Genomic DNA, 460,264 nt, shown 5'->3' with positions numbered 1-460,264 from the left:
TCCGGCCGTCCCTGACCACGGCGGCGACGTACGTGCAGGCGGGCGCGTCGTCCACGGACGTCGCGAGCTTGGTGACCGCCCGCCCGGCCAGCTCGAAAGCCTCCTCGTGCGCCAGCCCCCTGATGAGCGCCGCGCTCGCCGCCTCGACGGCCACCGCGGACGCCTCGTCGGCCCTGGGGGAGCTGCCGACGCCGTCGCAGACCACGGCCACCGTGGACCGCCCGGCGGCGAGCAGCGCGACCGCGTCCTCGTTCCTGCTGCGCCGCAGGCCCCGGTCCGTGACCGCCGCCGCGCCGCCCTCCAGGACGATCTCGGCGTGGTCGCGCCCGGTCGGCTGGCGCAGCCCGCACCGCTCGCAGTAGCCCTCGGCGTCCACGGCGGCCGCCCCGCAGGACGCGCACGTTGGCGAGCCCAGGGTGTGGCCGCACTTCTCGCAGTAGGCGTAGCCCTCGTACACCGGCGTGCCGCAGACCGGGCACGCCCCCGCCCCGGCGTCCGCCGCGCGGGCCTCCGGGGCCGTCACAGCCACGTCCGGGGACGTACAGCGTTGGCCTGGTCGATGAGGGCGTGCCGCTCCTGGCGGGTGGTGGCGGCCACGGCCAGCCGCCGGTAGATCGACTCCAGCCGCCTGCGCAGCCCCGACTCGGTGAACGCGGCCTCGGCCAGCCGCAGGCCGGGCGGCGGCGCGTTGGACGCCAGCCAGGCCAGGCCGCCGTGCAGCAGCTCGGCGGTGAGCAGGTCGCGGCGGCGGCCGTCGAGGTCGGTGAGGCGGGTCAGCCGGTCGGCCGCGGTGACCAGCTCGCCGGGGACGATCGCGGCCGGGTCCGGCCGGCGCGCCGCCGACACCGCCAGCGCCACCTGCGCCGCCACCCGGTAGCTCGACGTGGCCGGCACCTCGTCCAGCACGCTCAGCCGGCCCGTACGCGCCAGGCCGAACGCGGCGCTCACGTAGCCGTGGTCGGTGCGCCAGACGGTGTCGTACCAGGGGGCGGCGTGCCGGCCCGCGCACTCCAGCGCGAACGCCAGCGCCAGCTTGGGCGCCGGCTCGCCCGGCAGCAGCGACAGGCACGCGTCGAACATCGACACGGCCGTGTCGAGCCGTCCGGTCGCCATCGCCAGCACGCCGCGGTACCAGGTGACCCGCCAGTCGCCGGGCAGCTCGGCCGCGAGCTGGTCGAGCACCACCGGGGCCTCGGCGGCGCCCTCCTCGGCGAGCAGCCTGGCCCGCATCAGCCGGGTCTCGGGCGTCCGCGGCATCGCGGCGAGCTGGTCCACGAGATCCTTGCCGTCCAGGCCGAGCAGCCCGGCGAGCGCGCCGGCGGCCGGGTCGGCCGGGTCCACCAGCGGCACCGGCAGCTCGGCGGCGACGGCCGCCGGGTCGAGCGGCGCGAGCACCGCCCCGCCGTCCTCGGCCAGCGCCGTGCCCACCGCCCCCCGCTCCGGCCCGAACAGCGTCGAGGGATGCGGGTACGGCACCCCGTCCTCCTGCGCGCACACCTCGCGCAGCACCCCGACGAGCTGCTCCTCCATCTCCCAGGCGCTCTGGAACCGGTCGGCAGGGTCGTCGGCGGTGGCCCGGCGCAGCAGCCGGGTGAACGACGGGTGCCCGCAGTCCTGCGGCAGCGGCGCGCCCTTGCCGTTCTGCACCGGGCTGAACCCGGGGATCGCCAGCACGGCGAGGGTCCGCGCCACCGTGTAGAGGTCGGAGGCCACCGACGCCGCGTGGGTCTCCAGCTCGGGCGCGTGGTAGCCGGCCGTGGCCCACGAGGTGCCGGGCGGCGAGCCGATGGGCTGGACCGCGCCGAGGTCGATGAGCTTGAGCTGGCGGCCGACCCTGATCACGTTGGCCGGCTTGAGGTCGCAGTAGACCATGCCGTTCTCGTGCAGGTAGCCGAAGGCGTGCAGGATCTCCCTGCCGTACATGAGGACCTCGCGCAGCGGCAGCGGGCCCTGGCGGCGCAGCTCGTGCAGCGACTGGCCGCCGACGTACTCCATGACGATGTAGCCGAGCCCGGCCGAGCGCTGGAAGTTGAAGATCTTGACGATGTTGGGGTGGTCGACCGTGGTGAGGAAGCGCCGCTCGGCCTCGGCCGCGGCCAGCGCCTCGGCGTCGTTGGTGTTGAGCAGGCCCTTGAGCACCACCCAGCGGCCGTCGAGGTTCTCGTCCGAGGCCAGGTAGATCCAGCCGAGCCCGCCGTGCGCCAGGCAGCCCAGCACCCGGTACTGGCCCGCCACCAGGTCGTCCTTGCCCAGTTTCGGGGCGAACGAGTACGGCGTGCGGCAGTGCGGGCAGAACCCGTCGGTCAGCCCGGGATGTCCGTTCCTGGACCGGCCGACGGGCTTGCCGCAGTCGGGGTTGGCGCAGTAGCGCTTCTCCTCCGGCACCTCCGGGTTGGCCATGACGGCGGTGGCCGGATCGCGGTACGGCACCGACGGCAGGTCGGCCAGCGTGGCCAGCACCCCCGCCCGCGACCGCCCGCTGCTGGCCGGCCCCGTCATGCGGCTCACCGGGTTGGTGACGGGCGAGGAGGGCTGGGTGGGCGGCGAGAGCGAGACCGAGGAAGGCGCGGACGCCGGGGGCGCGGCGGTCGCCGCGTGGCCGCACAGGTCGCAGTAGCCCTCTTCGATGGTCCCGGTGCAGCCGGGCTGCACGCAGCGGGTCATGCCTCACCTCCATGGATGGCACGCTGGTAGGTCTCGACGGCCGCGGCCGCCGCGGTCAGGTCGCAGGGGGCGCTCCAGAGCAGGGCGCGGGCCCGTTCGAACAGCTCGGCGGCGGCCGGATCCTCCGCGAGGCCCTTGCGCACCGCCATCACCTGGCAGGCGCCGAGCCGGCCGCGCAGCTCGTCGCGCCGGCCGACCAGGCCGTACAGCGCCCTGGCCGTGGTCTGGGCCTGCCTGGCCGCGGCGTCGGCGTCGTTCTCCAGCCCGGACAGCCGCTTGGCGCGCAGCACCCACGAGTCGGCCGAGACGTCGAGCGCGTCCAGCGCGTCGGCCAGGGCGTCCACGCGGCTGCGCGGCTGGGCCTGCGGCGGCAGCGCGATCTTGACGACGACCGCGCCGTGGGCCAGCCGGGCCTCGCTCTCGGCGGCCCGCACCCGGTCGAGCGCGGCCACCAGGTTCTCGCGGCGGCGGGCGTACTCCTGCTTGACCGTGACGGCCAGCTCCAGCTCGGCGACGGCGGCGGCCAGCAGCCGGGAGACCCGGTCGAGGTCCGGCTCGACGGAGGCGCCGAGCGGGTCCTCGACCACGTCGGCGCGCAGCCGTACGAGGTCGGCGTCCGCCTGGCCCAGCCCCGGCGCGGCCTCGCCGAGGTCCGCCTCCAGCGCGCGGACGCGGCGCAGGCCGGCGTCGGCGGCGTCGAGGCGGGGGAGCAGATCGTTCCAGCGGGCGTCGATGTCGGTGAGGGCCGAGGTGACCTCGCGGAAGGCGGCGTCCATGCGGGTGACGGCCTGGTCGAGGGTCAGCCGCTCGTCCGCCTGCGGCAGCAGCGAGCGCTGCTCGACCGGCTTGGCGGCGGCCTTCAGCACCACCGACGGCCCGGCGAGCAGCGTGGTGAGCTGTTCGAGCTGGTCGGAGCCGAGCCGGCCACGGGAGTCCCTGATCTGCTCCGCGTCGCGTAACACGGCCCGGTAGGCGTCGTTCAGGCCCCAGAGCCTGGCCAGCGCCGCCTGGACGTCCGTCCAGCGGTGGGCGGTCGTCCCCCGTAAGGACGCGCCCTTGAGCAACTGGTAGGTCGTGTGGGATTCGAGGTCGAGCAGGTCACCGGAGATGCGGTCACGTTCGTCGGCGCGGGCGCGCAGCGCGTGCTCGACGCCTTCCCTGCTCATTGGTGGTCCCAGGTTCATCACGCTCCCCGGCGAAACCCCCCGATTACCCCGTTTATACCGGGCACAACGGGTGGTCTGACGGCTTAAGTTCCTTTTGCTGGCAAGGGTCGGGGGGACCCCTGACTTGTCCCTGATTCAACCCTGTCTCGCCTGCAAACGGCTTAACGATCTCTTAGCGTTACGTACATGGGACGCATACTTCTGATCATCGCGGCGGTCGTGGCCGCGCTCGTACTGCTCGGCCCCCTGCTGGGGTTCGCGCTCACGCTGCTCAAGTGGGGGCTCATCATCGGCGCCGTCGCCTTCGGCGTCCTCGTGCTGTCGAAGTGGGCCAAGAGGACATAGCTTCTGGACGCTTCCCCAGTCATAGTTGGGTGATGGAGGCGCGGCCCGCGGTAGACGATGCCGCGCTCGGGCGCGAGGCGATGGCCGTGCTCGAGGCGAACTGGACGGGCTCCGGCACCGTGCCCGCTCCCGGGCTCTATCCCCACCAGTGGAGCTGGGACTCCGCGTTCGTCGTCATCGGTCTGGCCCGGCGCCGGCCGGACCGGGCCCGCGACGAGCTGCTGAGCCTGCTGCGCGGGCAGTGGGCGACCGGCATGGTGCCGCACATCGTCTTCCACACCCGCGAGGCGTACTTCCCCGGGCCGTCGCTCTGGCGCTCCCAGGAACACGCGGCCGCGCCGCCCGTCCTCACCTCGGGACTCACCGCGCCGCCGCTGCACGGGCTCGCGCTGTGGTGGCTCTACCGGCACACCGGCGACCGCGACTTCGTCAGGAGGGCGTACCCGGCGCTGGTGGCCCAGCACGACTACCTGGCCTCGGCCCGCGACCTCGGCGGCGCCGGGCTCGCCGCCATCGTCCACCCGTGGGAGTCGGGCATGGACGACAGCCCCGCCTGGGACCAGCCGCTGCACAACCTGCCCGCCATCCACTACGGCTACCGCGGCGTCGAGCTCGCCGACCGCCACCCCGACAGCGACCACGAGCGCTACGTCTGGCTCGCCATGCGCTACCGCGACGCCGGCTACAGCGCGGGCTACCTGCGCGACGAGCACCCCTTCGCGGTCGAGGACCCCATGTTCAACGGCATCTGGCTGGCCTCCTGCCAGGCCATGGCCGAGCTCGCCCCGCTCGCGCACGCCGACCCCGCCCCCCACCTCGAACAGGCCGCTCGCATCAGGCGCGCACTGCTGGACCGCCTCTGGGACGGCGGCTTCTACGCCCGCGACCTGCGGGCCGGGGAGCTCATCAGGGTGGCCACGGTGGGCGGGTTCGGGCCGCTGCTCGACCCGGAACTGCCCGCCGAGCAGCTGCGCGCGGCCGTCGAGCTGCTGGAGTCGGCCAGGTTCATGGGCGCGACCGGCTACCCCGTGCCGAGCTGCGAGATCCGCGCCGGTCAGTTCGACCGCACCCGCTACTGGCGCGGCCCCTCCTGGGTCAACACCAACTGGCTGCTGCGCAGGGCCGCGGCCGTGCACTCGCTCGACCACCTCGCCCAGCAGCTCACCAACGGCACCCTCCGGCTGGTCAGGCAGGCCGGCTTCCGCGAGTGCTTCGACCCCTTCGACGGCAGCGGACGCGGCTGCCGCGACTTCTCCTGGAGCGCGGCGCTCACCCTCGACCTGCTCGCCGATACCGTGTGGGCATGAACATCTTCCGCCGGCTGCCCGCCGACGTGCGTAAATCCCTCGACCTGCGGCGAGGGGAGCGGGTCCTCACCTTCGCCGTCTCCGGCTCGGGCCACGTGATCGCCACGAACCTCGCGCTGCTGCTTCCCGACGGGACGCGGGTGCCGTACGAGGAGGTCGACAAGGCCTACTGGGACGAGCAGGGGCTCACCGTCCTCACGATGGCCGGCGTGCGCCACGTCGAGCCGGTGCCCGAGCCGCGCATGCTGCCCGAGACGCTCAGGGAGCGCGTCAACGCCACCATCGTGGTCAACAAGCACGTCGACCTGCCCGGCCGGGGCGGCGTACGGCTCGTCGCCAGGCGTCCGCCGGGCGGCGAGGTGCTCGGCTGGACCCTCGTCTTCGACGACGGCCTCGACCCCCAGGACCCCGGCCTGCGCGCGCAGGCCGAGCAGGCCCTGGAAGGGGTGCGGCGCAGCATGGGTGTGTGATCGTGCGCACACCCATGCCCGCCACCTAGTAGGTGATCCCGCTCTCCCGGGACTTGCGCTCCACGCCCGCCGTGACGTCCTCCTCCTCCGGCCAGCCAGTGGCGCCGTTGTGCCTGTGCGCGTCACCGCCCAGGAAGGGGATCCGATGCTGCAGCGTGTCGCCCACCTTGGTCCTGGCCGCGCCCGCGTACCTGGAGGCCTGGGCGCCGACGACGCCCGCGACCTCCTGCACCCTCGGGTTGTCGGCGACGCGCTGCGCCGCGCGCTTGATCTGCTCGTAGCGCTCGCGACCCGCCCGGCTGCCGAGTACGTAGCCGATGGCCAGTCCCATCGTGAATGTCATTCGATATCGCATGTCACACCTCCGCTGTCACCGGGCCTACCCCGGTAACGATGCGACACGCACTCCAGGAGTGCGCTAATCTATTCATGCGCACGACGGAGGGGCCGCAAAACCCCGCCGAGCAGCGCAAACAGATCGATCCCGCGTAGCTCAACGGCAGAGCAGCCGGCTGTTAACCGGCAGGTTATAGGTTCGAGTCCTATCGCGGGAGCATCTTCAAAGGCTCAGGCCCCCTTCCTCGGATCGAGGACAGGGGGCCTGAGCCGTTCCGGTCAAGGCAGCGGCAGGGCCAAGAGCATAGAACCGTCACGCACATAGATCGCGTCCTTGCCCGCTCTGATCGCCCAGGGAAATTTCAGTTCGACGGAGCGCAGCACCTTGCCCGTCGCCAAGTCGTACGAGCGCAGGCTCCTGTCGGTCACGGTGTGCAGCATGCCGCCTGCGATCAGCAAGGGCTCGAACCCGGCTGCCACGGCCTGTCGCCAGCGCACCTGTCCCGTGTTGCCGTCCAGCGCGTACAGTTTGCTGTCCTGGTCGTGGAAGTACACGAGCCCGACGGCCCCCACCGGCCCGAGGGCCGGCCGCATGGGGCCCTTCAGCTTGTCCTCGGCGATGAGGTCGACATTCCATCGGATCTTCCCCGTCCGCAACTCGAAGGCGTACAGCCCTTCGCCCGCGCCTTGGGCGAGCACGGTGCCGCTGGTGACGGTGAGCCCGCAGCCGAAGCCGAGTTTCGACCGGCCGTGCTGTGCCTGCCATCGGGGTTCACCTGTGGCGGCGTCGTAGGCGTCAAGTTCGCCGGCAGTGTTGGCGACGATGCACAGTCCGTCGCGCAGCACCGGCCCGTCGTCCGGGCTGACCATCTGAGGGAATTCCCTGAGCCAGCGTGGCTCGCCGGTCTTGACGTCGAACGCGGCGATCCCCCTGAGCGACCTGTAGAGCACCAGGTCGCCGGCGGCCGTCACCTTGGGCGTGGCTGAGATGGTCTGCTGCCTCCAGCGCTGATCGCCGCTGCCGGGGTCGTACGCCACGAGCGCGTCGCCATCGGCCACCACGACGAGTCCGCCGGTCAGCACCGGCCATGGGTTCCAAGCCGCGGACGGGGCGGGGTGGGTCCACCGCAACCGTCCCGTGGCCGCCTCGTAGGCGGAGACGACCTGGCTGTCCTGGAGGATGACGAGGTCCTTGTACGCCAGCGGCAGCATCCCCACCCTGGGCTCGCCGCCAGGAGAAAGCTCCGCCTTCCAGCGCGGCTTGCCGGTCGCGGCCTCCACCGCTTGCAGGGTGCCCGGGTCCACCATGGCGAAGACGAGGCCGGCGGCCAGACCGATGGGCGATTCGGCGAGGGGTACGGGACCGATCTCGGTCCGCCAGAGCTCGCCGGCGCCGGGTGCCTTGGTCGACGGGCTGTGGTCAGGGCTGCTCGGCTGCTCGCCCTCGTCCGGCCGATTCAGTACCAACCGGGTCACGCCGAAGGCGGCTGCGGACAGGGCGACGAATCCGCCCACACCTGCCAGCAGAAGCCGCCGCGTCGGCCATCCTCCCGGCCCCGCGGCGCCTTCGCCGTCGGTGTCCTGAGCGGCGCCGAGATGGAGGGTGTCCGAGCCGGGGGCCGCGGGGCCGGGAGCAGGTGGCGGCAGCAGGGTGGTCCTGGTGGCGAGGTCGTCGATGATCGGACTGGGCAGCCACGCGGCACCGGGCCGGGACAGGTGCGGCACGAGCCGTCGCAGGACCTCCTCGGGCGTGAGCCGCCGGCCCGGCTCCTTCTCCAGGCACGCCCCGGCCAGTTCGCGCAGCACGGCATCGGAGACGGCGCCCACGTCGGGCGGCTCGTGCACGACGCGGTACAGCAGCGCCTGCGGCGTCCCCGCGCCGAAGGGGCCGCGGCCGGTGGCCGCGTAGACGAGCACCGCGCCCAGGGAGAACACGTCCCCGGCGGGCCCCGACTCGCCTCCCGTGAGGTATTCGGGCGCCAGGTAGCCGGGCGAGCCCGTGATCGCGCCCGTCACGGTGAGGGCGGCGTCGTCGGCCGCGCGGGCGATCCCGAAGTCGATGACGCGCGGCCCGTCGGCGGTGAGGATCACGTTGGAGGGTTTGAGATCCCGGTGGACCACGCCTGCCTCGTGGATGGCGATCAAGGCCTCGGCCAGGCCGGCCCCCACGGCGTACACGCTGGACATCGGCAGCGGGCCGTGCGTCTGGACGGCCTGGCTCAGGGACAGCCCGCGCAGGTAGGCGGTGGCCAGCCACGGGACGGGCGCGTCCGGGTCGGCGTCGATCACCGGCGCGGTGAAGGCGCCGCTGACCAGCCGGGCGGCGGCCACCTCGCGCCTGAACCTGGCCCGGAACTCGGCGTCGGCGGCGAGCGCGGGATGGACGAGCTTGACCGCTGTCTCCCGCCCCGCGGGTGACGTGGCGAGGTAGACCCGGCCCATGCCACCGGTGCCGAGGTTCGCCAGCACCTTGTAGCGGCCGATCATCCGTGGGTCGTGCGGCTGCAGCGGTTCCATGAGGGCCTTCACTTCGGTAGTGCGGCGGCCATCACCTCGGCGACGGCGTACGCCCTGTTCAGCACGTCGGCCTCGGTGAACGGCTTGCCATTGGTCGAGCCGGAGCACCTGATCCGGACCAGGAGGTTGCGCAGCACGAACACCACCTCGCCCCACGCCTCGGCCTTGTCGGAGTCGCTCCAGTAGTAGTAGGCCATGGCCTGTTCACCGGGGCCCCGCAGGGCGTGGAAGGTGGTGCTGGTCTTTCGCCCGCTGTCATGGAGCTCGCTGAACTGTCTGCGCGCCCGCTCGGCTCCGCCACGACGCTTCTGATCGGGATAGGCCGACATGCTCACGGACAGGGTTCGGTCGTCGGGCGTCCCCGTCAGCAGGAGCCATTGACATTCCCGCTGAGGGACATCGAACTCGGTACTCGACGTCGACTTCGAAGGCATGTCGAAGCCGGCCGCACGCAGGGTCGTCCTGTCGACGATCGTGCACGGGTCCAGCAGCGGGAGGAGGGGTGCGGCCGGTCCGTCCGAGGTGCGCACCGCTGGAGCGTCCGCTTCGCCGCCGATGGCGGCGACCACTTCGGCGCCGGCCGCGATGGCCCCTGCGACGGCCTGCTTCTTTCCGAGCGATTTCCGGTCGAGGTCCTTGTAGCGGTAAACGGCGTACCTGACCTCCGTGGTCACCGTACCCACCCTGACATTCAGCTTCGCCTCGCCGAAGTCGGCGTCGTAGCTCACCGCCGCCTCGTCGCCGAGCCCGCTGACCTTCTGCCAGACATCCTTGGACGTCGCGAGGGTGTCCAGCTCCGTGACGACGTCGAAGGACAACAGCGCGTCGTGGACGCTGCCCTCGTGGTCATCCAAGGCGACGCTGAGTGAGCCCTTCCGGCCCGAACCGTCGTAGGCGCTGCGGTAGGCGCAGGACAGGTCGGGCGCGTACGCTTTCTGCGTCTCGCGGTCGGGCACCAGCTTGTTCAGGCTCGCCTCGCTGAGGCCGCACCGTTCCAGCGCGGTGAACGGTTCGGCCGTTCCGGCCGGATACAGATCCGCGACCGTGGGAAGGGCGAGGTCGGTGTCGTCGATGGTCGGGTCACGCTCCAGCAGGATCGCCGCTCCGACCCCGAGGGCGACGGCGAGACACGCGCCGACGGCTGCCAGCCCGAGAATGACACGGTTGCGCGCGTTCATGAGGGAACTCCCGTGATCCGCTCCGCTCATGATTCAGGATTCCCGGCCCACCGGGCAATATCATGACTAATCGGGAAGGCGGGGTTTCCCTCCCAGGTATGCGTACGACGTGCCAGGTCGTACGGGCGGGTTGCTGGGGATTGCGGGGCATTCTTGGGTTCTCGGGACATAGGGCGGACTTGCGGGCGAGGATGGGGGACGCCGGTCCTCAGGGGCCGGAGCCGCGGGAACTGCGAAGGTGGCGAGGAGAGGGCGCCGCCGCCAGGACGTGCCGTCGTGACCCGGAAATCCGGCGGGGCGATCCGATGACCGAGAAGTGCTGATTGCCGCGTGCGTACCTGGATCAGGTCCCTCAGTCCCTTCGACATGCCCCGCACCCAGGCCTGGCTGGGGCGCATCGCCGACCTGCGTGAGGCGGAACGTTTCATCAGGCTCTACCACGCCGAGAACCCCGGCGCGGGCGGCCAGGAGGCGCGTCTGCGCGACGTGGCGCGGGAGATCGCCCGTACGGGCACCTACACCCACACCGCCGACGAGCTGGTCTTCGGCGCCCGCGTGGCCTGGCGCAACAGCAGCCGCTGCATCGGCCGCCTCTACTGGCGCTCCCTCCGGGTACGCGACCGCAGGGACGTCTCGACCGCCGAGGGAGTGGCGCTCGAATGCGTCGCCCATCTGCGCGAGGCCACCGGCGGCGGCCGGATCAGGCCCACGGTGACGGTGCTCGCGCCCGACGGCCCGGCCCGTCCGGGGCCGCGGATACTCAACGACCAGCTCATCCGCTATGCCGCCCACCGCTCCCGTGACGGCAGCGTCACCGGCGACCCGCGCAACCTCTGGCTCACCGACCTGGCCAGGACCCTCGGCTGGCGGGGGAGCGCCGGCGGCAGGTTCGACGTGCTGCCGGTGATCATCCAGCCGGGGCTCGGCGACCCGCTGCTCTGCAACCTTCCCGGGGACGCCGTGCTGGAGGTGCCGCTGGAGCATCCCGACTACGGGTGGTTCGCCGAGCTGGAGCTGCGCTGGCACGCGGTGCCCGCCATCTCGGACATGTGCCTGGAGATCGGCGGCGTCTGCTATCCGTGCGCCCCGTTCAACGGCTGGTACATGGGCACCGAGATCGGCGCCCGCAACCTCGCCGACCACGACCGCTACGACCTGCTCGGGACCGTCGCGGAACGGCTCGGCCTGGACACCTCGACCGAGCGCTCGCTCTGGCGGGACCACGCGCTGGTGGAGCTGAACGTGGCGGTGCTGCACTCGTTCGAGCGGGCGGGGGTGACGATGACCGACCACCACACCGAGTCCCGGCGCTTCCTCACGCACCTGGCGAAGGAGGAGAAGGCCGGGCGGGTGTGCCCGGCCGACTGGTCGTGGATCGTGCCGCCGCTGTCCGGCAGTGCCACCCCCGTCTTCCACCGCTACTACGACACCAGCGTTCTCACGCCGTCCTTCGTCCACCACCGCTAGCGGAGGGCCACTTGCCGTCACGGGATAGAACATGATTCTGTTGGCTTCATGTCGGAACTCGTGCTCTCAGCCGTCGACCAGGGCGTGCTCACGCTCACCTTCAACCGTCCCGAGACGCTCAACGCCTGGACGGACGCCATGGGGCGGCGCTACTTCGACCTGCTGGAGGAGGCCGAGCGGGACCCCGCCGTACGGGCCGTGGTCGTCACCGGGGCGGGCAAGGGCTTCTGCTCGGGGGCGGACTTCAAGACCCTGAACGCCATCCAGGCCGGCGCCTACGACGAGAAGCCGGACCCGCGGCCCAACACCTTCCCCACGAGCATCGCCAAGCCGATCGTCGCGGCCGTGAACGGGGCCTGCGCCGGGCTCGGCATGGTGCACGCGCTCGTCTGCGACCTGGTCTTCACCGCCGAGGACGCCAAATGGACGACCGCGTTCCCGCGCCGCGGGCTGGTCGCCGAGTACGGCCTGTCATGGGTGCTGCCGCGGATCATGGGCCAGCAGCGGGCGATGGACGTGCTGCTGTCGGGGCGGGTGTTCACCGGGCGGGAGGCGTACGAGCTGGGGCTGGTCAACCGGGCGGTGCCCGGGGACGGCGTGTTGGCCGCCGCCCAGGAGTACGCGCGCGAGCTGGCCGCCCACAGCTCGCCCGCCTCGATGTCGGTGATCAAGCGCCAGGTGTGGCGGGACTGGGACGTCACGCTGGAGGAGTCGGCGAAGACGGCGACGCAGGAGATGCTCGCCTCCTTCGGCCGCCCGGACTTCGCCGAGGGCGTGGCGAGCTTCCTCGAACGCCGCCCCCCGAACTTCCCCGCCCTGTGAGAAAGGGTCAGGCCAGGCGGTGGGCGCCGCGTGCCGGGGTGGCCGGCAGGAAGCGCGGCGCCTGGAAGCCGCGTTCGGCGTAGGCGGCCGAGACGGAGTCCTGGACGGACTGCAGCCGGTCGTCGGCGACCAGCGCGACGGCCGAGCCGCCGAAGCCGCCGCCGGTCATCCTGGCGCCCCGCGCGCCGCCCTTGAGCGCGGCCTCCACGGCGAGGTCCAGCTCGGGGGAGGACACCTCGTACTGGTCGCGCAGCGACAGGTGGGAGGCGTTGAGCAGGGCGCCGATCTCGGTGACGGCGCCCGCCCGCAGCAGGCCGATCAGCGCCTCGACGCGGTGGTTCTCGGTGACGACGTGCATGGTGCGCTTGCGCTCGGCCCCGCTCAGCCGCTCCAGGGCGCCGGCCAGGTCGGTGACGTCGCGCAGCGCGGGCACGCCGAGCTTGCGGGCCGCCGACTCGCACTCGGCACGCCGCTTGGCGTACTCGCCGCCGGCGTGCTCGTGGTGGACCTGGGTGTCGATGATGAGGATGCTCAGCCCGTGCGCGGCGAGGTCGAGCGGGATGGTGCGGGAGGCGAGCGAGCGGCAGTCGAGGAACAGGGCGCGCCCCTCCTCGCTCAGCGCCGACGCGGCCTGGTCCATGATCCCGCAGGGCATGCCGACGAAGTCGTTCTCCGCCTTCTGGCCGAGCAGGGCGAGCTCCATGGGCGTCATGCCGAGCTGGTGCAGGTCGTTGAGCGCGGCGGCGACGGAGACCTCCAGGGCGGCGCTGGAGCTGAGCCCCGCGCCCTGCGGGACGTCGCCGTCGATCGCGATGTCGGCGCCCGCCACGCGGTCGCCGAGCATCGCGAGGACGCCGACGACGTAGCGGGTCCAGCCCTTGGCCTCCTCGTGGGTGGCGAGCGTGACCGGCTCGCCGGGTGACTGGAGCGAGAGGAGGCGGACGGTCCGGTCGGCGCGCGGGGTGACGGCGGCGGTCACGCCCCAGGGCACCGCGAACGGCAGCACGAAGCCGTCGTTGTAGTCGGTGTGCTCGCCGATCAGGTTGACCCGGCCCGGCGCGCGCCAGACGGTCTGGGGGTCCGCACCGAAAGCGGCGCGAAAAGCTTCAACAACGCGCATAACCCAACACTCCTCAACAAGGGCCCGACCGTAGACTAGCGCCATGGAGGAGCTCCTGGATCCAGGGCTCGGGCAGGTCCGGGTGTTCCTGATGCGCGACGACAACAAACCGCGCAAGCTCAAGTACAACCTGGGCCACCGCAGGATCCTCGCCTTCGGCGGCGCCTGGTCCAACCTGATCGCGGCGGTGGCCGAGGCGGGGCTCCGGCACGGCATCGAGACGATCGGGGTCATCAGGGGCGAGGAGCACCTGCCGCTCAACCCCGTGCTCGCCCGCGCGCGCGAGTGCGGCATGACCCTCACCTACCTCGACCGGGCCACCTACCGGCGCAAGCACACCGAGGAGGTGCGGGCGGCGCTGCGTGCCCGGTTCGGCGCGGACGTCGCGATCCTGCCCGAGGGCGGCAGCAACGCGGCGGCCGTGCGCGGCTGCGCCGAGCTGCCCGCCGGGATCGGCGTCCCGTACGACGTCGTGTGCTGCCCCGTCGGCACCGGCGGCACGCTGGCCGGCATCGCGGCCGGGCTGCCCGAGGGCAAGCGGGCGCTGGGGTTCGCCGTGCTGAAGGGCGCCGCCTTCCTGGAGGGGGAGGTGGCCAGGCTGCAGCGGGAGGCGTACGGGCGGACCTGGTCCAACTGGTCGATCGACCTCGACCACCACTTCGGCGGCTACGCGCGCACGACGCCGGAGCTGACGGAGTTCGCCGCCCGGCACGGCGTCGAGCGCGTCTACGTGGCCAAGATGCTCCTCGGCGTCGTCGATCTGGCCAGGCGGGGCGTCCTCGCGCCGGGCACCCGCGTCGTCGCCGTGGTCACCAGCCCGCCCGAGCCCCCGGGTGCTCAGCTTTCGACCCCGGTCGCCGCGTGCGCCGCGCCGACCGGCTTCGACTCGGGCGAGCCGCGCTGACGCAGGTAGATCGACAGCACCACCATCGACAGCACGGCCAGCAGCTCCGACTGCCAGTTCTGCAGGCTGCGGTTCCAGAACTCGGGCGAGGTGACGTACGAGCCCCAGGACACCGGGTCACGCAGGTCCGCCAGCCGCTCGGAGTTGTAGGCGGCCTGCCCGGCGACGGACTGGGCGGCCCACGACAGCGCGAAGATCAGGCCCATCACCAGGCCGAGCGAGTTGCCGAACAGCCACAGCCGCAGCCCGTGCGAGCGCGCCCAGCGCGGCGAGTCGGGAGCGGCGTGCGCGCCGACCTTCTGCTCCTCGTCGGACTCGGCGCCGGCGTCCTCGACGGCCTTCGACTCCGTCGAGCCCTTCTGCACCAGCCAGACGGTGAGCGCGATGTAGAGGAAGAACTGCAGGTACTCCGACTGCCAGTTCTCGGCCACGTCCACGGCGAAGGAGGAGGAGGTGACGTACTGCCACACGGTGAGCGGCTGGTCGCCCATGGCGCGCTGCTGGTCGTTGAGGTCGAGCGTCCCGGCGACCGCCTGGCCGCCGAGGGCCAGCAGGAACATCACCAGGAAGGCCAGGGACAGCGAGTTCTCCTTGATCCACTTCACAGTCTGGACCACCCGATGGCGAAGAACCACGCCAGCCCGGCCACGATCAGGAGCATGGTGATCGTGAACATCACCCGCATCAGTCCTCCACCTCGCAGTCGTACGGCAGGTCGCGCACCGGCTCGCAGCCCGCGGCCCGCACCCGCCAGCCGTCGCCGAAGCGGTGCAGGAAGAGCGTGTCGCCGGCCAGCCGCACCTGGGCGTTGTCGCCCCACACGCGCACGTCGGTGACCGCGCCGCCGGGGCCGAGCCCGAGCTCGCGCAGCGCCTCGGCGCAGGTCTGGCCGCGGTCGGGGAGCCGGTCGGCGGTCTTGGGGGCGAGCAGCGCGCACGCGGCGTCGTCCTGGTGCGCGGCGAGCGCGGCGTGGAAACGCTCGGCCGCCTGAGCCGGAGCCGCGCTGTCAGGGGCGCAGCCGGTCAAAGCCAGCGCCAGCAACACTCCCGACGCCGGCGCCACGAGCGGGATCTTCATAGCACGCTGCTACCCGTCGATCACCCGAACATGCCGCGCAGGCGGGCGAGTCAGCGCCCGAGCTGGTCGAGCACGGGGCTGACCAGCGCGTCGAGCTCGCGGGCGAGCACCGTCACCGCGCGGCGGGCGTGCTCCTCGACCTCGTCGTGCGGGCCCTCGGGCTCGGGCGGCAGGTCGCCGAGCGGCAGCGGCGCCTCCACCAGCAGGGAGGCGCGCAGGAACGGGACGCGGGCGAGGTCCTGCTGGGACGGCTCGACGTACTGGCCGAAGGTCTCCTGCCAGCCGAGCCAGCCGCGGTCGCGCCACCAGGCGCGCGAGCGGGTCAGCTCCTCCGGCAGCGGGGAGACGAGCCGGACGCGGGCGTAGAGCGTTCCGTCCCAGGTGTTGCGGTGACAGGTCGCCTCCAGCACGCGGCGGTCCCACCGCACGTAGCCGGGGGTGAGCGCGGGCGGCGTGGCGAGCCGCCACGCGGTGCACGCGAACCTGACGGGGGCGATGTCCCCCCACTCGAACTCGTCCAGGTTCTTGCGCACATGGACGGCGTAGCGCCCGTCGCGGTCCCTGTCGAAGTCCTGGTCGATCCAGAACGCCTTGGCCATGCACCCCACGCTACGGCCAGGACCCGGGAACGGCTTGCTCTTGATTGATTGACCAGATAGTTTCATCCAGTCAAACAAATGGGGGGAACCGGATGGCCAAAGCCGGACGACCGCCGCAGGACCCGGCGCGCCGGCTCGAACGCGCGCACCGCATCCTCGACGCCGCCGCCGAGCTGATCCTGCGCTGGGGCTACGACAAGACGACGATCGACGACGTGGCCCGCCGCGCCGGCGTCGCCAAGGGCACGATCTACCTGCACTGGAGGACCCGCGACCAGCTCTTCGCGGCGCTGCTGCGCCGCGAGCGGGTCCACCTGTTCGACGGCATCAGGGCGAGCGCCCCGGCCACGCTGCCCGAGCTGTTCGGCGGCCTGGTCCGCGAGACGCTGAACCGCCCCCTGCTGCGCGCGGTCCTGCTCGGCGACGACGAGGTGCTGGGCAAGCTCACGCGCATGAAGCGGACCAGCCGCACCGGCCTGGAGCTGGGCGGCCCCTTCGACACCTACATCGCCCGGCTGATCGGGCACGGCGCGGTGCGCGCCGAGCCCGGCGACCACCTGACGGTGATCAGCTCCATCGTGTACGGCTTCATCGCCCTGCCTGACCTGCTGCCCGAGAGCGCGCGGCTGCCCGACGAGCGGATCGCCGAACTGGTGACCGACACCGTGGAGCGGGCCATGTCCACCGGCCGCGCCCTGCCGGAGGCGGACCGGCGGGCCGTCGCCGAGGCGACCGCGGACATCCTGGACGCCATGGAGGAGGTCGCCCGCCGCCGGCTCGCGGCCTCGCTCGGGAACGAGGAGTGTGAGTGACGTGAACCTGGTGCTGCCCTTGGACGACCCGGCCGCCGACCTGGCCCTGGCGGGCGGGAAGGGGGCGTCGCTGGCCAGGCTCGCGCGGGCCGGGCTGCCGGTGCCTCGCGGGTTCCACGTGACGACCGCGGCCTACCGCGCGTTCGTGGCGGGCTTCCGCGACGAGATCGACCCGCGTGACCCGGAGGGCACCGCCGCGCTGTTCGCCCGGCACGAGATCCCCGACCAGGTCGCGGCCGCGATCAGGGAGGCGTACGCGGGGCTCGGCGACGACGTCGCCGTGGCGGTGCGCTCCTCGGCGACCGCCGAGGACCTGCCGGAGCTGTCCTTCGCCGGCCAGCAGGACACCTTTCTCAACGTCCGCGGCGACGGACTCCTGCCGGCGGTCCTGCGCTGCTGGGCCTCGCTGTGGAACGCCCGCGCGATCGCCTACCGCGACAGGAACGGCGTCCCGCACGACGACGTGGCGCTCGCCGTGGTGGTGCAGGAGCTCGTGGACGCCGACGCCGCAGGGATCATGTTCACCGCCGACCCGGTGACCGGCGCGCTCGACGAGACCGTGATCAACGCCTCCTGGGGGCTCGGCGAGGCGGTCGTCGGCGGGCAGGTCACCCCGGACACGCTCGTGCTGCGCGGCGGCGCGGTCGTCCGCGAGCAGGTCGGCGACAAGACCGTCATGACCGTGCGCACGCCCGACGGCACCGAGGACCGGCCGGTCCCCGCCGAGCTGCGCCGCGCCCCCGTGCTGAGCGCCGCGCAGGCGGCCGAGCTGGCCGCGCTCGGGACGCGCGTCCAGGACCTGTACGGCGTCCCCATGGACGTCGAGTGGGCCCGCCGCGCCGACGGCACCCTGGCCGTCCTCCAGGCCCGCCCGATCACCGGGCTCAGAGCGCGCCCGGAGGAGTGGAACGACAGCCTCAAGGGCGAATACCTGTGGACCGCGGGCAACCTCGGCGAGGCCATCCCCGACGTGATGACGCCGATCACCTGGTCGTACGTGCGGCTGTTCATCCACGAGGCGATGTCCGCCTCGGCGCTGCCCGGCTTCGACATGGTCGGCAACATCGGCGGCCGGTTCTACATGAACCTCAGCACCGTCCACACGATCGCGGCCGCGATGGGCATGGCCAAGCGGACCTCCGCGACGGAGAACGTCTTCGGCAAGCTGCCCCCGGGACTGGACGTGCCGAAGGTGGCCCTGTCCCGCTGGGAGATCATCAGAAGGGTGCTGCCGATGGCGGTGGCCCTTCAGCGGCGGGTCCGTACGAACCTCAAGGCCATGCCCGCCTTCCTGGCCTCCTCCCGGCGGCGCTGCGAGGAGCTGCGCGCCCGCGTCGCCGCCACCCCCACCGCCCCCGAGCTGGCCGGGCTGTGGGAGCGCGAGATCCGCCCGCACGTGGTCACCGCCTGCCGGATGCTGGAGGCGGCCGGCCGTCAGGGCGGCGGCACCCTCGTCTGGACCCGCGACAAGCTGCGCAAGCTGGCCGGCGAGGGCGACGCCGAGGCCATGCTGTCCGGCGTCGACGCGGGCGGCGGGCTCGCCAGCATGGGCCTGCTCCTCGGCCTGTCCCGGCTGGCCCGCGGCGAGATCACCCGCGAGGAGTTCGCGGCCGCGTACGGGCATCGCGGGCCGCACGAGTTCGAGGTGTCGAAGCCGCGGCCGGGCGAGGACCCGGCGTGGATCGACGCCCAGCTCGCCGGGCTGCGCGACCTGCGCACCGACACCGAGGCGCTGCTCGCCCGGCAGGAACGGGCGCGGGAGGAGGCGTGGGCGCGCTTCGCCGCCCGCCACCCGGGCCGGGAGGCGCGGATGCGCGAGCGGGTGCGCCGCTGGGGCGCGGTCGTCCGCGACCGGGAGGAGGCGCGCTCGGAGACCATGCGCGCCTTCTGGGTGCTGCGGGCGTTCACGCTGCGCGCGGGGGAGCTGACCGGGCACGGCGACGACGTCTTCTTCCTGTCCCTGGAGGAGCTGCTCGGCCTGCTGCGCGGCGACGCCGCCGGCCTGGAGCGGGTGCCGGCGCGGCGGGCCGCCTACGAACGGTACGCGGCGCTGCCGCCGTACCCGGTGCTGATCGTCGGGCACTTCGACCCGGTGCGCTGGGCGGCCGACCCCGACCGGCGGGCCGACGTGTACGACGCCCGCGGCGGCCTCGCCCCCGTCGGCGACGCCGTGACCGGCTTCCCCGGCGCGCCCGGCGTGGTCGAGGGCGTCGCCCGGGTGCTCGCGGGCCCGGACGAGGGCGACCGGCTGAAGCCCGGCGAGATCCTGGTGACGACGCTCACCAACGTGGGCTGGACGCCGATGTTCCCGCGCGCCGCGGCCGTCGTGACCGATCTCGGCGCGCCGCTGTCGCACGCCTCCATCGTGGCCCGCGAGCTCGGCATCCCGGCCGTGGTCGGCACCGGCAACGCCACCATGCGCCTGCGCGACGGCGACCGCGTCCGCGTGGACGGCGAACGCGGCACCGTCGAGCTTCTCGGCTGAGTTTTAATCGGTTGCCTCCGGGCCGGGCCCTCTGGTCTGCTGGCCGGGAACCCCAGGAAAGGAGCAGAAATGCGAGCGACTGTCGTGTCCCTCCGTCACAGGACCGCACCCATCGAAGGACATGACGTTCGTTGCACACGCTCAACCTGGGAATTCTCGCGCATGTGGACGCGGGCAAGACGAGCCTGACCGAGCGGCTGCTGCTCGCCGCCGGGGTCATCGACGAGCTCGGCAGCGTCGACGACGGCAGCACCCAGACCGACACGCTCGACCTGGAACGCCGGCGCGGCATCACCATCAGATCGGCCGTGGTCTCGTTCGCCGTCGGCGACACCACGGTCAACCTCATCGACACCCCCGGCCACCCCGACTTCATCGCCGAGGTCGAACGGGTGCTCAACGTGCTCGACGGCGCGGTGCTCGTGGTCTCCGCCGTCGAGGGCGTGCAGGCGCAGACCCGCGTGCTCATGCGGACGCTGCGCAGGCTCGGCATCCCCGCGCTGGTCTTCGTCAACAAGATCGACCGCCGGGGCGCGCGGCCCCGCGCCGTGCTGGAGGAGCTGGCCTCCCGGCTGGCGCTGCCGGTCGCCGCCATGGGCGAGGTCGCCGGCGCGGGCACCCCGGAGGCGGCCTTCGTCCCGTACGGCGGGGCGGAGCTGCTCGACGTGGTCACGCTGCACGACGACGCGCTGCTGGCGGCGTACGTGCGGGGCGGGGCCGTGCCGCCCGCCCGGCTGCGGGCCGCGCTCGCCGCCCAGACCCGCGCGGGCCTGGTGCACCCGGTGTTCTTCGGCTCGGCCATCACCGGGGCCGGGGTGGACGACCTGGTGGCGGGCGTACGCGAGCTGCTGCCCGCCGCCGGCGGCGATCCCGGCGGGCCGGTCTCGGGGGCGGTGTTCAAGGTCGAGCGCGGCCCGGCGGGCGAGAAGCTCGCCTACGCGCGCCTGTTCTCCGGGACGTTGCGCGTCCGCGACCGCCTCCGCCTGCCGGGCGGCGGCGAGGCCCGCGTGACCGGCATGGACGTCCTCAGCGTCCCCGCTTCCCGCGGGTCGGTCGCCGCCGGTCAGATCGCCCGCCTGCGGGGTCTCGACGCGGTACGGGTGGGCGACCCGCTGGGCGAGCCGCCGCCCCGAGCCGGGGAGGGCCACTTCGCGCCGCCCACCCTGGAGACCGTGGTGCGGCCGGCCCGCCCCGCCGACCGGGGCGCGCTGCTGCTCGCCCTGACCCGCCTCGCCGAGCAGGACCCGCTCATCGGCCTGCGCCAGGACGACGCGCGCGGCGAGGTCTCGCTGACCCTCTACGGCGAGGTCCAGAAGGAGGTCATCCAGGCCACCCTGCTGGAGGAGGACGGCCTGGAGGTCTCCTTCATGAAGAGCACCACGATCTGCGTCGAGCGCCCGCTCGGCTCCGGCGCCGCCGTCGAGCTGATCGCCGTGGACCCCAACCCGTTCCTCGCCACGGTCGGCCTGCGGGTCGAGCCGGGTCCGCCTGGCGGCGGGGTGGCGTTCCGGCTGGAGGTGGAGCTGGGCTCGCTGCCGTACGCGTTCATGCGCACCATCGAGGAGACCGTGCACGAGACGCTCCGGCAGGGACTGCGCGGCTGGCAGGTGATCGACTGCGTGGTCACGCTCACCCACTCCGGCTACTGGGCCAGGCAGAGCCATTCGGGCGGCGTGTTCGACAAGAGCATGTCGAGCACGGCCGGCGACTTCCGCGCCCTGACGCCGCTGGTCGTCATGGAGGCGCTGCGGCGGGCCGGGACCGTGGTGTGCGAGCCGGTGCACCGCTTCACGCTGGAGCTGCCCGCCGACACGACCGGCGAGGTGCTGCCGGTGCTGGCCCGGCTCGGCGCGGTCCCCCGCGCGCAGGGGCCGGGCCTGATCGAGGGGGAGATCCCGGCGGCGCGGGTGCACGAGCTGGGGCAGCGCCTGCCCGGCCTGACCCGGGGGGAGGGGGTGCTGGCCAGCGCCTTCGAGCGCTACCGCCCCGTACGCGGCCCGGCCCCCGCCCGCCCCCGCCTCGGTCACGACCCGCTCGACCGCAAGGAGTACCTGCTGCGCGTGCGGCGGCGGGTGTGACCGCCAGGCGGGAGGGCGGCCGGGATGGTGAAGCGGTGGGCCCTGCGGTGCGCGGCGTGGGCGGGCGTACGCTCACGCCCGGCGGGGGCCGGGGGCACGCCCCGGTAGAACCAGAGCTTGCCGAGCTCGATGAGCACGAGGTAGGCGGCCACCATCAGGGCGAGGACGAGGAAGAACGGCCCGGGCAGCGGCCGGAAGCCCAGAGCGGCGGCGAAGGGCGCGGCGGGGATGAGCGCGCCGACGGCGACGACGCCCAGGGCGGCCAGCAGCAGCGGGACGCTGGGCCGGCTGCGGAGGAAGGGCACCCGCCTGGTGCGGATGGCGAAGATCACCAGGACCTGGGTGGCGAGGGACTCGACGAACCAGCCGGTGCGGAACAGCGGCGGGCCGGCCTGGAAGAGGCCCAGCATGACCGCGAAGGTGGCGAAGTCGAACAGCGAGCTGATCGGGCCGAAGAACAGCATGAACCGCCGGATCAGCCGCACGTCCCAGCGGGAGGGCCGCCGCAGCCGCTCGGGATCCACGGTGTCGGTGGGGATGGCGAGCTGGCTTGCGTCGTAGAGCAGGTTGTTGAGCAGGATCTGGGACGGCAGCATCGGCAGGAAGGGCAGGAACGCCGAGGCCGCGGCGGCGGAGAACATGTTGCCGAAGTTGCTGGAGGTGCCCATCAGGACGTACTTCATGGTGTTGCCGAAGATCCGGCGGCCCTGGAGGACGCCGTCGGCCAGGATGTCGAGGTTCTTCTCCAGCAGCAGCACGTCGGCGGCGTCTTTCGCGACGTCGGTGGCCGTCTCGACGGAGATGCCCACGTCGGCGGCGTGCAGCGCGAGCACGTCGTTGACGCCGTCGCCGAGGAAGGCCACGTCCAGGCCGCCGCGCCGCTGGACGCGCACGATGCGGGCCTTGTGCTCGGGGGTGACGCGGGCGAAGACCGTGCTCTGCTCGATGAGCGTGGCCAGGTGGGCGTCGTCGGCCGCCTCGACGTCCTGGCCGGTCAGCACCCGCCCGCCCGGCAGGCCGAGGTCGGCGCACAGCTTGGCGGCGACCGTGGGGTTGTCGCCGGTGAGGACCTTGACGGTGACACCGAGGCCGGTGAGGCGGTCCAGCGCCTGCGGCGCGCCGGCCTTGGGCGGGTCGAGGAAGACCAGGAGGCCGCGGAAGGTGAGGTCGTGCTCGTCGGCCGGGGTGAGCGTCGTCCGCCGGGCGTCGGCTCCGTGCAGCGGCCGGGTGGCCACCGCCACCACGCGGTTGCCCGCGGCGAACTCGGCTTCGAGCATGGCCTTCGCCTGGTCGCCGATGGGGGAGCTGCGCTCCAGCACGGCCTCGGGAGCACCCTTGGTGATGATCACGCGGTGGCCGTCGTCGTCCTCGACCAGCACGGACGCGGTACGCCGCTCGTGGTCGAAGGGCACGAGGGCGAGCCGCCGGCAGCGGGCCGCCGACGCTCGCAGGACGCCGGCGGCGGGGGCCTCCCACAGGGCGGCGTCCAGGGGATTCCCGCTCACGACACGGCCCTGCCCGTCGGAGGCGGCGGCCTCGTTGCACAGCAGGCCGAGTACGAGCACGTCGTCGGCGGGGCGTCCGTCCGGGCCGAGCGAGCGCATGAAGCTGATCCGACCCTCGGTGAGGGTTCCGGTCTTGTCGGTGAACAGCACCTCGATGTCACCCAGGTCCTCGATGCAGACCAGGCGTTTGACCAGCACCCGGCTTTGCGCCAGGCGCCGGGTGCCGGCCGCCAGGCTGGTCGAGACGACGGCGGGCAGCAACTGCGGGGAGATGCCGACGGCGATCGCCAGGGAGAACAGCAGCGCGTCCAGGACCGGGCGGTCCAGGACGAGGTTGATGGCGAAGATGGCGGCGGTGAGCGCGGCGGCGACCCGTACCAGCAGCATGGAGAACCTGCGCAGCCCGATCTGGAACTCGGTCTCCGGGTGGCGTTCGCCGAGCCGGAGCGCGATCCGCCCGAACTCGGTCCGTCCCGCCGTCGCGACGACGACGCCGGTCCCGGACCCGGCGTGCACCACGCTGCCCATCAGGGCGGAGCTTCGCAGGTCGGCCAGTGCGGCGCCGGCGCTCACGGCCTCGGAGGTCTTCACGACGGGCATCGACTCGCCGGTCAGCACCGATTCGTCGCACTCCAGCTCCGTCACCGACACCAGCCGCAGATCGGCCGGCACGATGTCGCCCAGCCGCAGCTCCACGAGGTCGCCCGGGACCAGGGAGGTCACGTCGGCGAGCCGGGGCCGGCCGTCGCGCCGTACCAGGCAGCGGTGCCGGATCTGGGAGTGCAGCGCCTCGGCGGCCTTCTCCGCGCGGTATTCGTTGACGAACCCGAGCCCGACCGAGGCCGCCAGGATGACCCCGATGATCAGGGCGTCCGACCGTTCACCGAGGAAGAACGACGCGGCCGCGGTGACGGCGAGCAGGACCAGCAGGGGCGAGCGCAACTGACGGGCCAGCACCGCGGCGCGGCGCGCCCGGTGGGTGCGCAGCGCGTTCGGCCCCACCGTGGTCAGGCGGCGCTCGGCCTCCGCCTGGCTGAGGCCGCCGGTCGTGCCGCCCAGCCGGGCCAGCACCTCGTCCACCGGCAGCGCCGCCGCGGTCCCGGCCTCCAGCGCGTCCGCCCCCGTCACGTCACCTGCCGGAGGCGGATCATCGCCGGCCGGCCTGGTCGTCTCTCACCGTCGCCTCCCGTCCGGTCCTGCCGGAGGAGCTTCCCCGGGCCCGCCGGTACGAGTCCCGCTGCTGAGGAAACTCTTGCCCTCCCCTCCTGTCTCGGGTGTCCGATATGAGGGAAACGGGCATGCACAATCCGTGAAGCCACCCTTTTGACGCGTTCCGCGCACTCGCCGATCGGCGCGGACGGCCGGGCGCCTGGCTGCTCGACGCGCTCGCCGCCGCTGCCGCCGAGCACGCGGGACCGCCCGCGAGGTGGGCGCCCGAGGTCGCCCGCAGGTTCGGGCTGCCCGCGGCCGCCGGGCTCGGGCCCGCCACCTACTTCGCCGACCTGGCGACACCGCACGGACGCCGCCACGTGCGGGTCTGCACCGCTACGGCGTGTTTCGCGGCCCAGGCGGGCCGGCACCTGCCCGCCGTCGAGCACGCGCTCGGCGTCACCGCCGACGAGCACGCGCTCGGCGTCACCGCCGACGACGACCGCGACCCGGATCCCGGCGTGTCCCTGCGGACCGTCCGCTGTCTCGGTTACTGCTACGGGGGACCGGCCGCGCTGGACGGCGTGACGGTCTGCGCGGGGCCGGACCTCGCCGACCAGCTCGCCGGGCGCGCCCGGCCGCACGCGCCGCCCATCCCGGCGGCCGACGCCACGGGCGACCCGGTGGTGCTCGCGGGCGTCCTGGGCGACGAGGACCCGTGGCTGATCTGGGCGGAGACCGTGAGCCGGCGAAGCCCCGAGGTGGTCCTGTCGGAGGTGGCGGCCTCCGGGCTGCGCGGCCGGGGCGGGGCCGGTTTCCCCGTGGCGGCCAAATGGGCGGCGGCGGGCGGCTCGCCGGACACCGTGGTGATCGCCAACGGAGACGAGGGAGACCCCGGCTCCTACGCCGACCGGCTGCTCATGGAGGCCGATCCGGCGCGGGTGCTCGCGGGGCTGGCGCTGGCCTGCTTCGCCTGCGGGGCGCGTCGCGGTCTCGTGCTGGTCCGCTCGGAGTATCCGCGGGCGCTGGCACTGATGCGGGAGGCGGTGGAGCGGGCCCGCGCGGACGGCCATCTCGGCCGCCGGCCGCACGGCGGCGGCGCCGACCTGGAGATCGAGGTGGTGGCGGGCGCCGGCTCGTACGTCGCCGGCGAGGAGACCGCGCTGATCGCCGAGCTGGAGGGCGGCCGAGGCTGCGCGCGGGCCCGGCCTCCGTACCCCACGGACCGGGGACTGTGGGACTCCCCGACCGTGGTCAACAACGTCGAGACGCTGGCCGCCGTACCGTGGATCGTCAGCCGCGGCGGCGCCGCCTACGCCCGCCGCGGCACGCCCGGGGAGACCGGCACGAAACTGGTCTGCCTGTCCGAACGGTTCGCCCGTCCCGGCTGCCACGAGGTCGAGCTCGGCACCCCGGTCCGGCGGATCGTCACCGAGCTGGGCGGCGGGCTGCGGGACGGGGCCCAGCTGGCGGTGCTGCAGGTCGGCGGCCCGCTGGGCGGGTTCCTCGCCGAGGAGGAGCTGGACGTCCCGCTCACCGAGCGGGATCTGGCGGGCCTCGGCGCGGCGCTCGGCCACGCCGGGCTGGTCGCCGTGGACGAGCGGATCGAGCCGCTGGACGTGCTCAGGCACGTGTGGGAGTTCGCCGCGGCCGAGAGCTGCGGCGCCTGCTCACCCTGCCGGGTCGGTTCGCGGCGAGGGCTGGAGCGGGTGCGCTCCGGGGTTCCTCCTGGCGACGCCTACGGCCGCATGCTGCGGGTGATGGGCGAGGCCAGCCTGTGCGCGTTCGGCCGGCGGCTGCCGTACGCGGTGCGCGGCCTGGTCCGCGCGTACGGGGAGCGGCTGCGGGGGTGGGGCGGATGAGGGTGACCGTGGACAGCCGTCCGGTGGACGTCCCCACCGGGGCGTCGCTGCTGTCGGCCGTACGCGCGGCCGGCCTCGGTGTGCCCACGCTCTGCCATGACGACCGGCTCACGCCCGTCGGCTCCTGCCGGGCATGCTCGGTGCGGGTGGACGGGCGCGTCGTGGCGGCCTGCGTCACCCCGGCGGCCGAGGGCGCCGAGGTGACCGTCGAGGGGGAGGAGCTGCGCGGCCTGCGCCGGGACGCCGTGGAGCTGATCGTCTCGGTGCTTCCGCCGTACGCGCTGGACGGCGACGGCGAGCTGGCCAGGACCTGCCGGGAGCTCGGCATCGGCCCGGAGAGCGCCGGAGGCGGCGCGGAAAGGGGCCGGGACGACAGCCATCCGTTCGTCCGGCTCGACCGGGACCTCTGCATCGCCTGCGGCCGGTGCGTACGCATGTGCGCCGAGGTCCAGGGCACGTTCGCGCTCACGCTGACCGGCAGGGGATCGGAGACCGTGGTCGCGCCGGGCACCGGCGGCCTCTGGGCGGACTCCGACTGCGTCTCCTGCGGGGGCTGCGTGGACACCTGCCCGACCGGCGCGCTCACCGAGCCAGGACTGCCCGCGGGGTCCTGGCTGGGCGCGCTCACCCGTACCCGCACCACCTGCGGGTACTGCGGCGTCGGCTGCGCCCTGGACGTGCTCACTCGCGACGGCGAGGTCGCCGCGGTACGCCCGGCCGGCGACGGTCCGGTGAACCGCGGCCACGCCTGCGTCAAGGGCCGCTTCGCCCACGGGTTCCTGCGCGCCGGCGACCGGCTCACCCGGCCGCTGCTGCGCGAGCGCTCCGGCCGCCTTGAGCCGGTCAGCTGGGAGGAGGCGCTGGCGCACATCGCCCGCGGCATCCGCGACGCCGTCGCCGGGGCGGGGCCGGGCTCGGTGGCGGCGATCTCCTCGGCCCGCTCGACCAACGAGGAGAACTACCTGCTCCAGAAGCTCATGCGCGCGGTCGTCGGCACCAACAACATCGACAACTGCTCCCGCCTGTGCCATTCGCCGTCGGCCGCCGGGCTCACCGCCACGTTCGGCCTGGCGGGCGGCACCGACGCCTTCGAGGACGTGGAGCGGGCCGACTGCCTGCTCGTGGCCGGCGCCAACCCCGCCGAGGCGCACCCGGTGGTTGGCGCGCGGCTGCTCCGGCAGGTGCTGGGCGGCGCGCGGCTGGTCGTCGCGGACCCTCGCGCCGTCGGGCTCGCCCGCCACGCCGACGTGCACCTGAGACCCCGGCCCGGAACGAACGTCGCCCTGTTCAACGGGCTCGCGCACGTCCTGCTCGCCGAGGGCCTGATCGACGAGGACTTCCTGCGGCGCCGCGCGGCCGGGCTGCCCGAGCTGGCCGCGGTCCTCGACGATCACCCGCCCGGCCGGGTGGCCGCGATCACCGGGGTGCCCGAGGCGGACCTGGTCGCCGCCGCGCGGCTCTACGGACGGGCCGAGCGCCCCGCGATCCTGTACGGGCTCGGCGTGACCGAGCACCTGCACGGCACCGACGGCGTACGGACGCTGGCGAACCTGGCGATCCTGCGCGGCGCGGTCGGCACCGGGCGCGGGTTCGGCGTGAACCCGCTGCGCGGCCAGAACAACGTCCAGGGCGCCTCCGACATGGGCGCGCTGCCCGACCTGCTGCCCGGTTACGGCAAGGTCCGCGACCCGGTCGCGCGCGGCAGGGCCGAGCAGGTGTGGGGTGTCCGGCTGCCCGGCCACGACGGCCTGCGGATCCCGGAGATGTTCGCGGCGGCCCGCGCGGGAGACCTGCGGGTGCTGTGGATCGTCGGGGAGGACGTGGCGACCACCGACCCCGACGCCAACCGGGTCGTCGAGGCGCTGGAGTCCTGCCCGCTCGTCATCAGCCAGGAGCTCTTCCTGTCCGAGACCGCCCGCCGCGCCGACGTGGTCCTGCCGGCGGCCTCCTGGCTGGAGAAGGACGGCACCTTCGTCAACTTCGACCGGCGCTTCCAGCGCGTACGCCCCGCGCTCCCGCCGCCCGGCGAGGCACGCGCCGACTTCGCCATCGTGCACGCGGTCGCCGCGGCGCTCGGGGCGGACCTGGGCTGCCCGACGCCCGCCGCGGCGCTGGCGGAGTGCGGGCGGGTGGCTCCCGTCTTCGCCGGGATCTCGCACGAGCGGCTGGACCGGGAGGGAGCCGTGCCCTGGCCGTGTCCCGAGGTCGGCCGGCCCGGGGTGAGCCGGCTCTACCAGGACCGTTTCGCCACCGCCGACGGGCTGGCGCGGCTGGCCGCCCGTCCCTACCTGCCGCCGGGCGAGGCCGCCGACGACGACTACCCGCTGATCCTCGTCACCGGCCGTCGCTGGGCGCACTACAACTCCGGCACCATGACCCGGCGGAGCGGCGCCGTCGCGATCGACCCGACGGACCACCTCGACCTGCACCCCGCCGACGCGGCCCGCGCGGGCCTCCGCGACGGCGATCCGGTGCTCGTGGAGAGCCGGCACGGGCAGGCCACGCTGACGGCGCGGGTCACCGAGGAGGTCCTGCGCGGCCAGGTGTTCTGCGCCTTCCACTTCGCCGCCAGCCGGGTGAACGCGCTGATCTCCAGCCACGCGGACACCGTCACCTCGTGCCCCGAGTACAAGGTCACCGCCGTATGTCTCCGAAAGCCTTTTCGGTGAGATCGAATCGTAACATGACGCTCGCTCGCTGATCAGTGGCGGTGAGTCCCCAAAGTCGCAGGTAGGGGCGCATGCAAGCCATAGCAGTGACGCATTGACAGCCCGCCGCCGCCGGTTTACGTTCCCGAAAACCTTTTAGGTCTCCTCGGAATGGATGTTAGCGCTAACAGAAAAGGGAGCACACCCCCCATGAGACGACGACGGGCGGCGGCCCTCGCCGCGGCACTCCTGCTCCTCCTCCTCGGCACCGCGCCCCCCGCGCTCGCGGGCGCGCCGATCACCACCGCGATCTACACGGCCGACCCGGCCGCGCTGGTCGTGAACGACACCCTGTACCTCTACACCGGTCACGACGAGGCCCCGACCGGCGGCACCAACTTCGTCATGCGCGACTGGCACGTCTTCACCTCCTCCGACGCCGCCACCTTCACCGACCAGGGCGCCAAGCTGGCCATCTCCAACTTCTCCTGGGCCGGCGCGGACGCCTGGGCCGGCGAGGTCGAGCGCGGCGCGGACGGCAAGTACTACTGGTACGTCCCCGTCAACGGCAACGGCGCCGGCTGGATGGACATCGGCGTCGCGGTCGGCGACACCCCGCTCGGCCCGTTCCGCGACGCCAAGGGCGGCCCGCTGGTCAGCGACAGCACCCCCAACTCCTCGCCGCTCAACATCGACCCCACCGTCTTCACCGACGACGACGGCCAGGTCTACATGTACTGGGGCTCCTACTACGGCCTGCGCGCCGCCCGCCTCACCAGCAACATGACCTCGCTGAGCGGCTCGGTCATCACCCCGAGCGGCGTGACGAACTTCTGGGAGGCCCCCTGGATGTTCAAGCGCAACGGCGTCTACTACCTCGCCTACGCCGCCAACGACTCGGCCTGCTCCGCGCCCGGCTACGCCTGCATCCGCTACGCGACCGCGAGCAACCCGCTCGGCCCGTGGACGCACCGCGGCGTCGTGCTCGACCAGGTCAGCTCGACCACCAACCACCCGGCGATCATCGAGTTCAAGGGCCAGTGGTACATGGTCTACCACAACGCCTCCAGCCCCGGCGGCGGCAACTTCCGCCGCTCGGTGACCATCGACAAGCTGTACTTCAACGCCGACGGCACCATGCAGAAGGTCGTGCAGACCGGCGGGCCGGTCACCCCGGGCAACCTCGCCGCGAGCGCTGCCGCCTCCACCTCGTACGTCTCCCCGTGGGAGACGCTGGCCGCGGTCAACGACGGCTACACCCCGGCGAACTCGGCCGACCACAGCCACGGCGCCTACGGCAACTGGAACCACCAGGGCACCGAGTGGATCGAGTACCGCTGGCCCACCGCCCAGACGGTCTCCCGCTCCGAGGTCTACTGGTTCGACGACGACCAGGGCATCGACCTGCCCGCCTCCTGCCGGGTGCAGTACTGGACCGGCAGCGCCTACGCCGACGTCCCCGGCCAGTCGGGCTGCGGCGTCGCGGCGAACACCTTCAACGCCACCACCTTCCCCTCGATCAGCACCACCAGGCTCCGGCTGAACATCACCTCGCGCACCGGCTACTCGACCGGCGTCCTCGAATGGAGGGCCTTCTCGTGAGACGTGTCCTGACCGCTCTTCTGCTGGTCGCGGGCCTGGTCGTGGCGGGCGCCCCGGCCAACGCCGACCAGACCATCGGCTATCCGACCTTCAGCGGCCCGGCCGTCCCGGCCCCGCCGGGCACGTACACGACCGGCAACGCGATGCGGGCCATCTACGACGCCGAGAGCTCCGGCACCGACTTCTGGATGGACCGGCTGCTCGCCCGGCCCGGCAACGACCCGGCCGGCACCTGGCTGATGACGCGCGGCCGGGCGCTGTTCATGAAGACGCACACGCCCGGCACGCTCGGCTTCGCGGGGCAGGTGGCGTACTGGGAGAGCATCAGCAACGCCAATGCGTTCACCGTGGCCGTCACGCCCGGCACCTTCACCGAGCAGGTGAACTCCCGCTGGCAGGCGCCGAGCCACTGGAAGAGCCGGCACACCTCCGGCTCGGTCACGATCGACCAGACCAAGTTCATCACCGACAACAACGTGGCCGTCGCCAACCTCGCCATCACCAACGGCGGCTCGGCCTCGACCACGCTGCAGCTGCGCGCCACCTCGCCGTACGCGACCACGGGCAGCGGCAGCGAGCTGACCGGCCAGGTCAACGCCTACAACAACCTCACCACGCTCTACCCGAGGCTCACCGGCGACGGCTTCACGGTCTCCAGCGGCGGGCTCAACCGCTCGGTCACCGTCGCCGCCGGCGCCACCGTGACCGTCAAGGTCGTGATGGGCTTCGTCACCAACGAGATCCCGGCCTCGCGCACCGAGTACGACGCCTACGCCGGCTACACGCCCGCCACCGCGTTCGCCACGCACGTGCGCGCGTACAACCGCTGGTGGGCCGACAACGTCCCCTACATCGACGTGCCCGAGCCCGGCATCAAGAAGAACATCTACTACCGCTGGTGGCTGATGCGCTACAACCACCTCGACGCGGACATCCCCGGACAGACCTTCCAGTTCCCGACGTCGATGGAGGGCGTGCTCGGCTACAACAACGCGATCGCGCTGACCCAGCCCATGCACATCGACGACCTGAAGTACCTGCGTGACCCGGCCTACGCCTACGGCGACTGGCTCAGCGTCGGCCAGACCTCCAAGAACGGCCGCTTCCTCGACAACCCCGGCGACCCCGAGAACTGGTCCAACAGCTACACCCAGTACATCGCCGAGGCCGCGTGGAAGAGCTACCAGATCCACGGCGGCCAGCCCGGCATCGCCGCCAACCTCGCCCGCTACGCCGAGCAGGACGTCAAGGGCCAGCTCTCCTACTACGACACCGACAACAACAAGCTCATCGAGTACGACTGGGGCGCGCTCACCGGCAACGACGCCGACGCCGTCTCCTTCCACTGGAAGCCCGGCCGGATGGACCGCGCCGAGTCCGCCTACCAGTACAGCGGCGCCCTCGCCGCGGCGCAGGCGTACGAGGCCATCGGCAACACGGCCAAGGCCACCGAGATGCGCAACCTCGCCACCCAGATCCAGAACGCCATCGTCGGCGTGCTGTGGAACCCGAGCCGGCAGCTGTTCGAGCACCGGCTGAAGTCCACCAACGAGTGGGTGCCGTGGAAGGAGATCAACAACTACTACCCGTTCGCGGTCGGCGCGATCCCGAACACGGCGACGTACAAGCAGGCGCTGCGCCTGTTCGACGACCCCGCGCAGTATCCGATCTTCCCCTTCTACACCGCGAACCAGGCCGACAAGGCGGCCTCGGGCACCGGCAGCAACAACTTCTCCACGATCAACTCGACCGTGCAGTTCCGGCTGCTCTCCTCGGTGCTGCGCAACTACCCGAACGAGTGGATCGACCCGACGTGGTACAAGAAGCTGCTCTACTGGAACGCCTGGGCCCAGTACGTCGGCGGCAACACCCAATGGCCCGACGCCAACGAGTTCTGGGCCGACTGGAACGGCTCGTCCATCACCTACCGCTCCTGGATCCACCACAACATCCTGGGCAGCAGCAACTGGACCGTGATCGAGGACGTCGCCGGCCTGCGCCCGCGCAACGACGCCAAGGTAGAGCTGTCGCCGATCAACATCGGCTGGTCCCACTTCACCGTCAACAACCTGCGCTACCGCAACGCCGACCTGACCATCGTCTGGGACGACCCGGCCGACGGCGTCGTCCGCTACCCGGGCGTGCCCCAGGGCTACTCGATCTTCATCAACGGCAGCCGCGTCGCCACCGTGTCGTCGCTGGTGCCGTTCACCTGGGATCCGGCCACCGGGGCCGTCACCACCTCCGGCACCGTCTCCTACAACGTCGCCGTGCCGGGGCTGCAGGCTCCCGCCCAGGTCAGCCAGACCAGCGCGCGCATGGTCGACCTGCTCGCCAAGGCCGGCGTCGACCTGACCGCCGACCTCGCCAACCTGGCCGCCGGCGCCACCGTCACGGCCTCCACCACCGCCTCCGGCAGCACCACGGCCGGCGCGGTGGACGGCTATCCCATCAACGAGCCGTTCTGGGGCGGCACCACCGCGGGCCAGGACTGGTACGAGCTCAACTTCGGCACCGCCCGCACGTTCAACGAGGTGCGGCTCTACTTCAAGGACAGCCGCCCGGCCAGCACGACCTACCGGGCCCCGGCCTCCTACGACATCCAGTACCACAACGGCAGCGCCTGGGTCAGCGCCCCCTCCCAGGCGAAGAACCCGGCCACGCCGCGCGCCAACTACAACGTGGTGCAGTTCCCCGCCGTCACCGCGCAGCGGGTGCGGGTGCTGGCCACGGCCGCCTCCGGCGCGCGGACCGGCCTCACCGAGATCAAGGTACACAACAGGGGCGGCGTCCAGCCGTCCGCCAACCTCGCGACCTCCGCCACGGCGAGCGCGTCCTCCACCTCCTCCTGGGAGAGCGTGGCCGCGGTCAACGACGGGATCGACCCGCCCTCGTCGAACGACACCGTCAACCCGCGCTGGGGCTGCTGGCCGGAGACCGGGCAGCAGTGGGTGGACCTGACCTGGTCCTCCTCGCGCACGCTCAACCGGGCCGAGGTGTACTTCTTCGACGACGAGCAGGGCATCGACATGCCGGCGTCGTGGAAGCTGCAGTACTGGAACGGCAGCGCGTACGTGGACGTGCCCGGCGCGTCGGCGTACACGCTGACCAAGAACGCCTACAACAACGTGACCTTCACCGCGACCGGCACCACGCGCCTGCGGGTGCTGCTCACCGGCAACGGCTCCAGCAGCGTCGGGCTCCTGGAGGTGAAGGCGTACGGGTCCTGAACCCGCCTGATCGACGAGGGCCCGCCGACCGGCGGGCCCTCCCGCTCCTACAGCCGCCGTCCCGCGCCCGCGCCGGCCGGCACCAGCGCCTTGAGCGCCCCGGCCGGATGCTTCCTGCCGACCAGGGCGGGCGTCCAGCCGGCGTCGGCGCCGAGCGCGGCCCCGTTGGCCGCGTTGTAGGCCGCCACCAGGTCCGCCGGCCGGCCGTCCACGAGGTTGTCCCGCGCGGTGATCGCCGTGCCGCCGAAGACGGTCAGCACCTTCGCCGCCGGGACGCCGTCGAAGGCGTTGGCCTCGGCGTACACCCGCGAGCCGACGCCCACGCCGATGCTGTAGACGTGGCCGGGCCCGCCGGTGACGTAGTTGTTGTAGACGTGCACCTGCCCGAAGCGCACCCGGGGCGTGCGCTGCCCGAGGCCCTCGAAGTAGTTGTGGTGCAGGGTGACCTTGAGCTTGTCCTCCTCGGCGTAACGCGCCGGGTTGTCGGTGTTGCCGATGAGCATGACCTTGTCGTGGCCGCTGAGGTGGTTCCAGGACAGCGTCACGTAGTTCGAGCCGCGCACGACGTCGAGCAGCCCGTCGTGCACCTGGTACGGCCGCCCGAAGTACAGCGGCTGGCCCGAGTCGGGGTTGTCGCCGTCGTTCAGCGTGTTGTGATCCAGCCAGACGTGCGTGGAGCCGGAGACCTCGACGTTGTCGAACGAGGCGTTCCAGTTGCCCTCCGCGCCGTCGGTCGGGTCCCACTGCGGGAAGCAGTCGGAGGTGTCGGTGATGGTGAGGTTGCGGACGATGACGTTGTCGGCGCCGCTGATCCGCAGGCCGAAGCTCTTCAGCGCGGCGTCGCGGCCGAGGCCGACCAGGGTGACGTTGGAGCCGATCGTGACGGTGACGTGCTCGGCCATCTTCGCGTACGACGCCTTGCGCGCCTCCTCCAGCGGCCCGGACGGGACGCTCGTCCTGCCCCACACCGCCGGGTCGTAGGCGGCGAGGTAGGCGGCCGGGCTGTAGCCGTCCACGGCGTAGTCGGCGCAGGTCAGCGGACGGCCGGAGTCGTCGGTGTCGGCGTCGATGGCGCCCTTGACGTAGACGATGCGCGGCGTGTTGTCGGCCGGGTCGCCGAGCGCGGCCTTGAGCTGGGCGCGGGTGGTGACCACGTGCACGTTCTCGGGGCGGGCGGCCGACCCGCCGGTGGTGCCCGTGGTGGCCGCGGCCCAGCCGTCGTCGGCGGGCAGCACCTGGCGGCCTAGCTCGCGGAGCTCGCGCGGGTCGGGGCGCGGCGGCGTGCGGCGCACCGGGTTCCAGCCGTCCGCGCCCGCGAGGTAGCGCTCCGGGGTGAAGGCGGCGGCCTGCGCGGGCGTGAGCGCCGGCCGGTCCGCGCCGGCCGACGCGCCGGGCCCCTCGTTGCGGTACTCCGACAGGCGGGCGTCCCGCCAGCTCAGCCCGGACATGTCGGTCCAGGGGGCGTCCTTGACGTGCTGGCCCAGCCACGACTCGCGCACCAGCACCTGGCCGCGCGCGGTCGCCGAGCCGCCCGCCGGCCACGGGCGGCCGAGGTGCACGCTGCGCGCCGGGGCGTCGCTGACCAGGTGGCTGCGGTAGATGAGGAAGCCGTAGGGGTTGGCGAGCTCGGTGCTGGCGGCGGTGACGTAGCCGTTGTTGTCGGCGCTGCCCCGGTCGAGCGACCTGATCACGCAGTTGTCGAAGACGGCGGTGGCGCGGCCGAAGATGAAGTCGACGTCGCCCTCCACGTGGCAGTCGCGGAAGTACTGGCGGGCGGTCGTGGTGGCGGAGGCCGTGTTGGCGTAGAGGGTGTCCTGGTTGCCGAGGAAACGCACGTTCTCGTAGACCTGGCGGTCGCCGGTGGTGCGGACGGCGACGGCCTGGCTGGGGCCGTTCGCGGCCTCGTCGTAGGCGTTCTCGAAGGTGAGGTTGCGGGCGGTGAAGTCGGGGGCGCTGATCACGTACGACGCGCTGCCCGAGGTGCCGTACGGGCCCGAGCCGTCCGGCTTCGGCGTGGCGGCGGAGACGTCGAAGGTCAGCACCACCTCGCGCGGGTCGCGGGTGTCCCCGACGAGGGAGATGTACGGCTTGTCGGGCGGGATGACCACCTGCTGCCGGTAGGTGCCCTTGCGGACCAGGATCGTGACCGGGCGGCTGTTGCCCGAGGGGACGGCGTCGACCGCGGCCTGCACGGTGGTGTGGTCGCCGGTGCCGTCGGCGGCGACCACGATCGTGGCCCGCCCCTGGGCTTCGGCGGGGGTCGCGGTGAGGGCCAGCAGCAGGGGGAGGAGTAACAGAAGTCGCATGCGCAACCTCGCAGAGGGGTGGTGCGGCAATCGGTTGCATGAAACGTTCGCGTAACCCCGCTGACCCGTCAATGGATGCAGTAAAACTGCATGTTTGCTGCAACAAGCGGTTGCAGGAGTGTTGACCGCCCTGCCGTCCGGCTCTACAGTCCGCCTGCCATTTATCGGGAGATTTCTGAAACTTTCAGGAGCACCGTGCGCACCCTCCTCCGGGCCCTGGTGGCCTTACTCCTGCCCGTCCTGTTCCTCGCGGCCGCCGCGCCCGCGCGGGCCGCCGCCGATCACGTCTACGACTTCGAGGACGGCACCACGCAGGGCTGGAGCCCGCGCGGCGACGGCGTCTCCGTGGCCGCCACGACCGGGGCCGCCCACGGCGGCGCCGCCTCGCTGGTCGTCACCGGCCGCACCGCGAACTGGCACGGGGCCTCGCTCGCCGCGCCGTTCGTCAAGGGCGTCACCTACCGGGTGAGCGCTTACGCCCGGCTCGCCGCCGGGCAGCCGGCCGCGACGATCGCGCTCACCGTGCAGCGCACCCCCGCCGGGGGCGAGACCACGTACGAGCGGGTCGCCGCCGCCACCGTCACCGACGGGGCGTGGGTCCGCCTGGCCGGCGCGTACCTGTTCACCGCCGACTCCACCGACCTGCAGCTCTACGCCGAGAGCGACGACGCCACCGGCCGCTACCACCTCGACGACGTCGTGCTCGCCCCGCAGGGCGACCCCACTCGCGAGCCGGTCGCCGCCGACTTCGAGGACGGCACCACCCAGGACTGGTCGCCGCGCGCCTCCGCCGCCCTCGCCGCCACCGCCGAGGCCGCCCACGGCGGCGCCCGGAGCCTCGCCGTCACCGGCCGCTCCGCCTCCTGGGACGGCCCGGCGCTCAACGTCCTCGGCCGCCTCGGCAAGGGCGACAAGTACGACGTGTCGGTGTGGGTCAGGCTCGGCGCCGGCGTGGACTCCGGCCGGCTCGGCCTGTCGATCGAGCGGCGCACCGCGGGCACGCCCAGCTACGAGCAGATCGTGCCGCCCACGGACGTCCCGGCGGGGGAGTGGGTGCGGCTCGCGGGGACGTACACGCTCTCGCGCGACGTCGACTTCCTCAGCCTGTACGTCGAGTCCGACACCGGCACCTTCCCCTTCCACCTCGACGACTTCGCGCTGACCTACGTCGCGCCCAAGCCGATCCAGACCGACATCCCGGCGCTGAAGGACCGCGTGCCCTTCACCCTGGGCTCCGCGCTCACCCGCCCCGACACTTTCGGCGTCCACGGCGAGCTGCTGGCCAGGCACTTCAACGGCATCACCCCCGGCAACGAGCTGAAGTGGGACGCCACCGAGCCCCGCGAGGGCGAGTACGCCTTCGCCGACGCCGACGACCTCGTGGCCTTCGGCGAGCGGCACGGCATGACGATCCGCGGCCACACCCTCGCCTGGCACAGCCAGACCCCGGCCTGGGTGTTCGAGGGGGCCGACAAGCAGACCCTGCTGAACCGCCTGGAGAGCCACGTCCGCACCCTCGTCACCCGCTACAAGGGCAGGATCGCGGCCTGGGACGTCGTCAACGAGGTCGTGGACGAGAACCAGCCCGACGGCCTGCGCCGCTCGCCCTGGTACGAGATCGCCGGCCTCGACTTCATCCGCACCGCCTTCCGCGTCGCCCACGAGGCCGACCCGGCCGCCAAGCTGTTCATCAACGACTACAACACCGAGTTCCCGCGCAAGCGCGAGGCCCTGTACGCGCTGGTCAAGCGGCTCAAGGCCGAGGGCGTGCCGATCCACGGCGTCGGCCACCAGCTCCATCTCAACATCGAGCAGCCGCCCGCCTCCTCCGTCGAGGACACCATCGAGCGCTTCGCCGGCCTCGGCGTCGAGCAGCAGGTCACCGAGCTCGACGTCAGCGTCTACACCGACTTCGTCTCCTCCTACGACCCCATCCCCGGCGAGCTGATCGCCGAGCAGGGCCACCGCTACAAGGAGCTGTTCGACGTCTTCCGCCGGCAGGCCGCGCACCTCACCTCCGTCACCGTCTGGGGCGAGTCCGACGACGTGAGCTGGCTCAACACCTGGCCGATCAACCGGCTCAACGCGCCGCTGCTGTTCGACCGCGACCTCCAGGCCAAGCCCGCGTACTGGGGCGTGGCCGACCCGTCGAAGCTGCCGCCCCGGGTGCGCCGCCTGGAGGCCCCGGCCGGCGAGATCGTCCTCGACGGCAAGCGCGACCAGCAGTGGGACCTGCTGCCCGACGCCCCGATCGCGCGCGTGGGCGAGGTGTCGGCCGGCTTCCAGGCCCGCACCACGGCCGCCGGCATGTACGTGCTCGCCGAGGTCGCCGACAGCAGCGTCTCGGCCGCCGACCGGGTGACGTTCACCGTGGACGGCGTCGCCCGGACCGTCACCCGGCTGGGCGGGCACAAGGCCGCGGCCCGGCCGACCCCCACCGGCTACCGCGTCGAGGCCCTGGTCCCCAAGGGCACGGACGTGGACGTCACCGTACGCGACGGCGGCACCGCCGTCTCCTGGACCGGGAAGGTCACCCCCGCGCCCGCCGTGAAGCTCACCACCGCCGCCCACCGCGCGCCCGTGCTCGACGGCGTGGCGGAGCCGGCCTGGCGGGCCGCGCCCGAGATCCGCACCGGCACCTGGATCCAGGGCACGTCAGGGGCGACCGCCGCGGTCCGGTCGCTGTGGAACGGCTCGACGCTGTACGTGCTCGCCCAGGTCACCGACCCCGCGCTCAGCGAGGAGTCGCCGAACGCCTGGGAGCAGGACTCCGTCGAGATCTTCGTCGACCCCGGCAACGGCAAGACCAAGGGCTACACCGACGACGACGGGCAGTACCGGATCAGCTTCTCCGGCCGGCTCACCGTCGGCAGCACCTTCGACGCGGCCGGCGTCAAGGACAACCTCAAGGCCGTGACCCGCACCGTCCCCGGCGGCTACGTCGTCGAGGCCGCCATCGCGCTGCCGACCGCGACGCTGCGGCCCGGCACGCTGCTCGGCTTCGACGTGCAGGTCAACGACGCCACCGGCGCGGCCCGCACCGCCGCCGTCACCTGGAACGACGCCACCGGGCGCAGCTACCTCGACACCAGCCACTGGGGGGTGCTGCGGCTGACCTGAGCCCTAGCTCGTCACCGGGCAGGGGAGGGCGTAGGGGCGGCCGGGGACGTACTGCGCCCACTCCTCGCGGGTGATCGCGCTGCCCGCGCGCTCGCACACCGTGGCGGCGGCCTGCTCGACGTCGAGACCCCAGAGCTGGACCGCCGCGCCCGACGTGGCGGCCAGCGTGACGCCGTCCGGCGTCGCCGCCACGTCGTCCACCGGCTCGGGACCCGCCAGCACCGCCCACAGGGACGGGCGGGCGCGGTCGGCCACGTTCCACACCCGGAGCGTACGGTCGCGGGAGGCGGTCACCAGCGTCCGGCCGTCCGCCCCGAACGCCGCCGCCGTCACCGGGCCGGTATGCCCGCGCAGCAGCGCCAGCCGCTTCGGCCGCTCCGGGGCGGCGACGTCCCAGAGGGCGGCCGCGCCGTCCGCGCCGGTCGTCGCGAGGGTCCGGCCGTCGGGGGCGAACCGCAGGCCCAGCACGCCGCCCGGCTGCGCGGCCAGGTCGGCGAGCAGGCGCGGCGCGGCCGGCTTCGACACCTCCCACAGGCGTACGGACGCGGTGCCTGACCCGGTCGCCAGCACCTTCCCGTCCGGGCGGAACGCCAGCGCGTCCAGCCTGCCGTCCGCCGCCGCACCGGGCGTCGCGACCCGCCGCGGGGCGGCCGGGGCGGACACGTCCCAGAGCTGCGTCCGGCCGTCCGCGCCGATCGCCGCCACCAGCTTGCCCCCGGGGGCGTACGCCACCGACCGCAGCCCCGACGCCGGTCCCCGCATCGTCGCGACGGCCTTCGGGTTCGCCGGCCGCGCCACCTCCCACAGCCTGGCCGTGCCGTCGAGCGCGGCCGAGACCACGTACCGGGCGTCGGGGCTGAACGCCACCCCGACCACGGCGCCGGTGTGCCCGCGCAGCGTGGAGACGGGCACGGCGGCGGCCGGGTCGCCGATGTCCCACAGCTTCACGGTCTTGTCGTCGGAGACGGTGGCGAGGGTGCCGCCGCCCTTGGTGACGGCCAGGGCGTTCACCCGCGCCGTGTGCCGGCCCAGCCGGGCGCGGGCGGCCACGCGCGCCGGATCGGCCACGTTCCACAGCCGGGCCACGCCGTCGCCGCCGGCCGTTGCCAGCGTCCGGCCGTCCGGGCTGAACGCGACCCCCGTCGCCGTACTCACCGTCGGGGTGAGGACGGCGGCGGGCTGCGGCTCGCCCGGCGTCGCGATGTCCCACAGGCGAACGGCCCCGTCGGCGGAGGCCGACGCGAGAACGTCCCCGTCCGGGCCGAACGCCACGTCCTCCACGGCGACGCCGGCCCCGGCGGCGGTGCCGGTCAGCGTGGCCGCCGCGATGTTCCACACGTGCAGCGCGCCCGTGGCGGCCCCGGCGACGAGACTCCGCCCGTCGGGACTGAAGGCGACACTGCGCACCTCGCCGCCGTCCGGGGACGTGAACGCGGCCAGGGTCGCCGGCGTGGCGGGCGTCAGCACGTCGAGCAGCGTGACCCCGGTCGCGGAGGTGACGGCGACCATGCGGCCGTCCGGGCTGAAGGCCACGTCGGCGGGCTCGCCCGGCTGCCTCAGCACGGCGACCGCCTTGGGGGCGGCGGGCGCGGCGACGTCCCACAGGCGCACCGTCCGGTCCGCGCCGGCCGTGGCGAGCAGCCCGCCCTTGGGGGCCGCCGCGACGGACAGCACCGGCCCCACGTGACCCTTGAGCGTCGCCAGCGGCTTCGGCCGCGCGGGGTCGGCGGCGTCCCACAGACGGGCGGTGCCGTCGGCGGACGCCGTCGCGAGCACCTTCCCCTCCGGGCTGAACGCCGCCGCCGTCAACCCCGCCGAGTGGCCCGTGACGACGCCCGCGCTCTTCGGCCGCAAGGGGTCGGCGACGTTCCACAGACGAGCGGTCCGGTCACCGGAGACCGTGGCGAGCACCTGGCCGTCCGGGCGGTACACCACCCGCTCCACCGGGGCCGCGTGACCGAGCAGCCGCGACGGGATCGGCCGCGACAGCGCCCCGAGCAGCGCGCCCCTCGCCTCCGGGGTGGGGGAGAGACGGTAGGCGGCAAGCCCGAGCTGCGCGGCCAGCGCCGCGTCCGGCAGAGCGGCAGCGGAGGCGGCGACCTGCCTGGACAGCGCCTCGTCCCGCTGCGCACCGACCTGCCGCTCCTGCCGCCCAGCCTGCCCCGCCGCCCGCCACTGCAGCACCGCGCCGGTGGCCGCGGCCAGCACGAGAACGGAGAGCGCGACGATCACAGCCCGGCCCGCCAGCGCGCGCCGCCGCTGCCGCCGACCGGACGCCGCAAGAAACGCCCGCTCAACCACCGACAGCCCTTCACCCGCCGCATCCGGGCGGGGGCGCGTGAGCGGGAGACGCCGGGCCGGGCGCCGGCCGGCGGCGACCAGTTTGCCGTGCACCGTCATCGAGCCCACGGCGGGAAGTGCGCCACCGTCGTCCACCCGCCCCTCCGCGGCGTCCGGCGATGCGGGCCCGGGCGGAGCGCCGGTGAGGGCGATGGCGGCGGCGAGGCGGGTGTCGGCGTACAGCTGGGCGGGGTCGCGGCCCTCGCGGTCCCAGCGCCGCGCGTCCTCCGCGAGCCGCCGCCGCACGAGCGTGGCGGCCCGCTCGGCGTCCACCCACCCGCCGAGCCGGGGCCAGGCGCGGATGAGCGTGTCGTGCACCAGGCCCGCCTCCCCGCCGTCCACCGTGACCAGGCGCGAGCGGGCCAGCCCCGCGAGCACCTGCGCCCGTACGGACGCCGCCTCCCCGGACCCGTCACCGGTCAGCGCGGCGAGGGACACCCGGCGCCCGGCGGCTCCGGCGGCCCCGTCCGTACGCGCCATCCGCAGCAGCAGCTCCCGCGCCATCCCCTCGAACTCCGGCCCGAGCGCCCGCAGCGCCTCCTCCGCGCTCCCCGCCACCGCTCCCGCGACCCCGCCGGCCGCCCGGTAGTCGGCCATGGCGAGCACGTCACCGGACCGCCGTTCCCAGGTCGCGAACAGCGCGTGGGACAGCAGCGGCAGCGTGCCCCCCGCCCGTTCCAGCTCCGGCTCGTACGCCCGCAGCTCCTCCAGCACCAGCTCCGCCAGCCCGGCCTCCAGCCGGAGCCCGCACCGCGCCGCCGGCTCCTCGATCATGGCCCGCAGCTCGGCCTCGCCAGGCGGCGGCACGACCTCGGGCCGCCCCAGCGCCGCCACCAGCTCCGGATAGGCCGCGCACGCCCCGAAGTGCTCGCTGCGCACCGAGACCACCACGGCCGCCGCCCGCGCCAGCTCGCCCAGCGCCGCCACGAACCGCCGCCGCCCGGCCGGATCGCCGCACTCCGTGAACACCTCCTCGAACGGGTCCACGACCACCAGCACCCGCCCGGCCGGCAGGGCGCGCGCCGCCGCTCCGGGATCGGACTCGATGACCGCGCGCAGCCGTACCGGATCGCCGCCGCCGAGCGCGCCCAGCTCGCGGGCCAGCGCGCCGAGCGGGTCGGCGCCCGGCGCGAACACGACGACACCAGCCGCCTCCCCGCCCGGGGACCGCGACGCCAGGAACGCCGGCACGAGCCCGGCCCGCAACACCGACGACTTCCCGCACCCGGACGGCCCGGTCACCACGACCGGCCCACCGCCCACCCGCTCCATCAGCGACCGGACCAGCGCCTCACGCCCGAAGAACAGCTCCGCGTGCTCTACCCCGTACGCCGCCAGCCCCCGGTACGGGCTCGCCGGCGGACCCCCGGCGGGCACGGGCACCACCGGCCCCGGCCGATGAGCCGGGTTGGGCGCGAGCGGCGCCGGGGACCCCACGCTCCCGGCGATCCGGCGCGGCCGGGAGAAACCGGCGGCGGGCAACGCGCGAGCCAGCCGATGATGAACCTGGTCCAGGGTGAAGGCGGCCGGCCCGTCGGGGTCGCCCTCGGTCAGCAGCCGCAGCAGCGCCCCGCCGAGCGCGGTGTGCCGTACGCCGGGCAGCGCCCACCCGTTCGCGTCCCTGCTCGCCGAGGCCAGCACGTACGCCCGGCCGCCCATCCCCTCGAACACCCGGTCCATCGCCCTGGCGGGCACCGGCCGGCCGCCCCCGGTGAAGCAGCAGTCGAGCACCACGACGGCCAGCTCAGCCGCCGCCCCCGCCAGCATCTGCCGTACGACGCCGAAGGGCAGCGCCTGACGACCGGGCTCGCCCTGCGCGAGGTCGAGGGTGGCGCGCGTGGCCAGGTGCAGCTCGCCGTCCGGGCCGAAGATCCCGTACCCGGAGTAGTGGAACAGCAGCACCGAGGCGGCCTCCCGCGCCGCCCGCTCCAGCGCCTCGCCGAGGACGGCCGGGGTGGCGGGATCGACCAGCACGGTCAGATGGGCGGGCGCGAGCCCGGCCCGCTCGACCAGGCACCGGCCGAGGTCGCCGACCGTGGCGGGAACGGCGGGGGCCACGGGCAGCCGCGAGGCCGGCTGGTGCGCCCCGGTGCCCGCCACCACGGCCCTCGCCCCGTCGGAGGCGAGCAGCAGCGGTGGACCGTTCCAACGGGAACGAACCACGCGGGTTCTCTCCGAAATCGCCGAATCGTCCTCTGTCATCGGAGCTCCACGGCGGGCAGTCGGGGGTGGCCACTGAGGGCTGTAACGGTACGGAAGTCTCCGGCCGGCGTCGAGGGGCCCGGAGGACGGACCCCTCTGCCTCCCGGACCGGCTCACCAGTTGGCGGGCAGCCCCGGCGTCGTGGCGGGCAGGGCGTGGCCCGCCGGGTGGATGACGTAGGCGACGCCGCCGCTGCTGGAGCTGCGCAGCCAGACGTTCTCGAAGTCGGCGCGCGGGTAGACGCGCCGCACCGCGGCGTTGCTGGACGAGGCCGGGTCGTTGGCGATGACGTCGCCGTCCGCCGTGAAGCCGACGACCACCATGAGATGGCCGTTGGTGCCGTACCCGGCGCCGGGCAGCTCGCTCTTCTTGAACGACTGCGAGGTGATGACCGGCACCCCCGCCTTGATCAGCAGCTCCAGCTCGGTCAGCGAACGCAGCCGGGTGACGAAGCCGTCCAGGCCGTAGCGGCCGGCGTAGGCGGTGTTGAACGGCCAGTTGCCGGCGCCCTGGTAGGCGTGGTCGTAGGTGTAGCGGGCCGCGTAGTCGACCTCGGGATCGGGGTCGGACGGGTCCACCCACGCGGTGTCCTGCGCGCTCGGCCACTTGCCCCAGTAGCCGAGCACCATCGTGGTGGAGGTCGGGCTGCACCACGCCTCGCCGCCGCCGTCCCATTCGGGGTAGTGACCGACGTGGATGTTCTGGGAGCGGCGCGGCACGTCCAGCTCTACGCCCCAGGCGCCGCCGCCGGGGCTGACCGGCACGGTCTTGCGCTGGGGCACGTTGGAGGCCATCGCCCCGGACGTACGCACCCGCGGCGTGAGCGACGAGCCCGGCGTCCGGTAGAGGGTCAGCCGGAGCTGGTAGCCGCTCATCTGCTTGCCCGCCGCCGCGACCAGCGTGTCCACGGCCACGCTGGCGTCGTCGTCGCCCTGGCCGCCCACCGACGTGCGGCGGATGTCGCCCTCGGCGTAGGCCCAGCGGCCGAGGGAGTACCACTTCGTCAGCCCTTCGGCGTTCCTGGCGCGGGCCTCGACCTGGAGCCAGCTCCCCGGCGGCAGGTCGGCGGTCCAGGACGCGATCAGCTCGGTGGCGGGGAAGCCGATCGCCCGCTCGGGGCCGGTCCAGCGGGCGTACTCCCAGGTCCTGGTGCCGAGGGCGTCGGTGTAGGAGGTGGTGCCCGCGGGCGAGACGAACGACAGCCCGTCACCCGCTGCGGTGCCCTCGGCCGTGCCCGCGGTGAAGTCGGCCCGCTGGAAGACGACGTCGGCCAGGCCGGCCGGGGCCGGTTTCGCGGTCGCGGGCGGGGCGAAGGTCGTCACCACGAGGAGGGACGACAGGACCACGGTCAGCGCGCGCATGTGCCCACCTTCTCGCGAGGCGTACATTCGGTACGGTCCGCCCGACCCTAGGCAAGCGCCGCCCGCCGGTCATCCGGAAATCTACGTATCGCCGCGCCCGCCCCGCCTGCCGCATAGGGTCGTGAGCCATGCGGAAGTACGTGATCATGGGCGTGCAGGGCAGCGGCAAGGGCACCCAGAGCGCGCTGCTGGCGGGCGACCTCGACCTGACGCACATCAGCGTCGGCGACATCTTCCGCTGGCACGTCAAGAACCACACCAAGCTCGGCGCCCAGGTCCGCCGCCTGGTCGCGGCCGGCGAGCTGGTGGGGGACGACCTGGTGGAGTCCGTCGTACGCGACCGGCTCCAGCTCCACGACTGGAACTTCGGCTTCGTCATCGACGGCTTCCCCCGCAACCGCCGGCAGGCGGAGTTCTTCCTGGAGAGCTACGACATCGACGGCGTCATCCACCTCGACCTGCCCGACGACGAGGTCCGCCGCCGCGTCCTCGCCCGCCGGCTCTGCTCCCGCTGCGGCATGGACTACAACCTCATCGCCCACCGCCCCGAGGCCGAGGGCCGCTGCGACGTGTGCGGCGGCGAACTGGTCACCAGAGCGGACGACACCCCGGACGCGCTGGCACGCCGGCTGCGCGACTACCACGACAAGACCGATCCGGTGCTGGAGCTGTTCCGGCGCAAGGAGTACGTCATGACGGTGGACGCCCGCGCCGACAAGACAACCGTCCAACAGGCCATCCGCACCCGCTTCAACCTCCCCCCGTACGAGCCGCCCCCCGCCCCCGTCACTGGTTGACGATCACCCGTCGCCACCCGTCGCGCGGAAGCTCGAAGTCGACGAGATACTCCGCGCTGACCGCCCGCAGCCCACCCGCGACGACCAGGGCCTCATCAGGGCCGAGCACGGCCGAGTCGACCTCGACCAGCCGCCCGTCCACCTTGGCGAACAACACCTGCCTGCCGTTCGCCCCCTTCTTCGTGAACCATCGATCCGCCGTCGCTGGCCTGCAGGACCCGAAGTCCCGCTCCCACTCCGCGCACGCCTTCTCCGGATCCCCACCGGCGCTGATCCGCACGAACACGTCGGCCTCGCTCCGCTGGCCCCTGGCGTAGTCGAGGGCCAGGACGTCATCGCCGATGGTCCATACCTGGACCAGCACCCGCCCCGGCACCACCTCGGGCACCGCCAGCGGCAGGGACTTCTCGTAGGAGGCGACGGTGTCCGCCCGCAGCCGCCGCTCAAATGCCTCCGTACGCTGCTGCTCGACCGTCGCCGTCGTGACCACACACCCGCACACCACCACGGCCGCGACGACCCGAGGCATGAGCGCCGCCGTACCAGCCAGCACGGCGCCGCCCGCGCAACTCACGATCGCCAGCACGACGAACCCGGCGAACGCCAGCCGAGGACTGGGGCTCGGCACGACCAGATCCACCGCGTTCTTCAACACCACCAGCAACACGACCGCTAGCAACGCGCCCCGGAGCGGCCGCGTGATCCTCAGCCACACGCCCAGCAACACCCCGAAGGGCACGGCCGCCGCGACGGCCATGACCAACAGGGGCAGGACGGTGTACGAATCAACGTCCTTGAGGTACAGCCGCGACACCGGACAACCGACGAAGGCCCCGACCACCAGTCCGACCCCACCACCCCGGACAAGATCCCTCTTCATACGCCCACAATGGCACCAGCCGCAGCCCGCCGAGGAGGTCGCCGTGGATGACGCGGCTTCCTACGTTGAGGGTCATGAGATCGACCATCGTGGAGATCCTCGCCCCCCAGCCTTCGGGCTGGTTCAAGAACCGAACCAGTACGGCCGCCAGAGGCGGTTGCAGCCAGCACGGAACCCCGCCCTGCCACGAGGCGATCGTCGCTAGCGTGGTCGTCGCCAACGCCCTCAGCGAGAACATCCAACTGGCCGTCTGCCAGCGAGGCCTCGACGACCTCAAGAAAGGCCAGGCCGGAGAACACACCTAGAGAGCAGGGCGGGGCCGAACCCTGCCTCCGGCGCAGGGGAGCGAGTTTTCGCATGTCAGAGGCTACTTGGCCAGGTGGCGGGAGGGTGTCGGCTAAATCGCTGATCCTGGTCGTTGAAGCGTTCAAAGGCTGGCAGGGGCCCTTCGCTCATCAGGCCATGAACGCACACTTCAGGGCGGCAGTCTCGTTCGGGAGGTGGCCGCGGGCTCGGACAGCCTTTCGGATGCGGGCGTGACGCTTTCAATGGTGTTGGTGGAGCAGGTCATCTTGCGGATCTTGACGTCGTAGGCCAGGAAGGGCACGAACTCGGCCCAGATGGTCTCCCACACACGCACGATCGCGGCGTACTTCTCCTCCCAGGTCTCGGAGAACTCATAGAACCGCTGCAGCGCATCGCCGCGAAGGTTCGCTGCCGCAAACCTGGCAAGTGCCTGATTCTCGAACCAGGAGGGTGATGTCTGTACGGCTGGTTCGTGTACCGCGAGGATCATTCCGCTATTGTCCCGCATACGTACGCATTGCAGGGCCGCTCGAGTGCGAGAACCAGAAGCCACTTGGCAGACCGAATGTAAGCTGTCGAGTTCGCGCGCTGCTCTTCATGCTCCCCGAAAGTTCCGAGTCCGCCGAAGATTCGCAATTCTCGTGCTCTTCTATGCTCGGTAGCAAGCCTCAGTCGCGGGCTGAGTGCTGCCTGTTGGACTACGCCGGAATGCGCGCCAGCGATACTGTCCCCCTCTCTTGAAGGTAGCTTCATTGTTCGCATCTATATCGAGACAGAACGTTACGGACAAAGGAGAAGGGGTACTGCTTCTAGTCGCTCTCAGCTCGAGCTCATAGCGACCCGGACGAAACTGCCAATTGTCGACCGAGAATAAGATTATCGGCGATCTAGGACTGTCCTGGGTGACGAGCAATGGCTCTGGATCGGACTCGTACGCCCAGGTCGTTTCCTGTTTTGTGGGATCGTAGACCCATGTACCTGTCTCGTCCCACACTAGGTTTGTCGATGCGGCAGGGGCCGTACGTGGGCGGACTTGTAGCTCCATGCCGGTGATGTAGTCGGTCGTCTCGGTCTTCGTTGTCGTGCTGAACGTTGGTTGAAGGTATAGCCACACGTCGTCAGCTTGAGCTATCCGAATCAGGGGCGGCAGACTGAGTGTCAGCTCTGGCTTACGGTTAAGGCTTGCCCAGTTGATGATCGATAACAAGAGTGCAATCATTCCTGTCGCGATCCCGATCCAAATCTGGATCAGGTCAATCCACCCCTTCTTCTTCGCCTCGGCCATAGGTGTTTCCGGCTTGTCTGCCTGTGAAATCTTTGTATCTGGCTCCGGCTGCAAATGCCCTTTGACCATTTTTGTGGGCTTCGACTTTGTCTCGGTTGCTGTGGCCTGTCCTTGACTTTCCTTGCTGGACGATGCACGTGTTCGATTCCGACGCTGGTGACCCATGCTCATTTGTCCCCTCCGGCGTTCTGTGCCTAGACTAAATTCTTTGATGGACGACTTGCCATTCTGAATGTCCCAATAGGATAGTTCGCTCGCCCACCCATGCTTTGGTCTCTGATGCTCTCCCCGCACACGGGACTCGGCGGTGGCTGTCGTCAGCGGCGCCCCCCGGCGCAAGTCGGATAGGCGTGCTGCTCATCAACCAGGACCCGACCGACACCTCAGGAAATCACCTCGGATCACTATGGCGCTACGGATGGCGACGGGTAGCTTTTCGGCCTAGCCGTTCGATTTCAGATCTTCGTCCCTGGCCTTTTGGCAGCTCTGAGCCCTTTGATGAAGAGCGGCAACAAGCGTTCGTGGGCCTCGTTCTGTTTGTCAAGACGGCCGTTCTGGCGTCACGGCTTCCACGCGACGGTGAGCGCGGAACGGCATTCTGTTCGACCGATGGCCCCCACATAAGATCATGGATCTACAGCAAAACTTTTGGACACCCGCACTCGTCGAGGCGGAAGTGATCCCGCCATCATGAAAGGACCCGTTAGCGAAAGCGCTACACACTTCCCGCAGAGAGGGATTGCAGCAGCTCCGGCACTACTACGCCAATGCCGCGCTGGCCGGTGGCATTCGGTCAGGGGACTCGCCGAGTACCTTGGCCACGGCGACCCGGGTTCACCCTCCGCGTCCATTCACACCTGACGGCCCCACGACTGCGCCGCAGGGCCCATCGACGACCGCCTGTTCCGTTCGCGCGACGTCTCTCACGGAACAGAGACGGAAGAGTGATCATCTAGAGCTCAATTCCATCACGAAGAACCCCGCCTCCCACCACAGGGAAGCGGGGTTCTCGCACGTCAGGGGCTACTTGGCCAAGTGCCGGCTGATGACGAGGCGCTGGATCTGGTTGGTGCCCTCGAAGATTTGCATGATCTTGGCCTCGCGCATGTACCGCTCGACCCGGAACTCCCGCGTATACCCGTACCCGCCGAACACCTGCACCGCATCCGTCGTCACCTTCATCGCCGCGTCCGTCGCGACCAGCTTGGCGACGCTCGCCTGGCGGCTGTACGGCAGGCCGGCGTCGCGGCGGCGGGCGGCGTCCAGGTACGTGGCGCGCGCGCTGTCCACCGCGGCCGCCATGTCGGCGAGCAGGAAGCCCAGGCCCTGATGGTCGATGATCTTCTTGCCGAACGTGTGGCGCTCCTTGGCGTAGGCCACCGCCTCGTCCAGGGCGGCCTGGGCGAGGCCGGTCGCGCAGGCGGCGATGCCGAGGCGGCCGCTGTCGAGGGCGCTGAAGGCGATCTGCAGCCCCTGGCCCTCCTCGCCGATCAGCCGGTCGGGCTCCAGGAGGACGCCGTCGTAGTGGGCGGCGGTGGTCGGTACGGCGTGCAGGCCCATCTTCTCCTCGGGCCGGCCGAAGGTCAGGCCGTCGGCGTGGCCGGGCGCGAGGAAGCAGGAGACGCCGCGCGAGCCCGTCCCCGTGCGGGCGAACAGCGCGTAGAAGTCGGCGATGCCGCCGTGCGTGATCCACGCCTTGTTGCCGGTCACCCGGTAGCCGTCCGCGACCCGTTCGGCCTTGCAGGTGAGCGCGCCGGCGTCCGAGCCGGCCTGCGGCTCCGACAGGCTGTAGCCGCCGATGATCCGCCCGGCCAGCATGTCGGGCAGCCAGCGCGCCCGCTGCTCGGCGCTGCCGTACGTGGCCACGGGGAAGCAGGCCAGCGTGTGCACGCTGGTCGCGACCGCGACCGACGCCCAGCGCATCGCCAGCTCCTCGATGACCTGCAGGTACACCTCGTACGGCTGGCCGCCGCCCCCTTGCTCCTCCGGGTACGCCAGCCCGAGCAGCCCCGCCTCGCCCAGCGTGGCGAACAGCCCCTCCGGGTAGGTCTCGGCGCGTTCGTGCTCGTCGACCCGGCGGGCGAGCTCCTTGTCGGCGATCTCGCGGGTCAGCTCGATGAGGTCCTCGGCGTCCTGGTTCGGCAGCAGGCGCTCGACTGTCACACTTCCTCCTGACGAGGGGCGGAATCCTGGCTCGGGACGGGTGCTTGCCGCAGGCGGGCCAGCGCGGCCGCCGCGCGTTCGCGGAACTCGGCGACGCGGGCCAGCTTGATGTCCTCGTACCCGCGGATCAGCTCGGGCAGCCCGGCGACCTCCGTGACCGCGGCGGCGGTGGCCGGGGTGAGCCGGTCGAGGGCGGCGCGCACCAGCTCGCGGTACTCGCCGACCAGCTCGCGCTCGACGCGCCGCACCTTCGCCAGCCCGAACACGTCGAACGCCGTCCCGCGCAGCACCCGCGCCGCCCGCAGCCCGCGGAACAGCACCGGAGCCGTACGGCGCAGCTCGATCTTGCGCTTCATGCCCATCGCGCGCAGCACCGGCGGGTGCAGCAGCACCGACACCTTCGCGTCGGCGCCGTGCTCGCGCTCACGCCTGGCCCGCTCGGCGGGGTCGAGGTGGAGGCGGGCGACCTCGTACTCGTCCTTGTACGCCATCAGCTTGTGCAGGCCGCGCGCGTAGGCGAGGGCGATCGCCGTGCCCGCCTCCTCGCCGGCCCGCTCGGTGGCCCGTTCGGCGATCCTGTGGACCTCGTCGGCGTACGAGCGGGCGTAGGCCGCGTTCTGGTAGCCGGTCAGGTCGGCGGCGCGGACGGCCACCACCTCCTCCAGCTTCTCGACCGGCTCCTCGGCGGGCGGCAGCGCGGCCCGGCGGACGGCCTCGGGGTCGGTGACGGCGGCCCGGCCCCAGCGGAAGGCGGCGAGGTTCTGCTCGACCGCGGCCCGGTTGAGCGTGACGGCCCGCTCGATGGCCTCGGCGGAGACCGGCAGCAGGCCCCGCTGGTACGCGGCCCCGAGCAGCAGCAGGTTCGCCGGCATGTGGTCGCCGAACAGCGCCTCGGCCAGCTCGTGCGCGTCCAGGCAGAAGACCTCGCGGGCCTCCTGCCGCACCCGGGCGACGGCGGAGGCGTGGCCCGGCACCGGCAGCCGGCCTGTCACCATGGCGGCGGTGGGCACGACGGCCGTGTTGAGCACGGCGGCCGTACGGTCGGGGGCGGCCACGGCCAGGTTCGCCTCGGAGGCCGCGCCGAGCACGTCGAAGCCGATGAGCACGTCGGCGAGGCCGCGCGAGGCACGCACCGAGCCCTCCGCCGGGCGGGCGGAGATGCGTACGTCGCTCACCACCGGCCCGCCCTTCTGCGCCAGGCCCGTCTGCTCCAGCCCGGCCGCGTGCAGCCCGTCGAGGTGCGCGGCCATCTGGAGGATCTGCGAGACGGTGACGACGCCGGTGCCGCCGATGCCCGGCATCCTGATCAGCACGTCGCCATGCGGCCGGTCCGGCTCGGGCGGATCGACGGGAAGCGCGGGCAGCTCACGGGCGGCGGGCCCGGCCCCCGGCTCCACCAGCAGGAACGACGGGCAGTCGCCCTTCAGGCAGCTCAGGTCGGAGTTGCAGGACGCCTGGTGGATGCGGGTCTTGCGGCCGTACTCGGTCTCGACGGGCTGCACGGACAGGCACGTGGACGCCTCGCCGCAGTCGCCGCAACCTTCGCAGACCCGCTCGTTCACCACGACCTTGCGGGTGGGCGTGGGCAGTTTGCCGCGCTTGCGCAGCCGCCGCTCCTCGGCGGCGCACCGGTCGTCGTGGATGAGCACCGTCACCCCGTCGAGCGCCGCGAGCTCGCGCTCGGCGGCGGCCAGCTCGTCGCGGTGCCGTACGGAGGCGATCCCCGCCAGCCGCACCCCCTTGTACGTCTCCGGCTCCGGCGTCGTGACCACGATCCGGCGTACGCCCTCGATCGCCAGCTCGTGCGTGAGCGCCGGCACGTCCAGCCGCCCCTCGGCGCGCTGGCCGCCGGTCATGGCGACGGCGTCGTTGTAGAGCAGTTTGTACGTCATCGTCACCCCGGCCGCCACGGCGGCCCTGATCGCGAGGGAGCCGGAGTGGTGGAAGGTGCCGTCGCCGAGGTTCTGCACGAAGTGCCGGTCATCGGTGAACGGCGCCAGCCCGATCCACTGCGCCCCTTCGCCGCCCATCTGGGTGAGGCCGACCTGGGTGCCGCGCCCGTGCCCGTCCAGGGCGATCATCGCGTGGCAGCCGATGCCGACGCCGACCAGCGTGTCGTCGGCGGCGCGGGTGGAGGTGTTGTGGGGGCAGCCCGAGCAGAAGTACGGCGTGCGCGCCGCCACCATCGGCAGCCGCGTCCCGGCGAGGCCCGCCTTCCGGATGGTGACGGCCTGCCGGGGCAGCCGGTCGGGGCCGACGCAGGCCGCGACCGCCCCGGCCACGTCGTCGGCGGTCAGCGTGCCGCGCGCGGTCAGCAGGTCGCGGCCGGAGACCGCCGGGGGGCGCTCGGCGTCGTACAGGGCCTGCTTGACCTGCCCCTCCAGGAACGGCACCTTGTCCTCGACCACCAGCACCCGGTCGAGCCCGGCGGTCATGGCCGCCAGGTCGTCGTACGCGAGCGGGAACGGCATCGCCAGCCGGATCAGCCGCAGCCCCAGGTCGTCCCGGGCCCGCTCGTCGAGGCCGAGGTCGGCCAGGGCGCGCAGCACCACCGCGTACGTGGTGCCGGAGGCCACGATGCCGAGCCGGGTCTGGTTCGCGCCCGACATGACCCGGTTGAGCCCGTGCTCGCGGGCGTAGGCGCGGGCCAGGTCGAGGCGGCGGGTGAGCATGTCGTGCTCGGCGTCCAGCGCGGCCGCTCCGAGCAGGAGGGGAGCGGGCTTGGCCGGTACGCGCTCCGGCACCGGGACGCCCGCGCGCAGCGGGCCGAGGTCCACGGTGGCCGAGGCGTCGGCGATGTCGGCGACGATCTTCAGCCCCGTCCACAGGCCCGTGGCGCGGGACATGGCCACCGCGTGCAGCCCGAACTCGACGATCTCCGCGACCGAGCCGGGCGCGAGCAGCGGCAGCGACAGGCTCTGGCACATCGGCTCGCACGAGCTGGGCAGCGTGGAGGACTTGCAGCCGGGGTCGTCGCCGATCCAGGCCACGGCGCCGCCGAGCGGGGCGGTGCCGGCCACGTTGGCGTGCCTGAGGGCGTCGGCGGCGCGGTCGAGGCCGGGGTTCTTGCCGTACCAGAAGCCGGTCACGCCCTCGTGGCGGCGGCCCGGCACCTGACCGAGCAGCTGGGTGCCGGCCACCGACGTGGCGGCCAGCTCCTCGTTCAGCCCCGGGCGGAAGACCACGCCCGCCTCGTCCAGGAAGCGCGCGGCCCGCCCCATCTCCAGGTCCACGCCCCCCAGCGGCGAGCCCTGGTAGCCGGAGACGAACGCCCGCGTGTCCAGCCCGCGCTCCCGGTCCAGCCACCGCTGCTCCAGGGTCAGGCGGACCAGGGCCTGGACGCCCGAGATGAGCACCCGGCCGTCCCGCGCCGTGTACTTGTCGTCGAGCGACACCGGGGTGGGAGTCACGCTCGCGCCCACGCGCTACCTCCTGGCTTGAACCGTTCTGTTGTGATGCCCAGCTGTGACGCCCAGCACAGCAAGCTGGACTGGTATGCGCAAGTATTAGATGAGAAGGTGCGCCGAAGACGCAAACAATATGAGGGAGACCGCCCGTAGAGCGGGTCATCTTTGCGCCGTAGGGAGGGGATCGGGCGTGCCTGAGGTGGACGAGATCGACCACCACGTGCTGCGGCTGCTCAGGGAGGACGGGCGCAGGACGTTCTCCGAGATGGCCGAGCTGGTCGGGCTGTCCGTGGCCGCCGTCAAGCGGCGCGTCGACCGGCTGCGCGACCTCGGCGTCATCACCGGGTTCACCGTGCAGATCGACTACGCCAAGCTCGGCTGGGGCATCGAGGCGTTCACCGAGCTGCGCTACCCGGGGACGACGCCGGTCAGCGAGATCGTCAGGACCGCGACCGAGGTGCAGGAGGTGGTTCAGGTCTTCACGATCGCCGGCGACCCGGACGCGCTGATCCACGTCCGGGTACGCGACCTCGGCCACCTCCAGCAGGTCATCGACCGGCTGCGCAGGGCCGGGGACGTGACGGGCACCAAGACGCTGCTGGTGCTCGGATCGTGGACGCGCGACGCCCTCGCGCCGCCGCGTACCCCTCGCTGACGGGCTCAGCGGGCCCTTCCCGCGCGCCCCTGCCTGTCGAGGAAGCGCACCATCAGGCCGATCGCGAGCAGGACCGGGACGCCGAGCACCAGCATCCACAACGACACGCCCGTCATCGGGAGGCCGGCCGACACCTCCTCGCCGGCCGGCCCCGGCTCCTCCTCCATCACCACGTGGCCGCCCTTCGCCGCTGCGGGTGCGAAGGGCTCGTCCACCTGCCGCGGCGGCTCGTCGTACGACGCCTCCGCGAGCGGCTCCGGGTGGTTCGGGCGCTCCGGCCGGGCGGGCGGGGGAGCAGGGAGCTCCGCGGGCGCGGGGGCGGGCTCCACCGTGGTGGACGCGCAGGAGCGGTTGTCGGCGCGGTCGCGGTCGCGGCCCGCCGTACGGACCGTGGCGCAGTTCTCGAACGGGACCGTGGGGCCGGGGGCGATGGCGAGCGCGAGCGTGCGCACCTCGCCGGGAGCCAGGTCGCCGAGGTCGCAGGCCACCGTACGGCCGCTGCCGGGGCACTCGGCGGCCGGGCGGTCGGTGACCGTGGCCCCCGGGTCGCGGTTCCGGCTCCGGACCGTGACGTCCGCGGCCCTGGCCGGGCCGTGGTTGGTGACGGTGAGCAGGTAGCCGATGACGTCGCCGGCGTGCACGGCGGGCGGGGCGGCCAGGACGAGCTCCACGTCGGCGAACGACCGTACCGGGGCGGCCAGCAGCGCGACCTCCGCCGCCTCGGGGCCGGCGGTGGCCTCGGCGCGGGCGACGACTTCCACCCCGTCCCGGAGCGACGGGTCCACGGTGATGGGGAGGTCGTAGGTCAGGTTCTGGCCGGGGAGGAGGGTCGTGCCCGGTCCGCCGCAGGTGACGGCCCGGCCGGCGCGGTCGCAGCCGTCGGGGAGTGCGGCGAGGTCCGGGGTGAGGGCGGGGTCCAGGGTGTCGGTGACGGTGACGTCGGCGGCTTCGGCGGGGCCGGTGTTGGTGACGGTCACCCGCAGTGTCGCCCGTTCCCCGGCGAGCAGCGTCGCGGGCATCGCCTCCTGCCGGACGCGCAACCGGACCTCGCGTTCGGTCCCCGGCGCGCCGGCGCCTGACGCGCTCGGCCTTGACCCGCTTGGCCTCGACCCGCTTGGCCTCGACCCGCTCGGCCTCGACCCGCTTGGCCTTGACCCGCTTGGCCCTGACCCGCCGGGCTGAGGCCCGCCGGGCTGAGGCCCGCCCGGTTGAGGCCCGCCCGGTTGCGGCCCGGCTGGTTGAGGCCCGGCTGGTTGAGGTCCGCCCGCTCCCGGCTCGCCGGTGAGGTCGTCCATCTCCTCCGGCTCTCCCGCGGCCAGCGGTCCCAGCCGATCAGCCGTCCAGGACCACTCACCGCCGATCCGGCCCGGCCGGGCCGGACGCTCACCACAGTCGCCGCCCCCGACCCCCAGCACTGCGAGCGCGACGACCGCCGCGATCCCCGGCATGCCCATTCCGTCCCGTCCCCCCGCACGAACGTGGCGTACGTGCCCGACCCGCTGGCGATCCTCCTCCAACCGGCCCCGCCCCCACCCCCGCCGAGACCCGATCGGTGCCCCGCCATGAAGCACTCTTTGCCGAGCGTGAACAACCCTGGCCCGCCCCGCCGGCCGGCGCATACCGTCGTACGCATGTCGCCCCGCCAGGCCGCCCGCTACGACGCCGTCGCCGACTTCTACGCGTCCGGCTGGACGGACGCCATCGACGACCCGGCCTCACTCCGCCTGCTCTCCCTCGCGGAGCCCATCGCCGGCCGCCGGGTCCTCGACCTCGCCTGCGGCCACGGCCGCGTCACCCGCGAGCTCGCCCGCCGCCACGCCACCGTCACCGGCGTGGACGTCTCCGCCGCCCTGCTCGCCGTCGCCCGCGAGGCCGAACGCGAAACCGCCCTGGGCATCACCTACGTACACGCCGACCTCACGGCGCCGGACCAGCCTTGGCTGTCCGCGTCCCCGTACGACGTCGTGACCTGCAACTTCGGTCTCTCCGACATCGACGACCTCGACGCCGCCATCGACGCGACGGCCCGCGCCCTGCGCCCCGGGGGGACGTTCGTCTGCTCGATCCTGCATCCCTGCTTCCCCGGCGGCCACCACGTCTCGGGGTCCTGGCCGGAAGGGGGCCGCTACCACGACGAGGGCTGGTGGCGGGCGGACGGCGAGCTCTCCTCGCTCCGCCGCCAGGTCGGCGCCAACCACCGGACGCTGTCCACCTACCTCAACACGTTCCGCCGCCACGGACTGCGGCTGGACGTCCTCGCCGAGCCCGAGCCGCCCGAGACCTGGACCGCCGAACGCCGGGACGCCGCCCGGCACCCGGCCTTCCTCGTCGCCAGGTGCGTCAAGGGCGACTGACGGCGGACGGCCGCCCCCGTCGCCGGGAGCGGCCGTCGTCGTTCTTCGGCGGGTCAGCCGTTCGGGCAGGTGTCGCGGTACTCGGAGATGGCGAGGCCGCGCGGGGCCGGGCAGAGGAACGGGTCGTAGCGGGTGTCGTCGTCCACCCAGCGCTTCAGCCAGGCCACCATCGACTTGGCCATGGTGGTGTTCGTGGTCTGCGGGAAGAAGTGGCTGGCGCCGGCCAGCTCCAGGTACGCCTTCTCGGACGAGGACGGGATGCTGGTGTAGAAGGGCTGGGAGTGGGTGGCGACCGGGGCGACGGTGTCCGCCTGACCGCCGATGATCATGGTGGGGACGCGGACGCCGCTCCACGACTTGGTGAGGTTCCACGGCGCGAGCGGCACGGCGGCCTGCAGCGACGGGCGGCTGTTCGCGGCTTCGAGCGTGCCGCCGCCGCCCATCGAGTGCCCGGCGACGGCCAGGCGTGAGCTGTCGATGCGGCTGCGGATCGTGGTCGAGCTGCGCTGCGTCAGGTAGTCGAGCGCGGCGAGGAGCTGACGGCCGCGGCTGGCGGGCTGGTCGTAGATCGTGTTGGTCTCGATGCCGATGACCACGAAGCCGTGCGAGGCGATCCGCGGGCCGAGCCAGGCCAGGCTGGCCCAGGTGGCGGTGTAGCCGGGGGAGATCGCGATCGCGCCGAACGTCCCCTGGCTGGTGTCCGTCGGGTAGTAGATCACGCCGCCGCCGAAGCCGCTGACGCTGAGCGAGGAGACGCTCTGCTGGGCGGTGGCGAACGGGCCGCGGCTCGCCTCCAGCAGGGAGTCCGTGGGGTTGGGGCCGCGCTCGTACGGGCTCGCGGCCTGAGCCGGCGCGGCGGTCGCGACGCCGCCGGCGGCGAGGGCGAGGGCGAGGGCGAGTTTGGTCAACGTTCGCGCGCCGCGGTGGGGGGTGGAGAGCTGCACGTCGTCATACTCCCTGCTCGTCGGGGGGTTACTGCCGTACCTCGTCATTGTTGGGAGCGGCAGTCAGGCGCGCATCGGTGTAATCACCGGTTCACGTTCAGGAAATGAACAGGCGGGTCAGCTCGACCCGCGAGCGTACGCCGAGCCGGCTGAAGATGTTGCGCAGGTGGTGCTCGACGGTGCGGCGGCTCAGGAAGAGCTGCTCGGCGATCTCCTTGTTGGTCGCGCCCCCGGCGACCATCCTGGCGATCTGGAGCTGCTGCGCGGTGAGGGGAGCGGCCGTGCCCGGGGCGGCGGCGGTGGGGTGGGTCGTGTCACCGGAGGCGCGCAGCTCGGCCCGCGCCTGGCCGGTCCACAGACGGGCGCCGTACCGTTCGAACGTCTCTAAGGCGGCGTGCAGATGGGTGCGGGCCGCGCCGGGGCGGCGCTCGCGGCGCAGCGCGCTCCCGTACAGCAGGCGGGTGCGGGCCGTCTCGAACTCGCACAACCCCTGCCCGTGCAGCTCCAGCGCCTCCAGGAACAGCTCGTCGCCCTCACCCGCCGGGGCGAGCAGCGCGCGGCAGCGGGCCACGAGAGCGCGCAAATCGGGGCTGCGGGTGCTGCCGACCCAGCGTTCGAGCACGCGCAGCGCGGCGGAGGCCCGCTCGCGGTCGCCGGTACGCGCGCACGCCTCGATCAGGTGCGGCGTCGCCATGACCCGGATGACGACGTGGCTGTTGCGGCGTTCGGCGCGCAGCCGCTGGGCGGCGTCGGCGGGGCGGCCGGCGGCCAGGTCGAGGTAGGCGAGCGCCCAGTTGCCGATCGCGCCCGCGAGGCCGAGGTCGTGGGCGTCGGCGAGGTCGATGGCGGCGTCGGCGCGTACCCGGCAGGCCTCCTGGTCGCCCTCCACGGCCGCGGTGATCGCGAGCCAGGCGAGGTGCTGGGCCGCCGTGTTGAGCTGCCCGGTCTCCTGCGCCAGGCGCAGCCCGCGGGCGGCGGTCTCGGCGAGCGAGGCGTAGCGGCCGGTCCAGTAGTCCGGGTAGATCATGTACTCCAGGAGCTGGGGGATCGCGGAGGCGACGCCCCGGACCCGGGCGGACTCGACGGCGCGCGCCGACAGGCGGTGGGCGATGGCGCCCTCGCCGAGCAGCATGCTGGCCACGCACGCCCAGACCAGCACGGACGGGTCCTGTACGGATCCGGCCAGCTCGACCACGCGCCGGAGCGGGCCCGCGGCCTCCTCGTGCGAGCCGCTGAGCGTGGCCGCCATGCCCGCCAGGTACTCGAACATCAGCTCCGTGGGGGCGCTCTCGTCCGGGCGGCGGAGCGCGGCGGCGTGGCGGGCGATCGCGATGAACGCCCTGATGTCGCCCGCGCGGTAGCTGGCGTCGGCGGCCCGGACCAGGGCGCGGACGCCGAGCATGCGCTGCTCGCCGTCCAGCAGCCGGCCGGCGGCGGCCAGCAGCTCCTCGCGGGCGCTGCCCGTCTCGCCGCCGAGCAGTTCGAGGCTGCCGCTCAGGAACTGTACGCGGCCACGCAGCTCGTCGGGCGGGGCGAGGCCGGGGGCGGGCAGGGCGCGCAGCCGGGCGAGGAGGGAACGGGCGGCCTGGGGGCGGCCGGAGGTCCAGGCGAGGCGGGCGGCGGCCGCCAGGCGCTCGGCCTTGAGCATGGGATGCGTGGTGAGGTCGGCGGCGCGTTCCAGCGCCAGGTACGGCTCCGGGTGGTCGTCCAGGGGGCGTGCGGCCAGGGCGGCGGCGGCCAGGTCGTCGGCGACGCGCGCGGCGGGGGCGTCCAGTGCCCATGACCGGTGCCAGGCCCGGCGCAGCCGCGTGCCGGAGGACGGGTCAGCGGTGTGGCGGGACGGGGGCTCGGTGAGCAGGGTGGCGAGAAGGCGGTGGGCGTGCCGGCGTTCGGACAGGGAGGCGTCCTGGTAGGCCACGGCGCGTACGGCCGGGTCGCGGAAGGCGTACCGGTCGCCGTCGGCGAGCAGGACCCCGGCCTGTTCGGCCGGTTCGAGCGCGGTCAGCGCGCAGGCGGGGCGGGCGGCCCGGAGGAGGGTGGCCACGTCCAGGGCGGGGTCGGCGGCGATCAGGAGCAGCAGGCGGCGGGTCTCGCGGGGGAGCGCGGCGAGCAGCGCGGCGTGCTCGCGCCACAGCCGGCCGCTTCGCGGGAGCGCCGTGGGCGGGGCGGCGGCCCCGGCGAGCTGGTCGGGGGTGAGCGAGCCGACGAGTTCGGTGAGCGCGAGCGGGTTGCCGCGGGCGACGGCGTCGAGGGCCGCGACCAGGTCTTCCGGCAGCCGCCGTTCGGGGGTCAGGTCGGCGGCCAGCTCCCGTACGGCGTCCTGCCCGAGCCCTCCGACGGCCCGCGCCGGCACCCCGTCGAGCCCGGACGGGGACCGGGCGGCGAACAGCAGGACGACGCGCGCCCGGCCCAGGCGGCGGGCCGCGAACGCGAGCGCGTCCCTGCTGGCCGCGTCGAGGCGGTCCACGTCGTCCACGCACGCGAGCACTGGGCTGTTGCCGGCGGCGACCGCCGACAGCAGCCCGAGCACGGCGGCGGGCAGCGCCAGGCCGGGAGCCGTCGTACCGCTCTCCAAAGCCTCCCGCAGAGCGCGGACCTGCGCCTCGGGAAGCCCGTCCGCCGCTGCGGCGATCGGGCCGAGCAGGCCGTGCAGCCCCGCGTACGGCAGCCGCGACTCCGCCGTCACACCGGACACCCGCAGCACCAGAAAATCGGGCGTGGCGCGGGCCACGGCCAGGTCGAGCAGCGCCGTCTTGCCGATGCCCGCCACGCCCGTCAGCAGCAGCGCGCCGCCCCGCCCGTCGCGGGCGTCGCCGAGCAGCCGCAGCAGCACGCTCTCCTCGTCGCCGCGCCCGCGCAGCAGGGGCAGGGGCAGGCGCGGATGATCCTGGCCCGATGACACGCCCACCAGTGTTACCCGGACATGTCATCTCTGAAAGGGCCCCCGGTCAGGAGGTTGGTGATTTCGGATATGCGTCGTCAGCGCAGGTGCTCCATCAGCTCACCTGACGGAGCTCGTGGACGGTGTCGCCGCAGGGGCACGTCCATGCCAGGGCTTGTCCGGCCGGGGCGACTGGCGCGGCTGGGCTCAGGCGGTTTTCCGGACGTGCGACGCCTCGGCGGAGAGCGGCGCGCCGTCCTGATCGAGTGGGTGGAGTTCGGGAAGCTTCCGCCCTCGGCCGTCGACGAGAACGGAGTGCGGCTCGTCCGGGGCGAAGGCGTGGCGCTCGCCCCATTGGCGCAGGGCGACGACGGCCGTGAAGAGGTCCTGCCCCGCCGCGGTGAGCCGGTAGGTGTGCCGTCTGCCGTCGGCGGTGGCGCTCTTGTCGAGGATGCCGTGCTCGACGAGTTTGCGGAGCCGGTCGGCGAGGATGTTGCGGGCGATCCCCAGCCGCTGATGGAACTCGGTGAAGGTCGTCGCCCCGTCCATCGCGTCGCGGATGATCAGCAGGCTCCATCGGTCGCCTATCAGGTCGACGGTCCGCGCGACCGGGCAGGCCGGGTCGGTCCAAGCGCCTCCTGCGGCGAGTGTGACGTCCACTGACCCCTCCGTAGATGAGTTGCAATCTGAAACCATTATGCCCTTATCCTGGATAGGTTGCATTTTGAAACCTATTGGAGGGTGATGTGCCGTCAGGATTGACCGGGAGGCAGCGGATCGTGCTCGCGCTGGTGTGCGCGGTGGCGGTGTCGACCATCTACGGCATCCAGCCGGTCCTCGAGGCCGCGGGCGAGGACCTCGGACTGGGGGAAGGAGCGCTGGGGTGGCTGGTCGCCGCCGGCCAGATGGGCTATCTCGCGGGGCTGGTGCTGCTCGTCCCGCTCGGCGACCTGTTCGACCGCCGCAGGCTCATCACGGTGCACCTGCTGCTCACCGCAGGAGGTGCGGGGGTGGCTGCCGCCGCACCCAGCGGTGGCATCGCGATCGCGGGCCTGGCCCTGGCCGGACTGTTCGCCGTGGTCGTCCAGATCACGGTGGCCTACGTCGCCGCCGTCTCACCGGCCGGCGTGCGGGGCCGCAACATCGGAGCGGTCACCTCGGGCGTGGTCATCGGGATACTCGGCGTACGGGTGGTGGCGGGCACACTGGGCGAGCTGACCGGCTGGCGCACGGTCTACCTCGTGATCGCCGGGTTCTGCGCGATGCTCGCGCTCGCCGCCCGCTTCACCCTGGAGGCCGACATCCGCCGCCCCCGAGCCCGGTACGGGCACCTGCTGTCATCGCTGGGTCGTCTGGTCGTCGGCGACCGGCTCTTCCTCAGCCGGGGACTGGTCGCGTTCTTCCTGTTCGCCTCTTTCGGCACGCTGTGGAGCGGACTGGCGCTCCCGCTCGGTGACGAGCCGTGGCACCTTGGCACCGGCGAGATCGGATTGTTCGGACTCGCCGGTCTGACCGGGGCGCTGGGCGCGGCCCGGGCCGGCCGATGGGCCGACCGGGGCCTGGCACCCTCGGTCACCGGCTGGTCGCTGGCCCTGCTCACGGTCTCCTGGCTGCTGATCGCTCAAGCGCGGTCATCGCTGTGGCCGCTGATCGCCGGCGTCATCGTCCTGGACTTCGCCGTGCAAGCCGTTCACGTCAGCAGCCAGCACCTGCTCACCACCGCCCGCCCCGACCGGAGCAGCAGCGTCATCGGCGCCTACATGGCCTTCTACTCCCTCGGCTCCGCGCTCGGTGCGATCACCACCACCTGGGCCTACAGCGCCATGGGATGGCCGGCCGCCAGCCTGCTCGGCGCGGCCTACGCCGCACTCGGGCTCCTCGTCGCCATCTCGACCCGACGTCTCACCGCTCTGCCTCCCGCCACGGCGGCAACATCCAGGTCGTCTCCGCCCCGGACGGGTTCCCGAAGTGGATGAGCGATCAACAGTCCTTGTAGGCGGTGCGGCTGCTGTTGTACGAGCACTTGTGGACGAGCCGGCCTCGGGCGTCGCGGAGGTATCCGGTGTCCTTGACCTGGTTCCAGATGTAGGCGAGGGTGCCGCCGCTCCGGCCCCAGTACAGCGTGGTGGCGGTGTCGCGGCCCCTGCCGGTCCGCAGGGTGACCGTCTTGCCCGCTTTGAGGGTGACATCGCCGAACGTGTAGACGTGGTCCGCTCGGGCCGTCTCGTCGCGGACGGTCCAGCCGCTGAGCTTGACCGCGCTCCGGCCGGTGTTCTTGATCTGTACGTACTCGCCGTTGAGGCTGCTGTTCGCGCCGAAGTCCGGTGAGCCGGGCGAGTCGTACCAGATCCGGGAGATCTTCACCGTGGGGGCGGCGGCCTGAGCGGGAGCCGCCGGCGTGAGAGCGACGGCGGCGGCCACCAGGGCGGCGACAGGGGCGACGAGGCGCACTTGTAATCCTTTGAGGTTTGATGTGCAGTTCGTGTGTATGACGCCTCATGAATGGCTGGCGTTCACGCCTCCCTCGCGGAAGATGCGCACCGCCTGTCGCGCCTGCGTCCCGGTGACCTCAGGGTGACAGGAAAGTCGCCGTTGACCTGCTGGGTTGCTGAGGTCGTGGCAGGGTAAAGGGCTTTAGGCTGGGGAAGTCGCGCCGTTCTCGGACAGGAAGAGCCGCCTGGGCATGAGAAACCGTACGTTGCGCCTTCCCGCCACCGCCGCCGCGGTCCAGGAGGCGGTCGAGCAAGCGGTCGCGGGAGAGGTCGTTCTCCTGGAGGACGGCCGTGAGGTGGTGGCCGCCATGGTTCCCTACGAGGTGGCCGCCGCAGGGATGAGCGCGCTCGCCGCGACCGAGGATGCCGCCGACCGGTTGCTGGGAGTGAGGTTGATCGCGGAGCTCGGCGCGGGGATGGAGACGATGCGGCTCGGTGACCTGCGGCGCGAGATCGCCCTGTGAAGGGTTACTACGAGATCCTGCTCGCCGCGCCCGCCGTGCGGGAGATCCGGGCGATTCACGCCGACGATCCGGTGGCGGCCAAGCACATCGTCGACTCGCTGGAATACCTCTCCACCGATCTGGAGTCCGGCGCGCTGCGGGTCATCGACGAGGGTGCGGGGGTGTTCAAGGCGGCGGTGGGTGACTTCGAGGCGTTGTGCTGGGTTCGGCGCGAGGAGATGGACGTGGTGATACTGACTGTTTCACGGCACCGTCAGCCAGCGTGAGGCGGCGTCCACGTTGACCTGCTCGGCGTAATCGAGGAATTCCTGTCGGCGGCCGATGCTTTCCGGCTCGGCGTAGATGTACGGGCACATGTCCGACGTCGTCATCTTCGATCGCTGATAGAGGGAGAAGTCGCACCACAGGTAGCCGTGGCGCGACAGTTGCCGCACCACTTCCTGTTTGATCCGTTCGCCGTACATCGAGTCGTGCATCTCGATCAGGATCGCCGGCTGATGGCGCCGGATCGTCTCGCTCGCGCCCGCCAGCGTCCTGCCCTCGTGCCCCTCGACATCGATCTTGATCAGCCGGACGGTCTCCTCGGACCGGGACGCGATGAGGTCGATCGGGAGCGCGTCCACGTCGCCCAGGAAGGCGCCGTAACCGTCCGGTCCACGGTGGAGCAAAGAGACCTCGCAGTCCGCGGGCACGGTGACCGGCTCGTCGAGGTCCAGGGTGCGGGTGCAGGGGCCGGCGACCACGTCGTAGGGGTCCCAGAGCCGCAGCCGCGCCGTGCGGTCGTGCGCCGCGACGGGCTGGACATCGATGTTGCCGATGCCGTTGAGCCGGACGTTCGTCCGCAGCGTGGTCAGGGCGGCCGGGTTCGGCTCGATGGCGATGACCTTCGCGAACGCCGCGGCCAGCCGGAGGGCGAAGTGCCCGACGTGCGCCCCGACGTCCACGAACGCCGCCCCCGTCCCGCCGAACGACCGGGCGAGCCGCCAGATGTCCTGCTCGTGCGGGCCCGGGCCGACGCGGTCGCCGCTGCCGGCCCTCACGGACCAGGTCAGCCCGTCGCGCTCGGCGAGAGGAGCTGCTGTGGACATCAGAACCTCCAGGAGAAGAATGCGGCCTCATCGGCTCGTGATCACTCTCATGTCGGAGGAGATCCAGCCTCGGTGCGGATAGAAGTCCCGCAGCTCGCGCGTGCGCGCGAACTTCGTGAAGAACACGAACTCCAGGTTGGCCCGCCGCAGCATGCTGTGCTTCGACTCCTCGCTCACCATCCCGCCGATGAGGGGCACGGCGTTGAAGGCCACTTCGGTGAGCGTGGACAGGCCGGTCGTGGCGAACCGTTCGGCCGCCCTGGCGAGCTTCGGCATCCTTCTGCGCAGGAAGATGCCGATCTTGGAGGGTTTCACCGTCAGGTGCGGGCGCGTCGATCGGATGTGGTCGCAGATGTGCTGCCAGTAGTCGGCCGCGCAGTCGGCCAGAGCGGCGGACAGCGCGTCGTCGGGGTCGCGGGTGTCGGGCAGTTCGAGGTACGACTGGATCTCGAACAGCTCTCTGGCCCGCCCGCGCAGCTCCAGGATCTCCTCGAAGCGCAGCATGGCGAGCAGGTCGGGTGACGGCCCTTCGACCATGCGATAGGCCGCCTCCACGAGTTCTTCCGCCCGCAACCGTGGGGTGGCGTCCCTCTGCTCGAACGGCCCATCGCTGAGTACGGCTTCGGCGAGGCCCTTGCCTGGGCCGGAGTCCCAGTCGGACCCCAGCAGCCGGGCGTTGAACGCGTTCGCGTGCGCGATCTCGTCGAAGAGGCCGTGGATCTGGATCAGCTGGTCGTTCACCGGAAGACCGGAATCGTGCAGCAACGCGAAGATCGGCGTGTGCGAGAAACGCGGCCTCGCGAGAATGGCGTCGTACCGTCTGCGCAGCTCGGCGGGCTGCTGGGACAGCAGGCCCGCGAGCACCGAGTCCGGCGAGTTCGCGGCGTCGCGGACCTGCCGCATGAATCCGTCCTTCGTCCGCGCGTAGTCGTAGCGGACGACGACGGAACCGTCGCCGGCGAGAACGCCGTCGAGCTCGGTGATCATCCGGTCGCGTGCCTGCGAGATCGGCGAGATGACCCAGCCCTTGCCGTCCGGGCTGTTCTTCTTCCAGCTCCCCAGCACGTCGGTCAGGGAGTCGCAGGGATCGAGCCGGTCCTCACGGTAGAGGTAGTTGTGCTCCCGGAGCCCGACCGCGACGACGCCCGCCGCGATGAGCTCTCTGAGGAGCCGGTAGAAGTTGCTCTCCCGCAGGTCGGACCTGCTGAAGTCGCCCACCACGCGGGGGTTGTCGACGAGCTGCGTGTCGTGCACGTAGACGCGCTCGTTGAAGAGCGCTCCGAAGACGAGCAGTGCGCGCAGTTGGATGGTCGAGCTGATGCCAGCCCATATGGGTTCCAAAGCGGCAAATTGCGACGTGGCGCGCAGGGCGTGGATGGAGCGGTCGTCGCCGCGCCTCATCGGACCAGCCTCACCTCTCAAGGGAAGCACAAGCGAGCGCCCCAGGGGAAGGATCGGCCCAGCGGGCGGAGGGTGTCCCGGATTTGGACGCCTGAATCAGCTCAAGCCGGCGCCTTGACCGTGTCCCAGAGGCCCGCGTCTGCGGTGAGGACGGGCCGGTCCAAGTGCCCAGCTCGATCAGGACGGTGTCGTCCAGCACGGAGCCGAACGGGATCAGCGGCCGGCCTCACGAGAGCGCAGTATCTGGATCGCTCGCTCGGTCTGCCGCTCAGCTCTGGCCATGCCCTCGGCGTCCTCTTCGGCCCGGGCGAGCACCTCCTGGTAGGCCAGCCGGGCGCGCACCGCATCGGGCCTGATGATCGTGGTCATGTCGGAAGTCATACCGGAAAACCGGTGGTCATGCGGTATGACGGGAGACGTGGAGTGCCAGGTCAGCGGGTCTGCACGGGGCGTTCCCTGGACAGCAGTCTTCTGATCGCCGGTACGAGGCCGTTCGGCAGGAAGAGGACCACGGCGATCAGGACGAGGGCGTACACCGCGTACGACAGCACGCCCGGCGCGTACGACGGCATCCCCGGCAGGTTCGCGAGCTGGTCCAGCCCTTGGACGAGGAGGGTGATGGCGGCCGCCCCCGCCACCGCCCCCCAGATCGTGCCGAGCCCGCCGACCACGGCCATGACGATGTACTGGATCGAGATCAGCACCGGGAACGACCCCGGCGCCACGTACCCGGTGTAGAAGCAGTAGATGCCCCCGGCGAGACCGGCGAAGGCGGCGGACAGGGCGAGGACGGCGAGCTTGTAGCGGCCCACCGGGATGCCGGACGAGGCGGCGGCGGTCTCGCTGGTGGCCAGGGCGCGCAGGGCGCGGCCGGGGCGGGAGGCGATGACGTTCCGCGTGACCAGCATGACGAGCGCCAGCCCGGCCCACGTCAGATACGCGTACGCGGTCACCCCGCCCGCCTCGAACGACCAGGCGGAGAACGGCGGGATGGCCTGCAGGCCGATGTCCCCGCCGGTGAATTCGAGCTGCCCGGCGAGGGAGAGCAGGATGAGCTGCATGGCGAGCGTGGCGAAGGCCAGGTGGTGGCCGCGCAGGCGCAGCAGCGGCAGGCCGACGACGAGGGCGAACGCGGCGGCCGCCACGGGCGCGGCGAGCAGGCCGAGCAGCGGCGGCAGGCCGTTCAGCGCGAGCAGCGCGGCCGTGTACGCGCCGAGCCCGTAGAAGGCGCCCTGCCCGAGCGAGACCTGCCCGGCGTACCCCATGAGCAGCGACACCCCGACCGTGACCATGGCGGCGAGGCCGAGCAGGACGTAGACGGCGAGTGCGCTGTCGTCGAGCACGGCGGGCAGCGCGAGCGTGACGGCGGCGGCGGCCAGCGGCCCCAGGGCGCGTCGGACGATCATGTCGGCTCCTGGGAGATCGCCGGGCGGCGGCCGGCCTGCACGATCATGACGACGAGCATCAGCCCGAGGGCGATCTCCAGCTGGTGGGAGCCGTAGCCGTAGCCGGCGGCCATGGTCTCGGCCACGCCCAGCAGCAGCGCGCCCCCCAGCGTGATCACCGGCCGGGTCAGCGCGCCGAACACGGCCGCGGCGAAGCCGTTGACGATGAGCGTGACGTCGGTGTCGAACGAGATCGGCCGCATCGGCGTCACCAGCACCCCGGCGAGGCCGCCGAGCAGCCCGCCCAGCGCGAACGCGAGCAGCCCCATCCGGCGCACGTCGATGCCGACGACGCGGGCGGCGTACGGGTTGGAGGCGCAGGCGGTGAGCGCCTTGCCCAGGTACGTCCGGCCGAAGAACAGCGCGAGCGCGACGAAGGCCACCGCCGTCACCGCGATCACCAGCAGGTGCTGGGTCTGGATCCGCGCCCCCGCGACGGTGACGGACCCGGCGAGGCCGGGCGCGGAGCGCGGCTGGTCGCCCCAGAGCACGATCTCCACCGCGTACGCCAGCACGCCCACGCCCAGCGTGACGATGAGCGACGACAGCGGCGTGGTCCCCGGCCGCCCGACGGCGGCGAGACCGGTCAGCAGCCCGGCGACGGCCGCCGCGAGCACGGCGGCCAGCTCGCTCGCGCCGTGCGGGAGGCCGAGCCCGAGCAGCGAGGACGCGCAGAGCCCCGCCACCACCGCGAACGTCCCCTGCGCGAAGTTCACCACCCCGGTCACCCGGTGGATGACGACCAGGCCGCTCGCGATGAGCGCGATCGCGCACCCGACCGCGAGCCCGTTCAGCAGGTAGGTGAGGAAGGCGCTCACGTGATCGCCCCGCCCAGGTAGGCGCCCGCCACGCGCGGGTCGCCGGCCAGCGCGGCCGACTCGCCTTCGGTGACCAGCCGGCCGGACTCCAGCACGTACGCCCGCCGGCACAGCTCGAAGGCCAGCCGGGCGTTCTGCTCGATGAGCAGCACCGCGAGGCCGCGCGTGCGGTTGAGCTCGGCCAGGTGCCGGGCGAGGCCGGCGGTCACGTTCGGGGCCAGGCCGAGCGACAGCTCGTCCACGACCAGCACGTCGGGCCGGGACATGAGGGCCCGCCCGAACGCCACCATCTGCTGCTCGCCGCCCGACAGCACGCCGGCCCGCCGGTCCGCCAGCTCGGCCAGCCGGGGGAGCACGTCGTAGACGGCGGACGGGTCGCGGACGCCGGAGCGCCAGCCGCCGAGCGCCAGGTTGTCGGCGACCGACAGGTCGGGGAAGAGCTGGCGGCCCTCGGGGATCAGCGCGAGCCGGCCGCCGACCGTGACCGTGCCGGAGGCGGGGCGCAGCAGCCCGGCGAGGGCGCCCGCGAGGGTGGACTTGCCCGCGCCGTTCGGGCCGAGCAGGGCGACCATCTCGCCCTCGGCGACGTTGAGGGTGACGCGGTCGAGCGCGGTCGCGGCGCCGTACGCGACGACGAGGTCCGTCACCTCGATCATCATGCGCTCTGTCCCAGGTAGGCGGCGAGGACGAGGGGGTCGTTCCTGACCTCGGCGGGCGGGCCGTCGGCGATGACCCGGCCGAGGTCGAGCACCACGATCCGGTCGGCGAGCCGGGTCACGAACGCCACGTCGTGCTCGACCAGCAGGATCGTCAGGCCGTCCGCGCGCAGCTCCTCCACCAGCTCCGCCAGCCGCTCGCGCTCCTGGCCGCGCAGCCCGGAGGCGGGCTCGTCGAGCAGCAGCAGCCGGGGCCGGGCGCACAGCGCGCGGGCGAGCTGGAGCGCCCGCTGCTGCCCGATCGGCAGCCGGTCGGCCGGCCGGTCCGCCCAGTCGGCCAGGCCGACCCGCTCCAGCGCGGCGTCGGCCCGCGCGGCGATCTCGCGCTCGTCGCGCCGGTGGCGGGGCAGCCGCAGCGCCGCCGCGACGAACCCGGCCGAGGTGCTGCCGTGCAGGCCGACCATGACGTTCTCGCGCACGGTCATGCCGCGGAAGACGCGGGCCGCCTGGAAGACGATCGACATGCCGAGCCTGGCCCGCCGGTGCGGGGCCAGCCGGTCCACCCGGCGGCCGAGGAAGGAGATCTCGCCCCGCTCGGCGGCCAGGTGGCCGGTGATGAGGTTGAACAGCGTGGACTTGCCGGCGCCGTTCGGGCCGATGACGGCGCAGACCTCGCCGTCCGCGACGTCGAGGGTGACGTCGCGGACGGCGTAGACGCCCCCGAAGGAACGCGAGACCCCCTGGACGGCCAGCACCCGCTACCCCAGCGCGCCGACGGTCTTGGCCAGTTGCTCGGCCGCCCACGGGGTCGGGACGAACGCGCCGTTCTTGACCGTGTTGACGGAGATGTACTCGGGGGAGAGCCCGGAGTGGTCGGTGGCGGAGTAGCGGAAGCGGCCGTTCGGCGTGACCAGGTCCATCGACTCCAGCGCCTGCCGCACCTTCTCCTTGTCGGTGCTGTTCGCCTTCCTGATCGCCTCGAACAGCAGCAGGCTCGCGCTGTAGCCGTCCTGGGCGAACTGCGGCGGCGGATAGCCGTGCTTCTGCCGGTACGGCCCCGCCATCTGCTCGATGACCTGCTTCTGCTTGCCGGCCGGGAGGTGCTCGCCGATGACGCCGATCGCGCTCTGCACGGTCATGCCCTCGGCCGCCGCGCCCATCGGCTCCAGCCACAGCTTGCTGGCCTGGGACGCGGTCAGGAACAGCGGCGTCTTGAGCCCGGAGGCGACGTACTGCTTGGCCGCGGTCACGCCGGGCGCGCCGGAGCCCCAGAACACCAGCGCCTCGGCGCGGGAGTCGCGCACGTGCTGGAACAGGGCGCTGAAGTCGGAGTTCGTGGTCTCGTACGGCTCGTCGACGGCGATCGTGACGCCGTACTTGCCGGCGAGCGCGGTCATCGCCTGGTGGCCGGAGACCGAGTACGCGCTCTTGGAGTCCCAGGCGACCGCGATGGTCTTGATGCCCTCGGCCTGGATGTACTGCAGGTAGCGCTCGGCGTACATGCTGGACAGGGCGGGGGTGACGAAGACGTACGACTTGATCGGCTCGACCTGCTCCTGCGCGGGCGCGAGCGACAGGTACGGCATCCTGTCGCGCTGCGCGAGCGGCTCGACCGCGAGCGCCGCGTTGGAGAAGACCGGCCCGATCAGCGCGTCGATGTCGCCCTTGATCTGGTTGTAGGCCACGATGCCCTGGTCGGGGGCGGTCTTGTCGTCGCGGGTGACCAGCTCGACCTTGCGCCCGAGCAGCCCGCCGGCCGCGTTGACCTGTTCGACCGCGAGCTCGACGGCCTTCTTGTCCTCGCTGCCGAGCGGCGTGTAGTTGCCGGTGAGCGAGACGATGAGCCCCACCTTGATCGGATCCCCGCCGCCGCCTCCGGAGCCTGAGCCGCCGGAGCCGCAGGCGGTCACGGCCAGGACCACGCCCATCAGGGCGGGCAGCACCTTGCGCATTCAGGACCTCCTGACTGCGATGAGGCCCTGAATGTAGGCAGGTACATTACGGCTGTCAAGAGAGTGCCCAAGATGTGGGGGAGGGGTCCATGCGGCCTCAGTCGGTGATGCTCACCTTTTTGGGGGATCACGTGTTTCGGCGCGGGATCTGCGTCTCCTCACGCAGCTTCATCGAGGCGTTCGCCAAGGTCGGCATCTCGGAGGAGGCCACCCGCTCGACCCTGACCCGCATGGTCCGGCGCGGCCTGCTGCGCCGCCGCCGCTCCGGCCGGCGCATGTACTTCGGGCTCACGCCCACCAGCGACGAGGTGCTGCGGGACGGCGAGCGGCGCATCTGGCACAGCGGGGTCGTCAACGACGCCTCGGAGGACCGCTGGACGCTGATCGGGTTCTCGCTGCCCGAGTCGTGGCAGCGGCAGCGGCACGAGCTGCGCTCCCGGCTCGTCTGGTCCGGCTTCGGGCCGCTGCAGAACGGCCTGTGGATCGCCCCCGGCGAGGTGGACGTGACGGAGGTGATCGACGACCTGCGCGCGGACCTGGGCGCGAACGTCAAGGTGTTCGCCGCCGAGCCGCGCCGCCCCACGGACATGCAGGCGCTGGTGCGGGAGGCGTACGACCTGGAGGGACTGGGCCGCCGCTACCGGGAGTTCCTGCGCCGCTGGGACCGGCCCGACCCCGCGCCGGAGGCCCCCGACGACCTGGCCCGCTCGCTGACGCTGCTGACCGGCTGGCTGCAGATCATCAGGACCGACCCCCGGCTGCCGCTGCGCCACCTGCCCGGCGACTGGCCGGCCGAGCAGGCCCAGCGGGTCTGCCACGCGCTGCACGAGCGGTTCAGGCCGGAGGCGACGGCGGTCGCGGAGCGGTTGCTCGACATCGTCCCCGACGACTCCCTGGCGGGTCTCGATCGCGGGCGGGACGGTGACAGCGATCACATCGTGGCCTAACTTGGGGCTGAGGAGGCCCGATGCGGAATCAGGGGATTGGCTCGTGGCCGGCGCGCAGGGCGAGGATGACGCCCGATCGGGTCGCGCTGTCGTTCCAGGGACGTGACCGCACCTACGGCGAGCTGCGGGAGCGCGTCCACCGGCTGGCCTCCGCCCTGGCGGGCGAGCTCGGCGTGCGGCGCGGCGACCGGGTCGCCTACCTCGGGCCGAACGAGCCCGCGCTGGTCGAGACGTTCTTCGCGGCGGGCCTGCTCGGGGCGGTGTTCGTGCCGCTCAACACCCGTCTGACCGTCCCCGAGCTGCGCTTCGTCCTGGAGGACGCCGACCCGGCCGCGCTGCTGCTGGGCTCCGGCCGAGACGGCGACGGGCTGCCCGGCCGGCACGTGCCGGCGGCGGCGTACGAGGACCTGCTCGCCACCGGCTCGGCCGCCCCGATCGACGAGCCGGTGAGCCGCGGCGACGTCTGCCTGATCATGTACACCTCGGGCACCACCGGCCGCCCCAAGGGCGCCATGCTCACCCACGGCAACCTCACCTGGAACGCGGTCAACCTGCTGGTCGACGTGCCGCTCGGGCCCGACGAGGTGACGCTGGTCAGCGCGCCGCTGTTCCACATCGCGGCGCTGGCCCAGACGCTGGTCCCGACCGTGCTCAAGGGCGGCCGGTGCGTCCTGGAGCCGTCGTTCGACGTGGAGCGCACGTTCGAGCTGGTCGAGCTCGAGCGGGTGACGGTGATGTTCGGGGTGCCGTCGATGTTCGGCATGCTCACGCGCTCGCCGCGCTGGGCCGGGGCCGACCTGTCGAGCCTGCGCCACCTGCTGTGCGGCGGCGCGCCGGTGCCGCTGCCGCTGATCCGGGCCTACCAGGAGCGCGGGCTGACGTTCCTCCAGGGGTACGGCATGACCGAGACCGCGCCCGGCGCGCTGTTCCTCGGGGCCGAGCGCTCGGTCGACAAGGCGGGGAGCGCCGGGGTGCCGTGCTTCTTCTCCGACGTCCGCCTCGTCGCGCCCGACGGCTCGCCCGCCGCTCCGGGCGAGCCCGGCGAGGTGTACGTCCAGGGCCCCAACGTCATGCCGGGCTACTGGCGCCGCCCCGAGGAGAGCGCGGAGGTGCTCGACGCGGACGGCTGGTTCCGCTCCGGCGACGTCGGGATCGCCGACGAGGACGGCTACGTGACCATCTCCGACCGCATCAAGGACGTGATCATCTCCGGCGGCGAGAACATCTACCCGGCCGAGGTCGAGAGCGTGCTCTACGGCCATCCCGCGGTCGCCGAGTGCGCGGTGATCGGCGTGCCCGACGAGCGCTGGGGCGAGGTGGGCAAGGCGCTCGTCGTGCCGCGGCCGGGCGCGGCGGCCGAGCCCGGCGACCTGCTGCGGCACCTGGACGGGCGGTTGGCCCGCTACAAGATCCCGAAATATCTGCAGATCGTGCCCGAGCTGCCCAAGAACGCGGCCGGAAAGCTGCTCAAGGCCCCGCTCAGGAAGATGTACGGATAGCAGCGCTCAGAGCGTGACGACCGTGCCGGTGAGGCGGGCCCGCTCGGCCGCCCACACCACCCGGTGCGTCATCAGGCTCTCGGCGCCGTCGGTGCTCAGCAGGGACGGATCGCCCGCGGCGACGGCGGCCAGGAACGCGTCGGCCAGCCCTTCGTCGCCCCCGCCGTGCCCGTCCGCCGCCGACGGGCCCGCCTGGCCGACCGTGTCCACGGTCTCCTCGCCGCCGGTGCGGAAGTCGACCACCCGCAGCGTGCGCCCGTCGCCCTCGATGTAGCCGTGGGTGCCGAACAGGCGGGTGCGGCGGTGCTCCACGGGCGTGAACGCGCTCATCGTGAACGAGCACGTCGCGCCGTCGTCGAACTCCATCGTCACCTCCTGGTGGTCCACGACGTCGTTGTCGCAGGCGTACACGCACCGCCCGTAAGGACCGGTGCGCAGCGCCTCGCGCACCTCCTCCTCGGTCCGGCCGGGCGTGACCGCCGACAGCGGCCAGAACTCCCGGTCGGGGTCGCCGAGGCAGCCGAGGTAGAGCCGCGGCGCCGAGTACGGGCAGGACGGCTCCAGCGGGCAGTCCAGGCACCGGTCCGCCGCCCCCTCGGGCCGCTCCTCGGGACGGAAGTGCGACAGCGAGCCGAACGACGACACCCGTGCGGGCGGCCTGCCGAACAGGTGCACCAGCCAGTCCACGTCGTGGCAGGCCTTGGCGAGCAGCATCGGCGCCGAGGTGTCCTGCCGCCGCCAGTGCCCGCGGACGAACGAGTGCGCCTGGTGCCACCACCCGACCGGCTCCAGGTGCTGGGCGCCGATCAGCCGCCCGATCCGCCCCTCGTCCAGCAGTTTCCTGACCGCCTGGGTGTAGGGCGTGTAGCGCAGCACGTGGCAGACCGCCAGCATGATGCCGTTGCGGCGGGCGGCCTCGGCGATCTCGGTCGCCTCGGGCTCGCTCGTCGCCATCGGCTTCTCCAGGAGAATGTGATAACCGAGGTCCGCCAGCGCGACCGCGGGCCCGGTGTGCAACTGGTCCTGGGTGGCCACGACCGCGGCGTCGGCCACCCGCCCGGCCGCCACGAGCTCCGTCCAGTCCGTGTGCGCCTGCCGGGGCTCCAGGCCGAACTCCGCCGCGAACGCGGCGCGCCGCTCCGGGTCGGGCTCGGCCACCGCCACCACGCGCCCCGCGCCCGTGGCGTGCGCGCGGCGCGCGTAGGTAAGCCCTCGCAGGCCGCCGCCCACGACGGCTAGAGTCACCTCAGTCATGGAACCTTCCCCGCTATATTTCATGGAGACCATCATTATTCGGCTCTGGACAGTCGACGGCAAGGGGGGCCGATGGCCGAGGACGTGAGCGGCGGCGACCTGTCGCGGCTCAGGCAGCTCAACGCGCTCGCCGTGATCAGGGCGCTGCAGGGGCGGCCGCCGCTGACGCTCACCGAGCTGGCCAGGCGCACCGGCCTGTCGCGCGCCTCCACCGAGGACGTGGCCCGCGAGCTGCTGCGCAAGGGCTGGCTGGCCGAGGCGGAGCCGGCGCCCGGCGGCGTGGGCCGCCCGGCCCGCCGCTACCGCTTCCGCGCCGAGGCCGGCCGGGTGCTCGGTCTCGACATCGGCGGGCACAACGTCCGCGCCACCCTCGCCGACCTGGACGGCGACGTCGCGTCCGCCGTCCGGGTCGCCGTCACGCCGGAGATGGGCCGCGCCGAGCGGCTGGAGGCGGTGGACCGGGCCGTGCTGGCCTGCCTGGAGCAGGCCGGGCTGACCGGCGCCGACGTGTGGGCGTCCGGCGTGGGCACCACCGGGCTGGTGGACGGCGCGGGCAAGGTCATGCTGTCGGAGGCGCTGCCCGAGTGGACCGGCGTCGACCTGGCCGCGCACGTGCGCCGGCTGGCCCCCGCACCCGTCCTGGTGGAGAACGACAGCAAGCTCGCGGCGCTCGCCGAGTGCTGGCGCGGCGTGGCCCGCTACGCCAAGGACATGGTGTTCCTGCTGGCCGGCCTGCGCACCGGCGCGGGCCTGGTGATCGACGGCAAGCTGCACCGGGGCTTCGCCGGCGCCTCGGGTGAGATCGGCGCGCTGCCCGCGCTCGGCTGGATCCGCGCCCAGGAGCACCTGGTCAAGGCCGCGGGCGGGGAGGCCGGCGACGTGTTCGCGGCGGCCAGGGCCGGCGAGCGGGCGGCGGTCACCGCCGTGCGCCGCTACGTCAGGGATCTCGCGCTCGGCGCGTCCGCGCTGGTCCTGGCGCTGGACCCGCAGATGGTCGTGGTCGGCGGCGGCTACTCGCGCTCGGCCGACGTGCTCATCGAGCCGCTGCGGCGCGAGCTCGACCGCTGGTGCATCCGCACGCCCGAGGTGCGCATGTCGGCGCTCGGCGACGAGGCCGTGGTGCTCGGGGCGGTGCGGCTGGCGCTCGACCACGTCGAGGAGCGCGTGCTCGACGGCCGCACACCGCTCGTGAGCCATCTGTAACAAAGGGCCCCTTGAAGAAAATTATCGTGGACTCCATGATTACTCCCACGTTCGAGGAGAGGACTGGGAGATGTGGAAGTCGGCACGGAGCGTCGTGGCGCTCCTTTGCACGGCGCTGCTCGCCTCCGCCTGCGCGGGTGGTGAGCAGGCCGGCACGGGCGCTCAGGCGCAGGGGAAGGTGACGCTGTCGTACGGCGTCTGGGACGCGACCCAGCAGGACGCGATGCGGGAACTGGCCGCCGAGTTCACCAAGACGCATCCGAACATCACCGTGAACGTCCAGCTCACCCCCTGGGCCGACTACTGGACCAAGCTCAAGGCCGCCGTCAGCGGCGGCGCCGCGCCCGACGTCTTCTGGATGAACGGCCCCAACTTCCAGCTCTACGCCTCCAACGGCGTGATCAAGCCGATCGAGGAGCAGGTCGACTCCTCCGTCTACCCCAAGGCGCTGGTCGACCTCTACACCTACGAGGGCAAGCTGTACGGCCTGCCCAAGGACATGGACACGGTCGGCGTCTGGTACAACAAGGAGCTCTTCGACGCGGCCAAGGTCGACTATCCCGCCGACGACTGGACCTGGGACGACTTCAAGAAGGCCGCCGCCAAGCTCACCGACCCCGCCAAGGGCGTCCACGCCATCGGCGCGCAGCTCACGAGTTTCCAGGAATACCAGTACAACACCATCTACCAGGCCGGCGGTCACGTCATCTCGCCCGACGGCAAGAAGTCCGGCTACGACGACCCCAAGACCATCGAGGGCCTGCGTTTCTGGACCGACCTCATCGCCGCCGGGCACTCGCCCGACCTCAAGACCATGACCGACACCGCGCCGCTGCAGCTCTTCGAGGCCGGCAAGCTCGCGATGTACTGGGGCGGCTCCTGGGACGTCGCCGAGTTCACCAAGAACGACTACACCAAGGACAAGGTGGACGTCGCCCCGCTGCCCAAGGGCGAGAAGCAGGCCACCATCATCCACGGCGTGGCCAACGTGATGTCCGCCAAGACCGAGCACCCGGCCGAGGCGTGGGAGTTCGTCAAGTTCCTCGGCTCGAAGCAGGCCGCCGACATCCTCGGCAAGAAGGGCCCGATCCCGGCCTACAACGGCACCCAGGACGACTGGGTGGCCGCCCACCCCGAGCTGAAGCTGAAGGTCTTCCTGGACGCGGTCGCGTACGCGGTGCCGTACCCCGTCTCCAAGAACACCGCCGCCTGGCAGGAGCAGGAGCTCACCCACCTGACCAAGGCGTGGACCGGCGAGGTGCCCGTCGAGAAGGCCGCCGCCGACCTCGCGGCAGGGATGAACGACCTGCTGGCCAAGGAGTGACGTGACCACGCGCAAGCCGAGGAGCGAGGCCCTGTGGGGGTACGCGTTCATCGCCCCCACAGGACTCGGGCTCGCGGTCTTCTACCTGTGGCCGGTGCTGCAGACCGCGTACTTCTCCTTCACCGAGTGGGGGGTGTTCGGCGGGCACACGTGGGTCGGGCTGGAGAACTACGCCCGCCTCGCCGCCGACCCCGAGGTGCGCCAGGCGGTGCTCAACACGGTCACCTACACCGTGCTCGGCCTGCTCGGCATCCCGGTCGCCATCGTGTTCGCCGCGCTGATGAACGTGCCGGGCCTGCGCGGCGCCGGGATCTACCGGACGGCGTTCTTCCTGCCCGTGGTGACCATGCCGGTCGCGGTCGCGATGTTGTGGCGCTGGCTCTACAACGGCGACTACGGCCTGGTCAACCAGGTGCTCGCGGTCGTCGGCATCGACGGCCCCAACTGGATCGCCGACCCGGACACCGCGTTGTACGCGCTGGTCGTCGTGGGCGTCTGGACCAGCGTCGGCTACAACCTCATCATCTTCCTCGCCGGGATGCAGGCCATCCCCAAGGAGACGTACGAGGCCGCCGCGCTGGACGGCGCGGGCCGCGTCAGGCAGTTCTTCTCGATCACGCTGCCGCTGCTGTCGCCGACCGCGTTCTTCATCTCCATCGTCTCGGTGATCGGCTCGCTGCAACTGTTCGACCTGGTCTTCGTCATGACCGGGTCGGGGCAGGCGGCGCGGGCCAACCCGGCCTACGGGCGGCTGCAGACCGTCGTGCAGCTCTTCTACGAGCGGGCCTTCGTCACCAACGACCGCGGCTACGCGGCGGCCGTCGTGATCGCGCTGCTCGTGCTCATCGCGGCGCTGACGATTCTGCAGTTCCGGCTCCAGCGCAGGTGGGTGCACTATGTCTAGACGCGGGCCGCTCGGGGTGCACGCGGTGCTCATCGCCTCCTCCCTGGCGATGGTGGCGCCGTTCGCCTGGCAGGTGATCACCTCGCTCAAGACGCTCAGCTCCGCGACCCGGGTGCCGCCGTCGCTGCTGCCCGAGGGGCGCTGGGACAACTACGCGAAGGTGTTCGAGCTGCTGCCGTTCGGCGAGCAGTTCCTCAACACCGCGGTCATGGCCGCGGGGCGGGTGGCCGGGCAGGTGCTGTTCTGCTCCATGGCCGCCTACGCCTTCGCCCGGCTGCGCTTCCCCGGCAAGAACGTGCTGTTCGCGGTGTTCCTGTCGGTGCTCATGGTGCCGCCGCAGCTCTTCGTGATCCCGCAGTACCAGATCATGTCCGGGCTCGGCTGGCTCAACAGCCTCCAGGCGATCATCGTGCCCGGCCTGTTCAGCGCGTTCGGCGTGTTCCTGCTGCGGCAGTTCTTCCTCGCGCTGCCGCGCGAGCTGGAGGAGGCGGCCCGCCTCGACGGGGCGGGGCCGGTGCGGATCTACTGGTCGATCATGCTGCCGCTGGCCCGACCCGGGCTGGTCGCGCTGGCCGTGCTGTGCCTGCTGTGGGCGTGGAACGACCTGTTCTGGCCGCTCGTGGTCAACACCGATCCCGAGAAGATGACGCTGTCGGCGGGGCTCGCCTCGCTCCAGGGGCAGTACCAGACGGACTACCCGGTGCTCATGGCCGGCTCGCTCATCGCGTCGCTGCCGGTGATCGCCGTCTTCGTCTTCCTGCAGCGTCAGTTCATCCAGGGCATCGCCCACACGGGCAGCAAGGGCTGAGTGTTGCGGCGAGGGCCCGGGGGACCCGAGTCCGGGCCCTCGCCGGTCCGTCAGCGGACGACGACCGTGGTCAGCGTCCGCGGCTGCAGGGTCACCGTGCGGCCGGCCACCGGTGACGGGGTGAGGGAGTTGTCGTTGTTCGTGACGTACGCGGTGGCCCGGCCAGGCACGCCCTTCCAGGCGACCGCGGCCGTGCCCGTGTTGAGCACCTCGATCACCCGGGAGCCGTCCGGGTTGCGGAAGGCCGACACCTTCAGCGCCGGGTCGGCCGCCGAGGCGCCGACCCGGACCGCGCCCGGCCTGATGAACCTGCTGTAGGCGGCCAGGGCCCACAGGCGCTTCGACACGCTGTACGTCTTCGCCACGTCGTCGATCTGCAGCAGCGCCCTGGTCGCGCCGCGCGACGCGCCGAGCCAGTAGACGTAGCCGCTGACCTGCCCGAGCGTGAGCGCGTCATGGACGGCCGAGGCGATCGTGAAGCCGTCGAAGCCGCTGCCGTCGTCCCAGGCGGTGTTCCAGCGGTCGCCGTTCGGGTTCCACTCCGACATCCACGTTCTGCGGCCGGTCGGCAGCGGCGCGTCCACGGGGCTGGCGTAGGTGTGGCCGGTGTGCGTCTTCACCCAGCGGCGGGCCTCGGGGTCGGCCTCGATCGCCGCCGTGTACGCCTTGGCCTCGTTCCAGCCGAAGGAGTCGCAGCACGCCACGTCGACGTCGCGCGCGATCGGCCCGAGCACCTTGACGAACTCGGCGGCCTGCTCCGGGGTGAAGCGCATGGAGGCGTACGTGGCCGTCCAGTCGGGCTCGTTGGTGAAGCCCAGGTCGGTGATCCTGATGCCCTCCTTGGCGTAGAACTTCGTGTACGCCACCAGGTAGTTCGCGTAGGCCCGCTGCCACTCGGGCAGCAGGGTGCCGCCGTTCTTGTCGTCGCCGTTGTCCTTCATGTAGCCGGGGGCGCTCCATGCGTCGGCGAAGAAGCGCCGCACGCCGTAGCGCTGGGCCTCCTTGGCCACCCAGACCTGGCTGTTGTCGTCGCCGTCCCACACGTATTTCGGCGGGGCGTCCGGGCCGCCGGGGTTCTCCGGCTGGATGGAGACCATGTGGTCGTACGGGCTGCCGGCCGGGGAGGAGCCGATGCCGAGGCGCAGGATGCTCAGCCCGGCGCCCTTCTTGCGGTCGAACCACAGGTCGAGGATCTCCCGCTGCTGCTCGGCAGGCAGGGCCTTGAGCAGCTCGTTGCGGCGGAAGGCCTGCGAGATGCCGAAGCCGTCGATCTGCTGGTGGCGTACGTGCTCGTCCAGGGTGACGGCCGGGGGCGGCGCGGGGTGGACAGGGTGGAGGCCGAGCAGGGCGATCGCGACAATCCCGCGTAACATGGCGACTCCGAAAGTTTCGGACATATGGCGATATGTTTCACCGATCCGCCCGGAACGCTAGATGTCGCAAACACCTCCCGTCAACACCCATCTCATGGTTTTGGGGTCGCGGTCAGATCTGGTCCGGGCGCCACGCCGGAAGGTCGTACCGCTTCGCGACCGTCCGCCAGGCGTCGGCGAAGCGGGCCTTCGCCTTCCGCGCGTCCTCCGAGCGGGCCAGGCCGCGCCGGTAGTCACGGTCCTCGGCCACCGGGCCCGAGCAGTCGCCGGCGAGGTGGCGGCGCGCCCAGGACAGGAACGCGGCATCGGCGTCGAACGAGGCGTCCAGCGCGGCCACCAGGGACTTCCGCAGGGCGGCCCCGTCCGGGAGCGCGTCCACGGCGAGCGCGCGGGCGGCGGCGAGCTGGTCGCGGCGGCCCGCCGTGATGTCCACGATCCTGTCCAGGCCGCTGCGGCGGCACTGGGAGGTGGCGACGATGGCGTCGGTGAGACCGGAATGGGAGGCGTTGCTACTGGCCAGCACGTCGTTCATGGCTCGCGCCTGCGCGGTGGCGGGCCCGGTGGGTCGGGAGGGCTGGGCGGGACCGTCGGATTGGTCAGGTCGGGCGGACTGGGCGGGTTCGGTGGGCTGTGCGGATGGGGCGGCTTCGGCGGACCGGGCGGGCTGGGCCGGCTGTGCGGATTCGGTGGGTTCGTTGGGTTCGTCGGATGCCGTGGGTTCCGCCGGGTCGTCGGATGCCCTGGGCTCGGCCGATGCCGTGGGTGCGGCGGGCGCGGTCGCGCCGGGAGCCGCGGCCCCCTCGCCCGGCTGGGACGCGATGGTGCTGGAGTCCCCAGCACCGATCACCGGCCGCGGGGCGGCCCCTCCCTCCGTGACCACCCACCAGGTGAGCGCCGCCGCGACCAGCGCCGCAACCAGGCTCACCAGCACGGACGCCCGCCGCCACCACCCTCGCTGCCCCTCCACCGGCTCCTCGGCCTCGCGGGGATCGTCCGGAGGCGCGCCCCCATCAGCCTGCCCGAGACCAGGCGCGGCCGGCCGGGCCTCGAACAGCCCGGACCGAGGCGCCCCTTGGAAGGGGTACGGACCCGGCCGAGGCGAGCCGGCCCGCGACGGGCCGAGGCCGCCCGCCAAGGGCCGAGTTCCAGGCGGTGACGGCTCCACCGACGGCGTGCCGGACCGAGGCCCGCCCGCCCCGGAGGCGCGCGGCCCAGACGGGGGCGGCCCGGACAGGGGCGGCCCGAACCAACGGGGGTCGTAGGGTTCAGGCGGCGGGGGCGGTCCGGGGCGGCGGGGGCTGGGCGGGGGCGGGCCGGGGCGGGATGCGCTCGGGTAGGGATGACCCGGCTGTGAGGTGCCGCGGTAGGGGTGCCCGGACCGGGGCGGGTCGGGGAGGGGCTGATGCGACCGTGCCGAACCGGGGAAGGGACGGCCGGGCATGCGCGAGGCGGAAGAGCGCTCCCCGCCCCTGGCCCCACCAGGCCCGGACGCCCCCTGCCCATGGGCGTCAACTCCGGGAACGCCGGTCCCGTGGTCGCCGGGCCTGAGATCGCCGTGCTCGGGGCCGCCGGACCTGGGGCCGCTACGCCCGGAGGTGCCAGATTGAGGGGCACTGGACCCGGGGGCGCTGCGCCCGTCCACGTCCCGCCCGAGGACGCCGGGCCCGTACACGTCCTGCTCGGGGGCGCTGGGCCCGTACACGTCCTGCTCGGAGGGGTCGTGCGCGGCAGGGGTGGGGCATTGGGGACAGTGGGGGAGGGTGGGTGGGGTGGGGGAGCCGCAGTGGGGGCAGAGCCGTTCGCCGTCCGAGTCTTGCACCATGTGCGCCCTCCCCGGGGTCGGAGATCAGCGGCCGAAGCAGATGGTCCGCCCCGCGCGGACCTGGTCGGCCTTGTAGGTGACCTGGTCGATGGTGGTGCCGTCGGCGTCCACGAGGACGAGGCCGCCGCCCTGGTTGCCGAGCCGGAGCGGCCCGCCGAGCGTCACCCGCATCGTCGAGCCGCCCGCGAGAGTGCCGATCAGCCCCATGCGCCCGCCGGACGACCCGGACAGCGACCACCCGGTGAGGTCCACGGTGGCGGGCGTCAGGTTGAGCAGCGTGACGGACTCGCTCCCGTGGTCGGGGCCGCGCGGATCGGGCAGGGCGGCCACGATCAGCACGTCGCCCGCGGCGGTGAACGACGGCCGCACCGGAGCGCCGGGCGGCGCGGGGTCGGGGTCGATGACGAACCGCTCCGGCCACACCGTGAGCTGGATCTGCTGCCCGGAGGCGCGTACGACGTCGTGCAGGTTGCCGTGTTCCAGCGTGTCGAGCAGGAAGAGCTGGTCGTCGCGGTGCACGGGGTCGGCCCGCAGCCAGGTGTCGAAGTGCGAGAGGTCGGTGAACCCCTCGGCGAAGTACGGCACCAGCCGCCGGAACAGCTTCGGCCACAGGACGAGCCGTTCGGCCGCCGCGAGCCCGTCGATCGAGGCCGGACCGCCGGGGTCGCCGGTCGCGCGCGGCCAGATGCCGCCCGGCAGCGCCTTCTGCCGGGCCTGCGCCGACACCTCGGCCAGATGCGTACGCAACTCGCCGGGCAGCGTCGCGTAGAACGCCGGGTAGACCAGCCCGGCGGCGAGCAGCGCGGCGTTCACGGTGTCGTCCACGCCCGCCGCGTCGAGGAACACGGCCGCGCCGTCGGGCCCGGGATGGTCGCCCGCGCGGACGAAGCCGATGAGCCGGCCGTTGGCGTCGACGCCGTTGGTGAGGACATGGCCGCGGAGCTCGTCCTGGTCGGCGGAACGGACCGTGTTGGGCAGGTCGTCCCAGAAGACGACGTTCGTGAAGCCGAGCAGGCGCAGCAGCTCGTCGCGGGCGGCGTACGCGCCGGCGGGCTCCTGGTGGGTCTCGGCGAAGTGGGTCTCCAGCGCGTCCACGGCCTCCAGCCGGACGGACACGCCGCGGCGGCTCAGGGCCGGGGGCCGTCCGGAGTGCCGGGCCAGCCGTTCGACCAGCGCGGGGTTGTCGGGCCTGAACTTGACGGTGTCACCGTCGGGTTCGGGGCCGTGTCGTGGCGAGTCGGGGTAGCGGATGACGAAGACGCCGCGTAACAAGGTATAACTCATCGCAAATCCCCCATGTGCCGGCGACCGGAGCGTAGCTCCCATCCGCGGCCTCGTCCATGACTTCACACAGATCAGCGATGGTCGGCGAGACTTGCTATATATGCCCATAAGGATGGAAGGATCGGACATGGCCGAAGAGCAGGAGATCGTCCAGCCCGGCGGGCCCAGGCAGTCGGACCAGGCCCACGAGGTGGTCGTTTCGCAGGTCCGGGACATCACCCGTGAATCGAAGATCGTCATCGAGGCCGGCGGCGGGGTGGACACCGCCTTCCGCCGGTTGTTCCCGACCACCTACGACGTCACCGTGCACCACCCGGAAGGTCTGGAGACCGGCGAGGACAAGTAGTCTCCGCGGCCGGTCAGCGGTAGACGGCCACCGCGGCCTCCCCGACCAGGCCTTCCACGACGCCGACCAGCTCGGCGACCTCGCGCGAGCTCTCGCGGGCGATCTCGCGCAGCCGGCCGACCAGTTGCCCGGACGGCTGGTCGAGGTAGAGCTCCTCCTCCAGCCGCAGCACCGCGACCAGCCCGCACAGCGCGGCGCAGCGCGCGTCCGGCTGCCGCCAGCCCTCGACGGCCGAGCGGGCGCCGGACGAGGCGCGCACCACCGAGGCGATGTCTGCGGGCTCGTAGCGGGTGGTCGGCAGCACGCCCATCACCCGCCTGGTGGTGCGGCGCAGCACCCCGGAGCCGGTCAGGGCCTCGCGGGTGCGCTCGTAGGCGTCGCCGGCCGCCCTCTTGATCGGCGTACGGACGTCGCCCGGCTCGCCGGCGACGAGCGCGAGCAGGTCGTCGGCGAAGGCGTCGCCGCCACCCGTGGCTGGCACGGAGGCCGCCACCCGGCCCCGGGCGACCGCGACCCGGCCGTCCAGCGCCAGCTCCAGCAGCGCCGCCCCGGCCAGCCCGAGCGCCATCGAGGACGGATGGATGAGCAGTTTCCCGGCCTGGCCGTGCGCGATGAGGTACAGGTCGTGGTGGAGCGGCAGCCGGTCCATGGCGGCGCCGCTAGAACCGGTCGGCGGGCACGCCGCCGAGTACGGGACGGCGGCCGAGCAGATAGAGCACGAGCAGCGCCAGCGCCCCCAGCGCGAGCCAGATCAGCCCGACGACCTGCGCCAGGACGTTCGCGTTGATCACCACGAAGATCAGGATCGCCATGCCGATCAGCGGCGCGGCCAGGTGCGGCCACCACGCCCCCGACCGGCCGCGCACCGTGTAGTGCACGATCACCGACACGTGCAGGACGACGAAGGCCACCATCGCGCCCATGTTGATGAGGCTGCTCAGCACGCCGACGCCGTCGTCCCTGACCGACATCCAGATGCCGAGCCCGACCGACAGCGCCGACACCAGCATGATCGCGTTGGCTGGCACGGAGTGCCGGACCGACACCCTGGCGAGGAACGACGGGAGCTGCCGGTCGCGGGCCATCGCGTACAGCAGGCGCGAGACGGCCACCTGGGCCACCAGCGTGTTGGCCAGCCCCCAGAACAGCGCCGTGGCGATCGAGGTGACGTCGCGCAGCCACTCGCCGCCCGCCACCGCCGCGGCGTCGTAGAAGGCGGTGTCGGAGCCGCTGGTGAGCAACCCGTCCGGATCGGGCACGAGCAGGGCGGCGACCCAGACCTGGGTGATGAACAGCACCCCGGCCAGCACCAGCGCCAGCCGCATGGCCCGGCCGACCTGCTCGGAGCCGCCGGTGGACTCCTCCACCAGCATGCTGATCCCGTCGAAGCCGAGGAAGGACAGCACCGCGACCGAGACCGCGGCGAAGACGATCGGCCAGGAGAAGGTGTCGCCGTTGAACAGCGGCGTCAGGCTGAACCCCCGCCCCTTGCCCTGCAGCAGCGCCCAGATCCCGACCAGCAGGAACAGCGCGAGCACGACCAGCGCCCCGACGATCATCACGCGGGTGAGCCGGATCGTCATGCGGATGCCGCGCAGGTTGATCGTCGTGTTGACGGCCACGAAGCCGATCACCCAGGCCCACACGGGGACGGCCGGGACGACGTCGTTCATGGCGATCGAGGCGACCAGGTAGAGCAGGCTCGGCACGAGGATGTAGTCGAGCAGCACCATCCAGCCGGTGAGGAACCCGACCGGCGGCGCGATGCCGCGCCCCGCGTAGTTGTAGACGGAGCCGGACAGCGGGAACGCCTTGACCATCTGCGCGTACGACGACGCGGTGAACAGCAGGGCGATCATCCCGACGAGGTAGGCCAGCACCGGCATGCCGCCGGATTCGGCGTAGACGATCCCGAAGATCGCGAAGGGCGCGATCGGGACCATGAACACCAGGCCGTAGAAGACGAGGTCGGCCAGCCCGACCCCGCGGTGTAACTCCTGGCGGTAGCCGAACTGTTCGATGCTCTGCTGTGTGCGCACGACCTCTCCATGTCGTCATGCGGCAAGCGCGGGGGGTGACTCGGTGATCCTTCCGCAGCCCGGGGCCACGTCGCAAGGGTCCCCCCTCACCTCACCGCGCCCGGACGCGAGAGGTGAGGCCGTCCGGGACGCGCTAGTGGTGGCCCATGCCCGTGCCGGTGACGGTGACGCTGGCCTGCGGGCCGTAGCCGAGGACGCCCATCATGCCCTGCTCCTGGTGGTACAGGTTGTGGCAGTGGAACATCCACTCGCCGGGGTTGACGGCCTGCACGTCGAACTCGACGCGCTCGCGCGGCTTGACGTTCACGGTGTCCTTGCGCGGCCCGCGCCCGCCCGGCACGTGCACCTGGAACGTGTGCCCGTGCAGGTGCATCGGGTGCCACATGGGCGACAGGTTGTCCAGCACCACCCGTACCGTCTCGCCCCGGTCCACCTGCAGCCGGTACGGGTCCCCCGCCAGCCGGTCGTTCAGCGTCCACTCGTTGCCCGACTCGCGCATGCCGAGCTCCACCAGGACGGTCCGCGAGGGGCGGGGCAGGTTGTCGGCGCGCCGGGGCCGCAGGTCGCGGTAGGCCAGCAGTTGCCCGTCGAGCTGCGAGGGCTGCACGTCCGAGGCCGGGGCGGTCCCGCTCGCCGTGCGCACCAGCGCGAACGCCCGCGCCCCCTTCCCCTCGGCCAGCGCCACCAGCGGGAACACCCCGTCGTCCAGCCGGACCAGGAAGTCGTAGCGCTCGCCCATCCCGATGAGGAACGTGTCCACCGTGACCGGTTTGACGGCGAACCCGTCGGCGTGCGTGACGGTCAGGCGGTGGCCGCCGAGCGCGACGCGGAAGGCGGTGTCGGCGGCCGCGTTGATGACCCGGAACCTGGCCCGCCGCCCAGGCCGCGCGGTGAAGGTCGCCGGCGTCTCAGGGGCGCGCCCGTTGACCAGGTAGAGCGGGTGGCGGACCTCGGCCGTGACGCCGCCGAGCAAGGTGCTGCGCAGCGTGTCGTCGTGGTCGTTGCTGGCGTTGAGCTTCGTCAGCACCTCGTCGGGGGTGCCGAGGATGCCGTCGAGCCAGTCGTCGAGCAGCACGGTGAACTCCACGTCGTAGCTCAGCGGCTCGCGCGGGTCGTGCACCACGAGCGGCCCGTACAGGCCGCGGTCGGCCTGCGTGCCGACGTGCGAGTGGTAGAAGTACGTCCCCGGGTCCGGGACCCGGAAGGCGTAGTCGAACCGGCCGCCCGCCGGGGTGGCCTGCTGGGAGTAGCCGGGCGCGCCGTCCATGCGGTGGGCGATCTGGATGCCGTGCCAGTGCACGGTGGTCGGGTCCGGCAGCCCGTTGACCAGCGGCGCGCGGACCACCCCACCGGCCGTGGCGCTGATCATCGGGCCGGGCAGCATGCCGTTGTAGGTCCAGGTGCTGACCGTGTGCTCGCCCAGGGTCAGCGTCGTGGGCAGGGCGCGCAGCTGCACCGCGCGCGACAGCCCTGCCGAGGAAAGGGGCACGGGAGAAGCCGGGACGGGGTCCGTCTCCGACGGCTTGCCGAGCAGGCGCGCTCCCGCCGCGAAGGCTCCGGTGACGATCAGTCCTCTGCGCGAGACGCGCCTGCGGGACCACCACGTATGTGTCACAAGCATTCTCCCCCCGTTCACTTGGCACGGTAACGGACAGTAACGGGAGAATCGGTGTGCCACGCGGACGGTGGTCGATCGGGAGCGCGGCCCGCAGCCGGTCAGGGTCGGCCACCAGCGGCCGTGGTCGTGGCGGATGGCGGGAACCGGCGTCCCCGCCATCCGCGAAGGTCAGCTCGCCGCGTCGGCGGGCTGGTGGGTGTGCGTGCCGGCGCTCCGCTTCGCCGACGCGGCGCGGGCGGTCCCCGCGGCGCCGATCGAGCCGGTGTCGAAGGCGTAGCGCGCGGTCAGCGTGGCGATGGCGTCGGAGTTGACGTCCAGGGCCTTGTCGTTGATGTTGGCGATGGTGTCGCAGACGCTGTGGTAGCACGGGTCGAGCGGGGCGCCCGCCGTGCCGCCGAAGATCGCGGCCTCCTCGGCCGTCTTCAGCTCCTCAGCGCCGGTGAACAGGCCGCCGGAGGGGATCCCGGCCGCGATGAACGCTCCGTAGTCGGAGCGTCCGGTGAACGCGGTCGCGGTGTACGGCAGCCCGCGCCCGGCGAAGAACTTCTCGAAGTCCTCCTCGATCACGTCCGACCCGGCCGGCCCTGAGGTGCCGAACGCGTCGCCGTCGCCGTCGTAGATGCCGAAGGTGTAGTTCGGCGAGGCGATCATGTCGAAGTTGAGGTAGAGCGCGATCTTGGCGCGCTCGGCCTCCGGCAGGGTGGCCACGTAGTGCTCCGAGCCGAGCAGGCCGAACTCCTCGGCGCCCCAGAAGGCGAAGCGCACCTGGTTCTTCGGCTTGGTCTTGGCGAACTGGAGCGCGACCTCCAGGATGCCGGCGCTGCCCGAGCCGTTGTCGTTGATGCCGGGGCCCTCCTGGACGCCGTCCAGGTGCGCGCCGAGCATGACGACGTTGTTCCTGTCGCCCTTCCTGGTCTGCGCGATCACGTTGTACGTGGTCCGCTGCTCCACCACCGGGTCCCAGTTCATCTGGACCGTGGCGCCCGCGGCCGCGGCCAGCTCCTGGCCGACGGAGAAGCGGGTGAAGAACGACGGGATGGTGACGCCGGGCCCGCTGAGCACCGGGTTGAGGTCCACCTCGGTGCGGCCTTCCTGGCCTTCGTTGAACACGATGGCCGCGGACGCCCCGGCCGCCATGGCGTTGTCCACCTTGACGCGGAAGTTGCAGGTGCCGCGCTGCATGAGCGCCACGTTGCCCGGGACGAAGCCCGCGAAGTCGCTCGCCTCGCAGCCGGACGACGAGGAGTTGGCCGGGCCGGGCGGCAGCACCAGGTCGACGGCCTGGACGGTGCCGCTCGCCGCGCCGGCCGGCGAGTCGCCCATCGCCACGTAGTCCTGGAAGAAGCCGTACGTGTACGTCTTCGCCGGGGCGGGGCTGGTGCGCTTGAGCACGGGCGGGGTGCGGTAGCCGTCGAAGGTGAACTCGAAGGGCTGGATCGTCACCTCGTAGCCGGCGGCGCGCAGCTTGCGCGCCACGTAGTCGCGGGAGGCGTCGAAGCCGGCGCTGCCGGAGACGCGGGTCCCGTCGTTGGCGTCGGCGATGGCCTGGAACGCCTTGAGGTGCTTCTTGACGTTCTTGCCGGTCACGTCCTTGACGAGCTTGCGTACGGCGGCGTCGTCGCGGCCGTGCGCCTGGGCGGGGCCGGCCACGGCTAACGGGAGGAAGACGACCGCGGCCGCCGTGATGGCGCCGAGTAGGGAACGCATGTTTCCGTTGCTCCTCGGTACGTAAGGGGAGACCCGGGTCGAAGATGCGCGCGTGTCCTGAAACTAGTAAGAATCGCCGTAGATAAGAAGATTGGGGATGTCTCTGTTGCATCACGGAACGTTGACCATCGGTGGCCGGACCGTGCACCGCCTGGGATTCGGCGCGATGAGCCTCACCGGCCCCGGCGTGTGGGGGCCGCCCGAGGACCGCGAGGCGTGCGTCCGCGTGCTGCGCCGGGCCGTCGAGCTGGGCGCCGACTTCATCGACACCGCCGACTCCTACGGCCCCTACGTCAATGAGGAGATCATCCGCGAGGCGCTGCACCCGTACCCGGAGCACGTGACGATCGCCACCAAGGCCGGGTTCGTGCGCACCGGGCCGGGGGAGTGGCACCCCGTGGGGCGGCCCGCGTACCTGCGGCAGGAGGTCGAGATGAGCCTGCGCCGGCTCGGCGTGGACCGGCTCGACCTGCTCCAGCTCCACCGCGTCGATCCCGAGGTGCCCCTGGAGGACCAGGTCGGCGAGCTCAAGGCGCTCCGCGACGAGGGCAAGATCGCCGCGATCGGGCTGTCGGAGGTCACCGTCGCGCAACTGGAGCAGGCCCGGCGGGTCGTGGAGATCGCGAGCGTCCAGAACCGTTACAACCTCACCCTGCGGGCCTCGGAGGACGTGCTCGACCACTGTGAGGCGCAGGGCCTCGCCTTCATCGCCTACACCCCCATCGCCAAGGGCCGGCTGGCCGCGCCGGGCGGGCCCGTGGACCACGTGGCCCGCGCCCTCGGGGCCACGCCCGCCCAGGTCAGCCTGGCCTGGCTGCTGGCCCGCTCCCCGGCCCTCGTCGCGATCCCGGGCACCTCGTCCCTCGATCACCTGGAGGAGAACATGGGCGCCGCGGCCGTGTCGCTCACTCCCGAGCAGGTGGCCGAGCTGTCGGCGGCCTGACATGCGGAGACCGGCCCGCCGGGTGGGGCGGGCCGGTCTCGCGGGTCGGATCAGCCGAGGCCGTTCCTCATGGCCGTGAGGAGTTCGGCGTTGGAGGTGTCACCGCTGAGCTCCCAGAAGAACGCGCCGCCGAGGCCCTGGTTCTTCGAGTAGCTCATCTTGCCGCCGATCGTGGCCGGCGTGTCGTAGCTCCACCACTGGTTGCCGCAGTAGGCGTAGGCGGTGCCGGCGACCGTGCCGGTGGACGGGCAGCGGGTCTTGAGCACCTTGTAGTCCTCGATGCCCTGCTCGTACGTGCCCGGCGCCGGGCCTGTGGCGGTGCCGCCCGGCGCGGCCTGCGTGACGCCGGTCCAGCCGCGGCCGTAGAAGCCGATGCCGAGCAGCAGCTTGCTCGACGGCACGCCCTTGCTCTTGAGCTTCTGGATCGCGGCGTCGGAGTAGAAGCCGGCCGTCGGGATGCCGGAGTAGGAGGTGAGCGGGGAGTGCGGGGCCGTCGGGCCCTGCGCGGCGAAGGCGCCGAAGTAGTCGTAGGTCATGACGTTGTACCAGTCGACGTACTGGGCGGCGCCGCCGTAGTCGGCCGCGTCGATCTTGCCGCCGTTGGTGCCGTCGGCGGTGATGGCCGCGGTGACCAGGTTGCCGGAGCCGAAGCGCGAGCGCAGCGCCGACATGAGGTTCCTGAACGCCGCCGGGCCGCTGCTGTCACAGGTGAGGCCGCAGGCGTTCGGGTACTCCCAGTCGATGTCGATGCCGTCGAAGACGTCCGCCCAGCGCGGGTCCTCCACCAGCTTGTAGCAGGAGTCGGCGAACGCGGCCGGGTTCTGCGCGGCCTGGGCGAAGCCGCCGGACCAGGTCCAGCCGCCGAAGGAGAACAGCACCTTCAGGTTCGGGTACTTCTTCTTCAGCTTGCGGAGCTGGTTGAAGCTGCCGCGCAGCGCGCCGGCGTCCCAGGTGTCGGCGACGCCGTCCACGCTCTCGCCCGCCTGGTAGAAGCGGTCGTAGTCGGCGTAGCTGTCGCCGATCGCGCACTGGCCGTTCGTCACGTTGCCGAAGGCGTAGTTGATGTGCGTCAGCTTGGCCGCCGAGCCGCTGGTGTCGATGTTCTTGACGTGGTAGCCGCGCTGGTAGACGCCCCACTGGACGAAGTAGCCGAGCACCTTGTTCCCGCCGCCTCCGGTGCCGGTGGAGGTGGTGGCGGTGACGGCGGCGCTGGCGGCGCTGCGGTTGCCGGCGGCGTCGCGGGCGCGGACGGTGTAGGTGTAGGCGGTGCTCGCGGCGAGACCCGTGTCGGTGTAGGCGGTGTCGGTGACCGTGGTGACGAGGGTGCTGCCTCGGTAGACCTCGTAGCCGGTGACGGCGACGTTGTCGGTGGAGGCGTTCCAGGCGAGCGAGACGCTGTTGCTGGTGACGCCGGTGGAGCGGAGGTTGCCGGGCACCGAGGGCGCGCTGGTGTCCGTGCCGCCGCCGTTCGAGGTGGTGGCGGTGACGGCGGCGCTGGCGGCGCTGCGGTTGCCGGCGGCGTCGCGGGCGCGGACGGTGTAGGTGTAGGCGGTGCTCGCGGTCAGGCCGGTGTCGGTGTAGGTGGTGCCGGTGACCGTGGTGACGAGGGTGCTGCCTCGGTAGACCTCGTAGCCGGTGACGGCGACGTTGTCGGTGGAGGCGTTCCAGGCGAGCGAGACGCTGTTGCTGGTGACGCCGGTCGAGCGGAGGTTGCCGGGCACGGACGGCGCGGTCGTGTCGGTGCCGCCGCCGGTGGAGACCTTCCAGAGGGCGGGGACGTTCGGCGGCTCCCAGCCGGGCTGGGAGGTGTGGCCCTGGAGACAGACGTAGTCGACGCCGTTGTAGGTGACGACCGCGCCGGTGGCGTAGGCGGTCCACGGGGCCCACGCGGCGGCCATGACCATGCCGTAGGCGGCGGGCGGCGCCACGGCGACGGAGGTGAGCGGCAGCGCGAGCGCGGCCAGGCAGGCGAGGATCTTGTTTCTCATGTCGCTCCGACATCCGTTGGGGGGCTTGTTGGGGGGTGGGATGCCAGGAAACTATTAGGAAAGTTTCCTTTTAGTTGTGAGACGACCGTAACCTCAAGCTGCGGAGGGCGTCAATAATTCGCGCGCGAAAATCCCGGCGGGGCCAGTAGGGTCTGGCCGCATGACGCAAGCTGTCCGATTGATCCGGGATGTTGGTCTTGCTCCCGCCGAGTACGCGTACGCCGCTGTCGCCGACGTGCCCGTGCGCGCCGTCTGGGCGGCCGGGGCCTGCCCGCTCGACGCCGACGGCGCGACCGTCTGCCCGGGTGACGTCGCCGGGCAGACCCACCAGGTGATGCGCAACCTCGCCGACGCGCTCGCCGCCGTCGGCGCCACCCTCACCGACCTCGTCAAGACCACCGTGTACGTGGCCTCGACCGACCGCTCCGACCTGGTGACCGCCTGGAAGGTCTACCGCGAGCACATGGACGGGCACGACGTGCCCAGCACTCTCCTCGGCGTGGCGGTGCTCGGCTACCCCGGCCAGCTCGTCGAGGTCGAGGCCACCGCCGTCCTCCCCCTCCCGTAGCCGCCCGCCCCGCCCGGCATCCCGGGCGGGGCGGCACGTTCAACTGAGGAGGGCGGCCAGCGCCTGGGCCGGCTCCGGGTGAGCGGCCACGAGAAGGGCCGCCGGGGACGCGGGCGCGGAGACCGCCTCGTGCCAGACGGGCTCGCAGCCGAGCAGGACCGCCACCGCGTCGCAGGCCGTACGGTGGGCCGACAGCAGCTCGGCGGCCGGACCCGCGGGCGCGGCGGCCGGCCGGGACACGGCCCCGGCGGCAGGGGCCGGACGCGGCGACCAGGGCGGGGTCCAGGAGTCGACCTCGGCCAGCGAGCCGGGGAACGTGCGGCCCGCCTCGCGCACCAGGGCCGGCATCAGCTCCGCGGCCTCGGTGCGCAGCGTCGTGATCAGCTTCGGCAGCCACGGCAGCAGCACCGGGTCGGGCAGCCGCCCGAACGCCTTGGAGATCACCTCCACCACGAACCCCGACAGCGCCGGCACCGGCTCCATGGCCTGGACGAACCCCATGATGTACTGCGGGAACGACGGCACCACCAGCGGGTTGCCCAGCAGCTCCTCGCACCGCTCCCGCAGCTCGGCCACGGTCAGCAGCCCCAGCTGGGTGCGCGCCGCCCACAGCAGCGCCACCTTGGCCGGCGCCTCGGGATGCGACTGCCGCACCGCCAGTTCGAGCTGCGCCCGGTCGCAGCCCAGCGCCAGCGCCAGGCTCTCCATCGAGAACAGGAACCCGAGCATCGCCCCCACCTGCCGCACGCCGGTGTCGTCGTCCACGAACGCCGTCGGCAGGAGCGTGCAGTAGTGGGCGTAGCCGGCGGTGGCGAACTCCTCGCACCAGGCGGGCAGCACGGGCTCGTTCGCCCGGTAGTAGGCCAGCAGCCGGCGGATGCGGCTCAGCACCTCGGGCGCGTCGTCGGCGCTGCGCTCGGCGGACAGCAGCTCCACCGCCCGCGCCCCCAGCTCGTCGGCGAAGCGCCGGCTGCCGAGGTAGAGCACGGCGTCCTCGACCGCCGCCAGCGCGACCGCCGCCGTCGCCTCCGGAGCCCAGACCCGCCGCCGCAGCCGCTGCTCCAGCACCTGCTCGACGGTCACGCCGTCGTAGCCGAGCTCGATGAGCGAGCGCTGGTGCTTGCCGAGCGCGAGGTCCCAGCTCTCCTGGATCGAACGCTCACCGAGCCGCCGCTCGCCCATGATGGGGCGTACGGCCTCGGGCGGCAGCAGGTAGCGCAGCATCCACAGCAGGTCGGAGCAGGGCCGGAGGTCGGGATCGGCGTGCAGGTCGAGCAGGGCCCGCTGGATCGTGCGCTTCTCCAGGTCGAGCCCGAGCGGGGCGAGACGGTCGAGGACGTTCCTGGCCAGCGGCGGCAGGGCGTCGTAGCCGACCGCGCCGACCCGGTCGCTGCCGAGCAGGATCTCGCACAGCCGGGCCACGTCCCTGCGGCCGGGCACGACGTCCTTCTCGATGCAGGTGACGGCCGCGTCCTGGAAGTCGTACGGGGTGGGCCGGGCCCGGCCGCGCATCCCGGCCAGCAGGATCGAGGTCTCGAACACCGCGATCGCGTCCGCCGTGCTGGCGAGGTAGCCGTTGCGGCGGGCCAGCCGGACGATGTCCACGCACCAGCCGAGCAGCTCGGCCTCGTCGAGCGCGTCGAGCACGGGCGGCCGGGACAGGAACCCGGTGAGCCGGTCGGCCGGGGCCGGATCGACGGCGGGGGCCGGCGCGGCCTTGCGGGCCGCCTGCTTGCCCGTGCTCTTCTGCCCCGCGAGCCGGTACGGCGTCAGCCTGTCGCGCTTGACCGCCTTCGCCCACGTCGCCGCCGCGATCGACACCGACCCCGAGGCCAGCCCGAACTGCGCCTCGATGGCCGAGTGGCTGGAGGGGATGAGCCCGTACAGCCAGGTCGTGCCGGTGCGCGGGGTGATCGCGAAGGGGGCGGTGGAGCGCACGCCGAACTGCTCGACGTCGCTGGCGGCGTGGAAGGCGCCGCACACGTACAGGCAGTCGGCGGGGTCGGCCCCGGTGGCGGCGAGGTGCTCGCGCATCCTCGTCCACATGTAGCGCTCGCGGTCCTCGTCGGCCGCCAGCCGGGCCGGGTCGCGGCTCAGCCGGCGGAACAGGCTGCCGATCAGCGTCATCACCTGGCGGTAGGTGTCGTGGTCGGCGCCGGACAGGGGCTGCTCGACGTACTGGTCCCACCACTCCGACCAGTGGCGCACCTTGCCGTGGTGCAGCAGGTGCTCCTCCAGCTCGGCGAAGCGGGGGCGCAGGTCGCCGATCTCGACGCCGATCGCGTCGCCGTGCAGCCCGGCCTCCTCGCCCTGGGGGCGGGCGTGCTCGCCCTCGGGCGCGTCCTCCTTCGCGGCCCACTGGAAGACGTGGTCGGTGGAGCGGTCGACCAGCACCAGCTCCACGCCGGGGGTCTCCAGCGCGTACGCGATCGCCTGGTATTCGGCCGACGCCTCGGTGATCGGCGCCACCACGCTGAGCGGCGCCCACTCCTGGGGGAACCCGTCGAGATGCGTGGCGAACGCCTGCACCGCCACCGGCAACCGGCAGTTGCGCAGCTCGGTGAGCAGCGGCTGAAGGTCCTCGCACAGCTCCAGGTAGATGACCTTCGGCTGCTTGTCGCGCAGCCTGCGCACCATCGCCAGCGCCGAGGCCGGCGAGTGGTGGCAGACCGGGAAGATCTCCAGCTCCTCGCGCAGTGCCCGGTCCACGTCGTCGACCATGCCGGTGAGGACCGCCGAGACGGTGTCGCCGCCGAACTCGCGCGCGGCCTGCGCGAGCTGGTCCCTGAGCGGGCCGAACGCGCCCGCGGGGTCGTCGCGTTCCGCGGGCCCGCTCATGTCGGGCCCGCTCATGTCAGGCCCGCTCAAGTCGGGCCCGCTCAAGACAGTGTCGCGATGGCGTCGCGACCGCCCTCGAGGAACTCCTGCCACGGCCCGCCGTCCTTCTTGCCGCGCGGCTCCACCACGCCGTGCAGGTACTTGTTGAGTATCGCGAGGTCCTCGGGGCTGCGCCGGGCCAGCGAGCCGACCAGCGACCCGGCGAGCGTCTGGGCGCGCAGCACCCGGTCGCCGAAGAAGTGGCTGTGCAGGATGGCGTCCTCCAGCACGCCGATCTGCTCGGCCGTGGACAGCGCCGACTCCAGCCGCTCGTCGTCGCTGGTGGCCGAGGCGGCCGCCGAGCGCAAGTCGGCGAAGCTCTGCAGCAGGATGTCGAGCAGCGTCGGCGGCAGGTCGAGCTCGATCCGGTGCCGCCGCAGCAGCTCTTCGGTACGGAAGCGGACGATCTCCGCCTCGCTGTTCTTGTTGGTCACGACCGGGATGCGCACGAAGTTGAAGCGGCGCTTCAGCGCGGACGACAGGTCGTTGACGCCCCGGTCGCGGCTGTTGGCCGTGGCGATGATGGAGAAGCCGGGCTGGGCGAAGACGATGTTGTCGTCGTCCAGCTCGGGGATGGAGACGTACTTCTCCGACAGGATCGAGATCAGCGCGTCCTGGACGTCGCTGGTCGAACGGGTCAGCTCCTCGAAGCGGCCGATGACGCCGCGCTCCATCGCCGTCATGATCGGCGAGGGGATCATCGACTGGCGCGACTGGCCCTTGGCGATGACCATGGACACGTTCCACGAGTACTTGATGTGGTCCTCGGTCGTGCCGGCGGTGCCCTGGACCACGAGCGTGGAGTTGCGGCAGATCGCCGCGGACAGCAGCTCGGCCAGCCAGCTCTTGCCGGTGCCCGGGTCGCCGATCAGCAGCAGGCCCCGGTCGGAGGCGAGCGTCACGATGCTGCGCTCGACGAAGCTGCGGTCGCCGAACCACTTCTGCGGGATCTCGCGGTCGAGCCCGTCGGCGCGCTCGGAGCCGAGGATGAACAGCCGGATCATCTTGGGGCTGAGCCGCCACGAGAACGGCTTGGGGTTGTCGTCGACGGACTCCAGGTAGTCGAGCTCGTCGGCGTACTTGACCTCTGCGGGGGCGCGCAGCATGTCGTCACTCATCAGGGGGTCTCCTAGGTGAGGAAGTTCTTGAGCTCGAAGACGAGCTTGCGGATGTGGCCGGAGAGCACGGGGGTGCCCAAGTCCTTGAGCTTCTGGCGGTACCACGGGTCCACGCTCTGGTGGCCGGAGCTGTTGACCGAGCCCACGGGGATGAACTTCACCCCGGAGCGGTGGATGGCCTCGAAGTCGGTGATCAGCGAGCGGTTGTCGTAGAAGTCGCTGATCCACACCATGACGGTGTTGCGCGGATCGGCGATCTTGGGGCGGGCCAGCGCCATCGCGACCGTGCCGTCGGTGCCGCCGCCGAGCGTGGTGCGCAGCAGCACCTCGAACGGGTCGGCCACCCACGGGGTCAGGTCGAGCGCCCGGGTGTCGTACGCGACGAGGTGCACGTCCACCTTGGGCAGCCCGGCGAAGATGGAGGCGAGGATCGTGCAGTTGACCATCGCGTCCACCATCGAGCCCGACTGGTCGACGACCACGATCATCCGGGCCGGGGTGGTGCGGCGCGCGGTGTGCTTGTAGAAGAGCCGGTCCACGTAGAGCCGCTGGTCCTCGGGGCTCCAGTTGGTGAGGTTCTTCCAGATGGTCCGGTCGAGGTCGAGGTTGCGGAAGACCCGCTTCGGCGGCACCGACCGGTCGATGACGCCCACGCTGGTCTTCTCGACCTGGGTGCGCAGCACCTGGGCGACCTCGTCCACGAACCTGCGGATCAGCGCCTTGGCGTTGGCCAGCGCCACGCCCGACAGGTTGTGCTTGTCGCGCAGCAGCTGCTCGATGAGCGACATGCTCGGCGTGAGCTGCCGCGCCAGGTTGGGGTCGGCCAGCACCTCGCGCAGGCGCATGCGCTTGACCAGGTCGCCCTCGATCATGGCGAGCACGGCGGCCACCTCGTCGTCGCCGGGGCTGTGGCCCCGCCCGCCGGACTCGGTGCCCCGGCCCCTGCTCAGCCAGCCGGCGTCCCGCTTCCAGCGTTCGAGCTGCTGGGCCGTCACGTTGCCCGAGCCGGTGCAGAAGACGTTGAGCAGCAGCTTGGAGACCAGCGCGGCGCGGCGGACCTCGCCGCCCGCCTCCTGCTCCTTGTCGGACAGCAGGTCGTCGAGCTCGTCGGCGAGCGCGGGGTGGCGCTGGACCAGGGTGTCGACCGAGACGCCCGGGTCGAGCAGCGCGGGCGGCAGGCCGAGGTCCTCGACGACGGCCAGGCTGGACCTCTCCAGCGCGGGCTGCTCGTCGGCGCCGAACAGCCGCGACATGAGCCGCCAGTAGAGGACCTGACGGCGGGTCTCGTCGGGGTGGACCCCCGCGTTGCCGTTCTCGTTGATTTCCGTCATTTGCGCAGCAACCGTCCCGCCCGCTCGCGCAGCACCGCGACCGCGTCGCCGGCCTTGGCCTCGGCCTTGACCACCTTGGGGTCGGTGGGGCCGAGCGCCCAGTCACCGGTGTGCGCGGTGACCGGCTTCTTCTTCACCGTGGCCTGGACGGCGAGCGGCTGCAGCAGCCACCGCCCGTCCCAGCGCACCAGGCCGAGGCAGGCCGAGGAGGCCGCCACCAGCTCGGGCGTCAGCGGGGTGCCGGTCGGCAGCCGGTCGAGGTCGAGCGCGATCCTGCTGCCGCCCAGCTCCAGCGTGCCGCCGTCGACCTTGTAGCCCTCGACCAGCACCGGCTCGGCGATGCGCACAGGGTGGCGGTCGAGCGGCGGGACCGGCGCCGCCTGCGCCGCGCCGAGCAGCACGCGGGCGGTGGTGAACGGGTCGGCCTCCTCGCCCGCGGCGGCCCGGTCGTCGTGCCACACCAGGTCGCCGCCGGGCAGCAGCGGCATGTCCGTGAGGTCGAGCGCGCGGTGCCCGGCGAGCGCGCCGAGCAGCACCGGATGGCCGGACATGAGCCGCCACACGGCCGGGCCGACGATCGTGTCGACCTTGGCGGCGGCGACGCCGGTGCGCACCAGCCGCGCCGGGCCGCCGCCGGCGGGCTCCAGGATGCCGTGCACCTGGACGCGTACCACGGTGGCGTGCTCGTGCACGTCGGCGCCGAGGATCAGCAGCCGGCCCGACACGGGCTCCGCGCCGCCGTGCCAGGGGCCGGACCGGGAAAGGAGCACGCCCCTCGTCCACAGGTCGCCCCAGCGGCGCGCGGGCAGGCGGTCCATCGTGCCCACCGGGCAGGACGCGCGCAGCTCCGCCGCCAGGCCGTCGAGCAGCACCGCGAGGCCACGCAGTGCGGGCACCGCGAGCAGCGCCTCGATCGCCTGGTCGGACGCGGCGACCACGTCGTGGTCGACGCCACGCCAGCCAGCGATGGCCAGCTCCCGCAGCCACGCCCGGCAACCGGCCAGCAGGTTGGCGGGAATCTCCGCGCCGGTCGCAGGGACGGAGCCGGAAGGCGCGGCGCCGGTCGCTGAAGCTGGGTCGGGGGACGTCGCGCCGGCCGCTGGAGCGGAGCCGGGAGGCACGGCGCCGGTCGCCGACGCGGCCTCCCAGGGGGCGCGTTCGCGGCTGAGGGCGGTGTCGAGCCTCGCCAGCAGGGCGTCGTGCACCGCGCCGGTCAGGGCGGCACGCGCGCCGGCCAGCACCGCCAGGTGCTCGTCGCCGATGGAGCCCGCGATCACCTTGTCCACGGCCTCGACGGCCCGTTCGCCGAGCGGCCCGCCGGCCATCGCGCCCGCCAGGGCGGCCAGCGCCGCCGCCGGCTCCTCGCCGATCCTGGCGAAGCCGTGCGCGAGCGCGCCGTCGAACCCGGCCACCAGGCCGAGCGCCTCGTCCACGCCGTCCGGCCCGGCCGCGGTCAGCTCACCGAGCTGTAGGTCGAGCATCAGCCGCTCACCTCGTTCGTCAGCAGGTCGTTCATCGGCGCACCGCTCCCATTGCGGGGAACCAGTGCAGCTCGGCCAGCGGCTCCGTGCTGTCGGGGACCTCCAGGTAGGCCAGGTGGCGCAGGAACCGGCTGAACACGACGGCCGCCGGCGTGCGCTCGACCGGCCCGTTGAGGTTCAGCCCGGTCGAGGGGTCCGCCTCCACCCGCAGGTAGCGGGCCACCCGGTCGAGGCCGTACTGCAGGATCGCCTCGTCGGCCAGCAGGCGTACGTGCTTGCAGGCGTAGCCGTGCAGGGCCCCGCAGGGCCGGTTGTTGTTGGTGCTGCAGCTCATCGCCAGGCTGCCGGCGGTGATGGAGGAGACGTAGACCCGCTCGATGTCGGATCCGCTCGACACGACCCCCTGGAGCCGGCCGTCGGCCAGCTCGACGAAGGGCACCTTGGCCAGCTTGCGCGGCTCGACGGGCGCGACCACCCGCACCACGCTGCGCTGCTCCCACGCGGTTCTGTCCGCGTCCACGGCGTCGTAACCTCCTGCCTCGCCGGTCGCGGGGCAGGCGGGAGTGCCCGCTCCTGCGCGAACGGCTTGATCAACTGATCCGGGAACCTATCGGAGGCGACTGACAGTCCGGGGATGAAATGATCGAAAGCGGTACGACGCCTGTGGACGGGTGATTGTCGATAATATTGTCTGCCTGGTGCACGCAGACGGCGGGAGGATGTCCGTTGAGCGAGACGCTGACCGACCGCGTCCGGGCGGTCATACTCGGCGGGGACTTCGTGCCCAACCAGCGCCTCATCGAGGCCGACGTGTGCGAGCAGTTCGGGGCGAGCCGGGCGGCCGTGCGTGAGACGTTCAAGGAGCTGGCGTCCGAGGGCCTGGTCGAGATCATGCGCAACAAGGGCGCCAGGGTCCGGGCGATCTCCAAGGCCGAGGCCGTCGAGATCACCGAGGTCCGCATGGTGCTGGAGGGGCTGGCCGCGTACAAGGCCGCCGAGCGGGTGACGCCGGAGCAGGCCGCCGAGCTGCGGGCGATCGTCGCCGACATGCGGGCCGCCGTGGAGGCCAACGACCTCGACCGCTACTCCGAGCTCAACGTCGCCTTGCACGCCGGGATCCGCGAGATCGCCGGGCACCGCACCGCGGCGGCGATCATCGAACGGCTGGGGGCGCAGGTGGTGCGGCACAAGTTCCGCCTGGCCCGGCAGCCGGGACGGGCGGCCGTGTCGCTGCCGCAGCACGAGCTGATCGTGGCGGCCATCGTCGCGCGTGACCCCGAGGCCGCGCAGACGAGCATGCAGCAACACCTGCGCAGTGTGGTCAAGGCCCTGGAGTCGAGTCCGGACTGATCGTCCCCGGGTCCGGGGACCGGTCGCCGCGGGGGAGGGGCGGGAGGCCGGCCTCGGTGACCCGGCGCAGGGTGGCGGCCGTGGCGGCGGTCATCGTGGGCGGGACGTGCAGCTCCTCCAGCATGCGGGTGGCCGCGTCCATCTCGTGCACCCGCCGTACAGCGTGCTGCCCGGCGCCCTCCAGCAGACGCCGTACGAAGCGTTCGTCGGCGCTCGTCACCGTCTCCACCAGGTGCTCCCAGAACCACTCGGCCAGCCCGGCGGCCTCGGCGGCGGCCCGCGCCTCGATGGCGAGCGCGCTCAGGCCCTTCACCAGCACGCTGCGCAGCAGTTTGCGGGCGGCGGCGTCGCCGGGGTCGCCGCCGATCGGGGTCACGTCCATGCCGTGGGCGCGGCCGAAGGCGGCGAAACGCTGCGCGCCCGCGCCGCTGGCCAGGATCGGCGTGGCCAGGCCGCGCAGCGGGACCGGCGCCATGATGGCCCCGCCCACGGCGACCGCGCCGGCCGCCCCCACCAGGGCGGCGATCTCGCGTTTGTCGCGTGGAGCGGCGGTCGACAGGTCGGCGTAGAGCGCGCCGGGTCGCAGGTGCGGGGCGGACTCCGCGCAGGCGGCCAGGCTGTCGGCCCCGGCGGTCACCGCGATCACGACCTCGGCCCCACACACGGCCTCCGCATTACTGCCCACGACCCCAACGGCGAGTCCTCCCGCGGGTCCTTCCATGGGCTCTCCCACCGGCCCTTCCACCGGCCCTTCCGCAGGCCCTCCCACCGGCCCTTCCGCAGGCTCTCCCACCGGCCCTTCCGCAGGCTCTCCCGCTGGGCCACCCGGCGGGTACGCCGGGTCGTACACGCGCAGCCGTACCAGCGGGCCGAGGTCGGTGGCGAGAGCGCGGCCGGCCTCGCCGTGGCCGAGCAATGCCACCAGAGGTCTCTCCATGGGCTCCCGATCCTTCCATCATTGACGATATTGTCGATTCCTTGCTGCCTCAGAGGATATCGGCTCTCATTGCGCAATTGGTGACGAAAGTGTTGACAATCTGCCGAACCCGCTCATAGCGTCGGGACGTGACTCTTCTGGTGATCAGCGCCCACGCGGGTGACTTCGTCTGGCGCGCCGGCGGCGCCATCGCGCTGGCCGCGCACCGCGGCGGCCGGGCCAAGGTGGTCTGCCTCAGCTACGGCGAACGCGGCGAGTCCGCCAAGGCGTGGCGCGCCGGTCACACCCTCGACGAGATCAAGGCCATCCGCCGGGAGGAGGCCGAGCACGCCGCCGCCGCGCTGGGCGCCGAGATCGAGTTCCTCGACGCGGGCGACTACCCGCTGGTGGAGACGCCGGAACTGGTGGACCGGCTGGTGCGCGTCCACCGCGAGACCGAGCCCGACGTGGTCCTCACGCACCCGCTCGCCGACCCGTACAACGGCGACCACCCGGCGGCGGCCCGCATGGCGCTCCAGGCCCGCGTGCTGGCCCAGGCGATCGGCTACGACGCCCCCGGCGAGCCGCTCGGCGCGCCCCCGGTGTTCTTCTTCGAGCCGCACCAGCCCGAGCAGTGCGACTTCAAGCCCGACGTGCTGCTCGACATCACCCCCGTGTTCGAGGCCAAGCGCAAGGCCATGGAGTGCCTGCCGGCCCAGCAGCACATGTGGGACTACTACACCGACCTCGCGGTACGCCGCGGCGTGCAGCTCAAGCGCAACGCCGGCCCCAACCTGGGGCTGTCCCACGACACCAGGGCCGAGGCGTTCATGCGGCTCTACCCGCAGGTGACGGACCAACTGGCATGAGGCACCCTCGCATGAGGAACGTCGTCGTCACCGGCATCCCGCGCCCCGACCTGGCGCGCGTCGACGTCCTGGCCGCGTACGGCGTCGCCACCGTCCACGAGGCCATCGGCCGCACCGGCTACCTCGGCCCCCGCCTGCGCCCCGCCTGGCCAGGGGCGCGCGTCGGCGGCAGCGCCGTCACCGCGATCTGCCGGCCCGGCGACAACCTGATGATCCACGTCGCCGTCGAGCAGTGCCGCGAAGGCGACCTGCTGGTGGTCGCCACGACCTCGGCGTGCACGGACGGGATGTTCGGCGAGCTGTTCGCCACGGCGCTGCGGCACCGCGGCGTGCGCGGCGTGGTGATCGACGCCGGCGTACGGGACGTCGCCGAACTGCGGGCCATGGGCTTTCCCGCCTGGAGCGCGGCCGTCAGCGCGCAGGGCACCGTCAAGGCCACACCTGGCGCCGTCAACGTGCCGGTCGCCATCGGCGGCCAGATCATCCGGCCCGGCGACGTGATCCTCGCCGACGACGACGGCGTGCTCGTCGTGCCGCGCGGCGACCTGGAGCTCGGCATCGCCGCCGCCGAGGCGCGGGCCGCGAAGGAGGCCGCCACGCGGGAGGCGTTCATGAAGGGCGAGCTGGGCCTCGACCGGTACGGGCTGCGCGAGCGGCTGCCGGACCTCGGCATCGTCTACCTGACCGCCGACGAGTACGCCAGGGACCACGGTGCCTGACGCCGGCGTGCGCTGCATGCTGATGCGCGGCGGCACCTCCAAGGGCGCGTACTTCCTCGCCGAAGACCTGCCCGCCGACCCCGGCGAGCGGGACGAGCTGCTGCTGCGCGTCCTCGGCAGCCCCGACCCGCGCCAGATCGACGGCATCGGCGGCGCACACCCGCTGACCAGCAAGGCCGCCGTGGTGTCCCGCTCCGCCGACCCCGCCGCCGACCTCGACTACCTGTTCCTCCAGGTGGCTGTGGACGAGCCGGCCGTCACGGGCACGCAGAACTGCGGCAACCTGCTCGCCGGGGTCGGCCCGTTCGCCGTGGAGCGCGGGCTGATCCGGGCGGGCGGCGAGCACACCGAGACCCGCATCCGCCTGGTCAACACCGGCGGTCTCGCCACGGCCCGCTTCCCGACCCCCGGCGGCCTGGTGGACTACCGCGGCGGCACCGCCATCTCGGGCGTGCCCGGCACGGCGGCGGCCGTCGTGCTCGGCTTCGCGGGCACCGCCGGCTCCAGCACCGGCGGCCTGCTGCCCACCGGCAACCAGCGGGACGTCATCGACGGCATCGAGGTCACCTGCGTGGACAACGGCATGCCGGTCGTCGTGGCGGCGGCGGCCGATCTCGGCCTCACCGGCTACGAGCCGTACGAGGAGCTGGCCGCCGACGCCGCGCTCGCCGGGCGGGTGCAGGCGCTGCGCCTGCGCGCCGGGGAGCTGATGGGGCTCGGGGACGTCACCGGCGCGTCCGTGCCGAAGACCACGCTCGTCGCGCCGCCCCGCGACGGGGGCGCGCTGTGCACGCGCACGTTCATCCCCGTCCGCCCGCACACCTCGATCGGCGTGCTCGGCGCGGTCAGCGTCGTGACGGCCGCGCTGCTGCCGTACGGCGTGGCCCGCCGCTTCGCCCGGCTGCCCGGCGGGCCGCGCGTGGCCGTCGAGCACCCGACCGGGCACCTGGAGGTCGAGGTGGAGCTCGACCTCACCACCGACCCGCCGACCGCCGTGCGCGCCGCGAACGTACGCACCGCCCGCAAGCTCTTCGACGGGACGGTCTTCCCCCGCCCGCGACCGGACGAAGGACCGACGACCCGATGAACGCCCTGCTGCACGACGTCGCCCACCTCGCCTACGCCGAGCTGCTCACGCCCGAGCCCGAGCGGAGCCTGTGGTTCTTCACCGAGATCCTCGGCATGACCCGCGCCGGCGAGGAGGGCGACTCCGTCTACCTGCGCACCTACGACGACTACGAGCACCACAGCCTCAAGCTGACCGCCCACCGCACCTCCGGCCTGCGCGCCACCGGCCTGCGCGCGAGCAGTCAGGAGGCGCTGGAGCGCCGGATCGCGGCGATCAAGGACTCCGGGCTCGGCATCGGCTGGCGCGACGGCGACGCCGGGCGCGGCCCGACGTACGCCTTCCGCGACCCCGACGGGCACGAGCTGCACCTGTACTGGGAGTCGGAGTGGTACGAGGCCCCCGAGGAGCTGCGCCCGGCGCTGAAGAACCAGCCGCAGGCGTTCCCCGGCCACGGCGTGGGCGTGCGCCGCCTCGACCACGTCAACCTCCTGGCCGCCGAGGCCGCCGCGAACGGCGCCTTCGTCCGCGACGTGCTCGGCGCCCGGGTCACCGAGCAGATCATGCTCGACAGCGGCCGCATCGCGGCGCAGTGGCTGCACTTCGGCAACAAGTCGTACGACCTGGTCTTCACCGACGACTGGTCGGGCTCCTCGGGGCGGCTGCACCACATCGCGTTCGCCACCAACGGCCGCGAGGACATCCTGCGTGCCGCCGACATCTGCCTGGAGCGGGGCGTCCACATCGAGACCGGCCCGCACAAGCACGCCATTCAGCAGACGTTCTTCCTCTACGTGTACGAACCCGGCGGCAACCGCATCGAGCTGTGCAACCCGCTCACCCGGCTCATCCTGGCCCCCGACTGGCGCGTGGTGACCTGGACCGAGGCCGAGCGCGCCAAGGGCCAGGCGTGGGGGCTGAAGACCATCGAGTCCTTCCACACGCACGGCACGCCGCCCGTCGAGCCGAGCTGACGGGCGGCGCCCGGGGATCTCAGCCCACGAACCTGGCCACCGCCGGGATGCGCCGCAGCACCATCCGGTCGAGCAGCAGCACCGCCGCCATCGTGACCCCGGCCAGCGGGAACACCAGCCCGAGCACCGCCATGATGGCGATCACCCCGTACGCGCTGCGCCGGTCCGTCGGCCGCGCGGGCGCACCGGCGCGGCCCCGGGGGCGGCGCTTCCACCACATCAGCGCGCCGGTCACCACGAGCGTGATCAGCGCCAGGCAGGCGGCCAGCATGACGGCCAGGTTGGCGGGCCCGTACCTGCGGCCCTCGTGCAGCGCGATGCCCTGCTCGACGAGCTTGGCGACGGTGCCGTACTCGGCCCAGCCGTACGACGTCAGCACCTTGCCCGTGTACTGGTCCACGTGGAGCGTACGGGCGTCCGACGGGTCGCGGCGCGGCTCGGCCACGATCGTGTAGACGCCGGTCGGGCCGTCCGGCAGCAGCACCTTGACGTCGCACTCGGCGCACGAGGCGACCGAGGGCCCGGCGGCGGCCAGCGCGGCCTCCACCGGCAGCGCGCCGGGCTGCAGCACCCCGCCGCCGCCCCCGTGCCCGGCGTGCTCGCCGCCGGAGCTCGGCACGGGCAGCCGCTCGGCCGCCCACGGCACCTTCGCGTCCGGGTTCCCGGACAGCTCGCCGGACAGCGGCGGCGTCGAGGTGCTCGGGAAGTCAGCGGCGCTCGGCGCGGTCGAGCCGGTCCGCTCCTGGACGCGCTGCAGCCCGTCGCCCCACACGCCGGACCACGGCAGCCCGGACATGACCAGGAACACCACGACCGCGCCCGCGCCGACGCCGACCAGCACGTGCAGGCGGAGCAGCCGGCCGCGGGCCGACCGCGACGCCCTGCTCCTGGTCCTGCGGCCGGTCCACCACAGGTACGTGCCCGAGGCCACGAGGATCAGCGCCCAGCACGCGGCCACCTCCACCACCCGGTCGCCCACGGTGCCGGACATCAGCTCGCCGTGGATCGTCCGCACCACCCGCATGAACGTGGCCGCGTCGTCGATCTGCCCGAGGACCTCGCCCGTCCCGGGATGGACGTAGACCGAGACGCCCTGCGCGAACGGACCGCTGTCCGCGCCCTGCAGGATGACCCGGGTGGTGCGATCAGGGGACGCGGGCGGGATGACGGACATCACCGGCGCGCCGGGACGCGCCCGCTGGGCGGCGGCGATCTGCTCCGACAGCGGGCGCGGCGCGGCCACCGGCTGCGCGAGCTCCCGTACGTCCTGGTAGCGCCACGCCTCGAACGGCTCCTTGAACAGGTAGATCGAGCCCGTGACGGCGAGCACGAGCAGCACGGGGGCGACGAACAGGCCCGCGTAGAAGTGCCATCGCCAGACGGCGCGGTAACGCTGGGACGACGAGGTGGCGGGAGGGGCGGTGGCGCTGACGGGACGGGCCTCGACTGAGGTCATGGGGGGACTCCGTTCCTTACGGAGGGGTTCCTCGCCCGGAGGCTCCTCGCGGGAGGTTTCGCGCGCGGAGAGCTTCCTGAGGCGAAGGGGTGGGGGCGCGCGGCCGGCCTGCGCGCACGGCGGTTCCTCACGTGGGCGTGCGGGCAGGGCGGCGTGGCGGGTCCGTGCCGGGTCTCCGGGCACGGCGGAGCGGCCGCGCGGCGTCGACCTGCCGCGCGAGCTGCGGAAACGGAAAAGGGCTACGTCAGCGCCGGACGGGCGGTCCCCGGCGGCACATCGCCCCCGACAGGACCTGCGGCTGCCGTACGGCGACCGCGGCGGGCACGACCGGGCGGGCCACGCCGGTCTCCGGGAGCGGGGCGCGGGCGGTCAGGCCGCGCCAGAAGCCGCACACCGCGCGGGCCAGCAGCGTCAGGAACATCCCCAGCGCCGTCTCGCCCCGGTGCAGCCACCAGGCGGACAGCGCCGCGACGACCACGTGCGCGACCAGCATGCCGAGCCCCGTGGAAAGCTCGCCGCCGCCGTGCTCGTGTGCGTGATGGGAGGAGGCGGGCGCGGTGGCGTCCATGCCGAAGAGGCGGTGCATGCCGTACTGGGCGGCGAAGGCGGCCACGACCAGCGTCCCGAGCGAGCGCCTGCGGCGGGCGAGGAGGAAGGCTCCCGCTCCGGTGGCGGCGGTGGCGGCGGCGAGCAGCCCAGGGCCGACGCCGGAGCCGCCGGCCAGCGTGTGCAGGCCGAGCGCGGCGTACACGCAGACGACGGCGAACACCATCGAGCGGGGGCCGCGCAGGCCGGCCCGGCCGGCCTGCGCGCCGTCCCTGCTGTCGGTGCCGCCGAAGCGTCCTTCCTGCTCGGGTTTCACACGCGACCACCGCTCACACCGACAGATACGGGGGCGTGTCAGGAAAAGTTCAGACAGATCCGGGTTCAGCTCCGGTGCGGCGCGTCCCCCTCGTAGACCAGGCGCGGCGGCCGGCCGTCGAACAACTGGCTCACGGTCACGAACGTGTACCCCTTCCCGGACAGCGCCTTCAGCACCCGGGGGATGGCCCGCACGGTCGTCCGGTGGATGTCGTGGAACAGGATGACGCTGCCGGGCCTGGCCGACCTGATCGCCACCCTGGCGACCCGGGCGCTGTCGCGGTGCAGCCAGTCGAGGGTGTCCACGCTCCACAGCACGAGCGGACGCTTGATCCTGACGCGGAGGGCGTCGTCGAAGGCCCCGTACGGCGGCCGGACGAGCGCCGGCACGAAGCCCGCGGCGGCCTCGATCGCCTCGTCGGCGCGGGCCAGCTCGGAGCGTACGCCGGCGGCGGACAGCTTCGTCAGGTCCTGGTGCGACCAGGTGTGGCTGCCGATCTCGTGCCCGGCCGCGGCGGCGCGGCGCAGCACGGAGGGGTAGGCGGCGACGTTCTGGCCGACGACGAAGAACGTGGCGTGCGCCTGGTGGGCGGCCAGGTGGCGCAGCAGCGTGTCGGTGTACGGGCCGGGGCCGTCGTCGAAGGTCAGCGCCACGCACTTGACCTGCCGGCAGTCGACCGACCGCCTCGTGCCCTCCGCCGCGACGGCCGCCCCCGCCCCGGAGCTCACGGTGGGGCTCGGGGCGGGGTGTTGGGCGGGGTGTTGGGTGGGGTGCTGAGTGGGGTGCTGGGTGGGGCGTGGGGTGGCGCTCGGGGTAGTGCCAGTGCCCAGGGCGGGGCTCGGGCCGGCGCTGCCGGCCGGGGCCACGCCGGTGCTCCTGGCCAGGCCCGTGGCGGTGCTCCTGGCCGGCAGCGCCGGACCGATGCCGGCGCTGCCGGTCGGGGCCGGGGCGGTGGCTTGGATCGTTCCCGCGTCCAGTCGCTGGTGGACTGTCGCGCACATCGCGGCGGCCATGGCCACCACGGCGGCCACCCGCGCCGTCCCCCGCCTCGCACCCGTGCTCATCCGATCCCCCACTCGCCGGCCCCGCCCGCCGGGACCATCCCCGATCGGTTGGACATCCGCCACTCGCACCTGGTTCGCGGTGAACCGTTCTCCCGGATGCCACACTTCCCTTCTCCTGCGGTCAGACCGACGACGGCGACCGGCACCGGCACGGCGCGGAAACTTGATCCGGCGATCCGGGGCCGAGGATCATGCGGGGAATGGACTACTACCTGATCTCCACCTCGGCACATGACCGGTCCCTGGCGGGAGTCCTCGTGGAGGAGTTCGTCCTCTGTGAGGACTTCACCGCGGCCGGCATCGACAGCGCCGAGTGGGGATCGGAGACCGGGGAGTGGCTGGCCGCGCCGGAGGTCAGCAGGCTCATCCGCTCCGACGGCGCGCTCCGCGCCCGGGTACGGCCGGCGGGCCGGCGCACGGCGCGGGAGGCGTACGCGCGGCTCGGCGGGGGAGAGCTGCCCGAGGAGGAGGAGCTGCGCGAGCATTTCCGGCGCCGCCAGCCGTTGCCCACCACGGCCCCGCTCCGGCTGAGCTCGGGGGAGGCCGGGGACCGCCGCTACCGCATCCTGTTCGCCGGCGAGCTGGGCGCGGACGGGCTCGCGGCCGCGCAGGCGGCGCTCCGGCTGGAGCCCACGAACGATCCGCGGGTGGTCGGCAAGGCGTCCGTCAGCGCCGGCGGACACGGCTTCACATGGGAGCTGCGCCGCATCGGGTCGGGGATCGCCTGGTGCGTGGACGTGACCGCCCGGCTCGGCGGCGGCTCCCTGGCCACGCTGGAGGCGCTGCTGAACTACCACCGGCAGGCCGTGCGCCGGCAGGGACTGATCCCGGTCACGGTGGAGCGCTTCGCCTGAGCGCCGCCAAGGGCATGAACCACGTCGTCCCGGTGTCCGTATTGTCGGTCGTGAGGCCGTGATCCGCATGCCCGCCGTCATCGGGGGAAGAGGCGGTGGCTCACACGCGCGACTGTCCGCTCTCCTCAGGCGGGAGGCATCATGCGGAACGGCACGACGATCGCCGGCGCCCTCGCCGCGGCGCTGCTCCTGACCGCCGGCTGCACGTCAGCCGGCGGGATCGGCGGTGAGGCGCGGCCGGGCGGCGCGGGCACGCCGGCGGAGCGAGGCCCGGTGGCCAGACTGGCGATCACGCCCGCCGACGGGACCACGAAGGTCCCGCCGGACACGGGCGTCGCCGTCAAGGTGGCGCAGGGCAAGGTCACCGGCGTGAGCGTCGCCGACGCTAAGGGCCGCCAAGTGCGCGGCACGCTCGCCGCCGACGGCACCTGGCGCCCCCGGTGGCCGTTACGGCCCTCGGCCCGCTACACCGTGAGCGCCGAGGCCACGGGCGCTGACGGCAAGCCGGTCACGGCGACCGCCACGTTCACCACCCTCAAGCCGAAGCGGGTGCTGGAGAGCGGCATGTCGCCGCTGGACGGCGAGAAGGTCGGCGTCGGGATGCCCGTGCAGCTCCTGCTGTCGCGGCCGGTGACCGCGAAGGCGGACCGGGCGCGGATCGAGCGGGCGCTTGAGTTGCGCATGTCGGAGCCGGTCGAGGGCGCGTGGAGCTGGGTGAGCGAGCGCGAGGTGCAGTTCAGGCCGCGCGAGTACTGGCCGGTGGGGGAGAAGGTCACGGTCGTGGCGCATCTGGCGGGGCTGCGCGCGGGCGAGGACGTGTGGGGCACGAAGGACCGCGAGCTGAGCTTCACGGTCGGCCCCTCGCACATCACGAAGGTCAGCGCGAGCACGCACCGCGCCGTGGTGCGGGACGGCGGCAAGGTCGTCAGGACGATCCCGGTCAGCCTCGGCAAGCCCGGCGACGACAGCTACTCCGGCGTCATGATCGCGCAGGAGAAGGCCGCCACGACCATCATGGACTCCGCGACCGTCGGCAAGCCGGGCGAATACCGCATCCGTACCAAGTGGAACGTCCGCATGACCTACAGCGGCACCTTCTTCCACGCCGCCCCGTGGTCCACGGGCGCGCAGGGCAGCCGCAACGTCAGCCACGGCTGCGTCAACGCCAGCCCGGAGGACGCGCGCTGGTTCTACGAGTTCACCCAGCGCGGCGACGTCATCGAGGTCACCGGGACCTCCAGGAAGCTGCGCTTCGGCAACGGCCCGACGCCGTGGGCCAAGGCGTGGGAGGACTGGCTGGCCGGCAGCGCGCTCGGCAAGCCGGTCAGCGGGTAGGACGACGATGAGCGGAAGGGGAAGCGAGGTGGTCCTGATGAGCGGGGACCGCACGGTGGACGGCCGGCTCGGCGCCGTCGTGCTGTGGACGCTGATCTGGGTGCTGAACGCCTATGTCCTGCTGACGGGCTGAGTCTGACAGGCTGAGTCTGACAGGCTGGGCCCGCTACGGTCGGCCGCCCGGCACGACCAGCCCCGACTCGTAGGCGAGGACGACGAGCTGCGCCCGGTCGCGCACGCCCAGCTTGGTCATCGACCGGCTCACGTGCGTCTTGGCGGTGGCCGCGCTGATCACCAGGTGCGCGGCGATCTCCTCGTTCGACATGCCGCGGCCGACCAGGGAGACGATCTCGCGCTCCCGCTCGGTCAGCCGCTCCAGCCCCTCGGGGCGGGCGGCCGGGCGGGGCGGGGTGCTGACGTACTCCTCGATGAGGCGGCGCGTCACCGACGGCGACAGCAGCGCCTCGCCCTGGGCCGCCACCCGCACCGACCGCAGCAGGTCGCCCGGCTCGATGTCCTTCAGCAGGAAGCCGGACGCCCCCGCCCGCAGCGCGGCGAAGACGTACTCGTCGAGCGCGTAGTTGGTGAGGATCACCACGCGGACGCCGTCGAGCTCGGGGTCGGCGCCGATCCTGCGGGTGGCCTGGATGCCGTCCAGCAGCGGCATCCGCACGTCGAGCAGCGCCACGTCGGGGCGCAGCCGCCGGGCCAGCTCGACCGCCCGCGCTCCGTCGCCGGCCTCGCCGACCACCCGGATGTCGTCGGTCAGCTCCAGCAGCGCCTTGAACCCGGCGCGGATGAGCGGCTGGTCGTCGGCCAGCAGGACCCGGATCACCTGGCCGCCACCGCCGGCACCGGCAGGTCGGCGCGCACGCTGAAGCCGCCGGCCGGGCCCGGCCCGGCCGTCAGCGAGCCGCCCGCCGCGACCGCGCGCTCGCGCATCCCGATCAGCCCCATCCCCGGCGTGACCGTCGCGGCCTCGCCGTCGTCGTCCACCGCCAGCGTGATCCCCGCCGGATCGTAGCCGACGGCCACCGCGACCGACGCCGCGCCCGAGTGGCGCAGCACGTTGGTCAGCGCCTCCTGCGCGATCCGGTACGCGGCCCGCCCCACCCCCGGCGGCACCGGGTACGGCTCGCCGGTCACCTCGTACGACACCCGCAGCCCCGCCCGCCCGGCCCTGGACACCAGCCCGGGCAGCCCGTCGAGCCCGGCCTCCGCCTCGCGCTCAGGACCGGCCCGCCGCAGCACGCCCAGCGTGGCCCGCAGCTCGCGCATCGCCTCGTGCCCGGAGTCCTTGACCGCCGCCAGCGCCTCCCTGGCCCGCGCCGGATCCCGGTCCATCAGCTCCATCGCCACCGCGGCCTGCACGTTGACCACGGAGATGGTGTGCGTGAGCGAGTCGTGCAGCTCCTGCGCGATCCACAGCCGCTCCTCGCCGGCCCGGCGCAGCGCCGCCTCCTCGCGGGTGCGCTCGGCCTCCTCGGCGCGCTGCTCCACCGCCCGCAGGTACGCCCGCCCGCTCCGCGTCACCTCGCCGATCACGACCATCGCGACCAGCCAGCCGCTCAGCAGCGTCATCCCGTCGCCGACCGACGGGTCCTGATCGGCCAGCGCCATGAGCCCGTACACCGGCAGCGCCAGCCCCGCCGCCAGCCAGATCGCCTGCGTCCGGCGGCCGAGCGAGGCGAGGGTGTAGATCGAGGCCAGCGCGGGCCCGGCGGCGAACACGCCCGGGTAGTGGGCGGCGTAGTACACGGCGCCCGCCGCGACGGCGACGATCCCGGCCGTCAGCGGGGCCGCGCGCCGCCAGGCCAGCGACAGCGCCGTGACGGTGATCAGGATCAGTCCCGCCGGGTCGAGCGGCCGCTCGCCGGGACCGGCCCACGACAGGTTCGCGTACGTGCCGCCGACGATCCCGGCGAGGGCGCCCGCGGCGATCAGGGCGTCTGTTCTCCGGCTGCTCATGCCCACACCGTAGAGCGTCGCCGCCGGGCCGGGCGTCGTCCGGCGGGCGTACGTCAGCGGCGGGAACGGGCCGGCGTACTCCACGGGGAGTACGCCCCAGTGCCGTCCCCCGGGCGACGCCCGGGGGAGGCCCGGCCGCGCACGATGGCGTCCCATGACCACCCCTTCCCCGATCCCCTCGTGGGTCCTGTGGCCGCTGCGCGGTCTCGCCACCGCGCACCTGGCCGGCGTGCTGGCCCAGGCGGCGCTGGCCGGGCTCTTCGTCACCGGCGACGTGGACCTGCTGGCCTGGCACCGCGACAACGCCGGGGTCACCCACAGCCTGCTGTACCTGCAACTCCTGGCGGCGGTCCTGCTGTGGCGGCCCGCCCGCGGCCCCCTGTGGCCGGCGCTGGCCAGCCTGGGGATCGTGGCGGCCGAGACGGTCCAGGTGGCGCTCGGCCAGTGGCGGGTCATCGCGCTGCACTTCCCCCTCGGCATGGCCGTCTTCGGGCTGTCGGCCGTCTTCACCGCCTGGACCTGGCGCTTCGGCCGGGGGAGCGCGGCATGAGCGGGCTGTCGAGGAGGGCGTTCCTGGGGGCGCTCGGCGCGGCCGGGCTCGCCGCCGCCGGGTGCGGGGCGCGCTCCGGCGAGCTGCTGCCCAGCCTCGCGCCCTTGCCCAGGCCGTTCACGGTGCCGCTCCCGGTGCCCGCGCCCGCCCGGCCGGTCGGCCCCGGCCGCTACGAGGTGACCCAGCGGGCGGCCGAGGCGGAGATCCTCCCGGGCCTGCGCACCCCGATCTGGGGGTACGACGGGACCTTCCCCGGCCCCACGTTCGAGCTGCGGCGCGGCCGGCCGGTCACCGTCGCGGTACGCAACGAGCTGCCCGTCCCGACCTCCACCCACCTGCACGGCGGCGTCAACCCGCCGGACGCCGACGGCTACCCCACCGACCTCGTCGTCCCCGCCGGTTACCCGGCCCACCATCACGGACACCCCGAGACCCACCATCAGGGCGTGAAGGAGTACCGCTACCCGGTGGACCAGCCCGCCGCCACCCTCTGGTACCACGACCACCGCATGGACCACACGGCCCCGCAGGTGTGGCGCGGCCTGGCCGGCCTCGCCCTGGTACGCGACGACGAGGAGGACGCCCTGCCCCTCCCCGGGGGCGAGCGGGAGCTGCCGCTGCTCATCTGCGACCGCTCCTTCGCCGCGGACGGCTCCTTCCGCTACCCCGACCACGCGGCGGGCGGGCACTTCGGCGGCGACCACATGGAGGGCGTCGCGGGCGACGTCGTCCTCGTCAACGGCGCTCCCTGGCCGGTCGCCGAGGTCACCGCGACCCGGCACCGCCTGCGCCTGGTCAACGCCTCCAACGCCCGCCGCTACCTGCTGCGGCTCGCGCCGGGCGGCACGCCGTTCGTGCAGATCGGCAGTGACGCCGGGCTGCTGGCAGCGCCAGTGGCGCACGAGGAGATCCCGCTCGCGCCCGGCGAGCGCCAGGACGTGCTGGTCGACTTCTCCGCCTACCCCGTCGGCACCGCGGTCACCCTGGTCAACGCCTTGGGCGAGGGCTCCGCCGGGAACGTGGTGCGCTTCGTCGTCGCCCGCCGCGCCGCCGACGACAGCGCCGTGCCGAAGGCGCTCTCCCGCAGGGCGATGCGTCCCGCCGACGTGGGGCCGGCGGTCGCCACCCGCCGGTTCGACTTCCGGCGCGGCGAGACCGCCTGGACGATCAACGGCGAGCCCTACCGGCCCGGCGTCCCGCTGGCCAGGCCCCGGCTCGGCACCGCCGAAATCTGGCGCTTCACCAGCGACTTCCACCATCCCGTGCACCTGCACCTGGCCCACTTCCTGGTGCTGGCACGCAACGGGCGGCCGCCGTCGGCGACGGACGGCGGCTGGAAGGACACCGTCGACGTGCGGCCGTACGAGGTCGTGGACGTGCTGGCCCGCTTCGCCGGTCACCGCGGCAGGTACATGCTGCACTGCCACAACCTGGAGCACGAGGACATGGCGATGATGGCCGACTTCGACGTGGTCTGACGCGACGGCGAAAGGCGTGATGGGGGAGACTTGCTGTCGAACGGGACTTTCGCGGTAGGAGCAGGCATGCACATCGTACGCTTCGTCAGCCCCCTGTCCGGCGCCGACGCGGTCGGCGTCGACGACGGCGAGCACGTGACCGAGCTGTCCGGCGTCACCACCGTCGGCGAGCTGCTGCGGCTGCCGGCCGCGGAGCTGCGCGAGCGCGTCACCGCCCCCGGCGGCGCCCGGCACCCCTCGGCGGCGGTGCGCAGGCTGGCCCCGGTGGACGGGCTGATGGAGGTGTGGGCGGCGGGCGTCACCTACCGGCGCTCGCGCGAGGCGCGGGTGCTGGAGAGCGAGCGGGCCGCCGACGTGTACGAGCTGGTCTACGACGCCGAGCGGCCCGAGCTGTTCTTCAAGTCCGTCGCCTGGAAGGTGACCGGCGACGGCGGCCGCATCGCGGTGCGGGCGGACTCGGAGATCGACGTGCCGGAACCGGAGCTCGGCCTGGTACTCAACGCGGCCGGCGAGATCGTCGGCTACACGGTCGTGGACGACGTCAGCTCCCGCACCATCGAGGGCGTCAACCCGCTCTACCTGCCGCAGGCCAAGATCTACCTGGGCGCGTGCGCGGTCGGCCCGGCCATCCGGCCCGCGTGGGAGGTCGCGGACCCGTACGCGCTGGACATCACGCTCACCATCGCCCGCGGCGGCGCGACCGTGTGGGACGGCAAGTCGTCCACCTCCGACCTGCACCGCCGCCTCGACGAGCTGGCCGGCTACCTGTTCCGCGCGGACGTCTTCCCCGACGGCGCGGTCCTGGCCACGGGCACGAGCCTGGTGCCCGACCTGCCGTTCACCCTCCAGGACGGCGACACGGTGACGATCGGCATCGGCGAGGTCGGCACCCTGACCACCACCGTGGTCAGGGGCCTGGAAGGCATGCGCGGATAGCGCTCCGGGTCACCAGCGGGACGGCGGCGGGGGCGGCACCACCGGCGGGCGGTCGTCGCAGGTGATCGTGTTCGGCAGCATCCACGGCGCGAGCCAGCCGCCGTCGTTGCCGCCGAGGTCGGTCAGCGTGAACTCCGAGCCGGTGGACGGGAAGCCGAAGGAGCCGCAGTTGTTCACGCCGACCGCGCCGACGTTGCGCGCGTCCACGTTCTCGAACGTCGCCGACCCCTTGACCCGGGCGCTCACCACCGACGTCCCCGTGCCGTCCACGCGGGTGTCCTTGAAGTGCACGTTCGTGATCGCGTACAGGTCCTTAACCGACCACTCGCTGACCAGCATGATCGCGTTGTAGGTGCTGTCGAGGAAGTGGTTGCCGGTGGCCCGCACGTCGGCGGCGATGTCCCGCTCCAGGGCGTAGAGCCAGATCGCGCCGAGCCCGATGTTCCAGTTCAGCTCGTACGTCCCCGCCCGCACCGTGGTGTTGCCGGAGATCGTCAGCCGCCCCTCGAACGGCTCGGCCCCGAAGCGGGAGCCGGCGTGCAGGGCGCTGCCCTCGCGGACCGGGTCGGCCACCAGGTTGCCGGAGACCGTGTTGTCCCGGCCGCCGTAGACGGCGACGCCGTTGGCCAGCGCGGGCGACTGCACGGTGTTGCGCTCGACGCGGTTGCCCGCGTCGGCGCTCTTCTCCGACCACAGGGCGATGGCGTCGTCACCGGTGTTACGGATGACGTTGCCCGCGATGACCGAGTCCGTGACGCCGGTGTGGAAGTTGATCGCGTCGGCGACCTGGTCGACGATCATGTTGCCGGTGATCCGCAGGTTCGTCATCGGCCCGTCGAACCACATGCCGACCTTGGTGTGGCGGATGTGCAGGCCCTCGATGGTGGAGTCGCTGAGCGCGCCGCCGACGCCGTTGACCTGGTCGGTGTCCACGCGTTCGCGCACGTCGCCCTCGATGGCGAAGCCGGACAGGTGCACGTTCCTGCTGCCGCCCTCGGCCGCGGGCCTGCCGTAGAAGCCGACGCCCGTGTGGACGGAGCCGCCGGGCGCGGGGGCGGGCAGCGCGACCTCGCGGCCCTTGATGATCGTGTGCCAGCTCCCCGCGCCGGCGATGGTGACGTCGTCCACGACGATGTGCCGGTTCACCTGGTACGTCCCCGGCGGCACGTACACCTTCAGCCGGGCCCGCTTGGCGAAGGCGATGGCCCGGTCGAACGCCTCCGCCGACTCGCGCCGCCCCGTGGGGTCGGCGCCGAAGGCCACCACGTTCGCCCCCGGCACCAGCCGCGGCGGGCCGACGAGCTGGGAGTCCATCAGGTCGATGACGGTCCAGGCCGCGCCGCCGCGCGCGGGGGCGGTCAGCCGGACCCGGTCGCCCGCGCGGTAGGCGCGGCCGAGCAGCAGCCGCTGCTCGTCGTAGAAGTGGTGGGGACGGAACGGCTTGGCGACGACCGGCGGCGGCGTGGTGGCGTCCGGCACGCACGCGCACTCGGTGATCCACCAGTCGGGGTGCAGCAGGTCCGCCTGGGGGTCGTTCGAGAACGGGTACTGGTTGTAGAGCCACGAGTACTGCGAGGTCAGCGTCATGGTCCGCCGGTCACCGCCGTTGACCGTGACCTCCAGCGGCGCGGTGATCCCGCCGCCGCCCGGCGCGTCCGGGATGCTGTAGCGCACGGTCAGGGCGTTGGCCGCGGCCGGCAGCGTGAACTCGACGTGCTGGCCGGGCGCGAGCCGCACGGCCCGGCGGCCCGACGCCTCGGACGGCAGCGTGTACGCGGTCCGGTCGGGGCCGATGACGGCGCCGTTCGTGGCGGCGTTCTCCGCCTCCTGCTCGGCGAAGTCCACGGCCGCGCCACGCCCGGCGACCAGGGCGGGGTCCAGGCCCGCTCGCGTCACCACGGGAGCCCGTCCTGCGGCGGCCGCGGGGGCGGCCGGGGCGAGCCCGGCGACGGCGAGTAAGGCCGACACGGCCAGAAGGGGGATACGGCGCATCCGGTGCTCACTTCTCTCGGGGCGTCCGAGGGTCGGGGGGTGACGCGACAGTAGGTCCCCCGCACACCGGTCCACAAGGAGCTGTGCGCAACTTTCGGTTTTTCGTCAGCTTTTTGCGTGGGAGCGCAAGTGGTTGCGGATTATTGCGCGCCCTGCCAGTCGCCCTGCCGGTCTGCGGCCGCGGCGGCGTCCTCGCGCAGCCGGCGGGCCCGGCGGCGCAGGTTCTCGGCGGTGGCCAGGCAGGTGTCCTCCAGCTCGGCCAGCTCGCGGCGCAGCCCCGCGGCCCGCTCGGCGAACCGTTCGGCGGCAGGCCCGGTCCAGAACGCCTCGCACTCCTGCGGGTGCGCCGGCACGCCGTCGAGCGCGCCGGTCAGGCGGCGGGCGTAGCGGGTGAAGGTGGAGGCCAGGGACTCCTTCTCGGCGGCCTGCCGGAGGAGCTGGTGCTTGCTGGTCATACGCGCTCTCCGGCTTCGCGAAAGGTCTCCAGGTCCTGCCACAGGCGGTGGCCGGCGTCGAGGGCGCCGGTCAGGCCGGACCAGGCCCGCTCGCGCAGGCCGTCCGCGCCCGCGCCCGGCTCCAGCGCGTGCCGCAGCGCCGCGGCGAGCGCCCGTTCGTAGGCGGGGTGGGTGCCGAGGGCGTAGGCGTCCAGCAGGACGCCGGTCTCCTTCTGGTGCTCGGCCAGCAGCTCCTGCAGCGCCTCCGGGAAGGAGCGGTAGGCGTGCGCGAGGTGGTGCAGGTTCCAGTCGGGACCGGCGTCCGGGCGGCGGTTCAGCAGCTCGACCGCGACCACGTTGAGGAACGCGCCCGACGGGCGGGCCAGCGCGATCAGCGTGGTCAGCACGTCGGCCGGAGCGGTCGCGGGCAGCTCGCGCCACTCCTCTCCGAGCCTGCCGGTGCGCTCGGCGGCGGCGAAGGCCCGCGCCAGCAGACCGGGGGAGGCGGAGGCCGCCCGGACGAGCGCGGCGGGCGGCAGACCGTCGCGTTCGCCGGGCACCTCTGCCTCCGACCAGCCACGCAGAACGAGAACCAGGCCGCCGGGCCCGAGCACGCCCAGCAACGCCGCCGCATAGGCCGGATCACCCACCGCTTCGCGCGGCGTCGCGGAGGCCGCTTCGCCGGGTGCTCCGTTCGTCGCCTCGCCGGTGAGTCCGGTGGTGGCGGCGAAGGCGCGCTCGACCTCGTCGGGGCGGCGGGTGGCGAGGGCCGCGAGGACGGCCGTGGCCGTCTCGGCGGCCGCCCGCGTGGCCTCCGCCTCACAGGCGAACGGGAACACGGCCGTGAGCAGGCCGCGCTCGCGCACCGGCACCAGCTGCTCGGCGGCGTCGATGCGCCACCTGAGCTCCCGCCGCGCGTCGTGCAGGAACTCCTGCGCCCGCCGCAGCGCGGTCGCGCCGTGGCGGGGGCCGGCCCAGTCGTCGCCGGCCCCCGCCACGGCCGCGTCCACCAGCGGACGCACGCCGCCCAGCAGCAGGCTGCCGGCTTCGAGGCGGCGGATGAGGTCGTGTGCTCGGCTGGGGTCGATCCCCACGAACTCCCCCATGGTGAAACCCTCCCAGAGGGTGTGATTACCGCGTGAGTCAAACACACTCGGCGGCGGGTCGCAGGGCTTTCGCCGTCCCATGCGCAACGGGAATCACCCGGTGGCGTCCTCCTTCTCGAAGGAGCTGAGCGTGGGGTCGTAGTCGGAGGCGCCGATGTCGTACATCGGGGTCATCCAGTGGTAGAAGTTGTCGCCGCGCTCGCGCAGCAGGTCGTACAGCCTGCGCATGAGGCGGCGGCGGACCCCCGCCAGCTCGGGGTGGGTGTAGCGGTTGCTCAGCTCGTACGGGTCCGCGTGCAGGTCGTAGAGCTCGTTGACGGACTCGGGGTTGACGACGAGCTTGTAGCGGTCGTCGCGGATCATCCGCTGCGGGTAGGGGAAGTGGTGGCCGTGGTACTCGGCCAGCAGCTCGCCCGGCCACTCCGGATGCTCGCCGCGCACCAGGGGCAGGAGGCTGCGGCTGTCCACGGCGGGCTCCGGGTCGCAGCCGGCCAGTTCCAGGATCGTCGCGGTGCAGTCGGTGAGGGTGACGAACTCGTTCCTGACCTGTGGCGGCGCGCCGGGCACGCGGACGATGCCGGGGATGCGGTAGATGTCCTCGTACATGGCCGGGCCCTTGTCGTGCAGGCGGTGGGCGCCGGTGAACTCGCCGTGGTCGGCGGTGAAGAAGACCGAGGTGTCGTCGCTCAGCCCCAGCTCGTCGAGGCGGTCGAGGATGCGGCCGAGCTGCTGGTCGATGAGCGTCACGTAGCCCCAGTAGACCGCGATGAGCTTGCGGGTGATCTCGATGGGCAGGGTGTCGAACGCCCAGTGGGCGCTGTAGTTGCGCTGCACCGGCGGTTTGCCCTCGAACGTCTCGGCGATCGACGGCGGCAGCTCCACCAGCTCCGGGTCGTACATGTCGAAGTACTCGTCAGGCAGCAGGTACGGCAGGTGCGGCCCGAAGAAGTGCGCGGCCAGGTAGAAGGGGCGGCCGTCGGCGGCGTACCGGTCGAGGTGCTCGATCGTCCGCGTCGCCAGGTAGTGCTCGAAGGTGGCCTCGACCGGCTGGTGCAGCCGCCCGGCCAGCAGGTTGCCCGGGTTGCCGTTCGGCGTCGTCCCCCGGATCAGGTCCGAGATCTTGTACGGCGGCAGCCCCCGCTCCTCCAGGTAGGCGAGGTAGTCGGGATGGTCCACCGGGTTGTGCCAGCCGGGCAGGTCGGGGCCGTCGAAGCCGTAGGAGGCGGCGTTGCGGTGGGTGCCGCCGTGCCACTTGCCGATCAGCCCGAGCTGGTAGCCGCGCTCCTTGAGCGCGGACGGGAAGGTGAACGCGTCGTCGCGCAGGTCCTCCAGGTAGCCGACGTTGCGCTCGTAGTTGGCCAGCAGCCGGTGCCGGAACGGGGCCTGCCCGGTGAGCAGGCTGGCCCGCGCCGGCGTGCAGATGGCCGTGGGCGTGTAGAACCGGTCGAACCGGGTGCCGCTCGCGGCCAGCCGGTCGAGGTTGGGCGTGGCCACGTGCGGGTTGCCGTAGCAGCCGAGCGTGTCCACCCGGTGCTGGTCGGTCATGAGGAACAGCAGGTTCACTTGCCGTACGCCTTCTCGTAGAGGTCGCCGGTGTAGTACGACGACGGTTCGGGCAGCGACTTGAGCTGGCCGGTGCCGACGAAGAAGTCGCCGAGGCTGTTCAGCCACTTGGCGACCGTGCCGTCCTTGGTCTTGGCGACCAGGTCGGCGGTGGACATGACCTCGACGTTCGCCGCGTCCGACTTGACCTTGGCCGGGTCGAGCTTGAGCAGGGCGGCCGTCTCGTTGATGGTCTCCTCGGGGTGCGCGGCCCGCCAGTCGTTGGCCTCCTGCAGCACCTTGATCACCTTGGTGGTCAGTTCCTGGTCGGTGTCGGTGCCGCTGACGAAGGCGTTCGGGAAGGAGTTGTCGGGGTACTCGCGGGTGCTGGCGATCTCCGTCATGTCCGGCACCTTCTCCTTGATCGTGTCGATCAGCGGATACCAGAGGCCGGCGCCGTCGATCTGCCCGGCGGAGAACGCCGACACCACGGTGGCCGCGTCCATCGGCACCTTCTGGATGTCGGCGGCCGTCATCCCGGCCTTCTGCAGGGCCAGGTTGAGCACCATGTCGCCCGAGGTGCCCTCGGGCACGCCGACCTTCTTGCCCTTGAGGTCCTGCATGCTCTTGACGCCGGGCCGGCCGATCACCCGGTCGGCGAAGCCGAGCGTGTTGATGGAGACGACCTTGGCCTTGCCGGAGGCGGGCAGCCACATGGCGCCGGGGCCGATGTAGCCGAAGTCCAGGTCGCCGGCGCCGAGCGCCTGAATCTGGAGCGGTCCATTCGTGAAGACCTTGATCTCGGGGGTGAGCCCCTGCTTCTCCCAGAGCCCCTGCTTCTGGGCGACGGCGAGCAGGCTGGCGCCGTTGTAGTCGCCGATGTAGCCGAAGCGGACGGTGGTGCCGTCGTCTGAGCAGGAGGTGACGGAGAGCGCGAGGACGCTCACCGCGGCGGCGGTGGTGAGGGCGCGGCGAAGAGAGCGCATGTCGTGTTGATCCTTTCCAGGGGGGTTCTAAGCTGCTTTGGGCTGGTGGTAGACGCCGTGCCAGACCTCGTTGCGGATGCGCGCGAACTCCGGCGACAGCCGCATCTCCTCGGTCCTCGGATACGGCAGGTCCACCTCGACGATCTGCTGGACGCGGCCGGGCCGGGCGGCCATGACGATCACCCGCCGGGCCAGGTAGACGGCCTCGTCCACGTCGTGGGTGATGAACATGACGGTGCGCTGCTCGCGGCTCCAGGTCGCGAGGAGCTGGTCCTGGAGCTGGACCCGGGTGAGCGCGTCGAGGGCGCCGAACGGCTCGTCCATGAGCAGCACCTGCGGGTCGACCGCGTACGCGCGGGCGATGGCGCAGCGCTGCTTCATGCCGCCGGACAGGGTCTTGGGCAGCGCGTCGGCGAAGTCCGACAGCCCGACCAGCTCGATCGCGTGCTCGGCGCGCCTCCTGCGCTCGTCGGGCGGCAGGTTCATGAGCTTGAGGCCGAACTCGACGTTCTTGCGCACGGTCAGCCACGGGAACAGCGCGTACTGCTGGAAGATCACCCCGCGGTCCGGTCCAGGGCCGGGGACGGGCGCGCCGTCCACCAGCACCTCGCCCGAGGTGGGCTCGGTCAGGCCGGCGGCCATGCTCATCAGCGTGCTCTTGCCGCACCCCGACGGGCCGACGACCGTGACGAACTCGCGGTCGGCGATGTCCAGGGAGACGTGGTCGAGCGCGGTGAAGACGCCGTCCTTCATCGGATAGGTCTTGACGATGTCCCTGAAGGAGATCTTGGCGTTCATCGGCGCTCCTGCCAGTCGGTGAGGCGGCGCTCGGCGAGCAGCAGCAGGCGGTCCATCAGCAGGCCGAGCACGCCGATGGCGATGAGACCCACGAAGATCGTGGACAGGTCGTAGTAGAGCTGGGCCTGCTGCATCCGGTAGCCCAGCCCCTCCTGGGCGGCGATCAGCTCCGCGGCGACCAGCGTCCCCCAGGCCGAGCCGAGCCCGACCCGCATCCCGACCAGGATGAACGGCGTGGACGCCGGGACCACGACCTTCAGGAAGATCGTCCGGTCGGACGCGCCCAGCACGCGGGCGGCGTTGATGAGCGTCTTGTCCACGTCCACCACGCCCTGGAAGGTCGAGACGACGCTGGACAGGAACGCGGCCAGGAAGATCACGAAGACCTTCGGCACCTCGCCGATGCCGAGCAGCACGATGGCCAGCGGGATGATCGCCAGGGGCGGGATGGTGCGGAAGAACTGCACGTACGGCTCCAGCAGGCCGCGCGCGGTGGCGTACCAGCCCATGAGGAAGCCGACCGGGATCGCGAGCAGCGTGCCCATGAGGAAGCCGAGCAGCACCCGGCGGAGGCTGGCGAGCGCGTCCTGGAGCAGGGTGCCGTCCGCGACCAGCTCGCCGGCCTTGACCGCGACCTCCAGCGGGGTCGGCAGGCCCTGGACGCCGATCGTGGCCAGCAGCGTCCAGACGAGCAGGCCGAGGACGACCGCGACCAGGTTGAGCACGAGCGTGCGCCGGGGACGCCCGGCGGCGCGCCGCGCCGTCGGGGCCGCCGGCCTGCCCAGCGTGGTGAGCTGGGTCATGAACCCTCCTTCACGAGGTTGTGGTGCCGCGGGGACGGCGGGGGAGCTCCGGCGGCGAGGTCGGGGCCGGCCGGGTAGCGGGAGAGCAGGGGCGACTCGTGCAGCACCAGCGCGATGCCGCCGAGCGCGCCCGCGGCCTCGCCGAGCGTGGCCCGGCGCAGGCTGACCCGGTGCCGGGAGATCGGCATGATCCGGGCGTCGAGCGTGCGCCCGATCGGCTCCAGCAGCGCGGCGCCGGTCTCGGCCAGCTCGCCGCCGATCACGATGACGCCGGGGCCGACCGCGTTGCACAGGGCCGCGAGCACCGCGCCGATGTCCGTGCCGACCTCCGCCAGCAGGGCGAGCGCGCCCGGCTCCGCCCGCCCCACGGCCTCGACCAGGCCGCGTACGTCGTCGGCCTGGCCGCCGCGCTCACGGTAGGCGTCGAGGACGGCCCTGACCGAGGCGACGGTCTCCAGGCAGCCGGTGCCGCCGCAGGAGCACGGCCGGCCGCCCGGATCGACCACGATGTGGCCGAACTCGCCGGACAGGCCGTACGCGCCGCGGTGCAGCGACCCGTCGATCACCAGGCCGCCGCCGACGCCGTGGGACAGGCGCAGGTAGAGCACGTCCCTGCCGCCGGCGGCCGCACCCCAGATGGCCTCGCCGAGCGCGGCCAGGCGGGTGTTGTTGTCGAGCAGCACGGGCACGCCGAACCGCTCCCGCAGCAGCACCTGCGCCCGGTGGGGGAGCGGCTCCCCGGCGTCGTCCGGCCCGCCCTCGCTGCCGGGGTCGCTGATGGGGCCGACGACGCCCGCGCCGATCGCGCTCAGCGCGCCGAGCCGCAGGTCGCCGCCGCCGAGCCGGCCGATCAGCCGCTCGGCCAGGTCCACCCGCCGCTCCCACGGCAGGTCGGCGTCGTGCGGCTCGCTGGCCGCGCCGACGATCTCGTGCGCCAGGTTGACCGCCGCCACGTGCAGCGCCCGCCGGGCGAAGTCGATGCCGATCGCCTGCCCGGCGCCGGGGTTGAGCGTCAGCGTCTCGGCCGGCCGGCCCCGGCCGCGCGGGCCGTCGTCCTGCTGCCCGGCGGGCACGACGGCGCCGGTGGCGACGAGCTCGGCGAGGATGTCGTACAGCGTGGTGCGCGACAGCCGGCACAGCTTGCCGAGCTCGCCCCGGCTCAGCGGGCCGTGCTTGCGCAGCAGGCCGAGCACGAGCTCTTCGTGCCCGCGCCGGAGCTGGGACAGGGGGCCACGGGGGAGTGACATGACGGAGAGTGTGCCGAGGTCACCTCTTTTTCGTCAATAACCCGGAAAAAAACTTGTCCTGACTTATACCGACTCCGGCGGCCAGGCGAGCCCGCCCGACCCGCGCGAGTTCACGCCGCGGGCCGGGCGGGAGCCGTTCGAGCTGTTCGCCTACGGCGACGTGCAGGAGGTAGGGCCGGGTCAGTCCTTCACGGCCATCTCGCCGAGTTCGGACCAGTCGTCCTGCGGCACCGTGGTGTTGACGATGCGCGGCGTCTCCACGAGGTACTGCGGCAGATCCCGCCGGGCCTGCTCGAAGTGCGGCGACTGCACGTGCGCCGCCCCGGCCGCGTCGTCGCGGAACGCCTCCACCAGGACGTACTCGGCCGGGTCGTCGAGGCTGCGCGACCAGTCGAACCACAGGCAGCCGGGCTCGGCGCGGGTCGCCTCGGTGAACTCCCCGGTGATCTCCGGCCAGCGGTCGGCGTGCTCCGGCTTGACGCGGAACTTCGCGGTAATGAAGATCATCGAGCCTCCCTGATCGAGTGTGTCGTACGAGATCGAGCCTAATTTCATGCATGTCCAGTAGGAAAAGTTGACTTTCGGAAAGGAGGGCCGTAGCTTCGTACGCATGAGCCAGGGCCTCTACCTGACCCGGCGCCCGCACGTGGACCACGGCCACGTCGCCAGCGCGCAGTGTCGCTGATCACGCACCCAGGACCCCTCACTCCCTCCCCCCGACGAGGAACCCCACCGTGATCAAGACCAGACATGCCCTCATGGCCGCGTTGCTGCCCGCCGTCCTGGCGGGCTGCGGCGGCGCCGAGGCGACCACCGGAACGTCGGAGGTGAAGGTGCTGCGCTACCAGGGCAGCCCCGGCGCCGTCACCTACGCCGAGCTCGCCGAGGAGCTCGGCTACCTCGGCGACCTCAAGCTCAAGTGGGTGGGCAACACCACCTCCGGCCCCCAGGACATCCAGTCGGCCGCCACCGGCCAGACCGACTTCGGCGGCGCGTTCAACGGCGCGATCGTCAAGCTCAAGGCCGCCAGGGCCCCCATCAAGGCCGTGGTCGGCTACTACGGCTCCGACCAGGACACCTTCAACGGCTACTACGTCAAGGACGACAGCCCGATCAGGACCGCCCGCGACCTCATCGGCAAGAAGATCGGCGTCAACACGCTCGGCGCGCACCACGAGGCCGTCATCAAGGAATACCTCAAGCGCCAGGGCCTGACCCCCGACGAGATCAAGCAGGTCCAGCTCGTGGTGATCCCGCCGGTCAACACCGAGCAGGCCGTCCGGCAGGGACAGCTCGACGCGGGCACCCTCGGCGGCGTGCTCAGGGACAAGGCGCTCGAACGCGGCGGCCTGCGGCCGCTGTTCACCGACGTGGACCTGTTCGGCCCGTTCACCGCCGGCTCGATCGTGCTGCGCGAGGACTTCATCGCCGACAACCCGACCACCACCAGGACGTTCGTGACCGGCTTCGCCAAGGCCGTCGCCTGGGCGCAGACGCACTCGCGGGCCGAGGTCGTCGGCACGTTCGAGCGGATCATCGCCAAGCGCGGCCGGAACGAGAGCGCCGAGACCGTCCGCTTCTGGAAGAGCACCGGCATCGCCGGCAAGGGCGGCGTCATCGCCCCGAAGGAGTTCGGCACCTGGATCGACTGGCTCACCCGCGAGGGCGAGCTGCGCCCCGGCCAGGTCGAGCCCGACGACCTCTACACCAACGCGTTCAACCCCTACGCCGCCGGGAGCGCCTCATGACCGAGATCGGCATCCGCAACGTCACCAAGACCTTCCACGTCAGGGACGCCGCAGAGCCGTTCACCGCGCTGTCCGGGGTGGACCTCGACGTGCGCGCGGGCGAGTTCCTCGCGCTCGTCGGGCCGAGCGGCTGCGGCAAGTCCACCCTGCTCGACCTGGTCGCCGGGCTCACCCCGCCGACGTCCGGGCAGATCCTGATCGACGGCGACCCCGTCACCGGACCCGGCCTCGACCGGGGCGTGGTCTTCCAGCAGTACGCGCTGTTCCCGTGGCGCACCGCGCAGGCGAACGTCGAGTTCGGCCTGGAGGCCAAGGCCGTGCCGAGGCGGGAGCGGGCGGCGCGGGCGCGCGAGCACCTGGCGCTGGTGGGCCTCGCCGGTTTCGAGGACCGCTACCCGCACGAGCTGTCCGGCGGCATGCGCCAGCGCGTCGCCATCGCCCGCAGCCTCGCCTTCGACCCCGACGTGCTGCTCATGGACGAGCCGTTCGCCGCGCTCGACGCGCAGACCCGCGAGTCGCTGCAGGAGGAGCTGGTCCGCGTCTGGCAGCACACCGGCAAGACGGTCATCTTCATCACGCACGGCATCGACGAGGCCGTCTACCTGGGGCAGCGGGTCGCCGTCATGACCTCGCGGCCCGGCCGGATCAAGGAGATCGTCGAGGTCGCGTTCGACTCGCGCGAGGGCGACCTGCGCGCCGACCCGGCCTTCGGCGAGTACCGTCACCACATCTGGACGCTGCTGCGCGACGAGGTCGCCGCAGCGCAGGTGCAGGAGCGAGAGGTGGCGATCACCCATGGCTGACACCCGCGCCGCACTGCCCGGCGACCTTCACTGGTACGACCTTCCTGACGACGAGGCCGACGACGACTCCAAGGACGACGTTGCGCCGCCCACCCGGCGGCGCGGTCGGCTGCCCGCGTGGCTGCGCAGGGCCGGGGTCAACACGGTCGCCGTGCTGCTCCTCCTCGCCGCCTGGGAGATCCTGCCGAGGACCGGCGTCGTGGACCCGGTGTTCGTCCCCCCGCTCTCGGACGACCTCGCCGCCTGGTACGACCTCCTCGTCACCGGCAGCCTCCCCGAGCACCTGGGGGCGTCGCTGGGCCGCTCCCTGGCCGGCTTCGGCCTGGCCGTCGTGCTCGCCATCCCGCTCGGGCTGCTCATCGGGTGGTACCGCCCGGTCGCCGACCTGCTGACGCCCCTGCTGGAGCTGTTCCGCAACACCTCGGCGGTGGCGCTGCTGCCGGTGTTCACGCTGATCCTCGGCATCGGCGAGCCCGCCAAGGTCTCCTTCGTGCTGTACGCCTGCTCGTGGCCCATCCTGCTCAACACGATCAGCGGCGTGAAGACCGTCGAGCCCCTGCTCGTGAAGTCCGCCAGGTCCATGGGCCTCGGCCCGTTCCGGCTGTTCCAGAAGGTGATCCTGCCCGCCGCCGTGCCCGCGATCTTCACCGGCGTGCGGCTGGCCGGCGCGACCTCCATCCTCGTGCTGCTGTTCGCCGAGATGGTCGGCGCGAAGGCCGGCCTCGGCTACCTCATCCTCGACACCCAGTCCAGCTTCCGCATCCCCGACATGTACGCGGGGATCATCACCATCTCCGTCCTCGGCCTGCTGCTGAACCTGCTCCTGGTCGCCGCCGAGCGCCGCTTCTCCACCTGGAGGACCACGTGACGAGAAAGCTCCACCTCAACGCCTTCCTCATGGGCGTCGGCCACCACGAGGCCGCCTGGCGGCACCCGAGCACCGAGCCGGCCCGCCTCACCGACGTCCGGCACTACCAGGAGCTGGCCAGGATCGCCGAGCGCGGCACGCTCGACTCGGTGTTCCTCGCCGACGGGCTCGCCCTGCAGGGGCACGTCGGGCACAACGCGCTCGGCGGCCTCGAACCCCTCACCCTGCTGGCCGCCCTGGCCGCCGTCACCGACCACGTCGGGCTCATCGCGACCGTGTCCACGACGTACAACGAGCCCTTCCACGTGGCGCGCAAGTTCGCCTCGCTCGACCACATCAGCGGCGGCCGGGCCGGCTGGAACATCGTCACCTCCGCGGGCGAGGCCGAGGCCCGCAACTTCGGCGTCGAACGCCCCCCACACGCCGCCCGCTACGCCCGCGCGGAGGAGTTCCTGGACGTCGTGCTCAAGCTCTGGGACAGCTGGGAGGACGACGCCGTCGTCCGTGACCGCGTCGCCGGCCGCTACGCAGACACCAGCAAGATCCACGCCATCGAGCACGAGGGCGCGCACTTCGCCGTCCGCGGCCCGCTCAACGCCTCCCGCCCGCCCCAGGGCCATCCGCTGCTGGTGCAGGCCGGGTCGTCGGAGGACGGCAAGGACTTCGCGGCCCGCTACGCCGAGGCCGTCTTCACCGCCCAGCAGACCCTTGAGGAGGGGCGGGAGTTCTACGCCGACCTGAAGCGCCGGGTCGCCGCCCGTGGCCGGCGCCCCGAGGAGGTGCTGGTGCTGCCCGGCATCTCGCCGATCATCGGCTCGACCGAGCGGGAGGCGCTGCGGCTGGAGAAGGAGCTGGAGGACCTGATCGTCCCCGCGTACGGGCTGGCACAGCTCGGCCAGATGACCGGCATCGAGCTCACCGAGGACGACCTGGACCGGGAGCTGCCCGACGTGCCGGTCGAGACGGAGGGCGCGCAGAGCCGGCGCAAGCTCGTCGTCGAGCTGGCCAGGCGCGAGCGCCTCACGGTCCGGCGGCTCCTCGCCCGCCTGGCCGGGGGCCGCGGCCACCGGGTCGTCGCAGGGACGCCCGAGCAGATCGCCGACCAGATCCAGGAGTGGTTCGAGGGCGGCGCGGCCGACGGCTTCAACGTGATGCCGCCGATCCTGCCGCACGGCCTGTCCGACTTCGTCGACCACGTGGTGCCCGAGCTGCGGGCGCGGGGGCTGTTCCGGCACGCGTACGAGGGCCGCACCCTCCGCGAGAACTACGGCCTGCCCCGCCCGGCCTCGCGCTACGCCAAGGACCTGGTGGCCGCCGGATGACCACCACCTCACGCCAGGAGGCGAACCCATGACCGTTCTCACCGTCGTCGGCAACCCGAGGGCGGGTTCGCGCACCGAGGCCGTGGCCGTCGCGGCGGCCGAGGCGGTCGCCGCCCGGCTCGGCGCGTCCCTGCCGCACGAGCTGGCCGACCTGTCGGCGCTCGGCCCCCACCTGCTGGCCCCCGCCGCCTCCCCGGGGGTGGAGGCGGCGCTGGGGCTGGTGGCGGAGGCGGACGTGCTCGTCGTCGCGAGCCCCACCTACAAGGGCACCTACACGGGGCTGCTGAAGGCGTTCCTCGACCGGCTGCCCCCGGCCGCGCTGGCCGGGAAGACCGCGCTGCCGCTGCTGGTCATGGGCGACCCCAAGCACGCGCTGGCGGTCGAGGTGCACCTGCGTCCGCTGCTGGTCGAGCTGGGCGCCACCGTGCCGACGCCCGGCCTGGCCTTCCTGGAGTCACAGCTCCCGGACCTGGAGGCCGTGGTGTCCGCCTGGGCCGACCGCGTCGCGCCGCAGGTCCGCCTGCCCGCGGCGACGTAGGCCCGCGCCCGTCCCTCCGGACCGGGATCTTGTCAGGCAGTCAACACGGTGTTACCTCTGGCGGAGGGCGCGCGTGATCCGCGCGCCCTCCGCCGGCCAGAGAGGACCAACGTGTCGTCAAAGTCCTGGTTACGCAGCAGCACCCTCCTCGCCGCCGCGCTCGTCGCGGCCGCACTGTCTCCCGTGGGACCGGCCCGGGGCGAACCCGGCGGGCAGGTCCCCGTCCACGACTTCCAGGCCGAGCAGCACGCCAAGCCCGACGTGGACAACCGTCAGGGCCGGGTCGAGCCGCCGCCCGGCGCGACCGCCCGCAGGGCCGGCCCCGCCGCCGAGATCCGCTGGAACAAGCTCGGCACCCCGGCCGCCGTCGTCAGCGCCGAACCCCTCGCCCAGGGTCTCGGCGCCGATCCCGAGCAGGCCGCCCGCGCCTACCTGAAGGCGAACGAGAGCGTCTTCGGCCTGCCCGCCGAGGCCGTCGACGCGCTGGAGAAGGTCGCGGTCAACCCCATCGGCGACGGGGCCGCCGTCCTGCTGCGGCAGCGCTTCGGCGGCCTGCCGGCGGGGGTGGACGGCCTGGTCGCCGTCGGCGTGGTGAACGGCGCCGTCCGGTCCGTCACCTCCTCGCTGTCACGTGCCACGCAGGAGCCCCCGGCCGCCGCGATCAGCGAGCGGCAGGCGCTGGAGATCGCGGCCAGGGACGGCGGCATCGACCTCGCCACGGCCGTCACCCAGAAGGTCACGGCGGTGGCGGTGCCCGCGCCGGACGGCGTGCACCGGGCCTACCAGGTCGTGCTGATCGGCGGCGCGGACGGCGAGCCCGCGGCGTACACGACGCACGTGGACGCGGTCAGCGGCGAGATCCTCACCCGCGAGAACCTGGTCGACCACTTCGACCCCGAGAACCCGAAGTGGGGGGTGTTCCCCGCCACTCCGCGCGGCGACTACTCCTCCGCCGACACCCGCCAGACCTGGTGCCACACCGCCGGCCCCGGCTGCGACCTCGCCACCGGCGGCGACGCGGCGACCGGCAAGGCATGGGACGTGGACCACGCCACCGGCGAGCCGACCAACACGAGCCTCGGCAACGCGGCCCGCACCTACGAGAACCGCGCCAGCGGCGACGCGTTCACCGTCGGCACCCGCTCCAACGTGCTCACCCCGAGCCGGAACTACGTCTACCCGTGGCGCAACGCCTGGTACACCGCCAAGTGCGACCCGGCCGCGCTCGACCAGCCCGGCGAGGCCGATCTGGAGGCGGCCATCGCCAACCTCAACGCCATGCACAACCGCATGCACGACTGGTCCTACCGGCTCGGCTTCACCGAGTCGGCGTGGAACATGCAGACCGACAACGGCGGGCGCGGCGGCCTCGGCGGCGACCCCGAGCAGGGCAACGCCCAGGCGGGGGCGCGGGTGGCGTCCGTACGCGACAACGCCAACCAGATCACCGGTCCTGACGGCACCGCGCCGATCACGAACATGTACCTGTGGCAGCCGATCGCCGGCTCCTTCTACGGGCCCTGTGTGGACGGCGACTACGACATGTCGGTCATCGCCCACGAGTACTCGCACGCCATCTCCGGCCGCATGATCGGCGGCCCGAACGCCGGCTGGAGCGGGGCCCAGGCGGGCGCCATGAACGAGAGCACCTCCGACCTGTTCGCCATGGAGTACCTCTACGAGTACGGCTTCCGCCCGGCGGGCGCGACCCCGTACGTGATCGGCGGCTACGTCACCGGCGACAAGCAGCGCGGCATCCGCAACTACGACATGTCGAAGTCGCCGCTCAACTACAGCGACCTCAACTACGACCTGGTGGGCCAGCAGGTCCACGCCGACGGCGAGATCTGGACGGCCACCCAGTTCGACGTGCGCGCGGCCTTCGTCAAGCGCTACGGCTCCGGCACGGACAAGCTCCAGCGCTCCTGCGCCGACGGCCGCACGCCGGTCGAGCGCTGCCCCGGCAACCGCCGCTGGGCGCAGCTCTCCTTCGACGCGCTGCTGCTCATGGCCTCGGGCGCGGTCACGTACGTCGACCACCGCGACGCCCTGCTCGCCGCCGACGCGATCCGCTTCGGCGGCGCGAACCAGGACATCATGTGGCGCGCGTTCGCCGAGCACGGCCTGGGCCGTGACGCCGCCAGCACCGGCCCGAACGACGGCGAGGCGACGCCGAGCTTCGTCAACCCGGCGGGCAGGAACGGCTCGCTGCGGCTGAAGCCGCTCGGCGAGGCGAAGGACGCGGCGCTGCGCCTCTACGTCGGCGACTACGAGGCCCGCGCCGTCCCGGTCGCCGACACCGACCCGGCCACCCCGCTCGGCGACACCGTGGAGATGACGCCGGGCGTCTACGACTTCGTGGTGGCCGGCGCCGGGTTCGGGCACCGGCGGCTGACGTTCGCGGTGCTGCCGGGCGTGACGCTGCCGCTGGCCCTGCCGCTGACCCGCAACCTCGCCGCGGCGGCGAGCGGCGCGACGGCGAGCGGCGACGGCGTCAACCAGGCCAAGCTCATCGACGAGACCGAGGCCACGAACTGGGCCTCGCTCTCCGGCGCGCCGGCCGGCAAGTCGGTGGTCGTGGACCTCGCGGGCGACGAGCCCGTCACGGTCCGCAGGGTCCAGGTGAGCGCCATGCTCCGGCCCGCGGTGACCGACCCGGCCGACCCCGGCGGGCAGAACCGCTTCTCCGCCCTGCGCGCCTTCGAGGTGCTGGCCTGCAGCGCGAACTGCGCCGACCCGGCCGGCTTCACCAGGATCCACACCAGCAAGAAGGACGTGTTCGACACCGCGCTGCCGCGCCCGCGCGGCTCGGACCTGCTGATCAAGTCGTTCGACGTGCGCCCGGCCAAGGCCACGCACCTGATGCTGCGCGTGGTCAGCACCCAGTGCACCGGCAACCCGCTGTACGCGGGGGAGCAGGACGCCGACCCGACCTCCGCGACGGACTGCGCCACGGCGAGCCCGCAGCGGGAGCAGGTGCGGGCCGCCGAGTTCCAGGCGTTCACGCACTGACGCCGAACGGCCAGAGGCCCGGCGTTCGCCGGGCCTCTGATCGATCCATCAGTAGATGCGGTACTTCTTGCCGCAGTTGTCGAACTTGCCGGCCCAGCAGGTGAACGTGTAGATCTTCTTGATCCCCCGGCCGTTCCAGGCGCCGGCCACCTTGCCGTCGAAGGCGTGGTTGAAGCGGTGCCAGGAGCCGTTCTTGTAGTACTCGAACCAGACCCAGCCCTTCTTGCCGCCGCGCTTGTCCACCCCGTACCACTTCGTGTAGACCTTGCCGTGCTGCTTCCAGGTCTTGCCGATGGTGTAGGCCTTGTGGTCGCTCGAGAAGAACTTGCCCCAGGTGGTGACGTGGGCGCTCGCGGTCGTCGAGGTGGTCGCCTGGGCGGCGGGGGCGACGGCGAGGCCGGTCAGGGCCATCGAGCCGGCGATGGTCGCCATGGCGAGGGTCTTGCGCATTGTGGGTTCCTCCCCGTGTCGGTGCTGCCGGGTGCTGTCCGGCAGCACGGACATTACGGAGATAGCGGGAGATCTTCTGTGCAGGAATCCACACGACGGAGGTGACCCACGACACACCCGCGGCCCGGCGTCACGGCCGGACCGGCATCCCCCGGTCGGCGCGGAACGGCAGGAACGACGCCTCGGAGGCCGTCCTCGCGGTGGGGGCGTCGCCGGCGAAGTCCGACCCGCAGAGCGCCACCAGCAGGTGCCTGGCCTGGGCGATGTCGATCTCGTGCAGCACGATGCCGCCTTCGTCGATCTGCTGGTACTTCGTGCGGTTGACGCCGTACGAGATCAGCCGTTCGCCGTCCTCGCTGGCCAGCGACTGCGTGGCCATGCCGAACACGCCGCCGTCGTGCCCCCAGAACCGGCCGCAGGGCAGGTCGGCCGCGTAGATGCCGAGGCCGTAGTCCATGGTGTAGCCGGCCGCCAGCACCGGCACCGTCGTGCGCATCTCGGCGAGCTGCGCGGGAGGCAACAGTTCGCCGCGCAGCAGCGCCCGGTAGAACGTGTTGAGGTCGTCCATGGTGGAGGTGATCGCCCCGGCCGTGCCCGCCCACGACATGTCGTAGACGCTGAAGTCGCGGGGCGGGTCGAAGAAGCCGTACCACGACTCGTACGCGCCGGAGTGCGGCCCCGGGATGTGCGGCGAGCGCGGGAACGACGTGTGCCGCAGGCCCGCCTTCCTGATCACGTGCCGGGTGATGTGGTCGGCGGCGTCGCCGCCGGTCACCTTCTCCAGCAGCAGGCCGGCGAGCACGTAGTTGGTGTTCGAGTACGACCCGGGAAGCGCCCCCGGCTCACCGGTCGGCGTGGCGGCCAGGCCCATCCTGACCAGTTCCCTGGGCGCGACGCGGCGGAAGCGGTTGTCGTCCAGGCTCTTGACCGAGCCCTCCTGCAGCGAGGGGAACGCCGGGAGGATGTAGTCGGCGATGTGGCTGGTGTGGTTCAGCAGCATCCGCACCGTGATCCGCCGGCCGCGCTCGCCGGGGACGAGGTCGGGCAGGTAGCGGCCCACCGGCGCGTCCAGCTCGATCGTGCCCCGCGCGACCTGCTGCAGGATCGCGACCGACACGAACGTCTTGGTGATGCTGCCGATCCGGTGCACCATGTCGGGCCGGACGGGGCGGCCGGTGGCGACGTCGGCCACGCCGGACGCGCCCTTCCACGTCCGGCCGCCGTCGCGGACCTCCGAGTAGATGCCGTACATGCCGGCGGCGTGGACCGCGTCCAGCGTCCGGTCGAGCGCCTGCCGGTCCGGCCCGCCGGCCGCGTGCGCCGGTCCGGCCAGGGTGCCTGCCGCGAGCAGCGCGCCCATCGCGGCGGCCAGGGCCGCGCGCGGGGCGCTCGTGGGGAATCGGCGAGAAGTCATGGCCTCAGCATGCGCGGGGGAGGGTCGTGCGGATAAGTCGGCGATGTCACCGATTGGGGATGACAGGGATCATGCCCCGGCGATGACATCTTTCTTGCTCCGGAGAAGAAGACAACGAACTCCAAGTGGTGAATTTGTCACCCTGAGTGCGCGAGGCGGCGGTGGCCGAATCCCGGACGGGGATGCGACGCTGCTGCCACCGCCCCGGCCGGCCTGCGAACGGGCGGCCGGGGCGGATTCCTCCGCAGTGCTCACGAAGGAAGGAATGCGGCATGACTCAGGACGCCGGCCGCGTCGCGGCCAAGCGGATCAACGACCACGTGGAGCTCGTCCACGCCGACCACCCCGAGCTGGTGTTCGAGGTGCCCAGGCGGGACTGGGAGGCGTTCACCACGGCGGTCAAGTCGGGCGCGTTCGATCTCGGGACGCTGGAGCGCCTGGCCGCGGAGAACGTGGCCTGACGAGCCACTCTCCCGGTCTTCCCAAGGCGCCCGCCCCCACCGCGGGGGGCGGGCGCCGTCCATGTGGCCGGTCAGCCTCGGCCCGTCCAGTACGCGGCCGCGCGCTTCCACGCCGCGTCGCCGACCGCGCGGCCGAGCGCCCGGCCCTCCTGGTCGCCCGCCCTGAAGTGGATGCCGCCGTAGCGGCGCGAGAGCCCCGCCTGCTCGGCGGCCTCGCTGTAGGTGCGCCACCGCAGCGTCACGTCCTGCGCCGGCGTCACCCCGGGCTCCACCTTCGACGATCCGGCCGCGACGACGGCCTGACCGCCGAAGACGTCGCTGCCGGTGAAGCGCCGCAGCACCTCGGCCGCCGCCGCGCTGAACGTGCTGTGGCCCGAGACGTACTCGCCGAACGGCGGCGTCGGGAACGTCGCCGGCTGGTAGGGCACCCACAGCGCCCCGTCCACGGTCCGCCCGCCCCAGGTCGGGATCCGCTGCCCGCGGTACTGGTCGCGGATCGCGGTGATCGGCCGCCCGCTGTCGTGGTCGCGCTTGACCTCCCACGCGGCGATCCCGGCGTCCATGCCGGCGTTGGCCAGCGCGAAGAACAGCTTCACGTCCTGGTCGAGCCCGTGCCGGTCGCGCGCCGAGACCTGCTGCGCGAACAGGCACCAGTGACCGGGCGGCGTCTCGCTGGCGGGCCCGTCGGACCAGTAGTCGGCGATCGACTTGCTCCGGTCGTCGAGGGCGGCCGTCGTCGCCACGATCTCGGCGGCCTGCGCCCGCCAGCCGGCCGACCCGTACGGCGCCGGCGCGGGAACGGCGTCGGCCAGCGCCCGCGCCGACCCGCTGAAGGAGGCCACCTGCCCCCAGTGCGGCACCAGGAACGGCGGCGTGACCAGCGCGCCCGCCGCGTTGCGGTAGGTGAGCGGCGCCCACCGGCCCGGCTGCGCGAGCGTGGTGAGCGGCTCGGCGACGACCACGGGGGCGTTGACCGGCGCGTAGCCGGTGGTGTCGGCGTACCCGCCGAGCTGGTTGGAGCCGTCGGCGTGGCGGTGGTCGAGCACTGCCTGGCAGGCGGCCAGGCCCGTCTGCGCCGCCTGGCTGTCCGGGGCGGCCGGGTCGTGGCCGAGCTCGGCCATCAGGGCGTCGAACGTCGCGCGCTGCCCCGGATAGAGGTCGGTGGCCGCCAGGTGGACGGCGTAGCTGATGGCCTCGGCCTTGTTCGCCTCGGTGCGTTCGGCGGGCGGCCGGCGCAGCGTGCCGCCGAGCCGGGTGCCGACGGCCACCGCGTCGTAGGCCGCCCACGCGTCGTACGCGCAGGTGTGGGCGATGGCCAGCGCCCGCGACACCATGGGCGGCCCGAGCGTGCCGCCGCGCACGGCCGACAGCAGCGCCTGGTTCCACCGCACCACCAGGGTCGGCCCGCCCGCCCGCGCCGGGACGGCGGTGAGGGCGAGCGTGAGCAGCGTGACCAGCAGCGCGGCGGCAGGGCGGATGGTTCGTAAGTGCATGGATGTGTCCCCTCGGTCGGTTGAGCCCCCGAGGGACGATGCCATCCTCGAACGGATTTTCGAACTAGCCGGAAGGTGACATCACGGCAGCCGGAGCTCGGCGAGCACGCCGCGGTGGTCGGTGCCGGGCACGTCCACGACCTCGACCCGGCGCACCGCTATCCGCTCGTCGGCGAGCACGTGGTCGATGGCGATGATCGGCGGCACCGGCCGGTTGTTCGGCCAGGTCGGCACCAGGCCCTTGCCCACCTGCGCGGCGGCGTCGACGTAGCCGCGTTCCAGCAGCTCACGGAAGGCCTGATGGTCGATGCTCGCGTTGAAGTCGCCCGCCAGCACCCGCATGGCGCCCGTCGTGGCGGGCGGCGGCAGCGCGTCCAGGGCGGCGTTCCACCCCGGCTCCTTGCGCCCGAGCGGCGGGTCGGGGTGCACGGCGACGATCTCGACCGCGGCCCCGCCCGGCAGGGTCAGCGCGGCGGCCGGCATGTTGTGGCCGATCGGCCTGAACAGGTCGGGCAGCTCCTTCAGCGGCCGCCGCGCGTAGATGCCGCTGCCGATCGGGCCCGGCGCCTCCTGCAGCACCCGGTACGGCAGCAGCTGCGACAGCCCGGCCGCGTCCAGCCGCTCGGCCTGCTCCGGGGTCAGCTCCAGCGCCGTGAAGACGTCCACGGCCTCGCGGCGCACCAGGTCGACCACGGCCGCGGCGTCGGCCCTGCCGAACAGGTTGACCGTCAGCACCCGCAGCACCGGCCCTGACGCGGCCGGCTGCTCCTCGGCGGTCAGCCGCGGCGCGACGCAGGCGGCCAGCACCACGCAGGCCGTGGCCGCGACCAGCGCCGCGGGGCGGTTGCGGCGGGCCAGCAGCAGCGCGGTCAGCGCCGCGAGCGCCGCGCCGTAGGGCGTCACCGTCATCAACTGGGTCAGGAACGACCCCATCTCCAGTCCGCCGGCCCTGATCAGGGCCCAGAAGGCGAGCAGCGTGACGAAAGTCCAGGACATCCACCGTCTGCGCCGCCGCCGCTTCGGCCGTTCCGCCCGCTCCGTCCGCGTCTTACGCCCGGCTCCGACCGTCGTGCTCACTCCGCCGTCCCGTTCCCGCATGCGATCACAGCTTGAACCTTAAACGGATGAAGGGGCGGACGGGCTCCCGCGTCCCTCCCGCCGCCAGGCGAGGGCCGGACGGACGTCCACGACCCCGCCGAGCCCCTTGGCGAGGTGCACGGCGGCCGTCGCCTCGGTGCGGGTCGCGGTGCGGCCGGACAGCGTCACGATGCCGTCCCGCACCTCGACCGTGATGCCGCGCCGGTCGGTCCACCGCTCGGGGATGGCGTCCTCGACCCAGCGCTTGAGCTCGGCGTCGTCCCGCGTGTACGCCTTCAGCAGGTCCCGCCGGCCCACGACGCCCAGCAGCCGCCCCTCCTCGTCCACCACCACCAGCCGCCTGACCCCGCGCGCGTCCATGAGCTGCGCGGCCGTCACCGTGGAGGTCTCCGGCGCGACCGTGACCGGCGGCGACGACATCAGCTCGGCCGCCGTCGCGCCCGCCGCCTTGCGCCGCCCGTCCTCGCTGCGCCCGGCCAGCAGCCGGCGCAGCCGGGCCCGCAGCCGCGGCCGGTAGCCCTCTCCCCGGTACAGCTCCCGGAACTCCTCCTTGCGCAGCAGGTCCGCCTCGGAGACGACGCCGATCACCCGCCGCTGCCCGTCCAGCACCGGCAGGGCGCTCACCCCGCGGCCCACCAGCAGCGCGGCGAGGTCCTTGAACGGCGTCCCCGCCTCGGCCGCGGCCACCCGGGTGGTCATCACGTCCCGCACGCTGATCCGCATCATGATCCGCTCCTTCCTCCCATGCCATGGGACCGCGCCGGGCCGCCCCGTCCCCAGGGCCGGAAGTCCCCCGGCGCGGAGCTTTGGTCCAGGGCGTTCGCCCTGCTGAGCGGGCTTGCAGGCGGTCGGGACTTAGGACGTACGGCCTCGGGCAGGGGACCTTCGGCCCTGTCCGGGCCGGTCGCCGGTCCGGCAGGCTCGAAGCACGGAGAGGTGACGTCGTCGTCGCAGGAAGGACAGGACATGTGCAACTACTGCGGCTGCCGGGAGTTCCCGCTCATCGGCCGTCTGTCCCAGGAGCACTGGGACATCCAGGAATGCGCCGGCGAGCTGCGGAGGGCCGTCCGCGCCGGACGGCAGGCCGAGGCCGTCGCCCTCCTGGACGAACTGCTCGCCCGGCTGCTCCCGCACACCGCCACCGAGGAGGACGGCCTGTTCGCCGAGCTGCGCGCCGAGGGCACGCTGGCCGCCGAGGTGGAGCGCCTGTGCGCCGAGCACGGGGCCATCCACGGCGTGCTCGCCGCCGTGGACCGGACCGCGCCCGACTGGGCCGCCGTGTCGGCCGCGCTGGACCTGCTGGTGCAGCACATCGACCACGAGGAGCACGGGCTGTTCCCCGCCTCCGTGATCATGCTGCCGCTGTCCACGTGGGACCGCATCACGCCGATCGCCACGGAGCACGCGGCCGGATCCGGGACGTGAGCGGCCCCGCCGGGCGCGCCTGCACGTGGGCCTGGAGCAGGATGTGGGCCACCACGTCGGCGGCCGAGTGCTCCTCGGGCAGGCCGTCGAGGAACCCCGCGTCCTGGCCGAGGGTGAGCAGCGCGGGCTCGGCGTAGCCGTCCGCGCGGTGCTGGCCGAGCCCGATGGCGGCCAGCAGGCCGTTGCACAGGCAGCGCCGCCCCTCCGCCTCCTCGGCGGGCCGGCCCTTGCGGACGTAGACGTCCACCGGCTCGGCGGGGCAGCGGTAGCCGAGCGAGCCGTCCGCCCGCTCGTACGGCGTGCGCAGATATCCGAGGTCGCACAGCCGGGGACGGGAGTCGTACACCTCGGGGTCCGACAGCGTGCCCGGCACCTCGGCCACCTTGAATGGGAAGCCGGTGGGCGAGGCCAGCGGGTCGTTGCGCACCTGGAGCGTGCCGGCCGCGGCCCGCTCGCGCAGCCTGCGCCGCAGCCGCGGGTCGAGGCCCGACTCCCGGCACAGCGCGAACGCCGAGCCCACCTGGACGCCGGCCGCGCCCGCTGCCCAGGCCCGCTCCAGGCCGCCGGGCGTGCCGTACCCGCCGGCCAGCCAGAACGGCAGGCCCAGTGCGGCCACCTTGGCCAGGTCGGGCGCGTCGCGCGGGCCGTACACGGGCTCGCCGGCCTCGTCGAGCGTCATCCGGCCGCGCGGCGGCGCGCTGTGGCCGCCGGCCACCGGCGTCTCGATGACGAACCCGTCCGGCCGGGTCGCGGGGGAGCGGGCCAGGTACGCGGCCAGCACGTGCGACGACACGATCGCCAGCAGCCGGGGCCGGGCGAGCGGCGTCAGGCGGCGGCCGAGCAGCGCGACCGGGTCGAGCCCGACGGTGTGCCCGCCGCCCTCGCCGGCCACGGCGACGGAGATCCGCGCCGGGCGGTGCTCGGCCAGGTCGTCGAGCAGGCGCGGGATCTCGGCCGGGATGCCCGCGCCCACCAGCACGTAGTCCACCCCGGCCAGCAGCGCGCCGTAGGCGGCGGCGGGGGTGGCGAGCTGGATCTTCTCCAGGTAGTTCACGCCCACGGGCCCGTCGTGGCCCTCCTTGGCCAGGAACACCTCGGCGAAGTTGGCCACCACGGCGAGCTCGTCCCGCGCCCTGTTGCCACGCAGGCCGAGCCGCGGCACCGGCCGGTACGGCACCCCTTCGCCCGTGCCGCCCGGCACGAAGTAGCGGGCGAGCACCCGCTCGGCGACCTCGGGCACCGGGAAGCAGGCGAGGGCGCGGCGCAGGTGGCCGCCGGGGTCGCCGCGTTGCAGCCGGCGGGCGAGGGTGACGTCCAGCGCGGTGCCGGACACCACGCCGAGCTGCCCGGTCGCGGCCACGGCGCGGGCCAGCCGCCATCCGGACACACCGACCCCCATTCCGCCCTGGATCAGCGCAGGCAGCCCGGGAAACAGCCGCGGGTCAGGCACCGCGTGCCTCCCGGCAGTCCAGGACCTCCGCCACGGGACGCCGGGGCACGCGTGGGACCGGCGGGCCGTAGCCCAGCCTGATCAGCATCTGCACGTGCCCGAACGGGCCGCCGGTCCGGTCGCCGCGGTGCTGCGGCGGGCGCAGGTCGAGCGGCTGGCTGAACAGCGACGCCGCCACCCCGCGCGCGGTCGCCGTGAGCAGCACCCGCTGGAGCGCCTGCCCGGCGCGCAGCCAGTCGCGTGGCCCGTCGCCGCGTGTGAACAGGGCCGCGAGCTGCGGCTCCGGCTCGAACTCCGCGGTCCCGGCGTGCCGGCCGAAGTCGCGCATCGGCAGCCGGCCGTCGCGCGGCCGGGGGCCCGCGGCGTGCTCGGGCACCCCGTCGGCCCGCGCGTCCGGCCCGGTCCAGCGGGCCAGCTCGTCCCGGTACGCCGGATCGTCCGCCAGCGTGTCGTCCGCCATGGCGATCAGCTCCAGCACCCGCCGCGCGGTGCGCCCCGAGACCGGCACCAGCGTCGCGGACTCGGCGTGCGCGGCGTGCACCAGGGCGACGACGACCTCCCGCGGCACCGGCCGGTCGTCGAAGGGGAAACGGTTGGTGCGCCGGTGCGGGATCATGTCGTGCAGCAGCTGCTCGTCCGCCGTGGGCGGCTCGCCGGGCACGGCGTGCACGGTGGCCAGCAGGTCGGGCCGGTGGGCCGGGTCGGGCAGGATCCTGACACGGGCGTCGTGCCCGGTCACCCGCACCGCGAGCCGGAGGTTGTACAGCGCGGCCCCGCAGCTCAGGCCGAGCCCGCGCCCCATCGGGTCGGTGACGGTCAGCAGCCGGTCGAGGTCGGCGTACAGCTCCATGGTGGCGTCGTCGGCGCGGTGGAAGCGCCACGGCTGGGTGTTGTGCACGGACGGCGCGGCGGCGGCGGCGCCCACGACCGCGCACACGTCGGCGGCGGACGCGAACGGCGGCTCCAGAGTGGCGGCCCGCGCGCGGCGGCCGCCCGCGCCGGGATCGGTCACCGGGGCACCCCCGGCACAGCGGTAACAGCGGACATGGGATCACCATCCCGCGCCCGGCCGGGCCGGCGGCAGGGACCAAAGTCCCTCGTATCGGGTCCCTTTAGCCCAATCGGGGAAGGATCACCGCTTACGGCCGACGCCGCCGTACATCCAGGCGGGCTCGTCGGGGAAGAGCGGGGTGTCGTGCCACTCGGAGACCGCGACGAGGCCCGGCTCCACCAGGTCGAACCCGTCGAAGTAGCGGGCGATCTGCTCGCCGGTGCGCGGGGTGCGGTGCATGGCCTGGTGCGCGGTGGCGGCCAGGTAGTCCTCGGCCGTCCGCGGCGGCACGAGATCGAGCGTGAGGTGGCTGAGCACGAGGTAGCCGCCCGTGGGGAGGGCGTCGGCGTACGCCTTGACCAGCCCGGCCGGGTCGTCGGCGTCGGAGATGTGCATGAGGATGGCGACCATCATGAGCGCGACCGGCTGCGAGAAGTCGATGATCTCGCGCACCTCGGGATGCTCCAGGATGGCGGCGGGATCGCGCACGTCCGCCTCCAGATAGGCGGTCCGCCCCTCCTCGGTGCTGGTCAGCAGTGCTCTGGCGTGGGTCATCACGATCGGGTCGTTGTCGACGTAGACCACCCGCGACTCCGGCGCCTCCGCCTGGGCGACCTCGTGGGTGTTGCCCTGGCTCGGGATGCCCGTCCCCAGGTCGAGGAACTGCCGCACGCCCAGCCGCGTCAGGTGGCGCACCGCGCGGCCGAGGAAGGCCCGGTTGTTCCTGGCGCTCTCACGGATGCCCGGCACCGCCGCCATCGTGGCCTCCGCGACCCGGCGGTCGGCCTCGAAGTTGTCCTTGCCGCCCAGCCAGTAGTCGTAGACGCGGGCCGAGTGCGGGATGTTGGGATTGATGCCCGGTGGTGCGCTCATGCCGGAAAATCCTAGATCAAACGGCTCGTCCGGCGCGGCTACTCCCGGCGGACGCCCTCATACCGTCACGAAGTCGGCGATGACCACCGTCGCGTCCTCCTTCGGCTCGACCGCGGCGAGCTCGTCGTAGAGCCGGTCCAGGCACGCGACGGGCGAGGCGCTGCCGGTCAGCAGCTCGGTCACCCGCTTGACGCCGAGCGCCTGCACGACGCCGTCCGACATCATCACCACCCGGTCGCCCGGCCGCACCGCGACGGCGCCGACCTCGGCGTCGATCCCGGCGTTGATTCCAGCGGGCCGGCCGAGGGCGCGCAGCGGCGGCCCGTCGTCGAAGGAGTGCGACGTGGTGAGCGGCGCGGGCGTCCCGCCGCGCGGACAGTGCCAGATCGCGCCGTTGCCGACGTGGGCGAAGCGCAGGCGCGGGCTCTCCCCGCCGTCCAGCACGATCAGGTCCAGGCTGCTGGCCAGATCCGCCATGGCCGGGTCGCGTGACGCGGCGTCGCGCACCGCGCGATGCGCGGCCTGGACGTAGTCGTCCAGGTCCTGCTCGCGCGGGCCCCCGTGCTGCGGACGCCCCGCGATCACGGCCGCCAGCGCCAGGGCGGCGGCCACGTGGCCCGCCTCCGGCCCGGTCCCGCCGTCGGCCGTCGCGACCAGCCGCTCCTGGATGACGTACGCGTCCGACGGCCGCCCGCGCGAACCCTCGAACGTGCCCCCCACCGCCACCAGCCGCGGCCTGGTCACCGGCATGCCCGGCGGCCACTTCCCGCGCCTGCCCTGCACGTTCATCACCGACAGGCATCCGATCAGTATCGAGATCACGAAGAACGTCATGAGGTCCCCTCCCGCCGCGCCCGTCGCGGCACCCGCAAGTAGACGCTCCTGCCACACCGGACGACTGACGGCCGATCAGCCGTCGTAGCGATATGAGGGCCTATAACGGCACATGTCGGCATGACGGCTGTTCGACCGTCATGCCGGGAAAAGCGGCCCGGAGCAGGGTGTGGAGGGGCGGTGCACCCCGCATCGCGCCGGCCCGAGGACGAACAGTTATGCGACCCATGACCCCGAACACCGCGACGGCCGGGGATCTGCCTTACCGGTTCTCCGGAAGAACCCGTTACGTATCCTTTTTGCCCATCTTGAACTGCGTTATCGTGAGACCCGTCTTGTGCTCCCATCGTGTGCGGACGGCCCATGTCTCACCCCCGCTCCACGAGGTACGACTCCGCGACCCGGCAGTTGGAGAAGGCCACCGCCAGAACGGCCGCGGGCGCGCGCAGCGCGGTGGGCGCGGTGGCGGTGCTCGCGGCCTCCTTCGGCGCCGTCCCGCCGGTCTCACTCTCCTGGCTGGTGCCGCTGCTGGCGGTCCACCTCGCCCTGACGGCGGGCTTCACGCGGGTGTGGTGGCGTACGGAGCTGGTGCCGCGCCGGCTGGTGGCCGCTGATGTGGCCGTCACGCTCGCGCTCTGCCTCGCCCAGCGTTTCGTGGTCGCCGAGGAGGCCCTGGACAGCGGGGCGAGCTGGGTGTCGGGGCTGGTCACGATGACGATCATCCTCGCCGCCGTCTCCTGGCGGCCCGCGCTCGCCGTGCCGGTCGGCCTCGCCGTCGCCGGGGCGTTCGCGGCCGGCGTGCGCCTCGCCTCCGCCACCCAGGACGTCGTCGCGCCCACCGGCGTCCACCTCGTGCAACTGCTCGCCATCGTGGTGCTGATGACGCTGCTGCGCCGCTCGTTCGCCGACATCGACGCCTTCCTGGAGCGCAGCGTACGCGCCGAGATCACGCTCATGGTCGAACGGCTGCGCCGCGAGGACCAGCTCAAGCAGGTCGGCAGCATCCACGAGACCGCGTTGCACACGCTGGGCATGGTCGGGCTCGGCACCTACGACCGGCCCACGCCCACGCTGGCCGCGCAGGTCCGTACCGACCTCGCGGCGCTGGAGAAGCTGCGCGACACCCCCGGCGGCGACTCCGCGCCGATCGCGCTCGACGCCCTCCTGGACGAGGTCGCCGGGCGCGTCGACGGGCTGGACGTACGCACCAGCCTCGTCGCCGAGACCGTGCCCGGCGACGTCGCCGAGCGCTTCGCCCGCGCCGTCACCGAGGCCCTGGCCAACGTCGCCCTGCACGCCGGCGTCCACGAGGCCGAGGTCGTCTCCACCCGGCGCGGCGGCGAGATCGTCGTGGAGGTCGCCGACAGCGGGCGCGGCTTCGACCAGGACCGGCTGCCGCCCGACCGGTTCGGCGTGCGCGGCTCCATCCTCGGCATGATGCGCTCGCTGCCCAACGGCGGCGCCCGCATCTCCTCCAGCGCCCAGGGCACCCGCGTCAGCCTGTGGTGGCGGCCATGACCGAGGAGATCGAGCAGGTGGCCCAGCGCTACGCCCGCTACACCGCGCTCGGCGCGGCCGTCATCACGGCCGTCTGGCACCTCGGCTACAACCTGACCGTCACGCTCACCGGCTGGCAGTCCTTCCGCCTGCCCTGGCTGAACCTCGCCGCCTGGCTCGCCTACGCCGCCGTCTTCGCCGTCGCCCTGCGCTCGCTGGCCCGCGACTCGCACGGCCCGTCCAGGATCCGCGAGCTGGCCGTCGCCGCCCTCGCCCTGGACGTCGCGGTGATCGCCGCGCTGCCGCCCCACGAACTGCTCGGCATCAACGACTGGGCGTGGGGCTCGGTCGGCTGGATCGGCGTCATGCTGGTGTGGGGCCGGCCGGGCTGGCGCCGCGAGCTGATCGCCTTCCTCGCCGGCAACGCCGCCATCATGCTGGCCGCCATGGCCGTCACCGGCGCCCTCGACCGCGTCGCCGTCTCCAAGTACCTCGTCGTCATCGTCGGCGGCATCACCATGCAGCTCGGCTACGCGTGGGGCTGCCACCTGCTGCGCGCCCGCGCCGAGGACGCGGTCGTGCTGGCCCGCCGGCTCGCCGCCGACGACGCCCTGCGCGAGTCGGCCCAGCGCATCCACACCGACCGGCTGCGCAGGTACGCGGCCATCCGCGACGTCGCCGAGGAGCTGCTGCAGCAGCTCGCCGACGGCGCCGACCCCGGCGACCCCCGGGTGCGCGACGACTGCACGGCCGGCGCGATGCGGCTGCGCCGGCTCATCACCGAGCGCGAGGACGTGCCGGACGAGCTGGTCTCGGCGCTGCGCGAGCGCATCGAGGCGGCCGAGCGGCGCAAGGTGATGGTGACGGTGCCGCCGTTCGGCGAATTCCTGCCCCTCCTGCCGGACGGCGTACGCGAGGACCTGCTGCGGGCCCCGGTCCGGGCGCTCGACGGCGCGCGGACGCGGGCCCGCGTAACGGTGTCGGCCATGTCCACGATGGTGAGCGTGGCGGTCGTGGCCGACAACGACGACCTGCCGATCAGCCACACCCCCGTGCGCGAGCCGAGCGGCGTGGTCGTCACCTATCAGCGGCAGGGAGGGGAGGTATGGGTCAACAGCATCTGGCAACGGAGCCCGGTGCCGAGCCGGTGACGGTGGCCCTGGTGGAGGACCACCAGGTGGTGGTGGACGGGGTGCGCTCCTGGTTCGGGCCGTCGCCCGGCCCGGTGGCGCTGGTCGCCCAGGGGCCCACCATCGAGGCCGTCCAGGGAGTGACGGCCGACGTGCTGCTGCTCGACCTCAACCTCAACGGCACGATGGTCATCGACCGGGTCTCCGAGCTGTGCCAGGGCGGGCAGCGGGTCATCGTCTTCTCCGAGCACGAGGAGCCCGAGACGGTGCGCGCCGTGCTCGACGCGGGGGCCTCGGCCTTCATCGGCAAGGGCCGCGCCACCCGCGAGTCGTGCCTGGAGACCATCATGAAGGTCGCCGCAGACCGGCCCACCGTCACGCCCCCGATGGCCCAGGCCATCGCCACCGACGAGCGCCCCCACCGGCCGCAGCTCTCCGACAAGGAGCGGGAGGCGCTGCTGTTCTGGTTCCAGTCGATGTCGAAGGCGTCGGTGGCGGCCCGGATGGGCATCAAGGAACGGACCGTGCGTCAGTACATCGACCGGGCCCGCGTGAAGTACGCCGCCGCCGGCCGGCCCGCCCCCACCAAGGAGAAGCTGCTCGTCTGCGCCATCCAGGACGGCCTCATCCAGCCCGACGAGGTGACCATCTACACGTCGCTGGCCGTCCGCACGTCTCCCGAACCCCACTGAAACGCCTGACCTCGGTCCTTCCGGCAGGAGGGGGCCGGCAGGGCCGAGGTCCAGGTCACGCGGCGAACGCGGCGGGGTCGAGAGCCAAGTGGAAGGGGCGGCTCAGCTCGGCGACGGACCCGGCCTTGTACACGGCGGGCGGTCGTAGGCGTCGCCGTCGAGCTCGTACACGTAGAGCGCGGGCCCCTCGTCCGGCTCGACCCGCCAGTAGACCGGGACGCGCGCCTGCGCGTAGCCGAGGGCCTTCCCGTCGTCGGGAGAGGTGAGCAGATCCCGGACCGTGTAGGAGGAAGCGCGGGGACAGTCGGGCTCGATCGGTTCCATCGTGGTCACGCGACGCAGTATCCGCGACCCCGCCCGCGCTCACATGCGTTTTCGCCGAGTTGATCACGCTGGGTGACCGGGCGGCGGTGAAAGTTTCACCTAGCCGGAAAGCCCTTTCCGCTGCTCATCCCCGGTCCGCCCCGCACCTGACAACAGTGCTCACTTGGTAGCGGGTGGCGCGGTCAGATAACGTCCGGCCAGGAGCGCTCCTCGCCACCGGAACCTCCCGACCGGAAAACGGAGACCGCACTATGCCCCGAGTCGCACCGAACCGCTGGGCGCTGCGCGCCCTGGCCCTGCTGATGTCCCTGGCGATGATCGTCGTCGTCCCGATGGCCGAGACCGCCTCCGCGCACGGCTCGGTCGTGGACCCGGCCTCGCGCAACTACGGCTGCTGGCTGCGCTGGGGCAGCGACTTCCAGAACCCGGCCATGGCCCAGCTCGACCCGATGTGCTGGCAGGCGTGGCAGGACAACACCAACGCCATGTGGAACTGGAACGGCCTCTACCGCGACAACGTCGCAGGCAACCACCAGGCCGCCATCCCCAACGGTCAGCTCTGCAGCGCCGGCCGGACCCAGGACGGCCGCTACCGTTCCATGGACACCCCCGGCGCCTGGACGGCGGCGGCCATGAGCAGCACCTTCAACATCCGCCTCACCGACCAGGCCAGGCACGGCGCCGACTACATCCGGGTCTACATCACCCGCCAGGGCTACAACGCCCTGAACACGCCGCTCGGCTGGAACCACCTGGAGCTGATCAAGGAGACCGGCAAGTACGCCCCCAGCGACACGTACATGATCAACGGGATCAGCAAGGGCTCGCGCACCGGCCGCCACGTCGTCTACACGATCTGGAAGGCCTCACACATGGACCAGACGTACTACTTCTGCAGCGACGTCACGTTCAGCTGAGCCTCCCCGCCCCTCGGCACGACTGCCCGCCGGGCGCGCTCCGCCGCGCCCGGCGTCCGTGCTTCTCACTCTTGGACGCACCCGCACGGGGCCGTGACCAGCGTCCCGGCCTCCTCGTCCACGTGCGCCACCGTCCGCGCGCCCAGGCAGGCCCGGCAGCCCAGCGCAGCCGCGACGTACGGGTCCGTCCACACCTTGTGCTTCCAGGCCGGCGGCGGCGCCGGGGGCGGCATGGCGCCACGTTCGGCCGGCTCATTCGCTCCGCCCACCTGGCCGCGGCCACCGCAGAACCGGCACGCGAGGAACAGCGGGCCGAGCAACTGGCCGCGTTGGCCGCCGCACTCGGGGCAGACGATGGGATCCGTCACCTACGGCCGGTCCCGCTGCACGTCGTGCACTGTACCCATCTGCGTTCCTGGTCCTTGTTGCCGTTGAGCTCCATCCACTCGCCGCCCGCGCCGAGGCAGGTGCGGCAGATCGGAGGTTCGTCATCCTCGCTCTTGCCCATACCCGGACGGTAGCCGAGCCAACGCGCCCCGTCTGTCACTCCAGTGGGAGGGAGCCTGTATCGAGCCGGGTTCGGCAACCGCCAGGGGCCACCGTGGCGTGAGAGGTTGCCGGGTCGCCGCGCGGGGTACTGGCATTGGCGTTCACTGCCGAACCGCCCCCCGGCTCGCCCGACCTGATGGACCGTTCATGACCTTTCCCACGTTCGTCTCCACCGAGCAAGACCCCCGCGCCCGCGGCAAGGAGCTCGGGGCGGCCCGGCGCGCGGCCGTGGCCGCCAACTTCGCCGGCTACGCCGAGTTGTTCGCCGCCGCCGGGGCGGGTGCGTCGCGGGTGCGGGCGTGGGGGGAGCGGGCGCTGGACAGCAGTGCGGCCTGGGCACCGCGGCTGGCTGAGGAGATCGCCGGGATCGCGTCCGGCGCCGGGCTGGAGCCGTGGCAGGTGGCCGTGGTCAACGCGCGTACGGAGATCCTGGCGGCCGTGGACGCGGGCGGCGAGGGGGAGTGCTCGACGTCCGTCGTGCTGCCCGGTGACGGGAGCGCGCCGCGGACCGTCCAGACCTGGGACTGGCACGACCATCTGCGCGACGCGCCCATGCTGTGGGAGCTGGAGCCGTTCGCCGGGCACGTGGTGCGTACGTTCACCGAAGCCGGCGCGCTGGCCAAGATCGGGGTGAACACGGCCGGGCTCGGCATCCACTTCAACCTCCTGCGTCACCGCTCCGACCACGCCGGCATCGGCGTGCCGGTGCACCTGATCGCCCGCCGCATCCTGGACGAGGCCGCCACCGTCGAGGAGGCCGCGGCCCTCGCCCGTTCGGCCACGGTCTCGGCCTCGACCGTCATCACCGTCGTCACGGCGCGGGCCGCGGCCTCGATCGAGATGTCCCCGGCCGGGGTCGCCGTCGTGCCGAGCGGCCCGGACGGCGTCCTGCAGCACTGCAACCACTTCCTCGACGCGGCCCTCGCCGAGGAGGAGCGGCACTCGAGCGACCGGCCCACCACGTACGAGCGGCTGCGGCACCTCAGCGCGCACGTCGCGGGGCTGAGCGCGGCGGACCCGACCGCCCGCGCCCGGGCCATGCTCAGCCACGCCCCCGGCCACGCCCCCGTCTGCGCGCACCCCGACCTGACCCAGCCGATCCACCAGCGGTGGGAGACGCTCGCCACGATCGCGCTCGACCTGCCGGCCGCGCGGCTGCGGGTGCACCGGGGCGGGCCGTGCCGGGTGGCGGAGGAGACCTGGCAGGTCTTCTAGCGGGCGCCCCGGTACGAACCGGGCGGTGCGCTCCGGTTAGGGTGCGTTGACCATGGACGTTCCGGAGGGCGCCCTCGACGGGCTGCTGGTGGCCGACTTCAGCCGGGTGCTGGCCGGCCCGTACGCCACGATGCTGCTGGCCGACCTCGGGGCCGAGGTCGTCAAGGTGGAGCGGCCGGGCACCGGGGACGACACCCGCGAGTGGGGGCCGCCCTACGGGCCGGACGGTGAGGCCACGTACTTCCTGGGGGTCAACCGCAACAAGCGCTCCATCGCGCTCGACCTGCGGGCGGACGCCGAGGTGGCGCGGGCGCTCGCGGCCCGCGCGGACGTCCTGGTGGAGAACTTCCGCCCCGGCACGATGGACCGGCTCGGCCTCGGCTACGACGCGCTGCGCGAGCTCAACCCCGGGCTCGTCTACTGCTCCATCACCGGCTTCGGCTCCGGCGCCGGCGCCGGGCTGCCCGGGTACGACCTCGTCGCGCAGGCCGTCGGCGGTCTGATGAGCGTCACCGGCGACCCGGACGGCCCCGGCACGAAGACGGGCGTGGCGCTGGTGGACGTGATCACCGGCCTGCACGCCGCGCTCGGCGTCATGGCCGCCCTGCGCCACCGCGAGCGTACGGGGGAGGGGCAGCGCGTCGAGGTCTCGCTGCTGTCGTCGCTGCTGTCGGCGCTCACCAACCACGCCTCCGCGTACGCCGCCGCCGGCGTGGTGCCGCGGGCGATGGGCAACCGGCATCCGAGCATCGTTCCGTACGAGGTGTTCGAGACCGCCGACCGGCCGCTCGTGATCGCCGCGGGGAACGACCGCCAGTTCCAGGCGCTCTGCCGCGTGCTCGACCGCCCCGACCTGGCCGCCGACCCCCGCTACGCCGGCAACGCCGGCCGCGTCACCGCCCGCGCCGAGCTGGTGGACGAGCTCAACGCCGCGCTGCGCGGCCGTCCGGCGGACGCCTGGTTCGAGCTGCTCACGGCCGCCGGGGTGCCGTGCGGGCCGATCAACGACCTGTCGGCCGCGTTCGGGCTCGCCGCGGAGCTCGGCCTGGAGCCCGCCGTGGACCTCGACGGCGTCGGCCAGGTCGCGAACCCCATCCGCCTCGCCGCGACCCCGCCGTCCTACCGCCGCCGACCGCCCGCCCTCGGCGCGGACGAGGCGTGGGTGCGCGCGCTCCTGGAGGGCGATCCGGGCCGGGAGTAACGCTGGGCGCGCGTCGGCGGATGTTCTCCATAATCGGCCCAGTGGTCGGCGCGGTCTCCGGGACGGACGGTGTGGAACGTGACAGTGCCCCCAGTGCCCTCGGCGCCCCCGCCGCCCAAGAAGGACCATCGCGTCCAGATCGTCGTCGCGATCATCGGCGCCTGCGCGGCGATCCTCGCGGCCCTCATCCCGGTGGCGATCAGCCGGTTCGACGACCCCGAGCCGACCCCGTCGCCCACCACGGCCACGCCGACCAGGGACGTCACGCCGATCGGGGACGTCACGCCGATCGGGGACGTCACGCTGGCCGGGGACGAGACGCCGGCCGGGGACGAGACGCCGGAGACCACGCCGCCCGGTCCCGACCCCGCGCTCGCCGTGCCGGAGGACTACCGGGGCTCCTGGAGCGGCCAGGTCGACTGGCGTCCGCCACTCCAGGGCTCCTACAGCACGACCCTGACCATCTCCGCCGGCTCCCTGGGCGCGATGGTCGGCCAGTTCAGCGCCCAGGGCGACACGTGCCGTGGCGCGCTCTGGCTGGAGGCCGGCGGCGGGCCGATCGTGCTGCGGCTGAAGACGACGTACGACGGGGGCGGCTGCTCCAGCCTCGCCGACGTGAAGCTGACCCTGGACGACGACGGCGACCTGCGCTACGAGCTGATCGCCGCCCAGTTCCCCCAGGGGTTCGTCAACCAGCCCGCGCCGCCCGCCACGGGCACCCTCACCCGCGACTAGCGGGCCAGGTCCAGCACCGCGCGCACGACCTCGTCACCGGCCAGTGAGCGAGGTGATCGAGTCGCCGAAGACGTACTCGCAGGAGGAGGCGGTGCGCTCGTACAGCAGGCGGGACAGGTCGCCGCGCCTGATCTCGATGTCGCCGCCGGTGAACTCGCCGGGGATGACGGCCAGGGTGCGGCCGCGCTCGCGTGCTGCCCGGCCACGAGCAGCCGCCGCCCGTCGCGGGCCGGCCGCTCGAACCGGTGGACGTCGACGTCCTAGGGGGAGACGGCGAGCCGGTAGCCGGCGCCGTGGAACTCGATCAGGTCGGCCGGCAGGTTGCGCCTGAGCCGGGAGATCTGGCCTGGACGGCGTTCGCCGCGCCCGCCGGGGGCCGGGTCGCCTCCGGCCGGACGCACCTCCAGCGGCCCCAGACTGCCGAACTGTATGACGTCGATTGTCCAGCATCGTACGCACTACCCGAGTACGGATGGGTGTGACCAGCGGTAACACAAATGTCGGTATGCCTACCGATGAACATACGTATTTTCCCGCGATGAACGAGCGCTTAGCGTCTGGCGACAACAAGGCGAAACGGTCCGCATGCTCATCCGTCTCCCTTTATCACCCCCCACTTTCCCTCATGTCCCGCGACCCAGGAGACCCCTGACCGCGCGGTGGCCCGCGTGCGCCCACAAGGCGGCAACGGCCGGAGGGAGAACGCCGAAAGGAGCACCACAGCGTGAAACGCCAAGCCTTACTCGCGGCGGTCGCCGGCTTAGCCACGGCCGCGGCCCTGACGCTGCAAGCGTCACCCGCGAGCGCCGCGCCTCCCGGGGCCACCCGGGGCCAGGACAGCGGCGCGTCCGCGCGTGCGGCGGCAGACCCCGCGTCGCTCGCGGCAGCAGTCGCAGACAAGGCGGTGTCGAGCGGGCTCGACGAGCTGCGCAGAGGGCCCGACGAGGCCTACAGCCGCGTCGCCGTCACCCCCGGTTCGAACGAGATGTTCTACGTCGCCTATGAGCGCACCTACAAGGGGCTGCCCATGGTCGGCGGCGACGCCGTCGTCGTCACCGACGCGGCGGGCCACGTCAGGGACACCGTAGCCGCCACCGGCCCGATCTCCCGCGACGTGGCGACCAAGGCCACGATCAGCGCGGCCAAGGCCACGGCCGTGGCCAAGTCCAGGCTCTCGCGCGTGGACGACAGCGCGGCCCCGCGCCTGGTCGTGCTCGCCCGGGGCGAGCAGCCCGCGCTCGCGTGGGAGGCCAAGGTCAGCGGCCTCGCGAACGGCAAGCCGAGCATCCAGAACGTGTACGTCGACGCCCGCACCGGCAAGGTCGCCGACGCGGTCGAGCTCGTACGCGAGGGCAGCGGCAACGGCTTCTACAACGGACAGGTCACGATCAACACGAGCGGCTCGGGCAGCTCGTACTCGATGACCGACACCACCAGGCCGGGTATCCAGTGCGGCGGACAGGGCGGCACCGCGTACACCGGTACCGATGACGCGTGGGGCAACGGCCAGGGCACCAACCTGGAGACCGCCTGCGTGGACGCGCTCTACAGCGTCCAGCGCGAGTGGGACATGCTCAGGGACTGGCTCGGCCGCAACGGCATCAACGGCAGCGGCAGGGGCTTCCCCGCCCGCGTCGGCCTGAGCGACGTCAACGCGTACTGGAACGGCAGCTACACGAACTTCGGCCACAACCAGGCCAACACCCAGCAGGCCACCCCGATCGACGTCGTGGCCCACGAGTTCGGCCACGCGATCTTCCAGACCACCCCTGGCGGGGCCGGGTCGGGCAACGAGAACGGCGGCATCAACGAGGGCACCGGCGACATCTTCGGCGCGCTCACCGAGGCCTACGCCAACAACCCGAACGACCCGCCGGACTACCTGGTGGGCGAGGAGGTCAACCTCGTCGGGCAGGGCCCGATCCGCAACATGTACAACCCGGGCGCGCTCGGTGACCCGAACTGCTACTCCTCCTCCATCCCCAACACCGAGGTGCACTCGGCGGCCGGCCCGCTGAACCACTGGTTCTACCTGCTGGCCGAGGGCAACAACCCCGGCGGCGGCAAGCCGTCCAGCCCGATCTGCTCCGGCGGCCCGTCGTCGGTGACCGGCATCAGCATCCAGAAGGCCGGCAAGATCTACATGGGCGCCCTCAACCGGAAGACGTCGTCCTGGCGTTACACCAACATCAGGGCGGCCTCCGTGGCCGCGGCCATCGAGCTGTACGGCGCCAACAGCGCCGAGTGCAACAGCACCAAGGCGGCCTGGAGCGCGGTCAGCGTGGCGGCGGCCTCCGGCGAGCCCGCCTGCGGCACCGCCCAGTCCGACTTCTCGCTGTCGCTCAACCCGACCTCGGGCAACGCGCGGCCCGGCGGCACCGCGACGGTCACGGTCGGCACCCAGACCACCTCGGGCAGCGCCCAGACGGTCAACCTGACCGCCTCCGGGCTGCCGAGCGGGACCACCGCGAGCTTCAACCCCTCGTCGGTGACTTCCGGCAACTCCTCGACGCTGACGCTGAACGTCGGCTCCTCGACGGCGCAGGGCACGTACCAGATCACGGTCACGGGCACCGGCTCGACCACGCACAGCGCGACCTACTCGCTGACGGTCGGCACCGGCGGCCCCACCGACCAGGTTCCTGACGTCAGCGTCACCAACGTCAAGGCGCACCTGTCGCAGCTCCAGAGCATCGCCACCAGCAACGGCGGCACCCGCAGGTCCACGGGCCAGGGCTACCTCCAGTCGGTCTCGTACATCGAGCAGAAGCTGCAGGCGGCCGGGTACACCGTGGTCAGGCAGAGCTGCGGCGTCTCCTACTGCACCAGCGGCGCGGGCCCGAACCTGATCGCCGACTGGCCGGGCGGCGACGCCGACCAGGTCATCATGTCCGGCGCCCACCTGGACAGCGTGTCCGCGGGACCCGGCATCAACGACAACGGCTCCGGCTCGGCCAACCTGCTGGAGGTCGCGCTGACGCTGGCCCAGAAGAACCCCACGCTCACCAAGCACGTGAGGTTCGGCTGGTGGACCGACGAGGAGCAGGGGCTCAACGGCTCCGAGGCGTACGTCGCCTCGCTCAGCTCCACCGAGCGGTCGAAGATCAAGGTCTACTACAACTACGACATGACCGGCTCGCCCAATGGCGGTTACTTCATCAACAACATCACCACCACGGGCGCGGCCTACCTGAAGGAGTTCTACGACAAGCTGAACCTGCAGCCCGAGGAGAACACCGAGGGCGCCAACCGCTCCGACGACGCCTCCTTCCGCAACGCCGGCATCCCGAGCTCGGGTGTCGCGGCGGGCGCGAGCGCGACCAAGACGTCGGCGCAGGCGTCCAAGTGGGGCGGCACGGCCAACCGGGCCTACGACTCCTGCTACCACTCCTCGTGCGACACCACGTCCAACATCAACGACACGATCCTCGACCGGGCGGCCGACGCGGCCATCTACGCGATCTGGAAGCAGGCGGTCGGCGGCACCACGCAGCCGCGTGACTTCTCGCTCTCGGCGAACCCCGGCTCGGGCACCGTGCAGGCCGGCGCCACGGCCACGACGACGATCGGCTCGACCACCACGAACGGGACCGCCCAGACGGTGAACCTGTCCGCGAGCGGCCTGCCGACCGGCGCCACGGCCGGCTTCGACCCGGCCGGCATCACGTCGGGCGGCTCGTCCACGCTGACGATCGCGACCTCGCCCACCACCCCCGCGGGCGTCTACGCGATCACCGTGACCGGCACGGGCGAGACGACGTCGCACACCACGACGTACAACCTGACCGTCCAGAGCACCTCGGGCGGCCGGACGTTCACCAACGACACCGACTACCGCATCAACGACTACGCCAACACCCAGAGCTCGATCACGTCCACCGCGACGGGCGCGGCGACCTCACCGGTCCAGGTGTCCATCACGATCAACCACACCTGCGCCGAGGACCTGGACATCTGGCTCCGCGGCCCGAACGGCACGTGGTACGTGGTCGACGCCTACGGCGGCACCACCTGCACCGAGTACGGCACCAGGACCTTCTCGGTCCCGGTGAGCCAGCAGGCGGCCGGCACCTGGGTGCTCGACATCGAGGACGTCTACGCCGGTGACACCGGCTACCTGGACTCCTGGAGCATCACCGTCTAACCGCCGGACTCGGGGGACGTGGGCCCCGGCCGGTCGTCCGGCCGGGGCTCCTTCACGTCGTTGCGGGTGCGTACGCCGAGCTTCTGCAGCACCCGCGCGACATGCGTGTCCACCGTCCGCCGCGACAGGAACAGCACCTCGGCGATCTCCCTGTTGGTCCGGCCGAGCGCGACGAGCCTGGCCACTTCGGCCTCCCTCGGCGACAGCACGCCGCTCCTGCCCTTCCTGCCCCGGCGCGGCGCGCTGCCCGGCCCGATCTCGCGCAGCAGGTGGCGGCAGCGGGCGGCGTCGTGGGTCGCGCCGAGTCCCGCGTACCGCTCGCAGGCGTCGGAGATCAGGTCCGCCGCCCGTGCCCGGTCGCCCATGGCCAGCCGCGCGCCCGCCTCCGCCTCGGACGCCCGTGCCATGCTGTACGGCCGCGGCATCGCCTCGTAGGCCGCCCGCGCCTCGGCGTGACACCGGGCCGCCTCCTCGTGCCCGCCCCCGGCCCGGGCGAGGGCGCCCCGCGCGGTGGCGAGGCCGGCGTGCGCCGACGGCGCGTCCCTGCCCTCGATGCCCGCCCCGAACTCGGCCACCAGGTCGGCCGCCTCGCCCGTCCGCCCGGCCTTGAGCAGCGCCTCGACGGCGGGCGGGACGAGCTGGTCGCCCCACACCCACATGCCCTTGCGCCGCAGCCTGGCCACCGCGCGGTCGGCCTCGGCGAGGGCCTCGTCCAGGCAGTCGCGGGTCAGGTGCAGCTCGATCAGGCCGCCGGAGGCGAAGGCCGCGACCGGCAGGAACCCGGACTCGACGTCGTTCACCCCGGCCGAGACCAGGTGCTCGATGGCCTCCTCCCACTCGCCCCGCGCGAGGGCCAGCATGCCGAGCGCGAGCCGGGCGTCGGAGGCGAGCAGCGGCGCATCCGGCGTCATCTCGACCGCCGTGACGGCCCGTTCCCGCAGCCCCTCCCAGTGCCCGGTCAGCAGGTCGAGCCTGATCGACGACAGCTCCACCAGGAACTCCGGGTACAGCGCGCCCGTCTCCTCGGCGATCCGCCTGCTCTGGTCGGCGAAGCGCTCGGCCGCCGCGTAGTGGCCGAGCCCGATGGCCGCGTCGAACAGGTTGGCGTAGCCGCGCGCCACCTGCCTGCGCACGGCCGCCGACGGGTCGTTGGCGGGCAGGGCCGCGGCCAGCTCGAGCGCGTCCGGCGAGCCGAGCATCATGGCGAGGCTCACCTTGTTGGCGTGCACGGCGGCGGTCAGCTCGGGGTCCTGGTCCTCGACGGTGGCGAGCAGCTTCTCGGCCTGGTTCATCCACTCCTCGTGCGTGGCGAGCGGTTCGTCGCCCCAGGGCGGCATCGCCAGCAGGGCGAGGCCGCGGGCGGCGAGGCTCGGCCGGTCGTGCAGGTCGGGGAGCGCGAGCAGGATCTCCTGGCGTCCCGCGGCGACCGCTCCTGCCTGGTTGGACAGCAGCACGCCCAGGTTGAGCCGGGCCTCGCCGCGTACGTGCCGGGACAGGAAGTCCTCGGCCAGCAGGTGGCGCAGGGAGCGCACCACGCGCCGGTAGGACAGCCCGATCGCGGCGACGCGGCTGAGCCGCAGCGCGAGCGGGCCGCGCGCGTCGTGCGGCAACTTGGGGTCGGCGAGCATCCCGGCCAGCACCTCGACCGCGAGGGGGATGTCGCCGATCGCGGCGGCGCGGTCGGCGGCGGCCGGGCCGTGCCGCTGCCAGGCGGCGAAGTCGCCCGCCCGCCTGGCGTGGTAGGCGAGCTGGACGAGCGGCGGCGGGTCGAGCGCCGACAGCGCGGTCACGGCCCGCTGGTGCGTGAGCCGCCGGTCGGGGCCGGGGATCGCCTCGTAGACGGCCTGCTGGGCGAGGGAGTGGCGGAAGCCGTACTGGCCGTCCTCGTGTTCGAGCAGGACGCCCGCCTTGAGCGCCTGGCTCAGCCCGTCACCGGCCGGGTGGCCCGAGACGGCGGCGATGAGCTGCTCGTCGGCGGCGAGGCCCAGCACCGCGGCGGCGTGCACCGCGTGCAGTGCGGCGGGCGAGAGCCCGGTGAGCTGCTCGGCCATCGCCTCGCGCAGCAGCGGCGGCACCGCCATGCGCTCCAGGACCTCGGGCTCCTCCTCGCCGCCGACCAACTGGCCCTCGTCGTCGAGCAACGAGCGCACCACCTCCTCGATCACGAACGGCACCCCCGCCGTGTGGTCGCGCAGCTTCGTGACGAAGTCGGACGTCAGCGTCGACCGGCCGAGCAGCGCGCGGGTCAGGTTGCGCACCCCTTCGACGTCGAGCGGCGTGAGCGTGATCACCTCGCTGCGCACCCCCGCCGGCCGCCGGTAGGCGTGCCCGAACGGCAGCCCCGGCACCGGCAGCCCCTCCCTGCGGAACGTCACCACGAGCGCCAGCCCTGGGGGCGGCTGGTCGGTGAGGAAGCGCAGCAGGTCGCGGGTGCCGTCGTCGGCCCAGTGGAGGTCCTCGACCACGAGCACCACGGGCCCGGCCGCGGCCAGCAGCGCGTGCACGGCGCGGAACAGGCGGTGCCGCTCGGCGCGCGGGTCGTCGAGCGGCGGCGGCGAGGGCGCGGGCGGCAGGTGGCCGGCGAGCTCGGGCAGGTAGCCGCGGAGCGCGCCGGTGACCGGGTTGAGCGTTGCCGTCTCCGGCAGCGCCCCCGCGACGTGACGCAGCGCGTCGAACACCGGCCCGTACGGGAACGGCTCGCGGATCTGGTGACAGTGGCCGATCAGGACCGTGTGCTCTCCTTCAGGCAGGAGGTCGAGCGCGACCCTGACCAGCCGGGTCTTCCCGATTCCCGCCTCGCCCTGCACGAGGATGACGGCCGGCGGACCGCTGATGGCGTCGAGGAGCACATGTAACTGGGCGTCACGTCCGATCAGGCCAGGAGAAGCGAGGCGTGTCATCGGGGTCTCCGTAAGAGCGCAGGTTGACTCCCCCTGTCGGAATACTGTTATCCACCACGGGTCAGGGGTGGTCAACCCCCGCCGGAGGCCGCCCCGTCGGTCAGGGGGCGACGGGCGCCTTGTCGCCGGTCGGCTCCGGCGTCTCGGCCAGGTCCACGCTGTCGCGGAGCTTGGCCGGCTTGAGGAACAGGATGGCGATCACGCCGACCACGGCGATGCCCGCCGAGATCAGGAAGATGTGGCCCCGCCGGCGGCACCGGCCCGGGGTCGGGCAGGTAGATCAGCCGCCGCTGGGCCGGCCACAGCAGGCCCAGCAGCAGGAGCACGACCGCGAGGACGACGAGCGCGGCGCGTCAGCGACGTCATCCTCACACCGTACGCGCCGCCGATCAGGCCACCACGTCGCCCGCCTGCACCACGTGGCGCAGGTGGCGGGCGGGCTCGGCCAGCACGCCGACGTCCTCCAGCGGGTCGGCGTCGAGCACCAGCAGGTCGGCGTGCGCGCCCACGGCCAGGGTGCCGATCTCGCCCGCCATCCCCACCAGCTCGGCCGCGCCCGTGGTGGCCGCCCGCAGCACGTCGAGCGGGCTCTGCACCTCCCGGCGCAGCCGGAACTCGTGGTTCTGGTGCCGCTGCATGCCGCCGAGCAGGTCCGTGCCGTAGGCCAGCTTGACGCCGCCGCGCGCGGCCCGCTCCAGCGCGGTCAGCCCGGCCTCCAGCACCGCGTCCACCTTGTGCCAGCTCGCCGCCGACAGCCCGAACGCGCGGCCCTCCTCCTTCAGCGCCCAGTACGTCACCAGCGTCGGCACCAGGAACGCCTCGCGCTCCAGGAACAGCTCCACGCTGCGGTCGTCGATGAGGTTGCCGTGCTCGATCGAGCGCACCCCCGCCTCCAGCGCCCGGTTCACGGCGCGGGCGGTGTAGGCGTGGGCGGCCACGTACCGGTTGGCGGCCTCGGCCTCCTCGACGATCGCGCGCAGCTCCTCCGTCGAGTACTGCGTCGAGTCGATGCGGTCGGTCGGCGAGGCCACGCCGCCGGAGGCCATGACCTTGACATGGCTCGCGCCCTTGCGCAGTTCGTCGCGGGCGGCCGCGCGGACCGCGGCCACGCCGTCGGCGATCCGGCCGACGCCCGCGCAGCACGGGTGGTCGTCCGTCAGGCGCTCGCCCCGGCCGCGGAAGTCGGCGTGGCCGCCGGTCTGGCTCAGCGCCTTGCCGCAGAACAGCAGCCGCGGGCCCCGGATCAGCCCCTCCGCCTGCGCGTCGGCCAGCCCGAAGTCGGCGCCGGAGTTGTCGCGTACGGTGGTGAAGCCCCGGGCCAGCGTCTCGCCCATGATGCGGGCGGCGTGCGCGGTCACGTACGACGGGGACATCGCGGGCAGCGCGCCGAGGTCCGCGGTCAACGCCGTGACGTGCACGTGGGCGTCGATGAGGCCCGGCACCACGTACGCGCCCGCGCCGTCGATCACCCGCGTCCCGTCGGGGGCGCGCAGGCCGGTGCCCGTCTCGGCGACGCGGCCGTCGGCGCAGCGCAGGTCGCCCTCGGCGTACTCGCCGGTCTCGACGTCGAGGACGCGTACGTTTCTCAGCAGCAGGCTCAACGGACGGCGTCCCGGAGGGCGGGGACGGCCAGCGGGGCCAGCTTCTCGGCCGCGGCGACGGAGGCGTCGTCGTAGGCGCCCTCGGCGTCGAGCAGGTTGAGCACGCCGACGACCTCGCCGTCCTCGACCACCGGCACGTTGATGACCGCGCCGCAGCCCAGGCTCTCGATGAGCGCGTGGTCGGCGAAGATCCCGCGCACCGCGGCCCGGTCCGGCCCGAGGTACGGCCTGCGCCCCTCGATGCACGTGGCCAGCCAGCCCTGCGCGATCTCCACGCTCTTCTCCCCGCCCACCGGGTACTGCTCGGGGTGGCTGGTGTGCACCCGGCGCAGCGCCCGCCGCTCCGGTATCCAGGCCAGCACCGTGAACAGCCGCACGCCGACCTCGTCGCGCACGCGCTCCTGCAGCTCCTCGAACGTCATCTCGTCGTCCCCTCCTTGTCGATCGCGCAGCAATTTATAGTGCAGAACAGTGCAATTGCAATGGTCTTTGCAGATTGCTCGCGTGCGGAGGGCGTAGCATGATCGGCGGATCTGGAGGCCGGGGAAGAGGGAACTCGTGAGCGAGCGCGCCACCGACGATCTCGAAGGCTGGCTGCGGAGCCGCACCCCCGAGCGCGGGCTGCGCGGCAAGTCGGCCGCGGTGCTGGAGCTGCTGCTGTCGCAGCCGCGGCGGGCCTCGTACGGGTCGGCGGGGGAGCTCGCCCAGCTCGCCGGCGTCAACGTCGCCACCGTCACCCGCACCGCGCAGGCGCTCGGCTTCGCCGGCTGGCCCGCCCTGCAGCAGGAGCTGCGCGCCCGCTACCTGTCCTCGCTCAGCGCCGGCCAGGTCGCCGCCGAGCACCGCGCCGAGGGCCGCGCCGAGGACCGGGCCGAGCACCGGGTCGAGGGCCGGGTCGAGGGCCGGGCCGGTCAGATCGCCGCCGAGGGCCGCGCCGAGGGCCGGGCCGGTCGGGCCGCCGCCGACCGCCGCGGCACCGGCTCACCGGGCGCGCGCTCGCTCCGCCGCGACCTCGACGGCCTCGCCGTGCTCAACCGGCGGCTCGACGAGCGCGTGCTGACCACGATCGCCGAGGCCGTCGCCGCCGCCCGCCGCACCACGATCGTCGCCGACGGCAGCTACGCCGCCGTCGGCCTGGCCCTCGCGCACAACGCCCGGCTCGCCGGCTACCCCGTGCGGGCCGTCACCGCCGGCTCCGAGCTGGCCAACGCCATGGCCGACGTCGGCGAGGGCGACGTCCTCATCGCCGTCAGCTTCTGGCGCCTGTACGAGAACACGGTCCTCGCCGCCAACGAGGCGCGGGGGCGCGGGGCGCGCGTCTTCGCCGTGACGGACGCGGCCAGCCCCGCACTGGCGGCCGCGGCCGAGGAGGTGGTGCTGGTGCCGGCCGAGGGGGAGGCGTTCTTCCCGTCGCTGACCGCCGGCATCGCCGTGGCGCAGGCGCTGGTCACCCAGCTCGCGGCGGTGGACCCGGCACGTACGGGCGCGGCGATCGAGGCCGCCGAGTCCATGTGGACCCGCTTCGGCCTCCTCCACCGCCACCCGTCCCCGCCCCCGCCCGTCTGACCAGGACCGGCGGGCCGCCATCAGCAGATGCTGCGGCCTGACCGACGATGACCTGCGTGGATGAGGCCAGGCCAAACCGGCCCGAGGGCCGGGCCAGGAAGTGACGAAGCCGAGCGTCGAGCGGTGGCGCGGCGCCCCAGGACGGATCGAGCGATCAGCAGAGGTCGACGTCGATGTAGTTGCAGGCCACTTTGTGGATCTTCTCGTCCGTGGTGACCAGGGTGCAGTTCAGCGCTTCGGCCAAGGCGACATATGTGGCGTCGTACCCGTTGAAATTGGCTCGTAGGTCCCAGGCGCGATCAGCGGTCTCGTCGTCGGCGTGGCGGGTGAACGGCAGGCCCGACTTGACGATCCGGGCTCCCTCGGCGCGGGCCGCGCTGATCTTGCCGCCGAGGAGCAGGCCGCGCACGGCGTTGCGGAACTCGTAGTCGAGTAGGTGGGGGATGTGGAGCCGGTTCTCGGCGACGCGGGCGAGCAGCCCGTCTGTGGGGGCGTCTCCGGCCAAGGCCTCGACGAGCGCCGAGCTGTCGATGACGATCACGACTCGCGGATCTTCCTTATCTCGGTGACGACCTCGTCATGACTCGCTCCGCCACCAAGTGAGCGGAGGGCCTCCAGCCGCTCTCTGATCGTGTCCGGAGCGGGAGTGGCGGCGACCTCGGTGAGGATGCCGGCCACGTAAGCCGACAGTGACATGCGCTGACGCGCCGCCCGCGCTTTCAGCTCGGCGACCACTTCCGCGTCCAGTCCTCTGACCTGCAACGTGGCATCCATACTGCAAGCATAGTGCTGTTCTCGCATAGATGGCATGCAGACCAGCGGAGACTGAATCGTGGGCGCGGCATGTGACGTGCGGCATGTGGCCTGCCGTTCGCTCCGACACGCCTGGACTTCGACGGCGCCAAGTCCGTATTGGCGGAGCCTGTCCGCCTGCAGCACTCCAGTGGTCGCTGACCGCTTCGCCCGCGTGCGGACGGTCAGAGCCAGCTGGCGCGGAGGCTGGTGGCGGTGGTGGCCTCGTCGGGGGTGGCGGTGGCGCGGACGCGGTCCAGGAGGCGGCCGACGACCTCGACGATCTCCGGGGCGCGTTCGCGCAGGCCGGTCACGTCGGCCGGGGTCGCCTCGCCCGGGTCGGCGCCGACCTCCTTCAGCACGCCCTCCAGGTCGGTCAGCCGCTCGGCGAGCCACTGCAGCGGCTCGCCCGACAGTGCGTGGTCGAAGACGCGCCGGCCCGGCTCCCAGCCGTTCATGCCCGGGTGGTGGTGGGTGCGGTCGAAGCTGCCCGGCGTGCCGGACACCGACTCCAGCAGGTCCACGCGCCACAGCGGGCGCTCGACGGTGATCGGCCGGGCCGAGTAGATGGAGCCCTTGAGTTCGCTCTGTTCGAGCCGGCGCAGCTCCAGGCGTACGCCGCGCTCGGCGCCCTCCTGGCCCCGCTCCGGGTTGGGATCGACGAAGTAGATGTCACTCACGGCCACGCCGATCTGCTCGAAGCCGAACAGGTAGAGCATGGGGAACCACTTCCTTCGCAGATGACAGCCAGGACGCCTCCCGCCCAACGTAACCCGGCGCGCCGGGCCCGGCCAGCCCGGCCCGGCGCCGCTCGCCGACAGGTCGTACATGATCATTTTTCGATACGCTCTCCTGTCCGTCGCCGCACAGTGAGGAGAGGCACATGCCGAAGCGGTTCGCTCGCGTCCTGGCCGTCCTGGTGTTGTCCGGCCTGTCGGCCGTCGCCTGCGGGGGCGCCGACGCCCCGCCGCCGTCCCCCGAGCCGAGGCCGGCGCCGGAGAAGGCGGAGATCCGGGTGGGCTTCGTGCCGCTGGCCGACGCCGCGCCGTTCTTCATCGCCCTGCGCAAGGGCTATTTCGCGGAGGAGGGGCTGTCCGTACGCGCCGTGGGGGCCACCGGCAGCGGCATGGCGGTGCCGACGCTGGAGACGGGCGGCCTCGACGTCGCGCAGACCGACTACGTCACCACGTTCATGGCCGACGCCGCGGGCAAGTCGCTCCAGCTCGCCGGGGTCATGGCGGAGGCGGCCGAGGACAGCTACGGGCTCGTGGTCCCCTCGGACTCCCCGATCACGTCCGTACGGAAGCTCAAGGGCAGGACCGTCGCGGTCAACAACCTCAACGGGCTCGCCACGCTGACCGTCCAGCGCATGCTGAAGGACGCGGGGCTGGACGCGCATGACGTCCGGTTCGCCGAGGTGCCCTTCCCCGAGATGAGCGGGCGGCTGAAGTCCGGGGACGTGGACGCGGCCTGGGCGGGGGAGCCGTTCCTCAGCGGCCCGGAGGGCCTGCGCCGGCTGACCGACCCCGTGCCCGGCCGCCTCCGGGGCTGGCCGACCAGCGGGTGGATGGTCACAGAGAAGTGGCGGACGGAGAACCCGCGCACCCTCGCCGCCTTCCAGCGGGCGTTGGCCAGGGCGCAGCGGGTGGCCGCCGACCGCAAGGAGGTCGAGGCGGTGCTGCCGACGTACACCAAGCTCTCGCCGCAGGCCGTCGCGCGGGTGTCGGTCGGGACCTTCCCCACGGCCGCCGACCCCGGCCGGCTGCAGCAGGTGGCCGACGTCCTGGAGAAGCACGGCTATCTCAAGAGCCCTCTCGACGTCACGTCCCTGCTGGCCACCACCGGCTGAGCGACCCCTCGGTGCGATCTTCGGCCGCCGGATGTGATGATGACGAAGAGCGTCGGAGCGGGGAGGAAACGATCGTGGCGTCTTTCGCGGGCGGCGCGCTGCCCCCGGACCACGTCATCGTCACGGCCCTGCGGGCGGGCGACGAGGCGATGTTCGCCGCGTTGCTCGACACCTGGTCGCGGGGCATGCTGCGGGTCGCCAGATCCTACGTCTCGACCGACGACTCGGCCGAGGAGGTCGTGCAGGACACCTGGCTGGCGGTGATCGGCGCGATCGACGACTTCGAGGGCCGCTCGTCGGTGCGTACGTGGGTCTACCGGATCCTGGTCAACGCCGCGAAGAAGCGCGGCCTGCGGGAGAGCCGTACGCTGCCGTGGAGCGCGCTCGAATCCGACGGCGGGCCGGGCGTGGACCCGTCGCGCTTCCACGCCTTGGACACCGGCCTGCCGGGGAGCTGGAAGGTGCCTCCGGCGGCCTGGCCGACGCCGGAGAACCAGGCGCTCGCCGCCGAGGTACGCGGCCTCATCGCCGAGGCGCTGGCCGAACTGCCGCCCCGGCAGCGCATCGTGATCACTCTGCGCGACGTGGAGGGGTGCACGTCCGAGGAGGTTTGCGACATCCTGGACATCTCACCGGCCAACCAGCGGGTGCTGCTGCACCGTGCCCGGTCAGTGGTCCGGGACCGGCTGGAGGGCTACTTCCGGTCGGTGATGGCGGCAGAATAGGTGAAACGGTTCATGGGCACAGAGGGTAAGGCGGGCAGCGTCGTGAAGCGGTTCACGTGCGGCGAACTGGTGGAAGTCGTCACCGCCTACCTCGACGACGCGCTCGACGAGCAGGACCGCGCCGCCGTAGAGGGCCATCTCGCCTGCTGCGCCGACTGTGGCCGCTACCTCGACCAGCACCGCGCCACCGTGCGCGCCGTCGCCGACCAGCCGCGGGAGCAGCTCTCGCGGCCCGTCCGCGACCGGTTAATGGCGGCCTTCAAGGCCCGGCGCCCGTCGTCCTGAGACTCCCGGAACCGTTCGTCCTGAGATTTCCGGAAGGTCGTCTGTAACGTTCGCGCGGCTCGCGGGTCTGTAGCTCCATGCGCCATGCGAGGGGAGCCCGATGACCGCCAGGCCCGCCGCACGCTCACGTCCGCCCGCGATCCCGCCCCTGCCCGCACCCATGCCCGCGCCCCTGCCGGCGGACCTGCCCGGGGACCCGGCGTCTTTCGAAGCAGTGGCCGAGTTCGCCCGCGACTGCTTCCGTGAGCCCGCCCGGGACGGCGGCGGGGGCGGGCGCGTGGGGGTCGAGCTGGAGTTCCTCGTCCACGACCGGGCCGCGCCTGAGCGGCACGTCCCCATCGACGAGATCGCGCGGGCCCTGCCTCCGCTGCCCGGCGGAAGCCGGGTGACGTTCGAGCCCGGCGGCCAGCTCGAACTCTCCGGGCCCGCGGCCCCGCTGGCGGAGGCCGTCACCGCGATGGCCGGCGACCTCGGCCTGGCCCGCCGGGCGCTCGCCGGCGCCGGCCTCGCCCCGGCCGGAGTGGGCCTCGATCCGGTACGCCAGCCCCGCCGCCAGCTCCGCCTGCCGCGCTACGACGCGATGGCCGAGTTCCTCGGCGGCCCGTACGGCCCGCTGATGATGTGCTCGACCGCCTCCGTGCAGGTCAACCTGGACCTGGGGGAGCGGCCCGGCGTGCGGTGGGAGCGGGCGCACCTGCTCGGCCCCGTGCTCGTCGCCGCCTTCGCCAACTCCCCGCTCGCCGGAGGCCGCCCCTGCGGCTGGATGTCCGGCCGGCAGGCCGTCTGGGAACGCCTCGACCCCACCCGTACGGCCCCCGTCCCCGCCACCGCCGACCCCGCCGAGGACTGGGCGGGCTACCTGCTCGACGCCCGCCTCATGCTGGTACGGGACGGCCCGGACCGCTGCCGCCCGGCCCGCGGCGGCGTCACCTTCCGCGACTGGCTCGCCGGCCGCCCCGGTGCGCCAGGCCGGCCGCCCACCCTCGGCGACCTGGCCTACCACGCCACCACCGTGTTCCCGCCGGTCCGGCCTCGCGGCTGGCTGGAGCTGCGCTACCTCGACGCCCAGCGGCCGGACGTCTGGCCGGTGTGCGTGGCGGTCACGTACGCGCTGATCACGGACGACCGGGCCGCCGACGCCGCGCTCCAGGCCGCCGAGCCGTGCCGCGACCTCTGGAGCGAGGCCGCCCGCCACGGCCTCGCTGTGCCCCGGCTGGCCCGCGCCGCCGAGGCGTGCTTCCGCGCCGCGCTGGAGGCGCTGCCCCGCCTCGGCGCGGGCCCCGTACTGACCGGCGAGGTGGCGGCGTTCGCCGACCGGCACGTGAGCCGGGGCCGCTCGCCCGCCGCCGACCTGATCGAGACGGTGACACGAGGACCGGGCCACCCGCCGGCCTGGCTGACCGAAGGGAAGGACGCATGACCGACCTCAAGGAACGCATCGCCGCCCAGCTCACCGCGGTGCGCGACCGGTCGCTCGCCTACACCGCCGCCGAGGACGACCTGCTCGTCCGCCAGCACTCGCCCCTCATGTCCCCCCTGGTGTGGGACCTCGCGCACGTCGGCAACTACGAGGAGCTGTGGGTGCTGCGGGCGGCCGCCGGGATCACCCCCTTGCGTCCCGAGATCGACGACATCTACGACGCGTTCAAGACCCCGCGCAGGGACCGCCCGTCCCTGCCGTTCCTGGGTCCGGCGGAGGCCCGCGACTACATCGGCGGCGTACGCGGCCGGGTGCTCGACGTCCTCGACGCGGTGGACCTCGCCGACCCGAGCCCGCTGCGCCGCGACGGGTTCGTGTTCGGGCTGGTCATCCAGCACGAGCACCAGCACGACGAGACGATGCTGGCCACGCTCCAGCTCGCCGGCCGGCCGGGCGTGGTCCGCGACGGGGACCTGCCGCCCGGCCTCTCTGCGGGGCCCGAGGAGGTGTACGTGCCGGCGGGGGAGTTCCTCATGGGCACCGACAGCCTGCCCTGGGCGTACGACAACGAGCGGCCCGCCCACCGGGTGGACCTGCCCGCGTACTGGATCGACCGGCTGCCCGTCGGCAACGCCGCCTACGCCGCGTTCATCGAGGACGGCGGTTACCACGACGCCCGCTGGTGGACGCCGGAGGGCTGGAGGTGGCGGCAGGAGAACGGCGTGTTCGGGCCGCTGTTCTGGACCAGGGAGGGCGGCACGTGGTGGCGTACCCGCTTCGGGCGGACCGAGCCGGTGCCGATGGACGAGCCCGTGCAGCACGTCTGCTGGTACGAGGCCGACGCCTACGCCCGATGGGCGGGCAAACGGCTGCCCACCGAGGCCGAATGGGAGAAGGCCTGCGGCTGGGACGCCGCCGCCGGGCGGGCCCGCCCGTACCCGTGGGGCGAGCAGGACCCGACGCCCGAGCTGGCCAACCTCGGCCACCGGGCGGCCCGGCCCGCGCCGCTCGGCGCCTATCCGGGCGGCGCCAGCCCGTACGGGGCCGAGCAGATGGTCGGCGACGTGTGGGAGTGGACCGCCACCTGGTTCGACGGCTATCCCGGCTTCCGCGCCTTCCCCTACCGGGAGTACAGCGAGGTGTTCTTCGGCCGCGAGTACCGGGTGCTGCGCGGCGGGTCGTGGGCGGCCGACCCGGCCGCCGTCCGCACCACGTTCAGGAACTGGGACTATCCGATCCGGCGGCAGATCTTCACCGGCTTCCGCTGCGCGCGTACCGCGTCGCCGGAGGAGCGCTGATGTGCCGGCACGCCGCCTGGCTCGGCGCTCCCCGCACGCTCGCCGAGCTGATCCACGAGCCCGAGCACGGACTGCTCAGGCAGTCGTACGCGCCGCGGCGGCAGCGCCACGGGACGGTCAACGCCGACGGCTTCGGCATGGGCTGGTACGACCCCGGCCTCGCCACTCCCGAGCCGATCCGCTACCGCCGCTCGATCCCCATGTGGGCCGACGCCAACCTGCCGGGGCTCGCCCGGGTCGCCCGGTCCGGGTGCCTGCTGGCGGCCGTACGGTGTGCCACGGTCGGCATGCCGGTCGAGGAGAGCGCCACCGCGCCGTTCACGGAGGGGCGCTGGTTGCTCAGCCACAACGGGCGGGTCGAGCGGGACGCTCTCCGCGACCTCGCCGAGGGGGCGGAGAGCGCCTGCGACAGCGCCTGGCTGGCAGCGGCCGTCTTCCGCCGCCTCCGCGCCGACTGCAGCCCCACACCGGCCCCCGCCACAGCCAACGCGCTGGGGGAGGCGCTGGCCGAGGTCGTGACCAGCGCCGCCGCCAAGGACCCCGTGGCCCGCCTCAACCTGCTCGCCTGCGACGGCGTCACCCTCGCCGCGACCGCCTGGGGTGACACGCTCTTCCACCGGCCGCACCCGGACGGCGTCCTGGTGGCCAGCGAGCCGCTCTGCGACGGCCCCGGCTGGCAGGCCGTGCCCGACCGGAGCCTGCTGCTCGCCACCGCCGACGGACTGCGCGTCCAGCCGCTCTGACTTCCGCTCACGCCTGGGGAGACCTCGTGCCCGTCAGCCACCAGTCCACCGTCCAGCTGATCAACCACCTCGACCGCGACTACCTGCGCCTGGCACTCGAACAGGACGTCCGCGCCGGCCTGGCCGCCACGCCCAAGTGGTTGCCGCCGAAATGGTTCTACGACGAGGCGGGCAGCGAGCTGTTCACCCGGATCACCCGGCTGCCCGAGTACTACCCGACCCGCCGCGAGCTGGCCATACTCGGCGCCGAGGCGGCCGGGCTGGCGGCGGCGAGCGGCGCGGACACCCTGGTCGAGCTCGGCTCGGGCACCAGCGAGAAGACCGTGCTGCTCCTCGACGCGCTCCGCGAGGCGGGCACGTTGCGTACGTACACACCGGTGGACGTGGACGCCGTCACCCTCCTCGCCGCCGCCCGGCGGCTGGCCGCCCGCTGTCCCGGGCTCGTCGTACGGGCGGTGTGCGCCGACTTCGAACGTCACCTCTCGCTGCTGCCGCGTACCGGCCGCCGGATGGTCGCCTTCCTCGGCGGCACCATCGGCAACCTCGGCCCGGACGCCCGCCGCGCCTTCCTCAAGGAGCTGCGCGGCAACCTGCGGCCGGGCGACACGTTCCTGCTGGGCGCGGACCTGGTGAAGGACCGGGACCGGCTGGTCGCGGCCTACGACGACGCGGCCGGGGTGACCGCCGCCTTCAACCGCAACGTCCTGCGGGTGCTCAACCGCGAGCTGGACGCCGCCTTCGACCCCGACGCCTTCGCCCACGTCGCCCTGTACGACGAGCGCCACCAGTGGATCGAGATGCGCCTGCGCGCCACCCGCGCGATGCGCGTCCCCATCGCCGCGCTCGACCTGACCGTGGACTTCGCGGAGGGCGAGGAGCTGCGTACCGAGATCAGCGCCAAGTTCCGGCCGGCCGGGCTGCGGGCCGAGCTGGCCGCCGCCGGTTTCACGGTGCGCCGCTTCCACACCGACCCGGCCGGCGACTTCGCCCTGCTCCTCGCCCAGGCATGACCTCGCCGCCCACCACCGGTACGGCCTGCCCGGGCGCGGCGTGGCGGGCGGCCCGCGCCGTCCTGCCGCCCGGGCACCTCGACGCGGCCGGCTGCAACGTGCCCGGCGACCGTACGCTCGACGCCGTCATCGGCCACCTCCACCTGGAACGGGAACGCGGCGGCTACCCAGCGGAACCAGACCTCACGGACACCCGCACGGCCCTGGCAGCCTTGACCGGCGCGGCCCTCGGCACGGTGGCGGGCGCGGTGCCGGGCGCGGTACCGGGGGTAGTGCCGGGTGCGGTGGCTGGCGTGGCGCCGGATGCGGTGCCGGATGCGGTGCCGGATGCGGTGCCGGGCGCGGTGGTGGGCGCGGTGCCGGGTGCGGGCCCTGATGACGTCGCCTTCGCCGAGAGCGGGACCGTCGCCATGGCCGCGCTGCTCGGCGGCTGGCGGCTGCCTCCGGGCAGCCGCGTCGGCCACCTCCGCACCGAGTACGGCAGCACCCTCATGCTCCTGCGCCGCCTCGCCGCCGACCGCGCATGGACCCTCGTCGAGCTGCCCGCCGACGCCGACGGCCGGGCGGACCTGGACGGCCTGCGCGAGCGCCTGTCGGCGGGCCTGAGCCTGGTCACCGTGCCCCACATCGCCTCCCACCACGGCGTCGTACAGCCCGCCGCCGCGATCGGCGCGCTGTGCCGGGCCGCCGGGGTCCCGCTGGTGCTCGACGCCTGCCAGTCGTTCGGCCACGTGGACGTCACCGGCGCCGGCGCCACCGCGTACGTCGGCACGTCCCGCAAGTGGCTCGCGGGCCCGCGCGGCGTCGGCTTCCTGATCGTCCCCGGCCTCACGCCCGCCATGGACGCCCCTTTCCCCGCCCTCCACGGCCACGCCGACGGCGTCCCGCTGCCGGGGGCCGTCCGCTACGAGGGCGCGGAGGCGGCGATGGCGGCACGCGTCGGTCTCGGGGAAGCCGTACGCGAGCACCTGGCACTCGGCCCCGCCGCCGTCCACGCCCACCTGGCCCACCTGGGCCGGACCACCCGCCGGACGCTCGACGGCGCGGGCGGCTGGCGCGTACGCGAACCACTCGACGAGCCCTCCGCCCTCGTCACCCTCCGCCCGCCGCCCGGGGACTCGGCGGCGGCCGCCAGAGCCCGCGCCGCCCGCGCGGGCCTCCTCGTATCCGTGGTCCCGACGGCGAGAGCCCCACTCGACCTCACCGAGCCCGTCCTACGCGTCTCCCCGCCCCCAGGCACGCCCCCGGAGACCTTGACCGCCCTCGCCCGCGTCCTGTCCGAACGCTGATCGCCCTGTCTCAGAGATCGGCGAGACAGTCGTCGCTTCACGGTTGCTCGTGGGGAATCATTCGATGAGGTCGCAAAGGGCCGGGCCCATCTGGTCGCCCACCATGTGCAGGGCCGTCTCGGCCCGCGAGGCGAGGACCAGGGGCGGCACCCCCGCGACGAGGTCGGCGTGTGCCAGCCGGTCGAGCGCTGCGCCCACGAGTGGTGCAGCGACGCGGAGGGCCGGCTGCAACGCGACCCCGCCCGTCGAGCCGCCGTGCAGGACGATGTTGCGGCTGCGATAGAGGCGGCGCAGCGTGACCTCGACGTAGCGGCGTACCCTGCCGAGCACCTGTGCGGGGTCGGCCAGGAGCGCGTGCATCCTGGTGACCGCCGCGATGTCGCTCCGCCGGCGCCAGGAACGTTCCAACGGCAGGGAACGGCCCTGAACCAGCTCGGCGGCGATCAGGATGGCGCGTTCGCGGTTGGAGCCGCAGAGGTCCAGGCGCTCGGCCAGGTCGCCGTCGCTCACGGGCCGGACGCGGTGGGAGAGCGCGGTCAGCTCGGCTCGCGGCCAGGAGCACGCCACCAGCGCGGCGGCGCGGCCGGCGGCGACGACCCGTTCGCGCTCGTCAGGATCCCGGGCCTCGGTCAGCAACGACTCCAGAGCGCTCCACCCTCCGGCGACGGCCGGAGCTAGCGGGCCGTGGTTGAGCGCCGAGGCGAGCTCCAGCGCGTCGTCCACCGCACTGCGTCGCCGGTCGTCGAAGCGCTGCGGCTCCGCGCCGACCACGTAGAGCTGACGTTCGGCCGCCAGGGACAGGACCCGCGCGCCGCGCGCGGGCATCCGCAGGGGCATCGCCCGGCGCTGGTCGAGCACGACGGCGGTGTTGAAAGGTGACACCGAACCGGTGGAGGCGAAGCGGGCGCGGGCCTGGAGCCGTTCGACGATGTCTGAAACGATCTCCAGGGCGCGTTCTGCGTCCCGCGCCTCGACCTCGTAGGAGAGGGCGCCGGTGATCGGAGCGGCGGGCTTCGTCCCCGTCTCGGCCAGGAGGTCGGCCGCCTCGCGCCGACCGATCCAGTGGGGGAGACCGGCGGTCAGCTCCCGGCCGTGCAGGTCGGCGAAGGGCACGACGACCTTCCAGGACGTCGGTGGACGGGCCAGCAGGGCCGCGGCCTCGGCGATCAGGTCCACGGCCGACAGCCTGAGCCTGCCTTCGTGGAGCCAGCGGCCGAGGCCGTCCATGCTGTGGCCGCTGTCGAGCAGATGGGAGGCGACCGCGCGGGCGACCTTCTCCGGCGGGGGCGGGTCCGTCCCCGCGACGCACGCCGCCCAGCGGTCGAGATAGCCGGGGCGGCCGACGTCGATCAGGTGACGCAGCTTCCTGCGGCCGTCGCTCGCCACCGTCAACGTCGTACGCAGGCATTCCTGGAGCTGGCGGCGGAAGACCTTCGTGCCGAGCGCCGGGTCGTCGCCGAGCGTCCGCTCCAGCTCGTGCCGCTGCCAGTCGAGCGCCGACTGCGACAGCACCCGCCGCTCCACCCAGCCGCCCGCCTCGTGCAGCTCCTCCAGAGAGAGGAACACGCTGACGTCCCACAAGCGGAGTGTCCAGGGTGCCCTCTGGTTGCAGAAGTCCTGGAGACGAGCGGCGATATGGCGGGAGTAGGGGGAGGCGGAGTCGCGCCCATAAGGCGTGATTGGCATGCTGCGACCTCGAAGGTACGAATGGGGGGAACTGGCTGGACTGAGCGCCAGTCGATTACTGAAAGCATAAGGGTGTCGCACACAGCGTGATTGAGGTAGCATGAAATTGCCGTCGAGGGCGGCGAAGACTACTCAGGGGCTTCGGCCCCCCAGAGGGCGTGATCATGATGATCACGCCCTCTGTTTTTCTCGGCCCAAGGCGCCGAACATGGGATGTCTGTTACGTTGCCGCTCATGGACCGCATCGACGCACATCACCACGTATGGGACCTGGCCGCCCGTCCGCACGACTGGCTCGACCCGGAGCCCATGGCCCCCGTGCGGCGGACGTTCACCCTCGACGACCTGGCCGGGCCCGCCGCCGCCGCGGGAGTGAGCCGGACGGTGCTCGTGCAGGTGCTGGCCGACCTGGACGAGACGCGTGAGTTCCTCGGCTTGGCCGCCGCGTCGAAGCTGGTGGCGGGGGTGGTCGGATGGGTGGACCTGACCGCGGACGACGTGGCCGGGACGCTGGCCGCGCTGCCGCCGGGGCTGGTGGGGGTGCGGCACGGGGTGCAGTCGGAGCCGGACCCCGCCTGGCTCAGCCGGCCGGACGTGCGGCGGGGCCTCGCCGCCGTCGAGGACGCCGGGCTCGCCTACGACCTGCTCACGCTGCCGCACCAGCTTCCGGCCGCCATCGACACCGTACGGGCGCTCCCGGGGCTGACGTTCGTGCTGGACCATCTGTCGAAGCCGCCGATCGCCTCGGGCGAGCTGGAGCCGTGGCGGAGCCGGGTACGGGAGCTGGCCGCGCTGCCCAACGTGTACTGCAAGCTGTCCGGGATGGTGACCGAGGCCGACTGGGCGGGCTGGCGGGTGGGTGACCTGCGGCCGTACGCGGAGGTGGTGCTGGAGGCGTTCGGGCCGGAGCGGGTGATGTTCGGCTCCGACTGGCCGGTGTGCCTGCTGGCCGCCGAGTACGCGCAGGTGGCCGAGGCCGCCGAGGAGCTGTGTGCGGGGCTGACGGAGGGCGAGCGGGCCGAGGTGTTCGGCGGTACGGCACGGCGGGCGTACAAGCTGCCTGAGGCGGCGGCCGGCTCGCGTTGAGACGCCCCCTGGTACGCCCCCTGGTACGCCCCTTGGTACGACGGCGGGAGTAGGCCGGTCGTCTCCCCCCGTCCGATGACCGCCGCACGCTTCCGGGACATGGTGGAGTCCTGGCCGTCGCCGTCGGAAGGGGAGAAATCGTGATTTATCCGGATTTAAGGGGCAAGGTGGCCCTGGTCACCGGCGGGTCCGGCGGCATCGGCGGAGGCACCGCCAGGCTCCTGGCCGATCAGGGCATGCGCGTCGCCGTCAACGGCCGCGACCCCGCCGCCATCGCCGCCGTCGTCGAGGACCTCGGGGACGCCGCCATCGGGGTGCCCGCCGACGGCACCGACTTCGCCGCCGTCGAGGCCATGCGCGCCGAGGTCGAGCGGCGGCTCGGACCGGTGGACGTGCTGGCGGCCTTCGCCGGGGGCGGCACCGGGCGGCCCGTGCCGCTCGACCGGCTGAGCGAGGACGACTGGCACGCCACCGTGGACGCCAACCTGACCTCGACGTTCCTCGTGCTCAAGAGCGTCCTGCCGGGCATGCGCGAGCGCCGGGCCGGCTCGATCGTCACCATGGCGTCGCTGGCCGCCCGCCTGCCGACGGGGGCCTCGGTCGCGTACACGGCCGCGAAGGCCGGCGTGATCGCGCTCACCCGGCAGCTCGCCCACGAGCTCGGCCCGGCCGGGGTCCGGGTCAACTGCGTGTCGCCGTCGACGATCATGACCGAGCGGCTGGCCGGACGCCTGCCGGAGGAGCACGTACGGCGCCTGCTGGCCGGGCACCCCCTCGGGCGGCTCGGCACGCCGCTCGACGTGGCCCACGTGACGGCCTTCCTGGCCTCCGACGCCTCGTCCTGGCTGACCGGGCTCACCATCGACGTCGCGGGCGGCACGTGGATGCCGGCGTGACCAAGGTCCCTGCCCAAGGTCCCGCGGGCTTCGGGCCCTAGTGCTCTGCGATCCCGGCGGCGGAAACGGTGTCATAGAGGTGTCAGAGCGACACCGGACCGCAAGCCGGATCCCCAGAGGAGCCCACGATGGCGACCATCTTCCACCCCCGCACCGTCCACCCCGAAATCGTCGCCACCACCGACACCCCCGCCAAGAACCCCGTCCAGTACGTCTGGGCCGCCGCCCGCGTCGCCCTCGGCTGGGTCTTCCTGTGGGCCTTCCTGGACAAGACCTTCGGCTGGGGCTTCGCCACCCCGGCGGCCAAGGCCTGGATCAACGGCGGCAGCCCCACCACCGGCTTCCTCAAGGGCACCGGTGAGAACGCCCTCGGCGGCCTGTTCACCGCGCTGGCCGGACAGGTCTGGGTGGACTGGCTGTTCATGCTCGGCCTGCTCGGCGTCGGCGCCGCGCTCGTCCTCGGGGTCGGCATGCGGATCGCCGCCGTCGCCGGCGCCCTGATGATGGCCCTGATGTGGGCCGCCGAACTGCCCCTCACCACCAACCCGTTCATGGACGAGCACATCATCTACGCGATCGTCCTGGCCGGCCTGGCCCTCGCCGACGCCGGAACCACCCTCGGCCTCGGCAACCTGCGGATCGTCCGCGAGCACGAATGGCTCAAGTGACGCCCCGCCCCACCGGTGCCCGGCCCCTCGAAGGGGCCGGGCATCACTGCTGTCCGGGGTCAGCGCAGGGTGGTGACCAGGCCGTACGCGCCGTCCGCCCGGCGGTGGACCACCTGGCCGGCGCCGCTGCCGGCGTCCGCGAAGAACACGTACGGGAAGCCGCCCAGCTCCAGCCGCTCGACGGCGGCCGCGATGCTCAGGCGGGGCGCGGCCTCCGTGGCGACCGAGACGGCCGCGCAGGTCGGCGGCGGCAGCTCGGGCCGCGGATCGAGGCGCACCAGCCGGTAGCCGCCGCCGGTCCGGTGGACGAGGCAGTCCCCGCCGGTCACCGGGTCGACGAAGAGCAGGAAGTCGTGGTCGAGCTGGTCCATCTCCACGACCGCCTCGTCCGGGTCGGCGCGCACCGGCGACAGGACCCGGACGATCCGCGGCTCCCCGGCGCTCCGGCCGGCCCGGGGCTTGTCGTGGTGGTGGCGTCCCCGGCGGTTCTCCCAGTCGCGGGTGCTCGCCAGCAGCCGCGTACGCAGCCGGTCGCCGAGCAGGTGGATGGCGGCGCGGGTGGAGGCCGCGCCGGCCCTGGCCCTGATGAGCCGTCCCTGGACGTCCAGCACGGCCTCCGCCGTGCGGCGCTCCTCGGGGCCGGGCGCGGCGGCGAGCGTGACCTTCGCGCCGAGCACCGGCTCGTGCGCGAGCCGGGACAGCTCGGCGACGGTCTGCCTGGCGCGCCTGACGTCACCGGGCCGGACCCCGCCGCGGATCTTGATCTGCACGTCGGCGGGGTCGAGGGCGATGGGCCTGTGCCTCATGGGCGAGCACCTTCTTCGCGTTGATCGCGTTCGGTTGGTGCTACCACCCTCTGACCGGGGATGATCACGCGGCCAGGGACTTTCGTCCCGCCAGGGACGGGACCTTGGCCCCGCCGCGACGGCGGGGCGGGCGCCTTTCAGGAGGCGTCGTCTCAGGAGGCGTCGTCGAGCGGGACCAGCTCGAAGCCGTTGACGATCTCCGGCTGGATGCTGATCACCTGGTCCATGCCGCCCCGCACCCACGGCTGGAGCAGCTCCTTGAACCGCTCCGCCTCCTCGGGGTCGGTCACCGGCCTGGCGATGCCGGTGACGATCACGCTCCAGCCCACCCGCTCGTACGGGTCCAGGTCGTCGGCCTCGAACGCGACCACGGCCGCGGCGGGCGCGACCTCCTTGCTCAGCACCGTGCCGGGGTTGGTGCGGATGACCACCCGGCCGTCGGCCACGACGTGGTTCACCGGGCGGACCGCGGGGAGCGCGTGCAGGGTGAAGACGACCCGGCCGAACGGCACGGACGCCAGCCGTCGCAGGGCCTCGGCCTCGGACAGTTCCTTGAGATCGCGTGCCGCCGTCATCCGGAACCGCCCATCGCGTTACACATCACCCCTCCATCGTGCCGCCCCGCCTGGGATGCCAGGTAGGGACCAAAGACCCTATCTGGACGGCCCGCCGCCCACGGGAGGAGCCGGGCCCCGTGAAGGGCGGCACGGGCGGGATCACAATCGCCGGCCGTGGGCCCTCGCGTGGATCACTTAGGCGGCCCGCCAATTCATGTCCGGATTCTGTGACACAACTCATGCCGGACGCCCTTTGGCGCGCCTAAAAGGCCGACGTTTCCGCAGGTCGCACGGGGTGTGGAGCGAGTGTCCAAGGACTGTCACGATCTATTGTTGGTGATCTGACCGTTATGTGACCTAGTTTCTGACTGTTATATTTTTGGCCATATTCTGCGCCTTGATCGCCGTCTGCACGGTCAGTGTCATTTCCCGATCGCGGACGGCTTTACGTTGCGGAGGCGCCTCTCCACCCCGAGGTGCGCCCCCCGTCAGCGCGAACGGAGAGTAATGGGCAAGTACCTGCTACGCAGGTTGGCGATAAACGTGATCCTGGTCGCCGTGGCGGCCAGTCTCGCGTACATGCTCGCCGCCAGCACGATGAGCCCTCGGGCCGCGTACCAGGGCCGCCAGCCTCCGATCCCCGAAGCGACGATCGACGCCACGCTCGACATGTACAACCTCAACGACAAGGTTCCCGTGCTCCAGCGCTACGCGACCTGGGCCACGGGCGTCGTGCAGGGGGACTTCGGCAAGACCTGGAACGGCGGCTCGGTCAACGACGAGATGGGCCGGCGGATCTTCGTCAGCCTCCGGCTGCTGCTGATCGGCACGCTGCTCGGCTTCGCGATCGGCATCGGGCTGGGAGCCATCTCGGCGGTCAAGCAGTACAAGGCCACCGACCGGTTAATAGGCGTCTCCTCGTTCGTGGTGCTGGCGATCCCCGTCTTCGTGCTGGCGACGCTGCTCGCGATCGCGACGTACAACCTGAACCGCGGGCTCGGGTTCACGCTCATCGAGTACACCGGTGAGTACAACCCGCAGCTGTCGGGCTGGGACCAGTTCCTCAACCGGCTGAACCACCTGATCCTGCCGACGATCTCGCTGAGCCTCGGCTCGATCGCCTTCTACAGCCGCATCCAGCGCAACATGATGCTCGACGTGCTCGGCCAGGACTTCGTCCGCACCGCGCGGGCCAAGGGCCTGCGCCGCAGGACGGCGCTCACCAAGCACGCGCTGCGCACCGCGCTGATCCCGTCCGCGACGTACTTCGCGTTCGCGTTCGGGACGATGTTCACGGGAGCGACCTTCACCGAGAAGATCTTCGCCTGGCACGGCATGGGCGCCTGGCTGGTCGACTCGATCAACGCCCAGGACGTCAACTCCGTCGCCGCGGTGACCTTCTTCACCGCGATCTGTGTCCTGTTCGCCGCCTTCCTGTCGGACCTGCTGGTGGCGGCGCTCGACCCGAGGGTGCGGGTGAGCTGAGATGCGTACCAAGGTCGTCCTGCGGCGGCTGGTGGCCAACCGGCAGGCCCGCTACGGCTCCATCGCCCTGCTGCTGCTGGTGCTGGTCGCCTACATCGGCCCGTACTTCGGCGCGTACGCCTGGACGGAGAAGGACTTCCTGGCCTTCCTGTCGCCGCCCGACGGCGACCACTGGTGGGGCACCACCTCGATCGGCCAGGACATGTACGCGATCACGCTGCGCGGCATGCAGAAGTCGATCGTGATCGGCCTCCTGGTGGCGCTGATCTCGACCGGGCTGGCCGCGATCGTCGGCGCGTTCGCCGGATATTTCGGCGGATGGGCGGATCGGATCCTCATGTGGGGCGTGGACCTGCTCCTCGTCCTGCCCAGCTTCCTGATCATCGCCATCATCTCGCCGCGCCTCAAGTCGGGCTCCTCGTGGCTGTGGTTCGTCGTGCTGCTCGCGGCGTTCTCCTGGATGATCACCTCCCGGGTGGTGCGGAGCATGACGATCTCGCTGCGCGAGCGCGAGTACGTCCTGGCCGCCGTCTACATGGGCATCCCGCGCTGGAAGATCATCTTCCGGCACATCGTGCCCAACCTGTCCTCGCTGCTGATCATCGACGCGACGCTCAACGTCTCCTCGGCGATCATCGGTGAGGCGGCGCTGTCCTTCTTCGGCTTCGGCATCCAGCCACCGGACGTCTCGCTCGGCACGCTGATCGCCGCCGGCTCCGGCAACGCCACCGGCTACCCCTGGCTGTTCGCCTTCCCGGCGGGCGCGCTGGTGCTCCTCGTGCTCAGCGTGAACCTCATCGGCGACGGCCTGCGCGACGCCCTCGACCCCGGGAGCAACTCGTGAGCATCTTGGAGGTCAAGGACCTCACCGTCACCTTCCCCGGCGGCGTCCAGGCCGTGCGCGGGGTGTCGTACGAGGTCGAGCGCGGCGAGGTGCTCGGCATCGTCGGCGAGTCCGGCTCGGGCAAGTCCGTGACCTCGCTCGCGGTGATGGGCCTGCTCCCGCCGAACGCCGTCGTCAGCGGCTCGGCCAAGCTGCACGGCCGCGAGCTGCTCGGCATGGACGACGACGAGCTGGTCAAGATCCGCGGCAAGTCCATCAGCATGATCTTCCAGGACCCGCTGTCGGCGTTCACGCCCGTCTACACGATCGGCGACCAGATCGCCGAGGCCGTGCGCATCCACCAGCGGATGCCGAAGGACAAGGCCGCCAAGCGGGCCGTCGAGCTGCTCGACCTGGTCGGCATCCCGCACCCGGACGTGCGGGCCAAGTCGTTCCCGCACGAGTTCTCGGGCGGCATGCGGCAGCGCGCGATGATCGCCATGGCCATCGCCAACGACCCCGACCTGCTCATCTGCGACGAGCCGACCACCGCGCTCGACGTCACCATCCAGGCCCAGGTGCTGGAGGTGCTGAAGACCGCGCAGCAGGAGACCGGCGCGGGCATCGTAATGATCACCCACGACCTCGGCGTCATCGCCGGCATGGCCGACCGGGTGCTCGTCATGTACGCGGGCCGGCCGGTCGAGCAGGGGCCGGTGGACGACCTCTACTACCGGCCGCGGATGCCGTACACGATGGGCCTGCTCGCCTCGATCCCGCGGATCGACGGCGAGGAGGGGCCGCTGGTGCCGATCGAGGGCAACCCGCCCTCGCCGTCGTCGCTGCCGCCCGGCTGCCCGTTCGCGCCGCGTTGTCCCATGCGGGTGGACATGTGCGACGACGAGGAGCCGCCGCTCATCCCGTTCGGGCCCGGCGGCGGGCGCAGCGTGGCCTGCATCCGCTCGCACGAGATCGAGCACAAGGGCCTGACCGGCGCCGACGTGTTCCCCGTGCCGGTGATCCCGCCGAGCGAGGTGGTCCGGGTGCCGCGCGCCGAGCGCGCGACGGTCCTGGAGCTGGACGACATGATCCGGCACTACCCGCTCATGAAGGGCGCGGTGTTCAAGCGCCGGGTCGGAACGGTCTACGCCGTGGACGGCATCACCCTCGACATCGCCGAGGGCGAGACGCTGGCCCTGGTCGGCGAGTCGGGCTGCGGCAAGACCACCACGCTGCAGCAGATCATGCAGCTCGCGCCGCCGGAGCGCGGCCGGGTGGTGGTGCTCGGCAAGGACAGCGCCAAGATCGACAAGGCGCTGCGCCGGGAGCTCCGCCGGGACGTGCAGATCGTCTTCCAGGACCCGATGGCCGCGCTCGACCCGCGCATGCCGGTCCAGGACATCATCGCCGAGCCGCTGCGCGCCCACGGCCGCAAGGACGTGCGCGCCCGGGTCGCGGAGCTGCTGGAGCTGGTCGGGCTGTCGCCCGAGCACGCCGAGCGCTACCCGAGCCAGTTCTCCGGAGGCCAGCGCCAGCGCATCGGCATCGCCCGCGCGCTCGCGCTGGAGCCGAAGCTGCTCGTCCTGGACGAGCCGGTCTCGGCACTCGACGTCTCCATCCAGGCGGGTGTGATCAACCTGCTGGAGGAGCTGAAGAACACCCTGGGGCTGTCGTACCTCTTCGTCGCCCACGACCTGGCCGTGGTCAGGCACCTGGCCGACCGGGTGGCCGTGATGTACCTCGGCAAGATCGCCGAGATCGGCACGGTCGAGGAGGTCTACGACCGCCCCGCGCATCCCTACACGCAGGCGCTGCTGTCGGCGATCCCGCTTCCGGACCCCGAGATGGAACGCACCCGGAAGCGGATCCTGCTCGAAGGCGACCTGCCCAGCCCGGCGAACCCGCCCACGGGTTGCCGGTTCCGCACCCGTTGTCCCAAGTTCGCCACCCAGCTCAACGAGGCGGAGCGGCAGCGGTGTGTGGACGAAGAGCCCTCGGTTGCTCGGCTGGCGAACGTCGTGGATCACGGCGCCGCCTGCCACTACGCGGAGGAGATCGAGGTCATCACGGCCTCGGACGATCAGGAGGAAAAGTGAAGGTTCGTTACCGGGCGACCGCGGGGCTCGCGGTTCTGGCCCTGGCCGTCGCGGCTTGTGGCGGGGGTGGCGGCGAAGCCAAGAAGCCGAGCACCGAGCAGTCGCAGCAGGCTCAGCAGCAGATGTCGCAGACTCCGGCCATCAGCATCAACGCGGTGCCGTACGAGCAGGTCAAGGACGGCGGCACGCTGACGCTGGCCGTCGGCCAGTGGCCGCAGCAGTGGAACGGCAACCACGTGGACGGCAACCAGTCCGACACGGCGGACATGCTCGACGTGATCATGCCGCAGCCGATCGTGTTCGACGAGCAGGCGCAGTGGTCGGCCAACCCGGACTACCTCTCCGACGTCAAGAACGAGCTGAGCGCCGACAAGCACGTCGTCACGTACACGATCAACGACAAGGCCAAGTGGTCGGACGGCACGCCGATCACCTGGGAGGACTTCGAGGCCGCCTGGAAGGTCAACAGCGGCAAGGACAAGAAGTACAAGCCGGCCTCCACCGACGGCTGGGACCGGATCGAGTCGGTCACCAAGGGCGACACGGACAAGGTCGCCGTCGTGACCTTCTCCAAGCCCTACCCCGAGTGGATGGGCCTGTACTCGCGCTCGCCGCACCTGTACCCGGCCAAGCACATCCTGGACGCGGACAAGTACGAGAACGACTACAAGGGCAAGATCCCCGTCACGGCGGGCCCGTTCAAGGTCGAGAAGATCGACGAGGGCACCAAGACGCTCACGCTGGTGCGTGACGACAACTGGTGGGGCAAGAAGGCCAAGCTCGACAAGATCATCTTCCGTGGCATCGAGTCGCCGGAGGCGCAGGTCAACGCCTTCGCCAACGGCGAGCTCGACGGCGTCGAGATCCCGTCCGGCGCCCCGGCCGAGCTGAAGCGCGCCAAGGAGGTCCCGAACGTGGACATCCGTAAGGCGCTCAGCCCGAACTGGCGGCACATCACGGTCAACAACGTCAGCGCGAACCTGAAGGACAAGACCGTCCGCCAGGCCATCGCGTACGGCATCAACCGTGACGTGATCACGCAGTCCGACCTCAAGGACATGGACTGGCCGCTGCAGACGCTCGGCAACCACGTCTTCATGAACAACCACAAGGGCTACGTCGACAACTCCGGCGACCTCGGCAAGTACAACCTGGAGAAGGCCAAGCAGCTCCTCGACCAGGCCGGCTGGAAGCAGGAGGGCGAGTACCGCAAGAAGGACGGCAAGGAGCTCGAACTGAGCTTCGTCATCCCGACGGGCACCCCGGTCGCGCAGACCGAGGGTGAGCTGACCCAGGCCATGCTCAAGGAGGCCGGGGTCAAGGTCAACATCCGCCCGGTCCCGGTCGACAAGTTCTTCGTGGACTACGTCATCAAGGGCGACTTCGACCTGGTGCCGTTCTCCTGGATCGGCACGCCGCTGCCCATCGGCGGCCTGTCCCAGATCTACAAGACCGGCTCCGAGAGCAACTTCCCCAAGGGCAGCGACCCGGCCCTGGACGAGGCCATCGAGGCGGCCGTGAGCGAGCTCGACCCGGAGCAGGCCATCGTCAAGGCCAACGCCGCGGACAAGCTCATCTGGGACATGGTGCACACGATTCCGCTGTACCAGCGTCCCGACATCCAGGCGGCGAAGAAGACCCTCGCCAACTGGGGCGCGAAGGGCTACAAGTCCTACGACTACTCGATGGTCGGCTTCACCGGCTGATCTCGGTCAACCCCTGCGAAACCCCCGTCCGGCCGTGCGCCGGGCGGGGGTTTCCCCTTGGTGGCGCAGGTGAAAGTTTCACCTTCTCCGGGGCGTTCGCGCTGGTGCCGGGGGAGGGGCGGGCGGCGTGGATGGGCGCGCTGGTGCCGGTGACCTACAGTGCGCTTGGGAGCGCTCCCAACCGTGCCGACAGCCAGGGGTGGAGGGTCATGAGAAGCAGGATCGGGAAGTGGGCGGCGGGGGTGGCGGTGACGCTGCTCGCGCTCGCGACGCTGAACGTGCCGGGCACGCCGGACAGCGGGCCGCGGGCGTACGCGGTGGCGGCGCTGCCGTACCAGGATCCGACGCTGCCGGTGCCGACCCGGGTGAGCGACCTGATGTCCCGGATGTCGCTGGATGACAAGATCGGGCAGATGACGCAGGCCGAGCGCGGCTCTGTGAGCGCCGCCGACGTCACCTCCTACCGGCTCGGCTCGGTGCTGTCCGGCGGCGGGTCCGCGCCCTCGCCGAACACGGCCACGTCCTGGGCCGACATGTACGACAGATTCCAGAACGCCGCCCTCGCCACCCCGCTCGGCGTCCCCATCCTGTACGGCGTCGACGCCGTGCACGGCCACAACAACGTCGCAGGCGCCACGATCTTCCCGCACAATATCGGCCTCGGCGCCGCCCGCGACCCCGCGCTGGTGCAGCGCATCGGCCGGGCGGTGGCCGAGGAGGTCTCCGGCACCGGCGTGGACTGGAACTTCGCGCCCTGCCTCTGCGTGGCGCGCAACGACCGGTGGGGCCGCACGTACGAGTCGTTCGGCGAGACCCCCGCCCTGCCGTCCGAGATGACGACGTTCATCACCGGCCTCCAGGGCACCGCGCTGAACGGCCCCGCCTCCGTCCTCGCCACCGCCAAGCACTACGTCGGCGACGGCGGCACCACCGGCGGCGTCGACCAGGGCGACACCCAGCTCTCCGAGGCCGAGCTGCGGGCCATCCACCTGCCGCCGTTCCGGGCCGCCGTCGAGAAGGGCGTCGGCTCGGTGATGATCTCCTTCAGCAGCTGGAACGGCGCCAAGCTGCACGGCCACCAGTACCTCGTCTCGACCGTGCTCAAGGGCGAGCTGGGCTTCACCGGCTTCGTCGTCTCCGACTGGAACGGCATCGACCAGATCGACGGCGCGCCCGGCGCCTCCGCCTCCGACGTGCGCGCCGCCGTCAACGCCGGCATCGACATGGTGATGGCGCCGACCTCGTGGCGGCAGTTCATCGACCTGCTGCGGGCCGAGGTCCAGGCCGGCCGGGTGAGCACCGCGCGGATCGACGACGCGGTCCGCCGCATCCTCACCAAGAAGTTCGAGCTCGGCCTGTTCGAGAAGCCGCTCACCGACCGCTCCTACACCGCGACCGTCGGCTCCTCCGCGCACCGCGCCATCGCCCGCGAGGCGGTCGCGAAGTCGCAGGTCGTGCTGAAGAACAGCGGGAACGTGCTGCCGCTCGCGCCCGGCGGCAAGATCTTCGTGGCCGGCAGGAGCGCCGACGACATCGGGCTGCAGAGCGGCGGCTGGACGATCTCCTGGCAGGGCTCGGCCGGCGCGATCACCCCCGGCACCACCATCCTCCAGGGCATCAGGAACGCCGCCGGCTCCGGCACGACCGTCACCTACAGCCGCGACGGCGGCGGCATCGACGGCTCCTACCGGGTGGCGGTCGCGGTCGTGGGCGAGACGCCGTACGCGGAGGGCGAGGGCGACCGGCCCGGCTCCCTCGGCCTCGACAGCACCGACCTCGCCACGCTCGCCACCCTGCGCGCCTCCGGCGTCCCGGTCGTGGTCGTGCTGGTCAGCGGCCGGCCGCTGGACGTCGCCGCCCAGCTCCCCGGCTGGAACGCGCTGGTCGCCGCCTGGCTGCCGGGCACCGAGGGCCAGGGGGTGGCCGACGTGCTGTTCGGCGCGGTCAAGCCCACCGGCAAGCTGCCCGTGACCTGGATGAGCAGCGCCTCCCAGCAGCCGATCAACGACGGCGACGGCAAGACGCCGCTGTTCCCGTACGGGTTCGGCCTGACCTACGACGGCTCGCCCGGCGACACCACCCCGCCCACCGCCCCCGGCACGCCGTCGGCCGGCGACGTCACCTCGTCGTCGGTCCGGCTGACCTGGGCCGCCGCCACCGACGACGTCGGCGTGACCGGCTACGACGTGGTCCGGGTGACGGGCTCGGGCGAGACGGTCGTGGCCTCCTCCGCCACGCCCGCCGCGACGGTGAGCGGGCTCGCCGCGAACACCGCGTACACGTTCGCCGTCTACGCGAAGGACGCGGCGGGCAACCGTTCGCCCCGCTCGGCCACGGTCGCCGTGACCACCCGCCCCGACGGAGGGACGGGCGGCTGCTCGGTCACGGCGAGCACGCAGAGCCAGTGGGGCAACGGATACGTCGTCCAGGTCACCGTCACCAACACCGGCACGAGCGCGCTCACCGGCTGGGCCGTGACGTTCACGCTGCCCGCCGGCCACCAGCTGACCGGCTCGTGGAACGCCACCCTGACGGCGAGCGGGCAGAGCGTCACCGCCAGGAACGCCGCGCACAACGGGTCGCTGGGGCCGGGCGCGAGCACGTCCTTCGGCTTCCAGGGCAGCCGCCCGGCCGGCGACACGCGCCTGCCGGACGGCTACCGCTGCGGGTGAGGGCTCAGCGGTCGGCGTGCTACCGGTCGAACTCGTGCAGCCGGTCGAACTCGACGAGCGGCGCGGCGGTGCCGGCGAAGGCCCGGTCCACCGCCGCTCGTTCGGCGGCGCTCGGGTTCGCGTTGGTGCAGCTCGTGGGCGCGCTGGAGCCCGACATCAGATCGGTGCACAGGCCGGTGCGCCGGTCGGGCAGGCCGAGGATGTGGCCGATCTCGTGGGCGGCGATGCGGACCGGGTTGTAGCCCTGGGAGGTGGCCTCGCGGCCCATCCAGACCGTGCCGCGGCCGAGGCTGGTCGGCAGGGCGCGGGGCCAGCCGTTGTCGGCGATCACGGTGAAGTGCGCGGGCGTGCCCTTGACCAGGCGCACGTTCGACACGCTGGAGTTCCAGATCGCGGCGGCCTGGTCCACGGCCGAGACGAATTCGGCCGCCCGGCTGGAGTCGTACCGGAGCACCGTGACCAGGGCGGCCGCGCGGGCCGGGGTGGCGACCGCGAGCAGGGCGAGACCGAGGACGAGGGAGAGCACGTGACGTAAGCGTCGGGGCATGGGGGTCCTCCGAGGGGTGGGGGTGGCTGTCACGGTATGCGCGCTCCCGCGCCTCGGCACCTGTCAGATTGCCCCTATCACGGTGTTATGACCTTCGCCGGCGGCGAGCCTGTCGGTTCGGACGGGCACACTCACGTCATGCCCGAAGCTCCCCCCGAACCCAGCCCCCGGCCTGCGCCCGAGCCGGATCTCGAACTCGGCGAGATCACGCCCTCCACCTACTACGCCCACCACGACACCATGGCCGCGGTCGGCTTCCTGACCATGGCCAGGCGGCTGCCCTCGCTCATCGCCGAGGCGCTGCGCCTGGCCTGGTCCGCCAGCCCCCGCGACACCGTGTCCACCGTCTCGCTCAGCCTGCTCGGCGGGATCGTCACCGCGTTCGGGCTGCTGGCCACCACGGGCGCGCTCACCGCGCTGCTCAGCGAGGGCCCGACCCCGGACCGGGTGCTGGCCGCCCTGCCCAGCCTGGTCCTGGTCGGGGCGGCGGCCGTGGCCCGCGCGCTGCTGCAGGCGGGCGCCGGATGGGCCGAGGCGCGGCTCGGCCCGCAGCTCGAACGGGCCGCCGAGACGCGGCTGTACGGGCTGACCAGCAAGGTCGAGCTGATCGCCTACGACGATCCCGAGTTCCACGACGCGCTCGAACGCGCCGAGGGCTACGGCGTGAACACCGTCGGCGTCGTCGTCTCCTCCGCCGTCGACGTCGTCACCTCGCTCGTCGGCATCGCGGCGGCGGCCGGCGTGCTCGGCGTGCTGCACCCGGTGCTGCTGCCGCTGCTCCCGCTGGCCGTGCTGCCCGACGCCTGGGCCGCGATCCGCGCCGCCCGCCAGCGCTACACCACGGTCAACGGGCTCGTCCCGGCCCGCCGGCGCAAGTACATCATCAGCCGTCTGCTGGCCGACCGCGACTGCGCGGCCGAGGTCCGCGCCTTCACCATGCGCGCGTTCCTGCTGCGCGTCTACGACCGGGTGGCGCGGGCCGAGCAGGAGGAGATGCTCAAGCTGGTCAGGCGGCAGACCTTCACCCGGCTGGCCGGGCAGGCGCTCGGCGGCCTCGGCAGCGCCCTGGTCTACGTCGCGCTCGGCGTGCTGCTCGCGGTCGGGGCGATCCCGCTGGCCGTGGCGGGCACCGCGGTCCTCGCCATCCGGTCGGCCCAGGGCTCGCTGTCCAGCCTGCTGTTCACCACCAACACGCTGTACGAGCAGGGCCTCTACTTCACCGACTTCCTGCGCTTCTGCGCCGACGCGGAGGGCCGCCTGGTCCCGCCCCGCCCGCAACCGGCCCCTGAGGGCTTCGACCGCATCACCGCCGACGACCTGACCTTCACCTACCCCGGCGCGGAGGAGCCGGCGTTGCGCGGGGTGTCCGTCGAGATCAAGCGGGGCGAGATCGTCGCGTTCGTCGGCGAGAACGGCTCGGGCAAGACCACCCTGTCCAAGATCCTCGCCGGCCTGTACGAGCCCGACACTGGGTCCGTCCACTGGGACGACATCGACCTGCGCGAGGTCGATCCGGAGGCCCTGCGCGCCCGCACCGCCGTCATCGCGCAGGACCACACCCGCTGGCCGCTCACCGCCCGCTACAACATCACGATGGGCACCGACAAGGGCGAGCGGGCCCTGCACTCGGCGGCGAGGGTGGCCGGGGCCGACGAGGTGATCGCCGGGCTGCCGCACGGCTACCGCACCCTGCTCGACCGCCGGTTCAAGGACGGCCACGAGCTGTCCGGCGGGCAGTGGCAGCGCATCGCCGTGGCCCGCGGCTTCCACCGCGACGCCGACCTGCTCATCTGTGACGAGCCCACCGCCGCGCTCGACGCCCGCGCCGAGCACGCGCTGTTCGAGCGCATCCGCGGCCACGCCGACGGCCGCACGGTGCTGCTCATCACCCACCGCCTGGCCAGCGTCCGCCTCGCCGACCGCATTTACGTGCTGGAGCACGGCAAGGTCGTCGAGCAGGGCGACCACGACGCGCTCATGGCCAGGGGCGGCCTCTACGCCGACCTCTACGGCCTCCAGGCCGCCGCCTACCGGTGAGCTACGGCAGCGGGGTGGAAGCGGTGGCGGTGTGGACGAAGGCCAGGCCGTCGAACTCCTCGCCAAGGACCACGGGCTTGAACGCCAGCGAGGCGGTCAGCCGGCCGGCGACCGCGCCGAACGACCGGAAGTGCGCGGTGGTCGCCAGCCACTCCGCCACGGCCGCCGGCCGCTCCCCGCCGCGCAGGTCCACGACGTGGTCGGCGGGGCAGGCGGCGGCCAGCCGCGTCTCCACGGCGAGCGGCGTCGTCGCGGGCGGCACCCGGAACGTCCGCGTCGGCAGCCGGTCCTCCGGCGGGGGAGCGCCGAACCGGAGGAAGCGGGGCCGGCGGCGCAGCCGGGACTTGGGGACGGCGCGGAACTCGCCGGAGCCGAAGAGGGCGCCCAGGGCGTAGTAGGCCGCGCCGTGCGCGTCGGCGAGGTGGCGTCCCATGGTGGCGGCCCCGCCGATGCGGCCCTTGCCGATGTGGCCGTTGTGCGCCCACAGCACGACCTTCGCGCCGGGCTCGGCGAGCAGCAGGCTCGCGTTCCCGGCCATGTGGCGGTCGCGGGCCGCGCCCAGGGTCAGCTCGGGGTCGGTGTGCGTGAAGGGACGGCACGACAGCTCGGCGGCCTGACGGACGACGCGGGCTGCCTCGCGGACCTCGTCGGGGCCCTCCGCGATCACATGATCAGCCAGCCGCCGTGCCGCGGTCTCGACCTCGGGGCCCAGTGGCTCGTCCCGCCCCCACCGTGACCGGGCCAGCACCTCCAGGGGGCCGAGCAGCTCGTCCGCCGCCTCTCCCAGGTGCTCGCGCAGGAGCCGCAGCGCCGCGTCCGGGTGCTGCGGATCGACGCCGACGAACCGTACGGGCCGCTCGGCGGTGCGGTTGTGCTCACGCAGCCACTCGACCACGGCCAGCATCTCGGCGGTGTCGAGCGTCCAGAAGCCCAGCCCGGCGACCACCTGTCCGGCGTCACCGCGGCCGGTGCGCACGTGGTCGTCCACGGCCCGGGCCGCCGCCGCGCTGGCCTCGACCGCGAGGGTGGTGAAGCCGAGCTCCCGCACCAGCAGCTCGGTCAGCCGCCGGCGCAGGGAGAAGAACTCGGCGCTGCCGTGCGTGGCCTCGCCCAGCCCGACCAGCCGCACCCCCTCCAGCGCGGCCCGGAACGGGGCCGGCTCGTCGAGCGGGACCGCCCGCCCGGCGAGCCATCGGGTGATCTCGTCGTGGGTCACGCGCCCAAGTTACTTGCTGAACCCCGCGGTCAGGCCCGCGAGGAGCTGGCGGCGGCCCAGCACGTACAGGACGAGGATGGGCAGCGTGGTCAGCACGACCGCGGCGAGCACCGCCGGCACGTTGATGCTGTACTGGCCCTGGAAGCTCGCCAAGGCCAGCGGCAGCGTGCGCTGCTCCGGGCTCTGCGTCAGGATCAGCGGCAGCAGGAAGCCGTTCCAGATGGCGAGCGCGTTGTAGATGGTCACCGTCACCACGGCAGGGCGGGTCAGCGGGAGCGCCAGGTGCCACAGCGTGCCCCACTCGCTGGCGCCGTCCAGCCGCATCGACTCGAACAGCTCCTTGGGCACGTCCCTGATGAAGTTCGACAGGACCAGCACCGACAGCGGGATCGCGAACGCGATCGACGGCAGGATCAGCGCCAGCAGCGTGTCGTACAGGTGCAGCCTGATGATGATCAGGTAGATCGGGATGACCGTGGCCTGGAGCGGGATGGCCAGCCCCATGAGGAACAGCGAGTTCGTGGAGCGCAGGAAACGGCTGCCGCCGCCGCGCACGATCGCGTACGCCGCCATGAACGAAACCGCGACCGCCGGCGCCACCGCCCCGATCGCCACCACCAGGCTGTTGACGAAGTAGCGGATGAAGCCCGACTCGACGACCATCTGGTAGTTGGCGAGGGTGGGCTCGGACGGCGGCGCGAACGGGTTCTCGGCGTAGTAGTTGCTCTGCGACTTGAAGCTCGTGACGACGATCCAGTAGATCGGCACGATCACGACGAGCAGCCAGATCCAGCTGATCGCGCCGCCCAGCCAGTTGGGCCGCTCCCCGAGGCGGCGCCGGGGCGGGCGGGCGTGCTGGGCCGCGGTCCGCGACGGCTCCTTGGTCAGCGTCGTCGCCATGTCAGGCCCCTTCCAGCTGGCTGGCGTTCGCGTCCCGGCCGCCGAGCCGGCGCAGCAGGAGCGCCAGGACCAGGCCCACCAGAACCAGGATGCAGGCGATCGCACTGGCCGGGCCCATGAGGTTGGCCTGGAAGCCGCGCTTGTACATGTCGATGGCGAGGACCCGGGTGGCGTCGCCGGGACCGCCCGCGGTCAGCACGAAGATCAGGTCGAAGAACGTCAGCGAGCCGACGACCATGAGCGTCGAGGACGTGATGATCGTGTACTTGAGCTGCGGCAGCGTGATGCTGAAGAACTTGCGCACCCGGCCGGCGCCGTCCAGCTCGGCCGCCTCGTACATCGACCGGGGGATCTGGCGCACGCCGCCCTGGTAGATCAGCGAGTGGAACGGGATGAACTGCCACGACACCACGAAGATGATCACGCCCATCGCCAGGGCGGGCTCGCCGAGCCAGTCCTGCACCAGCAGGTCGATCTGCAGCCCGGCGCCGAGCCCGAAGTTGGGGTCGAGCAGCGCCTTGTAGGTGATCGCGATGGCCGCCGAGCTGAGCAGCAGCGGGATGAAGTACAGCACCGCGAGCACCGCGCGGTAGCGCTGCTGCCCGGCGAGGAACACGCCGATGAGGATGCTCGCGGGCGTCTGCACCAGCCACGACAGGGCCATCACCAGGAACGTCACCCAGAGCGCGTGCGGCAGCCCGGGGTCGGCCAGCACCGCCCGCCAGCTGTCGAAGCCCGTGACGTTGATGTCGCCGAGCCCGTCCCACGAGGTGAAGCTGAGCAGGAGCACCCCGATGAGCGGGATCACGCCGAAGCCGACGAAGAACACCAGGGCCGGGACCGCGAGCCAGGGGAGCGCCGAGGCCCCCCGGCCGCCGGACGAGGCGGCCGGGGGAACGTTCCGCCCGGACGGGAGGGGGATGACGCTCACTTGCCGATGACCGCGTTCATGTTCGAGGTGAACTGCTGCGGCGAGATCGACAGCTGGAACAGCTTGGCGATGTTGTCCAGCAGCACCTCGGCCGCCGTCGGGCTGAGCGCCTGGTCCCAGGACTGCGCGAAGGACTTGGCGTTGACCGCGATGCCGTAGACGAACTTGAGGAACTCCGCGTCCGGCGAGGAGGTGAACATCGAGTCGGCGCCCTTGACGATCGGCACCGCGCCGGTGCCCACCCACTCCTTGGCCGAGGCGTCGCTCATCAGCTCGGTGGCGAAGAACTTCTTGGCGATCTCCTTCTGCTCCGGCGTGGCCTTGGAGGAGATCGACATGTACTGGCCGGGGTTGCCGACCGTGTTGCCGGGGTCGCCCTTGCCGCCGTCGACCGGCGGGAAGTTCATGTAGCCGAGGTTGCCGCCGGAGACGAAGTCGCCGCCGTCGGTCTTCATGCTGCCGTACGTCCAGCCGCCGTGCAGCATCATCGCGGCCTTGCCGGTGTAGAGGAGGGCCTGGTCGGCGTTGGAGTCGGCGGTGATCGAGGAGAAGCCCTTGATGAAGCCGTTGGCCTTGATCAGCTCCTGCATCTTGGTCAGGGCGTCGAGGGCGGCGGGGTGCGACCAGGCGTCCTTCTCGCCGTCGAAGACGGCCTGGAAGACCTCGGGGCCGGCGATGCGGTCGAAGAGGAACTCCAGCCACATCATGTTCGTCCAGCGCGACTGGCCGCCCAGCGAGAACGGCGCGATGCCCTTGGCGTTGAACTTCGGCACCAGGTCCATGATGTCGCCCCACGTCTGGGGCGGCTGCGCGCCGATCTTCTCGAAGGCCCGCTTGTCGTAGTAGAGGACGATGGGCTGCATGGTCTCGCACGGCATCGCGTAGATCTTGCCGTCGATCGTGGCCGCGCCGAACGAGGAGGGGAAGAGCCGGTCCTTCAGCTGCTGGTTCTGCTCGAAGAACGGCGTGAGATCGTCGACCTGGCCGGCCTGCACGTAGCTGCGCAGCGTGCCGCCGCCCCAGCCCCAGATCAGCGTGGGGGCCTGGCCGGCGCCGATGGCGGTCTTGATCTTCGTCTTGAAAGCGTCGTTCTGGAAGGTCGTGCCCTCGATGGTGCCGTTGGGGTTCGCCTTGTTGAAGCGCTCCATGGTCCTGGTACGCACGCCCTCCTGCGGCTGCGTGGACAGGTACCAGTAGGTCGCGCTCTTGCCGCCCCCTCCGCCGCCGGTGCTGGCGGCGGTGCCGGGCTTGGTGGGCCCGGAACTGCCGCAGGCGGCCAGGGCGGCTCCCAGGGGAACGCCCATGGAGAGGCTGAGGAACGTGCGGCGGGAAGTTGTCCTGGTCTCCACGCTGATCTCCGTACTCGAACGCCGGGGGGGTTGGGCGCGCGTCCCTTTGAACCAGGGATGCGAGGTGAGCTTGTCGAAACATTTGCGACATGCCGCGTGGCACGCCAATCTAGGTTTCGGGAATGTGCCTGTCAAGACCGCCGCTGTGCGATGCCTCCCTATTCGAACAGGGGTCGAGTAAAGTACGCTGACGCGGCGCTTAGCTGCTCATCTGGTGACGAGGAGGTCTCGCTCAGAGGTCGCTGACGGCGTCGAAACATTTCGAAAAACTAACGCTGATATTCGGCTTTAAGGAGCACCGATGACGGCCGTGGAGCGAACTCCCGAGGTGGGCGCGGGCCGCCCGTGGCAGGACCCCGCCCTTCCCCTTGCGGACCGGGTGGAGGCGCTCCTCGCGGAGCTGACCCTTGAGGAGAAGATCGGCCAGCTCGGCAGCCGGTGGATCGGCAACGACATGCAGGCCGAGCAGGCGGCCGGTGTCGACCAGGTTGACGGCGTTGACCAGGTTGACGGCGTTGACGACACCGGCGATGACGCCGCACTCAACGTGGCCCCCATGCAGGACGTGTTCGCCGCCTCCGGCACCGTCCCGTTCGCCGAGGCGATCCGGCACGGCCTCGGCCACCTGACCCGGGTGCACGGCAGCGCGCCCGTCACGCCCCAGGAGGGCGCCGCCGAGGTGATCAGGTTGCAGCGCCAGGTGATCGCGGCCTCGAGGCTCGGCATCCCGGCCATCGTGCACGAGGAATGCCTGACCGGGTTCACCGCGTACGGCGCGACCGTCTACCCGGCCGCCATCGCGTGGGGCGCGACGTTCGACCCGGAGCTCGTCGAGCGGATGGCGGCGGCGATCGGCCGCGACATGGCCGCGGTCGGCGTCCACCAGGGCCTGTCGCCGGTTCTCGACGTGGTGCGCGACTACCGGTGGGGGCGGGTCGAGGAGACGATGGGCGAGGACCCCTACCTCGTCTCCATGCTCGGCGCCGCCTACGTGCGCGGCCTGGAGAGCGCCGGCGTCATCGCCACGCTCAAGCACTTCGCCGGCTACTCGGCCTCCCGCGCGGCCCGCAACCACGGCCCGGTGCCGATGGGCCGGCGCGAGCTGATGGACATGATCCTGCCGCCGTTCGAGACCGCGATCGCGCTCGGCGGGGCCCGCTCGGTCATGAACTCCTACTCCGACGTGGACGGCGTGCCCGCCGGGGCCGACCCCTGGCTGCTCACCGAGCTGCTGCGCGACGAGTGGGGCTTCACCGGCACCGTCGTCTCCGACTACTGGGCGGTCCCGTTCCTCGCCACCATGCATCAGGTGGCCGCGGACGCCGAGGAGGCCGGCGCGCTCGCCCTGGCCGCCGGCATCGACGTCGAGCTGCCCGACACCCTCGGTTTCAGCCAGCGGCTGGCCGAGCGGGTGCGCGGCGGCGAGCTGCCCGAGGAGCTGATCGACCGCGCCGCGCGCCGGCTGCTCACCCAGAAGGCGCAGCTCGGGCTGCTCGACGCCGGCTGGACGCCGGAGCTGTCCGTGGCCGGGGCCGGCACCGTGGATCTGGACGGGCCGGGCAACCGGGAGCTGGCCCGCGAGCTGGCCGAGCGCTCGATCGTGCTGCTCGACGCGGGCAGCGCGCTGCCCCTGCCGGCCGAGGGCCGGGCCGCGCCGCGCCGGGTGGCGGTCGTCGGGCCGTGCGCCGACGAGCCGCGCACGTTCATGGGCTGCTACGCCTTCCCCAACCACGTGCTGCCCCGCCACCCCGGCCTCGGGCTCGGCGTCGAGGCCCCGAGCCTGCTCGACGCGCTGCGCGCCGAGCTGCCCGGCGCCGAGATCGTCCACGAGCGGGGCTGCGACGTGCAGGGCGGCGACCGCTCCGGCTTCGCCGCCGCGGCCGCCGCCGCCCGCGAGGCCGACCTGTGCGTGGTGGCCGTCGGCGACCTCGCCGGGCTGTTCGGGCACGGCACGTCGGGGGAGGGCTGCGACGCCGACGACCTGCGGCTGCCCGGCGTGCAGGAGGACCTGGTCACCGAGCTGGCCGCCACGGGGACGCCGGTCGTCGTGGTGGTCGTGTCCGGGCGGCCGTACGCGCTGGGCGAGGTGCACGCCGCCGCCGCCGGGCTCGTGCAGGCGTTCATGCCCGGCGAGGAGGGCGGCGCGGCCATCGCCGGCGTGCTGTCCGGACGGGTCCAGCCGTCGGGCCGGCTGCCGGTGCAGATCCCGCGCGGGCACGGCGGCCAGCCGGGCACCTATTTGCAGCCGCCGCTCGGCGCCGACAGCCACGGCATCAGCAACCTCGACCCGACCCCGCTGTTCCCCTTCGGCCACGGCGCCTCATACACCTCCTTCGCCCTCGACGACCTGCGGATCAGCGACGCAGAGGTGCCGACGGACGGCGAGTTCACGGTGGGCGTGCGGGTGCGCAACACCGGCGGGCGGGCCGGTGACGAGCTCGTCCAGCTCTACCTGCACGACGTCCTCGCCCAGGTCACCCGGCCGGTACGCCAGCTCGCCGGGTTCGCCAGGGTCCGGCTGGAGCCCGGGGCGGCGGCCCGCGTCACCTTCCGCGTGCACGCCGACCGCACCGCCTTCACCGGGCGCGATCTGAGGCGCATCGTGGAGCCAGGGGACATCGAGGTGCTCGTCGGCACGTCCGCCGCCGACCTGCCGTGCCGCGGCGTGGTCCGGCTGACCGGCCCCGTACGGGCCGTCGGCCACGACCGCCGCCTCGACACGCCCTTCTCCGTGGACGTTCAGGAGGGAATCGATGCCGGCCACTCCTAGGCGCGCCACCCTCGCCACGGTCGCGGCCTCGGCCGGGGTGTCGGTGGCGACCGTGTCCAAGGTGCTCAACGGGCGCAGCGACGTCGCCCCGGCGACCCGCTCGCTGGTCGAGTCGCTGCTGCGCCAGCACGACTACGTGTCGCCGTCGCCGCGCCGGGGCGAGAGCGCCGGGACGGACACGGTCGAGGTGCAGTTCGACTCCTACATCAACGCGTACTCGACCGAGCTCATCCAGGGCCTGATCAACGCGGGGGCCGAGCTGGGCGTCGGGGTCGTGGTCAGCCTCAGGCGGGACGCGGCCCGCCCCGGCCCCTGGGCGCGCGAGCTGGCCGCCGCCGGGCGGCGGGCGCTCATCGCGGTCACCAGCGAGCTGACCAGCGGGCAGCTCACCGCGCTGGCGCGGGCGCGGGTGCCGCTGGTCGTCATCGACCCGCTCAACCTGCCGCGCACCCGCGTGACCAGCGTCGGCTCGACCAACTTCGCCGGCGGGCTGGCCGCCACCCAGCACCTGCTCGGGCTCGGCCACCGGCGCATCGCCTACATCGGCGGCCCGGCCACCGCGGCCTGCAACCAGGCGCGGCTGCACGGCTACCGGGCGGCGCTGGAGGCCGAGGGCGTCGTGCTGCCGCCCTGCTACACGCACTTCGGCCACTTCCGCTACCAGGACGGGCTGACGTATGGCGCCACCGTGCTCGACCTGCCCGAGCCCCCCACGGCGATCTTCGTCGGCTGCGACGAGACCGCGCTCGGCGTCATGGAGGCGGCCCGCGCGCGCGGGCTGCGCGTCCCCGAGGACCTCAGCATCGTGGGCTTCGACGACACCCAGATCGCCCGGATGGCCTCGCCGCCGCTCACCACCGTCCGCCAGCCGCTGCGCGAGATGGGCAGCGTCGCGCTGCGCACCGCGCTGCGCCTGGCGGCCGGCGAGCCCATCGACTCCCATCACGTCGAGCTCGCCACCGAGCTGATCGTGCGCGGCTCGACGGCGGAGGTGACCTGCGCACGTCAGGGCTGAGAGACGCCCCGCCCGGGTAGGACCCGGTGATCGGGGGGTGGGGCGTCATGCGGGCCGGCGACGAGGTCTGTGAGGGGATGCTCGGCGCGCTGCTGCGCGTCGGCCCGCCCGCCTCGCTGGAGGACCTGCCCGAGCTCGTCACCGAGCACGCCGGCCGCGCCGGGCTCGCCCACCCCATGCTGTACGTCGCCGACCTCCAGCAGCAGTTCCTGCTCCCGCTGCCGGGCCAGCGCGACGAGACCGGCGCCCCGCTCCACCGCATCCCCATCGACACGACCATCCCCGGCCTGGCCTTCCGCACGATGGAGCCGATGCAGGCCCGCACCGCCGTCGCCGCGGGCGAGCCCGCCGAGCTCTTCACCGGGGAGGGGCCGCGCCGGCTGTGGGCGCCGCTGCACAGCGGCACCGAACGCCTCGGCGTGATCGGGGTGATCGTGCCGCACGCCGACGGGGACGTCCTGACGCGCCTCACCCGGCTGGCCGGCCTGGTCACCCTGCTGGTGCAGAGCAAGCGCGCGTTCAGCGACGGCTACGCCCAGCTCGTCCGCACCCGGCCGATGGCCCTGTCCGCCGAGGTGCTGTGGAACCTGATGCCCGGCGCGACCTTCGCCAACGACCGGGTGGTGGTCACCGCGGCGCTGGAGCCCGCGTACGAGGTGGGCGGCGACGCCTTCGACTTCGCGCTCAACGGCGACGTGCTCCGGCTGTCGATCTTCGACGCGATGGGCCACGACACCTCGGCCGGGCTGACCGCCACCATCGCGGTCGGCTGCTGGCGCAAGCACCGCCGCGAGGGCGCCGACGTGGTGGCCGCGGGGGAGGCCGTGGACGACGCCATCGCCCGGCAGTTCGGCACCACCCGCTTCGCGACCGGAATCCTCGCCGACCTGGACACGCGGACGGGCCGGCTGGTGTGGGCCAACCGGGGGCATCCCCCGCCGGTGGTGCTGCGCAGGGGCCAGCTCGTCGCCACCCTCGACGCCGCGTTCGGCGCCCCGATGGGGCTCGACCTGGGCCTGCCCACCGAGCCCGGCCGCTACCACCTCGAACCGGGCGACCGGCTGCTCCTCTACACCGACGGCGTCATCGAGGCCCAGGACCCGCAGGGGGAGCTGTTCGGGCTGGAACGGTTCATCGACTTCGTCATCAAGCGCGAGGCCGACGGCGTGTCCGCGCCCGAGACCCTGCGCCGCCTGATCAACGCGATCCTCGACCACCAGCGCGGCTGGCTCCAGGACGACGCGACGGTCCTGCTGGTCGAGTGGCGCCCCCCGTCCTGACCGCCGTTACGCGGCCTCGCCAGGCAGGTGCGCGCGGACGGCCGCGAGGCACCGCTCCACGGCCGGGCGGGGGTCGAAGGCGTACGTGCCCGGCCCGAACAGCTCGAACGTCAGATGCCCCGCGTACCCGCGCCGGTCCAGCGCCTCCAGGTAGTCCGCCAGCGGCAGCTCCCCCTCGCCCCACGCCAGGTGGCCGGTGGGCCGCCCGTCGATGAGGTGCACGTGCCTGACCCGGTCGCCGAGCGCGTCGAAGTAGCCGTCCACGGTGTCGCCGGCGGCGGCCATGGCGACGGTGTCGAGCACCGCGCCCAGGTTGGGCGCGCCGACCTCGCCGATCATCCTGGCCAGCCCGGCGGCGTCGTTCACCAGGTTGGACTCCACCCGTTGCAGCGCCTCCAGCACGCACGTGACGCCGAGCGTCGCGGCGTGGGCGGCGATCTCGCCGATCGCGTCGGCCGAGCGCCGCCAGGCGTCCGCCACCGGCTCGTCCTCGAAGCCGCGCCCCGGCGTGAGCAGCAGCAGCTCCGCGCCGAGCTCGGCGGCCAGCTCGGCGGCGCGGCGGAACATCGCGATGCTCTCCTGCCGCAGCCACGCCTCCGGCGAGGCCACGTTGACCGGGTACATCACCTGCTCGGGCGTCAGGCAGCGGACGGCCATCCCGCGGGATTCGGCCGCGCGGCGCACCGCCCGCGCCTCGGCGTCGCTCATCCGCGGCACGTGGAGCTGCGGCGCGATGCCCCACAGCTCCAGGCTCTCGCGGCCGAGCGCGGCGGCGTCGTCGAGGAAGCGCTCGAAGGGCAGATGCTGGTAGGAGAAGTTCGAGCCGGTGAACCGGGCGAGCGACAGTGCCATGAGGACAGACTCCCTTACTTGCCGACCCTACTTGCCGACTCCGTCGGCGAGCTTATTTGCCGACTCCGTCGGCGAGACCCTTGACGATGTAGCGCTGCCCGAACAGGAACAGCAGCACGACCGGCAGCGCCGCGATCACCATCCCGGCGAACACCACCGGGTACTCGGTGCCGTGCTTGCTCATCAGGCTGGTCAGCCCGACCGGCAGCGTCTGCACGCCGGTCCCGCTGGTGAAGACCATCGCGAACAGGTACTCGTTCCAGGTGAACAGGATGTGCAGCAGCACCGTGGAGACGAGGATCGGCTTGCACATGGGCAGCGTGATCCGCCAGAAGCAGGTCCAGCGGCCCGCGCCGTCCATCGACGCCGCCTCGTCCACCTCGCGCGGCAGGTCGATCATGTACGCCCTGATGAGGAACGTCGTGAACGGCACCCGGAAGGCGGTGTAGAGGATGAGCAGCGCCCAGAAGGTGTTGTACAGCCCCATCGCCTGGAACATCTTGACCAGCGGCACCAGCGCCACGGTCGGCGCGAGCATGAGCCCGCCCAGGATGATCCCGGTCAGCCCCTTCCCGAACGGCAGGTCGACCCGGGTCAGCCCGTACGCCGCCCACGCGCTGACGAGCACGGTCACGACGGTCGAGGTGACCGTGACCAGCACGCTGGTGCTGAGATAGCCGCTGACGCCCCGGTTCCACGCCTTGGCGTAGTTGTCGAAGCTCCAGTCCAGCGGCAGTGCGAACGGGTCGCCGAACAGCTCGGCGTTCGTCTTGAACCCGTTGAGCGTCATCCACAGCAGCGGGTAGAGCACCACCACCGCGAGGGCCAGCAGGAACGCCCACACGAACACGCGGGCGACCGCGCCGAGGAAGCTCAGCCGCGTCACCACTCCACCCTTCCCCTGCGCGAGGCCCTGAGCTGGGCGATCGCGATGCCGAGCGTGATCACGAACAGCACGGTCGCGATCGCGGCGGCGTAGCCGAAGTTGTTGCGGACGAAGCCGCTGCGGTACAGCCACGTGCCCAGCACCTGCGTGGAGTTGTTGGGCCCGCCGGCCGTCATCACCATCACCTCGTTGAACACCTGGAACGCGCCCGAGACGGTGAGGATGGTCATGATCCCGGTCATCTCGCGCACCAGCGGCAGCGTGACGTGCACGAAGCGGCCGATGGGGCCGACGCCGTCGATGGCGGCGGCGCCGTAGATCTGCGACGGGATGCGCTGGATCGCGACCGCGAACAGCAGCGTCGAGTAGCCGAAGCCCTGCCACTGGCTCATCGCGATGATCGCCGCCATCGCGGTGCTCTCCTGGCCCAGCCACGCCTGGGCCAGCTCGGGCAGGCCGACGGCCTTGAGCGCGTGGTTGAGCGGGCCCAGGTTCGGCTCGTAGATGAAGTAGAACAGCAGGCCCGCGACGGTCATCGAGATCGCGGACGGCACGAAGTAGATCGCCCGCAGCGCCCGCTGCCAGCGCTGGCTGCGCACACTCTCGACGAGCGCCGCCAGCAGCAGCGCGCCGAACACCTGGAACACGATGGAGATCACCGCGTACAGGACGTTGTTGCCGAGCGAGGACCAGAAGACCGGGTCGTCGACGAGCCGGACGTAGTTGTCCAGGCCGACGTACTCCTGGCTTCCGCTGTAGATGTCCCACTTGAGGGTGCTGAACTGGAGGTTCTGCACGAGCGGCAGGTAGACGAAAACGCCGACCAGCACGAGGGCGGGGACGACCCACGCGAGCCCGAGCGTCCTTTGCAACAGGTTGGCGCGCAACTGAGGCTCCTACTTGGCGGACTCGGAGGCCTGGCGCACGCTTTCGAGCACCTTGTCGGCCGTCATGCCGCCGCTGACCATGGCCTCGCCGCCGGCCAGCCAGGCGTCGGCGACCTCGGGCACGGTGACGGTGTCGAGCCAGATGGCCAGCTTGGGCGCCTTGTTGACGAGCTGGATGCCCTCGTAGACGGCCTTGCTGGAGGTCTCGGGCGTGACCGCGCCGACGACCGTGCTCGGCTGCCCGTACGGCGGTGCCGACAGCGTCTTGGCGTTCTCCAGTTCGGTCACGAACTTCATGAAGTCGACCGCGAGCGCCACCCGGGGCGACTTGGCGTTGATGAGGTAGCCCTCCGGCGAGCCTTCGAGCACGCCGGGGTCGCCGGCCGCGTTCGCCGGGACGGGGAGCTGGAAGATGCCGAAGTCGTCCGGCTTGACCTTGCCCGAGGTGGCGTTGTCGAACTCCAGGATCTCCTGGTAGTACATGGCGGCCTTGCCGCCCGCGAACGCCTCCTGCGCGGAGGTGTAGAGCACGCCGTTGGTGCCGCTCTTGGTGTCGGTGCACTCCTCGACCAGCGTCTTGAACTGGTTGAGCGCGGTGACGTAGCCGGGGTCGGCGAGCTTGGCGGTCTCGGGCGCGAAGTCGGCCTCCAGCGTGGCCTGGGGCACGTTGTAGGCGAAGAGCTGCTGGAGGTAGTGGAGCGCGGGCCAGCCGTCCTTGTTGCCGAAGGCGACGGGCTCGTAGCCGGCCTTGCGCAGCGGCCCGCAGGCGGCGATGAGCTCCTCGAACGTCTTGGGCACCTCGACGCCGGCCTTGGCGAAGGCGGCCTTGCTGTAGCCCATGAACTTGCCGTTGCCGTACAGCGGGATGCCGTAGTACTTGCCGTCGCGGGCGAAGGCGTCCAGCGAGCCGGGGCTGAAGGTCTTGCCCCACTCGGTGCTCGGGCCGATCACGCCGGTGAGGTCGGCCGCGCGGCCGCCTCGGATGTAGTTGTCGGCCCAGTTGCCGGTCCAGGTGAAGTAGATGTCCGGCAGCGCGTCGGAGGCGGTGAGCGTCTTGAGCTTGTCCTTGACGCTCTGGTCGGTCTCCTGGATGAGCTCGATCTTCACCTGCGGGTGCCGCTTGTTGTACTCGGCCGCGAGGTTCTCGAAATAGGGGCCGGTCGGGTCGCCGGCGAACTTCGTGAGAACGCTCAGGGTGCCGGAGAACTCCGGCGTGGCGGCGGCGTCTGCCGCGGGTGCCGCCTCCGGCTGCCCGCCGGAGCAGGCGGCCAGCGCGAGTGTGGTCCCGAGGAGTGCCGCGAACGTCGAGAGTGCGCGAGGGCGCATGGGCTTCCTTTCTCCCGCCTTGGTGTTGGCCGACCTTACAGGCGCTCTGATACCGGTACCAGACCCAGTGGCGAAGATCTTTTCTTCGTTGCTCCGCCGTGACCTTTTCCTCCCAGCAAAGCTCCAGGTAAAAGCGGCCTGACCCGACTCACGGGTTGACGCGGCGCGGAACGCTGTGCCAACGTGGCCCCGCCTGATACCGGTATCAGAGTCGCGAAAGGACACCCTCATGCTCGGATTCAACGAGCCGGAATTCCTCGCCCAGTCGGCGAGCGCCGTGGCCCTCCGGCCCCAGATCGAGGAGCTGGTGGACCGGCTCGTGGACCAGGGCTTCGACACCCTGCTCCTCGTCGGCGCGGGCGGCACGTACGCGCAGATGTGGCCCTACGAGCACCTGGCCCGCCGCTCCTCCACGCTCGACGTGCGGGCCGTCATCGCCGCCGAGCTGATCGTCTCCGGCGACGCGCGGCTCGGCGAGCGCACGGTCGCCGTGTTCACCTCGGTCTCCGGCACGACCGACGACAGCGTCCGGGCCATCGACTACTGCCGGTCCAAGGGGGCGTACACGATCTCCTTCACCGGCCACCCCGACTCGCCGGTGGCGACGAAGGCGGACATCGCCCTGGTCTCGCAGCCGAAGACCTGGCCGTTCGACTTCCAGCTACTGCTCTTCATGACCCGCCTGCTGGCCCGCCGGGGCGAGTTCGACGGCTACGAGCGCTTCGCCACGGAGCTGGCCGGCATCCCCGAGATCCTCGTCGAGGTCGCCCGGCAGGCCGAGCCCGTGGCCTCCGCCTTCGCCGAGGACCACAAGGACGCCGACTACCACTTCCTCATCGGCGGCGGGAACCTGTGGGGCTTCACGTACCTCTACTCGATGTGCATCCTCGAGGAGATGCAGTGGCTGCGCACCACCCGCGTGCACAGCGCCGAGTTCTTCCACGGCTCGCTGGAGCTGCTGGAAGAGGACACCAGCGTGATCATCTTCCAGGGCGAGGACGAGACCAGGCCGCTCACCGACCGCGCCGAGGCGTTCGCCCGCCGCGTCTCCAAGGACGTCACGGTCTTCGACACCCGCGACTACCCGCTGACCGGCATCAGCCCCGAGTTCCGCGGCCTGCTCGCGCCGCTCGTGCTCGACACCGTCATGAGCCGGGTCAGCAAGCACCTGGAGCGCGTCCGCGACCACTCCCTCGACCTGCGCCGCTACTACCGCGTCATGGACTACTGAGGCGACCATGAGAGTGCTGGGCTTCGGCGACAACATCGTCGACCGATTCGTCGACCGGGGGGTCGACTACCCGGGCGGCAACAGCGTCAACGTCGCCGTGTACGCCCGGCGTCTCGGCGCCGACTCCGCCTACCTGGGCGTCTTCGGCGACGACGACCTCGGGACCTTCCTCGGCGGCGCCATCGCCGCCGAGGGGGTGGACGCCGGCCGCTGCGTCGTCCGGCGGGGCGAGAGCGGCGTGTCCCACCTGCGGGTGGACGACGGGGAGCGGATCTTCCTCGGCTGGAACGGCGGCGGCGTCACCGTGCGCGAGCCTCTCGCGCTCGACGACGCCCTGCTCGGCTACGTCGCCGGCTTCGACCTCGTGCATTCGAGCGTCTACAGCCGCAGCGAGCCCGAGCTGCCCAAGCTGGCCGCGCTCGGCGGCCCGCTGGTCAGCTTCGACCTGTCCAGCGAGGAGGAATACCGCGACCCCGCCTACCTCGACCGGGTCTGCCCGCACGCCGACCTCGTGCTGCTGTCCTGCTCCCACCTCAGCCCGGCGGCCACGGAGGAACTGCTGGCCGAGGCGGTGCGCAGGGGGGCCGGGCTCGCGCTCGGCACCCGCGGGGTGGACGGCGCGATGGCCGCCGACGGGCGGGTGACCGTCTCCGGCCCGGCCCGGCTGGTGGACGACGGCGCCCTCGTGGACACGATGGGGTGCGGCGACGCCTTCCTCGCCGGGTTCGCGGTGTCGCTGCTGCGCGGCGGCTGGACCAGGGGCGCGCGGCCCGCGCCCGGCCTGATCGAGCGGGCGCTGGAGGACGGCGCGCTGGCCGCCTACGACCAGTGCTTCGTCGAGGGCGCCTTCGGCCACGGCCGGCCGAGCCCCGTGGCTAGCATGTGACGGGCTGATCAGGAACGAGGGACGACAACCATGGCGACTGAGCGGGGCCAGGCGGGGCCGACGATCTCCGAGGTGGCGGCCGAGGCCGGGGTGGGCCGCGCCACGGCGGCCCGCACGCTCGGCGGCTACGGCTACGTCAGCCCCGAGCTGCGGGCCCGGGTGCTGGCCGCGGCCGAGAAGCTCGGCTACCGCGCCAACGCCCTGGCCCGCAGCATGTCCACCGGCGTGAGCCACACGCTCGGGGTGATCGTCGCCGACATCGGCAACCCGTTCTTCGCCGGGCTGCTGCGGGGTGTCTCCGACACCTCGCGGGCCCGCGGGTTCGACGTGATCGTGCTCAGCACGTACGAGAACCTCCAGGAGGAGGTCGCGGCCGCCAACGTGCTCATCGACAAGCGCGTGGACGGCTTCATCGTGGCCTCGGCCGCCCTCCAGCGCGGCCAGGTCGCCCACCTCAAGGCCGCGCTCGACCGCGGCATCCCGGTCGTCCTGGTCGACCGCGCGGTGACGGCGCTCGACCTCGACGCCGTCGTCATCGACAACCGCGACGCCGCCCGCGAGGCCGTCGAGATGCTGATCGCGGCGGGGCACCGGCGGATCGGGTTCGTGTGGGGGCCGCGGGTGAGCGAGCCGCCCGCGACCCGGCGCGAGCTGCTGGCGGCGGCCTCCCGCAACCTGTGGACCGACGGCGAGCGGCTGCGCGGCTACCTCGACGCGCTCGACGACGCGCACATCCCCTTCGACCCCGAGCTGGTCATGGTCGGGCCGAAGACGGAGGAGCGGGTGGTGCGCGAGGTCGGGCGCATGCTCGCGCTGCCCGACCGGGTCACCGCCGTCTTCTGCACCGAGACCGACGGCATGACCGGCTCGCTGCGCGCCCTGCGCGCCGCCGGGCTCTCCTACCCCGACGACGTCTCGCTCGTCGGCTTCGACGACAACGCGTGGGCCGCGGTCATGGAGCCGCCGCTCACCATGATCGCGCAGCCCGTCCACCAGCTCGGCGCCAAGGCGGCCGAGGTGCTGCTCGACATCCTCGGCGGGGCCGAGCCGGCCCGCGAGATGCACACGCTGCGCTCGCGCCTGATCCGCCGCGCCTCGGTCGCGCCGCCGCCGGGAACGCCGAGGGTCAGCGGGAGCTCCACCTGACCTCGTACGGCTTCAGCTCGTACTCCTTGCCGTCCACCTCCGCAGTGGCGGCCCCGTCCGTGGTGTTGACCAGCACCAGCTGCTCCGGCTGGGCCAGCACCCTGACCTTCGGGTCGGAGGAGGAGACGTCGTCCAGCTTCGCCCCGGCGGGGAACCACTTCACGAAGTTCTCGATGAGCCGCTGCGTGGCGGACGGCGCGCCGGTGCGCGGGTCCCACAGGCAGCCGTTGCAGGCGGTGTCCTTGGTCTGCGGGTTCCAGTAGAGCGCGGTGGCGGCGCCGCTGCGCGCGAACTCCATCATCGAGGCGGCCTGCACGGCCAGGCGCTTGCCCTCCGGCCATTTGGTGCCGTTCTCGGGCTGGAAGTACCACTCCGACCACCAGATCGGCATGTCGCCGGTCTTCTCGCGCAACCAGGTGGTGATCGCGCTGAACTTGCTCAGCGCGCCGAACTCGTCGGGCAGCAGCTCGTGGGCGTCGGTCGGGGAGGCGCCGTCCACGACGATGAAGTCGGCGCCCTTCTTGTGCTCGTTCCAGTAGTTGAACGCGTCGAGCACGTTCTGGTTGACCACGCCCCAGTCGCCGCGCAGCTCCGAGCGGCCGCTCCTGTTGCTGTCGAAGCCGAGGTACGGGCCGCCGACCTTGGCGTCGGGACGGACCGCCTTCACCGCGTCGTACACCTTGTTGTACAGCTGCGTGTAGCCCTTGTAGTCGGCGGGCCTGCGGTGGTCCTTCCAGAAGCCCTTGAACTCGTTCCAGACCATGAAGTACTCGACGTCGCGGTAGCGCTCGGCGACCGTGGCGGCCAGCCTGGCGAAGTCGTCGAAGTGCTCGGGGTAGGGGGCGTCCTCCAGGTGCTCGGCCCAGCCCTCCCCGGAGGTCGGGCCCTCGGGGCCGCCCTTCATCCAGTCGGGGGCGCAACAGAGGGTGATGACCTGGGTGCCGCCGGACGCCTTCATGAAGCCCGTGCGGCTGTCCAGGTCCTCCCAGAAGAACTCCTGGCGGCGCGGCTGCGGGTTGAGCGCGCCGAAGCCCATGATGTGCTGGTTCTGCAGCATGGGGGTCTGTGAGAGCGAGCCGGCGACGGTCTGCTCGAAGCGCGGGTTGATGTTGTTGGCGCTGGTGCCGGTGTGGGTGAAGCCCCAGCGCGGCCAGCCCGGGTCCACGGCGGGAGGCTTCGCCTCCACGGACGGCTGCGCGGGCGCGGTCGCCTGCGGCTTGGGCTGCCCGGCGTCCGGGTCCGGGCCGCCGTCGCCGGGGCCGCATCCGGCCACGATCATCGCCAGCGCCACCGCGGCGATCGCTCCTGCCGGCCGCCTCCACATCGTCTTCCCGCTGTCCGAAGCCACCTGGATCCACCCGTTTCTGATGATTCGTCGTTGTGAGCATCGCACGGCAGAGCCCGTGCGGGGATCCCGGATCTGCTCGGGCGCCGGCGGGCGGCTCATCCGCGCACCCGCAGGTCCGCGAAGAGCGCACGGTGGTCGGAGCCGGGAAGATCGTGGATCCGTACGGCGACCGCCCCCGCGCGGCCGTCGGTGAGCACGTGGTCGATGGCCACGAGCGGTGGGAACCGGCGCATCGGCCAGGTCGGCACGAGCCCCTGGCCGGTCGCCGCCGCGGCGTCGGTGTAGCCGGTGTCCAGCAGGCTCCGGAACACGGCGTGGTCCAGCGTCGCGTTGAAGTCGCCGGCCAGGATGCGCGGCGGCCCGGTGGCCGGCGCGGGCGGCAGCGTGGCCACCCCGGCGTGCCACTCGGGCACGGTCGAGGGCACCGGCGCGACCGGGTGCACGACGACCACCTCGACCGCCTGGCCGCCGGGCAGCGCCACCTCGGCCACCGGCATGTGGTGCCCGACCGGCCGGAACAGCCCGGTGCGCTCGCGCAGCGGGTAGCGGGCGTAAAGGCCGCTGCCCACCGGCCCCCAGGTCGCCGGCTTGGCCACCTGGTAGGGCAGCAGGCTCTCCAGCCCGGCCGCCCGCAGCCGCTCCTGCTCGGCGAAGGTGAGCTCCTGGAGGCTCAGGACGTCCACGTCATGGTCGCGGACCAGGCCGACGATCGTCTCCGCGTCGCCGCGGCCGCCGTTGAGGTTGGCCGTCAGCAGCCGGAGCGGCCGCCCCTCCGCCGGCGCGGCGGACGCGACGGCGCGCGGCACGACGCACCAGGCCAGGCAGACGCACACGGCCAGCATGACGGCGATCGCCGCCCTGCTCCGCAGGGCCACCGCGAGCCCCAGCGTCAGCAGCGCGGCGAGCGCGAAGTACGGCGTGAACGAGACCAGCGGCACCAGCAGCGCCCCGGTCTCCAGGCCGCCGAGCCGCACGGCCGTCCCCGCCGCGAACAGCACGGACACCGCCACGGCGATCCGCCCCACCCACCGCCGGCGGGGCCGGGACCGCGTGGTGGCCCCGCCCGCCACCTCTTGCGTTAACACAGCCACGCACTCTAGGCGGCCTTCATGAGATTTCCATGATGGGCGGGGCGGAGAGTGACGGGGTTTTTACGGCAGGCGGGCGGGAGGCGCGGGCGGGGCCGGGTCGTCGGCGGGGTCGCGGAAGGCGCAGGAGAAGACGTGCTCGCCGGAGCCGACGACGATCGGCCCGCCCTCCCCGCCGCTCTCCCCGGCGTCCTCCGGGTCCTCCGGGAGGTGGACGGTGGCGGTCGTGTTCGGGGGGACGACCACGCGCAGTTCCAGGCGCCCGTCCGCGCGGGACCAGCCGGCCTCGGCCCGCCCGTACGGCGTGTCGAGCGTGGCCCGCGCCCGCGACAGCCCGCCGCCCGGCTGGGGCCGCACCAGCAGCTCCCGGTAACCGGGCGCGCCCGGGGCGAGACCGGCCACGGTGCGGTGCAGGAAGTCGGCGACCGCCCCCAGCGCGTAGTGGTTGAAGGAGGTCATCTCGCCCGGGTTGACCGAGCCGTCGGGCAGCAGGCTGTCCCACCGCTCCCAGATCGTGGTCGCCCCCATCGTCACCGGGTACAGCCACGACGGGCACTCGCGCTGGAGGAGCAGCCCGTACAGGCCGGCGTACGCGCCCGCCGAGGCCAGCGCGTCGCAGATCAGCGGCGTCCCGACGAACCCGGTGCCGATCCGGTGCCCGTCGGCGGCGACCAGCTCGGCCAGCCGCCGCCCGGCCCGCTCCCGCTGCCCGGCCCCGTCGAGCAGGTCCAGGTGAAGGGCGAGGGCGTAGGCGGTCTGGGTGTCGCAGGCGAGCCGGCCCGACGGGGTGACGAACTCGCGGCGGAAGGCCGCCCGCACCTCCTCGGCCAGCTTCCCGTAGCGGGCGGCGTCGCCGTCGTGGCCGAGCAGCGCGGCCGTGTCCGCGACCACCCGCGCCGACCAGGCGTGGTACGCCGTGGCCACCAGCGCGTGGTCCGTGCGCGCCCGTCCGGGGTCGTCCGGCGGCGCGGCCGGGTCGAGCCAGTCGCCGAACTGGAAGCCCTCGTCCCACAGGTGGTCCTCGCCGGCCAGCCCGGTCACCTGGTCCACCCAGGCCGTCATGCTCGCGTACTGGGTGCGCAGCACGCCGAGGTCGCCGGTGCGCTCGTACAGCGTCCACGGCACGAGCACGGCCGCGTCGCCCCAGGCGGCGGTGGGCTCGGGCGGGAACATCAGCGGCACCCACGGCACGTACGGCGGCACGGTGCCGTACTCGGCCTGCTCGGCGGCGAGGTCGGCGAGCCAGGAGGACAACGCCCCCGCGCAGTCGTAGAGGAAGGCGGCGGCCGGGGCGAAGACCTGGAGGTCACCGGTCCAGCCGAGCCGCTCGTCCCGCTGCGGGCAGTCGGTGGGCAGGTCGACGTAGTTGCCGCGCATGCTCCAGCGCACGTTGGCGTGCAGCCGGTCGAGCAGCGGGTCCGAGCTGTCGAAGTCGCCGATGGGCCGCAGGTCGGTGTGGCAGACGACGGCCACCACGTCACCCGGGTCCAGGTCGCCCGGCCACCCGTCGAGCTGCGCGTAGCGGAAGCCGTGGGTGGTGAAGCGCGGCTCCCACTCCTCGCCGTCCGCGTCGCCGCGCAGCGTGTAGCGGTCGAGGGCGGCGGCGTTGCGCAGCGGGCGCAGCGCGAGCGCGCCGTCCTCCAGCACCTCGGCGTGGCGCAGGGTCACGGTGTGCCCGGCCGGGCCCTGGACGCGGATGCGCAGCCGGCCGGCGATGTTCTGCCCGAAGTCGAGGATGGTCTCGCCGGACGGGCCGGTCAGGACCTCGGCCGGGGCCAGCGTCTCGGTGCGGCGCACGGGCGGGCCCGTGGGGGCCACCAGCAGCGCGGCGTCGTGGGGGAGCGCGTCGGCGGGCAGCCAGGCCGCGTCGTCGAAGCCGGGCCGCGACCAGCCGACCGGCTCCAGGCGGGCGTCGTGGTGCTCGCCGTCGTACAGGCTCGCGGCGGTGACCGGACCGGGCGCGCAGCGCCAGGAGCCGTCGGTGACCACGGTCTCGGTGCCGCCGTCCGCGTAGGTGATCTCCAGTTGGGCGATGAGGGCGGTGCGGTCGCCGTAGAGGCCGGTCCTGCCCTCGCGGAAGCCGACGCGGCCCCGGTACCAGCCGTCGGCGAGGGTGGCGCCGATGGCGTTGGGGCCCTCCTGGAGCAGGGCGGTGACGTCGTGGGTGCGGTAGCGCAGGCGGTGGCCGTAGCTGCTCCAGCCGGGGGCGAGCACGTCGTCGCCGATCACCTGGCCGTTCAGCTCGGCCTCGTACAGGCCGTGCGCGGTGACGTACAGACGGGCCCGCTCGACCGGGCCGCGCAGGGTGAACTCGCGGCGCAGCAGCAGCGCGGGGCCGTCGGGCGGGCCCAGGAGCTCCAGGGGCGGCGCGGCGGCCGAGGCCCGCCAGTCGGCCGGCTCCAGCAGCCCGGTCTCCACGTACGACCAGTCGCTCCACTCGCTGGCCGAGCCGTCCGCGCCGTGCACGCGCACCCGCGCGCCACGCCGCTCCCGCGAGCCGAGCGCCGGGCCCGGCCAGGGCACCAGCACCGACTCCGCGGACTCGACGCGGCCGGTGGTGAAGCCGTCGCCGAGCTCGATCTCGTACGCTCCCTGGACCCAGTCCCGGAGGTCCGTGGTGACGGTCCAGGACAGGCGGGGCTCGGGCTCGCCGACGCCGAGCGGGTCACGGTGGTGTTCGAAGGATGGTGCGGAAACGTGCAGAGAGGTCATGTCATCCCTTGATGGCGCCGGCCGTCATGCCGGCGACGATCTTGCGGTTGAAGAAGACGAACAGCAGCAGCGGCGGAATCGTGATCAGCACGATGTCCATGAACAGCAGGTTCCATTGCGTGTTGTACTGGCTCTGGAAGTTGTAGAGGGTGACCTGCACGGTGGCGTTGTCGTCGCCGGGCAGCAGGTAGAGCGGGTTGACGAAGTCGTTGAAGATGTTGACCGAGCTGACCAGGATCACGGTGATCGTCACCGGCCGCAGCAGCGGGAAGATCACCCGGAAGAACAGCCGGAAGCCGGTGCAGCCGTCGATCTGGGCGGCCTCGTCCAGCTCGCGCGGGATCGCCGCGACGAACGCCCGGAACAGCAGCATGGCGAACGACAGGTGGAAGGCCACCTCGGCCAGGATCATCCCGGGCAGCGTCTTGAACAGCCCGAGCGCCTGCAGCAGCCAGATGGTCGGCACCACCGCGGGCGGGATGATCAGCCCGGACAGCACCAGGAAGTCGGCCGCCTTCGCGACCTTGCCCGGCCGGCGTTGCAGCACGAACGCGGCCATCGCCGCGAAGATCACCAGCAGGGTGACCGAGGCGACGGTGATGATGGTGCTGTTGACGTAGGCGCGCAGCAGCACGTAGTCGCGGGCCTCGACGACCGCCATGAAATTCTCCACGACCGGCCAGCTCGTCGGCCAGGCGAAGTCGAGGTCGACGGCCTGCGTCTGGTCCTTGACCGCGGTCAGCAGCATGAGCGCGAAGGGGACCAGGAAGATCACGGTGGCCGCGACCAGCACGACCGCCTCCACGCCGAGCGAGCGGATGCCCTTTCTCACATCGCCACCTGCCTCTTGCCGAGGTAGTAGTTCAGCGGCACGGCGATGGCCGTGACGATGAGGAACAGCAGCACGTTCCCTGCCGTGGACAGGCCGAAGAAGCCGGCCTGGTACTGCTTGTAGATGATCGAGGCGATGGTGTCGCTGGTGAAGCCGGGCCCGCCGCGGGTCATCGTCCAGATCAGGTCGAACGAGCGCAGCCCCCCGATGAACGACAGGATGATCACCGAGTAGGTCGCCGGCCAACTCAGCGGCAGCGTGATGTGCCGGAAGCGGTGCCAGGCGCTGCCGCCGTCCACGGCGACGGCCTGGTAGAACTCGGTCGGGATCGACATGATGCCGGCGATGTAGATGACGGTCGCCAGGCCCACGCCCTTCCACACGTCCACCAGCGCCACCGACAGCAGCGCCGTGCCCGCGTCGCCGAGCCAGTCGCGGCCGTCGATCCCGACCAGCGCCAGCGCCTGGTTCACCAGGCCGGTCTGCGGCTTGAGCAGCATGCTGAAGGTGATGCCGACCGCGACCGTGGACACCAGCGTCGGGAAGAACACCACCGAGCGCAGGAAGCCGCGCAGCCGCAGCTTCGAGGTGAGCAGCACGCCGAGCAGCAGCCCGAGCACCACCTTCAGCCCGCTGGTGAGCACCGCGTAGACGAGGGTGTTCTGGAAGCCGACGCGCAGGTTCTGCTCGGCGAGGAAGTCGCGGAAGTTGTCCAGGCCGACGAACTCGCTGTCGAACAGGGTCCAGCGGGTCAGCGCGAAGTAGAACGCCATCACCGTCGGCACCAGGAAGATCACCAGGAACACGACGGCGGCCGGCAGGTACAGCGCGTACGGATACGCCGACCTGCGCCTGGCGGCCTGTCCCGTCACCACCCCGCGAGCCCCAACTGCTTGGCCTGCTTCTCGACGTCCTTGTCGTACTGGGCGGCGCCCTCCTCCGGCGGGGTCAGCCCGGAGCCGACGGCGACGGTGATCTGCTCCAGCGACGGGCCCTTCACCGGGGACACGAACTCCAGCGCGGGCGCGGTGCGGCCCTCGTCCACGTACGTCTGGAGGTCCTTGGCCACCTGGATGGCGTCGTCGGGCAGCTTGGCGCCCTCGACCCGGTACGGCCCGGCCGGCTGGACGGCCTTGTTCATGGCCTCGGCGGCGGCCGGCGAGGCCACGTAGGCCAGGAACTTCTTGGCCGCGTCCAGCTTCTCGGTGGTCTTCGGGATGTAGACGCCGGCCGGCTCCCAGAGCGTGGCGCCGTTCTTGGCGGCGTCGGCGCCGGGGATGCCGAAGAAGCCGATGTCGGTGGCGGCGGCCGGGGTCGTGGCCACCAGCGGCGGGACCTGCGCGCTCAGCATGGGGTAGTGCGCGCCCTTGCCCTCCACCAGCAGCTTCATGCCCTGGTCGGCGGTGGCCGAGCCGAAGCCCTCCTGGAGGAGGCCCTTGGCGTGCACCTCGGCCAGGTGGTCGAAGCCCGCTCGGGCGGCCGGCGTGGTGGCGAACTTGGCCTTGTTGGCCGTGTAGTCCTGCGCGAAGCCCGGCGCGGCGGCCTGCACGTTGTAGTAGTCGCCGAGCACGAAGAGCTGCGAGGTCCAGGTGTCCTTGAACGTGGAGATCACCGGCGCGATCCCGGCGGCCTTGATCTTGTCGTTGTTGGCCATGAAGTCGGCCCAGGTCTTGGGCACCTCCAGGCCGAGCTTCTCGTAGACCTTGCGGTTGTAGAGGATGCCGCCGCCCATGGCGGTGCCGGCGGGCACGCCGTACGCCTTGCCGTCCTGGCTCACGACGGGCAGGAAGTCCTTCTGCACGTTGGCGAGCGCCGGGTCGCCGGTCAGGTCGACCAGGGTCTGGCCGGGGTTGAGCGCCTGGAGGAGCGAACCGGAGTTGTACCAGAACACATCCGACATGTCGCCCGTGGAGAGCCGGGTCTTGACGATGTTGTCGCCCTCGCTGCCTCCGGGGCGGATCTCCGTCTCTATCTTGATCGTGGGGTTGGCCTGCATGAAGGCGTCCGTGAGCGCCTTGGCGGTGCTCACGGTGGCCTGGCTGTTGTCGACGAGGAACTTCAGTGTCACCGTGCCGCCGCCGGACGAGCCGGCGTCCGAGCCCGAGCCCGAGCCGCAGGAGGTCAGGGCCGCGATCGTGAGAACGGTCAGCGCCGCTCCCATGGTGCGGTGAGAGGTCTTCACAATGCCCCTCCGGGTCCGTTGAATCGTTTTAACAACCCCCGATGCGAGTTAACGTAGGCGTCATCCGCCGACACCGTCAAGGGCGAATTTGGGGAACGATCCCCAATCGTGATCCTGCGAGAAGCCGGTGGATCTGCACATCAGGACCAGGAAATGGGTAACGTTCCCCATGACCGGAGCGGAGGAGCTCGCATGGCAGAAACCGGTGGCCGCGGACGCCGGGTGACGATCGCCGACGTCGCCGACCACGCCCAGGTCTCCACCACCTCGGTGTCGAAGGTGCTGCGCAACGCCTACGGCGTCAGCCCCGCCACCCGCCTTCGCGTCCAGGCCGCCATCGACGAGCTCGGCTACCGGCCGCACAACGCGGCGCGGGCGATGCGCGGGCGCACGTTCACCATCGGCGTGCTGCTGCCGCACATCAGCAACCCGTTCTTCGCCGAGATCCTCGACGGGCTCACGGAGCAGCTCGGCGGCACCGACTACCAGGCGATCATCATCCAGGGCGGCCGGGACGACGCCTCCGAGCGCCGCGCCGTGGACGCCCTGGTCGACCGGCAGGTGGACGGCATGCTCATGGTCGCGCCGCTCAGCTCCAAGTCACGCCTGGAGGAGGTGGCCGCGGGCACGCCCACCGTCGTGCTCGGCCCGCACGAGCGCTCGACCGTCTACGACTCGGTGAACGACGACGACGAGGCGGGCACCGAGCTCGTCGTCGAGCACCTGATCAGGCTCGGCCACCGCCGGGTCGCGCACATCGCCCAGCAGGACGCCGGCCGCGGCCGGCCGGCCACGACGCTGCACGTCATCAGGGAGCGCACCTACCGGCGGGTCATGACCGAGCACGGCCTGGCCGCCGAGATCGCCGTCGCCACGACCTCCTACACCGAGGACGGCGGCTACCGGGGCATGCGGGAGCTGCTGGCCCGCGACCCGCGGCCCACCGCCGTCTTCGCCGGCGCCGACCTCGCGGCCTTCGGCGCGCTCGCCGCGCTGCACGAGGCGGGCCTGGCCGTCCCCGCCGACGTCTCGCTCGCCGGCTACGACAACACCCGCTCGTCCGGGCTCGCGCACATCGCGCTCACCACCGTCGACCAGGACGGCGTCGTGATGGGCCGCACCGCGGGGCGGCTGCTGCTCGAACGCATCGAGGGCCGTACGTCGTCGGTGCGCTTCTCCGTCACGCCGACCCTGATCGTCCGCCGTACGACGGCGCCGCCCTCAGAATCGTCTCAGGTGAGCTGAGTACAACTGGGGCATGAGCCGAGCCGCCCCCGCCGCGAAGGTGCTGGTCGTCGACGACGAGCCGAACATCCGTGACCTGCTGTCCGAGGCGCTGGAGCTGAACGGCTTCGCCGTCAGGACCGCCGCCTGCGGCCGGCAGGCGCTGGAGGCGGTGGCGCGCGAGCGGCCCGACCTGCTCGTGCTCGACGTGATGCTGCCCGACCTGGACGGTTTCGCCGTGGCCAGGCGGCTGCGCGCGGCGGCGGACGGGCCGCTCGTGCTGTTCCTGACCGCCAAGGACGCCGTGCCCGACCGCATCGCCGGGCTGACCGCAGGCGGCGACGACTACGTCACCAAGCCGTTCAGCCTGGAGGAGGTGGTGCTGCGCATCCGGGCCATCCTGCGCCGCGCCCGCCCGCCGGAGGAGCAGGCAGGCGACGGCGTGCTCCGCTACGCCGACCTGGAGCTCGACGAGGAGGCCCATCTCGTGCGGCGGGCCGGGCGGCAGATCCATCTCTCGCCCACCGAGTTCAGCCTGCTCCGCTACCTGATGATCAACGCCGAGCGGGTGGTGAGCAAGGCGCAGATCCTCGACCGGGTGTGGGAGTACTCCTTCGACGGCGACAGCCGCATCGTCGAGTCCTACATCAGCTACCTGCGCCGCAAGATCGACCGGGACGGCCCGCCGCTCATCCACACGCTGCGCGGCGTCGGCTACCGCCTCCAGGGGCCGAGGGAGGGGACCTCGTGAGAGCGGCGGACACGCGGGGCGCCTGGCCGCTGCGGCACCGGCTGCTGGCCGCGCTGCTGGGGTTGTGCGCGGCCGGACTGGCGGTGTTCGCGGCGGCCGGGGTGCTGCTGCTCGACCGGTCGCTGCTGTCGCGGGTGGACGCGCAGCTCGCCGAGACCGTACGGTCCTTCGCCTTCCGCCCGCCGCCGATGCCGCCGCCCGTGCCGCCGTCCGCCCGCCCCGGCGACGTGGAGCTGCCCACCCAGTTCAGGATCGCCTTCTACGCCCCCTCGGGGCTGCTGCTCCGCGAGCTGCCCGGCGGGGTCGCCGACCGGCCGGACGTTCCCGCCGGGCTGGTCGAACGGCCGCCGGCGGGCGCGGTCACCGTCGCGGGCCGGGACGGGACCGGCGACTGGCGGGTGCTGGTCAGGGCCCTGCCGGACGGCGGCCGGGTGACGGTGGCCATGTCGCTGGAGCCGAACCTGGCCACGGTGCGGCAGTTCCTCGTCATCGAGCTGGTCGCGGGCGTGCTGGTGCTGGCCCTGCTCGGCGCGGTCGCGCTGGCCGTCGTACGGCTCGGGCTGCGCCCGCTGACCAGGATGGAGCGGACCGCCGAGGCCATCGCCGCTGGGGAGATCGACCGCCGGGTCGGCGACACCGACCCGCGCACCGAGACCGGCCGGCTCGGCCGCGCGCTCAACACCATGCTCGAACGCCTGGCCAGCGCCCTGCGCGAGCGCGAGACTTCGGAAGGGCGGCTGCGCCGCTTCGTCGCCGACGCCTCCCACGAGCTGCGCACGCCGCTCACCTCGATCCGCGGCTTCGCCGAGCTCTACCAGCACGGCCAGGCCCCGCGCGACCCGGCCGTCGAGCGGCTGCTGCGCCGCATCGAGGGCGAGGCCGAGCGGATGGGCGTGCTGGTCGAGGACATGCTGCTGCTGGCCCGCCTGGACCGCGAGCCCGCGCTGGAGCCGGCCGCCGTGGACCTGCGCGTGCTGGCCGGTGACGTGGTGCACGCGGCGCAGGCGCGCGAGCGCGACCGGCCGATCCGGCTGGCCGTCTCCGACGAGCCGGTGTTCGTGCTCGGCGACGAGCACCGGCTGCACCAGGTCATCGCGAACCTCGTCGGCAACGCCATGACCCACACCGCCGCCGGCACGCCGGTCCTGGTGCGGGTCGAGCGCCGGGCCGCGACCGGGCCGCCGCCGGGGGTGGCGGGGGTCGAGAGGTGGAGCGCGGCCGGGCCGCCGCCGGGGGTGGCGGGGGTCGAGCAGTGGAGCGCGGCCGGGCCGCCGCCGCCGGGCGTGGCGCGCTCGGGCGACGGCCCCGCGCCGGACGTCGAGGCCGCGCTGGTGGAGGTGCGCGACGAGGGCCCGGGCATCGACCCCGAGCACCTGCCGTACGTCTTCGACCGGTTCTACCGCGCCGACCCCAGCCGCGCGCGGCACCACGGCGGCACCGGCCTCGGCCTCGCCATCGCCGCCGCGCTGGTGAGCGCCCACCACGGCCGGATCGAGGCCGGCGGCGCGCCGGGCGGGGGGACGACGTTCCGCGTGCTGCTGCCGCTGCACCACCCCGACGACTGAAGGCTCCGGTCAGAGGCGGTGGGTGGCGTCGCTGCGGTAGTCCGTGTACGTGTACGGGTTGTCGAGGATCTTCGTCTCCGGGATGTCCGGGTTCATGCCCTGCCGCCACGCCTCCTCGCCCATCTCGGCCCGCAGGTAGGCGACGGTGTCCTCGACCTGGCGGCGGGCGGCGGCGAGGTCCACGCCGACCAGCTCGTGCTCGTGCTTGACCACCCGCCCGTTCACCAGGACGGTGTGCACGTCGCCGCGCTGCGCCTGGAACGCCACGTGCCCGAACGGGTTGAGCACCGGGAACGACACCGGCGAGCGGTCGTTCTTGACGAGCACGAGGTCGGCCTTCTTGCCGGGGGCCACCACGCCGAGGTCGTCGCGGCCGAGCGCGCGGGCGCCGCCCCTGGTGGCCCACTCCACGACCTGGTCGGCGCGCAGGCCCGCGTGCGTGACCGTCTCGCCCTTGGCGTGCGCCTCCAGGTGCTCGCGCGAGCGGTCGGCGCCGAGCGTGGCGCGCATGGCGGAGAACAGGTCGCCGCTCCACCACACGCTGGTGTCCATGGACAGCGAGACCGGGATGCCGTGCGCGCGCAGCGCCCACGTGGGCGGGTAGCCCTGGCCCGCGCTCTGCTCGCTCTCCGTCGAGACCGACACCGAGCCGCCGGTGGCCGCGATCCGGTGGTAGGAGTCGGCCGACAGCGAGGCGGCGTGCACGTAGATCGTCTCGGGGGTCATGAAGCCGTGCTCGTGCATGAGCTTGATGCCGTCGTCGCTGGTCGCGCCCCACACGCCGGCGTGGGTGCTGACCGGGACGCCGAGCTCGCGGGCCACCTCGAAGGCGGCCTTTTCCGGGAAGGCCGGGTCGCCCAGCACGTCGAAGGCGAGCTGGAAGCCCAGCAGGTCGTCGCCGGTGATCCGGCGGCGGACGAAGTCGCGGAACTCGGGCGCGGCGGTCCACTCGGCGGGCGGCTGCTGGATGTTGCCGTAGGCGAGCACGTAACGGCCCGGCACCGACCGCAGCGCGTCCACGGCGGCGTCGGCGTGCTCCACCGTGCGCAGCCCGTGCGACCAGTCGACGACGGTGGTGACGCCGGCGTCCAGCGCCTCGATCGCGGCCAGCACGTTGCCCGCGTGCACGTCCTGCGGCCGGAACAGCTTGCCGTGCTCCAGGTAGAACCAGACGAAGTACTGGGTGAGCGTCCAGTCGGCGCCGTAGCCGCGCAGCGCGGTCTGCCACATGTGCCGGTGGGTGTCGATCATGCCGGGCAGCACGATGCCGCCGGTGGCGTCGATGACCAGGGCGTCGTCCGGCGCCCTCAGGCCGGGGCCGACCTCGGCGATCCGGTCGCCGGTCACCAGGACGTCGGTGTCCTCCAGCACCGTGCGGGCGCCCTCCATGGGCAGCACGGTGCCGCCGCGCAGCAGTACGGGCCGTCCGGCCCCGGCTTCGTTCCGCTCGCTCATCCTGGGCTCCTAGCTCTTCCGAACGGTTGTCCGCTACACGGTCATGCTGTTCGCCGTAACTCTACGAGCGGCCGTTCGGCTGTCAAGGCCTATGCCGCGTCGGCCCGCATGTGCCAGAATCCGGCTTACGGACAAGTGTCCGCACAACGGAGGGAGACTGATGGTGGACGACGGGGGCGGACCGCTCAAGGGCGTGCTGGTCGCCGACTTCTCCCGCGTCCTGGCCGGGCCCTACGCCACGATGCTGCTGGCCGACCTGGGCGCCGACGTCGTCAAGGTCGAGGGACCCCAGGGCGACGACACCCGGAGCTGGACGCCGCCGGTGCGGGGCGAGACCTCGACCTACTATCTGGGCGTCAACCGCGGCAAGCGCTCCATCGCGCTCGACCTGCGCGACCCGGACGACGCCGCGGCGGCCCGCGAGCTGGCCCGGCGTGCCGACGTCCTCATCGAGAACTTCCGGCCGGGCGGCCTGGCGAAGTACGGCCTCGACCACGCCGCCGTGAGCGCCGCCAACCCCCGCGTCGTCTACGCCTCCATCAGCGGCTTCGGCTCAGGCCCCGGCGCCCGGGTGCCCGGCTACGACCTCATGGTGCAGGCCATGTCCGGCCTGATGAGCCTGACCGGCGAGCCCGACGGGCCGCCCTACCGGGCCGGGATCTCCGTCTTCGACGTCATGGCGGGCAACCACGCGGTGATCGGCATCCTCGCCGCGCTCCGGCACCGCGAGGCCACGGGGGAGGGGCAGCACGTCGAGGTCAACCTGCTGTCCTCGGCGCTCACGGGGCTGGTCAACCACAGCTCCGCGTACGTGGCGGGCGGCGTCGTGCCGTACCGGATGGGCAACGCGCATCCGAGCGTGTTCCCGTACGAGCCGCTGCCGACCGCCGACGACGACCTCATCGTCGCCGCGGCGAACGACGGCCAGTTCAGGAGGCTGTGCGAGGTGCTCGGCATCCCGGAGACCGCCGACGACCCGCGCTTCGCCCGCAACGCCGACCGCACCGCCCGCCGCGAGGAGCTGCGGCCGATCCTGGTGGCGGCGCTGGCCGCCAAGGGCGCGGTCGAGTGGTTCGAGCTGCTGGTCGAGGCCGGGGTGCCGAGCGGGCCGATCCAGACCATCGACGGCGGCTTCGCCATGGCCGAGCGGTTCGGGCTGGACCCCGTCGTCGAGGTGGGCGAGGGCGAGCGGGCGGTGCCGACCACCCGCCACCCCATCCGCTTCTCCGCCACCCCGGCCCGCTACCCGCTGCCGCCGCCCGAGCTCGACGAGCACGGCGCGGAGCTGCGCGCCTGGCTGGCCGGCCCGGACCGGCCACTCGGAGGGGAGGGCGCGTGAGCGAGCGACCGTCCGACGACGCTCAGAGGGAAGGGCGCGTGAGCGAGCGACCATCCGTCAACCCTCAGAAGGGTGAGCGCGACTATCCGACGGCGCTCGGGGCGTCGTCACGGACGACGATCACCCTGCTCGGGCAGGACCTCGCCGAGGACGTCATGGGCCACGTGGGCTTCGGCGAGCTGGCGTTCTGGCTGGCCGCCCAGCGCCGGCCCACGGCGGGTGAGGCCCGCGTGTTCGAGGCGGTGCTCGCCGCGCTGGCCGACCACGGGTTCACGCCGACCGCGATCGTGACGCGGCTGACGTACCTGTCGGCGCCGGACTCCGTGCAGGGGGCGCTGGCGGCCGGGCTGCTCGGCGGCGGCTCGCGCTTCCTCGGCGTCACCGAGGACTGCGGCCGCTTCCTCGCCGAGGTGCTGCGCGCCTGCGAAGGGCCGCTGCCGACGGACGACGCCGGGTGGGACGCGCTCGCCCTGGAGACCGTACGCGCCCGCAGGGAACGCCGCGCGCTCATCCCCGGCCTCGGCCACCACGTGCACAAGGACGGCGACCCGCGCACGCCCCGGCTGTTCGCCATCGCCGCCGAGGAGGGCCTGGTGGGTCCGCACCTGTCGCTGTTCGCCGCCGTCGGCCGGGTCCACCCCCAGGTGCTCGGCCGGACGCTGCCGCTGAACGGCGCCGGGGTGTGCGGGGCCGCGCTCGCCGACCTCGGCCTGCCGCTGGAGCTGCTGCGCGCCTTCGCCCTGCTGGCGCGGACCGCCGGGCTCATCGGGCAGCTCGCCGAGGAGCTGCGCCACCCCGTGGCCAACGACATCTTCCTGTCCGTGGACCTCAACAACCGGTCCATCCCCCCCGAGCCGTACGCCGACGGAGGTCTGCATGGCTGAGCTCGTCGCGGTCATCGCGTCCACCCACCATCCCTTCTACTACCGGGCGTCCACGGCGACCGGCGCCGACCGGCCGCCGTTCGCCGACGAGTGGGTGCGCAAGGTCATGGCCTTCCGCGAGACCCTGACCAGGGCGAACCCGGACGTGCTCGTCATGGTGGGCTCCGACCACTTCCACCAGCTGTGGCTGGACAACATGCCGCAGTTCCTGGTCGGCAAGGCCCCCTTCTACGACGCCAACTGGTACAACGAGGAACGCGAGTTCGGCCTGCCCCGGATGACCTGCCAGGGCGAGGAGGATCTGTCGGCCCACCTCCTGCGCGGCGGCCTCGACCTCGGCTTCGACCTGGCCTTCTCCAACGAGCTGCGGATCGACCACTCGATCACGTGCCCGATCATCACCCTGCGCCCGCAGAACGACCTGCCGATCGTGCCCGTCTACACCAACATCTTCGCCCCGCCGCTGCCGCAGCCCAAGCGCTTCGTGCAGCTCGGGCAGGCCATCCGCGAGCTGATCGAGTCGTGGCCGGACGACCGCAGGGTCGCCGTCATCGGCACCGGCCACCTGTCGCTGGAGCTCGGCGGGCCGCGCCAGTTCGGGCCGCACGGCCCCGACCCCGAGTTCGACCGCAGGGCCGTCGAGTGGATCTCCACGGGCGACCTGGAGGGCTGCCTGTCGGAGGTCACCCTCGACAGTTTGTGGAGCCCCGGCAACGCCACCCACGGGTTCATGGACTTCATGCTGATGATGGGGGTCGCGGGTGAGGGCCGCAAGGCCGACTACACCGACACCTACGACCTGTTCCACACCATGGAGGCGTACTTCACCTGGTATCCGGACGGAGGCGGCCGCGCATGAGCAAGTATCTGCTCGACAAGTTCCTGTTCACCGTCGATCGCGATCCCGAGCTGGTCGAACGCTACCGCGAGCAGCCGCGGGCCACCGTCGAGTGGTGGGAGGCCGAGGAGGCGGGCCGCATCCTCGGCTCGCACCTCGACGAGCGCTCGACCTGGCTGAGCTTCGACGACGCCGAACGGGAGGCGCTGGCCACGCACGACTACCCGAAGCTGTTCGAGCTGGGGGCGCATCCGTTCCTGACGTTGACGCTGTTCATCGCGATGTTCGAGCGGGACTACGCGGAACCGCTGGGGTTCCAGCTGGAGTATGCGCAGCGGTTGTCCGGGTACAGCCTCCCGTACCCAGACATATCCACATAAAGGAAAGGATGCGCGATGCGAGCCGCGCGGATCGTGACGTGCGGCGAGCCGCCCGTCGTCGCCGAGTGCCCCGATCCCGAACCGGGTCCTGACGAGCCGCTGGTGCGGGTGCTCGCCGCGCCCATCACCCCGCTCGACCTGCTGTGCGCGAGCGGGACGTCGTACTTCGGGACGCCGGCGACGCCGTACGTGCCCGGCGTCCAGGGCGTCGGCACGCTCACCGATGACGGGCGGCTCGTGTGGTTCCCGACGCGGGCCGGGATGGCGCCGGGCGACGGCAGCATGGCCGAGCTGGCCCGGGTGCCGGCCGCGGACCTGGTCGAGCTGCCCGCCGGGGCCGACCCGGTCGCGGTGGCCGCGCTCGGGCTGTCGGCCGTGGCCGCGTACCAGGCGCTGACCTGGCGCGGTGAGCTGGCGGAGGGGGAGCAGGTGCTCGTCCTGGGGGCCGGGGGCACGGTCGGTCAGGCGGCCGTGCAACTGGCCCGCGTGCACGGCGCCCGCCGGGTCGTCGCCGCCGCCCGCTCGGCCGCCGCCCGCGAACGCGCCGCCAAGGCGGGCGCGGACGCCGTCGTCCCGCTGGAGCCAGGCGCCGACGTGGCCGCACTGGCCGCCCGCCTCGCCGCCGCCTGCGACGGCCCCGTGGACCTGGTCCTCGACCCGCTGTACGGCGTGCCGGCCGCGGCCGGCGCCCGCACGCTGCGGCCCGGCGGACGGCTGGTCAACCTGGGCGGCTCGGCGGGGGAGACGTCCCCGCTCGACTCCTCAACTCTGCGCGGCCGGTCCCTGCGAATCCTCGGCTACACCAACAACGAGCTGACGGGCGAGCAGCGGGCGGCGGCGATGGGCCACGTGGCGTCACTGGCACTGGAGGGCCGCCTCCACGTCGCCCACGAACGCATCCCCCTGACCGACGCCCCCGCCGCCTGGCACCGCCAGTCCACCGGCACCACCTCCGGCCGCCTGGTCCTCACCCCCTGACGGGTTCCCCTGCCGCGGTTGAACGCGGCTCTGAAGCCTGCTCTCGGCTTGAAGGTTCCTGGCGAGTTCATGCAGGGTGGCCCCGCAGCGGACATTGGAGAGGCCGCTGTCACCGCGCACGCGGATGGAGCGGAACGCGATCCAGCCGCCGGCCATGTCGGTGATCTGCCACCCGGGAAACCTGGTGAGCAGCTGCTGCAAGGCCCGGTTCATGGTCGTACTCCTGCTGGAGGCCATCTGCGCAGTTCTGCGTACCGCAGGGCGACACGTCGTGCTGCTCGTCCTGGCTCTGTGAGCGGGTGCCAGGCATAGACGGCGCGCTTGCGGCCCGGTTCCCAGCCCGTACGCCACCAGAAGCCATCATGGTGACACCAGACGACGAGCCCGACCCGGACGGAGACGAGCGCGATGCCGTAGCCGTCGTGGGCGTCGCTGGAGATGTCCTGGTGGGCTAACTCCCGCTGCAACTGCTGAGCCGCGTTAAGCGACGTCAGGATCTCAGGGGCGTGTTGTGTGTTCATCCACCCACCTCCAGTGGCTTCGGTGCTGGTAGGCCCAAGTGAAGCCAGGTGGACGGGACCTTTGAACTTCGCCGCATCCCGTTGTCGGGACGTGTTGTGCTACTCAGAAACGTCCCAAGTCGGTCTTGAAACGTCCCGGACGTTCGCGTCCACTGGAATGCGTGAACGAGCGCCTACGCACAGCGATGCTCCGTCATGGTGTGGCACTGGAAGACCTCGCCGAGAGGTGTGGTGTCGAGCCCAAGACGGTCGAACGTTGGATCAATACCGGCCGGCTTCCGCATCGGCGACACCGGTGGGCGGCGGCGAAGCTGCTGAGCGCTGACGAGACGTACCTGTGGCCTGACGTGCTGGAGAGCAGCCAGGCGCGGCGAGGCCGGGCGAGCAGGTCGGAACTCGTGGAGGTCTTTCCCGACCGCGCCAGCGTGCCCCGCGAGCTGTGGCTACGGCTCCTGACCGATGCCCAGGAGCGGGTGGACGTCCTGGTCTTCTCGGGGACGTTCTACGCCCAGACGCAGCCGAAGATCGCTCGATCGCTGGCCGAGGCCGCACGCCGAGGTGTGGCGATCAGGCTGTGCTTCGGAGATTCCAGCGCCCGGTCCGTCGAGACCCGCGACCGCGAAGAGGGGCTGGGCGGCACCCTGGCCGCGAAGATCCGCTCTTCCCTGACCTACTACCGGACGCTGCCCGAGCTGGACGGCTGTGAGATCCGGTTGCACTCCACCACGCTGTACGCCTCGCTGTTCCGCTACGACGATGACCTTCTGGTCAATCCGCATGCGTACGGGGAGCCGGCCTCGGCCAACCCGACCTTCCACTTCCGCCGTCTCGACGGAGGGACGATCGCCGAGCATTACATGTCGTCTTTCGAGCGCGTCTGGGCCGAGGCGGTTCCATGGTCCGGCGCCGAAATTTGAGAGGGACCACATGGGACGAGTCGAGTACTGGAACGACCCCGGCGCCCCGAAGGCGAACAGCCTGGTGCCGGCCTGCGGGACGGTCACCGTGGACGACGCGGGCCGCATTCTCATGCAGCGCCGGCGCGACACCGGCCAGTGGGCGCTGCCCATGGGGAAGATGGAGATCGGTGAGACGCCGTCCCAGTGTGCCGTGCGCGAGACCGAGGAGGAGACCGGTGTGCGGGTCGAGCCGGTGGGCATTCTCGGGATCTACTCGGACCCCGGTCATGTCGTCGCCTACTCCGACGGGGAGATCCGCCAGGAGTACGAGGTCATGCTGATCGCCCGTCCGGTCGGCGGGCGGCCGGAGGCGAACGACGAGGCGAGCGACGTGCGGTGGGTCGAGCCGGGCGAACTACGCACGCTGGACATCCACCCCACGCAATGGCGGCAGCTCAACGACTATCTGGCGCGGCGGCATCCTCACGTCGACTGACCGCCCGCGACAGCTGCGCGGGCGGCGTCACGAGGTGACCGTGACGTGCGGGACCGTCTCGTACGTCGCCCAGTCGGCGCTGATCGCGCTCGCCGTCCGCAGCAGCAGCGGCAGGTGCTCGTCGGACAGGCGCTCCACCGAGGTCTCGGCGGCGTGGGCGTTGACGTTGAGCGCCGCGATGACGTTGCCGAGCCCGTCGCGCAGCGGCGCGGCCACGCTGCGGATGCCGAGCGCCAACTCCTCGTCCGTGATCGCCCAGCCCTTGGCGCGGACCTCGCGCAGCGCGGCGTCCCGCTCGGCCGCGTCGGGCCGCCAGCGCGGCTCGACGCCGGACCGGCTCGGCTCGGCCAGCACCCGGTCCACCTGGTCGGGCGGCAGCGCGGCCAGCAGGACCTTGCCCAGGGACGTCTGCAGGGCCGGGAAGCGGGTGCCGATCTGCACGGACAGGGTGACGATCTTGGGGACGGCGACGCGGGCGACGTACACGATGTCGGAGCCGTCGAGCTGGGCGATCGAGCAGGACTCGCGGGTCTGCGCCACCAGCCGCTCCATGTGCGGCCTGGCCACCTCCCACAGGCCCATCGAGCGCACGTAGGAGACGCCGAGCTCCAGCACGCGCGGCGTGAGCGCGTAGCCGCCCGCCTCGCTGCGCGCGTAGCCGAGCTCCTGGAGGGTGAGCAGGATGCGGCGGGCGGTGGGCCGGGCGAGGCCGGTCGCGGTGGCCACCTCGGTCAGGGACATGACCGGCCGGCCCGGCTGGAACGCCCTGATCACGTCGAGGCCGCGGGCCAGCGCCTCGATGAAGTCGGGGCCGGTGTCGGCACGTGCCATGTGAACGCCTCCCTGCTCGGATCCCGCCGCTCCGACTCTAGACCGTCGGGGCGGGTTGTCCGCACAGCGGCTGCCGAGACGGGCGGGAAACCGCCCGTCCCAGCCGCGGTCACCGGGTAAGGCGAGCAGGGGGCGTGCCTGGACGGTCGGCCTACGGACGCCTGTCCGTGGTCAGAGATCCGTGGCGATGACGCGTTCGATGTTGCGCTCGGCCAGCGCCGTGATGGTGACGAACGGGTTGACGGTCGTGTTGCCGGGGATCAGCGCCCCGTCGATGACGTAGAGGCCGGGATGGCCGGACAGGCGGCCGTAGTTGTCGGTGGCCCGGCCGAGCACCGCTCCGCCCAGCGGGTGGTACGTCAGGTGATCCCCCCAGATCTTGTAGACGCCGAACAGGTCGGTCCGGTAGATCGTTCCCTCCTTGGAGTTGATCTTGTCGAAGATCGTCTTGGCCATGTCGATGGACGGCTGCTTCCACGCCGTCTGCCAGCTCAGGTCCACCCGGCCGGCCGCGGCGTTCCAGGTGAACTCGGCGCGGTTCGGGTTGCGGGTGATCGACAGGTAGAAGGAGGCGAACGTCTCGATCCCCGTCGGCAGCGGCGCGACCTCGGCGAACGCGCCCCCGGCCGTCCAGTTGTCGATGCCGGCGCACGGGATCGCCGACTGCCGGTCGCCGGTCGGGTCCCACAGGTGGTTCGCCCGGCCGCACATGACGTTGCCGTTGTCGCCCCAGCCCTTGCCGACCTCGCCGTTCAGGTTCGGCAGCACGCCGGTGGCCTTCAGCTTGACCAGCAGCTTGCTGGTGCCGACGCTGCCCGCGGCGAAGAAGACCCGGTCGGCGGTGACCGTCTTGGTGGCGGTGACCGCGCCGGAGGTGCCGAGCTGCTCGATCGTGACCGCGTACCGGCCGGAGCCGGCGGGGGCGACCGACGTGACGCGGTGCAGCGGCGAGATCGCCACCCGGCCGGTCGCCTTCGCCTGCGCCAGGTACGTCTTCTGCAGCGACTTCTTGCCCGCGTTGTTGCCGTACAGGATCTCGGCGGCCAGCGCCGACTTGGGCACGGTGCCTGCCTCCTCCTGCTTCATGTAGTTCCAGTCGTAGACGTCCGGGACGAAGACGAACGGGAACCCCGACCGCTGGGCGTGCTTCCTGCCGACCCTGGCGTACTGGTAGTAGGCGGTCGACTCGAACCAGGCCGGGTCGATGGTGCCGACGCCGAGCCCGGCGTTGGCGCGCGGGTAGTAGACGTCGTACATCTCGGCCGCGTTCACCGTGGGGAGCACGGAGGCGAAGTTCTCCCGCTTGGGGGTGACCGCCATGCCGCCGTTCACCAGCGAGCCTCCGCCGACGCCGCGGCCCTGGTAGACGGTGATCCCGGCGAACTCCTCGGCGTCGAGGACGCCGGTGTAGCGGGGGATGTCGCGGTCGATGGGGAAGCCGAGGAAGTAGTTGAGCGGCGCCTTCGTACGGGTGCGCAGCCAGAACGACCGGTAGTCGGGCTCGCGCGTGTTGCAGAAGATCTTGCCGTCGGTGCCCGGCGTGTCCCAGGCCATGCCCATCTCCACCATGTGGACGTCCACGCCGGCCTGGGCCAGCCGGAGCGCGGCGACCGCGCCGCCGTAGCCGGTGCCGATGACCAGGACCGGGACGTGCGCCCCGTCCGCGATGGGTGCGGCGGGGGCGGCCGCCCGCGCGGGGGCGGCCCCGCCCAGGACGACCGCGGCGCCGGTGCCGGCGATGAACCCGCGTCGGGTCAGCCGAAGGTCGGAGGAGGGGCGTAAGGAGGAGGCGTCGTTCATGGGGGGTTCCTCACTTCTCTCGACGACGCTCGCCGGCGGGGGACCGTCCGGCGCCGGGAAGCACGCACGCGGTGTCCAGGCCGAGCACCCGGTTGAGCCGGCCGAAGGCCCACCAGGAGCCGATGCACATGCTCAGCTCGACGATCTCGGCCTGGCTGTAACGGGTCGTCATCCGGGCCCAGAACTCCTCGTCCAGGCCGTGGTGGTCGAGGGCGTAGCGCTCGGCGTACTCGGCGGCCAGGCGGGTGCGCTCGTCGAAGGCGTCCGTGGTGCGCCACTCGGCCAGCGCGTCGAGGAAGCCGTCCTCGACCTTCTCGCCGTCCCGCTCGGTCCGCCAGTCCAGGCAGAACATGCACCCGTTGAGCTGGGCGATCCGCAGCCTGGCCGCCTCGAACTCGCGCAGGCCCAGCGTGGTGTGCGCGTACACGGCCAGGGAGAAGCCCGCGGCGGCGGGGCCGATGCCGGGGACCATCTCGCCCCACACGTACGCGATCGGGTCCTTGTCCTCGGGAATGTCGACGATCACGGGTGTTTCCTTCCGAGTCGGCCCGTCGCGGGGCGGAGCGGCACGTCGAGCGCGTCGTACAGGCCGGGCTCGGCCGCCGCCAGCCAGTCGATGGCGTTCACCAGGCGGCCGGCGGCGGTCGCGTTGCCGCCCGCGGCGCGGTTGCCGCCCTCGTCGGTGGCCTCCACCGTCACCTCGATGCGCGGGCTGCCCTCGATGATCACCCGGTGCGCGCCGTCGCCGCCCGCCGGGGGAGCGGGCCAGTCGGGGGCGCAGGAGGGATGGATGCGGGTGACGTGCTCGACGACGATGCGCGCCTCGCCCTCCGCCACGCCCTGCACCTCGAAGCGGAGCGCGCCCTGCGTGCCCGCCTCGAACACGCCCATGGCCGGCGTGGTGACGCTCGCGTCGAGGGGGCGGCGCTCGACGCGCTCGCGGATCTCGTCCAGCTCGACGCCGAGGGCGCGGGCCATCAGGCGTACCTGGCCGCCCCACACCATGGTCGGCACGGTGGGGGCGATCATCGGCGGCTCGTAGTCCATCGGCTGGCCCATGCCGACCAGGTAGCGGACGGAGTCGGGCTGGTCGTAGGCGGTGTAGTCGAAGATCTCCTGGCAGCGTACGGCGTCCACGGTGGCGCCGAGGCCGCTGATCAGCAGCGGCAGGACGTCGTTGCCCCAGCCGGGGTCCACCCCCGACACGAACAGCGAGCCGCCGCCCTCCTCGATCGCGGCCAGCACCCGGGCGCGCAGCTCGGGCGGGGCGTTGCGCTGGTCGTACAGGGCGTAGAGGGAGGGGGTGACGACGACGGCGCCGGCGCGGACCGCGCGCAGGACGTCGGCGAGCGCGTCGTCGGGGCGGATGTCGCCGGAGGCGGCGTAGACGACCGCGCGGGGTGCGGCGGCGAGGACGGCGTCCACGTCGGTGGTCGCCGCCACGCCGAGGTCGTGGCCGAGGCCGCTCAGGGGGCCGGCGTCGCGGCCGGCCTTGTCGGGGTCGTGGACGAGGACGGCGGCCAGCTCAAGGCCGGGATGCGCCTCGACGGCGCGGATGGCGGCGCGGCCGATGTTGCCGGTCCCCCAGATGACGGTGGGCACCATGGGCGGAGCGTAGCAAGCGCTTGGTTAACTGTATAGATGCGTGCACACCAGGACATGGGCGATGGTGAGAAGGGGGCGGTCCCGTGAGCGATGGCGCAGGGGCAGGGTGTGGCGGGGCGGGTGTGCGCGCCCCGCAGCCGGCGCGGACCTCGCCCCGCGTGACCTGCCCCTGCGACCGGCCGCCGTCTCCCCGATGACGTTCGTGCCCGCCGTCCCGATCTCTGTGGTGCTGATCGGGCCGTGGCTGGTTGCCCGAGTCTGCGACCTTCCGTCCGGGAAGTCAATGGACGGGCGGTCCGATGGGAGTCAGGAGGTGGGTGAGGCCGCCGGAGCGGTGGGGCCGCCGGGCGGCGGCGTCAGGTGGGTGTACGACCCGGCCCGCTCCATGACCGGCACCTGAAGCCGCAAGGGCGAGGCCCCGGTGAAGGTGAACGTCATCGCCACTGTGCCGCCGCTCACCCCGGTCACCGTGGCGATGGGCCGCTCGCCGGTGCCGACGGGCTCGAGCGGCCGCACCGTGAGTGGCCCGGGCAACTGCACCGAGCCGCCCCCTTCCGGGGTGATCCGTTCGAGCTGAGCCGGTTGGTGCCCGTTGTTGATGACGACCCCGTACAGGTAGTTCTGCTGGAAGGGCATGGCCGGGTCGGTGGCGCTGAGCACGAACACGTTGCGCAGGTGGAGGGTCTGGCTCGCGTCGCCGTTGGCACCGTCGTTCTGCGGCGCGTGCTGCGCGGTGTCGATGGTCGTCTTCGTGCATCCGGCGGTCAGGGCCGCCAGGGCCACGGCAACGGCGATGGTTCGCATGTTCACTTTCCGCAACTACCCGCGCACCCAGCGTTGAATCAGCCCGAAGCGGGCGTCATCCGAGCCGCCGGTCGAGGAAGCCGATCAGCGTGCGGGCCAGCGCCACCCGCTGGTCGGCGAGGGCGTGGTCGGTGTCGAGGACGTGGTGGTCGAGCAGGCTGCCGGGCTGGGCCGCGTACGCCTCGACCAGCGGCCGGTGGTGGACCTCGGGCGGCGCGACGGTGTCCAGGCCCGCGCCGACGAGCAGGACCGGGCGCCCGGCCAGCCGGTCGGCCAGGCCGGCCAGGCGGTAGGCGTCGCCGGCCGCCAGCATCTCGGCCACCAGGTCCTCGGCGCTGGTGCCGGCGAGCGGCAGCAGCTCGTCCCGCCACGCCTCGACGTAGGCGTCGGCGAGCGCGGGGTCGGCGCGGCAGGCGGCGGCGGCCGCGCCGAAGTCGAAGCCCGCGATCGACCCGGCGGCGGCCACCGACGGCAGCGCGGCCGCGGTCATGAGCGCGGCGAACCCGCCCGCGCTGTGCCCGACCACGGCCAGCCGGTCGGGGTCCAGGCGCCAGGCCGCGACGGTCGCGGGGTCGCGCATCGCGGCGACCGCCGCCGCCGCGTCCTCCAGCACGTGCGCCCAGGACCACGATCCGGCCGCGCCCCACGAGCCCCGGTAGTGGAACACCAGGGACGCGTAGCCGGCCCTGCGGGCGGCGTGCGCCAGGTCGAAGTTGCGCTCGTTGCCGGGGAAGCCGTGCAGCAGGATCAGCACGGGGTGCGGGCCGGGGCCGGCGGGCACGTGCAGGACGCCGGGCAGCGGCGTGCCGGCGCTGCCGACGGTAAGCGGGACCGTGGCCGCGCGCGGGCCGGGCACGTCGAGGGGGTCGGTGATGAGCGGGTCGGCCACGGTTGCTCCCTTAGATGGTACCGATCGGTTCGAGGAGGAGCGTAGCACCGCCGGGGGCGCTCCCTCGAAGGGGGCGAAACGTAGCATCTGGGGCGTGTCATCGTGCTTCGAGGTCGTGACCCTCATCCACGCCCCGCCCGAGCTCGTCTTCGACACCTCGCTGTCGGTCGAGCTCCACACCGCCTCGATGGCCGCCTCCCGCGAACGGGCGGTCGCCGGCGTCACCTCCGGCCTGCTCGGGCCCGGCGACCGGGTCACCTGGCGGGCCCGGCACTTCGGCGTCCCCTGGCGGATGACGTCGCTGATCAGCGGGTACGAGCGGCCCGCGTACTTCATGGACGAGCAGGTCGCGGGCCCGTTCCGGCGGTGGCGGCACGCGCACCACTTCGTCCTCGCGCCGGACGGGGAGGGGACGGTCATGCGGGACGTGGTCGACTTCGCCGCGCCCGCCGGGCCGCTCGGGGTCGTGGCGGAGGTCCTGGTGCTGCGCCGCTACCTGGCCCGGCTCATCCTGCTCCGCAACACCCACCTCAAGCGGATCACCGAGGAGACCGCCGCCCCGCCCGGCTGACGGCCGCGCCGCCCCGCCGGGCTGAGTGCCGCGCCGCCCCGCCCGGCTGGGTGCCGCGCCCCCCGCCCGGTTGAGTGCTGCGCCGCTCAGCCGATCACGCCGCCTCGCGGGGCTCAGCCGATCACGCCGTCCGCGCGCAGGGTCGCGACCTCCGACGGCGGCAGGTCCAGCAGCTCGCCCAGCACCGTCTCCGCGTCCGCCCCCAGCTCGGGGGCGGGCTCCGGCGGGGCCTGGCGGCCGTCGAGCACGAGCGGCGACCCCGGCGCGAGGTGCGGGCCGACGCCCGGCTGCGTCAGCTCGGCCATCAGCGGGTGCCGCGCCAGGCCCGTCGCCGTCTCGGCGAACGTCCGGTAGTGCGACCACAGCACCGACGTGCCCGCCAGCGCCTTGCCCGCCTCGGCCGCCGTCCGCGCGGCGAACCACGGCGCGAGCAGCCCGGCCAGCGCCTCCCGGTGCGTGTAGCGGTCGCGGTCGCGGCTGAAGTCGGCCGGCAGCGCCTCCTCCAATGCCGCGATGACCCGCTCCAGCCCGGTGACCGCCACCAGGTCGCGCCAGTGTCGCGCGGTGAGCGTGACGACCATGACGCGCCGCCCGTCGGAGGTGCCGAAGTCGCGGCCGAAGTCGCCGTACAGGTCGTTGCCGATGCGCGGCCGGGCCTCGCCGAGCTGGGCCTGCGCGAGGTAGCCGAGGTTGCCGGCGGTGGCGAGGGCCACGTCGTGCAGGGCGAGCTCGACGTGCCGGCCCTCTCCGGTCGCCGCCCGCCGCCGGTCGGCCGCCAGCAGGCCGATCGCCAGGTAGAGGCCGCACGCCACGTCCCAGGCGGGCAGCACGTGGTTGACCGGCCCGTCGTGATCCTCCGGGCCGGTCGCGTACGGGAAGCCCAGCTCGGCGTTGACCGTGTAGTCCACGGCGCTGCGCCCGTCGCGGTGGCCGAGCAGCCGCGCGTACACCAGGTCGGGCCGCCGCTCCCGCAGCTCCTCGTACGTCAGCCCCGGCCGCGGCGGCGCGTTGGTCACCAGCGTGCCCGCCGCGGCGGCGAGCCCGGCGACCAGCTCGCGGCCACGCGCCGAGCGCAGGTCCACGGTGAGCGAGCGCTTGCCCTTGTTGAGTCCCGCCCAGTAGAGGCTCCGGCCGGAGGGCGCGAGCGGCCAGCGCCCGATGTCGGGGCCGCCGCCGATCGGATCCACCCGTACGACGTCCGCGCCGAGCTGCGCCAGCGTCATCCCGCCGAGCGGCGCGGCGACGAAGCTCGACAGCTCGACCACCCGCAGCCCGGCCAGCGGCGCCGTCCGATCATCGATCACGCCCCAGACCCTACGCCGGGGCGTCCTTCCCGGACCACCGGCCGGAATCAGTGAAGATTTTCTACGGAAAAGTAATTCGTGTATTGTTCGTCGCGGTTACCGTGGAACAGCCGGGTCCCCCCGGGTCCCACGACACGGGCGAGGAGGCAGTGATGAGGCAGGTGCTGCATCCGCTCCAGGCGCACACGCGGCGGGGTGCGACCGGCCACGACGAGAGCGGAGCCGCCGAGCACCTGCTCCACGTCGATCCCCTCCTCCGCGTCACCTGCACCGTCCGTCCCGGCCCCTCGCTGGTCAGGGTCGTCGGCGAGATCGACCGCAGCAACGCCGCCGAGCTGCGGCGCACGCTGGAGCAGGCCCGGCGGATCGACGACGAGCTCGTCGTCGACGTCGGCGGGGTGAGCTTCACCGACGTCACCGGCCTGCGGGCGCTCGCGGCCTTCGCCGCCCCGGGCCGCGCGGTCGTCCGTGACGTCCCGCAGCAGATGGGCCGGTTGATGAAGCTCGTCGGGATGCCCGCGTTCGGCGAGCCGGTCGAGCCCCCCGTGGCGTGAGCCGCCGCCCGCGGGGTAGGCGGGTCGCCATGGCAGAGGAGAGTAGGGCCGGCGACGACCGGCGGCGCATCGCGCTGCCCGGCGTGGTGCTCGGCATCGGGCTCGGCGGGTTCGTCGACGGGATCCTGCTGCACCAGATCCTGCAGTGGCACCACATGCTGAGCAGCACGGACACCGACAACATCGGCGTGCGCGACTATCCGGTGACCACCGTGCCCGGCCTCCAGATGAACACCCTCTGGGACGGCCTGTTCCACACCTTCACCTGGATCGCGGTGCTGACCGGCATCGGGCTGCTGTACTCCCGGGTCACCGCCTCGCGCGGGCGGGTGTGGCGCTCGCGGGCGCTGTGGGGCTGGGTCCTCGTGGGGTGGGGGCTGTTCAACCTGGTCGAGGGCGTCGTGGACCACCACCTGCTGGGCATCCACCACGTACGGACCGGGCCGGGACAGCTCGCCTGGGACCTCGGGTTCCTGCTGTTCGGCGCGCTGCTCGTGGCGGGCGGCTGGGGTCTGCAGCGCGGGGCGCGGGTCGTCGACCTGTGCGAGCCGCGTACGGCGGCCGGCCCCCCGCGGTGACGCACCAGCACGAGCACACCGCCACCCTGCCGGTGCTGCTCGCCCTGCTGCTCGTCGGCTACCTCGTGGCGGCGGCGCGGACCCCGGGCTGGAGCCGGTGGCGGACGGCGGCGTTCACCGGCGGGGCGGCGCTCGCCGCGTTCGCGCTCACCGGGCCGCTCGCCGCGTACGCCGCGGCCGACTTCCGCGGCCACATGACGCAGCACCTGCTGGTGGCCATGCTCGCGCCGCTGGGCCTGGTGCTCGGCGCGCCGGTGACCCTGCTCCTGCGCGCGCTGCCCCGCCCGTACGCGCGCCGCCTCGGCGGCCTGCTGCGGGCCCGCGTGCCGCACCTGCTGGCGCACCCGGTCACCGCGCTCGTGCTGAGCACCGGCGGGATGATCGTGCTCTACTGCACGCCGCTCTACCGCGCCGCCCTGGTCACGCCGTGGCTGCACGAGCTGGTGCACGTGCACTTCCTGCTGTCGGGATGCCTGTTCGCGTGGGCGATCGCCGGTCCTGACCCCGCCCCGCGCCGCCCCTCGGTGCCGGCGCGCCTGGTCGTGCTGGGCGTGGCCGTCGCGGCCCACGCCGGCCTCTCCCAGCTCATGTACGCCGGGCTCGGGGTGGACCTGCCGGTGCCCGCCGCGCAGCGGACCGGCGCCGCCGAGATCATGTACTACGGCGGCGACCTCGCCGAACTCCTGCTGGCGGCCGTCCTGGTGGCCGGCTGGCGGCCGGCGAGGCGGATCGCGTACGCCCGCCGGCCGGGCTGACACGGCGTTCCGCATCAACCGATCGGTTGATGCCGGAATCCACCGTCTCGCTCCCCGCCCGGACGATCTGTCGCCCCCGGCCCCCGCGCGATGCTCAAGGCATGCCAACACACCAGGAGCCCGCCCTCCGCACGACGGGCCTCCGCAAAGCCTTCGGCGACCATCTGGCCGTGGACGACATCGACCTCACCGTCCCCGCCGGTTCCTTCTACGGTCTGGTCGGCCCCAACGGAGCCGGCAAGACCACCACCCTGGCCATGGCCGTCGGCCTGCTCCGCCCCGACGCCGGCAGCGCCGAGATCTTCGGCGTGGACGTCTGGCGGGACACCGTACGGGCCAAGGGACTGATCGGCGTGCTGCCCGACGGCAACGCCATGCCGGAGCGGCTGACCGGCCGCGAGGTCCTCACCTACCTCGGCCTGCTGCGCGGCCTCCAGCCCGACGTGGTCGCCGACCGCACCGACGAGCTCCTCCAGATCCTGGAGCTCGACGCCGCCGAGCGGACCCTGGTCATCGAGTACTCCACGGGCATGCGCAAGAAGATCGGCCTGGCGGTCGCCCTCCTGCACGCGCCCCGCCTGCTCGTCCTGGACGAACCGTTCGAGGCCGTCGACCCCGTCTCCGCGGCCACGATCAGGACGATCCTGCGCAGGTTCGCGGCCAATGGCGGCTCGGTGATCATCTCCAGCCACGTCATGGCCCTCGTCGAGCAGCTCTGCGACCACGTCGGCGTCATCTCCGACGGCCGGGTCGTGGCGGCCGGGCCGCTGGCCGACGTACGCGGCGCCGGAACCCTGGAGGACGCCTTCATCGACCTCGTCGGCGCCCGCGCCGGCGGAACGGAGGGGCTGGCATGGCTGACCTCGTGACCCCGGGCCCGGCCGCCCTGGCCCGGCACATGGTCCGCATGCGGCTGGCCCTCACCCGCAACTCCCTGCGCGGCGACAACGCCACCAACCTCTACGGCGGCGCCTCGCTCGGGCTGATCCTGGCCTTCGGGACGATCGCGGTCGCCGTCCTGTGGCCCGCCTACCTGCCCGTCACCCTGGCGGTGTGGCTCTCCGGCTGGATCTTCGGCCCCATCTTCATCGGCGGCGGCAACGAGGCCCTGCGGCCCGAGTACTTCTCGATGCTCCCGGCCACGCCGGGCCGGATCGCGGCGGCACTGCTCGCCGGGGCCTTCGCGGGCCCCGCGCCCGCGGTCAACCTCGTCGCCCTGCTGTCCCTGCCCGTGTACGGCTGGCGCTTCGGCCCGGCCGGAGTGCTCATCGGCCTGGTCGCGGCGGTCGCCACGCTCGTCACCATGGTGATGGTCTCCCGCGTCATCGTGGCGCTCATCGGCCTGTTCGTCAGGTCCCGTGCCACCGCGGTCGCCGTGGGCGTCCTGACCGGCACCGCCATCGCCCTGTGCAGCAACGGCTGGGCGCTCCTCGTGGCTCTCGGCGGTGCCGACACCGCCGCCTGGTCGGAGATCCTGGTCCGCGTCCTGCCCTCCGGGTGGGGGGTGGCGGCCGTGGAAGCGTCCTGGCCCCTCGCCCTCGCCATCCTCGCCGGCAACGCCGGCGTGATCGCCCTCCTCCTCGCCGCCTGGGCGGCCCTGCTGTCACGGCGCGTCGTGTCGGCCGTACGCGGCGGTGTGCCGCCCCGCCGCGGCGCGCCCCGGCCTTTCCCCACCGCCGGCGGCGCCCGCGTCGTGGCCGCCAAGGAACTGCGTGCCTGGTGGCGCGACCTCGTCCGCATCCAGCTCCTCGCGACCGCCTTCGCCTACGCGCTCGTCACCCCCCTCCTGCTCGTCACCATCGGCGTCTGGGCCATGGTCCCCTTCATGGGGCTCATCGCGATCGTGATGGCCGCCGCGTCCTCGGCCAACCTCTACGGCGCCGACGGGACCGCCCTGTGGCTCACCCTTATGACGCCGGGGGCGGAGCGGGCCGACGTACGCGGCCGTCAGCTGGCCTGGTTCCTCATCGTGGGCCCGGCGGCCGTCGTCCTCTCCGTGGCCGGCACCCTCGTCAGCGGCGAGACCTGGGCCTGGCCGTGGGTGCTCGGCCTGCTCCCCGCCCTCCTCGGCGGCGGCGCGGGAGTCGTCATCCTGCTCGCCGTCACCTCGCTCGTCCCCGGCACCGACCCCCACAAGCGCGGCGGCAACCCGCTCAGCACCGGCGCCGACGAGACCGCCGAGACCAGCCTCGCCTGGCTCGTGCTCGTCGCGGTTCCCACGACCGCCCTTCCCACGGCCGCCGCCGTCCTCCTGCACCCTTGGGCAGGCATCGCCACCGGGGTGCTGACCGGCGTGCTCTGCGCCTGGGGATTCGGCCGGATCGCCCACCGCAGGCTGGAGAGCCACGGGATCGAGCTGCTCAACCTCATGAAGCACGGCCCGGCGCCCCAGGCCGACAAGCCCTCCACCGCGGACCTGCCCATCCAGCACCGCATCGGCGTCACGGTCTGCTACACCATCGCCTGGCTTCCCCTGTTCCCCCAGGGGCTCGTGCCCCTGGTCATGAAGATCGTCGGCATCCAGGACCCCGTGTGGTTCCTCGCCCTCCATCTCCCGCCGGTCTGGCAATGGCCCACGATCATCTTCATGATCGCCCTGGGGCTGCTCATGTACGGTTACGCGATCTTGATCCCCATGCGCCTAAGCTCGTCCTCGTCGGACACCGCCACCGGGTGAAGCGATCCGAGAGAAGGGGCACTATCCACATGGACGACCCTTTCCCGCCCTCCACCTGGGAGCGACGCTTCGAGCGCATCGCCGAGATCGTCCCCTACATCACCCTCGCCGCCTCCCTCGTCATCAGCCTGGCCGCACCCGAGCGGCCGGCGGACGAGATCCCCCACACCCTCGCGCTCACCGCGCTGGCCCTCGCCTGGCTGCTCGGCGCCCGCCCCCTGCTCCATGCCGTGCGCAGGCGGCGGGTCGCCGTCACCGTTCACTTCGCCGGCGTCCTGGCCACCGCCGCGCTGCTGAGCTTCCACGACCCGATCTTCGTCATCTACTGCATCTCCGGCTACTTCCTCGCCGCCCACTTCGCTCCCTCCAAGTGGACCTTCGCCGCCGTCGCCGCCACCTCCGTCGTCCTGTACGGATCCACGCTCGACTGGACCCAGGCCACCCCTCAGCTCGTCGCCTTCCACCTGGCGATCGTCGCCGTGCAGACCGTCGCCATCGGCGGCGGCCACATCGCCGGCATCAGGATCGAGGACCGGCAGCGTAAATACCGCAAAGCGGTCAGCGACCTGCAGATCGCCCTGGAGGAGAACGCCGACCTGCACGCCCAGCTCCTCACCCAGGCCCACCAGGCCGGCATCCTCGACGAACGCCAGCGCATGGCACGCGAGATCCACGACACGCTCGCCCAGGGCCTCACCGGCATCATCACCCAGCTCCGCGCCGCCCAGCGCGTCGAGGACTCGGGCACCCACCTCGAACTCGCCCTCGACCTCGCCCAGGACAGCCTCACCGAGGCCCGCCGCTCCGTCGCCGCCCTCCAGCCCCACCAGCTGGAGGACGCCCATCTGCCCGAAGCCATGACCACCCTGGCCCGCAACTGGACCCAGACCACCGGCGTGGACCTCCACGTCGAGGTGACCGGCGACCGCGTCCCCCTCAGCCCGGCCATCGAGGTCACCCTGTTCCGTGTCGCCCAGGAGGCCCTCGCCAACGTCGCCAAGCACGCGGACGCCACCCGCGCCGGCCTCACCCTCTCCTACACCGGCGCCGTCGTGCTGCTCGACATCCGCGACGACGGCACCGGCATCGACAATCCCGACAGCGGCGGATTCGGACTCAGCAGCATGAGACAACGCCTGCGCGGCGTCGGCGGCACCCTCGAGGTCGAGAGCACGCCCGGCGAGGGCACCGCCGTCAGCGCCACCGTCCCCGCCCTCCAAGGAAACCCCCGGTGATCCGCCTCCTCATCGTCGACGACCACCCCATCGTCCGCCACGGCCTGCGCGCCGCCTTCGAAGCCGAGCCCGACATCCACGTCGCCGGCGAGGCCGGCAACGGCCGCGAAGCCGTCGACCGGGCCGCCGCGCTCCAGGTCGACATCGTCCTCATGGACCTGCGCATGCCCGAGATGGACGGCGTCACCGCCATCACCGCCCTGCGCCACTCCCACCCCCACATCAAGACCCTCGTCCTGACCACCTTCGACGGCGACTCCGACGTCCTGCCCGCCATCGAGGCCGGCGCCTCCGGCTATCTCCTCAAGGACGCCCCCACCGACGAGCTCCTGCGCGCCGTCCGCGCCGCGGCGGCCGGCGAGCCGGTCCTGTCGCCCTCCGTCGCGGGCCGCCTCATGGGCCAGGTACGCAAACCGGTCAAGGCCGCACTCACCGACCGCGAACTCCAGGTCCTCGCCCTCGTCGCCGACGGCGCATCCAACCGCCAGGCCGCCGCCAAGCTCTTCATCAGCGAGGCCAGCATCAAGACCCACCTGCTGCACATCTACGACAAACTGGGCGTCCGCGACCGCGCCGCGGCCGTCGGCGAGGGGTATCGCCGAGGCTTGCTCAGCTAGCCGCCGAAGGGTTCTTCCAGTTTGCGGGCGATCTCTTCCACGGCGGACAGGTCGGCGGGCGAGAGCCGGTCGATGACGTGGCGGCGGACCGATTCCAGGTGGGCCGGGGCGGCGTCCTCCAGCGTCTCCAGGCCGTGCTCGGTGAGAACGAGGTAGCAGCCCCGGCCGTCGTCCGGGTCGGGCTCGCGGCGCAGCAGGCCGCGGGCCTCCATGCGGGTGGCGTGCCGGGACAGCCGGCTGCGCGACCAGCCCATCTTGGCGGCCTGCTCGTGCAGGGTGCTGGTGCGGCCGGGATGCTCGGAGAGCGTGCTCAGCACCTCGTAGTCGGGCTCGGACAGGCCGAGCGCGGCCAGGTCGTGGGCGGTGCGGGTCTGGATCGCGATCATCATGCGGCGCAGGGCGCGCCAGGCGCGTTCCTCGTCCGCGTCGAGCCAGCGCACCGTCTCATGGGACCGCTTCGTTGACATGTAAACAAGATACCAGCTACGTTCGTTTCCATGTCAACGAAACCTCTTCGGGTCCTCGTCCTCGTGTGCAGCACCCGTCCCGGCGCCCTCGGCCCGGCGGTCGGCCGGTGGCTCATCGACGCGATCGCGCCGCGGGCCGCGGAGCTGGGCGTGGAGCTCCTGCCAGTCAGCCTCGGCGACCTCGCCCTGCCGTTCCTCGACGAGGAGGGCGAGCCGGGGGCCGGCGTCTACCAGCACGAGCACACCAGGCGGTGGAGCGCGACGGTGGACGCCGCGGACGGCTTCATCGCCGTCACCCCCGAGTACAACTACGGCATGCCGGCCGCCTTCAAGAACGCCCTCGACTACCTCGGCCGCGAATGGGCGTGGAAGCCGATGGGGTTCGTCAGCTACGGCAACACCTCGGCCGGCACCCGGTCGGTCCAGCACGCCAAGCAGGTCGTGACCACGCTGCGGCTGGTGCCGCTGGGCGCCACGGTCGCCCTGCGCATCGCCGACCAGATGCACGACGGGCGGTTCCGTCCGGACGCGGGGCGCGGCGCGGCCGCCGTCGGGGTCCTCGACGAGCTCGTCCGCCTCGCCCACGCCCTGCGGCCGATGCGCGAGCGGGTCCGCCCGGCCTCGCGGCCGGCGCCCCTGCCGGGCTCGTACGTGCGGACGCTGACCCCCGACGACGCCCCGGACGTCCTGGTGCTCCAGCGCTGCTGCTGGGTCGAGGAGGCGCTGGCCAACGACACCCTGGCCATCACCGCGCTGGAGGAGTCGCTGGAGCAGGTGCGCGCCTGGCTGGCCACCTGGCGGACGACGGGCCTGTGGCGGGACGGCCGGCTCCTCGGCATGGTGCGCACCCGCCGCGTGGACGACGACTGGCACGTGGGACGCCTCGGCGTCGTCCCCGACCTGCGCGGCCAGGGCGTCGGCCGCTGGCTGCTGCACGAGGCCGAAGCCGCCGCCGAGGCCGGCTGCCGCCGCGTCGTGCTGTCCACCGGCGCCAGGAGCGAGCGCAACATCCGCCTCTACCAGGCCGAGGGCTACCGCACGGAGTCGTCCGACGCCACGACGACCACCCTCGCCAAGCCGGTGCCCGCCGGCGTGCCCCGGTTGACGGGGGCTCCGGCTGGCGCGTAACGACTTTTCCCGACTTGTCACGAGATTTGCTGATCTCTGTGATCCTGGGCTTCGCGACTTTCAGGACGCCCAGAAGGGAACTCTTCGTGCGACTGTTAACCCGCCTGATCGCGGTGGCCACGACCGTGACCGCGTTGTCCGCGGTCCCCGCCGCCGCGGCGCCCCAGCTGGTGGTCAACGGCACGTTCACGGCCGGCACCGCGCCCTGGTGGAACTCGGCGAACACCTCGATGACCGTGGACGCGGGCCGGCTGCGGGTCACCGTGACCGGCGGCACCGCCAACCCGTGGGACGCGATGGTGGCCCAGAACGACATCCCCCTGGCCCAGGGCAAGGCGTACACCCTCTCGTTCGACGCCTCGGCCTCGGCCGCGGTCACCGCGGTCACCACCGTGCAGCTCGCCGACGCCCCCTACACCAACACGCTGACCAGGTCGCTCTCGCTCTCCACGACGAGCAAGCGCTTCAGCTTCCCCTTCACCTCCGGCCTCGGCACCACGGCCGGGCAGGTGTCGTTCCAGCTCGGCAAGAACGCCGGCTTCAGCTTCTTCCTGGACAACGTCTCGCTGACCGAGCAGTCCCCGTCGGGGCCGGTCGCCATGACCGACGGCTTCTACGTCGACCCCGGCTCCAACCCGGCGACCTGGGTGCGGAGCAACCCCGGAGACTCCCGGGCCGCGCGAATCCAGTCGGCCATCGCGTCCAAGCCGATGGCCCGCTGGATCGGCGGCTGGAGCGGCGACGTCGGGGCCGCCGTGTCCGCGTACGTGTCCGCGGCGGACGCGGCCGACAAGCTCCCGGTGCTGGTCGCGTACAACATCCCGGGCCGCGACGCGTGCGGCGGGCACTCCGGGGGAGGGGCCGGCAGCGAGGCCGAGTACAAGAGCTGGATCTCCGCGTTCGCGTCCGGCATCGGCGCCCGGCCCGCCGTCGTGATCATCGAGCCCGACTCCCTGGGCGACTTCGCCTGCATGGACGACGCCGCCGTGCAGGCGCGCAACCGCATGCTGACGTACGCGACCGAGCAGTTCCGCGACAAGGCGCCCAACACCTGGGCCTACCTCGACGCGGGCAACGCCGGCTGGGTCGCGGCGGGGACGATGGCGACCCGGCTGAGCAACGCGGGCGTGGGCAACATCCGCGGCTTCGCCGTGAACGTCTCCAACTACTACCCGACCGCCCAGTCGGCCGCCTACGCGTCCTCGGTCAGCGGGGCGCTCGGCAGCGGGGCCAAGTGGGTGATCGACACCAGCCGCAACGGCAAGGGCTCCAACGGCGAGTGGTGCAACCCCGCAGGCCGACAGCTCGGCACGCCCGCCCAGGTCGGCGGCGACGGCGGCACCGAGATGCTGCTGTGGGTGAAGGTCCCCGGCGACTCCGACGGCAACTGCGGCATCGCCCCGGACACACCGGCCGGTCAGTTCAGCCCGGCCCTCGCCGTCCGCCTGATCGACGGCACCTGATGATCTCGCGGGGGTCTCGCCCGGGACCCCCGCACCTAGCCGGGGCGGCGGTGCTCGCCCACCAGATGGCCGTTGTGGCGGACGCGCGCGGCCGCGTAGGGGCTGAGGGAACGGGTGACGAACGACTCGGCGATGCTGTCGGCGTGCCGGCGGTCCACGCCCCAGCCGATCGTGTGCCAGTCGCCCTGGTCGTCGCCGTCGGCGAGGTCGAGCACGGTGATCTCGAAGAGCTGGTCGGCCGGAGCAGGGGTGCAGGAAACGTGCCTGGTGCCCGTGTCGGTAGCCGGTCGCTCCATGCGGCACTCCTTTCGGTTCCGGAAGAAGGTGTTACCGCGCTGCGGCCACGGAAACATCTCCGGCCCCGCCAGGCTCGGCGGCTCGCTGATACCGGAAGAGAAGTTCGTTATAGGATCTTCCGCAGAAGAGCCTCAAGTCTCGTTCGAACAGGGCTGGGGCACCGCCCGAGCCGGGAGCATGAGATCAGGTGAGCGCCTCGCAGGAACGTCCTTCCACTTGGACCTTCCTCACCCATCACGCCCGGGTCCTGCTGGAGATCGCGCGGGACCCGGAGGCGCGGCTGCGTGACATCGCCGCCACCATCGGCATCACCGAGCGGGCGGTGCAGGGCATCGTGTCCGACCTGCACGACGCCGGCTACCTGTCGCGCGAGCGCGTGGGCCGGCGCAACCACTACAGCCTCAACCTCGACCAGTCCTTCCGCTATCCGACCGAGGCCAACCTGCCGGTCCGCCTGCTCATCGACATGTTCACCCAGCACGACCTGCCGGGCGAGAAGACCTCCTGACGGGGACGCCCGCGCCCGCGGGCTTGCCTGTCCTTGGTGTGATGGGGGTAGAGTGGACCCGGTACCAAGAAGGACGAGATCGGTTGTGATGGTTTCGTTACCTGGAACCGTGATAAAAAAGAACTGATTGGGAATCTCCCTTCACGAAGTCCAGCAGAGGGCTTCAGCTCACGCGACAAACGTGGTGTGCCTCTGCCTGGGCTTTTTTGCCGTCCGCAGGGGCGCCTCAGATCTACTCTCGGAGTATCAGATGGCAGTCCTGGACATCGCACTCGAAGAGATGACGGCCGAGCAGCTTCTGGTCGAGATGAACCGGCCCGAGACCTCCGACCTGCACCAGGTGCGGATCCGCGAGCGTCTTGTGGACATGTACAGCGGCCTGGTCAACGAGGTCACCCGCCGCTACTACCACCGCGGTGAGCCCATGGAGGACCTGCGTCAGGCCGCGTACGTCGGCCTGATGAAGGCCATCAACGGTTTCGACCCGGAGCTCGGGCACGAGTTCCGCGGCTACGCGATGATCACCATGGTCGGCGAGGTCAAGCGCCACTTCCGCGACCGCACCTGGGCCATCCGGGTGCCGCGCGTCTACCAGGAGCGCCGGCTTGAGCTGAACAAGGCCACCGCCGAGCTGACCCAGACCCTCGGCCACTCGCCGACCGTCGCCGAGCTGGCCGCGAAGATGGGCATCTCCGAGGAGGACGTGCTGCTCACGCTCGACGCGTCGTCGGCCTACAACACGCTGTCGCTGGACGCGCCGGTCGGCGGCGAGGAGGACGCGGCCGACCTGGGCGACTTCATCCCCGCGCAGGACGACGCGCTGGACAACATGCTGGGCGCGCACGCGGTCAAGCCGCTCATCGACGCCCTGCCGGAGCGGGAGCGCAACATCCTGCTGATGCGCTTCTACGGCAACATGACCCAGTCCGAGATCGCGGCCGAGTTCGGGATCTCCCAGATGCACGTCTCCCGCATCCTGCGCGCCGTGCTGGCCAAGCTGCGCAAGGCCCTGCAGGACTGACCCCCCGGTCTCCGGCCCCCTCCGACGGGGCCGGGGCCGCGGAGGGCTCAGGCGCCTCGGCGTCGGCACCCAGAAGGCGGAGAACAGCCACTGGACGGTGAGGATGGGGGCGGCGATCAGGATGACCGTCGTGGAGGGCCAGTCGCCCGGCCGGCCGCCGATGAGGTGACCGCCCGCCAGGACGAGGAGCGTGGCGGTCAGATAGTTGGTCAGCGCCATGCGGCCGAGCGGTGCGAACACGGCCTGCAGCGCCGGCCGGAGCGGTGTCCTGAGCAGCAGCAGGACGAGGCATACGTACACGCCCGCGAGGAGTAGTCCGGCCACGACGGAAGCTAGCCGGACGACCGGGCCGGCGGGTGACCCTGATGCCTGGACCCACAGAGCGGGCGCCGCTCCGCCGCCAAGGCCGCCGCCAGGAGGGCGGGCACGCGGGTGGACCGGTCGATCCTGCCGATCACGCCGTACCGGACCAGCGCCGAGCCCAGCAGGAACAGCGCGGGCACCATGGCGTAGAAGCCGCCGATGAGCAGTGACGTCACCAGGAGCGCGGCGGAGAGCCCGGCCACGGCCCAGCGCGGCAGCCAGGACGAGGGCAGCAGGACCAGCAGGCCGAGGACGGCGTACACGGTCAGGATCTCGCCCTGCCACAGGAGCACGTAGTGCGCCAGGCCGATCGCGAGCAGCGGAGGCTGGCAGGCTGATCCTGTGGCAGGTGACCGGTTCCGGGATCGGCGCGAACGGAAGTACGCCTACGACTTCATCGACGAGGTGCTGGTGCGCTGTCCCCGGTGCGACGGCTGCGCGCTCGTCCTCTCGCGGCGCCTGTGCTGCGGGGAGTGCGGCTACGTCGACGACGAGCCGGACGGGTCCGTCGTCGTCGGCGGTCCGGTCGATCCCTTCTTCCGGCGGCCGGTCTGGTTGCAGGCGAGCTGCCGCGGACACGTGCTGTGGGCGTACAACGTCCGGCATCTCGACCTCCTGGAGTCCTACGTCGCCGCGAAGCTGCGCGAACGTGGGGACGTCGTGGCCGGGGCTCCGGCCAGCCTGGTCGAGCGGCTGCCGACGTGGCTCAAGACCGCCAAGAACCGGGCCGAGGTCCTGCGTACGATCGCGCGCCTGCGCGCGACGCTTCGACCGGGGCTTGAATGTCGCCTTCCTAGGCTGCCTTCATGACCGCACCCCATATCGCCATCAACCCCAGCATCCTGTACTTCGGAACCCCGGTCGTGCTCCTGACGACCGAGAACGCGGACGGCTCGGCCAACCTCGCGCCGATCTCCTCGGCGTGGGCGCTCGGCCAGGTGGTGGTGCTCGGGCTCGGCGCCGAGGGCCAGAGCGCGCGCAACCTCGCCGAGCGCGCCGGCCTGGTGATCAACCTGCCCGCCCCGCACCAGTGGGAGGCGGTGGAGCGGCTCGCCCCGCTCACCGGCCGTGACCCGGTGCCGGCGAGCAAGCCCGCCGACTGCCGGTTCGAGCCCGACAAGTTCGGCGCGGCGGGGCTGCGGGCCGAGCCGTCGGAGACGGTACGGCCCCCGCGCGTGGCCGAGTGCCCCATCCAGCTGGAGGCCAGGGCCGAGCGGGTGGGGGAGGCCGTCTCGGGCGGGTTCGTCATCGTCGAGGCCGCGGTCGGCAGGGTGCACGCCGATCCGCGCCTCGTCGTACCCGGCACCGACCACGTGGACCCGGCCGCGTGGAGCCCGCTCATCTACAACTTCCGCCACTACTTCGGGCTCGGCGCGGAGCTGGGCCACTCCTACCGCAGCCAGACGCCGCGGGAGGCGGGCGCCGGGTGAGCACGGTTACTGGGCGCCGACGTTCTGGGCCGCCCGGTAGACGGCCATCGCCTCGTTGCCGAAGAACGGGCCGAACATGAAGTTCGGCGCGAAGTCGTACTTGAAGCTGTTGACCGAGTTGAGCCAGCCCTGCCCCGTGGAGGCGTTGAAACCGGCGAACCAGGGGCCGCCGCTGGAGCCGCCGGTCATGTTGCAGCGCAGCCCGAGGTCCCTGGTCTGCACGGTGTCGTCGATGGCGCGCCCGCTGCAGTAGATGAGCCGCGAGCCGTCGAACGGGGCCGCCGCCGGATAGCCGAAGGAGAACATCTGCCGTCTCCTCGGCTGGTTGAACGCCACGCCCTGCCCGCCCACCACGTCCGTGAGCGAACGTCCCTGGAGCGGCGCGACCACGGCGGCGGCGACGTCGAAGTTGATGTTCTCGTTGGCATTCCACTGCTGGGTGGTCAGCAGTGTGGTCGCCACCCAGGTCCCGAACGGGCGGCGGCCGTTGTCGAAGCCGGGCACGAACACCCAGTTGCGGTGCGCGGCCCCGTTGAGCTTCACACAGTGCCCCGCGGTCATCACGACGCTCTCGTTGGCGCTGGTGACCGCGGTGCCGGAGCAGGCGGAGTTGCGGCCGTCGGCCGTGGTGAAGAAGACCCGGCCGACGGTGCGGGTCACCGCGCCGCCGTCGGTCCAGCGCAGGCCGGGGCTGTTCTGCAGCACCTCGGCCGTGCGCTCGGCCGACACCGGGCGGACCGCGTACGAGCGGCCCTGCGTCGGGGTGGACGACGCGCCGCGGGTCGCCCACGGGGTGCCCTGGGTGGGCCCGGATCCGCCGGAGCGGCGGATCTCAGGCGTGTCCAGCGGCTGCGCCGCCAGCATGCGCTGGGGCGTCCAGTACGACAGGACGGTCCTGCGTTCCGAGGCCGAGTCCGCGCCCGCCCAGCCGACGGGGTTGCGGTCGAACCCGCCAGTGGTGCTGCTGGTGGTGCTGGACGCCTGGGCCGAGGCCGCCGGGACGAGTGCGCCGGCCACGGCGATCGCGGCGGCGGAGAGCAGGGCGACTCTGCGGTGCATGACGTACCTCCTGAAACCGAATAGTTGCCGTTTGGAGGTACGTACGAGAAAGAGCAAGTTCCTCAAGACATGCCGGAATGGATATGGATCCCCCGGAGCTCGGGGTCAGTGGCCCGGCCAGTACGGGGCGAGCAGGTCGAACCGGTTGGGCAGGCCGAGCAGGTAGCGGATGTCGTCGGAGTCGTGGATGGGCTTGAACTCGCGCGGCAGGTAGAGCTCGTACAGCCGGGCGCGGCTCGCCGAGGACCCGGTCGCGTCGAGGACGGCGTTGGCCGCCATCCGGCCCGCCTCGTTGCCGCCCTCCATGGTGGCCAGGTTGATGCTGTTGCGTACGTAGTCGGCGGCCAGGTAGAAGTTCGGGATCGCGGTCGTGGCGTTCGGACGGTTGGACCAGGACGAGGTGCTGTTGATGAGCAGCGGCTCGTCGTTGGCCACGGCCGAGGTGCCCTCGCCGGTGATCGCCGGGTCCACGAACCACGAGTGCACGATCGAGTCGGGCAGCAGCGCCGCGCCGTTGGGCAGGGCCGAGCGCACCTGGGCCAGCACCTCCTGGACGATCTGCGGCCGGGTGCACTGCTTGGCGGTCTTGCCGAACAGGATGCCGGGCGTGTTCCAGTCCGACAGGTCCAGCGACAGGCAGTCGACGGCGGTGCCGTCGCCGTAGGTCGCGGGGAAGTTCGTGGTCCAGAACTGCGCCTGGCTGATCGAGGTGAGCGCCCACGGCGTGGCCGCGAAGATGAGGTGGCCCTCGGCGATCGGCCGGGGCTGCCTGAGATAGATCATCACCCCGTTCATCCAGTCGGTCTGCAGGTGGTCGAGCCGGGCCAGCGCCGGGTCCGCCGTCTTCATGGCGGACGACAGCAGCGGCCGGATCCGCTCGACCGGCAGGGCGGCCACGTAGTGGTCGGCCGTGACGGTGGAGACGGCGCCGGTGGGGCCGGTCACCTGGGCGCCGGTGACCCGGCCGCCGGAGTAGGTGAAGCCGGTCGCGGTCCAGCCGAGCTTGAACTGCACGCCCATCGAGGTGAGGTGGTCGATCCAGGGGGTGAGCCACACGTCGCTGGAGGGGCCGTTCAGCACCATGTCCGGCGGCCCGTACGGGCCGAGGCCGAGCCCGCTGTAGATGAGGGCCTCGAACATCAGGCCCATGGTGCGGGTGTTGGCGAGGTCCGGCTGCGCGGCGACCAGGGAGGCGGTGAACATGCGCACCAGCAGGTCCTGGTACTGCTGCGACATCTGGCTCGCCTTGATGAAGTCGGAGAAGCCCATGTTCTCCCACTGGCCGAGCCGCCGCCGCGGGCCGCTGGTGATGAACGTGACCAGCTTCGAGATGAAAAAGTTGATCTCGGTGAGCGGGACCGTGGTGAGCGCCGTCAGCGCGGTGCGTAAGTAGTCGCCGATGGCCTCGGGGGTGATCGCGCCGAGGTCGCCGGGGATGGGGACGCGCAGCTCCTTCCCCTTGTACGCGATCACCTCCAGGCTCGCGGGGACCAGGTTGTCGCGGACGGTGCCGGAGCCGTACGGGATGCGGCTCATCGTCTCGGGCAGGTTCTGGTAGAAGCCGGGGAAGAACCGGAAGCCGTGCTCGCCGGGCAGGTCCTTGCGGCCGCCCGTGCCGGTGCCGGGGACGGGGATGCTCCGCGACTTGCCGCCGAGCGCCTTGCGTTCGTACACGGTGACCTGGAAGCCGCGCTCGGCCAGCTCGTGGGCGGCGCTCAGGCCGCCCATGCCGGCGCCGAAGATCGCCACGTTCTTGCCCGCTGCGGCGCTCACCAGGGCCGGGGCGGCGGCCCTCGCGCCCGGCATGCCCCATAGCGGGCCGGTCGCCGCGCCGACCGCGGTGGCCATCGCCCCCGTCACGAACCGCCGCCGCCCGATGCCGTCCCGGCTCTGCTGTTGCTCCATGGCCGTTCCCTTTCGCACCCGCTAACCGACACTGCTGTTGGTTCAGCTAGCCGTGACGATGAACGGCCGGATCACACCTGTCAAGGGTGCGGTGTGCGGATCAAGACGCTAGTGGGCCTCGGGCTCGGGCAGCGTGGACAGGCCGTTCCAGAGCACGAGCATGGCCGCCTCCACGAGCCGGTCGCGCGGCACCGCCGGATGCCGCTCCCACCACTGGGCCAGGCCGTCGGTGCCGGAGATCAGCAGCTCGACCACCGCCTGGGCGGCCTCGCTGTCCGGGTCGAGGCCGAGCCTGCGCAGGTCGCGGCCCAGCATGACGGCCACCGACCGGGTGCGGGCCTCCCTGATGCCCCAGCGCACCGCCTTGATCTCGGGGTCGTCCTCGTCGGTGTGGTCGAACAGCAGCCGGCGGGCGGCCGGGCGGTCCTGGGCGAAGCTGAAGTAGGCGTCCAGCGTGGCGCGCAGCCGCCTGCCCGGCGAGCCGCTGCCCGTGATGCGGGCGCCGACGTGGGCCACGAGCCCGGCGTTCTGCTCCTGCAGGACGGTGATCAGCAGCACCCGCTTGGACGGGAAGTGGTCGTAGAGCACCGACCGGGTCACCCCGGCGGCGGACGCGATCTCCTCCATGGCGGTGGCGTGGTAGCCGCGCGCGGCGAAGACGTCCAGTGCGGCCTCGATGATCCGGGCCCGGCGGGCCGTGCCCGGCATGCGCTTCTTCGGCTCGCTGGTCGCCATGTCCCGCACCCTACCGTCCGTGAGGCGTTGACTCCGGTCTCGGGAGCGCTTACGTTCCTCGTAACCGACACTCCAGTCGGTTATGGCTGTCCGCCGGGAGGGTCCGATGGCCGAGCAGGCCGACGTCGTCATCGCCGGAGCACGCTGCGCGGGCGCGGTGGCCGCCGCGACCCTCGCCCGCCAGGGGCTGCGGGTGATCGCCGTGGACCCGGCGCACTTCCCGTCCACCACCGTCTCCACGCACCTGCTCTTCGCGGGCGGCGTGGCCGAGCTGGCGCGGGCCGGGGTGCTGGAACGGGTGGAGAAGATCGGCGCGCCCCGGCTCTCGCGCGCCTTCATCGGCGGCCCCGGGCACGGCGCGGCCGGCGGCTACACGCCGGTGGACGGCCTGGACTACGGCATGTGCGTACGCCGCGCGCCCCTCGACGCGGCCCTCGTCGACGCCGCCCGCGAGGCCGGGGCGGACGTCAGGGAAGGCCACCGCGTCACCGAAGTGCTCTGGGAGAACGGGCGGGCCGTTGGCGTCCGCGTACGCTCCCGCGCCGGCGGCGACCCGGAGGAGCCCGGCGGGCAGAGCGGGTCAGCCGGCTCCGGCGATCAAGGCGGCTTCGGCTCGTCCGGCGGTCGGGGTGGCTCCGGCTCGTCCGGCCGCGCCCGAGGCTCGGCCGGCTCCCAGGGCTCCCGCGCCTCCGGCGAGTACGAGATCCGCGCCCGGCTGGTCATCGGCGCCGACGGGCGGCGCTCCACCCTGGCCCGGCTGCTCGGCGCCGAGCAGCCGCGTGTCACCCATGCCAACGGCCGGGCCTGCTACTACGCCTACTACGAGGACCCGCGCGAGGAGTGGCGGAACACCGCCGCCATGTGGCTGACCGGCCGCGAGCTGGGCAACGCCTTCCCCTGCGACGGCGGTCTGTCGCTGGTGCTGCTGATGCCGCCGGTCGAGCGGGTGCCGGACTTCCGCGGCAACCTGGAGGCGGAGTTCGAGCGGACCGTGACCCTGGTGCCGGGCCTCGCCGAGCGCCTGTCCGGCTGCTCCAGGGCGACGAAGGTGGTCAGCTCCACCACGCACCCGTCCTACTTCCGCCGCTCGTCCGGCCAGGGATGGGCGCTCGTCGGCGACGCCGGGCACTTCAAGGACCCGGTCACCGCCCAGGGCATCCGCGACGCGATCCGGTTCGCCCGGCTGCTCGGCGAGCGCGCCGGCGGCGTCATCGGCGACCCGGCCGCGCTCGACGACGCCGTACGGGCGTGGGAGCGCCGCCGCAACGCCGAATGCGTGCACACCTACCACTGGACGAACCTGCTCGGCCGCGGTGACGCCTTGGCCCCCGTGCAGTTCGAGCTGCTGCGGGTGCTCACCGACGGTCCCGGCGGGGTGCGGCGCGTCCTCGACGTCTACTCCCGGCTGCGCGACCCGAGGGAGACCCTCGCCCTGCCCGGCCTGCTCCGCGCCACGGTCCGCGCCCTCGCGCACGGGGCGGGGGAGCGGCCGGCCATCCTGCGCAGCGCCACGGAGGCGCTGCGGGAGCTGGCCGGCAACCGCCGCGAGGCCCGGCGGCTGGTCCTCCCCTGAGCGCCGGGCCCTGACCGACGAGCGCAGTGCCGCAACGCACGCCCGTACTGAGTATTGCGCCACAGAACTTATGGGACCCGGTGCGCTCTAATCGGCGCAGGCGGAAGACCGCCCCTCCCCGCCAAAGGGGATGATCTGTCACAGGGGAACCACCATGCGAAACCGCATCGGAGCCGTCCGCGCCATGGGGCTGCGCGCGCTTCTCGTCGGCGCGGCGGCGGCCGCGCCGCTGCTCGTCCTCGCCGGGCCGGCGAGCGCCGCCGGCACCGTCGACAACTCGAGCGGCCGCCTGGTCATCAGCTCGACGACCACCAACAACGCCGTCACCGTGAGCGTGTCCGGCACGAACTACGCCGTGGTGAACACGCTCACCACGCTCTCTCCCGGAGGGACGTGCACGCAGGTCGACTCCCACACCGTACGGTGCCCGTCGGCGAGCGTCACCGACCTGAGCGCCGTCCTCGGCTCGGGCACCGACCTGTTCACCAACAACACCGCCCTGCCGTCGCTGGTCTTCCTCGGCGACGGCGCGGACTTCTTCCAGGGCGGCTCGCAGGGTGACCTGGTCAGCGGCGGCGGCGGGAACGACACCATGAACGGCAACGGCGGCGACGACACGCTGCTCGGCGGCGCGGGCACCTCCGACCGCGCCACCGGCGGGCCCGGCACTGACACCTGCACCGCCGAGATCGTGGCCAGCTGCGAGCCCTGATCGGCGGGCGGCCGGGTCAGACGGTGAACTCGACGCCCTGGGCCAGGGGCAGCTCACCGGAGTAGTTGACGGTGTTCGTGGCGCGGCGCATGTAGCCGCGCCACGCATCCGACCCCGACTCCCGGCCGCCCCCGGTCTCCTTCTCGCCGCCGAAGGCGCCGCCGATCTCGGCGCCCGAGGTGCCGATGTTGACGTTGACGATCCCGCAGTCGGAGCCCTCGGCCGACAGGAACAGCTCGGCCTCGCCCTGGTCGCGGGTGAAGATGCTGGACGACAGCCCCTGCGGCACCGCGTTGTTGAGCGCGATCGCCTCCTCCAGCGTCTCGTACGGCAGCACGTACAGGATGGGGGCGAACGTCTCGCGCGTCACGACCGGTACCTGCGCGCCGACCCGGACCAGCGCCGGCTCGGCGTAGTAGGCGTCGGGCGCCTGGTCGGCGAGGCGCCGCCCGCCCCCGGCGACCAGCGTGCCGCCCTGCTCGCCCGCCTCCCGCAGCGCCTCCCGCATGGCCTCGTACGCCCGCCCCGAGATGAGCGGCCCCACGAGCGTCCCGGCGGCGAGCGGGTTGCCGATCGGCAGCCGGCCGTAGGCGCCGGCCAGCCGCTCGGTCAGGGCGTCCACGACGGAGGAATGCGCGATGACCCGCCGCATCGTGGTGCACCGCTGGCCCGCCGTGCCCGCCGCCGAGAACACGATGCCGCGTACGGCGAGGTCGAGGTCGGCCGACGGGCACACCACGGCGGCGTTGTTGCCGCCGAGCTCCAGCAGCGAGCGGCCGAACCTGGCGGCCACGCGCGGCCCCACCTCGCGGCCCATCCGGGTCGAGCCGGTGGCGCTGACCAGCGCGATCCCCGGATGGTCGACCAGCGCCTCGCCGAGGTCGGGCCCGCCCAGCAGGACCTGGCCGAGATGCGCGGGCGCGCCCTGCTCGGCGGCGGCCCGGTCGAGCAGCGCCGCGCAGGCGAGCGCGGTCAGCGGCGCCAGCTCGGACGGCTTCCAGATGACGGGGTCGCCGCAGACCAGGGCGATCGCGGTGTTCCACGACCACACCGCGGCGGGGAAGTTGAAGGCGCTGATGACGCCGACCACGCCCAGCGGATGCCAGGTCTCCATGAGCCGGTGGCCGGGCCGCTCCGAGCTGATCGTGCGGCCGTAGAGCTGGCGGGACAGGCCCACGGCGAAGTCGCAGATGTCGATCATCTCCTGGATCTCGCCCAGCGCCTCGGAGGTGATCTTGCCGACCTCCAGGCTGACCAGCGTCGCCAGGTCGGCCTTATGCGCCGTCAGCAGCTCGCCGAACCGCTTCACCAGCGCGCCGCGCACCGGCGCGGGCACCACCCGCCAGGCCAGGAACGCGGCCCGCGCCCGCGCGACGGCCTCGTCCACGGCCTCGGGCCCGGCCCAGCCGACGCGGGCCAGCGGCGCGCCGTTGATCGGCGAGGTCGTGGTGACGCCGTCGCCCAGCGCGTCCACGTCCACCCCGCAGCGTTTCGCGGTCTCCCGCGCGGTCGCGGCCAGCTCGGCGGCGCTCGGCAGCATCATGAAAGGCTCCTTGTTCACGATCAGACGATGTTGAGCTCGGGACGGGCCGCGGACCGCGCGAAGCGGCGCGCGTCGAAGCCGGACACGTCCGTGAACGGCTCACGCCCCAGGTAGAGGTCGCGCATGACCTCGCCGACCGCCGGGCCCATGAGGAAGCCGTGGCCGGAGAAGCCGGTGGCGTAGAGGAACCGCTCGACGCCGGGGGCGGCGCCGATGAGCGCGTTGTGGTCGGGCGTCACCTCGTACAGGCCGGCCCAGCCGGTGGCGACGCCGGTCTCCATCAGCGCGGGCGCGCGGCGGGCCATGGCCTCGCCGAGCCGCGGCAGCCAGGCGTCGGAGCGGTCGAGCTTGAAGCCGGGCGTCTCGTCCGGGTCGGACATGCCGAGCAGCAGCCCCGGCCCCTCCCGGTGGAAGTAGAAGGTGGTGCCGAAGTCGATGGTGAACGCCGTCGGCGGCAGGCCGGGCACCGGCTCGGTCACCAGGATCTGCCGGCGCAGCGGCGTCACCGGCAGGTCCACGCCCGCCCACGCCCCGACCTCGCGCGACCAGGCCCCGGCCGCGCAGATCACGGTTTCGGTCTCGATCCGGCCGCCCTCGGTCAGCACCGCGGTGACGGCCCCGTCCGCGAGCTCGATGCCGGTCGCCGCGCAGCCGGGCAGCAGCCGCGCGCCGAGCCGCCGGGCCGCGCCCGCGTAGCCGAGCACCACGGACTCGGGCGTGCAGTGGCCGTCGCTGGGGGAGAAGGCGGCGGCGAGCAGCCCGTCGGTGGAGATGAGCGGCGACAGCGCGGCGGCCTCCCGCACCGGGATCATCCGGCTGGGCACGCCGAGGTCGTTCTGCACGGCGACGTTGCGCTCGAACTCCGCGACCGCCTCGGGCGTGTCCAGCAGGAACAGGTAGCCGGGGCGGTGCAGGTCGATCTCCTGCCCGAAGCGCTCGGCGAAGTGCTCGAACGTCTCCAGGCTGCGTACGGCCAGCTCGATGTTGACCCGGTCGGAGAACTGCGCCCGCACGCCCCCGGCCGCCTTGCAGGTCGAGCCGGAGCCGAGCGGCCCCTTGTCGAGCAGCACCACGTCGCGCACCCCGGCCGCGGCCAGCTCGTACGCGATGCTGACCCCCATGACGCCGCCGCCGATGACGACCACCGCGGCCCGCCGGGGCAGTTCTCGTCCCATCGATGTCAGTTCCCTTCTGGCGTGAGCCGGTCGGCGAGGAGCTGAGCCAGGTGGACGCCGCGCCTGGGGGACAGGTCGGCGATCTGGGTGCGGCAGGAGAAGCCGTCGGCGAGCACGGCCGCGTCCGGCGCGGCCTCCCGCAGCGCGGGCAGGAGCTGCTGCCCGGCGACCGCCACCGACACGTCGTAGTGGCCCTTCTCGACGCCGAAGTTGCCGGCCAGTCCGCAGCAGCCGCCGAGCCTGCGCACCTCGGCGCCGGCCGCGCGCAGCAGCCGCAGGTCCGGCTCCCAGGTCATGACGGCGTGGTGGTGGCAGTGCGGCTGGGCCACCACGCGCACGTCGTCGAGCGGCGGCGGGCGCCAGCCGGGGGTGGCGGCCAGCAGCTCGGCGAGGGTCCTGGTGGCGCGGGCGACGGGCGCGGCGGTGTCCTCGTCCAGCAGCTCCAGGGCGTCCGAGCGCAGGACGGCCGTGCAGGACGGCTCCAGGCCCACGATCGGCACGCCGTCACCGGCCTTCGCCGCGAGGTCGCGTACGGTCCGGCCGAGAATGCGCCTGGCCTGGTCGAGCTGGCCCGTGGAGATCCAGGTCAGCGCGCAGCAGCCGCGCCGCGCGGTGACGCGGGGCGCGTAGCCGGCCGCCTCCAGCACGGTGACGGCGGCCCGGCCGACCTCGGGCGCGAAGTGGTCGGTGAAGGTGTCCACGAACAGCAGCACCGGCGCGCCCTCCGCCGGAGGCCGGCGCGCGAACCAGGAGCGGAACGTGCGCGGCGCGAACGCGGGCAGCGTGCGCCGCGCGTCCACCCCGGCCAGCGCGAGCGCCGGCCGGCGCAGCGCGGGCACGCGCAGGGCCGCGTTGGCCACGCGCGGCATCCGGGACGCCAGCCGCGCCCACAGCGGCAGCCGCCCCAGCGAGTAGTGCGAGGCCGGGCGCAGCCGCCCCCGGTAGCTCTGGTGCAGCACCTCCGCCTTGTAGGCCGCCATGTCCACGCCGGTCGGGCAGTCGGAGGCGCAGCCCTTGCAGGCCAGGCACAGGTCCAGGGCCTCGTGCACCTCGGGCGAACGCCAGCCGCCCGAGACGTCCCCGCCGTTGAGCATCTCCTGGAGGGCCCGCGCCCGGCCCCGGGTGGAGTCCTTCTCCTCCTTGGTCGCCAGATAGGAGGGGCACATGACGCCGCCGGTCCCGGTGTTGTCGGCCCGGCACTTGCCCACGCCCGTGCAGCGGTGCACGGCCTGGGAGAAGTCGCCGCCGTCGTGCCGGTAGGCCAGGGCGAGCCGGCCGGGGGCCGGGCGGGCGGCGGGGACGCGCAGGTCGGCGTCGAACGGGCGGGGCCGCACCAGCACGCCGGGATTGAGCGTGCCGGCCGGGTCGAAGACGCCCTTCACCCGCTCGAACAGGCCGATCGCGGCGGGGGAGTACATGAGCGGCAGCAGCTCGCTTCTGGCGCGGCCGTCGCCGTGCTCGCCGGACAGCGAGCCGCCGTAGCCGGCGACGAGCGTGGCGGCGGCGACCAGGAACTCGCGCAGCACCCGAGTCCCGCCGGGCCGCTCCAGCGGCAGGTCGATCCTGATGTGCAGGCAGCCGTCGCCGAAGTGCCCGTACGGCAGGCCGGTCAGCCCGTGACCGGCCATCAGCTCCTCGAAGTCGCGCAGGTAGCGGCCGAGCATCGCGGGCGGCACCGCGGCGTCCTCCCAGCCCGCGTGCGCCGGCCGCCCGGCCGGGCTGCGGCCGGACAGGCCCGCGCCGTCCTCCCTGATCCGCCAGAGCGCCGCGGCCTTGGCCGGGTCGGTGACGACGAGCGCGTCCGGGTGCCCCGCGGCCAGGCGGGCGGCCCGCTCGCGCACCTCGGCCTCGTCGTCGCCGGCGATCTCGGTGAACAGCCAGGCGGCGCCGCCCGGCAGCGGCGGCACCGCGCCGGGGCCGCGGCGGGCGCGGACCACGTCCACGATGCGGGCGTCGAGGCCCTCGCACGCGGTGGGCAGGAAGGCGAGCAGGCCGGGCGCGGCGTCCCCGGCCTCGGCGATGTCGGCGTAGCCGAGCACGACCAGCACGCGGTGCGCGGGGTCGGCGACCAGCCGCACCGTCGCCTCGGTGAGCACGGCGAGCGTGCCCTCGCTGCCGACCAGCAGCCGGGTCACGTCGAAGCCGTTCTCGGGCAGCAGGTGCTCCAGCGCGTAGCCGGACACCTGGCGGCCGAACCTGCCGAACTCGGTGCGGATCGTCGCCAGGTTCGCCGCCACGAGGTCGCGCAGCGCGGCCGGCCCGGCCTGCGCGGGCAGGTCCAGAAGCGTGCCGTCGCCGGCCACGGCCTGGAGTCCCGTCACGTTGTCGGAGGTGCGGCCGTAGCCGAGCGCGCGCGAGCCGCAGGCGTTGTTGCCGATCATCCCGCCGATCGTGCAGCGGGTGTGGCTGGAGGGGTCGGGGCCGAAGCGCAGCCCGTGCGGGGCCGCCGCCCGCTGGAGGGCGGCCTGGACCACGCCGGGCTGGACCACCGCCGTGCGGGCCTCGGGGTCGAGTTTCAGCACCCGGTCCATGTGCCGGCTGAAGTCGAGCACCAGGCCGGGGCCGACGGCGTTGCCGGCGATCGAGGTGCCCGCGCCGCGCGCGGTCAGCGGGATCTCGTGCCGGGCGCACAGCTCCACGGCGGCCTGGACGTCCTCGGCGGTCCTCGGCCGGGCGACCAGCAGTGGCGGCACCCGGTAGAGGGAGGCGTCGGAGGAGTGGATCGCGCGGGTAGTGCCGTCGGTCAGCACGTCGGCGACGCCGCGCCGGCGCAGGTCGCTCGCTAGAGCCGCCGCTTGATCCATGCGTAGCATGTTACATGCGACTTGGGTACGATGCCAGCCATCACGACCCAGAGAAGGGACGGCACGATGGTGGACGCGACCGCACTGCGGGCGGCCTTCGCCCGGCGCCTGTCGGCCATGTACGGCACCGAGGTCCCCGCCTACACCACGCTCGTCGAGGTCTCCCAGGAGGTGAACCGCGAGGTCCTGGCCCGCATGGGCGCGGACGCCGAACGGCTCGGCTCGATCGGCAGGGTCACCGCCGAGCGGCACGGCGCGATCCGCGTCGGCACCCCCGCCGAGCTGGCCCAGGTCGCGCGGATCTTCGGCGCGATGGGGATGTACCCGGTCGGCTTCTACGACCTGCGGGAGGCGGCCAGCAGCTCGGTGCCGGTCGTCTCGACGGCGTTCCGGCCCGTGGACGCCGGCGAGCTGGCCGCGAACCCGTTCCGCGTCTTCACCTCCATGCTGGTCACCGGCGACCGGCGGTTCTTCGGCGAGGATCTGCGGCGGAGGCTGGAGGCGTTCCTGGAGGCCAGGCGGCTGTTCCCGCCCCGGCTGCTGGAGCTGGCGGACCGCGCCGAGGCCGAGGGCGGCCTGGACGACGCGGCGGCCGAGGAGTTCCTGACGCTCGCCACGCGCTCGTTCGAGCTGTCGCGCGAGCCGGTCTCGCGCGGCTGGTACGCCGAGCTGGAGCGGGTCTCGGCCGTGGCCGCCGACATCGGCGGCGTCCCGAGCACGCACGTCAACCACCTGACCCCGCGCGTGCTCGACATCGACGCCCTCTACGCCCGCATGTCCGCGCGCGGCATCACCATGATCGACGCCATCCAGGGCCCGCCCCGCTGGTCCGGCCCCGACCTGCTGCTGCGCCAGACCTCCTTCCGCGCGCTCGCCGAGCCACGGCTGTTCCGCGAGGACGACGGCCGGATCGCCGAGGACGACCTGCGGGTGCGCTTCGGCGAGGTCGAGGCCCGGGGGATCGCGGTGACCCCGGCCGGGCGGGCGCTCTACGACGAGCTGGCCGCCGCGCTGGACGACGCCCTCGCCGGGCGGCGGGTGGACGCGGAGGAGCGCAACGCGGTGGCCGCCGGGCTGTGGGAGGCGCGGGTGCCGCGCACGGAGGCGGAGCTGGCCGCGCGGGACCTGGCGTACTTCACCTTCCACGCCGCGCCGGACCGGCCCTCGGGGCCGCCCCCGGCCGGGCTCGCCGAGCTGCTGGCGGGCGGCTGGGTGAGCGCCCGGCCCATCGTGTACGAGGACTTCCTGCCGCGTTCGGCCGCCGGGATCTTCCAGTCGAACCTCACCTCTGACGGCGCCAAGGACGTCACGGCGGCCGGCGCCGACTTCGGCCCCGACGAGCTGGCCGGGGTGCTCGGGCGGACCCTGCACGACCCGTACGAGCTGTACGCCGCGATCCGCGCCGAGTCGCTGGCCCGCGTGCGGGAGGAGCTGGGCCTGCCCGGCGAGGTCGGCTAGAGGTCGTCGACGACGGCGGCCCAGAGCGCGGCCACGTCCACCGGCTCGCCCTGGGCGCGGGCCGCCTGCGCGGCGAGGATGAGCCCGGTGTTGGTCAGGTGGGCGCGCATCGCCCGCACCGCGCCCCCGGCGTCGCCCGCGGCCACCGCCGCCACGATCGGCTCGTGCTCCTCGTGGACCTGGCGCAGCGTGCGCGAGGCGTCGTCGGTGGAGGTGCCGAGGATGCGCATGGTGTCGCGCAGGCCGCCGACGATCGCGCGGGCCCGCCCGTTGCCCGCGGCGACCAGCACGCGGTCGTGCAGCGCCTGGTCGAGGTGGAAGAACAGCTCCTCGTCGCCGGCCTCGACCGCCTCCGCCATCCGCTCCATCGTCTCCCGCAGCGCCGCGCCCAGCCCGGCGGGCCCTGCCCCGGCCGCGCGCCGCACGGCGGGCAGCTCCAGCGCGAGCCGGACCCCGAAGATCTCGACGATCTCGCGCGGGTGCGGCAGCACGACCCGGAACCCGCGGTTGCGCTCGACCTGCACCAGCCCGGCCTCCACCAGGCGCAGCATGGCCTCGCGGACCGGGCTGCGGGAGACGTTGAGCTGCTCGGCGATCTGGTAGACGGAGTAGAGCCGGCCGGGGACCATCGCGCCGGTGTGCACCGCCCGGCGCACCTCGGAGATCACCTGCTCGGCCAGTGACCGGCCCGCCTGCGGCAGCGGCTGCAGCTTCAGCTCGGCGTGTTCGCGGGTGGGCGGCATGGAGGCATGGTACCCGTACGGGTGCGCCATACGTTCTTCACCAATTCTTGCCCGGTACGGGATATTCAAGTCCGGTGTGGCGGTCGGGTGGGATTCGTGCCTCCTGCGAGCATCGTGCAGCAGGCATTTCCGAAAGGAACAGCACATGTTCGCGCCCATTCACCTTCGCCGCGGAATGCGGAAGGCCGCCGCGTGCGGCACGCTCTCGATCGTCCTCGCCGCCACGCTGGCTCCGGCATGGGCGGACAACCGGACGGACAACCCGGCGGACAGCCGGACGGGCGACGACGACGACGTCGACAACACCGTCGCCGAGGCCGCCGACGAGACCGCCGAGGACAACGTCAACAACCGCCGCCGCCACCGCAACCGCGTCAAGGACACCGACCACCCCGTGTGCACGCCGCGGATCTTCTTCAAGCGCGGGCACATCTCACCGCGCAACTTCTTCCTGCCGCGCACCCGCTACACCGACGGCCCCGGCGGCTCGATGACGGTGTCGGTGACGAGGGAGCACGAGGTGCTGGCGTTCCTGGAGACGGAGAAGGAGTGGGTCAGGACCAGCAACCCCATCGAGCCCGGCGAGGTGATCCGCGCGCTGCGCAAGAACGGCATCCCGCACCTGGAGGAGCGGCACATGGTGTTCACGGGGCACGAGTACACGCGCGAGATCAGCGACGGGATGTACGGCAACATGTGGTACCGGGTGTTCGGCTACCGCATCGGCTGGTCGGCGTGGTCGGTCCTTTCCACGTGCCGGCATGTGGAGATCGCCTCGGGCATCGCCAACGTGCCGGCCCGCTTCGAGGGCTGGAAGTACTGGGAGTCCAAGCACCCCTCGTACAAGGGGAGGAGGCTCCCCTGGAAGTGACCCTGGCGGGTCAGCGGCGGCGGCGCCGCCGGCGCCGCCGGCTCTGGTCGGAGGCCTCGTCCGGGCCCGGTGACGGGCCGGGCAGGCTCGGCAGTGCCAGGCATGCTCGGATCGCCGTCAAACGGCGCAATACGATCATGGCACAACTCTCCTTCGGATTTCCGAACTGGCCCCATACCCCTCGCAAACGTGAGAATTCTCTTGTGTGAGTAATTTTCACTGGTAAAGAGGTTCATCCCGTCCCATGCTGAAGCGGCACGGACTCCAGTCCATTTGGCTAGGGAATGGGAGTTACCTATGCCGCCGGTGATCGTGGGGCACGACGGCCCTCAGTCCGGAAGACGGTTCCCGCTCGGCGATCGGCCGCTGACGTTCGGCCGCAGGGGCGACAGCGGCGTGGTGATCGCCGGCGGCCGGGCCTCGCGCTCGCACGCCGAGGTGCGCCACGAGGAGGGCCGCTACGTCCTGCGCGACCTGGGCAGCCGCAACGGCACCCTGGTCAACGGCGCCCGCGTGGCCACGCACGTGCTGCGCCCCGGCGACCTGATCAGCATCGGCGACGAGGTCTTCTGCTTCGAGCTCGCGGGCGAGGACGCCGACACCATCATGGACCCCGGGACGGTGCGGAGCGTCGTACGGGCGGTGGACCCCGGGCAGGTCCTGCGCGTCACGATCAGCGGCGGCGGCCCCGTCGGGCTCAGCCTCGCCCTGCTCCTCGACCAGCTCATGGGCGAGCGGGTCGCGATCACCGTCTACGACGGCCGCTGGAAGAGCGACGGCGCCCGCGTCGTGTGGAAGGGCAGGGCGGAGGGCAACGTCCGGCGGCAGCAGGTCGTCACCGTCCAGAGCCGCCAGTACCTCAACCTGCCGGAACGGGCGCAGGCCCGGCTGTTCGCGCCCGGCGCGTACACCGAGATGTGGCCCACCGGCCCCGACTCGATCCGCGGCCAGGGCCCGCGCAACCTGCGCATCGCCTACATCGAGGACACGCTGCTGGAGCTGGCGAACGAGCGCCCCGACCGGATCCGGCTGGTCCCCGCGCGGTTCTCGCCCGACGAGCACCGCGAGGCCACCGGCCGCGACCACGTGCTCGCCATCTGCGAGGGCGGGCGCTCGCGCACCCGCGCCCACTTCGCCGCCAAGTTCGGCAACGCCGACACCTCGATCTACTCGCTCGACGGCCACCACCTGCAGGACGTCGTCCTCGGGCTGCGCGTCAGATCCGAGCTGCCGGACCCGATGACCGTGCTGCTCACCGTCGCCCAGAACCGCTTCCTGCTGAACGCCCTGCGCGGCGAGGGCTTCCTCAACATGCGGCTGACCGACGAGGAGGCCAAGGAGGTCATCGGCATCGACCCGGTCCGGCACGTGTTCGAGCAGTGCGTCGCCGCCAGCCCGTGCCTGATGGACCGGACCGAGCACGGCGAGTTCCACTGCTCAACGCACGGCACGCTGTTCCTGCCGGCGCTGGTCAGAGGCTCGCGGCTGTGGACGCGGGTGCTGGAGGGGCTGCGCTTCTTCGGCGTCGCCGAGGAGAACCTGAGCGCGGTCACCGCGTTCCGGCTCGACATGGTCCAGCGGCCGCGCTTCACCGCCCAGCTCCACCCGCCGACCGCCGGGACGCCCGGCACGTACGGGTTCCTGCTCGGCGACGCCGCCAACGCCATCCACTTCTGGCCGGGGCGCGGGCTCAACAGCGGGCTGGCCTCGGCCATCTCGCTGGCGCGTACGCTCAGCCAGAGCTGGCGCGGCCGGCCGTTCCGCGACGCCGACTTCATCCGGCACGAGGCGGCCATGTCGATGCTGCAGTACCGGCACAAGAGCCGCGCGTGGCAGGCGATGGTGGCCACGGACGGCCACGGCGTCACCCGGGCGATCAAGGACCTGATCGCCGACGGCCTCACGCCCCCCGAACCCGCCGCGGAGGGTTCCAGGGAGGCCGATCTGGACGCCTTCATGGACCGGCTCAGGCAGATCCGCGACCGGCTGGCCTCCCGCATCCCCGGCCTGCCCGACGACGCCACGCTCCGGGCCCACCTGCGCTGCCTCAGCCCCGAGGCGCTGCGCGCGTTCCTCGCCAGTGGGGCGTGGGACACGCTGGTCATGGGCGGCGAGGAGGTGGACATCGACATCTTCTACCGGCAGGACCCGCCGGACGTGCTGGTGTCCGCCCCGCCGCAGCCGCCCGACGACCGCCGCCAGGCCACCCGCGTGATCCGCCGGGGGCCGAGCGGCCAGATGGTCTGACCCCGCGAGGTCAGGGGATGCGGCGGAGGGCCCACTCGACGCCGGGGCAGCGGTCCATCACCACGTCGAGCCCGGCCTCGCGGGCCCGCCGCCCGGCGGCCTCGTCGACGACGCCGAGCGGCAGCCACACCGCCCCCGCACCGATCGCGACGGCCTCGTCCACGAACCGCCCGGCGTGCCCGGCCCGCCGGTAGACCGCGACGACGTCCACTTTCTCCGGCACCTCGGCGAGCGTGGCGTACCCCGGCTCGCCGAGCACCGTCCCGGCGGCCGGGTGGACGGGGATGATCCGCTTGCCGCGCGCCTGGAGCAGGCCCGCCTGGTCGTACGCCGTGCGGTCGGGGTTGTCCGACAGCCCGACGAAGGCCCACGTCCGCGTCTCGGTGAGGAGCCGGCGGATGACGTTCTCGTCCGCGAAAGCATTGCCCATGTCCGGGCAACACGACCGCCCCGCGGGGAATTTCCGCCTCAGCGCTTCATGAACGCCAGCAAGGCGGCCGCCAGCTCCTCGGGGGCGTCCTCGGCCATGTGGTGGCCGCTGTCGATCGGATGACCGGTCACGTCGTCGGCCCAGGTGCGCCAGATGGCCAGCGGGTCCCCGTACAGGTCCTCCATGTCGTCCCGCGACGACCAGAGGAACAGCGTCGGGCAGGCGACGCGGCGGCCCGCCGCCCGGTCGGCGTCGTCGGCGGCCCGGTCCACCGTCAGCCCGGCCCGGTAGTCCTCGCACATGGCGTGGACCGTGGCCGGGTCGTGGATGGCGCGGCGGAAGTCCAGGTACGCCTCCGGCCCCATCTGCTCCTCCGTGGTCCGGTACCAGGCGTCGGGGTCGGCGCTGATGAAATGCTCGGCCGGCTTGTCGGTCTGGCCGAGGAAGAACCAGTGCCACCAGGCCGCGGCGAAGCGCGCGTCGGCGCGGGCCAGCGCCTCGCCGATGGGGATCGCGTCCATCACGACCAGGCGGGTGACCTCGCCGGGATGGTCGGCGGCCAGGCGGTGGGCGACGTACGCGCCCCGGTCATGCCCCGCCACGGCGAAGCGGTCGTGGCCGAGCGCCCGCATGAGGGCGGCCATGTCCCGCGCCATCGCGCGCTTGCCGTAGGGGGCGTGGTCGGGAGTGGTGGGCGGCTTGCCGGAACGGCCGTAGCCGCGCAGGTCCGGGCAGACCACGTAGTGGTGGGGGGAGAGGAGAGGGGCGACGCGGTGCCAGGTGGCGTGCGTGCGCGGGTGGCCGTGCAGGAGCAGCAGCGGGGTGCCGGAGCCGCCGTGCCGGACGTACAGCTCCGTCTCGCCCACGTCGATCACGTCGGTCGCGAAGTCGTCGAACATCCGCGGCCACTACCCAGCGGAGCGGCTACCCGATCATCGCGGCCCCGGCGCGGAACGGGCGCCCTCCACCGCGTACGTGACGAGCGTGGTCAGCACCTCCTTGACCGAATCGCGCCGCCGCACGTCGCACAGCACGATCGGGGTCGTCTCGTTCAGCCCGAGCGCCCGCCGGACCTTGGCGGGATCGTACCTGCGGGCCCCGTCGAAGCAGTTCACCCCCACGACGAACGGGATGCCGCGCTGCTCGAAGTAGTCCACGGCCGGGAAACACTCCTGGAGGCGGCGGGTGTCGGCCAGCACCACGGCGCCGAGCGCGCCGAGCGCCAGCTCGTCCCACATGAACCAGAACCGGTCCTGCCCCGGCGTCCCGAACAGGTACAACCACAACCCGTCGCGGATCGTGATGCGGCCGAAGTCGAGCGCCACGGTGGTGGTCGTCTTGGACTCCACGCCCGACAGGTCGTCCACCCCGACGCCCCGCTCGCTCAGCAGCTCCTCGGTGTGCAGAGGACGGATCTCGCTGATGGTGCCGACCATGGTCGTCTTGCCGACGCCGAAGCCACCCGCGATGAGGATCTTGATGGCCAAGGCCGAGGCGACGGCCGTCGACCCCGGCTCAGAGGCTGCGTAGCCCATGCAGCACTTCCCTGTAGATGCGTTCGTCGATCGTCTGCGCCACCGGGCGCGGCCGTTCGATGGTGACCAGGCCCTCGCGCCGCAGGTCGCCCAGGATCACCCGGGTGATGTTGAGCGGCAGCCTGAGATGCGCCGCGACGTCGGCCACCGGCGTGGGCCGGCGGCACAGCGACAGCACGGCGCGGTGCTCGGGGATCAGGTCCGCGAACTCGTGCGAGCCGGCGACCGTCGCGACGATGGCCACCAGGTCGAACGTCTCCCCCTGCGGGCGCGCCCGGCCCCCGGTCAGCCCGTACAGCCGGATCAGGGGGCCGGGATCCTCTCCTGTCACGGTCTCGCGCCGTTCCAGGCGGGTGCCGGTGCCGCTCCCCTCGGCTGCGCGGAGAGGTGCTCGCCGACCCTCTTGACCATCAGCGCCATCTCGTACGTGACCATGCCGAGCTCGGCGTCGGCCGCCGCGAGCACCGCCAGCCGGGCTCCCTGGCCCGCGGCGGTGACGAACAGGAAGCCCCCTTCCATCTCGATGATCGTCTGCCGTACGCCGCCCAGGCCGAAATGCCGGCCCGCGCCCATGGCGAGGCTGTGGCTGCCGGCGGAGATGGCGGACAGGTGCTCGGAGTCCTCACGGGTCAGGTCACGGGAGCCGCCCATGGCGAGCCCGTCGGCGGACAGCACGATGGCGTGCCGGATGCCGGGGACGCGCTGGGTGAGGTCGTCGAGGAGCCAGCTCAGTTCACTTCTGGGGTCGGGCATCGGGATGGTCGTCCTTTCGGTTCCACACGTCTTGTCCTTGCGGCTCGTCGGCCAGGCGGCGTCCTTGCTGCCAGCCTTGCTGCATGGACGACATGAGCTGTGCGAGCTCCTCCGGCGAGCGTACGGAGACGCCACGCGCCTGGGTCCGTCGCGCGGTGCGGAGCTGAGGGGCGAGGCTGGCCTGCGGGACCCGCATGGGCAGCCCGTCCAGGTCCTCGTCGGCCTCCTGGGGCGGAACGGTCACGCTCCAGCCCGGAGGCGGGCCCGGCGGGACGGCGGGAGCGGGCCGCGCGGGCGGCGGCACGGGCGGCGGCGCGGCGGGAGCGCCGTTGCCGTTGCGCGCCGGGGGAGCGGCCTCGAACCAGGTGCCGCGCTCGGGCCGCGCCGGCTCCTCCGCCACCGGGTCCGGCACGCGCTCGGCCGCCTGCTCCTCCGGCTCGTCGCCGGGCAGGTCGCTGAGGTCGTCGGGGAGGCGGACCGGGTGGCCGTTGAGCACCTTGGCGTCGAGGGGCGGGTCGAGGGGCGAGCGGGGCTCGGGCGCGCGGTGCCGCGGCTCGCCGGGAGCGGAGTCGAGCGCCCGCATGGGCCGGCCCGCGACCACCCGCTCGGCGGGCCGCGCCGGGCTCTCCATGCCGGCCAGCAGGCCGATGGGCAGCAGCACGATCGCGGTCGTCCCGTCGTACGGCGAGCGCCGCAGGGAGATCTTGATGCCGTGCCGGGCCGCGAGGCGGGACACCACGAACAGCCCGAGCCGGTCGCTGTCGGCCAGGTCGAACTCCGGCGGCTCGGTGAGCCGCGCGTTCAGCTCGTCCAGCGTGGCCTGGTTCAGCCCGAGGCCGCGGTCCTCCACCTCCAGGGCGAAGCCGTTGGCCGCGGTCATGCCGCGCACCTGCACGGAGGTGTCCGGCGGGGAGAAGACGGTGGCGTTCTCGACCAGCTCGGCCACGAGGTGGATGACGTCGGTGACCGCCGCCCCGACCAGCATCGGGGCCTGCGGCATCGGCGCGACGGTGACCCGGGTGTAGTCCTCGACCTCCAGGACCGCGGCCCGTACGACGTCGAACAGCGGCACCGGGTCGCGCCAGCGGCGCGCGGGCGCGGAGTCGGACAGGATGATGAGGTTCTCGGCGTGCCGCCGCATGCGGGTGGTGAGGTGGTCGAGCTTGAACAGGTCCTCCAGCACCTCCGGCTCGTCCACCCGGCGCTCCATCGTGTCGAGCAGCGCGAGCTGGCGGTGCAGCAGCGCCTGGTTGCGCCGCGCCAGGTTGAGGAACACCTGGCCGACGCCCTTGCGCAGCGTCGCCTGCCCGACCGCGGCCTCGACCGCGGTGCGGCGCACCGCCGCGAAGGCGTCCACGACGCGGTCCACCTCGGCGGTGTCGGCCGGGTCGAGGGGAGGGGCCTCGGTGGCGGGGTCCACGTCGTCGCCGCGGCGCAGCCGTTCCACCAGGCGGGGCAGCCGCTCCTCGGCCAGCTCCACGGCCGAGCCCTGGAGCCTGCGCAGCTCGGAGATGAGCGAGCGGCCGAACCGGTACGACAGCGCGAGCGACAGCAGCATCGCGGCGAGCCCCGCGAGGAGGACCAGCCCGATCCGCCAGTAGGCGCCGCTCTTCTGCGCCTCGGCCTCCTCGGCGGCGCGGGCCAGCTCGCTCTGGGTGCCCCGGTTGATGAGGCCGAGCAGCGCCTCGGCGTCGCCCTTCCACTGGGCGGCCTCGACCGGCGGCGCCCCGCCGGTGTCGAAGGTGAACAGCTCGTCCTCGGTCTCGATCAGCCGCCGGTACTGCGGGCTGCCGACGAGCGCGTCGTAGTTGGCCTTCAGCTCGGGGCCGGCGTCGCGCTCGGCGTTGGCGAAGACGAGCCGCCGGGCGGTGAACGCGGCCACGAACGCGGCCCGGTCGGTGGGCGACATCCGGCGGTGGACGATGGTGGTGGTGAGCACCGCGTGCTCGCGGCCCAGATATTCGGCGGTGGCCGCGTACGCCGCCATGCCGCGCACCGAGCGGAAGGAGGAGACGTCGCTCAGCGCGTCGCGGTCGTTGAACTGCCGGTTGGCGACGGCGATGACGTTGTTGTACGCGTCGATGATGGCCAGCGGCGGGGCCAGGACGCCGCCGTCGGCGGAGGCGCGCAGCGACTGCAGCCCGTCGAGGGCCTGTACGAGCGCGCGCACCTGGGCGGGGGTCTCCTCGCCGCCCTCGGTGACGTCCACGGTGCCGATGACCTCGCGCAGCCGTTCGACCTTGGCGTCGGTGTTGCGGCGCTGGTCGATGAGGGGCGCGTACGAGCCGGTGCTGCGAGGGGCCTCGGCCGAGAGCTGCCGTTCGCGCTGGAGCTCCACGATGAGCTGCAGCACCGGCGAGCCGATGGCCTCCCAGCGGTCCTGCGTCTGCGAGACGTCCACGATCTCCTGGACGCTGGAGTAGGCGATGAAGCCCCACAGTGCCACCATCGACACCAGCGGGAGTAAGAGGATCCGGAGCAGCTTGGCACGGATCGGAGGGGGCGAACTCATACGATCATGTCCAATTCCGCCGGGCAGCCGCGAGCCGGTATCGCCCCCCGAAGATGCCCGTCACGACTGATTACTCCTTACAGGTCCGTCCACTATGCCGATGGGGCAGATGTACTTCAAGGTACGGATGCGAAGAAACCGGCTTATAGCGGGTTGACTCTTTGTCAACACACCGATCGTGAACGTAACGGTTAGCATGTCACCTAATGTGACGAATCTTGGCCCAATTTCCGAACATTGTTCCGGAGTGACCGGCGGGGTCAGGCGGCCTCGGCGGCGGCCAGCAGGGACGAGAGCTTGTGCAGGCCGCGTGAGGTGCGGGCCTTGACGGTACCCAGGGGGACGCGGAGGCGTTCGGCGATCTCCTGCTGGGTCAGCCCGCCGTAGTAGGCGAGCTCGATGACCTGGCGCTGGGCGTGGGAGAGCTCGGCCAGGGCGCGGCGGACGCGGTCGCGGTCGGCGAGGCCGTCGTCCGCCGGGCGCTGCGCGGGCACGGCCGCCTCGGTCGCGGCGTCCAGGGGGACCGTGGACGGGCGGCGGGCGCGCAGGTGGTCCACGGCGCGGCGGTGGGCGATCACGTAGAGCCAGGCGGCCTGGCTCCTGGACGGGTCATAGCGCTCGCGGGAGCGCCAGGCGTCGGCGAACACCACCTGGAGCAGGTCGTCCACGTCCTGGGGCGAGATGAAGCGCCGCAGGTAGGAGCGGAGGGCGGGCGCGTGCGCGCGGTAGCTGTCGCTCAGGGTCTCCTCGTCGTCGCGCCCTGAGTGCTGCTGATGGCTGGTGGTCGGAGTCATCCCCATGGTCCGTCCCGCTCCCCTGGAAAACCTATTCAAAACCTATTCATAACGGGAGGAGCGGGACGGCACAACGTCATCGGGGGAAAGACACGCTCAAGGCAGGGTCCGCCGGAGTTGGGACAGCGCCTCGCGGAAGGTATCTACCCTGATCACGCCCTCGGGAAGAGCCTCACGCCAGCCCCGGCCGCCGACGATCAGCCGCGCCGCCGGGCGCAGCCGCGGCAGCGCGGCCAGGGGAGCGGTCGCGCCCGTGAGCTCCTGCTGCGACCACACGAACACCGCCGCCGGATGCAGCCGGCGCATCGCGTGCGCCAGCGCGGCGTAGGGGGTGCGAGCCCCGAGGACGCGGGTCTCCACGCCCTCCTCGGCCAGGGCGGCGGCCAGGGCGTGCACGGGGAGGGTGTGCTGCTCGTCCTCGGCGCAGGCGAGCAGCACGGGGCGGGGGCCCGCCGGGGCGGCCTGCCGGAGCGCGTGCCGGTGCAGGGCGGCGAGGATGCGGTCGGAGAGCAGGTGCTCGACGTCGATGCCCGCGCCCGAGTCGTCCTGGCGGCGGCAGACGGCGTCGAAGGCGGGCAGCACCAGCCGCTCCCACGTCGGCCGGACCCCGTGCGCCGCCAGCGAGGACTCCAGCAGGTGGGTGACGGCGTGACTGTCCAGCACGAACGCGGCCCGTACGAGCGAGGTCACCCCGGCTCGGCCGGGCCCGGCTCCCGCGGGTCCGGCCTCCGCGCCCTCTGCTCCCGCACTTCCGGCACTCGGCCCCCCGGCTCCTGCGGGCGCTGCTCCCGCGCGCCCGGCCTCCGTCGGGCGAGTGGCGGAGGTGTGCCGGGGAGCCGGGGGCGTCGGCGGCTCGCCGGTGAGGGTGAGGGCGTGGCGGGCGGCCTCGGCGGGCGGCAGGCCCTCGGCGATCAGCCGCTTCATCTCCCGCAGCCGGTGCAGGTCGGCGGCGTCGTAGCGGCGGTGGCCGCCCGCGCTGCGGCGGCTCGGGCCGAGCCCGTACCGCAGGTTCCAGGTGCGCAGCGTGGGCGCGGGCACGCCGATCAGCCGCGAGACGGCCCCGATGCCGTACCCGGCCTCTTCCTCACTCACCGAACGTTCCTCACTCACCGACGCCCCGCTGGTCCGGACCCTTTTCCGGCACACCCGTGACCATCCTTTCGCGATCCGCCGACCGCCGGATGCAACCGGCGGGGGATGCCTTCGCGAAGACCTATGTACCGACAAGGAGACAGGACGCATGACAATCGTGACCTCGCACACCGTCACCCCGGCCGGCGGCGCAGGGAACGGCCGGGTGCGCCACCTGGTCGACCAGCGGCTCGGCGAACTGCTCGACCAGGAGCTCGCCCGGCTGGGCTTCCTCGGCGAGGAGGGCGTCGGCCTGGTCCGCCGCCACCTCGCCGCGTTCGCGCGGGACGGCGGCAAGCGGCTGCGGCCGGCGTTCGTGTACTGGGGGCACCGGGCGGCCGGCGGCACGGCGGCGGACCTCGGCGCGGTGCTGAACGCCGCCTGCGCCGTCGAGCTGGTGCACGTCGCGGCGCTGCTCCTGGACGACGTCATGGACGAGGCCCCCGGCCGCAGGGGCCGCCCGGCGGCGCACGTCGCGCTGGCCGCCGAGCACCGCCGCGCGGGCCTGCGCGGCGACCCGGCCCGCTACGGCGAGTCGCAGACCACGCTGCTCGCCCTGCTGGCCCTGGCCTGGGCCGACGCCGCGCTGCTCGGCTCCGGGCCGCACCTCGCCGACGCGCTCGGCGTCCTCACCAGGCTGCGCGTGGAGGTCACGGCCGGGCAGCAGCTCGACCTCGCCGGCACCGCCGCCGGAGCGGACACCGGCCGGACCCGTACGATCGCGCTCTACAAGTCGGCCAAGTACACCATCGAGCGCCCCCTCCACCTCGGGCACGCGGTGGCGGGCGGCGGGCCGGCGGCCAGGCGGGCGCTCAGCGCGTACGCGCTGCCGCTGGGGGAGGCGTTCCAGCTCCGCGACGACGTCCTCGGCGTCTTCGGCGACCCGGGCCGCACCGGCAAGCCCGCCGCCGACCTGCGCCAGGGCAAGCCCAACCACCTCGTCGCCGCCGCCAGGGAACGCACCGGGCCGCGCGGCGCCGCCCTCCTCCTCGACGCGGTCGCCACCGAGGAGGACGTCCTTGCGGCCCGCGAGCTGATCGTCTCCTGCGGCGCGCTGGACGCGGCGGAGCGGCGCATCGCCGCCCTGGCCGCGCAGGCCGTCGGGGCCCTCGACGCGCTGCCCGGCCTGCCCGGCGACGCCCGCGCGGCGCTCACCGAGCTGACCGTGCTCGCCACCGACAGGAGCCGCTGATGCCCCGGCGCGGACCCACCGTGGTGATCGGCGCCGGCCTCGCCGGTCTCGCCGCCGCCGTACGGCTGGCCGCGGCCGGGCGGGAGGTCACCGTCGTCGAGGCCAGGGACGAGCCGGGCGGCTGCTGCGGGAGCGCCAGGCTCGGCCCGTACCGGTTCGACACCGGCCCGTCCGTGCTGACCATGCCCGGCGTGCTCGCCGACATCTTCGGCGCGGCGGGGGAGGAGCTGCGCGACTGGCTGCCGCTGCGCCGTCTCGACCCGGCGTACCGCATGGCCTTCCACGACGGCTCGCACCTGGACCTCACCCCGGACGGCGCGGTGATGGCCGAGCGGGTGCGCGAGCTGTGCGGGCCCGCCGAGGCGGCCCGCTACCTGCGGTACCGGCGGCTGCTCGGCGAGCTGTTCGCGGCGGAGTGGCCCGCGTTCATCGACGCGGACATGACCAGGCTGGGCGCCCTGGCCCGCCCGCTCGCGCTGGCCAGGCTCGCCGCGCTCGGCGGCTTCCGCCGCCTGGACCGGCTCGCCGCCCGCCACCTCACCGACGAGCGGCTGATCAAGGCGCACACCTTCCAGTCCCTGTACGTCGGCCTGTCCCCGCAGCGCGCCCTCGGCATCTACGCCGTCATCGCGCACATGGACACCGTCGGCGGCGTCTACTTCCCCGAACGCGGCGGCATGCACGCCATCCCGTCCGCGCTGGCCGCCCTGCTGGAGAAGCTGGGCGCGCCCGTCCGGTACGCCGCCCGCGCCCGCGAGGTCCGGACCGACCGGGACGGCGTCACCGGCGTCCTGCTGGAGGACGGCGAACGCCTGCCCGCCGGGCACGTGGTCGTCGCCTGCGACCGGTACGCGGCCCGCCGCCTGCTGCCCGGCCGGGCCGCCGACTGGCGGATGCGCCGCCCCCGCTTCTCGCCGTCCTGCCTGGTCGTCCACGCCGGGCTGGAGCGTCCGCCGGCCGGGCAGGCGCACCACACGCTGCACTTCGGGCGGGCGTGGCGGGAGACGTTCGCGGCGCTGGAGTCGGGCCGGCCGCAGCCGGACCCGAGCCTGCTCGTCACCTGCCCCGCCACGGACGAGGACGCCGCGCCGCCGGGGCACGCCACGCTCAGCGTCCTGGAGCCCGCGCCCAACCTGGAGGCCGCCGACTGGGACCGGCTCCGTCCCCGCCTGGAGGAACGCCTGCTCGCCCGGCTGGCCGCGCTCGGCTACGGCGACCTGTCCGCGACGCCCAGGCTCGTCCTCGACCCGCCCGCGTGGGCCGCGCTCGGCCACACGGCCGGCACCCCGTTCGCGCTCGACCACCGCTTCACCCAGACGGCGTGGCTGCGCCCGTCCGGCGCCGCCCGGCGGGTGCCCGGACTGCACTTCGCCGGCATGCACACCGCGCCGGGCGTCGGGGTCCCCCCGGTGCTCATCTCCGGCCGGCTCGCCGCAGAACGCATTCTTACTTCGTAAAGGGCATCCGTTGACTCTCACCGCCAGCTACGAACGCTGCCGCCAGCTGCACGCCCGCTACGGCCGGTCCTACTACCTGGCCACGCTGCTGCTGCCCGCGTGGAAACGCCGTCACGTCCACGCGCTGTACGGTTTCGCCCGCTACGCCGACGAGATCGTCGACTCCTTCACCATGACCGCCGACCGGCGGGCGGCCCTCGACGCGCTCTGCGAGCGCACCGGCAGGGGGCTGGCCGGCGAGCCGGTCGCGGACCCGGTGCTGCCCGCGTTCCTGCACACCGTGCGCTCGTTCGGGATCGCGCGCGGCGACGTGGACGCCTTCCTCGCCGCGATGCGCGCCGACCTGTCGGTCACCTCGTACGCCACCTACGACGACCTGCTCGGCTACATGGAGGGGTCGGCGGCGGTCATCGGCACCATGATGCTGCCGGTGCTGGAGGCGCTGCCCGGCGAGGAGGCGGCGGCCAGGGAGCCGGCCCGCCAGCTCGGCCTGGCCTTCCAGCTCACGAACTTCCTTCGCGACGTGCGGGAGGACCACGCCCGCGGGCGGGTCTACCTGCCCGCCAAGGACCTCGCCGCGTACGGGGTCGAGCCCGCCGACCTGGGCCGGTCGCGGACCGGGCGGGCGGTGCGCGAGCTGCTCGCCTTCGAGGCGGGTCGGGCCCGCGAGCACTACCGGGCCGCGGCGAGGGGCATCGACCTGCTGGTGCCCTCGTCCCGGCCGTGCGTGCGGGCCGCCGTCGAGCTGTACGGGGGGATCCTCGTCGCGATCGAGCGCGGCGGCTTCGCGGTGCTGGAACGGCGGGTACGGGTGCCGCGCCACCGCAGGGCCGTCGCCTTCGCCCGCCACCTGCTGGCCTCCGCCGGGGCGGGCCGGCTCGAACGCCGCGTCCGCGTAGACCTGCCATGAGCGGGGGGATCGGCGCGGGCGGGCGGGACGCGGTGGGGCCGGGCGCTGTGGGGCCGGACGCGGTGGCGCTGGATGCGGTGGCGCTGGACGCGGTGGGGCCGGGCGCGGTGGTGCTGGACGCGATGGGCGGCGACCACGGGCCCGCCGAGACCGTGGCGGGGGCGGTGGCGGCCCGGCGGGAGCACGGGGTCCCGGTCGTCCTCGTCGGCCGCGAGCCGGACCTCGCCCGCGAGCTGGCCGTCCACGACGCCGCCGGCGAGATCCCGGTCGTGCACGCCCCCGACGTCGTGCCCATGACGGAGCGGGGCGCGGGCGGCGCCGCGCTGACCGCCTCCAGCCTGGCCGTGGGCTGCGGCCTGCTCGGCGGGGGCGGGGGCGCCGCGTTCGTGTCGGCAGGCTCGACCGGCGCGGTGGTCGCCCAGGCCGTACGCCGGGTCGGCAGGGCCGAGGGCGTCCTGCGTCCCGCGCTCGCCGTCGCGCTGCCGACGCTGCCCGGCGGCGCGAGCGTGCTCGTGGACGCCGGCGCCACCGCCGACCCGACGCCGGAGATGATGGCCCAGTTCGCGCTGCTCGGCGCCGGGTACGCCCGCGCCGTGCTGGGCGTGCCCGGCCCGGTGGCGGGGCTGCTGTCGATCGGCTCGGAGCCCGGCAAGGGCAACCGGCTGGCCCGGCGGGCCGAGGAGCTGCTGCGCGGCCTGCCGATGCGCTTCCACGGCAACATCGAGGGCCACGACGTGCTGTCCGGCGCGGTGGACGTCATCGTCACCGACGGCTTCACCGGCAACGTCGTGCTCAAGAGCGTCGAGGGGTGCGTACGGACCGCGCTCGCCATGGTCGCGCGGGCCGGTCTCGCCGAGCCGGACGCGCTCGCGCGGGTGGCCCGGCGCTACGACCCGCAGACGCACGGCGGGGCGGCGTTGCTGGGGCTGCGCGGCACCGTGATCGTCGCGCACGGCTCCTCGACCGCCGCCACGATCGCCCGCGCCTGCGTGGTCGCCCACTCCCTGTCCGCTCTGGAACCGGCGTGACGCCCCGCCCCGGGTCAGGCCAGGGGGTCGGCGCCGTTCCAGGTGCCTTCACTCTCGTACGGGATGAACCGGGCGAACAGCTCCTCGCTGTACCAGTCGTGCGCGCGCACCCGCGCCACCACCCGCAGGTGCTCGTCGTCCCCGTAGGCGAAGCGGCGCACCGCCGCCGCGTCCCGCCACAGGGAGAACGTCGCCTGCCGGGCCAGCGGCCACTCGCCCACCCCGATCGAGGCCAGGCAGCCGTCCTGCCGGGCCAGCAGCCGGTCCACGGGCGGCACCGACCGGTAGAAGGCCGCCAGCCGCCGCGCCCTGATGGAGGCCCGCGTGAGCACGGCGACCGGTCCCTGCCGGGTGCCCTGTTCGGCGGGCCGGGGGAAGGGGTCGCGGCCGCTCCAGGTGCCGCGCGAGGCCAGCGGCGCGAGGCGGACCTGCCACCGCTCCACCGCCTCCGCCCGCCACCGCGCCGCTATGGGCGAATCGCGCAGGAACGCCTCCAGGTCGGCCTCCTCGCGCCAGACCGCGAACAGCGCCCACCGGCGCAGGTCCGCGCCCAGCGACATCGACCGGCCGCGCCCGGTCCCGAGCAGCCGCCAGAACGTGAGCCCGCCGGTGCGCCGCAGCAGCGGGCGGTCGAAGGCCATGTGACGCATGGCGTCCGCGGAGTCATACCGGATGAGGTGGAACGAGGCCATGGACGTACTGGTGATGTCGGTCATCGTCAGCTACCTGCTGGGGTCGGTCCCGGTGGCGGTGCTGCTGGCGCGCGGGCACGGGTTCGACCCGCGCGCCGTGGGCGACCGCAATCCCGGCTTCTGGAACGTCAAGGAGCAGCTCGGCTGGCGGGCCGCCGTGCCGGTGTTCGCCGGTGACACGCTGAAGGGCGTGCTGGCGGGGCTGGCCGCGCTGCTGTTCAGCGGCGGGCACACGACCGCCGCCGGCGCGGTGACGGGGGACAGCGTCCTGCCCGTGTACCTGGCGGTGGCGGCGGCGATGGCGGGGCACGCCTGGCCGGTGTTCGCCGGGTTCCGCGGCGGGCGGTCGATCCTGACCTTCGCGGGCGGGGCCGCGGTGATCTGCCCGCCCGGGTTCGCGCTGGCCGTGGCGGTGCTGGTGGCCGTGGCGCTGGCGGCGCGGTCGTTCGCGGCGGGGGCGCGGGTGGCGGTGTTCGGGCTGCCCGTCCTGCAGTTGTTGTTCGTCCCGGCCGAGCTGGTCGCGGGGACGGGGGCGCTGATGTGCCTCATCGGCCTGCGTTTCGGTCAGGCCGCGCTGTCGGGCCGCCGGGGGTGAGCTTGGGATAGGTACGGCCGCGCCACTCGCGTACCGGGCGGAGCGTCGCCTGGGTGAGGCGGACGGCGGCGGCCGGGTCCAGCAGCGGGGACAGCAGCAGGCCGAGGCCCGGCCGGCGGTAGCTGCGGCGCAGCGCGCCGGTCAGCAGCAGGCGCACGGCCAGCAGCGCCGCGTCCAGCCTCGTCGCCCGGCCGGCGGCGAGGCGCAGCACCGGCAGCGCCGCCGTCAGCCAGATCACCGCGAGGTCGGCGGCCCGCCAGCCCGCGCCGGTCACGTCCGCGAGCGGCAGCGACCGGCCCCATTCGCGCCACAGCTCGGCGGTCGAGTCGTGCATGTCGACCTCCAGCAGCGCGCCGCCGTCCAGGAAGCCGACCCGCCAGCCACGTCCCGCCAGGAACCGGGCGAGCGCCACGTCGTCGGTCATGTGCCCGCGTACGGCGGTGAAGGCGTCGATCTCCGTCATCGCCGTCCGGCGGAAGGCCAGGCACTGGCCGTTGGCCAGGGTCCGGTGCGGCGGGGGCGGCGTCGCCGGGCCGACGGGGCCGAACCGGTAGACGAGCGTGGCCAGCATCGAGGCGTGCAGCGCCTGTTCCAGCGGGCCGTCGCAGGCGAACCGGGGGGCGGCGCTGACCAGGTCGTGCCCGTCCAGGGCGCGGACCAGCGCGCCGAACAGGCCCGGCCCGGGGCGCGTGTCGGCGTCGAGGGTCACGACGACGTCGCCGCACGCGGCGGCCACGCCCTGCCGCAGCGCCCACTGCTTGCCGACCCAGCCCGGGGGGAGCGGCTCGCCGCGTACGACGGTCGCGCCCAGGCCGGCGGCCAGCGCGGCGGTGCCGTCGGTGGAGCGGTCGTCCACGACGATGACCTCCTTGACGTCCGTGTCTGCGAGCACCGCCCGCAGACACGGCCCGATCCTGGCCGCCTCGTTCCGCGCGGGCACCACGACGGAGATGCCCTGATCGCCGCTGACAGGCGTCACCGTCCCGCGCCCGGCAGCCGCGGCGGGGGCCGCGGCGTCGGCCGTGGCGGGGGCCGCGGCGTCGGCCGCAAGCGGCGGAAGCCGCCGCCGCCCCCGTGCCAGCCGCGCGACCACAACCCCCGCCGCCACCACCTGCGCCACGGCCACCAGCCCGCCCTTCAGCGGCCCGGTTTTGGTCGGCCAGGCCGTCGCCAGCCCGGCCTTCAGCGGCTCGGCTTTGATCAGCCCGCCCGCCAGCAGCCCACCCGTCGCCAGCCGGCGTGTCACCGGCCCGCCCTTCACCGGCCCGCCCTTCACCAGCCCGCCCTTCAGCAGCCGACCCCTCACCAGGCCGCCTCTCATTGGCCAGCCTCCCTCGGAGGGGCCGTGCGGGGGTGGGTGAAGTCGTGGCCGATGAGGTCGGTGACGATGTGGGCGCCCAACGTCACCATGGGCAGGCCGCCGCCGGGGTGGGCCGTGCCGCCGACCACGTACAGGCCGCGCTTCGGCCCCCGGTTGCCCGGTCGCAGGAACGGCGCCAGCCGCCCCCGGTACGCACTGCCGTAGATCGCCCCCGCCCAGGCCCCGTACCGGTCGCGCAGGTCGGCGGGCGTCAGGACGTCCACGAAGCGCAGCCGCCCGGACAGGTCGAGCCCGCGCCCCGCGAGCCGTTCCAGCACCAGGTCCCGGTAGGCGTCCACGCCGACGCGCCACCGGCCGGGGTCGCGGGCGGGGACGTTGACCAGCATGGTGAGGTTCTCCGTGCCGGCCGGCGCCTGGCCGGGGTCGTCGACGGCGGAGCAGCCGACGTACACGGTCGGGTCGCCGGGCGGTTCGCGCCGGTCGAAGATGTCGGCGAACTCCCGCTCGTACTCGCCCGAGAAGAACACGGTGTGGTGCGCCAGCCCGGGGGTGCGCCCCTCGACCCCGGCCATCAGCAGGAACGCCGACGACGACAACCCGAGCCCGGCGAGCCGCCGGAACCGCCGCCGGTCCGGCAGCAGGCGGCCGTAGAGCGCGGCGGCGTCCACGTTCGCCACCACGACGTCGGCCCGCTCGTGGCCGCCGCCCGCGAGCCGCACCCCGGTGACCCGCCCGCCGTCCACGGTGACCGCCTCGACGGGCGCGGACAGGCGCACCTCGACCCCGGCCTCCTTCAGCAGCGCCGCCAGGTCCTCGGCGAGTCTCGGCAGGCCGCCGGGGACGTACCAGCCGCCCTGGCCGTGCTCCAGCGCGGGCACGCAGGCGAGCGCGGCCGGCGCCCGGTACGGGCTGGACCCGGCGTAGGTGGCGTAGCGGCCGACGTACTGGCGCAGGCGCGGGTCGCGGAAGAAGCGGCGGGCCAGCCCGTCGAGGGTGCGGGCGGGCGCGACGGCGAGCAGGTCGCGCGGCCGGGCCTCGCGCGGCGGGCGGCCGAGCGGCCCGGCGAAGAAGGTACGGCCCGCGGCCCGCAGGCATCCCTCCGCCCAGGCGTGGAAGGCCCGCCAGGCCGCGCCCTCGCCCGGCGCGAGCCGTTCGACCTCGGCCGCCATGAGCTCCGGGTCGCGGCGGGCGGTCAGCGCGGAGCCGTCGGCGAACCGGTAGCGGCACAGCTCGGCCGGCTCGACCAGCTCGCGCTCCACCCCGAGCTCGCGGAAGAGCGCGGGCATGGTGAGCAGCGACGGCCCCATGGAAAAGGTGAACCCGTCCCGCCGGTGCTCGGCCAGCTTGCCGCCGAGCCGGGGCAACTGCTCGTACAGCCGCACCCGGTGCCCCCGGCGGGCGAGCAGCAGCGCCGACGCCATGCCCCCGACGCCGCCGCCGATCACGATCACTTCCGCCACAGCCGCCTCCACGCGAGCGCCGCGAACGCGCCCATCGACATGCCCCCGGCCGCGGCGACCAGCGGGTCCGGCGGCTGGAACACCGCGGCGAACCCGGCTGTCTCCATGACCGCCATCGTGGTGTAGACGCCCGCCAGGCCGCGCGGCGGGCGGGCCTGGTGGGACTGCCCGCCGCCGAGTATCCGCTCCAGCAGCAGCATGACCAGCGCGGACACCAGCAGCCAGCCCGCGAAGTTGGTCAGCGGGATGCCCCGGTACCCGCCGTGCACGGCCCACGTCCACAGGCCGAGCCCGACCATCTGCGGGTCGAGGAAGAGGTCCCACGCCGTCAGCGCGAGCGCCCCCACGGCGATCCGCGCCCCGCCGGTCGTGACCGCCGCCGCCACCCCGTACGCGGCCAGCCCCATCCCGCCCCACGCCAGCGCCACCACGACGGGCACGCCGCCGAGCTGCGGCCACAGCAGGCCGGTGTAGTGGTACTCGCCGAACGGGAACCCGGTGCGCACGCCGACGGCCTCGGCTGCGTACCCGGCCGCGACCACCGCCCCGAACGCGGCGAGCGTCCGCCGCGTGCCCCAGCCGGCGGCGGCGAACCCGATGGCGCTGACCGCCAGCACCGCCACGACGATCCCGGTGAAGCGCACCGGCTCCGCGCTGACCCCGGAGGCGACCTGGAGGGCCACCATGGCCGCCAGCGCCGCCAGCCCCACCGCCCGTGCCGCCCTGGCCGTGGTCACCGGCGGGGCCGTCGCCCGGGCGCTTCGCGTCTCACTCACACCTTTGTCTTTCGGGGGCCCGGTGCGAGCGGTTGCATGACACAGAAACCAGGCAAATTGCCGGATAGCAAATGATGCGAACGCATCAGTCGCCCTGATCTAGTAACCTCACATACGGATCCACGGAGACATCTGCCTGTGTGTCCTGTTCCAGCTGTGATGATCACCGGGCGAGTTCCGGGTCTGTGTGGAAGCCCGCTGTCGGGTCATCGAAGGCGCTTGGTCAGAGAATCTCGACGACGAGGGCGGACATGAGTGACACGACAGCCGGCGGGCCGGGCACGACCACCCGCGCGGGCGCCGAGGTCGGCGAGTCCGAGCTGCGGCTGCTCCTCGCGGGCCTGACGGCGGTCAGGGACGGCGACTTCCGCACCAGGCTTCCCGAGGACGCCGACGGACTGCTGGGCGAGATCGCCTCGGTCTTCAACGGCATGGTGGACCAGCTCTCGCTGTTCACCTCGGAGGTCACCCGCGTGTCCCGCGAGGTCGGCACCGAGGGGCGGCTGGGCGGCCAGGCCGAGGTGCCCGCGGTGTCGGGCACGTGGAAGGACCTCACCGAGTCCGTCAACGCGATGGCCGGCAACCTCACCGACCAGGTGCGCAGCATCGCCCAGGTCACCACGGCGGTCGCCCGGGGCGACCTGTCGCAGAAGATCACCGTGGACGCGCGCGGCGAGATCCTGGAGCTGAAGAACACCGTCAACACGATGGTCGACCAGCTCTCGTCGTTCGCCGACGAGGTGACCCGGGTGGCCCGCGAGGTCGGCACCGAGGGCCAGCTCGGCGGCCAGGCGGACGTCAAGGGCGTGGCGGGCACCTGGCGCGACCTCACCGACTCGGTCAACTTCATGGCCGGCAACCTCACCGACCAGGTCCGCAACATCTCCCAGGTCGCGACCGCCGTCGCGCGCGGCGACCTGTCGCAGCGCATCACGGTCTCGGCCCGAGGCGAGATCCTGGAGCTGAAGAACACCCTCAACACGATGGTCGACCAGCTCTCGTCGTTCGCCGACGAGGTGACCCGCGTGGCCCGCGAGGTCGGCACCGAGGGCCGTCTCGGCGGCCAGGCCGACGTCAAGGGCGTCTCCGGCACCTGGAAGGCGCTCACCGAGTCGGTCAACGTCATGGCCGACAACCTCACGGCCCAGGTGCGCAGCATCGCCCAGGTCACCACGGCGGTCGCCAAGGGCGACCTGTCGCAGAAGATCCGCGTGGACGCGCGCGGCGAGATCCTGGAGCTCAAGGAGACCATCAACACGATGGTCGACCAGCTCTCGGCCTTCGCCGACGAGGTGACCCGCGTGGCCCGCGAGGTCGGCACCGAGGGCAACCTGGGCGGCCAGGCCACCGTGCGCGGCGTGTCCGGCACGTGGAAGGACCTCACCGACAACGTCAACGTCATGGCCTCCAACCTGACGAGCCAGGTGCGCAGCATCGCCCAGGTCGCCACGGCGGTGGCCCGGGGCGACCTGTCGCAGAAGATCACCGTGGAGGCCAAGGGCGAGGTCGCCGCGCTGGCCCAGACCATCAACACGATGGTCGACACGCTCGGCGCGTTCGCCGACGAGGTGACCCGCGTGGCCCGCGAGGTCGGCACCGAGGGCCAGCTCGGCGGCCAGGCCCGGGTGCCCAACGTGGCCGGCACCTGGAAGAACCTCACCGACAACGTCAACTCCATGGCCGACAACCTGACCAACCAGGTGCGCAGCATCGCCCAGGTCACCACGGCCGTCGCCCGCGGCGACCTGACCCGCAAGATCGACGTGGACGCGCGCGGCGAGATCCTGGAGCTGAAGACCACCATCAACACGATGGTCGACCAGCTGTCCTCGTTCGCCGCCGAGGTCACCCGCGTGGCCCGCGAGGTGGGCTCGGAGGGCAGGCTCGGCGGCCAGGCCGAGGTGGAGGGCGTCTCCGGCACCTGGAAGCGGCTGACCGAGAACGTCAACGAGCTGGCCGGCAACCTCACCAGGCAGGTGCGCGCGATCGCCGAGGTGACCAGCGCGGTGACCTCCGGCGACCTGACCCGCTCGATCACCGTCGACGCCGAGGGCGAGCTGGCCGACCTCAAGGACAACATCAACTCGATGGTCAAGTCGCTGCGCGAGACCACCACGGCCAACGAGCAGCAGGACTGGCTGAAGTCCAACCTCGCCCGCATGTCCGGCCTCATGCAGGGCCACCGCGACCTGGCGACGGTCGCCGAGCTGGTGATGAACGAGCTGGCGCCGCTCGTCTCGGCCCAGTACGGCGCGTTCTTCCTCGCCGAGGAGAGCGAGCTGAAGCTGATCAGCGCCTACGGCTACCCGGTGGAGGCCGAGCGCGCCCCCCGGTTCCGGCTCGGCGACGGGCTCATCGGCCAGGCCGCGCGCAGCCGCCGCACGATCGCGCTGACCGAGAACATCCCCTCCGGCGTCATCACCATCGACTCCGGCCTCGGCCGGATCGAGCCCGCCTCGCTCGTCGTGCTGCCCGTGGTCGTCGAGGAGCAGGTGCTCGGCGTGATCGAGCTGGCCTCGGTCCAGGAGTTCACGCCCGTGCACCGGGCGTTCCTGGAGCAGCTGATGGAGACGATCGGGGTCAACCTCAACACGATCGTCGCCAACGCCCGCACCGACGAGCTGCTGAAGGAGTCGCAGCGGCTCGCCGCCGAGCTCCAGGCCCGCTCCGAGGAGCTGCAGAGCCAGCAGGAGGAGCTCCAGCGCTCCAACGCCGAGCTGGAGGAGAAGGCCCGCCTCCTGGTCAGCCAGAACCAGGACATCGAGGCCAAGAACCTCGAGATCGAGCAGGCCAGGCAGGAGCTGGAGGACCGCGCCCAGCAGCTCGCCCTCGCCTCGAAGTACAAGAGCGAGTTCCTCGCGAACATGAGCCACGAGCTGCGCACCCCGCTCAACTCGCTGCTCATCCTGGCCCAGCTCCTGGCCCAGAACCACACGCGCAACCTCACCCCGAAGCAGGTCGAGTACGCCGAGATCATCCACTCGGCCGGCTCCGACCTCCTGCAGCTCATCAACGACATCCTCGACCTGTCGAAGGTCGAGGCGGGCAAGATGGACGTCAACCCCGAGTGGGTGCAGCTGCGCCGCCTGCTCGACTACGTCGAGGCCACCTTCCAGCCGATGACCAGCGAGAAGAGCCTCGACTTCACCATCGCCACCGCCCCCGGCATCCCCAACGAGCTGCTGACCGACGACTCCCGGCTGCGCCAGGTGCTGCGCAACCTGCTGTCGAACGCGGTCAAGTTCACCGAGACCGGCCGGGTCGAGCTGCGCATCGAGCCCGCCGCCCCGGCCGAGCTGCCCGCGACCGTGCGGGCCAACGGCCCGGCGCTCGCGCTGCGGGTCATCGACACCGGCATCGGCATCCCCGAGCAGCAGCTCGAAGTCATCTTCGGGGCGTTCCAGCAGGCCGACGGCACCACCAGCCGCAAGTACGGCGGCACCGGCCTCGGCCTTTCCATCTCGCGGGAGATCGCCTACCTGCTCGGCGGCGCGATCAGCGTCCAGAGCACGCCGGGACAGGGCAGCGTCTTCACGCTCTTCCTGCCGGTCGCCCACCCCTCCTTCACCGACGGCCCCGCCCGCGCCGCCGCCGCCGCGGCGGCCCTGCCGGAGGGCGTGGAGGAGAGCGGCCCGGCCACCGCGTCCGGCGCCGGCCCCGACGCGGGCGGCGGCACGCAGCACCGGCGGCTGCTGGTGATCGAGCAGCGCGCGGGCGGCCTGCTGTCGCTGGTCGCCGAGAGCGTCGTACGCGAGCTGACCGACAGCAGGGACGACACCGTCGAGATCATCAGGGCCGCGGGCGCCGAGGAGGCCGCGGCCACGCTCGCCGCCCAGCCGTGCCACTGCATGGTGCTCGACCTCGACATGCCCGACCTGGCGGCGTTCCAGCTCCTGGAGGCCATGGACGGCGACCCCGCGCTCGCGGTCGTGCCCGTCCTCGCCTACAGCAACTGGCGCACCACCTCCCAGCAGAAGGCCCGCCTGCGCGAGCGCGCCGAGAACCAGGCGCTGGAGCTGCTGTCCAGCCTCGACGAGCTGCGCGAGCGGATCGCCCTGCACCTCACGGCCGAGCAGCCCGGCGACGTGCTGCCGCTGATCCGGCCCGAGGCCGTCGGCACGCTTCCCCGCCAGGAGGTGGACGGCGAGCTCGCCGGCCGCACCGTGCTCGTCGTGGACGACGACACGCGCAACCTCTACGCGATCACCAGCATCCTGGAGATCCACGGCATGACCGTCCTGCACGCCGAGAACGGCCGGCTGGGCATCGAGACGCTGCTCAGCCACCCCGACATCGACATCGTGCTGATGGACGTGATGATGCCGGAGATGGACGGCTACGTCGCCACCGCCAAGATCCGCGAGATGCCGCAGTACGCCGAACTGCCGATCATCGCGGTGACCGCGAAGGCCATGCCGGGCGACCAGGAGAAGGCCCTGAGCGCCGGCTCCAGCGACTACGTCACCAAGCCGGTGGACGCCGACCACCTGCTCACCCGGATGAGGCACTGGCTCGACGTGCGGGAGCAGCCCGGCTCATAGGCGTACCGCGCGACGAGATCCCGACCATCGACGATCCGGCCCGACCGGCGAGGAGTGACCCCACAGTGGGACCCACAGTGCACAGCCCGCAGGAGCCGGGCCTTCCGGCGCCCGCCCCGTCCGAGGCCGCGGCGGTGAGCAACCTCGGGCGGCTGGCCGTCACCATCGACCGGTTGCGCAGGCAGATCCAGGAGGCCCAGCGCGCCGCCGAGGGCCGCGCGCTCATCGAGGTGGCCAAGGGCATCCTCATCGAGCGGCTGCAGTGCGGCCTGGCGGGAGCCGCGCAGCAGCTCGAACTCCTCGCCGAGCAGGCCGGGGTGACCCAGCTCGAACTGGCCGCCGAGATCATCAACCAGGCCGCCCAGGACCGCATCAGCGAGGCCACGCGCGAGTTCCTCGACTCCGCCCGCGCCGCCGCCGAGGCGGAAGCGGCGGAGGCGGCCGAGGCGGCCGACGTGGCCGTGCGGCTGCGCTCGGCCGAGAACGGCATGGTGGAGGCCCCGGACGCGCAGGCCGTGGCCGCCTCGCTGCTGGAGCACGCGCTGAAGCCGCTCGGCGCGACGAACGTCGCCGTCTGGACGGTCGGCTCCGACGGCTCGCTCACCCTGGCCGCCAGCGCCGGCTTCAGCGCCGTCGAGGCCGACCGGTGGCGCTACGTGCCGCCCGGCGTCAACACCCCGGCCCGCAGCGCGCTCGTCGAGCGCCAGGCCGTCTGGATCCGCTCGCTCGACGACGTCGGGCTGCCGTCGATCGGGATGACCCTCACGCCCGACGGCGGCCGGGTGACCGTGCCCGCGGGCACCGGCGGCCGCATCATGGGCGTGCTGGAGATCGGCTGGCCGGGCCCGGTCGGCCCGCAGCCGCCGCAGGTGCACAAGCAGGTCGAGGCGCTGGCCGAGCTCTGCTCCCACGTGCTCGAACGGCCCGTCGAGCCGGGCGGCGGCGCCGGGCAGGCGGAGCTGATCGGCCTCGCCGAGGCGCTGCCCGACGCCGCGCTCGTGCTGCAGCCGCACCTCGACGCCGACGGCCGGCTCACCGACTTCCGCATCACGCACGCCAACCCGCACTTCGTGGACCCGGCGGGCCGGCCCAAGGGCGCGGTGACCGGGTCGCTGCTGCTGGAGGCGTACCCGCTGGCGGCCGACGAGGGCGGCCTGTTCTCCGTGGTGGAGAACGTGCACGCCACCGGCGAGCCGTTCAAGGCGGAGAACATGACGCTCACCGCGCTCGTGGACGACGTGCCGCTGCCGAGCCTCGCCAGCGTCAGCATCACCCGGCACGGCGACGGCGTGCTGCTCATCTGGCGGCTCCAGGACGAGATCACCCGCCTGGCGAGCCTGCTCCAGCACGCCCAGCGGCTCGGCCGCATCGGCGGGTTCGAGGAGAACACGCTGTCGGGCGAGATCACCTGGAACCGGCAGCTCTACGACCTGTACGGGATGAAGCCCGGCGAGCCGCCCATCCCGCTCGAACGGCTGGCCGACCACGCCCACCCCGACGACGCCGTGCTCATCGGCAGGTTCCTGCGGACGCTGCTGCACCACCGGCGGCCCGCCTCGACCGCGTTCCGGCTGCAGCGCTCCGACGGCATGGCCCGCCACATCCGGGTGGTGGCCGAGCCCGTGCTGTCGCCCGACGGGCGGCTGCTCGCGGTGCGGGGGGCCTACCAGGACGTGTCCTCCCAGCACTGGACGGAGGTGGCGCTGGCCGCCACCCGTGACCAGCTCGCCCACACCGAGCAGCAGGCCGCCGAGCGCAACCGGCTGGCGCTCCAGCTCCAGCAGGCCATCATGCCGCCCAGCCGCGGCCCGATGGAGGCCTTCGACCTCAACATCGCCGTCCGCTACCGCCCCGCCGAGAAGGAGCACCTGGTCGGCGGCGACTGGTACGACGCCGTGGTCCTCCCGTCCAAGCAGATCCTGCTGTCCGTCGGCGACGTGGCCGGGCACGGCATCGAGGCGGCCACCGGCATGGTCGTCCTGCGCAACGCGCTGCGCGGCCTGGCCGCCACCGGCGCCGGCCCCGGCCAGCTCCTGACCTGGCTCAACATGGTGGCCCACCACCTGACCGAGAACGTCACGGCCACCGCCATCTGCGGCCTGTACGACCCGGAGACCGGCGTGCTGCGCTGGGCGCGGGGCGGGCACCTGCCGCCCATCCTGATTCGCGGCGACGAGGTGGCCGAGCTCGACCTCATCGGCGGCGTCCTGCTGGGGGCGCTGTCGGAGGTCACGTACGAGGAGAGCCGGATCCAGCTCATGCCGGGCGACACGCTCCTCATGTACACCGACGGGCTGATCGAGCGCCGTGACCGCTCCCTGCAGCACTCCCAGCAGCAGCTCCTGCGGACGGCCGGCCATCCGGCGGCCTCGCTGGAGCACCGCCTCGACCACATGCTGACCCACAGCAACTCCGACACCGACGACGACACCTGTCTGGTCGGCATCCAGCTCATCGCGCCGGGCGCGTCATGACTCCCGCCTTAGAAGCGACCGGGACGTTATGGCGGTTCGCGCATGGGCGGGCATTGATCGGGTAGGCCGGGCGCTATGTCCGATTCGCGTTACGAAGGCCTGCTGCTGGCCGGTCGCTACCGGCTCCAGGCCGAGCTGGGCCACGGCGGCATGGGCCGGGTCTGGCGCGGCCACGACGAACTCCTCGACCGCGCGGTCGCGGTCAAGGAGGTCACCCTCGACCAGCGGCCGCCGTCCGAACGCGAGGCGCTGCTCGGACGCACCATGAGCGAGGCCCGCCTCGCGGCGCGGCTGAGCCACCCGAACGTCGCCACCGTCTACGACGTGGTCGTGGCCGACGAGCGGCCGTGGATCGTGCTCCAGCTCGTCCCGGCGCCCACCCTGGCCCACGTGCTCGGCGAGAGCGGGTCGCTGCCGCCCGCCGCCGTCGCCGCGCTCGGCCTGCAGGTGCTGGACGCCCTGGAGGCGGCGCACGCCGCCGGCATCGTGCACCGGGACGTCAAGCCCGCCAACATCCTGCTCGACTCCGGCGGGAGCCACGCCGTGCTCACCGACTTCGGCCTGGCCACCAGCGTGGAGCGGCGGGCCGAACTCACCGAGGCGGGCATGGTGGTGGGGACGCCCGCGTACATCGCCCCCGAACGGGCGCGCGGCGGGCCGCCGACGCCCGAGGCGGACCTGTGGTCGCTGGGCGTGACGCTCTACACGGCGGTGGAGGGGCGTTCGCCGTTCGAGCAGGGGAACGCGCTGGCCACGATCAGCGCGGTGCTCACCACCGCGCCGGCGCCGTTCGAGCTGGCCGGGCCGCTGGCGCCGCTGCTCATGGGGCTCCTGGAGAAGGACCCGGAACAGCGCTGGACCGCCGAGGCCGCCCGCCGCCACCTCCGCCGCGTCGCCGCGGCCGACCCCTCAGCCCCGCTCACGTCCCGGCCGCAGCCGGCCACCCCCGCCGGCCCCCGGACCCAGAGCCTCGTCCTCCCTGCCCCGCAGACGGGGACCATCGCCCCCGATCCCGATGAGCACGCCGCGCTCCCGCTGTCCGGCCCGAGGACGGGCAGCGTCATGCCCGAGCCTGTCGTGGCCGCTGCGGGAGGCGTCAGGAGCGGCGCGGCCGAGATGCTGGGGCGGTGGCTCGGGAGCGGGCAACTGCGGCAGGTGGCGGGGGTGGCGGCGCTGATCGTGGCCGTGCTCGCGGTCACCGGCTGGCCCGCCGACGGCGGCCCGCCCGGCGCCGCCGGCGTCGAGCAGCGGGTCGAGGCGGCGCTGCCCGCGACCACCACCGACCAGCGCCAGAAGCCCGAGCAGCCCGCGACCCCCCAGCAGACCGGCACCCCCGAACAGCGCGACACCCCCGAGCAGCCCGCGACCCCCGACCAGCACAGCACCCCCGACCAGCCGGGCACTCCCGATCAACCGGCCGCGAAGCGGGAAGCCGACCTGCGGGTACGGTCCGTCGCCGTCCGGCGGACCGGGGGGACCGACACCAGGCGGAACACCGGCAAGAGCACCAGGGAGAGCACCGGAAGGACCACCACCGGCGTCACGCCGGGCCAGTCCGCCCGCGGCAGGCACGCCGCCCCCTTCGTGCCGCCCGGCCAGGCCAAGAAGGGCCTGACGGGCTTCCCGGGAAAGGGGCACGCCAAGGGCCACGACAAGTGACGGGGCCACCGGCCCAGGTTCGGTCCATGTGCCCTCGGCGGCGGCAACATGTGCTCCCAAAGTGAGGTCGAGCACGCACCGCCCAAGGAACATACGAGGCATGGACACGAATAAGGGGAACTGCTCCTGCGGTCACGGCTCGTCCTGCTCATGCTCATCCGACTGCTCCTGCGGCTGCAACTCCTGACGGCAGCCCGGCCGGGCCGCGGTGCGCGACGAGCGCCGCGGCACCGGCCCGCCGCCGGAGCGGGGTTCAGAGCGGGAGGACCGCCTCCACCTGCGTGCCCGTCCCCGGCGAGGTGATGAGGCAGGTGCCGCCGAGTTCGGCGGCCCGTTCGCGCATCGAGGCGAAGCCCACGCCGGAGCGCCGCGCCGCGGGCAGCCCCCTGCCGTCGTCGCGCACCCGTACGACCAGCGCCCGCTCCGAGCGGGCCAGCGTCACGGTGACGTGCCCGGCGGCGGCGTGCTTGCGCGCGTTCGTGAGTGCCTCCTGCGCGATCCGGTACGCGGCCACTTCCACCGCCGCGGGCAGGGCGTCGGTCTCGCCCTCGGCCACGACCTCCACGGGCGGCCCCGGCTCGGCGGCGAGCGCGCGCACCGCCCCGGCCAGGCCGAGGTCGTCGAGGGTGGGCGGGCGCAGGCCGTACACCAGCTCGCGGACCTCCTGGCTGACCGCGTCCATGCCGCTGCGCAGGTCCAGCAGCAGCGCGTCGGCCGCGCTGGGCGCCTGGCGCAGGTTGGTCCTGGCGATGGAGAGCGACATCGCCATGTTGGTCAGCGCCATGCCGAGCCCGTCGTGCAGGTCGCGGCGGAGCCTGCGGCGTTCCTCCTCGCGGGCGGTCAGGATGCGCTCCCTGGAACGTTGCAGGTCGGCGGCCATCAGCACGGCGTGCGCCACGTCGGCGACGTAGGGGACCGCCGTCCCGATCAGCCGTTCGGTGTAGGCGGCCGAGAAGCGGCGCGGCCCCGGCGGGCCGATGAGCATGCGGCCGACCGGTTCGCCGTGCCACACCAGCGGCACCACCCGCGGCTCCGCCCCGGCCACGCCCAGCTCCACCCGCATCTCGGGCCTGCCGGGCCCGTCCGCGCCGACCTCGACGACGACGCCGGTCACGCCGAGCCCGTCACGCACCACGGAGGTGACGGCGGCCAGCGCGTTCGCCGGCTCCCTGGCGCCCACCTCGATCGTGAGCCGCCTGGCCAGCTCCTCGGGGCGGCCGTGCCGGCCGTACAGCATGGCGTCGGTCATCCGGCGCAGCCGGGCGCGCAGCGGCTGGAACAGCGCGCCCGCCGCGAGCGTGGCCGCGAGGCCGGCGAGCTGGTCGTAGTCCGACAGCAGCAGCCCGGCGAGCGCGCTGACGCCGAAGTAGACCGCGCCGACGGTGACGATGAGGCCGGTCGCGACGACCGTACGGCTGATGACGGTGTCGATGCCGTACAGGCGGTGGCGCAGCACCGCGAACGCGATCGCCACCGGGATCGCCGCCGTCCAGATCGTCACGAGCGCCCAGTAGTCCTGCCCGAGCAGCAGGAACGCGGTGTAGACGACGAACGCCGACAGCGGCCAGGCGATCTGCCGCCGCCCGGCAGGGGCCGCCCGCCGCATGCGCCCGACCAGCGACAGCAGCCCGAGCACCACGCAGGCGTTCATCACCAGCGTCAGCCCGGCCTGCAGGCTCGCGTTGTAGGGGGCCAGGGCCTCGACGGCGAGCGGGTTGGGGACGACCTCGGGGTAGCGGCTCGTGGGCGGCGCGGGCCGTACGGCGCCGCGCACGCCCTCGGCGAGGTTCACCGCTACGGCCAGGACCGCCACCGGCAGCCAGCGCCGCGACGGCAGCCGGTCGTCGGGGGAGAGCAGCGGCAGCAGGGCCGACAGCGTGCACGCGGCCACCGTCCAGCCCGCCACGGCCGCGACGCGCAGCCAGCCGGCGCTCTCCAGGTCGCCGCCGGCGGCCGAGGCGTTCTGCAGCCCGACGGCCATGACGGCGACGGAGGAGCCGAGCCCGCCCACGCACATCAACCAGGCGAGACGCAGCCGCGGCCGGTGCCGGATCAGGAACGCCCCGGTCAGCGGGAACGCCAGCCCTGCCGCGTGGTCCGGCACGAACGGCGGCCACGGCGCCCACTCCCGGGGCACCGACAACTGCACGGCCGTTCCCGCGACGGTCAGCGTCACCGCGAGCGCGGCCAGCGCCCCGGCCGCCCACCGCGCTCCGCCCGCGTCCGAGCCAGCCCGCGAAGCGGATAGCGTGTCCGTCACCGTGCCCGTCCCGTCTGCCTGGGGAAGCCGCACGTCATCCCCGGTCCTGCCGGCCACCATCGTACGACGCCGCAGATTGGCACGATCTACCGTGTTCTCGGCCGGAGATTCCCTGGTTACACTCCAGTCCGGAGCCCAGCCGCCCCCACCGGGGCGGACGCTCCGCTCGTCACCCACCGGGGAGGGGTCGCTCTCTTCGGCATGCCTTCGCGCCGGGTGACGCGACGCCTCCGCGAGCGGGCAGGACGAGGTCCACGCAGCCCCTCGACGAGGAGGTTCTCGTGTCATCCAGCGCCCAGTTACCCCGTGTGCGCAGGCTCGTGGCGGTCGCCGCGGGCCTGAGCGCCGTCCTGGCCCTGAGCCCGGCGGCGCTCGCCACCCCGCAACCGTCGCCGTCGCCGCCCGGGAAGTGGACGGCCATCCCGCTGACCGGCGCCGAGCTGGTGGACGGCGCCAAGTCCCCGTCCGGCAAGCTCGCCAAGAGCGACGCGGCCCTGCTCCGCGGCACGTCCACGAAGCCCGTCAACGTCGTCGTCAAGCTCGACTACGACTCGCTCGCCGCCTACCGCGGCGGCCTGCCCGGCCTGCCCGGCACCAGCCCCGCCGTCACCGGCAAGGCCCTGGACACCGGCAGCGCCGACGCCCGCAAGTACACCGGCCACATCCAGAAGGTCGAGGACGCCTTCCTCGCCGAGCTGGCCGCGAAGGTGCCCGGCGCGAGCGTCGGCCAGCGCATCAGGACCGTGTACGGCGGCATCGCGCTGCGCATCCCCGGCGACAAGGCCGACGAGGTGCTGAAGCTGCCCGGCGTCGCCGCCGTCCAGGAGGACAGGCTGGAGCAGCTGCTCACCGACTCCAGCCCGGCCTTCATCGGCGCCGACACCGTCTGGCCGAAGCTCGGCGGCAGCGGCACGGCCGGCAAGGGCGTGATCGTCGGCGTCCTGGACAGCGGCGCCTGGCCCGAGCACCCGTCCTTCGCCGCCCGGCCGGGCCTGCCCGCCCCGCCGCCCACGAAGGACGGCGCGCCGCGTGAGTGCGACTTCGGCGACAACCCGCTGACGCCCGCCAACGACCCGTTCACCTGCAACAACAAGCTGATCGGCGGGCGGGCGTTCCTGGAGACGTACAACGAGGTCGTCGGCGGGGACGTCTACCCCGACAGCGCCCGCGACTCCAACGGCCACGGCACCCACACCGCCACCACGTCGGCCGGGGGTCCGGTGGCCGACGCCAACCCGCTCGGCATCAGCCGCGGCCCGATCAACGGCATCGCGCCCGGCGCGGCCGTGTCGGTCTACAAGGTGTGCGGCGCGGAGGGCTGCTACCAGTCCGACTCGGCGCAGGCGGTCGCGCGGGCCGTCCTCGACGGCGTCCGGGTGATCAACTTCTCCATCTCCGGCGGCAGCGACCCCTACAGCGACCCGGTCGAGCTGGCCTTCCTCGACGCGTACGCGGCCGGCGTGCTCGTCTCGGCCTCGGCCGGCAACTCCGGGCCCGGCGCCAACACCACCGACCACCGCAGCCCGTGGGTCACCACGGTCGCCGCGTCCACGCAGGGCCGTACGTTCCAGTCGACGCTCACGCTGAGCGGCGGCGGCGCGACGGCCACGGTCAAGGGCGCCTCCATCACCGCGGGGCTCTCCTCGCCGCTGCCCGTGGTGCTCGCCTCGGCGCCGCCGTACTCGCGGCCGCTGTGCGACGCGCCCGCGCCCCCCGGGCTGTTCACCGGCAAGATCGTCGCCTGTGAGCGCGGGCCCAACCGGGTGCTGAAGGGCTACAACGTCAAGCAGGGCGGCGCGGCCGGGATGATCCTCTACAACGCCGTACCGTTCGACGTCTTCACCGACGCCCACTGGCTCCCGACGGTGCACCTCGACAAGCCGGAGGCGGACGCGCTGCTGGCGTTCCTGTCCTCCCACCCGGGCACCACCGCCTCCTTCACCCAGGGCACGAAGACGGCCTGGCAGGGCGACCGGATGACGTACTTCTCCTCGCGCGGCCCCGGCGGCGACTTCCTCAAGCCGGACGTGACCGCGCCGGGCCTGCACATCATGGCCGGCATGACCCCGACCCCCGAGTCACCGCTCGAAGGGCCGCCCGGCAACTCCTTCCAGGTCATCTCGGGCACCTCGATGTCGGCCCCGCACGTGGCCGGCGCGGCGGCGCTCGTCTTCGCCCTGCACCCGGACTGGACGCCGGGCCAGGTCAAGTCGGCGCTGGAGACCACCGGCAAGACGTCGGTCACCAAGCCGGACGGGACCACCCCGGCCGACCCGTTCGACATGGGCGGCGGGCGCATCGACCTGACCAAGGCCGGCGACCCCGGCCTGACCCTGGACGAGAGCGCCGCGAACTTCGCCGCCTCCGCGACCGACCCCGCCGGCCGCATCGACCTCAACCTGCCGTCGGTGAACGCCCCCGTCATGCCGGGCGTCATCACCGTCAAGCGCACCGTCAAGAACGTCACGAACAAGACGCTCGTCTTCACCGCCACCGGCCGGACGGTCAGCGGCGCGGCCGTCGCCGTCGTGCCGCCGCTCGTCACCGTCGCGCCCGGCAAGAGCGCCAAGATCAACGTCGTGATCACCGCGCCCGACCTGCCCGACGGGCAGTACTTCGGGCAGGTGGACCTCAAGCAGGTCGGCGGCTCGCGCGCGCTGCACCTGCCGGTGGCGTTCTACCGCCAGGAGGGCATCGTCCCGGTCGAGCAGACCTGCGCGCCGGCGACCATCGCCAGGAACACCGGCGAGTCCACCTGCACCGTCACCGTCCAGAACAACAGCCTGGAGGCGGCCGAGGTCACCGCGCTGAGCACGCTCGACGCGCGGCTGCGGCTGAACAGCGTGACCGGGGCCACCAAGGTCGGCACCCAGATCGCCACCGCCAAGGCGACGCTGGCCGCCCGGCAGCCCGACCGGCCGGTGATCGCGCCGGGCGCGGGCCCCGCCGGGTACATCCCGCTCGACATCTTCGGCGTCGCCCCGATCCCGATCGGTGACGAGCAGGCGGTGAACCTGAACGTGCCCGCGTTCGCGTTCGCCGGCCGGACCTACAACAGGATCGGCGTGGTCTCCAACGGCTACACCGTCGCGGGCGGCACGAACGGCTCGGACGACATCTCCTTCACGCCGCAGACGCTGCCCGACCCGGCGCGGCCGAACGGCGTCCTCGCCCCCTACTGGACCGACCTCGACGGCACCGGCGCGCCCGGCGTCTACGCCACCATCCTCACGGACGGCGTCAACCGGTGGGTGGTCGTCGAGTGGCGGGTGAACGTGTACGGCACCGGCGACCTCAAGGTCTTCCAGCAGTGGATCGGCGTGAACGGCGCCGAGGACATCAGCTACGCCTACGACCCCGGCAACCTGCCCGGCGCGCCGCCCGCCGGCGCGGGGCTGACCGTGGGCGCCGAGAACGCCGACGGCACCGCCGGCAGCCAGATCTCCGGGCCGCCGACCGAGGACCTCGTCGTGACGAGCACGCCGGGCGCGCCCGGCGGGACGCTGACCTACTCGATGAAGATCAAGGGCGTCGGCGCGGGGGCCGGCAAGGTGACCACGGCCACCTCGACGCCGCAGGTCAAGGGCATCACCGTGGAGGTGGACACGATCAACGTCCAGTGACAGGGCCGGGCCGCGGGCGTCGCCCCGCCCGCGGCCCGTTTCCGCGCGCATTCCGGCGAGGAGGTTGCGAGCCCTTCCCGCCTGTGTCTGAATGACGACGGAGAGCTTTTCCTGGCGTACGGGAGGAGCGATGGGGCGTGAGCCGCTGAGTCACGGCGAGCGGGCCAGGACGGCCGCCGCCGACGCCCGGCGGGCCGCGGAGGCCCGCGCGCTGATCCAGGACCGGCTGGTCCGCATCCGGGCGGGCGCGTACGAGCCGGGCGAGCAGCCGCTTCCGCTGCCCGGCCACGATCCAGGCGAGGCCGCCCGGCGCGTGTGGTCGGCGGCCCTGCGCAGGTCGGAGGCCATGCTGAAGCTCGCCGCCGCGCACGAGCGCTGCGCGCTCCTGCGGGAGCGGCTGGCCGGCTGCGCGGGCCTGGACGACGGGCCCGACCTCCGGCTCGCCCGGTGGCACCGCCACCTGGCGCGCCGCCTGCGCGTCCTCGCGGGGGCGCGCTCGGCGGCCTACCCGAACACGCGGCGCTAGGCTGGGCGGGACGGAGCGCGAGGGCGCGGAAGGGGGGTCCCGTGGGCCGGTCCGACACGCCGCGCGTGACGATCCACGAGGTGGCCCGGCGCGCCGGCGTCTCCCACCAGACCGTCTCCCGCTACTTCCGGCACAACGAGGGGCTGAAGCCGGAGACCCGCAGGAAGATCGACGAGGTCGTCCAGGAGCTCAACTACCGGCCCAACCTCGTCGCCCGGTCCATGCGCACCCGCCGCACCAACCGGCTGGCGATCACCCTGCCCGCCTCCGCCTACCTGTGGCCGGTGCGCCTGCTCGGCGCCGCCTCGGCCGCCGCGCACGCCGAGGGCTTCCAGCTGGAGGTGGTGAGCGTCGAGGGCGACGCCACGGCGAGGGCCGAGCGGGTGCTGGAGCTGGCGGCGTCGGGGCAGGTCGAGGGCATCCTGTCGCTGTCGCCGCTGGACCTCGACCCGGCGCTGGCCCCGGTCCCCGTGGTCGTCACCGGCGACTACGACGACAACCTGCGCGGCGTCAACGAGCTGGCCGACGCCTCCCCGGTCGCCGAGATCATCGACTACCTCGCGGGGCTCGGCCACCGGGTCTTCCTGCACATCGCGGGCTCGCAGAGCTTCGCCTCCGCCCGCAACCGCAAGCGCGTCTACGAGCAGACCATCGAGAGCCGGGGGCTGATCTCGTACGGCGTCGCCGCCGGCGACTGGAGCGCGCGGTCCGGCTACGACGCCGTCCAGGCCCTGCCCGACGGCTGCGGCGTGACCGCGATCGTGGCCGCCAACGACCACGTCGCGATGGGGGCGGTGCGGGCCGCGCTCGCCCGCGGCTGGCGGGTCCCCGGCGACGTCAGCGTCTTCGGCTGGGACGACGAGGAGCTGGGCCGCTTCGCCACCCCGTCGCTCTCGACGGTGGCCGTGGACCGCGAGGTCCAGGGCCGCGAGGCGGTGGCCAGACTGGTCGCCGAAGTGCGCGGCGAGCCGGCCCCCGAGCCCGCCGCGCGCCCGCTCAACCAGGTCATCGTCCGCGAGTCCGCGGGCCCGCCACCGCGCCAGGTCAGTCCGGGGCAGGGGCCCATGTCTTGAGCCGGCCGCACATGCCGAAGGCGCGCGGGCCCGGGCGGGGGGTGGTGCGGACCACGGTGGCCTGGCCGAGGTGGGCCGGGTCGCCGTCGGCGAGGGCCGCGAGCTGGGCGCGGGTGCGCTCGGTCTCGGCCGCGACGGTCTCGTTCCACAGCGCCGTCCACGTCTCCACCCGGGGCTGGACGAGGTCGGCGGCGAGCCGGTGCAGGTCCGCCAGCGCCGCGCCGCCCCGCCGCCCGACGTCGTCGACGAGCTGCCCGAAGCCGGTGATCGCGAGGTCGCGCCGGGCGCGGGCGGCCGCGGCCAGCTCGGCCTCCGTCCCTCCGGCGGGGAGCGTGGCGGCGGCCAGGTACGCCTCGCGGTCGCGCAGCACCTCTTCGGGAAAGGTCAGCACGGCGTCCCCGGCCTCGGGCAGCCCCGCGTTCTGCATGATCACCACCAGCCGCAGCCCCTCCTCGTTGACCAGCCGGTGGACGGTGCCGGGGGAGAACCACAGCACCGAGCCCGGCTCCAGCCGGTCCTCGGCGAAGCCGGCGGCGCTCAGCGTGTGGACCTCGCCGCGGCCCTCGGTCACGACGTACGCCTCGGTGGAGACGGTGTGCAGGTGCGGGGTGCCGCCGTGCCCGCCGTCCGGGCACGCCCAGTCGTAGACGCACAGGTCGCTGATCGCCGTGCCGCCGGGGAAGAGCGGGGTCACAGCGCGAACTCCTCGCCCAGCTCGTCCAGCTCGGCCTGCTCGCACACGTGGTCGACGAAGACGTGCCGGTGCGCGAGTTCGAGCGTGCCGCCGGGGGGCAGCGCGATCTCCTCGTCGAAGGAGGGGGAGGGGCTGATCACGGCGAACGGCTCCCGCCGCACGAACCACTTGATCGGCACGGCCGCGCTGGAGCGCCCGGCGAGGACGAGCACGGTGGCGCCGCCGTCGATCTCGTCGTGCTGCCCGGCCATGGCCAGCCAGTCGGCCTGCTCGCCCATCATCTCGGGGCCGCCGCGCCCGCCGGCCGCGAGGATCGTGCCGCCGGTGAACGAGCGGGGGCCGCGCCAGCAGAAGCCCGCGTACCCGGCGAGGGGGCGGCCGTGCGTGGTGGGGCTGCCGAAGTCCAGGACGCCGCCGCGGACGTTGCGCAGCTCGGTGGCGAAGTCCAGCGCCCAGAGCCCCCGTCCGGGGTCCACCCCGTGGAAGGCCAGCCGCCGCCGCTCGGTGATCCAGTGCTCCCCGGCCGAGGTCACCCAGTGCAGGGTCTCCTCGACGGTGACCCGGTCGCCGTCGGCGGAGACGGCGGTGAACTCCACGTGGCGCATCTGCCCCAGGTTGTCCTCCATCTGGTAGTCGCGCTCCGCCGAGTACGTGGGCCCGCCCCAGAAGTTCTGCCCCGACAGGTGGGCCCAGGTCATCTGGAGACCCTTGTGCCAGCGGTGGTCCCAGGGCCGGTAGGACGACAGGGGCGCGCCGCTGAGGCTGCGCAGCGGATGCAGGTAGGGCTTGGGCGCCTCGGCCTGGGGGGCGTCGGGCCGGTGGACGTAACGGGCGATCTCCACCTCGCCGGCGGTGACGGCGAGGGCCGTGCCCTCGTCGCGGACGCCCAGCTCGCGGTCAGTCACGGTCGCTGCTCTCCTCGTGCTCGTCACGGCGCAGGACGGCGGCGGCGCGGGCCGGGTCGCCGCCGTTGAGCGCGTGGTAGAAGGGGTTCGGCGGGCCGAGCTCGGCCCGGGTCACGGGACGGCCGGTGAAGGCCGACTGGTACATCCCGGTGATCAGCTCCATCACCCTGCGCCCGTCGGCCCCGGACGCGGGCGGGCGCTCGCCCGCGCGCATGGCGGCGAGCACCTCGGCGAGCTGCGCCCGGTGCGAGCTGGGCACGTCCTCCTCCGGCGGCCAGCCGGCGATCCTGTCCTGGTCGGTGACGTGCGGCGCGGGGGTCCAGCGCCAGTGGGAGTTGTCGTAGCCGTACAGGTGCTCGACCTCGACCGTGGCGTCGGTGAAGTCGAAGCGCAGGTAGCTCGTCTCGCGCGGGGACAGGACGCTGTTGACGATCGAGCCGATCGCGCCGTTCGCGAACCTGACGATGGCGAACGAGACGTCCTCGGTCTCGGTGCGGCGGCCGAGCGTGGCCGCCACGGCGTGCACCTCGTCCCAGTCGCCGAGCAGGTCGAGCAGCAGGTCCATCTGGTGGATGCCGTGGCCCATGGTGGGGCCGCCGCCCTCGGTCGCCCACTTCGCGCGCCAGGGCACCTCGAAGTAGTCGTGGCCGCGGTACCACAGCGTGTTGCAGACGGCGACGTGCGGCCGGCCGAGCTCGCCCGTGGCGAGGTGCCGGCGCAGCCGACGCGCGGCGCTGCCGGAGCGGTGCTGGAAGACGTAGGCCGCGTACGGGCCGCCCTCCTTCTCGCAGGCGGCGATCTCGTCGTACTCGGCGAGCGACAGCGTGGGCGGCTTCTCGCACCACACCCACGCGCCCGCGCGCAGGCCGGCGATGACCGCCTCCCGGTGCGCGACCGGCGGGGTGGCGACGACGAGCAGGTCAGGGCTCTCGGCGGCCAGCATGGCGGCCAGGTCGGTGTAGCGGCCGGGGATGCCGTGGGCGTCCGCCAGCTCCCCGGCGCGGGCGGGGTCGAGGTCGCAGACGGCGGTGACGCGGACGGCCTCGCCCGCGGCGGCCAGGGCGGGCAGGTGGACGCCGCTCGCGATGCCGCCGGCTCCGGCGACGGCGACCCGGATCGGGGTCGGCGGTAAAGGCACGGGCACTCCTCACACCAGTCGAAAGTGATCGATCACTTTTCCGTGCCCAACGTATTTTCCGAGGCCGCGGCCTGTCAACGACTCATCCCGATAAATGAGTGGAACGAGTGAGTACTCGCTCATTACACTCCTCCCCATGACGAAACGGCGAAGAGTGCCGGCCATGGCGCCGGAAGCCCGTCGTGCCGTGCTCATCGCCGCCACGGTTCCCCTGCTGCGCGCGCACGGCACCGCGCTCAGCACCCGGCAGATCGCCGAGGCCGCGGGCGTGGCCGAGGGGACGATCTTCGGTGTCTTCCCCGACAAGGCCTCGCTGCTGCGGGCGGCGCTGATGAGCGCGTTCGACCCGGAGCCCGCCGTGGAGGCGCTGAAGGCCATCGATCCGGCGCTCGACCTGCGCGAACGCCTGTGCAGGGCGGTCACGCTGCTGCGCGAGGGCATGAGCGCCAACGCCCGGCTCATGGCCGCCCCGCGCGAGCTGATGACCGAGGACCCCGAGTTCCACAAGCGGATGTTCGACTCCCGCAACCGCATCGCGGACGGCCTCGCCGCCCTCATGGAGCCCGACCGCGACCGTCTGCGCCGCGCTCCCGAGGCCGCCGCGCACCTGCTGCTCATGCTGATCGCGGTGCGCGTGCACCACGGCCTCGCCATGGGCGACTTCGGTGACATGGACGACGCGGAGACCGTCTCCGTCCTGCTCGACGGGCTGCTCGTGCGGCCCTTACCCACCCCACCCACAGAAAGCGCCCCTTGATGCTGCTCCGCCTCCTGCGGGTCCAGCTCAGGCCGTACGGGAAAGAGATCACGCTCGTCGTCCTCTTCCAGTTCGTGCAGACGCTGGCCACGCTCTATCTCCCCACACTGAACGCCGACATCATCGACGACGGCGTCGTCAAGGGCGACACCGCCTACATCATGCGCGTCGGGCTGGTGATGCTCGGCGTGACGCTCGTGCAGGTCATCTGCTCGATCGTCGCCGTCTACTACGGCGCCCGCACCTCCATGGCCCTCGGCCGCGACATGCGGGCCGCGATCTTCCACCGGGTGCAGGCCTTCTCCGTCCAGGAGGTCAACAAGTTCGGGGCGCCGTCCCTGATCACCCGGACCACCAATGACGTGCAGCAGATCCAGCTGCTCGTCCTCATGACCTTCACCATGATGGTCGCGGCGCCGATCATGTGCGTCGGCGGCATCGTGCTGGCGCTCAACCAGGACGTCGCGCTGTCGTCGCTGCTGCTGGTCGCGCTGCCGCTGATGATCGTCATCGTGGCGCTGGTCGTCGCGCGCATGCGGCCGCTGTTCCGTACGATGCAGGAGCGCATCGACCGCATCAACCAGGTGCTGCGCGAGCAGATCACCGGCATCAGGGTCATCCGCGCCTTCGTGCGCGACACCCACGAGCACGAGCGCTTCGGCGTCGCCAACGACGAGCTGACGGACGTCTCGCTGCGCGTCGGCCGGCTGATGGCGCTGATGTTCCCCACCGTCATGCTGGTCGTCAACCTCTCCAGCGTCGCCGTCGTCTGGTTCGGCGGCCACCGCATCGCCGGCGGGGACATGGAGGTCGGCGCGCTCACCGCGGTGATCTCCTACCTCATGCAGATCCTCATGTCGGTCATGATGGCGATGTTCATGTTCATGATGATCCCGCGCGCCGAGGTGTGCGCCGAGCGCATCGAGGAGGTGCTGGGCACCGAGCCGACCGTGCGCCCGCCGGCCGAGCCCGTCACGCCGGAGCGCCGCATCGGCGAGCTGGAGCTGCGCTCGGTCGACTTCCGCTACCCCGGCGCCGAGGAGCCGGTGCTGTCCGGCGTGAGCTTCACGGCCCGGCCCGGCCGCACCACCGCGATCATCGGCAGCACCGGCAGCGGCAAGACCACCCTGCTCAACCTCATCCCGCGGCTGTTCGACGCGAGCGCCGGCGAGGTGCTGGTCGACGGCGTCAACGTACGCGAGCTCGACCCGGCCGCGCTCTCCCGCGCGGTCGGCCTGGTCCCGCAGACGCCCTACCTGTTCTCCGGCACCGTCGCCTCCAACCTGCGCTACGGCCGCCCCGACGCTACCGACGAGGAGCTGTGGCGCGCCCTGGAGATCGCCCAGGCCCGCGACTTCGTCGAGGCCATGCCCGGCGGCCTGGAGGAGCCCATCTCCCAGGGCGGCACCAACGTCTCCGGCGGCCAGCGCCAGCGCCTGGCCATCGCCAGGACCCTCGTGCACCGGCCCGAGATCTACCTGTTCGACGACTCCTTCTCCGCCCTCGACTACGCCACCGACGCCCGGCTGCGGGCCGCGCTCACCGAGGAGATCGCCGACGCCACGATCGTCATCGTCGCCCAGCGCGTCAGCACGATCCGCGACGCCGACCGCATCCTCGTGCTCGACGACGGCCGCCTGGTCGGCACCGGCACCCACGCCGAGCTGATGGACGACTGCCCGACGTACCGGGAGATCGTGCTGTCCCAGCTCACCGAACAGGAGGCAGCATGACCGCCGCGCAGGCGCCCGCGCGCCGTCCGCAACCCGCGTTCGGCCCCGGCCGCATGATGAGCGGGCCCGCCGAGAAGCCCTCCGACTTCCGCGGGACGCTCCGCAACCTGATGCTGCTGCTGCGCCCGGAACGCAGGCTGCTCGCCGTCGTCCTCGCCCTCGGCACCGCCAGCGTCGCGCTGACCGTGGCCGGGCCCAAGATCCTCGGCCGGGCCACCGACCTGATCTTCTCCGGCATCATCGGCGCCCAGCTCCCCGCCGGCGTCACCAAGGAGCAGGCCGTGGCCGGGCTGCGCGCCCGCGGCCAGGACACCTTCGCCGACATGGTCGCGGCCATGCACGTGGTGCCCGGCCAGGGCATCGACTTCGACGCGCTCGCGTACGTGCTGGCCTGGGCGCTCGCGGTCTACGTGCTGGCGGGGCTGCTCGGCGTCGCCCAGTTCCGGCTGACCACGACGGTCGTGCAGCGGGCCGCGTACCGGCTGCGCGAGCGGATCGAGACCAAGCTGTCCCGGCTGCCGCTCAGCTACTTCGACGGCCAGCCGCGCGGCGAGGTGCTGAGCCGCGCCACCAACGACACCGACAACATCGCCCAGTCGCTCCAGCAGACGATGAGCCAGCTCGTCTCGTCGGTGCTGACCGTGGTCGCGGTGCTCGCGATGATGTTCTGGATCTCGCCCGTGCTGGCGCTCATCGCGCTGGTCACGGTGCCGGTCACGGTCTACGTCACCGCGGCGATCGGCAAGCGCTCGCAGCCGCAGTTCGTCAAGCAGTGGGCCTCCACCGGCCAGCTCAACGGCCACATCGAGGAGATGTACGGCGGTCACACGCTGGTCAGCGTGTTCGGCCGGCAGCGCGAGGCCGCCGAGACCTTCGACCGGCACAACGACGCCCTGTACGACTCCAGCTTCCGCGCCCAGTTCATCTCCGGCGTCATCCAGCCGGCGATGATGTTCATCGGCAACCTCAACTACCTGCTGGTCGCCGTGGTCGGCGGGCTCAAGGTGGCCTCGGGCTCGATCTCGCTGGGCGACGTGCAGGCGTTCATCCAGTACTCGCGCCAGTTCAGCCAGCCGCTCATGCAGGTGGCCGGCATGGCGGCCCTGGTGCAGTCGGGCGTCGCCTCGGCCGAGCGCGTCTTCGAGCTGCTGGAGGCCCCCGAGCAGTCGCCGGAGCCCGCCCAGCCGGCCCGCCCCGAGCAGGTCAGGGGCCGGGTGGCGTTCGAGGACGTGTCCTTCCGCTACGACCCCGAGCGGCCGCTGATCGAGAACCTGTCGCTCACCGTCGAGCCCGGCCAGACGGTCGCCATCGTGGGCCCCACGGGAGCGGGCAAGACCACGCTGGTCAACCTCATCATGCGCTTCTACGAGGTGACCGGCGGCCGCATCACGCTCGACGGCGTCGACATCGCCACGATGTCCCGCGAGGAGCTGCGCGGCAACATCGGCATGGTGCTCCAGGACACCTGGCTGTTCGGCGGCACGATCGCGGAGAACATCGGCTACGGCGGCGAGAAGGCCACCCGCGAGCGCATCGAGGCCGCCGCGCAGGCCGCGCACGTCGACCGCGTCGCGCACACCCTGCCCGACGGCTACGACACCGTGCTCGACGAGGAGGGCGGCACGGTCAGCGCGGGCGAGAAGCAGCTCATCACCATCGCCCGCGCGTTCCTGTCCGACCCGGCGATCCTCATCCTGGACGAGGCCACCAGCTCGGTCGACACCCGGACCGAGGTGCTCATCCAGCGGGCGATGAGCACCCTGCGCGAGGGCCGTACGAGCTTCGTCATCGCCCACCGGCTCTCCACGATCCGCGACGCCAGCCTCATCCTGGTCATGGAGAACGGGCGCATCGTCGAGCAGGGCACGCACGAGTCGCTGCTCGCGGCCGGCGGCGCCTACGCCCGGCTCTACTCCGCCCAGTTCGCCGCGGCCGTGGTGGAGATGGACTAGCGGCTCCGGCCGTCACCGGCGGGGCGGGCCGGTCACCAGCGCAGAAGCACGGTGCCCGCGCTCACCCCGCCGGCCAGGCCCACCAGGGCGACCAGGTCGCCGCGCCGTACGCGGCCGGCCCTGATCGCCTGGTGGAGCTGCACGGGAAGGCTGGAGGCCACCAGGTTGCCGTGCTCCTCGATCGTCACCTCGACCCGGCCCACCGGGATCCCGGCCAGCTCGCAGAAGGCGTGCAGGGACGGCAGCGACGCCTGGTGGACGCAGATGGCGGCCAGGTCGTCCCAGTCCAGGCCCCGGTCGGTCAGCGGGCGCCGCAGCACGTCCAGGTCGAGCTTGCACATGCCGATGGCGAGCTCCGGGAAGTCGACGGTGAAGACGCCGATCTCCAGCCCGCCCTCCGGCAGCGGCGTGACCGGGACCCGCGCCGAGCGCCAGGCCGGCGAGTACGCGCAGAACCGGTGCCCCAGCACGCCCGGCGTGGTCGCCGCCTGCAGCAGCAGCGCCGTGCCCGAGTCCGAGACGGTGTAGGAGGGGATCGCCGCGCTGAACTCGTCGTCCGGGCCGATCCGCCAGCGGATGGCCGAGCTGGCCCGCTCGCCGCAGGCGATGAGCACCGTGCGGTAGCGGCCCGCCGTGATCAGCGTCTCGGCCAGCTCGATCGCGTTCAGCACGCTGTTGCAGGCGTTGCGCACGTCGAACACCGGGCAGTCCGCGCCCAGCTCGGCGGCCACGATGTGCGCGTTGGCGGGCTCGACGACGTCCGTGCTCACCCCGGCGAAGATGATCAGGTCGAGGGCCGGCGGCGTGTGGCCGGTCTCCTCCAGCAGTTTGCGGGCGGCCCGCGCGGCCAGCCCCGCGACCGTCTGGCCGGGCTCGGCCACATGCCGTCGCCGTACGCCCGTGGCGTGCTCGATCAGGCCGCGCGGCACGTGCGCCCCAGGATTGCGGGCGGCGAGCTCCTCCTCCAGCTCGGCACTGGTGAGCGTCCGCTCCGGCAGGTGAACGGCCACCCCGGCCACGTGGGCGTAGCGCATGCCCATTCCCCCCTTGTGTCCCCGTGGACGCCCACCCTAGGGAGCGCGCCGGAGGCCGCCGGGACCGCGCACCGCCGACCGGGCAGACTTGATCAATTCCTTAACGGCGGACCTCGCGTCACAAGTGATCATCTTTCCTGTCATCGGCCAGGCTAGGCGGCACGGCCATCACGCTGACCTGCGCGAAAGGGAGCCCGACGTGAGCGACGAAGAGATCCTGGCGATGGTGCGCGAACGCTGCGCGCACATCCTCAAGGTCGATCCCATGAGGGTCACCGAGGACGCCCTGCTGCGCGAGGACCTGGAGGCCGACAGCCTCGACCTGGCCGAGCTGCACGTCACGCTGGAGGACGAGTGGGGGCCGCTGCCGCGTGAGGCCTTCGCCGACGTACGGACCGTGGGCGACGTGCTGGCCCGCGCCCGCGAGCTGGCGCCGGAGCGTCTGGGATGAGCCCGGCGACCGGCGGCGGGGCGGCGGCGAGGCCGCGCGCCCGGGTGGCCGTCACCGGGCTGGGCGTGCGCACCCCGGCCGGCGCGCACCCCAAGGAGCTGTGGGACGCGCTGCTCGCCGGCCGCTCCACCGCGCGCCGCATCACCTCCTTCGACACCGAAGGGCTCGGCGCCACGTTCGCCTGCCAGGTCACCGGCCTGGACGTCGAGGGCTACCTGACGCCCAAGCAGGCCTCCCGGCTGGACCGCGTGGCGCAGCTCGCGGTCTGCGCGGCCGGCGACGCGATGGACGACGCCGTGGACGACGCGGGACCGGTGCGCACGCCGCCCGAGCGGCAGGCCGTCGTCACCGGCAGCGGCTTCGGCGGCGCCCTGACCTACGAGGCCGGGCTGCTCTCCGGCCGCCACGCGGGCCGCGGCAACCCCGGCCCGCTGCACGTCCCGATGGTCATGCACAACGCGATGGCGGCCGCGATCAGCATCCGCCACGGGATCCTCGGCCCCAGCCTGTCCGTGGCCACCGCCTGCGCCTCCGGCGCCCACGCCATCGCCGAGGCCGCCCGGCTGGTCCGCGACGGCACCGCCGACCTGGTCATCGCCGGCGGCGCCGAGGCGTCCATCACGCCGTCCGTGCTGCTGGCCTTCGAACGCTGCCGCGCCCTTTCGCTGCGCAACGACGCGCCGGAACGGGCCAGCCGGCCCTTCGACCGGGACCGCGACGGGTTCGTCCTGGCGGAGGGGGCCGCGTTCGTCGTCCTGGAGAACCTGGAGCACGCCCTCGCCCGGGACGCGCACATCTACGGTGAGCTGTCGGGGCTCGGGTTCTCCTCCGACGCCCACCACATCACCGCGCCGCCCGAGCAGGGCGACGGGGCCGCCCGCTGCATGCGCGCCGCACTCGCCGACGCCGGGCTGACGCCCGGCGAGATCGCGCACGTCAACGCGCACGGCAGCAGCACCCCGCTCAACGACCTGGCCGAGGCGCGGGCGATCAACCAGGTGTTCGGGACGGTACGGGTGCCGGTGACCTCCACCAAAGGGGTGACCGGGCACGCGATCGGCGCCGCCGGGGCCATCGAGGCGGTGGCCGCCGTCCTCGCGCTGAACGAGCGCGCCGTCCCGCCGACGGCCAACCTGAGCGTCCTCGACCCGCAGTGCGACCTCGACGTCGTCACCGAGGCCAGGCCCATGCCGGCCGCGCCGGTCATGTCCAACTCCTTCGGCTTCGGCGGCCACAATGCCACCCTGATCTTCTCGCCCGTGCCGTCCTGACCACATGCCGACAGACCCGGTCGGTCCAGCTCGTTCGTGAGCAGGGACCGGCCGGGTCTGTGAGGCGGGCTCCGGACGGCGGGCGCCCGTCAGGTGACGAGGCCGGGTCCGGGCCGCCGAGGCCGGCGGGTGGCGGGCTGGTCAGCCGAGACCGCCCACCGACCGGCCGCGCGAGGCGCCGCCCGTGCGGAGCAGCAGCGTCGGGCTGCTGGGGCGGGCCGGATCAGGCCGGGACCCGTTGCGTGCCTGGCGCGGACCTGTCGGCGCCGGGCACGGGATCGGCCTGGCCAACGCGGCTTCGGGCCTTACACGTCGGCGAGCACGGGCGCGGCGGCCTCGTCAGCGGCGGGCTCGGGAGCGGCGGCCTCGTCAGCGGCGGGCTCGGGAGCGGTGGCCTCGTCAGCGGCCGGCTCCGGTGCGGCGGCCTCGTCGGCAGCCGGCTCGGGCGCGCCGGCTTCGTCGGCGGCGGGCTCGGGCGCGGAGACCTCTTCAACGGCGGGCTTGGGCGCCGCAGCCGCGTCCACGACGGTCTCGTCGGCGGCGGGCTCGGGAGCGGCGGCCTCGTCAGCGGCGGGCTCCGGTGCGCTCGCCTCGTCGGCGGCCGGCTCCGGTGCGGCGGCCTCGTCGGCGGCCGGCTCGGGCGCGCCGGCTTCGTCGGCGGCGGGCTCGGGCGCGGAGACCTCTTCAACGGCGGGCTTGGGCGCCGCAGCCGCGTCCACGACGGTCTCGTCGGCGGCGGGCTCGGGCGCGCCGGCCTCGTCAGCGGCCGGCTCGGGCGCGCCGGCCTCGTCGGCGGCGGGCTCGGGAGCGGCGGCCTCGTCAGCGGCGGGCTCGGGCGCGGCGGCCGGCTCCGGCGCACTCGCCTCGTCGGCGGCCGGCTCGGGCGCCGCAGCCTCGTCCGCGGCCGGCTCGGGCGCGCCGGCCTCGTCGGCGGCGGGCTCGGGTGCGGCGGCCTGGTCGACGGCCGGCTCGGGCGCGGCGGCCGGCTCCGGCGCAGGCGCGGGCTCGGGCGCGGGTCCGGCCGCGATCGGAGCGGGCGCAGGTACGTCGGGAGCGGGAGCGGCGAAGGCCGGGTTCGACGCGGCGAGCGGCAGCACGGCTGTGGCCGTTCCGGCGGCGATGACGGCGATGAATCGGCGCATGTCTTGGACTCCTAGTCACGTTGAGTAACGTATTGCTACGAATAGTTACCGCACACGGATCGCCCAAAACACGACACACCGGGAGGGAGTGCTTTCATGGAGGGTGCCCGGCTCTTCGCCGCCGAGGCTGAGCTGACCGGACGCTGGCCGCATGCCCGTCCCGAAGCCGTCGTCTGCCGCATCGACGGACGGCGCGGCCGAGGCCCCGAGACGCTCACGTACCGCGAGCTGGACGACCTGATCGGCCGCACCGCCCTGGCCCTGGAGCGCGCGGGCGTCGGCGCGGGGACGACGACCGCCGTCATGGTGCCGCCGGGCCGGGAGCTGGTCGCGCTGATCCACGCCCTGCTCCGGCTGCGGGCCGTCCCCGTGCTCATCGACCCGGGCCTCGGGGCGCGCGCCATGAGGAGGTGCCTGGCCGAGGCCGCGCCGCAGGCGTTCATCGGCGTGCCCCTCGCCCACCTCGCCCGCGTGCTGCTGGGCTGGGCCCGCGGCAGCGTACGGACCACGATCACCGTGGGCCCGCGCACGCTGCGGCTGGCCCGCCCGTCGCCGCCCGGCTCCTGGCCCGCGCCGCGCGGGGAGGGCGACGGCCCGGCGTTCGTGGCCTTCACCTCCGGCTCCACCGGCGTGCCCAAAGGCGTGCCGCTCCGGCACCGGCACCTGGCCGGGCAGCTGGAGCTGCTGGCGCGCCTGGGGGCGCTGCGGCCGGGCGGGACGGTCTGGTCCACGTTCCTGCCGTTCGCGATCGCCGCGCCCGTCATGGGCTGCGCCTCCGTCGTCCCCCGGCTGAACCTGCGCCGTCCCGCCCGCAGCGACCCCGCCGCGATGGCGGAGTCGATCCGCGCGCACCGCGTCACCGGCCTGTTCGCCGCGCCCGCGCTGCTGGACGGGCTGGCCCGCCACTGCCTGGAGCGCGGCCTCACGCTGGACGGCGTGCGGACCGTGCTCACCGCGGGCGCGCCGCTGCCGCACGCGGTCCTGCGCCGCGCCCTGCGGTGCCTGCCGGAGGGGGCCGAACTGCTCTCCGTGTACGGCGCCACCGAATGCCTCCTGGTCAGCGCCGCGAACGCGGCCGAGCTCACCGCGACCGCCGGGGACACGGCGAAGGGCGCGGGCACGTTCCTGGGCGCGCCGCTGCCGGGCAACCGGGTCCGCGTCATCGCCGTCACGGACGAGCCCGTCCCGTACTGGTCGGACGACCTGCTGGTGCCGCCCGGCACCGTCGGGGAGATCACCGTGGCCGGGCCGGCGGTGAGCGACCCCTACCTCGGCCGCCCGTACGACACCGCCCTCGCCCGCATCGACGACGGCGGCACGCCCGTCCACCGCATGGGCGACCTGGGGTGGATGGACGAGCGGGGCCGCCTCTGGTTCGCCGGCCGCAAGGGCGAGCGGGTCCGCACCGCCGCCGGCGACCTCTACACCGACCAGGTCGAGCCGATCGTCAACGACCTGCCCGGCGTGCGCCGTACCGCCCTCGTGGGCGTGGGGCCGGAGGGCCGCCGCCGCCCGGTGCTCTGCGTGGAGTGCGAGCCCGGCGTCTCCGGGAGCGAGCGCCGCGCGGTCCTCGCTCGGGTACGCGAGCACGCCCCGCCCGCCGTCGCCGAGGTGCTGCCGCATCCGGGGTTCCCGATGGACGTCCGGCACGCCAGCAAGATCCGCCGCCCGCTGCTGGCCCGCTGGGCCGCCCGCGAGCTGGGGGAGGCCGGGCGATGAACGTGCTGGTGACCGGCGGCGGCGGCTTCCTCGGGCAGGCCGTGTGCCGGCTGCTCGCCGCGCGCGGCGACCGGGTGACCGCGTTCCAGCGCAGCCGGCGTCCTGAGCTGGACGCGTACGGCGTGCTCCAGCGCACCGGGGACGTCCGCGATCTCGACCGGGTGCGCGTCGTCGTGGCCGGGCACGACGCGGTGGTGCACTGCGCCGCGCTGGCCGGGCTGTGGGGCGCGCCCGGCGACTTCCGCACGATCAACGTGCACGGCACGGCCCACGTGGTCGACGCCTGCCTGAGCGCCGGGATCGCCCGCCTCGTGCACATCTCCTCGCCGAGCGTCGTGCACGACGGCCGCGACCTGGAGGGCGTGGACGAGTCCGTCCCGTACGCCCGCCGCCACCTCGCCCCCTACCCGGCCACGAAGGCGGCGGCCGAGCGCATCGTGCTGGCCGCGAGCGGCGCGCGGCTGGCCACCGTGGCGCTGCGGCCGCACCTCATCTGGGGGCCCGGCGACCCGCACTTCCTGCCGCAGCTCACCGCGCGGGCCCGGCGCGGCCGGCTGCTGCTGCCGCGCGCCCCCGGCAAGCTGATCGACACCGTGTACGTCGACAACGCGGCCGAGGCGTGCCTGCTGGCCCTGGACGCGCTCGCCCCCGGCCGCCCGGTCGCCGGGCGCGCCTACTTCGTCGCCCAGGACGAGCCGGTCCCGATCGCGCAGTGGGTCAACGGCCTGCTGGCGGCGGCCGGGCTCGGCCCCGTACGGCCGCGGGTGCCCGCCCGGCTGGCGCGGCTGGCGGCCGGGGTGGTCGAGCACGGGTGCCGGCTCGCCGGGGCGAGTCCGCCGCTCACCCGGATGATCGCCGTGCAGGCGACCACGTCCCACTGGTTCGACCTGTCGGCGGCCCGCCGCGACCTCGGCTACGCGCCGCGCGTCACGACGGCGGAGGGCCTGTCCCGGCTCGCCGCCCACCTCGCGGCCGCCCCGGCGGGGAGCTGAGCGTGGACGCCTCCCGCCTGCCCGGCTACCCGTTCGCGTCCCGCTGGTTCGTACGGGACGGCCTGCGCCAGCACTACGTGGACGAGGGCGCGGGCGCGCCGGTGCTCATGCTGCACGGCAACCCGTCCTGGAGCTACCTGTGGCGGCGGCTGATCACGGCGCTGCGCGGCGAGCACCGCTGCCTCGCCCCCGACCACATCGGCATGGGCCTGTCGGACAAGCCGGGCGAGGACCGCTACGCACACACCCTGGCCTCCCGCGTGGCCGACCTGGACGCGCTGACCGCGCACCTCGTCGAGCACGAGGGCGTCCCGGACCGGGGCTGGACGCTGGTGATGCACGACTGGGGCGGTCCGATCGGCATGGCCTGGGCCGCCCGCCACCCCGGCCGGGTGGCCCGGCTCGTGGTGCTCAACACCGCCGCCTTCCCCAGCCCGTACGGCGAGCGCGTACGGCCCGCCCTGCGGCTGCCGTTCTGGCTGCTGCGCGAGACCACGGCGGGCGAGCGCCTGTTCCTGCGCCATCACGCCTTCGCCCGGCTGGCCACGCTGCCGCCGTTCGGGCTGCGCCGCCGCCTGCCGAGGGACGTGCGCGCCGCCTTCCTCGCCCCGGGCCGGGACCCGGGGCACCGGGTGGCGGTCCGCCGCTTCGTCACCGACATCCCGCTCAGCCCGGCCGACCGGGCCTGGCCGCTGCTGGTGCGGGCCGCGGAGGGCGTGCGCGCGTTCGCCGACCGGCCCGTGCTGATCGGCTGGGGGCTGCGCGACCCGGTCTTCGACCGCGCGATGCTGCGCGAGTGGCGCCGCCGCCTGCCGCACGCGACGGTGCGCGCCTACCCGGACGCCGGCCACTACGTGCTGGAGGACGCCCACGAACGGCTGGTGCCGGAGATCGCCGCCTTCCTGCGCCGCTGACCGCCCCTTGATCATGAACGCCGCCGCGCGTAGCCTTCCCCCGGATCACCTACAGGCGGGAGTCGCACCTCCATGAGAATGATGACCAGAGCGATGTCGCTGGCCACGGCGGTGGCCGTGACGCTCCCGGCCGCCGGGCTTCCCGCCCACGCCGGCACGAGCGCCACCCGCGCGGCCGTCGCCTGCCCCCAGGTCTTCGGCCACGGCGGCTACCCGACCGGCGCCAACCCGTGGGAGCGGGACAAGATCCGCCAGCCCAACAACCCGCGGGGGCTCAACGACCAGAAGAGCTGGGGCGCCGACGGGGTCGAGGGCGACGTACAGCTCACCCGGCAGGGCACCAAGGCCGTCATGTGGCACAACACCTCCACCAACGGCCTGACCGGCACCAAGCAGAACATCACCGACCTCTGGTGGGCCGCCGGCACCGGCAACCTGCAGAGCCGCACCATCACGCGCGGCCCCTACACGGGGGAGCGGGTCTACACGCTGCGCGAATGGCTCGACCAGGTGCGCTCGCGCGGCCTGGTCGCCCTCCTGGAGATCAAGCCCGAGACGAAGCCCATCCTGTCGAACGCCACGTACGCGGCGGCCGCCTGGAAGGAGATCTCCGACCCGATCAAGGAGCGGCAGGGCGCGCAGCGCATCCTGGTCTACTCGACCGACACGTGGATCCAGGCCGAGCTGGCCAAGCGCCACCCCACGCTGCTCAAGGGCGGCGCGGCCCGCTGGACCGACAGCGTGGGCTGGGAGGAGCCGCCGCCGTCCTGGACCGGCAACACCGCCCGCTGGCAGAGCGTGCTCGACGCGGCCCCGGCCAGCGTGATGACCAACTACACCAAGGAGTACCGGGCCTGGCTCAAGGGCAAGTGCGCCTGACCCTCAGTCGATCCTGCGGCACACGGTCACCGGCAGGCGGGCGGACCACGTCCTGGTGACGGCGTCGTACGCCTCGGCGTAGCCGTTGCGGCCGCCGTTGCACGGGGAGGCGAGCGGCGTGTCCACGTAGACGGCCCCGCCCGGCGTCACCGGATGCGTACGGGCCACCGCCCACTTGCCGAAGGCCGGGACGCCATTGCTGTGCTTGACGCTCACGTACACCCGGCCGCCGACGGTGAAATCGCCGCCGGCCACCTTGAGGTGACCGGCGAAGGTGTAGGTGAACAGGAAGGGCCGGCCGCCGGCGGCGTGCGCGGGGGCCGCGAGGGTCGTGGCGAGCACGGCGGCGGCGGTGACGCTGAGCAGGGCGCGGAGGTGACGGTTCATCGGCTCTCCCGGGTGGCGGTCCGTGCGGTACGTCCACCATTGAGCGCCGGGGCGCTTGCGGCCCGCCTGCGGACCGCTAGATGATCCCGCCGGCGGAGAGCCGGTCCGTCTCCTCCTGCGTGAGGCCGAGCAGGCCGTGGTAGATCTCGTGGTTGTGCCGGCCCAGCTCCGGCCCGGTGGAGCGGACCGCGCCGGGCGTGTCCGACAGCTTCGGCGCGACGTTCTGCATGGCCAGCTCCCCGAAGTCGGGGTGCGCGACGCGGACGATGGCCTCGCGGGCGGCGAAGTGCGGGTCGGCGAACATGTCGGCCGCGCGGTAGATCCGCCCGGCCGGCACCCCTCCCGCGTGCAGCAGGCCGAGCAGGTCCTGGGCGGGCAGCGTCGCCGACCAGGCCGCGATGAGGCCGTCCAGCTCGGCCATGTTCGCGCCGCGGGCGGCGTGCGTGGCGTAGCGCTCGTCCTCCGCCAGTTCAGGGCGGCCCATCACGGCGGCCAGGCGGGTGAACACGCTGTCCTGGTTGGCCGCGATGAGGACGCCGTCGCCGTCGGCGGTCGGATAGACGTTGCTCGGCGCGACGTTCGGCAGCACGGCGCCGGTGCGCTCCCGCTGGTAGCCGGCCTGCTGCCACTCCGGCAGCAGCGACTCCATCACGGCCAGCACCGACTCGTAGATCGCCGAGTCGACGACCTGGCCGCGGCCGCTGCGCTCGCGCTCGTGCAGCGCGACCAGGGTGCCGAGGCAGGCGTACGTGGCGGCCAGCGAGTCGCCCAGCGAGACGCCGGCCCGCGACGGGGGCAGCGACGGGTCGCCGGTGACGTACCGGATGCCGCCCATGGCCTCGCCGATCGAGCCGTAGCCGGCGCGGGGGGCGTACGGGCCGGTCTGGCCGTAGCCGGTCACGCGCGTGATGACGAGCCGGGGGTTGAGCTCGTGCAGCCGCTCCGGGCCGAGACCCCAGCGCTCCAGCGTGCCGGGGCGGAAGTTCTCCAGCAGCACGTCGGACTTCGCGACCAGGCGGCGGACGAGCTCCTGGCCCTCGGGGGTGCGCAGGTCGCAGGTCACCGACTTCTTGTTGCGGGCCACGACCGGCCACCACAGTGACTTGCCGTGCGGCTTCTCCCTGCCCCACTGGCGCATGGGGTCGCCCTTGCGCGGGTCCTCGACCTTGATCACCTCGGCGCCGAAGTCGCCGAGCAACTGGCCGCAGAACGGGCCGGCGATCAGCTGCCCGAGTTCCACGACCCGGACGTCGCCGAGCGGGAGTCCTCTCATGGCTCGCTCTCCTGGTGCCGTGGGCCCAGCAACGACGCGCGGGCCGAGAACAGATGGGCCCTCATGACCGCCTCCGCCCCGTCGGGGTCGCCGGCGCGGACGGCCGCGGCGATCTCCAGGTGGTGGGCGGCGCTGCGGTCCATGGCCTCCTTGTCGAAGGAGCCGTACGTGCGCAGCAGCACGGGGGAGTGGACGAGCATGCTGATCTGCTGGGCCGGCAGCGCGCTGCCGCCGAGCCGGACCAGGCCCTGGTGGAAGTCGGCGTTGAGCCGGTGGACGGCGTCGAGGTCGTCCCGGCCGGCGTGCTCGCGCAGCTCCACGGCGACGGCGTGCAGCCGGTCGGCGTCCTCCGGGGCGGCGGCGAGCGCCGCCTGGCGGGCGGCCAGCCCCTCGATCCTGGCCCGCAGCTCGAAGATCGACTCCAGGTCGTCGCGAGGGTACTCGACCACCCTGGCGCCCTTGTTCGCGATGAGCTCGACCAGCCCTTCCGCGGCCGGCCGGCGCAACGCCTCGCGTACGGGGGTGCGGCTGACGCCGAGGACCTCGGCCGGCTCGACCTCGGCGAGCCGGTCTCCTAGGGCGTACTGGCCGCCCAGGATGAGGCTTCTGAGGTCGTCCACGGCCGACATGTATACGACTCCTTGATCGGCTGGCGGCCTTCTTGGCTCAAGGGTGGTTCATGTGCAAGCTGTTGCATACATTACGTCGCCTTTGGCGGCTGGCGTGGGCCCGCCACATCAAACGGACATATGCATATAAGGCGGGCGACGTGGGTATATGGCTATTGGGATCGAGTGCCCACAGAACGCCTCGGCTGTCATGGCGGCCGAGGCGTTCGCCGTGTGTGGCGACCGGGTGGGCGTGGCGACTGACCGAAAAAACCTGTACAAACCGGACATTGAGCCGATAATCTGGCGTCGCTCCAGCGGGGATGCCTGGAGCGCCAACGTCCGACGCCCCCGGCCGCCGACCTCGCCGCCGGGGGCGTTCGCGTGCCGGCCCGCGCCACCTCGTAGAGTCGTGCCGACGGAAGGGCGCGATCATGACCATCTCCACCGCCGACCTGTACGACGAGCGCGGCGACCAGCTCGACTCCTGCCACCTGCAACTGCGCCAGTACGGCGGCCGCCGCGCCTTCTCCGGCCGGATCGCGACCGTCCGCTGCCACGAGGACAACGCCCTGCTCAAGTCGGTGCTGTCCGAGCCCGGCGAGGGGCGCGTGCTGGTCGTCGACGGCGGCGGCTCCCTGCGCGCCGCGCTCATGGGCGACGTCATCGCGGGCATCGCGGTGGCGAGCGGCTGGGCCGGCGTGGTGATCAACGGCGTGGTCCGCGACGTCGCCGCCCTCCGCGACCTGGACCTCGGCGTCAAGGCGCTCGGCTCGAACCCACGCAAGAGCGCCAAGACGGGCGCCGGCGAGCGGGACGTCCCGGTCACCTTCGGCGACGCGGTCTTCCATCCGGGGGCCGAGCTCTTCTCCGACGAGGACGGCATCCTCGTCACCCGCCCCTGACGCCGGCGCCCTGACCAAGGGTCGCGGTCTGCTCGCCCGCGACCTGGGCCGTGACGCGCTGCCGGTCACCGAGGCCAATGGGGGCGGGCGCCGCGCTCGGGGCACCGGCTCCCGTATGGTCGTCGATCGCGCAGGAGGACGCCAGGCTGCCATCCTGGATGTGGTCGACCCCGACGTCGAGGAGGCGGGGCAGGTGATGGTGGCTCATCCTCGTCTCGCAGTCGTGGTGGAGTGGGGTGGGGCGTAGGTGTGACGCCTCCGCGACGCCGGCTCGGCGTCACCCTGCACGTCGTCTGTGGGGAGTCCCGGCAGCCCGGCCGTAGGACGCCTGCTCAACGGCTGCTCGGCGGCGACCGGCCTGCTGATCAACGAGGCGGCTGCGGCGGCGCTGACTTAGCACGTCGTCTGTGGGGAGTCCCGGCAGCCCGGCCGTAGGACGCCTGCTCAACGGCTGCTCGGCGGCGACCGGCCTGCTGATCAACGAGGCGGCTGCGGCGGCGCTGACTTACGCCACTTACGAGCGGGGCAGCGGGTGCCCGGAATCGGCCGCTACTGCGCCGCGACCTTCTCCCTGCCGTATTCGTTCATCGAGAGCGCGCCCGATCGCCTCGGCTCCATCGCGGTGCGGCGGCTCGTGCAGCCACGGTCGGTCAGCGCTTCATCTCCCCCGGACTGGTCTCCAGTGGCAGCACCGCGCCCCCGCGCTCCCCCTGAAGCCCCCTAGAGAACCCCTGGTCGCTGCAGCGCCTTGATGTTAGCGCTAACACTTCGGTGAAGGAGAGTGGCGCATCCAAGTGCTCCCATCAGCCCTGGTCGTCCCCTTGGTGGCCCTAGCCGTCGCCGCGACTGTCGGGCCACACCCCGGCCGGGCTACCACGTCATCCGCCTGGCCAAGGGGTCACCGCACTTCGCGGACGGCACCAACTACGTCCGAGCTGGACTACAAGCAGCTCGACTGACGCTACTCAGCGGCATTGGAGAGCCCGTCCTAAGGGGCCTGTTCCGGTCATGCAACCGCAACCGGGGCAGGCCGCCTGCTCTACCGCCGCCTTCAGGTCGTAAAGCCCGGCGGCCTCCCGGCCCGCCGTCGCGGGCCCCTGCCCCTTTACCGGCTTCTCCTTCTGTCGCGATGCATCGCGCGGAGGACTTCGGCATCCCTCGACGAACGCCGCGTGCCGTTGGCCTGCCCTTTTGTCCGAATCATGCCGGTTCTTACGGACCTCACCGTACTCCTACGGCGCTCAAAATAAGGGCAGCCCAGCCTTTGCCGCCACGGGATCAAGCGGGCCGGGGGGTCGCCCTAGCGTGGAGTCGAGTTCGGGCCGAGACCCGGTGTTCAGTCAGGACCCGGAATGGCCCTCCGTCCCAAGCACCAGCGGAAGGTGAACTGACATGACCAGCGTCAAGAACCTCCTCGCGGCCGCAGCGATGACGGCCTCGGCCCTTGTCGTCCCGGTGGCGGCTTCGGCCCCGGCCGCCGCCGCTGAGCCCACCGCTCAGAGCGCGACGACGACGGAAAGCCTCACCACCCAGCGTCCCTGCAGGTTCCACCGGAACCCGGCCCGCTGCCGCGCCATCCGTGGAGGTGGCGGTGGTGGCGGCGGCGGTGGAGGTGGCGGCGGTGGGGGTGGCGGTGGTGGCGGCGGCGCCAACGTCGACATCAACAACCAGAACGTCAACCGCGCCGGCGGCGGTGGCGGCGGCGGCGGTGGCGGTGGCGGCGGCGGTGGCGGAGGTGGCGGTGGCGGCGGCGGTGGCGGCGGCGGTGGCGGCGGCGGTGGCGGCTGATCCCCGATCAGCACCGACCGACCGAGCCAAGCCGACCGAGCCAAGCCAACCGAGCCAAGCCAACCGACGACGAAGCCAACCCGGCCAACTCGATCGAGCCGATCAACCATCAGCCGATCGGCTGACCGACCAAGCCGACCAACCGAACTGATCACCCTGAGCCGAGTCCGGCCACGCCGCGGCCGTCTCGCTCACCACATCTGATCACCGCCACAGAGAACGAGAGGGTCGCACCGTCCGCCGATGCGACCCTCTCCTCATGCCCTCCACGCCCTTCAGATCATCGCGAACGCGGCCCGTCCACACGCGCGTCGGCGGGCCGGAAGTTGTCAGTGGCGATCGCCATGATGGGGCCATGACCGAGACGCCCCCCTTCACCGTGCCCGCCGACGCCACGGCATACGCCGAGGCCGTGCAGCTCGCCGTCGACTCCGCCGCGGCCTACTACGCCGACGGCACCTCGACGCTCGACGACGACGCCTACGACCGGCTGGTCCGCGGCATCGCCGCCTACGAGGAGGAGCACCCGGGCGAGGTGCTGCCCGCCTCGCCGACCGGCAAGGTGGCGGGCGGGGCCGTCGTGGGCGACGTGCCGCACACGGTGCCCATGCTGAGCCTGGACAACGTGTTCGGCCCCGAGCAGCTCGCCGACTGGGCGGCCTCGCTGGAGCGGCGGCTCGGCCGTCCGGTGGCGGCGTGGAGCGTGGAGCCCAAGCTCGACGGCCTCGCGATCTCGGCCCGCTACCGCCGCGGCCGGCTGGCGCAGCTCGTCACGCGCGGCGACGGGGTCGCGGGAGAGGACGTCTCGCACGCCATCGGCACCATCGTCGGCCTGCCCGACCGGCTGGCCGAGCCGGTCACGGTCGAGCTGCGCGGCGAGGTCATGATGACCACCAGCCAGTTCGAGGAGGCGTGCGCCAAGCGGCGGGCGCACGACGGCACCACGTTCGCCAACCCGCGCAGCGCGGCGGCGGGCACGCTGCGGGCGCAGGACCGCCCCTACGTGTGCGAGCTGACCTTCTTTGGCTACGGCGCGCTGCCGCGGCCCGACGACGACTCCGAGCAGGCCACGCGGCTGCGCGAGCTGCCGCACAGCGAGGTCATGGAGTGGGTGGCCGCGCAGGGGGTGCAGACCACGGCGGCCACGCCGGTCGCGGGCATCGTCGCCGGCACGCTGGAGCGCGTCCAGGAGCGGGTGGGCGAGATCGCGGCGGTCCGGGCCGAGCTGCCGTTCGGCATCGACGGCATCGTGATCAAGTGCGATCTGGCCGCCGACCAGGCGCAGGCCGGGTTCAGCTCGCGCGCGCCGCGCTGGGCGATCGCCTACAAACTGCCCGCCACAGAAAAGATCACCAAGCTGCTTGCCGTGGAGTGGAACACCGGCCGCACCGGCATCATCGCCCCGCGCGCCGTGCTGGAGCCGGTCGAGCTCGACGGCAGCCTCGTCACGTACGCGACCCTGCACAACCCCGCCGACATCGCCCGCCGTGGCCTCATGATCGGCGACAGCGTCACCGTCTACAAGGCGGGCGACGTCATCCCGCGGGTCGAGGCGCCGGTCGTGCACCTGCGCACCGGCGACGAGCGGCCCATCGACATCCCCCAGGTCTGCCCGTCGTGCGGCGACGCGATCGACGCCTCCCAGGAGCGGTGGCGGTGCGTGCGCGGGCGCGGATGCCGGGCGATCGCCTCCATCGTCTACGCCGCCGGCCGCGACCAGCTCGACATCGAGGGCCTGGCGGAAAACCGGATCAGGCAGATGCTCGACGCCGGTCTCATCGCCGACTTCGCCGACCTGTTCTTCCTGACCCGCGAGCAGCTGCTCGGCCTCGAACGCATGGGCGCCACCAGCACCGATAACCTCCTGGCCGCCCTCGACCGGGCCAAGGGCCGGCCGCTCAGCCGGGTGTTCTGCGCGCTGGGCGTACGCGGCACGGGCCGATCCATGAGCCGCCGCATCGCCCGCCACTTCGCCACCATGGACGCGATCCGCGCCGCCGACCCCGACGCGATCCAGCAGGTGGACGGCATCGGCCCGGAGAAGGCGCCGGTGGTGGTGGACGAGCTGACCGAGCTCGCCCCGCTCATCGACAAGCTCGTACGCGCGGGCGTCAACATGACCGAGCCCGGCGCCACCCCGCCCGCCGCGGAAGCGACGCCGGACCAGCAGGCAACGGATTCAGTGATGACGACGACACTGCCGCTGGCCTCGATGTCGGTGGTGGTCACCGGCACGATGACCGGGCCACTCGCGGCGCTGTCACGCAACGAGGTCAACGAGCTCATCGAGCGAGCCGGCGGCAAGGCCTCCTCCAGCGTGTCCGCCCGAACGTCTTTGCTGGTGGCGGGGGAGAAGGCAGGCTCCAAACACACCAAGGCCCAGCAACTCGGCGTGCCGATCACGACGCCGGAGGAGTTCGCCACCCTCGTCGCCCCCCTGCTCCAGCAACCGTCCGCCTGACCACCCGGGCCAGGACCTCGTGGATGCGTGGCTGGGTTGCCGAGTACGCCTGCGCCCAGGCTTCGAACTCGAGCGTGGCGTCGAAGCCCTCGGCCGCCGCGCTCCTGATGGGCCGCACCAGCCGGGGGTCCAGCTCCGCGTACGTACGCCCCAAGGCTGTGGCGGCGGCCACCGGATCGTCCTCGACCGACAGGGCCAGGCCCGCCTCCACCGCCTCCGCGCCCGTGAGGGTGCCCCCGCCGGGGCCTTCTGCTGCTCCGACCGCAGATGGTCGACGGACGAGGCGGCGGCAGCTCGCGAAGATCCGCCCCGGAGGCGAACATTCTGGTGCGCCGGTCAGGACGACGGCATGGACGGAGGATTCGCGCTCCGCCAGTGAAAGACGTCGACAATGGCGTTCAGCATGTCCGACGACAGGGCGTTGCGTTGTTTCGGGCGGTTAAGTGTGGCATTGCCACGTGTTTCCGCTGTTCGATGAAAATCGTCATCCGCTCACACCGGCCAGCTCGCCGAACTCCTTCGCGTAGTCCTGGATGCGTCCCTGTACCTGCCGCAACTCGACGCGGCAGGCTGCGTTGCCCGGCCAGGCTGGCTCGGGCGTGTCCGGATGCGCCTGCTCGAACTCGCGCAGCCGCGGGTGCCACTTCGACAGGAAGGGCCGCAGCTCCTGGTTGAGCATGGCGATCGCCAGTTGCTCGACCGTCCGGCCACCATTGGGCACCGACGGCCTGCCCGCCTTCAGGGTGTCGCGGACGGTGGCGAACAGGCCGTAGAGCGACGAGAGCGCCTCGCGGGTCAGGCCCTCATCGTCGTTCAACGGCTGGGTGGACACGCGAGTGGTGATCTCCACGAACAGCTTCCATGCGACGTCACGGCTCTCGTCATCGACCACGAACGTCAGCTTGACCTCGGCCGGCGGGGATGATCGGTTGCGGATCCGGGCCACCATGACGCCCGCCATCCCGGCCACCGCCCCGGCGGCGACGGAGAGTCCACGTCCTCCGATGCGGGTCAGCTCGAAGATCACCAGTCCGGCGACCAGGCCGGCGACGGCCGCCGCGGCCATGTGGACGACGCGTCCGCGCGGCAATGGAGTTCGGGCTGAGATGTAGTCGGCGACGGTGACGAGGAGCAGCGCGGTGCGGGTGCGTGGGTCGTCGTCGCCGTGGCGTTCACGCAGCCGCGCCGTCAGGGGCGAGGACCGTTCGTCGAGCGTGGCCAGACTGGACAGCAGAGTCTCGGCGACGTCGGCGGGCAGGTCCTTCAGGGTGACCAGGTGACGTGCGTGTGCCACGACCTCAGGCCCCGGCTCCGGTGCGGTGAGGTGTTCGGCGACGGCCCGGGCCGCCGCGGGCAGGCAGCCGCGCCGGGCCGGCTCCGGCACGGCGCGCAGCACGCGCGCGTGCACCGACACGCACTCGCCCGCCGCCGCGACGAGGCACCGGCGGGTCAGTGACTCCAGGGCGGGCAGCAGCCGTTCCTGCGTCTCCTGCCTGCTCCAGCCGTGCAGCAGTGCCGCCGCGCGGCTCAGCAGGGCTCGCGGGAGCGGGGCCGGCGCGAGGAACGACGCCAGGCCGAGCACCGTCCACGCCGGGATGTCCAGCTCGCGCAGGATGTCCGCCAGCACGCTGTCCGCCGTGCCCGCGACCTGGTGGCGGTACTCGGCCAGCGAGATCATGCCGCGGCCCGTCCGCAGTTCCGCGCCCGCCATGCGGAGGTCGTGCGGATGTCCGCTCAGGTCGCGGACGAGCGCGGCGGCCTCGGCCTCCTCCCCGGGCCCGTACGCGTCCCTGAGCAGGGCGAGCCCCTCGGCCTCCGTCAGGCCGCCCAGCCGTACGGGGCCGCCGAGGTCGGTGAAGCGGTCCTCCTGGCAGGTCAGGATCGTGCGTACGTACCGGGAGGGGATCAGCAGCTCCCGGACGGTCGCGTCGGAGATCCCGGCGGGAAGCTGGTCGACGATCCACAGCGCCGGCTCCGCCCGCCCCCTGAAATGGGCGGCGACGTGCGGGAGGAGGCGGTCGTCGGGCACGCCGGCGAGTGGGATCCCGGTGGCGACGGCCATGTCGCGCACCAGGCGGCGGTAGTCGAGCAGCAGGTCGGGGCTCGTCTTCTCGGGGTCGAGGGCGAACGAGTGAACGCCGCCGGGGAAGGCGGCGGCGAACTCCTGGGCGTACTGGGCGGCCAGCGTGGTCTTGCCGCTCCCCGGCAGCCCGGAGACCACCGCCACGCCCATGCGAGGCCCCGGTGCGACGAGCGCGGACGTGCCCGCGTGCAGGGCCGAGTGCAGGCGCCACAGCTCGGCGTACCGGTGGACGGCCTCGCGGTCGGGCAGCGGCTCGCCCGGCCACCAATGAGGCGGCTCGGCGCTCGCCGCCGCGCCGAGCGGGCCGGACAGCGCCGCCACCCGCTCGGCCACCTCCTCGGCGAAGCGCCGGCGTTCGGGCTCGGAGGCGGGCGGCCTCCGGTACTTCAGGTCGCGTAACTCGACGGGCTCGATGTGGTCCGAGCCGTCCTCGGGGTTGACCACGAGGAGGCGTCCCCGCACCGTACGGCTCCGCTGCGCCAGCAGGAACGCGAACGTCAGCTCAAGCTGGCAGGCCGGTCGCGTCGGATAGGCCCGCGAGTAGTAGGCGAGCAGGACGGCCGACCTCAGCACGCCCTCGGTGATCTTCCTGGTGATGCTCTCGTGATGGCCGATCGACCGTTCGTCGCGGAAGACGCGCAGGGGCCGGCCGCGCACCTTCGCCCCGCGCAGCGCGTCCTCCAGGGCGCGCGCCTGCTCCCGGTCGTCGCCGGCGTAACTGAGGAAGACGTCGTACTCGTCCGGCCCCATGACCGTCCTTTCGGAAGACTGGTGGACGCCCCGATACGGTGTTCGACTGCTCAGGTAGAGGATTATCCACTTTCGGCGGATCGCTGCCATTCAGGAGGAGAAAAGCCTCCCAAGGGAGGAGGATCTTCCGCCCGGTGACGAAGGGCGCTCCTGCCTCTTGGGAGGCTGCTTTCAGTTCCCGCCGGCGACCGTCCTGAGGGCGATCAGGAGGATGAACAGCGGGATGGTCATACTCGTCCCGAGAACGGCGAGTATGAGGCACAAGCGGACGGTCCGGGCTTTGCTTTCCAGGGCGTCCCGGATCGTCCGTCCGAATTCGGACGCCACGCTCGGCGCGTCATCCTCTTCCTTGTCGTCATTTGTCATGACGAGACAGTCCCGTATGGGCGCCCCGACCTGCAACAACGCGAAAATTATTCAAGCGTGATAATCATCCGCCCGGACTGATAATCGTGATCCGCGGGGATGTGATTCTTGAACATCGCGGCTATTGGAGCCCCGAGCGGACCGAGGTGATGCGGCGGGTGTTGAAGCCGAGCCAGTGCATCCGCCCCACATACCGCGCGTGCTCCACCTTCAGGCAGCGGTCCATGATCACGGTCACGCCGCCGTCCTCGGCGATCCGCGCGCCCTCCTCGTTGATCACGCCGAACTGGCACCAGAGGGCGGCGGCCCGGATCGACACGGTCTCCCGCGCGAGGTCCGGCAGCGCGTCGGGGGCGCGGAAGACGTTCACCAGGTCGACCGGCACCGGCACGTCGAGCAGGCTGGGGTAGCTGGGCTCGCCGAGGATCTCCTTCTCGCGCGGGTTGACCGGGATCACCCGGTAGCCGTGCCGCTTGAGGTAGTAGCCGACGAAATGGCTGGCCCGCAGCTCGTTGCCGGACAGGCCGACGATCGCGATCGTCCTGGTCGAGTGGAGCACCCGCTGGATCGTCAGCGGGTCCTGGTAGCGTCCGAGCTCGGTCATGCCGTCCCCGCCTTCTTCCCGATCGCCGCGCCGACGCGGGCGAAGCCCTGTTCCAGGTCCCAGATGAGGTCCGCGACCGACTCGGTGCCGACCGACAGCCGCACCGTGCCGGGCCCGACGCCGGCCGCCCGCAGCTCGTCGTCGCCGAGCTGGCGGTGCGTCGTGCTGGCCGGGTGGATGACCAGGCTCTTGGCGTCGCCGACGTTCGCCAGGTGCGACCAGAGCGTCAGGCCGCCGATGAGGCCCTGCCCGCCGGCCCGGCCGCCCGCGCAGTCGAAGGAGAACACCGCGCCCGCGCCGCGCGGCAGGTATTTCTCCACCAGAGGCGCGTACTTCGCGCCCGGCAGGCCGGGATAGGTCACGTTGGAGGCCAGCTCGTGCCCGTCGAGGAAGGCCGCGACCGCCCGCGCGTTCTCGACGTGGCGGTCCATCCGCAGCGACAGCGTCTCCAGTCCCTGGAGGAGCAGGAAGGCGTTGAACGGCGACAGCGCCGCGCCGAGGTCGCGCAGGGTCTCGGCGCGCAGCTTCATCAAGTAGCCGTACTCGCCGAACGTCTCGTGGAAACGCAGCCCGTGGTAGGCCGGCGACGGATCGGCGACCACCGGGAAGCGCCCGTTGGACCAGTCGAACGTGCCCGCCTCCACGACCACCCCGCCGATGCTGGTGCCGTGGCCGCCGATGAACTTGGTCGCCGAGTGGACCACGATGTCGGCGCCCCACTCGATCGGCCGGCAGAGGTAGGGGGTCGCGAACGTGTTGTCCACGACGAGCGGCAGCCCGTGCTCGTGCGCGATGGCCGCCACGGTCTCGATGTCGAGCACGTTGCCGGCCGGGTTGCCGATCGTCTCGGCGAAGAACGCCTTGGTGGCGGGCCGCACCGCCTGCCGCCAGGCGTCCGGGTCGTCCGGGTCCACCCACGTCAGCTCCACGCCCATCTTGCGCAGCAGGTGCTTGAGCTGGTTGACGGTCCCGCCGTAGAGGGCCGAGGACGACACGACGTGGTCGCCGGGCTGGAGCAGCGTGAAGAGCGCGGCGGCCTGCGCGGCGATGCCGCTGGCGAAGGCCACCGCGCCGCTGCCGCCCTCCAGGTTGGCCACCCGCTCCTCGAACACCGCGACGGTCGGGTTCATGATCCGCGAGTACGTGTTCCCGTACTCCTGGAGGTTGAAGTACGCCGCCGCGGACTCGGGGTCCTCGAAGACGTAGCTGGTGGTCTGGAAGATCGGCACCGCCCGCGCGCCCGTGTTGGGGTCGGGCCGCTGCCCGGCGTGCAGCTGCCGGGTCTCGAAGCCGAACTCGCGGGCCTGTTCGGCCCGGGGGAGGTCGCGGGGGGACTGGTCGGTCACGAGAAGAACCTCTTCCTCGCTGTCATCCGGCTCCGCCGAGGAACCGGCGGATGATGGGAGTCTGCCGCGCCTCTTCGAGCAGGAAGCAGTCGTGCCCGTACGGGGCGTCGATCAGCTCGTACGACACCGGCTTGCCGGCGGCCCGCAGCGCCCGCTCGATCTCCTCCGAGGCCGACGGCGGGTAGAGCCAGTCGGAGCTGAAGGCGATGAGCAGCGTCCGCGCCTCGACGCCGGCCAGCGCCCGCGCGAGCGAGCCGCCGCCGTGCCGCCGGGCGAGGTCGAAGTACGTCAGGGCGCGCGAGAGATAGAGGTAGGTGTTGGCGTCGAAGCGCTTGACGAAGGCGTCGGCCTGGTGGCGCAGATAGCTCTCCACCTCGAACTCCGGCTCGGTGATGGTGTAGCGCAGGTCGTCGGCGTGCTGGAGCCGCCGGCCGAACTTCTCGCTGAGCGCGGGCCCGGACAGGTAGGTGATGTGGCCGACCATGCGCCCGACGCCCATGCCGGCGTCGGGGGCGCGGCCGGTGCCGTAGTAGCGGCCGCCCTGCCAGGCCGGGTCGCGCAGGATCGACTCGCGGGCGATCGCGTTCCAGGCCACGCCCTGCGGGTGGAGTGCGTGCGTGCTGGCGATGGCGACGACGGCGTCCACCTGGCCGGGGTAGCGCACCGCCCATTCGAGCGCCTGCATCCCGCCGAGCGAGCCGCCGGCGACCGCGGCGAGCCGTTCGACGCCGAGGGCGTCGAGGAACGCGCGCTGGGTCCGGACCATGTCCGCGACCGTGATGACGGGGAAGTCCGGCCCGTACGGGCGGCCCGTCGCCGGGTCCACCGAGGACGGCCCCGTCGTGCCGCGGCAGCCGCCGAGCAGGTTCGTGGAGACGACGAAGAACCGGTCGGTGTCGAACGCCTTGCCGGGGCCGATCATGCCGTCCCACCAGCCGAGCGCCCTGCCGCCCGCGCCGTCGCGCTCCTCGGCGCCGAACCCGTCGCGGGTGCCCGCCTCGGCCGGCGCCGCGGACACGCCCGCCGCGTGGGCGTCGCCGCTGAGGGCGTGGCAGACCAGGATGACGTTGTCGCGCCGGGGCGACAGGGTGCCGTAGGTCTCGTACGCCACCCGGACCGGATGCAGGTCGCGGCCGCAGTCGAGCCGCACGGGCCGGGGCAGGTCGAGGTAGCGGGTCTCGACAGCGCCCACGGAGCCGGCGAGGGTCCTGGCTGGCTGCGACATGGGCTTATGGTAGCCGCCACGCCCGGTGTATGGTCAAATACCTACCGGAATAGCGGGTAGTGAGCGAAGGGCGGAAGCTATGACCACGGTCTCCAACGGCGTGAACGTGCAGGCGCTGCTGGACGCGCGCGAGGCGCTGAAGGACGCGCCCGACGCCGCGCGGTTCGTCTGGCGGGCCTCCAGCACCTGGCGGAACGGCGTGCACAGCACGACGACGGTCAAGGAGTTCTTCGGGCTCGGGGAGGAGCGCTCCCACCGCAGCGAGGCGGTGTTCGACGCCGACCACCCCGAGGTCTTCGCGGCCGAGGACAACGGCATCACGCCGATCGAGTACCTGCTCGTCGGCCTGGCGAGCTGCCTGACGGCCGGCGTCGCCTCCGTCGCCCAGAACCGCGGCATCCAGCTCCGCTCGGTCGAGGCGCGGCTCGAAGGCACCCACGACATCCGCGGCATCCTGGGCGCCGACAGCGACGTGCGCAACGGCTTCGACGACATCAAGGTGACGTTCGAGATCGACGCGGACGCCTCGCGGCAGGACATCGAGGCCCTGGTGGCCCAGTCCCAGAAGCGCTCGGCGGTGTTCGACGCCCTGACGAACCCGACGAACGTCACCGTCGAAGTCGCCTGAGGGCCGAGCCATCACCGAGCGGGTCACGACGGTCGTCATCGGGGCGGGGCACGCGGGCCTCGCCGCCGGCCACTTCCTCACCGCGCGCTCGATCGACCACGTCGTGATCGAGCGCGGCGAGGTGGCCAACTCCTGGCGCCGCGAACGATGGGACTCCTTCCGGCTGCTCACCCCCAACTGGCAGAGCCGCCTGCCGGGCCTCGCCTACGAAGGCCCGGACCCCGACGGCTACATGACCACGAAGGAGGTGACGCAGCTCATCGAGCGCTTCGCCACGCTCTCCGGCTCGCCCGTACGGACCGGCACGGCCGTCACGTCCGTCCGGCGCGACGGCGACGGCTACCTGGTGACCACCGGCCACGGCGAGATCGCCTGCCGGACGGTGGTCGTCGCGACCGGGGCGTGCAACCTGCCGGCGGTGCCGGCCTTCAGCGAGGCGGTGCCGCCGTCGGTGCGGCAGCTGACGCCGTTCGACTACCGCGAGCCCGGCCGGCTCCCCGAGGGCGGCGTGCTCGTCGTCGGGGCGTCGGCCACCGGCGTGCAACTGGCCGCCGAGCTGCGCGCCTCGGGCCGGCCGGTGACGCTGTCGGTGGGGGAGCACGTCCGCATGCCGCGCACCTACCGGGGGCGCGACGTGCTCTGGTGGATGGACGCCTCCGGCGTGTGGGACCAGCGCCACGACGAAATCGAGGACCTGGAACGCGCCAGGCGGCTGCCCTCGCCCCAGCTCGTGGGCACGCCCGAGCGCGCGACGCTCGACCTCAACGCGCTCACCGCGATGGGCGTCGAGCTCGTGGGCCGCTGGGCGGGCGTGCGGGACGGCCGGGCGCTGTTCTCCGGCGGGCTGCGCAACGTGTTCTCGCTGGCCGACCTCAAGATGGAGCGGCTGCTGGACACGTTCGACACGTGGGCCCGCGAGCACGGCAGGGACGGCGAGGTCGGCCCGCCCGAGCGGTTCGCGCCGACCCGGGTGCCCGAGTCGGCGCGCTGGCAGCTCGACCTGGGCAGCGGGGAGATCCGCACGATCGTGTGGGCCACCGGCTTCCGGCCCGACTACCGCTGGCTCGACGTGCCGGTGCTCGACGCGAAGGGCCGGCTGCGCCACGACGGCGGCGTGGCCGACAGCCCCGGCCTGTACGCGCTGGGCCTGCCCCTGCTGCGCCGGCGCAGGTCCACGTTCATCCACGGCATCGAGGACGACGCCCGCGAGGTCATCGCCCACCTGGCGCGGCACCTGGCCTGAGCGGCGGCGGCGGGGTGGGGGCGCCCTGGAAGAGGGTGTCCTCGGGCCGCAGCGGCACGTTCGCCTCGCGGACGTAGTACGCGGGCCGAGGCGGCGCGAGGCGGTGGACGTAGCGGCCGACCACCGCCACGGCGGCCAGCGTCACCGCCGGCACCAGCAGGTGCGCGCCCGGCAGCCCCAGCGCCGCGGCGACCAGGCCCAGCGCCGCCAGCAGGTAGACGACGTTCAACGGCCGCCAGGAGAACCCGAAGAACAGCTCGAAGGAGTGCCCCGCCAGCCGGGCCAGCCGCAGCTTGGACCGGCCGGCGTCGCGTTCGCGATGGCTGACCTCGACCAGGGTGTGCCGCGCCCCCACCAGCGGCACCGCGGCCATGAACCACGGCAGCCGCAGGTCCATGATCGTGCGGGCGACGGGCGTGCGGACGAGCCGGAAGGTGGACGCCCCTCTGGGCATCTCGATGCGGAACACCGCCCGCGCCGCCCAGTGCATCCCGGCCGAGCCGAGCCTGCGCACGAGCGGGTCGCGCCGCCGCACCCGGCGGCCGAAGACGACGTCGTAGTGGCCGCCGGCCGCGCCGTCGAGCAGCCGCCAGATCTGCGACGGCGGGACCTGAAGGTCGGCGTCGCACTGGACGGTCCAGGGCTGCCCGGCGTGCCGGAACCCGGCCGCCATGACGGCCTCGATGCCGAAATTACGGGTGAAGGACAGATAACGCACCCGCGGGTCCGTCTCGGCGAGCGCCCGGATGCGGGCGAGGGAGTCGTCGGTGCTGCCGTCGTCCACGAAGAGGATCTCCAGGTCCTCGATCGCGGCCAGCTCCGCCGCCAGCTCCCGGTAGGCCACCTCGACCTGCGCGCCCTCGTTGAAGCAGGGGACGAGCACGGTCAGTCCGGTCGGTGCGCCAGTCGGTGCGCCCGTCATCGCGCCCTCCACAAAGCCAGGCCGAGGACGAGCGGGTTCGCCCCCAGCGCGTACACGGCCCCGGCCGCCCCGGCCAGGGAGATCGCCACCACGCCCAGCCCGGCGACGGCGGCCAGGGCGACGACGACCGCCCTGGCGTTGGCCCGCAGGTTCGTGTGCTCCACCACGAACGTGGCGCCGCTCGCCAGCGCCTGCATGGGCAGCAGGGTGAGCGCGAGCACGGCGAGCGCGACCGGCCCGTCCACCCCCCACGCGGCCAGCACGACCCCGGCGATCAGCAGCCACAGGGCCGCGCCCAGCGCGGCGAGCCCGGCCATGCGCCGGGCGAGCACCCGCGCCCCCGCCACGCCGCCGCCCGCCACGCGCAGCGAGAGCTGCGGCTGGTAGATGCGCTGCACGGTGTAGAGGATCGACAGCGCGAAGCCCCAGCCGAGCGTCACCAGGTAGAGGTCGCCGCTGTGGCCCGCGTACGGGCTCAGCGCCAGCTCCACGAACAGCGCGCCGATCATCGCGTTGTTCATGACGTCGGCCGCGCCCATCAGCAGCACGGTCCCGGCCAGCACGCGGCGCGCCCCCGGCCGGGGCCGCCGCACGCGCGGCAGCCCCGGCAGCAGCGCGACGTTGAGCGCGGTGACCAGCGCCAGCAGCCCGGTCAGGTAGCCGGCGGGCCCGATCCCCGCCAGGAACGCCAGCGCCGCCATCGTGCCCATCCCGACGCCCAGCACGGCGAAGTGCACGGTGTCGCGGGTGTAGTGGCCGAGCGCGCGGTGCAGGGCCACGCCCAGCATGCCGCAGCCCAGCCCCACGTAGTAGGCGACGCCCAGCAGGTAGAGCGTGACCCGCGCGTCCGGGGCGAGCGCCAGCGCGGTCACGGCCGCGAGCGCGGGCGGCAGCGGCACGTAGGCGACCAGCGCGCGCAGCATCCCGGTGAGGTCGTCGCGGGTGCGGCGGGCCCGCGGGATGAGCTTCAGCGCCGCCTTCTCGCCGCCGGACTGCACGACCATGCACAGCCAGCCGACCGCGCCCATCACCGCCGCGTAGGCGTTGAAGTCGGGGCGGCTCCAGGCCAGGGCGAGCAGGGCCGCCGAGCCGTACAGCATGAGACGGAAGACGGCCCGGCCGGCCAGCAGCGTCGTCAGCCGGGACAGGCCGACGCGGTGGGAGACGGCGGTCATCCCGCGTCCAGGTCGGCGATCACGCGCTCGCGCAGCGGGTACGAGCCGTCCCGCAGGTGGGCCCGCAGGGCGTCCTCGACCGCCTCGGCGCCGAAGCGGTCCAGCACGCCGGTCGGCGAGGGCCCTCTCTCCACCTGGAACAGCGCGGCGAAGAACGTCCGCAGCGGGCCGGACTCGAAGCGCTCGGGCAGGGGGAGCAGCTTCCGCACCGCCTCCGGGTCCGGCGCGGCGACCGGCGGCGCGGCCACCCACGTGGCCTCGCGGCCCGGCCCGGCGAACCAGGCCCGTACGTGCCTCAGCCGCTCGGCCGCCCACGGGTCTTCCGGCGCGAGCCGCGCCCGGGCCAGCCGCAGGTCGTAGCAGGTGGCGTGCAGGGCCGCGCACACCTGGGCGAAGGCGACGGGCCTGGCGGGCAGGTCGGCGGCCGGGACCTCGCTGACCTCCGCCAGCAGCCCGGCGGCGCTCTCGTCGGTCCTGGCCTGCTCCACCAGCGCGTCGAACTCCCGGTACCAGCGGGTCATGGCCGCCCGGTCGGGAGTCGAGTCGTCGTCGTTGTCGCGGATCCAGCGGATCATCCGGGCCGGCAGGTACGGCTCCAGCGGATCACCGGCCACGGACCGGGGCACGACCGGCGCCGCCCTGAACACGGCCCCGCAGGAGCGGCACGACCGGCGCCGCCCGCGCAGCCGTACGGGGTGCGGGTCGCCGCACTGGACGCAGCGCACCGCGACGGCCCCCTTCACAGCGGCACCGCCAGGGCGGAGGAGGGCCGCAGCTCGGCGCCCAGGTCGCGCTTGACCTCGGCCTGGCCCTTGCCGAGCACCAGCCCGCGCCTGCCGGACCGGATGGCCCATTCGATCATGCGGACGTACCCGTCGAAGTAGAGGTGCTTGCGGCCGCCCTCCTCGGGCGGGACGGCACCCCAGCTCAGGCAGACGGGCCAGTCGGGGTGGTCGAGGATGAGCGACAGGCCGAGCAGCCGCCCCCCGTCCCGGTAGGTGAGCGCGACGCTCTCGCCGCTGCCGATCAGCGTCTCCAGGTAGGGCAGGGGGAGCGGCGGGGCGGGCGAGAGCCTGCTGCGGTGCTTGAGGTCGTTCTCGGCGCGCAGGCGGGCGGCCTCGTCCGCGCCGACCAGGTCGCGGGCCGGGCCGACGCGCACCGACAGCTCGGCGGCGAACGTCTTCGCGCGCCTGCGCAGGGAGTCGCGGCGGCGCGGGTCGAGCACGGCGTACCAGTCGTCCAGGCGCGGCCAGGGCAGGGCCAGCCTGGCGAGCGGCGCGGTGGGGATGCGCAGCCGGAGCGGGCCGGGCAGCAGCGCGTCCTCTCCCTCCGACACCTCGCGCCAGACGGTGCTCCGCCAGCCGGGGCCTAGCGCGCGGCGCACCGCGCGGAGGTAGGCGGTCAGGAGCTCGGGGTCGTGCCCGTCCCGCCACCACCAGCCCTTCTGGGAGCGGTTGCCGGGCGCGTGCACGTCCACGACGCCCGCGGGGGAGCGGCGGAGGCCGGCGTACCGGCCCGCGGCGGAGCGCCGGGGGTCGGCGTACCGGCCGCGCCGCAGCCTCGGGGCGCGCAGCGAGGCCGCCACCGCGCCCGCCGCCCGTCCGTCGCGCCGCAGTACGGCCAGCACGACGGGGGCCTGGGCGGCCCAGGCGTAGGCGCGCAGCAGGTCCCAGCGCCAGGTCACCCGCTGCCCCGCGGCCCGGCGTAACTCCTCCCAGTCGCCGGGCTCCGGGTCGTGCCGGGGGTCCAGCAGCTCCACCTTCATCCGAGCGCCCACCGGGGCACCGCCACGAGTCTCATGGGGAGGTATTCGAACCCCAGGGAGCGTTTCTCGTCAACGAAGCCGCGTCCGGCGTACAGGCTCTCGGCCTTGCCGGCCACCGCGTGCGCGACGATCCGGGTGTAGCTGTAGAAGAAGAGGTCCTTGCGCCCGCCCTCGGCGGGGGTCAGCGCCGCGAACGGCCCGTACATCGGGGTGACCGGGTGGTCGTAGACGACGGCGAGGCCGATCAGCCGGTCGCCGTCGTGGTAGGAGACGGTCCAGACGTCGTCGCGGGGGATCAGCTCGGCGAAGTAGGCGGCGGGCAGCGACAGGCGGCGGTCGAACGCGGCGGCCGGCCGGGCGAGGAGCCGCCCGGCGAGGGCGGCCGGGCCCCTGGCGGGCGCGGGGCGCGAGGTGATCCTGACGGCCTGGCGCTCGTGGAGGTCGGCGAGCTCGGCGGGGTCGAGGTCGGTGCGCCCGGCGCCGGTCACGACGCGCAGCGTGCCGTCCTGCTCGATCCGCCGGGCCTGGCGGCGCAGCGAGGCGCGGCGGCTGCCGCTCAGCGTGCCGAGCCAGCCGTCGGCGGACGTCCAGCGCAGGGGTAACAGGGTCGTGCCGGGGGAGGGGCGGACGACCGCGCCGCGCCTGGCCACCAGCGGCAGGGCGGGCTCGGTGACCATGCGGTAGACGACTCCGGCCAGCCACGGGCCGAACTCCGCGCGGGCGGCCCGTTCGAAGCCCCTGATGACCGCGCGGCCCTCATCGCCGTCCGGCAGGACCCAGGTGGGGCCGTTGGAGTGGGCGGGCAGGCGTACGTCGAGCAGGAACGGCCCCCGGCCCGACCGGAGCGCGCCGACGGCGCCGACCACGCGCTCACCGTCGCGGGCCACGCACAGCAGCGGCCGGGCCCAGGAGCCGTCGAAGGAGGCGCGGATCACGTCGTACGACCAGATCGCCGTGAGCTCCCTGTCGCGACGGAAGTCCTCCCAGCCGGCGGGTTCGGGGTCGCGGCCGGGCTGGAAGAAGTCGAACCTCACCGGTACGTCCTTGACTGACACGTAATACAACGAATCTGCAACAGAGTCATTTGAGATAAACGATCGCAGTATATGTCTGATTTGATCAGCGCCGCGTCCACGATCGGGCGCTCCGCATCATCCGCCCGCGCACCACCGCAGCGCACGGCACTGACCAGGGGAAAGCATGAAAGTAGGCGTCACCGGGGGCAACGGTTTCATCGGACAGTACGTATGCGAGGAGTTAGCCGCCCGCGGCCACACTCCCATCGTCTTCGACCATCGCCAGCGCGGCACGGGCACGTACGAGTTCATGCTCGGCGACATCAGGGACGCCACGGCCATGGTCGAGCTGGCCGCCCACGCCGACGCGATCATCCACCTGGCGGCCGTGCTCGGGACCCAGGAGACGATCGACAACCCGCGCCCCGCCGCCGAGACCAACCTCGTCGGCGGCCTCAACTTCCTCGAAGCCGTCGCCCAGTACGACCTGCCCGGCGTCTACATCTGCGTCGGCAACCACTGGATGGACAACAGCTACTCCATCTCCAAGACCGCCGTCGAGCGCTTCGTGCGCATGTTCAACGCCCACCGGGGCACCCGCGTCAACCAGGTCAGGGTCGTCAACGCCTACGGGCCGCGGCAGATGGCCGCGCCGCCGTTCGCGCCCGGCAAGGTCCGCAAGATCACCCCCGCCGTCGTCTGCCGCGCGCTGTCCGGCATGCCGGTCGAGCTCTACGGGGGCGGCGCCCAGATCTCCGACATGGTCTGGGTCGGCGACGTCGCGCGGGGCCTCGTCTCGGCGCTGGAGACCGCGGCCGACCAGGGCCCGCTCAAGCACGTCGTCGAGGTCGGCCCCGCCGAGTCCACCAGCATCCGCGCCGTCGCCGAGATGATCATCGACATGTGCGTGGACCGCGGCTACGACCGCGTCCCGATCGTCGACCTGCCCATGCGGCCCGGCGAGACCCCGGAGACCGCCGTCACCGCCGACCCGCAGACGCTGCGCTCGGTCGGCATCGACCCCGCCACGCTCGTCTCGCTGCCCGAGGGCATGGCCAAGACCGTCGACTGGTTCATCGAGAGCCGCGGCACGCACTGGAGCCCGCCGCGATGAGGCGCCTGGTCATCCTGGGCGGCTCGGACGGCACGGTCAGTGCCTTTCGCGCCGCCCGGCGGCTGGGCCTGGCCACCATCTGCGTGGACATGCGGCAGGACGCGCCCGGCGTCGCCGAGGCCGACGAGTTCCTGCACCTCAGCACCCGCGACGTCCCCGCCGTCGCGGCCGCCCTGCGCGACCGCGACGGCCTGGCCGGGCTGCTCGCCCCCGGCAGCGACATCAACCTCCCGTCGCTGGTCGAGCTGGCCCGCCTGCTCGGCCTGCCGTGCGGCCTGACGGACGCGACGCTGCGCGCCTCGACGGACAAGCTCTTCTTCCGCGAGGTGTGCGAACGGCTGGGCCTGCCCGGACCCTCTTACTGCGCGGACGACTACTGGGCAGGTGACGCGGACCTGGCGCTCCGGCCGCCGCTGCCGGTCATCGTCAAGCCCGTGGACTCCGGCAGCTCGCGCGGCATCACGATCTGCCGCGAGCCCGGCGAGCTGCCGGCGGCGATCGCGCACGCCAAGGAGGTCTCCCCGACCGGGCGGGCCCTCATCGAGGAGCTGCTGACCGGCGAGGACCTCTGCGCCGAGGCCATGCTCCAGGACGGCAGGATCGCCCTGCTCGGGCTGAGCAGGCGCGTCACCGCGCCGCCCGCCGTGGTGGCGGTCGGCCACGACATGGCGCCCGCCGACGACGTCCTGGAGAAGGAGGTCGTCCGGCAGCTCGAACGCGTCTGCGCCGACCTCGGCTACCGCGACGGCCCGCTCAACGTCGATCTGTTCGTGGACGGCGGGCAGGTCACCCTCGTCGAGATGGGCGCGCGGATCGGCGGCAACGGGCTGGGCGAGGCCCTCGGGCTCATGCACGGCGTCGACACGGTCGAGGCCACCGTGCGCCTCGCGATCGGCGAGCGTCCCGACCTGACCCCGGCCCGGCGCGTCCCCGCCCACGTCCGGGTGCTGCGCGCCCCCGCGGAGGGGACGCTCGTCTCCATCGACGGGCTGGAGTCGCTGCCGGACGGCGCCGAGGTGGTCGTGGTGGCCAAGCCCGGCGACCACGTCGTGCCCTACACCGAGTGCCGGGCCAAGCTGGGGTACGTCGTGGACCGCGAGCCGCCCGACCTCGACGCGCTGATCAGGATAGATGTCCGCTAGCGCGTCGCCGGGCGGGTTCCCCGGCGTCCTGTGGCGGCTGGCCTACCGGCGGGCCGTCCGGACGGCCTTCGCCCGCGTGCCCTTCTACCGGGACCAGTGGGTACGGGCCGGGCGCGAGCTCGCCGAGCCCGAGCCCACGCCCAGCGCGGACCTCGCGGGGCAGTTGCACCGGCTGTGCCCGTTCGGCGCGCCGTACGACGCGGGCGCGGAGCCCAGCCTGTGGATCGGCCCCGCCGCCGACCTGCGGGCCGCACTCCGCACGGCCGGCGTACGCGGGCGGGCGCCCGTGCTGGAGGTGGGTCCCGCGGTGCTCGACCGGCGCGCGCTCGGCCCGTTGCGGCGCTACGGCGTGCTGCTGGCCGCGGGCGCCAAGGTCAGGAACGAGCGGCGGCGGCGCGAGCTCAACGAGCCCGCGCTCCGCCTCGCCGCCGGAGCCGGGCGGGCGGTCCTGGTCGGCGAGCGCGACGCCGTGGCCGAGTTCCTGCCCGCGCTCGCCGGGATCGAGACCCGCGTGCTGGTCCGCGCCGGCCTGAGCGGTGACGCGGAGCTGGCCCATGACCCGCATCTCGGTTACTACGCCGCGCGCGCCCGGTGCGGCCACCTTCACCTGCTGTGGCGGCGCTTCCACGCGCGGACGACGGCGGACGGCGCGCCGGCCGTCACCGCGCTGCGCAGGCGCAGGCCCGTCCTGGTCGACGTGGTGCCCGACGGCGCCGCCACGCTCGGCCGCTGCCCCGTCCACGGCGCCCCGATCCTTGGAGTCCTACCGTGATCAGAGCCAACCTGGTGACGCTCGTGATGGGCGTCGTGGCCGTCGCACTGGCCGGGCTGGTCCGTTTCGTCCTGCCGTACGAGCAGGACATCACCACCCTCTGGGGCTTCCTCGTGAAGCTCACCCCGCAACTGGCCGCCATCGTGGCGGTCGCCTGGCTCGACGTGGAGACGGCCCGCCGGCTACGCCTGCACCTGATCGCCCTTCCCGCGCTCTTCCTGGGGTTCCTGCTGTACTTCGTGCCCGCCACCTTCATCAGGGCGATGGACATCGAGGACGGATCGGGCACCTTCGAGGACCTCTACCTGCACGTCGTGGTGTTCGTGCCGTTCCTCATCGTCGCGCTGCTGGTGGCGTACCGGATCGGCGGCGGGTCGCGGGAGGGCGTGCTGCGTACGGGGGCGGCCATGTCGATCCTGCACGTGTCCGGGCTGGAGGACCTGGTGGCGGTCTCGATGAACCGCCGGCTCGACGGGATCCCCGAGGTGTGGGCGTGGGCGGACCACATCACCGTGCGGATCGGCCATCCGGCGACGAAGGCCGAGGCGTACGCCTTCATCGCCGCGCACGTCGTGGCGGCGCTGCTCGTCCTGTTCCTGCCGCGCAGCCTCTTCCGGCGCCTCTCCCGGCGGCGCGACCGGCAGCCGGCCGCCTGACCGCAGATGGACTATCTCGCGCTGACCGCGCGCTGCGCGCTGGGGCTCGTCTTCCTGGTAGCGGTGATCGGCAAGGTGCGCGGACGGGCGGCGTACGAGGCGTTCCGGCGGTCGGTGCCGGAGCTCGTCCCGCTGCGACGGGGAGCGGCCGTGCTCCCCGCAGTGGTGGTCGCCGCCGAGTGCGCCGTCGTCGTCCTGCTGGCCGTGGAGCGCACGGCGGCCGCCGGGCTCGCCCTGGCCGCCGCCGTCCTGCTGGCCTTCTCCGCAGGGATCGGGCGGGCGCTGCGCGCCGGCGTCCGCGCCTCCTGCCGCTGCTTCGGCATGACGCCGTCGCCGCTCGGCCGCCTGCACCTCGTACGCAACCTCGCCCTGGCCGCGCTGGCCGTCGCCGGCGCGGCGGCCGTCCTGGCCGGAGGCCCCGAGCAGCCGCACCCGGCGGGCGTGACGCTGGCGGTCGCGGGCGGCGCGCTGCTCGCCCTCCCGGCGGTGTTCGCCGACGACCTCGCCGCGCTCTTCGCGCCCCCTCCCGGCCGCTGAGCCGGGGCTGCACGCTCGCTGCAACAACCTGACAGGCCGCTTGACACCTGTGTCACCGCTATTCAAACGTTTTAGGGACGGAGGCGCGCCTCGGCGGTGATGCGCGGCTCTCTTGCCGTGCCAACACCCCACCGGAGGATGTCATGACAGCGGTCACCCCCTCGTCACCCTCGCCCAGGCGCCGGCACCGGATCGCCGCCGCCCTCGCCGTGCTGCTGGGCGCCGCCGGAGCCGCGGTCGTGCCCGGCGTGACCCCGGCGTCCGCCGCCGCGTGCGGCGACGGCGCCTTCCAGTCGCAGGTCACGGTCAGCGGCAGCACCTGGACCGCCCGCGACAGCGCCGGCGGCACCGTCTACAGCGGCACCGACTTCCGGGCCGCCGTCCAGGCCGGCATCGGCAGCCTCACGGCCGGGCGCACCTCCATCCAGCGGGTCGTGGTGCGCGGCAACGGCACCATGAGCGCCGGCACCCGGATCTCCCTGCCCAGCTACACGTCACTGTCGGTGTGCGGCACCATCAACGTCACCGGCTCGGGCTCCGGCGACTACGCGCCCGTCTACTCCCGCGGCACCACGAACATCGAGGTCCCCTACCTCAACGTCACCGGCACCCCGGTCTACGGCATCTTCCTGCGCAACGTCACCAACGTCTGGCTCGGCCAGCTCGACATGCGGCTCGGCGCGGGCCTCGGCGTACGCATCGACAACCGCGGCGACACCAGCCAGTGGACCCGCAACGTCCGGGTCGACAACGTGTACGTCCAGGGCGCGAGCTCGCACGCCATGGAGACGTACGGCGTGGACGGCCTCACCGTCGGCACCGTGACCGCGCGCAACGTCGGCGAGTCCGGGCTGCTGCTCAACCAGACCGTCAACGCCACGGTCGGCACCGTGGACGCCGACAACGCCGGCGCCGGCACCGGCTACGCCGCCTTCCGCATGGCCAACCGCAACGGCCGGATCGGCAGCTCCTACCCGAACAACATCCGCGTCGGCACGGTCAAGGCGCGCGGCGGCGGCCGGGGCGTCTTCTGCGTCTCCGAGAGCGGCGGCGCCACCATCGACCGGGTGGACATCGCGGGCACAGGCAACAACTCGGTCCTGGTGGAGAACTGCTACAACGTCGTCATCGCCGGCGTGTCCGGCACGATCAGCGGGGGCGGCGAGGTCAGGATCGCGGCCCGTACGGAGTTCCCGCCGTCGTCGGGCATCAGGTTCCAGAACCTGACGGTCAGCAACACCAATATCCGCTGGAGCCCCTGCACGGGCAGCAACAACACGATCAGCAACGTCACCCGCAACAACTCCACGCTGACCTGGTGCTGACACGAGCCTGGAGTCGTGCCGCCTGGGGGAGAGAGGAAAACGCAGAGCTACTTGCGCCTGGAATTACGTCGCTCGGAAAAGCCAAGAAGACCAAATTAAAACTCCCGACGAGCTGAGGGCCAAGCGGCGAAGGCTTGAATCCTGGCCGGATGTGGCCAGGGCTGGAGGGTGATTTCCCGCCCGCAATCAAGTTTCATGGAGACGAACGAAGCGCCGCCGCCTCGATCGTCGACCGGAGGGGATGAAAATGGCCATTCCTGCTGTCATAAACTCTGATCAGTAGGCAGTAACGGCCGGCGATCGACGTCGAGGGCGCATTCACCTTAGAAATCGCGCCCGCCCGTGATCCTGTCGGCTCTACTGAAATTCCGACAAGGCGCTGATAGTCCTTTCGAAAGAAGGGATCTCGCTCGTCGGCCGATAAAGTTTCTCCCCCGCCGCGAGGGCGAATAACCGTGTGTATTCGCCCTTGAGTGTCGACCGGCTCAATGTGGTGACCATGGGCAGGGCCGCGCCGTCCGGCGTGTGTCAGGGCCCTGCCCCCGATTCCCCTACCAAGGAGGTAGCCATGGCTCCTTTCCCGACGCGAGTCCGGCTGATCGTCAAGCATTCGGGCAAGGTGCTGGCCATCGAGAACGCCAGCCTCAAGGACGGTGCCAGCCTGAACCAGTATGACTCCGGCGCCCAGGACAACGAGAAGTTCGAGCTGCGCGACGCCGGCGGCGGCTACGTCCGGATCGTGGTCAAGCATTCGGGTAAGGTGCTGGCCATCGAGAACGCCAGCCTCGATTACGGCGCCAGCCTGAACCAGTACGACTTCGGCACCCAGGACAACGAGAAGTTCGAGCTGCGCGACGCCGGCGACGGTTACGTCCGCATCATCGTCAAGCATTCGGGCAAGGTCCTGGCCGTCGAGAACGCCAGCCTCGATTACGGTGCCAGCGTGAACCAGTACGACCCCGGCACCCAGGACAACGAGAAGTTCCGGTTGGAACCCATCAGCGACGCCGGCTGGTAGCTCACAAGGTTCAGCACGTCCGTGCCGTCCGCGCGCCGGACGGCACGGACGGATATCGCACCCGTCTGACCGGCGGTCCCGGCTCCTCACGTGGGGATTCGCCGCAGGCCGGCCCGGGTAGCCAGGTCGTATGCCCGACTGGGGAGCGGTCTTCCTGCTCAGCACGCCCGTCGCCGAGATCTTCGTACGCGGGACCGTGACGTTCCTCGCGCTGCTGCTCATGCTGCGCGTCGCCGGGCAGCGCGAGGCCGGCGGCCTCGGCCTCACGGACGTGCTGCTGGTCGTCCTGGTCGCCGAGGCCGCGGCGGGCGGCCTCACCGGGTCGTCGCACTCCGTCGGCGACGGGCTGCTGCTGGTCGCCACGATCCTGGTGTGGAGCGTCGTCGTGGACGCCGTCGCCTACCGCTGGCCGCGCGCGGCCCGGGTGCTGAAGGCCCGGCCGCGCCCGCTCATCAGCGACGGCCGGCTCAACCTCCAGGTGATGCGCCGCGAGTTCATGACCCGCGATGAGGTCCTCACCCAGCTCCGGCTGCACGGGATCCAGGACCTGGACGAGGTCAAGTCCGCCTACCTGGAGCCGAACGGCCTGATCAGCGTCGTGCGCCGCGACCGCGGCGAGGTGGACGAGCCCTAAGGGCGCCCCCAGGTGACCGGCAGCCGGTCCACGCCGTACACCGCCGAGCGGTCGCGGGTCGGCACCTCGGCCGCCGGCACCGCCAGGCGCAGGTCGGGGAAGCGCTCGAAGAGCGCGGTCAGCGCCACCCGGAGCTCGGCCCGCGCGAGATGCTGCCCGAGACACTGGTGGACGCCGTGCCCGAACGCCAGGTGCCCGATCGCGGAGCGGGACAGGTCCAGCGCGTCCGGGCAGGGGAAGCGCCCCGGATCGCGGTTGGCCACCGGCAGCGCCAGCACCACGGTCTCCCCGGCCGCGATGACCTGCCCGCCGATCTCGACGTCGACCAGCGCGGTCCGCCGTACGTCGAACTGGAGCACCGACAAGTACCTCAGCAGCTCCTCGACCGCCCGCTCCGGGTCGGCCGCCAGCAGGGCCCGCTGGGCCGGGTCGGTCAGCAGCGCGAACGCCCCGAGCGCCAGCATGCTCGACGTCGGCAGGTGACCCGTCGCGAGCAGCACCATCCCGAGGTTGGTGAGCTCCTCGTCGCTCAGCTCGCCGGTGGCCGCCGCGTGCGCCAGCAGCCCGCCCTCCCCAGAGCTCGGAACCTGCCGGGCGAGGACGTCGCGCACCGTCCCCGTGATCGTCATGACGGCCGCCGCGACCTGATCCGGGCGCGAGTCGAGGTCGTTCATCACCGCCGTGGCCGCCTGCACGCGCTGCCGGTCATCCACCGGCACCCCCAGCACCTCGCAGATGACGAGCGCCGGGATCGGCATGGCGAACGCGGTCAGAAGGTCGGCGGAGTCCCCGCCGCCCGCCATGCCGTCGAGCGCCTCGGCGGTGTGCCGCCGGATCGCGGGCATCAGCCCGGCCACCCGCCGGGGCCCGAAGTGGTGGGCGAGCAGGCGGCGGAAGCGCGTGTGCTCGGGCGGGTCCATGTGCGGGAAGATGCCCGGCTCGGCGGGCGTCGGGCGCTCGGTCGCGCGCTCGCCGCCGACCGGCTGGTGCAGCAGCTCACGCCGGGTGCTGAAGCGCGGGTCCGCCAGGATGGCGCGGGTCTCCGCGTACCCGGTGGACACCCAGCCGAGGTGGCCGTCGGGGTAGGCCAGCCTGCTGAGCGGGGGGCGGCGGCGCAGCGCGACGGGCGGGTCGAAGGGGGTGGGCCGGTCGGTTTCCAGGGACTGGGCGGTCTGGCCGTCGCTCATGGGTTGGCCTCCCCTGCGAGCTGTTGATCAAGGCCGAAGGGGATTATGCATGACAAACACGGAAAATTCCACCACTAGGAATTCTTTGATCATCGACTTAACATCGGCATCGGCTGACAGAACAGTCACCTGTCAACCCATCGGCAACAGGACCGCGCACCGGCCGTCGCCGCAGGTCAGCGGCCGGTGATCCGACGATTTCCCCAGCATTCTCACCCCCTCAGCAGAGGTGTGCATGACACAGGTCGCGATAGTCGGTGGTGGACCGATCGGGCTCTTCCTCGCCTGCGAGGTGGCGCTGCACGGTGTGCCGGTGGTGGTGCTCGAACGACTGCCCGAGATGGAGGAACATCCGAAGGCCGAGGGCATCACCGGGCGGGCCATCGACATCCTGGACCGCCGCGGCCTCATGCTCGGGGTGGACGGGACCCCGGCGCAGCCGACGCCCGAGGAGCGCGAACGCATCGCCCAGGGCGAGCGGCGGCCCGACAGCCTGCAGCCCAAGGCGTTCCCCGGCGCGCGGCACTTCGCCACCATGTTCGTGCTCCGCCCGGAATCTCCCGACCTGCTGGTGCCCCAGCAGGTGCTGGAGCGGGAGCTGGCCCGCCGGGCCGCCGAGCTCGGCGTCGAGGTACGGCGCGGCCACACGCTCACCGGTTTCACCGCAGCCGAGGACGGCGTACGGCTCGACGTCGAGGGCCCCGGCGGGCCGTACGAGCTGCGGGCCGACTGGCTGGTCGGCTGCGACGGCGGCCGGAGCACGGTCAGGAAGCTGGCCGGCATCCCCTTCCCCGGCACCGACGGCGTCACGACCGGCTACCGCGCCTTCGCCGACATCGACGACCCCGGCTTCCACCTGCCCGGCTGGTTCCGCAAGGACAACGGGCTCCTGGTGTACGAGGAGGGCCCGCCCCGGTTCATCACCCTGGAGTTCATCGGCCGCCCGGCGAACAGGGACGCGCCCATCACACGCGAGGAGTTCCAGGAGTCGCTGCGCCGGCTCAGCGGCACCGACGTGACCGTCACCAAGGTCCACAAGATCAACCGGTTCACGGACAACGAGCGGCAGGCCGCCACCTACCGCCAGGGCCGGGTCCTGCTGGCCGGCGACGCGGCCCACGTCCAGTCGCAGTGGAGCGGGCCAGGCCTGCGGCTCGGCCTCGGCGACGCGATCAACCTCGGCTGGAAGCTGGCCGCCGTCGCCCGCGGCCGGTGCCCCGAGGACCTGCTCGACACCTACACCGCCGAACGCCACCCGGTCGGCGCGCAGACCCTGGAGGTCCAGCGCGCCTCCATCGCGCTCATGCGTCCCGGCCCGCACGTGGACGCGCTGCGCCGGCTGTTCACCCAGCTGCTGCTCGACGAGCACACGAACCGGAACCTGACCGCCCTGATCGACGACCTGCACATCACGTACGACATGGGCGACCCCTCCCTGACCGGCCCGCTGGTCGGCGGCTTCTGCCCCGACCTGCGGCTGAAGAGCGCCGACGGCCCGGCGCGGCTCGCCGAGCTGCAGCGCGGCGGGCGGCCCCTGCTGCTCGACCTCGGCGCGGACCCCGGACTGCGCGCGCTCGCCGAGCCCTGGGCCGACCGGGTGGACGTGGTCAGCGCCGAATGCGCCGAGGCCCCGGCGGACGCCCTGCTGGTCCGCCCGGACGGCTTCGTCGCCTGGAGCACGCCCGCCGGAGGGGCGTCGCTGACCGCCGCGCTCGAACGGTGGTTCGGCCCGCCCGCCTGACCCTCTCGTCACGACCGTCCGACCACGACTCAGCCCCCTGCGGAGGCCGGGATGAGCGATTCCACCCTGACGACCCTGACCACCCTGCCCACCTCGGCCGCGATCGACGAGGCGATCGAAGCGGTCGAAGCCGCCGGAGCAGTGATCATCGAGGACTTCATCGACGCCGGGACGCTCGCGGGCCTCTGGGCGGACCTGCGCGCCGACCTGGAGCGCACGGCGGACGGCGACGGGCGGCTGGTCGGCGAGAAGACCCGCATCCTGCCCGGCCTGGTCCGCCGCAGCGCGCACTCGGTCACGGTCCTGCGCCAGCCGCACTTCCTCGGCGCGGCCCGGCACTTCCTGCAACGGCCGGTCCGCGCCTGGCTCGGCGAGCAGCGCATCGAGTTCGTCCCGACGATCCAGCTCGGCATCTCCAGGGCGATCCAGATCCAGCCCGGCGTCCCCGTCCAGGGCCTGCACCGGGACGACACCGCGCACCTGCGCACCCACCCCGGCCCGGAGAGCCGCGTCCAGGTCATGATCGCGGCCAGCGAGTTCACCGCGCGCAACGGCGCCACCCGGGTGATCCCCGGCAGCCACCGCTGGGACGACGAGCGGGGGCCGCGCGAGGACGAGGCGGTGCCCGCCGAGATGCGCGCCGGGTCCGCGCTGCTCTGGCTCGGCAGCACCTACCACGGGGCCGGCGCCAACCGCTCGGACGGGCCGCGTACCGGCCTGTCGTACGCCCTGGACCTCGGCAACCTCCGGCAGGAGGAGAACCAGTACCTGTCCATCCCGCTGGACGTGGTCCGCGGCTACCCCGAGGACGTCCAGCGGCTGCTCGGCTACGAGCCCTGCCCGCCGATGTGCGGCCTGTACGAGCTGGACGACCCGATGCTGCTGCTCCGAGGAAAGGCTTGATGCGTACTTCCGGCACGTACCTGCGCAGCATCGGCGTCCACCTGCCGCCCGTGGTCGGCATCGAGACGGCCGTCGCCGAGGGCCGCTACCCGGCCGACGAGGTGGAGCACTTCCAGCTCAGAGGCGCGGCGGTGGCGGGCGACGTGCCCGCGCCCGAGCTCGGCCTGCGCGCCGCCCGGCAGGCGTTCGAACGCTCCGGCGGGCTGTCGCCGCACGACCTCGACCTCCTGCTGTACTGCGACGTCTGGCACCAGGGCCCCGAGGGCTGGGCCCCGCAGTACTACCTCCAGCAGCACCTGACCGGCGGCCACGTCCCGGCCGTCGAGCTGCGGCAGGGCTGCTGCGGCCTGTTCAACGCGCTCCAGCTCGCCGCCGGATACCTGCGTCCCGGCGGCAGCGCGCTGCTCGTCGGCGCCGACAACCACGGCACGCCGCTGGTCGACCGGTGGCGGATGATCGAGGGCACCGTGATGGGCGACGCCGGCTGCGCGCTGCTGCTCACCACCGACACCGGGTTCGCCGAGCTGCTGTCGGTCAACGTCCGCGTGGTGCCGGAGGCCGAGGCCGTCAACGACGGCGGCGTGCCGATGTTCCCGCCGGACGCGACCGTGGGCCGGCCGCTGGACTTCGCCGCGCGCAACCGGGAGTTCCGCAACCGGCTGCTGCACGGCGACGGTGCCCAGGTGATGCTGGCGATCCAGACGGCGATGCTGGAGCTGGCCGACCGCACGCTCAAGGAGGCCGATCTCACGCTCGACGACGTGGCGCGGGTCGCCTTCCCCCACGTACGCCGCGACGACGTGGAGCACCGCGGCGTCAACTGGTTCGGGCTGACCCTGGCCGACACCACCTGGGAGTACGGCGCCGGCGTCGGCCACTTGGGGGTCGGCGACCAGTTCGTGGCCCTCGACCACCTGCTCGCCACCGGCGCGCTGGCCCCGCGCGACCACATGCTGCTCCTCGGGTTCGGCGCCGGCACCACCCTGGCCTGCGCCGTGCTGCGGATCCTGGACATCCCGCCCGAGTACGCCTCCTGAGGAGGGCCGCACCGACCTGTTCCGAACGAGCCAGGAGGCGACATGGAGACGGCGGACATGTACATCAGCGGCATCGGGTCCTACCTGCCCGGCACCGTGGACGTGGATCACGCGGTGGCGGCCGGCTGGTACCCGGCCGAGGAGGCCGAGCTGCACGGGATCGCCTCGGTCGCCGTCGCCGGCGACGTCCCCGCGCCGGAGATGGCGCTCCGCGCGGCCCGTACGGCGGTGGCGCGCAGCGGCCGCTCGCCCACCGACCTCGACCTGCTCCTCTACACCTCCACCTGGCACCAGGGCCCGGAGGGCTGGCCGCCCCAGGCGTACGTGCAGCGCCACCTGGTCGGCGACGGCGTCCTGTCGACCCAGCTCAAGCAGGGCTGCAACGGCATGTTCGCGGCACTGGAGCTGGCCGCGAGCTACCTGCGGGCCGAGCCGGGACGCCAGGCGGCCCTGCTGGTCGCCGCCGACAACTACGGCACGCCGCTGGCCGACCGCTGGCGGATGCTGCCCGGAGCGATCGCCGGCGACGCGGGCAGCGCCCTCGTGCTCGACACCGAGCCGGGGTTCGCCCGGCTGGCCTCGGTGTGCTCGGTGTCGGTGTCGAAGGCCGAGGAGATGCACCGCTGCGCCGAGCCGCTGTTCCCGCCCGGCGTCACCGAGGGCCGCCCGCTGGACTTCGCCGCCCACAACGACACCTTCCGCCGCCGCGCGGTCGCCGGCGGCGAAGGGACCATGGTGCTGGTCACCCTGGACGAGCGCATGGTCGAGGTGATCGACCGCGCCCTGGCGCAGGCGGGCGTCAAGGCGGCCGACGTGACCAGGCTGACCTGCATGAACACCTCGCAGGAGATCGCCGACCAGATCTGCGAGCACCGGCTGGGCATCCCGGCGTCCCGCTCGACCTGGGACTTCGGCCGCACCATCGGCCACTGCGGGGCGAGCGACCAGGTCCTCGCCCTGGAGCACCTGGTCCGCGGGGGCGACCTCGGACCCGGCGACCACCTGCTGATGTTCGCCTACGGCCCCGGCGTGACCATCTCGGCCGCCGTCGTGGAGATTCTGGAGTCGCCCGCCTGGTCGCGGGCTCGGGGAGGGGACGCGTGACGGAACGACAGTTCGAGGCCATCGCGGTGATCGGGATCGGCTGCCGGCTGCCCGGCGGCGCCGACACGCCGGAGCGGTACTGGAACCTGCTGTGCGAGGGACGCGACACGAGCGGGCCCGCGCCCGCCGACCGCTGGCGCTCCTACGCCGACCGCGGCCCGTCCTACGCGGCGGCGGCCCGCCGCGCGGTGCCGTACGGCCACTTCCTCGACGGGGTGGCGGACTTCGACGCGGAGTTCTTCGGGCTCTCGCCGCGCGAGGCGGAGCTGATGGACCCGCAGCAGCGCCTGGTGATGGAGACCGCGTGGGAGGCGCTGGAGCACGCCGGCACCCCGGCCGGCGCGCTGGCCGGCACGGACGCGGGCGTGTACGTCGGCGTGTGCACCGGCGACTACGGCCACCGGTTGCTCGAGGACCTGCCCGGCATCGAGGCGTGGACCGGGATCGGCGCCGCCACCTGCGCGGTCGCCAACCGGGTGTCGTACGCGCTGGACCTGCGCGGCCCCAGCATGGCCGTGGACACGGCGTGCTCGGCGTCCCTCGTCGCCGTCCACCTGGCCGTGCAGGCGCTGCGGTCGGGGGAGACCGACCTGGCGCTGGCGGGCGGCGTCAACCTCATCCTGTCGCCCGGCGAGACGCTGACCCTGGACGCGGCCGGCACCCTCGCGCCGGACGGGCGGAGCAAGTCGTTCGACGCCGCCGCCGACGGCTACGGCCGGGGTGAGGGCGCCGCGGTCGTGGTGCTCAAGCGGCTGAGCGACGCCGTACGGGACGGGGACGTCGTGCTCGCGACCATCCTCGGCAGCGCCGTCAACCAGGACGGCCACACCGCCGGCATCATGGCGCCGTGCGGCCAGGCGCAGGAGCACGTCATGCGCCGCGCGCTGCGGCAGGCCGGCGTCGAGCCCGGCACGGTCGGCTACGTCGAGGCGCACGGCACCGGCACCGCGGTCGGCGACCCCCTGGAGGCCGCCGCGCTGGCCGCCGTCTACGGGGCAGGCAGGGAGCGGCCGTGCCTGATCGGCTCGGCCAAGTCCAACATCGGCCACCTGGAAGGCGCTGCCGGCGTCGCCGGCCTGGTCAAGGCCGTCCTCGCGGTGCAGCGCGGCGAGATCCCGCCGAGCCGGCTGGACACCCCCACCCCGGCCGTGGACTGGGCCGCCGCCGGGCTGCGCGTCGCCGACCGGCCGACGCCCTGGCCCGAGGCGGGGCACCCCCGCCGGGCCGCGGTCTCCGCCTTCGGCTACGGCGGGACGGTCGCCCACGTGGTCCTCGAACAGGGACCACCGGCGCCCGCGCCCGCCGGGGGAGCCGCCGGAAGCCTCTTCCCGGTGTCCGCCGCGACCCGACCGGCCCTGCGCCAGGCCGCGTCCGACCTTGCCGCCGTCGCCGCCGTGGCCGACCCGGCTGGTGCGGCAGGCGCCGCTGGTGCGGCCGATCCGACTGGTGTGGCCGACCCGGTCGGCGCGGCTCGCGCGGCCGGCCGGGTGACGATGGCGGACCTCGGGCACACGCTCGCGCTGCGCCGTACCCACCTGTCGCATCGCGCGGTGGTCGTCGCGGACAACGAGACCGCCCTCGCCGCCGGGCTGCGCAACCTCGCCGCCGGCACCCCGCACGACGCCGTGGCCACCGGACGGCCGCTCGCCGACCCCGGCCCCGGGCCGGTGTTCGTCTTCTCCGGGCACGGCTCGCAGTGGGCCGGGATGGGCCGGGACCTGCTGGCCGCCGAGCCGGCGTTCGCCGCCGTGATAGACGAGCTGGAGCCGGTGTTCGCCGAGGAGATCGGGTTCTCGCCGCGCGAGGCGCTGAGCGGGGGCGAGCTCACCGACGTCGACCTCGTCCAGACCATGATCTTCGCGATGCAGGTCGGCCTCGTCGAGGTCTGGCGCGCGTACGGCGTGCGCCCCCACGCGGTGATCGGCCACTCCGTCGGCGAGATCGCCGCCGCGGTGACGGCCGGCGCGCTGAGCCGCCTCGACGGCGCCCGGCTGATCTGCCGCCGCTCCCGCCTGCTGCGCCGGGTCGCGGGGCGGGGCGCGATGGCCATGGTGCAGCTTCCGTTCGCCGAGGCGGAACGGCGGCTCGAAGGCCATGAGGGCGTGGTCGCCGCGATCGCGTCGTCGCCCGGATCCACGGTCGTCTCCGGCGAGCCCGACGCCGTCGCCGAGGTGCTGACCGGCTGGCTGGAGGAGGGGATCCCGGCCCGCCGGGTCGCCTCGGACGTCGCCTTCCACGGCCCGCAGATGGACCCGCTCATGCCGGACCTGGCCGCCGCCGCGGCCGGCCTGACGCCCGCCGCCCCGGGCATTGCCGTCTACTCGACGGCGCTGGACGACCCGCGCGGGCGGCCCGGCTTCGACGGCGCGTACTGGGCGGCCAACCTGCGCCGCCCGGTACGCCTCGCGGACGCGGTCGGCGCCGCCGCGGCCGACGGCTACCGCGCGTTCATCGAGATCTCCGCGCACCCGGTCGTCACGCACTCGGTGCTGGAGACGCTGGGCGACGGCGGCCACGAGGACGTCTTCGTGGGCGGGTCGCTGCGCCGCAACCGGCCCGGCAGGACCGCCCTGCTCACCGCCGTGGCCGCCGCGCACTGCGCCGGGCTCGACGTGGACTGGCGCCGGCTGCAGCCGTCCGGCGGGCCGGTCACGCTCCCGGCGTACCCGTGGCAGCGGCGCACCCACTGGCGTCCGCCGTCGCCGCCCGACACCGGCGGCCGGGGCCACGAGCCGGACACGCGCACGCTGCTCGGCGACCACGTCGATCTCGCCGGGACGGACGTCCGGCTGTGGTGTACCGTCCTCGACGACCACACCCGGCCCTACCCCGGCAGCCACGCCATTGAGGGCGTGGAGATCGTGCCGGCCGCGGTCCTCACGGCGACGTTCCTGGCCGCCGCCGGCGGCGAGGAGCTGTCCGACGTGACGATGTCGGCTCCGCTGCTGACCGCCGACCGCCGCGAGATCCAGGTCGTACGCCAGGGCGCCGAGCTGCGCCTGGCCGCCAGGCTCGCGGGCGAGCAGGACGCCGCCTGGCAGCTCATCGCCACCGCCGCGATCCCCGCCGCGCCGGCCGCCCCGCCCGAGCCCCGGCCGCGGCCGCTCGCCCCCGCCGATCCCGGCCTGGTCACCTCCCGGCTGGCCGCGGTCGGCGTACCGGACACGGGGTTCGACTGGAAGGTCGAGGAGCTGCGGCTGGGGGACGGTGCGGTGCGCGCCCGCGTCCGCTGCGGCCCGGTCCCGTCCGGCGCCTCGCCGTGGACGCCCGTCCTGGACGCGGCCATGTCGGTCGCGCCGAGCGTGTTCCCCGGCGATCCGCTGCTGCGCATGGTGACCAGGATCGACCGGCTGGTCACCTCGGGCGTGCCGGACGGTCCGGTCACCATCGAGGTGCTGCTCGACGACGAGCAGGCCGACGACACGGCACAGGTACGGATCATCGATGACACCGGCACGGTCGTCGGCAGGCTGACGGGCCTGCGCTACCCGGTGATCGACGCACCCGCCCCCGCCGGGAGCGGCGGCGCGCAGGGTGAGCGGCCCGCCGACTCGTTCGCCCACCTGGAGCCGGAGGAACTGCGCACGTTCCTGGTCGAGGAGGTCGGCGCGCAGATCGCCAAGGAGATGCGGCTCGCCCCCACCGACCTCGAACCGCACCGGCCGCTCATCGAGCAGGGGCTCGACTCGGTGATGACCGTGGTCGTCCGGCGGCGGCTGGAGCAGCGGTTCCGGTGCTCGCTGCCGGCGACGCTGCTGTGGGCGCAGCCGACCGTCGCCGCCGTCGCCGACTACATCGCCGGGGTGCTCTCCGACCGGGAAGCGGTGCCCGCCACCGCGCCCGGCCGGGAAGCGGTGAGCGCCGCCGCGCCCGGCCGGGAAGCGGCGAGCGCCGCCGCGCCCGACCTGGAAGCGGTGAGCGCCGCCGCGCCCGGCGGGGGAACGGTGAGCGCCGCCAGACCCGGCGGGGGAGCGAGGTGAGCGCCGCCGACCAGGCCCCGGCCCCGGGCCCGACGCCGGCGTTCCCGATGGCGCGGAGCTGCCCGCTCGCACCACCCGACGAGTACGCCCGACTGCGGGCCACCGCCCCCGTCGTCCGGGCCGCCCTCCCCAACGGCGCCCCGGTCTGGGCGGTCACCCGCCACGCCGAGGCGCGGCAACTCCTCAGCGACCCGCGCATCAGCTCGAACACCGGCCGCCCTGAACGCCCGCGCGGCCCCGACGACGACCGCCCCGACGACGGCTTCTTCGTGGACCTGGACCCGCCGGAGCACACCCGGTTCCGTCGGGTGCTGATCCCGGAGCTCGGCGTCCGCCCGATGAACGCCCTGCGCCCGGCCCTCCAGCGGATCGCCGACGCGGCGATCGACGAGCTGCTGGCGGCCGGGCCGCCCGCCGACCTCGTCGCCGGGTACGCGCGCCGGGTCCCGGCCCGCGTCCTCTGCGAGCTGTTCGGCGTCCCGCCCGCCGACCACGGCTTCTTCGAGTCGCGGCTGCGGATGTTGTCGGTGACGAGCATGGACCCGAGCGTCGCGGCCGAGGCGTCCAGGGACGTACGCGGCTACCTGCGCGAGCTGATCCACGACGCGGAACGGCAGCCGGGCCACGGCGTCATCAGGCGGCTGGCCGCCCGGCACCTGCCCACCGGCGAGCTGACCGCCGACGAGCTGGTCAACATGGGCTTCCTCATGCTGCTCGCCGGCTACGACTCGCCGGCGAACACGCTCTCCCTGGGCGTGCTCACGCTGCTGCGGCACCCGGAGCAGCTGGCCGCGCTGCGCGCCGACCCCGGCCTGCTGCCGGGCGCGGTCGAGGAGCTGCTGCGCTTCCACTCGGTGCAGGACTGGGTCAGCTTCGACCGGGTCGCGACCGCCGACCTGGAGGTCGGTTCAGCGCGGATCCGGACCGGCGACCGCCTCACGGTGCTGGCGGCCTCCGCGAACCGGGACGAGCGGGCGTTCGAGCGCCCGGACACGTTCGACATCCGCCGGTCCGCCCACCACCACCTCGCCTTCGGCCACGGGGTGCACCAGTGCGTCGGCGCGAACCTGGCCCGCGCCGAGCTGCGGGCCGCCCTCGGCACGCTGGTGACCCGGCTGCCGGAGCTGCGCCTCGCGGTCGCGTTCGAGGAGGTGCCGTTCGCCTACGACGCCCCGTTCTTCGGGCCGCACGCGGTGCCGGTCACCTGGTAGGGCCCGCCAGGTAGGCGTCCTCGGCCGCGTACGGGAACCAGACGTCGGGGCCGTGCCGTTCGACCAGGTCGGGGAAGACGTCCGGCCAGCCGCCGCCGGCGGCCTCGGCCGCGCGTACGGCGGGCACGGCCCACTCGACGTCCTGGCGCAGCGCGTCGTCGTAGGAGAGCGCGGGGGAGTAGCCGAGTTCGGCGCGAGCCCGCGCGGTGTCGAACACGATCGGCTCGGCCACGTTCCACGGATGAAAGCCCACGCCGTCGGGCCGCGACGGGCCCGCGAAGGTGACGATCTCCGCCTCGTGGCCCATGACGGCGAAGATCCTGGCGGCGATCTCGGCGACGGTCAGCGGATCGTCGGCGACGTTGAGCACCCGGGCCGCGGGCCGCTCGCCGCACAGGCGGATCAGCTCGGCGACGTTCGCGACCGCCGTCGTGGGGAACCGGCTGCCGCCGTCCTGGGCGATCACGACGTACGGCCGCTTGTCCAGCGCCCGCTTGATGAACCACCAGTGGTCCAGCGACGTGCCGTGGGGCCCGTGCAGCACGCCCGTCCGCAGGACGCTGACCGGCAGCTCGGGCGTCGCCAGCAGGACGCGCTCCAGCGCCGCCTTCCCCGCCGGGTAGTCGTGGGCCTCGCGCTCGATCGTCGGCCACGTCTCCGGGATCGGCACCGGCAGGCCGGGAGCGCGGTAGACCGCCCCCGACGAGATGACGACCAGGGAGCCGACCCGGCCCGCCAGCCGGGCGAGCTGCGCGCCGTGGTAGGGGTTGAACGCGACCGTGTCCACCACCAGGTCGTGGCCGTCGAGGGCGGCGAGCAGCGCCTCGGTGTCGGCCCGGTCGATCTGGACGAGCCGCGCCCCGTGCGGCGCGGCGGCGTCCGGGCGGAGCCGGCGCTGACCGAGGGTGACCGCGTAGCCGGCCGCGGCGAGCCGGGCGGCGGTGGCCCGGCCGATCTGGCCCGTGCCGCCGATGATGAAGGCGCTCCGACCGTGAACCGTCACCAGTTGATCTTAACCCGCCCCCGTCCTACCGCCCTCGCCGTCTTTCCTGACCGCGGAGGAGAGGTGGCGGGCGATCCGCCGCATCTGCTCGGTGTAGTGCGCCACGAACTCGGGGGACCGCGCGTCGGCGCCGCAGATGGCGTTGGCCATGTGGGGCAGCAGGACGGGCGCGACGCCGGCGCCGATCATGGCGAGCAGCACGACGGCCGGGTCGAGGTCGTCGGCCAGCTCGCCGCGCTCCTGCCGCTGCCGCAGCTCGGCGACGTCGCGCGAGGCCTGCTCGCGCCGGCCCTCCCGGTCGGGGTCGTGCTCGGGGCCGTCGTAGTGCAGGCCCTCCCAGGCGAGGATGCGGGTGGCGACCGCGTCGCCGGCTCCTTGCCCGACGTAGTCGGCGATGACGTCCGGCAGCGACCGCGCCTCGTTCTCGAAGGCGACCTTCTGTTCCCGCCAGCGCTCGCCGATCGCCCGCAGCAGCCCGTCCCGCCCGCCGAAGTAGTAGGAGATGAGCTGCTTGTTGACGCCCGCCCGCGCCGCGATGGCGGCGACCCGCACCTGCGCCGGCCCCACCGCGGACACTTCGACGATCGCCGCCTCCAGGATGCGGGCCTTGGTGCGCTCCGCGTCCCGCTGCCGCTCCTGCGGCTCAGGCGAACGCCGTGCGCGTCGAGGTGTGCCGGAGGAGCCGGGTGCGGTCGACATGGATCCAGCCTAGCGATCCGCTAATTATCCGTTGGTTGACAGATTCATCCTGTCGGTGATTCTCTCGTGGAGAGCCACGAACCCCCTGGAGCGTTCAGATGCACGAGCCGACCGGAGCAGTGCGCCTCCACCCCCGACGGTGGCCCGCCCTCATCGTGATCCTCATCGCGGTCTTCATGGACCTCCTGGACGCCACGGTCGTCCTCATCGCGCTGCCCTCCCTCCGGCACGACCTCGGCGCGAGCGAGACCGTGCTGGAGTGGACCGCGGCCGGCTACACCCTCGCCTTCGCCACGCTGCTGATCACCGGCGGCCGGCTCGGCGACCGGTTCGGCCGCAAACGCGTCCTCCTGGCCGGCCTGGTCGTCTTCGTCGTCGCGTCGGTCGCGGCGGGCGCGTCGGTGTCCCCGGCCATGCTGGTCGTCTCCCGCCTCGTGCAGGGCGCCGCGGCGGCGCTGATGATCCCGCAGGTCCTGCCCTTCATCCAGACGGAGTTCTCCGACGAGGAACGGCCGAAGGCCATCGCCGCGTTCGGCATGACGTTCGCCGTCGGCGGCGTCAGCGGGCCGCTGCTCGGCGGCCTGCTGCTCGACGCCGGCCTCTTCGGCTGGGGCTGGCGGACGGTCTTCTTCGTCAACGTGCCGTTCGGGCTCGTCTGCCTGGCCGGCGTGGCCGCCCTGGCGCCGGAGTCCCGGACCGGGGCCGCGCGGAGGTTCGACGTCCTCGGCCTGCTCATCGCCACCGCCGCCCTGGCCGCACTGTTCCACCCGCTGATCGAGGGTCAGGCGCTGGGGCGGCCCGGGTGGATCCTCGCCCTGCCGGTCGCCGCCGTCCTCCTGTTCGCGATGTTCCTCCGGAGGGAACGGACGGCGGTCGGGCGCGGCGCGGACCCCCTGATCAACCCCGCCCTGTTCCGCAGCCGCGCGGTGAGCGGCGGCCTCGCCGTCGCGGTGTTCTTCTTCTGCGGTCCCGCTTACGGGTTCGTCATGACCATCTTCCTCCAGGACTTCGCCGGCTGGACGCCGCTGCGCACCGCGCTGACCCTGCTGGCCTTCGCCGTCGGCGTCGTCTTCGGCTCCGGCGCCGCCACCCGGCTCGCGCCCATGCTCGGCCGCCGCGTCGTCATCGCCGGGCCGCTGGTCATGGCCGCCGGCATCGGGATGGTCGCGGGCGCGGTCCGGCTCGGCGGCACCGAAGTGGGACAGTGGCAGCTCGTCCCGGGGCTCTTCGTCGCGGGCCTCGGCATGGCCGCCGTCGCCACGACGCTGATCACCGTCGTGCTGGCGCACGTCCGCGACGACGACGCCGGCGCCGCGTCCGGCGTCATCAACACCACGATCCAGCTCGGCACCGCGCTCGGGATCGCCGTCATCGGCGCCGTCTTCTTCTCCCTGCTGGACGCCGGTCCGCCCGCCGACGCGACGGTCGCCGCCCTGCTCTGCGTGGCGGCGCTGCTGCTCGTGTCGGCGGCGCTGGGATTCCTGCTGCCGCCTCGGCGGATCACCGATCTTCCTGGAGCCGCTCGAAGACGAGCTGGGGGCGGCGCACCGCGCGCACCCCGTACACCTCGGAGATCAGACCGGGGGTGAGGACCTCGCCCGGCGGGCCGCCGGCCACGACGCGGCCCGCGTTCATGACGTAGAGGCGGTCGCAGAAGGCGGCGGCCTGGTTGAGGTCGTGCAGCACGGCCAGCGTGGCGATCCCCAGCTCGCGGATCAGGTGCAGGAGTTCGAGCTGGTGGCGGATGTCGAGGTGGCTGGTGGGCTCGTCGAGCAGGAGCAGCCGCGTCTGCTGGGCGAGGGCGCGGGAGAGCAGGACCCGCTGTTTCTCGCCGCCGGACAGGGTGGCGAAGATCCGTCCGGCGGCCCCGCTCAGGCCGACCCGGTCCAGCGCGCGGGCGCACACCGCCGCGTCGGCGGCGGCGTCCGCCTTGTAAGGGGTACGGCCCATGGCGACGATCTCCGCCACCGTGAAGTCCAGGTCGGCCGGGATCTCCTGGGCGAGGACGGCGGTACGCCGGGCGGCCTCGCGGGCCGGCAGCCGGTGCACGTCGTCGCCGTCCACCGCGATGAGCCCGGCGGACGGGCGCAGGGCCCGGTAGACGGCGCGGAGCAGGGTGGACTTGCCGCAGCCGTTCGGCCCGACCAGGCCGACCAGCTCGCCGTCGGCCACCTCCAGGCCGGCCTCGCGCACGATCGGGTGCCCGTCCAGCGTGACGGCCACCCCTTTCAGGCCGAGCCTCATCCGACGGTCACCGCCCGGTCCACGGAGCGGCGGCGCAGCAGCCACAGGAAGAACGGCACGCCGAACAGCGCGGTGACGATGCTCAGCGCCAGCTCCTGCGGCGCGTTGACGGTCCGCGCCGCGATGTCCACGAGCTGCAGGAACACGGCCCCGAGCAGCGCCGTCACGGGCAGCACCCGGCGGTGGTCGGCCCCGACGAGCAGGCGCGCCGCGTGCGGCACGATCAGCCCGACGAACGCGATCGCGCCGCTGGTGGCCACCATCACGCCGACCAGCAGCGAGGTCAGCACGAACAGGGTCAGGCGGAAACGGTTGACGTTCACGCCGAGCGAGACGGCCGTCTCCTCCCCGGCGGCCAGCGCGTTCAGCGGACGGTGCTGCACCAGCAGGTACGCCACCCCGACGGCGAGCACCACGGCGGGCAGCGGCAGCAGGTGCCAGCGGGCCGCGCCGAGGCTGCCCATCAGCCAGAAGAGCACCTGCTGCGCGGCCCGCCCGCTCTGCGCGAGTTGCAGCACGAAGCTGTAGGCGGCCTGGAACAGGTACGCCAGCGCCACCCCGGCCAGCACCAGCCGCGACGGCGTGAGCCGCCCGGCCCGCTGCGCCAGCACGTACACCAGCCCGAGGGCCAGCAGCGACCCGGCGAAGGCGGCGGCCGACAACGACAGCCCGCCGAGCGCCGAGGCCCCCAGGATCAGCACGAGCACCGCCCCGAACGACGCCCCCGAGGAGACGCCGAGCAGGAACGGGTCGGCGAGCGGGTTGCGCACCAGCGCCTGCAGCACCGCCCCGACCACCGCCAGCCCGGCCCCGACCAGCAGCGCCAGCAGCGCGCGCGGCAGCCGGAACTCCCAGATGATCTGCTCCTGCACAGGCGTCCACGTACGCGGCACCGCGCCGGGCACCAGCCGGTCGGCCACGATGCCCCACGCCTGCGGCAGGGCGACCGGCACCGCGCCGATGCTCACCGCGAGCCAGGTCGAGGCGACGGCGGCGACGGCGAGCGCGACGACGAGCAGGACGAACCGGCGCGCGCGCCGGTCACGGAGGACGGGCGGCCCGGCCGGCGCCGGGCTCCGCGTGGTGGTGCCGGTCACTGCGCGAAGGCGTCCGGGTGCAGGAACCGGGCGAGGTCGGTGACGGCCAGGAGGTTGCGGTAGCCGGGATGCTGGGCCGCCACGGGCAGGGCGAGGTAGCGCCGGTCCTTGGCCGCGGGGCTGTTCCTGGCGATGGCGAACGCCTCCTCGGCCTTCGCCGGCGAGCTCGGCGTGTCCTCGCCGCGCAGCGTGGCGTAGTCGCTGACCAGCAGCGCCTCCGGCTGGGACGCGCTGACCTCCTCGGCGCTCACCTCGGTGTAGTCGGCCTTGACCCCGGCCAGCACGTTCACGCCGCCCGCCATGGTGATCATCTGGTTCGTGACGCCGGCGCCGCCGTAGGCGTTGACCGGGCCCTTGCCGCCGTCGGTGGCCAGCACCTTGACCGGCGTACGGCCCTCGACCCGCTTCTTGACGTCGGCGAGCTGTCCCTGCAACTCGGTCACCAGCTTCTCCGCCCTTTCGGGAACGCCGAAGATCCGGCCGAGGTTGCGCAGGTCGGTGAAGGTGTCGTCGAGCGTGAACCGCAGCACCTCCTCGGGGCTGCACCAGCCGCCCAGGATGTAGACGGGGGAGCCGGCCGCGTCCAGCTCCTCGACGGTGGCGTAACCGCCGGCGGCGTCGAAGCTCGCCATCGCGTTGTCCAGGACGAAGTCCGCGCCCTGGGCGAGCATGACCTCCTTCTGCGGCAGCATGATCGTCTCGCTGATCTGCGGGATCTTGTCGTACTGCTCCTTCTGTCCCGGCAGGAACGCGCTCTCACCGAAGAACGTGCGCCCGGCGATCCGGTCGCCCAGACCGAGGGCGAGCAGGGTCTCCAGGGCGGGGTGGTAACCGGTCACCACCTTGGAGGGCGGCCGGTCGAAGGTGAGCTTCCGCCCGCAGTTCTCGACCGTCACCGGGAACCCGGCCTGCGCCGCCTGCCCGTTCTGCTGCCCGTTCTGTTGGGCGGCCTCCTGGACGGCCGGCGCCTGCCCGCAGGCGGTCAGTGTCAGAGCCGTCACGAGGACGAGCAGCCTTCTCATGGTGGTCTCCGGGGGCGAGCGGTCGGTCGATCGTGCTGAGAAAACACCACATTCTGCTCATAAATCGCAGTTGCGAGCAACTCGCAATAAACTCCTTCGGGATCATGGCGGGGCGCCGGCACACGCTGCCGCAGCAGGAGGCCGCAGCAGGAGGCTCCAGTGGGGGGCCGCGGCAGGAGGCCTCAACAGGGAGCACTGAAGGGAACCACGGCAGGGGCACCGCAGGGAGCCACGGCAGGGGCACTGCAGGAAGCCACGGCAGGGGCACTGCAGGGAGCCACGGCAGGGGCACTGCAGGGAGCCTCGGCAAGAGGGTTACAGCAGGCGGTCGCGCCGGGCGGCCGCCGCCTGCCGGACTTCGGCGAAGAACGACGCGATGCGGCGCTCCCGCCACCCCTCCTCGTCGAGGTCCTCGACGTCGGGGCCCTCCGCGGCGGAGTCCTCTGCGTCAAGGTCCTCAGCGTCGGAGGTTCCGGCGTCGTGGACCTCTGCGTCGCGGGCCACTACGTCAGGACCCTCTGCGTCAGGACCCTCTGCGTCAGAGCCCTCCTTCTGGGAGACATCCGTCTCGTCGCGCTCGGTGGCGTATTCGGCATACAACAGCCAGCAGCCGCGGATCCCACTGAGCAGGTCCTCCAGGAGATCGAGGGCCGGACGAGCGGGATCCAGGGGAGTGAGCCGCAGGCCGAGGGCGTCCAGGCGCGGCTCGCGCTGGTCCTCGCGCCACTGGGCGAGCAGCCGTTCGGCGGCGTTGATCCGCTGCTGGAGCTGCGCGAGGTCGGGAATCTCACCCTCAGCGACCCGCAGAGCCTCGCGAATCAGGGACATCACCGCCTGACGGGGCGAGGCGCCATCGGCCATCAACTCCAGGACGAGGGTGGGCGTCTCGTGAGGAAGCGCCTCGATGGTGTCGGCCTCGACCACGATCTGCGTGGCGGGCAGCCCGGCGTACTCGGCGGTGACGGCGGCCGCCGCGTCCAGCCAGTGCGCGGCGGCGACCGCGGCCGCGGCCGGATCGATCTCGGTGAAGAGCGTCTCAGGACCGAACGGATCGCCGTGCAGCAAATTGTTCGCCTGAGCCACCTGGACGGGGGAGGCGTCCTCACGGGTGAGGGCGACCGCCTGCCGGGCGCGTTCGGCCAGATTGCCCAGCTCGGCCTGCTCGATGGCGGCCAGTTCCGCGGCGACGTCGATGGTGACGCGAGTGGTCAGCTCGGCGGCCCCGAGCGCGTGCAGGGCCCGCCCCACCCGATGCGCGGCCTCCTCGACCCGTACGAAGGACCGTGCCAGGTAGCCGTCCGAGGGCAGGTTCGGGCTGGTCAGCGCGGTCAGAACGACGGCGAAGGCATCACGCTCCGCCTGCCGGCGCTCACCCTCGGACCCGGCCTCCTGACTGCCGGCGGCGCTCGCCGGATGCGTGTAACACCGCCAGCAGACCTCGGAGAGCCGCGTCAGCGCCCTGGCCAGAGCGAGGGCGTCGTGGCTGGACATCCCGGCGGGAAGATCGGCTACGACCGCCGCAGTGTCCCCCACCCCGGTGTTCCAGGAGGCGATGAGGGCGTTGCGGCTGCGATCGACGGCGTACCGGGTCAAGAGGGCTCCTCGCAGGTGAGCATGGACTGAGCATGGACGATGCTGGGACACGCTCAGCATGGAGCATCAGCCCTCACTCGCAACCCAAATCCGCGCGTCCGCCGCGGAGGAGCGACGGCCGGGTAGGGGCCGTGGCCCTCGGGTAGGGTGGCGCGTCATGATCGAACGCCCCTCCTACCTCACCGACACGGCGAACGCCTACGACGCCGTCGCCGCCCTGTACGCCAGCCTCTTCCAGAACGCGCTCGACGACCAGCCGCTGGACCGCGCGGCGCTGGAGGTGTTCGCCGAGGTCGTACGGACCGGCGGGGGCGGACCGGTGGCCGAGCTCGGCTGCGGCCCCGGATACGTGACGGCGTACCTGCGGAAGCTGGGACTGGACGTCTTCGGCCTCGACCTGTCGCCGGTGATGATCGAGATCGCCCGTGAGGCGTATCCGGAGCTGCGCTTCGAGATCGGTTCGATGGACGCCCTGGACCTGGCCGACGAAGAGCTGCGGGGCATCGTGTCCTGGTACTCGGTCATCCACGTGCCGCCACAGGAGCTGCCGGCGTACATCAGGGAGTTCCGCCGGGTCCTGGCCCCGGGCGGTCATCTGCTGCTCGGCTTCTTCGAGTCCGAGGACGAGCCGGTGACGCCCTTCGACCACAAGGTGACGACGGCGTACCGGTGGCCGATCGATGAGCTGGCCGCGCTGGCGGGCGCGGCCGGCTTCGCCGAGGTCGGCCGGGTGCTGCGCGAGCCGCACGAGGGGGAGCGGTTCCGCCAGGGCCGCCTGCTGATGCGCCGGAAGTAGCGGCGCATATCTCCCGCCCGAGAGCGCCGGCTGGGCGTCACACGGCGAGGAGGCCCGGTGGAGGTCACTCGGCGAGGAGGCCGGTTGGGGGTCACACGGCGAGGAGGCCGGATGGAGGTCACTCGGCGAGGAGGTCGTCCGGCGTGGACCGGGCGAGGCCGGCGAGGACGGCCAGAGCCCGGGAGAGGGTCTCCGGCGGGGGTGAGGCGAGGCCGAGGCGGACGGCGTTGGGGGCGCTGTTCCGCCCGACCGCGAACGCGGCCCCGGGAGTGACCGCGATGCCGTGCCGCGCGGCGGCCGCCACGAACGTGTCGGCCCGCCACGGCGCCGGCAGCTCCCACCAGCAGTAATAGGAACGCGGATCGCTGCGTACGGCGAAGTCGGCGAGGTGGCTCGCGGCGATCTCCTGGCGCATGGCCGCGTCCTGCTGCTTGGCGTTGGCCACCGCCCGCGCCGTGTCGTCGCTCAGCCACCGGGTGGCCGCCTCCAGAGCGAACCGCATCGGCGTCCACCCGCCCGAGCGCAGCGCCGTCGCGACGGACGCGACGGCGGCGTGCGGCAGGACCGCGAAGCCGAGCGACAGGCCGGGCGCGAGCCGCTTGGACAGGCTGTCGACGAGGACCGTGTGCTCGGGGGCGTACGAGGCAAGGGGCGGCAGGTCGTCGCGGAGGAACGACCAGATCGCGTCCTCGATCGCGAGCAGGTCCAGGCGGGCGAGGACGCTCGCGAGCTCGGCCCTGCGCTCCTCGGGCATGCTGATCGACAGCGGGTTGTGCATGGTCGGCTGGACGTAGACGGCCTTCAGCGGGGCCTTGCGCGCGGCGTTCGCGAGGTCCGCCGGATCGAGGCCCGCCGCGTCGGTCCGCAGCGGGACGAGCGTGACGCCGGCGCGGGCCGCGATCCCCTTGAGCACCGGGTACGTGAGCTCCTCCACCCCGAGCCGCCCGCCGGGAGGAACGAACGCGGAGAGGGCCGCCGCGATCGCCTGACGGCCGTTGCCCGCGAACAGCAGCCGCTCGGGGTCCGGGCGCCAGCGCCCGCGCGCGAGCAGATCGGCGACCACGCCGCGGGCCGACGCGGTGCCCGCCGCGCCGACCGGCCGCATGACCGACTCCAGCACGTCGGTGCGGAGCAGCGGGTTGATGCCGTCGGCGAGCAGCTTCGCCTGCCCGGGGACGACGGGGTAGTTGAGCTCCAGGTCGATCCGGCTGCCGGCGGGCTCGGCCAGGGCCGGCCCCGGCCGCGGATCGGCGGCCCGGACGAACGTGCCGCGGCCCACCTCTCCCACGGTCAGGCCCCGGCGGGTCAGCTCCTGGTAGACGCGGGCCGCGGTGGAGCCGGCGATGCCGTGCTCGCGCGCGAACGCCCGCTGCGGCGGCAGCCGGTCGCCCGGCCGCAACCGCCCTGCCGCGATGTCCCGGGCGATCAGGTCGGCTACTGCTCTGAAGTCCTCCACCTTGGGGCCACCCAATCCCTTCATTGCTCCGACTTCAATTCGCCATATTGTACCGAGATCGCGGGGTCGATAACTTCGTTCCATGGTCGAACAAACCGCGGTGCTCGGCGTGGCATCCATAGGTCTTGGGATGGTGCTGTCACCGGGGCCCAACATGATGTACCTGATATCCCGGAGCACGAGCCAGGGGCGGCGGGCCGGCGTCATCTCCCTGGCCGGGGTCGCCGCCGGGTTCCTCGTCTACCTCGTGGCCGCGAACCTCGGCCTCGCCGTGCTGTTCGCCGCCCTCCCCGGGCTCCTCACCGTCATCCGTGTCGCGGGCGCGCTGTACCTGCTGTGGCTGGCCTGGCAGACGGTCAAGCCCGGCGGGCTGTCCGTCTTCGCGTCCCGGGACGTACCGCCGGAACCGCCGCGCCGGCTGTTCCTCATGGGCCTGATGACCAACCTGCTCAACCCGAAGATCGCGCTGCTCTACGTCGCGGTCATCCCGCAGTTCATCGCCCTTGACCAGGGGAACGTTCTGCTCCAGGGCACCGTGCTCGGCTGTGTGCAGATCGCCGTCGCCCTGCTGGTCAACCTCGCGATCGTGCTGGCCGCCGGCGGCATCGCCGGATTCCTGGCCGCCCGCCCCGCATGGCTCCGGGCGCAACGCCTGGTCATGGGATCCCTCCTCGCCGTACTCGCGGTCACACTCGCCGTCGCGCCGTAGGGGAGCCGTGTCCTGAAGGCGGCTACCGCGCGTCCGGAAGGCGAGGCGTGGCGCCGGCCTGAAGCGGGCCTGCGAGCAGCGCCTCCACCTGACGCCTGAGCGGAAGACGCGCGAGCCGGCGTTCTCCTCCGTACACTGCCGAAAGGTCGCGTACGCCATGAAAGGGTGGTAGGTGTCGGATCCGGAGATTCTCGCGAAAAGCGCCGCACCGGCATCGCGAGGAGCCGCAGAACGGGATCAACAACCAGCTCAGGCGATCCGCGCCCGCGGCGGCACCTGGCTGGCCCTGTCCTGCGCGGTCGCCGTCCTGAGCGCGGGATGCGGTGGCGCGGCGGCACCCCGCGACACGCCCGTGCGGACCTCCACCTCTCCCAGCGTCACCGCGGCAACGCGCGATCCCTCTCCGATCGCCACGGCCAGGGGCCGGGGCTGGGAGCTTGCGCATGCCGGCGGTCAGCGCGGAACACGGCTGAGGGCGGTCGCAGCCAGCGGACCGCACGATGTGTGGGCGCTCGGCAGCCCCGATGAAGGCGTCGGCCAGGTGCTGCTCCTGCACTTCGACGGCCGGCGGTGGCGCGAGCGCCCGGCACCCGAGGTGACGTGGGACGCCGGCGACCACGAGAGGTTTCCCGCGCTCGTGGCGACGGGGCCGCGCGATGCCTGGGTCTTCGCCGCCACTACCGCTTTGGCCGCGCACCACTGGGACGGCGAGCGCTGGAGCCCGGTCCGGCTGCCGGACATGGACTACGACCCGGGCGAGCGGGCCGGTGCCACGGCCCTCGCGCCCGACGACGTGTGGCTGGTGGTGGGGGATCACGCCGCGCACTGGGACGGGCGGGCATGGACCGTCATGCGCCTGCCCGCCTGGGCGGCGTCGGTGTCGGCCGCGGCGCCCGACCAGGTCTGGGCGGTCGGTGGCGCCGGCCGGCCGCTCGCTGAGGGGGGCGCCGGATCACAGGCGGCGATCATGCGCTGGGACGGCCGGTCGTGGCAGCTCGTCCCCGCGCCTGAGGACCGCACGCCGAGCGACGAGATCAACAGCTCGGGCCGGCCGGACGGCAGCATCCCGAGGATCACGCTCACCCAGGTCGTCGCCCACGCACCCGGCAACGTGTGGGCGATCGGCACCCGCGAGGTGTTCGACTACGAGGACGGGAGCAGGGGCACCACGATCACCATGCACTGGGACGGCAGGGCATGGTCGTGGATGCCGGGCTCGCCGACGGTCAGCGCCGCCGGCGCCGACGGCGCGGACGGGATCATCCTGGTCGACTGGGACGCCGACGAAGGCGGCCTCGGCGCGGCCATCCGGGTGGCGCCCGACGGCAGCCGGACCCAGCTCCCGCCGATGGCGGGGGCGAACCGCGGACGCGAGATCGACGTCTCCGCGGTGACCGCGGTGCCGGGAACGGGGACGGTCTACGCGGTCGGCCTCGTCCACGGCAGGGACTTCGGCCCCATGATCGCCCGCTACCGCTGAGTCCCGCTGGCTCTATGCGTCGGGCGGTCGTTCGGCGGGGAACAGGATCGCGCTGAGGAGGTAGGGCGTGCGGCCTGGCGCGGGTGTGTTGTCCAGCCGGTCGCGCAGCACCGCGAGCAGGTCGGCCGTCATCGCGTTGAGCTCGTCCGGGCTGAGCCACAGGGTGCCCTGCCGATAGGAGACCGAGTCGGCGGCCGGATCGGCGCCGTCGCGGCTCAGGTAGGCGTCGAACTCGGCGATCAGGACGGCCATGGACGCGGCGAATCCCCGGCGGTGGTCGTCGAGGGACATCGCGGCGGCGGCGTCGGCGTCGATGGTGGGCCGGTCTTGACGCAGCCGGTAGCGGCGCTCGACGGCGCCGCGTACCCGCTGCTCGCCGTCCACCTCCAGGAACCCGCCCTCGGTCAGCTGCGCGACCTGCCGGTACAGCGTGATCTTCGGTACGTCGGGCATGCGGGCGTTCATCTGCGTGATCGTCAGCGTGTCCGCTGCGGACAGGGCGTGCACGATGCGCAGCCGCACGGGGTGCAACAGCTGCTCGACAGGGTCCATGGTCGAACGATTTCATGTGCGATACCGTTATCCAAAATGAAAACGGTGAGTCGGAGGTGATCGGCATGCGCGAGATGCCCGGGCGGCTGGTGCCGGTGAACGGCCGGCACGTCTATGTCGAGGAGTCCGGCCAGGGGCAGGACCGGGTGGTCTTCGAGGCGGGCGCCGGCTGCGGCCGGACCTCATGGGACCCGGTGCTGCCGCTGCTGGCCGACAGGGCGCGGCTGGTCGCCTACGACCGCGCCGGGCGGGCCCTGAGCGGCCGCACCCCCCAGCCGCTCAGCGTCGATGACATGGCCGCCGACCTGGTCGCGCTGATCGGGGCCGTCGTCCCGGGCGACTTCGTGCTCGTCGCGCACAGCATGGGCGGCCTGGTCGCCCGCCGTGCCGCCGAGCGCCTCGGACCCCGGCTGCGGGGCCTGCTGCTGGTCGACGTTCTGCCGGAGACCTCTCCGGTGTACGACACCTGGGACCGGACCACCAGGAAGATCGATCGCATGCTGGCGGTGACGCAGCCGCTCACCCGTTTCCGACCTCTGGCGCGGCTCTTCAGCGGCAACGTCCGGCGCCTGTTCCCCGCCGACACCTACCAGGCCATGCTCGCCGAGGACTTCACCCCCGCCGGGACCTTGCAGACCCGCCGGGAGTTGCAGGCGGTGGCCGCCGCCGTCCCGCGGTTCCGCGCCCGGCCGCCCCAGCTCCCGGGATGCCCGACGATCGTGCTGTCCGCGGCGCACGCCGCCAGAGGGCGGGAGCGCCAGAACGCCGCTGTCCGCGAGCACCAGCGCCGCTACGCCGGGACCTTGCCTGACGGGCGCCACGAGGAAGTCGCCTCGGGGCATCTCGTCCAGGCCGAGCAGCCACATCTCGTCGCCGACCGGATATGCCGGCTCCTCCGCCGCGACTTCTGACCACGCCGATTGACGGCATACAGCGCGCTCATCCAGCTCTGGCAGGGATCGCTGACCGGCGCGCCTCCCTCGTCCCGCTCGTGTTCGCGTGGACGAGGAGGCGCGCCAGATGACGGCCCCGCGGGGTCGCAGACGGACGTCAGCCGTCGGCGCTCCTGGACAGGACGACCTTCAGCGCCCCGGTGTCCGCCGCGTCGGAGAACGTCTGGTAGGCCGCCTCCATGTCGTGCAGCCCGAACCGGTGGGTGATGAAGGTGGTCGGGTCGAGCCGGCCCGCGGCGACCATGTCGAGCAGGGCCGGGGTGGAGTGGGTGTCCACGAGACCGGTGGTGATGGTCAGGTTGCGGATCCACAGGTCTTCGAGATGCAGCGTGACTGGAGTGCCGTGCACCCCGACGTTGGCGACGTGCCCGCCGGGCCGGACCAGCCGGGTGCACAGGTCGAAGGTGTCGGGGACGCCGACCGCCTCGATGGCCACGTCCGCGCCGAGCCCGTGGGTGAGCTCGGCCACCGCGGCGGCAGGGTCGTCGCCCGCGCCGACCACGACGTCCGCGCCCAGCCGTTTGGCGGCCTCCAGCCTCGACGCGGCCAGGTCGACGGCGACGATGTGGCTGGGCGTGAACAGTTGCGCGGTCGTGATGGCCGCCAGGCCGATGGGCCCGGCGCCGACCACGACGACGACGTCGCCCGGCCGCACCCGGCCGTTGAGCACGCCGACCTCGTACGAGGTGGGCAGGATGTCGGCGAGCATGAGCGCCGCCTCGCTGCTCACCCCCTCGGGCAGCGCGTACGTGGACGTGTCGGCGAACGGGACGCGGACGTACTCGGCCTGGGTGCCGTCGATGCGGTGGCCGAGGATCCAGCCGCCGCCGCCGAGGCACTGCCCGTACATCCCGGTGCGGCAGTAGCGGCAGCGGCCGCACGCGGTGATGCAGGAGACCAGCACCCGGTCGCCCTGCTCGACGGTGGTGACCGCGTCGCCGGTCGCCATGACGGTGCCGACGGCCTCGTGGCCGAGGATCCGGCCGGGCTCGACGGCGGGGACGTCGCCCTTGAGAATGTGCAGGTCGGTGCCGCAGATCGTGACGGTGTCCACGCGCACGATCGCGTTCGTCGGCTCGACGATCCGCGGATCCGGAGTCTCCTCCCAGGCGCGCCGGCCTGGCCCGTGATAAATCAGCGCCTTCATCAGGACCTCCTTGTCCTTTCCTCCACCATCACCCCTGACGGCGGGGCGGGAGAAGGGACGAAGGTCCTCGTTCGCGCCGCCTCAGGAGGGCGCGTACTGGGCCGCGTACTCCTCCGACGGCGCGATCGGCGTGATCACGTCCACGAGCACGCCGTTCGGGTCGGCGACGATGAAGTGGCGCTGGCCGAAGTCCTCGTCGCGCAGCTCCAGCTCCGGCGTCAGGCCCTCGTGGACGACGAGGCGCTCCCACTCGGCGTCGACGTCGGCGACCTCGAAGTTGAGCAGCAGCCCCGCGACCGGCCGGCGGTAGGCCGCGGGCAGCGTCGGGTGCTCGTGGTCGAGCAGGGCGAGCTCGTACGGCCCGCGGCGCAGGCTCACGTACCAGTCGGCCTCGAAGGTCACCTCATAACCGAACAACCGGACGTAGAAGTCCTTCGACGCGGCCAGGTCCGCGGTGCACACCACCGGATACACGCTGCTCAGCTCCATGCGCTCCTCCTCCTCACGTTCACATACCGTTGGTATGTCGGCGTACGCTATTTGAGATACCGTTGGTATGTCAAAGAGGGGTGGAATGACCAGGACCGAACAGAAGGAGCGGACGCGCCGCGTGCTGCTCGACACGGCGAGGCGCCTGTTCGCAGCCCGGGGCTACGCCGGGGTGGGGCTGGCGGAGCTCGTACGAGAGTCCGGCGTCACCAAAGGCGCCCTCTACCACCACTTCACCGGCAAGACCGACCTCTTCCGCGCCGTACTGGAAGAGGTGCAACGCGAGGTGGCAGGACGGGTGGCCGAGGCCGCCGAGGCGGAGGACGACCCGTGGGCGCAGCTCAAAGCGGGCTGCGCGGCGTTCGTCGCGGCCGGCGCCGACGCGGAGGTGCAGCGGATCATGCTGATCGACGGCCCCGCGGTGCTCGGCTGGAACGACTGGCGCGCGATCGACGAGGCCACCAGCGTCCGGCACCTGACCGACGCCCTGACCGTGCTCGTCGCGGACGGCACCCTCCCCGCCCAGCCGGTCGCACCCCTGGCCCGGCTGCTGTCGGGAGCGATGAACGAGGCCGCGCTGTGGCTGGCGCAGTCCGCCCCAGCCGACCCGGCCGACACCCAGGCGGCGCTGTCCCGTCTCCTCGACGCCCTGCGTGTTTCGCCCGCCCCGCCCGGATCATGAGCGTCAGACGCGCAAGACGGTGACCTGGTGGCCGGCGGGTGTGGTGGTGTGTTCGAAGTGGCCGCGTTCCTGCCAGGGTGGGGCTTCGGGGCGGCGGTTGAAGATGACCAGGACGCCGGTGGTGAGGGTGAGGCGGTCGAGGTAGTGGTCGAGTTGGGTGAGGCCGGCCTGGGTGGGGTCGGTTTCGCCTGGGCGCCAGACTTTCAGCTCCATGACTTCGCGTTGGAGTTGTCGTTCGCCGTCAGGGGTGGTGTAGGGCCAGCGGATGAGGACGTCGAGGCGTTTGGTGCCGGCGGCGTATTCGCGGTCGAGGTGGCCGCCGCCGTTGACGAGGCGGTGCAGGAAGGCCATGAGGATGATCTGGCAGGCGGCTTCGTGGTAGCCCTCTTGTTGAATGAGGATTTCGCCGTGTTCGCGCCAGAAGGTGACGAACTCCTGGAGCAGGCGTGGCAGGTCGAACCGGCCGTCGGGGAGCACGAAGCTGCGGGGCTCGGCCTTGACGAACCGCTCCGTGCGATCGCCCAGGACCCGTAGCAGGACCTCGCGGTAGATCGGGTTGGCGATCTCCAGATCCCTGGTTCCGCGGATGAGGCCCAGGTCATGAACGTAGGAGACGTCTTTGTCGAAGGCGGCGTCCGTGTCCGGGTATGTCCCGGCCACGATTGGTTCGATCACTCGTTCCACCCGTGGTTCGTGCAGCCGGGCCACCAGGGAGTCCAGGTGGGTGGCGCGCGCTCGGATAAGCCGCTCCTTGGCCTCCTCCACCCGCTCGCAGGTGATGGCGCCGGTCACTCTCATCTTGGAGATGATCTCGTAGGCGAGGGCGTTGACCAGCCAGGGCTGGCCTTGGGTGAGCTCGAAGGCGCGGTCCACCGCGTCTTTGGTGAACTCCTGGCCGGTGGCCTGGGTGTGCTGGTCGTAGAGCTCGGCGATGTCGTCGGCGGTGAAGTCGCCCAGGCGCAGTGAATCGGCGACGATGTTGAACGGGCTGGCCGGGTTCGACCCGTCGGATGGGCCGCCCGAGGCGACCTTGTAGTCACGTACGTCGCGCAGTCCGCACAGCACCACCGACGCGGGGAACGGAAGTCCTTTGTGCCGTGCGTTGTGGCCGTGGCGGAGCTGGCTGAGGATGCTGACCATGCTGTTGCCCTGCAGGGCGTCGATCTCGTCGAGGAGCAGCACCACCCGGCGCGGGCTGCGGCGGCACCACTCACGCAGCGCCGCACGGAACCGACTGCCCGGGGAGGACTGCGGCCAGGGATCCGGCGGCAGCAGCTCGTCGGGCCATCCCGACTCTTCGGCGGCCTCGCGCAGGGAGTCCAGCAGAAGCGACTCGGCGGCGGGGTAGTCGTCGCCGGCCGCCTTGGCGCTCTCGCAGGAGAACATCAGGGCGGTGATGTCGCCCTCGGCGTTCAGCTCGGAGGCCAGAGTGTCCAGTGTGGTCGTCTTGCCGGTCTGCCGGGGCGCGTGCAGCACGAAGTAGCGATCCATCTCGATGAGCTCGCGCGCCTGGGGAAGCCGCTGCGTGGGGGGCAGCATGTAGTGGCGCTGGGGATCGCACGGACCGGTGGTGTTGAAGTACTTAGCTCGGGGTGGCCGCATGAATGCATTCTGTCACTGATTTCACTCGGGCCCACCCGTGTGAGCGTGCGCCGCCCGGAGTGCGCCGTCCATCCGGATGACCTCGCCGTTCAGGTAGTCGTGGTGGATGATCGCCAGCGCCAGGTGCGCGTACTCGTCCGGGCGGGCCGGCCGCCGCGGGAACGGGACGCCGGCCACCAGCTCCTCATGGGACTCCACGACGCCCGGGGCGATGGCGTTGACCCGGATGCCGTGCTGGGCGAGGTCGCGCGCCGCGGGCAGGGTCAGCCCGACGACGCCGCTCATGGCCGAGGAGTACGCCGCCTGCCCGACCCGCCCCTCGTACGCGGCGACCGAGGCGGTGTTGACGATCACGCCGCGCTGGCCGTGCTCGTCCGGCTCGGTACGGGCGATCGCCTCGGCGGCCAGCGCGAGCACGTTGAACGTCCCGACGAGGTTGACCTGCACGACCCGCGCGTACAGGTCGAGGTCGTGCACCCCGCCCCCGTCCAGGACGCGCGCCGACGGGGCGATGCCCGCGCAGTTGACGACCGCGCGCAGCGGCAGGCCGGAGGCGGCCGTCGCGACGGCGGCCCGCACCTCCTCGGGGCTGGTGACGTCGGTGGGGAGGTACTCCACCCCCCGCACCGGCTCCGCGGCGTCGATGCTCTGCTCGAGATCGAGGACGAAGACCTCCGCGTCCTCCTTGACCAGCAGCTCGGCGGTCGCGGCGCCGATGCCGGAGGAGGCCCCGCCGGTGACGATGACGGCGGTGTGGGCGACCTGCATCAGTGCTTCTCCCTGCCGAGGGAGGTGATCACGGGTGCGGTGTTCCCGGCGAGCGAGCGGCCGATGACCATGCGCTGGATCTGGTTGGTGCCCTCGAAGATCTGCATGACCTTCGCCTCGCGCATGTAGCGCTCGACCGGGAAGTCGCGGGTGTAGCCGTAGCCGCCGAGCACCTGGACGGCGTCCGTGGTGACCTTCATGGCGTTGTCGGTGGCGACCATCTTGGCGATGGACGCCTCCCGCCCGAACGGCAGGCCGAGGTCCTTCAGCCGGGCGGCGTGCAGCGTCATCGCGCGGGCGGTCTGCACGGCCGCCTCCATGTCGGCCAGCAGGAACGCCAGGCCCTGGTGCTCGATGATCGGCCGGCCGAACGTCGAGCGCTCCTTCGCGTACGTCACCGCGTGGTCGAGCGCCCCCTGGGCCAGGCCGGTGGCGACGGCGGCGATGCCCAGCCGGCCGGAGTCGAGCGCGGCCAGCGCGATGCGCAGTCCGTCGCCCTCCGCGCCGATCCTGCGCTCGGCCGGCACCCGTACGCCGTCCAGCCGCATCGTCGCGGTCGGCGAGGCGGTCAGGCCCATCTTGCGCTCGGGCGGGTCGGCGCTCAGTCCTTCGGCGTCGGCCGGGACGAGGAAGCAGGAGATGCCCTTGCGGTCGTCGGAGGTCCGCGCCATCACGGTGTAGAAGTCGGCGCGCCCGCCGTGCGTGGTCCACGCCTTCGCGCCGGTGAGCACGTAGTCGTCGCCGTCGCGTACGGCGCGGGTGGTCATGGCGGCGGGGTCGGAGCCGGCGTGCGGCTCGCTCAGGCAGTACGCGCCGAGCAGGTCGCCGCCGAGCATGCCGGGCAGCCAGGCCCGCCGCTGCTCGTCGGTGCCGAACCCGGCCAGCCCGAAGCAGGACAACACGTGCACGCTGGTGCCGACGGCGACGCCGGACCAGACCCGGGCGACCTCCTCCAGCACCCGCAGGTACACGTCGTAGGGCTGGCCGCCGCCGCCGTGCTCCTCGGGGTAGGGCAGGCCGAGCACGCCCATCGCGCCGAGCGTGCGGAACACCTCGCGCGGGAACTCCTCGTCCGCCTCGGCCTTCGCGACGCGGGGGGCCAGCTCCCTGTCGGCGAGGTCCCGGACGATCTCGATCAGGTCGGCGCTCTCTTCGCTGGGCATGACGTGCGATGCGGGCATCCAGGCTTCCTTCGGCGGAGTACGGAACTAAGTACCAAAGTATCAGAGACTGTACTGTCCGCCAGTGGGTGCCGTAGAGTCATGCCATGCCATCGCCCGACAGGAGCCGCACCCGGCCCGAGGAGACATTGGCGCAGCTCCGCGAGCTGTTCCTGGCCGAGGGGTTCGCGTCGTTCAACATCGGCGATCTCGCCGAGCGGCTGCGCTGCTCCCGCACCACCCTGTACGCGGTGGCGCCCAGCAAGGAGCAGATCGTGGTGGCCGTCGTCCGCTCGTTCTTCAAGACGGCGACCGAGCGCATCGAGGCCAGGGTCGCCGCCTCCGGCGACCCGGCCCGGCAGCTCGCCGTCTATCTGGAGGCCGTCGCCGCCGAGCTGCAGCCCGCCTCGGCGGCGTTCCTCGCGGACGTGGCCGCCTTCGGCCCGGCCAACGAGGTCTACCAGGAGAACACCCGCTTCGCGGCGGAGCGGGTGCGGAGCCTGGTCGCGGAGGGGGTCAGGGCGGGGGTGCTGCGTTCGGTCCACGCGCCGTTCGTGGGGGCCGCGGTGGCCGAGGTCATGAACTCCATCCAGCGCGGCGCCCTCCAGTCGGCCACCGGGTTCGACGCCGCCCAGGCCTACCGACACCTCGCCGACCTGGTGCTCGCCGGTTTGACCGCCGCGCCGGCCGACGAACGTACGGTCACCGGCGGCGCACTGCGCTACGAGGTCGCCGGCGGGGTGGCGACCATCGAGCTCGACCGGCCGGAGCACTCGAACGCACTCGACCTGCCCACGGCGCGGGCGCTCGGCGACGCCGTCGAGGCCGCCGCGGCCGACCCCGGGGTGCGCTGCGTGCTGCTGCTCGGCCGCGGCCGCAACTTCTGCGCAGGCGGCGACGTCACCGCGATGCACGGCGCCGCCGACCGCGCCGGCTACGTGCTGGAGCTGGCCACGACGGCGCACCGCGCGGTGCTGGCCCTCGCCGGGCTGGAGGTCCCCGTCGTGGCCGCCGTCCAGGGCGCGGCGGCGGGCGCCGGGCTGGCGCTCACCCTGGTGGCCGACCTGGTGCTGGCCGGCGAGTCGGCGACGTTCCTGACCGCGTACGCGCAGGCGGGGCTGACCCCGGACTGCGGCACGTCCTGGCTGCTGCCGCAGGTGGTGGGGCTGCGCCGGGCGCTCACCCTGACCTTGACCGACCGCCGGCTGACGGCGGCGGAGGCCGCCGACTGGGGGCTGGTCACCGGCGTCCACCCCGACGACGAGCTCACCGAGGCGGCCAGGCAGGCGGCGGCGCGGATCGCGGCCGGGCCGTTCCCGGCGCTCGGCCGGACCCGGCGCCTGCTCCGGGACGCGCCGGCCCGGTCGCTGGCCGACCAGCTCGGCGTCGAGGCGGCGACGATCGCCGAGGCCGCCGCGTCCGCCGCGGCCGGGGCCAGGCTCGACGCGTTCGTGAACGGCAAGCGCAAGGAGAAAGGTGGAAACCCCCGATGAAGGACGGCCCCCTGGCGGGACTGCGCGTGGTGGAACTGGCCGGGCTCGGCCCGGCCCCGCACGCGGCCATGGTGCTCGCCGACCTCGGCGCCGACGTGGTCAGGATCGAACGGCCGGCGGGCCGCGGGCTCCAGTTCGGCGCTCCGGGCGCGACCGACGCCGTGCTGCGCGGCCGGCGGCAGATCCATGCTGACCTGAAGTCCGCCGACGGGCGGGCCGTCGTCCTCGGCCTCGCCGAACACGCTGACGTGCTGATCGAGGGCCTGCGCCCCGGCGTGGTGGAACGGCTCGGCGTGGGCCCCGACGTCTGCCTGGCCCGCAACCCCGGCCTCGTGTACGCCCGGATGACCGGGTGGGGCCAGGACGGGCCGTGGGCCGGCCACGTCGGCCACGACATCAACTACATCGGCCTGACCGGCGCGCTGCACGCCATGGGCCGCGCCGACCAGGCGCCGGCGCCGCCGCTCAACCTGGTCGGCGACTTCGGCGGCGGCTCCATGCTGCTGCTCGTCGGCGTGCTGGCCGCGCTGTTCGAACGCTCCCGCTCCGGCCGGGGCCAGGTGATCGACGCCGCCATGGTCGACGGCACCGCGCTGCTCAGCCAGATGACGCTCGCCCTGCGCGGCATGGGGGCCTGGCGCGACGAACGGGAGGGCAACCTGCTCGACGGCGGCGCGCCCTTCTACGACACCTACGCCTGCGCCGACGGCGGGTTCGTCGCGGTGGGCGCGCTGGAGCCGCACTTCTACGCGGCGCTGCTGGCCGGGCTGGAGCTCGACCCGGCCGAGCTGGGCGAGCAGAACGATCCGGCCAACTGGCCGGCGATGCGCAAGCGGTTCGCCGCCGCGTTCGCGTCCCGGACCCGCGACGAGTGGGCCGGGCACTTCGCCGGCACCGACGCCTGCGTCACCCCGGTGCTCAGCTTCGCCGAGGCCCCCGGCCATCCGCACCTGGCGGCGCGCGGCACGTACGCCGAGGCGGACGGCGTGGTCCAGGCGACCCCGGCCCCCCGGTTCTCCCGCACGCCGGCCGGCCCGGTGGCCCCGGTGCCGCGTACGGTGGCCGAGGCGGCGGACGTGCTGCGCGAGTGGGGCGGCTCGGGGAGCTGACCGTCGCGTCAGGAACCCGAGGGCGTCGGGATCAGCTCGGCCCGGCTGTGGCGGAACCGCCCAGCCGGGCCAGGGCCTCCGCGATCGACGCCGCCGGGTCCCCGGCCGTCCAGCCGGTGACCGGGACGAGGGACTCCGGCGCGTACACGCCGAGATCGGCGCCGTCGAACCGGACGATCCGGCCGGTCACGTCACGGGTGGCGTCGCTGAGCAGCGCGACCACCACCGGCGCCACGTCCCCGGGCGAGCCCAGCACGGGCCGGTCGGGCCGGGTGTCCAGGGCCGCCATGCCGGTCTCGGCCAGCGGCGACACCGCGTTGACCCGGATGCCGGCGGACGCGCAGTCCCGCGCCCAGCCGGCGGTCATCGCGGCCACCGCTCCCTTCGTGGCGCCGTAGGCGCTCATGCCGGGGATGCCGAACCGGGCGCCGGACACGACGGTGACGATCGACCCGCCGGCGCCCCGCCGGACCATCGCCCGCATGGCGTGCACCGCGGCGAACTGCACGCCGAGCACGTTCACCTCGGTGATCCGCCGCAACCGCGCCTCGTCCTCCTCCCACGGCGGGCCGTGGTGGGTGACCCCGGCGTTGGCGACGAGGCCGTCGAGCCTGCCGAACTCCAGCTCCGCCGTCCCGGCCAGCCGGGCCGCGACCTCCCACGACGCGGCGGAGCCGGGCTCGGCCACCGCGTGCCCGCCGGCGGCGGCGATCTCCGCGGCCACGGCGTGCGCGGCGGCCTCGTCCACGTCGTTGACCACGACCGCGGCGCCGTGGGCGGCGCAGGCGAGCGCGTACGCGCGGCCCAGTCCCCGCCCGGCGCCCGTCACGACGACACAGCGCCCGTCCAGCAGCCCGCACATCACCCGGCCTCCGGGTCGAACAGCTTGACCACCGCGGCCTTGTTGATCTTCCCGGTCGGGTTGGTGGGCAGCGAGCGAACCACCCGCAACAACTCCGGCTGCTTGTGCCGGGCCAACCCCTGCCCGGTCACCGCCCGCCCCACCTCCTCCAGAGTCAGATCCTCCCGCTCCGAGACCACGACCGCCCCGATCCGCTCACCAAGGCGCCCACCAGGAACCGCAACGATCGCCACCGCAGCCACATCGGGATGCCGCACGATGGCCTCCTCGATCTCCCTGGCCGAGAACTTCTCACCGCCCCGGTTGATCACGTCCTTGAGCCGCCCGGTGATCCGCACCTGCCCGTCGCCGCCCAGCGAGCCGAGGTCCCTCGTACGGAACCACCCGTCAGGGGTGAACGCGTGCGCGTTCAGCTCCTCCCGCACGTACCCGAGCATCATCTCCGGGCCGCGCAGCAGCAGCTCGCCCGTCTCGCCCGGCCCTGCGTCCCGGCCCGAGGAGTCCACGACCCGCAGCTCCACGCCGGGCGCGAGCCGGCCGTCGGTCTCCGCCCGGAACTCCAGCGGGTCCAGCTCGTTGGGCAGCGTCGCGGTGGGCAGCTCGGTCATGCCCCACGCCCGGTACGCCGCGATGCCCAGCTCGCCGGCCTGCCGGATGAGGTCCGGCGGCACCGCCGCGCCGCCGCAGCAGTACTGGCGCAGCGGCGAGCGGTCCCGCCCCTCGGCGGCGTACACGCCGAGCAGTTCGCGCAGGAACGGCGTGGCGCCGGCCATGTACGTGGCGCCGGTCCGGTCGGCCAGCTCGGCGCACGCGGCCGGGTCCCACCGTTCCATCAGCACCGCGGTCGCCCCCACCTGGCAGGGGATCATGAAGCCCTGCAGGAGGCCGGTGATGTGCGTGACGGGGGAGGCCATCACCATGCGGTCCCGGAAGGTCAGGCCCCACTCCACGACGGTGGTCCGCAGCTCGTGCCGCAGGCCCGCCACGGAGTGCACCACGCCCTTGGGCTCGGACTCGGTGCCCGAGGTGAACAGCACCAGGCAGGGGTCCTCGGGGGCGGCGGGCTCGATCCCGGACGGCAGCGCGCCGGGGCCCGCGCCGTCCGCCGCCCGCCATCCCGCCGACCGGCCGGTGGTGAGCAGCCGTGCGGCGGGCTCGTGCCCGAGGTCGCGCAGCGCCTCGTCGAACTCGTCCGGGTAGGCCCGGCGCCGGTCGTCGCCGTACGTGACGACGGCCGCCGGCCGGATCTGGTCCAGCACGGTGCGGATCTCGCGCGGGCCGTACAGCGGCACGATCGGGCTGCTGATCGCCCCGATCCGCCAGATCGCCGCCGCGACGGCGACGGCGTGCGGGCCGGTGGGCAGCAGCCAGCAGACCGCGTCGCCCGGCCGGACCCCGCCCGCGAGCAGGGTGCGGGCGACCGCCGCGGACGTGGCGGCCAGCTCGGCGAAGCTCGTCTCGCCGTGCGCGGTGATGATCGCGGGCCGGTCCGGCCAGCGCGTCGCCCCGTGGTCCAGCAGGTCGCCGATCCGCTCCTCGGTGCGGAAGCCCCGGCGCCGCCAGGCGTCCGTCAGCTCGGGGGCGACCACCCGCGGCCTGCGCCTCCAGTCGGCCGCCCTCATGACGCCGCCCTCATGATGTCGTCCACTTCGGCTCGCGCTTGTCCAGGAAGGCGGCGGGGCCCTCGACGGCGTCCGGATGGTGCCGGTGCCGCCGGATCAGCTCCCAGCCGAGGTCCATGTCGGCGGCGATGAGCCGTTCCTCGAACGAACGCAGCACCCGGCGGCTGAGCCGTACGGCCTCCGGCGAGTTCCGCCCGACCATCGCGGCCAGCTCCATCCCGCGCCCGAGGAGCGCGTCCGGCTCGACGACCTCGGAGACGAGGCCGGCCCGCTCGGCCCGTTCGGCGGACAGCGACTCGTGCCGGCCGAGCAGGACGAGGCGGGTCAGCAGGTCCGGCCGCATCCGCAGCCGGAGCTGCAGCGGCTCCAGCGCGGACACCTGGCCGACGCTGACGTGCGGGTCCAGGAAGCGGGCCGCCGTCGAGGCGAGGCAGATGTCGGCGTCGGCCACGAAGTGCAGGCCGCCTCCCGCGCACACCCCGTTCACGGCGACGATGACCGGGATGCCCAGGCGCGGCCCCGGCAGGAAGTCGAGCTCCTCGGCCGCCGTGTCGCCGACCTTCACCCTCGGCGCCGAGAGCATGGACACGTCGGCCCCGGCGCAGAACGCCCTGCCCGCGCCGGTGAGCAGCACCGCGCGCAGCTCCGGCGCTCCGGCGGCGGCCCGCCACAGGTCCGCGAGCGCGTCCATGAGCTCGTCGTCGAGGGCGTTGGCGGACTGCGGGCGGTTGAGTGTCACGACCAGCGTCCCGCTGACGACCGTGCTGAGCAGCACTCCGTCGGCACGTTCCAGGTCTGCTCCGCCGCTCTTGCTCGACACGGGCGCCTCCCCACGGGCGCCGCGACGCCCTCCTTGACTGTCATCCAAATCATATATACGTTTCGCGCCATGGTGAAGAGAGACGACACATCCCGCGCCGGAACCGGGTCCCCCCATGCATGAGTTTCTCCAGACGGTGCTCGTGCCGGGTCTGGCGGACGGCGCGATCTACGGACTGGTCGCGGTCGGCTTCGCCACGCTGTTCACGACGACCGGCGTCATCAACTTCGCCCACGGGCAGATGGTGATGCTCATGCCCATGTCCGTGCTGGTGGCGGTGGGCGCCGGCCTGCCGGTCTGGCTCGCGTACGTGGCCGCGCTCGCCGTGATGGTGGTGGTGGCGCTGACCGTCGAGTGGACCGCGGTGCGGCCGTTCGTGCAGTCGGGCCAGTCGGCCTCCTGGCTGCTGTCCACCCTCGCGGTCAGCGTGGTCCTGGCCGAGCTGCTGGCCGTCCCCTACAGCGGGGAGTCCCGCAACTTCACGTACGGCGTCAGCAAGCACCGCTTCGACCTGGCCGGCCTGGCGGTCTCGCCCGCCGAGCTGACCGCGGTCGCCGCGCTGTTCGCCGTCGCCGGGCTGCTCCTGCTGTTCTACCGGCGCACCCGCGTCGGGCTGGAGCTGCGCGCGATCGCCGACGACCTCGACGGCGCGGAGGCGATCGGCATCTCCCGCGCCCGCGCCTCGCAGATCGCCACGGTGCTGTCCGCGCTGGTCGCCGCGGTCACCGGGGTGCTGGTGGCCTCCACCCAGCTCGTCACCCCGTCGCTCGGGATGTCGTACACCTTCTACGGCTTCGTCGCCACCGCGATCGGCGGCATGGGCAGCATCGGCGGCGCCGTCGTCGGCGGCCTGGTCATCGGCGTGGTCAGTCAGTTCGCCGGGGTCCACGTCGGCAGCCTCACGGTCAACCTGACGGTGTTCCTGCTGCTGGCCCTGGTCTACGTGGTGCGCCCGCACGGCCTGTTCGGCGCGGCGCCGGTGCGGGCGGTGTGATGTCGTACCGGCTCTCCGACCTGTCCAGGTCCCTGCGCGCCGCCGCGGCCCGCGGCCGCGACGCCACCCCCTCTCCCGTCCGCCGGGTGCTCGCCAGGCCCGCCGCGCACGGCGCGGCGATGCTGGTCGTCGCGACGGCGCTGCTGGCCCTGTGGGGCCCGCTCTCCTACAACGGCTACGTCCTGCAACTGGTGTGCCTGTACGCGGTCGCCACGCTGGGGCTCAACATCACCACCGGCTACGCCGGCGCGTTGTCGCTCGGGCAGGGCGCGTCGTTCGCCATCGGCGCCTACGTCACCGCCGTCCTGGTGGTCTCGTACGGCTGGCCGATCTGGGCGGCGCTGCCGGTCGCCGCGCTCGCCGGGCTCGCCGCAGGCGCGCTGGCCGGGTTCCCGGCCGGCCGGCTCGGCGCGATCGGCCTGGCCATGATGTCGCTCGGCCTGATGCTCGTCGTCAACGACATGCTCATCCAGTTCCAGTCGGTGACCGGCGGCAACAACGGCCTGGCCGGCATCGACGCCCGGCTCTGGTTCGGCGGCGAGCCGGTCTCGACCCCCTGGGTCGTGGCGATCGTGATCGTCGTCATTGCGAGCGTCAGCTACTGGCTGCACGCCCGCTACCGGACCTCGCGCCTCGGCCGGGCCACCGTCGCGGTCCGCGACGAGCCGATCGGCGCGTCCGCGCTCGGCGTCTCCGGCTACCTCACCAAGGTCGTCGCCTTCGCCGCCGGATCCGCGCTCGGCGCGCTCAGCGGAGGACTGTTCTCCTACCTGTCCGCCTACATCTCGCCGGACGCCTTCTCCTCGAACCTGTCCATCCTGTTCCTGGTCATGGTGGTGCTCGGCGGCAGCGGCTCCCGGCTCGGCCCGGTCGTCGGCGCGGTGCTGCTCGTGCTGATCCCGCTGCGTCTCGACGAGTACCCGCACCTGAACAACCTGCTGTACGGCGCGCTGCTCATCGTGCTCATGCGGCTGCGGCCGCGCGGCCTGTTCAGCCGCACCGCGGCGCCCGCCCCGCAGGCGCTGCGCGACCTGGCCGCCACCCCGGAGGTGGAGGTGCCAGAACGCGCGCCGGGCGAGCCGATCCTGCGGGTCACCGACCTGCGGCGCAGCTTCGGCGGCGTGGACGCGCTCGCCGGGGTGTCGATGGAGTTGCGGCGCGGCGAGATCGTCGGCCTCATCGGGCCGAACGGGTCGGGCAAGACGACGCTGCTCAACGTCGTGTCCGGGCACTACCCGCCGACCGCCGGCCGGATCACCCTGCACGGGAGCGACCTCGGCGGCCTCGGCGCCGCCGCCGTCGCCAGGCGCGGCGTGTCCCGTACCTTCCAGACCCCGAAGACGTTCCCCGGCATGAGCATCGAGGAGCACCTGGCGCTCCCGGCCGTCCACGGGGAACGCGACGAGGCGATGCGGGACGCCTGCCGGCGCGGCGCGCTCACCCTGCTGGAGCTCGGCGGCCTCGACCCGCACGACCCGGCCGCCGGCATGCGGGAGAGCAGGGAGATGAGCCACGGCCGGCTCCGTTTCCTGGAGGCCGCCATGGCACTCGGCACCTGTCCGGAGGTCCTCCTCCTGGACGAGCCCGCGGCCGGGCTGTCGGCCACGGAGATCGAAGGATTCGAGCGCGTCGTCAGTGACGTCGCCGCAGCGGGAGTGGCCGTCGTGATCGTCGAACACCATCTGGACATGATCAGCCGCCTGGTCGACCGGGTCGTCGTCCTCGACCTCGGCAAGGTGCTGTGGGAGGGCGCGCCCGGCGACCTGCACGACGTGGACAGCGTCCGCGCCGCGTACATGGGGGTCGCGTGAACGGCGGCCGGCTCAAGGTGGACGCGCTCAGCGTCCGGTACGGCGGCGTCACCGCCGTCGAGGACCTGTCACTCACCGTCGAGCCCGGCACCTGCCTGGCCCTGCTGGGCGCCAACGGCGCGGGCAAGACCTCCACGCTGCGCGGCATCGGCGGGCTGGAGTCCGCCACCGGCGGGATCTGGCTGGACGACCTGCGCCTCGACAACCTCCCGGCGAGCCGGCGGGCCAGGGCCGGGCTCGGCCACGTGCTGGAGGGCCGGCACGTGTTCAAGAGCCTGTCCGTAGCCGAGAACCTCAAGGTCGCGGCCGCCCGCGCCGCCCGCAGGCCCGAGGTCGACCCGCTCGACCTGCTGCCCGAGCTGCGCCCGATGGAGCGGCGCCTCGCGGGCGGCCTGTCCGGCGGCCAGCAGCAGATGCTCGCCATCGCCCGCGCGGTCGCCGGCGGACCCCGCGTGATCATGCTGGACGAGCCCACGAACGGCCTGTCGCCCAAGCTGGTCGGCCGGACCATCGAGATCCTCGCCGACCTGCGGGACGCCGGGTTCGCCGTCCTGCTGGTCGAACAGCGGGTCGAGGTCGCGCAGAAGCTGGAGGCCGACGTCGTGGTGCTGCGGCACGGGCACGTCGCGCACCGGGTGCGCGGCGCCGACCCGGACCTGCCCGACCTGCTGCAGGCCGCCTACCTCTCCTGACCCACCCCCAGCCAAACCCCCCAGGAAGGACACCCCCATGAGGAAACGTGCCACAACGGGCACAGCCGTGGTGTGCGCGGCGCTGCTCGCGCTCGCCGCGTGCGGCGACGGCGGATCCTCCGGCGACGCCGCCGAAGGCACCACCATCAAGATCGGCTTCGTCGGGGCGCTCACCGGCCCGCTCTCCCCGAGCGGCCAGAACTCGCTGGCCGGGCTCAAGGCCGGCGCCGAGTACGTCGAGCAGCACAACCCCGGCACGAAGATCGTGATCGAGCAGCGCGACACCAAGGGCGAGCCGACCGCGGCCGTCGCCGCCACCCGGGCGCTCGCCCAGGACGGCGTGTCCGCGCTCTACTTCACCACCGAGGCGTTCCCGCCCGTCCAGGACGTGCTCAACCAGGTGAAGGTGCCCGGCGACACCGCCGGCGGCATCGGCTCGATCGCCGCCGACGTCGGCGACTCCAAGCGGTACAAGTACGCCTTCAGCACCGGCGCCGGCACCTCGGGCGAGACCTCGATCACGCCGCTGCTGTCGTACGCGGCCTCGGCCGGCAAGACGGTGGCCGTGCTCGACGACTCCTCGGCCTTCGGCACCTCGCAGACCAAGGACACGCTCGCCATCGCGCAGAGCCAGTTCCCCGACGTCAAGATCGTGCACGAGAGCTTCCCGAACACCGCCTCGGACGTGACCGCGCAGCTCACCAAGCTCAAGGACGCGGGCGCCGAGTCGCTCATCGTCTGGTCGTACGGCGCCCCGCTGGTCGCCACCATGTCCAGCCTCAACAAGATCGGCTGGAACCCGCAGATGTCCGCGGTGCTCGGCATCGGCGACCCGGCGACCACCGAGCTCATCCCGGAGGGCATGAAGAAGACCCTCGCCGCCGGGCCCATCGCCAAGACGTTCCTGTCGTCCTCGACCGGCGACTCCTCGATCACGGCGGACTTCGTCAAGCTCTACCTCAAGGCCAAGGGCAAGACCGAGTTCAACGCCCTCGACTCGGTGGGCGCGGTCTCCTTCGACTGGGCGCTCCTGGTGACCCAGGCGGCGCAGCAGGCAAAGTCCACCGAGCCCGACGCGATCAAGAAGGCGCTCGTCTCCGGGGGGACCTTCAAGGGCGCCAACGGCACGTACACCTTCGGTCCCGACAAGCGCATCGGAATCGATGCCGACCAGCTCGGCGTCTTCGTACCCGCTCAGCCGTGCCCGGACGGCAAGTGTGTCGAAGCCGCCGTGAGTGCGGGGGAGTAATGCCCGAGGAGACCTCAGTGGATCTCCGGCTGGGAACGCGGGCGGACGCGTTGCGCGTCCGCCTGCGGGCCCTGCTGGCGGAGCTCCTCCCCGACGACTGGACGACGTCGTTCTCGCCGGACCCGGCGGTCCAGTCGGTGGTGACCAGGGTCGTCGAGCGTCTGGCCGAGGAGCAGCTCCTCACGCTCAGCTGGCCCGAGGAGTACGGGGGCGCCGGCACCGACATCTGGCAGCAGGCCGTCCTGCGGGAGGAGATGTGGGCCCACTTCGAGCCCCGCGGACCGCAGTACATGGGCCTGAACTGGGTCGGGCCGGTGATCATGGAGGTCGGCACGCCGGAGCAGAAGGCGCTCCACCTGCCCGCCATCTCCTCCGGCCGGGCCGTGTGGTGCCAGGGGTTCAGCGAACCCGGCGCCGGCTCCGACCTCGCCTCGCTCCAGCTCGCCGCCGAGCTCCAGGACGGCGAGTGGGTGCTGAACGGCCAGAAGATCTGGACCTCGTACGCGGGACTCGCGCAGTGGTGCTTCCTCGCGGCCCGCACCGGCAGGGGCGCGGCCAAGCACGACGGCATCACCATCTTCCTGGTGCCGATGGACTCGCCCGGCATCCGGGTCGTCCCGATCGACTCGATCATGGGGGAGCAGCACCTCAACGAGGTGTTCTTCGACGACGTACGGGTCGGCCCCGACGCGGTGCTCGGCGAGGCCGGCCGCGGCTGGGACGTCGTCCGGCGGGTCATGAAGCACGAGCGGATCGGCATCTCCCGCTACGCCCGCGACGAGCGGGTGCTCGCCGCCCTCGCCGGCCACCCGTCCCTGGCCGAACCGGCCGCGCTGCACGAGTACGCCCGCGCCCTGGTGCACGCTCGGGTGGCCAGGCTGCTCAACTACCGCGCCGTCGCGCTGAACGACGCCGGCCGGCTCACCGACAGGGAGGCCTCCATCGCGCGGCTGGCCTCCATCCAACTCGACCAGGAGGTGGCCGCGCTGGCTCTCGACCTCTCCGGCGCCGACGCCCTCGTCCCCGACCCGTCGGCCGGCCTGCTCGGCCACGTCGAGGACGTCTTCCGGTACGCCCGCTCCGCGACCATCGCCTCCGGCACCATCGAGGTGCAGCGCATGCTCGTCGCCCGCTCCTCGATCGAGGGGGACCGGCGTGCGTCGTGACTGGCCGCAGGCGGCCGTCGCCTACGAGGAGAGCGTGACCAGGGCCTTCGACGCGCTGGGCGGGGTGGACCTCGCGCGCGCCGCCGAGGCGGACCGGACCCGGCGCGAGGCGCTCGTCGCGCCCGCCCTCGACCGGCTCGACCTGCGCGGCCTCGACCCGTGGGGCGAGGAGGACGAGTCGGCCGCCGTCATGCTGGCGGTCCGGGCGGCGGGCGCCGTCGTGCTGCCCTGGCCGCTCGCGCACGAGCTGGCCGTTCCCGTTGACCTGCGCGCCGAGGTCGGCGGCGTTCACCTGATCTCGGGGAACGCCGAACGGCTCGACCACGCGGACCTGCTGCGCGACGCCGTCGCCGTCGACCTGGACCGGGGCGTCGCCCGCCGGGTCTTGGCCGGGGCGCCGCGCCCTGCGCCGCTGGACCCGTTCGCGTCCGGCGTCGTCCTCGGCGCCGAGGCGCCGGGCGTGGACGCGGCGCGGGTCACGGCGATGCGCCTGCTGCTCGACGCATTCTGGGTCGCCGGCGCGCTCGCCACCGCCGCCGAACGGGCGGTGACGCACGCCAGGGACCGGCAGCAGTTCGGCAAGCCGATCGGCAAGTTCGGCGAGATCCGCTGGCGCGTCGCGGACCTGTCCCTCGCGCTCGACGGGCTGGAGGAGCTGGCGCTGCACGCGTGGTGGCTGGTCCGGCTGGGTGAGGCGCGCTCGGCCGACCTGCTGGCGCTGCGGGTGCAGATGATCGAGGCGGCGAACACGGTGCTGGCCAACGGGCACCAGGTGATGGGCGCCATGGGCCTGTGCGAGGAGCACGACCTCACCGTGCTCGACCGCCACCTGCAGAGCGTGCTGCACCGGCCGGCCGGGCGGATCGCCTCGACCGGGCTGCTGGCGCGGGCCGTCGCGGCGGAGGGGTTCGACGGCGTCTACCCGGTGGCCGCCTGGCGGTAGCGCGCTGAAGGCCGGCCAGGACCTGGCCGGCCTTTCACCCGGTCAGTCGCGGCCGTCCATGCGCGGGTTGCCGTACTCGTCCAGCACCTGGACGGGCGGGGCGTCCTCCGAGGCGACGTACAGCTGCGACGCCTCCAGATGCGCCCGCATGAGCTTGCCGGCCAGCGCCGCGTCCCCCGCCCCGATGGCCCTCTCGATGGCGCCGTGCGCCCGCAGCACCGCGTGCCGCCGGTCCACCGGCGGGTAGCTCGCCTCGTCGGACGCCCTGCGGGCCCACCCCCGCTCCTGGACGCTCCAGACGCTCTCCAGCATCCCGACGACCACCCGCAGCGTCTCGTTGCCGGCCGCGTCCACCAGCCCCTCGTGGAACCTGACCGACGCACCGGTGAACGCCGGCCCGTCCTCCACGACCTGCGCGGCCTCCTCGTTGAGCTGCCGCAGCCGTACGGCGACCGCCTCGTGGTCGTCGCGGCCCGCCGCGTGCTCCGCGCACAGCGGCTCCAGCAGGTTGCGCGCCGCCGCCAGGTCCCGCATGGGGGTGGCGCGCGCGTGCAGCAGCAGCCCCATGTGGTACGCGGCCGACTCCGGCGCCGGGGCCTTGATGACGGTGCCGCCGCGCTTGCCACGGCGGACCACCACCAGCCCCTCCGTCTCCAGGATGCGGAACGCCTCGCGCAGGCTCGGCCGGCTGACCGGGTACTCCTGGAGCAGCACCGGCTCCGTGGGCAGCTCCGCCCCGTCGGCGAGATCACCTTCCAGGATGCGCAGCCTGAGCTGCGCCGCCAGGGCCTCGGCCACCCGCGGCGTCCGCAACGGCATGCGGCGGGGGCGTGGGGGGATCTCGGACTCGGTCATCAGAGTGTTTCACCGCCGTCGATGAAGATGGTCTGGCCGGTGATGAACGAAGCGAGGTCCCCCGACAGATGGACGGCCAGCGCCCCCAGCTCCCTGGGATCACCGGTGCGCCGCATCGGGATGCGCTCCTTCAGCCAGGCCTGACCTTCTGGACTGTCGTGAAGAGCCTGCGTCATGCTGGTGCGGAAGTGCCCCGGCGCGATGGTGTTGACCGTGACGCCGAAGGCCGCCCACTCCTTGGCGAGCGCCCGGGTGAGCTGGGCGATGGCGCCCTTGGCCACCTGGTAGCTCACCGTGAGGTTCGCCGACCGGGCGACGCTGCTGGACGCGATGTTGATCACCCGGCCGCGCCTCCGCTCCAGCATCCCCGGCACAAATGATCTCACGAGGTGGAGCGACCCGCGGACGTGCGTGTCCAGCACCGAGTCCCACTCCTCGTCGGTCATGGCCACACTCGCCGGCCCTGAGCCCGGCTGCCCCACCTTCTCCCCGGACGCCTCGTCCACGGGCAGCGGGACGACCGGCCGCTTGACCAGGTTGCCGGCGTTGTTGACCACGATGTCGACGCCGCCGAGTTCGGCGAGCACCGCGTCGCGCAGCCGGTCGAGGTCGGCGGGGCTGCGGATGTCGGCGGGGAAGGCGTACGCCTGGCCGCCCGCGGCCTTGATCTCGGCCGCGAGGCTCTCCAGCTCCTCCGCGTTGCGGGAGACGCCGCACACCACGGCGCCCGCCCCGGCGAGAGCCGTGGAGATCGCCCGGCCGAGCCCGCGTCCGGCCCCGGACACGACGGCTGTCCTGCCCAGCAGGGGGTGGGTCTCTGTCATGGCGTGCCTTTCGGTAGTCCGAGCGTACGCTCCGCGATGATGTTGCGTTGGATTTCCGACGTGCCGCCGTAGATGGTGGCGGCCAGCGATTCGAGCCGCTCGTCGAAGAGCGCCGGGTCGTCGAACGCCCGCGCCCCGGCGCTCTCCAGCGACAGCAGGGCCGCGCGCTGCACCGACTCCGAGCCGAGCAGCTTGAGTATCGACGACGCGGGGGACGGCAGGCCCGCCTGCCGCTGGGCGGCGGTCCGCAGCCCGGTCAGCCGTACCCCCTCCGCGTCCGCCAGCGACCGGCCCAGCCGGACGAGCTGGTGCTCCGACAGCTCCGGCGCCGTCAGCGTGGGCTCCAGCGCGCGGGTGGTCTCCAGCCAGGTGTTGATCCAGATCATGTCCCGCTCGTGTTCGAGGCTGGACATGGCCACGCCCCAGCCGCCGTGCAGCGGGCCCAGCAGCGCGTCCTCGGGCACCTTCACGTCGTCGAGGAAGACCTCGCAGAAGGACTCGACCGCCGGCCCGGCGGTGCGGATCGGCCGGACCTCCACCCCGGGGCTGCGCAGGTCGAGGACCAGGCAGGAGATGCCGCGGTGCGGCCTCGCCTCCGGATCGGTGCGGACGTACAGCGCGCACCACCGGGCCTCGTCCGCCTGCGTCGTCCACACCTTCTGCCCGTTGACGGTGAACACCCCGTCGGCGAGCGTCGCCGTCGTGCGCAGCGCGGCCAGGTCCGACCCGGCGCCGGGCTCCGACATGCCGAGCGCCCACCACTCGTCCCCGCGCGTCGCCGGCCGCAGCAGCCGCTCCCGCTGGGCGGCGGTGCCGTACGACCTGATGGCCGGCGCCGCGACCCCGGCGCCCTGGATGTTCATCAGCCGCGGCACCCGGCGGCGCGCGCCGGCGAGCTTGACGGCCAGCGCGTCGGGGACGCTCAGGCCGCGCCCGCCCTCACCCCGGCCCCATTCGGGGACCAGCCAGCCCGCGTCGAACGCGGCGGCCTGGTACTCGGTGCGGAGCCGCACGTCGCGGCGGTAGCGCCGGTAGTTCTCCGCGTAGTCCGCGGGCAGGAAGCCGTCGAGGAACGCCTCGAACTCGGAGGTCACGTCCGTCATCGGGAGATCCGCCTTTCGATCCGCGCCGCCGCCAGATAGAGGGCGTCCGGCTCCCCGAGCAGGCCGCCCGTCTGGTGGGCGCGCCGCAGGAACAGGTGACAGTCGGCCTCGAAGGTGACCCCCATGGCACCCATGAGCTGGGTGTACAGCGAGGTGACCCGCACGGCCGTCTCGGCCGCGACCGCGTTGGCCAGCAGACAGTCCTTGGCGGCGAGGCTCAGGGCCGCACCGTAGACGAGACTGCGCGCCCGCTCCACCGCCGTGTAGGCGTCCGCGAGCTGATGCTTGACCGCCTGGAAGCCGCCGACGGCCCGCCCGAACTGCCTGCGCTGGAGCACATGCTCGACGGCCCCGTCCAGGGCGCCTGCGGCGGTCCCGACCAGATCGGCGGCGACACAGACCCGAGCCCCCGCCAGCACCCGCTCCAGATCCCCGAGCGCCAGCTCCCGCCACTCTTCGGCGGCCACGCCCGTCTCGTGCCCGAGCCGGAAGGCCGGGAACGGCCGGGAGGGATCGATCAGGGTCTCCTGCCCCACCGCCTCGACCCCCTCGGCCCCCGGATCGACCACGACGACCCACACCTGCTCCGGACCCTTCACGACCAGGGTGAACGCGGCGGCGCCCTGCCCGCCCAGAACGTGCACCCGCTCGACACGGCACCGGCCGCCCCCGTCGACCGCCCCCTCGGCGATCCCGAACCCCGCGGGCGCCCGCCGGAAGTCCTCCCGGTGCACGCCGGCCGCGACCTGCGTACGGAACGCCAGCGCCGACGCCAGCAGGGGAGCGGTGAGCAGGGCGCGTCCGGCTTCTTCGAGCATGACCACCAGGTCGATCACCCGGCCGATCCCGCCGAGCTCCTCGGGTATCCCGATGTCGGCGTAACCGCCGTCCGCGACCGTCTCCCACCCGCCCGGCTCGCCGCCGTCGAGCGCGGCCCGCATGACCGCCGGGCCACGCAGCGATCGGAACTGGGCGCGGGCGGTGTCGGCGAGGGCGAGGCTGTCCTCGTCCGGGGCTAGAAGCTGCCAGTCCGTCATCTTTGTCCGGGTTCTCCTCGCTGGAGTGGGATCGCCGTCACGGCCGATCGTACCGGATTTTCGCCTTTACCTGCATATGATTTAGATGTTAAACGCGACGCATTCCCGCCCCGCGAACCTTGCGGCCGTCGATCAACCGCCGTAACTTACTGTGCCTGCAAAGACACTGCTCGCTTACGACGTGAACGGGGCGGCATGAAGGCCAACGAAACCACCCTCCGCAAGCTCATCCAGGGCGACCAGCAATTACTGGTCCCCCTCTACCAGCGCCAATACACCTGGGAGCGCCCCCAGCTCACTCAGCTGTGGACGGACATCACCGCCCAGGTCGACGTACTGGCCGAGCAACGGCAGGACGCCCCCAGCCACTTCATGGGATCGGTCGTCCTCGCCCCCGGCCCGGAGCTGGCGCCGAGCCGCTCCCAGTGGATCATCGTGGACGGCCAGCAGCGTCTCACCACCCTGATGCTCGCCCTCTGCGCCATCAGAGATCACCTGGTCGCCGAGGAGCCCAGCGCCCGCGAGCGGATCAACGAGCTGCACCTGATCAACAAGTTCCAGCAGGGCGAGCTGCGCTACCGGCTCCTGCCCACGCAGGGCGACCGGGCGGCGTTCAAAGCGTGCGTGGACGGCGCGTCGGACGGCAGGTCCGACAGTCTGATCGGCAACGCCTACCAGTTCTTCCGCGGCATGCTGAAGGAGTTCGACGACCCGGCCGACCCGCACGACGTCGCGCGCGTGGAGTCGGTGCTGCTGGACCGGCTCAATCTCGTGCAGATCCTGGTGGAGAAGGACGACAACGCGTTCCGCATCTTCGAGTCGATCAACAACACGGGCATGCGGCTCAGCCAGGTGGACCTCATCCGCAACTACGTCTTCATGTGCCTGCCCACCCGTGGTCAGCACGTCTACGACGCGTACTGGAAGCCGATCCAGGACCAGTTGGACGCCAAGGCCATGGAACAACTGATGTACCTGGTGCTGGTCCTGCGGGAGGGTGGCGAGGCCCAGTACAACGCCGTCTACCGGGGGCATCAGCAGCTGCTTCTGACGCTGTCCGGCGACGAGAGCCAGGTCGAGGCGTACGTCCAGGACCTGCACCGTCGCGCGCGGCACCTCAGGCAGATCCTGTTCCCCTCCGAGGACCTGCCGTTCGCCGGACGGCTGCGCTTCCTCAAGGAGTGGCAGGCGTCCACGGCCTACCCGCTGGTGATGCGCCTGCTCGAACTGCGGGAGGACGACCACATCGGCGACGAGGAGGTGGGCGAGGCGCTGACGTACGTCGAGAGCTTCCTCGTACGCCGCCTGATCGCGGGGGTGACCACGGGCAACCTCAACCGGATCTTCCAACGGCTCGCCGTCCAGCTGGTCGCCGAGGAGGACGTACCGCAAGCGGTACGAACCGCGCTGTCACCCGCCAGGCTCTACTGGCCTTCGGACGCCCAGCTACGGGAGGAGATCCGCAGCCGCGCCTTCTACTGGCAAGGCCGTACGGTGCAGCAGAAGCTCATCCTGCGGCGCATCGAGGAGTCGCTGGGCAGCAAGGAGCGGGTGGACCTGGCCGACAAGCGCATCACCATCGAGCACGTCCTGCCGCAGTCCATGACCGCCGACTGGCTGAGCGAGCTCTCCCACGGGGGCGACGACGCCGATCTTCTGCATCGGCAGCTCGTGCACACGCTGGGCAACCTCACCCTCAGCGGCTACAACGCGGAGCTGAGCAACAACTCCTTCGCCGCCAAGCGCCGGCAGCTGGGTCAGAGCGGCCTGGTCATGAACCAGGAGATCGCCGCCTGCGAGCGCTGGGGCAAGGCCGAGATCCTGGCCCGCGCCGACCGGCTCGCCGACCGCGCTATCGCCATCTGGCCGGGGCCCGAGGAGTCCGGCCGCGGGAGCGCGGCTTCCCGCGACTGGACACTGCTGCACAGCGCCGTGGCGGCCCTGCCCGCCGCCACCTGGACCTCGTACTCGGACGTCGCCGAGCTGATCGGCTCGCATCCGGTGCCCGTCGGCGTCCATCTGGCGACCGTCCCCGTGCTCAACGCCCACCGGGTCCTCAGCAGGTCCGGGCAGGTCTCCGAGAGTTTCCGCTGGACCGATCCCGACGACGACCGGGACGTCCACGAGGTGCTGCGCGCGGAGGGCATCGTCTTCGACGACGCGGGACGCGCCTCCGCGGACCAGCACATCACCGCCCGAGAGATCGCCGAACTCCTCGGCCTGCCCATCGCCGCGGACCTGGCCGAGACGGAGGCCGCGGGCGACGGGTCCCTGTCGCCACAAGCACTGACGTCGCTGGAAGAGCGCTTCTTGCACCAGCTCAACGAGGCGAGCGGCCCGCAGGCGGCCGGCGCGGTGCAGCGGCTGCTGGAACACTGGCGCTCGCGAGGCGGCGAGCTCCAGTACGGCACGTCCGCGAACGCCTCCTGCGCGCCGATCATCAAGGTCGGCGGACAGCCCACGAACGTCATCCGCTTCTACGCAAAGACCGCCGAGATCCCCTTCAGGGTGCTGCGCAAACGCAAGCCGTTCGACGACCCGGCACTGCGCGAGGAGCTCCGGCAGCGGCTCAACGACGCACCCGGCGTGGACATCCCCGTCGCCAAGCTGGAGCTGTATCCCTCCATCAAGAACACCCAGTTGGCGAACGTCGCCGTGTTCGACGTCGTCGTAGCGGCGCTCGACTGGTTCATGGCGACGGTGACCGCGTCGGACGAGCAGGAGGGGTGACTGACGCTGGTCAATCCACGCCGGTGTCCATGGGATCCAGACCCTCCTCGTCCTCCTCGGCGAGTGTCGGCAGGACGTACTCCTGGCCGAGCGCGGCCAGGTGCAGCGGGAGAGGCAGAGCGAGGGCCTGCGGGTAGTCCGGCGGTTGACGCAGCTGGTGCACGGCGAGCGCCAGGGATTCCGGGTCGTCACCGTCGTCCCGATGGCATCCGAGGACGGCGATCTCCACCAGCCCGGGATTCCAGCCGGGGACGTTGGTGTCGATCCTGGTGTCGCTCTCGCCCTCGCCGGCGCGCCGAGGAGCCAATTTGTCGGCCTTGATGGCCGAAGTCTGGAACTGGACGGGCTTAGGGGTGGTGCTGTAGAAGACGCGGCCTGCCCCGTCGCCCTGCGGCACCCACAGGTGGGACGGCAGTCCGTTCGCCTCGTCCTTCGGGCTGATGCCCCACCACTGAGGCGTCTCCCGGCCCTGCGCGGTTCGCACGCGGACGAGCCGCAGGTCCGGGTGCAGCCGCCGAGCCGGCGCGTGGCCGTCGCGGATGCGGTCCGGTTCCACGTGGCCGTCCTGAAGCCATGTCCAGTGCGAACGGGCGTTCTGCCCCTGGGCGAGGAGCAGCGTGGGCGCGCCGCGCAGGGAGCGCAGCATCTTCTGCAGCCACTCCTCCGTGTCACGCCGCTGCTCGTCCATGGCGCGGTAGTAGCTGCCCGTTTCGCCGTTCTCGGTGCCGGGCACGGCGACCTCCGCCAGCCGGGTCAGCTTCAGCAGCAACGCGGGATAAGGGACCCATGCATTCGCCTCGGGGTCCCACCCCTGGACATAGGCGATGCCGCTGCCCGACCGTCGCGGAGTCACGAGCACAGCGATCGGGACGCAGGCCGCCCACCGGCTGCGTGCCGTGCGGTTCTTCCTGACGAGCCAGACCGCGGCGTACCGCAGGCCGACGGGCAGTGTCTCGCCAAGGCCGTGTTCGGGGTGCACCCGGATGCCGAGCTGCCGCAGGCCGTCGTCCCAGGCCATCGAGACGCGGTGATCGAGGTTCTTCACCGAGTCGTATCGTCCGGCCTTCTTGGGCACCGACACGAACTGGGTGACCGCGCCGGCGTCCGCGAAGCCGAGCCTGAGCGCGAACTTGGGGTCGTGGTCGCCGGTCTCGAAGTCGGCCCTGCGGTCGAGCTCCACCAGCGCCAGCGTGGGGGCCTTGCCCGTGATGTCGTCGGCCAGCCAGGAGCGGGCGCCGGCCCGACGGTCGCGGATGGCCGCGCCGATCGCCGAGGAGGTCCGGAGCTTTCCCTTCGGCGCCAGGGCGAGCCCTTCTCCGAGGCCGGCCGTCAGCTTGACGCAGCGCAGCCGCACGGTGAGCTCGGCGGACTGCCACTCAAGGGTCACCGGATCGCCGGGGCGTGCGGCCTCGTACTGCGTCTCGGTGAAGATGCCGCCCTCGCCCTTCAACCCGAGGCGTTCGACGAGTCCTGCGATCGCGGCCTCACGCAGTTCACGGGTCTGCCAGAGAAGCCGTGCCTCCAGCGTGGGAGGCGCTCCCGCAGCGGCCTCCGAGGTCAGCGAGGACATCGCGAAGGCCGCGCCCACCCGCCGTTCCTCCGCTCTGCGGGTGTCTTCTTGAGGTTTGTTCTCCTTCTTCACGGTGGGAGGAGCATTGAGGGGCTTGGCGGACCGCGCCCGTCGCGTGCGGACCCATGCGGAGGTCGCCCGCACTTCAGGAGGGAGGGCTTGCTCAGCCCACTCGGTGAGCTCGGAACGCTGATGCGACATCAGGCCCGCCTTGACCTGGTGGCCGCCCATGGCCGTGCTGTACACGATGCCCGCGCGCAGCCCCTGGTTCAGCCACCCCTCCGGGTCGGCGAGGAGGTCGTCCACGCCGGGGAAAGGCTCGGCCAACGAGATCCCGCGCAGGATGCCGGCCGGACCGCCGTTCACCCAGCCGGCGGTCCACTCTCCTCGCTCCTTGTCCCAGCGGCGTTCCACCTTGGCCAGCGCGTACCGCTCACTGAGGGGAGCGCCTGCCAGGTACGGCACCCGTGGCCGCAACAGCACGGTCGTCCTGCGCCGGTACGGCAGGTGGACCCTGCCGGTTGTCGAACTGACCCGCGTCGCCCAGCGGCGGATGCCGAAGTGCAGATGAAAACGGGGGAGAGGGTCGAAGGGAACGGTGTGCAGGGTGATGTTGAGAAGGACCGAATACCACCAGGTACGTGTGCCGGACGGCGCAGGAAGCGGTTGAGAGACAAGTTCCGCGCCTTGGTCGCGAGGACCGCGGGGCACGGCGCGAAAGTGGAGCCGGCCGGCGGCGTGCTCGTACGGACCCAGCGCCAGCACACGCCTCGCCAGCCAGTCGGTGCTGAGCGGGAACTGGTGCGCGAGCGGCGCGGCCGTGCCGCCGACCGGGGTCGTGGGACAGCGGAGCAACTCGGCTTCGACCGGTTCCCAGACGGGCGGGGACGCCGCCAGCTCGGCGCGGACGTCCTTGAGGAACGCGCGGTGCTCCGCCTCCGGCCGCAAGTCGCCGAGCCAGCGGTCCAGCAGCGCACGAAAGACCGGGCCAGGCAGCGGGTCTGCGACCTCCTCGGGCACGTACAGCCAGTGCTCCGAGGGACGGGGCAACACCAGGAGGTCGGGGGCGAAGGTCTGGATCACCTGCTCGAAGCGGTGAGTGGGCACCGTGCGGTAGGGCTCGGCCCCTTCGGGACGGCCCAGGTTGCAGAGCGCGAGGATCGCCTCGCGCCAAGTCTCGGGGAAGCGCAGCGCGCGGTAGCGGCCCACCACGGTGGCCTCCGGCGAGACGGGTTGCCACGAGGCGGCGCGGATGGAGTCGTAATTGACGGGCACGGTGTCCTCAACGGTGGTGTTCGAGGTCGGACAGGGCGTTGTACAGCGGTTGGTAGAGCAGCCGGGCGAGGGCCGGATCCGCCGGGTCCGGAAATGCCGCAGGATCGGCTCCGGCGTCGAAGTACGGGGTGAGGATGGAGCGGAGGGCTGTGAGGAGGCCGTCGTCAAGGGGGACGGGGCCCGTGGCGCCGGGGGCCAGCGCGCGGGCCGTCCTCGGGGCGAAACTGGCGTCGACGAAGACGACCCGGGCAGGCACCCCGCCCCGTACGAGCCTGCCGATCACCTGCCACGCGGTGACCAGCTGGTCCCAGGCGAAGGCCCGCTTCTCCCAGGGCGACAACCGGGAGTAGACGTAGCGCCGGGACAGCAGGCGACGCCATTCCTGCCGCGCCTCGTGGCGGAAGTCGAGCCCGGCCCGGTCAAGCCCGGCGGCCTTGGCGACGAGCTCGCCGAACGTGGCCGGACCCGTGCGGTTGTCGGGCCGCCGTTGGTCGCGGACGAAGCGGCAGACCCAGTCGTTCACCGCGAAGATCGCCAGCGCCAGGTCGTCGGGACGGGGATGGGGCCGGGCCAGGAACAGGGCGGTGCCGAAGGCCGCGTTGCGTTCGGTGTTGAGGATGTTGTGTCCACGCTCGACCGCCAGCAGGGGTGCCACCAGCAGTTCGGCATCGTGGTCCTCGGCGAACATGGCGAGGTCGCCCCGTCGCAACGTGGTGGCGTGCTCCGCGATCGCCGGGTCCATGCCGCGTACGGACTGGTCGAGGTCGGCGTCGTCGGCGGCCAGCACCCGCACTTTGCCTCGCCAGCGGTCCAGCCCGTGCAGCGTGTCGGCGACGGCGTTCGCCTCCTTGTAGCTGCCGACGAGCAGGATCGCCCGGCGCCGGTTGTCGTCTCCGACGAGGGCCAGCTCCTCCTCCAACGGGCTCGCACCGCCACCTCGTCCGGGGCTGCCCAGGCGCATGGCGAGAGCCCTGGCGGCGATCGGCCGGACCTTGGGGTCGGTCCCGGACAGGCTCATGGGCGTTCCGTCGGCGTCGTAGAGGAAGCGTGTGGCGAACCGCGACCTTCCCACCGCCTGGAGCGAGCGTTCCGACGGCATGAGCACGGCACCCACAGGCGCCAAGACGTGGGCGCGGGTCGACGCTCCGGCCCAGCTCGTGCCGGACATGAGCACCACGTGCGGCCCCGTGCGTTCCTGACCAGGGTCCGCGCCGAGCTCGTGGAGGGAGAGAAGCAGCTCCCGGCCCACGCCCGCGCACCGGAAGAAGCGCAGGGTGCCGCTGTGGTTGCCGTCCTCGTCGCGTTCCCGCTCGTCCGGGAGGTACTGGAAACCGAGGACGTTGCCCATCGGGGCTTCGGGAATGAGCGGTGCGTAGTCGAGCGGCGGGCGCCTGGCCAGTTCGTTGCCGGTGGAGTCCAGCCGGAGGGCGGCCTCGACCTGAGGCCAGAGGAACGTCAGGCGTTCCAGCCGCTGATGGAGAGCCGACAGCACGAGCAGGAACTCCAGCCGCCGGCAGGTCGCGTTGCGCCAGGCGTCGTCCCGCGCGGAGGCGGGTGTTCCCTCGATCAGCTTGTCGAGCAGAGCCTTGACACGGGCGCGGGTGCGGGCCGTGTTGAGGGTGTGCAGCAGGTCGCGGGTGGTGTCGATCACATCGTCGGTGCTGGTGCCGTACGGGCCGGAGTCGCCCAGCGGATCGTCGCGGAAGGCGTCCAGGAGCTCCGTGAGCTGTGCACGGAGAGAGCCCAGGACGAGGTGGCTTTCGTCGGCGTCCGGCGAATCGTCGTCGTAGGGCTCGTACAGCTGCCGCTCGTCATGTACGCCTTCGGGGCCAGGGTGCTGCTCGTCGAACCAGTCACCGAGCAGCTTCTCCTGCAGGGTCCACGGGCTGAAGTACTCGATGTCCGCCCAGTCACGCAGCTCCTGACCGGAGATGAGCAGCCGGTAGAGCCGGTCGGTGGCGGCGGTGACGACGGTCAGCGCCGAGTTCCACCGCTCGATGTCCTGGTCCGTGAGGGGCAGCCGGCCGCGCCGCGAGAGCTCCTCGATCTTGTGGGTGTGCAGTTGGTCGAGCCAGGACTCGGGATCCGGGCGGACGAGTGTCGCCGAGGGGGCGAAGATCTCGTCCAGCTTCATCTGGACCGAGTCGGCCTCGTCGACGATGACGATGTCGCTGAGCAGACAGGCGAGCTCGAGATAGCGCAGCCGCTCCTCGTTCAGGTGCTGTGGGACGGCGCTCTGCACGAGGCTCGCCGGGTTGGCGACCCAGATCAGTCCGTCGACGAGATTGCGCGCCGCCCGGTGACGTGGGCATCTTGCCCACACCGGGCAGCCACGCTGGCTGCCCCGCAGTTCGTCGGCCGGGCGCTTCTGCGCGGCCTCGCCCGGCTGGTACGGCTCGGGCAGGGCGATGTCGGAGGTGTGCTGTGCCTTTTGCTGCTCGGGGTAGAGCGCGGTGCACGGTGCGTCGGCGTACCGCAGCGGCTGGACGGCCTCCGTGCCCCGCAGCCCGTCGATCACACACGTCGTGCTGAGGTCGTCGAAGCCTGCCGCGTCATGGTCGAGAAGGTTGTCCAGGCCGCGCGAGGCGAGCCGGCGATGCAGTCGCTGCACATGAGTCTCCCGCGTGGTGGGTCCCAGCACCGGCACGGCGGACAGCTCCAGATCGTTCAGCAGCTCGCAGAGCCGCAGTTGCTCGGCGACGTCGCCGACGACGAGGGTGACGCGCAGGTTTCGCCGGGCGGCCCAGACCGCGACGAGCGTCATCAGCGTGCTCTTGCCCGCGCCGACCATGCCGGCCAGGTGCATGAGCCCGTTGAGATGGATGTCGTCTCGTTCGCTGAAGTTCCGGCCGTCGGCGTCGCGAGGCGCGAACCGCAGCTCCTTAATGCGCTCCTCCCAATTACCGGGCCGCTCCGCGCCCAGCTCCCGTTCCCGTTCATCCATCCAGACGGCCGTGGCGAGCAGCTCGGAGCGCTTGATCGTCAGCGGGTCACCTCCGCCAGGACGTCCCTGCGCCAGGTCGTGGCCGGGGACGGGATCGAAGATCAGCGCCTCGGGGATGGTGACGGAGGTGGGACGGCGGCGGTCCATGAACCCGCTCCGCCCCGCGGGGGCGAGGGGAAGCGGCTTGCGCGCGTGTTGCGGCAGCTCGGCCAGCGCGTCGTCGTAGACCGTGACGCGGTCGTACGCGATCGTCGGGGTCAGCTGAAGAGCGGGGCCGCCGTCCTCCGGGACTTCGTAGGCGCGCAACCTTGCGGGCACCTGGCGGTACAGGTCCAGGGCCTGGTGCCAGGCGCGGCGTCGGCGCAGCGTCCAGAGGAGGTGCCGGGCGGCGATGAGCATCGTGTCGTGCTCAGCGGTGCGGGCCAGCCCGGCCGCGCGGGCGAAGGGGTAGCCGCCGAGCAGCGTGTACACGCCTTCGGCGGGCTCTCCCGGGGCAAGCCGCTGCAGGAGCCGCAGGGCCAGCTCGACCTGACACAGATGGGCCGGTTTCATGCCTTGCAGCGCTACGGTCAGGCCGCTCCAGACCTGGCCGAGTTCGCGGCTGACCGGTCGGTGCCAGCTTTCGCGATCACGCACGGCTGTCCCCCTTCTGCTTGCGGACCCGGGCCCTGGCCCGTCCGATCAGGTCTGTGTCGGTGAGGAGCGGCAGGTCGCGGGCCTGGGAGGGGCGGTTCCGCTCGTACACGGAGATGTAGTCGCGCCTGGCCGCGACCCGGTGGTGGGGTACGACCCAGAACGCCTCGTCGTACGGCGGCTCCTGCGGCACCGGGCGGGCCGAACGGCCGAGGAAGAGCGGGTTAGCCCAGTCCTTCACATCGACCGCCCAGCGGTGACCGTCGGGAAAGGTGACGAGCAGGTCGTAAGCGTCATAGCCCGGCCACATCCGGACCGCCAGCCCCAACGCCTTCAGCTCCTCCTCCAACGCCGCCTCGGCACGTCCAGGCCCGGTGACGAACTGCCGTACCGGCCGCTCGACCTGGTGCACCTCTCCCACCTCCGCTGGACGCAGCCGCGTGCCGAGGGGGGCCGGTCCCTGGCGGCGGCAGTGGTCGCGCTCGCACCACCACTCCCCGTCATGGACGGGGGTGAGCAGGGTCAGGCAGCGCCCGCAGCAGACGTATTCACCGTCGTACCGATAGCTGTCGGGAACCGGGAGGTAGATGCGCCGGATCAACTCGTGCACCGGCTCCAGGACCAGGTCGTTGAGGACCTCGAAACTCTCCGGCGCGGTCAGGACGGGGCGGTTGACGAGCAGCCCGCGGAAGGCGGTGTAGGCCTCCTCCTCGCCGAACGCCCGGCATAGGCGCAGCGCGGTGTGGATGATCTCGCGGTCGCGGAAGGCCAGCGCGCTGTCGCGGGTGCGCTCGGCCCATTCGTGGCAGAGCTCGGTGGGCCGCCCGGAGTCCGCGTCGAGCAGCCGGTCCTCAGGACCGATCGCGTCCGCGGGCAGGTCCACCGGCCAGTCGGCGAGGGGCACCTCCTTGCACCAGGACACGAGCTCGGTGAGGCTCGCCGGTGGCGTGGCCTCCCTGAGCAGACAGGCGAGGACCGTGCGGTCCAGCGCCCGCTGGGCCTCCGGCGGGTAGGGCAGGGTGAACGCGTCAAGCCCGGTCTGCGCGTCGAGCGCGAGCATGGCGCCGGCCAGCGTACGGACCAGTGGAATGCCTTGGTGCGCGGCCCAGTCCGCGGCGGCGTCAGGCAACGTGTCGGTGGTCATCGGGCTTCTCCTGGGGCGGTGCACCAACGGCGGACCTCGCAATCACCGCAGTGGTCGCCGGGCGTGGGGGAGTAGGTCTCGTCGTGCGCCCATCCGGTGGCGAGTTCGGTGACGATCTCGCGCGCCTCGTCGCGGGCGGCCTGGTCGAGCGGGTCGATCTCCTCGCAGACCGACCCGTTCTCCCGAAGGATCTCCAACTCGATCCGTGAACGCCGAGGATCGCCGCCGGGGACGCCGGCCGCCATCAACAAGACGGCCAGCGCGAGCTGCGGATATTCGCGGAGCAGGGAACGGCCTTCCCAGGTACGTCGCGAGGCGGTCTTCGTCTCACGCCACACCCAGCCGCCCGCTTCGGTGTAGAGCAGGTCGGGATCGGCGATGACGACCGCATCCACCACCGGGTCGTAGGCGGCCAGACGCCACTGGGGACGGACGAGTTCGTTCTCCGGCAGCCCCTCAAGCGGGCAGAAAGCGCGATGCTCTTCGATCATGCGGACAGCGGGGCACAGTTCCTCCTCCGTCAGGCCCGGAAGCTCGGTAGGAAGTGGAACGTTTCGGCAAGGAGTCCGGGCGTCTTGGCCGTGCCGGTCGTTCAGCCACGCATCGACGGCACGGCCGCGACGGATCGCCTCGTTCTCGATCCTGCCGTCCTTGATGAACAGGGCCCGGGTCAGATGGAAGCGCGCCGGGCAGGAGTTGTAGGCGCGCAGGTCGCTGATGGATACGCTGCGCCGCTTGCGAGGACGGCGAGGGGCGGGTACACCCAGCAGCCCTGGAACTTCGGGAAGAGCCGCGCAGCCGAGTAGTCCTTCACAGGTGGTGCAGTCCGATCCCGGGCGCAGTGCCCGCCCGTCGAGGACGGCGCCGTACCGCTCCTTCGCATGCTCCTCGAAGCGGCGTACTGCTTCTTCGGCATCCCAGTCCGCCAGGACGAGGGGCTTGCCGTCGGCGAGGCCGACGCCGATGACGCGAACCCGCTGCGGCTTCACCGCATCGGGTTCGACCTTCCGGTAAGGCTCGCCGAAAGACCCGCGAGCCGGTACTCCGGTCGCCGCGATCGCGGCGGCGGCCGCGATCTCCGCCTCCGACCGGTTCTCCTTGGCCGAACTGATGGACGGAATCCAGATTTCCCGCACAGAGCCGTCCCGGGTGGCGTACCTTCGGCACCATGCGGTGCGCTCGTACTGCACAACCCCCCTCGTATCCGGCTGGCGCAGCCGACTCAGTCCCACCCACTCGGCGGCTACGGGGAACGTGACCGGATATCCGGCGGCCTCGTGCCGTGCCCGAGCGGCCAGGTAGGTCGGCACGGCTTCGAGTGCCCATGCGCGATGGACGGCGTGACAGTTGCGGGTGTGCCGGTCATCCGCCAGCGCGGCCTGCACGCTGCTGCCACGGCGCTCGATCGCGTCGAGCATGCTCTGCACCGGTGTGAAGAAGAAGTCCTGCACGGGCTTCCTGCGGGAGCGTTCCGGGGTTTGCGTAAGGAGCGGGCGGGCCCGCAGGGCCCTTCCCCAGGCACAGGCGTCCGCCTCCTCGCGGAGCAAGGGCAGGCCGATCCTGACCACGTCGGATCGACCGCTGAGCCCGGAAGGGGTTGGGAAAGTGCTCACGCTCACAGGAAAGCTGACTCTGTGAACTAAGTCAAGCGATACTCTGTATTCTGTTGGGGGAACGCCAAGTGTGAACGTCAGCGACAGGGGAGACGCAGTGCGGCCAGGAGACGTGCTCTTCGACAGGTTCCGGATCAAGGCCACCCTCAAGAAAGGCGGCATGGCGCGCGTGTGGCTGGCCGAGGACCTGCGCACCAAGAAGACGGTGGCGGTCAAGGAGCTTGGCCGCGACTACTGGTCGTCGCCCTATGACGCCGATGAGCGGCGTCTCCGCAACGAGGCGTTCATGCGTTTCGACCGTGAGCGTGATCTCCTGGACAAGTTCGCGGGCCCGGGCATTCCGCGCCTGCTCGACCACGGCCGTTTCCGTGGGGAGCCGTGCCTGGTGATGGAGTACATCCCGGGGAAGAACCTGCGCGACTTCCTCTCCCAGTACCGGCCGCCGCCGATCGTCGCGGCCGCCGCGATCGGGGCGCAGATCCTGGAGATCCTCGACAGGATCCACCAGGGCGGCGTCGTGCACCGCGACCTGAAGCCGCAGAACGTGGTGCTCGCGAGCAATGGCGCCGTCCACATCATCGACTTCGGCATCGCCCTGCCCACCGACCCGCAGGCCACCCGCTACACGCGCCACGGCCACACCCCCGGTAGCACCGGCTACATGGCGCCGGAGATCATCCGAGGCGTGAAGGATCCGACCGTCGCTGCCGACCTCTACGGCTTCGCCTGCATCGTGTACGAGCTCATCACCGCGAAACAAGTGTTCTGCGATCTCCCTGACCGAAGCGTCGAGGAGCGGCACCGTAGCGATCCTCCGCCGCGTCTCGACCCCGCGCAGTACCCCGTGGGCGCCGACCTGGCCGATCTGCTCCACGGGATGTTGGAGAAGGAGCCCGGGATCAGGCCGAGCCTGGCCGACGGGCTGGAGGTGCTGCGCCGCTACCTTCCCCGGCTCGGTGATCCCGCCCCCTCGCCCCGCCTGGACCCCGATCCCACTCGGCCGTTCAGGGAAGGCCGCGACTCACTGCCCGTGATCGCGAAGCCGGCCCCCGTGCAGCGGCAGCGCCCTCCTGTCAGACGCAGGACGATGCCGAGCCGCCGCGAGTTCGGCGCCCTGCTCGACGCCGCTGAGCACGAGGTGATGGCGCAGCAGCCTGGCACGCAGACGGAGCGCGTGGTGGCGCGGCTCAGGGAGGTGGAAGATGCATGGGGTCCGCGTGAGCGCCTTGTCGTACGGGCTCGGCTGGTCCGCGCGGATCATGCGCGGCTCGAAGGTGACTGGCCCGGAGCCGGCAGGCTGTACCGCGCCGTGGAGCGGACGCCTCTCGACGTCAAGGACATCGACCTCCTCCTGGAAGCCCGCGTCGGCGTCGCCGAATGCCTGGTGCCGGAGGAGGACGACACCGATGCTGCCTTCACCCTGTGGAAGGCGGTCGTCGTCGAGCTTCGCAGCCTGTCCCTCCCGCCCGCCAAAGTGCATCAGCGCTGTCGTGAGTTCGCCGCGGAGCTCGTCGAATGGGGCCACCACGATGAGGTCGAGACGATGCTCAGCTCTTTTTGAGCTGCCCGGCCGCCAGAAGTTCCGTGAGCGTCCGGCTCAGTGTCGCCCCCACGCTGCCCACCTCCGCGACGGCCTGTTCGAAACGCACCAGCCGCCGATGGATGTCGCCGTATCTGCGCTGTTCGTCGATGGGGAGCCGAGGCACCAGGAGACGCCGCGGATCCACTCGCGAGGTGGTGGTGGCGTGTGTGCCGGCCTGCCGTGCGTTGAAGTGCGCGCGCAGGCAGGCGGCCAGGAACCATGGGTTGAGACGCTCGGTGTCGGGCCGGAGCCGATGGATGTGCGGCCCCAGGACCGTGGGCGCCGCGACGTCCACCCATGCGCTGAACTCGGCCGACGGAACGACCACCACGACGTCGTTGGACGATGTCACGGTGATGGCCTTGTCCCGTTCGAGCTGCTCGACGTCCTCGGCGGTCATCCAGAACTGGGGCGGCTGCCCTTCCCGCAGATCCGTGACGGTGAGCACCGGAACCCCGCCATCGGGCCGCTCACCCCGCCGCAGGTATTCGTCCGGGATCGCCTGTCCTGGCGTCAGGGCCAGCGTGCCGGCTTGCTCCAGGTCGGCGACCGCGACGGCGTGGGTGTCCGCGACCTCCCGCACCACCTCGAGATCGCGCAGAACCTTTCCCAGATCCCAGGCTTCCTGGAGGCTCGAGTCGAACTGCCGCCAGGCGCGGCGATGATTGACGACCGACACCGACAGGCTGGTGGGCGCATGCCGGGCGGGAGTCAGATCGGTCTCCTCGCCGAGCAGGTCCAGGACCGGTATCTCGATGCTGCTCTCCTGCGCCTCACCTGCCATCGCGCCGAACACCCGATCTCGGACGGCGTCCCAGTCGACAGCCTGGGCGCGGGCGGCTGACAAGGTGGCCCGGCAGTCGGCCGTGTCCACCATGAGGACGGAAGGAGCGGTCCGGCGCTGGGCCGGTGGCTGCAGGATCCACAAATGCAGGCCGACCCCGAAAGGCGGAGCCGCACCTGGAGGCAGGGCGATGACGGCTCTGAGCGACCCCGCACGCAGCATCGCCGCCCTAATGCGACGGCCCGCGCGTCGTGAGGCCACGGCGGGCGGCAGAAGCACGACGGCGACGCCGTCATGGCCCAGCGCGGAGACGATGTGCTGCACCCAGGCGAGTTCGGACTCGGTTCGTGGTGGCAGACCGAACAGCCAACGTTGATCGGTGGCCAGCTCCGCGTGTCCCCAGTCGCGTTCATTGGTGGGCGGATTACAGAGGACCACGTCAGCGGTGGCGGCCGAGGCTTCGCTTCGCAAGGTGTCGGTCGTCCTGACCTCGATCTCGGGCGTGTCGGCCAGGAGCGACAACCGGGACTTCGCCAGCATGGCGAGGACGGGGTCTCGTTCAAGGCCAAGAAGGCGGCATGTGCCCTTCCAGCGTTCCGCGCCGGCCAGGAGCAGCCCGCCGGCACCGCAGGCGGGATCGAGCAGGGCGCTGATCTCTCCCGGTCTGGCCCGGGCCGCCACTTCCGCCATGAACGAAGCGAGTGGAGCCGGCGTGGTGGTGATCTGACGTATGTGCGTGCCGAGCCACCGGTCGAGAAGGTATTGGAAAGTCTCGCGACCGCCTTCATGCCGGGAGAGCCCAAGAGCCTGATCGACCAGTTGCTCTTCGCCGGGATCGAGCTCGTGGTGAGGCGCATCTCGCAGCCGGGCGCCGAACTCGGCGATGACCCGCCCCATGCGGTCACGATCGCCCAGAGCCTCGAAAGCCGGCCAGAGGCGTTCGAGCGAACCGGTGGACGACCCGAGCTTGTCGTGCTCGCGGAGCCACTCCTCGACCTGATCCAGGGAGAACTGTGGGCTGGTGTCCGTACCGCTGACGGGGGTGGGGAAGGTGTGATGCCGTCTGCGCCAATTGCTGACGGCGGCTCGTCCTACCCCCGCGATGCGCGCGATCTCGGCGAGTGTCACCACGACAGGGCGCTCGCCCATGAATATCAAGCCCTTCCTGAAATCAGCCCGCCCAGGTCTCCAGACCTTGGTGCGACTCTGTTGACGCAGTTTTCATCATACCCTCCAGTAGGTGTAGTGACCAGGAAACTCGCACGCTTGTTCTAGAGTTACTGCTGAGATCTCTGGGCGACGAACGGACTGGGCGCGCCGCTCCACGACACGTAGAGCGCCTCGCGCGCCCGCGTGCAGGCGACGAAGAGCACGCAACGCTCACGCAGCATGTCGCTCTCGTGCTGGAGCCGGTCCAACTCCGCGGGAGTGATCTCCTTGGCGAACGGCACCGCGCCGGCGGTCACCCCTACCACCGCCACGCAGCGGAACTCCAGCCCTTTCATGGCGTGCATGGTCGCCAGACGAACCCCCTCGGCACTCGCCGATGGCTGGTCCTTGACCTTGACCGCCGGGATGCCCTCGGCCGCCAGCCGGTCGTGGACCTTGTTCAGCAGGATGTTGAACCGGGTGCAGACGGCGATCTCGCTCGGCCGCACCCCCTGCCCGAGCCATTCCCGCACCCGCTCCACGACCGCCGTGACCTCGGCCTGCTCACTTGGGAAACCGGCCGTGCGCGGGCGTCTGCCGTGCAGCAGGGACCGGTAGCCGGAGAGGCTCTCGTTGCCCTGCCCGCCCAGGTCCTCGACGAGCGATCCGTCGAGCAGGCCGGTCGACCAGGTCAGGATCTCCGCCGTGCTGCGGTAGTTGATGCGCAGCCGGCCGCTGCGCCCGGCCACGGAGATACCGAGTGAGCCGAGCGAGACCTTGGAGTCGTAGATCCGCTGGTGCGGGTCACCGGTGATGAAAAGATCGTCCGGGCCGTCGAGGACGGCCGCGCGCAGGACCCGCCACTGCGCCGGGTGCAGGTCCTGCGCCTCGTCCACGATGACGTGGTCGAAGCCGTGGCGCCGCAGGTCGGAGCCGCCGAGCAGCCGGGTCGCCTCCGCGCAGAGCTGCAGATGGGTGCTGACCCCGCCATGGTGGAGCTCCGCCGTGAACGCCTCGACCGCGTCCCAGACCTGCTCCCGCTGCCGCGGCCCGATCGCCGTGCCACGGCCCCGCCGGGGCGCCTGGAGATACTCGCCCCGCGAGGCGATCCTCTGGGCGAGGACGACGTGACGGTATTCCTGGTGCAGGAACTGCTCGGTCCAGGGCAGGTCCAGCCGCTTGATCACGCGCCGCCACACCTGCCGCTCGTCGGCGTCGCCGATCATCTTCGGCACGCGTCCGGCCAGCTCTCGCACGGTGCGGTAGGCGAAGGCGTTCACCGTGGTGACGTCCACCCGCGCGAGCTGCGTGTCGTCGTCCAGGAGCAGGGCGAGGTTCTCCCGCAGCGTCGCCGCGAGCGCGGTGGTGTACGTCGTGAGCAGGATCCTGCTGCTGGGGGAGCGGCCGAGTAAATGCTTGACCCGGTGCAGCGCGACCACCGTCTTGCCCGTCCCCGGGCCGCCCGTCACCTGGGCCGGGCCGTTGTAGGACGGGCGGTAGGCGACGCGCCGCTGCGACGGATGCAGGAAGACCCGCCAGGCGGCGAACGGCTTGTTGAGCACGTCGGTCAGCTCGTCCGCGCTGCTGACCAGGGTGATGCGGGTGGTGGTGTTGATGATCGCCCGCTCAAGGCTCCGGTCGGCGTCGGCAGAGGCGTCGGCGGGGCGGCGCTCGGCCACCACCTGCTGGTAGACCTCCTCGGGCGAGAACCCTTCGGCGAGATACTGCAGGACCTCGAACTGGTCCTCGGGCAGGAGAGAAGCGAACGCGTTCAGCTGCGGCTGGTCGATGATGGTCCGAACGGCGCGCAGGACCTGGTCGTCGATGCCGAGATCGCGCAGCACGGTGTCGGAGTGCACGGCGAACAGCAGTGACGGCGCCTCGGCCGCCGCCTGCTCCAGGGCCGGGGTGAGCTGCTCGATGGCGACGACGTTGCGCACTTCCAGGGCGTGCGTGGCGGAGTTGACGGTGTAGAGCCGCTTGGCCGCCCACCCGTAGGCCTCGTCGTGCGGCACGACGTTCAGCAGCAGGAACGTGTCGGTCCCGTCGTCCGGGGCCAGGACCACGCCGCGCCAGAAGTCGGTGACGCGGATGGTCCGCATCCGGGGGTCTCGCGCGTTCACCACCGACTCCAGGTGCAAGCCCTTGTCGGCGTACAGCTCAGCGATGGACAGCTGCTGGAACCGTTTCATCGCCTTGCGCACGCCCGCCTTGACCGGCTTCTCCAGAGCGTCGAAGCTCTCCCAGAAACTGTTGGCGAAGGCGAGCTGCGGCACGCGGAACCTCCCAGGGCGAGTGATGGATCACTAGGGTATGGGTGAGCGGATCACTGAGCCAGGAATCTCAGGAGATCGCGATGGTTCAGGGCGAATTCTGGGTCGACATCGGTCGAGGAGGCCAAATGAATCTCACCAAGCACCCCCTGACGGAGCTCGAGCAGCGCCTCATCGACGTTGCGGCGGGCCAGGGGTATGAATTGACCCACCTAACGAAGTACGTCGGCGAGTTAGGCGATCCGAGGAGCCACGTGACGATCTACCTCGACCGCGAGCGTGTCATCCGCCAGGTCATCAAAGTTATGATCCACCCGGAAACCCCTGCCGAGAAGCTTGAGGCGATCGAGGCCGGCCAAGGTCTGAGCCTCAGCCCCGACTTGTCCCACAATTCCAACTTGCGTCGCTTTCCGAAGAGACTGAACAACGGCAAAGCAGAGATCGGCTTCGCTCGTTCAGTCGTATGCGCCGATATCACCGCTTTCGATCGCCTGCTGCACACGCTTGCGGCGGAGTGATCCAATCCTGTGGGCCGGAGCCCTTCCATCTAGAACACTTCGTCGAGAAGCTGTGACGCTGCCTTGGGGTCCATCAGATTTGACCAGACCTGTTCGGCGGGTAGCAGATCACGTTCGGGCAGGGTGTATTCGGGAAACCAAGCATCAAACGCGCAGCCAGGAACGCGAGAAAGGATCATCGCGGTAAGGTTTGTTGGGACTGAGCCGGTGATTCGAATCGCGACGTAGGTCTCGTGGCCATCGTCGGCGCGGACGATCACGCCAAGGCGGAACGCCGGGAAGTCCGCGGCATGCTCGTGGCCGTCATGTAGTGAGCCCCGGATGAGGGCGCGCAGTTCGGTGTTGAGGCGAAGTGCGAGTCGAGTGCCTGCCTCCAAAAGGTAACGATCGTGATCATCCTGATCGGGCAGGAGATGGCCCACATACGTGTCGGTGGTCAATGGCTTGTCGTGCTCGGCGTTGTATCGCTGCCTGGCAGTACGGGCTTCCCTGTGCAGAGAGGTGTAGAAGTCGTCGTTGGACCCGTCCTCGCGGATGCCGGCAGCCACAAGCCAGTCCCGCACCTCGGAGTCGGGTTCGTCGGTGAGGACCGCACCTCGCCATCGGCCGCTCTTGACCTTGAAGAGGACGACGTCCTCGATGGCTCGGATCCGCTCATGAGGGATGTCAGGGGCGGCGAACTGCTCGTTTGCCTTCTGTAGGAGAGGATGGTCGATCTGGTCGAGTGTCGTCTGAGCCGAGGGGACTGGCAGACGTAGGTCGTCGCGCAGACATCTGAGCGTGGGGCGGACCGACATGAGATCAGTCCTCCCACTCGCCGACGCCGCCGAGCTGATCGATCTTCTCGCGTGACAGTCCGGTCAGCGCGGCGACGCTTGAGCTGAGCGAGCCGTCCAGCACCTTCATGGACTCGATCATGCCTTTGCGGATCTCCTCACGGCGCTGCTCCAGATAGCCTCTGACGGCCTCGGACACGAGGTCCTTCTTGGTCATGCCGAGGAAATGCGCAGCTTGTGAGATCAGCGCGTCCGTCGCGGGGTCGATCTTCAGGGGTGCTTGACGCTTCGGGGCAGCCATATCTATCCCTCCTGCGACCATGGTACCCAAGTACCTCAGCGTCTCTCGGGTCTCAGCAGGACTCACCTGGAACCTTGCCGGCATTCGTCGTTCCAAAGAGTCTGAGGCGAGCCTGGACCAGCTCCTCGTCGGTGAAAGGTCCGTGCTGTCCCCGGTTCAGCAGGTCGGAGAACAGGAACCAGTGCCGCAGCAGGAACTCTTGGTAGATCGGGTTGGCGATCTCTGGCGCTCCGGCTCTACGGATGAGACCCAGATTGCGAACGTAGGAGACGTCGTCGTCCGATAAAGCGTTCGTGCCCGGTGGTGTGCCCTCCATGACTGCCTCGATCACCCGTTTCACCCAGGGCTCGTAGAGTCGCGCCATTAGAGCGTCCAGGTGGACGGGCCGCTCCTGGATCAGCCGCTCCTTAGCCTCATCGACGTGTGCGGTGGTGATGGCGCCGCTCGTCCCCATCTGGAACGTGATCTCGTAGGCGAGGGCGTTGACCAGCCAGGGCTGGCCCTGGGTCAGGTTGAAGACCCGGTCCACCGCGCCCTTGGTGAACGCCTGGCCGGTCGCCTGAGTGTGCTGGTCGTACAATTCGGCGATCTGGTCGGCGGTGAAGTCGCCCATCCGCAGTGACTCGGTGATGATGGCGAACGGGCCGGCCGGATTCGACCAATCGCGGTTGCCTCCCGAGGCGACCTTGTAGTGGGGCACGTCGCGGTGCCCGCACAGCACCACGGACGAAGGAAAGGGACGGCCCTCAGGCCGGGCATTGTGGCCGTCACGGAGCTGCCTGAGAATGCTGACCAGGCTGGCGCCCTGGAGGGCGTCGATCTCGTCCAGAATCAGGACTACCCGGCGGTGGCTGCGGCGGCACCATTCGCTCAGCGCCGCACCGAACCGACTGCCCGGCGCGACTTGGGGCCAGGGATCCGGCGGCAGCAGTTCTACGGGCAGTGTCGACAAGGCGGCGGCCTCGCGGAGCTTGTGCAGCAGAATCTCCTCCGCGGCGGCGTAGTCGTCGCCGGCCGTCCTGGCGGTCTCGCAGGAGAACATCAGGGCGGCGGTGTCGTCCTCGGTGCTCAGCTCGGACTCCAGGGTGTGCAGCGCGGTCGTCTTGCCGGTCTGGCGAGGCGCGTGGAGCGCGAAGCAGCGGTCCCTCTCGATGAGCTCACGCACCTGCGTGAGCTGCGGCGTGAGCGGCAGCATGTAGTGGCGCCTCGGGTCGCAAGGTCCGGCGGTATTGAAGAACCTCGCTCTTGGTGATCGCATGCTCACAGTTTGCCATCTACTTTGGGTTGCACTGAGGGACAAGCCCTCTCTGACGTCGGCGACTCGTTCATGGGGCCTGCCGTCCCTCGCAGACGAACCAGACGATCTTGCCGTCCGGCGTCGGATCGACACCCCATCGCTCGGAGTAGGCCGCGACGATGGCCAGCCCGCGTCCGTGCTCCTCGTCCGGCCCCGCAGGTAGCGGGGTCGGCCAGACGGGGCTGTGGTCGGCCACCTCGCCCCGGACGCTTCGGCCCTGCCGGTGCAGGGAGAGGGTCACCGCAGACTTCGCGTGCACGATCGCGTTGGTCACGACCTCCGACACGACCACGGTCAGGTCGTCGGCCAGAGCGGACAGGTCCCACGCTGCAAGGGTCCCGCGTACGAGCCGGCGCGCTGCGGCCACCGCTTCAGGTGCGGCGGGCAGGTCCCAGCTCGCCTCGTTGCCGCCTGGTGCGGGGGACGGAGCGAGCATCGGCGGGATTGCTCGCGGAGGGCCGTCGAGATGTCCCGTGACCGGAAAGCGCGCGCCTCGATCGGGAAAGTCATGCCTGTTCACCGCGCCCACCCCTCCAGCAGAGCTGTCCAGAGCTTGATCGCCGCTGCCCTTGGCTGCCAGGGGCTCTCGCTGACGTGGGTGCTCGCGGGCGAGCGTACGGTGCGGCGGATGAAGGCCAGGCCGGCCGCCTCGCACAGCTCGTATGACGTGGGGACGCAGTCGCAGGTGTGACTTCTGACCCTGATGGACACGACCCTGTCTGTGGAGGCCGACCAGCTGATCTTGGTGAGACCGTTCTTGGCTGGTTTGAGGTGTGCGCTGTGGAAATCCCGCGTGCTCATGTCGGCCGCTCTACATATGCGTGCAGCGCCCAGTCGTGGGCCTCGCGGACAGTTATCTCCGTCGCCTGGAAGCTCGTGAAATCAGTCGTATGCGGGGCTTTCCGGAATGCCGTTTTGGTAGCGTCATGACGAAGGGGCCTTCTCATGCATTCACCTCTGCGGCGATGATGGCGGCGGCATTGTCGGCATCGGCCACCACCCATCTGTCGCGCCGCCACAGCCGCGCCCACCACGGCCGCCAGGTGAACACCCAGCCGCAGTAACGGCGGATGGCGGTGATGTGAAGCCTGGCGCCGGTCTTGGTGTGCATCTGCAGGACGGGCGAGCCGGTCGCGGGCATGACCAGCGAGATATCGTAGCCCAGGCCGCGCAGGTCCCAGCCCAGCCGGGCCAGGTGACCGAATCTCTCGTCCTCTTCGGGTGCTGTCATACTCCCGCCTTCCCGGCTGCCTTCCAGTGGGTACGGTCGAACGGCGAATAGTGGTTTCGAGCTATTTGCGTCCGATCGGATGAATGCTGTGGGCAGGCTTCTGTGTCTGCGCTGGATAAGAAGGTGTGCGTTCAGCGTGCCTTCTCGGTGTCGCGGCGGGCGACTGATTCTCCAGGCCAAGACAGCAGGGCTAATGACAGCAGCCGGTCAGGTGTGGTTTAAAGGAGTCATCAACTCCGCGAGAATTTCCGTTTTCTCCAGTAAGAGAGGAAATGTCATGGAGGCTGTGCCGTCAATCAATCCGGACTCTCCGCGCGTACGCTTCGGGGCGGAGATGCGGCGACTGCGGGAGGCCGCGGAGCTCTCCCAGGCTGCGGTGGCGGCCCGGCTCGGCTGCACGCAGACTCAGGTGAGTCGTCTGGAGAAGGCGAACCGCACGCCGTCACGGTCGGACGCCGAACGGCTGGACCTGCTCTTCGGCACGTCCGGCGGCGTCTCCTTCGCCCAGCTCCACGAACGCATCGTCAATCAGCCGGGCAACCCGCCCTGGTTCAGAAACTGGGCCGAAGAGATCGAGCCCACCCTTCTTGTTCTGCGGTCATGGGACCCTCTGCTCATCCCCGGCCTGCTCCAGACCGAGACGTACGCCCGCCATATCTTCAGCATGGAGCCCGGTATCGGCCCTGACGAGGTGGGGGAGAGAGTGGAAGCTCGAATGCGAAGGCAGCGCATCCTTGAACGGAGCAGGCCGCCCTTGATCTACGTCCTTTTCGACGCCGGAGTGCTGCGCCGGCGGGTCGGTGGACCAGAGGTGATGCGTGAACAGTTCGACCGCCTACTGGATTTCGCGGCGTGTCCCTCCGTATTCATCCAGGTCGTCGATCCGGACTGCCTTCCCGGCCTGGCCGGTCCCTTCATGATCGCCAAACTCCCCGATGGGCAGCCCGATGTCATCAGCTCCGACGCCCCAGCCCAGGCGCAGATCACTTCGGACTGTGACATCGTGGCCGCGATTTGGGAACGCTATGAGGCCATCCGCCTCTGGGCGTATCCTGAGCGAGAATCCCGCAGGATAATCGAGGAAGCGAGAAAAGAATGGACTTGAGTAAAGCTATGTGGCGGAAGTCGACTTACTCGTCGGGAAATGGCGGTCAGTGTGTCGAGGTCGCGATGAATCTTCCTGAAGTGGTCGCCGTTCGTGACAGTAAGGACCCAGATGGGCCCAAGTTGCTGTTCACTCACGATGAATGGAAGGCGTTCATCGGCGGTGTCATGGATGGCGAATTCGACATCCGGGCTTAGCTCTCTCGATCGGCCTTCATCTCGCCTCTCGCCGGGTGACGGGGGCCATGGCCAGGTGCCGGGGTAAGTTTGGAGACGAAGTTCTCTCCATCGATGAGAGGGTTTTCTAGACTTACGCCGGCCGCTGTCATGCGATCGTACTCGGCTAAGATAAGTTCTTTGGTGCGGTAGCTGCCGTATTTCGCCTCATCCTTTCGCCTTGTGATAGGAAAGGTGTCGAGAATGTAGGCGGCGTTGTCCCGAGAGATGCCATAAAGGTGGAAGAAGAGGGCGTCCAGCTCGGCTCGGATGATTATTCGGCGATCCTCGATCCACTGGAACGGTGCGTTTGTGTCGCCGAGATCATGGGCGTATGGGCTCATGTCCCAGGAGGTGTAGGACAGCTCAAGCATGCGCATCCGAATGCCTTCCGCGTGCACCTGAACCTGCTCAGGAGTGAATGCCGGAAGTTGCTTGACTAAGAAGAAGCTCATCGAAGTTCCGCCAATCTTCTGGCGTGCGATGAAGTCGAATACGAAGGTTGACCAGAGGGCTTGAAGCGCCCACGGATTCTCTCCAGATATGGCGAGCATAAACTTGTGCCCGAATCCCACTCGCGGTGCCACTGTAGCGATCATTGTACGCTCATCAGTAGCCCGACAGATATCGCGCCATCCGAGCAACCAGTTATGATGCCAGCCCTTCTCCGCTAGCTTTGCCAGGACATCTTTCTGTGGAACCCAATATCGGGGTTGGACGGCCAGGTAAGGATCCTGTTTCTCGCGGAGATCGAGATCGTGCACGGTCTCGTTTTCGGTGTATGTGGCCCAACGATGGTCGTAGTGATGGAGCAGCTTGGCCTCATAGAGCGGCAGCATCCTCTCCGGACCCTTGGTAAAGATGTTCCTGGTCAAACTCCATCCGTCATGGTCAAGCTCGTCGCGCCCGTTGAAGAGATCAGAATCATGTGCCATATCGAACATTCGAAGGAAGGACATCTTCCATGGGTTTCCCCTTGAATTGCCTTCTTGAATAATAATGGGCACGCGCTTGTAGATTCCGAGGGTGATTTCGGCATCGTTTCGCGTTCGAAAGATCGGGCAGGTGCCGGTGTTCGGATTTAGCAGCTGTATTTCTCGGGGGGTTAGGGTGAATGTTTTGTTTGCGTCGGCGAGCTCTGCTGGATCGTGGAGGAAGAATGCGAATCTGGCGGATGGCTCCTGTAGATCGCGGCCGGCAAGGGCTAGGATGCTGAACTTGAAGGAGCGGTGCACATCCGGAAATAGAGGCGCTGCGTTCTCGAAGTCGTAGAGAGCTGCTATGGAGTAGGCCTGCACCAGGTCCTTGAAGAAGTACTGCGTTCTAGCGTCGGTGGCGATACCCGTGGGAACTATCAGGCCCGCGCGTCCGTGTGACCCCATCACGATACGGGCTGTCTCCGCAAACACTGCATACGTGTTGAGATTGCCCTGTCCAGTGAGGGGAAGGCGGCCCGACCTCCGCAAGAAGTGGCTCTCCGCGTAGACGGCGCGTTTGGCCGCTGCGTACTCGTTGTAGATCGATTGTGTGTCGGGATCGTCCTGCAGTTTAGCGATCAGTTTCTTTCGGGCGTCTGCCTTCCCAACTGCAGCGATCTCTGGAACCCGTTGAGCGAAGAACTCCTGCTCCTTGAGCTCGACGCTGTCCCATGGTGGATTTCCGAGTATGCAGTCGAAGCCGCCGGCCCAGCCGGTCGCGGCGGAAGCTCCTCGATCGTCCTCCATCACCGTAAAGACCTCGGGGAACTCCAGATGCCAGTGGAAGAACCGATACTGGTTGCGAAGGCGGGTGATCTCGTCATGAGTCGCCTGGGTGGCTCCTGAGGCTTCCGGGTCCTCCAATGAACGGAAGAGCCCGTCTGTTACAGCCCTCGGCGTATCGGGCCTCTTGATCCACATGAATGCCGCACACCAAGCGTCCGCCAGGTGCATGGCGTTGACGTACTCAGCCGACTGCTCCCACTCGTCGTACGCGGCCGCCTGCTCGTGAACGTCGCGAAGGTCGTCAGCGGGGGCATCCGTGATGCGCCGGATGCTTGATGCGAAGGCAGCGTTGGTCACCTTTACGGCGTCGTCCGCGGTGTCGAAGAGCCTGAATATGCCTTGACGTTCCTCGGCGTTGAGCTTTTCAAGGGTTTTGGCGTGCTTCTTGTCGTCGCCTTCGGTGGCGATGAACGCCTGGTCTGGAATGCCTCCTCGCATGAGAGCAGGCGTGGCCCCGATCAAGGCGTTGCCGCACTTGATATGGGCGTCCAGGAAGCTCAGCGGTTTACCGGGCTCCAGGGCTTCCAGCCAGAGGGATACCTTGGCGAGCTCGACCGCCATCGGATTGAGATCCACGCCGTAGATGCACCGGGCGATGACCTCGTGAAGAGCGCGCCGTACGGCGTCGATCGTGGGCTCGGGGTTGCGTTCCCGTACGGCGGCGACATGCTTGGCGATCCGGCGAGCCGCAGCGACGAGGAAATGGCCGGAGCCGCAGGCGGGGTCGCAGACGGTGAGTGAAAGGAGCTCGGCGATGATCGAGTCGGCGGGGTCCGGTTGGCCGGCCGCACTGGCGGCTTGCTCGCCGCGCTTCACTGCGTCATCGATGACGGGATCGAGCGAGGAGTCGAGAAGGCACTCGATCAGCGAGGAGGGCGTGTAGTAGCTGCCCGTGGTCTTGCGGGAGTTGCCCGCTATCTCGACCAGCTCAAATGTGCGATCCACCGCGCTGTGTCGCGGCACGAGCTCCAGGAGGGATTCGTAGACCGAGCCCAGCTCCTCCGCGTCCAGGTGACGGTAGTCGATAGAGCGCCTGCGGCGGGAGCCGGCATCACGGACTTCCGAAAGATGGCGGACGGCGGACAGCAGGTACTCGTTCGACAGGAGCAACCCCTTGAGCGGGGCATCGGCTTCGGTTTCGTCGAAGATGCCGCCGAGGCCCGGAATCCCGAGCTCCGGTCGCCCCCGTTCGTCGCCGAGAGCGTCGAGCACGATGCGGAGAGCCTGATAAAGGTCGCTGTGACCAGTGCCTCGCCGACGACGGGCGTGGGAGCGGAGCCGGGCGGAGGAGAAGTACTTGTCGTACCTCTGCCGCGCTTCTTCGCTCGCGGCCGGTGCGTGCAGGGCGTCGCGATCCTCGGCGACGAACAGGAACAGCATCCGGTAGACCAGGCGAAGCAGGGCGTTGTGGAGGGCCTTGACGTCGACGTTCTCCCGCAGGGCGGCGTTGGCGGGGTGACGGAGGAAACCGGTGCCCAGTGCGGTGATCGCTTCCTGAACGCCCTTACGTAGCTGGTCCAGCGCGCGCATGCCGGACGTGATGGCGTCCGCTCGCCACTTCTCCAGCCAGCAGGCTGAGGGGGCTTCGCCTTCTTCGACCCTGAAGCGTGTGACGTGCAGGAGCCGATACAGCAGGACGAACTCGCTGAACAGCTCTCCGTCGAAGATGGCCTCAAGGTCGAACTCGATGTAGGAGGCGGTGGCCAGCGCACTGGAGTCACGCAGCAGACGCAGCTGGCGACCGTTGGTGAGAACGCCCCACAGGTGAGAGTCAGTGCGGTTCAGGCACTCCTGCACAAGCGATTGCGGCGGGATTGTGCCGGCACCGCCTGGGCGTCGATCGAGGGTGGTGTTCCACGCACACAGGTGGATGGGGACATGGTTCCAGCGGTGGCTGATGGCGAAGGTCTTACTGCCGTCGTCCGAAGGAATGCCTGACTTTCCGATAGCGGTCAAGTCGCCGAACCCGAGCTCGGCGAAGAACGGCTCCAACCATTGGCTCAGCGCAAGCCCCGTTGGATCGGCGGGGATCTCCGCCTCGGGGGCAACGGGGAACTTCTGACGGAGCTCCGTCCAAATGGACTTGAGGTAGTCCCAATGACGCTCGGCGTCGTCCCGAACCGAGCGCGAACCGATGACGCGATAGTCGGCGGGGGCCGTTCCCCTGACGTCCTTGCCCTCTGAGATGCGCAGCAGCATGTCGGCGGGCAGCAACCCGCCGACGGTGTGCACGGCGGAGAAGACCTGGTTGCGGGTGACTGCGGACATCAGGCGACCCCTCCGGCGGGCAGATAGACGTAGACGCCGAGGATGTCGGCGGGTTCTTGCACGGTGACGTCTAGACCTCGGATGATCTCGCCGGACGCGCTGCGCACCCGGCGATGGGAGTCCTCCAGCTCGGCTTCGAGCTGCTTGCCGTACTCGCTCAACTGCCCGGCGACGGCGGGCAGGCCGTCGAGGACGCGGGTCATGGTGCGCTCGCCGAAGACCGGGTCGGTGTTGGCGTCGGCGGTCGCGTCGATGAGCTGGAGCGCCTCCTCCGGAGGCAGCCAGAGCGCGCCGGCGGGCGAGCCCTGGAAGGCCAGGAGCCGGGCGTCCTCGGCGACGATCTGCTTCTCGCCCGAGCGGGACGGCAGCGTGAGATGGAAGCGGTAGCGGACCAGCAGCAACGTCGTACGGGTTCGCACCGCGTCGGTGCGGATCACCCCGCAGCGCCTGGCCGGCCGCCTGCCTTCGGTCTCCAGGGCGGTGTTGAGCACGTACCCCGCCAGCGCCCCGACCACGGGGTCGGTGCGGACGAGAGCGGCCTCGCCCCGCGCCACCGCCGGCGTCGTGCGGAACGGAATCGGGTGGCTCAGCTCGCCGCCGATCACCGGGGCGACGGCGTCACGGAGACCGGCGGGGGTTCCGCTGATGTCGGCGGTGAAGTCGCCCGGGACGCCGCTCTCACGGATCACGCCGTCCAGCGCGTCGAGCGCGTTCCGTACGAACCGCCGCACCTCGTCGGAACGGCCCAGCGTGTCGCGGATGGCGGCGGCCTCACGGGCCACCTCCTCCGGGTGGATGGAGCGCTGGGCGAAGCGGGAGCGGGAGGTGCTTTCGCGCTCGGCGGCCGAGCTCCACTCCGTCTCCAGCGCCTCGGCCTTGCGGTCGAGCTCCTCCAGCTCGAACAGCGCCTCCTGGTCGGGCTGCCGCTCGCGCATGAGCAGCCATTCGACGATGGCGTCGGTGACGCCCGTGGAGGCGGCGTCCGGAACGGAGACGGAGATGCCGAGGTCCTTGCGGATCTGGCGGTGCTTCTTGATCAGGACTTCGAGGACCTTGCCGTCGATGCCGTTGTCGCTGCCGTACAGGGTGATGACCTTGACGACGTCACGCTTCTGGCCGTAGCGGTCGACGCGGCCCTCGCGCTGGTCGTGGCGGGTCGGGTTCCACGCCAGGTCGTAGTGGACGACGGCGTCGAAGTGGTGCTGGAGGTTGACGCCCTCCGACAGGCAGTCCGTGGCCACCAGCACGCGCGGGGCGTCGGCGCTCTCGTCGGCCAGCTCCTCGATGCGCTGCAGGCGCTGCTGCGGGGAGAGGGTGCCGGTGACGTGCCGGATCACGGTTTTCTTGCCGAGCTTGCCGTCGAGGTGCTCGGCGACGTACTCGGCGGTGGGGATGTAGCGGCAGAAGACGATCGGGTTGTAGCCCTCGCGGATCAGCGCCTTGAGGTGCTTGACCAGGGCCGCCAGCTTCAGGTCTTCGTCCGGGCCCTCCAGCTTCGCGGCGCGCTCGGCGAGCTGGGCCAGCCGCGCCCCCGCCTCGTCGGTCTCCGCGCCGGGCGCGACGTCGAGGCCCTCCAGGACGTCGCTGTCGGAGGCGTCGCTGGTCAGCGGGGCGCCCAGCCGGTCCGCCTCCTCCGCGCTCGCGGCCACCGCGGCCGCCGAGCGGGTCCGCAGGGTCTGGGCGGCGGCACGAGGGGAGGAGACCATGGAGCGCAGCAGCGCGATGGCCGACCACCAGGCGATGCGGGACTCCCGCTTGCCCTGCTCGCCCGCCGCCGACACCCGCTCACTGGCGTAGGCGATGGCGTCTTCGAGCAGCGACCGGTAGGCGGGGGAGAGGCGGTAGGTCTCGTCCTTGAAATAGCGGTCGGAGGGGAAGGAGGTGTCCTCGCGCTGGCTGTCGTCGGCCAGGCCGTCGTTCACGGTGAGGAAGTGGCGTACGTCGGCCCGCTTGCGCTGCACGAAGTGCTGGGCGAGTAGCCGCCGCCCGGCGTCCGAGTCGAGCCTGACCGAGGCCAGCTCGGGGCTGAGCAGACCCAGCAGATTGCGGAAGGCGCTCTCTTTCCCGCTGTGCGGCGTCGCGGTCACCAGCAGCAGGTGCCGCTCGGGCTCCTTCGCGATCCGCTGCAGCAGCTCGTAGCGGAGCTGGTTCTGGGTGGAGGTGCTGTCGTCGGCCGCGACGCAGGTGTGCGCCTCGTCGACGATGACGAGGTCGGGGCAGTGGCGGACGAAGTCGTCGCGGTGCCGGGTGGACTTGATGAAGTCCGTGGAGACGATCACCCTGTGGTGCCGGTCGAAGAGCGACTGCCCCAGATCGAGGCCCCGCTCCAGCTTGGAGACCGTGCTGGCTAAGACGAGCTCCGCGTCGATGCCGAACTTCGTCCGTAACTCCTCCTGCCACTGCTCGGCCAGCGCCGGCGAGCAGAGCACGGCCAGTCGCTCCGCACTGCCCTGGGCGAGCATCTCGGCGGCGATCAACCCGGCCTCGACGGTCTTGCCGATGCCCACGTCGTCGGAGATCAGCATGCGGACGGTCTTCTGACGCAGCGCCATCATCAGCGGGACCAGCTGGTACGCCCGCGGCTCCACCGCGATCCCCGCCAGCGACCGGAACGGCCCCGCGCCGGAGCGGAAGCCGATGCGCAGCGCCGAGCGCAGCAGCCCGGCCGCGTGCTGGTCGCCCAGATCCTTCGGCGAGGGCGGCGCGAAACTGGCGCTGACCACGTCCTCGAACGCCGGGAAGACGGCGGCCACGTCGTCGTCGGAGCCGCCCAGCGGGCGCAGCACCAGCATGTCGGCGGCGCTCTCGGGGAGCACCACCCAGTCGCGGCCCCTGGCCGAGACCAGGGAGCCGGCGGAGTAGGCGGGCATCAGCTGTTCCCTCGCGTGGTCATGGTTCCGAAGTAGCGCTCGTTCTGGGACGCCACCGCCGCCCAGTCGGCGTCGTGCTTGAAGCGGATCACGTCCCAGCCCTGGTCGAAGAGACGCTCCTCGGCTTCGGCGTCCCGCTCGGCGATCACCGCGTCCTGGTGGACCGGGCCGTCGACGAAGACCGCCAGCTTGACGCCGGGAAGCCGGTAGACGTAGTCGGGCCTGGCCAGCGCCTCGGTGATGAACGTCTGCGCCTCGTCGGGCAGGCGCAGCCCCTGCTCCTTCAGCCAGGCGAGGAAGCTGCTCTCCAGCCCGGTCTCCGACTGGCCGTCCAGCCGCTTCAGCTGCTCGGTACGGCTCTCGCCACGCCCGGTCGGCCTCGCCTCGGCGTCGGCCAGGCGCAGCAGCAGGTCGCGGACCGAATGCCGGTCGATGTCGGCGTGGTTGAGCTGGTTGCCGTAGGTGAGCAGGCAGTCGTAGCAGCCGCGGGCGCACTTCCGGTCGTGGCGCGGGCCGCCGAGGTCGGTGCCGTCGGGAGCGAAGTGGCAGATCGCGAGGGCCTCGGCGGCGGCTCGGGCCAGCGCGCCTCGCTCCGACTGCATCAGCCGGAGCACGCCGGCGCCGCCCTCCGCGGCCTCGGTGAAGAGCATGCGATCCCGCGGCCCCTCATTGGGCGGCAGCAGCTCGCTGGTCAACTCCGAGTCCTCCAGCTCGAAGGCGGCTTCGATGCCGCGCTCCAGCGCGTACATCAGCGACAGCGCGACCGGCACGGACAAGGGTTCATCGAGCTTGAGCACCAGGATGTTACGGGTGTCCTGCACGTACGGGATGACGCGCTTGCGCTGCCGCTTCTCGTTGCCGTCGGCGTCGACCACGGGCATCTCGCTGGAGTCGCCCGAGGCGTCGGCCGCCGCCTGCTCGTTGAGCCAGCGGCCGTCGGCCGGGTCGAGCCAGAAGCCGTCCGGCTCACCCTTCTTGGCGCGCAGCCGTCCCAGGTTGGAGATGCGGACGGTGGCGGAGTCGCCGAAGGAGAGCGTCGCGAGCTTTCCCGTCGCGTCGGCCAGGAGCGCGTCCCGGCGGCCCGTCCGCTGCCCGTGATCGTTGAAGCGGTAGGAGGTCACCAGCCGGAATCCCGCGCGACGCCGCTCCTCCTCATCCGAGGAGATGCGCTCCCGCCGCCTGGTGTAGACGGTGTGCAACTGGAGCAGCCCGCGGGTGGGCGTGGGCAGCACCGCGTCGCACACCTCGCACTTGTCGGCACGCTCGGTCGAGTCGTAGTGGTAGCCGCACCCGGCGCAGCGCTGCGCCTCCGTGGTCACCACCTCGCCCGAGGCGTCGGGCCGCAACTGGATGCGATCCACCTGGTAGCGGTTGCCCTCGTGGTAGATCAGCGCGCCGGGCCCGAACTCCCTGATGGCCAGGAAACGGGGACGCTGCAGGTAGTCGCCGTCGCCGTGGCGCCGCCCCGTCGTCGGGATGTACGCCGCCAGCGGCAGACGGGGGAAGGAATAGCCGGGCAGGAAGCCCTCACTGGCCAGATATCGGTACGGGTTGAAGTCCGACAGCAGCGACCGGCTGTCCACGCTCTCGTTCTTCAGCAGGTCGAGCTGGGTCTCGGCCTGCTTGCGCTGCAGCTCGGCGATCTTGCGGTCGCGGTCGGTGAGCGTGTGGTCCAGGCGCCGCCGGTTCTGCTCGGCCTGGTCGGCGAGGGCCGCCCTGAACAGGTCGCGCCACCGGTCGAAGGACCGGTCGAACTCCTCCGGAGCCCGGCGCACCTGCTCCTCGATCCACTGGTCGTGCCACCAGGTGGGCGGTTCGCCGAAACCGGCCAGCACCCCGTCGAGCACGTTGTGAGCCGCCGCCACCGCGCGTCGCCGCGCCTCCTGATCGCGTACGGTCGCCTCAACGGTGGTGTGCAGGAGCAGTTTCGGGTCAGGGCGGCGGGCGCCCTCGTCGTAGCTCAGGTCGATGAGCGTCGGGATGTTGTTGCCCAGCCTGAGCCCGCTTTCCGCCAGCCAGATGGCCTGGACGTGCGAGCGGACCAGGTCCTCGTTGGCCAGGTCCAGCCGCGGCGGGCGGACCGCCCCGGCGACCATGCGGTCGGAGCGGCGGAAATAGTACTGGTCATGGCTGTTGCCGGTGGCGCAGTAGGTGGTGACCAGCGCCGGCTGTCCCTGCCGGCCCGCCCGGCCGCTGCGCTGGGCGTAGTTGGCGGGCGTGGGCGGCACGTTGCGCATCATCACCGCGTTGAGCTCGGAGATGTCGACGCCCAGCTCCATCGTGGGGGAGCAGTAGAGCAGCTTCAGCTCCGCCTTGCGGAAGTCCTCCTCGCGCCGCTCCCGGTCCTCCGGCGACACCTGCGCGGTGTGCTCGCGAGCCGACAGCCCCGCGAGGGCGGCGGCCGTGTCGCGGTAGAGATCACGGAAGAAGACGTTGACGCGCGGGCCGTCGCCGCTGGCGTAGGTGCGGGTCAGGGGGTCATGGCTGCCGCTCTCCCCGGTGCCCGCCCGCCAGATGAGGCAGGCGGCGGCGATGCGGTAACCGGTGATGGGCGGCCCCGAAGGGCGGCGGTAACGGCCGGCCCGCTGCGGCGCGGCCTCGAACGCCGTCAGTAGATGCGCCTTCGCCAGCACCTTCATCAGGTCCGCGATGATCTGCTGGGCGTCGTCGGTCGACACCTGTGAGAAGTGGATCCGCCGCAGGTACTTGCCGAACTTGCCCCTCCCCGACAGGAACAGCCCGGAACGGTCGATGCCGGGGCGGGAACCCTGCGGGTAGGCGGTGCTCACCTTCGGCCGGTCACCGCCGGCCAGCCGCCACGGATCCTTCAGGCGCTCCTCGCTCGCGCGCTGCAGGCTGTCGAAGTCCTCCCGGAAGTACTCGACGTCGATGGCCAGCGAACGGCGCATCTCGTCCAGGAGCGCCCGCATGATCTCGGCGCGCTGCCCCGGCTCGGCCCGGCGCAGCTCGGGGTGGGCGTCGTTCCACCGATCATCCTTGTTCGCCAGCCAATCGAGGTCCGCGTAGTCGATGACCAGCAGACCGGTCTGCTCCAGGTTGGGCATGGTGACCCGCCAGCCCCGCTGCAGATCCAGGTAGAGGCGGAAGGCGATCACGTCCCGCAGCGTCTTCGCCGCCATGGCCGCCATCGACGGCGGCAGATCGTCGTCGGCCGCGTAGTCGCCGGGGCTCAGCCCCAGCGCCCCGGAGACCCGGGAGGCCAGGTCCTCGTGCCGGATGCCGTCCCCGCCCGCCGCGGTCGCCGCGTGGTAGAGCGCGCTGCGCAGCTGGGTGATCTGCACGAAGTCGTTGAAGTGCCCCGCCTGAAGGGAGGCGTCCTGCCGGTTGTCGACGAACGTCAGCAGCTTGCGGGCCTCCTTCTTCAGCGACTCGGCCGGCACCTTCTTGAGCGAGCGGACGATCGAGGCGGAGATCAGCGAGGTAGCCGAGGAACGGCCCTCCTGGTCGAGCCGGGCCAGCTTGGCGAAGTCCTTTCCGCGTACCTGCTCGTAGCTCACCCCGCAGTGCAGGCAGAACAGGAACGGCGCCGGGATGAACGCGGCCTTCAGCTCACCCTGCCCCTCCACGCCGTACGGGTCGACGGTCACGAGACGGGGGACCCTCGGCCGGTACGAGTCCCGCACCACCTCCCCGCCGTGCACGTCGAACTCCAGCCAGGACTCGGGCAGCCGGCGATCCTTCAACGCCTGCTCGACACTGGACGGCCACGGATGGGTGGAGTCGATGTAGAGGTAGCCGTCCTCGCTGCTGCCGCCGGTGGCGATCGTCTCCCGGCGGTTCTCGTACACCACCTTGCCGTTCTTCTCCGAACGCCACACGGTGAGGTACTCCTGGCCGCACTCACGGCAGAAGGCCAGCGGCAGCAGGATCTTGCCGTCGGTGCCCGGCTGGTAGAGCTGGTAGTCACGGGTCAGGTGACGGCTCGACTCGTCCTCCAGCGTGACGTGCACCGTGTCGCCCTTGGACAGGAACTGGTGCAGCCGGAAGGCGAAGAGCGGGCGGCCGGTCAGCGGATGGCACGCCTCCGAGCCCGCCTTCAGCGTGGCCCGGATCGCCTCCGCGCACGTCTCCGTGTCCAGGCCGCTCGTCCCGGCCAGCTCGGCCGCGGCCTCCTCGATCTTGGCGGGGTGCTGGCGGACCAGCCGTCCCTCCTCGTCGACGGTGAGCCCGAAGCGCGTCTCGATCCAGCGGGCCAGCGGATCCTTGACCAGGTCCTCGTACGCGCGGGGCGCCCCGGGCGCACTCAGCCGCTCGACCGGCACCGTCTCCGGCGGCTCTCCCGTCGCGCGGACCAGCGTCTCCCCGATGATGTTCGCGGCGTCGACGGGTGTGCCGAAGAGCGTCGTCGCGATTCGGGCCACCTCGTCGCGGCGGTCCTGGGCCGTGCCCTCGGTGGCCATGGTGGCGGAGGTGCCGATGCACTGCAGGCTCTCGGCGCGGCAGGCATCGCGTACCCGGCGGATGAGCAGGGCGACGTCGGCGCCCTGCCGGCCGCGGTAGGTGTGCAGCTCGTCGAAGACCAGGAACTCCAGCCCCTCGGCCATCCTGATCAGCGATTTGCGATCCTCGGGCCGGGTGAGCATCAACTCCAGCATCACGTAGTTGGTGAGCAGGATGTCCGGCGGGTCGTCGCGGATCCGCTTGCGGGTGGCCTCGTCCTCCTGGCCGGTGTAGCGGGCGAAGCGCACCTTCTCCCGGCCGGCGCCGTAACCGTCCCTCAGATACTTCTCCAGCTCCTTGAGCTGGCTGTTGGCCAGGGCGTTCATCGGATAGACGATGATCGCGCGCACCCGCTTCCGCGCTTTCGGGTCCTCCTGGTCCCGCTGCCTGAGCACCCTGTCGACGATCGGCACGATGTAGGCCAGGGACTTGCCGGAACCCGTGCCGGTCGTGAGCACGTACGAGTTGCCGGACTGCGCGGTCTTGATGGCTTCGAGCTGGTGCTGGTGGAGCGTCAGCGGCCGGCCGTCGCACTCCGTGCCGCCCTCGGTCTTGCCGACCTGGAAGATGCGGGCGCACTCCGGGTGCAGGATCCCGTTCTGGGACGCCTCCAGCACCGTTCCGCCCGACTTGAAGAAGGGGTTCAGCGAGACCCACGGATCGGGCCACTGCGATTTGGCGTCCAGGTCCTCCTCGACGAAAGCCGCGATCCGGCCGTCGCGAATGATCGTGCCGCCCTCGGTGAACGCCCTGTAGTCCTTGAGCAGTTGCTGGTGGACGCCGAAGACGTCCATGCCGGCGCCCGCCTGGCGCGGCTCCGGCGCCGGGGTGGGAGCCGGCCCCTGATCCGCCGGCCTGAGCTTGAGGCGGGCCACCGGATCGAAGTCCGACCAGCCGGGAACGTGCGCCGCCCCTTCCGCGAATGGCAGCAGCGCCTCCCGGACGGCGACCGCGTCGGCGGGACGGTCGGCCGGATCCTTGGCCAGTAACCGCTCCACCAGGCGGGTGAAGCCCTGTGGGACGTCGGAGCGGAGCAGGCCGATGGGGGGCGGCTGCTCCTTGAGGTGCTTCTGGGCGAGCTCGAAGGCGGACTCGCTGTGGAACGGAGGGACGCCGGTGAGCATCTCGAACAGCACGCAGCCTAGGGCGTACAGGTCCGCGGCCTGGGTGACGGCCGAGGCGCGGAACTGCTCGGGGGCCATGTAGCGGGCGGTGCCGACCGTGACCCCCGTGCTGGTGATCTTGCTGTGCTCGATGTCGCCGATGATGCGGCCCGCGCCGAAGTCGAGGACCTTGACGAGGCCGCCGCGCAGCAGCATCACGTTGCCGGGCTTGAGATCGCGGTGGACGACCTCGACGGCATGAGCGGCGGACAACGCGTCCGCGATCTGCGCTCCCAGAGCCGCGGCCCAGGGGACGGGGAGCTGCGGGTGCTCAGAGATGAGGTCACTGAGGGTCTCGCCGTCGAAGAGTTCCATCGCCAGGTACGGCAGGCCGGAGGCGTCCACGCCGCCGGCGATCGTCCTGGGCAGGTTGGGGTGCCGGAGCCTGCGCATGATGCGTACCTCGCGGTGGAACCGCTGCAGCGCCTTGGCATCGGAACGCGAGTTCAGGATCGTTCCAGACCTGCTGCGGAGGATCAGCTTGACGGCGACCGTGGCGTTGCCGTCATGGAGATCCTGCGCTCGGTGGACCTCTCCCATGTTGCCCTTGCCCAGGGGGGCCAGCAGTCGGAACCGGTCCGCCACCACGTCTACGTTCACTGGTTGCCTCTCGCCCTGCACGCGATGATCAGTAACGTCTGCGCACACACTAAGGGTTGATTGTGAACTGAGTCAACGGATATGGTGAAGGAGGGCCGGGGCGCCCAAGCCAAGAATTATGCATCAGGCTGAAGTGCGGGTGGTCATTCTTGTCCAACCTCCCGCACCTCGTCCGAGAATGACACTTGCTTGCTCATCTATTACGCTACACACTCCCTGTCTCGTTGGTCATGCCTTGTGTTGTCGCTGGATCGATCCACAGGCCTTTCTGACGCTTGTGGGCACCGCCCTGTCAAGAAAGGATGCGGCTGATCGTGACAAATCACGCGCTTGCTGAGAAGTTCCGAAAGCTTGCCGCGGAACCGTTCTTGCAGGCACGCGCCAATCAGCTCCGTCTCCTGGCAGGGGGCGTCGAGGAGCAGGCCGAGGGCGAGCGCTGGTGCGAGGTGGACCTGTTCGCCGCTTTTCCGCCCGAGGAAACGGTCCGGCCTGTGTCTCAAAAGTCCAGGTGGGCGGGTCTGCTCAACCTTCTGGACCTCGTGCAGCCAGTTCTGGTTTTTCTGCCCATCGGGATCACTTGGCTCGGGCTCCAGCGAGCCACTACTTCTTACGGCGAGGCGATTAAGTCAGGCGGCGCTGAGACTGCTCGCCGCCCCTTTCTGGAGATGTGGCAGCAGGGTTTTGATGGGCGTTTGTCCGGTATTTGGCGATTTGACAGCATAGCGTTGGCCACATTGATGGCGATCGCGGTTCTCATCACTGTCACGCTCCTTGAACGGCTGTTACGGCGCCGGGAGGAGAGCAGGGCCGAGCTGCGGGCCGAACAGCTCCGCACCGAGCTGCGAGACGCGCTGACGGAGGCGACCCTGACCCTCGGGCAGGTACGGCTCGCGAGCCCTGCCCGTTTCCAGGCAGAGCTCACCAAGAGCGCGATCGAGATCAGCGAGGTCGGCGCGACCTTGCGGCGATTCCAGGAGCAGGTGGTGCACTCTCTGGAGGCCTCCATGAGCAGCACCAGAGAAGCGATGGCGAGCCTGACCGAGGCCTCGGCCGACGTCCAGGCGGCGGCGTGGAAGCTCGATGAGCACTTGGCGTCCGTGACCGCCGCTACCGCGGATCTCACGCAGACCGTCGATCGGACGACGTACGCCATCGACAAGGTCGGAGAGAAGGCGGAAGCGGCCATGGACCGGGCCGGGGACCGGCTCGGTGACCTGGTGACCTACTCGACGGACAAGGTCCGGGCCGCCATGGAGGACGCCAGCGCCCAAGCAGGCGCGGCCGTTCGTGACACGACAAAACAGCTGGACAGCCATGTGGGGGAGCTGACCGCACGCGTCAGCGAGCTGGCCACGGTTGTCAGCGGCATCTCGTCCGCGATGGACGGGCTGCATCGCGCCGTGTCGGACGTCACCTCCATGACGCAGGTGACGATGAACCAGGTCGGGGAGCAGATCACGGGGGCGCTCAACGACACGACCAGCGCTTTCACCCGTACCTTCGGCGACACCGGCGAGGAGGTGCGTCACGCGCTGGAAGGCTGGGCCGGCGTGGTCGGGGATCACGCCTCCCGCATCGAGATCGCCTCTGACGCCTCCGGCAGGACAGTGCGGCTCCTGGAAGAGCTGCGCGAACTTCCCGCCACCCTCGCCGAGGCGATTGAGACCATCCCTGTCTCGATCCGAGCCGCCACCGGTGCCGAACTGGACAATCTGCGCAGCGCGGTCGGCCAGCTCCCGCTGGCGGTCTCGAGGACCGTGGCCGAGATCTCGCCTGTGATCAGGAAGGCGACGGAAGCCGAGCTCGTTGACCTGAGTCAAGCCATCGCCGGTCTGCAGAACGCCGTGAATCAGGTCGGCGAGGTCATCGCCGCGGGTGCGGTTCGCGACGGACGGGATCCGGCGTGAAGCCCCGCCGTGCGCAGATGTCTCTGATCGCGCTGGCCGGTTGGCTCTTCGCGGACCTGTTGCTCGGTATGACCATCATCATGCTCGGAGCACAAGCGGCCTCTCCGGCTTCCCCCAAGCCGACCCCGGGGCCGGCGATCTCGCCTTCCGCGTCTCCGAGCTCATCAGGGTGCGCCGCACGCGTCGCCGGGGTGGGTTCGAAAGCCCTGAAAATCTCGTTCCGGGTCAATCCCTCGGCGAGCGGGAGGGAACTCGTCACCCAGGTGAAGACAGCGCTGCGGGCGCACAAGCGCCGGCTGGCCGGGCGGCACGCAGGCATGGTCCTCACCTTCGGCGCGAACGGTGCGACAGGCGATGGCGTGCAGCTGGCCGGCCGGGTGAACGAGGCAGCGCGGCGAGCCTATCCCGGGATCTTCAGGTCCGCCGCGACCCGGAATTTCCATGACCTCGCAGCTCCGGGCGGATCGATCTCCATGGAGATCTATTTCGTGACGGAAGGCTGCGCCGACAAGCGATGAGGATGAGATGAGCGAGCAGGTACTGCCCTTCTATCTGGTCTGTGACGAGTCAGCGTCCATGCACGGTGAACCCCTCGACGCGATCAACAGCGAGCTGCCCAAGATCCATCAGGAGATCAGCAGCAACCCGATCGTCGCCGACAAGGCGCGGTTCTCCATCATCGGCTTCAGTGACATCGCGGAGGTCCTCCTCCCTCTGTCCGATCTGGGCGACGTGGATCGTGTGCCGGTGCTCTCCTCGCGCGGGCTCACCTCGTACAGCTCGGCGTTCTCGCTGCTGAGGGAGACCATCACCGCCGACATCGCCGAACTCAAGCAGGCCGGACACACGCCGTTCCGCCCGACGGTCTTCTTCCTCACCGATGGACAGCCCAATGACCGGGGCTGGGAGGACGAATACGACAAGCTCGTCTCTCCTGGATTCGCCGCCCGTCCGCACATTCTGGCCTTCGGCTTCGGGGACGTCGAGCAGCAAACGCTCACCCGCATCGCGACCTTCAGGGCGTTCGTCGCCCAGACCGGCGTGTCCCCCGCGCAGGCCCTTACCGAGTTCGCCCGGCAACTGACCAAGTCGATCGTTCGTTCAGCGACTCTCTCGGCCTCGAACCCGGCGAACGCCCCGCAACTGGTGCTGCCCAACGAGAACGTCCCCGGCTTCACCGTGCTAGCCGCCGACCCGGTCTGACCTGAGGAAACCCACACGTGGACAAGGTGATCACGCCGCGCTTCCCGGAGCCGATGATCTTTGGCAAGACTCCTCGCCTGCAATCCGCGCCCGGTCCGCTGACCATAGCGAACCGGGCCGGTCCCGACACCGAGATCGACGGCGCCGATCTGGAGGGACTCGTCATCCGCGGCGCGTCGGTGCGGGGTGACTTTCACCGCTACGACGGGATGCCCCGGCAGGACGCCATGCTGATCAGAAGACTGGGGGAGTCCCATGTTCTGCTGGCGGTGGCCGATGGGCTGGGGAGCCGGGACATGTCGCATTTCGGCGCGGCCGCTGCGTGCCGGGCCGCGTTCGACGAGCTTCCCGGCAGCCTGCTCAACGGTTATGAGACGGGTTCCGCTTCGGCGGCGGCCTATTTCACCGCGATCGCTGAGTCATTGGCAGACGAGGCCACGGAGGAGGGATTCGCGGCGGAACAGGTGGCCACCACGCTGACGGCTGCGGTGATGGACCTCCGCCCGCGGCGCGGCGCCCGCCTCTGCCAGATCATGCGCGTCGGCGACAGCACCGCGATGCAGCTCCAGGGCGGGGTGTGGACCTCCTGCTTCAAGGAGGACAACGACCAGACTCTCGCCTCCTCGGCCACGTACGCGCTGCCGGGCGACGCAGCACGGGTGGAGGTCAACACGTGGATCCTCAACCCTGGGGACATGCTGCTGTTCTGCACGGATGGGCTGGCCAAGCCGATGGCCGGTCAGGCGGTGAGGGAACAGCTGGCCGCATGGTGGGGAGGGGGAGAGCCGCCGTCGCTCCCGGAGTTCCTGTGGCAGCTCAGCTTCCGGGCCAGGACCCACGACGATGATCGGACCGCCATCTGCGTTTGGAGCGTCTGAGGTGGCCTTCGTTCCGCATCTGCTGGATCGCCCACGTTCCTCGCTACAGCTCGAACCCGTGCCGTTGAACGACGGCGGGCAGGGTGTGGTCACCCGCCTGATCGGCCCGCAGGACGTGGTGTACAAGGAGTACCTCAAGTCGGCAGGGACGGTGAACGGCCAGGCCCTGGCGGACCTGGTCGAGTTCGGAGCAGGACTGCCCCGCGAAGATCGAGACCGCCTGTTCTCCTCCTGCGCCTGGCCGATCGCGAGGGTCGTCGAAGGCAACAGGGCGGTGGGCTTCCTCATGCCCGAGGTTCCCGACGACTTCCACGACCTCATCGCGGGCCGGCCGCGCCTGGTCGAGTTGCAGTTCCTGCTGTTCCCGCAGAAGCGGGCCTGGCAGGAGCTGCGCCTGCCGAATCACATGGGGCGGATCCAACTGGTGCGGAGATTCGCCGAATTGGTGGATTTCCTGCACGGACACCAGTACGTGATCGGCGACATCTCCGCGCGGAACCTGCTCTGGTCTGCCCAGGAGCCGTACAAGGTCCACATTCTGGACTGCGATGGTTTCCGGCGCCTCGGCGCGGAACCGGTGCTGAAGCAGGCCCACAGCCCCGACTGGGAGGATCCGCTCGAACCGTCAACAGGCCCTGACCTCGATACAGATCGATACAAGCTTGCCGTGCTGATCGGCAGAGTCCTGGCCAGGAATGCCTACGTGCGGCCCGGCGGCGAATTGCCGCTGCTCGCGGGGCTGCCGGACGACCTCGCGGGACGGGTGCGGTCCATGTTCGCACGAGCAGCGGGCCCGGCCGGTACCAGACCGTCGGCCCGTGAATGGGTGCGGGTCATCGAGGGACGTGAGTGGATCGCCGTGTCACGGCCGCCCGTCCGGCCGAGACCGGGTCCCGACGTCGGTCGGCCGACCAGGCAACGGTCCAGCCAGCCCGCTCCGTCACGGATCACGGAAAGAACGCCGTTTCCCGCCCCGCCGCCTGTTGTGGAGCGTCAATGGATCGCGGTCTCCCCTCCTGCCCCAGCCCGCCGACCGGTCAGCGAGCCCCGGCCCGCCCAGCCGGTTCCTCAGGCCAGGACCACTCGGCCGAGCACTCCCGTGCCTGTGCCGGAAGCTGTCCGGACTTCTGTCCGCGGGCTCGGGGGCAAGGTCGTAGCGTCTGCCACCTATGCCGAGCAGCGGGCAGAAATCCCGGCCAAGATCACTGATGAGCAGATCGCGCTGCTGCTCGACGGGCTTGAACAAGCCGGTGGCGTCCTGCCGGTCAAGCAGGCGGCGCGGCTGATCGCCGAGCCCGAGGACCGCACGCGACTGCTGATCGGGGAAGCCAAGAAGCTTCTCGGCGTCGACGGCATCTCGGTGCTGATGCTCAAGGACGGTGACAAGATGCTCGACCTGAACATCGCCTTGCTCGGGGAGCAGTTTCTGGAGGACGAGGAATGACGGCGACCAGGAAGGTCAGCCGCGCCAAACGGCGCGAGATCATCGCTGCCCTTGGCCGTGGAACCGTCCCGCGACTGGGTCTCGACCTGTTCGCGGTGGGCATGGAGCGGTTCGAGAAGGGCCTCGACGAGGAGCTCGCCGCCGTCACGACCGGTGGCAGCGGGTTCAAGGCCGTGCGCGGTGAATACGGCTCGGGGAAGACCTTCTTCGCGCGCTGGCTCGCCGAGCGCGCCAAGCGCATGCGAATGGCGACCAGCGAGATCCAGATCTCCGACACCGAGACGCCGTTGTACAAGACGGAGACGGTCTACCGCCGGCTCATCGGCGCGCTGTCCAGCGCGAGCAGCCAGCACAGTGCGTTCAGAGAGATCGTCGACTCCTGGCTGCTGTCGCTCGAAGACGTCGTGCTGGCCACCGGCGAGGTGGACAAGCACGACCGGGCGGGCGTGGCCGATGCGGTCGACCAGCTCATCGAGCGCAGGCTCGCCGAGGTTTCGAAGACCGCGCCGGCCTTCGCCGCGGCGCTACGGGGCTATCGCCGGGCGCGACTCAGGGACGAGCACGACATCGCAGACGGTCTGCTGGCCTGGGCCGGTGGCGAGCCGAACGTCGCGGCGCCGATTCGCCGCTACGCCAACATCCGAGGCGACATCGACTCCACCAGCGCGCTCGACTTCCTGCGCGGTCTGCTGGTCGTGCTGCGCGACTGCGGATACGCCGGTCTGCTCGTCGTCCTGGACGAGATCGAGACGCTGCAACGGATGCGCTCGGACTCCCGGGAGAAGAGCCTCAACACGTTGAGACAGCTCATTGACGAGATCGACAAGGGCAGGTTCCCCGGCCTGTACTTGGTCATCACCGGAACCCCCGCCTTCTACGAAGGCTCCAAGGGCGTGCAGCAGAGTGCCCCGCTGGCGCAGCGATTGGCCGTCGACTTCAGCGGCGACCCGCGTTTCGACGCCACCCGCGCTCCACAGATCCGGCTCACAGGGCTGGACCAGGGGAAGCTCGTCATGCTCGGCTGTGCCGTACGAGACCTGTACGCGGGCGGCGCCTCAGAGGAGGCGAGGATCAGGACGGTGGTCGACGACGCGTACGTCACCGAGCTGGCCCTGGCGGTGGCGGGCCGGCTCGGTGGGCAGATCGGCACCTCGCCGCGGGTCTTCCTGCGGAAACTGGTCACCGACGTGCTCTACAAGGTGGATGAACACCCTGATTTCGACCCGCGGAGGGACTACCGGCTCACCCTGCGGGACACCGAACTGACCGACGAGGAACGCAACGCGGCACGAGGGGGGCGGCGGCCCCGATCCGCCGACGACGTAGAACTCGACTTCTGAGCATGCACCCCACGCTGGCGTACCACGTCACCAACACGCTCGGCTGGTCACAGCTTCGCCCGCTGCAAGTCGCGGCGGGCGAAGCGATCCAGCACGGTGAGGACATGCTCCTTCTGGCTCCGACCGCAGGAGGCAAGACCGAGGCGGCGGTCTTTCCCATCCTGACCATGATGGAGGAACAGCGCTGGAGCGGGCTGACCGTCCTTTACATCTGTCCGCTGAAGGCGCTGCTGAACAACCTGCACCCTCGACTGGAACGTTATGCCGCCTGGCTGGGGCGCGACGTTGCGGTATGGCACGGTGACATCTCGACCTCTCGGAAACAGGCGATGCTCAGGAACCCGCCGGACATTCTGCTGACCACTCCTGAATCCCTCGAGGCGATGCTCATCTCGACCAAGGTCGACCAGCGGCGTCTGATGCGGGACTTGCGGGTCGTGGTCGTCGACGAGGTCCACGCCTTCGCCAGAGACGACCGAGGCTGGCATTTGCTGGCGGTACTGGAACGCCTCCACAGGCTCGCGGGCCGGCCACTGCAGCGAGTCGGCCTTTCCGCCACCGTAGGCAATCCGCAGGACCTGCTTTCGTGGTTGCAAGGATCGGGGGTAGGCCGCCGCGCGCAGGTCGTCAGCCCCGAGGACGGCCACTCGGCCGCTCAGCCTGACCTCGAACTGGATCACGTGGGGACTGTCTCGAACGCGGCCAAGCTCATCGCGGCGCTGCACCACGGCGAGAAACGGCTGGTCTTCTGCGATTCGAGACAGATGGTGGAGGAACTCAGCCACTTGCTCCGCGAGCACGGGGTGACGACATTCCTCTCCCACGCCTCCCTTTCCGCGCAGGAACGGCATCGGGCGGAGGAGGCATTCGAGCAGACGCGGGACTGCGTCATCGTCTCCACCTCGACTCTCGAACTGGGCATAGACATAGGCGACCTGGACCGCGTCATCCAGATCAACGCGCCGTGGTCGGTCGCCTCGTTCCTGCAACGCCTCGGCCGTACCGGCCGTCGTTCGAACACCCCGCGCAACTGCCTGCTGCTCGCACTCGACCATGACGACCTTCTCAGCGCGGCGGGACTTCTTCAACTCTGGAGCACGGGCTATGTGGAGCTGACACAGCCGCCGCCTCAACCCCGTCACATCGTCGCTCAGCAACTCCTGGCGCTCGCCCTGCAGGAAGGAAGAGTCGGTGACCAGTTGTGGTCGGACTGGTGGAACGGGCTCGAACCGTTTGAAGACGCACAGGAGATCGTCGAGTTCCTTGTCTCCGCAGGCTTCCTGGAGCGGGACGGAGGCATGCTGTTCGTCGGTACCAAAGCCGAGCAGCGCTTCGGCCGTCAGCACTTCAGAGACCTGGTCGCAGTCTTCACAGCACCCCCCGAATTCACCGTGCTGCACAAGAACGCGGAGATCGGCAGGATGGACCCGGGCCTGCTGACCGCCCAGTCGGCCGGGCCGCGGCTGCTGTTGCTCGCCGGCCGTACTTGGCAGGTCGACTGGGTTGATTGGAAGCGGCGCCGCTGCTTCGTCGATCCCGTGGAAGGGACTGGGGGCGAAGCTCGCTGGCCTTCTTCCGCTTTCGGCGGGACCTCCTTCCGTCTGGCGCGGGCGATGCGCGATGTCGTCCTCGGCGCAGACCCGCCGGTACGTCTCACACAGCGGGCCAGAAGGGGGCTGGAGAAGATCAGAGGGGAGTACGGGGATCTGGTTCACGCGGGTGGGACTGTCGTGGTCAGAGAGGGAGGGGATGTGGTCTGGTGGACGTGGGCCGGACACCGGGCCAACGCGACCTTGAGAGCGACGCTCGGCCCGCTGTCCGACCCCGCTCAACGGACTGACGCCCTGAATCTCCGGCTTCGTAATGACCTGGGTGCTCAGACATGGCGCAGGGCCGTGCAAAACCTTCCGGTGCTCCTTCCGGAAGTGGATCAGAGAGCGCTGAACGGGTTGAAGTTCAGTGCGGCACTGCCTGTCGATCTTGCCCTCGACACTCTGCGGTCTCGCATGGCGGACGCCGTCTCCGCCGCGCACGTCCTAGGGGAGCCGGCTCGGTTCTTGATGAGATGAGCTCCGTGCCGTCAGGCGCCGACGTGGAGGTGGGCGGCCCACAGCGAGGGGGCGTGGAGGAATCTGCCGCGCATGTCCCGTACGGCGCGGTGGAGGGCGTGGGCCGAGCGGGAGGTGTCGGGAAGGCCCGTCCCGGCGCACAGGTCGCGGTAGAAGCCGTCGGCGACCAGCACGGCCAGTTGGTCGTCGATCTCCCAGAGGGTGCCCACGACCTGCGGGAACCCGGCGAGCTGGAAAGCCCCCGCCAGATGGATGGCCTCGTCCAGCAGGTCGGCGCGGCCGGTGAACGCGGTGCTGCACGCCGACAGGTACGCCAGCTGCACCTGCTCCAGCCGTACCGGGACAAGGGCCGCGACCGTCAGCGGGTCGTCGGCGTGATCGAGGAGGAGCAGGCGGCTGGCCGAAGGGTCGGCCGGGTCGTTGTGCCCGTGGCAGGCGAAGTGGGCGATGGCGCAGCCCGGCAGCAGCCGCAGCACCTCGGCCTTGGTCGGTTCACCGTCACCGGACGGTCCGTCCTCTTCCTGCACGGTGAGGACGATCGGGCCGGGCAGCAGGGCGGCGACCGTCGCGGCCTCGGCAGGGACGTGGGCGAGCCGCCCGGGGACGCCCGGGGCGGCGGGCACCGCGACGACCAGCGTCCTGCCGGGTGGTTCGGCGGAGGGCGTCGCGTCCCGGTGGCGGGCGTGGTGCAGCGCCCGGATCGTGGGGGTGTAGGAGGAGACGACCCGGTCCAGTACGGTCCGGCCGGGATCGCCGGGTCCGGCGTGGTGTCCGGCGGCGTGCAGGGGCAGCAGGCTCAGGAGCCCGCCGGGGGCCCACCACAGCCGGGGCCAGTCCGCGCCCTCCTCCGGAGGGCCGTCGATGCCGAGGGCGTGCAGGACGGGACCGGCCACCTCGTCCCACAGCCACCGGAGGATCTCCAGCAGCGTGCGCTGCGCGGCGATGCGGTCCGCGAGGGTGGGAGCCTCCGACGTCCGCTCCAGCGCCTCGTGGAAGGCCACGACCCGCTCGACCACCGACGTCTGGTCCAGGCCGGGGAGCTCGACGGCGATCACGCCCTGGGCGGTGAGCACGAGCGCGTCGCTGCGGAAGGTGCCGACGTTGCAGGTGACGATCGGGCCGTCCACGGCCTCGGCCCGCAGCTCGTCGAGGGAGGGCGGCAGCCCGAAGAACTCCAGGCCAGGCAGCACGCGGATCCGTTCGATGAGGCCGGCCAGCTCGGCGGCGGTCCTGAGCCGCTCCTCCGCCTGGTCGTCATCCCCAGTGGCGGGACCGCCCTCGGGCGCGTCACCGGTGATGACGGACGGGCCGGGAGCCTCGCCGGAGCCGTCCAGCCGGTCGCGCAGCGTCACGAAGCGTTCGGCCAGCTCACGGTCGCGCCGGTACAGGTCGGTGAGGTCGCTACGCGTGTCGAGGATCTGGCTCAGGAGCACGGCGCGTCCCGCCTCCAGCAGCCGCAGCGCCCGCTCGGCCCGCCGCGCCACGGGGTCGCCGGGAGCGGCCAGGGCCAGGGCCGCCGCGTCGGCGGCGAGTCCGGCGACCGCGGCGAGCGCGTCCTGCTGGTCGCCGCGCCGCAGCCGCCGCGGGGTCAGTTCGGGCAGCAGCAGGACCGCCTCCTCCAGCAGGTCGGCGGCACGGCCGGGATCCTCGGCGGCGATCAGACCGGCCGCCGAGCGGGCGGCGAGGACGCGCCGCGAGGGGGCCGCCGAGGCGGTGCGGGCGGCCCGCTCGTACGCGCTCCGGGCGGCGTCGAGGTCGGCCCGGTCATGGGCGCGCTCGAACCGGAGGCTCCTGGCCAGGCCCAGGTTGACGAGGTAGGCCACCGTCCCGGGCTGCCCCGCCGGCGCCAGCCGTACGGCCGACTCCAACGCGTCGATCGCCGCGTCCAGGTCGGCCGGCACGCCCCGGTGCAGGAAGCGGGCCCGCAGCACGGCGCCGCGGTTGTTCAGCTGCGGGGCGTGGTCGGGATGCCCCGGCGGCAACACTCTGACCGCCTCGGCGCTCGCCGCCTCCGCCTCGTCGAGATCGGCCTCGGCCCCGGTGTCCTCGAACCTGGACATGAGCATCCCCACCAGGTTCGCCAGGTACTTGGCACGGCTCAGCGGGCCGCCCCCGGGGCTGGACGCGGCCGCCCGCCCGGCCTCCACCGCCAGGTCGAGGTCGGAGGCCACCCGGTTCCGCTCGTAGCGGGCCCGCAGGGCGATCCCGAAAGTGGACATGTACTTGGCCCGGTCGGGGTGGTCCTCGGGCACGAGCCGCGCCGCCTCCCCGCACACCTCCACGGCGGCGTCGAGGTCGCCGGCCGATCCGATCCGCTCATACCGCAGGCGCAGCGCGGCACCCAGACTCGCCAGGTACCCCGGCCGGTCGGGATGGTCCGCCGGGGTGCAGGAGACGGCCTCCCGCCCGAGGCGGGCCGCCTCGTCGAGGTCCGCGAGCACCCCGGTCTGCCCGAACCGGACCCGCAGCATCACGCCGAGGTTGGACAGGGCCTTCGCCCTGGCAGGGCCGGCGGGCAGCGAACCGGCCGCCGCCCTGCCCGCGTCGATCGCCATGTCCAGGTCCTCCGCCGCCCCGGTCTGCTCGAAGCACACCGTGAGCGCCTGAGCCAGGTTGGCCTGCCAGCGGGCCGTGTCGTCGGGGTCGCCGTCGCCCGACTCCACGGCGGCGCGGAAACCGTCGACGGCGCGGGCGAGGTCGGCCCGGTCCCCGGTGAGGTCGAAACGGGCCTGCAGCGCCAGCGACAGGTGGGACACGCACGAGCCGTACGTGGCATGCCCGGGACCCGCCGCCGCGACCGACGCCTCGCCGGCCTCGACCGCGGCCTCCAGGTCCGCCGCGTCGCCGGTCCGCTCGAAACGGCTGCGCAGCGCGACGCTCAGCTGGGACAGCCGCATGGGGTGATCGTGGTCCCCGGCGCCGGAGGCGGCCACCGCGTCACGGGCGGCGGCGACCAGGGCGTCCGCGTCCGCCGTGGTGCCCGTCCGCTCGTAGCGCCGCTGCAGCAGGGAGGTCAGGAAGGACAGCATCGACGCCCGCGTGTCCTCGCCGACGTCGGCGTCACGTACGAGCTCGGCCAGCACGTCCAGGTCGGCCAGGTCGTCGAGGTCGTCCACGTGCCCGCCGCGCTGCGCCCACGGCAGCAGGACCATCAAGAACCCCAGCGTCCGCCGCCGCCGCTCAGGGTCGTCCCGCGGGGTCCGGCCGAGCAGGGCCCGGGCCGCGCCGACCGCGGCCTCGAGGTCGTCGTCCGTGTTCGTGATCAGGAAACGGGTACGCCACGCCTCGGCCAGCGCGGCCAGGTGCGCCGCGTACGAGGGATGGTCCTCGGGCACGGCCGCGACGGCCCGCTCGCAGACCTCGACCAGCTCCCGCAGGTCCTCGGGTGACGCGGCCAGCTCGTACCGCATGTGCAGAGCGGTGGCCAGGTTGCCCAGGTGGACGGCGTACCGCGGATGGCCGGCGGGCGTGGCGGCGACCGCGGCGCGCCCGGCGTCGATCGCGGCGTCCAGGTCTTGCGGCGTCCCGTCCAGCTCGAACCGCTCCTGCAGCGAGATGCCCACGTTCGACAGGCGGGTCCCCAGGTGCGGGTGATCAGGAGGGGTGGCCGCCGCCACCTCCTGGAAGGTCGTGAGCGCGGCGTCCAGGTCTTCCCGGGCGCGGGTGTGGTGGAAGCGGGCCTTCAGGGCGAGCGCGAGGTTGTTCTGGTACGAGGAACGTTCCGGGGCGCGCGCCGGGACGGAGCCGACCGCGGCCTGTCCGGTCTCGACCGCCGCCTCCAGGTCCGCCACGTCGCCGGTGAGCTCGAACCTGGCCCGCAGCGAGCCCGCCAGGTTGGACAGGATCTGCGCGCGCTGCGGCCGGCCCTCGGGCGTCGTGGGTGCCGTGGCCGCCGCGGCTCGGCCGGCGTCGATCGCGGCGTCCAGATCGGCAGCCTGCCCGGTCCGGTCGAACCTGGCGCGCAGCGCTCCACTGAGGTTCGACAGGCTTCCCGCGCGCTGATCGTCTTCTTCGGAAAGGGCGGCGACGATGTTCCGCCAGAGCTCGACGCAGGCGGAGATCAGGCCGAGGTCGGTGGTGGCCATGGCCTGCTGGAGCAGGGCCAGCCCGGGCGGCATCGCGCGCAGCGCCAGGACGGGCAGCAAGGGCTCGGGCAGCCCCTGGACCCCTGACACGAAGCAGACGGTGAACATGTCCACGGCCGTCTCAAGACTCCGGTCGGCGTCCGGAGCGCCGGCCTGGACGCGGTACAGGTGCAGCCATCCCAGGAGACGGAGCGCCTCAAGGTCGCCGCCGTCCACGAGGTCCTCAAGCCGCCTGGCCTCGGCGAGCGCCTCGCGCGACGTCACCTCCGACGGGTCACCGCCGTCGGAGGCCGCCTCCAGCCGCCGCAGGATCGCCGCCAGCAACCTGTCACGCTCCGACACGCGGCCCTCCTGCCCGGCCGTGACCGGCCGCATCGGGAACGTCCTGCAGTAGAGGTATCCGAATACCGCCGACCGGGCGTTACGCGACCACGCCGGCGCGTGCGCCGGGGCCGTACTTCGCGGAGGTCAGCCCGGTGGGACCCTCGGTCGCAGGACGGACGCCGGGGTCACCGCGACCGGGCACCCGGCTTCGGCCAGTGCGCTCTGCGTGACCGGCCCCAGGAGCAGGCACGGACGGGACTCGTTCCCCCGGTTGCCGAGGACGAGCAGCGCGGCGTCCTCGGCGGCGGCGAGCAGCGCGCGCTGCGGGCGTTCCGGCACGAACTCGGTGGTCACCGGCACGTCCGGGCGACGACCGGCCAGGCGCGCCACGACTTCGCGGAAGCGGTCCTCGGCTCCTCTGCGCAGCGCGTGGGAGTCCACGAAGGGCAGCGGATCCGGCCAGGACGACGATCCGCACTCCGTCCAGCAGCACAGCGCCGTCACGGTGCCGAGGCGCAGCGCGGCCTCGTCCAGGGCGAAGTCCAGGGCCGTACGGCAGGCGGGCGAGCCGTCCAGGCCGGCCACGACCCGGACGGCGCCGGCGGCGGGCGGCCGGAGCTCCGGGCGTACGACGACGACCGGGGTGACGCAGTGGGCGGGCACCTGGACGGCCGCCGATCCCACCCGCAGGTCGTCGAACCCGCCCTGCCCGCGCGATCCCAGCACCGTCAGCTCCGCCTCCCGCCCCACCTCCAGGAGCACCGCGGCGGGGGTGCCTCGCGTGAGGAGTCCCCGTACGTCCACCTCGGGGGCGAGTTCGCACGCACGGTGGACGCCCTCGTCCACGACCCCCTGCGCCACCTGCTCGATCTGCGCCATCATCTCGGCGGAGACCGGCTTGGTGGCGTACGGCCAGTGCAGGGCATGACAGACGAGGACGGGCAGCCTCCGCAGCCGCGCCTCCTCGACCGCCCAGCGCAGCGCGTGCCGGCTCTCGGTCGAGTCGTCGTAGCCGACCAGGACGGGCCGGCCGGCCTGGCCGTCGTTCACCGCCACCTCCGGGAAGGAACCCTCTGGTCCTGCCTGCCCCGGGGCCGGTGGGACCAGCCCACGGGAGGGCAAAGGCTCGGCCCGCCGCGCTGGTATCTGAGCCTGGTGCGCCGGGAAGCCCGGCCCACCCTGGTCAGCGCGACCCGCGACGACCGTTCGGTGCCCTTCGCGCACGCCGAGTCCCTGGTCGCGACGCTTCCGCGGGCCGAGCTGGTGGGGAGCCGCGCCGACAGTCGCCTGATCTGGTTCGGCTCCGACTGTCCCGCCGTCGCGGCCCGGATCCGCGCGTTCCTCGGTACCGAGTCCGCTGAACCTTGTTGTTTGCCCGTTTTGATACGTTGTTATCAGGTGTGCCGGGAAGTCTGGTCGGCAGGTGATCGACCCGTACCCTCTCACGAGCGGAGACCCATGCCCGGCACCCCGACCCGTAACGCGCCACGCCTGCTCCGCCGGAGCAGCTGGCCCGAGGCGCGCCGCATCGCCGACATCCTGCGCAAGGAGACCATCGGCGGCGCGCTGTTGCTGGCCGCCGCGCTGGCCGCGCTCATCTGGGCCAACTCGCCGTGGGCGCAGACGTACCAGGAGCTGCGGGCGATCGAGGTCGGGCCCGCCGCGCTGCACCTGAACCTCGATCTGGCCACCTGGGCCGCCGACGGCCTGCTGGCGATCTTCTTCTTCGTGGCGGGGCTGGAGCTGAAACGCGAGTTCGTCGCCGGCGACCTGCGCGACCCGTGGCGGGCCGCGGTGCCGGTGGCGGCAGCCTTCGGCGGGGTCGTCGTGCCCGCCCTGGTGTACCTGGCGATCGCGGGCCCGGCGGGGGCGGGAGAGGGGTGGGCGATCCCCACGGCCACCGACATCGCGTTCGCGCTGGCGGTGCTGGCGGTGATCGGCCGCTCCCTGCCGGACGCGCTGCGTACCTTCCTGCTGACCCTGGCCGTGGTGGACGACCTCATCGCCATCGTCGTCATCGCCGTCTTCTACACCTCGCACCTGGCGGTGCTGCCGCTGCTGGGCGCCCTCGTCCCGCTCGCGGTCTTCGGCGCGCTGGTCCAGCGGGGAGTGCGGGCGTGGTGGCTGCTGCTGCCGCCGGCGCTCGCCACCTGGGGGCTGGTGCACGCCTCTGGCGTGCACGCCACCGTGGCCGGGGTGCTGCTGGCGCTGACCGTCCCCGTCCTGTCGCGGAAGAACGGACACGGGGCCGGGCCGGCCGAGCACTTCGAGCACCGGTTCCGGCCGATCTCGGCGGGGATCGCCGTCCCCGTCTTCGCGTTCTTCTCGGCCGGGGTCGCGCTCGGCGGGCTGAGCGGCCTGGCCGGGACCCTGACCGAGCCGGTCGCCGCCGGGATCGTGGCCGGGCTGCTCGTGGGCAAACCGCTCGGCATCCTGGCCGCGACCTGGCTGGTGGCCCGCTTCACCCGCGCCACCCTGGCCGAGGGCCTGGCCTGGATCGACCTGCTGGGACTGGCCGTCCTGGGCGGCATCGGATTCACCGTGTCGCTGCTGATCGGGGAGCTGGCGTTCGGCGCGGCCGGCGCGGAGCCGGTCAAGGTGGCCGTACTGGCCGGATCGCTCGCCGCCGCGCTTTTCGCGACGGTGATCCTGCGGCTGCGGGCCCGCGCCCATCGGCGCGTCCACGAGGCGGAGAGCGCCGACGCCGACGGCGACGGCGTCCCCGACGTCTACCAGTCGTCCGGACTGAACTGACCCGGGCCGGGGTCCGCCCGGTCACGGCTCCAGGGACTGCGGGACGGAGTCCGTCGGGCCGTCCGGCTGCTGCGTCGTGCCCGTCGCGTCGTAGATCTTCACCCACGTGACGGACGGGAACTGCTTGAGCGTCGGCCTGATCTGGTCGGCCACCGTGAACGCCGCTCCGCCGCCGGTGACCCGGCCCGTCAGGTAGACCCGCGCGATGCCGTTCCTGATGGTGAGCTTGCTGAAGCCGGTTGCCTCGGAGCTGACGAAACGCAGCCCCTGCGCCTTCTCCGCCTGCGTCGGGCCGGCGAACAGCCGTTGCAGTGCGCCGTACGCGGTGGCGGGCGCGGCGACCGGACGTGACACGGCCGTGGCGTGGCGGCCGGCTTTCATGAAGTAGGCGCGGACCGGCACCGTACGGTAGGGGGTCGCGAGGTCGATGACGACGCGGCTCGGCCCGGTCAGCGTGTGGACCCGGAAGGGCACGCGCCTGGCCAGCCCGGCCCCGAAGGTGAGCGTCGCCTCGAAGTCGCCGGTGTTGACCACCTGGACGACGCCGGGCAGCGCGTACGTCCGGCGCACCGGCCCGTACGTCACGTCGCCGCGCCGGTCGTGGCCGGCGGCCTGACCGAAGCGGATCTGCAGCAGCGCGTTTCCCGCGGCGGTCACGGGCTTCCCGGATCCGTCGGCGATCAGCTCGGACACGTACCGGATGTCACGCTGGGCGGGCACGCGGCCCCGGAACTCGAAGACCAGCCGATCCACGCCGTCGTGGTGTGAGGCGCGGACGCCCACCAGGACGGGTGTGGCTGCCGGCCGCTGGACGGCCTGCGCGGGCGCGGCAAGCAGACCCGTGGAGGCGGCGACCATCGCGGTGGCGATGAGGGGGCGGACCGGGAGCATGGCGATCATCTCTTTCCCCGTGAGTGCTCCTGATCTCAGGGTGCACCAAGACGTCACAGGAAGATACCGGCAAATATCAGCCAGGGCGTGCTGCACCAGGTGACCCGCCCGGTCGCGGCGGGCGAGCACTCAACCGCCCGCCCGAGAGGCGCCCAGACGGCTGAGCACGGCGTCGACGTCCACCCCGCCGGCCCGGTTGTAGGGCAGCCTGGCCAGCAGCAGTCCCATGGCGCAGGTGTCGGTGACCGCCGCGAACGTCAGACCCGCCCCGATGAACCCGGCCACCAGCACCATGGCCGGGATCCAGAGGCTCGCCACGACCGAGGCGAGCACGATGCTCCCGGCGACGAGCCGGACCTGGCGCTCCAGGGGCCAGCGGGCCCGGCCCCGGTTGACGGGCAAGCCGGAGGCGATCCAGGCGTTCATGCCGCCGTCCAGGACCACGGCGCCGGGCAGCCCGGCGTCGCTGAGCGTCGCGCGGGCACGTTCGGCGCGCCGGCCGGACTGGCAGACGAGCAGCAGCCGGCCGCCCGCGCCGGCGACGATCCGCCGCAGATGCGCGTCGACCTGGTCGAGCGGCAGGTTGACGGCGCCGTCGATGTGCGCCGTGCCGTACTCGGCCGGGGTGCGCACGTCCACGACGAGGACGTCAGGGTCGGCCGCGATCAGCGCGCGAGCGGCGGCGGCGTCAATAGAGGACATCGGTGTTCTCTCCTATTTGATCTTCTCAAGGGCGTCGGCGACGCCCGCTCCCGTGAGCGCGACCGGCCGGTAGCCCTCGCCGGCGAGGTACGCGGCGGCGATGGCGGCGCGGCGGCCGGAGGCGCAGGCGACGAGCACCGGCCGCTCCTGGTCGAGCGCGGCGGGGACGCCCCGGGTGAACAGGTCGGGCAGGAAACGCTCGACCGCGCCCGGCAGTCGTGCCTGCTCCCACTCGCTGGGCATCCGCACGTCCAGGAACTGGGCGTCCGGCCGGCGCAGGAGCCGGACGAAGGCGTCGAGGTCCACGAGCCGGTAGGTCTGTGTGGCGCTCTCGCCCAGATCCCGTACGACGCCCTGGACGGTGTCGACGCCGATCCGGGCGAGCTGGGTGATGGCCTCGGCGATCTCCTGGCCGGGCTCGGCGACCAGCGTGATCGGCTCGCCGCGGGGGAGCAGCCAGCCGGTCCAGCTGCCGAAGTCGTCGTCCATCTCGATGCCGTACGAGCCGGGCAGCATGCCCTCGGCCTGGACGTGACGCGGGCGGAGGTCCACGACCCGGCCGGCGGGCTCGCTGAGCTCGGGCACGCCGATGGGCGGCATGGGCGGGACGCCGAGCGTGTTGGCCGGGCCCATGTGCCGGTAGAAGGCCGGGACGGGCATCGGATCGGCCAGCAGGGCGTCGGCGAACTCCTCCTGATCGTCGATGGCCAGCAGCGGGTTGTCCGTCAGCTCCGTACCGATGGTGGAGGCCAGGCGGCCCGCGCCGGTCGCCGTGCAGAAGGAGCCTTGGCCGTGGGTGGGGTAGAGGGCGGTGCCGGGCGGCAGCGCGGCCAGCCGGCGCAGCGAGAGGTGCTGCAGGCGGGCCAGGGAACGGGCGCGCTCGGGCCCGAGCAGGTCGGGCCGTCCGGCCGAGGCGACCAGCAGGCTGCCGCCGGAGAACAGCGCGACCGGCGCGCCGTCGATGAGCACCAGGTAGCTGGTGTGCTCCGGGGTGTGGCCGGGCGTGTGCACGGGCCGTACGGTCAGGCCGCCGCCGCCGTCGAGGTCCTCCAGGTGGAAGGCGGGCGTGTGCGGGTAGGCGGGGGCCGCGGCGGCGGGCATCACCAGCTCGGCTCCGGTGCGCTCGGCGGCCTGCCCGGCGCCGGAGACGTAGTCGTTGTGCAGGTGGGTCTCCAGCACGAACCGCAGCTCGACGTCCCGCTCGGCGGCGGCGTCGAGGAAGCGGCCGATGTCGCGCTGCGGATCGACGAGCACCCCTCGGCCGTCGTGGATCAGCAGGTAGGTCTGGTCGCCCAGACCGGGCGTACGGAACGACAGGACGTCCATGGTCTGAAATACCCCCCGGGGTATATGAAGGTCAAAAGGACGCGGCCACGGAGTTCCCGTGGCCGCGGGGTGTCAGGCGAGCGCCAGGAAGAGCTTCTCCAGCTCCGCGACGCTCATGGGCGGCTCGTCGCCGCGCCGCTCGCTGTCCTGGCAGTGCCTCAGGCCGGTGGCGACGATCTTGAAGCCGGCCCGGTCGAGCGCTTTGGAGACGGCCGCGAGCTGGGTGAGGACCTTCGTGCAGTCCTCGCCCGCCTCGATCATCGCGATGACCCCGGCCAGCTGGCCGTGCGCCCGCTTGAGGCGGGTCAGCGCGTCGCCCACCGTGCTCTCGTTCAGCTCCATACGCCCACTATACCCCCGGGGGTACCGTGGCCGCGTCCCAGGTGACCGGGAGGCTCTTGACCCCGTAGATGTCCGCGACCTCCGGGCGCAGGGGCACCTCCTCGGCCGGCACGGCCAGGCGGAGCGTGGGGAAGCGGTCGAACAGCGCGGGGAAGGCGACGCGCATCTCGACGCGGGCCAGCTGCTGGCCCAGGCACTGGTGGACGCCGTGGCTGAAGGCCAGGTGGCCGCCGTCCCGCCGGCGCAGGTCGAGGGCGTGGGGGTCGGGGAAGCGCTCGGGGTCGCGGTTGGCGGTGTTGAGGGACAGGATGACCATCGTGCCCGCCTCGATGGTCTGGCCGGCCAGCTCGACGTCTTCCAGGGCGACCCGGAAGAACTGCTTGGCGACGGACAGGTAGCGCAGCAGTTCTTCGACGGCCTGGTCGGTGAGGGCGGGGTCGTCGCGGAGGGCGGCGAGCTGGTCGGGGTTCTGGAGCAGGGCGAAGGTGCCCAGTGCCAGCATGTTGGCGGTGGTGTCGAACCCGGCCGACAGCAGGATCAGGGCCATGCCCTGCAGCTCCTCGTCGGTCAGGTCGCTGTCGAGCAGGTCGCTGAGGACGTCGTCGGTCGGGTCGGCGCGCTTGGCGGCCACCAGCTCGGCGAGATACCGCTGAGTGGCGAGGTAGGCGGCCATCACCTCCTCGTCACTGGCCTCGCCGCCGAGGAACTTGTCGACGTTCTCCTGGAAGAAGGCCCGGTCCTCGTACGGCACGCCGAGCAGCTCGCAGATGACGACGGCGGGGATGGGCTTGGCGAAGGCGGTCACCAGGTCGGCCGTCGGTCCGGCCTGCTCCATGGCGTCCAGGTGCTCGGCGGTGATCTGCTCGACGCGCTCGGTCAGCAGCCGCATCCGGCGGACGGTGAACTTGCCGACCAGGGGCTTGCGGTAGCGGCTGTGCTGCGGCTCGTCCATGAGCAGGAACTCGCCGGGTGGGGCCGGGGGGACCTCGATGTCGCCGAAGTCGATGGTCGGGTGGTGTTTCATGAGCTCCCTGCGGGAGCTGAACCGGGGGTCGGCCAGGATCGCGCGGGTCAGGTCGTAGCCGGTGACCAGCCAGCCCTGGTGCCCGTCCGGGAAGGGGAAGCGGCTGATCGGGCTCCGCGCGCGGGCCTCGATCAGCTCCTCGGGCGGGTCGAAGGGGCAGCCGGGCCGGCGCGCGGTGGGCATCGCGGCGAGGGTGTGGGGGAAGTCGGCCATGATCTCTCCTCGTTCGAGATATGTCGCGTCTGAGGGCATGCGGGTCCTGCGTCGACGGACGTCTCAGGCGATCCTGCGGCGGTAGGTCCTCATGGCGAAGCCGTACGCGACGGCGAGGATGCCGACGCACCAGGCCAGCGCGACCCAGATGTCGTCGCCCACCGGCTGCCCGGCGAACAGGGCGCGGATGGCGTTGACGATCGAGGTCACCGGCTGGTTCTCGGCGAAGACGCGCAGCGGGCCGGGCATGGTGCCGGTGGGCACGAAGGCCGAGCTGAGGAAGGGCAGGAAGATGAGCGGGTAGGAGAACGCGCTCGCGCCCTCCAGGGACTTGGCGGTGAGGCCGGGGATGACGGCGATCCAGGTCAGCGCCAGGGTGAACAGCGTCAGGATGCCCGCCACCGCCAGCCACGCGAGCACTCCCGCCCCCGAGCGGAAGCCCATGAGCAGGGCCACGAGCATCACGACCACGAGCGAGACCAGGTTGGCGACCAGCGAGGTCAGCACGTGCGCCCACAGCACCGACGAGCGCGCGGTCGGCATGGACTGGAAGCGCTCGAAGATGCCGCCCCGCAGGTCCATGAACAGCCGGTACGCGGTGTAGGCGATGCCGGAGGCGACCGTGATGAGCAGGATGCCGGGCAGCATGTAGTTCACGTACGGGGTGCCCGACCCCGTGCTGATCGCGCCGCCGAACACGTAGACGAACATCAGCATCATGGCGACCGGCATGATCGCGGTGGTGATGATGGTGTCGGGGCTGCGCGTGATGTGGCGCAGGGACCGCCCCAGCAGGACGGTGGTGTCGCCGAAGAAATGCCTGGCCATCGTGGCTCCTTATGCCTTCGTGCCGACGAGGGAGAGGAAGACGTCCTCAAGGGTCGGCTGCTTCTCGACGTATTCGACCTTGGCGGGCGGCAGCAGCCGCTTGAGCTCGTCGAGGGTGCCGTTGACGATGATGCGGCCCTCGTGCAGGATCGCGATCCGGTCGGCGAGCTGTTCGGCCTCGTCGAGGTACTGCGTGGTCAGCAGCACCGTGGTGCCGCCCGCGGCCAGGTCCTTGACGGCCTGCCAGACCTCGATGCGGGCCTGCGGGTCGAGACCCGTGGTGGGCTCGTCGAGGAAGATGACGGGCGGGTCGCCGATCAGGCTCATCGCGATGTCGAGGCGGCGGCGCATGCCGCCGGAGTACGTCGCCACCCTCCGCCCGCCCGCCTCCGTCAGCGAGAACCGGCGGAGCAGCTCGTCGGCGATCCCGCCCGGGTCCTTGAGATGCCGCAGGCGGGCGACCAGCACGAGGTTCTCCCGCCCGCTGAGGATCTCGTCCACGGCGGCGAACTGCCCGGTGAGGCTGATCGACTCGCGCACGTCGGCGGCCTGGGCGACCACGTCGAAGCCGTTGACGCGGGCGGTGCCGGCGTCGGGCTTGAGCAGCGTGGACAGGATCTTCACGGCGGTGGTCTTGCCCGCCCCGTTGGAGCCGAGCAGGGCGAAGATGCTGCCCCGCGCCACGTCGAAGTCGACGCCGCGCAGCACGTGCAGGTCCTTGTAGGACTTCTCCAGGCCGTGCACCTGGATGGCGGGGGGTTGCCGGGTGGTCATCATTGTGTCCTGTCCTGTTCTGCGGCGCGGTCGACGGCGCTGGTGAAGCGCTCGCGCTCGCGTCTCCTGTACTGGCCGAGGGGGTAGTTGGCCATGAACGCCTCGGCGAACTCGACGGGGTCGTCCCCGAAGAGGTCGCGGATCGGAGTGCCGTCGGCCGCGCCCTGCTCGAACAGGTCGGCCGCGTCCTCGTACATCGTCATCGCGCCGGCCCCGTCGGCCGGTCCGAAGTGCATCAGATAGCGCTCCAGGGCCTCGACCGCGACGCGGTAGTTGTCGGGCAGCTGCTTGACCCGCGCCTTGTACTGCCGCCAGCGCTTCTTCTCCTCCAGCGATCCGGTGAGGATCTCCAGGTAGTGCAGGTAGCGGCTCTTGGGCTCGCCGGGTTCCGCGGTCATGTCTGCGGGCCTTCCTTGTGAAGTTGTTCGAGCCGTCCGGCGAGGAAGCTCCAGGTCTGCCAGAACTCCTCCAGGTACTCCCGTCCCTGGGCGTTGAGGGAGTAGACCTTGCGCGGCGGCCCCTTCTCCGACGGGACCTTCCGTACGTCGACCAGGCCGCGCTGCTCGACGCGGACCAGCAGGGCGTAGATGGTGCCCTCGGCGATGTCGGAGAAGCCCTGGTCGCGCAGCCAGGCCGTGATCTCGTAGCCGTAGGCGGGGCGGCGGCCCAGGATCGCCAGGACGATGCCCTCCAGCGTTCCCTTGAGCATCTCCGTCACGAGCTTGCCCACGGAACACCTCCTTCCGGCTACTCGGTATTGCTGACTACTGGTACAAAGTAACACTGACTACCAGTACCTAGCAACACCGAATAGCTGGACGGGGTCAGGCGCTCGCGTAGCGGCGCAGGTGCTCCGCGGCGGTCTCCAGGTCGGCGGCGGCGGCCGCGCAGGCCGCGAGGTGGGCGGTCACCGACGCGTGCAGCCAGTCCGGCGCCACGCCGGCGGCCCGCAGCCCCGCCTCGATCGCGCGCAGGCGTTCGGCGCAGGCGGCGAGGGCGCGGGCGTCCGCACGCAGGACTTCGGCGTGCGCGGCGATCTCGGCGGACATGGCTCCTCCGTCAGCGCGGCGGCACCGGGACGGCGGCGTCCCGGAGCGCCTGGCGAGTGGTGGCGGACAGGCACAGCAGCGGGCGGGCGCCGTCGAGCCCCAGCTCGCGGAGCCGGTCGGCCAGCGGGTGTGCCGAGCGCGGCGCGACGGCCAGCCGCAGCGACGGCGCCGCGTGCAGCCGGGCCCGGCCGCGGGTCCGTACGCAGGACCGCAGTACGGCGCCGGCCTCGCGGGCGTAGCCGACCAGGCCGGGATCGTTCAGTGGCAGTCCGGGCCCGAGCCGCCCGCGCAGGGTGAGGATCGCATCGGCCGTGACGTGGGCGGCCCGGGCGCCGAGCCGGAGCTCCAGGGGCGTCAGGTACGTCTCGCCGCCCCATAGCCGGGGACCGAGGGCGTGGACGACCGGGGTGTCGACGGCGGAGCCGACGAGGAAGCTGCCGGAGCGGCGCAGGTCCGCCGCCCGCAGCAGGTCGAAACCGGCCGGGGAACGGCGGAACGGGCCGGGCACGACGACGCCGACCTGCAGCTCCGCGTAGCCGCCCGCCGTGGTGTGCCGGTTCGCGGCGGCGTGCACGGCGACCAGCGCGCGGCCCGCCACCCGTACGGCGGGCCCGAGCCCGGCGCCCTCCAGCAGCCCGGCCGCCACGGCCGGGTGCGCGGCGAAGTACGCCGTGAGCGCGTCGCCGTCACGGCACCTGATCGGCAGCTCGACGGCCCCTTCGGGACCGTCCACGGCGCGGGTGGGCACGGTCAGGAAGGGGAACCCCTCAGGATCGGGCGCGCGGTCGAACAGCAGGTAAGCCTGGGACCGCACGACCCGCCCCCGGAACGGCGTGAGCCGCTCGTCGATGTGCTCGCGAGCCTCGGGCAGGTCGTCGGCGAGGTTGGCGCGGTAGTGGTCGATGCCGTGGCAGAGCGGGAACAGGTGGGTGGCGTCGCCGTAGTCGACGACGTACCAGTCGGGGTGCAGGTCGAAGCAGGTGCCGGCGCCCTGCCCGTCGAGGGTGGGGATGATGTCGTGCTGGTTGGTGACGCTGGCCACCCAGGTGCGCGGGTCGGCGGGGCGCTTGAAGTCGACGGGCGAGCCGACGGCGACGGCGTGGGTGACGGTGTGACGGGCGCAGAAGCCGGGGTCCTGCGCCAGGTTCATGATCGCCGCCCCGCCCGCGCTGTGCCCGACGAGCGCCAGCTCCGCGCCCGCGGGCAGCCCGTAGTCGGCGACGGCCTCGGCCAGGGCGCGGCTGTAGGGGCTGCCGGCCAGGACGGCGCTGCTGAACGCGCCCAGCAGGTCCTGGGGCGACTCGCCGTCGGGATGTCCCACGCGCATGCCGGGCGCCTGGAGGACGTGCCGGATCACCCCGTCGGGCCCTTCGACGCTCTGGATGAGGGCCCGCCCGTTGGTGCCGAGCACGCTGATGTTGCCGAGGAAGCCGAGCAGCGACCCCCGCGCGCACAGCCGGGCCGACTCGGCCGAGGTCAGCTCGATCCGGCGCGCGGCCCCTTCGCCGGTGTCGAGGACCGCGATGGCCCGGTTGCTCATCCCCGTGATCGGATCGGCGGTGGCGAAGCCCTTGCCGGTCGCGATGAGCCAGGCGGCGGCGTCGTTGAGCGGGTTCTCGTCCAGCAGCGCGCGCAGCGCGAGGACCTCGCCGAAGACCGGGGCGAGCTGGCTGAGCGCGCGCACCGCGCCACGGTCCTTGAGCAGGGCGCGCAGGGCCCGGACGGCTTCCAGGTCCCGGTCGGCGGCGGCCGCGTCGATGAGCCGGGCGATCATGGGGTCGGCGGTCAGCTCGGGGTGGGCGAGCGCCACGGCGGCCACGCGCAGCCGCAGCGACGTGGCCAGCACGCGTACGGCCAGGCTCTCGGCCCCCAGCATCGCGCCGGCCTTGGCGGCCGCGGTGGACAGCCGGCCGCCGCCGGCGAACGCGCACCCGAGGCCCTGGCCGTTCGTCGTGGCCCGCAGCAGCGCGCGGTAGGCGGGCCGGGCCGCCGAGGGCGCGTGCGGCAGGGCGCGCAGCAGCGCGCCGTCGGTGAGCGCGGCGGTGGCGTGGGCCGCCGCGTCCTGGATGGTGAGCGCGACGTCGACCAGCTCGCGGGCCGCGGCGCGCAACCGCCTGGCGTCCTGCCCGGTCACGGCCGGGTCCGCCGGGACATGCTGACCAGGCGGGGGGCCGGGTCCTCCGGCGTGTTGCGGTGCAGCACGTCCGACAGCGTGCGCGTGGCGGCGATGACCCGCATGCCCGTGGGGGAGAACGTGGCGGCGTTGAAGATCCGGGGAGCCAGCAGCGGGTTGGTGAGCGCCTGGGAGAAGGCGTCGATGGCGATGATCTTGGTCAGCAGCGGGGGCAGGATCGCGGCGGGGGAGCCGGGTTCCTCGGCGAACAGCCCGACGTACAGGTCCACGTCGTCCACGCCGCGGTAGAGCTCGCGCAGCGCGCCGCTGACCCGCCGGTCGCCGGAGATCTGCTCGAACGTCCGCACGCGGGGGAAGCGGCAGTGCTCGCGGTAGCTGTTGTACGGGGCCAGGTCGAGCGCGCGGGAGTCGGCGATGCTGGCCACGTCGATCTCGCGCAGGACCGGGTCGGTGTTGAACAGGCCGATGCGGCCGGCCCGCTGGCAGGAGGCGTCCTCGAACAGCCGCCCGAGGCCGGGGCCGGGGATCAGCGCGCTGCCGAAGAAGGTCTCGGCCATCGGCAGCTCGCGCCCGCCCACCGCCAGGTAGGACGGGATCAGGCTGTGCCAGCGGTAGACGAGGTTGAACTCCACCGAGGCCCAGTTCTGCCGGTGCCAGGGCGAGCGGTCCAGGCGCGCCGGCAGCTTCGGGTCCAGGGTGAAGCGGAAGTGGTAGGGAGTGATGTGGTTGATGTACTCCTCGACGACCAGTTTGATCAGCAGCACGATGAGGATGTTGCGGGCCGTCTGGAACAGCCGCTCGTCGTCCCAGCGCGGATGTTCCCGGGCGAGCAGCCGCGCCACCCGGTTGTGCTCGCGCAGGAACAGCACCGTGAGCATGGTGAAGCCGATCTGGCCGTTGCCCCGGTCGCTGCCGGTGGCGAACAGCGTGTCGCGCTGCGCGCCGGAGAGCCGGTCGAAGCGGATGACGCTCAGCGGGGCGAACTCCGGCTTGATCGCGCCGTTCTCGCACAGGTAGGGCGGGAACTCGCCGCCGTTGATCAGCTGGCTCTTGAGCAGCCCGCCCTCGAACGTGCGCAGCGCGGCCGTCGCCGCCTCGTTGAGCCCGTACAGCTGGTTGAGGTCGATGTGGTGGTTGGAGCTGTTCTTGCGCGGGTCGCGCGGGACGTTGGTGTCGCCGCGCAGGAAACCGTCGGTGAACCACTGGGCGAAGTACGCGAAGAGCACCGTCGAGCGCGGGCAGGGGATCATGGACTCGCCACGGGCGAACAGGCCGCCCGCGATCTCGGGAGAGGGCCGGTTCCCCTCGCGGCCGGGAACCGGGGGCAGGTGCCTGCCGCTGTAGGTGCGATCGGTCAGCGAGGCCCACGAGGTGTAGCCGGCCATCGTGCTCAGCGGCTCGGGGCGCGGCGGCATCTCGCGGACCGCGGTGTCGATCAGCGAGGCGTTGATCCGGCTCCGGAGCCCCCGGCTGGTCTGCAGGAGCTCCCACAACGGCCGGCCGTTGGTCAGGGCCAGGAACCTGAGCCGGTTGGCCAGGCCGTCCGTGGCGATGCTGCGTGCTCGGCTGCGCGCCATCGTCAGTCTTCCCGCCCCTCGGCCCCGAGCCCGAGCTCGAAGGCGTCGGGGAAGATCCCGAGCGTCCGTTCGACGCGGCCCGCCGGACGGATGCCGGGGCGTAGCAGCAGCCGGCGTACGGTCTCGGCGATCACCGGCAGGGCCACGTGCACGCCGAGACAGGCGTGATGCCCGGAGCCGAAGAACAGCTGATGGTGGCGCGGGCGGTCGAGGCGGAACTCCTCGGGCTCCGGCACCACGTCCGCGTCGAACATGGCGGAGGCCGGTGCCGCGAGCACGAACGTGCCCGCGGGGATCACCGTGCTGCGCGGGGTGCCGGCGGCCAGGACGTGGTCGCGCTCGCACAGCCGGGGGATCAGCTTGAAGAACGGGCTGAACCGCAGGGCCTCCCAGACGTACGGATCGAACCGCTCGGGGTCCCCGGCGGCGGCCGTGGCCTCGGCGAGCACGTACGGGCGCAGCAGCAGCTGCTCGACCGCCTCGACCATGGCCCCCGGCGCGCTCTCCACGAAGCCCAGCGGCAGCCCGGCCATGTTGGTCACGATGCGGTCGTCGGTCACGCCGGCCCCGGGCGGCAGGGCGGAGCGGACGAGGCGGGAGAAGACGTCGTCGGGAAGGTCACGTCCGTCCCGCAGCGCGGTCCGCTGCTCGGCGAGGCGGTCACGCAGATGGGCGACCAGCTCGGCGCCCGCCGCGACGGACGCGGCCTGGAGGTCGGGATCGCCGAGGAAGTTGGCGAAGCCGTCGGCGACGACGGCCCGCGTCCACCGGCCCAGGGTCTGCGGATCGGGGCCGGGAACGCCGAAGTATCGTGCGCACACGCCGAGGGCGACGGGGCGGAACAGCCCGTGCACCGCTTCGATCCGCCCGTCCGGCCAGGCTGCGTCGAGCAGCTCGTCGGCGAGGCGGCCGGCCAGCTCGCGCACGTCGCCCGCGTCCCGCGGGTCGAGCATGAGCTGCATCAGGCCCTTCTCCCGCCAGTTCATCGGCGTGGCGTCCCTGGCCAGCATGAACGGGGCGCCCAGCGCGGCGTCGAGGCGCGGGCCGAAGGCGCGTACCGAGAAGACCTGCTCGTGGGAGAGCACCTCGACGACGTCGGCGAAGCGGGTCACCACCGTGAAGGCGGGGGTGACGAAGACGGGACGCCGCTCGCGCAGCTCGGCGAACAGGCTCCGCCAGTCGGTGCGCATCCACTCCCGGACCAGGCCGAACGCGGCCATCGGGTCCCTGGCCAGCGCCTCCTCGTATCTCTCCAGATGGCCGCCCGTGGTCGCCTGCTCGACAGAACCCATTCCGTGGACCTTTCCGCCTGGTTTCGGAGCGTACCGTGATGATCACGTTGTGCAATCACAATCTAGATCACCCCTTTTCTTCATGGCAGCCGAGTCCACGATTTTGGTTCCTCACGGTAATCATCCCGTTACTCTCAGGGCATTGCCGCACGCCATGGGCGTCGCCGTTGAATAAGGAGCCCGCTCGTCCTGAACCGCCCGGGAGGAAACGTGCCCTCACCCATGCCGCGGCCGGCCACGGCGGAGACGGTGACGGTCACCACCGGCCGCCGCCTCGCCTATCTGGTCGTCCTGGTGCTCCTGCCCGTGGTGCTGCTGGCCCTCGCGGTGCCGGCCGCCTGGGGCTGGGGCGTCGGCCCTCGCGACCTGGTCATCGCGGTCGTGATGTACCTGGTGAGCATCTTCGGGATCGCCATCGGCTACCACCGCCTCTTCACCCACCGCGCCTTCAAGGCCAACCGGGCGCTCAGGATCGCGCTCATGCTGGCCGGCGGCATGGCCGTCGAGGGCCCGCTCACGCTGTGGGCCGCCGAGCACCGCCGCCACCACAAGTACGCCGACCGCGAAGGCGACCCGCACTCGCCGTGGCGCTACGGCGACAGCGGCCTCGCGCTGCTGCGCGGCATGCTGCACGCCCACATCGGCTGGTTCTACACGGCCCAGCGCCGCTCCAGCCGCCGGCACTGGGTGCCCGACCTGCTGAACGACCCGGACGTGCGGCGCTTCGACGGCGCCTACCCGGCGGTCGTCCTCCTGTCGTTCGCGCTCCCGGCCGCCGCCGGCGGGCTGTGGTCGATGTCGTGGGCGGGCGCGTGGAGCGCGCTCCTGTGGGGCGGCCTGATCCGCTACGCCGTGGTGCACCACGTCACCTGGTCGGTCAACTCGATCGCCCACACCTTCGGCGACCGCCCGTTCCGCACCAGGGACCGTTCGTCGAACGTGTGGTGGGTGGCGATGCTGACGCTCGGCGAGGGCTGGCACAACTGGCACCACGTGGAGCCGACCTGTGCCCGGCACGGCGTGCTCAGGGGCCAGCTCGACCCCAGCGCGCGGCTGATCCGCTGGTTCGAGCGGGCGGGCTGGGCCCACGGCGTACGCTGGCCGAGCGCCGACCGCCTGACGACCCTCCGCGCCGGCCGCGCTCCCGGCGTCCCGGAGGCGGCCCCGCCGCCGGGCGCCTGGCCGTGACAACCCCGAGCACGCCTTCTTCCGGGGGCTGCTGCGCGGCCGAGCAGGTGACCGGCTCGACCGGCGTCAGGACTCGATGACGGGCAGGATGAGGCGGCTGGCGCGCAGGCCGTCGTGGAAGACGGTCTGCCGGGCCGGGCGCAGGTCCTCCTCGCGGGCGGTCGCGGGCGGCGTCCACCGCTGGGGGTTGCGGTCGAAACGGGGGAAGTTGGAGCTGGCCACCTGCAGCCGGATGCGGTGACCGGCCTTGAAGACCTGGCTGGTCGAGCCGAGCGGGAAGCGGAAGAGCTCGGGGTCGCCGGGGGTGAGCGGCACCTGCCGGTCGGTGCCGTGCCGGTAGCGGGCGCGCAGAATGCCGTCCACCACGCCGTAGGCGGTGCCGTCGGGGTGGACGTCCACCAGGCGGGCGGTCCAGTCGCAGTCCTCGGCGCTGGAGGCGGCGTGCAACTCGATCACCACCTCGCCGGTCACCTCCAGGTCGGACTCCAGCGGCGCGCTGGTGTAGACGAGCACGTCCCGCCGCCGCTCGACGGCCGACTGCTCCTTCTGCCCGGAGTTGCGGCCGAACAGCACGCCGGGCAGGAACGTCGCGCCGCCCGCCGTCGGCACCGGGTCGGCCGGGTCGGCGAGATAGTGGTCGGCGGGCTCGTCCGGGGACGGCGCGGCGCGGTCGAGGCGGCCGTCGCCGGCGGCCGAGTTCGCGCCGCCGCCGCTGCGCAGGTAGAAGGCGGTGTCCTTGGCGCGGGACAGCGGCCACTCCATCTCCTCGCGCCACGCGTTCGCGCCCATCACGAAGATCTTCACGGGCGGCAGCTCGGCCGGGCGGCCCTCGGCCGCGGCCCGGAAGAACTCCAGGTGCGTGGCGGTCAGGTCGAGCGCGGCCGAGGCGCCGCCGTAGCCGTACCACAGGTCGCCCTGGTAGTCGCCGAGGTTGCCGTGCGCCCAGGGGCCGACGATGAGGTGCTGGTTCTGGCGGGCCCACTCCGACGGCGCCTGGGAGCGGAGGCCCGCGTAGTTGCGCAGGGTGCCGGGCAGGAAGATGTCGTGCCAGCCGCCGATGTGCAGCCCGGCCACGTTCATCCTCCCGTGCGCGCCGCTCGGGGCGATGAGCTGCCAGAACACGTCCCTGTCGGGGTGGCTGAGCCACTCGCGATAGTACGGAGCCAGCTCGGCCAGCTCGTCGCGGTCCAGCGGCAGCCGGGTGTAGGCGGCGTGCGGGTCGCGCAGGATCTCCAGCAGCGTGGCCTGCGCCCGGTCGCGTTCCGGGCCGGCCGGGCGGCGCAGCAGATCCACCGGGGCCAGCGACTCGGCGATCCACAGCAGCAGGAAGCCGAGCTGGAGGGCGCCGCCGGAGTAGGACCACACGTCGTGGTACTCGGCGGCGGTGAGCTGCGGGGCGATCGCGATCAGGCCCTCGGGCGCGGCGCGGGCGGCCAGGAGCTGGGTGGCGCCGATGTAGGAGGCGCCGTACATGCCGACCTGGCCGTCGGAGAACGGCTGCGCGCGCACCCAGGCGATGGTGTCCAGGCCGTCCTCGGTCTCGTCGAGGTAGGGGTTGAAGCCGCCGCCCGAGCTGTAGCGGCCCCGGGTGTCCTGGACGACGACGGCGAAGCCGGCCTCGACGGCCTGCAGCGGTTCCAGCCCGACGATGTGCTGGGCCATGAACGACGACGACTTGTCGTACGGCAGCCGCTGCAGCAGCGTCGGCCACGGCCCGCCCTCGGCCGGGTGCCACACGTCGGCACGCAGCACCGTGCCGTCGCGCATCGGTACGGCGACCCCGCGCTCGACCCGTACCCCGAAGCTCATCAGCCGTTCCTCCTCATGTACGTCTGGCGCAGGCGGTCCACGGCCACGGCCAGGATGAGCAGCACGCCGGTCGCGACCTGCTGCCAGGACGAGTCCACGTTCAGCAGCGTCAGCCCGTTGCTGAGCACGCCCACGATGAGCAGGCCCACCACCGTGCCGCCGATGGTGCCGGTGCCGCCGGACAGGCTGGTGCCGCCCAGGATGACCGCGGTGACCACGGCCAGCTCCAGGCCCACGCCGGTGTTGGCGGAGCTGGAGCCGAGCTGGGAGGTGACCATCAGCCCGGCCAGCGCCATGCACGCCCCCGACAGCAGGAACCCGGCGAACAGCACCCGGTTGACGCGGATGCCCACCAGCCGGGCCGCGACCGGGTTGGCGCCGATCGCGTAGACCTTGCGGCCGAAGACGGTGAAGCGCATGAGCACGAAGAACACCGCGACGACCACGACCAGCACGATGGCCGGCATCGGGATGCCGAGGAAGGGCCGCGCCGTCGCCCAGTCGAAGCCCTCGATGAAGATGCTCTGCCCCTTGCCGATGACGAGCGTGAGGCCGCGGAAGATGCCGAGCATGCCCAGCGTCGTGATCAGCGCGTTGACCCCGACCACGGTGACGAGGAAACCGTTGAGCAGCCCGATGCCGAGCCCGGCCAGCACCGCCAGCCCCAGTGCCGGCCAGATGCCGAGCACCGGCGCGGCCTGCACCAGCACGATCCCGACGAACGCCACGCCGGACCCGACCGACAGGTCGAACTGGCCGCCGACCATCACCAGCGTGCCGGCCATCGCGAGCACGCCGGTGATCGACACGGCGGTCAGGATGTTCCCCCAGTTGTCCCAGTTCAGAAAATAGGGGGACTTCACGGAGAAGAAGATGACCTCCGCCACGAGGAAGACCAGCAGCGCGAGCGTCTCGGGCGCCCGCCGCCTGGTCTTCGGCCGGGCCGCCTCCGGCGCCGGGGCCTGCGCGGTCAGCGTCTCACTCATCGATCACTCCTCCTGCCGCCCCGGTCAGGGCCTCCACCCCGATGGCGGCTCCGGTGAACTCGGCCACGGTTCTGCCGCGTACCATGACGACCGCGCGGTCCGCCAGCTCGACGACGTCCTCGTAGTCGGAGGTCGCCACCATCACCGCGCTGCCCTGCTCGGCGAGGGCGCGCACGGCCCGGTAGATCTCCTGCCGGGCGCCCACGTCCACGCCCCTGGTCGGCTCGACCAGGACCATGACCTTCGATCCGTGCTCCAGCCAGCGGCCGAGCACCACCTTCTGCTGGTTGCCGCCCGACAGCGTCCAGATCTGCTGGCCGGGGTCGCTGGTGGAGCGGATGCGCAGCTTGTCGTGCCAGCGCCGGTAGGCCGACGCCTCACGGCCGCTGCTCAGGAAGCCCGCGCGGGCCAGGCCGCGCCAGCTCGGGGCGGCCAGGTTCTCGGCCACCGAGCGGGAGCGGAACATCGCCTCCCGTTGCCGGTCGCCCGGCAGGCAGCCCACGCCGGCGGCGATGGCGTCGGCCGGGTGGCGGAAGCGGACGGTACGGCCGCCGACGTCCAGCGTGCCCGCCTCCAGCGACCGCATGCCGAAGACGGTCTCGGCCACCTCCGAGGCGCCCGAGCCGACCTTGCCGTACAGGGCGACGATCTCTCCGGGGCGTACGGCGAGGTCGACGCCCTGGTACGCGCCACCGCTCGCGGCGCCCCGCAGGGACACCAGAGGCTCACCGGCGGGAGCCTCGCGCTCCTCGCCGCGGGTCTGGTGCTGCACGGCGCGGCCGACCATCGCCTCGATGACCAGGTCCTTGCCCACGTCGGCGACCCGCTCGTGCAGCGTGATGTGGCCGTCGCGCAGCACGGCCACCTCGTCGGCGATGCGGAACACCTCGTCCAGCCGGTGGGTGATGTACATGATCGCGACCCCGCGCCGGCGCAGCCCGTCGATCACCTCGAACAGCCGCTCGGTCTCGGCGTCCGACAGCGCCGCGGTGGGCTCGTCGAAGATCAGGCAGCGGCCCTGCCCGGTGAGCGCGCGGGCGATCTCGACGAGCTGCCGCTCGCCGAGCCGCAGGGTGCCCACGGCGGCCTCCAGCGGCAGGTCCACGCCCAGCATGTCGAGCACGTCGCGGGCGCGGGCCCGGCTCTCGCGGCTCCTGACGAGGCCGCGGCGGACGGGCCAGGCGCCAAGGACGATGTTCTCCGCCACGCTCAGCGGGGGAGCGTCGCTGATCTCCTGGTAGATGAGCTTGATGCCGAGGGCGCGGGCGGCCGCGACGTCCTTGATGCCGGTGGGCGTTCCGTCCAGCGCGATCTCGCCGGCGTCGGCCTGCAGGTCGCCGGCGAGGATGCGCACCAGAGTGGACTTGCCCGCGCCGTTCTCGCCGAGCAGCGCCAGCACCGTGCCGGGGGCGACGGCGAGGTCCACTCCGTGCAGGACCTCGACCGCGCCGAACGACTTGCGGATGCCGCGCGCCCGCAGGAAGGGGGACTGCTCAGCAGGCATAGTCGGGGTAGTTCTGCTTGGCGTTGGCCTTGTTGATCACCAGGTGCGGGACGAGGAGCTGCGCCGGGAGCTTCTCGCCCTTGACGGCCTTGATCAGGTTGGGGACCAGGATCTCGCCGTAACGCTCGGGGAAGTAGGCGACGCTGCCGATCCAGTTGGGGTGCTGGTAGATGACGCAGTTCTTGGGGTTGAAGTTCTGCACGCCCAGGTAGAGGTCGTTCGTACGGTTCTGGGCGCGGGCCGCGGCCAGCGCGCCGAGGATGCCGTCCTCGTTGATGCCGACCAGGATGATGTGGTGCTGGCCGGGCAGCGCCGTGAGGGTGTCGGTCATGAGCTTCTGCGCGACGTCACCGCCCGCGCCGCCGGCGTCCAGCTTGCGCAGGTTCCGCACCTCGCCGCAGACGCTCGCGAAGCCCTGCCGGATGCCGCCCATGCGCTGCTCGTTGACCTCGCCGACCTGCAGCGCCTCCAGCGAGACGAAGGCGTCGTACTTGCAGTCGAACTTCTCCTTGAAGTGCTTGCCGAGCTCGTAGCCGATCAGCTGGCCCGCGTAGGCGTTGGCGGCGCCGACGAACGACGTCTCGCACGGCTTCTGCGAGATGTCCACCGCGAGCACCGGCACGGCCGGTCCCGCGGCGCAGATGCGGGGAGCGGCGTTGGTGTCCGCTTGAAACGTTATGAGACCCTGGGCGCCGCGGGTCTTGAACAGGTTGGCACAGTCCAGAGCCTTCGCCGCGTCCATCTTGGAGTCACAGGTGATCAGCTCCGCGCCGGCCCGTTTCGCCTGCTCCTCGACGCCCTTCTGCACGTCCTGGGGGAACCCGGAGGCGAGCGAGAGCTGGGTGAAGCCGATCGTGATGCCCTTGCCGCTGCCCGGCTCCGCCTGCTGGAACTCCACCACTCCGGCCGGGGGGCTGGGAGGTGTGGCGGTGGTCGTCCCGGTGCCGGCCGACGCGGGCTGTTCCGGGGTGCTCGTGGCGTTGTCGCCGCAGGCGAGAGCCCCGGCGAGGACGAGGGCGAGGGCCGCGCCGAAGCGGCCGGCTCGCTTCCAAGAGCCGTTCACTGTGCCTCCTCAGGCGGCTGGGGGTATGAAACGTTTTAAACCGCCTGGCAGGAGAGGCTAGGTTTGCCGTGAAGAGTGCGTCAAGGGTTACAGGAGGATTTCCAGGTCACGAAGATGTTGCGGGGAGCTGGGGGTCGTTATTACGTTTCAAAGCATCGGCAAGGCGTGTAGTAGGCTTCTGCCGCTCAAGATCCTGTGTTGTCCGATGCGCAGCTGTGAGGGGCCGTGGCGATAGCGAGCATCAAGGAGGTCGCACAGCTGGCCAGCGTGTCGATCGGCACGGTCAGCAACGTGCTGAACCGGCCGCACGCGGTCGCGCCGGCCACCCGGCAGCGGGTGCTCAGCGCCATGAACGAGCTCGGCTTCGTCCGCAACGAGTCCGCCCGCGCGCTGCGCTCCGGCCGCACCCGGACGATGGGGCTCGTCGTCCCCGACGTCACCAACCCCTTCTGCACCGACGTCGCGGCAGGGGTGCAGACCGTGGCCGAGGCCAACGGCATGATGGTCACCCTGTGCAACAGCGACCACGACGGCCCGCGCGAGCGCCGCTACCTCGACCATCTGGAGGAACAACGCGTCCAGGGCATCCTGATCACACCCGTGGACGGGGAGAACGACCGGCTCGACCAGCTCATCGAGCGCGGCACCCCCGCGGTGCTGCTCGCCCACGTCTCCGCCAACCTGCACCGCTGCGCGGCCGCGGTGGACGACCACCTGGGCGGCAGGATGGCCGCCGAGCACCTGCTCGGGCAGGGACACCGGAAGCTCGCCTTCGTCGGCGGTCCCGGCGGCAGCAGCCAGGTGACCGGACGGCGCAAGGGAGCCGCCGCGGCCGTAGCGGACGCCGGCGACGGCGCGACGCTGGAGCTGATACAGGTGCCCTCGCTCAGCTTCGCCTCGGGGCGGCACGCCGCCGAACACCTGGCCGCCCTGCCCCGGCGCGCCCGGCCCACCGCCCTGTTCTGCGCCAACGACACCCTCGCCCTCGGCATGATGCAGGGCCTGTCCACGCTCGGCCTGCGCGTCCCGGACGACATCGCCCTCATCGGCTACGACGACATCGACTACGCGGCGGCGGCCACCGTACCGCTCAGCTCGATCCGGCAGCCGCGCCGGGAGCTGGGGCGGGTGGCCGCCGAACTCCTGCTTGAGGAGATCGACATCGGCGAACAGCACCGGCATCGGCAGGTGCTGTTCGCGCCGGAGGTGATCGTGCGGGCCTCCACCGTACGCGGCTGATCCGAGAGGAGAGGATGTGCTCGATCCGGAATTACGCGATGAGCTGCTGGCGCGGCACCGCGTTCCTCAAGCGGGTCACCGACGAGCACGGCTGGCCCGGACACGACCTCGTCGGTGACAACGCCGCTCAGGCGGCCTGGCTGCTGGCTCAGCACGCCGACCACGATCGCGACTTCCAGCGCCGCTGCCTGCCGCTGCTGCGCGACGCCGTCGCCCGGGGGCAGGCGGCTCCGCGGCACCTCGCGTACCTGGTCGACCGCGTCCGCGTGGGCGAGGGGCGTCCTCAGGTGTACGGCACGCAGTACCGGCAGACCGCCGAAGGCGGGTTCGGCCCGCACCCCGTCGAGGATCCCGGGCACCCTGACGAGCGCCGCGCCGAGGTGGGGATTGAGCCGCACGCCGAGTACGACCGGCACATGCGCCGGTACGAGCAGGGCTGAGAACAGCCGGCGGGGCATGGCGGCTCAGGCGATGGTGAGCGTCGTCAGCCCGGTCGCCCTGGTGAAGCCGGTGGTGAGGCACTGCAGCAACCCCGGCTGCACGAGCGTGACCGTCTGCACCGCGGACGCGCCCTGGAAGCGGCCCTGCGCGACGGTGCCGGTGAAGGTGGTGACGACCTGGCCGGCCGCGGCGGTGCTGCTGCCGGTGCCTTCGATGACGCTGCTGTCACCGGTGTTCCACTCGACGACCCGCTGCCCCTCGAACCCGTCGAAGAGGTCGGTGCAGCCGACGAAGATGGTGAACTGCTCCCCGTACGTCCCGCTTGTCACCTGGCCCGTGCCGCCGAGACAGGAGCTGAACCGGCCGCTCACCGTGATCTCGATGTTCTGCGGCGTGAAGGTGACCCCCGGGCTGTACGTGACGGTCTCGCTTCCCTGGCACTGCGTGGGCACGGCTGCTTGGGCGGGACGGACGACCATGACGAGGGCGACGACGGCCAGGAGGGCCGTCAGGACGCGGATGCTTCGGCTCTGCCGAGAGGAACGTGAGGTCACCGGGGCTCTCCCTGTCGGGGGATGAACGGAACCATTGCGGCTACGAAGACATGACAGCCTTCAACGTCGCCTCCTCGATATGGCCATGAAGGTTGCAGATTCGTACCTTGTCAACACGCTGAGTGATATCTACTGTCTTGGTGGGGGTCCGGGGAGAACCGATGCTTCAGCTGCTCGATCGGCGGGACCAACACCCTGGCCTTCTCGCCGAAGCTGCCGGTTCGACGGCCGTCTCGACGTGGATGCGGGTGGTTGACCCCCAAGCTGTGCTTATGCCATGACGCGGTTGACGTTGAGGCGTTCGGAGCGGCTATGGTGTGGGCCATGCTTCGCAGTGAACTCCTCGTAGTACTTCGCCGGCGCACAGGCCGATAGCGAAGCACGACGACCTGCGCGCCGCCCCAGGCCCACCGCTCCGGTGGGATGGGGCTTTTTTTTTATGCCCGCGATCGAGCAGCCACTTGAGGAACGAGTCGATGACTGAACGGATGACAGGTGCACAGGCCCTGGTCAGGGCTTTGGAACAGATGGGAGTGGACACCGTGTTCGGGATCCCCGGCGGCAACATCCTGCCCGCCTACGATCCCCTCTACGACTCGGTCAAGGTGCGGCACGTGCTCGTCAGGCACGAGCAGGGCGCCGGGCACGCGGCCGAGGGATACGCGCAGGCCACCGGCAAGGTCGGGGTGTGCATGGCGACCAGTGGCCCCGGCGCGACGAACCTGGTGACGCCGATCGCCGACGCCTTCATGGACTCGGTGCCGATCGTGGCGATCACGGGGCAGGTGGCCGCGCCGATGATCGGCACGGACTCCTTCCAGGAGGCCGACATCTCCGGCATCACGCTGCCGATCACCAAGCACAACTTCCTGGTGACCGATCCTGCTGACATCGCCCGTACGATCATGGAGGCGTTCCACATCGCCTCCACCGGCCGCCCCGGCCCCGTCCTGGTGGACATCACCAAGGACGCGTTACAGGCCGAGACGGTCTTCTCGTGGCCGCCGGTCATGCGGTTGCCCGGCTACCGGCCGGTCACCAAGCCGCACATCAGGCAGATCCGCGAGGCGGCCAAGCTGATCGCCGAGTCGCGGCGGCCGGTCCTGTACGTCGGCGGCGGTGTCCACAAGGCGCGGGCCTCGGCCGAGTTGCTGCGGTTCGCCGAGCTGACGAACATCCCGGTCGTGACCACGCTGATGGCCCGTGGCACGTTCCCCGACGGTCATCCGCAGCACATGGGCATGCCCGGCATGCACGGCAGTGTCGCGGCCGTGGGCGCGCTGCAGCAGTCCGATCTGATCATCGGCTTGGGCGTGCGGTTCGACGAGCGGGTCACCGGTGACCTGTCGTCGTTCGCGCCGTACGCGAAGGTCGTGCACGCCGACATCGACCCGGCCGAGATCTCCAAGAACCGCCACGCCGACGTGCCGATCGTGGGCGACTGCAAGGAGGTTCTGATCGACCTCATCGCGGCCGTCCAGGCGGGCGACCATGACGAGTGGTGGCGGCTGCTCAACGGCTACAAGGAGACCTATCCGCTGGGTTATGAGACGTTCGAGGACGGCTCGCTGGCCCCTCAGTACGTCATGGAGCGCTTGAGCGCGATCGTCGGGCCTGACGCCTACTACGTGGCAGGCGTCGGCCAGCACCAGATGTGGGCCTCGCAGTTCATCGACTACGAGAACCCCGGCACGTTCATCAACTCCGGCGGCGCCGGCACGAT

Annotated in this window: 382 protein-coding genes, 1 tRNA gene and 2 pseudogenes (1 of these 385 cut by a window edge); 181 read left to right on the top strand and 204 right to left on the bottom strand. The window is 72.5% G+C overall.

Annotated elements, in window-relative coordinates:
• The 3 genes in view from ABD292_RS01925 to ABD292_RS01915 are tightly spaced (each overlapping or abutting the next) and all read right to left on the bottom strand, a layout consistent with a single transcriptional unit that may run on beyond the window.
• On the bottom strand, window positions 1-529 hold the 5' portion of the coding sequence (locus ABD292_RS01925) for a PP2C family protein-serine/threonine phosphatase (protein WP_344204734.1). The gene continues 452 nt to the left of window position 1, outside the view; 529 of the gene's 981 nt are visible here — the first part of the coding sequence; the start codon lies at window positions 527-529; its stop codon lies off the left edge, out of view.
• Window positions 520-2,664, bottom strand: coding sequence for a tetratricopeptide repeat protein (locus ABD292_RS01920; protein ID WP_344204733.1), 2,145 nt, complete (start codon window positions 2,662-2,664; stop codon window positions 520-522). Before ABD292_RS01920 ends, ABD292_RS01925 begins: the two co-directional genes overlap by 10 nt.
• The gene (locus ABD292_RS01915; RefSeq protein WP_344204732.1) at window positions 2,661-3,830 is read right to left on the bottom strand and encodes a hypothetical protein; all 1,170 of its coding nucleotides are present in this window, start codon (window positions 3,828-3,830) and stop codon (window positions 2,661-2,663) included. The genes ABD292_RS01920 and ABD292_RS01915 overlap by 4 nt, the downstream gene beginning before the upstream one ends.
• Before the next feature lie 186 nt (window positions 3,831-4,016).
• Here ABD292_RS01915 and ABD292_RS01910 point away from each other — a divergent pair, with 186 nt between their 5' ends.
• Genes ABD292_RS01910 through ABD292_RS01900 form a run of 3 tightly spaced genes read left to right on the top strand, consistent with a single transcriptional unit; the run spans window position 4,017 to window position 5,952 of the window.
• A complete protein-coding gene (locus ABD292_RS01910) occupies window positions 4,017-4,175 on the top strand; it encodes a hypothetical protein (protein WP_020545297.1) in 159 nt (52 codons plus the stop codon).
• A gap of 32 nt (window positions 4,176-4,207) precedes the next feature.
• Window positions 4,208-5,482, top strand: a complete 1,275-nt coding sequence (locus ABD292_RS01905; protein WP_344204731.1) for an amylo-alpha-1,6-glucosidase — start codon at window positions 4,208-4,210, stop codon at window positions 5,480-5,482.
• A complete protein-coding gene (locus tag ABD292_RS01900; protein WP_344204729.1) occupies window positions 5,479-5,952 on the top strand; it encodes a hypothetical protein in 474 nt (157 codons plus the stop codon). The genes ABD292_RS01905 and ABD292_RS01900 overlap by 4 nt, the downstream gene beginning before the upstream one ends.
• Window positions 5,953-5,977: 25 nt before the next feature.
• Here ABD292_RS01900 and ABD292_RS01895 read toward each other — a convergent pair whose 3' ends face one another.
• Window positions 5,978-6,307 (bottom strand): YtxH domain-containing protein, encoded by a 330-nt coding sequence (locus tag ABD292_RS01895; protein WP_344204727.1) that lies wholly within the window; start codon window positions 6,305-6,307, stop codon window positions 5,978-5,980.
• Between the two features lie 127 nt (window positions 6,308-6,434).
• Between ABD292_RS01895 and ABD292_RS01890 the strand changes: the two genes are divergently transcribed.
• Window positions 6,435-6,506: transfer RNA gene (locus tag ABD292_RS01890), tRNA-Asn, on the top strand.
• A gap of 61 nt (window positions 6,507-6,567) precedes the next feature.
• Here the strand turns inward: ABD292_RS01890 and ABD292_RS01885 are convergent.
• Together ABD292_RS01885 and ABD292_RS01880 are read right to left on the bottom strand one after the other, a co-directional pair.
• Complete coding sequence (locus ABD292_RS01885; protein WP_344204726.1) at window positions 6,568-8,805, bottom strand: outer membrane protein assembly factor BamB family protein; 2,238 nt, start codon at window positions 8,803-8,805, stop codon at window positions 6,568-6,570.
• An 8-nt stretch (window positions 8,806-8,813) separates the two neighbouring features.
• Complete coding sequence (locus ABD292_RS01880; protein WP_344204724.1) at window positions 8,814-9,983, bottom strand: DUF3558 domain-containing protein; 1,170 nt, start codon at window positions 9,981-9,983, stop codon at window positions 8,814-8,816.
• Between the two features lie 366 nt (window positions 9,984-10,349).
• On the opposite strand from ABD292_RS01880, the gene ABD292_RS01875 reads away from it, so the two are divergent.
• Both ABD292_RS01875 and ABD292_RS01870 read left to right on the top strand, forming a co-directional pair.
• Window positions 10,350-11,450 carry a nitric oxide synthase oxygenase gene (locus ABD292_RS01875; RefSeq protein WP_344204722.1) on the top strand — a complete coding sequence of 367 codons (1,101 nt, stop codon included), beginning with the start codon at window positions 10,350-10,352 and terminating at the stop codon, window positions 11,448-11,450.
• Window positions 11,451-11,498: 48 nt separating this feature from the next.
• Window positions 11,499-12,272 carry an enoyl-CoA hydratase-related protein gene (locus ABD292_RS01870; RefSeq protein WP_344204721.1) on the top strand — a complete coding sequence of 258 codons (774 nt, stop codon included), beginning with the start codon at window positions 11,499-11,501 and terminating at the stop codon, window positions 12,270-12,272.
• 7 nt (window positions 12,273-12,279) lie between these two features.
• Here the strand turns inward: ABD292_RS01870 and galK are convergent, their stop codons facing one another.
• The gene (gene galK, locus ABD292_RS01865; RefSeq protein WP_344204719.1) at window positions 12,280-13,392 is read right to left on the bottom strand and encodes a galactokinase; all 1,113 of its coding nucleotides are present in this window, start codon (window positions 13,390-13,392) and stop codon (window positions 12,280-12,282) included.
• A gap of 43 nt (window positions 13,393-13,435) precedes the next feature.
• Here galK and ABD292_RS01860 point away from each other — a divergent pair, with 43 nt between their 5' ends.
• A complete protein-coding gene (locus tag ABD292_RS01860) occupies window positions 13,436-14,296 on the top strand; it encodes a 1-aminocyclopropane-1-carboxylate deaminase/D-cysteine desulfhydrase (RefSeq protein ID WP_344204717.1) in 861 nt (286 codons plus the stop codon).
• Here the strand turns inward: ABD292_RS01860 and ABD292_RS01855 are convergent.
• From ABD292_RS01855 to ABD292_RS01845, 3 genes are all read right to left on the bottom strand, one after another.
• The gene (locus ABD292_RS01855) at window positions 14,230-14,901 is read right to left on the bottom strand and encodes a DUF6766 family protein (RefSeq protein ID WP_344204715.1); all 672 of its coding nucleotides are present in this window, start codon (window positions 14,899-14,901) and stop codon (window positions 14,230-14,232) included. The two genes, ABD292_RS01860 and ABD292_RS01855, sit on opposite strands and share 67 nt — an antisense overlap.
• A gap of 79 nt (window positions 14,902-14,980) precedes the next feature.
• Window positions 14,981-15,373: a hypothetical protein gene (locus tag ABD292_RS01850; protein ID WP_344204713.1), complete on the bottom strand. Its 393-nt coding sequence runs from the start codon at window positions 15,371-15,373 to the stop codon at window positions 14,981-14,983.
• Window positions 15,374-15,423: 50 nt separating this feature from the next.
• Window positions 15,424-15,972 carry a hypothetical protein gene (locus ABD292_RS01845; RefSeq protein WP_344204712.1) on the bottom strand — a complete coding sequence of 183 codons (549 nt, stop codon included), beginning with the start codon at window positions 15,970-15,972 and terminating at the stop codon, window positions 15,424-15,426.
• Window positions 15,973-16,064: 92 nt separating this feature from the next.
• On the opposite strand from ABD292_RS01845, the gene ABD292_RS01840 reads away from it, so the two are divergent.
• The 3 genes from ABD292_RS01840 to ABD292_RS01830 all read left to right on the top strand — a co-directional run bounded on the left by ABD292_RS01840 (window position 16,065) and on the right by ABD292_RS01830 (window position 21,347).
• Window positions 16,065-16,784, top strand: coding sequence for a TetR/AcrR family transcriptional regulator (locus ABD292_RS01840; protein ID WP_344204711.1), 720 nt, complete (start codon window positions 16,065-16,067; stop codon window positions 16,782-16,784).
• The gene (locus ABD292_RS01835; RefSeq protein ID WP_344204710.1) at window positions 16,777-19,269 is read left to right on the top strand and encodes a PEP/pyruvate-binding domain-containing protein; all 2,493 of its coding nucleotides are present in this window, start codon (window positions 16,777-16,779) and stop codon (window positions 19,267-19,269) included. The genes ABD292_RS01840 and ABD292_RS01835 overlap by 8 nt, the downstream gene beginning before the upstream one ends.
• Window positions 19,270-19,400: 131 nt before the next feature.
• Window positions 19,401-21,347 (top strand): GTP-binding protein, encoded by a 1,947-nt coding sequence (locus ABD292_RS01830; RefSeq protein WP_344204709.1) that lies wholly within the window; start codon window positions 19,401-19,403, stop codon window positions 21,345-21,347.
• On the opposite strand, the gene mgtA is transcribed toward ABD292_RS01830, so the two are convergent.
• Window positions 21,293-23,980: a magnesium-translocating P-type ATPase gene (gene mgtA, locus ABD292_RS01825; RefSeq protein ID WP_344204708.1), complete on the bottom strand. Its 2,688-nt coding sequence runs from the start codon at window positions 23,978-23,980 to the stop codon at window positions 21,293-21,295. The genes ABD292_RS01830 and mgtA overlap by 55 nt on opposite strands.
• Window positions 23,981-24,225: 245 nt before the next feature.
• Here mgtA and ABD292_RS01820 point away from each other — a divergent pair, with 245 nt between their 5' ends.
• The 4 genes from ABD292_RS01820 to ABD292_RS01805 all read left to right on the top strand — a co-directional run bounded on the left by ABD292_RS01820 (window position 24,226) and on the right by ABD292_RS01805 (window position 33,343).
• Entirely contained in the window at window positions 24,226-25,863 is a 1,638-nt protein-coding gene (locus ABD292_RS01820) for an NADH-ubiquinone oxidoreductase-F iron-sulfur binding region domain-containing protein (protein ID WP_344205284.1), read from the top strand.
• Complete coding sequence (gene fdhF / locus ABD292_RS01815; protein WP_344204707.1) at window positions 25,860-28,532, top strand: formate dehydrogenase subunit alpha; 2,673 nt, start codon at window positions 25,860-25,862, stop codon at window positions 28,530-28,532. The genes ABD292_RS01820 and fdhF overlap by 4 nt, the downstream gene beginning before the upstream one ends.
• A gap of 189 nt (window positions 28,533-28,721) precedes the next feature.
• The gene (locus ABD292_RS01810) at window positions 28,722-30,113 is read left to right on the top strand and encodes a glycoside hydrolase family 43 protein (protein ID WP_344204706.1); all 1,392 of its coding nucleotides are present in this window, start codon (window positions 28,722-28,724) and stop codon (window positions 30,111-30,113) included.
• Window positions 30,110-33,343 (top strand): discoidin domain-containing protein, encoded by a 3,234-nt coding sequence (locus ABD292_RS01805; protein WP_344204705.1) that lies wholly within the window; start codon window positions 30,110-30,112, stop codon window positions 33,341-33,343. The genes ABD292_RS01810 and ABD292_RS01805 overlap by 4 nt, the downstream gene beginning before the upstream one ends.
• Window positions 33,344-33,390: 47 nt before the next feature.
• Here the strand turns inward: ABD292_RS01805 and ABD292_RS01800 are convergent, their stop codons facing one another.
• Window positions 33,391-35,649 (bottom strand): pectinesterase family protein, encoded by a 2,259-nt coding sequence (locus ABD292_RS01800; protein ID WP_344204704.1) that lies wholly within the window; start codon window positions 35,647-35,649, stop codon window positions 33,391-33,393.
• Between the two features lie 195 nt (window positions 35,650-35,844).
• Here ABD292_RS01800 and ABD292_RS01795 point away from each other — a divergent pair, with 195 nt between their 5' ends.
• Window positions 35,845-38,769 carry an endo-1,4-beta-xylanase gene (locus ABD292_RS01795; RefSeq protein WP_344204702.1) on the top strand — a complete coding sequence of 975 codons (2,925 nt, stop codon included), beginning with the start codon at window positions 35,845-35,847 and terminating at the stop codon, window positions 38,767-38,769.
• 3 nt (window positions 38,770-38,772) lie between these two features.
• On the opposite strand, the gene ABD292_RS01790 is transcribed toward ABD292_RS01795, so the two are convergent.
• Together ABD292_RS01790 and ABD292_RS01785 are read right to left on the bottom strand one after the other, a co-directional pair.
• Window positions 38,773-43,272, bottom strand: a complete 4,500-nt coding sequence (locus ABD292_RS01790) for a caspase, EACC1-associated type (RefSeq protein ID WP_344204701.1) — start codon at window positions 43,270-43,272, stop codon at window positions 38,773-38,775.
• Window positions 43,273-43,424: 152 nt separating this feature from the next.
• Window positions 43,425-44,672, bottom strand: a complete 1,248-nt coding sequence (locus ABD292_RS01785; RefSeq protein ID WP_344204700.1) for a C39 family peptidase — start codon at window positions 44,670-44,672, stop codon at window positions 43,425-43,427.
• A gap of 128 nt (window positions 44,673-44,800) precedes the next feature.
• Between ABD292_RS01785 and ABD292_RS01780 the strand changes: the two genes are divergently transcribed.
• Window positions 44,801-45,469: an adenylate kinase family protein gene (locus ABD292_RS01780; RefSeq protein WP_344204699.1), complete on the top strand. Its 669-nt coding sequence runs from the start codon at window positions 44,801-44,803 to the stop codon at window positions 45,467-45,469.
• Here the strand turns inward: ABD292_RS01780 and ABD292_RS01775 are convergent.
• Window positions 45,459-46,349, bottom strand: coding sequence for a hypothetical protein (locus tag ABD292_RS01775; protein WP_344204698.1), 891 nt, complete (start codon window positions 46,347-46,349; stop codon window positions 45,459-45,461). The genes ABD292_RS01780 and ABD292_RS01775 overlap by 11 nt on opposite strands.
• A gap of 74 nt (window positions 46,350-46,423) precedes the next feature.
• On the opposite strand from ABD292_RS01775, the gene ABD292_RS01770 reads away from it, so the two are divergent.
• Entirely contained in the window at window positions 46,424-46,654 is a 231-nt protein-coding gene (locus tag ABD292_RS01770; protein ID WP_344204696.1) for a hypothetical protein, read from the top strand.
• Window positions 46,655-46,810: 156 nt separating this feature from the next.
• Here ABD292_RS01770 and ABD292_RS01765 read toward each other — a convergent pair.
• The 3 genes and pseudogenes from ABD292_RS01765 to ABD292_RS01755 all read right to left on the bottom strand — a co-directional run.
• Window positions 46,811-47,028, bottom strand: a pseudogene (locus ABD292_RS01765) (transposase); the annotation flags it as partial.
• Window positions 47,029-48,963: 1,935 nt separating this feature from the next.
• Complete coding sequence (locus ABD292_RS01760; RefSeq protein WP_344204695.1) at window positions 48,964-50,103, bottom strand: acyl-CoA dehydrogenase family protein; 1,140 nt, start codon at window positions 50,101-50,103, stop codon at window positions 48,964-48,966.
• Window positions 50,100-53,525, bottom strand: coding sequence for an indolepyruvate ferredoxin oxidoreductase family protein (locus tag ABD292_RS01755; RefSeq protein ID WP_344204694.1), 3,426 nt, complete (start codon window positions 53,523-53,525; stop codon window positions 50,100-50,102). Before ABD292_RS01755 ends, ABD292_RS01760 begins: the two co-directional genes overlap by 4 nt.
• A 175-nt stretch (window positions 53,526-53,700) precedes the next feature.
• On the opposite strand from ABD292_RS01755, the gene ABD292_RS01750 reads away from it, so the two are divergent.
• Window positions 53,701-54,165 carry an Lrp/AsnC family transcriptional regulator gene (locus tag ABD292_RS01750; RefSeq protein WP_344204693.1) on the top strand — a complete coding sequence of 155 codons (465 nt, stop codon included), beginning with the start codon at window positions 53,701-53,703 and terminating at the stop codon, window positions 54,163-54,165.
• A 5-nt stretch (window positions 54,166-54,170) separates the two neighbouring features.
• Here ABD292_RS01750 and ABD292_RS01745 read toward each other — a convergent pair whose 3' ends face one another.
• Window positions 54,171-55,460 (bottom strand): COG1361 family protein, encoded by a 1,290-nt coding sequence (locus ABD292_RS01745; protein ID WP_344205283.1) that lies wholly within the window; start codon window positions 55,458-55,460, stop codon window positions 54,171-54,173.
• Window positions 55,461-55,796: 336 nt separating this feature from the next.
• Between ABD292_RS01745 and ABD292_RS01740 the strand changes: the two genes are divergently transcribed.
• A complete protein-coding gene (locus ABD292_RS01740) occupies window positions 55,797-56,519 on the top strand; it encodes a class I SAM-dependent methyltransferase (RefSeq protein WP_344204692.1) in 723 nt (240 codons plus the stop codon).
• A gap of 53 nt (window positions 56,520-56,572) precedes the next feature.
• Here the strand turns inward: ABD292_RS01740 and ABD292_RS01735 are convergent, their stop codons facing one another.
• The 3 genes from ABD292_RS01735 to ABD292_RS01725 all read right to left on the bottom strand — a co-directional run bounded on the left by ABD292_RS01735 (window position 56,573) and on the right by ABD292_RS01725 (window position 61,004).
• Window positions 56,573-57,463, bottom strand: a complete 891-nt coding sequence (locus ABD292_RS01735; protein WP_371251045.1) for an alpha/beta hydrolase family protein — start codon at window positions 57,461-57,463, stop codon at window positions 56,573-56,575.
• A gap of 97 nt (window positions 57,464-57,560) precedes the next feature.
• Window positions 57,561-60,365: a LuxR C-terminal-related transcriptional regulator gene (locus ABD292_RS01730; protein WP_344204691.1), complete on the bottom strand. Its 2,805-nt coding sequence runs from the start codon at window positions 60,363-60,365 to the stop codon at window positions 57,561-57,563.
• Between the two features lie 186 nt (window positions 60,366-60,551).
• Complete coding sequence (locus tag ABD292_RS01725; RefSeq protein ID WP_344204690.1) at window positions 60,552-61,004, bottom strand: winged helix-turn-helix transcriptional regulator; 453 nt, start codon at window positions 61,002-61,004, stop codon at window positions 60,552-60,554.
• A gap of 86 nt (window positions 61,005-61,090) precedes the next feature.
• On the opposite strand from ABD292_RS01725, the gene ABD292_RS01720 reads away from it, so the two are divergent.
• Window positions 61,091-62,320, top strand: coding sequence for an MFS transporter (locus ABD292_RS01720; protein ID WP_344204689.1), 1,230 nt, complete (start codon window positions 61,091-61,093; stop codon window positions 62,318-62,320).
• A 4-nt stretch (window positions 62,321-62,324) separates the two neighbouring features.
• Here ABD292_RS01720 and ABD292_RS01715 read toward each other — a convergent pair whose 3' ends face one another.
• Window positions 62,325-62,795, bottom strand: coding sequence for a lamin tail domain-containing protein (locus ABD292_RS01715; RefSeq protein ID WP_344204688.1), 471 nt, complete (start codon window positions 62,793-62,795; stop codon window positions 62,325-62,327).
• Between the two features lie 232 nt (window positions 62,796-63,027).
• Here ABD292_RS01715 and ABD292_RS01710 point away from each other — a divergent pair, with 232 nt between their 5' ends.
• Both ABD292_RS01710 and ABD292_RS01705 read left to right on the top strand, forming a co-directional pair.
• Window positions 63,028-63,300 carry a hypothetical protein gene (locus tag ABD292_RS01710; RefSeq protein ID WP_344204686.1) on the top strand — a complete coding sequence of 91 codons (273 nt, stop codon included), beginning with the start codon at window positions 63,028-63,030 and terminating at the stop codon, window positions 63,298-63,300.
• Window positions 63,297-63,566 (top strand): hypothetical protein, encoded by a 270-nt coding sequence (locus ABD292_RS01705; RefSeq protein WP_344204685.1) that lies wholly within the window; start codon window positions 63,297-63,299, stop codon window positions 63,564-63,566. Before ABD292_RS01710 ends, ABD292_RS01705 begins: the two co-directional genes overlap by 4 nt.
• Here ABD292_RS01705 and ABD292_RS01700 read toward each other — a convergent pair.
• The 8 genes from ABD292_RS01700 to ABD292_RS01665 all read right to left on the bottom strand — a co-directional run bounded on the left by ABD292_RS01700 (window position 63,543) and on the right by ABD292_RS01665 (window position 70,660).
• Window positions 63,543-64,388 carry an FkbM family methyltransferase gene (locus tag ABD292_RS01700; protein ID WP_344204683.1) on the bottom strand — a complete coding sequence of 282 codons (846 nt, stop codon included), beginning with the start codon at window positions 64,386-64,388 and terminating at the stop codon, window positions 63,543-63,545. The genes ABD292_RS01705 and ABD292_RS01700 overlap by 24 nt on opposite strands.
• Window positions 64,389-64,415: 27 nt before the next feature.
• Window positions 64,416-65,789: a hypothetical protein gene (locus ABD292_RS01695; RefSeq protein ID WP_344204682.1), complete on the bottom strand. Its 1,374-nt coding sequence runs from the start codon at window positions 65,787-65,789 to the stop codon at window positions 64,416-64,418.
• A gap of 213 nt (window positions 65,790-66,002) precedes the next feature.
• On the bottom strand, window positions 66,003-66,158 hold the full coding sequence (locus ABD292_RS01690; protein ID WP_344204680.1) for a hypothetical protein: 156 nt from the start codon (window positions 66,156-66,158) through the stop codon (window positions 66,003-66,005).
• Between the two features lie 62 nt (window positions 66,159-66,220).
• The gene (locus ABD292_RS01685) at window positions 66,221-67,195 is read right to left on the bottom strand and encodes a branched-chain amino acid ABC transporter permease (protein WP_344204678.1); all 975 of its coding nucleotides are present in this window, start codon (window positions 67,193-67,195) and stop codon (window positions 66,221-66,223) included.
• Window positions 67,192-68,052, bottom strand: a complete 861-nt coding sequence (locus ABD292_RS01680; protein WP_344204676.1) for a branched-chain amino acid ABC transporter permease — start codon at window positions 68,050-68,052, stop codon at window positions 67,192-67,194. Before ABD292_RS01680 ends, ABD292_RS01685 begins: the two co-directional genes overlap by 4 nt.
• The gene (locus ABD292_RS01675; protein ID WP_344204675.1) at window positions 68,049-68,711 is read right to left on the bottom strand and encodes an ABC transporter ATP-binding protein; all 663 of its coding nucleotides are present in this window, start codon (window positions 68,709-68,711) and stop codon (window positions 68,049-68,051) included. Before ABD292_RS01675 ends, ABD292_RS01680 begins: the two co-directional genes overlap by 4 nt.
• Window positions 68,708-69,463, bottom strand: a complete 756-nt coding sequence (locus ABD292_RS01670; RefSeq protein ID WP_344204674.1) for an ABC transporter ATP-binding protein — start codon at window positions 69,461-69,463, stop codon at window positions 68,708-68,710. Before ABD292_RS01670 ends, ABD292_RS01675 begins: the two co-directional genes overlap by 4 nt.
• 3 nt (window positions 69,464-69,466) lie before the next feature.
• Complete coding sequence (locus ABD292_RS01665; RefSeq protein WP_344204672.1) at window positions 69,467-70,660, bottom strand: ABC transporter substrate-binding protein; 1,194 nt, start codon at window positions 70,658-70,660, stop codon at window positions 69,467-69,469.
• Between the two features lie 89 nt (window positions 70,661-70,749).
• Here ABD292_RS01665 and ABD292_RS01660 point away from each other — a divergent pair, with 89 nt between their 5' ends.
• Window positions 70,750-71,607 (top strand): PaaX family transcriptional regulator, encoded by an 858-nt coding sequence (locus ABD292_RS01660; protein WP_344204670.1) that lies wholly within the window; start codon window positions 70,750-70,752, stop codon window positions 71,605-71,607.
• 65 nt (window positions 71,608-71,672) lie between these two features.
• A complete protein-coding gene (locus ABD292_RS01655; protein ID WP_344204669.1) occupies window positions 71,673-73,106 on the top strand; it encodes an acyl-CoA synthetase in 1,434 nt (477 codons plus the stop codon).
• Between the two features lie 6 nt (window positions 73,107-73,112).
• On the opposite strand, the gene ABD292_RS01650 is transcribed toward ABD292_RS01655, so the two are convergent.
• The gene (locus tag ABD292_RS01650) at window positions 73,113-74,360 is read right to left on the bottom strand and encodes a Gfo/Idh/MocA family protein (RefSeq protein WP_344204667.1); all 1,248 of its coding nucleotides are present in this window, start codon (window positions 74,358-74,360) and stop codon (window positions 73,113-73,115) included.
• Between the two features lie 72 nt (window positions 74,361-74,432).
• Here ABD292_RS01650 and ABD292_RS01645 point away from each other — a divergent pair, with 72 nt between their 5' ends.
• The 4 genes from ABD292_RS01645 to ABD292_RS01630 all read left to right on the top strand — a co-directional run bounded on the left by ABD292_RS01645 (window position 74,433) and on the right by ABD292_RS01630 (window position 78,599).
• A complete protein-coding gene (locus tag ABD292_RS01645; RefSeq protein ID WP_344204666.1) occupies window positions 74,433-75,563 on the top strand; it encodes an ROK family transcriptional regulator in 1,131 nt (376 codons plus the stop codon).
• Between the two features lie 70 nt (window positions 75,564-75,633).
• Window positions 75,634-76,887, top strand: a complete 1,254-nt coding sequence (locus tag ABD292_RS01640) for an ABC transporter substrate-binding protein (protein WP_344204665.1) — start codon at window positions 75,634-75,636, stop codon at window positions 76,885-76,887.
• A gap of 1 nt (window position 76,888) precedes the next feature.
• Window positions 76,889-77,791, top strand: coding sequence for a carbohydrate ABC transporter permease (locus ABD292_RS01635; protein WP_344204664.1), 903 nt, complete (start codon window positions 76,889-76,891; stop codon window positions 77,789-77,791).
• Window positions 77,784-78,599, top strand: coding sequence for a carbohydrate ABC transporter permease (locus tag ABD292_RS01630; RefSeq protein ID WP_344204662.1), 816 nt, complete (start codon window positions 77,784-77,786; stop codon window positions 78,597-78,599). The genes ABD292_RS01635 and ABD292_RS01630 overlap by 8 nt, the downstream gene beginning before the upstream one ends.
• 50 nt (window positions 78,600-78,649) lie before the next feature.
• Here ABD292_RS01630 and ABD292_RS01625 read toward each other — a convergent pair whose 3' ends face one another.
• From ABD292_RS01625 to ABD292_RS01615, 3 genes are all read right to left on the bottom strand, one after another.
• Window positions 78,650-79,972 carry a glycoside hydrolase family 30 protein gene (locus ABD292_RS01625; protein WP_344204661.1) on the bottom strand — a complete coding sequence of 441 codons (1,323 nt, stop codon included), beginning with the start codon at window positions 79,970-79,972 and terminating at the stop codon, window positions 78,650-78,652.
• 112 nt (window positions 79,973-80,084) lie between these two features.
• Window positions 80,085-80,939, bottom strand: a complete 855-nt coding sequence (locus tag ABD292_RS01620) for a hypothetical protein (protein ID WP_344204660.1) — start codon at window positions 80,937-80,939, stop codon at window positions 80,085-80,087.
• Between the two features lie 879 nt (window positions 80,940-81,818).
• Window positions 81,819-83,078 carry a lamin tail domain-containing protein gene (locus ABD292_RS01615; RefSeq protein ID WP_344204659.1) on the bottom strand — a complete coding sequence of 420 codons (1,260 nt, stop codon included), beginning with the start codon at window positions 83,076-83,078 and terminating at the stop codon, window positions 81,819-81,821.
• Between the two features lie 127 nt (window positions 83,079-83,205).
• On the opposite strand from ABD292_RS01615, the gene ABD292_RS01610 reads away from it, so the two are divergent.
• Window positions 83,206-83,424 carry a hypothetical protein gene (locus ABD292_RS01610; RefSeq protein ID WP_344204658.1) on the top strand — a complete coding sequence of 73 codons (219 nt, stop codon included), beginning with the start codon at window positions 83,206-83,208 and terminating at the stop codon, window positions 83,422-83,424.
• A 13-nt stretch (window positions 83,425-83,437) separates the two neighbouring features.
• Here the strand turns inward: ABD292_RS01610 and ABD292_RS01605 are convergent, their stop codons facing one another.
• The 4 genes from ABD292_RS01605 to ABD292_RS01590 form a co-directional block, all read right to left on the bottom strand.
• Complete coding sequence (locus tag ABD292_RS01605) at window positions 83,438-84,073, bottom strand: GOLPH3/VPS74 family protein (protein ID WP_344204657.1); 636 nt, start codon at window positions 84,071-84,073, stop codon at window positions 83,438-83,440.
• 10 nt (window positions 84,074-84,083) lie between these two features.
• The gene (locus ABD292_RS01600) at window positions 84,084-85,463 is read right to left on the bottom strand and encodes an APC family permease (RefSeq protein ID WP_344204655.1); all 1,380 of its coding nucleotides are present in this window, start codon (window positions 85,461-85,463) and stop codon (window positions 84,084-84,086) included.
• 133 nt (window positions 85,464-85,596) lie between these two features.
• Window positions 85,597-87,084 carry a multicopper oxidase family protein gene (locus tag ABD292_RS01595; protein WP_371249325.1) on the bottom strand — a complete coding sequence of 496 codons (1,488 nt, stop codon included), beginning with the start codon at window positions 87,082-87,084 and terminating at the stop codon, window positions 85,597-85,599.
• 165 nt (window positions 87,085-87,249) lie between these two features.
• Window positions 87,250-88,788 (bottom strand): M28 family metallopeptidase, encoded by a 1,539-nt coding sequence (locus ABD292_RS01590; protein ID WP_344204653.1) that lies wholly within the window; start codon window positions 88,786-88,788, stop codon window positions 87,250-87,252.
• A 97-nt stretch (window positions 88,789-88,885) separates the two neighbouring features.
• On the opposite strand from ABD292_RS01590, the gene ABD292_RS01585 reads away from it, so the two are divergent.
• A complete protein-coding gene (locus tag ABD292_RS01585) occupies window positions 88,886-89,731 on the top strand; it encodes an aldo/keto reductase (protein WP_344204652.1) in 846 nt (281 codons plus the stop codon).
• Window positions 89,732-89,781: 50 nt separating this feature from the next.
• Here ABD292_RS01585 and ABD292_RS01580 read toward each other — a convergent pair whose 3' ends face one another.
• On the bottom strand, window positions 89,782-91,719 hold the full coding sequence (locus ABD292_RS01580) for a glycosyl hydrolase family 18 protein (RefSeq protein ID WP_344204650.1): 1,938 nt from the start codon (window positions 91,717-91,719) through the stop codon (window positions 89,782-89,784).
• A 160-nt stretch (window positions 91,720-91,879) separates the two neighbouring features.
• Here ABD292_RS01580 and ABD292_RS01575 point away from each other — a divergent pair, with 160 nt between their 5' ends.
• Window positions 91,880-92,287: a RidA family protein gene (locus tag ABD292_RS01575; protein ID WP_344204648.1), complete on the top strand. Its 408-nt coding sequence runs from the start codon at window positions 91,880-91,882 to the stop codon at window positions 92,285-92,287.
• A gap of 39 nt (window positions 92,288-92,326) precedes the next feature.
• Here ABD292_RS01575 and ABD292_RS01570 read toward each other — a convergent pair whose 3' ends face one another.
• Genes ABD292_RS01570 through ABD292_RS01550 form a run of 5 tightly spaced genes read right to left on the bottom strand, consistent with a single transcriptional unit; the run spans window position 92,327 to window position 99,614 of the window.
• Window positions 92,327-95,140, bottom strand: a complete 2,814-nt coding sequence (locus tag ABD292_RS01570; protein ID WP_344204646.1) for a DUF5682 family protein — start codon at window positions 95,138-95,140, stop codon at window positions 92,327-92,329.
• A 26-nt stretch (window positions 95,141-95,166) separates the two neighbouring features.
• Window positions 95,167-96,282, bottom strand: a complete 1,116-nt coding sequence (locus tag ABD292_RS01565) for an ATP-binding protein (RefSeq protein ID WP_344204645.1) — start codon at window positions 96,280-96,282, stop codon at window positions 95,167-95,169.
• 11 nt (window positions 96,283-96,293) lie between these two features.
• Complete coding sequence (locus ABD292_RS01560; RefSeq protein ID WP_344204644.1) at window positions 96,294-97,613, bottom strand: VWA domain-containing protein; 1,320 nt, start codon at window positions 97,611-97,613, stop codon at window positions 96,294-96,296.
• Complete coding sequence (locus tag ABD292_RS01555; protein ID WP_344204642.1) at window positions 97,610-99,094, bottom strand: hypothetical protein; 1,485 nt, start codon at window positions 99,092-99,094, stop codon at window positions 97,610-97,612. Before ABD292_RS01555 ends, ABD292_RS01560 begins: the two co-directional genes overlap by 4 nt.
• A 31-nt stretch (window positions 99,095-99,125) precedes the next feature.
• Window positions 99,126-99,614 (bottom strand): hypothetical protein, encoded by a 489-nt coding sequence (locus ABD292_RS01550; RefSeq protein ID WP_344204641.1) that lies wholly within the window; start codon window positions 99,612-99,614, stop codon window positions 99,126-99,128.
• A gap of 206 nt (window positions 99,615-99,820) precedes the next feature.
• On the opposite strand from ABD292_RS01550, the gene ABD292_RS01545 reads away from it, so the two are divergent.
• A complete protein-coding gene (locus tag ABD292_RS01545; RefSeq protein ID WP_344204640.1) occupies window positions 99,821-100,444 on the top strand; it encodes a GntR family transcriptional regulator in 624 nt (207 codons plus the stop codon).
• On the opposite strand, the gene ABD292_RS01540 is transcribed toward ABD292_RS01545, so the two are convergent.
• Window positions 100,416-101,381, bottom strand: a complete 966-nt coding sequence (locus ABD292_RS01540) for a DUF1932 domain-containing protein (RefSeq protein ID WP_344204638.1) — start codon at window positions 101,379-101,381, stop codon at window positions 100,416-100,418. The two genes, ABD292_RS01545 and ABD292_RS01540, sit on opposite strands and share 29 nt — an antisense overlap.
• 128 nt (window positions 101,382-101,509) lie before the next feature.
• Between ABD292_RS01540 and ABD292_RS01535 the strand changes: the two genes are divergently transcribed.
• From ABD292_RS01535 to ABD292_RS01520, 4 genes are read left to right on the top strand one after another with little or no spacing between them, the layout of a single operon-like run.
• Complete coding sequence (locus tag ABD292_RS01535; RefSeq protein ID WP_344204637.1) at window positions 101,510-102,229, top strand: PIG-L deacetylase family protein; 720 nt, start codon at window positions 101,510-101,512, stop codon at window positions 102,227-102,229.
• Between the two features lie 11 nt (window positions 102,230-102,240).
• Window positions 102,241-102,948: a 4-carboxy-4-hydroxy-2-oxoadipate aldolase/oxaloacetate decarboxylase gene (locus ABD292_RS01530; protein WP_344204636.1), complete on the top strand. Its 708-nt coding sequence runs from the start codon at window positions 102,241-102,243 to the stop codon at window positions 102,946-102,948.
• Entirely contained in the window at window positions 102,941-104,035 is a 1,095-nt protein-coding gene (locus ABD292_RS01525) for a 4-oxalomesaconate tautomerase (RefSeq protein WP_344204635.1), read from the top strand. The genes ABD292_RS01530 and ABD292_RS01525 overlap by 8 nt, the downstream gene beginning before the upstream one ends.
• On the top strand, window positions 104,032-104,988 hold the full coding sequence (locus ABD292_RS01520) for a catechol 2,3-dioxygenase (RefSeq protein WP_344204633.1): 957 nt from the start codon (window positions 104,032-104,034) through the stop codon (window positions 104,986-104,988). Before ABD292_RS01525 ends, ABD292_RS01520 begins: the two co-directional genes overlap by 4 nt.
• Window positions 104,989-105,007: 19 nt before the next feature.
• Here ABD292_RS01520 and ABD292_RS01515 read toward each other — a convergent pair whose 3' ends face one another.
• The 3 genes from ABD292_RS01515 to ABD292_RS01505 form a co-directional block, all read right to left on the bottom strand.
• The gene (locus tag ABD292_RS01515) at window positions 105,008-106,444 is read right to left on the bottom strand and encodes a PepSY-associated TM helix domain-containing protein (protein WP_344204632.1); all 1,437 of its coding nucleotides are present in this window, start codon (window positions 106,442-106,444) and stop codon (window positions 105,008-105,010) included.
• 244 nt (window positions 106,445-106,688) lie between these two features.
• Complete coding sequence (locus ABD292_RS01510) at window positions 106,689-107,306, bottom strand: MFS transporter (protein ID WP_344204631.1); 618 nt, start codon at window positions 107,304-107,306, stop codon at window positions 106,689-106,691.
• A 65-nt stretch (window positions 107,307-107,371) separates the two neighbouring features.
• Window positions 107,372-108,370, bottom strand: a complete 999-nt coding sequence (locus ABD292_RS01505) for a polysaccharide deacetylase family protein (RefSeq protein ID WP_344204629.1) — start codon at window positions 108,368-108,370, stop codon at window positions 107,372-107,374.
• 200 nt (window positions 108,371-108,570) lie between these two features.
• Here ABD292_RS01505 and ABD292_RS01500 point away from each other — a divergent pair, with 200 nt between their 5' ends.
• Window positions 108,571-109,224, top strand: a complete 654-nt coding sequence (locus tag ABD292_RS01500; RefSeq protein ID WP_344204628.1) for a hypothetical protein — start codon at window positions 108,571-108,573, stop codon at window positions 109,222-109,224.
• A gap of 141 nt (window positions 109,225-109,365) precedes the next feature.
• Window positions 109,366-110,559, top strand: a complete 1,194-nt coding sequence (locus tag ABD292_RS01495) for a L,D-transpeptidase (RefSeq protein ID WP_344204627.1) — start codon at window positions 109,366-109,368, stop codon at window positions 110,557-110,559.
• Between the two features lie 166 nt (window positions 110,560-110,725).
• Here the strand turns inward: ABD292_RS01495 and ABD292_RS01490 are convergent, their stop codons facing one another.
• Both ABD292_RS01490 and ABD292_RS01485 read right to left on the bottom strand, forming a co-directional pair.
• Window positions 110,726-111,394, bottom strand: coding sequence for a response regulator (locus ABD292_RS01490; RefSeq protein WP_344204626.1), 669 nt, complete (start codon window positions 111,392-111,394; stop codon window positions 110,726-110,728).
• Complete coding sequence (locus ABD292_RS01485; protein WP_344204625.1) at window positions 111,391-112,683, bottom strand: sensor histidine kinase; 1,293 nt, start codon at window positions 112,681-112,683, stop codon at window positions 111,391-111,393. Before ABD292_RS01485 ends, ABD292_RS01490 begins: the two co-directional genes overlap by 4 nt.
• On the opposite strand from ABD292_RS01485, the gene ABD292_RS01480 reads away from it, so the two are divergent.
• From ABD292_RS01480 to ABD292_RS01470, 3 genes are all read left to right on the top strand, one after another.
• Window positions 112,682-113,077, top strand: a complete 396-nt coding sequence (locus ABD292_RS01480; protein ID WP_344204623.1) for a hypothetical protein — start codon at window positions 112,682-112,684, stop codon at window positions 113,075-113,077. The two genes, ABD292_RS01485 and ABD292_RS01480, sit on opposite strands and share 2 nt — an antisense overlap.
• Window positions 113,074-114,555, top strand: coding sequence for a multicopper oxidase family protein (locus tag ABD292_RS01475; RefSeq protein WP_344204621.1), 1,482 nt, complete (start codon window positions 113,074-113,076; stop codon window positions 114,553-114,555). Before ABD292_RS01480 ends, ABD292_RS01475 begins: the two co-directional genes overlap by 4 nt.
• 66 nt (window positions 114,556-114,621) lie before the next feature.
• Window positions 114,622-115,491: a fumarylacetoacetate hydrolase family protein gene (locus ABD292_RS01470; protein WP_344204619.1), complete on the top strand. Its 870-nt coding sequence runs from the start codon at window positions 114,622-114,624 to the stop codon at window positions 115,489-115,491.
• Between the two features lie 9 nt (window positions 115,492-115,500).
• On the opposite strand, the gene ABD292_RS01465 is transcribed toward ABD292_RS01470, so the two are convergent.
• From ABD292_RS01465 to ABD292_RS01425, 9 genes are all read right to left on the bottom strand, one after another.
• Window positions 115,501-117,483 (bottom strand): glycosyl hydrolase family 28-related protein, encoded by a 1,983-nt coding sequence (locus ABD292_RS01465; protein WP_344204618.1) that lies wholly within the window; start codon window positions 117,481-117,483, stop codon window positions 115,501-115,503.
• Window positions 117,484-117,623: 140 nt separating this feature from the next.
• Window positions 117,624-117,938, bottom strand: a complete 315-nt coding sequence (locus tag ABD292_RS01460) for a WXG100 family type VII secretion target (RefSeq protein ID WP_344204617.1) — start codon at window positions 117,936-117,938, stop codon at window positions 117,624-117,626.
• A complete protein-coding gene (locus tag ABD292_RS01455; protein WP_344204616.1) occupies window positions 117,935-119,023 on the bottom strand; it encodes a hypothetical protein in 1,089 nt (362 codons plus the stop codon). Before ABD292_RS01455 ends, ABD292_RS01460 begins: the two co-directional genes overlap by 4 nt.
• A gap of 93 nt (window positions 119,024-119,116) precedes the next feature.
• Window positions 119,117-120,586, bottom strand: a complete 1,470-nt coding sequence (locus ABD292_RS01450; RefSeq protein ID WP_344204615.1) for a sulfatase family protein — start codon at window positions 120,584-120,586, stop codon at window positions 119,117-119,119.
• Entirely contained in the window at window positions 120,583-121,551 is a 969-nt protein-coding gene (locus tag ABD292_RS01445) for an aliphatic sulfonate ABC transporter substrate-binding protein (RefSeq protein ID WP_344204614.1), read from the bottom strand. The genes ABD292_RS01450 and ABD292_RS01445 overlap by 4 nt, the downstream gene beginning before the upstream one ends.
• A 27-nt stretch (window positions 121,552-121,578) precedes the next feature.
• The gene (locus ABD292_RS01440; protein ID WP_329582307.1) at window positions 121,579-122,349 is read right to left on the bottom strand and encodes an ABC transporter ATP-binding protein; all 771 of its coding nucleotides are present in this window, start codon (window positions 122,347-122,349) and stop codon (window positions 121,579-121,581) included.
• Entirely contained in the window at window positions 122,346-123,152 is an 807-nt protein-coding gene (locus ABD292_RS01435) for an ABC transporter permease (protein WP_344204613.1), read from the bottom strand. Before ABD292_RS01435 ends, ABD292_RS01440 begins: the two co-directional genes overlap by 4 nt.
• Window positions 123,149-124,399: an ROK family protein gene (locus ABD292_RS01430; RefSeq protein ID WP_344204612.1), complete on the bottom strand. Its 1,251-nt coding sequence runs from the start codon at window positions 124,397-124,399 to the stop codon at window positions 123,149-123,151. The genes ABD292_RS01435 and ABD292_RS01430 overlap by 4 nt, the downstream gene beginning before the upstream one ends.
• A 180-nt stretch (window positions 124,400-124,579) precedes the next feature.
• Complete coding sequence (locus tag ABD292_RS01425; RefSeq protein ID WP_344204611.1) at window positions 124,580-124,906, bottom strand: putative quinol monooxygenase; 327 nt, start codon at window positions 124,904-124,906, stop codon at window positions 124,580-124,582.
• Window positions 124,907-125,133: 227 nt separating this feature from the next.
• Between ABD292_RS01425 and ABD292_RS01420 the strand changes: the two genes are divergently transcribed.
• The 6 genes from ABD292_RS01420 to ABD292_RS01395 all read left to right on the top strand — a co-directional run bounded on the left by ABD292_RS01420 (window position 125,134) and on the right by ABD292_RS01395 (window position 132,690).
• Window positions 125,134-126,147 carry an ABC transporter substrate-binding protein gene (locus ABD292_RS01420; protein ID WP_344204609.1) on the top strand — a complete coding sequence of 338 codons (1,014 nt, stop codon included), beginning with the start codon at window positions 125,134-125,136 and terminating at the stop codon, window positions 126,145-126,147.
• On the top strand, window positions 126,144-126,950 hold the full coding sequence (locus ABD292_RS01415; RefSeq protein ID WP_344204607.1) for an ABC transporter ATP-binding protein: 807 nt from the start codon (window positions 126,144-126,146) through the stop codon (window positions 126,948-126,950). Before ABD292_RS01420 ends, ABD292_RS01415 begins: the two co-directional genes overlap by 4 nt.
• Window positions 126,943-127,818: an ABC transporter permease gene (locus ABD292_RS01410; RefSeq protein WP_344204606.1), complete on the top strand. Its 876-nt coding sequence runs from the start codon at window positions 126,943-126,945 to the stop codon at window positions 127,816-127,818. Before ABD292_RS01415 ends, ABD292_RS01410 begins: the two co-directional genes overlap by 8 nt.
• Window positions 127,815-129,140, top strand: coding sequence for an LLM class flavin-dependent oxidoreductase (locus ABD292_RS01405; RefSeq protein WP_344204605.1), 1,326 nt, complete (start codon window positions 127,815-127,817; stop codon window positions 129,138-129,140). The genes ABD292_RS01410 and ABD292_RS01405 overlap by 4 nt, the downstream gene beginning before the upstream one ends.
• 28 nt (window positions 129,141-129,168) lie before the next feature.
• Complete coding sequence (locus tag ABD292_RS01400) at window positions 129,169-129,678, top strand: NADPH-dependent FMN reductase (RefSeq protein WP_329582285.1); 510 nt, start codon at window positions 129,169-129,171, stop codon at window positions 129,676-129,678.
• A 111-nt stretch (window positions 129,679-129,789) separates the two neighbouring features.
• The gene (locus ABD292_RS01395) at window positions 129,790-132,690 is read left to right on the top strand and encodes a M36 family metallopeptidase (protein WP_344204602.1); all 2,901 of its coding nucleotides are present in this window, start codon (window positions 129,790-129,792) and stop codon (window positions 132,688-132,690) included.
• A 48-nt stretch (window positions 132,691-132,738) separates the two neighbouring features.
• Here ABD292_RS01395 and ABD292_RS01390 read toward each other — a convergent pair whose 3' ends face one another.
• The gene (locus ABD292_RS01390; protein WP_344204601.1) at window positions 132,739-133,140 is read right to left on the bottom strand and encodes a hypothetical protein; all 402 of its coding nucleotides are present in this window, start codon (window positions 133,138-133,140) and stop codon (window positions 132,739-132,741) included.
• Window positions 133,141-133,270: 130 nt separating this feature from the next.
• The gene (locus ABD292_RS01385) at window positions 133,271-134,554 is read right to left on the bottom strand and encodes a serine hydrolase domain-containing protein (protein WP_344204600.1); all 1,284 of its coding nucleotides are present in this window, start codon (window positions 134,552-134,554) and stop codon (window positions 133,271-133,273) included.
• Between the two features lie 272 nt (window positions 134,555-134,826).
• On the opposite strand from ABD292_RS01385, the gene ABD292_RS01380 reads away from it, so the two are divergent.
• Entirely contained in the window at window positions 134,827-135,015 is a 189-nt protein-coding gene (locus ABD292_RS01380) for a hypothetical protein (protein WP_344204598.1), read from the top strand.
• 71 nt (window positions 135,016-135,086) lie between these two features.
• On the opposite strand, the gene ABD292_RS01375 is transcribed toward ABD292_RS01380, so the two are convergent.
• The 3 genes from ABD292_RS01375 to ABD292_RS01365 form a co-directional block, all read right to left on the bottom strand.
• Window positions 135,087-136,508 (bottom strand): vanadium-dependent haloperoxidase, encoded by a 1,422-nt coding sequence (locus ABD292_RS01375; protein ID WP_344204596.1) that lies wholly within the window; start codon window positions 136,506-136,508, stop codon window positions 135,087-135,089.
• Between the two features lie 81 nt (window positions 136,509-136,589).
• The gene (locus ABD292_RS01370; RefSeq protein ID WP_344204594.1) at window positions 136,590-137,504 is read right to left on the bottom strand and encodes an endonuclease/exonuclease/phosphatase family protein; all 915 of its coding nucleotides are present in this window, start codon (window positions 137,502-137,504) and stop codon (window positions 136,590-136,592) included.
• Window positions 137,505-137,624: 120 nt separating this feature from the next.
• Window positions 137,625-138,332 carry a CBS domain-containing protein gene (locus tag ABD292_RS01365; RefSeq protein WP_344204592.1) on the bottom strand — a complete coding sequence of 236 codons (708 nt, stop codon included), beginning with the start codon at window positions 138,330-138,332 and terminating at the stop codon, window positions 137,625-137,627.
• A 240-nt stretch (window positions 138,333-138,572) separates the two neighbouring features.
• Between ABD292_RS01365 and ABD292_RS01360 the strand changes: the two genes are divergently transcribed.
• Window positions 138,573-139,031, top strand: a complete 459-nt coding sequence (locus tag ABD292_RS01360; protein ID WP_344204590.1) for a hemerythrin domain-containing protein — start codon at window positions 138,573-138,575, stop codon at window positions 139,029-139,031.
• Here ABD292_RS01360 and ABD292_RS01355 read toward each other — a convergent pair.
• The 4 genes from ABD292_RS01355 to ABD292_RS01340 form a co-directional block, all read right to left on the bottom strand.
• Window positions 138,988-140,418, bottom strand: coding sequence for a nitronate monooxygenase (locus ABD292_RS01355; RefSeq protein WP_344204588.1), 1,431 nt, complete (start codon window positions 140,416-140,418; stop codon window positions 138,988-138,990). The two genes, ABD292_RS01360 and ABD292_RS01355, sit on opposite strands and share 44 nt — an antisense overlap.
• 55 nt (window positions 140,419-140,473) lie before the next feature.
• On the bottom strand, window positions 140,474-141,493 hold the full coding sequence (locus ABD292_RS01350) for an Acg family FMN-binding oxidoreductase (protein WP_344204586.1): 1,020 nt from the start codon (window positions 141,491-141,493) through the stop codon (window positions 140,474-140,476).
• A gap of 120 nt (window positions 141,494-141,613) precedes the next feature.
• Window positions 141,614-142,405, bottom strand: coding sequence for an SAM-dependent methyltransferase (locus ABD292_RS01345; RefSeq protein ID WP_344204584.1), 792 nt, complete (start codon window positions 142,403-142,405; stop codon window positions 141,614-141,616).
• A gap of 57 nt (window positions 142,406-142,462) precedes the next feature.
• Entirely contained in the window at window positions 142,463-143,239 is a 777-nt protein-coding gene (locus ABD292_RS01340) for a PP2C family protein-serine/threonine phosphatase (protein ID WP_344204582.1), read from the bottom strand.
• A 363-nt stretch (window positions 143,240-143,602) separates the two neighbouring features.
• On the opposite strand from ABD292_RS01340, the gene ABD292_RS01335 reads away from it, so the two are divergent.
• The 3 genes from ABD292_RS01335 to ABD292_RS01325 are packed head-to-tail and all read left to right on the top strand — an operon-like array spanning window position 143,603 to window position 146,558.
• A complete protein-coding gene (locus ABD292_RS01335; protein WP_344204580.1) occupies window positions 143,603-144,757 on the top strand; it encodes a sensor histidine kinase in 1,155 nt (384 codons plus the stop codon).
• Window positions 144,754-145,887 (top strand): hypothetical protein, encoded by a 1,134-nt coding sequence (locus tag ABD292_RS01330; RefSeq protein ID WP_344204579.1) that lies wholly within the window; start codon window positions 144,754-144,756, stop codon window positions 145,885-145,887. The genes ABD292_RS01335 and ABD292_RS01330 overlap by 4 nt, the downstream gene beginning before the upstream one ends.
• Window positions 145,842-146,558 carry a response regulator gene (locus ABD292_RS01325; protein ID WP_344204577.1) on the top strand — a complete coding sequence of 239 codons (717 nt, stop codon included), beginning with the start codon at window positions 145,842-145,844 and terminating at the stop codon, window positions 146,556-146,558. Before ABD292_RS01330 ends, ABD292_RS01325 begins: the two co-directional genes overlap by 46 nt.
• 102 nt (window positions 146,559-146,660) lie before the next feature.
• On the opposite strand, the gene ABD292_RS01320 is transcribed toward ABD292_RS01325, so the two are convergent.
• A complete protein-coding gene (locus ABD292_RS01320) occupies window positions 146,661-146,891 on the bottom strand; it encodes a PDDEXK family nuclease (RefSeq protein ID WP_344204575.1) in 231 nt (76 codons plus the stop codon).
• Window positions 146,892-147,133: 242 nt separating this feature from the next.
• On the opposite strand from ABD292_RS01320, the gene ABD292_RS01315 reads away from it, so the two are divergent.
• Entirely contained in the window at window positions 147,134-147,799 is a 666-nt protein-coding gene (locus ABD292_RS01315) for a lytic polysaccharide monooxygenase auxiliary activity family 9 protein (RefSeq protein WP_344204573.1), read from the top strand.
• Between the two features lie 65 nt (window positions 147,800-147,864).
• Here the strand turns inward: ABD292_RS01315 and ABD292_RS01310 are convergent, their stop codons facing one another.
• Window positions 147,865-148,167, bottom strand: a complete 303-nt coding sequence (locus ABD292_RS01310; RefSeq protein ID WP_344204571.1) for a hypothetical protein — start codon at window positions 148,165-148,167, stop codon at window positions 147,865-147,867.
• A 328-nt stretch (window positions 148,168-148,495) separates the two neighbouring features.
• On the opposite strand from ABD292_RS01310, the gene ABD292_RS01305 reads away from it, so the two are divergent.
• The 3 genes from ABD292_RS01305 to ABD292_RS01295 all read left to right on the top strand — a co-directional run bounded on the left by ABD292_RS01305 (window position 148,496) and on the right by ABD292_RS01295 (window position 151,499).
• On the top strand, window positions 148,496-149,563 hold the full coding sequence (locus ABD292_RS01305; protein ID WP_344204569.1) for a C45 family autoproteolytic acyltransferase/hydrolase: 1,068 nt from the start codon (window positions 148,496-148,498) through the stop codon (window positions 149,561-149,563).
• Window positions 149,564-149,615: 52 nt separating this feature from the next.
• Window positions 149,616-150,764, top strand: a complete 1,149-nt coding sequence (locus tag ABD292_RS01300) for a CaiB/BaiF CoA transferase family protein (protein WP_344204567.1) — start codon at window positions 149,616-149,618, stop codon at window positions 150,762-150,764.
• A gap of 78 nt (window positions 150,765-150,842) precedes the next feature.
• Window positions 150,843-151,499 carry a hypothetical protein gene (locus ABD292_RS01295; protein WP_344204566.1) on the top strand — a complete coding sequence of 219 codons (657 nt, stop codon included), beginning with the start codon at window positions 150,843-150,845 and terminating at the stop codon, window positions 151,497-151,499.
• Window positions 151,500-151,759: 260 nt separating this feature from the next.
• Here ABD292_RS01295 and ABD292_RS01290 read toward each other — a convergent pair whose 3' ends face one another.
• Window positions 151,760-151,900 (bottom strand): hypothetical protein, encoded by a 141-nt coding sequence (locus tag ABD292_RS01290; protein ID WP_344204565.1) that lies wholly within the window; start codon window positions 151,898-151,900, stop codon window positions 151,760-151,762.
• A 323-nt stretch (window positions 151,901-152,223) separates the two neighbouring features.
• Between ABD292_RS01290 and ABD292_RS01285 the strand changes: the two genes are divergently transcribed.
• Window positions 152,224-155,643, top strand: a complete 3,420-nt coding sequence (locus ABD292_RS01285; protein WP_344204564.1) for a M28 family peptidase — start codon at window positions 152,224-152,226, stop codon at window positions 155,641-155,643.
• Here the strand turns inward: ABD292_RS01285 and ABD292_RS01280 are convergent.
• The 3 genes from ABD292_RS01280 to ABD292_RS01270 form a co-directional block, all read right to left on the bottom strand.
• A complete protein-coding gene (locus tag ABD292_RS01280) occupies window positions 155,640-158,543 on the bottom strand; it encodes a helix-turn-helix transcriptional regulator (RefSeq protein ID WP_344204563.1) in 2,904 nt (967 codons plus the stop codon). The two genes, ABD292_RS01285 and ABD292_RS01280, sit on opposite strands and share 4 nt — an antisense overlap.
• A 389-nt stretch (window positions 158,544-158,932) precedes the next feature.
• On the bottom strand, window positions 158,933-160,144 hold the full coding sequence (locus tag ABD292_RS01275) for a metal-dependent hydrolase family protein (protein WP_344204562.1): 1,212 nt from the start codon (window positions 160,142-160,144) through the stop codon (window positions 158,933-158,935).
• Window positions 160,141-160,566 (bottom strand): GAF domain-containing protein, encoded by a 426-nt coding sequence (locus ABD292_RS01270; protein ID WP_344204560.1) that lies wholly within the window; start codon window positions 160,564-160,566, stop codon window positions 160,141-160,143. The genes ABD292_RS01275 and ABD292_RS01270 overlap by 4 nt, the downstream gene beginning before the upstream one ends.
• Before the next feature lie 136 nt (window positions 160,567-160,702).
• On the opposite strand from ABD292_RS01270, the gene ABD292_RS01265 reads away from it, so the two are divergent.
• Window positions 160,703-161,710 (top strand): MurR/RpiR family transcriptional regulator, encoded by a 1,008-nt coding sequence (locus tag ABD292_RS01265; RefSeq protein ID WP_425564950.1) that lies wholly within the window; start codon window positions 160,703-160,705, stop codon window positions 161,708-161,710.
• Between the two features lie 154 nt (window positions 161,711-161,864).
• Here the strand turns inward: ABD292_RS01265 and ABD292_RS01260 are convergent, their stop codons facing one another.
• From ABD292_RS01260 to ABD292_RS01250, 3 genes are all read right to left on the bottom strand, one after another.
• Entirely contained in the window at window positions 161,865-162,251 is a 387-nt protein-coding gene (locus ABD292_RS01260; RefSeq protein WP_344204559.1) for a type II toxin-antitoxin system VapC family toxin, read from the bottom strand.
• Window positions 162,248-162,484, bottom strand: a complete 237-nt coding sequence (locus tag ABD292_RS01255) for a FitA-like ribbon-helix-helix domain-containing protein (RefSeq protein ID WP_344204557.1) — start codon at window positions 162,482-162,484, stop codon at window positions 162,248-162,250. The genes ABD292_RS01260 and ABD292_RS01255 overlap by 4 nt, the downstream gene beginning before the upstream one ends.
• Window positions 162,485-162,687: 203 nt before the next feature.
• Window positions 162,688-163,221, bottom strand: coding sequence for a hypothetical protein (locus ABD292_RS01250; protein WP_344204556.1), 534 nt, complete (start codon window positions 163,219-163,221; stop codon window positions 162,688-162,690).
• A gap of 164 nt (window positions 163,222-163,385) precedes the next feature.
• On the opposite strand from ABD292_RS01250, the gene ABD292_RS01245 reads away from it, so the two are divergent.
• The 8 genes from ABD292_RS01245 to ABD292_RS01210 all read left to right on the top strand — a co-directional run bounded on the left by ABD292_RS01245 (window position 163,386) and on the right by ABD292_RS01210 (window position 171,121).
• On the top strand, window positions 163,386-164,351 hold the full coding sequence (locus tag ABD292_RS01245) for an ABC transporter substrate-binding protein (RefSeq protein WP_344204555.1): 966 nt from the start codon (window positions 163,386-163,388) through the stop codon (window positions 164,349-164,351).
• Window positions 164,352-164,425: 74 nt separating this feature from the next.
• Window positions 164,426-165,076: an RNA polymerase sigma factor gene (locus ABD292_RS01240; protein WP_344204554.1), complete on the top strand. Its 651-nt coding sequence runs from the start codon at window positions 164,426-164,428 to the stop codon at window positions 165,074-165,076.
• Between the two features lie 12 nt (window positions 165,077-165,088).
• Window positions 165,089-165,361 (top strand): anti-sigma factor family protein, encoded by a 273-nt coding sequence (locus ABD292_RS01235; protein WP_344204553.1) that lies wholly within the window; start codon window positions 165,089-165,091, stop codon window positions 165,359-165,361.
• A gap of 160 nt (window positions 165,362-165,521) precedes the next feature.
• A complete protein-coding gene (gene egtA / locus ABD292_RS01230; protein WP_371249333.1) occupies window positions 165,522-166,781 on the top strand; it encodes an ergothioneine biosynthesis glutamate--cysteine ligase EgtA in 1,260 nt (419 codons plus the stop codon).
• Window positions 166,778-168,079 (top strand): ergothioneine biosynthesis protein EgtB, encoded by a 1,302-nt coding sequence (egtB, locus tag ABD292_RS01225; RefSeq protein WP_344204551.1) that lies wholly within the window; start codon window positions 166,778-166,780, stop codon window positions 168,077-168,079. The genes egtA and egtB overlap by 4 nt, the downstream gene beginning before the upstream one ends.
• Window positions 168,079-168,822, top strand: coding sequence for an ergothioneine biosynthesis protein EgtC (egtC, locus tag ABD292_RS01220; RefSeq protein WP_344204550.1), 744 nt, complete (start codon window positions 168,079-168,081; stop codon window positions 168,820-168,822). Before egtB ends, egtC begins: the two co-directional genes overlap by 1 nt.
• A gap of 26 nt (window positions 168,823-168,848) precedes the next feature.
• Window positions 168,849-169,832 carry an L-histidine N(alpha)-methyltransferase gene (egtD, locus tag ABD292_RS01215; protein WP_425564949.1) on the top strand — a complete coding sequence of 328 codons (984 nt, stop codon included), beginning with the start codon at window positions 168,849-168,851 and terminating at the stop codon, window positions 169,830-169,832.
• Entirely contained in the window at window positions 169,829-171,121 is a 1,293-nt protein-coding gene (locus ABD292_RS01210; protein WP_344204549.1) for an aminotransferase class V-fold PLP-dependent enzyme, read from the top strand. The genes egtD and ABD292_RS01210 overlap by 4 nt, the downstream gene beginning before the upstream one ends.
• A 57-nt stretch (window positions 171,122-171,178) precedes the next feature.
• Here ABD292_RS01210 and ABD292_RS01205 read toward each other — a convergent pair whose 3' ends face one another.
• Complete coding sequence (locus tag ABD292_RS01205; protein ID WP_344204548.1) at window positions 171,179-172,687, bottom strand: hypothetical protein; 1,509 nt, start codon at window positions 172,685-172,687, stop codon at window positions 171,179-171,181.
• Window positions 172,688-173,041: 354 nt separating this feature from the next.
• Here ABD292_RS01205 and ABD292_RS01200 point away from each other — a divergent pair, with 354 nt between their 5' ends.
• The 3 genes from ABD292_RS01200 (at window position 173,042) to ABD292_RS01190 (ending at window position 175,457) form a co-directional block, all read left to right on the top strand.
• The gene (locus ABD292_RS01200; RefSeq protein WP_344204547.1) at window positions 173,042-173,893 is read left to right on the top strand and encodes an amidohydrolase family protein; all 852 of its coding nucleotides are present in this window, start codon (window positions 173,042-173,044) and stop codon (window positions 173,891-173,893) included.
• Between the two features lie 140 nt (window positions 173,894-174,033).
• Complete coding sequence (locus ABD292_RS01195; protein ID WP_344204546.1) at window positions 174,034-174,789, top strand: SDR family NAD(P)-dependent oxidoreductase; 756 nt, start codon at window positions 174,034-174,036, stop codon at window positions 174,787-174,789.
• Between the two features lie 128 nt (window positions 174,790-174,917).
• Complete coding sequence (locus tag ABD292_RS01190; RefSeq protein ID WP_344204544.1) at window positions 174,918-175,457, top strand: hypothetical protein; 540 nt, start codon at window positions 174,918-174,920, stop codon at window positions 175,455-175,457.
• A 59-nt stretch (window positions 175,458-175,516) separates the two neighbouring features.
• Here ABD292_RS01190 and ABD292_RS01185 read toward each other — a convergent pair whose 3' ends face one another.
• Together ABD292_RS01185 and ABD292_RS01180 are read right to left on the bottom strand one after the other, a co-directional pair.
• Window positions 175,517-176,263, bottom strand: a complete 747-nt coding sequence (locus ABD292_RS01185; protein WP_344204543.1) for a sigma 54 modulation/S30EA ribosomal C-terminal domain-containing protein — start codon at window positions 176,261-176,263, stop codon at window positions 175,517-175,519.
• A 152-nt stretch (window positions 176,264-176,415) separates the two neighbouring features.
• Window positions 176,416-176,838: a pyridoxamine 5'-phosphate oxidase family protein gene (locus tag ABD292_RS01180; protein ID WP_344204542.1), complete on the bottom strand. Its 423-nt coding sequence runs from the start codon at window positions 176,836-176,838 to the stop codon at window positions 176,416-176,418.
• 489 nt (window positions 176,839-177,327) lie between these two features.
• On the opposite strand from ABD292_RS01180, the gene ABD292_RS01175 reads away from it, so the two are divergent.
• The 5 genes from ABD292_RS01175 (at window position 177,328) to ABD292_RS01155 (ending at window position 185,602) form a co-directional block, all read left to right on the top strand.
• A complete protein-coding gene (locus tag ABD292_RS01175; RefSeq protein WP_344204540.1) occupies window positions 177,328-178,305 on the top strand; it encodes an ABC transporter permease in 978 nt (325 codons plus the stop codon).
• A 1-nt stretch (window position 178,306) separates the two neighbouring features.
• A complete protein-coding gene (locus ABD292_RS01170) occupies window positions 178,307-179,149 on the top strand; it encodes an ABC transporter permease (protein WP_344204539.1) in 843 nt (280 codons plus the stop codon).
• Window positions 179,146-181,224, top strand: a complete 2,079-nt coding sequence (locus ABD292_RS01165; protein WP_344204537.1) for a dipeptide ABC transporter ATP-binding protein — start codon at window positions 179,146-179,148, stop codon at window positions 181,222-181,224. The genes ABD292_RS01170 and ABD292_RS01165 overlap by 4 nt, the downstream gene beginning before the upstream one ends.
• Entirely contained in the window at window positions 181,221-182,930 is a 1,710-nt protein-coding gene (locus tag ABD292_RS01160) for an ABC transporter family substrate-binding protein (RefSeq protein ID WP_344204536.1), read from the top strand. Before ABD292_RS01165 ends, ABD292_RS01160 begins: the two co-directional genes overlap by 4 nt.
• 209 nt (window positions 182,931-183,139) lie before the next feature.
• Window positions 183,140-185,602 (top strand): glycoside hydrolase family 3 N-terminal domain-containing protein, encoded by a 2,463-nt coding sequence (locus ABD292_RS01155; protein WP_344204534.1) that lies wholly within the window; start codon window positions 183,140-183,142, stop codon window positions 185,600-185,602.
• Between the two features lie 19 nt (window positions 185,603-185,621).
• Here ABD292_RS01155 and ABD292_RS01150 read toward each other — a convergent pair whose 3' ends face one another.
• Window positions 185,622-186,128 carry a snapalysin family zinc-dependent metalloprotease gene (locus ABD292_RS01150; RefSeq protein WP_344204533.1) on the bottom strand — a complete coding sequence of 169 codons (507 nt, stop codon included), beginning with the start codon at window positions 186,126-186,128 and terminating at the stop codon, window positions 185,622-185,624.
• Between the two features lie 159 nt (window positions 186,129-186,287).
• On the opposite strand from ABD292_RS01150, the gene ABD292_RS01145 reads away from it, so the two are divergent.
• On the top strand, window positions 186,288-188,186 hold the full coding sequence (locus ABD292_RS01145) for an ABC transporter ATP-binding protein (RefSeq protein WP_344204532.1): 1,899 nt from the start codon (window positions 186,288-186,290) through the stop codon (window positions 188,184-188,186).
• Between the two features lies 1 nt (window position 188,187).
• Here the strand turns inward: ABD292_RS01145 and ABD292_RS01140 are convergent, their stop codons facing one another.
• From ABD292_RS01140 to ABD292_RS01125, 4 genes are read right to left on the bottom strand one after another with little or no spacing between them, the layout of a single operon-like run.
• A complete protein-coding gene (locus ABD292_RS01140; RefSeq protein WP_344204531.1) occupies window positions 188,188-189,402 on the bottom strand; it encodes an erythromycin esterase family protein in 1,215 nt (404 codons plus the stop codon).
• Window positions 189,403-189,411: 9 nt separating this feature from the next.
• Window positions 189,412-190,302, bottom strand: a complete 891-nt coding sequence (locus ABD292_RS01135; protein WP_344204530.1) for a carbohydrate ABC transporter permease — start codon at window positions 190,300-190,302, stop codon at window positions 189,412-189,414.
• A 1-nt stretch (window position 190,303) separates the two neighbouring features.
• Window positions 190,304-191,233 (bottom strand): carbohydrate ABC transporter permease, encoded by a 930-nt coding sequence (locus ABD292_RS01130; RefSeq protein WP_344204529.1) that lies wholly within the window; start codon window positions 191,231-191,233, stop codon window positions 190,304-190,306.
• On the bottom strand, window positions 191,230-192,582 hold the full coding sequence (locus ABD292_RS01125) for an extracellular solute-binding protein (RefSeq protein WP_344204528.1): 1,353 nt from the start codon (window positions 192,580-192,582) through the stop codon (window positions 191,230-191,232). The genes ABD292_RS01130 and ABD292_RS01125 overlap by 4 nt, the downstream gene beginning before the upstream one ends.
• Before the next feature lie 301 nt (window positions 192,583-192,883).
• On the opposite strand from ABD292_RS01125, the gene ABD292_RS01120 reads away from it, so the two are divergent.
• Genes ABD292_RS01120 through ABD292_RS01110 form a run of 3 tightly spaced genes read left to right on the top strand, consistent with a single transcriptional unit; the run spans window position 192,884 to window position 197,647 of the window.
• Window positions 192,884-195,352 (top strand): glycoside hydrolase family 3 N-terminal domain-containing protein, encoded by a 2,469-nt coding sequence (locus ABD292_RS01120; RefSeq protein ID WP_344204527.1) that lies wholly within the window; start codon window positions 192,884-192,886, stop codon window positions 195,350-195,352.
• Window positions 195,336-196,367: a LacI family DNA-binding transcriptional regulator gene (locus ABD292_RS01115; protein ID WP_344204525.1), complete on the top strand. Its 1,032-nt coding sequence runs from the start codon at window positions 195,336-195,338 to the stop codon at window positions 196,365-196,367. The genes ABD292_RS01120 and ABD292_RS01115 overlap by 17 nt, the downstream gene beginning before the upstream one ends.
• A gap of 26 nt (window positions 196,368-196,393) precedes the next feature.
• Window positions 196,394-197,647: a PP2C family protein-serine/threonine phosphatase gene (locus ABD292_RS01110; RefSeq protein WP_344204524.1), complete on the top strand. Its 1,254-nt coding sequence runs from the start codon at window positions 196,394-196,396 to the stop codon at window positions 197,645-197,647.
• 6 nt (window positions 197,648-197,653) lie between these two features.
• Here ABD292_RS01110 and ABD292_RS01105 read toward each other — a convergent pair whose 3' ends face one another.
• The 4 genes from ABD292_RS01105 to ABD292_RS01090 are packed head-to-tail and all read right to left on the bottom strand — an operon-like array spanning window position 197,654 to window position 201,598.
• Window positions 197,654-198,499 carry a sugar phosphate isomerase/epimerase family protein gene (locus ABD292_RS01105; protein ID WP_344204522.1) on the bottom strand — a complete coding sequence of 282 codons (846 nt, stop codon included), beginning with the start codon at window positions 198,497-198,499 and terminating at the stop codon, window positions 197,654-197,656.
• 52 nt (window positions 198,500-198,551) lie between these two features.
• Window positions 198,552-199,385 carry a carbohydrate ABC transporter permease gene (locus ABD292_RS01100; protein WP_344204520.1) on the bottom strand — a complete coding sequence of 278 codons (834 nt, stop codon included), beginning with the start codon at window positions 199,383-199,385 and terminating at the stop codon, window positions 198,552-198,554.
• Window positions 199,382-200,272 (bottom strand): carbohydrate ABC transporter permease, encoded by an 891-nt coding sequence (locus tag ABD292_RS01095; protein WP_344204518.1) that lies wholly within the window; start codon window positions 200,270-200,272, stop codon window positions 199,382-199,384. The genes ABD292_RS01100 and ABD292_RS01095 overlap by 4 nt, the downstream gene beginning before the upstream one ends.
• A gap of 9 nt (window positions 200,273-200,281) precedes the next feature.
• Window positions 200,282-201,598 (bottom strand): ABC transporter substrate-binding protein, encoded by a 1,317-nt coding sequence (locus ABD292_RS01090; RefSeq protein ID WP_344204516.1) that lies wholly within the window; start codon window positions 201,596-201,598, stop codon window positions 200,282-200,284.
• A gap of 229 nt (window positions 201,599-201,827) precedes the next feature.
• Between ABD292_RS01090 and ABD292_RS01085 the strand changes: the two genes are divergently transcribed.
• Genes ABD292_RS01085 through ABD292_RS01075 form a run of 3 tightly spaced genes read left to right on the top strand, consistent with a single transcriptional unit; the run spans window position 201,828 to window position 204,861 of the window.
• Window positions 201,828-202,829, top strand: coding sequence for an SIS domain-containing protein (locus ABD292_RS01085; protein ID WP_344204513.1), 1,002 nt, complete (start codon window positions 201,828-201,830; stop codon window positions 202,827-202,829).
• A 7-nt stretch (window positions 202,830-202,836) separates the two neighbouring features.
• A complete protein-coding gene (locus ABD292_RS01080) occupies window positions 202,837-203,715 on the top strand; it encodes a PfkB family carbohydrate kinase (protein WP_344204511.1) in 879 nt (292 codons plus the stop codon).
• A gap of 30 nt (window positions 203,716-203,745) precedes the next feature.
• Entirely contained in the window at window positions 203,746-204,861 is a 1,116-nt protein-coding gene (locus ABD292_RS01075) for a LacI family DNA-binding transcriptional regulator (protein ID WP_344204508.1), read from the top strand.
• On the opposite strand, the gene ABD292_RS01070 is transcribed toward ABD292_RS01075, so the two are convergent.
• The 6 genes from ABD292_RS01070 to ABD292_RS01045 all read right to left on the bottom strand — a co-directional run bounded on the left by ABD292_RS01070 (window position 204,842) and on the right by ABD292_RS01045 (window position 213,023).
• Entirely contained in the window at window positions 204,842-206,209 is a 1,368-nt protein-coding gene (locus ABD292_RS01070; RefSeq protein WP_344204506.1) for a xylan 1,4-beta-xylosidase, read from the bottom strand. The two genes, ABD292_RS01075 and ABD292_RS01070, sit on opposite strands and share 20 nt — an antisense overlap.
• A gap of 95 nt (window positions 206,210-206,304) precedes the next feature.
• Window positions 206,305-207,294, bottom strand: coding sequence for an endonuclease/exonuclease/phosphatase family protein (locus tag ABD292_RS01065; protein WP_344204503.1), 990 nt, complete (start codon window positions 207,292-207,294; stop codon window positions 206,305-206,307).
• Window positions 207,295-207,360: 66 nt separating this feature from the next.
• Entirely contained in the window at window positions 207,361-210,009 is a 2,649-nt protein-coding gene (locus ABD292_RS01060; protein WP_344204501.1) for a family 78 glycoside hydrolase catalytic domain, read from the bottom strand.
• Between the two features lies 1 nt (window position 210,010).
• On the bottom strand, window positions 210,011-210,841 hold the full coding sequence (locus ABD292_RS01055) for a carbohydrate ABC transporter permease (RefSeq protein WP_344204499.1): 831 nt from the start codon (window positions 210,839-210,841) through the stop codon (window positions 210,011-210,013).
• A complete protein-coding gene (locus ABD292_RS01050; protein ID WP_344204496.1) occupies window positions 210,838-211,716 on the bottom strand; it encodes a carbohydrate ABC transporter permease in 879 nt (292 codons plus the stop codon). Before ABD292_RS01050 ends, ABD292_RS01055 begins: the two co-directional genes overlap by 4 nt.
• Window positions 211,710-213,023 carry an ABC transporter substrate-binding protein gene (locus tag ABD292_RS01045; protein WP_344204494.1) on the bottom strand — a complete coding sequence of 438 codons (1,314 nt, stop codon included), beginning with the start codon at window positions 213,021-213,023 and terminating at the stop codon, window positions 211,710-211,712. The genes ABD292_RS01050 and ABD292_RS01045 overlap by 7 nt, the downstream gene beginning before the upstream one ends.
• Before the next feature lie 192 nt (window positions 213,024-213,215).
• Between ABD292_RS01045 and ABD292_RS01040 the strand changes: the two genes are divergently transcribed.
• The 3 genes from ABD292_RS01040 to ABD292_RS01030 are packed head-to-tail and all read left to right on the top strand — an operon-like array spanning window position 213,216 to window position 216,563.
• Entirely contained in the window at window positions 213,216-214,268 is a 1,053-nt protein-coding gene (locus ABD292_RS01040) for a LacI family DNA-binding transcriptional regulator (RefSeq protein WP_344204491.1), read from the top strand.
• A gap of 13 nt (window positions 214,269-214,281) precedes the next feature.
• Window positions 214,282-214,998: a response regulator transcription factor gene (locus tag ABD292_RS01035; protein ID WP_344204489.1), complete on the top strand. Its 717-nt coding sequence runs from the start codon at window positions 214,282-214,284 to the stop codon at window positions 214,996-214,998.
• Window positions 214,995-216,563 (top strand): sensor histidine kinase, encoded by a 1,569-nt coding sequence (locus tag ABD292_RS01030; protein ID WP_344204486.1) that lies wholly within the window; start codon window positions 214,995-214,997, stop codon window positions 216,561-216,563. The genes ABD292_RS01035 and ABD292_RS01030 overlap by 4 nt, the downstream gene beginning before the upstream one ends.
• A 9-nt stretch (window positions 216,564-216,572) precedes the next feature.
• On the opposite strand, the gene ABD292_RS01025 is transcribed toward ABD292_RS01030, so the two are convergent.
• Entirely contained in the window at window positions 216,573-218,018 is a 1,446-nt protein-coding gene (locus ABD292_RS01025) for an amidohydrolase family protein (RefSeq protein WP_344204483.1), read from the bottom strand.
• A gap of 160 nt (window positions 218,019-218,178) precedes the next feature.
• On the opposite strand from ABD292_RS01025, the gene ABD292_RS01020 reads away from it, so the two are divergent.
• From ABD292_RS01020 to ABD292_RS00985, 8 genes are all read left to right on the top strand, one after another.
• The gene (locus tag ABD292_RS01020; protein WP_344204481.1) at window positions 218,179-219,357 is read left to right on the top strand and encodes a CaiB/BaiF CoA transferase family protein; all 1,179 of its coding nucleotides are present in this window, start codon (window positions 218,179-218,181) and stop codon (window positions 219,355-219,357) included.
• Between the two features lie 38 nt (window positions 219,358-219,395).
• Window positions 219,396-220,241 (top strand): citryl-CoA lyase, encoded by an 846-nt coding sequence (locus tag ABD292_RS01015; protein ID WP_344204479.1) that lies wholly within the window; start codon window positions 219,396-219,398, stop codon window positions 220,239-220,241.
• Complete coding sequence (locus ABD292_RS01010) at window positions 220,234-221,100, top strand: DODA-type extradiol aromatic ring-opening family dioxygenase (protein ID WP_344204477.1); 867 nt, start codon at window positions 220,234-220,236, stop codon at window positions 221,098-221,100. The genes ABD292_RS01015 and ABD292_RS01010 overlap by 8 nt, the downstream gene beginning before the upstream one ends.
• Window positions 221,097-221,459, top strand: a complete 363-nt coding sequence (locus ABD292_RS01005; protein WP_344204474.1) for a hypothetical protein — start codon at window positions 221,097-221,099, stop codon at window positions 221,457-221,459. Before ABD292_RS01010 ends, ABD292_RS01005 begins: the two co-directional genes overlap by 4 nt.
• 15 nt (window positions 221,460-221,474) lie before the next feature.
• Window positions 221,475-222,437, top strand: coding sequence for a quinone oxidoreductase family protein (locus ABD292_RS01000; RefSeq protein WP_344204471.1), 963 nt, complete (start codon window positions 221,475-221,477; stop codon window positions 222,435-222,437).
• 124 nt (window positions 222,438-222,561) lie between these two features.
• Window positions 222,562-222,732 carry a hypothetical protein gene (locus tag ABD292_RS00995; RefSeq protein ID WP_344204469.1) on the top strand — a complete coding sequence of 57 codons (171 nt, stop codon included), beginning with the start codon at window positions 222,562-222,564 and terminating at the stop codon, window positions 222,730-222,732.
• Between the two features lie 387 nt (window positions 222,733-223,119).
• Entirely contained in the window at window positions 223,120-223,875 is a 756-nt protein-coding gene (locus ABD292_RS00990) for an XRE family transcriptional regulator (protein ID WP_344204467.1), read from the top strand.
• A 10-nt stretch (window positions 223,876-223,885) separates the two neighbouring features.
• Complete coding sequence (locus ABD292_RS00985) at window positions 223,886-224,353, top strand: NUDIX hydrolase (RefSeq protein ID WP_344204465.1); 468 nt, start codon at window positions 223,886-223,888, stop codon at window positions 224,351-224,353.
• 27 nt (window positions 224,354-224,380) lie between these two features.
• On the opposite strand, the gene ABD292_RS00980 is transcribed toward ABD292_RS00985, so the two are convergent.
• The 6 genes from ABD292_RS00980 to ABD292_RS00955 form a co-directional block, all read right to left on the bottom strand.
• Window positions 224,381-225,184, bottom strand: a complete 804-nt coding sequence (locus ABD292_RS00980) for an IclR family transcriptional regulator domain-containing protein (protein WP_344204463.1) — start codon at window positions 225,182-225,184, stop codon at window positions 224,381-224,383.
• Window positions 225,185-225,355: 171 nt separating this feature from the next.
• Complete coding sequence (locus ABD292_RS00975; RefSeq protein ID WP_344204461.1) at window positions 225,356-226,984, bottom strand: GMC oxidoreductase; 1,629 nt, start codon at window positions 226,982-226,984, stop codon at window positions 225,356-225,358.
• Between the two features lie 10 nt (window positions 226,985-226,994).
• Complete coding sequence (locus tag ABD292_RS00970; RefSeq protein WP_344204458.1) at window positions 226,995-227,510, bottom strand: carboxymuconolactone decarboxylase family protein; 516 nt, start codon at window positions 227,508-227,510, stop codon at window positions 226,995-226,997.
• Window positions 227,507-228,589 (bottom strand): NAD(P)H-dependent amine dehydrogenase family protein, encoded by a 1,083-nt coding sequence (locus ABD292_RS00965; RefSeq protein WP_344204455.1) that lies wholly within the window; start codon window positions 228,587-228,589, stop codon window positions 227,507-227,509. The genes ABD292_RS00970 and ABD292_RS00965 overlap by 4 nt, the downstream gene beginning before the upstream one ends.
• A gap of 306 nt (window positions 228,590-228,895) precedes the next feature.
• Window positions 228,896-229,393: a hypothetical protein gene (locus ABD292_RS00960; protein ID WP_344204454.1), complete on the bottom strand. Its 498-nt coding sequence runs from the start codon at window positions 229,391-229,393 to the stop codon at window positions 228,896-228,898.
• A gap of 55 nt (window positions 229,394-229,448) precedes the next feature.
• Window positions 229,449-230,282: an alpha/beta fold hydrolase gene (locus ABD292_RS00955; protein ID WP_344204451.1), complete on the bottom strand. Its 834-nt coding sequence runs from the start codon at window positions 230,280-230,282 to the stop codon at window positions 229,449-229,451.
• A gap of 94 nt (window positions 230,283-230,376) precedes the next feature.
• On the opposite strand from ABD292_RS00955, the gene ABD292_RS00950 reads away from it, so the two are divergent.
• A complete protein-coding gene (locus ABD292_RS00950; protein WP_344204448.1) occupies window positions 230,377-230,853 on the top strand; it encodes an SRPBCC family protein in 477 nt (158 codons plus the stop codon).
• Between the two features lie 113 nt (window positions 230,854-230,966).
• Here ABD292_RS00950 and ABD292_RS00945 read toward each other — a convergent pair whose 3' ends face one another.
• Complete coding sequence (locus tag ABD292_RS00945; protein WP_344204445.1) at window positions 230,967-232,157, bottom strand: CoA transferase; 1,191 nt, start codon at window positions 232,155-232,157, stop codon at window positions 230,967-230,969.
• Between the two features lie 152 nt (window positions 232,158-232,309).
• Here ABD292_RS00945 and ABD292_RS00940 point away from each other — a divergent pair, with 152 nt between their 5' ends.
• The 7 genes from ABD292_RS00940 to ABD292_RS00910 all read left to right on the top strand — a co-directional run bounded on the left by ABD292_RS00940 (window position 232,310) and on the right by ABD292_RS00910 (window position 238,573).
• Complete coding sequence (locus ABD292_RS00940) at window positions 232,310-232,711, top strand: STAS domain-containing protein (RefSeq protein ID WP_344204442.1); 402 nt, start codon at window positions 232,310-232,312, stop codon at window positions 232,709-232,711.
• Window positions 232,712-232,740: 29 nt separating this feature from the next.
• Window positions 232,741-233,289: a DUF2243 domain-containing protein gene (locus tag ABD292_RS00935; protein WP_344204440.1), complete on the top strand. Its 549-nt coding sequence runs from the start codon at window positions 232,741-232,743 to the stop codon at window positions 233,287-233,289.
• Entirely contained in the window at window positions 233,253-234,044 is a 792-nt protein-coding gene (locus ABD292_RS00930; RefSeq protein ID WP_344204437.1) for a cytochrome c oxidase assembly protein, read from the top strand. Before ABD292_RS00935 ends, ABD292_RS00930 begins: the two co-directional genes overlap by 37 nt.
• Window positions 234,045-234,145: 101 nt before the next feature.
• Window positions 234,146-234,913, top strand: a complete 768-nt coding sequence (locus ABD292_RS00925; RefSeq protein ID WP_344204435.1) for an ABC transporter ATP-binding protein — start codon at window positions 234,146-234,148, stop codon at window positions 234,911-234,913.
• Window positions 234,898-236,721 (top strand): hypothetical protein, encoded by a 1,824-nt coding sequence (locus ABD292_RS00920; protein WP_344204433.1) that lies wholly within the window; start codon window positions 234,898-234,900, stop codon window positions 236,719-236,721. The genes ABD292_RS00925 and ABD292_RS00920 overlap by 16 nt, the downstream gene beginning before the upstream one ends.
• A gap of 29 nt (window positions 236,722-236,750) precedes the next feature.
• Window positions 236,751-237,956 (top strand): sensor histidine kinase, encoded by a 1,206-nt coding sequence (locus ABD292_RS00915; protein WP_344204430.1) that lies wholly within the window; start codon window positions 236,751-236,753, stop codon window positions 237,954-237,956.
• On the top strand, window positions 237,953-238,573 hold the full coding sequence (locus ABD292_RS00910; protein WP_344204427.1) for a response regulator: 621 nt from the start codon (window positions 237,953-237,955) through the stop codon (window positions 238,571-238,573). Before ABD292_RS00915 ends, ABD292_RS00910 begins: the two co-directional genes overlap by 4 nt.
• On the opposite strand, the gene ABD292_RS00905 is transcribed toward ABD292_RS00910, so the two are convergent.
• Window positions 238,570-239,040 (bottom strand): MarR family winged helix-turn-helix transcriptional regulator, encoded by a 471-nt coding sequence (locus tag ABD292_RS00905; protein ID WP_344204424.1) that lies wholly within the window; start codon window positions 239,038-239,040, stop codon window positions 238,570-238,572. The genes ABD292_RS00910 and ABD292_RS00905 overlap by 4 nt on opposite strands.
• A 30-nt stretch (window positions 239,041-239,070) precedes the next feature.
• On the opposite strand from ABD292_RS00905, the gene ABD292_RS00900 reads away from it, so the two are divergent.
• Together ABD292_RS00900 and ABD292_RS00895 are read left to right on the top strand one after the other, a co-directional pair.
• Window positions 239,071-240,168, top strand: coding sequence for a GNAT family N-acetyltransferase (locus tag ABD292_RS00900; protein ID WP_344204422.1), 1,098 nt, complete (start codon window positions 239,071-239,073; stop codon window positions 240,166-240,168).
• A gap of 86 nt (window positions 240,169-240,254) precedes the next feature.
• Complete coding sequence (locus ABD292_RS00895; protein WP_344204420.1) at window positions 240,255-241,631, top strand: glycoside hydrolase family 6 protein; 1,377 nt, start codon at window positions 240,255-240,257, stop codon at window positions 241,629-241,631.
• Window positions 241,632-241,666: 35 nt separating this feature from the next.
• Here the strand turns inward: ABD292_RS00895 and ABD292_RS00890 are convergent, their stop codons facing one another.
• Window positions 241,667-241,927: a hypothetical protein gene (locus ABD292_RS00890; protein WP_344204417.1), complete on the bottom strand. Its 261-nt coding sequence runs from the start codon at window positions 241,925-241,927 to the stop codon at window positions 241,667-241,669.
• Window positions 241,928-242,115: 188 nt separating this feature from the next.
• On the opposite strand from ABD292_RS00890, the gene ABD292_RS00885 reads away from it, so the two are divergent.
• Window positions 242,116-242,436: a helix-turn-helix transcriptional regulator gene (locus ABD292_RS00885; RefSeq protein ID WP_344204415.1), complete on the top strand. Its 321-nt coding sequence runs from the start codon at window positions 242,116-242,118 to the stop codon at window positions 242,434-242,436.
• 250 nt (window positions 242,437-242,686) lie between these two features.
• Window positions 242,687-243,457 (top strand): SigB/SigF/SigG family RNA polymerase sigma factor, encoded by a 771-nt coding sequence (locus ABD292_RS00880; protein ID WP_020546016.1) that lies wholly within the window; start codon window positions 242,687-242,689, stop codon window positions 243,455-243,457.
• A gap of 126 nt (window positions 243,458-243,583) precedes the next feature.
• Here ABD292_RS00880 and ABD292_RS00875 read toward each other — a convergent pair.
• Together ABD292_RS00875 and ABD292_RS00870 are read right to left on the bottom strand one after the other, a co-directional pair.
• A pseudogene (locus tag ABD292_RS00875) lies at window positions 243,584-243,781 on the bottom strand (DUF418 domain-containing protein); the annotation flags it as partial.
• Window positions 243,782-243,789: 8 nt separating this feature from the next.
• Window positions 243,790-244,113 carry a hypothetical protein gene (locus ABD292_RS00870; RefSeq protein ID WP_344204412.1) on the bottom strand — a complete coding sequence of 108 codons (324 nt, stop codon included), beginning with the start codon at window positions 244,111-244,113 and terminating at the stop codon, window positions 243,790-243,792.
• A 49-nt stretch (window positions 244,114-244,162) separates the two neighbouring features.
• On the opposite strand from ABD292_RS00870, the gene ABD292_RS00865 reads away from it, so the two are divergent.
• Both ABD292_RS00865 and ABD292_RS00860 read left to right on the top strand, forming a co-directional pair.
• Complete coding sequence (locus ABD292_RS00865) at window positions 244,163-244,630, top strand: hypothetical protein (protein WP_344204409.1); 468 nt, start codon at window positions 244,163-244,165, stop codon at window positions 244,628-244,630.
• Entirely contained in the window at window positions 244,627-245,250 is a 624-nt protein-coding gene (locus ABD292_RS00860; RefSeq protein WP_344204407.1) for a flavin reductase family protein, read from the top strand. Before ABD292_RS00865 ends, ABD292_RS00860 begins: the two co-directional genes overlap by 4 nt.
• 6 nt (window positions 245,251-245,256) lie before the next feature.
• Here ABD292_RS00860 and ABD292_RS00855 read toward each other — a convergent pair whose 3' ends face one another.
• From ABD292_RS00855 to ABD292_RS00845, 3 genes are all read right to left on the bottom strand, one after another.
• Complete coding sequence (locus ABD292_RS00855; RefSeq protein ID WP_344204405.1) at window positions 245,257-246,309, bottom strand: trypsin-like serine peptidase; 1,053 nt, start codon at window positions 246,307-246,309, stop codon at window positions 245,257-245,259.
• A 105-nt stretch (window positions 246,310-246,414) separates the two neighbouring features.
• A complete protein-coding gene (locus ABD292_RS00850) occupies window positions 246,415-248,214 on the bottom strand; it encodes a hydroxysqualene dehydroxylase (protein ID WP_344204402.1) in 1,800 nt (599 codons plus the stop codon).
• A 108-nt stretch (window positions 248,215-248,322) separates the two neighbouring features.
• The gene (locus tag ABD292_RS00845; protein ID WP_344204400.1) at window positions 248,323-248,949 is read right to left on the bottom strand and encodes a TetR/AcrR family transcriptional regulator; all 627 of its coding nucleotides are present in this window, start codon (window positions 248,947-248,949) and stop codon (window positions 248,323-248,325) included.
• A gap of 106 nt (window positions 248,950-249,055) precedes the next feature.
• Here ABD292_RS00845 and ABD292_RS00840 point away from each other — a divergent pair, with 106 nt between their 5' ends.
• A complete protein-coding gene (locus ABD292_RS00840; protein ID WP_344204398.1) occupies window positions 249,056-250,522 on the top strand; it encodes an NAD(P)/FAD-dependent oxidoreductase in 1,467 nt (488 codons plus the stop codon).
• A gap of 154 nt (window positions 250,523-250,676) precedes the next feature.
• A complete protein-coding gene (locus ABD292_RS00835; protein ID WP_344204395.1) occupies window positions 250,677-251,234 on the top strand; it encodes a calcium-binding protein in 558 nt (185 codons plus the stop codon).
• A 16-nt stretch (window positions 251,235-251,250) separates the two neighbouring features.
• On the opposite strand, the gene amaB is transcribed toward ABD292_RS00835, so the two are convergent.
• The 3 genes from amaB to ABD292_RS00820 are packed head-to-tail and all read right to left on the bottom strand — an operon-like array spanning window position 251,251 to window position 256,756.
• Entirely contained in the window at window positions 251,251-252,777 is a 1,527-nt protein-coding gene (gene amaB, locus ABD292_RS00830; RefSeq protein ID WP_344204394.1) for an L-piperidine-6-carboxylate dehydrogenase, read from the bottom strand.
• 20 nt (window positions 252,778-252,797) lie between these two features.
• Window positions 252,798-253,952 (bottom strand): NAD(P)/FAD-dependent oxidoreductase, encoded by a 1,155-nt coding sequence (locus ABD292_RS00825; RefSeq protein WP_344204392.1) that lies wholly within the window; start codon window positions 253,950-253,952, stop codon window positions 252,798-252,800.
• Window positions 253,953-253,957: 5 nt separating this feature from the next.
• Entirely contained in the window at window positions 253,958-256,756 is a 2,799-nt protein-coding gene (locus tag ABD292_RS00820; protein ID WP_344204390.1) for an FAD-binding and (Fe-S)-binding domain-containing protein, read from the bottom strand.
• A gap of 66 nt (window positions 256,757-256,822) precedes the next feature.
• On the opposite strand from ABD292_RS00820, the gene hglS reads away from it, so the two are divergent.
• Window positions 256,823-258,214 (top strand): 2-oxoadipate dioxygenase/decarboxylase, encoded by a 1,392-nt coding sequence (gene hglS, locus ABD292_RS00815; protein ID WP_344204388.1) that lies wholly within the window; start codon window positions 256,823-256,825, stop codon window positions 258,212-258,214.
• Here the strand turns inward: hglS and ABD292_RS00810 are convergent.
• Window positions 258,211-258,957: a GntR family transcriptional regulator gene (locus ABD292_RS00810; protein WP_344204386.1), complete on the bottom strand. Its 747-nt coding sequence runs from the start codon at window positions 258,955-258,957 to the stop codon at window positions 258,211-258,213. The two genes, hglS and ABD292_RS00810, sit on opposite strands and share 4 nt — an antisense overlap.
• Before the next feature lie 145 nt (window positions 258,958-259,102).
• Here ABD292_RS00810 and ABD292_RS00805 point away from each other — a divergent pair, with 145 nt between their 5' ends.
• Together ABD292_RS00805 and ABD292_RS00800 are read left to right on the top strand one after the other, a co-directional pair.
• Entirely contained in the window at window positions 259,103-259,828 is a 726-nt protein-coding gene (locus ABD292_RS00805) for a hypothetical protein (protein ID WP_344204384.1), read from the top strand.
• A 297-nt stretch (window positions 259,829-260,125) separates the two neighbouring features.
• Window positions 260,126-262,075 carry an FHA domain-containing protein gene (locus ABD292_RS00800; protein ID WP_344204383.1) on the top strand — a complete coding sequence of 650 codons (1,950 nt, stop codon included), beginning with the start codon at window positions 260,126-260,128 and terminating at the stop codon, window positions 262,073-262,075.
• A gap of 10 nt (window positions 262,076-262,085) precedes the next feature.
• Here the strand turns inward: ABD292_RS00800 and ABD292_RS00795 are convergent, their stop codons facing one another.
• The 8 genes from ABD292_RS00795 to ABD292_RS00760 all read right to left on the bottom strand — a co-directional run bounded on the left by ABD292_RS00795 (window position 262,086) and on the right by ABD292_RS00760 (window position 269,191).
• Window positions 262,086-262,505, bottom strand: coding sequence for a CoA-binding protein (locus tag ABD292_RS00795; RefSeq protein ID WP_344204381.1), 420 nt, complete (start codon window positions 262,503-262,505; stop codon window positions 262,086-262,088).
• 38 nt (window positions 262,506-262,543) lie between these two features.
• A complete protein-coding gene (locus tag ABD292_RS00790; RefSeq protein WP_344204378.1) occupies window positions 262,544-263,404 on the bottom strand; it encodes an alpha/beta fold hydrolase in 861 nt (286 codons plus the stop codon).
• A 33-nt stretch (window positions 263,405-263,437) separates the two neighbouring features.
• Entirely contained in the window at window positions 263,438-264,040 is a 603-nt protein-coding gene (locus ABD292_RS00785; protein ID WP_344204376.1) for a GTP-binding protein, read from the bottom strand.
• Window positions 264,021-264,371, bottom strand: coding sequence for a DUF742 domain-containing protein (locus ABD292_RS00780; RefSeq protein ID WP_344204374.1), 351 nt, complete (start codon window positions 264,369-264,371; stop codon window positions 264,021-264,023). Before ABD292_RS00780 ends, ABD292_RS00785 begins: the two co-directional genes overlap by 20 nt.
• A complete protein-coding gene (locus tag ABD292_RS00775; protein WP_344204372.1) occupies window positions 264,368-264,793 on the bottom strand; it encodes a roadblock/LC7 domain-containing protein in 426 nt (141 codons plus the stop codon). The genes ABD292_RS00780 and ABD292_RS00775 overlap by 4 nt, the downstream gene beginning before the upstream one ends.
• Window positions 264,774-267,305, bottom strand: a complete 2,532-nt coding sequence (locus tag ABD292_RS00770) for a sensor histidine kinase (RefSeq protein ID WP_344204370.1) — start codon at window positions 267,303-267,305, stop codon at window positions 264,774-264,776. Before ABD292_RS00770 ends, ABD292_RS00775 begins: the two co-directional genes overlap by 20 nt.
• 260 nt (window positions 267,306-267,565) lie before the next feature.
• On the bottom strand, window positions 267,566-268,105 hold the full coding sequence (locus ABD292_RS00765) for an RNA polymerase sigma factor (RefSeq protein WP_344204369.1): 540 nt from the start codon (window positions 268,103-268,105) through the stop codon (window positions 267,566-267,568).
• Between the two features lie 90 nt (window positions 268,106-268,195).
• Complete coding sequence (locus ABD292_RS00760) at window positions 268,196-269,191, bottom strand: MerR family transcriptional regulator (RefSeq protein ID WP_344204367.1); 996 nt, start codon at window positions 269,189-269,191, stop codon at window positions 268,196-268,198.
• 148 nt (window positions 269,192-269,339) lie between these two features.
• Here ABD292_RS00760 and ABD292_RS00755 point away from each other — a divergent pair, with 148 nt between their 5' ends.
• From ABD292_RS00755 to ABD292_RS00740, 4 genes are read left to right on the top strand one after another with little or no spacing between them, the layout of a single operon-like run.
• Window positions 269,340-270,422: a polyprenyl synthetase family protein gene (locus ABD292_RS00755; RefSeq protein WP_344204365.1), complete on the top strand. Its 1,083-nt coding sequence runs from the start codon at window positions 269,340-269,342 to the stop codon at window positions 270,420-270,422.
• On the top strand, window positions 270,422-271,879 hold the full coding sequence (locus ABD292_RS00750; protein ID WP_344204363.1) for a phytoene desaturase family protein: 1,458 nt from the start codon (window positions 270,422-270,424) through the stop codon (window positions 271,877-271,879). The genes ABD292_RS00755 and ABD292_RS00750 overlap by 1 nt, the downstream gene beginning before the upstream one ends.
• Window positions 271,880-271,889: 10 nt before the next feature.
• Window positions 271,890-272,789, top strand: a complete 900-nt coding sequence (locus ABD292_RS00745; RefSeq protein WP_344204361.1) for a phytoene/squalene synthase family protein — start codon at window positions 271,890-271,892, stop codon at window positions 272,787-272,789.
• On the top strand, window positions 272,786-273,817 hold the full coding sequence (locus ABD292_RS00740; RefSeq protein ID WP_344204359.1) for a phosphate acyltransferase: 1,032 nt from the start codon (window positions 272,786-272,788) through the stop codon (window positions 273,815-273,817). Before ABD292_RS00745 ends, ABD292_RS00740 begins: the two co-directional genes overlap by 4 nt.
• 14 nt (window positions 273,818-273,831) lie before the next feature.
• Here ABD292_RS00740 and ABD292_RS00735 read toward each other — a convergent pair whose 3' ends face one another.
• A complete protein-coding gene (locus ABD292_RS00735; protein WP_344204357.1) occupies window positions 273,832-274,458 on the bottom strand; it encodes a spheroidene monooxygenase in 627 nt (208 codons plus the stop codon).
• 49 nt (window positions 274,459-274,507) lie between these two features.
• On the opposite strand from ABD292_RS00735, the gene ABD292_RS00730 reads away from it, so the two are divergent.
• Window positions 274,508-275,104, top strand: a complete 597-nt coding sequence (locus tag ABD292_RS00730) for a glycerol-3-phosphate acyltransferase (RefSeq protein WP_344204355.1) — start codon at window positions 274,508-274,510, stop codon at window positions 275,102-275,104.
• Here ABD292_RS00730 and ABD292_RS00725 read toward each other — a convergent pair.
• Genes ABD292_RS00725 through ABD292_RS00715 form a run of 3 tightly spaced genes read right to left on the bottom strand, consistent with a single transcriptional unit; the run spans window position 275,055 to window position 278,661 of the window.
• Window positions 275,055-276,410 (bottom strand): glycosyltransferase family 2 protein, encoded by a 1,356-nt coding sequence (locus ABD292_RS00725; RefSeq protein ID WP_344204352.1) that lies wholly within the window; start codon window positions 276,408-276,410, stop codon window positions 275,055-275,057. The two genes, ABD292_RS00730 and ABD292_RS00725, sit on opposite strands and share 50 nt — an antisense overlap.
• A gap of 11 nt (window positions 276,411-276,421) precedes the next feature.
• Window positions 276,422-277,885 carry a phytoene desaturase family protein gene (locus ABD292_RS00720; RefSeq protein ID WP_344204350.1) on the bottom strand — a complete coding sequence of 488 codons (1,464 nt, stop codon included), beginning with the start codon at window positions 277,883-277,885 and terminating at the stop codon, window positions 276,422-276,424.
• Entirely contained in the window at window positions 277,873-278,661 is a 789-nt protein-coding gene (locus ABD292_RS00715; RefSeq protein WP_344204348.1) for a carotenoid biosynthesis protein, read from the bottom strand. Before ABD292_RS00715 ends, ABD292_RS00720 begins: the two co-directional genes overlap by 13 nt.
• 251 nt (window positions 278,662-278,912) lie before the next feature.
• On the opposite strand from ABD292_RS00715, the gene ABD292_RS00710 reads away from it, so the two are divergent.
• The 3 genes from ABD292_RS00710 (at window position 278,913) to ABD292_RS00700 (ending at window position 287,335) form a co-directional block, all read left to right on the top strand.
• Window positions 278,913-283,202, top strand: coding sequence for a HAMP domain-containing protein (locus ABD292_RS00710; protein WP_344204345.1), 4,290 nt, complete (start codon window positions 278,913-278,915; stop codon window positions 283,200-283,202).
• A 65-nt stretch (window positions 283,203-283,267) separates the two neighbouring features.
• Entirely contained in the window at window positions 283,268-285,676 is a 2,409-nt protein-coding gene (locus ABD292_RS00705) for a SpoIIE family protein phosphatase (protein WP_344204343.1), read from the top strand.
• Window positions 285,677-285,751: 75 nt separating this feature from the next.
• Window positions 285,752-287,335, top strand: coding sequence for a serine/threonine-protein kinase (locus ABD292_RS00700; RefSeq protein ID WP_344204341.1), 1,584 nt, complete (start codon window positions 285,752-285,754; stop codon window positions 287,333-287,335).
• A 253-nt stretch (window positions 287,336-287,588) separates the two neighbouring features.
• Here ABD292_RS00700 and ABD292_RS00695 read toward each other — a convergent pair whose 3' ends face one another.
• On the bottom strand, window positions 287,589-289,595 hold the full coding sequence (locus ABD292_RS00695) for a sensor histidine kinase (RefSeq protein WP_344204338.1): 2,007 nt from the start codon (window positions 289,593-289,595) through the stop codon (window positions 287,589-287,591).
• Between the two features lie 281 nt (window positions 289,596-289,876).
• On the opposite strand from ABD292_RS00695, the gene ABD292_RS00690 reads away from it, so the two are divergent.
• From ABD292_RS00690 to ABD292_RS00680, 3 genes are all read left to right on the top strand, one after another.
• Window positions 289,877-293,218, top strand: coding sequence for a S8 family serine peptidase (locus ABD292_RS00690; RefSeq protein WP_344204336.1), 3,342 nt, complete (start codon window positions 289,877-289,879; stop codon window positions 293,216-293,218).
• Window positions 293,219-293,348: 130 nt separating this feature from the next.
• Window positions 293,349-293,744: a hypothetical protein gene (locus tag ABD292_RS00685; protein WP_344204334.1), complete on the top strand. Its 396-nt coding sequence runs from the start codon at window positions 293,349-293,351 to the stop codon at window positions 293,742-293,744.
• Window positions 293,745-293,785: 41 nt separating this feature from the next.
• A complete protein-coding gene (locus tag ABD292_RS00680; RefSeq protein ID WP_344204331.1) occupies window positions 293,786-294,817 on the top strand; it encodes a LacI family DNA-binding transcriptional regulator in 1,032 nt (343 codons plus the stop codon).
• Here the strand turns inward: ABD292_RS00680 and ABD292_RS00675 are convergent.
• The 3 genes from ABD292_RS00675 to ABD292_RS00665 are packed head-to-tail and all read right to left on the bottom strand — an operon-like array spanning window position 294,789 to window position 297,554.
• Window positions 294,789-295,511, bottom strand: a complete 723-nt coding sequence (locus tag ABD292_RS00675; RefSeq protein ID WP_344204329.1) for a cupin domain-containing protein — start codon at window positions 295,509-295,511, stop codon at window positions 294,789-294,791. The genes ABD292_RS00680 and ABD292_RS00675 overlap by 29 nt on opposite strands.
• On the bottom strand, window positions 295,508-296,416 hold the full coding sequence (locus ABD292_RS00670; protein ID WP_344204326.1) for a DUF6807 domain-containing protein: 909 nt from the start codon (window positions 296,414-296,416) through the stop codon (window positions 295,508-295,510). The genes ABD292_RS00675 and ABD292_RS00670 overlap by 4 nt, the downstream gene beginning before the upstream one ends.
• A complete protein-coding gene (locus ABD292_RS00665; RefSeq protein ID WP_344204324.1) occupies window positions 296,409-297,554 on the bottom strand; it encodes a Gfo/Idh/MocA family protein in 1,146 nt (381 codons plus the stop codon). The genes ABD292_RS00670 and ABD292_RS00665 overlap by 8 nt, the downstream gene beginning before the upstream one ends.
• 136 nt (window positions 297,555-297,690) lie before the next feature.
• Between ABD292_RS00665 and ABD292_RS00660 the strand changes: the two genes are divergently transcribed.
• From ABD292_RS00660 to ABD292_RS00650, 3 genes are read left to right on the top strand one after another with little or no spacing between them, the layout of a single operon-like run.
• On the top strand, window positions 297,691-298,311 hold the full coding sequence (locus ABD292_RS00660) for a TetR/AcrR family transcriptional regulator (protein WP_344204322.1): 621 nt from the start codon (window positions 297,691-297,693) through the stop codon (window positions 298,309-298,311).
• A complete protein-coding gene (locus ABD292_RS00655; RefSeq protein WP_344204319.1) occupies window positions 298,311-300,044 on the top strand; it encodes an ABC transporter ATP-binding protein in 1,734 nt (577 codons plus the stop codon). Before ABD292_RS00660 ends, ABD292_RS00655 begins: the two co-directional genes overlap by 1 nt.
• Window positions 300,041-301,996, top strand: coding sequence for an ABC transporter ATP-binding protein (locus ABD292_RS00650; protein WP_344204316.1), 1,956 nt, complete (start codon window positions 300,041-300,043; stop codon window positions 301,994-301,996). The genes ABD292_RS00655 and ABD292_RS00650 overlap by 4 nt, the downstream gene beginning before the upstream one ends.
• Before the next feature lie 32 nt (window positions 301,997-302,028).
• Here ABD292_RS00650 and ABD292_RS00645 read toward each other — a convergent pair whose 3' ends face one another.
• Window positions 302,029-303,030: a 3-oxoacyl-ACP synthase III family protein gene (locus ABD292_RS00645; RefSeq protein WP_344204313.1), complete on the bottom strand. Its 1,002-nt coding sequence runs from the start codon at window positions 303,028-303,030 to the stop codon at window positions 302,029-302,031.
• 199 nt (window positions 303,031-303,229) lie between these two features.
• Between ABD292_RS00645 and ABD292_RS00640 the strand changes: the two genes are divergently transcribed.
• Together ABD292_RS00640 and ABD292_RS00635 are read left to right on the top strand one after the other, a co-directional pair.
• The gene (locus ABD292_RS00640; RefSeq protein WP_344204310.1) at window positions 303,230-303,481 is read left to right on the top strand and encodes a phosphopantetheine-binding protein; all 252 of its coding nucleotides are present in this window, start codon (window positions 303,230-303,232) and stop codon (window positions 303,479-303,481) included.
• Window positions 303,478-304,752, top strand: a complete 1,275-nt coding sequence (locus tag ABD292_RS00635; protein ID WP_344204307.1) for a beta-ketoacyl-[acyl-carrier-protein] synthase family protein — start codon at window positions 303,478-303,480, stop codon at window positions 304,750-304,752. The genes ABD292_RS00640 and ABD292_RS00635 overlap by 4 nt, the downstream gene beginning before the upstream one ends.
• Window positions 304,753-305,057: 305 nt before the next feature.
• Here the strand turns inward: ABD292_RS00635 and ABD292_RS00630 are convergent, their stop codons facing one another.
• Window positions 305,058-305,894: a hypothetical protein gene (locus ABD292_RS00630; RefSeq protein WP_344204305.1), complete on the bottom strand. Its 837-nt coding sequence runs from the start codon at window positions 305,892-305,894 to the stop codon at window positions 305,058-305,060.
• A gap of 96 nt (window positions 305,895-305,990) precedes the next feature.
• On the opposite strand from ABD292_RS00630, the gene ABD292_RS00625 reads away from it, so the two are divergent.
• The 4 genes from ABD292_RS00625 to ABD292_RS00610 all read left to right on the top strand — a co-directional run bounded on the left by ABD292_RS00625 (window position 305,991) and on the right by ABD292_RS00610 (window position 310,398).
• Complete coding sequence (locus ABD292_RS00625; protein WP_344204303.1) at window positions 305,991-307,613, top strand: fatty acid CoA ligase family protein; 1,623 nt, start codon at window positions 305,991-305,993, stop codon at window positions 307,611-307,613.
• Entirely contained in the window at window positions 307,610-308,605 is a 996-nt protein-coding gene (locus tag ABD292_RS00620; protein WP_344204301.1) for an NAD-dependent epimerase/dehydratase family protein, read from the top strand. Before ABD292_RS00625 ends, ABD292_RS00620 begins: the two co-directional genes overlap by 4 nt.
• A gap of 2 nt (window positions 308,606-308,607) precedes the next feature.
• A complete protein-coding gene (locus ABD292_RS00615) occupies window positions 308,608-309,519 on the top strand; it encodes an alpha/beta fold hydrolase (protein WP_344204299.1) in 912 nt (303 codons plus the stop codon).
• A 72-nt stretch (window positions 309,520-309,591) separates the two neighbouring features.
• Window positions 309,592-310,398: a glycerophosphodiester phosphodiesterase gene (locus ABD292_RS00610; RefSeq protein WP_344204297.1), complete on the top strand. Its 807-nt coding sequence runs from the start codon at window positions 309,592-309,594 to the stop codon at window positions 310,396-310,398.
• A 3-nt stretch (window positions 310,399-310,401) separates the two neighbouring features.
• Here the strand turns inward: ABD292_RS00610 and ABD292_RS00605 are convergent, their stop codons facing one another.
• The 3 genes from ABD292_RS00605 to ABD292_RS00595 all read right to left on the bottom strand — a co-directional run bounded on the left by ABD292_RS00605 (window position 310,402) and on the right by ABD292_RS00595 (window position 312,687).
• On the bottom strand, window positions 310,402-310,785 hold the full coding sequence (locus ABD292_RS00605; RefSeq protein WP_344204295.1) for a hypothetical protein: 384 nt from the start codon (window positions 310,783-310,785) through the stop codon (window positions 310,402-310,404).
• A 76-nt stretch (window positions 310,786-310,861) separates the two neighbouring features.
• Window positions 310,862-312,058, bottom strand: coding sequence for a CaiB/BaiF CoA transferase family protein (locus tag ABD292_RS00600; protein WP_344204293.1), 1,197 nt, complete (start codon window positions 312,056-312,058; stop codon window positions 310,862-310,864).
• A complete protein-coding gene (locus ABD292_RS00595; protein ID WP_344204291.1) occupies window positions 312,055-312,687 on the bottom strand; it encodes a GntR family transcriptional regulator in 633 nt (210 codons plus the stop codon). The genes ABD292_RS00600 and ABD292_RS00595 overlap by 4 nt, the downstream gene beginning before the upstream one ends.
• A gap of 413 nt (window positions 312,688-313,100) precedes the next feature.
• Here ABD292_RS00595 and rraA point away from each other — a divergent pair, with 413 nt between their 5' ends.
• A complete protein-coding gene (gene rraA / locus ABD292_RS00590) occupies window positions 313,101-313,571 on the top strand; it encodes a ribonuclease E activity regulator RraA (protein ID WP_344204289.1) in 471 nt (156 codons plus the stop codon).
• Here the strand turns inward: rraA and ABD292_RS00585 are convergent.
• Window positions 313,558-313,779, bottom strand: a complete 222-nt coding sequence (locus ABD292_RS00585; RefSeq protein WP_344204286.1) for a hypothetical protein — start codon at window positions 313,777-313,779, stop codon at window positions 313,558-313,560. The genes rraA and ABD292_RS00585 overlap by 14 nt on opposite strands.
• A 1,184-nt stretch (window positions 313,780-314,963) precedes the next feature.
• On the opposite strand from ABD292_RS00585, the gene ABD292_RS00580 reads away from it, so the two are divergent.
• Together ABD292_RS00580 and ligA are read left to right on the top strand one after the other, a co-directional pair.
• The gene (locus ABD292_RS00580; RefSeq protein ID WP_344204283.1) at window positions 314,964-315,359 is read left to right on the top strand and encodes a hypothetical protein; all 396 of its coding nucleotides are present in this window, start codon (window positions 314,964-314,966) and stop codon (window positions 315,357-315,359) included.
• A gap of 355 nt (window positions 315,360-315,714) precedes the next feature.
• Entirely contained in the window at window positions 315,715-317,820 is a 2,106-nt protein-coding gene (gene ligA, locus ABD292_RS00575; protein ID WP_344204280.1) for an NAD-dependent DNA ligase LigA, read from the top strand.
• A 484-nt stretch (window positions 317,821-318,304) separates the two neighbouring features.
• Here ligA and ABD292_RS00570 read toward each other — a convergent pair whose 3' ends face one another.
• The 5 genes from ABD292_RS00570 to metX form a co-directional block, all read right to left on the bottom strand.
• The gene (locus tag ABD292_RS00570; RefSeq protein WP_344204278.1) at window positions 318,305-320,653 is read right to left on the bottom strand and encodes a tetratricopeptide repeat protein; all 2,349 of its coding nucleotides are present in this window, start codon (window positions 320,651-320,653) and stop codon (window positions 318,305-318,307) included.
• Window positions 320,654-320,824: 171 nt separating this feature from the next.
• Window positions 320,825-321,019: a hypothetical protein gene (locus tag ABD292_RS00565; RefSeq protein WP_344204276.1), complete on the bottom strand. Its 195-nt coding sequence runs from the start codon at window positions 321,017-321,019 to the stop codon at window positions 320,825-320,827.
• A gap of 121 nt (window positions 321,020-321,140) precedes the next feature.
• Window positions 321,141-321,623, bottom strand: coding sequence for a CoA-binding protein (locus ABD292_RS00560; RefSeq protein WP_329581780.1), 483 nt, complete (start codon window positions 321,621-321,623; stop codon window positions 321,141-321,143).
• Window positions 321,620-322,969 (bottom strand): O-acetylhomoserine aminocarboxypropyltransferase/cysteine synthase family protein, encoded by a 1,350-nt coding sequence (locus ABD292_RS00555; protein WP_344204270.1) that lies wholly within the window; start codon window positions 322,967-322,969, stop codon window positions 321,620-321,622. Before ABD292_RS00555 ends, ABD292_RS00560 begins: the two co-directional genes overlap by 4 nt.
• Before the next feature lie 22 nt (window positions 322,970-322,991).
• The gene (gene metX / locus ABD292_RS00550; protein WP_344204268.1) at window positions 322,992-324,194 is read right to left on the bottom strand and encodes a homoserine O-acetyltransferase MetX; all 1,203 of its coding nucleotides are present in this window, start codon (window positions 324,192-324,194) and stop codon (window positions 322,992-322,994) included.
• 79 nt (window positions 324,195-324,273) lie between these two features.
• On the opposite strand from metX, the gene ABD292_RS00545 reads away from it, so the two are divergent.
• On the top strand, window positions 324,274-324,822 hold the full coding sequence (locus ABD292_RS00545; RefSeq protein ID WP_344204266.1) for an OsmC family protein: 549 nt from the start codon (window positions 324,274-324,276) through the stop codon (window positions 324,820-324,822).
• 10 nt (window positions 324,823-324,832) lie between these two features.
• Window positions 324,833-326,065: an NAD(P)-binding domain-containing protein gene (locus ABD292_RS00540; RefSeq protein WP_344205277.1), complete on the top strand. Its 1,233-nt coding sequence runs from the start codon at window positions 324,833-324,835 to the stop codon at window positions 326,063-326,065.
• On the opposite strand, the gene ABD292_RS00535 is transcribed toward ABD292_RS00540, so the two are convergent.
• The 5 genes from ABD292_RS00535 to ABD292_RS00515 are packed head-to-tail and all read right to left on the bottom strand — an operon-like array spanning window position 326,034 to window position 330,961.
• Entirely contained in the window at window positions 326,034-326,987 is a 954-nt protein-coding gene (locus ABD292_RS00535) for a glycosyltransferase (RefSeq protein WP_344204264.1), read from the bottom strand. The two genes, ABD292_RS00540 and ABD292_RS00535, sit on opposite strands and share 32 nt — an antisense overlap.
• Window positions 326,984-328,162, bottom strand: coding sequence for a hypothetical protein (locus tag ABD292_RS00530; RefSeq protein WP_344204262.1), 1,179 nt, complete (start codon window positions 328,160-328,162; stop codon window positions 326,984-326,986). The genes ABD292_RS00535 and ABD292_RS00530 overlap by 4 nt, the downstream gene beginning before the upstream one ends.
• Window positions 328,159-328,905: a hypothetical protein gene (locus ABD292_RS00525; protein WP_344204260.1), complete on the bottom strand. Its 747-nt coding sequence runs from the start codon at window positions 328,903-328,905 to the stop codon at window positions 328,159-328,161. Before ABD292_RS00525 ends, ABD292_RS00530 begins: the two co-directional genes overlap by 4 nt.
• Window positions 328,902-329,939, bottom strand: coding sequence for a GNAT family N-acetyltransferase (locus ABD292_RS00520; RefSeq protein ID WP_344204258.1), 1,038 nt, complete (start codon window positions 329,937-329,939; stop codon window positions 328,902-328,904). Before ABD292_RS00520 ends, ABD292_RS00525 begins: the two co-directional genes overlap by 4 nt.
• On the bottom strand, window positions 329,924-330,961 hold the full coding sequence (locus ABD292_RS00515; RefSeq protein ID WP_344204255.1) for a GNAT family N-acetyltransferase: 1,038 nt from the start codon (window positions 330,959-330,961) through the stop codon (window positions 329,924-329,926). Before ABD292_RS00515 ends, ABD292_RS00520 begins: the two co-directional genes overlap by 16 nt.
• Window positions 330,962-331,127: 166 nt before the next feature.
• Between ABD292_RS00515 and ABD292_RS00510 the strand changes: the two genes are divergently transcribed.
• The 8 genes from ABD292_RS00510 (at window position 331,128) to ABD292_RS00475 (ending at window position 338,141) form a co-directional block, all read left to right on the top strand.
• On the top strand, window positions 331,128-332,057 hold the full coding sequence (locus ABD292_RS00510; protein WP_344204252.1) for an NAD-dependent epimerase/dehydratase family protein: 930 nt from the start codon (window positions 331,128-331,130) through the stop codon (window positions 332,055-332,057).
• Complete coding sequence (locus tag ABD292_RS00505) at window positions 332,054-333,199, top strand: ATP-grasp domain-containing protein (RefSeq protein WP_344204249.1); 1,146 nt, start codon at window positions 332,054-332,056, stop codon at window positions 333,197-333,199. The genes ABD292_RS00510 and ABD292_RS00505 overlap by 4 nt, the downstream gene beginning before the upstream one ends.
• Window positions 333,189-333,971 carry a hypothetical protein gene (locus ABD292_RS00500; RefSeq protein ID WP_344204247.1) on the top strand — a complete coding sequence of 261 codons (783 nt, stop codon included), beginning with the start codon at window positions 333,189-333,191 and terminating at the stop codon, window positions 333,969-333,971. Before ABD292_RS00505 ends, ABD292_RS00500 begins: the two co-directional genes overlap by 11 nt.
• On the top strand, window positions 333,968-334,627 hold the full coding sequence (locus ABD292_RS00495) for a hypothetical protein (RefSeq protein WP_344204245.1): 660 nt from the start codon (window positions 333,968-333,970) through the stop codon (window positions 334,625-334,627). Before ABD292_RS00500 ends, ABD292_RS00495 begins: the two co-directional genes overlap by 4 nt.
• A gap of 6 nt (window positions 334,628-334,633) precedes the next feature.
• On the top strand, window positions 334,634-335,164 hold the full coding sequence (locus ABD292_RS00490) for a MauE/DoxX family redox-associated membrane protein (protein ID WP_344204243.1): 531 nt from the start codon (window positions 334,634-334,636) through the stop codon (window positions 335,162-335,164).
• A gap of 143 nt (window positions 335,165-335,307) precedes the next feature.
• On the top strand, window positions 335,308-336,489 hold the full coding sequence (locus ABD292_RS00485) for a hypothetical protein (RefSeq protein ID WP_344204241.1): 1,182 nt from the start codon (window positions 335,308-335,310) through the stop codon (window positions 336,487-336,489).
• A gap of 568 nt (window positions 336,490-337,057) precedes the next feature.
• Complete coding sequence (locus ABD292_RS00480; RefSeq protein WP_344204238.1) at window positions 337,058-337,507, top strand: RICIN domain-containing protein; 450 nt, start codon at window positions 337,058-337,060, stop codon at window positions 337,505-337,507.
• Window positions 337,508-337,637: 130 nt separating this feature from the next.
• Complete coding sequence (locus tag ABD292_RS00475) at window positions 337,638-338,141, top strand: DUF421 domain-containing protein (protein ID WP_344204236.1); 504 nt, start codon at window positions 337,638-337,640, stop codon at window positions 338,139-338,141.
• Here the strand turns inward: ABD292_RS00475 and ABD292_RS00470 are convergent.
• Window positions 338,138-339,328: a cytochrome P450 gene (locus ABD292_RS00470; RefSeq protein WP_344204234.1), complete on the bottom strand. Its 1,191-nt coding sequence runs from the start codon at window positions 339,326-339,328 to the stop codon at window positions 338,138-338,140. The two genes, ABD292_RS00475 and ABD292_RS00470, sit on opposite strands and share 4 nt — an antisense overlap.
• A 235-nt stretch (window positions 339,329-339,563) precedes the next feature.
• Here ABD292_RS00470 and ABD292_RS00465 point away from each other — a divergent pair, with 235 nt between their 5' ends.
• Genes ABD292_RS00465 through ABD292_RS00440 form a run of 6 tightly spaced genes read left to right on the top strand, consistent with a single transcriptional unit; the run spans window position 339,564 to window position 349,304 of the window.
• Window positions 339,564-341,069: an FAD-dependent monooxygenase gene (locus tag ABD292_RS00465; protein ID WP_344204231.1), complete on the top strand. Its 1,506-nt coding sequence runs from the start codon at window positions 339,564-339,566 to the stop codon at window positions 341,067-341,069.
• A gap of 51 nt (window positions 341,070-341,120) precedes the next feature.
• Window positions 341,121-341,972: a phytanoyl-CoA dioxygenase family protein gene (locus tag ABD292_RS00460; RefSeq protein ID WP_344204228.1), complete on the top strand. Its 852-nt coding sequence runs from the start codon at window positions 341,121-341,123 to the stop codon at window positions 341,970-341,972.
• Complete coding sequence (locus ABD292_RS00455) at window positions 341,972-343,009, top strand: ketoacyl-ACP synthase III family protein (RefSeq protein ID WP_344204225.1); 1,038 nt, start codon at window positions 341,972-341,974, stop codon at window positions 343,007-343,009. Before ABD292_RS00460 ends, ABD292_RS00455 begins: the two co-directional genes overlap by 1 nt.
• A 42-nt stretch (window positions 343,010-343,051) precedes the next feature.
• Window positions 343,052-344,113 carry a ketoacyl-ACP synthase III family protein gene (locus ABD292_RS00450; protein ID WP_344204222.1) on the top strand — a complete coding sequence of 354 codons (1,062 nt, stop codon included), beginning with the start codon at window positions 343,052-343,054 and terminating at the stop codon, window positions 344,111-344,113.
• Window positions 344,110-348,093: a type I polyketide synthase gene (locus ABD292_RS00445; RefSeq protein ID WP_344204219.1), complete on the top strand. Its 3,984-nt coding sequence runs from the start codon at window positions 344,110-344,112 to the stop codon at window positions 348,091-348,093. Before ABD292_RS00450 ends, ABD292_RS00445 begins: the two co-directional genes overlap by 4 nt.
• The gene (locus tag ABD292_RS00440) at window positions 348,090-349,304 is read left to right on the top strand and encodes a cytochrome P450 (protein WP_344204216.1); all 1,215 of its coding nucleotides are present in this window, start codon (window positions 348,090-348,092) and stop codon (window positions 349,302-349,304) included. The genes ABD292_RS00445 and ABD292_RS00440 overlap by 4 nt, the downstream gene beginning before the upstream one ends.
• Here ABD292_RS00440 and ABD292_RS00435 read toward each other — a convergent pair.
• Window positions 349,294-350,307, bottom strand: coding sequence for an NAD-dependent epimerase/dehydratase family protein (locus ABD292_RS00435; RefSeq protein ID WP_344204214.1), 1,014 nt, complete (start codon window positions 350,305-350,307; stop codon window positions 349,294-349,296). The genes ABD292_RS00440 and ABD292_RS00435 overlap by 11 nt on opposite strands.
• 9 nt (window positions 350,308-350,316) lie before the next feature.
• A complete protein-coding gene (locus ABD292_RS00430) occupies window positions 350,317-351,006 on the bottom strand; it encodes a TetR/AcrR family transcriptional regulator (RefSeq protein WP_344204212.1) in 690 nt (229 codons plus the stop codon).
• 98 nt (window positions 351,007-351,104) lie between these two features.
• On the opposite strand from ABD292_RS00430, the gene ABD292_RS00425 reads away from it, so the two are divergent.
• Window positions 351,105-352,595, top strand: a complete 1,491-nt coding sequence (locus ABD292_RS00425; RefSeq protein ID WP_344204210.1) for an MFS transporter — start codon at window positions 351,105-351,107, stop codon at window positions 352,593-352,595.
• On the opposite strand, the gene ABD292_RS00420 is transcribed toward ABD292_RS00425, so the two are convergent.
• The 4 genes from ABD292_RS00420 to ABD292_RS00405 form a co-directional block, all read right to left on the bottom strand.
• The gene (locus ABD292_RS00420; protein ID WP_344204207.1) at window positions 352,507-353,250 is read right to left on the bottom strand and encodes an ABC transporter ATP-binding protein; all 744 of its coding nucleotides are present in this window, start codon (window positions 353,248-353,250) and stop codon (window positions 352,507-352,509) included. The two genes, ABD292_RS00425 and ABD292_RS00420, sit on opposite strands and share 89 nt — an antisense overlap.
• On the bottom strand, window positions 353,247-354,347 hold the full coding sequence (locus ABD292_RS00415) for a FecCD family ABC transporter permease (RefSeq protein WP_344204204.1): 1,101 nt from the start codon (window positions 354,345-354,347) through the stop codon (window positions 353,247-353,249). Before ABD292_RS00415 ends, ABD292_RS00420 begins: the two co-directional genes overlap by 4 nt.
• On the bottom strand, window positions 354,344-355,369 hold the full coding sequence (locus ABD292_RS00410) for an ABC transporter substrate-binding protein (RefSeq protein WP_344204200.1): 1,026 nt from the start codon (window positions 355,367-355,369) through the stop codon (window positions 354,344-354,346). Before ABD292_RS00410 ends, ABD292_RS00415 begins: the two co-directional genes overlap by 4 nt.
• 315 nt (window positions 355,370-355,684) lie before the next feature.
• Window positions 355,685-356,962 carry a hypothetical protein gene (locus ABD292_RS00405; protein ID WP_344204198.1) on the bottom strand — a complete coding sequence of 426 codons (1,278 nt, stop codon included), beginning with the start codon at window positions 356,960-356,962 and terminating at the stop codon, window positions 355,685-355,687.
• Window positions 356,963-357,119: 157 nt separating this feature from the next.
• Between ABD292_RS00405 and ABD292_RS00400 the strand changes: the two genes are divergently transcribed.
• On the top strand, window positions 357,120-357,758 hold the full coding sequence (locus ABD292_RS00400; RefSeq protein WP_344204196.1) for a class I SAM-dependent methyltransferase: 639 nt from the start codon (window positions 357,120-357,122) through the stop codon (window positions 357,756-357,758).
• Between the two features lie 118 nt (window positions 357,759-357,876).
• Here the strand turns inward: ABD292_RS00400 and ABD292_RS00395 are convergent, their stop codons facing one another.
• Entirely contained in the window at window positions 357,877-359,238 is a 1,362-nt protein-coding gene (locus ABD292_RS00395; RefSeq protein ID WP_344204193.1) for an aminotransferase-like domain-containing protein, read from the bottom strand.
• A 58-nt stretch (window positions 359,239-359,296) separates the two neighbouring features.
• Here ABD292_RS00395 and ABD292_RS00390 point away from each other — a divergent pair, with 58 nt between their 5' ends.
• Window positions 359,297-359,923: a LysE family translocator gene (locus tag ABD292_RS00390; RefSeq protein ID WP_344204191.1), complete on the top strand. Its 627-nt coding sequence runs from the start codon at window positions 359,297-359,299 to the stop codon at window positions 359,921-359,923.
• Window positions 359,924-360,172: 249 nt separating this feature from the next.
• Here the strand turns inward: ABD292_RS00390 and ABD292_RS00385 are convergent, their stop codons facing one another.
• Window positions 360,173-360,304, bottom strand: a complete 132-nt coding sequence (locus ABD292_RS00385) for a hypothetical protein (protein ID WP_344204189.1) — start codon at window positions 360,302-360,304, stop codon at window positions 360,173-360,175.
• Window positions 360,305-360,464: 160 nt separating this feature from the next.
• On the opposite strand from ABD292_RS00385, the gene ABD292_RS00380 reads away from it, so the two are divergent.
• Window positions 360,465-361,403: a hypothetical protein gene (locus tag ABD292_RS00380; RefSeq protein ID WP_344204187.1), complete on the top strand. Its 939-nt coding sequence runs from the start codon at window positions 360,465-360,467 to the stop codon at window positions 361,401-361,403.
• A gap of 12 nt (window positions 361,404-361,415) precedes the next feature.
• Here the strand turns inward: ABD292_RS00380 and ABD292_RS00375 are convergent, their stop codons facing one another.
• A complete protein-coding gene (locus ABD292_RS00375) occupies window positions 361,416-361,955 on the bottom strand; it encodes a helix-turn-helix domain-containing protein (protein ID WP_344204185.1) in 540 nt (179 codons plus the stop codon).
• A 65-nt stretch (window positions 361,956-362,020) separates the two neighbouring features.
• Between ABD292_RS00375 and ABD292_RS00370 the strand changes: the two genes are divergently transcribed.
• A complete protein-coding gene (locus tag ABD292_RS00370) occupies window positions 362,021-362,866 on the top strand; it encodes an alpha/beta fold hydrolase (RefSeq protein WP_344204183.1) in 846 nt (281 codons plus the stop codon).
• Between the two features lie 139 nt (window positions 362,867-363,005).
• Here ABD292_RS00370 and ABD292_RS00365 read toward each other — a convergent pair whose 3' ends face one another.
• Entirely contained in the window at window positions 363,006-364,055 is a 1,050-nt protein-coding gene (locus ABD292_RS00365) for a zinc-dependent alcohol dehydrogenase family protein (protein ID WP_344204181.1), read from the bottom strand.
• An 81-nt stretch (window positions 364,056-364,136) separates the two neighbouring features.
• Complete coding sequence (locus ABD292_RS00360) at window positions 364,137-364,544, bottom strand: VOC family protein (RefSeq protein WP_344204178.1); 408 nt, start codon at window positions 364,542-364,544, stop codon at window positions 364,137-364,139.
• 85 nt (window positions 364,545-364,629) lie between these two features.
• Between ABD292_RS00360 and ABD292_RS00355 the strand changes: the two genes are divergently transcribed.
• Window positions 364,630-365,226 (top strand): TetR/AcrR family transcriptional regulator, encoded by a 597-nt coding sequence (locus tag ABD292_RS00355; protein ID WP_344204175.1) that lies wholly within the window; start codon window positions 364,630-364,632, stop codon window positions 365,224-365,226.
• 3 nt (window positions 365,227-365,229) lie between these two features.
• Here the strand turns inward: ABD292_RS00355 and ABD292_RS00350 are convergent, their stop codons facing one another.
• The 3 genes from ABD292_RS00350 to ABD292_RS00340 are packed head-to-tail and all read right to left on the bottom strand — an operon-like array spanning window position 365,230 to window position 368,777.
• The gene (locus ABD292_RS00350) at window positions 365,230-366,828 is read right to left on the bottom strand and encodes an ATP-binding protein (protein ID WP_344204173.1); all 1,599 of its coding nucleotides are present in this window, start codon (window positions 366,826-366,828) and stop codon (window positions 365,230-365,232) included.
• A gap of 21 nt (window positions 366,829-366,849) precedes the next feature.
• Window positions 366,850-367,596, bottom strand: coding sequence for an SDR family NAD(P)-dependent oxidoreductase (locus ABD292_RS00345; RefSeq protein WP_344204171.1), 747 nt, complete (start codon window positions 367,594-367,596; stop codon window positions 366,850-366,852).
• On the bottom strand, window positions 367,596-368,777 hold the full coding sequence (locus tag ABD292_RS00340) for an acyl-CoA dehydrogenase family protein (protein WP_344204169.1): 1,182 nt from the start codon (window positions 368,775-368,777) through the stop codon (window positions 367,596-367,598). Before ABD292_RS00340 ends, ABD292_RS00345 begins: the two co-directional genes overlap by 1 nt.
• Before the next feature lie 86 nt (window positions 368,778-368,863).
• Here ABD292_RS00340 and ABD292_RS00335 point away from each other — a divergent pair, with 86 nt between their 5' ends.
• Window positions 368,864-370,249: an enoyl-CoA hydratase-related protein gene (locus ABD292_RS00335; RefSeq protein ID WP_344204167.1), complete on the top strand. Its 1,386-nt coding sequence runs from the start codon at window positions 368,864-368,866 to the stop codon at window positions 370,247-370,249.
• Window positions 370,246-371,358, top strand: coding sequence for a CaiB/BaiF CoA transferase family protein (locus ABD292_RS00330; protein WP_344204165.1), 1,113 nt, complete (start codon window positions 370,246-370,248; stop codon window positions 371,356-371,358). Before ABD292_RS00335 ends, ABD292_RS00330 begins: the two co-directional genes overlap by 4 nt.
• A 31-nt stretch (window positions 371,359-371,389) precedes the next feature.
• Here the strand turns inward: ABD292_RS00330 and ABD292_RS00325 are convergent, their stop codons facing one another.
• Genes ABD292_RS00325 through ABD292_RS00315 form a run of 3 tightly spaced genes read right to left on the bottom strand, consistent with a single transcriptional unit; the run spans window position 371,390 to window position 374,662 of the window.
• Window positions 371,390-372,220, bottom strand: a complete 831-nt coding sequence (locus tag ABD292_RS00325; protein WP_344204163.1) for an SDR family NAD(P)-dependent oxidoreductase — start codon at window positions 372,218-372,220, stop codon at window positions 371,390-371,392.
• On the bottom strand, window positions 372,220-373,842 hold the full coding sequence (locus ABD292_RS00320) for an AMP-binding protein (RefSeq protein ID WP_344204161.1): 1,623 nt from the start codon (window positions 373,840-373,842) through the stop codon (window positions 372,220-372,222). Before ABD292_RS00320 ends, ABD292_RS00325 begins: the two co-directional genes overlap by 1 nt.
• 10 nt (window positions 373,843-373,852) lie before the next feature.
• Window positions 373,853-374,662: an enoyl-CoA hydratase/isomerase family protein gene (locus tag ABD292_RS00315; protein ID WP_344204160.1), complete on the bottom strand. Its 810-nt coding sequence runs from the start codon at window positions 374,660-374,662 to the stop codon at window positions 373,853-373,855.
• A 115-nt stretch (window positions 374,663-374,777) separates the two neighbouring features.
• On the opposite strand from ABD292_RS00315, the gene ABD292_RS00310 reads away from it, so the two are divergent.
• From ABD292_RS00310 to ABD292_RS00285, 6 genes are read left to right on the top strand one after another with little or no spacing between them, the layout of a single operon-like run.
• Entirely contained in the window at window positions 374,778-375,656 is an 879-nt protein-coding gene (locus ABD292_RS00310; protein ID WP_344204158.1) for a branched-chain amino acid ABC transporter permease, read from the top strand.
• Window positions 375,656-377,467 carry a branched-chain amino acid ABC transporter ATP-binding protein/permease gene (locus ABD292_RS00305; RefSeq protein ID WP_344204156.1) on the top strand — a complete coding sequence of 604 codons (1,812 nt, stop codon included), beginning with the start codon at window positions 375,656-375,658 and terminating at the stop codon, window positions 377,465-377,467. The genes ABD292_RS00310 and ABD292_RS00305 overlap by 1 nt, the downstream gene beginning before the upstream one ends.
• Window positions 377,464-378,159: an ABC transporter ATP-binding protein gene (locus ABD292_RS00300; protein ID WP_344204153.1), complete on the top strand. Its 696-nt coding sequence runs from the start codon at window positions 377,464-377,466 to the stop codon at window positions 378,157-378,159. The genes ABD292_RS00305 and ABD292_RS00300 overlap by 4 nt, the downstream gene beginning before the upstream one ends.
• A 37-nt stretch (window positions 378,160-378,196) precedes the next feature.
• Window positions 378,197-379,408 (top strand): ABC transporter substrate-binding protein, encoded by a 1,212-nt coding sequence (locus ABD292_RS00295; protein WP_344204151.1) that lies wholly within the window; start codon window positions 378,197-378,199, stop codon window positions 379,406-379,408.
• A 17-nt stretch (window positions 379,409-379,425) separates the two neighbouring features.
• On the top strand, window positions 379,426-380,574 hold the full coding sequence (locus ABD292_RS00290) for an acyl-CoA dehydrogenase family protein (RefSeq protein ID WP_344204150.1): 1,149 nt from the start codon (window positions 379,426-379,428) through the stop codon (window positions 380,572-380,574).
• A complete protein-coding gene (locus tag ABD292_RS00285; RefSeq protein WP_344204149.1) occupies window positions 380,564-381,517 on the top strand; it encodes an acyl-CoA dehydrogenase family protein in 954 nt (317 codons plus the stop codon). Before ABD292_RS00290 ends, ABD292_RS00285 begins: the two co-directional genes overlap by 11 nt.
• Window positions 381,518-381,559: 42 nt before the next feature.
• On the opposite strand, the gene ABD292_RS00280 is transcribed toward ABD292_RS00285, so the two are convergent.
• Genes ABD292_RS00280 through ABD292_RS00265 form a run of 4 tightly spaced genes read right to left on the bottom strand, consistent with a single transcriptional unit; the run spans window position 381,560 to window position 385,336 of the window.
• Window positions 381,560-382,372: a FadR/GntR family transcriptional regulator gene (locus ABD292_RS00280; protein WP_344204148.1), complete on the bottom strand. Its 813-nt coding sequence runs from the start codon at window positions 382,370-382,372 to the stop codon at window positions 381,560-381,562.
• Window positions 382,372-383,196, bottom strand: coding sequence for an SDR family NAD(P)-dependent oxidoreductase (locus ABD292_RS00275; RefSeq protein ID WP_344204145.1), 825 nt, complete (start codon window positions 383,194-383,196; stop codon window positions 382,372-382,374). The genes ABD292_RS00280 and ABD292_RS00275 overlap by 1 nt, the downstream gene beginning before the upstream one ends.
• Window positions 383,193-384,299: an acyl-CoA dehydrogenase family protein gene (locus tag ABD292_RS00270; protein WP_344204143.1), complete on the bottom strand. Its 1,107-nt coding sequence runs from the start codon at window positions 384,297-384,299 to the stop codon at window positions 383,193-383,195. The genes ABD292_RS00275 and ABD292_RS00270 overlap by 4 nt, the downstream gene beginning before the upstream one ends.
• Entirely contained in the window at window positions 384,296-385,336 is a 1,041-nt protein-coding gene (locus ABD292_RS00265) for an acyl-CoA dehydrogenase family protein (RefSeq protein ID WP_344204141.1), read from the bottom strand. The genes ABD292_RS00270 and ABD292_RS00265 overlap by 4 nt, the downstream gene beginning before the upstream one ends.
• A 195-nt stretch (window positions 385,337-385,531) precedes the next feature.
• Between ABD292_RS00265 and ABD292_RS00260 the strand changes: the two genes are divergently transcribed.
• Window positions 385,532-388,066 carry a DUF262 domain-containing protein gene (locus ABD292_RS00260; RefSeq protein ID WP_344204139.1) on the top strand — a complete coding sequence of 845 codons (2,535 nt, stop codon included), beginning with the start codon at window positions 385,532-385,534 and terminating at the stop codon, window positions 388,064-388,066.
• 10 nt (window positions 388,067-388,076) lie between these two features.
• Here ABD292_RS00260 and ABD292_RS00255 read toward each other — a convergent pair whose 3' ends face one another.
• From ABD292_RS00255 to ABD292_RS00240, 4 genes are read right to left on the bottom strand one after another with little or no spacing between them, the layout of a single operon-like run.
• Complete coding sequence (locus ABD292_RS00255; protein ID WP_344204138.1) at window positions 388,077-390,911, bottom strand: pPIWI_RE module domain-containing protein; 2,835 nt, start codon at window positions 390,909-390,911, stop codon at window positions 388,077-388,079.
• Between the two features lie 7 nt (window positions 390,912-390,918).
• Entirely contained in the window at window positions 390,919-394,491 is a 3,573-nt protein-coding gene (locus ABD292_RS00250) for a pPIWI_RE_Z domain-containing protein (protein ID WP_344204137.1), read from the bottom strand.
• A complete protein-coding gene (locus ABD292_RS00245) occupies window positions 394,484-395,632 on the bottom strand; it encodes a pPIWI_RE_Y domain-containing protein (RefSeq protein ID WP_344204135.1) in 1,149 nt (382 codons plus the stop codon). The genes ABD292_RS00250 and ABD292_RS00245 overlap by 8 nt, the downstream gene beginning before the upstream one ends.
• Window positions 395,629-397,083 (bottom strand): PD-(D/E)XK nuclease family protein, encoded by a 1,455-nt coding sequence (locus ABD292_RS00240; RefSeq protein WP_344204132.1) that lies wholly within the window; start codon window positions 397,081-397,083, stop codon window positions 395,629-395,631. The genes ABD292_RS00245 and ABD292_RS00240 overlap by 4 nt, the downstream gene beginning before the upstream one ends.
• Before the next feature lie 232 nt (window positions 397,084-397,315).
• On the opposite strand from ABD292_RS00240, the gene ABD292_RS00235 reads away from it, so the two are divergent.
• On the top strand, window positions 397,316-398,806 hold the full coding sequence (locus tag ABD292_RS00235; RefSeq protein WP_344204130.1) for a serine/threonine protein kinase: 1,491 nt from the start codon (window positions 397,316-397,318) through the stop codon (window positions 398,804-398,806).
• Here the strand turns inward: ABD292_RS00235 and ABD292_RS00230 are convergent.
• Window positions 398,793-400,760, bottom strand: a complete 1,968-nt coding sequence (locus tag ABD292_RS00230) for an N-6 DNA methylase (protein WP_344204127.1) — start codon at window positions 400,758-400,760, stop codon at window positions 398,793-398,795. The two genes, ABD292_RS00235 and ABD292_RS00230, sit on opposite strands and share 14 nt — an antisense overlap.
• A 128-nt stretch (window positions 400,761-400,888) precedes the next feature.
• On the bottom strand, window positions 400,889-403,036 hold the full coding sequence (locus ABD292_RS00225) for a UvrD-helicase domain-containing protein (protein ID WP_344204125.1): 2,148 nt from the start codon (window positions 403,034-403,036) through the stop codon (window positions 400,889-400,891).
• 125 nt (window positions 403,037-403,161) lie between these two features.
• On the opposite strand from ABD292_RS00225, the gene ABD292_RS00220 reads away from it, so the two are divergent.
• Window positions 403,162-403,551 carry a hypothetical protein gene (locus ABD292_RS00220; RefSeq protein ID WP_344204123.1) on the top strand — a complete coding sequence of 130 codons (390 nt, stop codon included), beginning with the start codon at window positions 403,162-403,164 and terminating at the stop codon, window positions 403,549-403,551.
• A gap of 29 nt (window positions 403,552-403,580) precedes the next feature.
• Here ABD292_RS00220 and ABD292_RS00215 read toward each other — a convergent pair whose 3' ends face one another.
• From ABD292_RS00215 to ABD292_RS00190, 6 genes are all read right to left on the bottom strand, one after another.
• Window positions 403,581-404,348, bottom strand: a complete 768-nt coding sequence (locus tag ABD292_RS00215) for a hypothetical protein (RefSeq protein ID WP_344204121.1) — start codon at window positions 404,346-404,348, stop codon at window positions 403,581-403,583.
• Between the two features lie 4 nt (window positions 404,349-404,352).
• The gene (locus tag ABD292_RS00210; protein ID WP_344204120.1) at window positions 404,353-404,658 is read right to left on the bottom strand and encodes a hypothetical protein; all 306 of its coding nucleotides are present in this window, start codon (window positions 404,656-404,658) and stop codon (window positions 404,353-404,355) included.
• A 22-nt stretch (window positions 404,659-404,680) separates the two neighbouring features.
• Window positions 404,681-405,823, bottom strand: a complete 1,143-nt coding sequence (locus ABD292_RS00205) for an ATP-binding protein (RefSeq protein WP_344204118.1) — start codon at window positions 405,821-405,823, stop codon at window positions 404,681-404,683.
• A 130-nt stretch (window positions 405,824-405,953) separates the two neighbouring features.
• Window positions 405,954-406,361 (bottom strand): ATP-binding protein, encoded by a 408-nt coding sequence (locus tag ABD292_RS00200; protein ID WP_344204116.1) that lies wholly within the window; start codon window positions 406,359-406,361, stop codon window positions 405,954-405,956.
• 80 nt (window positions 406,362-406,441) lie between these two features.
• A complete protein-coding gene (locus tag ABD292_RS00195; RefSeq protein ID WP_344204113.1) occupies window positions 406,442-406,726 on the bottom strand; it encodes a hypothetical protein in 285 nt (94 codons plus the stop codon).
• 142 nt (window positions 406,727-406,868) lie between these two features.
• Entirely contained in the window at window positions 406,869-407,156 is a 288-nt protein-coding gene (locus ABD292_RS00190; protein ID WP_344204111.1) for a hypothetical protein, read from the bottom strand.
• A gap of 277 nt (window positions 407,157-407,433) precedes the next feature.
• On the opposite strand from ABD292_RS00190, the gene ABD292_RS00185 reads away from it, so the two are divergent.
• Together ABD292_RS00185 and ABD292_RS00180 are read left to right on the top strand one after the other, a co-directional pair.
• Window positions 407,434-408,261: a helix-turn-helix domain-containing protein gene (locus tag ABD292_RS00185; RefSeq protein WP_344204110.1), complete on the top strand. Its 828-nt coding sequence runs from the start codon at window positions 407,434-407,436 to the stop codon at window positions 408,259-408,261.
• Complete coding sequence (locus tag ABD292_RS00180) at window positions 408,252-408,458, top strand: DUF397 domain-containing protein (RefSeq protein WP_344204109.1); 207 nt, start codon at window positions 408,252-408,254, stop codon at window positions 408,456-408,458. The genes ABD292_RS00185 and ABD292_RS00180 overlap by 10 nt, the downstream gene beginning before the upstream one ends.
• On the opposite strand, the gene ABD292_RS00175 is transcribed toward ABD292_RS00180, so the two are convergent.
• Genes ABD292_RS00175 through ABD292_RS00165 form a run of 3 tightly spaced genes read right to left on the bottom strand, consistent with a single transcriptional unit; the run spans window position 408,455 to window position 421,601 of the window.
• Window positions 408,455-412,507, bottom strand: a complete 4,053-nt coding sequence (locus tag ABD292_RS00175; RefSeq protein WP_344204108.1) for an Eco57I restriction-modification methylase domain-containing protein — start codon at window positions 412,505-412,507, stop codon at window positions 408,455-408,457. The genes ABD292_RS00180 and ABD292_RS00175 overlap by 4 nt on opposite strands.
• Window positions 412,507-415,377 carry a DEAD/DEAH box helicase gene (locus ABD292_RS00170; RefSeq protein ID WP_344204105.1) on the bottom strand — a complete coding sequence of 957 codons (2,871 nt, stop codon included), beginning with the start codon at window positions 415,375-415,377 and terminating at the stop codon, window positions 412,507-412,509. The genes ABD292_RS00175 and ABD292_RS00170 overlap by 1 nt, the downstream gene beginning before the upstream one ends.
• Window positions 415,377-421,601 (bottom strand): protein kinase domain-containing protein, encoded by a 6,225-nt coding sequence (locus tag ABD292_RS00165; RefSeq protein WP_344204102.1) that lies wholly within the window; start codon window positions 421,599-421,601, stop codon window positions 415,377-415,379. The genes ABD292_RS00170 and ABD292_RS00165 overlap by 1 nt, the downstream gene beginning before the upstream one ends.
• 302 nt (window positions 421,602-421,903) lie before the next feature.
• Here ABD292_RS00165 and ABD292_RS00160 point away from each other — a divergent pair, with 302 nt between their 5' ends.
• Genes ABD292_RS00160 through ABD292_RS00130 form a run of 7 tightly spaced genes read left to right on the top strand, consistent with a single transcriptional unit; the run spans window position 421,904 to window position 430,442 of the window.
• On the top strand, window positions 421,904-423,508 hold the full coding sequence (locus ABD292_RS00160; RefSeq protein WP_344204100.1) for a hypothetical protein: 1,605 nt from the start codon (window positions 421,904-421,906) through the stop codon (window positions 423,506-423,508).
• Between the two features lie 17 nt (window positions 423,509-423,525).
• Window positions 423,526-424,026, top strand: a complete 501-nt coding sequence (locus ABD292_RS00155) for a hypothetical protein (RefSeq protein WP_344204097.1) — start codon at window positions 423,526-423,528, stop codon at window positions 424,024-424,026.
• A 7-nt stretch (window positions 424,027-424,033) separates the two neighbouring features.
• Window positions 424,034-424,711, top strand: coding sequence for a vWA domain-containing protein (locus tag ABD292_RS00150; protein ID WP_344204096.1), 678 nt, complete (start codon window positions 424,034-424,036; stop codon window positions 424,709-424,711).
• Between the two features lie 17 nt (window positions 424,712-424,728).
• Window positions 424,729-425,589, top strand: a complete 861-nt coding sequence (locus ABD292_RS00145; protein ID WP_344204094.1) for a protein phosphatase 2C domain-containing protein — start codon at window positions 424,729-424,731, stop codon at window positions 425,587-425,589.
• Between the two features lies 1 nt (window position 425,590).
• A complete protein-coding gene (locus tag ABD292_RS00140) occupies window positions 425,591-427,033 on the top strand; it encodes a hypothetical protein (protein WP_344204092.1) in 1,443 nt (480 codons plus the stop codon).
• The gene (gene brxD / locus ABD292_RS00135; protein ID WP_344204090.1) at window positions 427,030-428,373 is read left to right on the top strand and encodes a BREX system ATP-binding protein BrxD; all 1,344 of its coding nucleotides are present in this window, start codon (window positions 427,030-427,032) and stop codon (window positions 428,371-428,373) included. Before ABD292_RS00140 ends, brxD begins: the two co-directional genes overlap by 4 nt.
• Before the next feature lie 2 nt (window positions 428,374-428,375).
• On the top strand, window positions 428,376-430,442 hold the full coding sequence (locus ABD292_RS00130) for a DEAD/DEAH box helicase (RefSeq protein ID WP_344204088.1): 2,067 nt from the start codon (window positions 428,376-428,378) through the stop codon (window positions 430,440-430,442).
• 11 nt (window positions 430,443-430,453) lie between these two features.
• Here the strand turns inward: ABD292_RS00130 and ABD292_RS00125 are convergent, their stop codons facing one another.
• Together ABD292_RS00125 and ABD292_RS00120 are read right to left on the bottom strand one after the other, a co-directional pair.
• Window positions 430,454-434,869 carry a CHAT domain-containing protein gene (locus tag ABD292_RS00125; protein WP_344204085.1) on the bottom strand — a complete coding sequence of 1,472 codons (4,416 nt, stop codon included), beginning with the start codon at window positions 434,867-434,869 and terminating at the stop codon, window positions 430,454-430,456.
• A gap of 126 nt (window positions 434,870-434,995) precedes the next feature.
• On the bottom strand, window positions 434,996-435,901 hold the full coding sequence (locus ABD292_RS00120; protein WP_344204083.1) for a universal stress protein: 906 nt from the start codon (window positions 435,899-435,901) through the stop codon (window positions 434,996-434,998).
• Window positions 435,902-436,309: 408 nt separating this feature from the next.
• On the opposite strand from ABD292_RS00120, the gene nhaA reads away from it, so the two are divergent.
• Window positions 436,310-437,605 carry a Na+/H+ antiporter NhaA gene (gene nhaA / locus ABD292_RS00115; protein ID WP_344204082.1) on the top strand — a complete coding sequence of 432 codons (1,296 nt, stop codon included), beginning with the start codon at window positions 436,310-436,312 and terminating at the stop codon, window positions 437,603-437,605.
• A gap of 21 nt (window positions 437,606-437,626) precedes the next feature.
• Here nhaA and ABD292_RS00110 read toward each other — a convergent pair whose 3' ends face one another.
• The 13 genes from ABD292_RS00110 to ABD292_RS00050 form a co-directional block, all read right to left on the bottom strand.
• Complete coding sequence (locus ABD292_RS00110; RefSeq protein ID WP_344204080.1) at window positions 437,627-438,505, bottom strand: AMIN-like domain-containing (lipo)protein; 879 nt, start codon at window positions 438,503-438,505, stop codon at window positions 437,627-437,629.
• 120 nt (window positions 438,506-438,625) lie between these two features.
• On the bottom strand, window positions 438,626-439,198 hold the full coding sequence (locus ABD292_RS00105) for a rhodanese-like domain-containing protein (protein ID WP_344204078.1): 573 nt from the start codon (window positions 439,196-439,198) through the stop codon (window positions 438,626-438,628).
• A gap of 12 nt (window positions 439,199-439,210) precedes the next feature.
• Window positions 439,211-440,524, bottom strand: coding sequence for an MBL fold metallo-hydrolase (locus ABD292_RS00100; protein ID WP_344204076.1), 1,314 nt, complete (start codon window positions 440,522-440,524; stop codon window positions 439,211-439,213).
• Between the two features lie 72 nt (window positions 440,525-440,596).
• Window positions 440,597-440,866, bottom strand: a complete 270-nt coding sequence (locus tag ABD292_RS00095) for a metal-sensitive transcriptional regulator (protein WP_344204074.1) — start codon at window positions 440,864-440,866, stop codon at window positions 440,597-440,599.
• A gap of 7 nt (window positions 440,867-440,873) precedes the next feature.
• Window positions 440,874-442,103 (bottom strand): cytochrome P450, encoded by a 1,230-nt coding sequence (locus tag ABD292_RS00090; protein ID WP_344204072.1) that lies wholly within the window; start codon window positions 442,101-442,103, stop codon window positions 440,874-440,876.
• A gap of 63 nt (window positions 442,104-442,166) precedes the next feature.
• Window positions 442,167-442,931, bottom strand: a complete 765-nt coding sequence (locus tag ABD292_RS00085; protein ID WP_344204070.1) for an ABC transporter permease — start codon at window positions 442,929-442,931, stop codon at window positions 442,167-442,169.
• A gap of 9 nt (window positions 442,932-442,940) precedes the next feature.
• Entirely contained in the window at window positions 442,941-443,708 is a 768-nt protein-coding gene (locus tag ABD292_RS00080; protein WP_344204068.1) for an ABC transporter ATP-binding protein, read from the bottom strand.
• On the bottom strand, window positions 443,705-444,103 hold the full coding sequence (locus tag ABD292_RS00075) for a DUF1048 domain-containing protein (RefSeq protein ID WP_344204066.1): 399 nt from the start codon (window positions 444,101-444,103) through the stop codon (window positions 443,705-443,707). The genes ABD292_RS00080 and ABD292_RS00075 overlap by 4 nt, the downstream gene beginning before the upstream one ends.
• Window positions 444,100-444,435, bottom strand: coding sequence for a PadR family transcriptional regulator (locus ABD292_RS00070; RefSeq protein WP_344204064.1), 336 nt, complete (start codon window positions 444,433-444,435; stop codon window positions 444,100-444,102). The genes ABD292_RS00075 and ABD292_RS00070 overlap by 4 nt, the downstream gene beginning before the upstream one ends.
• A 94-nt stretch (window positions 444,436-444,529) precedes the next feature.
• Window positions 444,530-444,754 (bottom strand): hypothetical protein, encoded by a 225-nt coding sequence (locus tag ABD292_RS00065; RefSeq protein WP_344204062.1) that lies wholly within the window; start codon window positions 444,752-444,754, stop codon window positions 444,530-444,532.
• 10 nt (window positions 444,755-444,764) lie between these two features.
• Window positions 444,765-446,888: a hypothetical protein gene (locus ABD292_RS00060; protein ID WP_344204060.1), complete on the bottom strand. Its 2,124-nt coding sequence runs from the start codon at window positions 446,886-446,888 to the stop codon at window positions 444,765-444,767.
• Complete coding sequence (locus tag ABD292_RS00055; RefSeq protein ID WP_344204058.1) at window positions 446,885-448,465, bottom strand: peroxidase family protein; 1,581 nt, start codon at window positions 448,463-448,465, stop codon at window positions 446,885-446,887. Before ABD292_RS00055 ends, ABD292_RS00060 begins: the two co-directional genes overlap by 4 nt.
• A gap of 2 nt (window positions 448,466-448,467) precedes the next feature.
• Window positions 448,468-449,757: a cytochrome P450 gene (locus ABD292_RS00050; RefSeq protein ID WP_344204055.1), complete on the bottom strand. Its 1,290-nt coding sequence runs from the start codon at window positions 449,755-449,757 to the stop codon at window positions 448,468-448,470.
• A gap of 222 nt (window positions 449,758-449,979) precedes the next feature.
• Here ABD292_RS00050 and ABD292_RS00045 point away from each other — a divergent pair, with 222 nt between their 5' ends.
• Window positions 449,980-450,945, top strand: a complete 966-nt coding sequence (locus ABD292_RS00045; RefSeq protein WP_425564985.1) for an acyl-CoA desaturase — start codon at window positions 449,980-449,982, stop codon at window positions 450,943-450,945.
• Window positions 450,946-451,011: 66 nt separating this feature from the next.
• Here the strand turns inward: ABD292_RS00045 and ABD292_RS00040 are convergent, their stop codons facing one another.
• From ABD292_RS00040 to ABD292_RS00025, 4 genes are read right to left on the bottom strand one after another with little or no spacing between them, the layout of a single operon-like run.
• Entirely contained in the window at window positions 451,012-452,754 is a 1,743-nt protein-coding gene (locus ABD292_RS00040; protein WP_344204051.1) for a CocE/NonD family hydrolase, read from the bottom strand.
• A complete protein-coding gene (locus tag ABD292_RS00035; RefSeq protein WP_344204050.1) occupies window positions 452,754-453,740 on the bottom strand; it encodes an ABC transporter permease in 987 nt (328 codons plus the stop codon). The genes ABD292_RS00040 and ABD292_RS00035 overlap by 1 nt, the downstream gene beginning before the upstream one ends.
• Complete coding sequence (locus ABD292_RS00030; RefSeq protein ID WP_344204048.1) at window positions 453,733-455,244, bottom strand: sugar ABC transporter ATP-binding protein; 1,512 nt, start codon at window positions 455,242-455,244, stop codon at window positions 453,733-453,735. Before ABD292_RS00030 ends, ABD292_RS00035 begins: the two co-directional genes overlap by 8 nt.
• Window positions 455,234-456,307, bottom strand: a complete 1,074-nt coding sequence (locus ABD292_RS00025) for a sugar ABC transporter substrate-binding protein (protein WP_344204046.1) — start codon at window positions 456,305-456,307, stop codon at window positions 455,234-455,236. Before ABD292_RS00025 ends, ABD292_RS00030 begins: the two co-directional genes overlap by 11 nt.
• A gap of 225 nt (window positions 456,308-456,532) precedes the next feature.
• On the opposite strand from ABD292_RS00025, the gene ABD292_RS00020 reads away from it, so the two are divergent.
• Both ABD292_RS00020 and ABD292_RS00015 read left to right on the top strand, forming a co-directional pair.
• Complete coding sequence (locus ABD292_RS00020; protein WP_344204043.1) at window positions 456,533-457,546, top strand: LacI family DNA-binding transcriptional regulator; 1,014 nt, start codon at window positions 456,533-456,535, stop codon at window positions 457,544-457,546.
• 14 nt (window positions 457,547-457,560) lie between these two features.
• Window positions 457,561-457,986, top strand: coding sequence for a DUF6624 domain-containing protein (locus ABD292_RS00015; RefSeq protein ID WP_344204041.1), 426 nt, complete (start codon window positions 457,561-457,563; stop codon window positions 457,984-457,986).
• Window positions 457,987-458,010: 24 nt separating this feature from the next.
• On the opposite strand, the gene ABD292_RS00010 is transcribed toward ABD292_RS00015, so the two are convergent.
• A complete protein-coding gene (locus ABD292_RS00010; RefSeq protein WP_344204039.1) occupies window positions 458,011-458,541 on the bottom strand; it encodes a hypothetical protein in 531 nt (176 codons plus the stop codon).
• A gap of 476 nt (window positions 458,542-459,017) precedes the next feature.
• Between ABD292_RS00010 and ilvB the strand changes: the two genes are divergently transcribed.
• Window positions 459,018-460,264, top strand: a 1,247-nt coding sequence (gene ilvB, locus ABD292_RS00005) for a biosynthetic-type acetolactate synthase large subunit (RefSeq protein ID WP_344204036.1), incomplete at its 3' end; no start/stop codon positions are given.

The organism is Nonomuraea bangladeshensis, from assembly GCF_039529455.1.
GTDB classification, from domain to species: Bacteria; Actinomycetota; Actinomycetes; order Streptosporangiales; family Streptosporangiaceae; genus Nonomuraea; species Nonomuraea bangladeshensis.
Note: the sequence above shows the minus strand (reverse complement) of the source record. Positions and strands in the feature narration are given on the sequence as shown.

Bases quoted from the DNA above. Each gene is read 5' to 3' on its own strand.
- ABD292_RS01920 (WP_344204733.1), bottom strand. From the start codon at position 2,664: ATGACCCGCTGCGTGCAGCCCGGCTGCACCGGGACCATCGAAGAGGGC.
- ABD292_RS01915 (WP_344204732.1), bottom strand. From the start codon at position 3,830: ATGAGCAGGGAAGGCGTCGAGCACGCGCTGCGCGCCCGCGCCGACGAA.
- ABD292_RS01910 (WP_020545297.1), top strand. From the start codon at position 4,017: ATGGGACGCATACTTCTGATCATCGCGGCGGTCGTGGCCGCGCTCGTA.
- ABD292_RS01905 (WP_344204731.1), top strand. From the start codon at position 4,208: ATGGAGGCGCGGCCCGCGGTAGACGATGCCGCGCTCGGGCGCGAGGCG.
- ABD292_RS01900 (WP_344204729.1), top strand. From the start codon at position 5,479: ATGAACATCTTCCGCCGGCTGCCCGCCGACGTGCGTAAATCCCTCGAC.
- ABD292_RS01895 (WP_344204727.1), bottom strand. From the start codon at position 6,307: ATGCGATATCGAATGACATTCACGATGGGACTGGCCATCGGCTACGTA.
- ABD292_RS01885 (WP_344204726.1), bottom strand. From the start codon at position 8,805: ATGGAACCGCTGCAGCCGCACGACCCACGGATGATCGGCCGCTACAAG.
- ABD292_RS01880 (WP_344204724.1), bottom strand. From the start codon at position 9,983: ATGAACGCGCGCAACCGTGTCATTCTCGGGCTGGCAGCCGTCGGCGCG.
- ABD292_RS01875 (WP_344204722.1), top strand. From the start codon at position 10,350: ATGCCCCGCACCCAGGCCTGGCTGGGGCGCATCGCCGACCTGCGTGAG.
- ABD292_RS01870 (WP_344204721.1), top strand. From the start codon at position 11,499: ATGTCGGAACTCGTGCTCTCAGCCGTCGACCAGGGCGTGCTCACGCTC.
- galK (WP_344204719.1), bottom strand. From the start codon at position 13,392: ATGCGCGTTGTTGAAGCTTTTCGCGCCGCTTTCGGTGCGGACCCCCAG.
- ABD292_RS01860 (WP_344204717.1), top strand. From the start codon at position 13,436: ATGGAGGAGCTCCTGGATCCAGGGCTCGGGCAGGTCCGGGTGTTCCTG.
- ABD292_RS01850 (WP_344204713.1), bottom strand. From the start codon at position 15,373: ATGAAGATCCCGCTCGTGGCGCCGGCGTCGGGAGTGTTGCTGGCGCTG.
- ABD292_RS01845 (WP_344204712.1), bottom strand. From the start codon at position 15,972: ATGGCCAAGGCGTTCTGGATCGACCAGGACTTCGACAGGGACCGCGAC.
- ABD292_RS01840 (WP_344204711.1), top strand. From the start codon at position 16,065: ATGGCCAAAGCCGGACGACCGCCGCAGGACCCGGCGCGCCGGCTCGAA.
- fdhF (WP_344204707.1), top strand. From the start codon at position 25,860: ATGAGGGTGACCGTGGACAGCCGTCCGGTGGACGTCCCCACCGGGGCG.
- ABD292_RS01810 (WP_344204706.1), top strand. From the start codon at position 28,722: ATGAGACGACGACGGGCGGCGGCCCTCGCCGCGGCACTCCTGCTCCTC.
- ABD292_RS01800 (WP_344204704.1), bottom strand. From the start codon at position 35,649: ATGCGACTTCTGTTACTCCTCCCCCTGCTGCTGGCCCTCACCGCGACC.
- ABD292_RS01785 (WP_344204700.1), bottom strand. From the start codon at position 44,672: ATGCGCGCGCTGACCGTGGTCCTGTCGTCCCTCCTCGTGGTGACGACC.
- ABD292_RS01780 (WP_344204699.1), top strand. From the start codon at position 44,801: ATGCGGAAGTACGTGATCATGGGCGTGCAGGGCAGCGGCAAGGGCACC.
- ABD292_RS01775 (WP_344204698.1), bottom strand. From the start codon at position 46,349: ATGAAGAGGGATCTTGTCCGGGGTGGTGGGGTCGGACTGGTGGTCGGG.
- ABD292_RS01770 (WP_344204696.1), top strand. From the start codon at position 46,424: ATGAGATCGACCATCGTGGAGATCCTCGCCCCCCAGCCTTCGGGCTGG.
- ABD292_RS01745 (WP_344205283.1), bottom strand. From the start codon at position 55,460: ATGGACGACCTCACCGGCGAGCCGGGAGCGGGCGGACCTCAACCAGCC.
- ABD292_RS01740 (WP_344204692.1), top strand. From the start codon at position 55,797: ATGTCGCCCCGCCAGGCCGCCCGCTACGACGCCGTCGCCGACTTCTAC.
- ABD292_RS01710 (WP_344204686.1), top strand. From the start codon at position 63,028: ATGAGAAACCGTACGTTGCGCCTTCCCGCCACCGCCGCCGCGGTCCAG.
- ABD292_RS01700 (WP_344204683.1), bottom strand. From the start codon at position 64,388: ATGTCCACAGCAGCTCCTCTCGCCGAGCGCGACGGGCTGACCTGGTCC.
- ABD292_RS01695 (WP_344204682.1), bottom strand. From the start codon at position 65,789: ATGAGGCGCGGCGACGACCGCTCCATCCACGCCCTGCGCGCCACGTCG.
- ABD292_RS01690 (WP_344204680.1), bottom strand. From the start codon at position 66,158: ATGACCACGATCATCAGGCCCGATGCGGTGCGCGCCCGGCTGGCCTAC.
- ABD292_RS01685 (WP_344204678.1), bottom strand. From the start codon at position 67,195: ATGATCGTCCGACGCGCCCTGGGGCCGCTGGCCGCCGCCGCCGTCACG.
- ABD292_RS01675 (WP_344204675.1), bottom strand. From the start codon at position 68,711: ATGATGATCGAGGTGACGGACCTCGTCGTCGCGTACGGCGCCGCGACC.
- ABD292_RS01665 (WP_344204672.1), bottom strand. From the start codon at position 70,660: ATGCGCAAGGTGCTGCCCGCCCTGATGGGCGTGGTCCTGGCCGTGACC.
- ABD292_RS01660 (WP_344204670.1), top strand. From the start codon at position 70,750: ATGCGGCCTCAGTCGGTGATGCTCACCTTTTTGGGGGATCACGTGTTT.
- ABD292_RS01655 (WP_344204669.1), top strand. From the start codon at position 71,673: ATGACGCCCGATCGGGTCGCGCTGTCGTTCCAGGGACGTGACCGCACC.
- ABD292_RS01650 (WP_344204667.1), bottom strand. From the start codon at position 74,360: ATGACTGAGGTGACTCTAGCCGTCGTGGGCGGCGGCCTGCGAGGGCTT.
- ABD292_RS01645 (WP_344204666.1), top strand. From the start codon at position 74,433: ATGGCCGAGGACGTGAGCGGCGGCGACCTGTCGCGGCTCAGGCAGCTC.
- ABD292_RS01640 (WP_344204665.1), top strand. From the start codon at position 75,634: ATGTGGAAGTCGGCACGGAGCGTCGTGGCGCTCCTTTGCACGGCGCTG.
- ABD292_RS01630 (WP_344204662.1), top strand. From the start codon at position 77,784: ATGTCTAGACGCGGGCCGCTCGGGGTGCACGCGGTGCTCATCGCCTCC.
- ABD292_RS01625 (WP_344204661.1), bottom strand. From the start codon at position 79,972: ATGTTACGCGGGATTGTCGCGATCGCCCTGCTCGGCCTCCACCCTGTC.
- ABD292_RS01615 (WP_344204659.1), bottom strand. From the start codon at position 83,078: ATGAGTTATACCTTGTTACGCGGCGTCTTCGTCATCCGCTACCCCGAC.
- ABD292_RS01610 (WP_344204658.1), top strand. From the start codon at position 83,206: ATGGCCGAAGAGCAGGAGATCGTCCAGCCCGGCGGGCCCAGGCAGTCG.
- ABD292_RS01605 (WP_344204657.1), bottom strand. From the start codon at position 84,073: ATGGACCGGCTGCCGCTCCACCACGACCTGTACCTCATCGCGCACGGC.
- ABD292_RS01595 (WP_371249325.1), bottom strand. From the start codon at position 87,084: ATGCTTGTGACACATACGTGGTGGTCCCGCAGGCGCGTCTCGCGCAGA.
- ABD292_RS01590 (WP_344204653.1), bottom strand. From the start codon at position 88,788: ATGCGTTCCCTACTCGGCGCCATCACGGCGGCCGCGGTCGTCTTCCTC.
- ABD292_RS01585 (WP_344204652.1), top strand. From the start codon at position 88,886: ATGTCTCTGTTGCATCACGGAACGTTGACCATCGGTGGCCGGACCGTG.
- ABD292_RS01580 (WP_344204650.1), bottom strand. From the start codon at position 91,719: ATGAGAAACAAGATCCTCGCCTGCCTGGCCGCGCTCGCGCTGCCGCTC.
- ABD292_RS01575 (WP_344204648.1), top strand. From the start codon at position 91,880: ATGACGCAAGCTGTCCGATTGATCCGGGATGTTGGTCTTGCTCCCGCC.
- ABD292_RS01570 (WP_344204646.1), bottom strand. From the start codon at position 95,140: ATGAGCGGGCCCGACATGAGCGGGCCCGCGGAACGCGACGACCCCGCG.
- ABD292_RS01565 (WP_344204645.1), bottom strand. From the start codon at position 96,282: ATGAGTGACGACATGCTGCGCGCCCCCGCAGAGGTCAAGTACGCCGAC.
- ABD292_RS01560 (WP_344204644.1), bottom strand. From the start codon at position 97,613: ATGACGGAAATCAACGAGAACGGCAACGCGGGGGTCCACCCCGACGAG.
- ABD292_RS01555 (WP_344204642.1), bottom strand. From the start codon at position 99,094: ATGCTCGACCTACAGCTCGGTGAGCTGACCGCGGCCGGGCCGGACGGC.
- ABD292_RS01540 (WP_344204638.1), bottom strand. From the start codon at position 101,381: ATGGAGAGACCTCTGGTGGCATTGCTCGGCCACGGCGAGGCCGGCCGC.
- ABD292_RS01530 (WP_344204636.1), top strand. From the start codon at position 102,241: ATGAGGAACGTCGTCGTCACCGGCATCCCGCGCCCCGACCTGGCGCGC.
- ABD292_RS01520 (WP_344204633.1), top strand. From the start codon at position 104,032: ATGAACGCCCTGCTGCACGACGTCGCCCACCTCGCCTACGCCGAGCTG.
- ABD292_RS01515 (WP_344204632.1), bottom strand. From the start codon at position 106,444: ATGACCTCAGTCGAGGCCCGTCCCGTCAGCGCCACCGCCCCTCCCGCC.
- ABD292_RS01505 (WP_344204629.1), bottom strand. From the start codon at position 108,370: ATGAGCACGGGTGCGAGGCGGGGGACGGCGCGGGTGGCCGCCGTGGTG.
- ABD292_RS01500 (WP_344204628.1), top strand. From the start codon at position 108,571: ATGGACTACTACCTGATCTCCACCTCGGCACATGACCGGTCCCTGGCG.
- ABD292_RS01495 (WP_344204627.1), top strand. From the start codon at position 109,366: ATGCGGAACGGCACGACGATCGCCGGCGCCCTCGCCGCGGCGCTGCTC.
- ABD292_RS01480 (WP_344204623.1), top strand. From the start codon at position 112,682: ATGACCACCCCTTCCCCGATCCCCTCGTGGGTCCTGTGGCCGCTGCGC.
- ABD292_RS01485 (WP_344204625.1), bottom strand. From the start codon at position 112,683: ATGGGACGCCATCGTGCGCGGCCGGGCCTCCCCCGGGCGTCGCCCGGG.
- ABD292_RS01475 (WP_344204621.1), top strand. From the start codon at position 113,074: ATGAGCGGGCTGTCGAGGAGGGCGTTCCTGGGGGCGCTCGGCGCGGCC.
- ABD292_RS01470 (WP_344204619.1), top strand. From the start codon at position 114,622: ATGCACATCGTACGCTTCGTCAGCCCCCTGTCCGGCGCCGACGCGGTC.
- ABD292_RS01465 (WP_344204618.1), bottom strand. From the start codon at position 117,483: ATGCGCCGTATCCCCCTTCTGGCCGTGTCGGCCTTACTCGCCGTCGCC.
- ABD292_RS01460 (WP_344204617.1), bottom strand. From the start codon at position 117,938: ATGACCAGCAAGCACCAGCTCCTCCGGCAGGCCGCCGAGAAGGAGTCC.
- ABD292_RS01455 (WP_344204616.1), bottom strand. From the start codon at position 119,023: ATGGGGGAGTTCGTGGGGATCGACCCCAGCCGAGCACACGACCTCATC.
- ABD292_RS01445 (WP_344204614.1), bottom strand. From the start codon at position 121,551: ATGCGCTCTCTTCGCCGCGCCCTCACCACCGCCGCCGCGGTGAGCGTC.
- ABD292_RS01440 (WP_329582307.1), bottom strand. From the start codon at position 122,349: ATGAACGCCAAGATCTCCTTCAGGGACATCGTCAAGACCTATCCGATG.
- ABD292_RS01435 (WP_344204613.1), bottom strand. From the start codon at position 123,152: ATGACCCAGCTCACCACGCTGGGCAGGCCGGCGGCCCCGACGGCGCGG.
- ABD292_RS01430 (WP_344204612.1), bottom strand. From the start codon at position 124,399: ATGTCACTCCCCCGTGGCCCCCTGTCCCAGCTCCGGCGCGGGCACGAA.
- ABD292_RS01425 (WP_344204611.1), bottom strand. From the start codon at position 124,906: ATGATCTTCATTACCGCGAAGTTCCGCGTCAAGCCGGAGCACGCCGAC.
- ABD292_RS01415 (WP_344204607.1), top strand. From the start codon at position 126,144: ATGACCGAGATCGGCATCCGCAACGTCACCAAGACCTTCCACGTCAGG.
- ABD292_RS01410 (WP_344204606.1), top strand. From the start codon at position 126,943: ATGGCTGACACCCGCGCCGCACTGCCCGGCGACCTTCACTGGTACGAC.
- ABD292_RS01400 (WP_329582285.1), top strand. From the start codon at position 129,169: ATGACCGTTCTCACCGTCGTCGGCAACCCGAGGGCGGGTTCGCGCACC.
- ABD292_RS01390 (WP_344204601.1), bottom strand. From the start codon at position 133,140: ATGCGCAAGACCCTCGCCATGGCGACCATCGCCGGCTCGATGGCCCTG.
- ABD292_RS01385 (WP_344204600.1), bottom strand. From the start codon at position 134,554: ATGACTTCTCGCCGATTCCCCACGAGCGCCCCGCGCGCGGCCCTGGCC.
- ABD292_RS01380 (WP_344204598.1), top strand. From the start codon at position 134,827: ATGACTCAGGACGCCGGCCGCGTCGCGGCCAAGCGGATCAACGACCAC.
- ABD292_RS01375 (WP_344204596.1), bottom strand. From the start codon at position 136,508: ATGCACTTACGAACCATCCGCCCTGCCGCCGCGCTGCTGGTCACGCTG.
- ABD292_RS01370 (WP_344204594.1), bottom strand. From the start codon at position 137,504: ATGTCCTGGACTTTCGTCACGCTGCTCGCCTTCTGGGCCCTGATCAGG.
- ABD292_RS01365 (WP_344204592.1), bottom strand. From the start codon at position 138,332: ATGATGCGGATCAGCGTGCGGGACGTGATGACCACCCGGGTGGCCGCG.
- ABD292_RS01360 (WP_344204590.1), top strand. From the start codon at position 138,573: ATGTGCAACTACTGCGGCTGCCGGGAGTTCCCGCTCATCGGCCGTCTG.
- ABD292_RS01345 (WP_344204584.1), bottom strand. From the start codon at position 142,405: ATGAGCGCACCACCGGGCATCAATCCCAACATCCCGCACTCGGCCCGC.
- ABD292_RS01340 (WP_344204582.1), bottom strand. From the start codon at position 143,239: ATGACGTTCTTCGTGATCTCGATACTGATCGGATGCCTGTCGGTGATG.
- ABD292_RS01335 (WP_344204580.1), top strand. From the start codon at position 143,603: ATGTCTCACCCCCGCTCCACGAGGTACGACTCCGCGACCCGGCAGTTG.
- ABD292_RS01330 (WP_344204579.1), top strand. From the start codon at position 144,754: ATGACCGAGGAGATCGAGCAGGTGGCCCAGCGCTACGCCCGCTACACC.
- ABD292_RS01325 (WP_344204577.1), top strand. From the start codon at position 145,842: ATGGGTCAACAGCATCTGGCAACGGAGCCCGGTGCCGAGCCGGTGACG.
- ABD292_RS01315 (WP_344204573.1), top strand. From the start codon at position 147,134: ATGCCCCGAGTCGCACCGAACCGCTGGGCGCTGCGCGCCCTGGCCCTG.
- ABD292_RS01305 (WP_344204569.1), top strand. From the start codon at position 148,496: ATGACCTTTCCCACGTTCGTCTCCACCGAGCAAGACCCCCGCGCCCGC.
- ABD292_RS01300 (WP_344204567.1), top strand. From the start codon at position 149,616: ATGGACGTTCCGGAGGGCGCCCTCGACGGGCTGCTGGTGGCCGACTTC.
- ABD292_RS01280 (WP_344204563.1), bottom strand. From the start codon at position 158,543: ATGACACGCCTCGCTTCTCCTGGCCTGATCGGACGTGACGCCCAGTTA.
- ABD292_RS01270 (WP_344204560.1), bottom strand. From the start codon at position 160,566: ATGACGTTCGAGGAGCTGCAGGAGCGCGTGCGCGACGAGGTCGGCGTG.
- ABD292_RS01255 (WP_344204557.1), bottom strand. From the start codon at position 162,484: ATGGATGCCACGTTGCAGGTCAGAGGACTGGACGCGGAAGTGGTCGCC.
- ABD292_RS01250 (WP_344204556.1), bottom strand. From the start codon at position 163,221: ATGCTCTACCTGTTCGGCTTCGAGCAGATCGGCGTGGCCGTGAGTGAC.
- ABD292_RS01245 (WP_344204555.1), top strand. From the start codon at position 163,386: ATGCCGAAGCGGTTCGCTCGCGTCCTGGCCGTCCTGGTGTTGTCCGGC.
- ABD292_RS01235 (WP_344204553.1), top strand. From the start codon at position 165,089: ATGGGCACAGAGGGTAAGGCGGGCAGCGTCGTGAAGCGGTTCACGTGC.
- egtA (WP_371249333.1), top strand. From the start codon at position 165,522: ATGCCCGCGCCCCTGCCGGCGGACCTGCCCGGGGACCCGGCGTCTTTC.
- egtB (WP_344204551.1), top strand. From the start codon at position 166,778: ATGACCGACCTCAAGGAACGCATCGCCGCCCAGCTCACCGCGGTGCGC.
- egtC (WP_344204550.1), top strand. From the start codon at position 168,079: ATGTGCCGGCACGCCGCCTGGCTCGGCGCTCCCCGCACGCTCGCCGAG.
- ABD292_RS01210 (WP_344204549.1), top strand. From the start codon at position 169,829: ATGACCTCGCCGCCCACCACCGGTACGGCCTGCCCGGGCGCGGCGTGG.
- ABD292_RS01200 (WP_344204547.1), top strand. From the start codon at position 173,042: ATGGACCGCATCGACGCACATCACCACGTATGGGACCTGGCCGCCCGT.
- ABD292_RS01190 (WP_344204544.1), top strand. From the start codon at position 174,918: ATGGCGACCATCTTCCACCCCCGCACCGTCCACCCCGAAATCGTCGCC.
- ABD292_RS01185 (WP_344204543.1), bottom strand. From the start codon at position 176,263: ATGAGGCACAGGCCCATCGCCCTCGACCCCGCCGACGTGCAGATCAAG.
- ABD292_RS01180 (WP_344204542.1), bottom strand. From the start codon at position 176,838: ATGACGGCGGCACGCGATCTCAAGGAACTGTCCGAGGCCGAGGCCCTG.
- ABD292_RS01175 (WP_344204540.1), top strand. From the start codon at position 177,328: ATGGGCAAGTACCTGCTACGCAGGTTGGCGATAAACGTGATCCTGGTC.
- ABD292_RS01170 (WP_344204539.1), top strand. From the start codon at position 178,307: ATGCGTACCAAGGTCGTCCTGCGGCGGCTGGTGGCCAACCGGCAGGCC.
- ABD292_RS01155 (WP_344204534.1), top strand. From the start codon at position 183,140: ATGAGAAGCAGGATCGGGAAGTGGGCGGCGGGGGTGGCGGTGACGCTG.
- ABD292_RS01145 (WP_344204532.1), top strand. From the start codon at position 186,288: ATGCCCGAAGCTCCCCCCGAACCCAGCCCCCGGCCTGCGCCCGAGCCG.
- ABD292_RS01135 (WP_344204530.1), bottom strand. From the start codon at position 190,302: ATGGCGACGACGCTGACCAAGGAGCCGTCGCGGACCGCGGCCCAGCAC.
- ABD292_RS01120 (WP_344204527.1), top strand. From the start codon at position 192,884: ATGACGGCCGTGGAGCGAACTCCCGAGGTGGGCGCGGGCCGCCCGTGG.
- ABD292_RS01115 (WP_344204525.1), top strand. From the start codon at position 195,336: ATGCCGGCCACTCCTAGGCGCGCCACCCTCGCCACGGTCGCGGCCTCG.
- ABD292_RS01105 (WP_344204522.1), bottom strand. From the start codon at position 198,499: ATGGCACTGTCGCTCGCCCGGTTCACCGGCTCGAACTTCTCCTACCAG.
- ABD292_RS01090 (WP_344204516.1), bottom strand. From the start codon at position 201,598: ATGCGCCCTCGCGCACTCTCGACGTTCGCGGCACTCCTCGGGACCACA.
- ABD292_RS01085 (WP_344204513.1), top strand. From the start codon at position 201,828: ATGCTCGGATTCAACGAGCCGGAATTCCTCGCCCAGTCGGCGAGCGCC.
- ABD292_RS01080 (WP_344204511.1), top strand. From the start codon at position 202,837: ATGAGAGTGCTGGGCTTCGGCGACAACATCGTCGACCGATTCGTCGAC.
- ABD292_RS01075 (WP_344204508.1), top strand. From the start codon at position 203,746: ATGGCGACTGAGCGGGGCCAGGCGGGGCCGACGATCTCCGAGGTGGCG.
- ABD292_RS01060 (WP_344204501.1), bottom strand. From the start codon at position 210,009: ATGACCTCTCTGCACGTTTCCGCACCATCCTTCGAACACCACCGTGAC.
- ABD292_RS01040 (WP_344204491.1), top strand. From the start codon at position 213,216: ATGGCAGAAACCGGTGGCCGCGGACGCCGGGTGACGATCGCCGACGTC.
- ABD292_RS01035 (WP_344204489.1), top strand. From the start codon at position 214,282: ATGAGCCGAGCCGCCCCCGCCGCGAAGGTGCTGGTCGTCGACGACGAG.
- ABD292_RS01025 (WP_344204483.1), bottom strand. From the start codon at position 218,018: ATGAGCGAGCGGAACGAAGCCGGGGCCGGACGGCCCGTACTGCTGCGC.
- ABD292_RS01020 (WP_344204481.1), top strand. From the start codon at position 218,179: ATGGTGGACGACGGGGGCGGACCGCTCAAGGGCGTGCTGGTCGCCGAC.
- ABD292_RS01010 (WP_344204477.1), top strand. From the start codon at position 220,234: ATGGCTGAGCTCGTCGCGGTCATCGCGTCCACCCACCATCCCTTCTAC.
- ABD292_RS01005 (WP_344204474.1), top strand. From the start codon at position 221,097: ATGAGCAAGTATCTGCTCGACAAGTTCCTGTTCACCGTCGATCGCGAT.
- ABD292_RS01000 (WP_344204471.1), top strand. From the start codon at position 221,475: ATGCGAGCCGCGCGGATCGTGACGTGCGGCGAGCCGCCCGTCGTCGCC.
- ABD292_RS00995 (WP_344204469.1), top strand. From the start codon at position 222,562: ATGGAGCGGAACGCGATCCAGCCGCCGGCCATGTCGGTGATCTGCCAC.
- ABD292_RS00985 (WP_344204465.1), top strand. From the start codon at position 223,886: ATGGGACGAGTCGAGTACTGGAACGACCCCGGCGCCCCGAAGGCGAAC.
- ABD292_RS00980 (WP_344204463.1), bottom strand. From the start codon at position 225,184: ATGGCACGTGCCGACACCGGCCCCGACTTCATCGAGGCGCTGGCCCGC.
- ABD292_RS00975 (WP_344204461.1), bottom strand. From the start codon at position 226,984: ATGAACGACGCCTCCTCCTTACGCCCCTCCTCCGACCTTCGGCTGACC.
- ABD292_RS00965 (WP_344204455.1), bottom strand. From the start codon at position 228,589: ATGGTGCCCACCGTCATCTGGGGGACCGGCAACATCGGCCGCGCCGCC.
- ABD292_RS00960 (WP_344204454.1), bottom strand. From the start codon at position 229,393: ATGCGAACCATCGCCGTTGCCGTGGCCCTGGCGGCCCTGACCGCCGGA.
- ABD292_RS00940 (WP_344204442.1), top strand. From the start codon at position 232,310: ATGAGGCAGGTGCTGCATCCGCTCCAGGCGCACACGCGGCGGGGTGCG.
- ABD292_RS00935 (WP_344204440.1), top strand. From the start codon at position 232,741: ATGGCAGAGGAGAGTAGGGCCGGCGACGACCGGCGGCGCATCGCGCTG.
- ABD292_RS00925 (WP_344204435.1), top strand. From the start codon at position 234,146: ATGCCAACACACCAGGAGCCCGCCCTCCGCACGACGGGCCTCCGCAAA.
- ABD292_RS00920 (WP_344204433.1), top strand. From the start codon at position 234,898: ATGGCTGACCTCGTGACCCCGGGCCCGGCCGCCCTGGCCCGGCACATG.
- ABD292_RS00915 (WP_344204430.1), top strand. From the start codon at position 236,751: ATGGACGACCCTTTCCCGCCCTCCACCTGGGAGCGACGCTTCGAGCGC.
- ABD292_RS00905 (WP_344204424.1), bottom strand. From the start codon at position 239,040: ATGTCAACGAAGCGGTCCCATGAGACGGTGCGCTGGCTCGACGCGGAC.
- ABD292_RS00900 (WP_344204422.1), top strand. From the start codon at position 239,071: ATGTCAACGAAACCTCTTCGGGTCCTCGTCCTCGTGTGCAGCACCCGT.
- ABD292_RS00890 (WP_344204417.1), bottom strand. From the start codon at position 241,927: ATGGAGCGACCGGCTACCGACACGGGCACCAGGCACGTTTCCTGCACC.
- ABD292_RS00880 (WP_020546016.1), top strand. From the start codon at position 242,687: ATGGCAGTCCTGGACATCGCACTCGAAGAGATGACGGCCGAGCAGCTT.
- ABD292_RS00860 (WP_344204407.1), top strand. From the start codon at position 244,627: ATGACCGCACCCCATATCGCCATCAACCCCAGCATCCTGTACTTCGGA.
- ABD292_RS00855 (WP_344204405.1), bottom strand. From the start codon at position 246,309: ATGCACCGCAGAGTCGCCCTGCTCTCCGCCGCCGCGATCGCCGTGGCC.
- ABD292_RS00850 (WP_344204402.1), bottom strand. From the start codon at position 248,214: ATGGAGCAACAGCAGAGCCGGGACGGCATCGGGCGGCGGCGGTTCGTG.
- ABD292_RS00845 (WP_344204400.1), bottom strand. From the start codon at position 248,949: ATGGCGACCAGCGAGCCGAAGAAGCGCATGCCGGGCACGGCCCGCCGG.
- ABD292_RS00840 (WP_344204398.1), top strand. From the start codon at position 249,056: ATGGCCGAGCAGGCCGACGTCGTCATCGCCGGAGCACGCTGCGCGGGC.
- ABD292_RS00835 (WP_344204395.1), top strand. From the start codon at position 250,677: ATGCGAAACCGCATCGGAGCCGTCCGCGCCATGGGGCTGCGCGCGCTT.
- amaB (WP_344204394.1), bottom strand. From the start codon at position 252,777: ATGATGCTGCCGAGCGCCGCCGAGCTGGCCGCGACCGCGCGGGAGACC.
- ABD292_RS00825 (WP_344204392.1), bottom strand. From the start codon at position 253,952: ATGGGACGAGAACTGCCCCGGCGGGCCGCGGTGGTCGTCATCGGCGGC.
- ABD292_RS00820 (WP_344204390.1), bottom strand. From the start codon at position 256,756: ATGGATCAAGCGGCGGCTCTAGCGAGCGACCTGCGCCGGCGCGGCGTC.
- hglS (WP_344204388.1), top strand. From the start codon at position 256,823: ATGGTGGACGCGACCGCACTGCGGGCGGCCTTCGCCCGGCGCCTGTCG.
- ABD292_RS00810 (WP_344204386.1), bottom strand. From the start codon at position 258,957: ATGCCGCCCACCCGCGAACACGCCGAGCTGAAGCTGCAGCCGCTGCCG.
- ABD292_RS00805 (WP_344204384.1), top strand. From the start codon at position 259,103: ATGTTCGCGCCCATTCACCTTCGCCGCGGAATGCGGAAGGCCGCCGCG.
- ABD292_RS00800 (WP_344204383.1), top strand. From the start codon at position 260,126: ATGCCGCCGGTGATCGTGGGGCACGACGGCCCTCAGTCCGGAAGACGG.
- ABD292_RS00795 (WP_344204381.1), bottom strand. From the start codon at position 262,505: ATGGGCAATGCTTTCGCGGACGAGAACGTCATCCGCCGGCTCCTCACC.
- ABD292_RS00790 (WP_344204378.1), bottom strand. From the start codon at position 263,404: ATGTTCGACGACTTCGCGACCGACGTGATCGACGTGGGCGAGACGGAG.
- ABD292_RS00785 (WP_344204376.1), bottom strand. From the start codon at position 264,040: ATGGGCTACGCAGCCTCTGAGCCGGGGTCGACGGCCGTCGCCTCGGCC.
- ABD292_RS00775 (WP_344204372.1), bottom strand. From the start codon at position 264,793: ATGCCCGACCCCAGAAGTGAACTGAGCTGGCTCCTCGACGACCTCACC.
- ABD292_RS00770 (WP_344204370.1), bottom strand. From the start codon at position 267,305: ATGAGTTCGCCCCCTCCGATCCGTGCCAAGCTGCTCCGGATCCTCTTA.
- ABD292_RS00765 (WP_344204369.1), bottom strand. From the start codon at position 268,105: ATGGGGATGACTCCGACCACCAGCCATCAGCAGCACTCAGGGCGCGAC.
- ABD292_RS00755 (WP_344204365.1), top strand. From the start codon at position 269,340: ATGACAATCGTGACCTCGCACACCGTCACCCCGGCCGGCGGCGCAGGG.
- ABD292_RS00750 (WP_344204363.1), top strand. From the start codon at position 270,422: ATGCCCCGGCGCGGACCCACCGTGGTGATCGGCGCCGGCCTCGCCGGT.
- ABD292_RS00740 (WP_344204359.1), top strand. From the start codon at position 272,786: ATGAGCGGGGGGATCGGCGCGGGCGGGCGGGACGCGGTGGGGCCGGGC.
- ABD292_RS00735 (WP_344204357.1), bottom strand. From the start codon at position 274,458: ATGGCCTTCGACCGCCCGCTGCTGCGGCGCACCGGCGGGCTCACGTTC.
- ABD292_RS00730 (WP_344204355.1), top strand. From the start codon at position 274,508: ATGGACGTACTGGTGATGTCGGTCATCGTCAGCTACCTGCTGGGGTCG.
- ABD292_RS00710 (WP_344204345.1), top strand. From the start codon at position 278,913: ATGAGTGACACGACAGCCGGCGGGCCGGGCACGACCACCCGCGCGGGC.
- ABD292_RS00700 (WP_344204341.1), top strand. From the start codon at position 285,752: ATGTCCGATTCGCGTTACGAAGGCCTGCTGCTGGCCGGTCGCTACCGG.
- ABD292_RS00685 (WP_344204334.1), top strand. From the start codon at position 293,349: ATGGGGCGTGAGCCGCTGAGTCACGGCGAGCGGGCCAGGACGGCCGCC.
- ABD292_RS00660 (WP_344204322.1), top strand. From the start codon at position 297,691: ATGACGAAACGGCGAAGAGTGCCGGCCATGGCGCCGGAAGCCCGTCGT.
- ABD292_RS00655 (WP_344204319.1), top strand. From the start codon at position 298,311: ATGCTGCTCCGCCTCCTGCGGGTCCAGCTCAGGCCGTACGGGAAAGAG.
- ABD292_RS00650 (WP_344204316.1), top strand. From the start codon at position 300,041: ATGACCGCCGCGCAGGCGCCCGCGCGCCGTCCGCAACCCGCGTTCGGC.
- ABD292_RS00645 (WP_344204313.1), bottom strand. From the start codon at position 303,030: ATGCGCTACGCCCACGTGGCCGGGGTGGCCGTTCACCTGCCGGAGCGG.
- ABD292_RS00635 (WP_344204307.1), top strand. From the start codon at position 303,478: ATGAGCCCGGCGACCGGCGGCGGGGCGGCGGCGAGGCCGCGCGCCCGG.
- ABD292_RS00630 (WP_344204305.1), bottom strand. From the start codon at position 305,894: ATGCGCCGATTCATCGCCGTCATCGCCGCCGGAACGGCCACAGCCGTG.
- ABD292_RS00625 (WP_344204303.1), top strand. From the start codon at position 305,991: ATGGAGGGTGCCCGGCTCTTCGCCGCCGAGGCTGAGCTGACCGGACGC.
- ABD292_RS00620 (WP_344204301.1), top strand. From the start codon at position 307,610: ATGAACGTGCTGGTGACCGGCGGCGGCGGCTTCCTCGGGCAGGCCGTG.
- ABD292_RS00610 (WP_344204297.1), top strand. From the start codon at position 309,592: ATGAGAATGATGACCAGAGCGATGTCGCTGGCCACGGCGGTGGCCGTG.
- ABD292_RS00605 (WP_344204295.1), bottom strand. From the start codon at position 310,785: ATGAACCGTCACCTCCGCGCCCTGCTCAGCGTCACCGCCGCCGCCGTG.
- ABD292_RS00600 (WP_344204293.1), bottom strand. From the start codon at position 312,058: ATGAGAGGACTCCCGCTCGGCGACGTCCGGGTCGTGGAACTCGGGCAG.
- ABD292_RS00595 (WP_344204291.1), bottom strand. From the start codon at position 312,687: ATGTCGGCCGTGGACGACCTCAGAAGCCTCATCCTGGGCGGCCAGTAC.
- rraA (WP_344204289.1), top strand. From the start codon at position 313,101: ATGACCATCTCCACCGCCGACCTGTACGACGAGCGCGGCGACCAGCTC.
- ABD292_RS00585 (WP_344204286.1), bottom strand. From the start codon at position 313,779: ATGAGCCACCATCACCTGCCCCGCCTCCTCGACGTCGGGGTCGACCAC.
- ABD292_RS00580 (WP_344204283.1), top strand. From the start codon at position 314,964: ATGACCAGCGTCAAGAACCTCCTCGCGGCCGCAGCGATGACGGCCTCG.
- ligA (WP_344204280.1), top strand. From the start codon at position 315,715: ATGACCGAGACGCCCCCCTTCACCGTGCCCGCCGACGCCACGGCATAC.
- ABD292_RS00570 (WP_344204278.1), bottom strand. From the start codon at position 320,653: ATGGGGCCGGACGAGTACGACGTCTTCCTCAGTTACGCCGGCGACGAC.
- ABD292_RS00565 (WP_344204276.1), bottom strand. From the start codon at position 321,019: ATGACAAATGACGACAAGGAAGAGGATGACGCGCCGAGCGTGGCGTCC.
- ABD292_RS00560 (WP_329581780.1), bottom strand. From the start codon at position 321,623: ATGACCGAGCTCGGACGCTACCAGGACCCGCTGACGATCCAGCGGGTG.
- metX (WP_344204268.1), bottom strand. From the start codon at position 324,194: ATGTCGCAGCCAGCCAGGACCCTCGCCGGCTCCGTGGGCGCTGTCGAG.
- ABD292_RS00545 (WP_344204266.1), top strand. From the start codon at position 324,274: ATGACCACGGTCTCCAACGGCGTGAACGTGCAGGCGCTGCTGGACGCG.
- ABD292_RS00535 (WP_344204264.1), bottom strand. From the start codon at position 326,987: ATGACGGGCGCACCGACTGGCGCACCGACCGGACTGACCGTGCTCGTC.
- ABD292_RS00530 (WP_344204262.1), bottom strand. From the start codon at position 328,162: ATGACCGCCGTCTCCCACCGCGTCGGCCTGTCCCGGCTGACGACGCTG.
- ABD292_RS00510 (WP_344204252.1), top strand. From the start codon at position 331,128: ATGAAAGTAGGCGTCACCGGGGGCAACGGTTTCATCGGACAGTACGTA.
- ABD292_RS00505 (WP_344204249.1), top strand. From the start codon at position 332,054: ATGAGGCGCCTGGTCATCCTGGGCGGCTCGGACGGCACGGTCAGTGCC.
- ABD292_RS00500 (WP_344204247.1), top strand. From the start codon at position 333,189: ATGTCCGCTAGCGCGTCGCCGGGCGGGTTCCCCGGCGTCCTGTGGCGG.
- ABD292_RS00490 (WP_344204243.1), top strand. From the start codon at position 334,634: ATGGACTATCTCGCGCTGACCGCGCGCTGCGCGCTGGGGCTCGTCTTC.
- ABD292_RS00485 (WP_344204241.1), top strand. From the start codon at position 335,308: ATGACAGCGGTCACCCCCTCGTCACCCTCGCCCAGGCGCCGGCACCGG.
- ABD292_RS00480 (WP_344204238.1), top strand. From the start codon at position 337,058: ATGGCTCCTTTCCCGACGCGAGTCCGGCTGATCGTCAAGCATTCGGGC.
- ABD292_RS00475 (WP_344204236.1), top strand. From the start codon at position 337,638: ATGCCCGACTGGGGAGCGGTCTTCCTGCTCAGCACGCCCGTCGCCGAG.
- ABD292_RS00470 (WP_344204234.1), bottom strand. From the start codon at position 339,328: ATGAGCGACGGCCAGACCGCCCAGTCCCTGGAAACCGACCGGCCCACC.
- ABD292_RS00465 (WP_344204231.1), top strand. From the start codon at position 339,564: ATGACACAGGTCGCGATAGTCGGTGGTGGACCGATCGGGCTCTTCCTC.
- ABD292_RS00460 (WP_344204228.1), top strand. From the start codon at position 341,121: ATGAGCGATTCCACCCTGACGACCCTGACCACCCTGCCCACCTCGGCC.
- ABD292_RS00455 (WP_344204225.1), top strand. From the start codon at position 341,972: ATGCGTACTTCCGGCACGTACCTGCGCAGCATCGGCGTCCACCTGCCG.
- ABD292_RS00450 (WP_344204222.1), top strand. From the start codon at position 343,052: ATGGAGACGGCGGACATGTACATCAGCGGCATCGGGTCCTACCTGCCC.
- ABD292_RS00430 (WP_344204212.1), bottom strand. From the start codon at position 351,006: ATGTCGACCGCACCCGGCTCCTCCGGCACACCTCGACGCGCACGGCGT.
- ABD292_RS00425 (WP_344204210.1), top strand. From the start codon at position 351,105: ATGCACGAGCCGACCGGAGCAGTGCGCCTCCACCCCCGACGGTGGCCC.
- ABD292_RS00420 (WP_344204207.1), bottom strand. From the start codon at position 353,250: ATGAGGCTCGGCCTGAAAGGGGTGGCCGTCACGCTGGACGGGCACCCG.
- ABD292_RS00410 (WP_344204200.1), bottom strand. From the start codon at position 355,369: ATGAGAAGGCTGCTCGTCCTCGTGACGGCTCTGACACTGACCGCCTGC.
- ABD292_RS00400 (WP_344204196.1), top strand. From the start codon at position 357,120: ATGATCGAACGCCCCTCCTACCTCACCGACACGGCGAACGCCTACGAC.
- ABD292_RS00395 (WP_344204193.1), bottom strand. From the start codon at position 359,238: ATGAAGGGATTGGGTGGCCCCAAGGTGGAGGACTTCAGAGCAGTAGCC.
- ABD292_RS00390 (WP_344204191.1), top strand. From the start codon at position 359,297: ATGGTCGAACAAACCGCGGTGCTCGGCGTGGCATCCATAGGTCTTGGG.
- ABD292_RS00375 (WP_344204185.1), bottom strand. From the start codon at position 361,955: ATGGACCCTGTCGAGCAGCTGTTGCACCCCGTGCGGCTGCGCATCGTG.
- ABD292_RS00370 (WP_344204183.1), top strand. From the start codon at position 362,021: ATGCGCGAGATGCCCGGGCGGCTGGTGCCGGTGAACGGCCGGCACGTC.
- ABD292_RS00365 (WP_344204181.1), bottom strand. From the start codon at position 364,055: ATGAAGGCGCTGATTTATCACGGGCCAGGCCGGCGCGCCTGGGAGGAG.
- ABD292_RS00360 (WP_344204178.1), bottom strand. From the start codon at position 364,544: ATGGAGCTGAGCAGCGTGTATCCGGTGGTGTGCACCGCGGACCTGGCC.
- ABD292_RS00355 (WP_344204175.1), top strand. From the start codon at position 364,630: ATGACCAGGACCGAACAGAAGGAGCGGACGCGCCGCGTGCTGCTCGAC.
- ABD292_RS00350 (WP_344204173.1), bottom strand. From the start codon at position 366,828: ATGCGGCCACCCCGAGCTAAGTACTTCAACACCACCGGTCCGTGCGAT.
- ABD292_RS00345 (WP_344204171.1), bottom strand. From the start codon at position 367,596: ATGCAGGTCGCCCACACCGCCGTCATCGTCACCGGCGGGGCCTCCTCC.
- ABD292_RS00340 (WP_344204169.1), bottom strand. From the start codon at position 368,777: ATGCCCGCATCGCACGTCATGCCCAGCGAAGAGAGCGCCGACCTGATC.
- ABD292_RS00335 (WP_344204167.1), top strand. From the start codon at position 368,864: ATGCCATCGCCCGACAGGAGCCGCACCCGGCCCGAGGAGACATTGGCG.
- ABD292_RS00330 (WP_344204165.1), top strand. From the start codon at position 370,246: ATGAAGGACGGCCCCCTGGCGGGACTGCGCGTGGTGGAACTGGCCGGG.
- ABD292_RS00325 (WP_344204163.1), bottom strand. From the start codon at position 372,220: ATGTGCGGGCTGCTGGACGGGCGCTGTGTCGTCGTGACGGGCGCCGGG.
- ABD292_RS00320 (WP_344204161.1), bottom strand. From the start codon at position 373,842: ATGAGGGCGGCCGACTGGAGGCGCAGGCCGCGGGTGGTCGCCCCCGAG.
- ABD292_RS00310 (WP_344204158.1), top strand. From the start codon at position 374,778: ATGCATGAGTTTCTCCAGACGGTGCTCGTGCCGGGTCTGGCGGACGGC.
- ABD292_RS00305 (WP_344204156.1), top strand. From the start codon at position 375,656: ATGTCGTACCGGCTCTCCGACCTGTCCAGGTCCCTGCGCGCCGCCGCG.
- ABD292_RS00295 (WP_344204151.1), top strand. From the start codon at position 378,197: ATGAGGAAACGTGCCACAACGGGCACAGCCGTGGTGTGCGCGGCGCTG.
- ABD292_RS00280 (WP_344204148.1), bottom strand. From the start codon at position 382,372: ATGACCGAGTCCGAGATCCCCCCACGCCCCCGCCGCATGCCGTTGCGG.
- ABD292_RS00275 (WP_344204145.1), bottom strand. From the start codon at position 383,196: ATGACAGAGACCCACCCCCTGCTGGGCAGGACAGCCGTCGTGTCCGGG.
- ABD292_RS00270 (WP_344204143.1), bottom strand. From the start codon at position 384,299: ATGACGGACGTGACCTCCGAGTTCGAGGCGTTCCTCGACGGCTTCCTG.
- ABD292_RS00265 (WP_344204141.1), bottom strand. From the start codon at position 385,336: ATGACGGACTGGCAGCTTCTAGCCCCGGACGAGGACAGCCTCGCCCTC.
- ABD292_RS00260 (WP_344204139.1), top strand. From the start codon at position 385,532: ATGAAGGCCAACGAAACCACCCTCCGCAAGCTCATCCAGGGCGACCAG.
- ABD292_RS00245 (WP_344204135.1), bottom strand. From the start codon at position 395,632: ATGACCACCGACACGTTGCCTGACGCCGCCGCGGACTGGGCCGCGCAC.
- ABD292_RS00230 (WP_344204127.1), bottom strand. From the start codon at position 400,760: ATGGGCGAGCGCCCTGTCGTGGTGACACTCGCCGAGATCGCGCGCATC.
- ABD292_RS00220 (WP_344204123.1), top strand. From the start codon at position 403,162: ATGAATCTCACCAAGCACCCCCTGACGGAGCTCGAGCAGCGCCTCATC.
- ABD292_RS00215 (WP_344204121.1), bottom strand. From the start codon at position 404,348: ATGTCGGTCCGCCCCACGCTCAGATGTCTGCGCGACGACCTACGTCTG.
- ABD292_RS00205 (WP_344204118.1), bottom strand. From the start codon at position 405,823: ATGCTGCCGCTCACGCCGCAGCTCACGCAGGTGCGTGAGCTCATCGAG.
- ABD292_RS00200 (WP_344204116.1), bottom strand. From the start codon at position 406,361: ATGCTCGCTCCGTCCCCCGCACCAGGCGGCAACGAGGCGAGCTGGGAC.
- ABD292_RS00195 (WP_344204113.1), bottom strand. From the start codon at position 406,726: ATGAGCACGCGGGATTTCCACAGCGCACACCTCAAACCAGCCAAGAAC.
- ABD292_RS00190 (WP_344204111.1), bottom strand. From the start codon at position 407,156: ATGACAGCACCCGAAGAGGACGAGAGATTCGGTCACCTGGCCCGGCTG.
- ABD292_RS00185 (WP_344204110.1), top strand. From the start codon at position 407,434: ATGGAGGCTGTGCCGTCAATCAATCCGGACTCTCCGCGCGTACGCTTC.
- ABD292_RS00180 (WP_344204109.1), top strand. From the start codon at position 408,252: ATGGACTTGAGTAAAGCTATGTGGCGGAAGTCGACTTACTCGTCGGGA.
- ABD292_RS00175 (WP_344204108.1), bottom strand. From the start codon at position 412,507: ATGTCCGCAGTCACCCGCAACCAGGTCTTCTCCGCCGTGCACACCGTC.
- ABD292_RS00170 (WP_344204105.1), bottom strand. From the start codon at position 415,377: ATGCCCGCCTACTCCGCCGGCTCCCTGGTCTCGGCCAGGGGCCGCGAC.
- ABD292_RS00160 (WP_344204100.1), top strand. From the start codon at position 421,904: ATGCGGCTGATCGTGACAAATCACGCGCTTGCTGAGAAGTTCCGAAAG.
- ABD292_RS00155 (WP_344204097.1), top strand. From the start codon at position 423,526: ATGTCTCTGATCGCGCTGGCCGGTTGGCTCTTCGCGGACCTGTTGCTC.
- ABD292_RS00150 (WP_344204096.1), top strand. From the start codon at position 424,034: ATGAGCGAGCAGGTACTGCCCTTCTATCTGGTCTGTGACGAGTCAGCG.
- brxD (WP_344204090.1), top strand. From the start codon at position 427,030: ATGACGGCGACCAGGAAGGTCAGCCGCGCCAAACGGCGCGAGATCATC.
- ABD292_RS00130 (WP_344204088.1), top strand. From the start codon at position 428,376: ATGCACCCCACGCTGGCGTACCACGTCACCAACACGCTCGGCTGGTCA.
- nhaA (WP_344204082.1), top strand. From the start codon at position 436,310: ATGCCCGGCACCCCGACCCGTAACGCGCCACGCCTGCTCCGCCGGAGC.
- ABD292_RS00110 (WP_344204080.1), bottom strand. From the start codon at position 438,505: ATGATCGCCATGCTCCCGGTCCGCCCCCTCATCGCCACCGCGATGGTC.
- ABD292_RS00105 (WP_344204078.1), bottom strand. From the start codon at position 439,198: ATGTCCTCTATTGACGCCGCCGCCGCTCGCGCGCTGATCGCGGCCGAC.
- ABD292_RS00100 (WP_344204076.1), bottom strand. From the start codon at position 440,524: ATGGACGTCCTGTCGTTCCGTACGCCCGGTCTGGGCGACCAGACCTAC.
- ABD292_RS00095 (WP_344204074.1), bottom strand. From the start codon at position 440,866: ATGGAGCTGAACGAGAGCACGGTGGGCGACGCGCTGACCCGCCTCAAG.
- ABD292_RS00090 (WP_344204072.1), bottom strand. From the start codon at position 442,103: ATGGCCGACTTCCCCCACACCCTCGCCGCGATGCCCACCGCGCGCCGG.
- ABD292_RS00085 (WP_344204070.1), bottom strand. From the start codon at position 442,931: ATGGCCAGGCATTTCTTCGGCGACACCACCGTCCTGCTGGGGCGGTCC.
- ABD292_RS00080 (WP_344204068.1), bottom strand. From the start codon at position 443,708: ATGATGACCACCCGGCAACCCCCCGCCATCCAGGTGCACGGCCTGGAG.
- ABD292_RS00075 (WP_344204066.1), bottom strand. From the start codon at position 444,103: ATGACCGCGGAACCCGGCGAGCCCAAGAGCCGCTACCTGCACTACCTG.
- ABD292_RS00065 (WP_344204062.1), bottom strand. From the start codon at position 444,754: ATGTCCGCCGAGATCGCCGCGCACGCCGAAGTCCTGCGTGCGGACGCC.
- ABD292_RS00055 (WP_344204058.1), bottom strand. From the start codon at position 448,465: ATGGCGCGCAGCCGAGCACGCAGCATCGCCACGGACGGCCTGGCCAAC.
- ABD292_RS00050 (WP_344204055.1), bottom strand. From the start codon at position 449,757: ATGGGTTCTGTCGAGCAGGCGACCACGGGCGGCCATCTGGAGAGATAC.
- ABD292_RS00045 (WP_425564985.1), top strand. From the start codon at position 449,980: ATGCCGCGGCCGGCCACGGCGGAGACGGTGACGGTCACCACCGGCCGC.
- ABD292_RS00040 (WP_344204051.1), bottom strand. From the start codon at position 452,754: ATGAGCTTCGGGGTACGGGTCGAGCGCGGGGTCGCCGTACCGATGCGC.
- ABD292_RS00035 (WP_344204050.1), bottom strand. From the start codon at position 453,740: ATGAGTGAGACGCTGACCGCGCAGGCCCCGGCGCCGGAGGCGGCCCGG.
- ABD292_RS00030 (WP_344204048.1), bottom strand. From the start codon at position 455,244: ATGCCTGCTGAGCAGTCCCCCTTCCTGCGGGCGCGCGGCATCCGCAAG.
- ABD292_RS00015 (WP_344204041.1), top strand. From the start codon at position 457,561: ATGTGCTCGATCCGGAATTACGCGATGAGCTGCTGGCGCGGCACCGCG.